Source organism: Gordonia alkanivorans (genome assembly GCF_004011905.1).
GTDB lineage: Bacteria > Actinomycetota > Actinomycetes > Mycobacteriales > Mycobacteriaceae > Gordonia > Gordonia alkanivorans.
In genome coordinates, this window is sequence record NZ_CP027114.1 from 2,068,634 (window position 1) to 2,524,455 (window position 455,822).

Sequence of the window (455,822 nt, forward strand, 5' to 3'; positions counted from 1 at the left end):
TGTACGCCGTGCAGGACTGTGGTCTCCGGCGTCGACACCTCGGTGTGGGCGATGCCGTGTCCCGCGGTCATCAGGTTGATCTCGCCGGGGCGGACCATCGCGTGGTTGCCCATCGTGTCGCGATGCTCGACCTCGCCGGTGAACAACCAGCTGACCGTCTGCAGGCCGGTATGCGGATGCGGCGGCACATCCATCCCGCCGGTACTCGCTACGTCGTCGGGCCCGTAGTGGTCGACGAAGCACCACGCGCCGATGAGCGACCGCGAGCGTTGGGGGAGGGTCCGGTGAACGGTCATCGCGCGTGGACCGCCGAGGGGTACGTCGCGTGCGGTGAGGACCTCCAGATGAAGGTGCCCGGACCTGGTCGCGCGCTCGGCGTCGGTGCGGCATTCGACCTCGGCCGGCTGGGCCTCAAGATTGCTCATGGCGACCATTCTCCCCGGCGTCGGGACCCCCGGTGCCGGGAACCGCGACTCAGACGACGGTCGGGTTCTCGAAACGCATGGTGATCTTCTGTACCGAGCTGGTCATCAGTGCGTGCCGGCCGAGCCGCAGAGAGCGGAGTTCGGCGGCGATCGGGTGGTCGCCGAGCGTGAGGCTCGCCCCGCCGAGGCGGGTGCGGGTCCCGCTCACCGAGGTCAGGCGCCAGGGCGTGAGCCGGGTGACGCCGTCGAGTTGGGAGTAGGCGTGCAGCACGGTGTCTGCGGTCGTGTCCGGGACCTTGATCCCCGGTTTGATCCGCAGGTCGGCGATCAGCGAACCGTCTGCCTCGAGCCGACCGTGCCGGGTGGACGAGGCGTGGTCGACGTCGAACTCGGCCAGGGTCTTGGGGAAGCCCCAGATCCCGCGCCCGGCCGCGAGGGTGAAGTCACCGTCCACCGGGAGGCGGTGCACGAGAGCGCGCGCGTCGCCCTTCGCGAGAGAGCGGAGCGCGCGGAGAGGCGAGGTCGGGGGTTGGGACGGGTCGTCGACGAGGAAACAGACACCGAATTCGTTGTACGGCCCGAGGTCGCCGTCGACGTAGTCGACGAAGACCAGCATGCACATCGCACGTCCCGGTCGGATGCGCAGCGGACGCAGGGTGCCCGGGCGTGCGGACTCGCTGTCGATCGCACGCTGGACCGCGGCCGCGTCTGCGGTGAAACCCGCGACGAAGCACTGCGCGTGCCGGATCTCGACGGGCATGGTCACCGTGGTGCCGAGGATGTCGTGGGACGAGGGTGCGGTCACCGGTACTCCTTCTACTGGTCTGACGTGGGGTCTTCCGGAACGGTTCGACGCAAGACTAGAACGTGTTCTAGTCTTGCATGATCAGGTCGTGGAGACGTCGGAGAAGGCGGATGTCCCCCATCCTGTGGACACAGGAAGCGACAAAACGAGACGGATTGTCGCAGGTCCCGGCCGGAAACCGGCTGATGTCCGACTTGTCGTATACGGTTCGCCTCGTGTGCGGTCGCGCCACGCTGTGTAATTGCTGAGAGACGTGTGCAGGCCGCCCGGTGAGCCGACGAAAGGGGGCGTCGTCGATGCCCGAGGGTAACGTCGCATCGCCGCACCGAAAGGGTGCCGCACCGAGCCAGGCGCAGACGGCGAGGTGCACGCGGTGACGACGCACGACGCGGCGGCGGTGGACCGTGCCATCAGGGTGGGGATGGTCGACGATCACCGCTCGCCGATCTGGGGGATCGAGCGGGTGCTCGACCCGGTCGACGACATCTCGCTGGCATGCTCGGCGTCCACGGTCGCGGGCGTGCTCGCGGGGATGCCGCTCGATGTCGTGCTGCTCGATCTGCGCCTCGACGACGGCACCACGCCCAGGGAGAACGTCAACACGCTGTCCGCGGCCGGTGTTGCCACGGTCATCTACACATCCGGGGAGCATCCGGCGCTCCTGAGGTCGGCGGCTCGAGCGGGTGCGCTCGGAGTGGTGCTGAAGTCGGCGGAGGAGTCCGTCATCATCGACGCCATCCGGGCGGCCGCCGAGGGGCGGGCGGTCCTCACCACCGAGTGGGCGGCCGCCGTCGACGGCGACCCCGAGCTGGCCGCGGTCGATCTCTCGCCCCAGTTGCAGAAGGTGCTGGCCCTGTACGCGTCGGGGGAGACGTCGGCGCGCGTGGGAGCGGCCCTCGGTGTGTCCGCCGAGACGGTGAACGAGTACCTCAAACGCATTCGCCAGAAGTATGCAGACGCCGGCAGGCCGACCCGGACCAAGGTCGATTTGTTCAAGCGTGCGGTGGAGGACGGCTGGCTTCCGGTGCCCCAACGGCACCGGAGCCGAGGTCCGTCGGAACGTCGACAATAGGTCGATCCGGATCGGGTCCAGGGACTACCCGGTTCGGAATCAGTAGGCAAAAAAGGGGAACGGTGGGGATTCAGTGGTCGATCGGCGCCGGAACAGTAGAAGTCCCCATTTCTGGGTCTACCGGGCGACCGACAGCAGCACTACTTTCAGATCATTGGGAATACGCGTGGAGCGTGCGGCGTCGGGGGACGTGGGCGATGCGCCAGAAAATAGGGGATGGACCAGTGACGGCCACTTCAGAGTTCTACCGAACCGCACAGTCCCGGGGGGCCGTGGACCAGCGTCGTGTCGGCTCGCCGGAAACGATGCTCCACAACGGCATCGCCCGGCTCGCCGACTATCGCCCGGCTGTCGACCCCGCGCCGTCGGCGCTGCCGCGGCCGAGCCTGTCCGACCGTGAGGTCGAGGTTCTGCTCGCCTGGCTCGCTGCCGAGTCGAAGGAAGAGGCGGCAGCCCGACTCTTCATCTCGGCGTCGACCGTGAGCACCCACCTCGCACGCATCCGTGCCAAGTACACCGCGGTGGGCCGTCCGGCGCCGACGAAGACCCATCTCTTCGCGCGCGCACTCCAGGACGGATACACCAGCCTCGATCGCTGGTGAACCTCTGACGCTCGACCTGCGGTGATCCCGGAGACGGGGTTCAGCGCAGGTCGAGCGCCAGTTTGGGCCAGGTCGCGTACAGGTCGTCCTGCCAGTAGCCCCACGAGTGGGTGCCGGTCGGCCGGAGATTCACCTGCACGGGAAGCCCGAGTGAGCGCATCCGCTCCACCATCTGACGGGTGCAGATGTCGATGGCGACCTCGATGCCGCCACCCACGACAGCCTGGTTGACCAGGTCGAAGGCGCTGCCGTCGATGCTCGGGTCGCCCAGCTGCTCGTGTGAGCCCGGTAGTCCGGTACCGCTGGTCATGTACACGTTGGTTCCGCGCAGCTTCTCGGCGTTGAGATACGGGTCGTTCGCGCGCCACCCGGGGCCGTCCAGCGGGCCCCACATGTTGACCATGTTCGCCCCGCCACGATCCTCGACGACCATCCGGATGTACTGCTGTCCGACCGGATCACTCGTCCTCGCGCATCCGCTGAACGCGGCCACGGATCGGTACAGGCCCGGCGCGGCGATGGCCAGGTTGAGCACCGAGGTCCCCGCCATCGAGATGCCCGCCAGGGCGTTCGCGCCGGTGGTCGGGAACTCCTCGTCGATGATCGGCGGGAGCTCCTCGGTCAGGAACGTCTGCCACTTGTTGCGGCCGAGTACCGGGTCGTCACGCTGCCAGTCCGTGTAGTACGAGAAGGCGCCACCGATCGGCGTCACGACGTAGGCGTTCTTGTCGGCGAAGTACCTCTTGTACGTGGTCCGCGCATCCCACGTCGCCGAGTCCTCGCCGCCGCCGGCGCCGTTGAGCAGGTACAGAACCGGGGCGGGTCGAGACCGGTCGCGTGGGGTCAGGACGGTCACCGCGACCGACCGGTCCATCGCCGCCGAGTGCACCAGCAGCGTCGTCTGCTGGGGGTCGTCGGCGTAGCGATCGATGACCTTTGATCCGGGTGCCGCACCGGCGGGTGGCGAGGCTGCGAAGCCGAGTGCGGCGAGTAGTGCCGCCACCGTCATCAGGATCGTCCGGAACCGTCTGCCGTTCACGTCCACCGCGCCCCACCTGTCCTCTCTGGTATCCACCTCCGCCGACGCAGGTCACGCCGGGCGGCGAACTGGCCCCGTGTCAGTGTAGGCATCGAATACAGGCGGACCGGGCGGTACCGCTTCGGCTCAGAGCGGGACCTGAGCCAGGATCGGTGTGGTCGGCTGCGGGGAACCACCTGCGGGCTCGATGGTCACCGCCAGAACCTGCGAGTCTCCGAGATCGTCGACGACGACGGGTTCGGTGTCGCCGCCGGGGATCAGACCGGCCGGGATCGGATTCTCCGCTCCGCCCACCAGCCAGAGCTGGAAGGCGCTGTCGGGTGAGAGCGGACGGCGCACATCCCGGATCAGGGTCACCGCGCGGCCGGCGGTCGCGGAGGTGATGACGGTGATCGTGCCGTGGTCGTCCGCGAGGGGCTCGGCGGTGACGGTCGCATCACCGGCGGCGAGGACCGTGAGGACCTCCTGTTGCGTCTCGCCGACCGCGGTCGCGGCGGGTGAGGGCTCCGGCGCGGTGGTGCGGCCGATCAGGACGCCGGCGCCGAGGGCGACGACGACGGTCGCCGCGGCGGCGGCGAGCACGGCTGCCTTCCGCCGCGGACTCTGCCGGCGTCCGCCGATGGGGACGGGCTGGGGTGTCGTCGACGGTTCCGGGCCGTCGGTCTCGGCAGCCTCGTCGAAGACATGGGTCAGCACCCGGCGCCGAAGATCAGAGGGCGCCTCGAGGGCGTATGTACTCGCGAATCCGGCCATGGTGGTGTGGATCTCGACGATCCGGGCCTCGTAGGCCGCTCGCACGTCCGGCGACAGTGCGGCGAGTTCCCGTTCCGCCCGGAGGGTCTCCTCCGGGGTCAGGGCGGAAACGGCATACAGCTCGATGTGGTCGTCGAGCCAGGCGGACATTCGGTCGTCGGGCTCCGCGTCGGTGTTTGTCATGGGCAGGTCAGGCATCCTCCTGCGTCCTCAAGCACTGTCTCAGGCGGCGAAGGCCGTCCCTGATGCGGGACTTGACGGTGGGCAAGGGGGTCTCGGTCTGCTGTGCCACCTCCGGGTAGGTCAGACCGCCGAAGTAGGACATCTCGATGGAGCTCCGTTGCAGATCGGTCAGCTCGCCGAGGCATGTGCGTAGCGTACGCGCCTCGTCGGCGTGGACAACCACCTCGAGCGGAATGTTGCGTGGGGTTTCCACGGAGACGGCGCCGTAGTCCGACATCCGGTCCTGCTGGAGCTGTTCGCTGCGTACGCGGTCAACGGCCCGGCGATGGGCGATGGTCATCATCCACGTGAGGACCGACCCCCGGGCGGCGTGGTACTGGTCCGCCTTCTGCCAGTACTGGAGGTAGGCCTCCTGCACGATCTCCTCCGCGTACTCGCGGTCGCGGACGACGCGGAACGCGAGTCCGTAGATGCGTGAACTCGTCAGGTCGTACAGGCGTGTGAACGCGGCACGATCCCCGGTGGAAGCCGATTCGAGAAGATCGCGCAACAAACGAGATTCGTGTCCACGTCCGTGGTCCGCATCGGGGGTCGCGCCGCCGTCGTCCGATGTCACCTCATCACGGTAACCGGAACGGTCGGAACTTCTCCGGCGATCGGCGATCACCGGTTCGCGGAACGTCGGTAAAGGACAAGGGACACAGGGACGCACACGGCCAGGATGACCAACGACGAGCCCACTGCATACCCCACGGCATGGTCGGCGACCCATCCGGTCGCGGTCGGGAACATCGGTGGCGCCTCGTTCCCGAAGAGCTGCCGGCAGGCGGTCGCGACGGCAGTCACCGGGTTCCATTCCGCGATGGTGCGCAGGGGGCCGGGGAGGCTCTGCGCGGAGATGAACGCGCTCGACAGGAATGTCACCGGGAACATCCAGAGGAAGCCGATGCTCTGTGCCGCTTCGACATTCGGCGCCGCCAGACCTGACACGGCGCCGACCCACGCCATCGCGATGGCGAAGAGACCGATGATGCCGAAGGCTATCGCGGCGTCGCCGGCGCTGCCGTAGATCCGCCAACCGATCGCCAGTCCGCAGGCGACCATCACCGCAAGTCCGACGGCGCCCAGGAGCATGTCCGAGGTGACCCGGCCGCTGATGACCCCCAGACGGGACATCGGCAGTGAGCGGAGGCGGTCGATGATCCCGTCCGAGGTGTCGTTCGCCAGACCGACAGTGGTGAAGGCGGCATTGAACACTACGGTCTGCGTGAAGATGCCCGCCATCAGGAATTCGCGGTACGAACTACCGCCGAAGGTCGCTCCGAAGACGTAGGCGAAGAGAAAGACGAACATCAGCGGCTGGATCGTCGCGCTGATGAGGAGCGTCGGTATACGTTTGACGGTCAGCAGGTTTCGCTCGACCAGTACTGCGGTGTCAGTGAACACGGGCTCGCTCCGATCGGCTGGGCGGAAGGTCGGTGACGTCCGCGAGGTCGTCGTCTGTTCCGACCGCAACCTCGGCAGAACTGCTGACCGCCTTGGCATTGATGTCCGGTTGGGTGAACGTGATGTCCGACTCGGCTGGCGTGTCGGCGCTCTCGTCGAGCGAAGAGGTTTTCTCACCGGAACGCTCGGTGAGTGTCAAAAAGACGTCGTCGAGGGTGGGTGTCGATACGGACGCGTCGACGACCTCGATGCCGGCGGTCGACAGCGCCCGGACCGCCGCCACGGCACTGCGGGTGCCGGCGTCGACGGGAACCGACCAGCGCGCCGAATCGGTGCCGGTGCCACCGTCCGATCCCAGGCGTTCTGCGGGTCCGACGCCGATGCCGGTGAGGGACGCCGACACCTGCGCGTCGGCGTCGTCCGTATGGGGGACAACGACTTCGACGGTGAGGATCGATCCCCCGGTGGCGGACTTCAGTTCCGCCGCGCTTCCCTGGGCCCGGATCGTGCCGTGGTCGATGACGGTGATCTCGTCGGCGAGGGCGTCGGCCTCCTCGAGGTACTGCGTCGTCAGCAGAACCGTCGCGCCGGAGCTGACCTGCTCGGCGATGACCTCCCACATCTGGCGTCGTCCGCGCGGGTCGAGTCCGGTCGTCGGCTCATCGAGGATCACCAGTGAGGGGCGATTGATGAGGGCGCCGGCGAGGTCGAGGCGACGCCGCATCCCGCCCGAGTAGGTCCGCATCGGTCGGTCGGCGGCGTCTTCGAGATTCAGCTCCGCGATCAGTTCGCGGGCACGTTCCGATGCCACTGCACGCAGTTGCCCGTACAACTGGCCGACCATGCGGAGATTCTCGAAACCGGTCAGGTTCCCGTCCACGGCGGCGTACTGGCCGGACACCCCGACGATCTTCCGGACCGCGCCGGGATCGGCGATGGCGTCGATGCCGTCGACGATGACCGAGCCCTCGTCGGGGGTCATCAGCGTCGCCACCGCGCGGACCGTGGTCGTCTTGCCTGCGCCGTTGGGGCCGAGGAGGGCGTGCACCGTTCCGGTGGGGACCGACAGATCCAGGCCGTTGAGGGCATGGACACGCGGACCGCGGCCGAACAATCCGGTGCGGAAGGTCTTCTGCAGCCCGCGGAGCTCCAATGCGTACGGTGACGCCCCACGGTCCGGTGCGTCGTCAGCGATACTGTGTCGCCCCACGGGTGACCTCGCTTCCCTCGTCCTGTGCGCTGTCCATCGTCCGGATCAGGCTGGCGGGCCGCATGTCTCGCCAGTTCTGTTCGACGTACTCGAGGCATTCGTCGTGGCCGGACGGTCCGAAGACGGTCCGCCAGCCGTCGGGGACGGGGGCGAACTCCGGCCACAGCGAGTGTTGGTTCTCGTGGTTGACGAGCACCCGGAAGACTCCGTCGGTGTCATCGAAGGGATTGGTCATCACTTCTCCTGTCGTGTGGCGGCCGCCGGAGCTCCCGGCGATACACCGATGGCATGTACCCAGTCGGACACGTGCTCGGGCAACATCATTCGTGCGTGGGTGCTGTGTGCCTCGATCTCGACGACCCGTCCGGTCACCTTCGAGTGCCAGGCATCGACGGCGGGCGCGCCGGGCTGGGGGTCGACGGTTGCGGTGACGAAGGTCAGGTCGCCGTCGTAGAGACGCGGCCGCCACCTCTCGGCCAACGGGGAGGCATGGCGGAACACCTCGTGGACTGTGCCCAGGGTCTCCCGGGTGAGCCCACCGAGCGCCCCGCCCACCGTGGAGATGAGGCGGTGGGCATCGGCGACGGTGAGTTCGTCTGTCCCGGAGAGGTCTTCGCTGTCGAGTTCCAGGCCGAACTCGCGCATCAGGTCGGTGATCGAGGCCTCGGCGTCGAGGTCGGGTCGCTCGGAGATGACGTAGCTGTCGAGCACGACGAGCCGGGCGACCTCGTCGCCGGCCTCGCGCAGCTGCACCGCCATCTCGTGCGCGATCAGTCCGCCGAGGGACCACCCGACGAGGTGATACGGACCTTCCGGCGCTACGGTCCGGATCTGCGCCACGTACTCGGCGGCGAGGTCGCCGATCGAGCGTGGGCAGGGCTTCCCGGACAACGCCGGATGTTGCAGCCCGTACAGGGGGCGGCCGGCGGGAAGGTGGGGCAGGAGCGAGGTGAAGCTCCAAGACAGCCCGATCGCCGGATGGACGACGAACAGAGGTGGCTCGCCGCCGCTTTCGGCGATGTCACCGCGTTGCCGACGCAGCGGCAGGAGCATGTCCAGCCCTGCCGTGCCGGACTGTTCCGACGGGTCGCTCGGAGCCGCCCCGTCGATGCCCAGTGCCGCAGCGAGTTCCGCCGGGCTCGGCGCGCCGAAGAGCGACTGCGCGGACACCTGGCGGCCGGTCCGTTCGGTCAGGCGGGAGGTGACGGCGGTGGCCAGCAAAGAATTGCCCCCGAGGTCGAAGAAGCCGTCGTCGGCTCCGATGGTGTCCGGGGCGACCTCCAGGACCTCGGCGAAGATCTGCGCGATCGTCGTCTCGCCGCCCGGGGCCGGTGCGCGACGCGCGGCGTCGTCGGTGGGCGCGGGCAGCGCCTTGCGGTCGAGCTTGCCGGTGGGGGTCAGCGGGATGGAGTCGAGCAGGGTCACCGAGGTCGGCACCATGTGCCGGGGGAGCCGGCGACTCACGCGGCGTCGTAGATCGGCGGGGTCCGGTGCGGTTGCGTCGGCCGCGGTGACGTAGCTGCGGAGCTTCGCCGCCGCGCCGGTCCCTTCGACGAGGGTCACCGCGAAGTCGACATCCGGCTCGGTCGTCAGGGCGTCGTCGATCTCGCCGAGCTCGATCCGGAAGCCGCGGACCTGCACCTGGGTGTCGCTGCGGCCCACGTAGACCAGTCGCCCGTCCTCGGTCCAGCGGACCAGGTCGCCGGTGCGATACATCCGACGACCGGCGAAACGCGGTCCGGTGACCATCGGCGCCGGCACGAAGCGGGTCGAGGTGAGGCCCGGCCGGTGATGGTAACCCCGGGTGACCTGCGGTCCCATGAGATAGAGCTCGCCCACCACCCCGGCCGGGACGGGATGCAGACGCTTGTCGAGGACGAGCGCTCCCACCCCGTTGTTCGGCGTGCCGATCGTCAATTGCCGGTCGGGGGCGAGGGATTCGCTGCCGGTGATGATGATCGTGGTCTCGGTCGGACCGTACACGTTGATCAGGGTGCGTCCGGGAGCCCAGCGCCGGACCAGGTCGGCGCCGTAGTCCTCACCCCCGACGGCGAGCGCCCGCAGCGAGGGCACCGCGGCCGGTGACATGCTCGCGACGGCCGCCGGCGTGATGAACGCATGGGTGACCTGCGCGGAGTCGATGACATCGCTGAGGGCCTCACCGCCGTAGACCTGCGGTCCGACGATGACCAGCGGCGCTGAACCGGCAAGCGCGAGCAGCATTTCCAGGACCGACGCGTCGAAGCTGGGCGACGCGAAGTGCAGCACCCGCGACATCGGGCCGGGGGCCAACCGGTGGGCGAGTTCGTCGTGCACCGGACGCAACCCGGAATGCGGCACGAGTACGCCTTTCGGACGGCCGGTCGAACCGGACGTGTAGATGATGTACGCGAGCTGATCGGGCCGGATCGTCGAACCGCGTTCGGCATCGGTGATCGGCGACGGCGACGAGTGCTGCAATCGGGTCATCGTCGTCGCGTCGTCGAGGACGAGCAGCGGTGTCGGTTCCCCGGCCATCCCCGCGGCGATGGATTCGGTTGCGGCCGAGGTCGTCACGACGAGCCGTGCACCGCTGTCGCCGAGCATGTGGGCGATCCGGTCGGCAGGATAAGTGGGGTCGATCGGCACATAGGCAGCACCGGTCTTCACGATGGCCCAGATCGCCACGAGAGACTCGATGGACCGCTGCACGGCCATCGCGACCACGTGTTCGGCGTCCGCGGCGCCGACGCCGCGACCCAGCAGGACGCGGGCCAGCCGGTTCGAACGGGCGTCGAGCTCTGCGTACGTGATGGTCTCGGGAGAAGTAGGCGAGCCCGCCATGGCCGCCAGGCCGTCGGGGTTACGCTGCACAGCTTGCGCGAACAGCCGGTCGAGCGTGGTCGGGATCTGTGCAGGGCGACCGAGTGACGGTGTGCGCTCGGCGATCTCGAGCGGGTCGGTGATCCGGATGTCGCCGATCGGGCGCCCCGGGTCACCCAACATGCCGCGTACGACCCGCATCAGGCGCGTGGCCAGGAGTTCGGCATCCTGTCGCCGGTATCGAGCCGTGTCGTAGGTCACCTGGAGGGCGGCGTCGCCGTCGCGCATGCCGGTCAGCGTGAACTGCAGGTCGAACTTCGCTTCCGGGGAATCGAATTCGGCGATCGACGCGCGGAGTCCCGCATCCATCTCGATGGTCGTCGCCGGCAGGCCCTCGGTTGGTCCCTCGGTGTTCCCGGCGGTGTAGTCGTGGACGGACAGCGCCACCTGGAACAGCGGGTGCCGTCCCGGGGTGCGCGGCGGGTTCAGCGACGCGACGATGTCGTCGAACGGGAGGCCGCGGTGGTCGAGCGCGTCGACGTCGGCGTCGCGTACCCGGCGGACGAGTCCGGCGACCGTGTCGGCAGCCTTCAGGCGCGTCCGCAGCGGCACGACGTTGACGAACATGCCCACCACACCGCTGTAGTCGTGGTCGGCGTCGTGGCCGAGGCGATTGGCGACCGGGCTGCCGACGACGAGATCGTCGCCGAGGCCGAGCCGGTTCAGCAGGATCGCCAGTGCTGAGTGCAGGACCGAGAACGGCGTGGTCGACTGCTCGCGGGCGAAGGCGATCAGGCCCGCCCGCGTGTGTGCCGGAAGTGCGAGACTCACGGACCCTGCTCCGGATTCGGACGGCTGTGCAATATCCGTCAGCGGTGCGACGGTGGTCTCCGCCGGGGCGTCGGCGAGGGTCTCCTCCCAGAAGCGGAGGTCGTCGGCGAGGCTCTCGGCGTCTGCGCTCTCGAGCGCGTGATCGCGGTAGTCGATGTCGGCCGGCGTCCAGTTCTCGGTACGGCCGCGTCGGCGTTCGCCGTAGGCGCGGGTGAGGTCGGCGACGAGGATCGGGAGCGACGCACCGTCGGCGGCGATGTGATGCAGGACGAGCACGAGTACGTGTTCGGTGTCGGCATTCGCGGTGGTGCTGTCCGCGACGAGTGTCGCGGTGATCGGCGCGCGCCGGGTGAGATCCATGGGCCGGGTTGCGGACCGGGTGATCTCGGCGGCGACGTCGGTCGTCCACTGCACGGTGAGGTCTCCGATCACGGCCTCCGGGTCGTCGAGCACTCGCCCCATGGGGCCGTGTTCGTCGGATTCGAAGATGGTTCGCAGGCTGGTGTGCCGGGCCACGATGTCGAGGAGTGCGCCGCGCAGCGCCGGCACGTCGAGTTCTCCGCGGAGGTGCAGCACGAAGGGCATCAGGTACTCGGTGGACTCGGGGTTCGCGGTGGCCATCGAGTGGAGTCGACGCTGTGTGGGAGCCAGCGGGAACCGCTCGGGCCGGTCCGAACGCCGGATGGGCGCAGCATCTTCGACTGACCCCGAGATGACGTCGGCCGCGTCCGGTGCACTCGCGTCCCAACCCTGCGGGAGCACGAGCAGCTGCGCGAGCGCTTCGGGTGTCGGGTGATCGAAGACGTCCCGTACCCGCAGCCGTTCACCGATGTGGACGCGGTTGATCCGGCTGACGAGCGTGGTCGCCTGGAGCGACGTGCCGCCGAGGAGGAAGAAGTCGTCGGTGGCCCCGACCTCGTCCGGACGGAGATCGAGGACGTCGGCGAGGATGTGCGTCAGCGCGGTCTCGGCGAGAGTGCGCGGAGCGCGACCCGACGTCGACACCGCTGTCGTGGCGGGGGCGGGGAGCGCGCGATGATCGAGTTTCCCGTTGCGCGTCAGCGGGATCGAGTCGAGCACGACGACCGCCGACGGGACCATGTGGCGCGGTAGCCGCTGCCGGACGGTGTCCAGGATGGCTGCGGTGTCCGGGGCGGCCGGGTCGGTGGAGGTGACGTACCCGACCAGCACCGCGTCGGCACCGTGCCCGCGGACGACGGTCGTCGCGAAGTCGACGCCTTCGGCGGCGCTCAATGCTGCGGTGACCTCGTCGAGTTCGATGCGGAAACCGCGCACCTTGACCTGGTTGTCGCTGCGGCCGTGGTAGATCAGCGATCCGTCGGTGTCGCGCCGGACGATGTCGCCGGTGCGGTACATGACGTCACCGGAACCACTGGGTCGGGCGACGAACCGGGTGGCGGTCTGTCCACGCCGGTCCAGGTAACCGCGGGCGACGCCCGGTCCGCTGATGTACAGCTCGCCGGGGACGTGATCGGGCACCGGGCGTAGGCGATGGTCGAGGACCAGTGCGGTGCAGTCGGTGACCGGGGTGCCGATGGTGATCGGCGCGCCCGGACGGAGCGGCTGCGACATGACGGCGACGATGGTGGTCTCGGTCGGGCCGTAGGAGTTGATGTAGCTGCGGTCGGTTCCCCACCGTGCCACCAACTCCGGCGTCGAGGCCTCGCCCCCGACTCCGAGCGTGCGCAGCCGAGGGAGTGGACGCGGGGCCGCGGTGGCCAACGCAGCCGGGGTGATGAACGCATGGGTGACTGCGTGCTCGTCGACGAAGTCGACGAGTTCGTCGCCGCCGTAGATCGTCGACGGGACGATCACCATCGTCGCGCCGACCTCGAAGGCCAGGAGGAACTCGAGCATCGCGGCGTCGAAGGCCGGGGAGGCGAAATGCAGGGTGCGGTCCCCGGGGGCCACCCGGTAGCGATCGCGTTGCGCTGCACCGAACGCGGCGAGTCCGCGATGGGTCACGCTGACGCCCTTGGGCTTTCCGGTGGATCCGGAGGTGTAGACGACGTACGCGAGCGAGTCGGTGTGGCGCGGACCTGCGAGCGAGTCGGCGCCCGGGGTCGGACTCTCCCACGGGACACCCAGGATGCCGGGAGAGGCCCACCAGATCTCCTGTGGCACGTCCGCGAAGCGATCTGCGGATGTGATGCCAAGGCGGGCCCCGGAATCGCTGATCATGTGGGCGACCCGGTCGGCGGGGTAGCGGGTGTCGACGGGAAGGATCGCGGCACCGCTCTTGGCCACCGCCCAGGTGGCGATCACCGACTCGATGCTGCGCTCGAGTGCCACGGCGACGACGTCGTCGGTGCCCACCTCGAAGGCCTGCAGGTTGTGCGCCCAGATCGTCGAGATCTCGTCGATCTCGGCGTAGGTCAGACTGCGATCGGAGTCCTCGACGGCCACCTGGTCGGGATTCCGGCGTGCCGTGGCGGTGATGATGTCGGCGAGGTGGCGCGGTGTGACCGTGGGTTCGCCGACCGGTTGGAGGTCTGCGGTCGTCGTCAAGTGGAGATCGTCGAGGGGGACCTCTGGGTGTGCCGTCGCGGCGTCGGCGAGGTCGACGAACATCCGGGCCAGGGCCTCGACGCGAGCGCGGGTGTGGACGTCGGTGGCGTAGGTGAACCGTGCGTGCCCGTCCCGGATCCGCAGCTCGAGATCGAAACGGGCCACGCCGGTGTCGATCTCGTCGGCGTCGATTTGGAGGTCGGGGATCCCGGAGCCGGCGTCGAGCGGACCCGATGCCCCGCCGTCGGTGGAGGCGTCGCTCGTCTGCGCGTCGAAGGCGAGCGCGATCTGGAAGAGCGGATGTCGACCGGTACGCGGCGGATTGACCATCGAGACGATCCGCTCGAAGGGCATGTCGGACTGCGAGAGTGCCTCGAGGTCACGGTGTCGAACGGAGTCGAGCAGCGTCGCGAAGCTCTCACGACCGTCCACCGGGGTCCTCAAGACCACCGAGTTCACGAACATTCCGACGACGCCGGCGAGCCGGGGGTCGTTGCGCCCGGCGACCGGGGTACCGATGACGATGTCGGAGGCCGCGCCGTCCACATGGGTGGCGGGATCGGCGTGCAGACGGTGGAGCAGCGCCGCGAACAGTGCATGCACACTCATGAATTCGGTTGCGCGATCGGGGGAGACGGTCATCAGCCGGCGACGGATCTCGGCGCCGAACTCCACGTCGACGACCTCGGCACGTCGTGCCCGCCCGGCCGGGGCGTCGGGGATCAGGATGGGACCGGCGTCGATCCCGTCGAGTTCGCGCCGCCACCATTCCGTGAGCTCGCCGTGGTCGGCGAGGTTCTCGGCCTGCCACCGCAGGTAGTCGAGGTAGTCGATCGCGGCGTCGGTCACGGGCTTCGCGCCCGCTGTGGCATCCTCACGGAGTTCGGCGTAGGTGCGGGTGATGTCCCGATGGAGCGGGATCATCGACCACCCGTCGGCGGCGATGTGGTGGATGACGATCGACAGCCGGTGGTGCATGGCGTCGCCGTCGATCCGATGCAATGCGGTCCGCAGCGGGAGGTCGGTGGTCAGGTCGAACGGGCAGGCGGCGAGAGCACGGGCCAGGTCCGGCCACTGCGCTTCCGTGGTGTCGGTGACCGCGAGATCGAGAGTCACGGCGTCGGCGGGGCGCACATCGAGGACAGGCCTGCCGTCGAGGTCCGGATACACGGTTCGCAGCATCACGTGACGGTCGACGGTGTGCCGGATCGCGGCGGCGAGTGCGTCCACGTCTAACCGGCCGCGGAGATCGAGTGCGAACGCGATCGCGTAACCGGCTGTCGCGGAGCCGTCGCCATCGGCGGCCTCGCCGACGGCGAGCTGGTTGAGGAACCAGAGCTGCTGCTGGGCGGGGCCGGGCTCGACGGGTGCGTCGGGATCGTGCACGAGACGGGGGATGCGCGTCTCGTCGTTGTCCGCTCGCTCGGTGTCCCGTCCGGGCACGAGGCGAGCGATGGCGGCGACGGTCGAATGGTCGAAGACCTCACGCACCGGTATCCGGTGACCGGTCAGGTGCTCGAGCGCACCGACGATCTGGGTCGCCAGCAGCGAGTTCCCGCCGAGGTCGAAGAAGTCGTGATGACGGCCGACGGTACCGGGTTCGAGGTCCAGACGTTCGGCGATGAGGTCGGCCACCGCCTGCTCGGTCGGCGTGAGCGGCGCGACATACACGACGCCGGTCTCGGCCGGCAGGGCCTCCGGCGCGGGCAGCGCTCGCAGGTCGACCTTGCCGATCGGAGTCGTCGGGATCTCGTCGAGTTCGACGATCGTCGACGGGATCATGTGCCGCGGAAGACGATCCGACAGACGGTCACGCACGTCGGACGCAGTGTCCGCGGTACCGTCCGCCATCGTCACGTAGGAGACGAGATGAGCGCGATCGCCCTCGCCGTGGGTGGTCGTGACCGCCGCACGCACCGCGGCGTCGGCGACGAGCACGGCGTCGATCTCGCCGAGTTCGATGCGGTGACCGCGGACCTTCGTCTGATGGTCGGCGCGGCCCCGGAACTCGAGTTCGTGGTCGGTCGTCCAACGCACCAGGTCGCCGGTGCGGTACATCCGCTCGCCCGGATCGCCGAACGGGTTGGCGATGAACCTCTTCGAGGTCAGTGGGCGCACCCCGTGGTACCCGCGGGCGAGATGCTCACCGGCGATGTACAACTCGCCGACCGCGCCGGGGGCGACCGGTTGCAGACGCTCGTCGAGCACGAGCGCGGAGACGCCACGAATGGGCCGTCCGATGGTCAGTGTCCGGTAGTCGGGTTCGATCGGCGACGACACGGCCGCGACGACCGTGGTCTCCGTCGGGCCGTAGGCGTTGAACAGCCGCGGCCCGCTCGACCACGTACGCACCACCTCCGGGTTCGGGTGCTCGCCGCCGATGACGAGGGCCTCGAGTTCGGGGACGTCGTCGGGCGACATGGTGGTGAGCACGGACGGGGTGAGGAAGGCATGGGTGACATGGCCTTCCCGCATCAGCTCGGCCAGTTCGGCGCCGCCGACGATGCCCGGGGGGATGATGTGCATCGTCGAACCGGCCGCGATCGCCATCAGGATCTCGAGTATTGACGCGTCGAAACTGGGCGAGGCCATGTGCATGGTCTGGCTGTCGGGGGTGATCCGGTACTGCGTGACCTGCTGCGCTGCGAAGTCCGCGAGACCGCGATGACTGACCACCACGCCCTTGGGGGTGCCGGTGGTGCCGGATGTGTAGATCAGGTAGGCGGGCTGGTCCACATCGAGCGGGGCCGGACGTTCGGCGGACGACACCGGGGCGGCGGACATCCGGCGCACCGACTCGATGACCTCACCGTCGTCGAGAACGAGAGTTTGCGGGAGATGCCCGGGGCTGCTTGCCGATTCGTCGGCCAATGCGGTCCGCGGGTCGGCGGACCGGTCGGTGAGGAGGAGGCAGGAACCGGAGTCGTCGAGCATGTGCGCGATCCGCGCCGGCGGGTAGGCCGGGTCCACGGGGACCCACGCGGCCCCGGACCGGGCCACGGCCCACATGGCGATCATCCAGTCCATACCACGCGGAAGCGCCACCGCGACATGGCGTTCGGGACCGGCGCCCCGTTCGATCAGCAACCGCGCGAGCCGGTTCGACGCGGCGTCGAGGTCACGATATGTCAGCGACCGCGTGCCGTCGGTGATGGCGATCCGATAGGGGGAGGACGCGGCGGCCGTGGACAGCAGAGTTGTCAGATGCTCGACGGGTCGCCGTCCCTCGCCGACCGCGGGAACGAGGTCGAGTCGTTCGTGGAGGTCGAGGACCGGGAGGTCGCCGACTGCGGAACTCGGCTGTGCGGTGGCCGCCTGGAGCAGGCGGTCGAGACGCGAGGAGAGTGCGGTCACCGTGGACCGGTCGAACAGGGCGGTGGCATAACCGATCTCGAGTGAGAGTCCGGCGGGCTCGCCGTCGCTGTCCTGCGCCTCGGTGAAAGTCAGTTGAAGGTCGAAGGTGGTGTACCCGGTGTCGACGCGTGACGCGGTCGCCGAGAGGCCGGCGAAGTCGAGACGGATGGCCGAACGGTCCTCCAGCGCGAGCGACACCTGGAAGAACGGATGGACGTGCGATGACCGGTCCGGGTTGAGTTCGGTGACGAGACGGTCGAAGGGCAGGTCGGCGTTGTCGAACGCGTTGAGGTCGACGTCGCGTACGTGCGCCAGCAGGTCGACGAACGCGGCGTCCTTGTCGACCGCCGTGCGCAGTGCCAGCGTGTTGACGAACATGCCGACGAGACCGTCGAGGTCGGCGTCCCCGCGCCCGGCGACAGGAGTTCCGACGACGACGTCCGACGACTGGGACAACGACCGCAGCAGGACGGCCACGGCGGCGTGCAACACCATGAACACGGTGGAACCGGTGGCGGCAGACAGATCTCGGATGGCGCGGTGCGTGTCGGGTGAGAGCGTGTGGGTCACCGACGCGCCCGATGCGTCGCCGCGGCCGGTACGCGGGCGGTCGAGTGGGAGGTCGGTCTCGCCTGGGGCGTCCGCGAGTGCGGCCCGCCAGAACTCGAGTTCGGCGGTGGCGCCGGTGCTCTCGGACAGCCAGGCATGGCGATCCGCGCTGACCTGTGAGTAGGTGACGGGCAGTGCGTCCCAGTCGGGTTCGTTGCCGTCGCGCCGGGCACGATAGGCGGTCGCCAGGTCCCCGGCGAGGGGTGCCAACGACCATCCGTCCGCGGCGATGTGGTTGACCACCATGGTGAGGCGGTGGTCATCGTCGGAGGTGCGGACGAGACGCGCCCGGATCGGCAGGTCGACGCCGAGATCGAAGGCCTGGGAGGCGAACTCACGGTCGGGGAGATCGCGCACGTCCGGTGTTCGCAGGACCGGTAGGTCGACGGAGACCGTCTCCGGCGATCGCGGCGACATGAAGGCGATGCCGTCCCGCTCGACGACGATGCTGCGCAGCGGTTCGTGGCGGACGATGACGTCGTTGAGGGCCTGCCGCAGGGCGTCGGTGTCGAGCGTGCCGACGAGCCGGACGGTGAAGGGCATGTTGTAGGTTGCCGCGCCGGCCGGATCGAGGCGGGTGGCGAGCCACAACCTGTGCTGTGCCGGTGACAGGGGTACCGGGGAGTCGGCGAGGACGGGCGAACCGGTGCGAGGGGAGGTGTCCTCCGGGGAATCGTCGACTCCGACACCCAGTTCGGCGATCGCCTCGACGATCCCACCGATGTCCGCGGCGTCGAAGATTGTGCGGATACCGATCCGCCGGCCGGTCGCCTTCGACAGACGGGAGGCCACTCGAGTCGCCGACAGCGACGTGCCGCCGATGGCAAAGAAGTCGTCGCGCAACGAGATCGGCGCGCTCTCCGTCGGATCCGGGTCCAGTCCCAGGACATCGGCGACGGTGCGCACGACGAACCGGTCGAGCGCGGTCTCCGGTGCGACGAACTCGCGGTCGGTGCGGAGTTCCGGCCGGGGGAGCGCACGGCGGTCGAGCTTGCCGTTCGAGGTGGTCGGGAGCTCGTCGAGCACCATGATGACCGTCGGGATCATGTGCGAGGGAAGCGCCGACTCCAGTTCGCTGCGCAGCTCGCGGGTGTGCAGGTCGGCGGTGCCGCTGACGTAGCCGACGAGGACCGGTCCGTCGACCACGAGGTCGTCGCGGACGACGACACCCGCGGAGGCGACACCGTGTAGAGAACCCAGCGTCGCCTCGATCTCGCCGAGCTCCACTCGCTGGCCGCGGATCTTCACCTGGGAGTCGGTGCGTCCGAGGTACTCCAGTTCACCGTCGGCGTTCATGCGGACCAGATCGCCGGTGCGGTAGAGACGTTCGCCGCTTCCGTCGGGGGAGGCGATGAATCGCGCTGCGGTGAGGTCGGGCCGTGCCCGGTAGCCGCGGGCGAGCTGAACGCCGCCGAGGTACAGCTCGCCGACTGCGCCGAGCGGCTGCGGACGCAAGCGGTGGTCGAGGACGTGCACGCTGGTGTTCCACACCGGTCGGCCGATGGGCACGACCGGGACGTCCGCACGGCAGGCGTCGTGGTGGGTGACGTCGATGGCCGCCTCGGTGGGACCGTAGAGATTGTGGATCGGTGCGGAGGTGAGCGCCGCGGTCGCACCGACCGTGCCCGGCGTCAGTGCCTCGCCGCTGGTGAAGATCTGGCGCAACGACCCCAGGGTGGTCGTGGCGCGACGGTGTGCACCGCCCGGGGTGTCGGAGTCGGCGGAGAGGGCTGCGGAGAACGCGGTGAGCATCGACGGGACGAAATGCACCGTGGTGATGCGGTGTTCGTCGATCACGTCGCGCAGGTACCAGGGGTCGCGGTGTCCGTCGGGCGAGGGGACCACGAGCGCGGCCCCGGTGACGAACGGCCAGAAGAATTCCCAGACCGACACGTCGAAGGTGGCCGGGGTCTTCTGCAGGACGCGATCGGACTCCGTGAGGGAATACCACTCCTGCATCCATCCGAGCCGGTTGACGATCGCACGGTGGGTGATCGCCACGCCCTTGGGCTTGCCGGTCGAGCCGGAGGTGAACAGCAGGTACGCGGTGTTGTCGGGGCCGGCGACCCGCGCGGGTTCCCGTAGGTCGGGGTTCGCGCGCAGTTCGCCCAGATTCTCCTCGGTGAGGACGAGATCCGGGGCGGCCACCGCCAGGATGTGCTCGAGACGATCGGCCGGCTCGTCCGGGTCGACCGGGACGAAGGCCGCGCCCGCCCGGACGACGGCGTGCAGCGCCAGTACCTGGTCGACGCTGCGTCGGAGTCGGACGGCGACGATGCTTTCCGCTCCGATGCCGCGATCCTGCAGCGCGGCTGCCAGGGACCGTGTCTGCCGGGCGAACTCGGCATGGGAGAGTGGCTCGGTTTCGACCGAATCCCGCGGGTGCGCTGCGATGAGGGCGGGCGCTTCGCGATGGGCTGCGGCAGCCTCGTCCAACAGGTGGACCAGGGTGCGGTCGCCGAGTTCGACGTGGGCGCCGGTGGAGTGTTGCGACAACTCCGCGTACTCACACTCACGCAGCACGCTGACATGGGACACCGGGGCGTCGGGAGCGGCGGTGACGAGAGCTTCGAGGAACTCGACGAGGCGCCGGTGATGGGTGGCGATCTCGTCGTCGGAGTAGATGTTCGGATTCGCCTCGAGATCGACGCTCATACCGCCGTCGAGGCTGTCGTAGACGTTGACCGAGACGTCCTCGATCGGCCCGGTGGACAGCACGTTGAGTTCGCCGTGAACAGGCCCGAAATCGATGTGCTGGAAGAACAGCATCACGTTGACCAGCGGTCCGAAGAACCCACGACGCGCCCCGGCGGCCCCCAGGATGTCGGCGACGATGTCCTCGTGGCGGTACTTCTGGTGGCGCACGGCGCTCTTGATCTCCGCGTTGACCGCCGCGAGCAGATCGGCGACGGTGGCATCGTCGTCGAGTGTGACGCGCAGTGGGACGACGTTGGAGATGAGGCCGGCGGATGTTCGCAGGATGTCGCGGTCGCGTGCCGCCACCGGAAGGCTGAGGACCGCCTCGTCACGATCGGTGAACCGGGCGACGTAGGCGGCGACGGCGGCGGTGATGACCGACGCCGGCCGCACCCGGTGGGCCCGTGACAGGGAGCGGATGCGAGTGACCAGGTCGTCGTCGAGAGTCGTCGAACTGACCTTCGACAACGGTGCCGCCGAACCGGAACGCCTGGTCAGAGTGGCCGATTCGGGCAGATCCGCCAGATGCTCCGACCAGTACTCCCGATCGGCGAGGAACTTCTCCGACGTCCGGTATTCGACGTCCATCGCGGCGATCTCGGCCATCGTCGCGGTGTCCGCCAGGGGAGGAGGCGCATCGTTGACGATCGCCGTGTAGTGCGACGAGACGCGGAGCATCAGGTACATGGCGGCGTAGCCGTCGTATCCGATGTGATGGCCGCGGCAGTACCAGATGGAATGGCCCGGGCCGATTTTGAGTAGGTGGGTGTCGAGGAGGGGATCGGAGAACATGTCCGGGCTCTTCGACCGGTGATCGTCGATCCAGGCCAGCGCTGCAGCGCGCGGGTCCGCGGCGTCGCTGAAATCCTGTGTGCCGACGACCAATCTGCGCGACCGGTCGATGGTCAGGGTCGGTTCGGCGTCATCCGTCGGGGTCAGCCGCAACATGGAGGCTTCCGTCTCCAGCGCGGTCAGCGTCGTCGCTCGCTGCAGGATTTCGGGATCGATGTCCACCGGGGCGCCGTCGGAACCGGTTGTATTGCTGCTGAACTCGATGTACGCGTCGATCGTCAGCGGCACATCGGGTTCGAGCTGCTGGGCATAGAAGATGCCGCGCTGGGCGGCGGTCATCGGGATCGCGGGGTCGGGGGCGGATGTGTTCTCGATAGGGCTGGTCGGCCGGATCGTGTGTTCGGTGGTCACGCATTCCTCCCCTGTGTGCGCGCGCCCGGCAGTCGAGGACCGAAGTCCTGAGAGGTCAGGTCGCGCGTGTCGTGCTGGACGTCGGACCCCGATGACGTGAAAGGTGTGGTCACGTTCGGGTCGAAGCAGATCCCCCGGCACTCGACACGCTCGTCGGGTGCCCCGTCGGCCGCAGGTTTGCTTACTGCGTTCCGGACGGAAAGCCGTACTGATCGCTCGCGGTTTGAATCGCCAGTGCCGGCTGGTCTCGTCCCATGGGTGCTTCGTGCGGGGTACCGGGCCAGATGGGTCCGGTTCGAAAGAAGTTTTGCCCGATTCGGGTGATTGCCAAACGCTTCACGGTCGTCTGCGGTAGGGATTTGGCTCCCACCTGCACGTTCCCCTACACTTGTGGGGTTGCCTGCGGCACTGCTGTGTCGCGAATCGGCTCACGAACCCACTGGGCGAAGCGTCCAGGTGTCACAGCCTGGAGGAAAACCCCAGGCAGGCGTGTGTTCGGTGGCAACGGACCGTGTGCGTCGGGTCGGAAATCCGGCGTACATAAGAAGCCAGGTCAAGGAGACTAACGAGTGATTCAGCAGGAATCTCGCCTGCGGGTCGCCGACAACACCGGTGCCAAGGAAATCTTGTGCATCCGCGTGCTCGGCGGTTCCTCGCGGCGCTATGCCGGCATTGGCGACGTGATCGTCGCCACTGTCAAGGACGCCATCCCCGGCGGCAACATCAAGAAGGGTGAGGTCGTCAAGGCCGTCATCGTGCGCACCACCAAGGAGCGCCGTCGTGCGGATGGCAGCTACATCCGCTTCGACGAGAACGCCGCAGTCATCCTCAAGGGTGAGAGCGACCCCCGCGGTACCCGCATCTTCGGCCCGGTCGGCCGCGAGCTGCGTGAGAAGAAGTTCATGAAGATCGTGTCGCTGGCACCGGAGGTGATCTGAGCATGAAGGTTCACAAGGGTGACACCGTGATCGTCATCTCGGGCAAGGACAAGGGTGCGAAGGGCAAGGTCATCCAGGCCTTCCCGAAGACCCAGCGTGTCCTCGTCGAGGGCGTCAACCGAATCAAGAAGCACACCGCCGCGTCGGCCAACGAGCGCGGTGCCTCCTCCGGCGGCATCGTGACCCAGGAAGCCTCGATCCACGTCTCGAACGTGATGGTCGTCGATTCCGATGGCAACCCGACTCGCGTCGGCTACCGCGTCGACGAAGAGACCGGCAAGAAGGTCCGGATCTCGCGCAAGAGCGGGAAGGACATCTGACATGACCTCTACCGAGACCAAGATCCAGCCGCGCCTGAAGACTCGCTACCGCGAGGAGATCAAGGGCCAGCTGAACGAGCAGTTCGAATACTCCAACGTGATGCTGATCCCCGGCGTCGTGAAGGTCGTCGTGAACATGGGTGTCGGCGACGCCGCCCGTGACGCGAAGCTGATCAACGGCGCTGTCGAGGACCTGGCCAAGATCACCGGTCAGCGTCCGGAGATCCGTCGCGCCCGCAAGTCCATCGCACAGTTCAAGCTGCGTGAGGGCATGCCGATCGGCGCCCGCGCGACCCTGCGCGGCGATCGTATGTGGGAGTTCCTGGACCGCCTCGTGTCCATCGCCCTCCCCCGTATCCGCGACTTCCGCGGCCTGTCGGATCAGCAGTTCGACGGCAACGGCAACTACACGTTCGGTCTGAACGAGCAGTCGATGTTCCACGAGATCAACATCGACAACATCGACCGCCCGCGGGGTATGGACATCACGGTCGTGACGTCTGCCCGCACGGACGAGGAAGGCCGCGCGCTGCTGCGTGCCCTGGGCTTCCCGTTCAAGGACAACAACGTTAAGGACAACTGACATGGCAAAGAAGGCTCTGGTCAACAAGGCCAACAAGAAGCCCAAGTTCGCCGTGCGGGCCTACACCCGGTGCAACAAGTGCGGTCGCCCGCACTCGGTGTTCCGCAAGTTCGGTCTGTGCCGAATCTGCCTGCGCGACATGGCGCACGCGGGCGAGCTCCCGGGCGTCCAGAAGTCCAGCTGGTGACCTTCACCCAAGGCTGACGCTTTGACGAGCGGCCCCACCTCCTTCGCGGGGGTGGGGCCGTTTTGCGTCGCTGTCACTTCTGGGCGAGCCATTCCTCCATGAGGTCGGGGATGCTCTCGATCGACGCTTTGAGCGAGCGCTGGTAGATGCGCATGACGATCGGGTCGGCCATCTTGCCGAACAGGCCTCCGAAACCGCTGGGGGATTCGACGTGGTAACTCATCCGGACACCGTCGGAGGTCTCCTCCAAGGATGAGTGGGTCGTGAACGGGAACGCTGCTTCGATCGTCTGGAATTCGGTGTCCTTGTAGGTGTCGACGCGGGTGAATTCGCCCCGCCATTCGAAGTTTCGACCGAGGATGTTGTTCTTGCCTTACCACTGAGCACCGACGGACACCGGGTTGTCGGAGAGCGGGGTCATCTCCACAACCCCGGGGAGATAGGCGGCAATGTTCTCGGGGGTGGTGGTGTACTCCCACACCGTTTCGAGAGGGTGCTTGATGAGGACGGATGCGCTGGCTTCGAGCATGATTGATCCTGAATGGATTCGAGAATGAGCTGATGGCCTACGCCGCGACCCGGGCGGGCGGGTGGCGGGTGGCTGGACCGATTTCCGTGCATCGATGAGAATACGCCGGTGGTTGATTCATCGCCACCGGATAAAACGGTCAATTGTTTTGTCTAACAAAGGCGCTCGCCGGGATCAGTGCCGTTGGACAGGCTGCTGGAGCATCGGGTAGAGGTCGGCGAAGCTGTTGCAGCGCAGCTTATTCGAGTGTCTCGAGGATGTTCGCTGGGACGATCGGGACGCTGGCCGAGATCACCGTGGACGAACCCGATGCGTCGGACACCAAGACGGTGAAGTCGTGGGCGGTGGGCCCCGGGCGCGCCTGTCGTTGAGCCATCGTCGGCGTGAATATGAATGCGCCGCTTGCTGAATCGAGTGCCACCTGGGGGTCTGTGGTCAGATAACTCAGGGTGGAGGCGGTGTCATCCAGGTCGGTCACCGATCCCGAGATGACGCCGGTTTCCGGATTGATGTCCGAAATGGTCGGAGTGACATCGAAAACCATGGCGGGGGTGGAATTCCGGGCGTGCCGTCCGCCCGACGCAGTCATCGTGAGCGGGCGGATGGTGGTGGTACCGGCGACGTGGGTGAGGAGGACGACGTCGCCGTCGAGCGTGATGGCGGGGCCGTGCGTCGAATGGCCGTGGAACTCGCCGGCTTCCACCGCAGTACCGTCGGCGTGGAAGACAGTCAGAATTGTTTTGGGCCAACGTGTTTCGGGACAGAATCGGGTCAATGGCAGGTAGGTCCGGCCGTCGTCCGTGATTGCCGGGGGACCGGCCGGTTCTCCGGCGACGGTCGCGGACACCACAGGCGCGGAGTCGGGCCGCACGACGGCGAGGGAGACGACTGGGTCCCCACTCGCCGGGTCGGTGGTGAGCATCGGGAGATGGGCGGCGCCGTGCCGGTCGATGTGAACCGAGATGGGGGTTCCGTCGACGCGTGTGTCGCTTGTCGAGCCGTCACCGCAGATGACGGTCACGGTGGTGGCGTCCTCGCCGTCCGGCGTGAGGGTCGTCGTCGTGAGGAAGACGGTGCCGCTCTCGTCGGCCCGGACTCCGGCCGACCCGATGCCCGCGGCCATGACCCGTGACACGGCGTCCGGCGAGATCCCGACGACGGTGTTCTCCCCGGTGAGAGGGTTCGCCAGCGGGAGGTAAAGGTGGTCGTGGGGACCGGCGACGGCGGTGCAGTCGCTGACGCCGGACAGAGTTACCGACGATCTGCGCCCATCGGGGCGCACCACGGTGACGACGACCGAACCAGGTGACCGTGAGACCAGGTAGACGGCGGTCTCGGTGGGCACCACAGAGGCCAACCGGCCGGGTATCCCGTCGACGGTGTCCAGCGAACCGTCGGGGTGACGGATCGCGAGCGTGGCGACCGGTGTGCCGGTGGGATCGCCGTGGTGCCGGGCGAAGTACAGCGAATCCTCGCGCCGTGCCCAGAGGTCGCCGTCCTCGCCGTCGAACACCTGCCCGGCGGGTGCGAGTCCACCGGGCCCGGCCTCGAGAAGACGGGTTCCCTCGGCATCCGACGTCGCGACCAAAACCTTTCCCGTCGAGGTCAGGATGAGGCGACTGTGCGCGCCGGGGACACGAGGGAACGTCGAGGCGGCGCCGTCGTGGTCCAGGACGGTCAGGTACGTGTATGTCCGGCCGTCGTCGTCCGGCCAGGTGGTCAGCAGGTGGCCGATGCCCGCATCGTCGAATCGAAGGTGATCCGCGGGTAGTCCGAGGATCGGTCCCGTGGTCGACGCGGCGCCGGTCGGATCGATCCGGGTGATCCGTACCGATGTCCGGATGGTGTCGCCGGCGATCTCGGTGAGCTCGGTGAGCTGGTGGGCCCGTCCGTCGGGGCCGAGGACGACGCCGCGGTCGGGCTCGGTGGGAGAACCGGCGATGGGTACCGATGCCGCCGTCATGGTCTTCGGGCGGACCACGGAGACCTGGGTGCACCCGTCGTCGCGTTGGGTGGTCACGAAGACCACGTCCTCGTGACCGACGACGACCTCGTCGATCTGGCAGCCCGGCACGGTCACCTGCCCGAGCGAGTACGGGCTCGTGATGGGCAGCGCAACCGTGATCGGCGTCGTACCGCCGCGACCGTCGTCGGCGGTGACCGTCACCGAGTCGAACCGTGCCGACTCCGGTGCGCGCGGTGCGGTCGCGGCGATGCGCGCCTGCAGGGCGGGCCGGTAGGTGTAGGTGCCCGCGGGTGCGTCATAGGTGAGCACGCTGCCGCTCGCGGTGCGGAAGGTCTGGTCACCGGTGGGAGTGACGCCGTGGAGCGTCGTCGGGATGGGGGTCCCGTCCGCATCGGTGAATCTCAGCGAACCGTGCAGGACCCCGGCCGGGGCCGGGCCGGATGCGGGAGCCGGCTCGGTGAGTCCCCTGTCCGGTACCGGGATCGACGGTGCCGGGCTGCTCGCAATGACTGTCACCGCCGCCGACATGCGCTTGCGGCTGAGGAGCGCGGATCCGAAGACGAGACCGCCGACGAGAGCGAATTGTGGGACGGCACCCGGGATATCCGGACCGTCGGCTGCGATGAGGAACTGGTCCGGGTCGGCCGCCAGGCCGAATGTGTAAGGGGTGGCGGGGGTTTCGGCGGAGGCGACCGGGCCCTGGGTGCCGAAACGCCGAATCCACCACAGGAGCGTCCACGGTGCCGGGCTGGCCGCGCCGGTGCTTCCCCCGCCGAGGATGTTGATCCCCAGGAATGTGAGGATCCCGATGGCGCCGGTCTTGGCCGGCTGCGGGGCCACGGCGACCGGCGGGGTGGAGGTCTTGAGGAGGGGCGCCCAGGGCGGCGGACCGCCGGACGGCGACACGTCACGGTCGAACTGGGATCGGGTGACGTCGGCGGCTCGAGCGGCGAGGGCGGTGTCCCCGGGCCGTCGGCCGTCGGCGGCGGGCGGTGGCGTGGTGTCGGCACCGGTGCGGTCGGGCCCGTCGGGCTGGACCGGAACCGGTTTCCTGGAGATGTCGACCTCGAGGGAGGTGCGGTTTGGGGTGGAGTCGGAGGAGGATTCCGGGTCGGGCTCGGTCTCCTCGGCGGGCGGCGGCACGGCCGGCTCGCCTGCGGATGATCCCTCGCTCTGGGCGGGTGGATCGGGGAACTGCGGGAAGATGTCGTTCTCCGCGACGGGCCCCGAGGGTTCGCCGGGACCGGAATCCGGGGTGGTCCCGGTGTCGCTCCCGGATTCGGGCCCGCTCTCGGCGGTGTCTCCATCGCCGGAGCCACCCCCATCGGAGTCGCCATCGCCGGACCTGGTGCTTCCCGACCCGGAGTCTCCGCCCCCGGACCCGCCACCGCCAGAACCGCTGCCACCGGAGCCGCTGCCCCCGCCCGTGCCGCTTCCGCTGGAATCGCTGCCGCCGGAGTTGCCGCTTCCACCGGAGCCACTGCCGCCGGAGCCACTGCCGCCGGAGTCGCCGCTGCTGGAGTCGCCGCCGCCCGAGTCGCCGCCGGAGCTCGGGGCGTCGACGCTGTGCGATGCGCCGCCGAACGGGCTCGGTTCAGCTGTCGCGGGGGCTTGGCCTCCCGAGTAGAGGGCCAACCCCACGGCAGCTGCAACCGCGAGCGCCCGGACTCGGGGGGGTCGCGCAGTGGACATGGTCATCTTCGGAAGACCTTCGATACGAAGCAGCACATTCGCCGTGAACGACGACGGGTGAGGAGCTCACCACCGCGAACACAGTCGATGCCTCTGACGGTAGCCGCTGGTCGTCGCGATCACTAACACTTCGTGGACGGGTTCATCCGGTCGGATCGAAGCGGATGATCGACGTCTGCACCGACCTTCCGGGACCCCTGAACGGGTGACGTCCAGGTTGTGCTGTTGTGCAGCACTTTCGGTGCGATCCGGACCGAGGTTCGGATCGTAGATGGCGAGATGATCCGTTATCCGGCTTCACCTCGCTCGACCGTGCGTGGTGAAAACCGTCCGACCGGACGACAGTCGTGTCGTGCCGCCGGGCGGGGGTGCTCAGCGTCGTGCCGCCCATTCGTCGACGAGGCGCGGCAGTTTTCGGGCGCCGGCCGCCAGCGACCGCTGGAAGGTGCGGATGGCCAGGGCGTCGGCGACCTTGCCGATCGCCCCGCCCCCGACGCCGTCGTTGTGGACGCGGTAGGTGAGTCGTACCCCGTCGCGGGCATCGTCGAAGGTCGCGGAGATGGTGAACCCGAACGGCGACTCGGTGGAGGTGAACTCGGTCGCCTTCACGGGGTCGACGCGGGTGAACTCGCCGACCCAGTCGACGGTGCGTCCCAGAGCCTTCATCTGGCCCTTCCACGTGGTGCCGACGCGAGTGGGGCCCTCCGACACCGGCACGATGCCGACGACACCCGGCGTGAGCGCCGCGACGTGCTCCGGGACCAGGCAGTACTCCCAGACCACATCGGGCGGCTGCTTGATCACGACTGAGATGGAGGCTTCGGGCATCGTCGAACTCCTGCGGTGGTGGCGGGTGGCCCCCGACGTTACCCACGCGGAGGGAATCCGCAGCGAAAGTGCGGATATGGTGCGCATTTTCGCTACGCACCGTGGTGTTAAGCTCTCACGCCGGGGCGGCTGATCAGTGCGATGGGACGACCCGGTTCCCTGCCTTAAGCCGACGCACGACCGCAGGGAAGGCGGAGATTCTTCGATGGCCAAAGTGATCGCGACGATCAGCTTGAAGGGCGGGGTCGGCAAGACCACGGTGACCGCGGGGCTGGCCGAATACATGTCGGCGGAGTTCGGTCAGCGGGTGCTGCTCATCGACCTCGACTCACAGATCAATCTGACCACCATGATGATCAGCGAGGAGCGCTGGCTCGAGCTGAACACCAACGGTCGGACGCTCGCCACACTGTTCTCCGATGCGGTCAAGGGCACCCGGTACTTCCGGCTCGACGAGGCCGTCGAGCGGGGTGTCTCACCGGTGAAGAAGGTGAACTCCGTGGACCTCCTCGCGTCGTCGCTGGACCTCATCGAGGTCCAGGAGGACCTGAGTGCGCTGCGCGTCGAGGGGCGGGTGCCCAACGGTGGCACCGGCTTTCTCCGCGAGGCGATCGAACCGGTCCTCGACTTCTACGACTACGTGCTGATCGACTGCCCGCCCAACATCGGGCCCATCACCCTGAACGGCCTGGCCGCCGCGGACGCCTACATCATCCCCACGATCCCAGATGTGTTGTCCACGTACGGAATCCCACAGATCCAGACCCGGGTGCGGAAGATCGGCCACGAGATCGGCCGGACCATCGTCGAGCTCGGTGTGGTGATCACGAAGTACAAGGCGAACTCGGCCGTGCACCGGTCGACAGCGATGCGCCTGCGCCGTGACCCCACCATTCAACATGTGCTGCCCAGTTACATCAACGAGGCGAATTCCGTTGCCGCAGCTGCGGAGTTCACGTCGTACGGGACGCTTCGGGTCAAATACGGCAATCAAGGACAGTTCGACCAGTTCCGTGGCCTGACCATGGACGTGATGACCGAGGCGCAGGAGAAGATCCGATGAGTTCCGACGACACCCGCCGGCGCATGGAGTACCAGGCCGTCGGCGGTGCGCTCGCGCAATTGGACGCGAAGAATCCACAGGCCGCACAGCTGATCGCGGGGCTGGTCACCGTGATCATCGCCGAGGCCGAGCGGTCCTCGCGTTTCGCTTCCGCGCTCACCGGGGTGGTCGACGCGCTTCGTCCGGTCGACATCGCGCTCGACGGCGCTCCCGTGGAGGCGCCGCGGAAGCGGGCGGCGGCGCCGAAGAAGCAGGTGACACGTCAACCGGGCGCGTTCGATCCGTTCGTCGTCTACCGCGAGGGCGGCGGCCAGGAACTGTCGGCGCGACTCGGCGAGCTGACCCTCGACCAGCTCCGGGACATCATCGCCGAGCAGGAGCTCGACACCCGCAAAGAGACGAGCCGTAAGCGCAAGCCCGAGGTGCTCGTCTCGTGGATCGTCGAGCGCGTCGAAGCGTCCGAGAACAAGGGGAGCGTCTTCCGGTAGTCGGCCTACGCCGGTAGGCGATCGCCGGGCTCAGCGGCCCAGGATGCCGCCCAGTACCCCGCCGGCGCCCGAGCCCGCGGCCCCACCACCGCCGGTGCCGCCGATGAACCCGCCCGGCGGCAACTCCGACGGCTGCACGACCACGAAGCCCTGGCCGGAGAAGGCGAGGGTGAAACGTTCGCCCGTGCTCCGGCCCATGAGAGTGCCGAGGTTGAACGAGTCGTTGGACTTCACCGAGGTCCGCAGGCTCGACGACCAGGCGACCGCGGCCTGGGGGTCGGCGTAGGTCGCGGCGTCGACGTTGAGGACCACGGGCGTGCCGTCGGTGGTGATGGCGATGCGTCCGCGCCCGGTGAACACGCAGTTGTAGAGGCCCGCGTTGCTCATCGCGCCGGCGCCCTGGACGCGCTGGATGTCGTAGCGAAGGGTCGAGTCGAAGGCGAGGACATTGGCGCCGTTGATGGTGAGGCCGTCGGTGCCGTCGAGGTCGATCAGATGGACGTCGGACGCGGCGTTGGCGAGGAACAGGTCGCCGCGACCGGTGACCTTCATCAGGGGGACACCCTCGCCGGTCATCGCCTGACGCATCATCCGGCCCAGACCGCCGGACCCGAGTGCTTCGAAGTGGAGATCACCCTGGTAGGCGACCATCGAACCGGTGCGGGCCATGACCTCACCCGAGAGGCCGACGCGGCACATCTTGCTGCCCTGCTTCTGGATTCCCTGGCCGCTGACCTCGGCGTGGGACGGGGCGAACAGATCGCTGTGCATGGGGACTCCCGAGGGTTGGGTCGTGACCGGAGGGTGGGGCGGGGTGGCCGGCGGCGGTGCGGCCGGAGGCGGTGATTGTGGTTGTGGGACCGGCTGATTCGTCGGCGGCCACGGCTGCGGATCGGTCACCCGCGGTGGCTGACCGGGAGGCGGCGGCGGTGCCGGATCGTCCTCGACGTCGATGCCGAACGCGGACACCAGACCGGCGAGCCCTGCGTCGTAACCCTGGCCGACGGCGCGAACTTTCCAGGTGTCGTTGCGGCGGTAGATCTCGAGGCAGACCACGGCGGCCTCGCTGGTGAGACCCGTCGGCGTGAAGCCGAGTTCCTCCCCGCCGCCGCTCAGGGTCGCGGTCAGTGCGCCGGCGGTCGCGAAGGTGGACGGGCCGGTGCCGTCCAGGCTCGCGGCGACGACGACCGTCGTGATGTCGCGGGGGAGGGCTGCGGTGTCGACGGTGACGATGTCGACCGCACCCGACGAGCGATAGCCGACACCCGGGCCGGTGGGCTGGTTGTAGAAGATCAGATCGGCGTCGGACCGGACGCGACCGGCATCGGTGAGCAGGATCGCCGAGGTGTTGACCGGCGATGCCGAACGCACCGACACCGTCACGGCCGACGACGGCAACGGACGGTTCTCTCCGGCGGACAGCGTGAGCACGTTGTCCATTGTGCCAAGTGCGGGTGCACGAGGAGATCGCTCTGTCGACCGACCGGCGCGTCACCGGCTGAGAGCCGCCTCTCCGACGGCCATATGCACGGTGCTTCGCGGAGGCGTTTCTCAGCGCGTGAGCACTCTCCGGCCACAAAAAACAGTGGCGCCCAACGGCGGTTCCGCGCAACCATGTTCGGCAACAGTTCGTCACGGGAAGCCCGGGGCGATCCCAACGGTCCCGCAACGTGGTTCGCGGTGCGGAGCGAGGTGAAGGGGGTCGTCATGGCCGCAGTACCACTGGCAATCGTGTGCGGTCTCGTCCTGCTCGCGAGCATCGTCCGCACAGTTCTGGCCGTCGCCGGTGACGGCCGCCGGCGGGTGAGGTACCGCGAGGCGTACGACACCCGACGGCCGACCCTCTGACCTCAGCCGACTACCCCATTCGTCAAGGCGGGCAACGGATATCCGGCACGCCTCAGTGCCCCGAGATCCGGCGGCCCCGGCGGGGTCGGGTGCGGTCGGGGCCCGACTCGGTGGTGACCAGGTGAGCGGTCCGCCGTGCGTGTGCCGAGAGGTCCGGGATGCCCTTCACGGGCTGATGCATCGGCAGCAGGATGTAACCCTCCTCCCAGGGGAACCGGCCGTACTCATCGGGCCAGACGACTTGCAGCGTCGGGTAATCCGGGAACAGCAGATTCGCGAGGACGAGCTCGTCCTTGTCGACCTGTTCGATCAGCCGCACCGACACCGCCACCGTCTGCAGACGGATGTCGGTCTGGGTCGCGACCAGATCGCGCCAGTCCTCGCGGTGGAGCAGGTCGCCGAGCTCGTTCAGGATGTGGTGCGCGGTGAGCGGATCGACACCGTAGATGGCCAGTTCGGGGATCGAGTGCAGCGAGAGGCCCGCGGTGTAGGAGAACCCGCAGTCGGCCTCGCGGCTGCCGGCCTCGGGGAACCCTTCGCCGACGGAGGTCACCTGCCAGCCGCAGCGGCGGATGGTCTCGAGGGTCGAGCGGATGACGGGATTGGGATGCCACCGGGGCAGACCTCGGATTGCGGCAGCGTGGTCTGACATGGATCGCTCCTTTGTTCGAAGGGTGCGACCATGACACCACGGGGGTCCGACAACTCTGATCGTCGAAGCCCGAGTGCCGGTCGGGCGCGGGCTCAGTCGGCCGGCCTTCCGCGGATGCCGAAGATCGTGAACACCATCGCACCTGCGGCGAACACCGCGAGCAGGACGAGGCCGGTGGTGTAACTATGGGTGGCGGCGTCGTAGGTAGCCCCCATGATCAGTGGCGGGAAGAAGCCGCCGACCCCGCCCGCGGCTCCGACGATCCCGGTCACCGAGCCCACGCGTTCGGCCGGCGCGGCCTGTGCGACCCAGCTGAAAACGGACCCCGATCCGAGGCCCATGCAGATCGCCATCAGCACGAAATCGATGCCTGCCGGGATCTCCACCGGGGGTGTGGTGATCATCCAGGCGGCGAGGACCACCGCGCCGCCGCACGAGATCACCGTGATGATCCGCGGTCCGAACCGGTCGGACAGGATGCCGCCGAGCGGTCGGGCGAGCACCGCCGCGATCGCGAAACCCGCGGTTCGGGTGCCGGCCGCCTGCAGGTCGAAGTCGTAGACGTCCTTGAGGTAGGTCGGCAGATAGGTGCTGAACGCGACGAAACCGCCGAACGTCGCGGCATAGAGGAAACCGAGTTGCCAGGTGATGGGTAACTTGGCGGCGGCGGCGAGCTTCGGCACCACGGAGTCGTGGGACGGAACCCAGCGCGGTGAGTCGCGCATGAACATCCAGCAGACCGCCGCGGTCGCCGCCAGCGCCACCGCGATGACGACGTGGGTGGCGACGTATCCGAACCACGACACGAATCGCGGGGTGAAGAACGCCGACAGCGCGGTGCCGCCCATTCCCGCGCCGAACACCCCGGTCGCGAAGCCACGACGTGACTTGTCGTACCACGCGTTCACGAAGGGAATGCCCACCGCGAACGTCGTACCGGCGACGCCGAGGAGGAACCCGGCGACGAGCAGCAGCGGGTAACTCGCGAGGCGACCGGCCGCCGCCACCAGCAACACGAACGGGATCGTGACGACCAGAAGCACCGTGAACATGAGACGACCACCGAACCGGTCGGTCAGGGCTCCGGTCAGGATCCGGCCCAGCGACCCCACGAGAACGGGGATCGCGACGAGGATCGACTTCTGGCTTGCCGACAGGTCCAGCTGATCGGTGTACACCACTCCGAGGGGGCCGATGAGATTCCATGCCCAGAAGCTGATCGTGAAGGCCAGCGTCGCGAGCGTGAGGTTGATCGACTGCGACCCGGTGGCTGCCCGGGTGGCTGCGGTGTCGCTGGTCATCGATCACGGTCCTTCACTCCGACCGGGGCCCAGCCCGGCCGAGACGGCCGGCTACCCGGTGCCGGTCGACGGTCGCGGCTCCGGTAGACGATGTACGGCCGGAACAGATAGTGCACGGGTGCGGTGAAGATGTGTACCAACCGGGTGAATGGCACCATCGCGAACAGGAGCATCCCGATCAGAATGTGCACGTGAAAGCGCAACGGGGCCTGCACCATCGCCGAGACGTCCGGTTGGAGGACGAAGATCGATCGGAACCACGGGGACACGGTCTCCCGGTAGTTCACGCCGTGCGCGTGCGGGTCCGCCGCGCCGATGATCGTGATGTAGGTGCCCGCGATCAACGCCGTGGTGAGCACGAGATACATCGCCTTGTCGTTGCGGGTGGTGGCCATGAACACCGGGCCGACGGTGCGGCGGCGGTAGACGAGCATGCCCACTCCGACGAGCGTCGCGACCGCGGCCAGCAGCCCGAAGATCGCCGCGCCCCAGTGGTAGGTCGTCTCGCTGACACCGACCGCGTCGGTCCACGACTCCGGGATCAGCAGACCCATCGCATGTCCGATGATGACCACGAGTATCCCGTAGTGGAACAGCGGCGAGGCCACTCGTAACAGGCGGGATTCGTAGAGTTCCGAGGATCTCGTGGTCCAGCCGAATTTGTCATAGCGATATCGCCAGATCGTGCCGCCGATCAGCAGTCCGAGCGTCACGTACGGCAGTACGCCCCAGAGGAAGATGTCCACGCGTCACCTCACGGTCGGGTTCGGGATCGGGGGTCGTGATGACGTCGGATCGATGGGGAGAAGCCGGGGATCGTAGGGTTCCAGTCCCACGGTCTCGGTGGGGACCGGCCGGCATCGTGCCATCGCCGTCTCGCGGTCGGGCGGGGACGGACTGGGTAGGGTAGCACACACCGCGGCCACCGCGCCGGCGTACGGTGAGTCCGCCTCCAGCAACGAGAACTTGATGAGTTCGAGTGCCGCGCGGTGTTTTTCGAGGAGTTCGACGCCCCGTCCGGGATCGGCGCGCGCACTGAACTCGAGGACGATCGGCAGATGGTCGGGTAGCTCGCCGTGGAGGTCGACGAGGAATCCGCTGTCCCGGTAGACCTGTTTGAACTCGCCGAGCGAGGATCCGCGCCGGCGGGTGTCGCCGTCCGACCAATAGGACAGGTACAGGGTGGATCGCTTCGACAGGTCGAACAGATCGATGTAGTTGCGACGCAGGGTCATCGCGTCCTCGCCGGCGAGGTGGTCGACGGTGCGTCCGAGCAACTGCACCGCGGCGTCCCGGCGCTGTTCGTCGAGAGCGGCGCGCATGAGGTCGATGCGCGAGAGCACGTCGTCGTCGGGATAGCTGAGGCACCAGGAGCTGATCTGGTGGATCACCCGGACTCCGGTCGACGTTCTCGCGGCGCGGTCGAACCGGGGGAAGGCCCTCATCCGCGACCGCCCCGTTCATTCTCTCGCCCGTGCTCCGCGCGGTCGGGGAACATCCCCGCGGGAACACCGTTCCCGTCCCAGTTCAGCAGGTTGGTGCGTCCGGCCAGCGTGTGCGAGCCGGCCGCGGTGTCGGTGGTCTGTCGCTGCCGCAGCGCGTGGAAGGTCTCCACCGAGACCGGTGCCGGACGGCCACTCGCCTCACCGAACGCGGACGAGTCGAACATGCCCGGACCCTCGTCGTAGTCGAGCGCACAGGCCATTTCGTCGAGTTTCTCGGCCTGTTCGAGATGTGCGGTCGGGATCACGTACCGCTCATCGTATTTCGCGATGGCCATCAGCCGGTACATCTCGTAGATCTGTTCCTCGGTCATCCCCACCGCCGCGGGGATGGCACCGTCGGGTTCCCGGCCGAGCGTGACATCACGCATGTAGGCACGCATCGCCGCCAGGCGGCGCAACACCGCGTCGACCACCGTGGTGTCACCGGCGGTGAACAGTTCGGCGAGGTACTCGACCGGGATACGCAGCGCCTCGATGGCGCCGAAGAGGGTTCCCGGGCTCTCCGCGTCGTGTCCTTGCTCGGCCAGCAGGTCGACGATCGGGGACAGCGGCGGGACGTACCAGACCATCGGCATGGTGCGGTATTCCGGATGCAGCGGAAGTGCGACCCGATACTTCTTGGCCAGCGCGTACACCGGTGAGCGGCGCGCCGCCGCCAGCCAGTCGTCGGGGATCCCGTCGGCCCGAGCCGCCGCGAGGACCTCGGGGTCGTCGGGGTCCAGCATCAGATCGAGTTGGGCCCCGTAAAGATCCTGCTCATCCGGGGTGGACGCGGCCGCGGTGACGGCGTCGGCGTCGTACAGGAAAATCCCGAGGTAGCGCAGGCGTCCGACGCAGGTCTCCGAACACACGGTGGGTTGACCCACCTCGATGCGCGGATAGCACAGGGTGCACTTCTCGGCCTTACCGGACTTGTGGTTGAAATAGATCTTCTTGTACGGACATCCGGTGATGCACTGACGCCAGCCGCGGCACCGGTCCTGGTCCACGAGCACGATCCCGTCCTCGCTGCGCTTGTAGATCGCCCCGGACGGGCACGACGCCATGCACGAAGGATTGAGGCAGTGCTCGCAGATCCGCGGCAGATAGAACATGAAGGTCTGCTCGAACCCGAGTTTGACCGCGTCCTCGCTGTCGCGCCGGAGCTTCTCGACGATGGGGTCGTGCGGCACGTGTTCTGTTGCGCCACCGAGGTTGTCGTCCCAGTTCGCCGACCAGGTCACCTTGGTGTCCTCGCCGGTGAGCAGGGATTTGGGACGCGCGACGGGGAAGTCGTCACCGAGCGGGGCATCGATCAGCGTCTGGTAGTCGTAGGTCCACGGCTCGTAGTAGTCGTTGATCGTGGGCTGCACGGGACTGGCGAACAGGGTCAACAGCTTCTGGAGCCGTCCCCCGGTGCGCAACCGCAACTTCCCGTTGCGGTTGAGTCGCCATCCACCGCGCCAGGTGTCCTGATCCTCATAACGCCGTGGATAACCCTGCCCGGGACGGGTTTCGACGTTGTTGAACCACACGTACTCGGTGCCCGACCGGTTGGTCCAGGCCTGCTTGCAGGTCACCGAGCAGGTGTGGCATCCGATGCACTTGTCGAGGTTCATCACCATCCCGACCTGGGCCATGACTCGCATCAGTACGTCACCTCCTGGCTGCGCTTGCGGATCGTCGACACCATGTCGCGTTGATTGCCGGTGGGGCCGAGATAGTTGAAGGCGTAGGACAACTGGGCGTATCCACCGATGAGGTGAGTGGGTTTGACGAGAAGTCGGGTGGGGGAGTTGTGGATTCCGCCGCGGCGCCCGGTCGCCTCCGACTTGGGTACGTCGATGGTGCGCTCCTGCGCGTGATGTACGTAGCAGACGCCCTCGGGCATCCGGTGACTCACGATCGCGCGGCAGACGAACACCCCGTTGGCGTTGACGCATTCGATCCAGTCGTTGTCGGACACCTCGATCGACGCGGCGTCCTGCGGACTCAGCCAGGCGACCGGACCACCACGCGACAGCGACAGCATGAACAGGTTGTCCTGGTACTCGGAGTGGATCGACCACTTGCTGTGCGGCGTCAGGTAACGCACCGTGATCTCGCGCGCGCCGTCGGGACCGAGTCGCGGTTCGCCGAACAGTCGGTGCATGTCCAGTGGGGGTCGGTAGATCGGCAGCGACTCGCCCATGTCGATCATCCAGTCGTGATCGAGGTAGAAGTGCATGCGTCCGGTGAGTGTGTGAAAAGGCTTGAGCCGCTCGATGTTCACGGTGAACGGGGCGTACCGCCGACCGCCGGTCTCGGAGCCGGACCATTCCGGCGAGGTGATCACCGGAACGGGTGCCTTCTGGGTGTCGGCGAACCTGATCCGCTTCTCCTCCGAACCTCGTGCGAGGTCGTCGAGTTGCACACCCACGCGGGTCTGGAGCTGTTCGAAACCGGCCACCGCGAGTGCGCCGTTGGTGGTGCCGGACAGCGTGAGGATCGCCTCGGCGAGCTTCTCGTCGGTGTCGATCGCCGGGCGGCCTTCGCCGGCACCGCTCGGCATGACGCCGTTGGCCTCGGCGAGCGTCCGCGTGTGTTCCTCGAGAGGGTAGGTCACGCTCTTGACGGTGAAGCCCAGAGTGTCGGCCAGCGGTCCGATCGTCGCGAGCTTGTCGGCGATCGCCGTGTAATCACGTTCGACGACACTGAAGTTCGGCATGTTCCGACCAGGTGTGCCACGCACGCCGGTGTCGCGCCAGTCGACGACCCGCCCGTGCGGTTGGGCGGTTTCCCCGGGGGTGTCGTGCTGCATCGGCGCACTCACGAGGTCGTGACGTGTCCCGAGGTGCGTCCGCGCGAGCTCCGACAACTTGCGGGCGAGCCGGTGGAACAGCTCGAAGTCCGACTTCGCCTCCCAGGGGGGAGCGATGGCCGGGGTGAACGCATGGACGAAGGGGTGCATGTCGGTGGACGAGAGATCGTACTTCTCGTACCAGGTCGCCGCAGGCAGCACGATGTCGGACAACAGCGTCGTGGAGGTCATGCGGAAGTCGGCGGACAGCAGCAGGTCGAGTTTCCCCTCGGGAGGCCGGTCATGCCACCGGATCTCGCTCGGACGCGGTGCCTCGGGATCTTCGGTCCCCAGCACGTTGTGATGTGTGCCGAGCAGAGTCCGCAGGAAGTACTCGTTGCCCTTGGCCGACGAACCGAGCAGGTTCGACCGCCACAGGACGAGAGTTCGCGGCCAGTTCTCCGGCGCGTCGACATCGGAGATGGCGGGTGTCAGGTCGCCGGTGTGCAGACGGTCGGCGACGTAACCGGCCACGTCGTCGGCGTCTCCACGGTCGACCGCTGCGGTGGCCTCGTCGGCGACGTCGAGGGGATTCGCCGAGAACTGCGGGTAGAAGGGCATCCACCCGAGCCGCGCGGACTGTGCGATCGCGTCGGCGGTGTGCTCGTGGTCCATCGAGCCGCGCGCCAGCGGGGAGGCGAGTGACGCGGTGGAATATCCGTCGTTGCGCCACTGCCCGGTGTGCATGTACCAGTACGACGTCCCGGTCATCGTCCGAGGCGGACGCGACCAGTCGAGCGCGTTCGCCAGCGACACCCAACCGGTGATCGGACGACACTTCTCCTGCCCGACGTAGTGTGCCCAGCCGCCCCCGTTCCGGCCCATACAGCCGGTGAGGATGAGCAGCGAGAGGATCGCGCGGTAGGTCGCGTCGCCGTGGAACCATTGGCAGATTCCGGCGCCCATGATGATCATCGAGCGGCCCTGCGACTCTTCGGCATTGGCAGCGAATTCGCGGGCGACGCGGATCGCGGCCTCGGCCGGGACGCCGGTGATCTCGGCCTGCCACGCCGGGGTGTAGGGCGTGGTCGCGTCGTCGTAGCCGGTGGGCCACTCGCCGGGAAGCCCGTCCCGGGCGACGCCGTACTGCGCGAGCATCAGGTCGAAGACGGTCGTGACGAGGCGGCCGTTGATCCGCCGGGCCGGGACACCGCGGCGGACCACCGAGCCGCTGCCGTCCGGTGCGTCGAAGACCGGGAAGGACACCGAGACGAGCTCCGCGTCGGGACCCAGGAGAGTCAGGGCGGGCCGCACGCCCTCGAGGTCGAGATTCCACCGTCCCACGCCGGACTCGGCGTACCGGAACCCCACCGAACCGTTCGGCACCGCGGGACCGTCGCGGTCCTCGTCCCAGAACACGGTCTTCCAGACGTCCTCGGCGGTGTAACCGGAGCCGACTTCGTCGGCGGTGGGGCTGGAGCCGACTTCGTCGGCGGTGACGAACTTGCCCGCCACCAGCGTGTCCTGGTCGTCGTGCTCGTCGAGGCGGATGAGGAACGGGAGGTCGGTGTAGGTGCGGACGTAGGAGTCGAAGAAGTCGGTCGTGCGGTCGCGGAAGAACTCGGTCAGGATGACGTGGCCCATGGCCATCGCGAGAGCGGCGTCGGTGCCGGCCTGCGCTGGTAGCCACTCGTCGGCGAACTTGGTGTTGTCGGCGTAATCGGGACTGACGGCGACCACCTTGGTGCCGCGATAGCGAACCTCGGCCATCCAGTGTGCGTCCGGGGTACGGGTGACGGGCACGTTCGATCCCCACATCATCAGGTAGGTCGCGTCCCACCAGTCCCCGGATTCCGGGACGTCGGTCTGGTCGCCGAACACCTGCGGACTCGCCACGGGCAGGTCGGCGTACCAGTCGTAGAACGACGTCATGACGCCGCCGATGAGCTGGATGAAGCGCGTGCCGACGCAGTGGCTCACGATCGACATCGCGGGGATCGGCGAGAATCCCGCACACCGGTCGGGCCCGTAGGTCTTGATGGTGTGGACATGTGCCGCGGCCGCCATCTCGGTGGCTTCGTCCCAGCTCACCCGCACCAGGCCGCCTTTGCCCCGGGCCTGCTGGTAGGAGCGGCGCCGGAGCGGATCGGACACAACATCGGCCCAGGCGAGGACGGGGTCACCGAGCCGGGCTCTCGCCTCGCGGTACATCTCGACGAGAACACCTCGCGCGTACGGGTGCCGAACACGCGTGGGGGAGTAGGTATACCAGGAGAATGCGGCGCCGCGCGGACATCCGCGTGGCTCGTACTCGGGTCGGTCGGGTCCCACCGACGGGTAGTCGGTTTCCTGGGTCTCCCAGGTGATGATCCCGTCCTTGACGTAGACCTTCCACGAGCACGAACCGGTGCAGTTCACCCCGTGCGTGGAACGGACGATCTTGTCGTGGCTCCACCGGTCTCGATAGAAGACGTCGCCGGCGCGCCCACCGTCACGGAATACTGCGCGACGGTCGTCGGTCTCGTCCCAACGGGTGAAGAACTTGCCGATGTTCAGAAGGGCAGTGGCTGCAGTGCCCTGAGTGTCGCCGGACCGGGCCATGCGCGCCACGATACACATCTGTGTCAGGCGATATCTGCTATTTCCTCGATTCGACGCGAATGCGACAAACAATCTCAAGAATGGTGTGTCGGGAAATCAAATCCGCACTCGAACAATTGCGGACCCCAGGGCAGGTTGCGCTCATCGATTGCGTAGGTCCGACGTGCTTCGGCGTCGTGGGTCAGTGCGTGGCGACTGTCAGCAGCACCGCGGAATCCTCGCGGGCGGTGAGTCCGTGACGCTCGGGAGGGATCGTGACGAGGTCGCCCTGCCGGCCATCCCAGTTGTGCTCGCCCGTCTTGAGGGAGACGTGGCCCCGGAGGACGTGAAGGGTTGCCTCGGTGGGGCTTTCGTGATCGGACAACGTGGCTCCGGCGACCAGCGCGATAACCGTCTGTCGCAGGTGCCGTGAGGAGTCGCCGTACAGCGTGTGCGCAGCGCGACGGCTCCTGGCCCCATGTGCGGTGGTCAGGAGCTCGTCGACGAGTTCGGGCAGCCGGGTCGAGTGCATGGCTCGACGATGGCATACGGCGCGCACGATGGTTGTGGTTCTGCCGATCGACGCCGATTTGTTGCCGACCGGAACACTGCCGGAGCTTTCGCCGGCATACACATGTGCGGCCTGGTGAATAGTGCGCTGCCCTGGGCGGAACTCGCGCTGAATACGCGATGTCGTCATGGTGCCTGCGGAAACCGGTGACCGCCGGGGATGCCCGCGCCGGCCACGGAGTGGTCGGACGACGATCGTGGGCCGCGTCGGCGTGGCGGGTCAGAAACGCAGAGAGCCCCAGTCGAGAGAGCCGGATCCCGACTGGCAGCCGGTGACAACCAGTTCCTGCGGGGTCGGCCGCCGGTCAGCGGTCTGGGGGCCCGACTTGATGCGGTAGTAGATGGTTTGGGTGCCCTCCGGCGAGGGTGCCGGTGGCGCGGGATTGGTGACGGTCTTGAGATTGACCGTCGCCGTGCTGACGAAACCGTCCGGTTGGGCACTGCTGTTGTACGGCACACCGCCACCAGCCGGGGCCACGCCGGGCGCGAGTTGGGAAAACAGTTTGGTGCCGTCTTCTCGTTGGACCCAGCGGGCCATGGGCCACGGGATCCCGTTGACGTACCGCCACGGAGCCGTCAGGTCTCCGACGTTCCCGGTGGCATTGATCCAGTCCTGGTTCGCTTCCTGCTTGAACCACCAATCTGGTTGGTAGAAAGTTGAATTCGTGTAGTTGGTGAGTGTGAAGGTGGCGGTGCAGTTCTTGTTGTCGACGGCGGTGATCTCGACTCCCTTGCCTTGTGCGGCGGCGTTGCCCGCGCCGGCGAGTGTTGATACGGCGACTGTCAGGCTTGCTGCACCGGCTATGAGAGTGGTGGTGATCCTTCGGTTCCTCGCGACCTCTCTGGGTCCGACGTCCCGCGCGGTTGGCGAGATCCCGTCCGACGGACCCTCATCCGAGACCCACCGTAAACACATCGCACCAACGCGCGGTGGGCGAATGGACATTTCGGCGAGACTGCTGTCGACGGCGTCGTGTCAGCCGGCAATCACGCGCAGTATGCGATCGTCGTCATCGGTGGGCTGTCCGCGGCCGTCGGTGTTGCTCGTGCTCACCCAGAGCGAACCGTCGGGTGCCGCGGCCACCGCGCGGATCCGTCCGTAGTCGTCGGTGAGGTGACTCGCCGGTTGACCGGCCGACTCCCCGTCGAGGGGCACCTCCCACAGCCTCCGGCCGCGCAACGCGGCGACGTACGCGCGATCATTGACGATCGCGAGGCCGGCCGGCGAGGCCTCCTGCGGGGTCCAGGTGACCTTCGGGGCGATGAACCGAGGATCGTCGGATTCGCCTTCGAACTCGGGCCAGCCATAGTTGCCGCCGCGCCGGATGAGGTTGAGTTCGTCGCGCCGGTTCTGGCCGAACTCGGTTGCCCACAGGCGGCCCGCGCCGTCGAATGCCAACCCTTCCACGTTGCGATGGCCGTAGGAGTAGACCTCGTTGCCGAACGGGTTGCCGGGCCATGGGCGACCCTCGGTGTCCACACGTAGGATCTTGCCGTTGAGGGACCGTATGTCTTGTGCGACAGCGGGTTCGGCTGCATCGCCGACCGCGACGAAGAGGCTGCCGTCGGCATCGAAGACGAGCGCACCGCCGTGGTGGTTGTAGGCGGCGTCGAGGCCGCGCAGGAGCGTGCGCGGACCGGTGAGTCGCCGGCCGTCGAAGTCCAGCCGGACGAGCCGGTTGTCGGAGTCGGTGGTGTAGTAGACGAACACCGCGTCCTCGGCGCCCGGGGCGATCGCGATGCCCTGCAGCCCACCCTCGCCGCGAGGCGCGGCGTCGCCGATCTCGCCGACGGTCCGGACCTCGCCCGACCCGGACACCCGCACGATCGTGGCGTCGTCGCGTTGGGTGACCAACGCATCGCCGCCGCGGAGGAATCCCATTGCCCACGGCACGTTCAGTCCCGAGGCGATCACCTCGACGGCTGTCCTCCCCGTGTCCTCGGTGTCTCTCTGCCCGTCGCGCGACGGTGAGGGGCGGACGACGTCGGCGCCCGAGCAGCCGGAGGTGAGTACGGCGCCGGTGAACCCGAGCAGCCCGGCGGTGAGAAGCTGGCGGCGATCCATACCCTCGATGGTGCCCGATCTCGGTGGCGCTCCCGGGCCCGATTTGGGTCTGGCCAGCAGATTCCCTACACTAGACCGGTTGCCTGTGCACCCCAGGTGCCCGGGACACAACTGAATAGTCTCCGGTGCCGGCGAAAAGCCAAGGGCACCGGCGGCGAGAACCTTCAGAAACTATCCACTTCGTGGAAGGCCCACCGCAGGTCAGAGGGATTTCCCTCTCATCGGCGCTGTATGGGAACCGCCACGAGAAAGGTTGACGGTCACCCATGACCATGACTGACCCGATCGCAGACTTCTTGACACGTCTGCGCAACGCCAACTCGGCGTACCACGACGAGGTGAAACTCCCGTCGTCGAAGATCAAGGTGAACATCGCCGAGATCCTCAAGCGTGAGGGCTACATCACCGACTACCGCATCGAGGATGCGGAGGTCGGCAAGAGCCTCATCGTCTCCCTGAAGTACGGCCCGAGCCGTGAGCGCTCCATCGCTGGACTGCGCCGCGTGTCGAAGCCGGGCCTCCGGATCTATGCAAAGTCCACCAACCTGCCCAAGGTGCTGGGCGGCCTCGGCGTGGCCATCATCTCCACGTCGTCGGGTCTGCTCACCGATCGCCAGGCAGCCAACCAGGGCGTGGGCGGCGAAGTCCTCGCCTACGTCTGGTAGGGGAGGGAACGACATGTCGCGTATCGGAAAGAACCCCATCGAGATCCCCGCGGGCGTCGACGTCACCGTCGACGGACAGCGCGTGGCCGTGAAGGGCCCCAAGGGCGAGCTCTCGCTCACCGTCTCGGAGCCCATCGAGGTCGCCAAGGAAGACAACACCATCGTTGTCACCCGCCCCAACGACGAGCGTCGCAGCCGCGCGCTGCACGGCCTGAGCCGTTCGCTGATCAACAACCTGGTCATCGGCGTCACGCAGGGCTACACCACGAAGATGGAGATCTTCGGTGTCGGCTACCGCGTCCAGGCGAAGGGCAAGGACCTCGAGTTCGCCCTCGGTTACAGCCATCCCGTGCCGATCGAGGCCCCCGAAGGCATCACCTTCGCAGTGGAGTCCCCGACCAAGTTCTCGGTCACGGGTATCGACAAGCAGCAAGTCGGCCAGATCTCGGCGAACATCCGCCGCCTGCGTCGTCCGGACCCCTACAAGGGCAAGGGCATTCGCTACGAGGGTGAGCAGATCCGTCGCAAGGTCGGAAAGACGGGTAAGTAAGCCATGAGTGACACAGCTACCAAGACCAGCCGTAAGCCCCTCGGCAAGGACGTGTCGACGCGTCGTCGCAAGGCGACCGTCAACCGGCACTTCCGTCTCCGCAAGAAGGTCAGCGGAACCCCGGCTCGCCCGCGTCTCGCGGTCAAGCGCAGCTCGCGCCACATCCACGTGCAGCTCATCGACGACCTGGCCGGCAAGACGCTGGCCGCCGCGTCGTCGATCGAGGCCGACGTGCGCGCGGCAGGCGGCGACAAGTCGGCCCAGGCCCGCAAGGTCGGCGAGCTCATCGCCGCCCGTGCCAAGGCTGCCGGCGTCGAGGCCGTCGTGTTCGACCGCGGTGGCAAGGACTACCACGGCCGTATCGCCGCGCTCGCGGATGCCGCCCGTGAGGGAGGCCTGAGCTTCTGATGACCATCTTCACCAGCTACACCCACAACACCGGAGGGAACCTCTGATGCCCGGACGTCAGCGTGACGGCGGAAACGGACCCGCCGGTAACGACAACAACCAGAACAATGCAGGTGGCGGCAACGACCGTCGCGGCGGTGGCCGCGGAGACCGTCGCGATCGCGGCGGCCGCGACCAGGACCGCAACCAGCTCGAGCGCGTGGTGACCATCAACCGCGTCTCGAAGGTGGTCAAGGGTGGACGTCGTTTCTCGTTCACCGCTCTCGTGGTCGTCGGCGACGGCCAGGGCATGGTCGGCGTCGGCTACGGCAAGGCCAAGGAAGTTCCGGCTGCGATCCAGAAGGGCGTCGAAGAGGCTCGCAAGAACTTCTTCCGCGTGCCGCTGATCGGTGGCACCGTGACCCACCCGGTTCAGGGTGAGGCTGCTGCCGGCGTCGTCATGCTGCGCCCGGCCAGCCCCGGTACCGGTGTGATCGCCGGTGGCGCGGTGCGTGCCGTGCTCGAGTGCGCGGGCGTCCACGACGTTCTCGCCAAGAGCCTCGGCTCCGACAACGCCATCAACGTCGTCCACGCCACCGTGGCGGCACTGAAGATGCTGCAGCGTCCCGAAGAGGTCGCGGCCCGTCGTGGCCTGCCGATCGAGGACGTCGCCCCGGCGGGTATGCTGCGCGCTCGAGCGGGACAGGGAGTCTGATCATGGCCGAGCTGAAGATCACCCAGGTCAAGGGCACCATCGGTACCAAGAAGAACCAGCGTGACAGCCTGCGGACCCTCGGACTGAAGGGCATCCGCCAGACCGTCACCCGCGAGGACACGCCGATCAACCGCGGCCTCATCAACGCGGTTCGTCACCTCGTGACAGTCGAAGAGGTTTAAGCAATGACCATCAAACTCCATCACCTTCGCCCCGCACCGGGGTCGAAGACCGACAAGACCCGCGTGGGTCGCGGTGAGGGGTCCAAGGGTAAGACCGCGGGCCGCGGCACCAAGGGCACCAAGGCACGTAAGAACGTGCCCGCCGGCTTCGAGGGTGGCCAGATGCCGATCCACATGCGGCTGCCGAAGCTCAAGGGCTTCACCAACCGCAACCGGGTCGAGTACCAGGTCGTCAACGTCGGCGACATCGCGCGTCTCTTCCCGCAGGGCGGCACCATCGGCGTCGACGAGCTCGTCGCCGCGGGCGCTGTGCGCAAGAACCAGTTGGTGAAGGTGCTCGGCGACGGAGAGCTCTCCGTCAAGGTCGACATCACCGCCGACAAGTTCACCGCCTCCGCCAAGGAGAAGATCGCCGCTGCCGGAGGCAGCGTCACCGAACTCTGACGGAACAAACCCGCGGTCGGGCGGCAGCTACGCTGCCGCCCGACCGGGGCGTTTCGGCGTCACTGTTAGAGTTTCAGACGTTGTCTGCCGCATCCGCAAGATCGCCGCATCCCGAACATTGTCGATTGCCGAGCACACGGGGATCGGGTCGTGACCGACCCGGAAGATTGCCCTCGCGTGGTCGTTCCTAGGAGGAGTTAGTGCTTTCCCCCCTCTTCGCGGCCATACGGACGCCGGACCTGAGGAAGAAGATCCTCTTCGTTCTCGGCATCATCATCCTGTATCGCCTCGGCGCGACCGTGCCGTCGCCCGGCGTGGACTACCAGGCCGTCCGGGCCTGTCTGGACGAGGTCTCGGCCGGTGAGTCGAGCTCGGTCTACTCCCTGATCAACCTGTTCTCCGGCGGCGCGCTGCTGCAGCTGTCGGTGTTCGCGATCGGCATCATGCCGTACATCACGGCGTCGATCATCGTCCAGCTGCTCACGGTGGTCATCCCACGGTTCGAGCAGCTCCGCAAGGAAGGTCAGGCCGGCCAGGCCAAGATGACGCAGTACACGCGTTATCTCGCCGTGGCCCTGGCGCTCCTCCAGTCGACCGGCATCGTCGCCCTCGCCGATCGCGGTCAGCTCCTCCCGCAGTCCTGTGCGACCAGCGGTGAGGTCCTCAACGACTCCAGCATCTTCGGTCTGATGATCATCGTGCTCGTCATGACCGCCGGCGCCTGTGTGGTCATGTGGTTCGGCGAGCTCATCACCGAGCGCGGTATCGGCAACGGCATGTCGCTGCTGATCTTCGCCGGTATCGCCGCCCGCATCCCCGCCGAGGGCCGCACCATCCTCAACACCCGCGGCGGACTCGTCTTCGCGCTGGTGTGTGTCGCCGCGCTGATCATCGTCGCGGGCGTCGTCTTCATCGAGCAGGGCCAGCGCCGCATCCCGGTGCAGTACGCCAAGCGCATGGTCGGCCGCAAGATGTACGGCGGCTCGTCGACCTACCTGCCGCTGAAGGTCAACCAGGCCGGCGTCATCCCGGTCATCTTCGCCTCGTCGCTGCTCTACCTGCCGCAGCTGATCGTCGAACTGACGCGCAGCACCGACGGCACCCAGTCGACCTGGCAGGAATACGTCACCAAGTACCTGACCGATCCCAGCAACGGGGTCTACATCGCGGTCTACTTCCTGATGATCATCTTCTTCACGTACTTCTACGTGGCGGTCACGTTCAATCCCGAGGAACGTGCCGACGAGATGAAGAAGTACGGTGGCTTCATCCCGGGCATCCGGCCGGGCGCCCCGACCGCGGAGTACCTGGGCTACGTCCTCAGCCGCATCACTCTGCCGGGTTCGATCTACCTCGGTATCATCGCGGTCCTGCCGAACCTGTTCCTCGAGATCGGTAACAGCGGCAACGTCCAGAACCTGCCGTTCGGCGGTACGGCCGTACTGATCATGGTCGGTGTGGGCCTGGACACGATGAAACAGATCAACAGTCAGTTGATGCAACGCAAGTACGAAGGATTCCTCAAGTGAGACTCGTTATTCTCGGCCCGCCCGGAGCAGGCAAAGGCACCCAGGCGGAACTGCTGAGCGAAGCCCTCGGCATCCCGCACATCTCGACCGGTGACCTGTTCCGCGCCAACATCTCCCAGGGCACCCCGGTTGGTATCGAGGCCAAGAAGTACCTCGACGCCGGCAACCTGGTCCCGTCCGAGATCACCGTCGACATGGTTCGTGCCCGGGTGGGCGAGCCGGATGCGGCCAAGGGCTTCATCCTCGACGGCTTCCCGCGTTCGACCGAGCAGGCCGATGCCCTCAAGGACATCCTGGCCAATCTCGACGCCTCGCTCGACGCCGTGCTGTCCTTCGTCGTCGACACCGACGTCGTCGTGGAGCGCATGATGGCCCGTGGTCGTGCCGACGACACCGAAGAGGTCATCCGCAACCGGATGGACGTCTACACGAAAGAGACCTCGCCGCTGCTCGAGTACTACGGCGACGAGGTGAAGACCATCGACGCGGTGGGCGACATCCAGGATGTCCACCAGCGTGTGCTGAGCGCCCTCGGCGCCGGCGTCAACTGACACCCCGAGACTGCGTCCGCTGATGGGTTTTCGTAAACGCAAGCGCGTTCCGTTCCGCTCCGCCGGCGAACTGGATGCGATGGCAGCAGCGGGCGCAGTCGTCGGATCGGCCCTCGTGGCCGTCCGCGCCGCCGCGAAGGCGGGGGTCAGCACTCTTGATCTCGACGAGGTCGCGGAGACCGTGATCCGCGAGGCCGGGGCCGTTCCCTCGTTCAAGGGCTACCACGGTTTCCCCGGATCGATCTGCAGCTCGGTCAACGATGTGGTGGTCCACGGAATCCCGTCGGCCGATGTCGTTCTCGCCGAAGGCGATCTGGTGTCGATCGACTGCGGCGCCGTCCTCGACGGCTGGCACGGCGACTCGGCCTGGACCTTCGGTGTCGGAGAGTTGTCGCAGGCCGATGCGGAGCTGTCCGAGGCCACCCGGCTCTCGATGGAGGCCGGTATCGCCGCCATGGTCGACGGCGCCCGCCTGACCGACATCTCCCATGCGATCGAACTCGGTACCCGCGCCGCCGAGGAGAAGTTCAGCCGTCCCTTCGGCATCGTCGACGGGTACGGCGGTCACGGCATCGGCCGGGAGATGCACATGGACCCGTTCCTCGCGAACGAGGGCGCGCCGGGCAAGGGCCCGCTGCTGGTGATCGGGTCGACGCTCGCGATCGAGCCGATGCTGACTCTCGGCACCGTGGACACCACTGTCCTCTCCGACGACTGGACGGTCGTCACCGACGACGGATCTCGCGCCGCCCACTGGGAACACACGGTCGCGGTCACCGCAGACGGTCCGCGGATTCTGACTCCCCGCTCGGAATGAGGTTCTCGCCCTCTGGGTGTTGAACGCCGCCATCGGCCCCCCGCTGTCGGCGTCCCGCAGTGCTAACCTGGCCGGGTCATCTGCTCGGGAGGTCCATGGCGATGGGTGATGCCGTAGGTCTGTCGATCATCGGCGGCTGGATTCCGCTGACGGTGACGGTCCTCGGTGTGGTCGCGGTCCTCTGGCTGATTCTCTCGCCCCGGAAGCGCCATCTGTCGTGGTGGTTCCGGTGACAATTGCCGTGACAGTCGTGCTGGCCCTGCTGGTGCGTCGTTTCATCGAACATTCCTGGGGCGAATCGGTTCCCGTGGCGGTGTGCGCATGGGGTGCGGCCGGCGTTCTCGGCCTGCTGCTGTCGGTGCCCCGTCTCGTCGCCGGACGCGGCGTCGTCCAGAGATCTGTGACCGTACTGGCCGCAGTGCTGGCTGTCGTGCTCGGGCTCTCGCACGTCAACACGTTCTATGCCTGGTACCCGACCGTCGGTGCGCTCATTCACGACGAGGGTGCCCCGACCGTCTCGGTGGCGCAGGTCGCTCACCATCAGCGAGTCGTCGATCTGCCGGAGTGGCGCCCGTCCCGCGACATCGGACGTCACGGGAGGATTCTGACGGCCGGGATTCCCGGTAGCGTTTCGGGTTTCCGAGCCAGACCGGCCAAGGTCTACCTGCCGCCGGCCGTCTTCGATCCGGTCTCACCTCGGCTTCCGGTCCTGGTCTTGCTGGCCGGTCAGCCCGGTTCGCCGGAGGATTGGCTGTTCGGGGGCCGGCTGGCGGCGACCATGGATTCCTATGCGAGCGCTCACGACGGCCTGGCACCGATCGTGATCCTGGCCGACGGCACCGGCAGCATCTTCGGCAACCCGCTCTGCTTGGATTCCCGGCTGGGGAGGGTCGCGACATATCTGACCGACGATGTCGCGAGCTGGGCGCGCAGGACACTTCCCGTCGCCGAGACGGACCGGCGGGCGTGGGCCATCGGCGGGCTTTCGTACGGCGGCACGTGCGCACTTCAGCTGGCCACGACCCGTCCGGGGATGTACCCGACGTTCCTGGACCTCTCCGGCGACGCCGAACCGTCTCTCGGTTCCACGAAGACCACGGTCGACGCCGCGTTCGGGGGCGACGCGGCGGCCTTCCGGGCGGTGACACCTCTCCATCTGTTGGCGAGCCGGCGCTACCCCGACTCGGCGGGGGCGTTCGTCGTCGGACGCGGTGACCGTTCCACCCGGCCGGCGGTGGTGACGTCGTACCGGGCGGCGCGGGCGGCCGGCATGGACGTCCACTACTCCGAGGTTCCCGGTGGGCATACTTTCACGGCGTGGGCGGTTGCTCTCCGGCAACAGACGCCATGGCTCGCCCAACGTCTCGGGCTCGGGCCACCCGGACAGCCGACGCATGGTCCACTTGTGCGCCGAAATCGCCCGGGGCGCATCGAATACGGGACATTGCCGAACAAGGAGGCACTGCGGGGCAGCGCGCCGTCGTACGGTTGACCATGCACTTCGACGTGTCGTGGTCCTCTGCTGTCCGCCGGTTGCCGTTCACCGCCGCGCTCGCCATCGCGCTTGCGGTCGTCGGGGTGGCGACCGGGTCGCTCTGGAGCCGGGCGAACGACAAGGCCTGGTATCACGAGGTGGCCTTCGGTCTGCCCGCTCTGCGTGAGGGCAAGTGGTGGACGCCGATCAGCTCCGCCTTCGTCGAACCCGGCCCGTGGCTGTACGTCATCGCGTTCGTGGTCGTGATCGTCGGAATGGGTTGGGCCGAGTGGCAACTGGGCACCGTGAAGGCGATCCTGGTCGGCGTCGGCGGCCACCTCGTCGCCGGCTTCCTGACCGTCGGTCTGCTGTGGCTGTTGTCGACCGAGGTCACCTCCTGGCGGTGGGCCGAGGAGCTGGCCGATTCGCGGGGGACCGGTGTCGGCGCCCTGGTCGTGTCCGCGGTCGCGGTGGCCTCGGCGACCGTCCGGTCACCGTGGCGCCTGCGCGTGCGTGTGCTGATGGGTGCGGTTGTCGCCATCGCCTTCCTGTTCCAGGGGACGCTCGCCTCCGTCGAATACGTTCTCGCAGCGGTCATCATGCTGGTGATCGGGGAGAAGTTCTTCGCCACCAAGGAACGTGGCTACATGCCGCGCACTCGGCGTGAGGTCCGGATGCTGGGCTGTGCCGCGCTGCTGGTGATCGCGGCGGCGAACCTGATGGTCTTCCTGTTCCCCGGGGACGGCCCGCTGGGCCCGACCGACGCGGGCGACGCCTCCGTGTTCACCATGCTGATCGGTCTGGTGATCAACGTGCTGATCGCCGACCAGCTGCGGCGGGGAAAGCGCTGGGCCTGGTGGGTCGCGGTCGTGATCGGCGCAGTGAACGTCGTCGCGACGGTGTTGACGGTCGTCCTCGTCATCTTCACCGACGTCTCCACCGAGGGGGCGGTGACACTGGGAACCACATTGCTGTGGGCGTTGTTGCTCGCCATCCTGATCCCCGGCCGGTTCGCGTTCGCCGTCCCGTGGCGGGTGCGGCATGTGGGCGCGGGAGATGACGCCGACGCCGACCCGGTCGACCGGGTCAGGGCGCTCCTGCGTGAACACGGCGGCGGCACGGTGTCGTGGATGACGACCTGGCCCGGGAACTCCTATCAGTTCACCGGCAGTGCGGATGATTCCGCGGGGCAGTCGGTGGTCACCTACCAGAACCACGTCGGGACCCTTCTGGCACTGGCAGATCCGGTGTGCGCACCGGAGCGGGGCAAGGCGGCGGTCGACGCCTTCATCGAGCTCGCGGAGCGATCCGGTGCGACGCCGTGCTGGTTCTCCATCGGGTCGTCGACATCGGAGATCGTCACCGAACGCGGCTGGCTCAGCGTGCAGATCGCGGAGGACACGATCGTCGACCTGCCCGGCCTCGAGTTCAAGGGCAAGCCGTGGCAACACGTGCGGTCGGCGATGAACAAGGCCGGCAAGCAGGACATCTCGATGAAGATGGTGACGCTCGCCGACGAGTCCTTCGCCGTGCGTACCCAGGTCCGCGCCATCTCCGAGGAATGGGTGGGGGACAAGGGCTTACCGGAGATGGGTTTCACGCTCGGCAGTGTGGAGGAGGCGATGGACCCCGCGGTGCGGGTCGCCCTCGCCGTCGATCCGGACGGCAACGTCCACGGTGTGCTGTCGTGGCTCCCCGTGTACGGGCCCGGCGGCGGGGTTGCGGGTTGGACCCTCGACATCATGCGGCGCCGGACCGACGGTTTCGGTCCCGTCGTCGAGTACCTCATCGCCTCCTCGGCTGTCGCGTTCAAAGACGAGGGCGCACAGTTCATCTCGCTGTCGGGTGCGCCGCTGGCCCGCACCGGGGATTTCGATCCCGAGCCGCTCGACAAACTGCTCGACGCGCTCGGCGCAGCGCTCGAACCTTACTACGGCTTCCGGTCGTTGCACACGTTCAAGAAGAAGTTCAATCCGCGCTACGAGCCCGTGTACCTGGCTGTTCGCGACGAAGGTGATCTTCCCCGCATCGGTTTGGCCGTATCGCGCGCCTATCTGCCCGACGCCACCGCCGGGCAGTTGCTCAAGCTCGCGGCGGCCGGCAAGGAGGCGTAGGCCGCCCGGCAACCGGTCCGCTCGACCTGGACGACCGTACCGGTTGTGACACCCACCGGACACCCAGTTGTCACCGGATCACCCCCGACTCGTTCGCGGGATGTCCGAATCGATCTGAATACTCCCCCGGGTGCCCGCGGTCACCGAACGAGTCCTTCCCCAAGTGGGGCGCCGACGTCCGTGGCGCACCTATGCGCTCTTTCTGGCGATCGTGGGCCCCAATCTCGTGCTCTTGGGGGTGTTCACCTACCGTCCCTTGATCGAGAACATCCGAATGTCGTTCTACGACTGGAACATCTCGTCGCCGGGGGCAACCTTCATCGGGTGGTCGAACTACCGGGAGTGGGCGACGCGCTCCGATACCTGGACGATCGTCTCGAACACCGTCGTCTTCACCGTCGTCGCGGTGGCGGGAAGCATGCTGATCGGACTGGTGCTCGCCATGCTGCTCGATCGGGCGCTCCGAGGTCGAAACCTGGTGCGTTCGGTGGTTTTCGCGCCGTTCGTGATCTCCGGTGCGGCGATCGGCATCGCGTTCCAGTTCGTCTTCGATCCGCATTTCGGTCTCATCAACGACCTGATGACCCGATTCGGCCTCGGCTCGGCACCGGACTTCTACCAGCAGCCCGGCTGGGCGCTGTTCATGGTGACGGTCACCTATCTCTGGAAGAACATCGGCTACACGTTCGTCATCTACCTGGCCGCGTTGCAGGCGCGACGGGTCGACCTCGACGAAGCCGCCCAGATCGACGGTGCCAGTGCGGCAACCCATTTCCGCCGGGTGCTCTTGCCGCAGCTTCGTCCGACGACGTACTTCCTGTCGATCACCGTGATGCTCAACTCGTTACAGGTCTTCGACATCATCAACGTGATGACGCGGGGAGGGCCTCTCGGTAACGGCACCACCACGATGGTCTACCAGGTCTACGAGGAGTCGTTCCGCAACTTTCGAGCGGGCTACGGTGCCACGGTCGCGACCATCATGTTCGTCGTCCTGCTGGTGATCACCGTTGCGCAGGTGCGTGTCATGGATCGGGAGAGTCGATGAACGACGTGAGCAGGCATCGTCTGGTGACCGCCTGCGGCTACGCGGCCATGGTGCTGGTGGTGGTCGTGGTGGCGCTGCCCTTGGTGTGGATCGTCCTGGCGTCGTTCAAGGACCGCTCCGAGATCTACGTCCAGCCGGCGGTCTGGTGGCCGTCCAGCTGGCACCCCGAGAACTACACGGAGGCAACGACATCCGTGCCGTTCGGGCAGTTCCTGCGGAACTCCGTCATCGTCACGTGTGTCCTGACCGTGGCGAAGTTCGTCCTGGGCGTGCTCAGCGCCTACGGGCTGGTGTTCTTGCGGTTTCCCTTCAAGAACGTCGTGTTCATCCTCATCATCGCAGCGCTGATGGTGCCCAATCAGATCACCGTCATCACCAACTATTCCCTGGTCGCGCAACTCGGCTTCCGGAACACCTTCATCGGCATCATCCTCCCGCTCGCCGGTGTCGCCTTCGGCACCTTCCTGATGCGCAACCACTTTCTGTCCATCCCCGCCGAGATCATCGAGGCCGCTCGGATGGACGGCGCGGGTCATGTCCGGCTGTTGCTGCGGGTCGTACTGCCGATCTCGATCCCGACCATGGTCGCATTCGCGCTCATCACCCTGGTCAACGAATGGAATGAGTACCTGTGGCCGTTCCTGATGGCCGACGACTACTCGGTGGCAACGCTGCCGGTAGGTCTCACGCAGCTGCAGAACAACGACGGCGTCACCAACTGGGGACCGGTGATGGCCGCGACCGTCCTGGCGATGCTCCCGATCCTGATCGTGTTCCTGGTACTGCAACGCCAGATGATCAAGGGCCTGACCTCCGGTGCGGTCAAAGGATGACCAGCACGGGCTCCACGTATCCGACGAACAACGAACAAAGGGGTATGACACCATGACCGATCTCTCGCGCCGGGGCTTTCTCGCCGCGGCAGCCGCCGCAGCCGCCGGTCTCACTCTGGCCGCCTGTGCCGGTTCCGGAGACAGCGGGGGCGATTCCGCCGGCGGAGACGCCAACACCCTCACCTTCTGGTCGAATCACCCCGGTAAATCGGCCGATGTGGAGAAGGAACTGATCAGCCGGTTCGAGGCCGCCAACCCCGACATCAAGGTGAAGCTCGTGGACGGCGGCAAGAACTACGAAGAGGTCGCCCAGAAGTTCAATGCGGCGCTCTCCGGCGGATCGGTGCCCGACATCGTCGTCCTGTCGGATGTGTGGTGGTTCAACTTCGCTCTGCAGGGCGCGATCACGCCGCTCGACGACCTGTTCGGCAAGGCCGGGGTCAACACCTCGGAATATGTTGCCTCGCTGGTCGAGGACTACAACTGGAATGATCAGCACTGGGCGTTGCCGTACGCCCGGTCGACGCCGCTGTTCTACTACAACAAGGACGTGTGGGCGAAGGCCGGACTGCCCGATCGCGGTCCGGCCAGCTGGCAGGAGTTCGGTGAGTGGGGTCCGCGGATCCAGCAGGTCGTCGGCTCGGGCAAGAAGGCCCACGGCTGGGGTAACGCCACCGACTACCTGGGCTGGACCTTCGAGGGTCCCACCTGGACCTTCGGTGGTGCCTACTCCGACCGGTGGGACCTGAAGTTCACCGATCCCAAGACGATAGAGGCCGCGCAGTATCTGTCCGACTCGATCAACAAGGACAAGTACGCCGCGATCTCCAACGACATCGCCGCCGACTTCAGTGCCGGGATCATCGCGTCCACCATCGCGTCGACCGGTGACCTCTCCGGTGTCACCAAGGATGCCAAGTTCAGCTTCGGCACGGCCTTCCTGCCTGCGCCGGACGGAACAAAGGGCTGCCCGACCGGCGGCGCCGGCCTCGCCATCCCGGCGAAGATCTCCGATGAGCGGAAGGTGAACGCGCTCAGGTTCATCGACTTCTTCACCAACACCGCCAACACCGCGTACTTCTCGCAGAACGTCGGTTACATGCCGGTGCGGACCGGGGCGGCCGACGACCCGTCGATGAAGAAGTTCCTGGCCGAGAACCCGAACTTCAAGACCGCCATCGAGCAGCTGCCGAACACCAAATCGCAGGATTACGCCCGGGTGTTCCTGCCCGGCGCCGACAAGGTGATCGGCACCGGCTACGAGCAGATCGGTCTGCGCAACGCCGATGTCACCAAGACCCTCGGCGATGTGCAGCAGCAGCTGCAGCGGATCTACGACGGACAGATCAAGTCCAAGCTGCCGAACTGATCACGCACCCCGTAACCATCTCGGACAGCAAGACACAGGGCAGGATTCGATAATTTCATGGCTTCAGTGACCTTCGACGCGGCGACCCGGCGGTTCGCCGACGACCTACCACCCGCGGTGGATTCGCTCGATCTCGACGTCGCCGACGGCGAGTTCATGGTGCTCGTCGGCCCGTCGGGTTGCGGTAAGTCGACCAGCCTCCGGATGGTCGCGGGCCTGGAGTCGGTCGAATCGGGGGCCATCCTGATCGACGGCGTCGACGTCGTCGGGATGGCCCCCAAGGCGCGCGACGTCGCAATGGTGTTCCAGAACTATGCGCTGTACCCGAACATGACGGTCGCCGACAACATGGGCTTTGCCCTCCGCAACGCCGGTATGAGCAAGCCCGACACCGGCAAGCTTGTGGCCGAAGTCGCCGAAATGCTCGACATCGCACATCTTCTCGACCGGAAGCCCGCCAAACTGTCGGGGGGACAACGGCAGCGGGTGGCGATGGGACGTGCGATCGTCCGGCGTCCCAAGGTCTTCTGCATGGACGAGCCGTTGTCCAACCTCGACGCGAAGCTGCGGGTCAGCACCCGCGCGCAGATCGCCGCGATGCAGCGGGAACTGGGTGTCACGACGCTGTACGTGACACACGACCAGATCGAGGCGATGACCATGGGACACCGGGTGGCCGTCCTCGACCATGGTGTGTTGCAGCAGGTGGGCACTCCGCGGGAGATCTACTCCAGGCCGTCGAATCTGTTCGTCGCATCGTTCATGGGGTCGCCGCAGATGTGTCTGATCAACGGCCGCATCGACGACGGTGTCGTGCGTCTGGGCGCGGCACACCTACCGGTGCCCGACTCCGTCCTCGCCGCTGCGAACTCCGCGGAGGTGGTCGTCGGACTCCGCGCCGAATCGTGGACGGTCTCGACGGTCTCGCACGACGGGGCGCTGCGCGGGACGGTTGATCTGGTCGAGGAACTCGGCGCCGAACAGTTCGTCTACTGCAGTGCCGATGTCCCGCTGCGGAACAGCCGTATCGTCGTTCGCGTCGACCATCGACGCACGATCGATGTCGGTGACGTGGTCGGTCTGGTGCCGGAGCCCTCCGAGACCTACTGGTTCGACCCGGTCACCGGTGCCGCACTCGACGATCCGCTGCGCCACGACCTCAACTCGTGACGATCCCGGCGTGTTCGTCGACGGCGACGACCCGATCCGGCCGCGTATAGACCACCATCGACTCGCCGCGGGAGAACCCGATCAGGGTGATGCCGAGCTCGTCGGCGAGATCGGCGGCGAGCGAGGACGGCGCCGACACCGCGCTCAGCATCGGGATGCCCGCCATCGCGGCCTTCTGCACCAGTTCGAAGCTCGCCCGGCCGGAAACCTGGAGGACGGTGCCGGTCAACGGGAGTCGGTCGGCGAGGACCGCCCAGCCGACGACCTTGTCGACGGCGTTGTGCCGGCCCACGTCCTCACGGACGACGAGCAGTTCGCCGTCGGCGTCGAAGAGCGCCGCCGCGTGGAGCCCGCCGGTCTTGTCGAAGACGTCCTGCTCGACGCGTAGACGGTCGGGGAGACCCAGCAGCGTGTCGACGTCGACGGTCAAGGTGTCAGCCGCCGGGTCGTGGGCCGACGCGGTGTGGACGGACTCGATGCTGTCCTTCCCGCAGACACCACAGGCACTGGTCATGGTGTTGTGGCGGACGACGCCGGATGCGGGCGGCCGAACGTGGGCGGCCAGCGAGACGTCGACGACGTTGTAGGTGTTCGCGCCGGTGGAGTCGGTACCCGCGCAGTACCGCGCGGTGGAGTAGTCGCTGCCGGCGATGATGAGACCCTCGGAGACGAGGTATCCGGCCACGAGTTCGAAATCGTGGCCGGGGGTACGCATGGTGACGCTCAGCTGCCGACCGCCCACGCGGATCTCCAACGGTTCCTCGACGGCGAGGGTGTCGGCACGCTGCGTCGGGGCCGCATCGCGTCGGATGCGGGTGACGCGGCGTCGTGCGGTTATTCGTCCCACGGTTCGACCCTAGTCGTCAGACGTCGAGGATCAGGGTGACCGGTCCGTCGTTGACCAGGCTCACCTGCATGTTCGCTCCGAACCGGCCGGTGGCGACGGTTGCCCCGGCGGCGCGCAGGGCGTCGGCGACCGCGTCGACCAGCGGCTCGGCCGCCGGGCCCGGCGCCGCGGCGTTCCAGGACGGGCGTCGTCCCTTGGCGGTGTTGGCGTACAGCGTGAACTGGCTGATGACCAGGATCGGTGCGTCGATGTCGACGGCCGCCTTCTCGGGTCCGTCGTCGCCGTTGAAGATCCGCAGGCGCCAGATCTTGTCGGCGAGCCTCGCGGCGTGGTCGGGGGTGTCGTCGTGGGTGGCGCCGACGAGGGCGACGATGCCGGACCCGCCGGCCGGGATGTCGAGTTCGCCGACGATCTCACCGTCGACGCTCACGCGAGCTTGACTGACTCGCTGGATGACGGCTCGCACCGACCCAGGATGCCAGGCTGAATGGTCCCTTACCGGAGCAGGTGGGCGACGGGGCTACTTGATCTCGATGTCGCCGTCGAACTCGTAAGGAGTCGCCGCGGGCTTACATCCGCTGAACGAACCGGTTGGTGCAGGACCGTTCACCCCGACCTTGCTCGGATCGCCCTTTCGCACCGTGATCTGCACGGCGAGCGCGTCCTGCAACGGGGCGGGGATCAGATTCGGGTCGGTCGCGCTGATGGGATAGACCAGGGACGCGGTGTCGCCGTCGGTGTGGATGCAGGTGATCGGTCCCTTGACCTTGAACGGCAGGGGATTGTCGTCGTCGCCGGCCAGCAGCGTGGCTTCGTAGGTGCCGGTGGTCTTACCCTCCGCGTTCGTGGCGCCCACGGCCTTGATCGCGAGGAGGTCGAGGTCTGCGATCTCGAGTTCGCCCTCGATCATCAGCGACTTGGTCTGAGCGGCATCGGCCGGTGCCGAGACCGCCAGTGTTGCGAACACTGCGGCGGCCGCCAGGGCGGTGGTGCTGAGAGCGCGTGCTCGGAAACCCGTCATGACTATCTCCTTCGGTCGACCGTGGTCGGGTACCCAGGGGCGGACCCTGAAAACCATCCCCGAAGTACGCCCTCCACAGACCGTCCGACGACACTGTGCCGCCGGCGGCGCTGCCGAGGGTGCCTCTGAGGGGCGCTTCTCAGCGCTCAGTTGAGCCCGAAGGTCACCGTGACCGTGAAGGTCAGCTCCTGCTCGCCGGGCTCGATGGGCACGGGCGACGCGGCGACGTCGCGCTCGAAGGTGCCGGGAGAGGCGGGCTGTTCCTGACCGCTGGTCGTCTCCTTGATGGTCAGCACCTTGCCGAGTGAGTCGTCGGCAAGCGAGGCGTACTGCTCGGCGCGGCCGCGGGCGTCGTCGAACGCCGCTTCCCGGGCCTCCTTGAGGAGCTGCGAGTCGTCGTCGATGGTGAAGGAGACGTTGCTGATCCGGGTGTTGTCGCCGCCCGCGGTGGCGGCTGCGCTCAGGACCGTGGAGGCTTTGGAGATGTCGCGGATCGTGACGCGGATGGAGTTGGTCGCCATGTAGCCGCTGATCTGACTGCTGCCACCGGGGGCGGGACTGGAGTACTGCGGGGTCACCGACACCTGCTGGGTGGCGACGTCCTTGCGTTCCACGCCTGCGTCGACGACGGAATCGGTCACCGCGCGCACCTTCTCGCTCGTCTCGTTCAGTGCGGTCGTCACGTCGCCCGCGGTCGCCTCGACGCCGATGTCGGCGCGAAGGGTGTCCGGCGCGCCGCTGACCTGTCCGGTGCCGACGACGGTGACCGACCGCTGTTGGTCGACGGCGCCGTCGCTGCCGCACGCCGCGAGCGTGAGGGCCAGCGCCGGGACGACGGCCACGACCCCGATGCGCCGGAGGCCCTTCAGGGTCCTCGTCACCGTGCTCATCGGTCCACCGGGTCCCGCATCAGCAGCCCGAGCAGCCAGCCGACGACCGACACGACGATCGCGCCGAAGATCGCCGACCAGAAGAAGTCGTCGACCTCGAGACCCCAGTGCGTGGTGTTCCGGGTGATCCAGGCGGTGATCTCGAGCATCAGCGCATTGATCACGATGTGGATGAGCCCCAGCGTCAAGATGTAGAAGGGGATCGAGATGATCTGCACGATCGGCTTCACGAACGCATTGAGGACGCCGAAGATGACCGCCACGACCAGCGCGATCCCGACCTTCTCTGCAGTCGTCGACCCGCCTACGAACTCGATTCCCGGGACGATCAGAGTCGCCACCCACAACGCCACCGCGGTGCACACGGTGCGGACCAGAAATGCCAGCATGCGCAACAGTCTGCCAGTACGACCGTGCCGGAAACGTCCGTCTGATGTGCGAGTCGGGCGGAATGCGGTGGCCGACCGGCACGCATTTGGACTGTTCCCGCAGTTCGCGTAACATAGATCGTCGGTGCGTCTCGCGTGCCCGCATCCGCGTGTCCCCACGCGGATCGGAGCGCTCGCACCGGGTGTTGGTCCTCGCCGAGCGGTGACCACACCTTAACGGACAAACACTGATTCAACCGGGCCAACGACGCAGCACCACCCGGGTGTCGCGGAAACGGCCAGGATCGCGGAGGAAATGGCGAAGAAAGACGGGGCCATCGAGGTCGAGGGTCGAGTGATCGAACCCCTGCCCAATGCGATGTTTCGCATTGAGCTGGAGAACGGTCATAAGGTTCTCGCCCACATCAGCGGCAAGATGCGGCAGCACTACATCCGCATCCTGCCCGAGGACCGGGTCGTCGTGGAACTCTCGCCCTACGACCTTGCTCGTGGGCGAATCGTGTACCGCTACAAATAAGACTTTCCCGGCCTCGCCGGGAGAAGACTTCCCGGACATCCGTCTGGGAGGAGACCGACACCCACGTGTACGGCCGTGTTCAGGCGTGCGCGCGGGCGAGCCGAGCAGGAGAGATTGACGTGAAGGTTCAGCCGAGCGTCAAGCCGATCTGCGAGAAGTGCAAGGTGATCCGCCGCAACGGTCGGGTCATGGTGATCTGCGAGAACCTGCGTCACAAGCAGCGTCAGGGCTGATCACGCGCACCCTCCGGGTCGCTTGAGTCAGAACAACTGAATACAGACAACTGAAGATCAGAAGACCTCTCAGCACCAGCGGCGACAGACGCGTCACCGCCTACCTCCGGATCAGAGGCCGGAGCCCACGAGGCCGGACACACGGTTCGGCACCAGCTCGCGGGACGGACTGGGAGAAGACCTCTGGAAATCGAAAAGGAAATCCGCCACATGGCACGTGTTGCTGGTGTGGATCTCCCCCGCGAAAAGCGGCTGGAGATTGCACTGACCTACATCTACGGAGTTGGACGCACCACCTCCAAGGAGATCCTCGCGGGAACGGGCCTCAGCCCCGACCTCCGGGCGAAGGATCTCACCGACGCAGACGTCTCGAAGCTGCGTGAGTACATCGAAGCCTCGGTGAAGGTCGAGGGTGACCTGCGTCGCGAGGTGCAGGCCGATATCCGACGCAAGATCGAGATCGGCTGCTACCAGGGTCTGCGCCACCGTCGTGGCCTGCCCGTCCGCGGACAGCGCACCAAGACCAATGCCCGCACTCGTAAGGGCCCGAAGAAGACCATCGCCGGGAAGAAGAAGTAATGCCTCCGAAGTCACGTAGCGCAGGCCCCAAGAAGGGCACCCGCCGTCGCGATAAGAAGAACGTCCCGCACGGCCACGCGCACATCAAGTCGACGTTCAACAACACCATCGTGTCGATCAGCGATCCCAGCGGAAACATCATCAGCTGGGCGTCGTCGGGCCACGTCGGTTTCAAGGGCTCGCGCAAGAGCACCCCGTTCGCGGCTCAGCTCGCGGCCGAGAACGCTGCGCGCAAGGCCCAGGAGCACGGCGTCAAGAAGGTCGACGTATTCGTCAAGGGACCGGGTTCGGGTCGCGAGACCGCGATCCGCTCCCTGCAGGCAGCCGGCCTCGAGGTCGGCACCATTTCCGATGTCACCCCGCAGCCGCACAACGGTTGCCGTCCGCCCAAGCGGCGTCGGGTCTAGCGGGAAAGGGAGGAACAGAGAAACATGGCTCGTTATACCGGCCCCGCAACAAAGAAGTCTCGTCGTCTTCGCGTCGATCTGATCGGTGGAGACGCCGCATTCGAGCGTCGCCCCTACCCGCCCGGCCAGCACGGCCGCTCGCGGATCAAGGAGAGCGAGTACCTGCTCCAGCTGCAGGAGAAGCAGAAGGCGCGCTTCACCTACGGAGTGATGGAGAAGCAGTTCCGTCGCTACTTCGAGGAAGCCAATCGTCGCAACGGCAAGACCGGTGACGAACTGCTGAAGCTCCTCGAGACCCGTCTCGACAACGTCGTGTACCGCTCGGGCATCGCACGGACCCGTCGTCAGGCCCGCCAGTTGGTCAGCCACGGCCACTTCACCGTCAACGGTGTGAAGGTCGACGTCCCCAGCTACCGCGTCAGCCAGTACGACATCATCGACGTCCGTCCGAAGTCGCTGCAGACCGTCCCGTTCCAGATCGCCAAGGAGCTCGTCGGCGATCGTCCGGTCCCGGGTTGGCTCCAGGTCGTGCCCTCGACCCTGCGTATCCTCGTGCACTCCGTGCCCGAGCGCGCTCAGATCGAGGTCCCGCTGACCGAACAGCTCATCGTCGAGTTCTACTCCAAGTAGACGCTCGAGCAAGACCAGCCCGACAGCTACCTGCTGTTCGGTTCACTTTCGAGGTCGTCATATAGCGGGCGGCCAAAGGAGAAAACGAAATGCTCATCTCACAGCGACCCACCCTCACCGAGGAAGTCATCGCCGAGAACCGGTCGAAGTTCGTCATCGAACCGCTCGAGCCGGGCTTCGGTTACACCCTCGGTAACTCGCTGCGTCGTACCCTGCTCAGTTCGATTCCGGGTGCTGCCATCACCAGCATCCGCATCGACGGAGTGCTCCACGAGTTCACCACCGTCCCCGGGGTCAAGGAAGACGTCACCGACATCATCCTGAACCTCAAGGGCCTCGTGGTCTCCTCGGACGAGGACGAGCCGGTCACCATGTACGTGCGCAAGCAGGGTCCGGGCACCGTCACCGGCGCCGACATCGTGCCCCCGGCCGGTGTCACCGTGCACAACCCCGATCTGCACATCGCAACCCTGAACGACAAGGGCAAGCTCGAGATCGAGCTCGTCGTCGAGCGGGGCCGCGGCTACGTGCCGGCCGTGCAGAACAAGGCGTCGGGTGCCGAGATCGGCCGTATCCCGGTCGACTCGATCTACTCGCCGGTGCTCAAGGTGACCTACAAGGTCGAGGCCACCCGTGTCGAGCAGCGCACCGACTTCGATCGGCTCGTGCTCGACGTGGAGACCAAGAACTCGATCAGCGCGCGTGACGCGCTGGCGTCGGCGGGCAAGACCCTGGTGGAGCTCTTCGGGCTCGCCCGGGAGCTCAACGTCGAGGCCGAGGGCATCGAGATCGGACCGTCTCCGGCGGAGGCCGACCACATCGCGTCGTTCAGCCTGCCGATCGAGGATCTCGAGCTGACCGTCCGTTCGTACAACTGCCTCAAGCGCGAGGGTGTTCACACCGTCGGCGAGCTGGTTGCCCGGACCGAGTCGGATCTGCTCGACATCCGCAACTTCGGCCAGAAGTCGATCGACGAGGTCAAGGTCAAGCTGCACGCACTCGGCCTGTCCCTCAAGGACAGCCCGGCCAGCTTCGATCCGTCGCAGGTCGCCGGATACGACCCCGCCACCGGTACGTGGTCGGAAGACGCGTCGTTCGACGCCGATTCCGGTGAGGATTTCGCCGAAACCGAACAGCTCTAGTCGCCTCCGGCGGCGGCTGTCACGCTCGCCCAAACCCTGACTTCCCGCTCGAGTGATCGGGAGTCCTCCTAGGAGAAGACAATGCCCAAGCCCACCAAGGGACGCCGCCTCGGCGGGTCGGCCAGCCACCAGAAAGCGATGCTGGCGAACCTCGCCACCTCGCTCTTCGAGCACGGCCGCATCACCACCACCGAGGCCAAGGCCAAGCGCCTGCGCCCGTACGCGGAGAAGATCATCACCCACGCCAAGGCCGGCAAGCTGGCCAACCGCCGTGAGGTGCTGAAGGACATCCGCAACAAGGACGTCGTGCACACGCTGTTCGACGAGATCGGCCCGTTCTTCGCCGATCGCAACGGTGGATACACCCGCATCATCAAGACGCTGCCGCGCAAGGGTGACAACGCCCCCATGGCCGTGATCGAGCTGGTTCGCGAGACCACCGCGTCGAGCGAGGCGTCGCGCGCGACCCGTGTCGCCGCGTCCAAGAAGGCCGAGGAGAACGTGGTGGAGGCCGTCGAGGCCGACGCCACCGACGCCGAGGTCGCCAACGCCGACGCTGTCGCCGAGGCCGTCGACGACGAGTCGACCGCTGCCACCGCCGTCGAGGCGGAAGAGGCGACCACCGACGCAGACGACGACAAGAAGTAGTCGACTGAGTCGAGAACTGCTGACCGAACCCGTCGGCCCGGATTCCGGTGCCGGCGGGTTCTGTCGTCTGCGCTTCGACCTCGGCTACGACGGCACCGATTTCGCCGGGTGGGCACGGCAGATCGGGCAGCGCAGTGTATGCGAGGAACTCGAGACCAGGTTGTCGACGATCCTGCGGGTGCCGGTCCGGTTGACGGTGGCCGGGCGGACCGACGCCGGTGTGCATGCGACGGGGCAGGTCGCTCATGCCGTCATCCCGGCCTCGGCGCTGGAGACCCGGTCGATCGGCGGCGACCCGTCGACCCTCATCGGTCGACTGGCGAAGATGTGCCCGGATGACATCCGGGTGAAAGAGGTCCGGGTGGTCCCGGACGCGTTCGATGCGCGTTTCTCCGCGCTACGGCGCCACTACCGCTATCGGCTCGACGACTCGCGGTGGGGGCCGGAACCCGTGGTCGCGCGGACGACTGCGACCTGGCGCCGCCCGCTCGACGTCGACGCGATGAACGCCGCGTCGACGGAACTCTTGGGGCTGAACGACTTCGCCGCCTTCTGTCGGCGGCGGGAGGGTGCGACGACGATCCGGGACCTGCAGCGCTTCTCGTGGACGCGTGACGCGGACGGCGTGCTCGTCGGTGAGGTCAGCGCGGATGCGTTCTGCTGGTCTATGGTGCGGTCGCTGGTGGGTGCCGTCGCCAGCGTCGGGGACGGCCGGCGGAGCGTCGACTGGTGCAGTGCGTTGCTCGCGGAGAAGGCGCGCAGTTCGCAGGTGCCGGTGGCCGAGGCCAGGGGACTGTGCCTGGTCGGCGTGGACTATCCCGCCGACGACGAACTCGCCGCCCGCAACACGGTGACCCGCGACGTGCGCGGAGCCACCGGTTGCTGCGGAGGCTAGTTACCGAGCTTGAGGCCGTTCTTGTCCCGGACACTTCCGGTCAGCATCATGATGCCGTCGACGAGGGCCCAGATCGCCACACCGAAGATCAGCACGAATCCGATCAGGAAGATCGCGGTGATGTAGCCGATGATCGTCAGGCCGAGCTGGATGCCGCCGATGGTGTTGTCGCCGATGTAGAAACGGCCGACACCGAGCGTGCCCAGGAAGATCTGCAGCAGACCCGCCACGAGCTTCGACTTGTCCGACAACGGTTCGCCGGTCGCGGGGTCGCGGCCGTACGGCGCGCTCGGATCCGGTGCTCCGGGATAGCCGTAGCCGGCCGGTGCACCGTATGGGGGTGCACCGTACTGCGGGGCGTCGTACTGGGGTGCGCCGTACTGTTGCCCGCCCCCGTACTGCTGCCCGCCCCCGTACTGCGGCGGGGTGCCGTATTGCTGCTGGGCCTCGTATCCCTGCGGTGTCCCGTATCCCTGTGAGGCATTGTCGGGTGTCCCGGACGGCGGCGGCGCGTACCCCGCGTTCGGGTCGGTGCCGTAGGTGGGGGTGCCCGGCTGGGAGGTGTCCGCGGGCGGGGGTTGTTTCACGAACGGGTCGTACGGCTTGTCGCCGGGGTTCTCCGGGCTGGTCATCGGTCGGTCCTCCTCGGTGGGTCCTGCGTGGTGTCGTCGGGTCGGTGTGGTCGTGTCGGGTCGTGCGGTCAGGCCATCGCGGCAAGGGTGCGGGCGTAGTTGACGCGACCCGAGACGTCACCCATGGTGACCGGCGAATACGCCGGGATGTTGGTGACGTGCAGGAAGCCGCCCGCGCCGCGCACGGTCACCTGGATGTATCCGGTGGTACTGCGTTCCTTCATCAGCAGGAACAGCAGGCTGAGAAAGCACACCATGAAGAAGCCCACGATGGCCAGTACCAGCCCCGTCTGTGACATCCGTTCGGTCGACACGGACATGTCGGTGACGACCCACTGCGTACCGGCGATGGGGCAGGTACCCGACGGCGTGATGACGAAGCTCTGGGTGCACGTGATGTCGCCGATGACGACGAGCGGCTGCTCGGGGACCGGTGCGCCGCCGTACTGATACGGTGCCGGATTCGCTTGTGGCGCACCGTACCCGGGCACGGCGAAACCGGGGCTCGAGTCGTACTCGGAAGGTTGGTGGCCGAACGGCGTCGTACCGTCCGGCCCGTCGCCCGGGTGGGTCATGGACTCATGGTTGCACAGACCTGTGACGGAGAACGGCGGTGCGCGGACTCAGGTCGCGTTGCGCTCGTCCTCGAAGGCCTCCATGACGATCTCGAGTGTGTCCTCGTCGTCGATGAAGTCCTGCGGATGCGCGCCCTCGGACAGCAGATGCCGCCAGTTCAGCGGATCGAACACGATGGGGTCGTGCCGCGACAGGAAGTCGATGACCACCCGGCAGAACCGTTCCGGGTCGTCGCGGAACGGGAAATGTCCTGCGCCTTCGAATGTTTCGAGTTCCGAGTGGGGGATCGCGGAGTGGGCGAGTTCGGCGTGGTGATAGGGGATGACGATGTCCTCGTCGCCCCAGATCAGCAGGACCGGGAGTCGTTCGGTGAGGTAACAGCGGTCGAGCATGGTGACCGACTGTCCGCGCCAGTCGACGACGGCCCGCAGGGTTCGCAGGAACGCCGCGTAGGCGGTTGGGTCGGCGAGATCGCCGAGGACGCGCATGAGGTCCTCATGGTCGGCGAGAAGGCGCTTGGGTGTGGCGGTCACCGGTGCGAACGGGAGCACCGGGGCGGCCGCGACGGCCTTGGCCGCGACTCGCAGTCCCGGCACGACGCCCGGAATCCGCAGCGCGGACAGGGCCTGGTGCACCACGGGCAGCGAGATGAGGCGCAGGGCCGGATTGACCTCCCGCGTCACCCCGCCGGCCGCGACGAGGACGAGACGCTCGACGAATCGCGGGAACTGGTAGCAGAACTGCATGGCCACGCCGCCGCCGAGGGAGTGACCGACGACGGTGACCTTGGTGTGGCCCAGGACGACCAGCAGATCGCGCATCCCGTTGGCGAACGCGGGGACGGAGTAGTCGGCGCGCGGCTTGTCGGAGCGGCCGTGGCCGAGGAGGTCCGGCGCGATGACCGTGTAGTGCTGCGCCAGGATCGGGATGACCTCGTCCCACGTCGACGAATTGTCGCCGATCCCGTGGATGAGCAGGAGCGCCGGACCGCTGCCGGCGATCCGGTAGGCGCGGCGGTAACCGTGGATCGTGTGATACTCGATGCGAACGTCGGTGTCCGAAACAGGACGCAGGGCCGGAGCCGGTGGCTTCGACGGACCGGGGGTCCTCGACGGCATTGTGGTTCCCCCTTCTTGCTCGAGGTGCGCTGCTTACGGTCGAGTAAACCCCACCTGCGTGGAGTTCGCGCGTCGGCGGTCGGGTGGGACGGATGACCCGACCGGCCGTCCCCGGCGACGCCACCGCGGCCCGCGGGGTCGTTCGGTCGGATCACCGCTCTCACCTGCGCGAACCGTTTACTGTGGGCCCTGATGAATCCGTTCGACGTCGAGTCCTTCGTGGCCACCGGTGGCCTGATCGGTCTGTGCGTCCTCGTCTTCGTCGAGACCGGGTTGCTGTTCGGTGTGATCTTTCCCGGGGACTCGCTCCTGTTCACCGCGGGTGTGTTCGCCGCGCAGCCGGACCCGTTCGCGCCGGTCTGGCTGGTGGTCCCCCTGGTGGCGCTCGCGGCGATCGCCGGGGACCAGTGCGGTTACTTCATCGGTCGCCGCCTGGGACGCAGCGTCGTCGAGGGTCGGATGATGCAGCGCATCGGGCCGCAGTACGTGACGCGAACCAACGCCTTCTTCGACCGATTCGGGCCGTTGACGGTGTTCTTCGGCCGGTTCATCGGCATCGTCCGCACGCTGGTGCCCCTCACCGCGGGCTTCAGCGGGATGCCTTACCGCGCGTTCACGTTCTTCAGCGTCCTGGGCAGCTTCGCGTGGGCGGGCGGGATCATCGTGGCCGGGTACCTGCTCGGCAACGTGCCGATCATCCGCGACAACATCGAGATCCTGATCATCGCGTCGGTACTCACGGTGGTGGTGCCGATGTCCGTCCACGCCGCGCGACGCTGGCGGGCGACGAGACGCCGGCAGGGCGTCGTCGCCGCAATGGACGTGACCCCGCCCGAGGATGAGGCGCCGCCGGAGGAGCGCTGATCCGGCGGTCTACCCGAGGTACGGCTCTTCCCGCGGCAGCGTGGTGCCCGAGAAGTCGTCGGCGATGGTGGCCGCGAGTTCGACGAACGACCGCTTGGCGGCCTTCGACATCAGTTCGAGGTCGACGTCGGCGCCCTCGGCGAGATGGTCGTCGAACGGGATCTTGTGGACCGCACGGCACCTGGTGAGGAAGTGCTGACCGAGCTGGTCGGTGTCGATGGTCGACGACCCCGGACGCGACGAACTCAGCACGACGACGGCCCGCGACACGAGGTGACCGAAGCCGTGGGCCTCGAGCCAGTCCAGGGTGGCGCCGGCACTGCGTGCGCCGTCGAGCGCCGGTGAGCTGACAAGGATGATCGTGTTCGCGAGGTCGAGGACACCGTTCATCGCCGAGTGGCTCAGACCGGTGCCGCAGTCGGTGATGATGATGTTGTAGAACCGCTGCAGGATGGTGACGACCCCGCGGTACTCGTCCTCGTTGAACGCCTCGGCCATCGCCGGATCGCGTTCGGAGGCAAGTACTTCCAGTCGGCTCGGGGCCTGCGACGTGTGGGCCCGGACATCGGAGTAGCGGTACACGTTCTGATCGGCGAGCAGGTCGCGGACCGTCGAACGCGTCTGCTGCGGGATACGTTGCCCGAGCGTGCCGAGGTCGGGGTTGGCGTCGACGGCGATCACCCGGTCCCCGCGCAGGGAGGCGAAGGTCGAGCCGAGACCGACGGTGGTCGTGGTCTTTCCGACGCCGCCCTTCAGCGACAGCACCGCGATGCGGTAGTCGCCGCGCACGGGTCGGTTCACCCGTTCGAGCAGCTGCTGGTAGGCGATGTCGCCCTGCGACTCACCGGGATTGATGGCACCGGCCGACATGGTGTGCACGGCGCGCCGCCAGCCGCGACTCGGTGCGCGTCGGGCCTTGCGGATCAGTGCGACCTCGTCCAGCGACGGACCACCCAGTGGCGGACCGTAACCTGCGGGCGCCTGCTGGGCCGCATACGCGGGTGCGGGTCCGGCGCCCGGACCGAACTGCCCCGGCGGCACCTGTCCGTTCCCGACCGGCGGACCGGCGGGATGTGCGGGGCCGGGAGCCCCGGTCTGCGGGAACGGTGGCGGCTGGTGAGTCGCCGGCGGGGGTGTGTGGTCGAACGTGGGCATGGGTCCCGGCCCGAACGGCGGGCCGGCGGGCGGCGTGTGGAAGTCCCGTCCTCGAGGCGTGTCGGGGAAACGGGCGGGTTCCGGGGCCGGCGGCGTGTGGGCACCGGCGGTTGCTTCCTCCGGTGGGCGCGGTGCATCGGGGCGCGGCGCCGGAACGGGATTCGGCGGCGCGATGCCGGGGGCCGGCGGGAAATCCGTCTCCCGGTCGTCGTTCGCGGGAGTCCGAGACGCCGACGGTGGCTGCGGAGCCGGTGTCGGCTCCTGCGGAGGCGGCGCGAACTGCAGCCACGGGGGCGGTGCCGGCGCATCGGCGCCGTCGGGCGTCGTCGAGTTCTCGTACGTCATCGGGGAATCCTCTGGTCTTGCGGCCGGGCCGACCTGGCGAGCCGTGATCTGTGCGCGAGCATGATCACCGGCAGCATGCGAGGATCGATGAGGCATCGATCCTCGGTGCGATCTGCTTGCACTCTGACCGACTCCGGCAGCGTCGACGAGAGTCTACCCAAGGGTATGAGAGGATTTCGGACGAGATCCACAGTTCATCTCACACTCTCGCTTCTACATACCGAATTCGGCGTGTGGTGGCGTTGATCGAGTTGTGGCAGGATCAGGCACTTGAACCCCAGGTGCGAGGCGGGGCGGCACCGTGGTCGTGGCTGGTCGACGACCCGGTGAACCGGCATCTGGGGGAGGCGGTTTCATCGAACGGGAATTCGATGGAACCGGGAGGAACCCCGTCTGCGTCTAAATCGGCGTGAAGGGGGGTTCGGCTTCTATGAGCTACACCGAAGGGGCGGCAGCGCATTCCGACGATGCGCGCGCCGGCGACGATCCGTGGGCCGTCGTCCACCAGTTCTCGCAAGCGCGTTCGCGTTCGGGCGGTATCGCCGTCCGGACCACGGCCCAAGGCCTGCCGGTGGCCGTGCGCATCGCCTCCACCGAACTCGACAAGCATCCGGAACTGTTGGCCGCCGAGATCCTGCGCCTCTGCAAGCAGTCCGCGATGTCGGCCGGAATCCGGTTGCGCGAGAACCTGCTCGCGGCCGGGGTGGATCGCGATCTCGTCAACGAGATGAAGCTGCCGCAGCCCGAGGACCTGGCCGCGGCCGAAGAACGTGACGACGAGGAAGCCGACGCCATGACGTCGTGGTTGCGCCGATGAGTTGGGCGATGGACGAACTCGAGGCACGTGCCGCCCGTCAGCTGGACGGCCTGCGGTCCTTCCAGGAGAACCTCGAGGCGATCGCGGTGACGGTGACCTCGGCCGACGGCCTGGTGACGGTCGAGGTGGACGCCAAGGGCGCCCTGGTCGACCTCCGACTCGCACACGGCGCGAACGAACTGGGCGCCACCCGGCTCGGTGAGCAGATCGTGGCGACGTCGGCTCTTGCCGCACAACGGGTCTACGCGCGGGTGGCATCGGTGACCGAGGATTTCAACGAATCATTCGGCGACATGCTCGGCGCGCGTCCGGCGGGTGAATGACGTGAACCGGCCGACAGACGGTCGATCGACAGGACTTGCACTCACAAGGGGGTTGCGATGACGAATGTGAAAGTGACATCCGAGGCGCTCGAAGGCTTCGCGGCGACGAATGCGGCGATGGCTTCCGCAATCGGGACGGCCGGGTCGATCGACGCCGCCGCCAACACGGCCGCAATGGTCCCGGTCTTCGGCCTCATCGGGCAGGAGTTCCTCGCGTCGTTCATCTTCGCGCAGGCCAACCATCTGATGTCGGTCGGGCAGCTCGCCGCGGTACACGCCGCGACCGCCGCCTCCACCGTCGCGGGTCTCGCCGAGTACGAAGGCACCGATGCCGCGACCGCTGCGGCGATCCGTTCGGTGCTGTGACCCCGTTCCCTCCGTTGCGGGGCCCGTTGCCCGGCGTCCCGGATGTACCTGCGCTCAGTCACATGACCGTGCAGGAGATGATCGATGCCAGTCCGCTGGGACCGATTCTCGATCGCACGGTCGCGGATGTGCTCGGGGGCCTTGGGCTTCCCCCGCTGCCGGTACTGCCGCCGTTGCCGCCGATGCCCGGGCTGCCGCCGATGCAGCCGCCCGATCTCGACATGTTCATCAAGCCGATCACCGATCTGCTCGGTGGTTTCGGCAGTGGTGACCTGAGCGGCGCCGGCTTCGACCCGACAATCATCTTCGACAGCCTCACCAAGGTGCTCGAGACGTCGATGACGATGGGGCAGAGCGCACTCAAGCTCGCCGATCAGCTGTGGGCGGGTCAGGGTGCGGTCGGTGCGGCCACCAAGACCGCCGAGGCCGGAACCAACAGCACTGCCCTGGCCGCGCAGGGGTCCGGGATCTCGATCGACACCAAGATGGCTGCCGCCATCGTCGCCAAGGGGCTGGCCGTGGTGCAGGGCATCGTCGCGGCGACGGTCGCCAAGATCTCGGCTCTGGTGCCGGTCATCATGAGCCCGGCGATCGCGGTCGGACTCAGTACCGCCGCCGTCGTCGCCGGGGCCGGGCTCGAGCTGGCCACCGCGGCGGTCGCCGTGACCCGGGCCGAACTGCTCGCCCCCACGACCGCCATGACCGCCAACGGTGCGCCGGTCGCGATCACCGGCGCACCGACCGCGGGTGCAGGGCAATCACCCTTCGCCCTGGCCGGCTCGGTCCTCGACGTGGTCTCCCCGGCGGTGTCGACGGCCACCGAACTGCCGTCCACGCTCATGCAGCCGATCAGCAAGATGCTCAGCGTCAATCCGGATTCGGCGATCGTCGCGCCCGCCGGGAGCCCGCTCACCAAGGCCAAGGGTGCCGGAGGCGGCGGCGGAGGTGGAGGCGGCGGCGGTGGCGGCGGCGGAATCGCCGGCATGATGACGCCGCTGAGCGCCTCCCGGCCGACGGTGCCGACCGGCTTCGGCGGCGGCGAACCCTCCCTGGGATCGTCGGCGGCCCCGCGTGTCTCGACCACGCCCGCGGCGATGCCGATGGGCGGCGCCCCGATGGGTGCGGCCGGCGCCGGTGCACGCGGGGCGGGCGCCTCCGAAGGCCAGCACAGCGTGCCGGACTACCTCGTGACCGAGGACAACGGGCGTGCGGTGGTCGGTGACGACCCCGAGGTCGCACCGGCGGTCATCGGCCACGAAGAGGCGGCCGAGGCCGATTCGGGTCCCGACATCGAACTACGGCTGGGCGTGCCCGGTCTGACACGAAACGAGGAAGCATGAGCAACGCACAACTTCGCGTCGAACCGGCCGAGTTGATCTCGGCTGCAGTCGATCTCGACAAGATCGCGGATCGGCTCGAGCTGGCGCTGAACGGTGCGGGGCCGAAGCTCACCGTCGACGCCCAGGGGCGCGACGAGGTGTCGACCGCAACCGCGGCCAGCTTTACGACGGTCGCCCGGGAGTTCGAAAAAGACACCGCCGGCGGCGTTCTCGAGCTCCGCAAGATCGCCGCGCTGCTACGGGCGCAGGCCTCCGGCTTCCTCGAAGGCGAGGCCGAGGCGGCCGCCGCCTTCAAGCTCCAGCTGTGATCCGACACAACTGACCGCTGCCGCCGCTGCGGCAGCCCGACTCGGACATCGCATCAGACTCGTCGCCCAGCAGAGGGGAGGGACCATGACCAGCACGACCGGAGCCGGCTTCACCGGCGTCAACTGGGACTCACGTACCAGTGAACAACTGGCCGCCGACCTCGGCGCCGAGCCGGGGCCCGCGCCCCTGGTGGAAGCGGGGGCCGCGTGGGCGTCACTCGCGACCGAGATCGGCGAAGCCGGGATCGAATACGCGGCGGTACTCGGACGGCTGGGCGTGCACTGGCAATCCGCGCACACCAGTGCAGCGTTCGAGAAACTGACGAAGCTCGCGCCGTGGTTCGCCGAGACCGCCACCGAGGCCGCCGAGAACGCCGTCCGTGCGGAGGCGCAGGCCGCGGCCACCACTGTCGCGCGCCTGAACATGCCCAACCTCGCCGAGGTCGAGGTGGCGACGAAGCTCCACGAGATCGCCACCAGCGCAACCGCGGTCGCGCCGATCATCGCCGGGGCCGCGGCGGAGGCCGAACGTGCTGTCGCACAGCAACGTATGCGCGCAGCCCGGGTCATGCAGACGTACGAGAACGCGACGGAACCGGTGGGCAAACCCTGGCCGTCTTCGCGCCGGGCTCCCGACCTGGTGTCCGGCGAGGCGCTTGCTTCCGAGCAGGCCGCCGCAGCTCGGGCCGGGGCGCGAGCCGAGGTCACGCCACCGATGACGCCTCCGAGCGCGCCGATGACGGGTGTGATGTCCGGCTCGTACGCGCCGCCCGCGGAAAAGCTCCGCTACGCGCCGACGGTCGTGGCGAGTGCTGGACCCCCGTCTGCGACCCCCGTTGCGGCATCCGCGAGTACGGCGACCACGCCAGGGGCCGGTGTGCCGCCACCGATGGCGCCCGGAACGGCGGCCGCCGGCGATCGTGGCGCCACCATCCGCAGCGTCTCCGTCGACTCCGAGTCGTCCGATCCCGGCGATGGCCTCGCACGTGCGTCGGACGGCCTTGACGCCCCGCTCACCTGGGCCGACGTCGAAACCTCCGATCATCCTGCAGCCCACTATGTCTCGGCGCCGGTCTCCGAGTCTTCGAATGTTGATCCGCGGTATCTGGCGGAGACATTGTTCCTCGGTGATCACGGGGACCGCGCATGATGCCGACGACTCACGACGACGCCGTCGCGCTCGACGCGGCTGTGCTCCTTCGCCTCGGGGATCGCTTCGGCGTGCAGACCTGGCCGGTGGTGCTCGACATGCCCGTCGGTGCTGAGGACGAGTCCGCGCAGCATGTGGCCGACCGCGAGAGCGATGCGGCCATCGCCGCCCTCGGCCTGGTGGACCACGACGAGCCCGTCCCGTGGCTGGCCACGGTTCTCCGCGTCCTCTCCCGGCCGCAACGTGAGATCGAGATCCGTTCCTTCACCGATACCGGTGTTCGCCGAATGTGCCTGGCACGCAGGGGTTATGAGCATGTTCTGGCCGAACGTTCCGGCGAACGGCTCGACCTGGCCGTCGTCGAGGTCGCCGACCTCGATGCCGTGGCCGACCTCCTGCGTTCCCGGTTCGACGACGCCACCGCGTGCGAGTTCACGTCGTTCTCGGTTCCCACCGACGACCTGGTCGACGGTCTCGGACGCAGCGGATCGGCCACCGAGATCACCGACGCGTTGTACACGCTCGGCGCGCCGCTGTCCGATGCCGTCGTCATCTCCTCGGCATTCGCGTCCTGCCGGGTGCGCACCGAGATCGTCGCCTCTGCGAACGAGGACGGACGATTCTCCCAATCTTCTGGGGCCCTGGCCGTTTTCGACACCGCCCGGGGGCGGATCGTGTCGAGTCCCAGCAAGTCTCCGGACGGTCGGGTGTGGACCACCCTCTCGCCGGGTTCGGGTCATCGGATCGCGCAGGCCGTGCGCCTGCTGATCGAGACCCTCCCGGACGGGACGTGGTCGACGTGATCGGGGTCGGGGGATCTCGCGGTCCATACCTCCGCGGGAGACAACTGTCAGCGGTATCTGTGTCACGGATACCAACGGGGGCATCGCCAAACGGTGCCGTTACACAGGAGGAGAACTCATGCTGAATCTGCCGGGAGCAGGCGGCGCCGGAGTGAAGGTCGATGTCGCGGAGGGTCAGGCCACCGCAGCGGCGGTCGGCGGGATCGTCGCGGACATGAAGGAGACGATCGGGGTGATCCAGAAGCACGCTGCGAACACCACCCCGACGTGGCAGGGCAAGGCGGGTGCGGCTTTCGACGGCACGCACACCGACTGGAACAAGGAAGCCAACACGCTCAACCAGCTTCTCGATCAGATCAAGGCGCAGATGACCAACGGCTTCGCCGGTTACGAAGACCAGGACTCGGCTGCCGCCGGGCACTTCGGCGTCTGACCTTCCCACCCTCTTTTCGAAAGGCACTCTCATGACCATCAATTACGACTTCGCGGCCCTGGGCGACCTGAGCAGTGGGCTCGGCCGCGCCTTCCAGCAGCTCGACGACCAGAACACGCAGCTGAAGAACCGGGTCGCCGCGCTCGACGGCAACTGGAACTCGGCGCAGGCGAAGGCCGCCTACCTCGAGGCCCAGGCGAACTTCGACCGTGCCTTCGCACAGTCGCGCGAGCGTCTCATGGCGCTGCAGAACGGCGTCACCAACGCCAGCCGCACCATGTCCGACACCGACTCCTCCATCGCGAGCGGCTTCCGTTCGCTCGCCTGAGTGAGCTGAATCGACGGGGACTCCGCGGTCACACGCGGGGTCCCTGTCGTCGTCTGTCCGAATGACACGGTGTCCGCCCGTGGGCGTTTCGACAGGCCGACCACAACCTCCGCGGGCGAGGGGATGAGTGCGATAGCGTCAGCACCTGACAGTCCCCGGGGCACCCGTGTCCCGCGGACTCAGCGTTCGATGAGGAGGTAGCAGTGACGTCTGCGAAAGCCGCTGGAGGAAACCGGGAGACCTTCACTCGGAACTCCGGATTCATCTTCGCCGCGATCGGTTCCGCGGTGGGGCTCGGCAACATCTGGCGCTTCCCGGGCGTCGCCTACGAGAGCGGCGGAGGGGCCTTTCTCATCCCGTACCTCGTCGCGCTGCTGACCGCGGGAATCCCGGTGCTGTTCCTCGACTATGCGGTCGGCCATCGCTTCCGCGGGACGGCGCCGCTGTCGTTCCGGCGGATCAAGAAACCGGTCGAGGCGCTCGGTTGGTTCCAGACCGGCCTGCTGTTCGTCATCAGCGTCTACTACGCGGCGGTCATCGCCTGGGCGCTCAGCTACTTCTTCTTCTCGTTCAACCAGAGCTGGGGCGATGATCCGGCCGCCTTCTTCACCGGCGAGTACCTGAAGGTCGGTGATCCGGGGGTCTCCACGACGATCGTCGGCGGAGTCGCGCTCCCGCTGATCGTGGTGTGGCTCGCGGTTCTCGCGGTGCTGCTGCTCGGTGTCGCGAACGGCATCGAGAAGGTCAACATCGTCTTCATCCCGCTGCTGTTCGTCGGGTTCGCCGGACTGGTGATCCGCGCGGTCACGCTGCCCGGTGCCGTCGATGGCCTCAACGCACTGTTCACCCCGCACTGGGAGGCGCTGAAAGACCTCGACGTGTGGATCGCGGCGTACAGCCAGATCTTCTTCTCGTTGTCGATCGCATTCGGCATCATGATCGCCTACGCATCGTTTCAGCGGCGGAAGGCGAACATGACGAGCTCCGGGCTCGTCGTCGCGTTCGCCAACTCATCCTTCGAGATCCTGGCCGGCATCGGAGTGTTCTCTGCGCTCGGATTCCTCGCCTACCAGCAGCAGGTCGCGGTGTCCGATCTGGAAGGGCTCACCGGCCCGATCCTGTCGTTCGTGACGTTCCCGGCCGTCATCTCCGAGATGCCCGGCGCGGCGTTCTTCGGCGCGCTGTTCTTCGGCTCGCTGGTGATCGCCGGCTTCACGTCGCTGATCTCGCTGATGATCGGTGTCTCCGCGGGCATCCAGGAGAAGTGGGGTCTCTCGCGCACCAAGGCGGCGGTCGGTGTGTCGGTGGTGTGCGGGCTCATCTCGATCGGGCTGTTCTCCACCACCTCGGGTCTCATCGCCCTCGACACCGTCGACATGTTCGCCAACAACGTCGGCGTGGTCTCCTCGGCCATCCTGATGACGATCATCCTGATCTGGGTGCTGCGGCGCGGCGACATGTTGCGCAACCACCTGAACGCGGTGTCGACGTTCAAGGTCGGCAGGATCTGGCTGGGACTCGTCGGCGTCGTCGCACCGATCTTCCTGACGATCATGCTCGTCCAGAAGGTGTGGTCGGTGATCGACGAGGGATACGAGGGATACCCGACCTGGTACATCAGCGTCTTCGGTTGGGGCACAATCGCTCTGGTGATCGTCGCGGCGGTCGGTCTGTCCCTGCCGTCGTGGAGGGGTCGCGACGATCCCGACTTCTTGCCGTGGCCGCCACTACCCGAAGGCGTTCGCGGAACCGACCACAAGGCCAGTAAGGAGACAGTCTGATGAGTGGGATCGCCATCGTCATGCTCCTCATCTCCATCGGAATCGTGTGGGGAGGGCTGGTCGCGAGCGTCATCTTCCTGAACCGTCACCCCGAGGTCGACGGTCTCCACGAGGACCCCGATCTCGTGCGGGACGACGAGGAGCGCGCGGCGCAACCGCACCCGTTCCGCGACACCTGATCCGCAACCGCTCCACCTCTCGGCGCACGTCGCCCTCGATGCGAGCGCGACGTCCGATGAACCGTCTGTCCGAGATAGCCTGGAAAGATCGCGGGGCGCGCGACCCTCGGCCCGAGGAGGCACGATGAGTAACCCGTTCAAGCGCGTCAAGTCGGTCGAGCAGTCGATCAGCGACACGGACGAACCGGACACCAAACTCCGCAGAGACCTCACCGCGTGGGATCTCACCGTCTTCGGTGTGGCGGTTGTCGTCGGCGCCGGTATCTTCACGCTCACCGCACGCACGGCGGGCAATCTGGCCGGCCCGTCGGTGTCGGTGGCGTTCGTGCTGGCCGCGATCGCGTGCGCACTCGCGGCGCTCTGTTACGCCGAGTTCGCCTCGACCGTGCCTGTCGCCGGTAGTGCCTACACCTTCTCGTTCGCCACCTTCGGTGAGTTCGTCGCATGGGTGATCGGGTGGGATCTGATCCTCGAGTTCGCTCTCGCTGCGTCCGTGGTCGCGAAGGGCTGGTCGCTCTACCTGGGCAACATCCTCGGATCGGCGGCATCGGTCGAGCTCACCGACTCGATCAGCTTCGACTGGGGCGCGGTGCTGCTGATCGCGGTGCTGACCGTCCTGCTCGCGCTCGGCACCAAGCTGTCGTCGCGGGTGTCGCTGGTCGTCACCACCATCAAGGTCTTCGTCGTCTTGCTGGTCATCGTGGTCGGCGCGTTCTACATCAAGCTGAAGAACTACGACCCGTACGTGCCGCCCGCCGCTCCGCCGGCCGAGGGCGACACCGGCCTCCACCAGACACTGTTCTCGGCGATCACCGGCGCAGAGGGCAGTACCTTCGGCTGGTACGGCCTCCTGGCGGCGGCCTCGCTGGTGTTCTTCGCCTTCATCGGTTTCGACGTCGTGGCCACGACCGCGGAGGAGACGAAGAACCCGCAGAAGGCGATGCCGCGCGGCATCCTCGGATCTCTGGCCATCGTGACGGTCCTCTACGTCGCGGTCAGTCTTGTCGTGTCCGGGATGGTCCCCTACCCGGAACTGGCCGACAAGACAGATCCGGTGACCGGCGAGGTCACCGGGTCCACCCTCACCACGGCATTCGAGGCGAACGGTGTCACGTGGGCGGGCTGGGTGATCGATCTCGGTGCGCTCGCCGGCCTGACCACGGTTGTGATGGTGCTGCTGCTCGGCCAGACCCGCGTCGGGTTCGCGATGGCGCGCGACGGACTGCTGCCCAGATCGCTGGCACACACCGGCAAGCGCGGTACTCCGGTGCGCTTCACGGTCGTCGTAGGCGTCGTCTCGGGTGTGCTCGCGGCGTTCTTCCCGATGGGCACCCTCGAGGAGATGGTCAACATCGGAACCCTGTTCGCGTTCGTGCTGGTGAGTGTCGGGGTCATCGTCCTCCGCCGAACCCGGCCCGATCTCGAACGTGGGTTCCGGGTGCCCCTCGTGCCGTTCATCCCGATTCTGTCGATCCTGGCCTGCCTGTGGCTGATGCTGAACCTGTCCGTGGAAACCTGGATCCGGTTCGTGATCTGGATGGTGCTGGGTGTGGTCGTGTACTTCGCCTACGGCTACCGCAACTCGGTCTTCGCCCGGCGGGAGCGCGGTGAGGAGGTCGGAACGGCGGAAGTCGCGGCCGGGGAAACCGGGCCCGACACCTGACCATGGGCTCGGCGGGCATGGTCCGATAGCCTGGATCGAACGCACAGATCGCTGCACACGCGGCGCACGAAGCGAACGACAAGGGGATCAGATGACGACTGCTCAGGACGAGCTGAAGGCCGACAGCCGCAACGGGATCGACTACAAGGTGGCCGACTTGTCCCTGGCGGACTTCGGCCGCAAGGAGATCGAGCTCGCCGAGCACGAGATGCCCGGACTCATGGAACTGCGTCGTGAGAACGCAGATGTCTTGCCGCTCAAGGGTGCTCGAATCTCCGGATCGTTGCACATGACCGTGCAGACCGCGGTGCTGATCGAGACACTCGTCGCGCTCGGCGCCGAGGTCCGCTGGGCGTCGTGCAACATCTTCTCGACCCAGGATCACGCGGCTGCGGCCGTCGTCGTGGGTCCGCACGGCACCCCGGACGAGCCCAAGGGCGTCCCGGTCTTCGCCTGGAAGGGCGAGACCCTCGAGGAGTACTGGTGGGCGGCCGAGCAGATGCTGACCTGGCCCGAGGCGGACAAGCCGGCCAACATGATCCTCGACGACGGCGGCGACGCCACCATGCTGGTGCTGCGCGGTGCCGAGTTCGAGAAGGCCGGCGTCGTGCCGCCGACCGAGGACGATCACCCGGCCGAGTACAAGGTCTTCCTCGAGCTGCTCCGCGAGCGCTTCGAGACCGACAAGAACAAGTGGACCACCATCGCCGACTCGGTTCAGGGCGTGACCGAGGAGACCACCACCGGCGTGCTGCGGCTCTACCAGTTCGCCGCTGCCGGTGAGCTGACGTTCCCCGCGATCAACGTCAACGACTCGGTCACCAAGTCGAAGTTCGACAACAAGTACGGCACCCGCCACTCGCTGATCGACGGGATCAACCGCGGCACCGACGTTCTCATCGGTGGCAAGAAGGTTCTGATCTGCGGTTACGGCGACGTCGGCAAGGGCTGCGCGGAGTCGCTGGCCGGCCAGGGCGCCCGCGTCCAGGTCACCGAGATCGACCCGATCAACGCGCTGCAGGCCCTCATGGACGGCTACGACGTGGTCACCGTCGAGGACGCGATCGGCAACGCCGACATCGTGATCACCTCCACGGGCAACCTGGGCATCATCACCCTCGACCACATGCGTCAGATGAAGCACCAGGCGATCCTGGGCAACATCGGCCACTTCGACAACGAGATCGACATGGCCGGCCTCGAGCGTTCGGGCGCCAAGCGCATCACCGTCAAGCCGCAGGTCGACCAGTGGATCTTCGAGAGCGGCAAGTCGATCATCGTCCTGAGCGAGGGTCGTCTGCTCAACCTCGGCAACGCGACCGGCCACCCGTCGTTCGTGATGAGCAACAGCTTCTCGAACCAGGTGATCGCGCAGATCGAGCTGTGGACCAAGAACGACGAGTACGACAACGAGGTCTACCGCCTGCCCAAGCATCTCGACGAGAAGGTCGCGCGCATCCATGTCGAGGCACTCGGCGGCAAGCTGACCAAGCTCACCAAGGAGCAGGCCGAGTACATCGGCGTCGACGTCGAGGGCCCGTACAAGCCGGAGCACTACCGCTACTGAGGTAACCCGCTCACGCAAACCCACCCTTTTTCGGCAGATCCACCACCCTCGCTGGGGGTGGAAATGCCGAAAAAGGGTGGGTTTGCGGCGTTTTGGGGTCAGGCCCCGATGTCGGGTTCGGCGTCAGGGCAATAGATCCACGAGCCGCGTTCCTTCAGGAACCGTTCCTTGGATTTCTCGGATTCGGTTCGGCGGCTGCCCTTTTCGAGATGGGACACGACCTCGGATTGGGCGACGTTGCCGTCGAAGACCGTCTCGAGGAAACCGTCGAGCACGATCATGCCGTCCTCGGCGGGCGGCGGGCCGGTGATGCGCTCCCGCGACTGCGTGCAGACCGCGGCCTTCATGCGTACGACGTCGCGTGCGTTTCGAGCTGACACGTAGTTCTGCAGGGCAGCGCGGATCTGGGAAAGCGCTGCGTAGTCGGCGGATTCGGGGTCGGAGTCGGTGCTCGTCGAACCACCCGGAGAGGTGCTCGACGAGGTGCTCGAACCTGTCGCGACAGAGGAATCCTCCGGTCCGGACGACGTCACGACCAGGGTGACGACGAGGGCGACCAGGGCGATGACGGCGACGCCGCCGGTGATCCAGGCGACGATCGCGCCGGTGTTGCGCTCGGGCGGCGGGGGACCGCCGGGAGGGCCTCCGTAGCCGCCGCCCGGGGCATAGGGCCCGGGTCTCTGGACGCCGTAGGGCGGCGGGGCTCCGTACGGGCCGTAGGGAGGTCGCGGCTGCGACGCGGGCGGGAACTGCCCGGAATACGGCCGCTGTCCACCGGGGCCGGGCCCCTGGGGGTACCCGGGCCGACCGGGCCCGAACGGTGGCGGTGGGCCACCGGGTGGTGGCGGCTGATAGGTCATTCGACCCCCTCCCCAGTCATTGATCCAGGCTAGCGAAGAGCCTTGTCGACGGCAGAGCCCGGTCGGCGGGGTGGCGTACGTCCGAATGACGCCCGTCGGGGTGACTTGCGGTCGACGGATCGGTCGGAGGTCAGCGGGTCAGGAGGCCGGCCAGCGCGGCGATGTCCTCGCCGTCGTACCGGTGCCACGGGGACGTCCAGTCGGCCTCGGCGAGTTGGCGATACACCGCGTCGACGCGGCGCTGCAGGTCGCTGTCGCGTTCGTAGGCATCGCGTGCCCGGCTCGCGTCGACGGCGGCCCGGCTCTCGGCACGCTGCATGGCCACCTCGGCGGGCACCCCCAGCAAGACGTGGCGGTCGGGGACCGGCATGCCGAACCGTCCGTACTCGAGGTCGGCGACCCACCGCACGACCTCGCCGTCGGCGTCCTGTTCCAGGCGACCGGCGTTGTAGGCCGCGTTCGACGCGACGTAGCGGTCGAGGATGACGATGTCGTTCGATCCGGTCGCCGCGGTGATGTCCGCGGCGGCGTCGGCCCGGTCGAGGGCGAAGAGCAGCGCCATGGCGTACACGCTGTCCCGGAGATCGCCGTGCGAACCGTGAAGTGCCTCCGAGGCGATGTCGGCGGTCGCCGACTGCCCGTAGCGCGGGAAGGTGAACGTCGCGACCCGCAGGCCCGACGCCGTCCAGCGCTCGACCAGACCGGTCACCAAGGTGTTCTTACCGGCGCCGTCGAGCCCCTCCACCGCTATCAACTGACCCACGCGGAGGAGTCTATGGGGTGGGACGAATCGGGCGAGAACGTACGCCTCCGGCGCGTCATTCACCACGCTTTCATCACGATGGTGTCACCATTGGACACATGAAGCCTCGCATCCTCGTCGTCGACGACGACGCCGCTCTCGCCGAGATGCTGACGATCGTGTTGCGCGGCGAGGGTTTCGAACCCTTCGTGGTCGGTGACGGTACCCAGGCACTCACCGCGGTGCGGGAGATCCGCCCCGACCTGGTGCTGCTCGACCTCATGCTCCCGGGCATGAACGGCATCGACGTGTGCCGTGTGCTGCGTGCCGACTCCGGCGTCCCGATCGTCATGCTGACCGCGAAGTCAGACACCGTCGACGTCGTGCTGGGTCTCGAATCCGGCGCCGACGACTACATGGTCAAGCCGTTCAAGCCGAAGGAGCTCGTCGCCCGTGTGCGCGCCCGCCTGCGCCGCACCGACGAGGAACCGGCCGAGCTGCTGTCGATCGGCCCGGTGGAGATCGACGTGCCCGCGCACAAGGTCACCCGCGACGGTGTGCCGATCTCGCTGACCCCGCTCGAGTTCGACCTGCTGGTCGCGCTCGCTCGCAAGCCGCGGCAGGTCTTCACCCGCGACGTGCTCCTCGAGCAGGTGTGGGGCTACCGTCATCCGGCGGACACTAGACTCGTGAACGTGCATGTCCAGCGTCTGCGCGCGAAGGTCGAAACCGACCCGGAGAACCCTGAGGTCGTCCTGACTGTGAGGGGGGTCGGCTACAAGGCCGGCCCGCCGTGATCGGTCGATCTCGACGACGGGTCAACAGCACTTTCGGGCGTTTCACCCGCGCTGCCGGCGCTGTCGGACGTGCCTTCGGGCACATCTGGCGGCGCTCGTTGCAGCTACGGGTCGTGGCGTCGACGTTGTTGCTGTCGGTCGTCGTGCTGCTCATTCTCGGTTTCGTGCTGGTCTCCCAGATCACCGACCGCCTTCTCGACGTGAAGCTGGCCGCGGCCACCGAGGAGATCGACCGTGCCCGTATCTCGGTGGAACGCGACCTGTCCAGCGGCGCCGGCAACATGTCGGTGCAGAACCGGCTGCGTCAGACGCGATCGCTGCTCACCGACCGTGATGCAGACACCGGGCAGGCGTCCGGCACGGTCGGCGCCTTCGACACCGTGCTGCTCGTCCCCGGCGCGTCCGAGAGCAGTGCTGCCAGCGGTGTCGGCCCGACCGCCGAGGTGCCGTCGAACCTGCGGGACATGGTCCGCGGCGGCCAGGTGGCCTACCAGTACACCCAGGTGCCCGACGGTTCCGGCGGACAGGCGCCGGCCCTGATCGTGGGTACCCCCACCAACGCCTCGGTGCCTGGGCTCGAGCTGTATCTGGTGTTCCCGCTGACCGCGGAACAGAACACCGTCGACCTCGTCCGCGGCACCCTGCTGACCGGCAGCATCGTCCTGCTGGGTCTGCTCGCGGCCATCGCCTGGCTGGTCTCCCGGCAGGTCGTCATCCCGGTGCGGTCCGCCTCCCGGATCGCCGTCCGGTTCGCCGACGGCCGTCTCAAGGAGCGCATGCCCGTTCGCGGCGAGGACGACATGGCCCGTCTTGCGATGTCGTTCAACGACATGGCCGAGAGCCTGTCGAAGCAGATCACCCACCTCGAGGAGTTCGGAGGCCTGCAGCGCCAGTTCACCTCCGACGTCAGCCACGAGCTGCGGACACCACTGACCACCGTGCGGATGGCGTCCGACGTGCTCTACGAGGGCCGCGACGAACTCGACCCGGTACGGAAGCGTTCGGTCGAGCTGCTGGACAAGGAACTCGACCGGTTCGAAACGCTGCTCAACGAGCTGCTGGAGATCTCCCGCCACGACGCCGGGATGGCCGAGCTGGCGGCGGAACGGATGGACATGGCCATCCCGATCGACGGCGCGCTGGCCACCGTCCGGCACCTGGCAGAGGAGACCGGGACCGAGCTCGTCCTCGACCTGCCCGCCGAACCGGTGCTCGCCGAGATCGATCCGCGCCGCGTCGAGCGAATCCTGCGGAACCTGCTCGCCAACGCGATCGACCACGGCGAGCGGAAACCGGTGACACTCACGATGCGGTCCGACGGCGACGCCGTCGCCATCACGGTCCGCGACCAGGGCATCGGGCTGCGGCCGGGTGAGGAGAAGCTGGTGTTCAACCGGTTCTGGCGTTCGGACCCGTCGCGGTTCCGGCGCTCCGGCGGCACCGGTCTCGGACTGGCCATCAGCATCGAGGACGCCCGCCTGCATCAGGGCAGACTCGAGGCGTGGGGCGAGCCCGGCAAGGGCGCCTGCTTCCGGCTGACGCTGCCCCTCGTCCGCGGCCACAAGGTGCTCGGTTCGCCCCTGCCGCTGAAGTCCGTCGGCTCGGCACCCCGGGCCGCAGCCAAGGCGGCTGGCCGCACACCAGGCGTGGAGGCTGGTACCGAATGAGCGTCGTACGTCGTCCGGAACACCCACGGCGGAGTGTTCTGGGGTTCCTGATCGCCGTCGCCACGGCGACCGTGGCGATGGTCGTGGTGTCGGCGTGCGGGTCGATCCCGAACAACTCGTCCCCGCAGCCCATCAAGTCCTTCCAGCGCGAGGGCGCCACCAACGCGGCCCCGGTGCCCCAGGCCGACATGGACCCGGAGGCCCTCGTCCGGGCGTTCCTCAAGTCCACGGTCGATCCCGACTCCGGCCACGACGCCGCCCGCGCGTTCCTGACCCCGGTGGCCTCGCAACAGTGGGACGATCGCGGCGACGCACTGATCCTCGACGAGATCAGCATCTTCGTCGATCAACGCAACGAGGACTCCGTGCGCATGCGGCTGACCGGCGACAACGTCGGGACGCTCAAATCCGACGGGCAGTTGCTGCCGGCGTCGGGACGGGTCGAGACCAGCATCAGCCTGACCCGCCAGGGAGACCAGTGGCGCATCGACGGGCCGCTGCCCAACGGGGCGATGATCGACCGCGACCAGTTCGACAACACCTACCGTCCGGTCTCGCTCTACTTCTCCGACCGCACCGGCCGGCGACTCGTCCCGGACCCGCGCTGGTTCTACGCAGGACAGGCGACCGATCCGACGGTGCTGGTCAACCGGCTCATCGCCGGACCCGCCGCCGACCTGTCCGCGGCCGTGGACAGCGGCTTCCCGAGCGGTTCGACACTGCGCGGGCCGGTTGTCGGCCTCGCCGGCGGCGGGGTACGTGTCGACCTCTACGGCATCGGCAACGCGTCGAGCCGGGATCGGACGGTGCTGGCCGCGCAGATCGTCTGGACCCTCGACGACGCCGACATCTCCGGGCCGTACGTGATCGACGCCGACGGTGCGCCCCTCGCCGCCGAACGCGCCTCGGGATGGCAACCCGCCGACCTCCGCTCCTTCGATCCGAACGCGGTGCCGTCCACCGACGTCGGCCTGAACGTCGTCACCGGCGGCGCATTGCGCGCGGTGACCGACACCGCGACCGTGCCGGTGCGCGGACCTCTCGGTTCGTCTCGCGACGTGCGGGCGGCGACGATCTCCGACAACGGCGCGCGGGTCGCCGCGGTGCGGACGGCTGGAGACCGCCGGCTCGAGTGCGTGATCGGCGACTACGGCGGCGACGTCGGGCCGATCGTCAGCGGGGTGTCCATCACCCGTCCCTCCTTCGGCGCCGACGAGAACGCTGTGTGGGTGGCCGTCGACGGGAAGCCGGTGCAGTGGCAGCGCGACGACGACGGCACCCAGACCGTCCCGGTCGAGGCATCCTCGATCCCGAGGGTGGCGCGCGGCGCGATCACCGAGATGCAGGTGGCTCCGGACGGTGTCCGGGTTGCCCTCGTCGTAGGCGGGCAGATCGTGTTCGCCGTGCTGTCGACGAACGCCGAGGGGCAGGTGTCGTTGACCAGCCCGCGGATCGCGGCCTACAACATCGGCAACCGTGCGGTGTCCTTGGACTGGGCGTCACCGACGACTCTGGTCGTCGCCCGGGAGGCGCCGGAGTCCCCGGTGGTGCAGCTGTCGATCAACGGCACCCCGGCGGTCGGCCTGCTCAGCGGGAACGTGTCCCCACCGGTGCGGGCCGTGGTGGCGAATGCCTCGACCATCTACGTCGGGGATCAGCGCGGCGTGCTGCGCCTCGGCAGCAACAACGGGCAGCCCGACCAGTACTGGACCGAGGTCGAACCCGCCATGATCGCCGGGGCGATCCCGGTTCTGCCCTGATCGCCGGGGCGGGATCTTCCTAGGCGGCGGCCAGGACGACGACCGCCGCGACCCCGATCCCGGCGGCGTGCAGAACGCGGACCGACTCGGCTGCAGTGGCCCCGGTGGTCAGCACGTCGTCGACCAGGAGCGCCGCGGCACCGTGCGGTGGACGCGCACCGCCGCGGAGACGGACCGCCCCCGCGAGGTTGCGAGCACGTGCCCGGGCGTCGAGTCCGGCGGAGTCGCGGGCGGTCGCCGCGGTCATCAGCAGCGGTGCGACGGTCACACGGGAACCCAGGAGTGGTGCGGCGTGTTCGGCGATCGCGGCGACCCGATCGCCGCCGCGGCGTCGTGCGCTCAGCCGGCGGGTGGGCGCGGGGATCAACGCCAGTCGGTCGGCGTCGGGTAGCTCGCCCCACCCGGCCAGCACCCGCACGGCGTGGGCGAGTGCGGCGCCCAGCGGCGGGATCAGATCACGGCGGTCGTGTTCCTTGACGGCGATGATCCCGTTCCGGTGGGGACCCCGGTAACGACCGAGGGCCCACACCGGCACACCCGGTGAGATGCGCGGGCGGGCGGCGACCGGAGCGTCGTGCCAGGCGGTCTCGCAGCGGGCACACCACGGAGTCCCGGGCCGTGCGCACCCGCCGCAGACCACCGGGAAGACCAGATCCGCCGCCGCGGCCGGCACCTGACCCCAGACCATGTCCCGACCGTAGACCCGGGCGCCGCACGCCAGGTGTGGCCGGCGGAGCCTGTGGAGAGATCCGCCCTGTTCGGTGAGTTGTCCGAGTCCTTGGGATCACCGCGCGCGGGCCCTCGGTCCCGACTTGTCCCGGGATACCCGACGCGGCGGGGCAAAACGTGGCCGATACCCGAACTTGCGACTACGGTCTTGGGTACATCGGGTTGCCGGGAGGACAGTTGAGTCCCCGCGCCGGACACGACCGATTTTCGGGAGGTGATGCCCCTGTCGATGAGTGTCAGCTGTCAGCTGGCATGGACAAATCCTCGGCGTCGGCCAAATTATCAGTGCGACAACAGATCACGATGACCCCACCGCCGCCGGGAACAATTCAGGAGGTAGTTGAATGTCCACAGTCATCCATCGCAAAGGCCAGCGCGAACCGAAAATCGCAGACCCCAGGCCGACCGTGGAGGAGGGCCTCGAGCCCGACCACCAACCCGCCCAGAACGACTCCGACGACCAGGAGTTCGCGTTCGTCCGCCCACCCGGAACGGTGGACGCCGACGAACCCGCCGAGCCCATCGCCAAGGTCGTGTTCAGCGGCCGGAACGTCGAGATACCCGACCATTACCGCATCTACGTCGGCGACAAGCTCGCCCGCCTCGAGCGTTTCGATCCGACGATCTACCGATTCGACGTCGAGCTGAACCACGAACGCAACCGGAGACAGTCCAAGGTCTGTCAGCAGGTGGAGATCACCGCGACGGGTAAGGGGCCGATCGTCCGTGCGCAGGCCTGCGGTGAGAACTTCTACGCCGCCCTGGAGCACGCACTCGACAAGGTCGAGTCGCGGCTGCGGCGAGTGAAGGACCGTCGGCGCGTGCACTACGGCAACCGGCGCCCACAGTCGGTGGCCGAGGCCACCGAGGTCGGAGCGCCGCTGCTGCGCGACAACCAGTTGACCGTGGAGGGGCATGTCGGCGACCCCGGCATGCTCGAGGCCACCGAACGCGGGGAGTGGGACGACGGTGTCGACGAGTACATCCCAGGTCAGATCGTCCGCGTCAAGGAGCACACCGCGGTACCGATGACCGTCGACGACGCGCTCTACGAGATGGAACTCGTCGGGCACGACTTCTTCCTGTTCCACGACAAGGAGAGCGACAAGCCGTCGGTGGTCTACCGCAGGCATGCCTTCGACTACGGCCTCATCCGCCTGACATGAACACGGGCTGAGCGGTTCCGGACGGCCGCGGACGAATCCGAACGATGAAGTCGTCTCGGTTACGTGCCGGTCGATCAGGGTCTGCTCAGCTCACCTCGCTACCATGGGATCCGGTCTGTGCGTTCGCACGGGCCGGATTCCGTGTGTTTTCTACAGGTGAGGGACTCGATCCACGGTGCTGAACAAGCTGTTGCGTGTCGGCGAAGGCCGCATGGTCAAGCGACTCGACGCTATCGCGTCGCACGTCGAGGCGCTGTCCGACGAGTTCGAGGCGCTCTCCGACGCCGAACTGCGAGCCAAGACAGACGAGTTCAAGAAACGTATCGCCGATGGTGCGACGCTCGACGAACTGCTGCCCGAGGCCTTCGCGACGGCCCGCGAGGCGGCCTGGCGCGTGCTCGACCAGAAGCACTTCCACGTCCAGATCATGGGTGGCGCGGCGCTGCACTACGGCAACATCGCCGAGATGAAGACCGGTGAGGGCAAGACCCTCACCTGTGTGCTCCCGGCGTACCTCAACGCGCTGTCCGACGAGGGCGTCCACGTCGTCACCGTCAACGACTACCTCGCCAAGCGTGACTCGGAGTGGATGGGACGCGTCCACCGCTTCCTCGGCCTCGAGACCGCAGTGATCCTCACCGGGATGTCCTCGGCCGCGCGCCGCGAGGCCTACGCCGCCGACATCACCTACGGCACCAACAACGAGTTCGGCTTCGACTACCTGCGCGACAACATGGCGCACTCGCTCGCCGACCTCGTCCAGCGCGGCCACGCCTACGCGATCGTCGACGAGGTCGACTCGATCCTCATCGACGAGGCCCGCACCCCGCTGATCATCTCCGGCCCCGCCGAAGGGTCGAGCAAGTGGTACACCGAGTTCGCGCGTATCGCGCCGCTGCTCGAGAAGGATGTCCACTACGAGGTCGACATCAAGAAGAAGACGATCGGCGTGCACGAGGCCGGCGTCGAGTTCGTCGAGGACCGCCTCGGCATCGACAACCTGTACGAGGCGGCCAACTCGCCCCTGGTCAGCTACCTGAACAACGCGATCAAGGTCAAGGAGCTCTTCCAGCGCGACAAGGACTACATCGTCCGCAACGGAGACGTCCTGATCGTCGACGAGTTCACCGGTCGTGTGCTCGACGGCCGACGCTTCAACGAGGGCCTGCATCAGGCGATCGAGGCCAAGGAAGGCGTGGAGATCAAGGCCGAGAACCAGACTCTCGCCACGATCACCCTGCAGAACTACTTCCGCCTGTACGACAAGTTGTCGGGCATGACCGGTACCGCCGAGACCGAGGCCGCCGAGTTCGACCAGATCTACAAGCTCGGTGTGCTGCCGATCCCGACCAACCGGCCGATGGTCCGCAAGGACCAGGGCGACCTGATCTACAAGACGGAAGAGGCGAAGTTCGCCGCGGTCGTCGACGACATCGTCGAGCGTCACGAGATCGGCCAGCCGGTGCTGATCGGTACCACCAGCGTCGAGCGTTCGGAGTACCTGTCTCGTCAGCTGAAGAAGCGCGAGATCCCGCACAGCGTCCTGAACGCCAAGTTCCACGAGCAGGAAGCCCAGATCATCGCCGAGGCGGGCCGCCTCGGGGCGGTCACGGTGGCCACCAACATGGCCGGCCGAGGTACCGACGTGGTGCTCGGCGGCAACCCGGACATCATTGCCGACACCCGCCTGCGCAAGGCCGGACTCGACCCGGTGAACACCCCGGACGAGTACGAGGCCGCGTGGGACGAGGCCATCGAGGTCGCGCGCACCGAGGCCGCCGAGGAGGCCGAGGCCGTGCGCAAGGCCGGTGGCCTGTACGTGCTCGGCACCGAGCGCCACGAGTCCCGCCGTATCGACAACCAGCTGCGCGGCCGTTCGGGTCGTCAGGGCGATCCGGGTGAGTCGCGGTTCTACCTGTCCGTCGCCGACGAACTGATGCGCCGCTTCAACGGCGGTGCGCTCGAGGCGATCATGAGTCGCCTGCCCGACGACGTGCCGATCGAGGCCAAGATGGTCACCAAGGCCATCCGTAGCGCTCAGACCCAGGTCGAGCAGCAGAACTTCGAGATGCGCAAGAACGTCCTCAAGTACGACGAGGTCATGAACGAGCAGCGCAAGATCATCTACGCCGAGCGCCGCCAGATCCTCGAGGGCGAGGATCACCACGAGCAGGTCAAGCAGATGATCGACGACGTGGTCAGCGCCTACGTCGAGGGCGCGACCGCAGAGGGCTACGCCGAGGACTGGGATCTCGACGAGCTGTGGACCGCGCTGCGCACCCTGTACCCGATCGAACTCGACCCCAAAGAGGTCGTCAACGAGACGGAATACGGTGAGCGCGAAGACATCTCAGCCGAAGAGCTGCGCGAGACCCTCGTCAACGATGCGAAGGCCGCCTACGACAAGCGCGAGAAGGCCATCGACGAGATCGCCGGCGAGGGCGCGATGCGCCAGCTCGAGCGCAGCGTCCTGCTGAGCGTCCTCGACCGCAAGTGGCGCGACCACCTGTACGAGATGGACTACCTGCGCGAGGGCATCCACCTGCGGTCGATGGCGCAGCGCGACCCGGTGGTCGAGTACCAGCGCGAGGGCTTCGACATGTTCACCGGCATGCTCGAGGGTCTCAAAGAGGAAGCACTCGGCATCCTCTTCAACGCCCAGGTGCAGACCGAGCAGCCGGCACCGCAGGCGCCGCTGCCCACCGCCGCCGACCTGCGTGCCGCGGTCGGTGCAGGTGCGCCCGCGCCGGCGGCCGACTCCGGTGCGCAGGTGCCCGCAGCGCTGCGTGGTTCCCGGGCCTCCGGCGGCGATGTGCCGATGACGTTCTCCGGACCCGACGAGGGTGGTGGCACGGTCGTCCACTCCGAGGAGGAGGAACTGGCCGGTGCCGCCGACTCGGCCAGTCGGCGCGAGCGCCGCGCGGCCGCGCGGGCGAACACCAAGGGCAGCCGTCCGAAGCCGCCGAAGGCCAAGAAGCAGCGCCGCTGAAAAAATCCGGGAGAAAGCGGAACCCGACGGGGAGTGGCTGCGTCCAATCTCCATGCAAACACTCACCTCCCCTCCTCCGGTCTCCACACGGACGACGCGGGTTCGGGTACTGCCCGCCCCGACGTATGAGCCGGCCGGCCCCGGTGCGATGGGTGCCGGGGCGGTCGGTTCCGGGTCGGTACGCGCCATGTTCCCGGGGCCGCGTCCCGATGCGGGACCGTCACGCAAGACCCTGACCGCCGCGGTGGAGGCCCGGCGGTTCACCGTCGCCACGTCGCGACTGCTGTTCGAGGTCATCGACCGTCGACGAGGGATCGCGCACCTCGGTGACTCCGTGTCGCCGTCGATCGTCGATCAGGTGGCGGCGCTGGTTCGTCACGACGCCTTCCGTGTAGCCGAAACCGCCGGTGCCCCTGGAGGTCCACCCGCTCGCGGTACGGTCCTCCAGCGCGTGCACGTCCAGTTGTGCGACACCAGTGCTGCCGAGGTGTTCGGCTCCTACCTCAGCGGTGGGCGCGTCCGCGCCTTCGCCGGGCGCGTGGAGCGCAAGCCGCGCCGTGTGCGCGGGAACGATCCGCGGCCCGGCGGCGCCGGCCCGCGAACCGGTCTCGGCCAGGTCGAATACCGCTGGCAGCTCGTGGCGCTCGAGTTCTGCTGAGCCCGTCGAGTCCGGCCCCGACGCAGCCGAACGGCTAGGATCGGCGGCGTGGTGAACCGTTTGTCGCCGCGCGACGCGATGTACTACTTCCTCGACGATTCCCGGTCGACGACGCATCTCGGGGCGTTGCTGGTCGTGGACCCCTGTGTCGGCGAGGGGAAGGAGTCCGGCGACCCGACGCCCGGGGAGAACGGCACGGCTTCGGCGACCCGTCGACCCGCGCTCGACTACCAGTCGCTGGTGTCGTTGGTCGAGAACCGGCTCCAGCTGGCGCCCCGGTACCGGCAGGTGGTCCGTGAGGTCACGCTCGGACTGGCCCGCCCGGTGTGGGTCGACGACCGGGATTTCGACATCAACTTCCATATCCGGCGCTCGGGGTTGCCGCGGCCGGGTGGTCCCGCGGACCTCGCCGAGCTCATCTCCCGGGTGATGTCCAGGCCGTTGGATCGCACCCGGCCGCTGTGGGAGATGTACCTGATCGAGGGCCTGGCCGACGGCAGGCTCGCGATCCTGACCAAGTCGCACCGGTGCCTGATCGACTCTTCGGGCGATCCGGAGATCAGCGAGGTCATCTGCGACCTCACCGACGAGCCGGAGCAGCTGCCCGAGGAACTGTGGATGCCCGGGTCGCCGCCGGGATCGGCGAACCTGGTCGTGGGTGCACTCGCCGAGGCGATGGCCCGTCCGGGCGATCTCGTCGAGACCATGGTGCATGGCAACGGTCTGGTCTCCGAGGTGCGCTCGGTGGTCGGCAGAACCGTCCGTCGGGCCGGTGACGTCGTCGGCCAGCTCACCGACTCCGCTCCTCGCAGCCCACTCAACAACACGGGCACGACCACCCGCACCTTCACCACGGCGTCGGTGCCGCGGCGCGACTGCGCCAAGATCGCCGAACACCACAACTGCACCGTCAACGACGTGGAACTCGCCATCATCTCGGGGGTGGTGCGGCGATGGATGCTGTCCGTCGACCCGGCGGCGGTGCCTGCCGACACCGTCCGCGTGGTGATCCCGCTGTCGCCGCGGGACCCCGGGGTGGAGGTCGAGGCGGGGGCCGAACCGGGCTGGATCAACCTCGGCAAACCGAGCTTCGTGACGGACCTGCCTGTCGGGGAGTCGAATCCGACGGTGCGTCTCGCCCAGGTGGCGGGCCTCGCCGAGCGTTATGCGCAGTCGTCGCGGCGGATGAGCACGGGCCCGAGCCCGCTGTTCCCGGAGCTGGGTATGGTGCCCTTCGCCGACTTCAGCTCCCGCGCGTTCCGGTCGCTCGACAGTCGCGCGTACAACGTCCCGGTGGCGATGAGCACTTCCCCGGTCGCCGACCGGTTCGTGCTCGGCGTGCCGGTCCGCGAGATCTTCTACATCCCGGTTCTCGTCTCGCAGCGGGCGCTTGCGGTCAGCGTCGTCGAATACGGTGACCGGCTGCAGTTCTCGTTCATGGCCGACCGCGGGGTCATTTCCGACCTGCCCGTGCTGGCGGACTACGTCACCGAGTCCTTCGAGGAGTTGCTGATCACCGACTGAGTCGGGGGCGCGGCTAAGGTGAGCGGGTACCGCAATCGGACCGCCAGGAGCGGGGGTCGTTATGAGAGCGATGGTCGAATGAGGGTCTACCTGCCGGCGACGTTGGCAATGCTGATGGAGCTCAACTCCGATGGCGAGTTCCGTCCGATCGGCGGAACCGGGTTCGCGTTGACCCCGGCTCTGCGCGAGGCGTTCGTCGCGGGCGACGACGAGGAGCTCTCGGAGGTCGCGATGCGCGAGGCCGCGCGGGCGTCGCTGCGTCTCCTGGCCGGGGAGGCGCCGGAATCCGGCGACGCCGAGGCCGAGCGCGATCTCGCCGCCGACGAGGCGCTGACGAAGCCGGGCGTGACCCCTTCGCTGCCGCCGCGCCGCGTGGTCGTCGCCGCCGACGTCGAGGACGTCAAACTCCGTCCCGATCTCGACGATGCGGTGGTCAAGGTCGGCGGGACGATCCCGCTCTCGGCGGTCGCCTCGGTCCACGTCGACGTGAAGGAGGCGGAGGACAAGGTTCGCGCCGCTGTCGTCGTCATCGATGCCGCCGACATGGGTGACCTGGACGCCGAACTGGCCGTCGGCGACATCGAGGACTTCGACCTCGCCTGGTACGCCACCCAGGAGCTGCCGTTTCTCCTCGAACTGCTCTGAAACTCGTGTGAGATCCTGGATGTCGCTAACCTACGGTTGCGTAGGTTAGAGTGTTCGGAGACGTTGAAGGCGGTGTGTGAGTTGGGTCTGCTCGAGCGATTCGAAGAACCGGTGGCCGGGGTCGCGGCGCGTAGCCGCGGTGCGCAGTGGGTTCGTGCGGCGGTCACCCGCATCACGACGCCGTTGCTCCCCGACGACTACCTGCATCTCGCCAACCCGCTGTGGTCGGCCCGTGAGCTGCGGGGCAAGGTCATCTCGGTGAGGGGGGAGACCGAGGACACCGCAACGATCCGGATCCGTCCGGGCTGGGGATTCTCGTTCGACTACGCGCCCGGCCAGTACGTCGGTATCGGCGTGCTGATCGACGGTCGATGGACGTGGCGTTCGTACTCGCTCACCTCGACCCCCGACGCGTCGGCGAACGACAAGACCATCGCGATCACCGTCAAGGCGATGCCGGAGGGTTTCCTGTCGACCCACCTCGTGAACGGCCTGACGCCGGGCACCGTGGTCCGTCTCGCCGCGCCCCGCGGCGAGTTCGTCCTGCCCGACCCGCTGCCGGAGAAGATCCTGTTCGCGACCGCCGGCAGTGGCCTCACCCCGATCATCTCGATGCTGCGCACGGTCAGACAGCGGAAGCAGAACACCGATATCCGGCTGATCCATTCGACGCCCTCCGAGACCGACCTGCTGTTCGCCGACGAACTCGAGGCGATGGCGTCGTCGGGTCTCGTCGACCTGCACGTGCAGTACACCCGCACGGACGGACAGGTCACCCCGGAGTCGCTGCCGAGCCTGTGTCCCGACTGGCGCGAGCGTCAGACCTGGGCATGTGGACCGGCGGGGTTCCTCGACGGCCTGCATCGTCTCTGCTCCGACGCCGACCTGGGCGAGCGGCTGCACATCGAGCGGTTCGCCCTCGAACGCGGTGTGGTGGGTGCCCAGGGCGGCACGGTGACGTTCAAGCGCTCGGGCAAGACCGCCGAGGTCGACGGCGCGACCACCCTTCTGGAGGCCGGGGAGGCCGCGGGCACGATCATGCCGTTCGGCTGCCGGATGGGCATCTGCCAGAGCTGCGTGGTGATGCTCGACAAGGGCTGCGTGCGAGATCTGCGGTCCGGCGTCGAACACGTCGAGGGTGAGCGTATCCAGACGTGCGTCAGTGCGGCCGCCGGGGATTGCACGCTGGACGTCTGACCTGGCTGTTCGTCTATGACCCGGCGATGCCCCGGGAATTGCCGGTACGCTCGAAAACGTGCTTGGTCACAGTGCTGGGACCCGTCCCGTTCGGCCCGAGGGCTGACCGGTGAAAGCCGCGGTCCGGATTCCCGAAAACGTCCCCGTTCTCACCGACGGCGGGGTGACACTGCGGCCTCATGAGCCCCGAGATCTCGATCGCATGGTCGAACTCGCGGCCGATCCGGCCATGATGCGGTGGACACCCGTCCCGGCGCCCTACAGTCGCGCCGCCGCCGAGAGATTCGCCCTCGACTATGCACCCAGGTCCTGGGCGGACGGCTCCCGCATGTTGTGGGCCGTCGAGTTCGACGGCAGGTTCGTCGGCACCGTCGACCTCGCCGGGGAGGGCCCGCTCAGCAGGCTCAGTTACGACCTCCATCCCGACGCCCGCGGCTGGGGCGTGATGAAACGCGCCGTCCTGCTCGCGGTCGACTATGCCTTCACCGAGGCCGGCAAGGAGGTCGTCCGCTGGACGACGGTCGCCGGGAACATCGACGCGTTGCGCGTCGCGCACTCCTGCGGATTCCGGCTCGACGCCGCGGTCCCGGACGGGGTCGAGGTCCGCGGCCACATCCGTGATGCGTGGGTCGGCTCGCTGCGAGCAGACGACGCACGGGAGCCGCAGACCGAGTGGCGCACCGACGTCTTCGAGACCGAGCGGTTCCGCCTCCGGCCCCTCGCGGAGCACGACGACCCACGCATCCGCGAGACCCTCGACGACCCGACCTCCCGCAAGTACCTCTTCGCGCGGCCCGACCCGCTGGAGCTCGAACACGCGGCGGCCGAACGTCTGCGCAAGTGGTGGACCGCTGCGCAGGGCGTCACCTGCACATGGGCCGTCGCCGACCTCGAGACCGACGACTACCTGGGCGACATCACCCTCCTGCACATCGACGAGGTCACCGGCGCCGAGGCCGGCTTCTACACCCATCCCGAAGCGCGCGGGAAAGGCGTGCTGGCAGAGGCGTTTCCGGCGTCCGTGCGCTACGCGTTCGAGAAGTTCGGTTTCCGGCGGCTGACGCTGTTCGCCGCCGACAGCAACGAGGGCAGCAAGAAGCTCGCCCGCGCAGCCGGTTTCCGCGAGGTCAGCAGGCAGAAGCTCGCCGCCCGCTCCGACGGTGTCTTCGAGGATCTCATCGGCTTCGAGCTGTTCATCGACGACTACCGTGAGGCCGCGGACAGCTGATCCCGCCGGTTTCCGCCGGTTGAGCCCACCCTGCCGGTTGAGCCTGTCGAAACCCCCCGCGCAAAAAACCGTGCCGTCAGGGCGGCTCACCGCTGGACACACCCGCGCCCCGTAACCTACGCTTGCGTAAGTTACGGAAACGTAAGGGTCGGAAGATCCGGCGTGAGCCGGTCGGTGTAGAGGTCGTCGTCGACCCCCACCGAGACCCATCCCACCTGCGAAGGGACCACACGTATGGCGATCACGGACATCCCCGAATACGCACACCTGTCCGAGGCGGACGTCGAGGCACTCGGCGCCGAGCTCGATGCGATCCGCGCGGAGGTCGAGGCCAGCCGGGGTGAACGTGACGCCCGCTATCTCCGCAACACCATCCGCTTCCAGCGTGGCCTCGAGCTCGCCGGACGCGCACTGCTCTTCGGCTCCACCAAGAAGTCGCTCTGGTGGGCCGGCGCTGGTGCGCTCGGCGTGGCGAAGATCGTCGAGAACATGGAGCTCGGGCACAACGTGATGCACGGGCAGTGGGACTGGATGAACGATCCCGAGGTGCACAGCTCGACGTGGGAGTGGGACAACACCGACCCGTCGGCGCACTGGAAGCACACCCACAACTACATCCATCACAAGTACACGAACGTGCTGGGCATGGATGACGACGTGGGCTACGGCCTGCTGCGCGTCACCCGCGACCAGCGCTGGCGTCCGTTCAACTACGGCAACCTCGTCTACAACACGATCCTCGCGCTGGCGTTCCAGTACGGCGTCGCCGTGCAGCACCTCGAGCTGGGCAAGAAGCGACGGACGCCGGAGGAACGGGAACAGTACAAGCGCGACGTCGCCGACGTGCTGTCGAAGATCGGCAAGCAGGTCGCCAAGGACTACCTCGCCTACCCGGCGCTGGTCAGTGCGACCACCGGGCACAAGGTCGGGTACGTCAACGCCTACCGCAAGGCGGCCACCGCGACCGCGCTCGGCAACGTCATCCGCAACGTGTGGAGTAACGCCGTCATCTTCTGCGGGCACTTCCCCGACGGTGCGGAGAAGTTCACCAAGCAGGACATCGACAGCGAGTCCCAGGCCGAGTGGTACCTGCGCCAGATGCTGGGCAGCGCCAACTTCGACTCCGGTTTCGTTCTCGCGTTCATGAGCGGCAACCTGTCGTACCAGATCGAGCATCACATCTTCCCGGACCTGCCGAGCAACCGGTACGCCGAGATCGCGGTGAAGGTGCGCGCGCTGTGCGACAAGTACGACCTGCCCTACACCTCGGGTCCGTTCCCGGTGCAGTACGCCAAGACGTGGCGGACCATCGCCAAGCTGTCGCTGCCGGACAAGTACCTCAAGGCGACCGCCGACGACGCGCCGGAGACCGCGTCGGAGCGCCGCTTCAAGCAGGGGCTGCCCGAGGGTGCCCGGCTGCGGGCCACCATCGACGAGCAGACCGGTACCCGTCGCGGACTGCGCTCGGCCATCGCCGGGCTGCGTGAGCGTCGTCGCGCCGGTCGCGGACGTGCCGTGGTGACGCCGCTGCGTGCGACGCGTGACGACGAGGCCGCCGCCTGATCGGCGATGGCGGGTGGTCGGACCCCGCGCCGGGGCAGGGAATCGAAAAGGTCGGCATAATGGGGCTCAATGGCCATCACTGACATCAATGAGTACGCGCATCTGACCGACGCCGACGTGGAGGCGCTGGGTGCCGAACTCGACACCCTTCGCCGCGAGATCGAGGCGGATCGGGGGATGCGTGACGTCAAGTACCTGCGACGCACGATCCTGGCGCACCGCGCGCTCGAGGTGACCGGACGCGTCGCGCTGCTCGGCAGCCGCTCGCGGCCGCTCTGGCTGCTCGGTACCGGCGCGCTCGCTCTCTCGAAGATCATCGAGAACATGGAGCTCGGGCACAACGTGATGCACGGGCAGTGGGACTGGATGAACGACCCGGAGGTCCACTCGACCACCTGGGAATGGGACATGGTGTGCGCCTCGCCGCACTGGAAGCATTCCCACAACTACATCCATCACAAGTACACCAACGTTCTCGACATGGACCACGACGTCGGTTACAAGACGTTGCGCGTCACCCGGGACGATCCGTGGCAGCCCAAGCTGCTTCTGCAGCCGCTGACCAACGTCGTGCTCGCGGCGCTGTTCGAGTGGGGGATCGGTCTGCACGACCTGGATCTGAAGGACGTCATCTCGGGTGCCAAGCCCAAGGAGATCGCGAGACCGCAGCTCAAGTTGTTCGCCCGTAAGGTCGGCAAGCAGATCGTGAAGGATTACGTGTTGTTCCCGGCGTTGTCCGGTCCGAACTTCACACACACGCTGACGGCGAACCTCACCGCGAACCTGATCCGCAACCTGTGGGCCTATGTGGTGATCTTCTGTGGCCACTTCCCGGACGGGGCAGAGAAGTTCACTGCGGACATCCTCGAGAACGAGACACAGGGGCAGTGGTATCTGCGGCAGATGCTCGGGACGGCGAATTTCGACGCCGGGCCGGCGATGGCCTTCCTCAGCGGTAACCTCTGCTACCAGATCGAGCATCATCTCTATCCGGATCTGCCGAGCAACCGCTACGCCGAGATCGCCGTTCGGGTCCGAGCGCTGTGCGACAAGTACGACCTGCCCTACACCACGGGTCCGCTTGCGGTGCAGTACTTCCAGACGCTGCGCACGATCAACAAGCTGTCGCTGCCCGATCGGTTCCTTCGTGCGACCTCCGACGATGCGCCGGAGACGGCGTCGGAGAAGCGCTTTGCCGGGATGCCGCGGGCAACCGGCCTCAAGGCCGCGATTCGGGAGCTTCGGGCGCGGCGTCGTCGGCGCTGAGTCCGCCGCCGACCGCGACGAGTAGGTGTCGCACGGCCATCGCGCGACGATAGGAGTGTCCCCCGAGTCCGTCGAGTTTGCACTCCGGATCTGCCGGCGGGCCGAGATGTGTACAGCCCCTGGGGCATTCGGCGATGGCATCCTGGAGATCGTCGAAGGCGGCAACGATGTCGTCGGCTCCGACGTGGGCGAGTCCGAACGACCGGATTCCGGGGGTGTCGACGACCCAACCGCGCGGGACACTGTCGCCGGGTAGCGGCAAGGCGACCGACTGGGTCGAGGTGTGCCGCCCCTTACCCACCCCGGACACCACGCCGGTTGCTCGATAGGCATCGGGCACAAGACGATTGACGAGCGTCGACTTGCCGACACCGGAGTGTCCGATGAAAGCGGTGATACGGCCCCGGAGCGTCGCGAGGATCTCGTCGAGCGGATCGTCGCGCCCGGCCCGGATGACGGGAAGCTCGAGGTCGGCGAAGGCGGCGGTGAACTCGGTCGGGTCGGCGAGGTCGGATTTCGTCAGGCACAGGATGGGGGACAGGCCGCCGACGTAGGCCGCCGCCAGCGCGCGTTCGACGAATCCGGTACGGGGTGGCGGGTCGGCCATCGCGGTGACGATCAGCAACTGGTCGGCGTTGGCGACCACGATCCGTTCGTACGGATCCGAGTCATCGGCGGTGCGGCGCAACACACTTCGACGCTCGGCGACACGCACGATCCGCGCCAGGGTGTCGGGCTTTCCGGAGAGATCACCGACCACCGACACGTCGTCACCGACGACGATGGGGGTCCGGCCCAGCTCTCGCGCGCGCATCGTCACGACGCGACGGTCAGGATCGCCGCCGAGGACGACACCCCAGCGGCCGCGATCGACCGACACGACCATGCCCTGCTCGGCGTCGTCGTGGGACGGGCGGGTCTTGGTGCGAGGACGGGTGCCCTTGCCGGGACGAACCCTCACATCGGATTCGTCGTAACTCGCCGCCCGGCGGCTCAATGGTGCCCGATCATCTGCTGCCACATACCGGGGAAGTCGGGCAGCGTCTTGCTCGTCGTCTCGATGTCGTCGACCACGACGCCGGGGGTCACTAGTCCGATGATGGCGCCGGCAGTGGCCATGCGGTGATCGGCGTAGGACTCCCAGGTCCCGCCGTGCAGGCTCGTCCCGGTGATCCGGAGACCGTCCTCGGTCTGGGCGCAGGTCCCTCCGAGCCGGGTGATCTCGGCGGTGAGGGCCGCCAGCCGGTCGGTCTCGTGACCGCGCAGGTGGGCGATGCCGCTCAGCTCGGATTCGCCGTCGGCAAGAGCGCACAGGGCGGCGATGGTCGGCGTCAGCTCACCGATGTCGCGCAGGTCGAGGTTCACACCCTTCAGCACGGCGGGGCCGCGGACGGTCAGCGTGCCGTCGAGGTGCTCGACGGTGCATCCCATCGCGGCCAGGACGTCGGCGATGCGGGCGCCGGGCTGCGTGGTGACCGCCGGCCAGTACGGCACGCGGACCTCTCCGCCGGTCACCGCGGCGGCGGCCAGGAACGCGGCCGCATTCGACAGGTCGGGTTCGACGGTCCAGTCGACGGCCCGGATCGGACCGGGCGACACGCGCCAGACATCGGGTTCGGAGGTGTCGACCTCGACGCCGGCGGTTGCCAGCATCTCGACGGTCATGTCGATGTGCGGCGTCGACGGGACGGGCGGTCCGACGTGGCGGATGACCAGCCCTTCGTCAAACCGGGCCGCCGACAACAGCAGACCCGAGACGAACTGCGAAGACCCCGACGCGTCGATGGTGACCTCGCCACCGCGCACGCGGCCGGTGCCGTCGATCGTGAATGGCAGCCGGTCGCCCTCGATCGCGACCCCGAGTCCGCGCAGGGCGTCGAGGATCGTGGTCTGGGGCCGGACCCGGGCCTGCGGGTCGCCGTCGAAGCGGACCCGGCCGGCGGCCAGCGCACCGAGCGGCGGCAGGAACCGCATCACCGTGCCGGCGAGACCGCAGTCGATGTCCGCGCCGTGCAGCGGCCCGGGGACGAGGGAGACGGTGGTCTCGGACGCGGGGTCGGTGCGCACCTGCACACCGAGTGCCTCCAGGGCACCCAGCATCAGGTTGGTGTCTCGGCTGCGGAGGGTTCCGCGGACGGTCGACGGGCCGTCGGCGAGCGCGGCGAGGACCAGCGCGCGGTTGGTGATGGACTTGGAACCGGGCAGCTCGACGGTGGCATCCAAGCCGCTCGCGCAGGTGGGCGCGTTCCAGGAACTCATGCGATCCAGTTTGTCATGCCCGGTCCGGCCGGTGTCATCACCGCCGATGCCCTCCGGCTAGCGGGTGTCCTTGCGCAACGGGTGATCGGCGGGGATCTCCACGACGATGATCGTGCGCCCGTCGGGGTCCTCGGCGTGCATCTCGATCAGGCCCCACGGCTCGGTCCGCGGCTCACGCTTGACCGTCACCCCGCGATCGCGGAATTGCTTCTCGGTGGCCTCGGCGTCGCGGACCTGCAACCAGAGCACCGCGTTGCTCGTGGGGTCGGGGGCGTCGGTCTTCATGTGCGAGGAGATCTCGATGAGCCCGTTGCCGGCGAAGAACACGATGCCGCCGGGATACTCCCGATGGATCGGGAGGCCCAACTGGTCACGGTAGAAGGCCTGCAGACGTCCGGGATCTGCCGAGAGCAGGAGCACCCGGCTGGACAAGACCTCCATCTACTGCCCCTCGGTGCTTCCGGCGGAGCCGCCCACGGCGTGGCCCCGGTTGTGGTCGGCGTGACCGGCGGCCTCGTACGCCGCGCGTTCGCGCGCCAGGCGGTCGGTCTCGCCGATCGGCGTCGCATCACCGAAGGCGAAGGCCGACGCGTGCGGCCACTCGTGGGGCACGTCGGGGTCGACAATGAGATCGTCGGGCACCGGTTCCTCGGGGTCGAGTCGAGAGGACATGCCTCCCACGATAGGCCGAATCGGCGGGCGGAGAGGCCAGGAGCGAGCGACTCGTCGGCAGATGTCGCCGATCGTGGCGATCGCCGACACGTTCGCCGACACCTGGCCCGGCCGCGGGCTCACGAACCGCGCCGTGAGAACCCACCGTCGGTGTAGCCGTCCCAGGTCTCGAACACCCGCATCACCTTGGGGTCGCCGAGGCTCTTGATGTGGTCGCAGACGTCCTTCGGGGTCGACGGGTTGGTCACGATGAACTGGTGCAGCGACGCGTCGTGATCGGCGAGGTAGCGCAGGGTCTCCGGCGGGGTGTCGGGGTCGGCGGCCGCAAGGGCGTCCCGCGGGTCGAACGCCGGTGCCCGGATGCCGTCGGCGGCCGAGACCGTGGGTTCGCCGACGACCGCGATGTCCCCGGTGTTGTGGTAGTCGACCGGATCGGACGACACGCTGCGGGTGTTGAGCAGCAGGTTCAGCAGGATCGCGGTGATGGCGCCGGCCGAGATGCCCGAATGGAAGATTGTCTGGAACCAGTCCGGGAACTGCGAGTACATGTCGAGCACGACGTCGACCGGGGCATCGCCGAGAGCGCGGTCGGTGTAGTAGATCTTCGCCTCGGTCAGCATCGCGACGCCCACCGAGATCGCGACGACGAGCACGTTGACGTTGTTGAACTTCACCTTGGTGAGGGTCCGGATGCCGCTGGCCGCGACCATGCCGAACAGTGCCACACCGGCGCCGCCGAGCACCGGGAGCGGGATGCCCTCGACGACCGCCGCCATCTTCGGCAGCAGACCGAGGACCACCAGGATGATGCCGGCACAGGTCGCCACGTGGCGCGTGCGGACGCCGGTGATGGCGACGAGGCCGACGTTCTGTGCGAACGCCGTGTACGGGAACGTGTTGAAGATGCCGCCGAGGACGGTGCCGAGTCCGTCGGCGCGCATGCCGTCGGCCAGGCGGCGCGGGGTGATCTTCTCGTCGACGATCTCACCGACCGCGACGATGTCGCCCGTGGTCTCGGTCATGATCACCACGCCGACGATGATCAGCGAGATGATCGCGCTGATCTCGAAGGTCGGCGCGCCGAACTGGAACGGCTGCGGCACACCCACCCACGGGTATTCGCCGACCTTGTCCCAGTGGGTCATCCCGAACGGGATGGACACGAGCGTGCCGATCGCCAGGCCGAGGAGGATGGAGACACGGCGGACGGCGTCGGGAGCGAAACGCTCGATGGCGACGATTATCGCCAGGGTGAGGAAGCCGAAGCCGATGTTCTTCGGGTCGCCGAAGTCGGGGCCGGAGGCGGTGCCGCCGCCGAACCAGCCGGCCGCCACCCGCATCAGCGAGACGCCGATGATCAGGATGATCGTGCCGGTGACCAGCGGCGGGAAGAACCGGATGAGCCGCCCGACGATCGGTGCCACCGTGATCATGAACACGCCACACGCGATCACCGAACCGTAGATGGCGGTGATGCCGTAGCTGGTGCCGATGGTGATCATCGGGCCGACGGCGGCGAAGGTCACGCCCTGCATCAGCGGGAGCCGGACGCCGAACCGCCAGAACCCGACGGCCTGCAGCATCGTCGCGATTCCGGCGACGAACAGGTCGGCCATGATCAGGTGGACGATGTCGCCCTGCTGTAGCTGCCCGGCCCCGACCATCGCACCGCCGACGATCAGCGGGACCGCGACCGCACCCGCGTACATCGCGAGCACATGCTGGAGGCCGAGCGGGAACAGTTTGACGAACGGCGGGATCTCGTCGACCGGACGCGCCCCGGTCTTCCCGTTCTTCACGACATCGAGTACCGACATGCCTGGTTTTCTACGGGCCCGAGGTTTCCGCGAAGGCGCGTCCGTGTGTCAGCGGTGTTTCCGCGAAGATATATCGGTGACCCCATCCTCGACTCGCCGCAGCGCGGGCATCCTGCTGTTCCGACGCACCGGACCGGACGGCGTCGAAGTGCTCATCGCCCACCCCGGCGGCCCGATCTGGGCGCGCAAGCCGGACGAGGGGTCGTGGTCGATCCCGAAGGGATTGCTCGACGCCGACGAGTCGGCCTGGGACGCCGCGCGTCGTGAGTACCTCGAAGAGATAGGCAGCCCGGTGCCCGACGGCCCGCGCATCGACCTCGGCGAGGTGAAACTCAAGAGTGGGAAAACCGTCATCGGCTTCGGCGTGGAGGGCGATCTCGACGTGACGACCGTCGTCTCCAACACCTTCGAGATGGCGTGGCCGCCGCGGTCGGGCCGCATGCAATCGTTCCCGGAGATCGACCGCGCCGAGTGGTTCGACCCGGAGACCGCAAAGAAGAAACTCAACCCCGCTCAGGCGGCGTTCGTCGACCGGCTGCTCCAGGCGCTACCCGACGCCGGGTGATCGACGATCCCGCCTGTCGGATTCCTTCCCGCCGATCGAGCTCGGTAGGCGGGAAGGAAATCACCACGCGGATGCGGGGCCGTCGACCTACTCGGCCATCGGACGGAGGAACGGTGCCACCCAGTCGGGTGTCACGTCGGAGGTGATCGCCGCGGCGGTCGCATCGTCGACGTCGACGAGCGAGTAGTGCTCGGAACCGGCGGCCGTCGCGAGGATCAGTGTGCTCACCCCGGCACGGCGCTGGAAGACCGATGACCGGCTCGCCCAGCCGATCACGCCGGCGCGGTCGACGACGATCCGCTGCCGGGCGACCGTCGGGGGAGCGATGACCACCGACCGGGTGGTGAGACGGTGACCGAGGTGCCGGGCCCGGACCATGCCGAGACCGATCGAACCCGCGAGCGCGAGCACACCCACGGCGATCCAACCGACCGGGATCGCGCCGCCGATGACCGCGATCGAGATCCCGACGAGGATCACCAGACCCGAGAGGAAGCCCCGGTTCAGGCGGCGGATGCGGGCGACGCGGCCGTGTCCGGTCAACGCGGCGGTCAGTTCGGACCGCTCGTGGGTGACGAGGTCGGCGACCCGCATCGCCTCGGACATCGGGGCCGGCGGCAGCAGCAGCGGGTGTTTGGTCGCACCGGTCGCGATCGCCTGCAGACGGGCACCCTTCAGCGGTCGCATGAGGATCGGTTCGGTCAGGTGGCTGCCGCGGATGCGCTTCTCGTCGAAGCTGATCGAGTTGGTGGTGAGTAGTCCGCGTTCGGTACGCAGGGTCCCGTCGGGATGCCGGGTGAGGCGGAAGTCCCAGTAGCTCAGGACATATCCGATCACCGAGAGGACGGCGCCGATGAGGATCACGGCCGCCACGGCCACGGCGATGACCAGTGCGAGCGGGATCGACCGCATGGTGTCGAAGGCGTCGCGTGCGAGGCCGACCCCCTCGTCGAACATGCCTGCGTCGTTGGCGATCTGGACCCCGACGCCGGCGACCGCGGCGGCGATCGCGAGACCGCCCATCGAGAACGGTGAGTACCGCAGCCAGGCGTTCTGGAAGCTGGTGAGCACCTCGGGTGCGGCCGTCTGCATCTCGGCAGCGAACTGCTCCTCCGACGCTGCTGCCGCAGAGCGGGTTCCGGCCGTCGGCATCAGGTTGTCGTGCAGGGCGCGCGCCTCGGGGAGGGTGACGGCGCGGAGTTTGACCTGCGACGCCTGTTCGTCGCCGCCGGTGCCGATGGTGACCTTCTGGAGGTTCAGTACGCGGTGGACGAGTGAGGCGGTGAGGTCGACGCTGCGGATGCGGTCGCGGCGGGCGGTGGCGATCTTCTTGGTGACCAGCCCGCTCCGGACCCGGACGTGTTCTGCGGTCACCTGATAGAAGGTGGTCAGCCACGGCACCACCGTCACCAGGGGCACGAGCACGACGGTGGCGAGAAGTGTCACCAGGGGCGCGCTCCGCCCGGCGAAGACCAGTGCGATGAGGACCGGGACCAGCGAGGGGAGCGATTCGACGATGGTCACCGCCATCATCCACGGGGACAGTCGGTGCCATTCGTCCGGCGCGTCGATGTGCAGGCCCGGGGTGGCCGGCGGCACCGCACCGGGTTGCGGCTCAGGTCGCGTCATCGGTGAACGCCTGGGTGCGGATGGTCAGGTCGGATGCGGTCGCGCGGGCGAGTTCGGCGTCGAGCCCCTCGATGTGGATCGTGCCCGCCGACGACGCCGTGGTCACCGTGAGCTTCCCCAGTTTCAGCAACTGTTCCAGGGGACCGGCCTCGGTGTCGACGACCTGGATACGTGCGATCGGGATGATCACCCGGTGCCGGACGAACCAGCCCGATTGGGCGTACACCGCATCCTCGCTGACCTCCCAGCGGTGAAAGCGATACCGCCACAACGGGACCACCACCGTGTAGAACACGGTCAGCAGGGCCAGGGCGATCGCGGCGAGCGTTGCACCCCACCGTGCGTCGGGTACGACGACCGCGACCACGATGGCCGCGATGGTCGCCGGTACGCCCAGGATCAACGGACCGATGCGCCACAGGGTCTTGGCGCGTGGATCGACCTGGTTGACCGGCTCACGCAGGGTGGGATGCAGCGGATTGTCGGGAGCGGGTACGGATTCCATTGCGATCAGTCTATGGCCGCCCCCGCCGCCGACTGCGGCAATCGCGTGTCGCTTCTAGGTGATCGTGACGCCACCGTCGACCGCGAGGGTCTGGCCGGTGACGTAACCGGCGGCCGCCGACGCCAGCCAGATCGCGGTGGCGGCGAGCTCTTCGCCGTGACCGGTGCGGCCCAGGACGACCCGCGGCATCTGCGAGTCGAGGTAACCGGGCTGGTAGGTGTCGGTCATCTCGCTCTCGAAGAAACCGGGGGCGATGGCGTTGACCCGGATTCCCTTGCGCGAACCCCACTGCTGGGCCAGGTCCCGGGTGAGACCGATGACGCCGGCCTTGCTCGCGGCGTAGGCGGCCTGCGGGAGCCCGGCGGTGGTGATGCCCAGGATCGACGAGATGTTGACGATCGCGCTGCCCGGCTGCATGACCCGCCCGCACGACTGCGCCATCCAGTAGGAGCCGTTGAGGTTGATGTCGATGACGTTCCGGAACTGCTCGGGCGTCTCACGGGTGGCGGGGTAGGCGGTGCCGACGCCGGCGTTGTTGATGAGGACGTCGACCTTGCCGAAGGTCTCCATCGCGGCGTCGACGACGCGCTGGCACTGCTCGGGGTCGGAGACGTCGGCGGGAACGACGAGAGCCTTGCGGCCCAGCGCTTCCACGGCGGCGGCGGTGTCGGCGAGCTTCTCCGCCCGACGCGCGGCGAGCACCACGTCGGCGCCGGCCTCGGCGAAGCCGCGGGCGAAGGAGACACCGAGTCCCGACGAAGCGCCGGTCACGATGACCACCTTGCCGGTGGTGTCGAACAGATCCATCACGGACATCGTTGTCTCCCTTGCATGTTCCTACGTGACACGGCGCATCGGCGCCGCGTCGTGATCGGTGGTGAGGTCAGAACCAGGACGGTTCGACGTCGAGGGTGGTGCGGTCCAGAGCGGTCAGGAGGTCGAGCTGCGGACCGGTCTTCGGTAGTTCATACCGGAAGAAGTACTGGGCCGCTGCACGTTTGCCGTCGTAGAAGTCGCCGGTCCGGCCGTCCGCGGCGAGGAGTTGTTCGAGCCACATCCAGGCGACGACGATGTGGCCGGTGGCCTCGAGATAGAGCGTGGCGTTGGCGAGCGCGAGCTTCGGGTCTCCCGACGACCAGATGTGCGCGGTCACCTTGACGAGCCGGTCGACGGTCGACTGCAGGGTCTCGGCGTACCCGGCGGCGGCCGGCACCTCGCGTGCACGTGCGACGGTCGCGCCGATCGTCTCGGCGAGCAGTGCGAGGCCGGCACCGCCCTGCATGATCACCTTGCGGCCCAGCAGGTCGAGGCCGTGGATGCCTTGTGCCCCTTCGTGGATGGGGTTGAGGCGGTTGTCGCGGTAGTACTGCTCGACGTCGAACTCGCGGGTGTAGCCGTAGCCGCCGTGCACCTGGATCGCCAGGCTGTTGGCCTCCAGACACCACTGCGACGGCCAGCTCTTGGCGATCGGGGTCAGTACCTCGAGCAGCAGGTCGATGCGGGCGCGTTCCTCGGCGTCGGCGGTCGTCGCCGCCTGGTCGACGAGGACGCTGCAGTACAGCTCGAAGGCGAGTGCGCCTTCGACGTAGGACTTCTGGGCCAACAGCATGCGCCGGACGTCGGCGTGCTCGATGATCGGCACCGGCTTCGACGACGGGTCCTTCTGGTCGACGGGGCGGCCCTGCGTGCGCACCTTCGCATACTCCAGCGACGCCTGGTACCCGGCGTAACCCAGTGCGGTGGCGAGGAATCCGACGCCGATGCGTGCCTCGTTCATCATGTGGAACATGTAGGAGAGGCCGCGATGCTCCTCGCCGACCAAGTACCCGACAGCGCCGGGAGCGGAGCGAGCGGGCTGAGTGTCCACAGCACCGGGTGTGGGGTCGGGCGAGAAGGTGCCGTCGCCGAAGTTGAGCAGGCAGTTGGTGGTGGCCCGGTTGCCCATCTTGTGGTTGAGGCCCACCAGGGCGATGTCGTTGCGGGTGCCGTCCGGCAGGAACTTCGGGACGATGAACAGCGAGATCCCCTTGACGCCGGGACCCCCGCCGGGGGCCTTCGCCAGCACGAGATGCACGATGTTCTCGGTGAGTTCGTGGTCGCCGGCCGAGATCCACATCTTGGTCCCGGTGATCCGGTAGGTGCCGTCACCGGCCGGTTCGGCCTTGGTGGTGATGTCGGCCAGCGACGACCCCGCCTGCGGTTCGGACAGGCACATCGTGCCGGAGAAGCGGCCCTCGACGAGCGGGCGGACCCAGGTGTCGCGTTGTTCGGCGGTCGCGTACTCGGCCAGCAGGTTGGCGTTGCCGACCGTGAGGAAGCTGTAGGACGACATGGCCGCGTTCGCCGCCTGGAACCACACCGCGGACGCCTGCCGGATGACGGTCGGCAACTGCATGCCGCCGAGTTCCTCGTCGAAGGAGGCGGCGATGAGGCCGGCCTTCCGGAACTCGGCGAGGCCCGACACCACCTCGTCGGGGAGGACGACCTTGCCGTCGGCACCGATGTAGGGCTCGTTGGCGTCGCCGATCTTGTTGGCCGGGGCGAAGCACTTCATGGCGATGTCGGCGCTGAGTTCGAGGACGGCGTCGAACGTCTCGCGCGAGTGCGCCGCGAAACGGTCTCGTGAGGTCAGGGCCTCGACGTCGAGCCATTCGTACAGCAGGAACTCGAGGTCCCGCCGGGACATGGGTGTGGCCATCGCACTTCCTCGTGATCGGACCGCCGTTGTCGTGCCCGTCTCAGGGGCACCCGTTCATCATGCATCTACTGATCGTCCGCTCGGTATCCGACCCTCGATCGAGGAGTCACGTGCACGCGGTTCAGCAATGTACAGATGGTTGTTACGAGTGTCACACCTTGTCACTTTTCCTTGTCATGGTGCGCGGTCCCGTGATGGACTACGGACGATTCACGATCGTGAATAACTTCGGTTATGGCGTGAAGATGCAGGTCGCGGGGACGGTGCCATTCGGCGGGGGTGGCATCGTCCCGACCTGCCCGTCGCGATCCTCTCCCGGCGCGACTGACTACACGTCGATGCCGAACTCCTTGATCTTGCGATAGATCGTCGCGCGGGAGATGCCGAGGGCGTTGGCCGCCGCGACCTTGTTCCGACCGTTCTCCTCCAGGCTCCGCACGATCGCATCCCGTTCGAGTGCCTCGATGCGGGTGAGGGTGTGCCGGCTCTGGGCGCGATAGGTCGGCGGCAGGTGTTGCGCAGTGATCGTCCCCGACCGATGGTGGATGACCACGTCCCGCAGCGCCTGGCGGAGTTCTGCGACGTTCCCCGGCCAGGTGTACTTGCTCAGCTGCCGCATGGCGTCCGGCGCGACGGCGAGTTCCCGTCCGCGGGTCAGTTGTAGGAGGATGGTCGGCACCAGAACCTGTAGATCCTCGATGCGATGACGCAGCGGCGGCACCTCGATGGTGTGCGAGAAGAACGGCAGCAGGGTGGCACCCAGGGCGGGTGTCGAATCGCTGGAGCTGAGGGTCATGCCCAGCCAGCCCGCGTGCTCGCGTCCCTGCATCACCTCGGCGACGTCGAACAGGACGTCGTCGGGCAACTCGTCGACGTCGCGCAGGATGATCGCGAAAGCGTCCGTGTCGAGCTCGGCGGCGAAGCTGTCGAGCGTGTCGGCGTCCTGGAAGTCCTCGGCGGCGTACACGCGGATCGTCCCGCGCCGATGCCGTCCCGCCGCCGCGCGGAGAACCGCCGACCGGCCCGAACCCCGTTCGCCCGAGACCGCGATCCAGTGGCCGTCCCCGACGTGCTGGACGATGCGGTCGCAAGCCTGACGCCACGACGAGCTGCGTCCGACGATCCCGGGCAACACCGAGGGCTTCGACGATCGACGCTGTGGTGGGGCGGCAGTGGCCGAATCCATCAGGTGCACATGGAAGATCGCGACACCGTCCTCGGCGTCGGAGAACTCCGTGACCGGTGCCAGCCGTACCGAACGCCCGCTGGGCAGCGTGTTCACCCGACGCCCCGCGGCGACCTCGAGGCACTGATCGACGGCGTGCTCGAGCATCGACACCTGATCCTGCGGGTCGATGCTCTGCCGGAGGCGCCGGTTCATCAGGACGACGTCGGCGGCGATGGCGAGGACCATCATCTGGGGCGCGCGCCGGCAGGTTGCGAGATAGGCCGATAGAAGCCGGGATTCGCGTTCGCTGGCGTTCGCCAGCATCTGCTGTTCGATCTGAACGGTCGCCGACTTGGCCAGCGACAGCAGCAGGGAGCCGCCTTCCTGGACCCACCCGGTGAGGTCGAGGGCGCCGACGAGTCCGCCGGAGAAGGGATTTCGGATTGGCACGCCGGCGCAGCTGAGCCGGGCGAGGCACCCCGCGTAGTGCTCGGCACCGGTGACGAGGGTGGCCTGTCGGGTCTCGAGGGCGGTGCCGATCCCGTTGGTGCCGGCGTGCTCTTCGCTGTAGCTGTAGCCGGGGGCGAGTGACACGGCGTCGAGCTGGCCGAGGAGCTCGCCGCAGCCGGCGGCGCGGGACAGCACCACGCCGTCCGGCGAGGTGAGGATGATGCTCACGGGCTCGGCCGACAGGTCCGCGGCGAGCTGGTCGAGCACCGGCCGGGCCGCGGTCATCAGCGGACTGTCGGTGTTCGGCTCGCGCACGAACGGGAGTTCCAAGCGGTCGGTCTGCACGTTGAACGAGCGCGAGCGACGCCACGAGGTGGAGATCGCGTCGCGGACGGCGCCGGACATGCGATCGTCGACGACGCCGTCGTCGCTGAGGAATCTCTCCCGCGCCCGAGCCACGTGGGCGACGGGTTCACGAGACTGGTCTGTTGGCTTGGGCTTCACCGGGACCGTATCTCTCTACTGTGATGCAGGTCTCATTCCAGGGCAGTGTATCGGACACAGCAATGTTCACGGGTGTGGACGAACAGGTGTTTCCGTCCGAATTCGTACTGGTCAGGGCTGGATACGGACAGCCGGAAGTGGGCCGGTCGCGATCCACGCCGAGAACGAATCTGCAATCGCGACCGGCCCCCGTCGCCGCTGCAGCGACGACGTCCCCGCCGGGGTCTTGGAGGGGTGGGCTAGTTGTAAGACCCGGGCAGGTTGTGAACGTGTAGGCGTTCGATCGGGGTGAGTCCGCCGATGCCGGTGTGGGCTCGGTGGTGATTGTAGTGGTGTAGCCAGTCGTCGTAGGTGGCTGCGCGGGCGGTTTCTGAGCTGTAGAACTCGGCGTAGGCCCATTCCGAGGCCAGGGTGCGGTTGAATCGTTCGACCTTGCCGTTGGTTTGCGGGCGGTAGGGACGGGTCTTCTTGTGCTTGATCTCGGCGCCGAGGGATTCTGCGAAAACCTTTGAGCGGTAACAGGCGCCGTTGTCGGTCATCACTCGTCTCACAGTGATCCCATGTTGGCTGAAGAAGGCGTTGGCGCGGTCCCAGAACTGCGCGGCGGTCTCTTTGCGTTCGTCGGTGAGGATCTCGGAGTATGCCAGCCGGGAATGGTCATCGACGGCGTGGTGCAGATATGCGTACCCCGGGCGGTGTTTCTTGTTGTGCCGGTTGCCGATCGTGCGCCCGAGTTTGCGGTGGCCGCCGCCTTCGGGGATGCGGCCGAGTTTCTTGATGTCGATGTGGATCAGGTCGCCGGGAGCGTCGTGTTCGTAGCGTCGTGGCGGTGTCCGGCGTACCGGAAGCCCGGTGGCCTGGTCGAGGTGACGCAACAGCGGCATCCGATACCGGCGCAACACCGCCTCGACGGTCGATTTTGCTAGCCGCAGGTGCGCAGCGATTCGTGCAGCGCCCCAGCGACGCAGGAACCGCAACTTGATGATTCGACGTTCCCGGCGCACAGGGAGCTGATGGGGTGACCGGTAGGGGCGGCTGGACCGATCTGCCATGCCGGCCTCACCGGTCTGCCGGTAGCGGTCGGCCCACTTCTTGGCCGTGGCCGGTGAGCAGTTGAACCGTTCGGCGGCCCGTCGTAGAGGCCAGTTCTTATCGACGACGCACTGAGCCAGGGCCAGACGGCCACGTTCGGTGAGGAAGGCATTACGGTGGGTCATGAGGGCCTCTTGGTGATCGGCGTGTGTGTGGTAACCACATCGATACCGGAGGCCCTCACCTGTTGACCGGCACCACGCCGTTCACAACCTCCCCAAGAGTTACAGCTAGTAGATGTTGGAGGGCCGCACCATCCCTTCGGCGAGATCACCGAATCCGGGGGCCTCGATCGCACCCGGGTGCGTGAAGACCTCCTCGACGACCGCGGTCTCGGTGGTGATCAACAATGCGGCGATCGAGGCGGCGCTCTCCAGGGCGGCCTTGGTGACCTTGGCCGGGTCGATGACGCCCTCGTCGAACATGTCGCCGTAATCGCCTGTCATGGCGTTGAATCCGTGGCCGAGGGGCAGGCCGCTGACGACCTTGACCACTTCCTCGCCGTCGAAGCCGGCGTTGGTGGCGATCCAGAACAGCGGTTCGGCCATCGACCTGCGGACGACGTCGATGCCGGCCCCTTCGTCACCACCCACGTCACCGAGCGCGTCGAGAGCCCGATGTGCCTGTGCCAGAGCGGTTCCCCCGCCGGAGACGATGCCGTCCTCGACCGCAGCCCGCGTCGCGGCCAGGGCGTCCTCGACCCGGAGCATGCGTTCCTTCAGTTCGACGCTGGTGACGCCGCCGACGCGGATGACCGCCACCCGGCCGGTGAGGCGCGCGATCCGCAGCTCCAGGCTGTCCCGGTCGGCGTCGATCCGCGCACGTGCGTGCTGCGCCTCGAGTTGTGCGACCCGAGCGTCGACGAGGGTCTGGTCGCCCCGTGCACCGACGATCGTGGTGAAGTCCTCGGTGACGGTCACACGGTCGCACTGTCCGAGATGTTCGAGGGAGACCTCGTGAAGCTCGAGGCCGGTGTCCTTGGCGATCACGTGACCGCCGAGGGCCACCGCGAGATCCTCGAGTTCGGCGACGCGGCGATGGCCGAAGCCGGGTGCCCGGACGACCACCGACTGCATCGTCTTGTGCATGTTGCCGCCGACGAGCAGCTGCAGGGCGGGACCGTCGACGTCCTCGGCGAGCACGAGGAGCGGGCGGTCGGCGCGTTTGGCCGCCTCGATGCTCGGCATGATCTCCTGCACCGAGGTGATCTTCTTGTTGGTCAGCAACACCACCGGGTTGTCCAGAACCGCTTCCATCCGTTCGGGATTGGTGACCATGTACCCGGAGATGTACCCGTGGTCGAACTCGATGCCGTCGACGACATCCACCGAGAGGCCGAGGGTGTCGCTCTCCTCGGTGGTGATGACACCGTTGCGGCCCACGTACTCGACCGCGGCGGCGATGGCCGAACCGATGACCTCGTCGTCACTCGCGGCCAGGGTCGCGATGCGTTCGAGATCGCTGCGGCCCCCGAGGGCGACGGACTGTTCCGACAGCGCGTCGATCACCGTCGCGATCGCCCGTTCGATACCCCGGCGCACCCGCATGGGATTGGCACCCTGCTCGACGGCGCGCAGACCTTCGCGAACCATGGCCTGCGCCAACACGGTTGCGGTCGTGGTGCCGTCACCGACGACCCCGTTGGTCTTCATCGCCACCTCCTTGACCAGCTGTGCACCCATGTTGGCGAACGGATCGCGCAACTGGATCTCGCGGGCGATGGTCACCCCGTCATTGGTGATGGTCGGTGGGCCGGTGAGCTTCTCGAGGACCGCGTTGCGGCCCTTCGGTCCCAATGTCACCTTGACCGCGTCGGCGAGTGCGTTCACTCCTCGCTCGAGCCGCAGTCGCGCTTCGGCGTTGTAGCGCAGCTCCTTGGCCATGGTCGTCCTGCCTTTCTGTGGTGTTCTCGGCTGGGTATTACGGGGGAGGCCCCTACCGCTCCCTGAGGTGCGAGGAGCGAAGGCGGCGATCCGCCGTTCGCTCCCTGAGGTGCGAGGAGCGGAGGCGGCGATCCGCCGTTCGCTCCCTGAGGTGCGAGGAGCGAAGCGACGAGCCTCGAAGGGTCAGGGGACGAGGATCGCTCGACCGCGTACGCGGCCGGCGTCGAGATCGTCGAGTGCCTGCTGGAAATCGGCGAGGGCGTAGGTGCTGGTGTGCAGCTTGACCTTTCCCCGGGCGGCGAGGTCCATCAGCTCACCGAGGTCGATGTAGGAACCGACCAGGTTGCCGATGAAGTTGATCTCGGTGGAGATCACGTCGATGGTGGGGACGTCGATGTTCTCGCCGTAGCCGACCACGAAGAAGCTGCCGGCGCGGCGCAGCATCGCGGTCCCTTCGGCGGTCGCCCCGCCCTCGCCGACGAAGTCGAGCACGGCCTCGGCGCCGTGTCCGCCCGTCAGGTCGAGGACCTGTTGCACATGTGTTCCGTCGGCGACGATGCCGATCTCGGCACCCACCTGTTTGGCGAGTTCCACCGCGTCAGGGTTCCGGTCGACGACGACGATCCGTAGGGCCGAGATCGCGGCAAGGACCTGGATTCCGATGTGTCCCAGTCCTCCTGCGCCGATGACCACGCAGGTGTCGCCGGGTCGCGTCATCCGTGCGACCTTGGCGGCCGCGTGATACGCGGTCAGGCCGGCGTCGGCGAGTGCCGCCACGTCGGCGGGCTCGAGGGAGTCGTCGATCTTCACGACGCTGCGCGCCGTGGTCTTGAGGAACTCCGCGTAGCCGCCGTCGGTGTCGATGCCGGGGAACTGGCTGTTCTCGCAGTGGACGTCGTCGCCGAACCGGCAGGCCCGGCAGAGTCCGCAGGTGATCAGCGGATGCAGGATCACCTTGTCCCCGACGGCGACGTTGGTGACCGCGTCGCCGATGGCCTCCACCCAGCCTGCGTTCTCGTGACCGATCGTGTAGGGAAGTGCGACACCGCTCTTCGCCTCCCACTGGCCCTCGAGGATGTGCAGGTCGGTGCGGCAGACACCGGCGCCGCCGATCCGGACGATGACGTCGTGCGGCCCGGTGATCTCGGGGGCCGGGACCTCGTTGAGTTGCAGTTTGTCGTGGTAGCCGACGACCTGGACTGCGCGCATGGCTTACTCCTGTTCGCTTCGGGGGTGTGCGCGAGGGGTTTCGCGGAGGTTGGTGATGACCGGGCCGCTGGCCCCGTCGCATTGGTCGTCGTCGGCGTAGCGGGTGGCGAGCAGACCGCGGCAGAAGTGGCTGTTGCCCTCCATCGAGATGCGCACGGACCGTGCGAATCTCAGTCGCATCGGGATCTGGTCGGCCGGCAGCGCATGCCCATCCTCGTCGACGACGACGAGGCTGTTGGGGCAGATGCTGAGACCCAGCTCCATCCGGCGTCGCAGGAGCGCCGCCTTGTGGTGCCCGCGTGGCAGATCGCGCAGCGCCAGCCGATCGACCTCGGCGACAGTGACGCGCCCGGCGGCGATCTCGGCGGCCACACAGCGTTCCATCGCGGCGGTGTGGGCCTTGCGCTGGAAGGTCAGACGCAGCTCGTCGAGACTGTCGAGGGCTTCGACGCCGAAGGTGCCCTTGTACCCGGCGCGGGCGTCGAGTCCGGCGTTGATCTTGTCGCTGTCGTGGTGATCGTCGAGCAGCACCCGGACCTGCCCGACGCCGTTGACGTCCTCGAGCGCGTCGAGTGCATCCGACCCCATCAGGTAGGCGAAGTTGGGCGAGCAGAACGACGTCGGGAGACGCAGGTGCACGGTCACGCCCACCTCGTCGATCAGGATCGACCGCACGAATCTCAGTTCGGTGATCGGTTGGTCGAGTTCGGGATCGAGGACGGTGTCGAGCGCGGCGAGGACGTCGCGCTCGAGGTCCGTCGCGGCATCGGCGACATAACCGGGGGGAGGTGCGATCGTGGTCATGCCGTCACCACGTCCTTCGCGCCGGCGGCCACCTCGACTTCCGGATCGGCGGCGCTGGTCGGGAGCTTGAGTTCCTCCGGCACCTCGATGTGCGGGTAGAGCGCTGCCGCGTTGAGGCCGAGGATCTTCTTCTTCTGTTCGACGGTGATCGGGGCGTATTCGGTCATGTCCTCCGGGATCTGGAAGTCGACGAACCGCTCCACGAGCCACTGCGGCGTCCACAGCGCGTAGTCGCTGGCGAACAGGATCTTGTCCTCACCGATCCAGTAGAGGAGTTCGCCGATGATCTGCGCGAAGTACCGGGGCCGGGTGTGGATGAACGGGATCGCCACGGCGAGACCGCCGAACACGTTGGACTCCTGGGTGGCGATCCAGCAGAAGTCCTCGAGCCGCGGCAGGCCGACGTGCTCGATGATGAAGTTCAGATCCGTGTAGTCGGTGGCCACCTTGTCGACGTCGGCCACGTCGAAGGCATCCCGGTCGAGGGGCCGGATGGTGGGTCCCTTGTGGATGTGGATGTTCTTGATGCCGAGTTTGATGCACTCCTCGAGGTAGCGGCGTGACCAGGCGTCGTCGAGCTTGTAACCCCGTGAGTCGCCGATCCATTCGGCGGTGTACAGCTTCACGCCCTTGAGGTTCATGTTGTCGGCGTCCTTGCGGAGCTGCTCGAGGCCGGCCTCGCCGTGGCGGGGATCGTAGGCGTGGTTGTAGGTGAGCAGCTTCGGGTTGTCCTCGCACAGCTTCAGCGAGTCGTCGACCTGGGCGAAACCGTTGACGTAGAAGTCCTTCAGGATCGTCGCCTGGAAGATGGCGTGATCGGCCGGGCCCTCCTCGAACAGGTCGCGCATCAGCCGGTCGGGACCGTAGTAGGTGTAGGTGTCGTAGTCCCAGACCTCTTCCTCGGGGCTGAGATTGCGGTGGTAATCGTAGAAGCAATCGATGAACTGCTTGCCGTGGATGTTGCGCTGATTGGATTCACGGGCGTCCCAGAGGTGGACGTGTGCGTCGACGATGAAGTACTTGTCGCCATTCTTCTCGTACATCGATGACTCCTTGATCGTTCTCGGTGGAAGCGGGCTGCATCCGATGGGGTTGGCGGGGATCGAGAGTTGTTGCCGGCGGGGACTTCTGGGGTGCGTCGTGGCCGCCGGGGGTCCTCGCCGGCGGCCACGACGCAGATCGGGGGTGGGGCCTGCGCTCAGCTGGACGCGGTGAGATCGAACCCGATGAACTCGGCGGCGTCCTCGGGGCTCGCGAACAGGAAGGTCCGGTCGTCGAGGTGCACCATTCGCCCGTAGTGGGTGGAGCTGATCTCCTCGAAGATCGATCCGTCGAACTCCTGACCCAGGGCGTCGGTGAGCTCGTCGTAGTCGAACTCGAGCCGGTTGACGCCGTCGACGCGGATCATCGACGGGTACTCGGTGAGTTCGACACCCTCCTTGGCGCCCATGACGTCGGCGACGACGCGGCCGATGGGCGTGTTCATCAGGGTGACGCCGCACATGTTGGAGAACTCGGTCTGTGCGCCGAATTGCATGCTGCTCATTGGTTCAGCTCCTCGGGGATGTCGACTTCGATGGCTTTGAGGACGTCACGGAACTTCTCGGTCGCGGCCTCGAGGCTCGTGGCGAAGGTGACCGACTTGTCCGCCGGCTGCGACCAGATCGGTTGCAGCCCACGCGCAGCGTCGAGGCAGCGCGGCACCCATTCCGACAGCCACTCGCCGAACAGTGCCCGGTTCTGCGCGCCGTACTCTTCGTCGCGGGAGAGCATCAGGAACAGGGCCCGAGTGTAGTTCAGGTCGCGGTCGTAGTCGTACTCACCGGTGCCGACGATGGTCGGGGTGATGTAGTCGCCGTTGCGCGCCGCGACCTGCATGATCAGCTCGGTCCGGAACAGCGACCCGACGAGCTGCTCGAAGACGATGTTGGTGCAGAACAACAGCTTCGCCCAGTCGCCGATCGCGGTCAGCCGCTCGACGGCTTCGCGGGTCGGTTGCCATTCCGGCGCCGACTGCCAGACCTCCTTGTGTGCCGACCCGTCGAAGGCCTCTTCGGCCTCGGCGAGATCGAGGTTGAACAGCGCGAGGTCCTGGGCGAAACGCAGCTTGTGCGCCGCACTGACCGCGACGGCGTTGTTGATCATGTTGGTCGGCGCCGACCGCTGGATCGAGGTGAACACGTGCAGGCCCATGCCGCTCTCGGCGTGCATCCAGGCACCGAGGTTGCGCTCGATGAACTTGAGCCACGAAGGATTCCAGCCGTCGTACACGCGGGCCCGCTTGGCATTCTGCAGACACAGATCGACCTGGTGGACCACCGCCGAGTTGTTGCGGAAGATGGTCTGTTCCCACTCCTCGTTGGGATCGAGGAAGGCGTGCCAGTTGCTCGACTTCGCGGCCGTCCACTCCTGCGGATAACCGCCTGGACCGTTGCCGAAGCCGTAGATCCAGCCCTGGGTCAGGTGACGTTCCGGGTCGGGCTGTACGTCGACGGTGACATCCTCATAGACCGTTGCCCGCTTCTTGGCCGGCTGATAGTAGCTGTACCTGCGGCTCTTGCTGCTCGGGAATTCCTTGGCGCCGGCTTCGGCGTCGGTGAATTCGATGGTCGGGAAACTACGTTCGCGCTGCGGAGATCCAGGTGAGGATTTCGGTGCGGTGGGTGCGGACATACCTTTCGTTCCTGTCGTTAAGCGACTTCTAGTCGAAAGCCGGGCTGGTGAACTTGTCGTAGAAGGTCTGGTCCCGGGGGACCGAATGCTGGTCGGCGAGAGCGAGAGCCGCATCGACCATGGGTGGGGGGCCGCAGAAATACACCTCCGTTCGGGCGAGATCGGATTCGCGAGATTCGACGATGTCGGTGACATTGCCCTGCGCGACCTCGACCCCGTCGGGTGCGCCGTCGGCGGACTCCGACAGGCAGGCGAGGAACCGGAAGTCGGCGATCTTCTCGCCGAGCGCGGCGATCTCGTCGAGATAGAACAGATCCGCCGGGGTCCGGGCACCGTAGTAGAAACGCACCGGCCGGTTCAGGCCGGTCTCGCTGATGTGACGCAGCAGTGAGAGCAACGGAGCCATGCCGGCTCCGCCACCGATACAGATGATCGGCAGCACATGGCCGTTGCGCAGCGTGCACGACCCGTACGGACCGTTGATCATGATCTCGTCGCCGGGAGCCAGTCCCTTCTCGAGGAGGCCGGCGAAGAGACCGCCCGGATACTTCTTGATCAGGAACTCCAGCTTGTCCGGGGTGGCCTGGGTGGTTGCGATCGAGAAGGAGCGCTTCTCGTCGGTGCCTGGGACCGAGAGGTCTACGTACTGACCGGGTTTGAACTCGAAGGTCTCGGGTTCGACCACGTCGAGGCGCAGCGACACGATGTCCTTGGTCACCGGTTCGATGGCGGCGACCCGGGTGCGGACGTCCTGGATCGGTGCGCCCCCGAGCAACTCGTCCTCGTCGAAGTTGAGCAGTTCGATTTCGCAGTCGCTGTAGGCGTAGGACCGGCAGAGCAGCACATAACCCTCCGCCTCCTCCGCCTCGTTGCAGGCGAAGGTGGAGTAGTCGTCCATCTGGACGTCGCCGTCGAGCATGTACGACTTACACGCCGAGCACCGGCCTTCGCGGCACCCGTGCATCAGGTGGATACCCTGCCGGAACGCGGCGTCGAGGATGGACTCGTCCTCGGTGACCTCCATCTCGATGTCGACGGGGGCGAAGTTGATGCGATGTGTGTCGGCCACTGGAACTCCTGTCTGAAAGGGGGAGATGCTGCGCTCCTCAGGGAGCTGGGGGAGGCGACGGCTTGCGGTCGTCACCGCTCCCTGAGGAGCGAGCGTGCGAGCGACCCTGCGGAGGGGACGCTCACCTGCGTGCCGTCAGGCCGGCACGGCCCCATTGGGATTCGCGCGATACGCCGCGATGTGCGCATCCCGCTCCGCGTCGGACATCTCGTTCAGCAACACGTTGGGACTGTTGAAGACGTTGCCGCGGACGTCGTCGAGCGTCCACATCTTCTTGGGGTCCAGGTCGAGGTGAGGCTGCGGGATGAGGGTCTTGCCGTCGTCGCGGACGTAGCCCAGGTTCTCGATGATGTCGGCGAGATCCTTGCCGTGATGCAGGGTTTCCCATTCGCGGAACCCGGTGAGCCGTCCCATGTTCGGGGTGTCCCGGCCGTCGTAGTGATCGCGGAAGGCGACCGCGTCGGTCCAGTGGCAGGTCTCCGAGCAGTAGGTGCGCCACTGGTCGTCGACCTTGTCGACCACCATGTCCTCACGGATCAGGCACGGCACCATGCAGGTCCAGCAGCGGTGCGGGTACTCGTAGCCGACGTCCTCGAAGGCGATCGGCTTGTTGCGGCCCGGGTAGGCGAGGCGGTTGTAGTTCTCCCACCACTTGCCGAACTTGTTGTACCAGCCGGGGTACTTCTCCTCGAACCATTCGAAGTCCTTGTCGGTCATGGCGTCGATGCGCCAGTAGTTGACCGGCCAGCCGGTGGCGAAGAAGCGTGCCACCTCGTGGACATAGTGCTTGTTGGTGATCCGGTTCCAGGCCTCCTCGACCAGATCGTGTGGGATGGTGAGCCCGTACTTCTCCAGCGGCAGAAGGTAACTGCGGTAGTAGTCGTCGTAGATCCACCGACGCCACATCTCCGCGTAGCTCTCCCGGTCCTTGCGGCGGTCCTTGGTGCCGTACTCGATGAAGGTGCCGATCGCCGCGTCGACGACGCAGTGGTTGTTCCACCAGGCGTACCGCAGATCACGTTCCAGCAGAGGACGATTGCGTTCGTCGGCAAGGGCCATCAGCAGGATGGAGTAGCCGTTGGAGATGTGCCGCGACTCGTCGGACTGCACCGAGTGGAAGACGGTGGGGAGCAGGTAGTCGCCGTTGGCGGCCGCTTCGTCGGGCATTGCGACGAACAGGGTGTTGGTGAAGGCGGTCTCGGCGACGACGGTGAGGTAGATGTTGGCCGCGGTGATGGCGTCACCCGTGATGAAGCCCTCGCCGAACTGGCGGCCGATGGTGCCGGCGTAGTTGTTGGCGAAGGCCTTCTCGGTGATGTCGAAGCCGGCCGGGTCGATGTAGTTGTTCATGTACAGCTTCTTGAGGTTCATCTGGATCGTCGAATGACGGACCTCGTCGATCATCTGCACAGCCAGCCCGTTGTGGATCTCGGGGTTGGGTACCGCGTCGATGGCCATCGGCATCGCGCGGGCCGCCGAGATCTCGGGGAAGGGGATGATCGACAGGAACAGCTTCTGCCATTCCAGCCACCGTTCCTGGACCTGGCGGAACATGTTGCCGCGGATGGCGCCGTCCATGGCGCCGTACACACGGTTGTCCTTCTCCTCCTCCATCGGGAAGTACGACCGCATGATCTGCTTCAGCGGGTCTTTCTTGGGGGCCTTCTCGAAGGTGTAGTCGGTTCCGAATCGAGTGGCCGGGGTTGCGAAGGTCGGCTCCCAGGACAACTCGGTGATCTTCGCATGTGCTTTGGTCAAGCTCTGCCTGCTCAAAGTGCGCCTCCTCTTAGAGGGAGCCGACGGGTGTGCCGGCCCGTATGGACTGGAGCGACTTCGATACAACCGTGTGATGCAGGTAACAAACGTCTCACTGTGAGACGACCGACCGAGTCGGGTGGTCTGCGGACGGAAAAGGGAGGGTCCGCGATGCGGACCCTCCGGGAATGTGCAGGTAAGTTGTGGTTACTCGGCCGACGCGTAGGAGCCGGACGGCGTCAGCGGATCGTTGAGACGCTGTGCGTACTGGTCGAAATAGACGCGGGCGATCAATTCGCGACGGCTCCGGACCCCGGCCTTGTCGAAGATCGACTTCAGGTGATCCTGCACCGTGTACGCCGACACGTGCAGGGTGGCGGCGATGTCCTTGGTGGCGACGTTCTGCAACACCATCTGGGTCACGTCACGCTCACGCGCGGTGAGCCCGAAGGCTTCGACGACCAGGGGGATGATCTCCGGCGGGCGCGCCTCCTCGATCGTGACGACGACCTCGCCCGGACGGCCGTCGGCCGAGGACAGCGGGGATGCGTTGATGACGAGCCACATTCCCGACCGGCCGCGGACCCGCAGACGCGGCGGTACCTGCGTCTCGCCTGCGCCGTAGCGTCGTGCGGCACCGATCAGGCCGTAGATGGGGTTGGCCGCCGCTGCACTGTTCGGTCCGGCGGCGAGGTCGTCGATGCGCTCCTGGCTGCCGGCGCTCATCTGCACGATCTCGTTGTTGCGATCGATGATCAGCACGGCGGGTCCGCTGGTGATCGAGGGGCGCTGTTCGGCGACGACCGTGCTGAGCAATCCGATCCGAACCCCGTGGGCGAGCGTCTGGGACAGCGAGCCGAGGAAGTCGATCTCGTCCTCGGTGAACGGTCGGCAGCCCGCTCCGCTGCGGAACAGCGCGATCCCGGCCCACACCCGGTCCCCGTCGCGGAGCACGACGCGCGCCTCGTCGTGGAAGCAGTACTCCGGGATCATGAGTTGCGTCATGCGTTCGGACTGCTGGGTCCGGCCCCGGGTCAGGAGGTTGAGGCCGACGGCATCGCGCTTCTGCGCCACCAGTTCTCGGTAACTGGAGGGCTCGACCTGCCCGTACTCGAGGAGACCCCATTGAGGGTCCTTGCGGTCCTGACCGAGCAGGTCCCCGTACTTGCGGGCGGAGGTCAGCATCACGGTGTTGGGGTCGAAGGTGCCGATGCAGGCGGCATCGACGGGGACCGCACGGCGCAACGAATCCACGGTTTCCGCGAAGAAGTCGTCGAGGCCGAGGCCGGCGTGCGCCACGACTTCGATGTCGCGGCGCACGCGCTCGGCGGTCAGGCTCGATGTCATTCCGCAATCATGTTCCTGAGCTGCACCGATGTCTATCCCACAAAGCTGGGATCATCCACCCGGAGGACCCCGGTCGGATCATGACGGCGGCGGATCGTCTCCAGGCGTACCCGCTGCTCGGGTGTCCAGAGCTGCTCGCGTTCGGCGGCACCGAGTCCGCAGAAGTTCAGCAGCGCACCCGCCGACCACGGTGAGACGGCCTGGGTGACCGCGGTCAGATGCGATCCGACCTGGTCGCCGAGGGGGCCGGCGGGCACACCGATCGCGATGACGTTGAAGGCGCCGTGGCGTCCGGCGACCGCGTTGGGAACGCGCTGCGGCCGCGTCAGTGCACCGCCCATCAGACGGACCTCGACGATGGCCAGGGGGCTCGCGACGTGCGGTCCGGCGACCTCGAGGAGGGCGTCGACGGCCGCAGCGGGGAACTCGCGCAGGATGCTGCCGCGCTCGGCGGACGGCATCGGGCCGGGCGGGTCCATGTGAACGGCGTCGAGAGCGGCGGTCGGCAGCACGTCGATGTTCTCGAGAAGAATGGGGCCCGCCGAGCGCATCGGGGCGAGAAGCGCTGCCGCGGCGGCCGGGTCGCCGGTGTGGGTGTAGCGGACGTGCACCGCGAGCCGGCCCTGCAGCGGGGCAGGCAGGCCGGGATCCGGCGGGAGGCGCAGGATCGCGACCGAGGTACCGGCCTCCTCCGGGAGGGTCGGCGCCCACTCACGCCAGGCGTGGAGCACGTCGGCCGCCGCCGGGCCGGCGAAGAAGATGCCGCCGCCGTAGACGGTGGGGAGTTCGAAGAGATCGAACTCGATGGCGGTGACGACACCGAAGCCGTCGCGTCCACCGAGGATCGCCCAGTACAGGTCCGAACCGGCCGAGGGGTCGACCGTTCGGATGATCCCGTCCGCGGTCACCAGTTCGATCGATCGGACATGGTCTGCAGCCCAACCGAATCGGCGTCCGAGCGGGCTGAGGCCGCCGCCGAGGTGGTAGCCGACCACGCCGACCGACGACGACGAGCCGGCGAGGCCGGTCAGTCCGTGGGGCGCGGTCGCCGCGGCGAGGTCACGCCAGCGGACGCCGGCACCGACGCGGGCGGTCCTGGCAACCGGGTCGACGACGATGTCGGTCATCCGTGAGGTGGTGATGACAACGGTGCCGCGCCCCTCGATCGGGGCCCCGTGTCCGGTGGCCCGGGCGCCGACCCGAAGTCCGTTGGCCCGCGCGTATCGCACTGCGGCGGCGACGTCTTCGGCGCCGGTCGCGCCGACGACGACCTGGGCGGCAGGGATGGTCACCAGGTTGAAGCCGGTTAGTTCGGCGGTGTAACCGTCGTCGGTCGGCGTCAGGACGGGGCCCGCGACGGTGGTGACGAGCGCGTCGAGGTCGGTGAAATCGATCGGTTCGGAGGTGATGGACACAGTCTTGTTCCTTCGCGGGTCGGTGATCGGAGCGGATGGTGGCGCAGGGTCGGGTGCGGTGATCCGTACCGCGGGTCCCGATGTCTTCATGACACTCAGAGTCGCTGAGCACCTTTTGTTCCCGCCATCCCTCGAACACCGGAGATGTTGCGGCGGAACCTCTGGAACCGGTGGGCCCCCAGGTATCTGGGGGTCGGCGTCGTCGGGTTCAGCCGGCCGGCCGGCGTGATGCCGGAACTGACCGACGACGCCGAATTCACCCGGGATTCGCGGCCGTCCGCTCGCGCAGGACCGTGCCCGCCTTCTCCGCGATCCGCTTCGGGTCCACGGTGTCGAGATCGCCGGTACTCATGGCGACGTCGCCCGGGCTCGAAGAGCGTTGCAGGCCATGCACTTTCCGCGGGGTCGACGTCAGCCGCGGATCATGCGGGGTTTCCGGCCCGCACGAAGGCCCCGAGCCGATCGACCGCGAGAGCGAGATCCTCGGTCGACGCCGCATAGGACAGCCGGACGAAGCGATCGGCCCCGGCGAATCCGAAATCCTTTCCCGGCGTGAGGGCGACGTGCGCCTCGCGTAGGGCACGGTCGCAGAACTCCGCCGAACTCAGCCCGGTCGAACTCACGTCGAGGTAGACGTAGAACGCCCCGTCGGGGACGACCGGTACGTCGAGCCCGATCCGCGCGAGTCCGTCGATGACGAGATCCCGGCGGCGTGCGAACTCGCGCCGGTTGTCCTCGGCGACGGCCAGGGACTCCGGGGTGAAGCAGGCCAGCGCGGCGTACTGGGACGGGGTGGGCGGGCAGACGTAGAAGTTCTGTGCGAGCCGTTCGATGACCCCGACCAGCTCGTCGGGCACGATGCACCAGCCCAGACGCCAGCCGGTCATGCCGAAATGCTTGGAGAAGCTGTTGATCACGACCGTCTCGGCCGTACCCGGGGTGTCGGTGGCGAGAATGCTGCGCGGTGCCCGCCCGTCCGGATCGGGGTCGGACAGACCGAGGTAGATCTCGTCGACGATGGACCAGCCGCCGCGGGCGGCGACGAGATCGGTCATCGTGACCAGCTCGTCGTAGGGCATCGAGGTGCCGGTGGGGTTCGACGGGGTGGCGACGATGACACCGCGGGTGGTGTCGGTCCAGGCCCGTTCGACGTCATCGGTGGTCAACTGGAACCGCGCCTGCGCGGTGGTCTCGATCAGGTCGACCCGCGCACCGAAGGCGTGGGCGAACTGGCGGTTGCACGGGTAGGAGGGATCCCCGATGATCACCCCGTCGCCGGGATCGATGAGCGCGGCGCACGACATGAGCAGAGCGGCCGAGGCCCCGGATGTGACGGCGACCCGTCGAGGGTCGACATCCGCACCGAAGTGGTGCCCGTAGAAGCCCGCGATCGCGGCCCGCAGCTCCGGGAGTCCGAGTGCACCGGTGTACGCCAGCGGCCGGCCGTCGCTGACCTCCCGGGCCGCCGTGAGAACCGCGGGCGGCGGTCCGAAATCGGGTTCGCCGATGTTGAGCTTGACCACGTGGTGGCCCTGCGCTTCCAGCTCGGCCGCATTCCGCGCGAACTCCATCGCATAGAACGGGGCGATCTCTTCGGCCCGTCGGGAGATCTTCATGAGTCACATTGTGCGCGCCGCCGCGACGCGCCCCGATGCATGGGCGTGCAGGATGTGAGGATGCCCATCCCTGACTTCATCCGCGACCTGCGTGCCCATGTCGGTCATCGCGAACTCTGGCTGTCGGGTGTCAGCGTGGTCGTCCGTGACGCCGACGGCCGCCTGCTGCTCACCCGGCGCGTCGACAACGGACAGTGGGCGGTCGTGTCCGGGGTGCTCGAACCCGGGGAGGAGCCCGCCCGCGCGGCGCTGCGCGAGGTCGCCGAGGAGACCGCCGTGACCGCTGAGATCATCCGTCTGACCAGCATCGACGTCACTCCGCTGATCACCTACCCCAACGGCGACCAGACGCGCTACCTCGACGTCTGTTTCCTCGCGAGGTACGTCGACGGCGAACCGCATGCGGCCGACGACGAGAACTCCGACGTCGCCTGGTTCGCGCCCGACGAACTGCCCGACAACCTGACCGACACCTCGCGACTGCGGATCTCCAAGGCCCTGAACGGCAATCCCGAGGCCTGGTTCCAGCGCTAGGGACGGACCTCAGGGATGTCCCTGAACTTCGCCCCATATACCGTCTGACCTGTGGCTTTTCGCGTGTTACGGGCGGAGACTCGGGGCATGAGCACATCAACGAATTCAGGAACCACGTTCTGGAAGGTCCTCGGGATCATCGCGGTCGTCCTCATCGCGCTGGCGGTGATCGGACCGCTCCTCGAGGGTCTCTTCTGGATCGCACTCATCGGGCTGGCCCTCTACGGCGGGTACATGCTGTTCCGCTCGAAGACCAAGGACGATCACCCGACTCCGCTGTGACGCAGCGTCGGTGAGCGATCAGAACCTCGGCAGCGGGTAGCAGGCCCACGGGGCGCAGATCTGCTCGGGGATCTCGATGTTCGGGAAACCCGGGACGGTCGGCCTGGCAGGTGCCTCCGACTCGGGTGCCGGCGCCGTCGGCCCGGCACCCGGAACGCTGACGCGGATCGGCGCCGCCGCCGTCGGGGTCATGTTGGTCAGCGGCGGGTTGGTTCCCCAGAACTGTTCCCGGGCGGAGCCCGGCGGCAGGGTGATGGTGGCGCAACCCCAGTAGATGTCGTAGGTCCCGTCGGGGATCGTCGTGGACCCCGTGAGCGTCGGCGGGGTGCCCGCAGTGACCCTCATCGGCACGTTCTTCGACGCACCTGGCGAGATCAGGGCGCCGAGTTCTTCCGGGGTCTGGTAACCGAAAACCACGCCCGACGCGGCGGGGGAGGTATTGGCCTTGACGCCGAAGATCTCGCAGCCGATCCGCTTGTTCGCATTGTTGGAGACCTTGAGGGTGATCGTGTTGCCGGCCAACGACGGCGAGACGGTGACATCGGCCGGGGCTGCCGACGCGGACGGTGCCAGTGCGGTGGCGAGCGCCACGGCGGCGGCGAATCCCATTCCAGCGGACAGCTTTCGGAGACGAGTGGTCCGGGGGCGAGTGGTCATGACGGTCCTTCCCTCGCGGAAGTCGTGCGGCCGCGGCCGGTGATCTGCGGGTACTTCCTGAAACGAAGGGAATGCGGATCGGTGCGTGTTTCCGGATTCCATGAAATGTGCCGATGGTGTCCGCACGGTCTCGGCGAGAATGTTCGGCGACGTCATTCTTACAGATATCGACAGTGTCGGCAGAACGGGGTCGATGCGAATCCGCGATTCTGCGCGCGTGTCGACGCGGGTCCCGAGGAGTCGGGCGGCCGGCTCGAGTTGACGATTCGCCCTGTGAAGTCCGCCGCCCACGAGGTAAGTTGGCTAACCAAGGTAACTAAGTTGACTGACCTCGGACCGTACGGAGCGCCACCTTGACCGTCCTCGATGATCACCTCGATGCCCTCGCCCCGCCCCCTGCGCCGGACGCCCCGGTGGATCCTGTGCTGGGACGCCCGCTCCGGCCGGCCCCGGCGCTGCGGCCGAAGTTCAATCCGGACTGGACGCCGGCTCGTCATCGACTCCTCGACGGCTGGGTCGACGTACAGGACCGACTACCCGAGACCGAGGGCATCGTCGCCCGCGCGAAGGACCACCTCTGGGTCGGCGACCCGGAGATGGATGAGGTGGTTCAGATGTTCCGCAGGCTGCCCCCGCGAACCGGCCGGCAGATGTTCGAAGACGCCCTCGACAACGGTCTGGACACCATCGACAGTCCACCTGAGGAGCTCGTCGCGCTCTTCGATCACATCGACAATCCGCCGGCCTGGATCACCAAGGATCGTGTCGATCGTGGCGCGATCGTCGCGAACGGGGTGAGCCCGGCAGGCAAGGCGTCGCTGATCTTCCTCAACACCCTGGCCACCGTGCAGGGCGGTTCGGTGGGTGATGCGGTCGGAACCATGGGGCGCATGCAGCGCAACATGATCAACCGGTCGCTGGAGTCCGCCGAATTCTGGTTGCACCTGCCGGCTCCCGGCGCGCTGGATCGCTTCGGCACGGCGTTCAAGAACGCGGTCCGCGTGCGCCTCATGCACGCCCAGGCGCGGGTCATGCTGCGCAAGAAGTGGGGCGAGGGGTGGGTCGCCCAGCATGGCGTGCCGATCTCCAACGCCGAGATGTTCGGCGGGATACCGTCGTTCGGCGTCGCCAACCTCATGTACGACATCAACTACGGTCGCCACTACGACTACCGGGACCTCGAGGATCTCAACATCTTCTGGTCGTACATCGGACACATCATGGGCATCCGTGAGGCGATGATCCCACGCACGTTCGGCGAAGCGGTTGAACTGCTGGACTACGGCTATGCGGTGATGGAGCCGCCGTCGGAGTTCTCCGAGGCGCTCAACGACGTCTCCGAGATGATGCTGAACACTCTCATGGACAAGGTGCAGATTCCGCTGATCGACCCACAGGAGAAGTCGGCGATCCATCAGACGCTGCACGGCCTGTACTTCTTCATCGGCGGGACGTTCCTCGGGCGCCGCATCACGGGTACGCCCGAGCCGACCCGGATCGGACGGATCGCACCGAAACTCATCACCGCGCAGGCGAAGCTCGCGAATCTGGACCGGCGCATCCCCGGCTACTGGAAGCGGGCCGACAAGCGTCGCGCCAACGGCGACACCTACTGGGCCGTCATGCACGACGCCTTCACCAAGCTGGCCGCCGAGCAGGACGGCGGGCGCGGTCCGACCTTCGCCCACCACGACAAGCCGGTCGAGGCCCTCGGCAAGGCCGGCTGAGAGGATCGTGCAAGACCGGTCGAGAGTCGCTGCGGCGCGAGTGCCACCCGGTTAGTCTGATTCGCGACGCAGGCCCACCGACCAGACCGGGGATCCCATGCCGACGGTGATCGCGACCATCAGCCTCAAGGGCGGGGTCGGGAAGACCACGCTCACGGCCGGCCTCGCCGATTTCCTCGCCGGCGTCTTCGGCAAGAAGGTGCTCCTCGTCGATCTCGACGCCCAGACCAACCTCACGACGATGACGATCGGGGAGGACGGCTGGGAGGCCTGTAATGCCCGCGGGCACACCGTCGCGACCCTGTTCGCCGACGTTCTCGACGGCACCCGGCGGTTCGACCTGGAGAGCACCGTCCAACGGGACGTCTCGTCGATCGATGGGCTCGCGGGAATCGATCTCCTCCCGTCCTCGCTCGATCTGATCGACCTGCAGGAGGAGATGAGCGCGCGCCGAGTCGCCGCCGACGACCATCTCGCTGCCGTCGAGGTGCTGCGAGGCGCGTTGGCCCCGATCATGTCTCGCTACGACTACGTCCTCATCGACTGTCCGCCGAACGTCGGTCCGTTCAGCCTCAACGGATTGTTCATGGCCAGTGGATATCTCATCCCGACAATCCCGGACGTGTTGTCCACGTACGCGATTCCGCACATCCAGCGACAGGTCGCGGACTTCGGTGCCGAGATCGGCCGCACCATCGTCGAACTGGGTGTCGTCATCACCAAGTACCGGGCGTCGTCGTCGCTGCACCGCGACACCGTCCACCGGCTCCGGCGTGATCCGACGATCCAGAACATCCTGCCCGCATATCTCCCCGAGGCCAACGCGATCGGCGCGGCCGCGGACCACACGCGGTGGCCGGGTCTGCACGCGAAATACGGCTATCACGGGCACTACGAACAGTTCCGCGATCTGACGCGTGCGGTGATGATCGAGGCCGACGCGAAACTGCAGTCGATCGCCTGAGACCCACTGCGGTGCCGAAGGTCCCGAGATTCAGACATTTCTGTGCCAATGCGCAGCTCACGGGCTAGATTCTTCTCAGTCCGCCAGTCGGCGGCGTTCACGACTGCCCAGGAGTTCTCATGATGAACAAGGTGCACATCGCTTCAATCCTCGGCGCGGCGGCACTGGCCGTCGCCGCAACCGCATGCGGCTCGGACGACTCGGGTTCCGGGAGTACCGACGCGGAGGCCAAGGTGACCGTCGACGGCCAGGAGGTGGAACTGGCGGACAAGACCGTCGGCTGCACCGATGCCGCCGGAAAGGTGACGATCGGAATCGGTTCCGGGTCGGGCACCTCGGGCGTCGGCGTCGTGCTGTCGTCGGGGGATTCGCCGGAGGTCGAGTCGGTCGGGCTCGGTTCCGTGGACGGCGTGACGCTCGGTTATCAGAAGGGTGTGGGTGAGGGCAGCGCCGAGGTCGACAAGGACGGCTCCACCTACAAGATCACCGGCGAGGCGTCGGGGGTCGATCTCGCCAACCCGACCGAGAAGGTGACCAAGTCCTACGAGATCGAGGTGACCTGCCCCTGAATCCGACGACGCTGCAGGTCGAACGGCCTTACCGGCGGAGAAGGTCTCGGCGTGACCGTCGTACCGGTCTCGATGTGCACACAGATCCACGCGCGCAGGTTTGGTCCTGAGGTTCCTGGGTACTTTGAGTCCTGTAGCAAATCGCACGATCTGGACGATTCGGACGATTTACGCACGCAGGAGCAACAACTACCTAGGAGGCAGACATGCTGGGAATTGGCATCATTGCGTGGATCATCATCGGTGGTCTGGCCGGCTGGATCGCCAGCAAGATCATGAAGACCGATGCGCAGCAGGGGATCATCCTCAACATCATCGTCGGTGTCGTAGGCGGTCTCCTCGGCGGCTTCTTGCTGCAGCTCTTCGGCGTCGACGTCGAGGGCGCCGGATGGATCTTCAGCTTCATCACCTGCTTGATCGGCGCTTGCGTCTTGCTGTTCCTGGTCAAGCTCGTGACCGGGCGCGGCCGGACCCGCGTCTGATCGCAGCACCCACCGCGAACCCCGCCCCGGTTTCCGACGCACCTCGCGTTCGGGCCGGGGCGGTGTCGTTCGTGGATGGGTACGTTGGAGAAGAACGAGTGACGTCGACCGCGAAAGTGAGCAACCAGTGACCCGAGTGGCCATCATCGGCGGACACGGCAAGATCGCGCTGCGCCTGGCGAAGATCCTGACCGACCGAGGCGATCAGGTGACCTCGATCATCCGAAACCCAGAACACGCGCAGGACGTCGCGGAGACCGGCGCGGTACCCGTCGTCGCCGATGTGGAGACCCTCGACACGACCGGGATCGCCACGGCGATCTCCGAACACGACGCCGTGGTCTGGTCGGCGGGCGCAGGTGGGGGTGAGCCGGCACGGACCTACGCCGTCGACCGGGACGCCGCGATCCGCTCGATGGACGCCGCGGCGAAGGTCGGAATCCACCGGTACGTCATGGTCTCCTACTTCGGTGCCGGTCCCGATCACGGCGTGCCCGAGGACAATTCGTTCCACGCGTATGCCGAGGCCAAAGCGGCCGCCGACACCTATCTGAAGTCGGGCGACCTCGACTGGACGATCCTCGGACCGAGCAAACTCACCGACGAGCCGGGGACGGGCAAGATCGCCATCGGCGGCACGCGCGGCGGTGGCGACGAGGTCAGTCGCGACAACGTGGCCGCGGTCGCCGCAGCGGTTCTCGCACGACCCGAGACGGTGCACAAGGTCATCGAGTTCAACGACGGGCCCACGCCGGTCGTCGACGCGGTCGCACAGGTCTGACGCCGTGTCCGCGCATGCGGACGCCCTGCTGACACAGTTGCGCGCGGTGGTCGGCGCGGGCAACGTGCTCACCGATCCCGAGTCCATCGAGGGTTTCCTCGTCGACTGGACCGGCCGGTACCGGGGTGAGGCGGATGCGGTGGTGCGGCCGCGTACCACCGAGGAGGTCTCCCGGGTCGTCGGCGAGTGCGCCTCCATCGGCGCCCGAATCTGCGTGCAGGGCGGGAACACCGGACTCGTGGGTGGCTCGGTGCCGCCACCACGCAACGACACCGGACGGCCGGTGATCGTGTTGTCGACGGCCCGTATGACCGACATCGACGAGGTAGACGCGGTCGGCCGCTGCGTGGGTGCCCAGGCCGGTGCCACCGTCGACGCCATCGACGGCAAGGCCGCCGAGGCCGGCTTGGCCTTCCCCGTCGACCTGGCCTCCCGCGAGTCGGCCACCGCGGGCGGGGTGGTCTCGACGAATGCCGGCGGCATCCGCATGATCCGCCGTGGCAACACCCGCTCCCAGGTCCTCGGGATCGAGGCGGTCCTCGCCGACGGCCGCGTCCTGCGCCGGTGGACCTCGCTGGTGAAAGACAATGTGGGATACGACCTCCCGGCGCTCCTCGCCGGTAGCGAGGGCACCCTTGCGGTCATCACTCGCGTGCTGTTCAAACTCGTCGTGCCGCCGTCGACGGCGACCGTCGCAGTGGCCGCGGTCGAACACGTCGAGGATGCGATCGGACTGATCGCCGCCGCGTCGTCGCGCGGCCTCACCGTCGAGGCCGCCGAACTCATGACCGAGGCCGGCATCGAACTGGTGCACGAACACGGACACCGTCGGCCGACGGCGACACCCGGGCCCTTCTATGTCCTCCTCGAGGTGTCCGGGGTCGGCGACATCGAGACGACGATGGCCGAATTGCTCGGCGACACCGGCGGACTCGTCGACGCCGTCCTCGAACCGGCGCCCGCTCGAGCACTCTGGGGCGCACGCGAGAGCCACACCGAGACGATTGCCCGGTCGAGTACGACGCCGGTCGTCAAACTCGACATCTCCGTACCCATCCGCGCATTGCCGGAGACCTTCGCCGAACTGGCCGAGGTCGGTGCGGCAAGCGACTTCCCCTGTCGCCCGATCCTTTTCGGCCACGTGGGTGACGGAAACATCCACGTGAACCTGCTCGACGTCCCAGAAGAACACGCCGAAACCGTCACCGGCCGGGTCTTCGGAGTAGTCGCGGCCAACGGCGGGTCCATCAGCGCCGAACACGGCATCGGCCGCGCCAAGACTGCCTGGACGCACCTCGGCCGGTCCGACGTCGACCTCGACACCATGCGAGCGGTCAAGGCGGCCTTCGACCCACAGGGGTTGCTGAATCCGGGTGTCATCCTCGGTACCGGCGCACGCAGCGCGGACCCGCCCGAATCCTGAGACGATGGCGAGGTGGCTGACGTGATCCCGGAGAGATTGACCGAACTGGCGCATCGTCACGGTGTGGCCACCAGCTATGTGGGCTGGGACCAAGAGACCCACGAGGTGAGTACGGAGACGCTGGTCGCCGTCCTCACCGCCCTCGACGTCCCTGCGGACTCACCCGAGGCGATCGAGGAGTCGATCCGCGCGGTCGACGAGCGGCCGTGGCGCGAGTTCGTCCCGGCGGTCACGGTGGTCACCGAGGGCGGCGGCGACACGTTCTGGATCCACGTCCCGCACGGAAACCTGGTGAAGGTGTGGATCGCCACCGAGGACGGCCGCGACGTCGCGCCGGAACAACTCGACGTGTGGGTGGACCCGCGCGAGATCGACGGCGCGCTCGTCGGGCGGGCGACCTTCGCGATCCCCGACGACCTCGAACCCGGATACCACCGGATCAAGGCCCTCGACCTCGACGACTCGACGGCGTCGAGTGCACCGCTGATCGTCACCCCGCGCCGGCTGCACACCGCAGACCGGCTGCTCGGGCGGCAGCGGTGGGGCCTGGCCGTACAGCTCTACTCGATCCGTTCGGCGGACTCGTGGGGCGTCGGCGACTTCGCCGATCTGGCGGGCATCTGCGAGGTCGCGGGTAGCGCGTACGGCGCCGATTTCGTGCAGGTCAACCCGTTGCACGCGGCGCAACCGGACCCCCCGGTCGAGGCCTCGCCGTACCTGCCGGTCACACGCCGCTTCCTCAACCCGATCTACATCCGGGTCACCGACATCCCTGAACTCGACGGATTGCCGAAGGCCCAGCGCAAGTGGTTGAACAAGCTCGCCCGCGGGTTCTTGGGCGAGAACACCGCCACCGACAAGATCCGGCGCAACAAGTCCTACCGGGCCAAGCTGGAAGCACTCGAACTGATCTACGACGTGCCGCTGAGCCCCCGGCGCAAAACCGCCCTGCGCGAGTTCCGGCAGCGGGAGGGCAAAGGCCTCAAACGATTCGCCACGTGGTGCGCACTGGCCGAGCGCTACGACGCCGACGATCCCCGCTGGCAGGACAAGTTCCTCGATCCGGCACACCTGAAGAAGAAGCGCCGGAAACTGGCGCGGCGCATCGACTTCCACATCTGGCTGCAGTGGATCTGCGACGAGCAGCTCGCCACCGCGGCACATGCCGCGAAGTCCGCGGGAATGTCCATCGGCGTGATGGCCGACCTCGCGGTGGGGGTCGGCCGGCACAGCGCCGACGCCTGGGCACTCGGCCATGTGCTCGCCTCCGGGGCGACCGTGGGCGCACCGCCGGACGGCTTCAACCAGCAGGGGCAGGGCTGGGATCAGCCGCCCTGGCATCCCCGCCGTCTGGCCGAGGCCGGTTACGAGCCCTACCGCGACATGATCCGCACCGTGCTGCGTCACGCCGGCGGCGTCCGCGTCGACCACATCCTGGGACTGTTCCGGCTGTGGTGGATCCCCGACGGCATGGGACCGGCCGGCGGCACCTACGTGCACTACGACAGCGAGGCACTGATCGGCATCCTGGCCCTCGAGGCCCAGCGCGCCGATGCGGTGGTCGTCGGCGAGGACCTCGGAGTCTTCGAGCCGACGGTGCAGGACACCTTGCGCGGGCGCGGAATCCTGGGCACGTCGATCCTGTGGTTCGAGCAGGACCGCAAGGCGGCAATCGCGCCGGAACGCTACCGCGAACTGTGCCTGACGTCGGTGACGACCCACGACCTCCCGCCGACGACGGGTTACCTGGCCGGTGACCACATCGCACTGCGGGCACGGCTGGGGCTGCTCGAGACCGGGGAGGAGGCCGAACGGGACCGCAACGAACGCGAACGCGACGCCGTCCTCGAACTCGCCTACGAGCGCGGCCTGCTGTCGCGGGACACCCCGCTGTCGGACCCGAAGGTCGTCGACGCCCTCTACGCCGTCATCGCGCACACACCGTCGGTGCTGCTGAGCGTCGCACTCGTGGACGCGGTGGGGGAGCGGCGGATTCAGAACCAGCCCGGTACGAGTGCGGAGCAGTACCCGAACTGGTGCATCCCGCTCGCCAACGCCGACGGTGAGGTGGTGCTGGTGGAGGACCTCGTCAGCAGCGTGCGCTTCCGTCAGCTGGTGAACACACTCAACGAGTACGGGGTCCCGGGCGCCTGACGGTATATCGATGGTCAGTCGCCGAGGCGCCTGACGGCGATGATGGTCAGTCGCCGAGGCGCCTGACGGCGATGATGGTGAGTATCAACGCCACCAGCGCGAGAACCGCGACGCCGATGTTGAAGGCGATGCCGGCCGGCCTCAGTCCCCACTGCTGTGCGGCCACACCCTGCCCGACGATGGGCAGTGAGATCGCGACGTAGGCGACCACGAAATAGGTTGAGGTGACCTCGGCGCGTCGATCGGCCGGGCTGGCCGCGACCACCGACGCCAGCCCCTTGCTGAACGACATGCCCTGCCCCACACCGCACACCACCGCGCCACCCAGCAGAGCGGCGGTCGACGTGGCGACCAGGCCGACGATCGACAGGCAGGTGCCGCCGATCAGGATCGCGCAACCGGCGATCAGCGCGGACTCGGTGGGCATGCGCCGCACCACGATCTGCGTGACCGCCGAGGAAGCGAACAGCACGAAGACGAGGAAACCGGTGAACGCGCGGTCGTCGATGCCCAGTATCTGAGTGACGAACGAGGGCATGACGCCGGTGAACGTCCCCATGACCGCGAAGCCGGCGAACGCGGCGATCGACGCGCGGACGAACACGCCGCGTACGTCGGCCGGTACGGAGAGCCGCTGAACACCAAGACGGGCACCGGGTTTGACGTCGACCGTCTCCTGCAGTCGCCAGATGCCGGCGAAGGCGAGAGCCAAGAGGGCGAGGTCGAGGAAGAACGGGGTGTGCAGGGGATTGGGCGCATACTCGGCGATCAGGCCGGCGATGAGCGGTCCCATCCCGAGTCCGCCGATGTTGGCCGCGGTCGCGACGGCGGGCCCCCGGCCCCGCCACGACGGCGGTGCCAGTTCGATGACCGCGGTCGTCGCGGCGCCGGCGTAGATCCCCGCCGACAACCCGGACAGCACCCTGCCCACCAGCAGCTGCCAGACCGGTCCGGCGGTGAGGAAGACCACGGCGCTGGCCACTGACAGCAGGGCGCCGGCGATGAGCAGCTTGCGCCGCCCGATCACATCGGACCAGCGGCCGAAACCGATCAATGCGGCGATGACACCGACCGCGTACACCCCGAAGACGACCGTCGTCGTGGCGACACCGAAGCCGAGCTTCTCCCCGTAGAGCGAATAGAGCGGTGTCGGCAGCGTCGTCCCGAGCATGACGACGGCGAAGGCGTAGACCGCCGCCACGAAGGAGGGGGTGGTCGAACGAGGCGCGGCCGATGCCGATGCACCTCGGCCGGAACGGGATGACGGGGTGCCGGATCGATCAGTCATGAGACTGCCAAACTACCGCCGGACCGGATCGGGGCGCTCACCGGTAACAGATCCTCGTCATCTGTCCGTCATCACGGGCCGGGTGCCGTCGCGTCGCCTATCGTCCCTGCCATGCAGGCCTCTGAACCGCACATCCTCGTGACCACATCCCGGATGCCGTTCGCCGTCGACGAGATCCACAAGCTCGGGGAGACCGGGCGGGACGTCACCGCCGCGGACACCTTCCGAGCGGCGCCGGGAAGTCACTCCCGCGGCGCGCGACGCCATCTCGTGTTCCCCGCACCCACCCAGCAGACCACCGCCTTCGTCGACGCGGTGATCGATGCGATCGGCGAGCACGGCATCACCTGGCTGCTCCCGATGTTCGAGGAGGTCTTCTACCTCGCCAGACACCGCGACCGCATCTCCGCCGCACACCCCGACGTCGAGTTGTTCTTCCCCGATTTCGAGACCCTCGCCCGCGTCCACGACAAGGTCGGGTTCACCGCCCTCTGCCGCGAACTCGGACTCCCGGCCGCGGAATCGGTGACCACGACGAGCCGCGACGAGCTGCGCGAGGCCACCGAGAAGTGGCCGCACTGGTTCGCCCGGGCGGCCTTCGGTCGCGGCGGGCTCGACGTCCTCACCAACACCGGGCCGCTGGCGGGGGAATCGTCGATCGACGACGTCAGCCCGACCCCCGCCGATCCCTGGCTCGTCCAGGAGTACCTCACGGGCGCCGACCGGTGCAGCTGGAGTGTCGCCCATCACGGCGAGATCGTGCTGCACTCCTGCTACGAGCACCCCCTCGCGATCGACGACCGCGGCGGCATCGTCTTCCAATCCGTCGACTCGCCGGAATCGCTCGCCGCAGCGCAGACCATTGCGCGAGAACTGAACTGGCACGGGCAGATCAGCTTCGACTACCTCGTCACCGACGACGGCGTCCACCACATGGTCGAGTGCAATCCCCGACCGACAGCGGGGTGCACGGTCGCGAGCGCCGAGGAGTTCGACGCCGCCTTGTTCGATCCGGGTGACCTCGTCGTCGTCCCCGCGGGCCGCAAGAAGATGATCAAGGCCGCGGTACTGCGTGATGCGCTCAAGCACCCTTCTCATCTGCGCCGGAATCTCGCCGTGGCCAAGGGAGCGGGCGGCGTGTACGACCAGCCGGGCGACCACCTGCCGCTGATCTACTCGGCCCTCTCGCTGCAGCACATCCTGGCCTATCGCAAGGAACTCGGACTCGACCGGAACAAGCGCGAGGAACTGATGGCGACACAGTTCTTCGATGTGCTCTGGGACGGCACCACGATCGCCTGACCAGGTCCGATACACACGACGGCGGTGTGTGCTAAGTTACAGTAACTGTCGGTTACAGTTATTGGGGTCTCTCATGCAACCTGCACACGACGCGCCTGCCCACGACGTGCTGATCGTCGGCGCCGGCTTCGGCGGAATGGGTGCCGCGATCGCCTTCAAACGCCTGGGCATCGACGACATCGCGATCCTCGAGCGCGAGGACGACCTCGGCGGGACCTGGCATGTCAATCACTACCCGGGTCTCGCCGTCGACATCGCCTCGGTCACCTACTCGTATTCCTTCGAGCCCAACCCGAACTGGTCGCGTCTGTTCGCGCCCGGTCCCGAGCTCAAGCGCTACGCGCACCATGTCGCGGACAAGTACGACCTCAAACGGCACATGGAGTTCGGGACGACCGTCGACTCCGCCGAGTGGGACGACGACGCGCGGCGGTGGCGGGTGCGGACCGGTGACGGAACGGAGCGCACCGCCCGCTACCTCGTCACCGCGACCGGCTTCCTCTCCCAGCCTCACGTCCCGGACTTCCCGGGGATCAAGAACTTCCAGGGGACGATCCTGCACACCGCGGCGTGGGAGGACGGCTTCGATTTCACCGGCAAGAAGGTCGCGGTCATCGGAACCGGTGCGACGGCAGTCCAGCTGATCCCGGAGGTGGCCGAGCGTGTCGATGCGCTCACCGTCTTCCAGCGGACGCCGATCTGGGTGGTGCCCAAGATCGACTTCGCGATCCCGTCCGCGGTGCAGCAGCTGTTCCGGCGAATCCCGTTGACGCAGAAAGTGGCTCGCCTGGTCAACACCTCACTGCTGGAGCTGCTGATGGTCTCCGGCGTCCTGCATTTCAAGCAGCTCAAGCCCGGCAACAAGTTGGCGGCCCGGCTGGCCAAGGCGCACCTGCGGTCCCAGGTCTCCGACCCGGAATTGCGTCGGAAGCTGACACCCGACTACGACTTCGGCTGCAAGCGGCCGACCTTCTCCAACACGTACTTCGCCAGCTTCACCAAGCCGAACGTGATGCTGCAGACCAGCGGCATCGCCCGCCTCGAGGCCGACGGGATCCTGGCCGGCGACGGCACGAAGACCGAGATCGACACCCTCGTACTGGCAACGGGATTCAACCTGTGGGACGTGAACTTCCCGGCCTTCGACATCGTCGGGCGTGAGGGGCGCAACCTCGGAAAGTTCTGGCGAGAGGGCAGATTCCAGGCCTACGAGGGTGTCACCCTGCCGACGTTCCCCAACTTCATCTCGCTCAACAGTCCGTACTCGTACAGCGGCTTGTCGTACTTCACCACGATCGAGGGGCAGATGAAGCACATCACCCGGCTCTTCGGTGAACTCCGACGCCGCGGGCAGGACACCTTCGAGGTCACCGAGCCCGCCAACGACGCCTTCCTCGACGAGGTGACCGACCGTCTGCAGTCCTCGGTCTTCTACAACGGCAACTGCGTGGGCTCGCGCAGCTACTACTTCAACCAGCACGGCGAGGCGACGCTCCTGCGTCCGGCCTCCACGCTGCGAACCCTGCGGGAGATGGACTCGTTCCCGTTGAGCGACTACGCCTTCCGCTGAGCGGCTCGAGTCAGCGGTCGGTCAGTCCCAGGTAGTCGCCGATCAGCCGGCGGATCATCGCAGTGATCTCCGCGCCTTCGGCTCGTGTGGGATCCTCGGTAGCGGTCGTGGAATGCTCGGCCCCCCACGACCTGCACGCCTGGACGATCATCGAGTCGATCAGCTGCGCGACCTCGAGCGGGCGCGGTTCGCCGTGCGCGATCAGGGCGTCGACGAGCGGTTCCTGCAATTCCCGGTGGAACCGTTGCATCGGCTCCTGCAGGACGCTCGGATCGACGATCCGGACGAGCGCATTCGCCACTGCCTGTTCCGACCCGACGATCAGCTCGACGTTCGCACAGATGTATCCCCAGATCTGCTGTCCCGGTTCGGTCTGGGCACCGACACGATCGCGGACGAACCGATCCCAACTGGGGAGGAGATCGGCCAGGACCGCGGCCACGAGTTGCTCGCTGGACGAGTAGTACTGATACACGCTCGAGCGGGCGAGGCCCACGCGCTTGCCGACCGCGGCAAGGGTCGGTGCCTCACCGGTTTCCGCGAGGATGGCCTTCGCGCCGTCCAGGATCGCCTGCTCCTGCTTACGTCGGTGCTCGGCGACGGTGGGCGCCTCGATGCGTGGCAAACGCCCACCTCCTCAGCTCATGCGGACGCCGCAGACCCTTCGTTCAGATGTCCGTCGACGATCTCGTACACCTTGTCACAGTGTAGGAGAACGTCCTGGTCATGGGTCACCATGACCGTCGCGACGCCGTGTTCGTGGGCCTCGCGAGCGAGCAGTTCGACGATCTCGTGACTGCGCCGCCGGTCGAGGGCCGCGGTGGGCTCGTCGACGAGGAGGACATCCGGCCGGGTCATCAGCGCTCGCGCGATGCCGACGCGCTGCCGCTCACCGCCCGACAACTGATGGGGGCGGCGCTTCGCCTTGTGCGACATACCGACACCGGCGAGCAGTTCGGCCGGTGAGCGGGCCTCGGCGACGCGACCGAACGTGAGTGGCAGACGCAGCTGGTCCTCGACGGTCAGCGCGTCGAGCAGGTTGCCGCTCTGGAACACGAATCCGATGTGTTCGCGACGGATCCGGGTCAGCTCGCGCTTCGGCGCGGTTCCCAGGTCGGCGTCGCCGACGGTGACCGTCCCCGACGTCGGGGTGATGAGACCGCCCGCGACCGCGAGCAGGCTGGACTTGCCGGAACCGGACGGGCCGACGACGGCGACGAACTCGCCTGCGGCGACCTCGAGGGTCACCGCGTCGAGTGCGGTGACCACGTCTTCCCCGTCACCGTGGACGAGACTGACGTCGTTGAGTGCGAGCGCGGTCATCGGTTGCCTCCCAAGGCGGTCAGGGGGTCGACCCGGGTGATGCGGAGCACCGCGACGGCGGCGCCGATCATGCCGAACAGGATCAGCAGCCCGCCGGCCGCGGCGACCGAACCGGTCTCCAGGGCGAAGGGCATCGGGGTGGAACCGATGGCGGCACCGAGGCCGACGCCGATCCCGATGCCGGCAGAGACGAGCAGCAGGATGAACGACTGCATCAGCGAGTCGCGCAGAAGGTAACCGGTCGAGGCGCCCATCGCGCGCATCACGGCGATCTCCTGCCTGCGCTGGATCGTCCAGACCGTGAAGAACGCGCCGACGACCAAGGCCGAGATCGCGTAGAGGAAGGCCTGGATCAACGTGAGGGTTGACGTCTCGGCGGTGTAACCCGGTGAGGCGCCGAAGGATTCGTCGAGAGTCAGCGAGGTGGTGTCGGCGGCGGCGTCGCCGGCGGCCAGATCGACCGAGCTGTCGGTCTTCACCGCTACGGCGGTGATGTCGTCGTAGACGCGCGGCGGCACGGGCTCACCGGGACGAGCGCCGGCGCGGATCTCCTGCCACGTCTTCAGCGGCACGAACGCGACGTCTACGTGTCCGAAGGTGCTCTGGCCGTCGAGGATTCCGACGACCCGCAGCTGCGTGCCGAGCGGCTCGACGGTGACCGTGTCACCGATCGACAGTCCGTCCTCGGCAGCGGTCTCGCTGATGACGAGCTCACCGGGGGTGTTCGACAGCGACTTGCCCTCGGAGGCGGTGGGGCTGACGAAGCTGCCCGGTTCCACGCCGAAGAGGGCGAGGTCGATGTCGACGCCGGTGTTGGTGCGTCCGTTGATCAGGGTGTTGCCGAACGGTGCGGCGTCCTCGACGCCCGGCTGCTCGGCCCATGTCCCGACCGCCGACGTCGGCACCAGGGAGCGGGAGAAGGCGGAGTCTGTGGCGATGTCCTTCTGGAAGGCGAAGGAGGTCACCGGCAGTTTCTTCAAACCGGAGACGCCGTCGTTGACCAGGCCCACCGACAGGCCGCTCAGCAGTACCATCAGGATGGCGATCAGCGCGACCACCGACCCCATCAGGGCAAATCGTCCGCGTGCGAATGAGAGTTCTCGAAGGGCAAGGAACACGTCACTGCCCTCGCATGTTTACCGACACCATGTCGGCAACGATACCGACACTGTGTCGGGAAGGTGTACTCCGTTCGGTGTGAGACCGGTCATTCGCAACACCGTGCCGCGCCGTGCAGGCGGGTTTAGCCTGAGGTACATGCGCGCTTGGGCGGTGACCGAGCCGGGGCCGATCGACACCCGACCACTACGGCTCGTCGACAAACCGGAACCGCGGCCCGGGGCCGGCGAACTGCTGGTCCGGGTTCGTGCTTGCGGTGTCTGCCGTACGGACCTCCACGTCGCCGAGGGTGATCTGCCGGTCCGCCGCGCAGAGGTGACGCCCGGACACGAGGTCGTCGGGGAGGTCGTCGAACTCGGTCGCGACACCGCCGGCTTCTCCCTCGGTGACCGCGTCGGCGTCGCCTGGCTGCACCGCACCGACGGGACCTGTGATCGCTGTGTCCGCGGTGCCGAGAACCTCTGTGCGGCATCGGTGTACACCGGATGGGACGTCGACGGCGGGTATGCCGAGCTGGTGACCGTGCCCGCGGGCTTCGCCTATCCGCTGCCGTCCGGCATCGACGACGTCTCGATCGCGCCGCTGTTGTGCGCGGGGATCATCGGCTATCGCGCGCTACGGCGGACCGGCCTGCTCGACGACCTCGGAGCCGGCTCCGATCGTCCGAAGCGGCTGGGGCTCTACGGTTTCGGTGGGAGTGCGCACCTCTGCGCACAACTGGCGATCGCCCTCGGGATCGAGGTGCACGTCCTCACACGTGGCGAGCAGTCCCGACGCCTGGCCGCCGACCTCGGTGCGGCGTCGGTCGGCGATGCCACCGATGCGCCGCCGGTGTCGCTCGACGCCGCGATCACCTTCGCCCCGGTCGGCGAGCTGGTGCCGGTGGCGATGCGCGCGCTCGATCGCGGCGGCGTCCTGTCGATCGCCGGCATCCACCTCACCGACGTTCCGCCGCTCAACTACGAGCGGGAACTGTTCTACGAGAAGGAGATCCGCTCGGTCACCGCCAACACCCGCGCCGACGGCGCCGAGTTCCTGACGCTGGCCGCCCGGCACGGCGTCCGGGCGACGACGCACGAGTACCCGATGTCACAGGCCGACCGCGCGCTCGCCGACCTGGCCGCCGGACGGTTCGACGGGGCAGCGGTTCTCGTCGCCGACCTCTGAGTCAGAGCGGGTTGAGCAGCTCCGGCCCGTTGTTGGCGACGCGGTTGACCAGCGGCGCGACCCCGCGGATGTCGATCGCCTCGGCGAGCGATTCGGCCGGCGGCGCGGACAGGTCGTCCGGTGCCCGGTGATCCGGATCGAGCCAGGCATCCCAGTTGTCGTACGGCATGATCAGCGGCATCCGGTCGTGGACGTCGCGCAGTTTGCCGACCGCATCGGTGGTCAGGATCGAGCAGCTCAGCAGCGGCGGGGCGTGATCGGAGTGCTTGTCATGCCACACCGACCACAACCCGGCCATGAACAACCGGGTGCCGTCCCGCGGGGACATGTAAAACGGGATCTTGGTGGGCTTGCCCCTGCTGTCGAGCGGGCCTTTCTTCCACTCGTACCAGCCGTCCATCGGCACCAGGCACCGCTTGGACTTCACCGACGCGCGGAACGAACTCTTCTCCGCGGCGGTCTCGGCACGGGCGTTGAACAACAGTGGCCCCTTGCCGACCTCTTTGCTCCACGGCGGCACGAGCCCCCAGCGCATGGCGCGGATGCGCAGCAGCGGATCGTCGTCGGGATCCTCCGGCGAATGCCGTTTGACCACGGTCATCACCGTGGTCGTGGGCGCGACGTTGTAGTTGGGGCCCAGTGCGCGAGGTGCGGGGGTGTCGAGGTCGAGGGCATCGGGATCGGCCGGTTCCTTCGCCGGCTCGGGTACCTCGTTGACCGCGTCGATCTCCGCCGCGAGCTTCGCCGGATCGGTGGTCACCGCATAGCGTCCGCACATGGCCACCATGCTGCCCTACGCCTGACCTCCTGTAGTAGATGTTTTCGCGGGAAGAAGAACCCTCACACCGCGATGTCGGCGACCACTGCTTTCGTCACCGCGACGAGGTCTGCGGGTGCCAGTGCGATCTCCAGTCCACGCCTGCCCGCGCTGCAGAGAATCCGGTCGAACTCGAGCGCCGAGGAATCGACGACCGTCGGCAGAGCGGTGCGCTGGCCGACGGGGGAGACGCCGCCGAGGACGTAGCCGGTGCTGCGGGTGACGGCCTTGGCCTCGGCCATCTGGGCCTTCGACGCCCCGAGCGCGGCGGCGGCCGCCTTCACCGACAGCTTGCGGGGAACCGGGACCACGGCGACGGCGAGACCGGGGCGGCTACCACCGGACAGTTCGACGACGAGCGTCTTGAAGACCTGTTCACCGACGATGCCGAGGGTGTCGGCGAGCTCGTCCACTGCTTCGGTGCCGAAGGACTCCGACCGCGGGTCGTGGTCATAGCGGTGGACGGTGTGCGCGATCTTCGCGCGTTCGAGGGCCGCGATCGCGGGTGTTGCCGCCATGGTCGGGGTGCCTCCTGGTGGGACGTGTCGGTGTCTGACCTGGAGAGCGTATTCGACCAGCGCTCTGTTCACCGTGACGAAAAGGGGTGCCGGTCACGTCGGGAACAAACCGCCCGGCCCGACCTGTTGTGACTGGTTGCGACACGAAGATCGGGAGCGCATGCGAGGAGGTAGAACCGAGATGAGCACAACGGCGGTACTCGAGCCACCGGTACTCGTGGAGGCGACGCACCTCCTGGCCGGGCCGGGGTCGGTAAGCTTGACCGGCAACGTCCCAGTGACGCCTCTCATCGAAGGGATCGTAGTGGCCGAAGCCGAATCAGCCGACACCGAAGCAGCCGTTACGGAGTCCACCGCGACCGGAACCGCTGCGCACGTGTCCGCCGAGAAGGGTGCGCCCCGACGCGCCGACCCGAGCGAGTCCCCCGAGGAGCTCACCGAACGGTTCGAGCGCGACGCATTGCCGTTGCTCGACCAGATGTACGGTGCCGCCCTGCGGATGACCCGCAATCCCGCCGATGCCGAGGACCTGGTCCAGGAGACCTACATCAAGGCGTTCACCGCTTTCGCGTCGTTCCGGGAGGGCACCAACCTCAAGGCGTGGCTCTACCGGATCCTGACCAACACCTACATCAACGGCTACCGCAAGAAACAGCGCCAACCCGCGCAGTACCCGACCGACGAGATCACCGACTGGCAGCTCGCGGCGACCGCAGAACACACCTCCCAGGGGCTGCGCTCGGCGGAGATCGAGGCCCTCGACGCCCTTCCGGACGACGAGATCAAGGCCGCGCTGCAGGAGCTTCCGGAGGATTTCCGGATGGCCGTGTACTACGCCGACGTGGAAGGCCTGCCGTACAAGGAGATCGCCGAGATCATGGACACCCCCATCGGCACCGTCATGTCCCGACTTCACCGAGGACGTCGTCAGCTGCGTGAGCTGCTGGCCGACGTCGCCCGGGAGCGTGGTTTCCACAGATCTGCCACGGCCAAGGGTGCGGAGGTGGCGCGATGAGCGACATCGATCCGGAAGTCACCCAGCTCGACTGCTCGGCCGTCATCGCCGACGTCTGGTTGCTGCTGGACAACGAATGCGACGAGAACGCCCGCATGCGGCTCCAGGGGCACCTCGACACCTGCCCGTCGTGCCTTGCCCACTACGGCATCGAGCGGCAGCTGAAGGCGCTGGTCAACCGCAAGTGCGGCGGCGACCAGGCACCGCAGGGCCTGCGTGATCGTCTGCGGGTGGAGATCCGCAAGACGGTCATCGTCCAAGAGGTCGCCGAGACCGACCGCTGAAGCCCCCGTCACCCCCGGCTGATCCGGGGGTGACGACATGAAAAAGCCCGGGTGGCCATGATGGCCGTACCCGGGCGTTTTTCTTGGTGCTCGTTCGCCGAACCCCGCCGTGAGGCGAAGATCAGGCGTTCGGACGCTTGCCGTGGTTGGCAGCGTTCTTCTTACGAGCGCGCTTCTTGCGTCCGCGCTTTCCCATGACGCATCTCCTTTTGCCGGCGGATGGGGACATCACAGTGTCTCAGGCATTCTCCCACGTGCCAAAACCCGGCCGGCCACCGACCGGTCGCGATCGGTCCCGACCCGGCCCCGACCCGTCGTCGCCGGTCACCTCGTGGGCTAACTTATGTGCATGGCTGAAGACGTGGTGGCAGAGATCGTCGCGAGTGTCCTCGAGGTCCTGGTCGCCCCCGGACAGCAGATCGAGGTCGGCGACACCCTCGTGCTGCTGGAGTCGATGAAGATGGAGATTCCCGTTCTCGCCGAGGAACCGGGCACCATCGCCGACCTGAAGGTGAAGGTGGGCGACGTCATCCAGGCCGGCGACGTCATCGCCACCTTCGAATAACCCGCGCCGCACCCCATGTCGACACTTGCCGACCTGCTCGCCGAGCACACCACCCTCTCCGACGCCGCTGCGGCGCACCTGCAGCGACTCGTCGCCGAGTGGCAGTTGCTCGCCGACCTCTCCTTCGCAGATTTCCTCCTGTCGGTGCGCACCGACGAGGGGGCCGTGGTCACCGTCGCGCAGTGCCGGCCCAACACCGCGTCGACCGTCTTTCCCACGGACGAGGTGGGCCGGGTCATCGACACCGCGGTGCACCCGCAGGTGCTCCGCGCCTTCGATTCCGACAAGGTCCTCCGCGACGAGGACCCGACGTGGTTCGGGGCCACCGCGATGCGGCAGGAGGCGGTCCCGGTCGGCTTCGACGGTGCGGTGATCGGTGTGCTGACCCGCGCCGTCGACCTCACCCATCCGCGGCTGCCGTCGCCCCTGGAGCTCGCCTACCAGGACTCGGCGGACGATCTGTGCCAGATGGTCGCCGACGGCACGTTCCCGCACGAGGAGGGCAATCCGCGGGGATTGTCGACGCCTCGCGCGGGTGACGGTTTCATCCGGCTCGACCGGACCGGGACGGTCACCTACACGAGCCCCAACGCGCTCTCGGCGTTCCACCGCATGGGCTGGACGGCCGAGCTCAACCACACGCGGCTCTCCGACGTGGTGAAGCAACTCGTCACCGAGCCGTTCGAGGCCGACGATGTCGCGATGATGCTCGACATCGCGGCCGGGGTGGCCGAGGTGCCGACCGGCCCGTACCGCGACATCGGCATGCGGGTGGAGGCCGACGCCCGACGCGCGACGGTCCTCATCCGGGCGGTGCCGCTCCGCCCGAAGGGTGAGGAGTCGGGGAGCGTGGTGCTCATCCGCGACGTCACCGAGGTCAAGCGGCGCGACCGCGCGTTGATCAGCAAGGACGCGACCATCCGGGAGATCCACCACCGGGTGAAGAACAATCTGCAGTCGGTGTCGGCGCTGCTGCGCCTGCAAGCCCGGCGAACCTCCAACACCGATGCCCGGGAGGCGCTGAACGAGGCCGTGCGCCGCGTCGCGTCGATCGCTCTGGTTCACGAACTGCTGTCGGGCAGCGTCGACGAGGAAGTCGATCTCGACGAGGTCGTCGACCGTCTCGTCCCGATCCTGGTCGACGTGGCGTCCAACGAGTCACGGGTGACGGTGCGTCACCGCGACCGGCTAGGGGTTCTCCCCGCCGAGCTGGCGATGCCGTTGGTGATGGTGCTCACCGAACTGATCCAGAATGCGATCGAGCACGGTTTCGACGGTTCGCCCCGATCCGACGCAGAGATCGCGGTCATCGCCGAACGCGACGTGCGCAACCTCCGTATCGCGGTGCGCGACAACGGCTCCGGACTGCCCGAGAACTTCGACCTGGCCACCTCGGATCACCTCGGACTCCAGATCGTGAAGACGCTCGTGTCGATCGAACTCGGTGGCGAGCTCGACGTCCGGCCCAACCCGGAGGGGTTGGGAACCGAAGTCGGAGTGCATATTCCGCTGCGTTCCTGAGAACGCAGTTCTTCCGTGGGGTGAGAACCGTTGCCGGACACGAAAAAACCCGGCCGTGGCCGGGTTTCTTCGAATCCGGGCGACGCCGGCTCGGATGAGCCTAGACGCTGCTACGGGTGCGGGTACGCGCGGTACGCCGCTTCAGCGCGCGACGCTCGTCCTCGCTCATGCCGCCCCAGACGCCTGCATCCTGGCCCGACTCGAGGGCCCACGAGAGGCAGTCAGCGGTGACAGGGCACCGTGCACAGACGAGCTTCGCGTCGGCGACCTGTGCGATGGCCGGACCGCTGGTTCCCACGGGGAAGAACAGCTCCGGATCCTCGTCGCGACAGATGGCCTTGTGACGCCAGTCCATTCCACTACTCCTTCAGGCGCGTTTCCGCGCACCACTCGATTAGTTGATTGCTTGCTGATTGTTTGGCTGGTAACTCTCAGTTCACGCGGCCGCACCAAATGTTTCCGCGTTGTTGCTTGTGAATACTTTCACGAATCCGGCCGAAGTCAATGGTTCTCGGTTAACACGTGGGCAACATCACGTCCCGCGCCTACCACTTCGGCCGAAGGCGCCCCCACGGGGGGTACGGACAGCGGGTTCGCCGTCCGTGTAGTAGCCTACGCGCACTCGCCGACGACTGTCGATGAGTTTCCGCAGTTCGCGCCCCTCCCAAGGCCCGAAATAGTCCGTGACGTGGAGTGACGTGTCGCGTATTCTTGCTCACATGCGTCGACGATGTTGATCCACACCACGCCGATCCGGCCATGACGGGCCGGGTCCACAACGGCGATTAACGGCCGCGGCTGTGAGCGCCGCCCTCTTCGAGGACCTGATACCGCTCTACCCGGTCTACGTGATTCTGTTCGCCGATGCCACCGTTCCCGGGGCCGGGTTGACGGCCGCCGAGATCAGCGCACTGTTCGCGATCTGGTCGCTGTCGACGGTGATCGTCGAAGTGCCGACCGGGATCCTGGCCGACCGATTCTCGCGACGCCGCCTACTGGTCGCGGGACCTCTGGTCACCGGCGCCGGCTTCGCGCTCTGGACCTACGCGCCCTCCTTCCTCTCCTTCGCCGCCGGCTTTGTGCTGTGGGCGATCGGCGGATCGCTGCGATCCGGCACGAACCAGGCGCTCGTCTACGACGAGCTCGCGCATCTCGGCAGGTCGCAGGACTACGCACGGCTCTCGGGCGCGATGCGGGCGGCGGCCGCGGTCGGGGTCATCGGCGGCACGGCCCTGGCGGTGCCACTCCTCGCGTGGGGCGGATACGCCGCCGTCGGTACCGCAAGTGTCGCGGCCTGCGTGCTCTGCGCGTTGATCTCCGCAGGACTACCGGAGACGGGCCGGATCGGAGTAGGGCGCTCCGGACCGGACGTGACGCCGGATGCCGGCACCGCCGACCTCGACGAACCGCCGGTCGGGTGGTTCGCGATCCTTCGCGGCGGGCTGCACCACCTGCGCAACCAGCCGACCGCACGCCGGCTGCTGATCCTGGTCGTCGTCCTGACCTGGGTCGCGGCGCTCGACGAGTACCTGCCGTTGCTGGTCGAGTCCTTCCTGAGCGGCACGGTGTCGGGCGTCGCGACGCCGGAGTCTGTCGCACTGCTCATGATCGTGGTCGCAGCCGGGGACATCTGCGGTTCCCTCGCGGCCCGGCGCGTCCGGGATCCCGCTGCGATCGGCCCCGCGGTGGGACTCGGCGCATCGGTGCTGATCGTGGCCGCGCTGTGGGGTCACCCGGCCGGTGTCGTCGGCGTGGCCGTCGCGTTCGGGATCTTCGGGTGGGCGCTGGTCGTCGCCGACGCCGCTCTGCAGGACCGACTGGACTCCGCGTCGCGGGCGACGGTCACGTCGATCGCGGGCGTGGGGGAGGAGGTGGTCGCGATCCTCGCCTTCGCCGGATGGGCTGCGGGATCGGTACATCTGGGGCCGGCGGCGTTGTTCGCGATCGCCGCGTCGCCCTATGCGGTGGCGGCGGGTGCGATGACGGTCAGGGCGTCGCGCCGATGGCGAAAACGTATGTCGCGGAACGCACCGATGTAGTCGCCGTCCATCTGCACGTCGATCGGGGCCTCCGCGATGAACCGGACCTCGTCGACGTCGTCGTCGCGAAAGAGGTGGTGTGCCTTGGGATCTGCCTGGGTCAGCAGCCGCGTGGCGAGCGGGAGGTTGCGCAGGACCCCGGTCGACGTCGCCACGAACACGCCGAGTCCGGTGTCGAAACCGGTGGTCGGATTGGTGCGGATCTCGCGCGGCCCGAGATAGGTCCACGGACTGGTGTTGGAGACGAAACCGAAACGGGCGCCGACGATCCGGTCGCGGCCGGGGATCTCGACGTCGAACGTCGCCGAGCTGCCGGCCTGCTTGAGGAAGCTGCTGACGGTGGTCCACAGATACCGGGCGGGCGTGGCGGCCTTGCCCGCATGCCGCTTGTCCTCCATCGCGTGCACCACGACGGCGTCCATGCCCATGCCGGTGTTGAACAGGAACCAGCGGTCGTCGGTGTGACCGAGGCCGATTCGACGGCTCTCCCCGGCGTCGAGGAGCGAGATGATCTGCTGGGTCGCGAGCAGCGGGTCGGGGTCGATGCCGAGGGTGCGCGCGAAGACGTTCGCGCTGCCGCCCGGGATGACGGCCAGACTCGGCCGGCGCCTCGCGGGATCGCTCGTCCCCGGGGGATCGAGGAGGCCGTTGGTGGCCTCGTTCACCGAGCCGTCGCCGCCGTGGACGATGACCGTGTCGAATTCCTCGGCGGCCGCACGGGCGGCGAGGTCGAAGGCATGCCCACGGTGGGTGGTCAGCTCGACGTCGAGGTCGAAGTGAGCGCTCAGTGTGTGCACGAGAGCATCGCGCCCGGCCGGACTGGTCGCGGTGGCGAAGGGGTTGACGATGAGCATGACGCGCACGACACCCGAGGATATGGGGTAGGTGGCCCAAGCGCGCAATCCGCCCTGCGTCCCGGTGCCGGGAGGGGGCCCGTGGGGTGCGCGGCCACCGCCCGACCGGCGCCGAATACCCTGGACGCGTGAGCACGGAGAAGGACCGCCCGGAGCAGGACCGGCTTGAGATCGACGTCGATCCGTCGGTGACGCCCACCCAGATCAAGGTGGCCGGCGCGGTGACCACCGTGGAAGGCCTGGTCGGCGTCGCGGTGGCGGTGATCCTGGTGATCCGCGGACTCGCCGGACACGAGGAGACGGCCATCAGCGGCTACGGCACCGCCATCTGGTTCGGGATCATCGGTGGCGGCGTCCTCGTCGGCGGCGTGGCCCTGTTGGCGGGTCGGCGCTGGGGTCGATCGATCGCGATGGTCGCCCAGATCCTGCTGCTTCCGGTCGCGTACTACCTGTACACCAGCGGCTGGCCGGTGTTCAGCGTGCCGTTGGCACTCGCGGCGATCGCGGGGCTGGTGATGCTGTTCAGCCCGGCCGCCGTGCGGTGGCTCGCCGGGGATCTCGAGCCCGACCACTGAGCCCTTCACCGGTCGCGGGATCGGGCATCCCGATCAGTTGACCCAGTTGTTACCGCAACCCTGACTCTTATATGTCGACGCCCGGGCGGGCGCCCGTACAGTAGGGCACATGACGCGCATCCTTGCGATTGCCAATCAGAAGGGTGGGGTCGCCAAGACCACCACGGTCGAGTCCCTCGGAGCCGCACTTGCCGACCTCGACGTGTCGGTCCTCGTCGTCGACCTCGACCCGCAGGGCTGTCTCACCTTCTCCCTCGGCCATGATCCCGATCAACTGGAGTCCTCGGTGCACGATGTGCTGCTGGGCGACGAGGAGATCGCCGACGTACTCCTCGACACCGAGGACAAGGTGACGCTGCTGCCCGCCACCATCGACCTGGCCGGTGCCGAGGCGCTGCTGCTGATGCGGCCGGGACGTGAGTACGCACTCAAGCGGGCACTCGCCGAGGTCGGGCAGGACTTCGACGTCATCATCGTCGACTGCCCGCCGTCGCTGGGCGTGCTCACGCTCAACGGTCTGACCGCGGCCGACGAGGTGATCGTCCCGCTGCAGTGCGAGACGCTCGCCCACCGTGGTGTCGGGCAGTTGCTGCGCACCGTCCGCGAGGTCCAGCAGATCACCAACCCCGACCTCACGATGCTGGGTGCGGTGGCGACGCTGTTCGACGCGCGGACCACGCACAGCCGCGACGTCCTCGCCGACGTCGCCGATCGCTACGACCTTCCGGTGCTGAACCCGCCGATCCCGCGCACGGTCCGTTTCGCCGAGGCGTCGGCTTCCGGTGCCTCGGTCATGCGGGGACGAAAGAACAAGGGCGCCACCGCATATCGCGAACTCGCGGAGAACCTGTGGAAGCACTGGGACGCGGGGGAGGACGTGCGGACCCTCGACTTCTGAGGGGACGACGTCAGGCCGGTCCGAAGGCCTCGACCGTCGTGCCGCGCTGTTCGACGACCATCTCGCCGATGACCCGCAGGCTCACCACCCCGTCCGGTGCGGTGCTGCGGGTGAGTGGGATCGACCGGATCTCACGTCCACCGGCCACGTCGCGCACGCTGATCCCGGACGCACTCGGCAGCAGGAGTTGCCCCGCCATCACCTCACCGGGGCCGAGTGTCGCCGGTACCTGGTAGATCGGTTTGAGGCTCTGCGCATCCAGCACCACGGTGGCCTTGCCGGTCCAGTAGGTGACGACGCCGTCGCCCCCGAGCGGGACGCTGTCCTTCGGAGGAATGGCGTCCCCGGCGACGGTGTTCGAGCCGGTGGCCACGCCCTCGGAGTCGAAGCGGCGGATCGACGGTCCGCTGTCACCGCCGAGCGCCGGTGGTTCGGCCGGACTCGCACCGCCGTCGTAGACGGCGATACCCGTCGACGACATCGCGATCACCACCGGCGGAGGTCCGCTGACGTCGCCGGTGATCAGCGTCGAACCGTACTGCTCGACGCGTTCGTCGTCGTCGAGGAGGGCGCCCAGCACGGTCAGCCGGTAGCCCGGGTCGTCGGCACAGCGTTCGACGACGGACAGGCGGTCGCCGGTGATGGCCGAGGAGTAGATGACGCAGTCCTTGCGCTTGGCCTCGTCCTCGGGGCGCACGGGTGCCTCCACGCGGCCGTACTCGATGCCGCGGACCAGGTTCGAACCCCACGTCTCCAGTCGCCCGGAGCCCTGGGCGACCACGTATCCGTAGTCGCTGACCAGCCGGAGCTCGTCGTCGGCGTCACTGGTCCGGGAGCCCTTGCGGGCACCGGTCTTCGCGTCGAGAGCGGTGACCTCCGAGCAGCCCCGCGAGTTGCGGTAGACCGCGAGCGCGAGGTCGGTGCTGGCGGTCCAGGCGGTGTCGACGACGCAGAGGTCGAGGTCCCGGCGATAGGACCACAGTTCGTCCCCCGAAGCGGGGTCGCGTCCGACGACGGTGCCGCCGTCGCCGGTCACCACCACCGAATCGGCGATCGCCGGGACGACGGTGGCGTCGGAGGCGGCCTGCCAGCGCGGCGCGAACGCGTCCGGAACCGCCGCGGGCTGTTCGACCTCGGGTGGGGTGGACTGCGCCTGAACGCTGGTCGTCCCGCGGACGGGGCTCACCAGCCAGGCGATCAGCCCGGCAACGGCGACGAGCACGATGATGGTCGCGGTGATCGCGAGATCGATCGGCCGGCGCCGCTCCGGTTTGACGCGTGCCACGCGTGGACTCGTGGTGGGTTACTCGGCTGCGGCCGGTGCGGACTGTGCGGCGACCGGGGTCGCGTCGGAGCCTGCACCCGAACCCTCGCCCGCCGTCGCGCGGTTGGCGCCGCCCCGACGGCGACGGCGACGACGCGGCTTCGAGGTTCCCTCGGCGGTGTCGTCCCCGGAGGTCTTCGCCTCGGCGTCGTCGGTGGTGCTCTTGGTGGTCTCGCTCTTGGTGGTCTCGCTCTTGGTCGTCTCGGCGCTTGCGGCATCGTCGCCCTGGCCGCCGCGGGTACGACGACGGGTGCGGGTGGAACGCTTACGCGGCTCCCGATCCTCGCGCGTCTCGCGGGTCTCGTTCGGGTCGCGCGCCGGCTTGGCGGCCACGATCCGGCCGGTGACCGAGTCCGGGATGGACATCTCCTCGTGCAGGTGCTCGGAGGTGGAATAGGTCTCCGCGGGCTCGGGGATGCCGAGTCCGAGGGCCTTGTCGATGAGCTCCCAGCGGTGCAGCTCGTCCCAGTCCACGAGGGTCACCGCGATCCCGGTGCGGCCCGCGCGGCCGGTACGGCCGATCCGGTGGACGTATGTCTTGTCGTCCTCGGGGCACTGGTAGTTGATCACATGGGTCACGTCGTCGATGTCGATGCCGCGGGCGGCGACGTCGGTGGCGACGAGGACGTCGATGGTGCCGTTCCGGAACCGGCCGAGGGCCTTCTCACGGGCGATCTGACCGAGGTCGCCGTGCACGGCGCCCACCTTGAATCCGCGCTCGGCGAGATCGTCGGCGACCTTCTGGGCGGTGCGCTTGGTACGCGTGAAGATCATCGTCGCGCCGCGACCGTCGGCCTGCAGGATGCGGGCCACGAGTTCGGCCTTGTCCAGCGCGTGAGCACGGTAGGCGTACTGCTTCGTGCGGTCGTGCACGGCGGAGTCGTTGGCGTTCTCGGCCCGGATGTGCGTCGGCCGATGCAGGAAGGTGCGGGCCAGGGTGACGATCGGGCCGGGCATGGTCGCCGAGAAGAGCATCGTCTGACGCGGCGTCGGCAGCGCGGACATGATCCGCTCGATGTCCGGCAGGAAGCCGAGGTCGAGCATCTCGTCGGCCTCGTCGAGGACGAGGATCGAGACCTTGCCGAGCACGAGGTGTCCCTGCTTGGCGAGGTCGAGGAGGCGGCCCGGGGTGCCCACAACGACGTCGACGCCGGACTGCAGTTCGGCGATCTGCGCCTCGTAGGGGCGGCCGCCGTAGATCGAGGTGATCTTCAGCATGCGGTTGGTGACAGTGTCCTTCGGCCCGCTCGCTCCGCTCCCGGCGCCGGGGGCAAGGGTGACGTCGGTCTTGCGGGCGGCGATCTCGAGGTCGCTGGTGACCTGCACGCAGAGTTCGCGGGTGGGCACGATGATCAGCGCGCGAGGGGTGTTGTCGAGGGGGCGGACACCCGTTGCCTCGGCGTTGGCGAGGCGATGGAGCAGCGGGATGCCGAAGCCGTAGGTCTTGCCCATGCCGGTACGGGCCTGACCGATGAGGTCGTCCCCGCCCATGGCGAGGGGGAGGGTCAGTTCCTGGATGGCGAACGTCTGGGTCTTGCCGTCGTCGGCGAGTGCCGAGACGATGCGCTCGTCCACGCCGAGTTCGGCGAAGGTGGGGGCGGTGTGGGTTTCGTCGACGATGGTCGTCTGCACGGCCGAATCGCTCATATGCGTGTGTTGCCTTTCTGGCCAGTCTCTTGCGCGCGTGTGATTCCTGCGCGCACGAGGAAAAAGCTCGAAAGTGCGCGCGCAAATGTCGTGGTGGCACCGGGGATTCGACCGAGGTGTCGTGAGACGGACTCTTCGATCCGGCGAGGAACTCGCTGTCTCGATCCCGCGAGGAGATCGCGAGGGGGCGTCGTCACATCCAATCGGCCGCATCCACACGCTCGCGCCGGCGAGCACGCGATGATCACGCAGCTCAGCGGGCAGGCGCCGGGGGGTCCCGTCGGAGTGCACCGAAGTCGAGTGTACTTGGTGCTTCCGGAGAGGCCGCTACCATCACCTCATGGCGCCTGTACCCGACCCCTCCGACATCACCCCGGTAGCTGCGATCGAGACCCAGGACCGCGTGGTCGGGAAGCTGTTCGCGGTGCTGCTGGCCGGCGAGTTCGCCGCCTTCCATCGGCTCATCGAGGAGTCGGCGATGGCTCCCGACGTGCCCAGCAAGATCGCGATCGCGCGGATGGCCGCCTCCGAGGTCGGCCACTTCGACCGCCTCGCCGAGCGGGTCGAGACGATGACGGGCCTCACCGCCGCCGAGGCGGTGGAACGGTACCGGTCGGTCTTCGACCAGTACCACCGGGCCACCACCCCGAAGACCTGGTACGAGGCGCTGGTCAAGGCCTACGTCGGTGACGGTCTGGCCTCCGATTTCTACGTCGAGCTGTCCGACATGCTCCCGCCCGACTCGCGCACCGTGATGGCCGAGGTGATGGCGGAGACCGCCAACTCGGCGTTCGCCCGCGAGCAGGTCCGGGCGGCCGTCGAGGCCGATCCGTCGATCAAGTCCGCGCTGGTCCTGTGGGGGCGCCGTCTGCTGGGCGAGGCCATCACCCATGCGCAGTGGGTGCTCGCGGCCGAGGAGGAGGTCACCGATCTGCTGTTCTCCGGGGGCTCCTCGCTGTCGGGGGTCGCCCACTTCTTCGACGCGGTCGCGGCCAAACACGGCGAGCGCATGGCCGATCTCGGTCTCGGCTGACCAATCCGCTCGTTCCCTTGCTTTTTCGCTGTCAGCGGAGCGGCTGTCCGGTCCCGTGACCGCTGGACTAGCCTTGTGCGGCAAGCGTTGTTGACACCGGAGGAGGGCGGCACATGGCCGTGGAAGTGAAGATCGGCATCACCGACAGCCCGCGTGAGCTGACCGTCGCGACGTCGCTGACCAGCGACAAGGCCTATGCCGAGGTCGAGGCGGCACTCGGCGGCAAGCAGCAGTTGCTGGCCCTGGTGGACGAGAAGGGCGCCCGTTACCTGATCCCGGTCACCAAGATCGCCTACGTCGAGGTCGGGGCGTCGGAGAACCGTCGCGTCGGGTTCGGTTCCTGAGGCGGGACACAGACCAACGAACAAGGGTCCGGTGCGCACCTCGCGATCACTCGCGAAGGTCGCACCGGACCCTTGTCGTAGGTCTGGGTCTGTCGTCTGAGTTCAGGACTGACCGGAGTCGGTGTCCTCCGCCGGGGTCTCCGCGTCGGTCTGCGGTGCGGCCTGGCGCGGGAAGTGGGACAGACCGCCCCAGAGCAACGCGACGGTGGTGTCGACGGCCGTCTGCTTGTCCACGGGACGCTTGGCCTCGAGCCAGTAGCGCGCGTTGACCTGGCTGGCCCCGACGAGCCCGGAGGCGAGCATGCGGGAGCGGTACGGATCGAGACCGGAATCGTGCATGACCAGGCCGTACACTGCGTCCACGCAGGCCTCGGTGGCACCTTCGACGCGGCGGATGACCGCGGGGTCGGAGGCATCGGAGGAGAAGATCAGCCGGTAGCCGGAGTTGTCCTGGTCGATGAAGTCGAAGAAGGCCTCGACGGCGGCACGGACGCGCTTCCGGTTGTCGGTGGTGGTGCGCAGGGCGGTGTTCACGTCGCTGACCAGCTTCTCGGCATGCGAGTCGACGACCGCGATGTAGAGGTCCAGCTTCGACGGGAAATGCTGATACAGGACGGGTTTGCTCACTCCCGCGTGCACGGCGATCTCGTCCATCCCCGCGGCGTGGTAGCCGCGTTCGACGAAGATCTCACTGGCCGCATCGAGCAACTGCATGCGCCGTGCGCTGCGAGGCAGGCGCGTACTGCGTCCGGGAACCGAGGACGCGTTGGTTGCGGTCGACATGGCGAAGATCGTACTCGGGAGACCTTCCTGCGCAGTATCTGCGGTCCGCTGTGAGAAAGTTGTCCCGTGAGCCGCGCAGAGGATGGTGGCACCGGCCTTGATCAGGGACCGGTGCGCACCAAGGATGTCGGCCCGAGATCGTCGGGACGCCCCAAGCCGGACCAGCCGCTTCGGGCGCGCTGGGACCCGACCGATGACAGCGGCCGTCCCCGCGTCGACCGCGAGGCACAGCCCGAGTACAAGAAGCAGTCGTCGCTCGGCCGCTTCGTCTCGACGTACGGCTGGCGCGCCTACGCCATCCCGGTCCTCACGGTTCTCACGATCGCGCTGATCGTGGTGACCATCCAGGACGGGCGCGGTTCCGATCTGGCCCCGACCGCCGCGGTCAACCCGGACTCGGCTGCCCGCAACACCGACATCAACACCGAGACCCGCCCGATCGGTGCGCCGACCGGCGACATCCAGGCCGCCGCGCTGCCGGCCGGCACCCTTCCGCAGGGCGGACCGTTCACCACGCAGGGCCGCCAGACCTTCCGGGTGCTGCGCGGCGCGGGACCGAAGGTCGGCACCGGAGGCCAGGAGTACACCTACACCGTCGAGGTGGAGAACGGCCTGAACCCGCAGGACTACGGCGGCGACCCGACCTTCGCGAAGATGGTCGACATGACGCTGGCCAATCCGCGCAGCTGGATCGGCGACGGGCGCGTGAGCTTCCGGCGCATCGACCGCGGGGAACCGGACCTGCGCATCACCCTGGTCTCCACCGGCACGACCCGCGAACTGTGCGGGTACCAGATCAGGCTGGAGACCTCGTGCTACTACCCGCCGCAGGAGCGCGTGACCCTCAACGAGGCCCGCTGGGTCCGCGGGGCGCTGTCCTATCAGGGTGACGACATCGCCTACCGGCAGTACCTCGTCAACCACGAGGTCGGCCACGGACTCGGCTACGCATCGCATGAGCCGTGCCGCGAGGACGGGGCGCTCGCGCCGGTGATGATGCAGCAGTCCTTCGGCACCGACAACTCCGAGATCATGGCTCTCGACCCGGACATGAAGGCCAACCGCTCGCTCGTCTGCCGCCCGAATCCCTGGCCGTTCCCCAAGCGCTGACCCCGGGAATGAGCGGACCCTTCCGGTGGTTGTGCCAAGAGTCCGTGTACTCGCCGAATACTGGAGGCGTTCGTGTCGTCGCAAGGGTCGCTCACCGGGTCGCTGCCACCGCTCGTGGAGCCGGCAGCCGAACTGAGCAACGAAGAGGTGGCCCGCTACAGCCGCCACCTGATCATCCCGGATGTCGGGATGGACGGGCAGAAGCGCCTGAAGAACGCGAAGGTGCTCGTGATCGGCGCGGGCGGACTCGGTTCGCCGACGCTGCTGTACCTCGCCGCGGCGGGTATCGGCACCATCGGCATCGTGGAATTCGACATCGTCGACGAGTCCAACCTGCAGCGCCAGGTCATCCACGGACAGTCCGACATCGGGCGCCCGAAGGCCGAGAGCGCGCGGGACTCGATCCTCGAGATCAATCCCTACGTCACCGTGAACATCCACGATCAGCGACTCGAACCCGAGGGCGCGATCGAGCTGTTCTCGCAGTACGACCTCATCCTCGACGGCACCGACAACTTCGCGACCCGCTACCTGGTCAACGACGCCGCGGTGCTCGCGCACAAGCCCTACGTCTGGGGATCGATCTACCGTTTCGAGGGTCAGGCGTCGGTGTTCTGGGAAGACGCCCCCGGCGGTCGCGGCATCAACTACCGCGACCTCTACCCGCAGGCCCCGCCGCCCGGGATGGTGCCGTCGTGCGCCGAGGGCGGTGTCCTCGGCATCCTGTGCGCCTCGATCGGATCGATCATGGGTACCGAGGCCATCAAGCTCATCTGCGGCATCGGCGAGCCGCTGCTCGGCCGCCTCATGGTCTACGACGCCCTCGACATGACCTACCGGACCATCAAGATCCGCAAGGACCCGGAAGGCGAGCGCATCGCCGGCCTCATCGACTACGACGACTTCTGCGGTGTGGTCTCCAGCGAGGCCTCCGACGCCGCGGCCGGGTCGACGCTCACCGCCGCCGAACTCAAGCAGAGGATCGACGCGGGGGAGAAGCTCGCGATCATCGACGTACGTGAACCGGTCGAGTGGGACATCGTCCGGATCGAGGGCGCGACCCTGATCCCGAAGGGCGAGATCCTCTCCGGCGAGGGCCTGGCGAAGGTTCCGCAGGATCGCCCTACGGTCCTCTACTGCAAGACCGGCATCCGGTCGGCCGAGGCACTCGCCGCACTCAAGCGGGCCGGTTTCGCCGACGCCACGCACCTGCAGGGCGGGGTGACCGCCTGGGCCAACCAGGTCGACAAGACGTTGCCGGTCTACTGACCGCCGTTCCCACCGCGTGCCTTCTCGAATCGGTCACCTGCGCTCGGTAATCTGGCCTGGTGAATACCGTCGAGCCGCCCGAACACGTGTTGAACACGTTCGGGCTCACCTCCCATCCGCCCGTCGCCATGGGCGAATCATGGATCGGTGGCTGGCGCGTCGGTGAGGTCGTGCTGTCGCTCGTGCCCGACCACGCGCGCGCCGCCTGGTCGGCCGCCGTCCGCGAGACGCTCTACGTCGAGGGCATGCGGATCGCACGCCCGTTCCGCGCCACCGACGGCCGCTACGTCGTCTCGGGTTGGCGTGCCGACACCTACATCGCCGGAACACCCGAGCCGCGCCACGACGAAGTGGTCCTCGTCGCCGACCGCCTGCACGAGGCGACCGCAACCCTCGAACGTCCGCGCTTCCTGCTGCAGCCGCCCGCGCCGCCGCACACCGACGTCGACGTCTTCACTGCCGCCGACCGCGCCGCGTGGGAGGAGGTCCCGTTGCGCTCGGCCCGTGCCGCGGGCATGGCCGAGCCGACCGCACCCGACGGGGTGCAGAGCGTCGAGATGCTGAGAACCCTTGCGAAGCTTCGCAAGCCGGTCGACCTGCCGTCCCAGGTCGTGCACGGCGACCTGTTCGGCACCGTGCTCTTCGCCGGTGCCGCGGCGCCCGGCATCACCGACATCGTCCCGTACTGGCGACCTGCTCCGTGGGCGGCCGCGGTCGCGGTGGTCGACGCCCTCGCCTGGGGCGGCGCCGACACCGAACTCATCCAGCGGTGGTCTGATCAGCCGGAGTGGCCGCAGATGATGCTGCGGGCGACGATGTTCCGTCTGGCCGTCCACGCGCTGCACCCGCGCTCGACCGCCGGCGCACTGCCCGGGTTGCAGCGGGTCGTCGAGCTGGTACGTTTGCTCGTATAACCGCAGCTCACAGCCCCGATCTGAGTTTGTCGGAGTTCTCACAGGGCCCTTGGGGTGAAGTGAGAACAACGTGACGGTCCGGTCACCTCGCGGAAAATCCGCGCAACACGCCCCCGGGATGCTTGGTCTCAGTCGCACGACACAGGTGTCGGCGTCCGATATGACAGTTCGCTGTCGTGTCGAGAAGACAGCCCGCACTGCTCGTGCAGTGACCACCAAGCATCGGAAGACGGGGACGAATGGCCTTCGCAGACCTCAGAACACAGCTCAAGCGTGACCACACGATCACCGACTGGGACCCGGAGGATCGCGTCGCCTGGGAGAACGGCAACGCCGCGATCGCCAAGCGCAACCTCGTCTGGTCGGTGATCTGCGAACACGTCGGCTTCTCCATCTGGTCGCTGTTCTCGGTGATGGCCCTGTTCATGGGTCCCGAGTACGGCATCAGCATGGATCAGAAGTTCGTCATCGCCGCGACCGCGACCCTCGTCGGCTCGTGCCTGCGCATTCCCTACACCCAGGCCACCGCGAAGTTCGGTGGACGCAACTGGGCCATCTTCTCCGCCATCGTGCTCCTCATCCCGACGGGCCTGACGATGATGCTGATGATGAACCCGGGCGAGTTCGGGTTCGGCTGGTTCCTCGCGGTCGCGGCCATTACCGGCTTCGGCGGCGGCAACTTCGCCTCCTCGATGACCAACATCAACGCCTTCTACCCGCAGCGACTCAAGGGCTGGGCGCTGGGCCTCAACGCCGGCGGCGGCAACATCGGCGTCCCGGTCGTCCAGGTCATCGGACTGCTGGTCATCTGGCTCTTCGCCGACCAGCCCGAGATCGTCTGCGCGATCTACCTGGTGGCACTTGCGGTCGCGGGCATCGGCGCGGCGATCTACATGGACAACCTCGACCATCAGACCGCCAGCGGCAAGGCGATGATCGACTGCCTCAAGTACCGCGACACCTGGCTCATCTGCCTGCTCTACATCGGCACCTTCGGCTCGTTCATCGGTTTCGGTTTCGCGTTCAGCCAGGTCCTCAACATCAGCTTCACCTCTGCCGGCGCCTCCAAGCCCGCCCTCGCGGCGGCGCAGATCGCCTGGATCGGACCGCTTCTCGGCTCGCTGGCCCGCCCCTACGGCGGCAAGCTCGCCGACCGTATCGGCGGCGGCAAGGTGACGCTGTACTGCTTCATCGCGATGGCCGCGTCGGCGTCGATCCTCGTGATCGCCGGTATGTCGGCCGACGCCAACGGGAAGGTGATCAGCGGCGGTGTCCTCGGGGCCTTCATCACCGGCTTCATCCTGCTGTTCCTGATCTCCGGGATCGCCAACGGTTCGGTCTACAAGATCATCCCGACGATCTGGGAGCACAAGGCGCAGACGCTGTCGGGTCTGAACGCCTTCGGCAAGTCCACCTGGTCGCGCAGCATGTCCGGCGCGCTCATCGGCATCGCCGGTGCGGCCGGCGGCCTCGGCGGTGTCGGCATCAACCTGGTGCTGCGGTCCAGCTACAAGTCCAATCAGTCGGCGACGCAGGCATTCTGGGTGTTCCTCACCTTCTATGTGGTGGCCGCGGTGGTCACCTGGTGGTTCTACGCACGACGCCCGATCGTCGTCGGCGAGACCACCGACCTGCCGGTCGCGGAGACCGCAGGCACCACCGCCGGCACCGGCGAGCCGGTCACCAAGGAAGCGCTGGCCTGAGTTCACCCGCGGCGCAACCCGATCAACAGGCAAGGCACAGGGAGTAGACAATGAGCAGCGAGACCAGCACCGGCCGCAACACCGTCGTCGTGGTGGGTCACGGCATGGTCGGCCACCGCTTCGTGCAGGAGATGCGCAAGCGTGACACCGACAACCGGTGGCGCGTCGAGATCGTCAGCGAGGAAGCCGATCCGGCCTACGACCGCGTGGGTCTGTCCTCCTACGTCGGTGCGTGGCAGCGCGATTCGCTCGCGCTGGACGGCAATACCTACGACGGTGACGATCTCGTCGTCACCCATCTGGGGGAGACCGTCACCGGCCTCGATCGGGCGCTGCGTCGGGTGGTGACCTCCGCGGGACGCGAGATCGACTACGACGCACTCGTTCTCGCGACGGGTTCCTACGCCTTTGTGCCGCCGGTGCCGGGGCACGACAACTCCAAGTGTTTCGTCTACCGCACGCTCGACGACCTCGACGACATCCGGGCGGCCGCCGACACGGCCGGCCCGGGTGCGACGGGCGTCGTGGTCGGCGGTGGCCTGCTCGGGCTCGAGGCGGCCAACGCCCTGAAACTGATGGGCCTCAAGCCGCATGTGGTCGAGTTCGCACCGCGGCTCATGCCGATGCAGGTCGACGCCGGCGGCGGGGCGATCCTGAAGAACCTCGTCACCGACCTCGGTCTCGAGGTCCATACCGGCGTCGGCACCTCGGAGATCGCCGACGGCGAGAACGGTGGCCTGCGTGTCACGCTCTCGGACGAATCGCTGATCGACGCCTCGCTGGTCGTCTTCTCGGCCGGTGTCCGACCCCGCGATCAGCTCGCCCGCGACGCGGGCCTGGCGGTAGCGGAGCGCGGCGGTGTCCTCGTCGACACGAACTGCGTCACCGACGACGAGCACATCTTCGCCATCGGTGAGGTCGCCGCGGTCGAGGGTCGCTGCTACGGACTCGTCGCGCCCGGCTATTCGACGGCCGAGGTCGTCGCCGACCGCCTGCTCGGCGGATCGTCGACCTTCCCCGGCGCCGACCTGTCGACCAAGCTGAAGCTGCTAGGTGTCGACGTCGCCAGCTTCGGAGACGCGTTCGCGACCACGGAGAACGCGCTCGAGATCACGTACCACGACGCGGTCGCGGGCCGCTACGCCAAGATCGTCGTCAGCGACGACGCGAAGACCCTGCTCGGCGGCATCCTCGTCGGGGATGCCTCGGCCTACGCGCTGCTCAAGCCGATGATCGGTCGCGAGATCCCCGGCGACCCCGCTGCCCTGATCGCTCCCGAGGGCGGCACCGGCGTCGGCATGGACGCGCTGCCCGACGATGCCGAGATCTGCTCCTGCAACGGGGTGTCGAAGGGCTCGATCTGCTCGGCCATCGCCGACGGCGCCTGCGACATCGCCGCGATCAAGGGCTGCACCTCGGCCGGCACCACCTGCGGCGGCTGCCTGCCGAGCATCAAGCAGCTCCTCTCCGCGTCGGGCGTCGAGCTCAGCACGTCGCTGTGCGATCACTTCGCCCAGTCGCGCGCCGAGCTGTTCGAGATCGTCGCCGTCACCGGCATCCGGACCTTCTCCGAACTCATCGACCGCTTCGGCACCGGCCTGGGTTGCGAGATCTGTAAGCCGACCGTCGCCTCGATCCTCGCCTCCACGTCGAGCGATCACATTCTCGACGGCGAGCAGGCCGCCCTGCAGGACACCAACGATCACTTCCTCGCGAACATGCAGAAGAACGGCTCGTACTCGGTGGTGCCGCGCATGCCGGGCGGCGAGGTCACGCCCGAGCAGCTCATCGTCATCGGCGAGATCGCCCGCGACTACGGGCTGTACACCAAGATCACCGGCGGCCAGCGCATCGACCTGTTCGGCGCCCGCGTCGACCAGCTGCCCGAGATCTGGCGGCGCCTCGTCGACGCCGGGATGGAGTCCGGTCACGCCTACGGCAAGAGCCTTCGCACGGTGAAGAGCTGCGTCGGCTCCACCTGGTGCCGCTACGGCGTCCAGGATTCGGTCGGCATGGCGGTCTTCCTCGAGAAGCGATACCGGGGTCTGCGGTCGCCGCACAAGATCAAGTTCGGCGTCTCGGGATGCGCCCGCGAATGCGCGGAGGCCCGCGGCAAGGACGTCGGCGTCATCGCCACCGAGAACGGCTGGAACCTCTACGTCGGCGGCAACGGCGGTCAGAGTCCCAAGCACGCGCAGCTGCTGGCCAGCGGAGTGGATGACGACACGCTGGTCGCCTACATTGATCGGTACCTCATGTTCTACATCCGGACTGCCGACCGACTGCAGCGCACAGCCCCGTGGCTGGAGTCGCTCGACGGCGGTCTGGACCATCTCAAGGCCGTCGTCTGCGACGACAGCCTGGGGCTCGCCGCCGAACTCGAGGACGCGATGGCCCGGCACGTGGCCGGGTACACCGACGAATGGGCGGCGGTGCTCGACGACGAGGACAAGTTGAAGAGGTTCGTGTCGTTCGTGAACGCACCCGACGTGGTCGACCCGACCATCCGGTTCGCCGAATACGAACGTAAGGTGCCGGTGCTGCTCGACATGCCGCAGGTGCGTCCGGGAGCGGACGCGGACACCGGGCCGGTTGCGGACGCGGCGCCGGTGAAGGAAGGAGTGCCGACATGACCATCGCACCAGACGAGACCGGGCAGATGCCCGGGACGGTCGAGGGGAGTTGGATGCGGGCCTGCCCGATCGACGACCTGATCGTCGGCCGCGGCGTCGCGGTGCTCGGTCCGCGCGGTGAGCAGGCGGCGCTGTTCCGCCTGCCGGCCGCCGAGACCGACCGCGAGGCCGCACCCGGCCGTTCCCGCCTGTACGCCATCGGCAACATCGACCCGTTCGGCCGCGCCGCGGTCCTCTCGCGCGGACTCACCGGGGACCGCGCCGGCGAGCCGACGGTCGCCTCGCCGCTGGGCAAGCAGGTGTTCGCACTGCGGACCGGCGTCTGCCTGGACGACGAATCGGTCTCCGTGCCGAGCTACGGCGTGCGCGTCGTCGAGCGGATCGTCGAGGTGTTCTTTCCCGCGTGAACGCCATCAATCTTCCCGGTGACCCGACCGACCCGGACCCGTTGCCCGCCGACCCGCTACCACTGACCGGATTCACCATCGGCATCACCGCGGCGCGTCGTGCCGAGGAGTTCGCCGCACTGCTCGAACGACGCGGTGCCCGGGTGGTCCAGGCTCCGACGATTCGCATCCTGCCGCTCGTCGACGACACCGAACTCGAGCGGGTGACCGAGGAGATCATCGCCTCGCCGCCGCAGATCATGGTGGCGACCACCGGCATCGGTTTCCGCGGTTGGATCGAGGCGGCCGACGGCTGGGGCAACGCCGAGGACGTGCTGCGTTCGCTGTCGCAGAGCAGGCTGATCGCGCGCGGTCCCAAGGCGAAGGGCGCCATCCGCGCCGCGGGACTGCGCGAGGAGTGGTCGCCGGAGAGCGAGTCCTCCTCGGAGGTGCTCGACCACCTGCTCGCCGAGGGCGTCGAGGGTGTGCGGATCGCCGTCCAGCTGCACGGCGCGACGAGCGAATGGGAACCGCTGCCGGACTTCTGCACCGTCCTGCGGGCCGCGGGCGCCGTGGTCGTGCCGATCCCGGTCTACCGCTGGAACATGCATCCCGACGTGGCGCGCATCGACAAGATGATCGCGCAGGTGCTGCGCGGTGACCTCGACGCGATCACCTTCACCAGTGCGCCGGCGGCGGCGTCGATCCTCACCCGCGCCAAGGAACTCGGCAAGCTGCAGCAGTTCGTGCACGCACTGCGCACCGCGGTCCCGGTGATGTGTGTGGGATCGGTGACCGCGAGTCCGCTGGAGGCGCTGCAGATCCCGACGACGTATCCGCGCCGGTTCCGGCTCGGCGCGCTCGCGCGCCTGATCACCGACGAACTCCCGCGCCGCGCCCACGTGCTGCGAGTCGCCGGACACGACACCGCGATCCGCGGGCAGGCCGTCGTCGTCGACGGCGAGCTGAAGGACCTGTCGGCGACGGGCCTGCTGCTGTTGAAACTGCTCGCCCGCAATCCCGGTCGGGTGGTGTCGCGGCAGGAGATGCTCGCCGTGCTGCCCGGCGACAGTTCCGACACCCACGCCGTCGAGGTCGCGGTCGCGCGACTCCGTGCGGCGCTGGGGGATTCGAAGATGGTCCAGACCGTCGTCAAACGCGGTTACCGCCTGGCCGTCGACCTCGAGTACGACGCCGAAGACGAATGACTGCCGAAGACAATGACCAGGTCCAGGGGAGGACACATGCGAGACAACCACGTCCGGCTCCCGCACGGCGACCGCCTGCGCGACGTCAGTCCGGTGCTGGTCGCCCACGGCACCCGTAACCCGCACGGCGTCAACGTGATCGCCGAGATCGCCGAGGCTGTTGGCGCGCGGATCGGGCTCACCCGTACCGCCTTCGTCGACGTGCTCGGACCGACGCCCAGTGAGGTGATCGCCGATCTCGACAAGCCCGCGGTCCTGGTGCCGGCCTTCCTCGCATCGGGGTACCACGTTCGCAAGGACATCCCCGAACACGTCGCTCTGGGGGGTCGAACCGACACCGTCGTGACCCGTGCGCTCGGCCCCGACCCGTCGATCGCCGCGGTGGCGCGGCTCCGACTCGCCGAGGCCGGCTGGGAACCGGGCGACGCGGTGGTCCTGGCCGCCGCCGGATCGTCGGATCAGAGTGCTTGCGGCCAGGTGCATCTGGCTGCACGGCAACTCGAGTCGCTGATCGGCGGCCGCGTGGAGGTCGGGTTCATCACGACCGCGCAACCGTCGGTGCCCGAGGCGATCGAGAGGGCGCGCCGCACCGGACGCCGCGTCGTGGTCGCCAGTTACCTGCTCGCGCCGGGACTGTTCCACCAGCGGCTCGAGACCTACGGCGCCGACGCGGTGGCCGCGCCCCTCGGACCCGACCCGCGCATCGTCGACCTCATCGTCACGCGCATGCGTGCCGCGATCAGCCCGTACCGACGAACCCCGGTGCCGCGCCTCGTCTGACCCGTCGGCGCTAGGGGATGGCCCACCGGCACTCACGCAACCGGATTCGTCCGCCGACGATCGGAACGCCCTCCGCGGCAAGCCGTTCGAGCTGACGGTTCGCGAGATGAGGTGCGGGACGGCCGCTCGCGGGGACGACCCGATGCCACGGGAGGTCGGCGGTGTCGGTGCGCATGATCCAGCCGACGATACGGGGGCTGGACAACCCGGCCGCGCCGGCCAGGTCGCCGTAGGTGCTGACCTGACCGACCGGGATCTCCGCGACCAGGGCGCGGACGGCTTCCACCTGCTCCTCGGTGATCGTAGCCATCGGGGCCCTAGAGCAGGGAGCGGATCAGCGACGCGGACAATTCCGGTTCCAGGAACGGCACCATGTGCGCGCAGTCGACGTGGTGCACGGTCACGTCGTCACCGCGTTCGCTCGCGCAGGCCTCCAGGAACGCCGGCCGCACGAACGGCGGCTGCACCTGACCGGCGACGACGATGTGCGTCGGCACGCCCGGCGGCGGTAGGACTGCGGGCCTGGCCATCTCGCTCCACGACGCGGCGGCCGCGGGTGCGCTGACCCGCCAGCCCACCCGGCCGTGCGGGCGGGGGATGAGGTGCTCGGTGAGCTCGGCCTCGAGGATGTCGTCGGGCACGTCCGCCCAGCCCTCGGCGCGTTTGGCCGAGCGTGCGGCGTCGGCGCTCGCGTAGTCCCAGTTGTCGAGACTGTCGGTGGCGACCTGGAGCGCGAACTCGGGGTCGAGGCCCTGGGCGGGGTCGAGGAGGACGAGCCCCTTGACGGCGTCCGGCCGGCGGTTGGCCAGGTGTAGCGCCAGTGCACCGCCGAACGAGTGGCCCACGATGACGATCGGCCGCCCGGCCGGGACGTGATCGTCGAGCACGGCGGACAGTGCACGAACATGATGCTCGATGCTCCACGGCGGACGCCACGGCGAACGACCGTGGCCGATGAGATCGGGAGCGACGATGCGGACACCGTTCAGGTTCTGCGCCAGCGGCTCCCAGCGACGACCGTGGCCGGTGAGACCGTGGATCGCGAGGACCGTGTCGCCCTCCGCCGAGCGGCCGCCGAAGACATACGTGTTGAGAGCTGTCACCCGTCCATCCTGCCGTATGCGCGGGTCGCGAGCCCGACCCACCCGCACCGACACCTCGGGCCGCCGGAGTCGTCGGTGCCGCATGATTCGATGGAGCCCATGAGTCGGAAACCTGGCACCCAGGCGTCGCGCAGCGCCCTGCGCGCACGGCTCGTCGCGGCGCCCGAGGCCGCGGACCGTCCCCGTGAGTGGCCGCCGGCGATCGCGCAGGTCATCGACCCTGCAGACAGCATCCCGACCGGCGAGGAGGAGCAGGCGTGGCGTCCGGTCCGGGTCCACGGCGGACCGGGCAGCGGCAAGACCGCCCTGATCGTCGACGCGGCCGTCGCGCGTCTGCTCGATCCCGCGACCGATCCCGAATCGGTCCTGGTTCTGGCCTCGAGCCGCCGCGCGGCGGTCGCGTTGCGCGAGGAGATCACCCGGCGCGTGCTCTCGGCCAACGCGACCGGGCGGCGCGTGCTGGGCGGAGCGCTCCGCGAACCCCTCGTGCGCACCGTGCACTCCTACGCCTTCGCGATCCTGCGCCTCCAGGCGAGTGCGCACGGCAACCCGCCCCCGCGGCTCATCACCGGCTCCGAACAGGACGTCGTGCTGCGTGAGCTGCTGGCCGGCGACATCGAGGACGGTGCGGAGTACTGGCCCGCACATCTACGGCCGGCACTCGGCACCGACGGCTTCGCGCAGGCCCTGCGCGACCTGATGATGCGGGCCGCCGAACGCGGCGTCGGCCCGGAAGAACTCGCGGCGCTGGGTCGCGAACACAAACGCCCCGAGTGGACTGCCGCGGCCCGTGCCTACGCCCAGTACGAGCAGAACATGCTGCTGCGCGGCGCGGTCGGACTCGAGACGCCCGGTGCATCGGCACCGGCGGTCGATGCCGCCGAACTGATCGGTTCGGCGCTGTCGGCCTTCGCGACCGACCCCGAACTGCTCAGCGGCGAACGCCGCCGCATCCGCCACCTGCTCGTCGACGACGCGCAGCATCTGGATCCGCAGGCGGCACAGCTGATCCGGCTGGTCGGCACCGGCACCACCTCGACGATCATCGCGGCCGACACCGATCAGTCGGTCTTCGGATTCCGCGGGGCCAGCCCACGTTTCGCCGACGGGCTCGCCGAGGCGGGGTCCGAGCGCGACATCGTGCTCGAACACGACTTCCGCTCCCACCCCGATCTCGCGCGCCTGGGACGTGCGATCGCCGCACGGCTCCCCGGGGCGCGCCCGCACGCGTATCCGCAACCGGTGCAGACCGAATCCGCCGCCGGCGTGCCACGCGACGTCGCGGCGGTGCGCGTGTACGGCTCGGCGGCCAAGGAGGCCACCGCGATCGCCGATCTGCTGCGCCGCGCGCACCTGTTCGACGGCGTCCCGTGGTCGCAGATGGCCGTGATCGTCCGGTCGGTGTCCCTCGCCCTGCCTCCGCTGCGGCGCGCGTTCCGGTCGGCGGGTGTCCCGGTGACCACCCCGGCCAGCGACCTGCCGCTGCACCGCCAGCGTGCGGTGATCGCGCTGATGCTGGTGCTGCGCGTGGTCGCCGCCCGCCGCGAGGACCCGTCGACGCGGAGCGAGGCGACCCCGCAGCGGGAGCTGTTCACCACCGAGGACACGCTCACGTTGCTGTCCGGCCCGGTGGGAGCGGCCGATCCCGGCGCGATGCGACGCCTGCGGCGTGGCATCCGACGCCTCGACGAGAAGAACGACCCGACGGCTCAACCGGATTCGCTGACCTCGCTCACCCGCGCACTCCTCGACCCCGAGCTCGGTGCGCGGTACCGCCGTGCCCTGACCGAGACCGAGGCGGCGCCGCTGGCCCGCGTACTCGACGTCGTGGCCGCCGGGCAGCGGGCACATGATGCCGGCCGCGGCGTCGAGGAGACGCTGTGGGCGGCCTGGCAGGCCACCGGTCTGGAACGACGCTGGGCGGCGTCGGCGGTCCGGGGCGGCCCGGCCGGGGAGCAGGCCGACCGCGACCTCGATGCCGTGATGGCGATGTTCGAGGCGGCGGCCAACTTCGCCGACACCCTGCCCGCCGCCGGTCCGGCCGGATTCGTCCACTACCTCTCCCAGCTGCAGATTCCGCGTGACAGCCGAACCGCCACGGCGGCAAGCGAATCGGTGACCGTTCTGTCGGCGCACGCCGCGGTGGGCCGGGAGTGGGAGGTCGTCGCGGTCGCCGGGGTCCAGGACGGGCTGTGGCCGTCGCTACGCAGCCGGGGTGGCGTGCTCTCCACCGGCGCGCTGGTCGACATCCTCGACGGCATGGACGCCGGCGCGGTCGACACCGTCGCGCGCGGCGCCACCGCACTGGCCGACGAGCGGCGGCTGTTCCTGGTCGCCTGCACGCGTGCACGCAGCAGGCTCCTCGTCACGGCGGTGGAGGACGGCAGCGGCGACGCCTCGCCGTCCCGCTTCCTCACCGAACTGGCCGATCTCGTCGACGATCCCGACGACGAAGCGCCCCAGGCCGAGCTCCGGCTCGACCCCGGCGTGGACCGCGTGCTGTCGCTCCCGTCACTGGTCGCGACCCTGCGTTCGGTGGTCGTGGGCGGTGCCCACGAGCCCGATGACCGGACCCGGGCCGCCGCCCGCCTGCTCGCCGAACTCGCCGACTCCGACATCCCCGGCGCCCACCCGCGCGACTGGTTCGGGCTCGCCGAACCCAGCACCGACGCGCCGCTGTGGACGCCGGACACCGGACCCGTCGTGCTGTCGCCGTCGAATGTCGAGGCGTTGAACCGGTGTTCGCTGCGTTGGGTGCTGGAACGGAACGGCGGCCGAGACGGTGACGGTACGCCCGCGCTCACCGGCAGCCTGGTCCACACGCTCGTGCAGGCCGTTGCGGGACAGCTGGATCCGGCCGAGGTGACCGCGGCGCTGCGCGGGATCTGGGACCGGGTCGACACCGGTGCGGGCTGGTACTCGGCCCGGGAACTCGAACGCGCCGAGAGCATGCTCGGCCACTTCCGCGACTGGCTGCGGATCTCTCGTGCCGACCTCGAGGAGGTGGGTGTCGAATTGCCGGTCGACGCAACCGTTCCCGGCGGTCCCACCGGTGATCCCGACTCCGCGGATGCACCCGACGTGCGTCTGCGCGGCCGCGTCGACCGCCTCGAGACCGACTCGGCCGGACGCCCGGTGGTGGTCGACGTCAAGACGTCGAAGAACGCGATCACCAAGGCCGAGGCCGACGAGCACGCCCAGATGGCGGCCTATCAGGTCGCGCTGACCCACGGGGGAGTGCCGCAGTTCGGAGATGTCCCGCCGGGTGGCGCACGTCTGGTCTACGTGTCCACCGCGAACCGCAATTCCGGTGCGGCCGAACGTGTCCAGTCGCCGCTGACACCGGAGATGCTCGACGAGTGGATCGGCGTCGTGCGCCGGGCCGCGCGGGCGAGCATCGGCCCGACCTTCCACGCGACACCCAACCCGGGCTGCGTGCACTGCAACCTCACCACCAGCTGCCCCGCGAAGATCCCCGGAAAGGCGGTGACCGATGACTAGCGCACCGACGACCGGCCGGACGCTGATCGGCGCGAAATCGCTGGCCGCGGCGCTCGGCCTTCCCGACCCGACCCCGGAACAGGTCGCGGTCATCGAGGCGCCGGTCGAACCGATGCTCGTCGTCGCCGGTGCCGGTGCGGGCAAGACCGAGACGATGGCCTCGCGGGTGGTGTGGCTCGTCGCCAACCAGGTCGTGGCCCCCGACGAGATCCTCGGACTCACTTTCACGCGCAAGGCCGCCAGCGAGCTCGGCGCACGCATCCGGCGTCGCCTGTCCATGTTGTCGGGCGCGCCCGCACTGCGGACCTGGGACCCGGACGGGACGCTGGCCGCGCGCTTGCGCGGCGCGGACCCCGAGGTCAGCACCTATCACGCCTACGCCGGCCGGCTGATCGCCGACTACGGTCTGCTGCTGCCCGTCGAACCGTCGTCGACGCTGCTCACCGAGACCGAACTGTGGCAGCTCGCCTTCTCGCTCGTCTCGTCGTGGCCGGGGGAGCTGAACACCAAGAAGGTTCCCGCCGGCGTCACCGAGTCGGTCCTCAAGCTGTACGGCGAGATGTCCGAACATCTCGTCGACATCGACGATCTCACCGAGGCGGGGTCGCGACTGTACGAGCTCATCGACACCCTGCCGAAAGGACCCAAGCAGCGCGACAAGCCGACGCAGGCGCTGCTGAAGGTCAAGGAGGTCATCGACGAACGGCGCGAACTGATCCCGATGGTCATCGCCCTCGGCGAGACGATGCGGGCGCAGTCCTCACTCGACTTCGGCAGCCAGATGTCACTCGCCGCAAAGCTCGTCGTGTCCAACCCGGAGGTCGTGTCCGCCGAGCGCACGGCGTTCCGCGCGGTCCTCCTCGACGAGTACCAGGACACCGGACACTCGCAGCGCGTCTTGCTGTCGACCCTGTTCGGCGGCCACGACCCGTCGCGTGAGTCGGTCGCCGTCACCGCGGTCGGTGACCCGATCCAGTCGATCTACGGCTGGCGCGGCGCGTCGGCGGCGAATCTGCCGCGATTCGCCCGGGACTTCCCCCGCCCCGACGGCACGCCCGCCGAACGTCGCGAGCTCCTCACGAGCTGGCGCAACGCGGCGCAGGGCCTCCGCCTGGCCAACCAGATCTCGGAGGAACTGCGGCGCCGCGGCATCCCGGTCTCCATCCTTCGACCCCGCCCCGACGCTCCTCACGGCACCGCGACCATCGCCCTCACCGAGACCGTTCTCGACGAACGGAACTGGATCGCCGACGAGGTCGAGCGGCGCTATCGTGCGGCCGAGACCGCCGGTGAGGCACCGCCGACCACGGCGATCCTGGTGCGGCGCAACGAGGATTCGGCTCCGCTGGCTGCGGAGCTGGAGAGCCGCGGCATCCCCACCGAGGTCGTCGGTATCGGCGGGTTGCTGCACGTCCCGGAGATCGAGGACATCGTCGCGACCCTGCGCGTGATGGCCGACCCGATGGCCGGCACCGCGGTCATGCGGCTCCTCACCGGCGCCCGCTGGCGCCTGGGGGCCAAAGACCTTGCCGCCCTGTGGCGCCGGGCCACCACGCTCGCCGCCGAGAGTTACGCGGAGGCGGGTGGCGTCGTCACCAGCCGCGAGCAACTCGACGCCGCGCTCGACGCGGTGCTGCCCACCGAGATCGTCGATCGCGCCGGAATCGCCGACGCCGTCGTCGATCCGGGTGATCCGACCGACTACAGCCCGGAGGGATACGCCCGCATCCGGGCGTTCGGCGCGCAGCTCGAATCCCTTCGCCGCCGCATCGGACAACCACTGCCCGAACTCGTCGCCGATGTGGAGAACACCATCGGCGTGGGGGTCGAGGCGCAGATCCGGGCCCGGCGCATGCGCGGTGCGATCACCGGTCGTGAACACCTCGACGCCTTCGCCGACTACGTCAGCCACTACGCCGATCGTCCCGGCGCGAATCTGCCTGGGCTGCTGGCGTTCCTCGACGCCGCCGAGTCCATCGAGAAAGGTCTCGAACCCGGCAAGATCGAGGTCGCCGAACAGCGCGTGCAGATCCTCACCGTGCACGCGGCCAAGGGGCTGGAATGGGACGTCGTGGCGATCCCGCACCTGGCCAAGGGCATCTTCCCGAGCGCCAAGGCCGACACCACGTGGCTGGGCAGCGCGCGCGAGCTGCCCGCCGACCTGCGCGGCGACCTCGCGATCCCGGCCGAGTCGGCCGACGGCACGCCCGAGGGCTTCCCGCTGCTGAAGATCGACACCGTCGGCGACCGCAAGCAACTCGAGGACGCCCTGTCCGACCACAAGGCGGCGATCGGCGAACGACGCCTCGAGGAGGATCGGCGCCTGCTCTACGTCGCCCTCACCCGCGCACGGCACGACCTGCTGATCTCCGCCCACCACTGGTCGGAAACCGGCGACAAGCCGCGCGGCGGCTCGGATTTCTTCGACGAGCTGATGGTCGCCATCGACGAGGCGATCACCGATCCGGCCGTCGACTCGACCGGCCTGTCGATCGCGGTGCGCACCCCGCCGCCGGCCGAGGATGCGACCAATCCGCTTGCCGAACGCGTTGTGGCGCAGCCGTGGCCGCGTGATCCACTCGCCGGCCGGCGCGACGCGGTGCAGGCGGCCGCCGACCTCGTCCTCGACGCCATCACCGCCCGCGAGGCGCCCGCGCTGTTCGAGGCGCCGGACGCCTCGAACGGTCCGGAGATGCTGCCGATGCCGCCGGACCCGGAGGACGAGGTGGCGGCGTGGGAGGCGGAGGTGTCGGCCCTGCTGGCCGAACACCATCAGGCCAACCAGGCACTCGTCGAGGTGGCACTGCCGACGCACCTCTCGGTCAGCCAGCTCGTCGAACTCGACGCCGACGAGGCCGAGTTCGCCCGTCGGCTCCGCCGACCCACACCTTTTCGGCCCAACCCGATGGCGCGGCGCGGCACCGCATTCCACGCCTGGGTGGAACGCTGGTTCGGCGCGACCCGGCTGCTCGACATCGACGAACTGCCGGGCGCCGCCGACGCCACGGCCAGCCCGGACGCCGATCTCGACGCGCTCCGCGACGCTTTCCTCGCCTCGCGCTGGGCCAACCGCAGCCCCACGGAGGTGGAGGTGCCGTTCGAGACCGTGATCGGCGGCATCGTCGTGCGCGGCCGCATCGACGCGGTCTTCGCCGAGAAGGACGGGTCGTGGACGGTCGTCGACTGGAAGACCGGCGTCGTACCAGAACCGGCGAAACGGGAATCGCTGTTCATCCAGCTGGCCGCCTACCGGATCGCCTGGGCGCAGCTGGCCGGTGTGCCGGTGGAGAAGGTGCACGCAGCCTTCCACTACGTGCGTGACGGACACACCCTGGAGGCCGACGACCTGCCCGACGAGGCCACGCTCGCCGCCAAGCTCGCCAAATGAGCCCTCGCGCCGCCGGGTGGGTTACATTTCAGCGTGTGAGCGAACTCCAGGAGCGCAAGCGTGGCAGTGCGTAACCGCTTCCGCGGCCGCTTCGGATCAGACGCCGAACTGGCCAACCGGCCCGACCATGCACTGGTCGGCGTCGTCCGTATCCCCGAGCTGCAGCAGAGCCCCGCCCGCGCGATCGGACGCCGCGTGCTCTGGGCATGTCTCGCGCTGTTCTTCACCTCGGTGGTCGTCTGGCTCGATCGTGAGGGATATCGGGACGCGCAGAACAGCGAGCTGTCCTATCTGGACGCGCTGTACTACTCGGCGGTCACCCTGTCGACGACCGGCTACGGCGACATCACGCCGATCAGTCCCTTCGCCCGCTTCATCAACATCATCATCATCACGCCGCTGCGTGTGCTGTTCCTGATCGTGCTGATCGGCACCACCCTCGAGGTGCTCACCGAACGGTCCCGGCAGGCGCTCAAGATCCAGCGTTGGAGGAATTCCGTGCGCAATCACACCGTCGTCATCGGCTACGGCACCAAGGGCCGCACCGCGGTCGACGCCATGCGCGGCGACGGCATCAAGCCATCCGAGATCGTGGTCGTCGACTCCGATCCGACCGTGCTGGAGTCGGCCGCCTCCAACGGGCTGGTCACGGTCCGGGGCGACGCCACCAAGTCCGACGTGCTGCGCCTCGCCGGTGTCGCCCACGCCGCGAGCATCGTGGTCGCCACCAGTCGCGACGACACCGCCGTCCTGGCGACTCTCACCGCACGCGAGATCAACCCGCGGGCCAAGATCGTGGCGTCGATCCGGGAGTCGGAGAACACCCACCTCATGCGGCAGTCGGGCGCGAACTCGGTGGTGGTGTCCTCGGAGACGGCCGGGCGTCTGCTCGGCATCGCGACGATGACCCCGTCGGTGGTCGAGGTGATCGAGGATCTCCTCACTCCCGATGCGGGTTACGCCATCGCCGAACGCGAGGTCGACCCGACGGAGACCGGCGGCTCGCCCGCCCACACCCGCGACATCGTGCTCGGCGTCGTCCGCAACGGGGTGCTGCACCGCGTCGACGACAGCGAGGTCGAACAGATCGAGGTCGGCGATCGGCTGCTGTACGTCCGCAAGAGTCCCGGCGACGACTGAGCCCCGGAAACGACCGGCCGCGTCGCACCGAGTACCCCGCACCGACCACCGAAAAGGGACACACCGACGTGCACTTCGAACTGGTCCAACAGCCGCTGCTGTCGCGCGCGAGCTTCCACCGCGCCGACGAGATCCGCGACGACGCCGAGCGGATGCTGGCGGGGTGGCCACAGGCGAAGGTACTGCTCATCGACTCCAACGGTCGGTACCCGGTCGGGGAGTCCGGTGTGCTGCACTGGGTTCCGGCGACCACCGTCGCCGATGCGCCGCCTGCCGACGCGGTGATCCTCGGCATCGTGGACGGCGTCGACCGGTGGGCGCGCCGCGTCGACCACATCGACGGACCCACCGACGACGCGCGTCGTGGCGCGGTATATCTGACGCCGGACGAGGCGGGCCTGCTCGTCACTGCGCTGGGAATCCTTAATTGGCATGAGACGGCAAGTCATTCGCCGGTCGACGGGTCGGCGACCCAGCCGGCGCGTGGCGGTTGGGTGCGTCGGAGCGTCCAGTCCGGCCGGGACGAGTTCCCGCGCACCGATCCTGCCATCATCACCGTGGTCCACGACGGCGCCGACCGGATCCTGTTGGGACGCCAGGCCGTCTGGCCCGATGGCTGGTATTCGACGCTCGCCGGGTTCGTCGAACCGGGGGAGTCGCTCGAACAATGTGTACTGCGCGAGGTACACGAAGAGGTCGGCATCGTGGTTCGCGAACCGCGCTACCTGGGCAGTCAGCCGTGGCCGTTCCCTCGCTCGCTGATGCTCGGCTTCGCCGCGATCGGCGATCCCGCCGACGAACTCGCCTTTCTCGACGGTGAGATCGGCGATGCGCAGTGGTTCCATCGCGACGAGGTGCGCGAGGCGTTGTCGCGGGACGGGTGGACGCGTGCCGACCCCGGGCCCGACGGCGAGGCGCCCCGGTTGCAGCTGCCCGGATCGATCTCCATCGCACGCACGCTGATCGAGTCCTGGGCCGCGGCCCGGTAACCACGCCGCGCACCCCGGAGACGAGAAACCCGGGTCCGGCGAGGGCCGGCCCGGGTTTCAGGTCACGAGATCAGACGCCGAGCTTCTTCTTGACCTCGGCGATCGAGGGATTGGTCGCGGTCGTGCCGTCGGCGTAGAGCACGGTCGGGACGACGTGGTTGCCGCCGTTGACGCTGCCCACGAAATCGGCGGCATCCGGGTTCAGCTCGATGTCGATCTCCTGCCAGGGGATACCACTCGCCTTCAGTCCGGTCTTCAGGCGGGCGCAGTAACCACACCACGAGGTGGTGTACATGGTCAGTTCGCCGGTGTCGGAGTTACGGGCGCCGGCCTCGTCGTCGATCACGTTGCTCATGACTGCCATAACACCACGCATGCGCGGGCTGTTCCCGCCGGCGCATGCGATCGACGACGTGGGACGCGTCACCCACAAGCCCGATCGCCGGTCCGAAAGAGCGTCGGTGGGTGGTGACATAGTGGAGTCCGTGCGCCACCCGACCTTCCCCGCGAACCCCGATGCCCGCTCCCGCGATGCCGGCGCGGTCGAGGGACTCGACCCGGAGCAGTCCGCGGCCGTCCTCGCACCGCGCGGCCCGGTATGTGTGCTGGCCGGCGCGGGTACGGGCAAGACGCGCACCATCACGCGCCGCATCGCCCACCTCGTCGACACCGGGCAGGTGAATCCCGGCCAGGTCCTCGCGGTCACGTTCACCGCCCGCGCGGCGGGTGAGATGCGGACCCGGTTGCGGAGCCTCGGCGTCGGCGGCGCCACCGGCAACGTCGCCGCCCAGACCTTCCATGCCGCGGCGATGCGGCAGCTGCGCTACTTCTGGCCGCGCGCCTTCGGTGATGCCCGGTGGGAGCTGCTCGACAACAAGTTCCCGCTCATCTCGCGCGCCGCGCGCCGCGCCGGACTCGACACCGCGACCGACACCCTGCGCGACCTGTCGTCGGAGATCGAATGGGCCAAGGCCACGCTGATCTCGCCGGAGAACTACGTCGAGGCGGTCGGGCGCCTCGGACGCGAGTCACCCGCGCCCCCGCAGAAGGTCGCCGCGGTGTACGGCCATTACGAGGACTCCAAGGTCTCGCCGGACGGCGATCGCCTTCTCGACTTCGACGACATGCTCATCTACATGACGCAGATCCTGACCATCGAACCCGGCGCGGCCGACGAGTTCCGCTCGCGTTACCGGTGTTTCGTCGTCGACGAGTACCAGGACGTGACGCCCGTCCAGCAGGGTCTTCTGGACGCCTGGCTCGGCGAGCGCGACGACCTGACGGTCGTCGGCGACGCCAATCAGACGATCTACACGTTCACCGGCGCGTCCCCGAACTACCTGCTCGACTTCAGCCGCCGCTTCCCGGAGGCGACGGTCGTCCGGCTGGAACGCGACTACCGGTCCACGCCCGAAGTCGTCGACCTCGCCAATCGCGTGATCGGCGCCGCGCGCGGGCGCATCGCCGGCACCCGGCTCCGTCTCATCGGCCAGCGCCCGTCCGGTCCGCAGCCGCAGTTCGCCGAGTACGACGACGAGCCGGCCGCCGCCACGTCGATCGCGATCGAGATCAAGCACCTCATCAAGGCGGGTGTCGCGCCGTCGGAGATCGCGATCCTCTACCGCGTCAACGCCCAGTCGGAGAACTACGAGCAGGCGCTGACCGAGGCCGGCATCCCGTATCAGGTGCGCGGTGGCGAGGCGTTCTTCGCGCGGACCGAGGTGCGTCAGGCGATGCGGCAGATCGCGACGGTGGCCAACCGCGAGGTGAAGCCCGGTGTGACGACGATCGACGTCGTGCGCGCGGTCCTCGGCGAACTCGGGCTCACCGAGGAGGAACCGTCGGGTGCGCAGGCGCGCGCCCGGTGGGAGTCGCTGAAGGCGCTGGTGCAGCTCACCGAGGACATGGTCGCCGAGAACCCCGATCTCACGTTGCCGCAGCTGTCCGCAGAACTCACGACCCGGTCCGAGGCTCGCCACCCGCCGACGGTCCAGGGCGTCACCCTGTCGTCGCTGCACGCGGCCAAGGGACTCGAATGGGATGCGGTCTTCCTGGTGGGGCTGACCGACGGATCGTTGCCGATCAGTCAGGCCATCAAGGGTTCGTGGGAGGACGTCGAGGAGGAGCGCCGACTGTTCTACGTGGGCGTGACGCGTGCCCGCGAGCACCTACATCTGTCGTGGGCCCTCGCCCGCAACGAGGGTGGCCGCGCCCGTCGTCGGTCCCGATTCCTGACCGATCTCATCCCCGACGATTCGCCGGCCTCGAAGATCGCGAAAGAACGTACGCCCCGCAAGGGACCCACATGCCGCGTCTGCGGCTCGCGGTTGATGGATTCGACGGCGACGCTGCTCGGTCGGTGCGCGGGGTGTCCGTCGGACCTGGACGAGAACCTCCTGGTCGCACTCAAGGAGTGGCGCCGGGCCCGCGCCCAGGCGAAAAAGGTCCCGCCCTTCGTGGTCTTCTCCGACAAGACGCTCACCGCGATCGCCGAACAACGGCCCACGGACACCGCTGCGCTGGTGTCGATCTCGGGGATCGGGGCGCAGAAACTCGACGAGTACGGCGAGGATCTCCTCGATCTCGTCAAAACCGCAGGTCAAAAATAGGTTGTGCGCTTTCTGGCGTACCGTTTAGGCTGATCTCCGTCAGCACACGGGTGGGAAACACTCTTGTGCCCACCAGGAGCCCATCGCTCATGTGGGAGCCATCGAGAAGAGAGAGGAGCGGATCAGTGAACGGAAGCACCGTGAACCAGGCCGGCATCGCCGTGCCTGCGGCCAAGCCGAATCAGGCACACGCCGTCGTTCTGCGCGCCCGTCGCAACCGCTCCTGGCTGCCTGCAGTCTGCGCACGTCCGGTCGCCACTCGCGCGACCATTCCGGCACCGCCGGCCGACGCAGCGGCCCTCCCGGCGATCGCACAGCCCGCAGCGGCAGTGCATCCGGCAGCAGTCGCCGCGGCGGCAGCAGCGCACGTAGCGCCGCCGGCAACAGCTGCAGCAGCCCCCGCGCCGCATGGGTTCCCCGTACCGACACCGATTCTCCGGAGTTAGACCTCCGAGAACTTCGGGCCACGGGCGAATCGCAGAGGCGAAACCCGTGGCCCTCTTTTTTGTCACCGAGCATCATCCCGGCAGGGATTCTCGGACCGGCAGCCACATCGAGGACATGGGTCACCAATCCCAAACGAGCAGATGTGGAGAAACCAATGACTGTCGATTGCGTACTCGAGTCCTGTCTCTCGGCGGACCGCGCAGCGACCGCCCAGCTCGACCTTCCCTGCCAGGTGGCCGACGCCGACCTGTGGTTCGCCGACAATCCCCGCGACCTCGAGCGTGCCAAGGCCATGTGTGCCGACTGCCCGCTGAAGACCCAGTGCTTGCAGGCGGCCCTGGATCGCGCCGAGCCCTGGGGCGTGTGGGGCGGCGAGATCTTCGAACGCGGCGCGGTGATCGCACGCAAGCGGCCTCGCGGCCGGCCGCGGAAGAACGCAGCCTGAGACAGAGAACAGCGACGCCGCGAGCAGTTGCTCGCGGCGTCGCTGTTCTCTGTCGGGGGATCAGTCGCCCAGACCGGGCACCCATTCCTCCATGATGGCGCGGTACGGTGCGTGCGCCTCGAGCTGCGAGGCGATCCCGACACAGCCGCCGAGCACACGGAACACCATCACGAACCGCTTGGGCACGTTGAGGTTCCGCGAAGTCTTGTAGACCTCGCCGCGCACGTCGGTCGCCTTGCCCGCGGCACGCTGCATCCACTTGCGTGTGAAGTGGAACGACTCGGAGTACAGCGGGTCGACGTACGGCCGCAGGTACGCCTCGAGGTCGGCGCTGGTGACCTTCGACGCATGCGACGGGCGGATGAACTCCGCCTCGACCATCAGTTCCTTGAGTTCGTCGTACTTCTTGTCGCGGGCGAGTCGCAGGATCGGCCCGGTCTCCGGAGGCAGTCCGCCGGGGTAGTGGCCGACCGCACCGAAGTCGAGGACGCCGAACCGGCCGTCATCGGCGATGAAGAAGTTGCCCGGATGCGGATCGCCGTGGAGCAAGCCGACCCGGTAGGGCGAGCTGACCTCGAACTCGGCCATCTTCGCGGCCGCGTTGTCGCGGGTCTTCTGGTCGCCGGTCGTGATGACCTTCGACAGCGCGACCCCGTCGACCCACTCCGAGACCACGACCTTGGGTGCGCTCGCGATCACCTTGGGGATCAGGAAGTCCGGATGCCCGTCGTACACCTTGGCGAAGGCCCGCTGGTTCTCGGCTTCGCCGAGGTAGTCGAGTTCGGCCTCGGTGCGGTCGATGAGTTCGTCCATCATCGCCTTGACGTCGGTGCCCGGCGACAGCCGCTGCAGCAGTCCCGACATGCGCGACAACGTCTTCAGGTCCGCCTTGAGCGCGTGGTCGGCGCCCGGGTACTGGACCTTGACTGCGACCTCGCGCCCGTCGGACCACACACCCTTGTGCACCTGGCCGATTGACGCCGACGCCGCCGGCTCGTCGGAGAACTCCTTGAAGCGCTCACGCCAGCGGGTACCGAGCTGCTGGTCGAGCACCTTGTGGACCTTGTCGGCCGACATCGGCGGTGCTTCCGCCTGGAGCTTGGTGAGTGCCTCCCGGAACGGTTCACCGAATTCGTCGGGGATCGCGGCTTCCATGATCGACAGCGCCTGGCCCACCTTCATGGCGCCGCCCTTGAGCTCACCGAGGACCGCGAACAGCTGTTCCGCGGACTTCTCGAGGAGTTCCTGGTTGACCTCGTCCTTGTCTTTGCCGACCATGCGCTTGCCGAGCCCCGCCGCCGCACGTCCGGCCATACCGATGGGGAGAGAAGCCAACTTCGCGTTGCGACGACCCTGCCCCCGAGTGATGTCGGTCATAGCATCCTTTCCGCGTCACACAATAGACGACTTGAGCTGTTCGTCTCGCATCGCACGACAATCGCAGCTCGGGTGGGGTAACCATTCTCGGCGGTCCACTCGCACAGGATCATCGCGGAACTCCAATACCTGATTCAACAACTGCGGCGTGCCCCGCGCTGCGGCGGGGGAGGGCCGACGCAGCGCAGTGACCAGACGTTCGATCTGCCCGTGCGCGATCGCGGCGGTAGGCCGCACGATCGCGGGGTCGGGATCGCCGGGCGCGCGGATGAGCTGCACCGCCATCATCGGCCATTCCGGGTCGGCGTCCGAGCGATGGTGATCGGCGCACATCAGACAGCTCGACAGTCCCGGCAGGACGAGAGGGCCGACGATCCCGACGCCGTCGCGCGCCCGGACCAGCAGATGCGGAATCCGGGCCCTCGTCAGGGCGAAGACGACCCGTGGGTCGTGGACGAGGAAGTCGCTGAGGATCACGAGTCTGGTGTCGACGGTGTCGAGCGAGCCGTCGGCGCGTCGGCGCATCGTCCGCTGGACGTGCAGGCCCTGCGCCCGCAAGGACGCACCCAAGAGATCCGACAAAGGTCCCTGACCGTGGATCTGTATCCGGAACTCGGTCGGATCCGGACTCGCCGACGATGTGTCGGCCTCGCCACCCGTGATCGTCCGCCCGGCCGCGGTCAGACCGTCTAGGAGCGTCCGGATCTCGTCGTCGGCGAGCCCGGCCGCCGACGCCCGACGGATGAGTAGTTCCGGCGTGCACGGGCGTTCCAGCGTCCGCAGCATCGCCGCGACCGAATGCGCCGAGATCGCGTCGTCGAGCTCGATGAGCACGCTGCCGGCCGGATCGATCCCCACATGCACCCGGTTGCCAGGCCGCACCAGGATCGATGTTCCCGGCCGGATGCGCGGGACCGTGATGGACATGACGCAACTCTGCCAGCGAAAACACCTCGCCGAGGTCGGTCGGGCCGGTTATCCACAACATGGGCGCGTACGGCGTCGACTGTGGAGTTATGAGCCGGCCTGACCGCTCTGTCCGTTCGGCCCGTCGTCCCCGGACTCGGTGTCGTCCTGTTCGGCGAGAGACTTCTCGAGCTGCGCGATGGCGTCGTCGAGTTCGGTGTCCTTGTGCAGGAGACGGTCGATGAATGCGGCCGGGTTGTCCAGATCGTCGGAGTCGGGCAGCAGGTCGGGGTGCGCCCAGACGCCGTCGCGGGTCGACAGATCGGTGGCCTCGAAGACCCGGCGCCACAGCTCTGATGCCTCACGCACCTTGCGCGGACGCAGTTCCAGGCCGACGAGGGTCGCGAAGGTCTGCTCGGCGGGGCCGCCCGAAGCGCGGCGTCGGCGGATGGTCTCGGTCAGTGCGCCGGTGCTCGGGATGCGGTCGCCGAGTGCCCGGGTCACGACCTGCTCCACCCAGCCCTCGACGAGAGCCAGGAGCGTCTCGAGGCGGCCGAGCGCGGCCTTCTGCTCGGGCGTGGTGGTCGGCTCGAACGACGTCGACGAGCTGATGAGCTCCTCGAGCTTCGACGGATCCGACAGCAGTTCGGTGGGATCGATGTTCGCCGTGGCGTCGGTGATCCCGCTGAAGTCGATGCTGATCCCGCGTGCGTACTCCTCGACCGTCGACAACAGGCGCTGACGCAACCAGCCGACGTGCGTGAAGAGCCGGACGTGCGCGGCCTCGCGCGCGGCGAGGAAGACGATGATCTCCTGGCCGGGCTGCTCCAGACCTTCGGCGAACTTCGCGATCGCCTCGGGGAGCAGGACCGCGATGCCCTCGGGTGCCAGCGGCAGACCGATGTCGGTGGAGGTGAGCACCTCCTTGGCGAGCTGACCGAGACCCTGGCCGAGCTGCGTCCCGAAGGCCATTCCGCTCATCTGCGTCAGCATGCCCAGCATCGGGCCGGCGAACTGCGCGGCCTCGGCGGGGAGGTTGTCCTGCCAGGTGCGCGCGAGCTGCTCGGCGACCGGGTTGCACAGACCCTTCCAGGTGTCCATCGACTCCTCGAGCCACTGCACCGGGGTCCACGCGACGGTCTGGGTGACGCCACTGGGGAAGGTCGTCGCGTCGTCGAGCCAGACGTCGGCCAGTCGCACGGCATCTGCCGACGCCGAGGTCTCCTTCTCCAGGATCGGTGTGAACGAACCGATCTGCTGGCGGGCGAGATTGGTGGCGACCTGATAGTTCACCGGACCGCCGCCGCCACCGGCCATCCCGGCGCCCATACCGCTGAACATGCTGCCGAGTTGGGAGAACATCTGGCCGAGCATGTTCGGGTCGAGGTTCGACGGGTCGAAGTCGCCGAAGCCCTGGCCGCCGCCGGAACCCTGTCCGCCCATTGCGAATCCGAACGGGTTGGCGCCACCGAAGGGGTTGCCGGGGTTGTCGCCCGGCTTGTCCCTGTCGCCGCTGTTCTTGTCGCGGTCGTCGTCGCCGTTGCCGGACGCCGAGAAGCCGAAGGGCAGATCACTCATACGTCCACCGTACCGCCCGGACAGGCGCGTTCACGGCGTCGGATGTTCGCCGTGCGCGTAGCGACGCCGGGACCGTCCCCGGAGGTCGGGGCACTATCGTGTGCGGAATGAGTTCGAGCCCTCGCTTCCGCCGGATCGCCACCGCTGCGGTCAGTGCCCTGGTGTTGCTGGCGTTGCTCGTCGTCGGCACGCAGGTGCAGGTGCCCTACGCCGCGCTCGGTCCCGGTCCGACGCTGAACACGCTGGGCATGACGAAGGTCGAGCAGGACGGCAAGGTCGTCGAACGCAGGGTCGTACAGATCGATGGTGCCCCCGTCGACAAGACCACCGGCAACCTCAACCTGACGACGGTGTCGGTCAGCGACGGGCTCACACTCTTCGACGCACTGGGCATGTGGCTGTCCGGGAAGTACGCGCTGACCCCACGTGACGAGGTGTATCCGCCGGACCGCACCACCGAGCAGGTGCAGGAGGAGAACGCCCTGCAGATGACCGGATCGGAGGAGAACGCCACCGTCGCGGCGCTGCGTTTCCTCGACCGTCCCACGGTCCTGCGGATCGCCGGTGTGGGCGCCGAGGGCCCGTCGGCCGGTGTCCTGCAGGCCGGTGACGTGGTCACCCGGGCCGGGGGCGTCGAGGTCGAGACGAGCGAGGAACTGCGCGACGTCGTCTCGAAGAACCCGCCGGGCACGGTGCTGCCGCTGGAGATCGTGCGACAGGGCACGCCGCAGACGGTGAGCGTCACGCTCACCGCGCATCCCGACGACGCGAAGGCCGGATTCCTCGGGGTCGCGGCCGAGGTCGCCAATGCCGACCCGTCGCTGAAGGTCACCTACACCGTCGGCGACATCGGCGGGCCGTCGGCGGGCATGATGCTGGCGCTGTCGGTCATCGATCAGCTGAGCCCGGGCGAACTGACCCACGGCAAGTTCATCGCGGGAACCGGCACGATCACCGCAGACGGGGACGTCGGGCCGATCGGCGGCATCACCCACAAGACCCGAGCCGCGCACGACGCCGGTGCCACGGTGTTCCTCGTCCCGGCCCGCAACTGTGCGGAGGCCGTCTCCGACCGTCCCGACGGCCTCGAACTGGTGAAGGTCGAGACGCTCGACGGCGCGGTCGAGGCGCTGGATGCGGTCGGCGAAGGTCGTCCTGCCCCGACCTGCTGAGTCGGCCGAACTCGGTCCGGCGGTTCAGGCCCCGGGGTCGTCGGGAGTGAAGGTACCGGCGAGCGCCGCGCGCAGCTCGGTCCCGAGCTGCGGATGCGTGAGGGTCTCGATCTCCTCGCCGGGCTGATGGCGTAGCCGCATGATCGCGAGGTCCGGGCCGCCGCGCAGCACGCCCGCCACCAGACGCGCCTGCTCCGACGCGCCATCCGAATCGCCTGCGGCGGGGTCGGTTCCGTCCACGACGTAGCGCGGCGTGCCGTCATCGCCGGGCGCCGGGGGAGCGACCACGATCTCGATGGCCACCGCGGCGCCGGCGACCGCCTCCGGCCAGACCGCCGAGGCGAGGAACGCGTCGAGGTCGGGGCACTCCTGCTCGATCGGCGTGAGGACGGAATCGGCGCCGTCTCCGAGAACGTCCGGTGCCTGCTGCGCCAGGACCGCGGTCGGTGCGAGGGCGAACACCGACGGCTCCTGGCCCCAGCCCGCGGCGTCGACGTGGTCGAGGATCTCGCTCAGCGCGCTCCCGAGGTCGTCGGTGGAGAAACCGCGGGGCGTCGAAGGGGGTGTTTTGGGGTCGGACACCCGCCCATCTTGCCCCGACGAGGCCCGTACCACGACCCCGGGGAACCCGTTCCGACCCCGGATCGTTGTCCCGAAGCCCGAGTGTGATCGGCACCCGGGTGGTGCCAGTACAGTGGGCACCACGCCCAGGCTGCTCGTCACGCAGGGCGTTGTCCGGATTGAGAGCTTTGGAGAGTGGGTCTGGTGGGCGTCCGAGGGCCGGCAGGAATGCCGACACTGTCACGCAGGAGCAAGATCGTCATCGGACTAGGCGTTGCCGTGCTGGTCCTCTTGCTCATCGGACCACGACTGATCGGTCTTGCCACCGACTGGCTGTGGTTCCGCGACGTCGGGTATTCGAGCGTGTTCAGCACGGTCATCTGGACCCGCGTCATCCTCTTCCTGATCACGACGCTCGTCGTCAGCGTGATCGTCTTCGCCGCGGTCGCCCTCGCGTACCGGTCACGGCCGGTCTTCGTGCCGACCGCGGGCCCCAACGACCCGCTCGCGCGCTACCGGACCGCCGTCATGACCAAGGTCCGCTGGTTCGCGGTGCTGCCGGCCCTGATCATCGGCGCACTCGCCGGTCTCGTCGCGCAGGGTTCCTGGGCCACGGTCCAGATGTTCCTGCACGGGACCCCGTTCGGTCAGAAGGACCCGCAGTTCAACCTCGACATCGGCTTCTACGCCTTCGACCTGCCGTTCTATCGGTTCGTGCTGAACCTGCTGTTCGTCGTGGTCGTCGTGGCGTTCCTGGCCAACCTGGTCACCCACTACATCTTCGGCGGCATCCGACTCGGTCAGGGCGGGGGATCGGTCACCATGGCCGCCCGCATCCAGCTCGCGGTCCTGGCCGGGACCTTCCTGCTGCTCAAGGCGGCGGCGTACTGGCTCGACCGTTACAACCTGCTGTCGAGTTCGCGGAAGTCCGAGATCTTCCCGGGCGCCAGTTACACCGACATCAACGCGGTGCTGCCGTCCAAGCTCATCCTGATGGCGATCGCGATCATCTGTGCCGTCGCCTTCTTCGCCGCCGTCGTGCTGCGTGACCTTCGTATCCCTGCCCTCGCAACCGTGCTGATGCTGTTCTCGGCACTGCTGATCGGCGTGGGCTGGCCGCTGACCATGGAGCAGTTCTCGGTGAAGCCGAACGCTGCCCAGAAGGAGGCCGAGTACATCCAGCGGGCCATCAACTCCACGCGGGAGGCCTACGGCATCGGGCCGGACAAGGTCATCACGCAGAAGGACTGGACGGCCCAGCCGGCGAACCCCGCGCTCGTCAACAGCGACATCCCGACGCTGTCGAACGTGCGCATCCTCGACCCGAACGTGGTCTCGCCGACGTTCATCCAGCAGCAGCAGCGGCAGAACTTCTACGGCTTCCCGACCCAGCTCGCGGTCGACCGCTACAAGATCGACGGCGAACTCCGCGACTTCGTGGTCGCCGTGCGTGAACTCGACCCGAGTCGGTACCTCGAGAACCAGCAGAACTGGCTGAACAAGCATCTCGTGTACACGCACGGCAACGGCTTCGTCGCCGCGCCGGCGAACCGGGTGAACGAGTCGGTCGACGAGAACGACATCGACGGTGGTGGCGACCCGTTCTACTACGTCAGCGACACCACGAACTACCAGACCGAGGCGTACAAGCGTGACGCCCCGATCAAGGTGACGCAGCCGCGTATCTACTTCGGTGAGCTGCTCGCCAAGATCGATCCCGACTATGCGATCGTCGGTTCCGAGGGCGGCGAACCCCGCGAGCACGACATGGGTGACGCCAAGTACACCTACCAGGGCCCGGCGGGCGTCCCGCTGAGCAACTGGTTCAGCCGACTGCTCTATGCGGGCAAGTACGCGGAGCGCAACTTCCTGCTGTCGGGGGAGATCACCTCGGCGTCGAAGATCATCTACAACCGCGACCCGCGGGACCGCGTCAAGCAGGTCGCGCCGTGGCTGACCGTCGACTCCAAGACCTATCCCGCGGTCATGGAGGACGGCTCGATCAAGTGGATCGTCGACGGGTACACCACCCTCGACAACTTCCCTTACTCGCAGCCGACGTCGCTGCAGAGCGCGACCGCCGACGCCCAGGATCTCAATCCCGGACAGACCGGACGCACGCAGGTCAACAAGACCGTGTCGTATGTCCGCAACTCGGTGAAGGCCACGGTCGACGCCTACACCGGTGACGTCCAGCTGTACGAGGTCGACACCGAGGACCCGGTTCTCAAGACGTGGATGAAGGTCTTCCCGGATTCGGTCGCCTCGCGTGCCGAGTTCGACAAGCAGACCTCACTCCGCGAGCACGTCCGGTACCCGGAGGATCTGTTCAAGATCCAGCGGGCGCTCCTGACGCGCTACCACGTCGACACCCCGGGGACCTTCTTCCAGGCGAACGACTTCTGGTCGGTGCCCTCCGATCCGACGAGCCCCGACGCCGAACAGCGCGGACTCGATCAGCCACCGTACTACTTCGTGGCCTCGGATCCGGAGAGCAAGCAGGCATCGTTCCAGCTCACCTCGGTGCTCACCCGACTCAACCGGCCGATCCTCGGTGCCTACATCACCGTCTCGTCGGACCCGTCGAACTACGGGCAGATCACCGTCAAGGAGCTCCCGAGCAACAGCCAGCGTTCGGGACCGAAGCAGGCCTTCAACCCGATGAAGACCGATGGTCGAGTCGCCGAGTCGCTGAAGTCACTCGAGAACACGGCGAAGGTCACGTTCGGCAACCTGCTGACGCTGCCGGTCGGCGACAACGGAATCCTCTACGTGGTCCCGATGTACGCCCAGGCCCAGGGCGAAGAGGCCTTCCCGCGGCTCTTCCGGGTGATCACCCGCTATGAGCCGAAGGAGCGTGAGGCCCGGATCGGTTACGCACCGACAACGGCCGAGGCGCTGCGCCAGGTCGGGATCACGCCGGCCGCCGGTGTGGTTCCAGGTGAACAGCAGTCCGAGGGCGCGCCGGACCAGTCCGAGCAGCAGGGTGGGACGACCAACCCGCAGCTGCCGACGCCGCCGCAGGGCGGAACGCCTGAACGCGACGCCGCGGTGAAGGCGATCGGGGATGCTCTCGGTGCGCTGCGCGATGCGCAGACCAAGGGCGACTTCGCCGGCTACGGCCAGGCCCTCGATCAGCTGAACAAGGCTGTCGCGCAGTACGAATCACTGCCCGAGCAGAACTAGCCGGACAGAATCCGATCGATGCGCCCCGGTGAGGGGCGCATCGATCGGGAGAAGGAAGCCGAGCGCTGCTGCGCCGGGTATCGCTAGCCGCGATACTTGCGCACGTAGCGCTCTTTCTCGTCCGGGGTGTTGTCCGGCAGAACCGGGCTGTGGTGATACCGGTGGCCGATGGTGTAGAAGATCGAGATCGCGCAACCGAACGCGGCGACCATGACCAGCGCGAAGAGGGCTGCGTGGCCCGTGTTGCCGGCGGCCATGTGGACCAGCCACAACGCCGCGGACAGGAAGCCGCCAAGTGCGAGTACGAAGCCGATGAAACTCATCGGGTGGTTGCCATGGCTCTCATGATGGAAATGGGCGGACATGGTTCCCTCCTCGGTAGTGGGTCAGCCCGGATCGGGTAGCGCCGAGTGTACGCCCGAGAGTGACTCAGCTCACAACGGTCGGCGCTGCTGTTGCCGGACGTGGCGGCGCAGTGACCTCCCCTTTACCCCCATCGGTGACCGCCATCACAGGTATTCGTGCTGGTCACAGGCGGTTGCGGAATCGATTTGCATCGCTGACAAACGCGTGTGTAACGTTGTCTTCACCAACGCGGGGTGGAGCAGCTCGGTAGCTCGCTGGGCTCATAACCCAGAGGTCGCAGGTTCAAATCCTGTCCCCGCTACCAACACAAGAACCCCCGCCCGGGACGCCCGGGCGGGGGTTCTTGCATGTGTGCCCAAGGTTCGTGGCTCGCCGGCCTGGGGAGGGCGGACAACTCGGGTGGTTCCCAGCAGGGGATCACCAGTAGAGCGGGTCGGCTTCCGCCATGGCGTGCACGCCGACCTCGCTGTTGGTCCTCGAACGAAGCTACTGACCAGGCGATTTGACGCTGGCGACCCACGTGCGTAACTTATGTCGAGTCAGCGAGCCACGGCGCCGCCCCGGAGGACCTGAGAGGGTCTGACTGGTGGGGAGTGGAGACCGGGTTTTTCGTTGGCCGCCCCTGATCTTCTGGTTCGAGACTTGGTGTCTCGGGCTGGGTGTGTGGGTTGCTGGACTGTCCTGGTGCGCGGATCTTCGGATTTTGCGGGCGGGGTTTGGGTCTGGTAGGCTGGAAGAGTTGCCCCGGAGACGGGGTGGCGGTGGAAAGTCGGAACGAAGTCTGCTGGTGAAAGCCCTTGTGGGGGTGAGTAGTTGGTGGGTGTGTGTTCTTTGAGAACTCGATAGTGTGATGATGAATTGTCTGATGCCATTTTTTGGCATCGTGCATTCTTTATGGATGTTGATGTTTGTTTTTTGTGTGGCGCTCGGCTTTGTCTGGGTGTCACATGTTTTGCTAGTTTTGGATTGGTCAGGTTTTGCTTTCCTGATTGTGTTGAAACTCTGGCACCTTGTGGGTGTTGGTTTTGTTTCGCTATTTTTTCATGGAGAGTTTGATCCTGGCTCAGGACGAACGCTGGCGGCGTGCTTAACACATGCAAGTCGAACGGAAAGGCCCAGCTTGCTGGGTACTCGAGTGGCGAACGGGTGAGTAACACGTGGGTGATCTGCCCTGAACTTTGGGATAAGCCTGGGAAACTGGGTCTAATACCGGATATGACCTTGGAGTGCATGCTCTGGGGTGGAAAGCTTTTGCGGTTCAGGATGGGCCCGCGGCCTATCAGCTTGTTGGTGGGGTAATGGCCTACCAAGGCGACGACGGGTAGCCGACCTGAGAGGGTGATCGGCCACACTGGGACTGAGACACGGCCCAGACTCCTACGGGAGGCAGCAGTGGGGAATATTGCACAATGGGCGCAAGCCTGATGCAGCGACGCCGCGTGAGGGATGACGGCCTTCGGGTTGTAAACCTCTTTCACCAGGGACGAAGCGCAAGTGACGGTACCTGGAGAAGAAGCACCGGCCAACTACGTGCCAGCAGCCGCGGTAATACGTAGGGTGCGAGCGTTGTCCGGAATTACTGGGCGTAAAGAGCTCGTAGGCGGTTTGTCGCGTCGTCTGTGAAATTCTGCAACTCAATTGTAGGCGTGCAGGCGATACGGGCAGACTTGAGTACTACAGGGGAGACTGGAATTCCTGGTGTAGCGGTGAAATGCGCAGATATCAGGAGGAACACCGGTGGCGAAGGCGGGTCTCTGGGTAGTAACTGACGCTGAGGAGCGAAAGCGTGGGTAGCGAACAGGATTAGATACCCTGGTAGTCCACGCCGTAAACGGTGGGTACTAGGTGTGGGGCTCATTTCACGAGTTCCGTGCCGTAGCTAACGCATTAAGTACCCCGCCTGGGGAGTACGGCCGCAAGGCTAAAACTCAAAGGAATTGACGGGGGCCCGCACAAGCGGCGGAGCATGTGGATTAATTCGATGCAACGCGAAGAACCTTACCTGGGTTTGACATACACCAGACGCATGTAGAGATACATGTTCCCTTGTGGTTGGTGTACAGGTGGTGCATGGCTGTCGTCAGCTCGTGTCGTGAGATGTTGGGTTAAGTCCCGCAACGAGCGCAACCCTTGTCCTGTATTGCCAGCGGGTTATGCCGGGGACTTGCAGGAGACTGCCGGGGTCAACTCGGAGGAAGGTGGGGATGACGTCAAGTCATCATGCCCCTTATGTCCAGGGCTTCACACATGCTACAATGGCTGGTACAGAGGGCTGCGATACCGTGAGGTGGAGCGAATCCCTTAAAGCCAGTCTCAGTTCGGATTGGGGTCTGCAACTCGACCCCATGAAGTCGGAGTCGCTAGTAATCGCAGATCAGCAACGCTGCGGTGAATACGTTCCCGGGCCTTGTACACACCGCCCGTCACGTCATGAAAGTCGGTAACACCCGAAGCCGGTGGCCTAACCCCTTGTGGGAGGGAGCTGTCGAAGGTGGGATCGGCGATTGGGACGAAGTCGTAACAAGGTAGCCGTACCGGAAGGTGCGGCTGGATCACCTCCTTTCTAAGGAGCACACAACATCACCCATTTCTGCCGGCGTATGTCTGTGCGGTGGGTGTGTGTTCGAGGGTGAAACATCAGACAGCCCCTGTTCGATGTTCTGTCACAGGACGGAATGTTGGGGGTACCGCTTTGGCTGTGAGGCCGGTGGGTTCACGTCACACTATCGGGGTTCTGAGAGAACACGCGGCATGCCTTCGGGTGTGTGTCGGGTTGTCTCTGACCTAGCTGTTCGGTCAATCATGCTGGTGAGGTGTCCTGTGATGGGGCGCGGAGGTGTGGGCGGTCAGACGGTGTGTGTTGTTTGAGAAGTGCATAGTGGATGCGAGCATCTTTATTTCAAATCAACGTTGACGTTGGTCTGTGATTTAGCAGAAATTTGTTTGTTTTGTGATGTCTACATTCGATCCTCGTTCTTTTGGGGTGGGGGTGGTTTGTAGGTGTTGTTGTAAGTGTGTAAGGGCGTTCGGTGGATGCCTTGGTACCAGGAGCCGATGAAGGACGTGGTAGGCCGCGATAGTCCTCGGGGAGTTGTCAAACGAGCTGTGATCCGAGGGTGTCCGAATGGGGAAACCCAGCACGAGTGATGTCGTGTTACCCACCTCTGAATGTATAGGGGGTGTGGAGGGAACGTGGGGAAGTGAAACATCTCAGTACCCATAGGAAGAGAAAACAAAAGTGATTCCGTGAGTAGTGGCGAGCGAAAGCGGATGAGGCTAAACCATGCGCATGTGATACCGGGTAGGGGTTGTGTGTGTGGTGTTGTGGGGTTCATCTTCTTCCATCTGCCTGTGGAAGCGTGAGTCAGAAAATCGTGTGTTAGGTGAAGTGGCCTGGAATGGTCTGCCGTAGACGGTGAGAGTCCGGTAGCTGAAAACACATGGTCTTGCGTGATGGGTGCCCAAGTAGCAGCGGGCTCGTGGAATCTGCTGTGAATCTGCCGGGACCACCCGGTAAGCCTGAATACTTCCTGGTGACCGATAGCGGACAAGTACCGTGAGGGAAAGGTGAAAAGTACCCCGGGAGGGGAGTGAAATAGTACCTGAAACCGGACGCTTACAATCCGTCAAAGCCTGTGCCTCTTCGGAGGGTGGGTGATGGCGTGCCTTTTGAAGAATGAGCCTGCGAGTTAGTGCTCGGTGGCGAGGTTAACCCGTGTGGGGTAGCCGTAGCGAAAGCGAGTCTGAATAGGGCGTTTGAGTCGCCGGGTCTAGACCCGAAGCGGAGTGATCTACCCATGGCCAGGGTGAAGCGACGGTAAGACGTCGTGGAGGCCCGAACCCACTTCAGTTGAAAATGGAGGGGATGAGTTGTGGGTAGGGGTGAAAGGCCAATCAAACTCCGTGATAGCTGGTTCTCCCCGAAATGCATTTAGGTGCAGCGTCACATGTTTCTTACCGGAGGTAGAGCTACTGGATGGCCGATGGGCCCCACAGGGTTACTGACGTCAGCCAAACTCCGAATGCCGGTAAGTGAGAGTGTGGCAGTGAGACTGCGGGCGATAAGGTTCGTAGTCGAGAGGGAAACAGCCCAGATCGCCGGCTAAGGCCCCTAAGCGTGTACTAAGTGGAAAAGGATGTGGGGTCGCGAAGACAACCAGGAGGTTGGCTTAGAAGCAGCCACCCTTGAAAGAGTGCGTAATAGCTCACTGGTCAAGTGATCCTGCGCCGACAATGTAGCGGGGCTCAAGTACACCGCCGAAGCCGCGGCACTCACACGTTAGCCCGTTCATCGTTTACGGATGGTGAACCAGGTGTGTGGGTGGGTAGGGGAGCGTCCTGCATCCGTGGAAGCCACAGAGTGATCTAGTGGTGGAGGGTGTGGGAGTGAGAATGCAGGCATGAGTAGCGAAAGAAGAGTGAGAAACTCTTCCGCCGAATGACCAAGGGTTCCTGGGCCAGGCTAATCCGCCCAGGGTGAGTCGGGACCTAAGGCGAGGCCGACAGGCGTAGTCGATGGACAACGGGTTGATATTCCCGTACCCGTGTATCCGCGCCCATGCTGAATCAGTTGTACTAACCATCCAGATCCCCCAGGAGCACCTTCGGGTGCCGGGTGGGGTGATGCATGGGACCTTGGCTGGTAGTAGGCAAGCGATGGGGTGACGCAGGAAGGTAGTGGGGCCAGTCAGTGGTTGTACTGGTGTAAGCCTGTAGGGCGTGTTCTAGGCAAATCCGGAACACATATAGCCTGAGAGGTGATGCGTAGCCGTTGCGGCGAATTCCATGATCCTATGCTGCCGAGAAAAGCCTCTAGTGAGTTGGTACACGGCCCGTACCCCAAACCAACACAGGTGGTCAGGTAGAGAATACTAAGGCGATCGAGAGAACTGTGGTTAAGGAACTCGGCAAAATGCCCCCGTAACTTCGGGAGAAGGGGGACCCAGACCGGTGACGGGATTTACTCTCTGAGCGGGTGTGGGTCGCAGAGACCAGAGAGAAGCGACTGTTTACTAAAAACACAGGTCCGTGCGAAGTCGTAAGACGATGTATACGGACTGACGCCTGCCCGGTGCTGGAAGGTTAAGAGGACCGGTTAGTCACCTTTGGGTGGCGAAGCTGAGAATTTAAGCCCCAGTAAACGGCGGTGGTAACTATAACCATCCTAAGGTAGCGAAATTCCTTGTCGGGTAAGTTCCGACCTGCACGAATGGCGTAACGACTTCTCTGCTGTCTCAACCACAGACTCGGCGAAATTGCAGTACGAGTAAAGATGCTCGTTACGCGCGGCAGGACGAAAAGACCCCGGGACCTTCACTATAGCTTGGTATTGGTGTTCGGTTCGGTTTGTGTAGGATAGGTGGGAGACTGTGAAGTGGGCACGCCAGTGTTCATGGAGTCGTTGTTGAAATACCACTCTGATCGTATTGGACTTCTAACCTCGGACCCTGATCGGGTTCAGGGACAGTGCCTGGTGGGTAGTTTAACTGGGGCGGTTGCCTCCTAAAGAGTAACGGAGGCGCCCAAAGGTTCCCTCAGCCTGGTTGGCAATCAGGTGTTGAGTGTAAGTGCACAAGGGAGCTTGACTGTGAGACGTACATGTCGAGCAGGGACGAAAGTCGGGACTAGTGATCCGGCACCGGCAAGTGGAAGCGGTGTCGCTCAACGGATAAAAGGTACCCCGGGGATAACAGGCTGATCTTCCCCAAGAGTCCATATCGACGGGATGGTTTGGCACCTCGATGTCGGCTCGTCGCATCCTGGGGCTGGAGTAGGTCCCAAGGGTTGGGCTGTTCGCCCATTAAAGCGGCACGCGAGCTGGGTTTAGAACGTCGTGAGACAGTTCGGTCTCTATCCGCCGCGCGCGTAAGAAACTTGAGGAAACCTGTCCCTAGTACGAGAGGACCGGGACGGACGAACCTCTGGTGTGCCAGTTGTCCCGCCAGGGGCACTGCTGGTTAGCTACGTTCGGAAGGGATAACCGCTGAAAGCATCTAAGCGGGAAGCCTGTTCCAAGATGAGGTTTCTCACCCTCTTAGCAGGGTTAAGGCCCCCTACAGACCATGGGGTTGATAGGCCAGAACTGTACGCACAGCAATGTGTTCAGGTGACTGGTACTAATCGGCCGAGGACTTACCAACAACACCCACAACATCACCAAACAACAGGTTTTGGTGTGTTCGCATCCACTATGCATCTTCTGAGACAACACACAACAAACAAACAAACCGTTGTGGATTGTTTCATAAAGTTACGGCGGCCATAGCGGAGGGGAAACGCCCGGCCCCATTCCGAACCCGGAAGCTAAGCCCTCCAGCGCCAATGGTACTGCACCTTAATCAGTGTGGGAGAGTAGGACACCGCCGAACACAACATCCCATTGTGGCCCTACACGAGTAATCGTGTAGGGCCACAATGCATTTCCGGGGCTTTCGCTGATAGAGGAAACCCACCGGTTTTCCGTACTTCCACCCCCTGACCGGGTGGTGGATCTACGGAAAAAGGGTGGGTGTGCGGTCGGCTCGGGCCACAGACATGAGAATGCCCCGCGATCTCCTCGTCACGGGGCATTACTCGTCTTCAGGTACTCAGCTGAGGTGATGCACTTCGGCCAGTCCGTAGACCGGAGTGTCGAGACCCTCGTACCGAGCCTTCAGCTGGAGTGCCAGGTAGAGGGAGTAGTGCCGGGACTGATGCAGGTTGCCGCCGTGGAACCAGAGGCCAGGCTGCTGCGTCGGCTTCCACATGTTGCGCTGCTCGCCCTCCCACGGGCCGGGATCCTTCGTGGTGTCCGATCCCAGTCCCCATACCTTGCCGACGCGGTCGGCGACGTCCTGTCCCATCAGGTCAGCGGCCCAGCCGTTCATCGATCCGAACCCCGTTGCGTAGACCACGACATCGGCCTCGAGCTCGGTGCCGTCGGCGAGCACGACGGAGTTCTCGGTGAGGTGATCGAGCTGTCCCTGAACCAGCTTGATGGTCCCGTTGGCGATGAGCTCGCTGGCGCCGACGTCGATGTAGTAACCCGAGCCGCGTCGTAGGTACTTCATGAACAGGCCCGAGTCGTCGTCACCGAAGTCGAGTCTGAAGCCGGCCGCCTCGAGACGGTCGTAGAACTCCTTGTCCTGCTCGCGGATCTGGTTGTAGACCGGCACCTGGAACGCGTGCATGATCCGGTAGGGCAGCGACGCGAAGGTCAGGTCGGCCTTCTTGGTGGTCATGCCGGAGGCGACGGCCTCCTCGCTGTACAGGCCGCCGAGGGCGATCGACCGCAGCGAATCGGACTTCACGATATGCGTCGACGAGCGCTGCACCATCGTGGCGTCGACGCCGTTGTCGACGAGGGCTTTGCAGATGTCGTGAGCCGAGTTGTTCGACCCGATCACGACGACCTTCTTGCCGGCGTAGGCGTCGGGACCCGGGTGCCGGCTGGAGTGATGCTGCTCGCCGGCGAAGATGTCCTGACCCGGCACCGTGGGGATCGAGGGCTTACCGGACATGCCCGTCGCGAGTACGAGCTGCGTCGGGTGGAGCGTGAGGCGTTCGCCGTCGCGATCGAGTTCGACCGTCCAGCGTTCCTGGTCCTCGTCGTAGTTCGCCGACAGGCAGGTGGTCTTGCTCCAGTAGGGCACCTCCATGACCTTGGTGTAGAACTCGAGCCAGTCGCCGATCTTGTCCTTGGGTGCGAACACCGGCCAGTTCTCGGGGAAGGGGAGATAAGGGAGGTGGTCGTACCAGACCGGGTCGTGCAGGCAGAGGGACTTGTAACGCTTACGCCACTGGTCGCCGGGCCGGTCGTGACGGTCCACGACGACCGACGGCACCCCGAGCTGTCGAAGGCGTGCCCCGAGCGCGATGCCGCCCTGTCCGCCGCCGATCACGAGGACATAGGGCTGGGCAGTCCGCCCGAGCTCGCGCTCCTCGTCGGCCTTCTTCTCCGCCCACGATCGGGTGTCCGGATCGGAACCGTGCACGGCACCGAGCACGCGGGTCGGACCGCGGCTCTCCTCGTAACCCTTCAACTCCTGCATGGTCGTGAGGAGCGTCCAGGCGCGGTCGACGCCGTCGGCGTCCGGACGGATGCGTACATGGCCCTCGCAGCGTCCGACGGCCGTCTCGAACGAGAGGAAGGCCGACGCCACGCCGTCACCGTCATCGGTGGCGTCCTCGGTCGTCGCGAAGCCCGCCGGCCGGGTGTCGGCCAGGCGTGCGGTCAGCATGTCGCTGATCTGCTCGTGGCCCTCGACCGTCTTGATGTTCCAGGTGAATGCCGTGAGATCGCGCCAGTAGCTGTCGGTGAGGAACGCACTCGTCGCACGCCCGACATCCAGCGCGGCCAGCGCAGCTTCGAACTCCTGCAGCCACGCGTCGACACGCTGCTGTGGGGTGCGGCCGGTGCTGACAACCGGCTCCATCGTCTGGGTCATCGTCTCTCCTCAAACAGTTCGGGGTGGCGCCGATAGTGACGCGGGCCACAATCTTGCTGAGGACAGCAGACGCCTCGGGTGCCCGCGCCGGCAAGGGTTGCAGTCCGTTGCGACCCGTCCCCTCGTTGCATCGCTTCTGTGATGTGACGCACAATCTTGGTAATGACGATTTCCGACCACGTCTCCGATCTGGAGCCTGCCGTACAGGCCGGCGACGATCCGCGGGAGTTCGCCCACGTCCTCAGCGCCGTCCACGACGCCGCTATGTCGGGTGGGCGGATGCCGGCACGTCCGCGGGCCGTCATCGACGACTCGTGGCAGCGGCTTCGCAGGGCAGGCCTCTCTCCGGACGCCGACACCGCGGTCGAGCGGGGCCTGGACTTCGAAGAACTCGAGGAGCGGCGACGCCAGTCGGGACTGATCGAGGTCGTCGATGAACTCGCACGCAATCTGGACTCGTTGATCGCGGACGGGGACAACATCCTGGTCATCGCCGATGCACGAGGTCACGTGCTGTGGCGCAGCGGGTCGTCGAGGGTGCTCAGTCGTGCCGATCAGCTGGGGTTCATCGAGGGCGCCGACTGGGCAGAGGGTTCGGTGGGCACGAATGCGATCGGCACCGCACTGATGTCCGGCAAGTCCATCCAGGTGTTCTCCGCCGAGCACTTCGTCCGCAGCCACCACTCCTGGACGTGCACCGGAGCTCCGATCAAGGACCCGCGGACCGGAGACGTGCTCGGCGTCGTCGACGTCAGCGGTCCGGCGGCAACGATCCACCCGACCACCCTGGCGCTCGTACATGCCGTCGCGCGGTTGGCCGAGTCGCAGCTGCGGGAACAGCATCACCGACGGCTCGATTGCCTCCGGGCGGTCGCAGCGCCGATTCTCGCCCGCTCGCCGGGGCCGGCGTTGGCCGTCGACGTGGACGGCTGGGTGGCGGCTGTCGATGCGGTGTCCCCACGATCGCGGCTGTTGTTGCCGCGCGGTGTCGGACCTGGCCGGTCCTTCTTCGGTGCACTCGGCGAATGCGATGTGGAAGCGTTACCGGGCGGCTGGCTCGTGCGCGTCGCCGATGCCGCGGATGCGTCGACGACGCGGGTCTCGATGCGAACGGTTGTCGCCGCTTCCGGAGGTGAGTGTGTCGAGGTCTCGGTCGAGGGAGCCAGTGGCGGCTGGACCCATCGGTGTTCGCCCCGGCACGGTGAGATACTCACCTTTCTCGCGCGGCACCGTAGCGGGGTGACCGCTGCGCAGATGTCGGCGCACCTCTTCGGCGTCGACGATCGGACGGTGACCGTCCGCGCCGAGATGTCCCGGCTGCGCAAGCGTTTCGGCGGTCTGCTGATGGCGGGACCGTACCGCTTCGCAGACGGCGTCGAGGTGCGCCTGGCCGGCTGAGAACTGCCCTGCAAACCGCTCCTGAGATCAACACACCTGGAGCGTCACCGCGGACATGTCGTCGTCGACAGCCCTGCTGAGGGTGCGTTTGAGGGGCGGATTCCAGTGGCTCCCGGTCAGTCGTACTCGGCCAGGACGAGTCCCCGGTCGTAGGCGTACACGATCGCCGCGGCGCGGTCCCGCAGGTCGAGCTTGGTGAAGATGTGGTTCACGTGAGTCTTCACTGTCACCTGCGAAATGCCCAGTGCCGAACCGATTTCGCCGTTCGTCAGGCCGCGGGCGATCAGACGCAGGACGTCGGTCTCGCGGTCGGTCAGATCCGGTGCGATCGAGGTCTGCTCACGCCCGGCGCGTCGGAAACCGTTCAGGACACGTTCGGTGACGGCGGGATCAAGGAAGGCGCCGTCGCGGACCACAGCCCGGACCGCCCAGATCAGGGCCTCTGCCGACGAGTCCTTCAGGATGAAACCCGCGGCGCCGGCACGCAGTGCGCCGGACAGCAAATCGTCGTCGTCGAAGGTGGTCAGTACCAGCACCGGCGGGGGTTCGCGGAGTGTCCGCAACATCGTCGTGGCGGTGATGCCGTCGATGTTCCGCATGCGCAGATCCATCACCACGATGTCCGGTCGGTGTTCGGCTACCGCCGCGAGAACCTCTGAGCCGTCGGCACATTCGCCGACGATGTCGAAACCGTCCCGAGGGCGGAGTATGCGTCGGAGTCCGGTGCGGACCAGTTCCTGGTCGTCGACCAGGAGGACTCGGATCGGGTCGGTGCCGATGTCGGTGGGACCGGTGGAGGTCATACGCCGATCCCGTCGGTCATGACCCGGGCCGGGAGCGTGGCCCGTACGGTCCAGGTCCCGTTGTCGTGGCAGGTCTCGAAGGTGCCGCCGAGCAAGGCGGCCCGTTGCGTCATGCCGTCGATCCGGGCGCCGTCGCGATCTCTCGCCCGTCCGCCGAAGTGTGGGTTCTCGATGGTGATCTCGACCGAGTCGCCCACAGTGACGCTCACCGTGGCCCGGTTGGCAGTCGAGTGTTTGACGACGTTGGCGAGGGACTCCTGCGTGATCCGGTACAGGGCAGCGGAGACCGGATCAGGGAGCGCGGCGAGGTCGCCGTCCACGCGGTGGGAGACGTGGATGCCCGCCTTCCGGTAGTCGTCGATCAGCGCGGCGAGATCGCGATCGCTGGGCGGAGTCGTGGGCGGCTGTGTCTCGTTCGCGCCGAGCACGTGCACGATGTTCCGGATCTCGGACATGGCCTGCCGGCCCTGGCGTTCGGCGTCGGTCAGGGCGTCGATCGCATCGTCGACGTCGCGGTCCTGTTCCAGTGCGCGCCGCGCGCCGGTGACGTTCAGCATGGTGATCGACAACGAGTGCGCGATGACGTCGTGGATCTCCCGGGCGATGCGGCGTCGTTCGTCGCTGGCGGCGCGATCGGCACGCTCACGCAGGACCCGGGCGCGGTTGTCGGATAGACGTTTCTGGATCAGGACCATGTATCCGATCAGCCAACCGCAGGCGACGCCGAGCGCGTACAACGCGGGGGACTCGAGGCCACCGAAAATTCCGAACGCCACGACCAACGCGACGCACACGACCGCGACGCGGATTCCGGTGCGCAGTGAGTACATCGCGGCACCGATGGCCGCCGTGAGGGTCAACTGCAGGGGCGCGGCATCGTTGGGTACCGGGGCCATCAGGAAACACAGAGTGCTCGCCAGCACGGTGAAGCAGACGTACGTCGACGGTGGCACGCTGAGATCGAGGACGAGTGTCAGGCATGCGAGCACGAGTCCCGCGATCACCCAGCCGAGATGATCGAACGGGTATCGCTGCGCCACCGCGACCGCCGTGACGACCACGCTCGCCGACAGGATCACCGCGGGGTACAGCGGGGGATAGTCTCCGCCGGCGCGTTCGACCCGACGCCGCAGTTCGGCTCCGAGGTCTGCTGTGAAGCTCGTCACCGTTCCAGAAAAGGTCCGCAGCCCGCGCCCGCTTCCTCCCACCGATGGATTCCGACCTCCACCCACGGGTGGATGTCAGTTCATCCCACAGCATGGCGATTCGGGGTCTTCGCCTCCATAGCGTTGTGAGCAGCACGTTTACATCACTGGCGAGAGGACGAGACGATGATGCTGCTCCCCGGACCCAACGGCCCGCAATGGGTCGCGTCACCCGCTGTTCCGGAACTACACGGACTGTCCGCGGGACGCCCGGTGGTCGTCGGCGTCTCCGGAAGCGAGGCGTCGCGTCGGGCCATCAAGACCGCCGTGCGCGCGACCGGAGGGACGTCCGACGTGATTCTGGTCTGCGCGACACGACGCAGCCGGCGAGACGAGGCCCCGACCGGACTTCACGATGCACTCAAGGACGAGTCCTACCTGCTGAGCGGGCAGGCCACGGTCGCCGAGCAGCTGCGGACCGCGCGTGAACTCGCGATCTGGCTCGGCGCGCGATCGGTGGTGACGGCCACCGACCTCGGCGACCCGGTCGCGGTGATGCAGCGGGCTGTCGAGCGCTTCGGCGCCGGGGCGGTCGTGCTCGGTACCTCCGGTCGTCGGCCCGGGTGGACGGCGAGGTCCCTCGCCCGGCACCTCGATGCCGAGGTGGATCTCGTCGTCACCGATGGGACACGGCATCACCGTCGCCGGTTCACGACCCGGGAGGCATCGCTCCGCACCCTCCGCTGGACACCGGAATGGACCGTTCCGCAACGCGGCCTTGCCTCCCGCTGAACGCTTGGGAGTATGTGCACATGCGCATCACCGATGAGGCACGTCTCAGGGAGATCGTCGGGCATCCGATCCTGGTGGTGGAGACCGCAAGATCCTGTGCTGATTCCCTTCGACACGCTCCTCCGCAAGTTCGACCGCGTCGAGCAGCGCGGTGATGATCTCGTCCGCGGGCTCGAGCGGCAGCGTGTGATGAGTTCCGCTGGGCAGCATCACGGTCCGCGCATCGGGTAAGTACTGCCGAACCCGAGCAGAGACGCGGGCCGAGTCATGTGCCCTGCTGTGTGGTGCGAACACCGCGGTGACGTTCTTGCCGCCGGCCAACCTCGAGAGCGCTTCTGATGAAGGGCGTTTGGGGACGATTGTCCGGCCGGTGGGGAAGCGTGCTCCGGCCCAGTACATCTCGATCCACGTGCGGTCGAGGGTGGCGTCGCGGGTCTCCCACGACAGGAATCGGCGCTGCCGCTCCGGGTTCGGGGCGAGGAGCGTCGGCAACGCGTGGGTGAGGTAGCCCAACCGCAGGCCCGCGAAGCACGTAGTCGGGTCGAGGAGGACGAGTCGCCGCACCCGCTCGTGGTTGATGCCGGTCGCGTAGGCCAGGGCGATCATCGCGCCGTATGAATGGCCGACCAGGTCAACGGTTTCGAGTCCGAGGTCGTCGAACACCGCATCCAGCCAGGCCATCAGTTCGTCGGCGGTGCGCGGCCGGCCGGGTCCTGGGCGAGAGCGGCCGGCGTCGCCGATGATGTCGACCGCATGAACCCGGCGCCTCTCCGCGAGACGTCCGGCCACGTTCACGTACGACGCGGACGTGCCGCCGCCGCCCGGGAGCAGGACGATCGGCGCCTCCGGTGCGGTGCCGTAGCTGTTGACGCGAGTCACTCCGTAACCGGTCTCGATGTCGATCGGGCGAGCGCCTCCGCGGGCGATGAGTGCGTCGTAGGCGGCGAAGAACCCAGCGCCGTCGGGGGAGTCGGCGAATTCCTGCAGTGACGGTCGTGCCATGCATGCCTCCGATGACCATGTATCTCGATTATCGAGAGATTAGATCATCGAGCGAATGTCGTAAAGTGATTGCGTGGCATACGACGACCTGGTCCACCGCCTGCGGTCCCTGACCGTCGAGCTGGAGTTGCTCGGGTCCGAGTTTGCGGCGCGAAACGTCCTGCACGCCACCGATGTGCGTGCCCTCATCGCCCTGCTCGACCGCTCGAGGGCCGAGGAGGTCGCGACCCCAGGCTGGCTCGCCGGTCACCTCGGGCTCAACTCCGCGTCGACGACCGCGTTGATCGATCGGCTGGAGGGCCGCGGTCTCGTCTCGCGAGCACGCGACGAATCCGACCGTCGACGGGTCACGCTGCACGTCACCGAGCAGGCCCGGGAGATGGGGTGGGCGTTTTTCGGGCCGCTCATCGACCGAGTTCGTGCCGTCGCCGACGGCTTCTCGGCGGCTGACCTCGACACCGTCAGGTCCTTCCTCGACCAGGTCACCGACGCGGTGGGGGAGTTGCGGCAGATCTGATCGAGCACCGCGGGCAACCGTTCGTCGCGTCCGGGCTACCGGTCGGCGCAGGTCACGAGAACTGATTCGGTGTCGGGCGTCACACCGATACGCTCTAGGGGCGGCGTGACACGTGTGGGTGTCCTGCCATGCGCGTGAGGACGAAAGGATGGCCATGGGCCGGTACAGCGAGGCATTCACCCAGGCGGTCAGCGACCGCGAAGGCTTCTGGCTCGAGGCCGCCAAAGCCGTCGACTGGACCACCGAGCCCGCACTCGCTCTCGACGACTCCGCCGCGCCGTTCTACCGCTGGTTTCCCGGCGCGGAGCTGAACACCTCGTACAACGCCCTCGACCGCCACGTCGCAGCCGGTCAGGGGGACCGCACCGCACTCATCTGGGACTCGGCGATGGTCGGCGAGGTCCGCCGCTACACCTACGCCGAACTGCTCGACGAGGTGTCGCGTTTCGCGGGCGTGCTCGCCGCCCGTGGCATCACCGCCGGCGACCGCGTCGTCATCTACATGCCGATGATCCCGGAGGCCGCGATCGCGATGCTGGCCTGCGCGCGGATCGGTGCCGTCCACTCGGTGGTCTTCGGCGGCTTCGCCGCACCCGAGCTCGCCACCCGCATCGACGACGCCGAACCGGTCGCGATCGTCACGGCATCCGGTGGACTGGAGCCCGGCCGTGCGGTCGAGTACCTGCCGATGGTCGCGAAGGCGATCGAGCTGTCGGCCAACGCGCCGCAGACTGTCATCGTCAAGGACCGTCCCGAGATCGCCGGTTCCGCTGCCGATCACGACGGGTGGCTGGACTGGGACACGGCGATGGCCGACGCCCAGGCCGCCGATCCGGTACCGGTTGCCGCGACCGATCCGCTCTACATCCTCTACACCTCCGGCACCACCGGAAAGCCCAAGGGTGTGGTCCGCGACAACGGAGGCCACGCCGTCGCGCTGACCTGGTCGATGAAGAACATCTACGACATCTCCGCGGGCGACGTCTGGTGGACGGCCTCCGACGTCGGCTGGGTCGTCGGCCACTCCTACATCGTCTATGCGCCGCTGCTCGTCGGTGCGACGACCGTGATGTACGAGGGCAAGCCGGTCGGAACCCCGGACGCAGGCGCCTTCTGGCGGGTCATCTCCGACCACGGCGTCAAGGCGCTCTTCACCGCACCGACCGCGATCCGCGCCGTCCGCAAAGCCGACCCGAACGCCGAAGAGCTGGCGAAGTACGACGTGTCGTCCCTGCAGACGTTGTTCGCCGCAGGCGAGCGACTCGACCCCGACACCTTCACCTGGGCGTCGAACACCCTCGGCGTCCCGGTCGTCGACCACTGGTGGCAGACCGAGACCGGCTGGGCGATCGCGGCGAATCTCCGTGGCCTGGAACCGATGCCGATCAAGGCGGGTTCGCCCACCGTGCCGGTACCGGGTTATGCCGTGGGCGTCGTCGATGCCGAGGGCAAGCCGGTGTCGGCCGGGGAAGAGGGCAGCATCGTCATCGAGTTGCCGCTGCCGCCGGGGACGCTCGCCGGTCTGTGGCGCGACGAGGACCGCTACCGCAAGTCCTACCTGGCCGCCTTCGACGGTTACTACCTCACCGGCGACTCCGGTTACGTCGACGAAGACGGCTACGTGTTCGTCCTCGGCCGCTCCGACGACGTGATCAACGTTGCCGGACACCGCCTTTCGACCGGAAGCATCGAAGCTGTGGTGGCGTCGCATCCGGCCGTCGCCGAATGCGCGGTCATCGGCATCCACGACGACCTCAAGGGGCAGCGCCCCAGTGGTTACGTGGTGCTCAAGTCGGGAGTCGACATCGACGCCGACACGCTGCGCAGTGAACTCGTGGCCAAGGTGCGTGAGGAGATCGGCGCGGTCGCAACCTTCCGCGACGTGACCGTGGTGCCGGCCTTGCCGAAGACGCGGTCGGGCAAGATCCTGCGCAAGACGATGCGCCAGATAGCCGATCACGAGGAGTACACGGTTCCGTCGACCATCGAGGACCCGGACGTGCTGACCGCGCTCGCCGAACAGCTGAAGGGCTGAGAAGGTCCGACGCCGTGAGCGACCGCATCCTCCGTATCGCGATAGCCGTCGTCCCCTTCGTCGGACTCGTCGGCACGGTCGTCATGACCGTGATCGATGCGCTGTCACCGGGAGGTGACCTCGGCCGGGATCTGCTCGAGAACTCGGTGCTGTGGATGATCGGTGTTCAGGGCTGGATGACCGGTTGTGGACACATGTTCTTCGGTGAGCCGATCGCGGACTCGATCGGCTGGCCGTCGAAGACGCCCTGGCAGTGGGAGGTCGGGCTCGCGAGTCTCGCGACCGGTGTCCTGGGTGTGATCGCGTCGGGGTTCGGCGACGAGTTCACCCTGGCCACGATCATCGCGTTCTCCGTGTTCTACCTGGGCGCCGCAGTCGGGCACGTGCGAGAGATGGTGACCAGGCGAAACTTCAAGCCGGGCAACGCCGGACCGATCTTCTTCTTCGACGTCCTGGTGCCGGTCTACCTGATCGTGTTGTACACCGTCGTCACCTAGCGCAGACTGGGTCGCGTGCAGGTGGACAAGCACGACGAACTCCCCGTCGACCCCGACGAACGTCCGCTGCACCTGCGCGTGCACGCCCTGGCGTGGGTGTTCGCGGGCGGACTGATCGGTACGGGCGTGCGGTACTGGGCGGAGGAGACGTTTCCCACCGTCGAGGGACACTGGCCGTGGGCGACCTTCGCGGTCAACATCATCGGTGCTTTCATTCTCGGTGCGCTGCTGGAACTGCTTGCCCGCCTCGGGCACGACGAGGGATGGCGACAGCGGGTGAGGCTCTTCGGTGGCACCGGCATCTGCGGGGCGCTGACGACCTACAGCACCTTCGCACTGGAGATCTCGGAACTGACCCGAGCCTCGGTGGTCGCAACGGCACTGGCGTACGCAGCGGTCAGCGTCGTCCTCGGCCTGCTGGCGGCAGCCGGTGGCATCACGCTCGCCTCGAAATCAGCGACCCGATGGGCACGACGTTGATCGCCCTGGCCGTCATGGTGGCGGGAGCGCTGGGCGCGGTGACGCGCTTCGTCGTCGACGGCGCCGTCAAGTGGAAGTGGCCGACCATCACCCCGTGGGGCACCTTCGTCATCAACGTGAGCGGCTCGGCGCTGCTCGGCGTACTCGCCGGACTCGTGCTCTTCCGCGGTGCACCACACGAGCTGCAGGCGATCATCGGGACCGGATTCTGCGGCGGCTACACGACTTTCAGCACCGCCAGCTTCGAGGTCGTCCGCCTGGCGGAGAACAAACAGCGACTGGTCGCCGGTGCGTACGCAGTCCTCACCCTGCTCGTGTCGGCGGCGGCGTGCGCAGGGGGTTTGGCTGTGGTCTGGGCGGTCTGAGGCGAGCCGTCTCTCGACAGCGAATCGTCCCCGCCACCTCGATGAGGTGGCGGGGACGAATGCTGTTGCGTCAGGCGCTCACTTGAGCTCGGCGCTGCTCTTGTTGAGCACGCGGCGGGCGATGATGAGGTTCTGGATCTGCTGGGTGCCCTCGAAGATGTCCAGGATCTTGGAGTCGCGCGCCCACTTCTCCACCAGAAGGCGCTCCGAGTAGCCGAGGGTGCCGGTCAGCTCGACCACCTTGTTGGTGATGTCGGTGACGGTGCGTCCGGCCTTGGCCTTCGACATCGACGCCTCGGTCGAGTTCGGCTGCTTGTTGTCGGCCATCCACGCGGCGCGCATGGTGTGCAGGTAGGCGGCCTCGAAATCGGCTTCCATGCGCAGGAACTCGGCGGCCGCGGCGTGCTGGTCGGCGGCCGGACGGTCGTAGTCGACCTCGACCCCGGCCTCGTCGAGGATACGGCGCAGCTCCTCGAGTGCCGCACGCGCGACACCGACGGCCATACCCGCGACGAGGGGGCGCGTGTTGTCGAAGGTCTGCATGACCCCGCCGAACCCCTTCTTGGTGTCGACCTCGGGGGAGCCGAGCAGGTTCTCCTTGGGGATGCGGCAGTTCTCGAAGCGGATGACCGCGGTGTCGGAGACGCGGATACCCAGCTTGTGTTCCAGGCGAACGACTTCCACGCCGGGGTGCTCACGCGGGACCACGAAGCTCTTGATGGCGGCACGGCCGAGGCTCTTGTCGACGGTCGCCCACACGACGATGTGGGTGGCACGCGAGCCGGCGGTCACGAAGATCTTCTCGCCGTTGATGACGTACTCGTCGCCGTCGAGCGTCGCGGTGGTGCTCACCGCGGCCGAGTCGGAGCCGAAGCTGGGTTCGGTGATGGCCATTGCGGCCCACACCTTGCCGAACTGCTCGAGCTGCTCGTCCGTGGCGACCGCGGCGATCGCCGAGTTGCCCAGGCCCTGATAGGGAATGGACAGCATGAGGCCCACGTCGCCCCACGAGGTCTCCATGACGTTCACGACGGACTGCATGTTGCCGCCGTTGACGACCTGGCCCTCGGCCTTGGGCTTGGCCTTCTTCTGCTGGCTGCGGCCGCCGTCGGCGCCCGCGCCGGCCTGCCCGGTCTCCGAGAGGCCGTCGTACAGGCTGGCCAGGGTGTCGAGCTCGACCGGGTAATCGTGTTCGCGCAGATCGTATTTGCGCGAAATGGGCCGGAAGATCTCCGCCGCCGCCTGATGTGCCTGATCGATGGTGACGTGCAGCTTCTTCGGGAGTTCGAGATTGATGCTCATGTCAGATTCCTTGGGTCACAAGCGGTCTAGAGGACGACGATGCCTTCGCCGATACCGGCGCCACGCAGGTCGCGGTACCAGCGCTCGACCGGGTGCTCCTTGGTGAAGCCGTGGCCGCCGAGGAGCTGGACGCCGTCGAGGCCGATCTGCAGCCCCTTGTCGATGGTGAGCTTGCGAGCGAGGGCCGCTTCGCGGGCGAAGCTCAGGCCCTGCTCGGCGCGGGCGGCGCCGCGCAGCGTGACCAGCCGGATCGAGTCGACCTCGGTGGCCATGTTCGCGACCATGAACGCCACCGCCTGGCGGTTGGAGATCGGCTCGCCGAACGCCTCGCGCTCGTTGACGTAGGGGATGACGTAGTCGAGAACGGCGCGCGCGGTACCGGCAGCGAGTGCCGACCAGCCCAGGCGCGACAGGCGTACGACGTCGCGGTATGCGGCGTGGGCGGCGTCGCCCTCGCCGGCGAGCAGCGCCGACTCCGGGACGGCGACATCCTGCAGGAGCAGGCGACCCATTCCGGCGGCGCGGACGCCCATGCCGGGATCGGCTTCGACGATGAGGCCCTTGGAGTCCGACTCGACGAGGAACAGGGCGGGCTTGCCGTCGAGCTGCGCGCCGACGACGAACAGCTCCGATGACCCGGCGGCGGGGACGAAGGACTTCACGCCGTTCAGGCGGTAGCCACTGGGAACGCGGGTTGCCTTGGTGCTCAACGCGAATGCGTCGAACAGCGGCTTCGGCTCGGCGATGACGACAGCCGACTGCGGCACGTTCTCGCCGGCGAAGTCGGGCAGGTAGGTGCGCTGCTGGGAGTCGGTGCCGAAGTTGGTGAGGGTGGTGGCGACGCCGCTCGGTGCGAGCAGCGGGAGAGCCAGACCCATGTCGCCGTAGGCCATCGCCTCGGCGACGAGTGCGTTGGTGACCACGCCGCGCTCGGTGGCCGCGCCGTCGAGATCCTCGGGCACGTTGATCATCGTGATGCCCAGCTCGGCCGAGCGCTTCACGATGTCCTCGGGCGCGGTGGCTGCGGCGTCGGCGTCGTACGCGGCGGGGCGCAGGATCTCGGTGGCGAAGTCCTTCACCGTCTCCGCGATCATCTGCTGCTCGTCGTCGGGCGTGAGGTTGAAGTAGTACTTGGGCGCGGTGGTCAGACGCTTGGCGTCACCCGAACCGCCCTGGACGGACTTGAACGCGCGGTTCGCCGCACCGAGGGTCTGGAACCCGGTCTTGGTGGCCTGGTAGGCCACGCGGTTGATGGGCTCGCGGATCTTGTATTTCTCGGCGAACTCCGAACCCGTCACCGTCGAGAGCACCCGCATCGCGGTGCCGATGAAGTTGCGGGGATGTGGGTTTCGGCCGACTGCGGAGGTCTCGCGCGGTTCGGTGTGAGTTGTCATGATCACCAGCCGTTTCTTCCAGTCGCCCCGGTCAGGGGCCTCTGCACAGGACTTTGCGGACCGATCTTACTCGGTAGTAAGTCCAGACCTTACTCCGTAGTAAGAAGTTTGTCACCTACTTCTCCGACACCGTCGTACGGCCTGCGCGCTAGGCTGGCCGGGTGACCGTGCAAGCCCGCTCCGACCTGCGCTTATCGTCGAGCGGCGCACTGGGCGCGGCGGTCGTCGGACTCGCCGGCGCCGCTGCTGTCGGAGCCGCCTGCGTGTTCACGCCTGCCGGGATCGCCGATGGTCCGGGAATTTGCCCGTTCGCGATGATGACGGGCCTGCCGTGCCCGGGGTGTGGACTCACCCGCAGCTGGGTGGCCTTCATGCACGGCGACGTCGGGGCGTCGTTCCGCTTCAACGTCTTCGGTCCGATCCTGCTCGTCCTGACGGTCGTCACCGTTGTCGTCGCGGTCGCAACCCTGGTGCGGCGGAGGAGGTCTCCGCTCGAGGGCTGGCGCGACGTAGTGCTGGGTCGTGCGGGCGCCGTCCTCCTGGGGACGTGGTTGACCTACGGACTGGTGCGCGTGGTCGACGCCGCGGCGGGGTGGGGGATCTTCCCGATCGTGGTGTGAAGAAGGCAGAGTGGACGTATGCAGATCACCCACTTCGGCCACTCCTGTCTGCTCGTCGAGATCGACGGGACCAAGGTGCTCTTCGATCCGGGCAACTTCTCGCACGGCTTCGAGGGCATCAACGGTCTCGACGCCATCCTCATCACCCACCAGCACCCCGACCATTGCGACGTCGCGAAGCTGCCCGACCTCGTCGCTGCCAACCCCGACGCCGTCCTCTACGCCGACCCGCAGACCACCGCGCAGCTCAACGGCGACAACGTGGCCGGCGCCTGGACCGCGGCGCGCGGTGGCCACCAGATCGAGATCGGTTCGCTCACCGCACGATTCACCGGCGGCCGGCACGCGGTCATCCACCCGGAGATCCCGGTCATCGACAACGTCGCCTACATCCTGGGCACCGCCGAGAAGCCGGGACAGTTCATGCATCCGGGCGACTCGTTTTACATCCCCTTCGAGCAGGTCGACGTCCTCGCGTTGCCGTCGGCCGCGCCGTGGATGAAGCTCAGCGAATCGGTCGACTACCTCCGCGCGATGGCGCCGCGGGTCGCCGTGCCGATCCACCAGGCGGTCTTGTCCGACGCCGGGTCCGCCGTCCACTATGCGCGGCTGGCCGACATGAAGGACGAGGCGACCGAGTTCAAGGTGCTCGACGAGGAAGCCGGTACCGAACTGTAGGTCGGCTCACCGGCCCTGCGTGGCTCGTCGCTTATCGCTCCTCGCACGTCAGGGAGCGGATGGGCTGAGCGCGGCGAGCACCTCGTCGTGGAGGAGTCCGTTGCTGGCGACGGCGCTGCCACCGGCGGGGCCGGGGGTCCCGTCGAGTGCGGTGAACTTGCCGCCTGCCTCGCGGACGAGGATGTCGAGGGGGGCGAGGTCCCAGAGGGAGACCTCGGGTTCGGCGGCGATGTCGACCGCGCCCTCGGCGACGAGGCAGTAGTTGAAGAAGTCGCCGTAGCCGCGAACGCGCCAGACCTGGTCGGTGAGGTCGACGAAGCGGTCGCGGATGCCGCGGTCGGCCCAGCCCGACAGGCTCGAGAAGGCCAGGCTCGACGAGGAGAGGTCGCCGACTCCGGACACCGAGAGTTCGCGGGCGTCCTCGCCGTCGAAGCAGGTGTGGGCGCCGAGCCCCGTGGCGGCCCACCAGCGCCGGTGCAGGGCTGGGGCGGACACCACGCCGACGGTGGGCACGCCGTCGACGAGCAGGGCGATCAGCGTGGCCCAGACCGGGACGCCGCGCACGAAGTTCTTGGTGCCGTCGATGGGGTCGATGACCCACTGACGGCCGGACAGGGTGGCGTCCCCGCCGAACTCCTCACCGAGAACCATGTCGGCGGGCCGGCGGGCGGCGAGCCGTTCGCGGATGAGTGTCTCGCAGGCGAGGTCGGCGTCGGAGACGGGCGTGAGGTCGGGCTTGTCGTCGACGCGGAGGTCGACCGCCCCGAACCGGTCCGTGGTCAGCGCGTCGGCGGAGTCGGCGAGCGACAGCGCGAGTTCGAGGTCGTCGTCGTAGCTCTGTGAGGTGCTGGGGTTTCTCGGACCGGAGTCGGCGGACATGCCCGGTAGGGTAGCCCTCATGCTGCTCACCGTGACGTTCACCCTGTTGCTGGCTGCACTGGTGGTGGTGCTGGTCCTGCAGTGGCAGCGGGGACGCAATCCGCGGGCCATGTCCGCAGGGAAGGCCTCGCAGTACGTGCAGGGCACGCTGACGATCGTCGGCGTCTCCGACAACCAGTCCGATCCGCAGAGCGCCGCCGACAAGAACGGGCAGCGTTTCCACACCATCACCGGAACCATCGTCGGACCCGAGACCAACCCGACCGAGGTGTACGGAACCCTCGTGCTCGGACCCGACGATCCGTGGCCGCAGGTGGGTGACGACCTGCCGGTGATCTACAAGCCGAACAAGGCGGTGACGTCCTGGCAGTTCGGCGTCCTGCCCGATCCGCAGCCGCCCGCGGGACCCGGCGGAATCTGAACCGCGGGACCCGGCGGCTTCTGAACTGCGGGGCCTGACGCTGCCTGACCCGGCCCGCGGCCGGTACTCTGGATGATTGTGCATCCCGACGTGACCGCAGACCTCGAATCCCTCGACGCCACCCTGACCACCGTGGAAAAGGTGCTCGACCTCGAGGAGCTCCGCCGTCGCATCGACGAGCTGGAGATGCAGGCCTCGGATCCGGACCTGTGGAACGACCAGGACCACGCGCAGAAGGTCACCAGCGAGCTGTCGCACGCACAGTCCGAACTACGCAAGGTCTCCGAGCTTCGCCAGCGCCTCGACGATCTGCCCGTGCACTACGAGCTCGCCGAGTCCGAGGAGGGTGAGGACAGGGCCGCGGCCCTGGCCGACGCAGACCAGGAGCGGGCCGGCCTGCGCGCCGACATCGAGGCCATGGAGGTCAAGACGATGCTCGCGGGTGAGTACGACTCCCGCGAGGCCGTGGTCAACATCCGTTCCGGCGCCGGTGGCGTCGACGCCGCCGACTGGGCGCAGATGCTGATGCGCATGTACATCCGCTGGGCCGAACAGAAGGGCTACGGCGTCGAGGTCTACGACACCTCTTATGCCGAAGAAGCCGGACTCAAATCCGCCACCTTCGCCGTGAAGGCGCCCTACATGTACGGCACCCTGTCCGTGGAGCAGGGCACCCACCGCCTCGTACGGATCAGCCCCTTCGACAACCAGAGTCGCCGTCAGACCTCGTTCGCCGAGGTCGAGGTGCTGCCGGTGGTCGAGACCACCGACCACATCGACGTCGACGAGAACGACATCAAGGTCGACGTCTACCGCTCATCGGGCCCCGGTGGTCAGTCGGTCAACACCACCGACTCCGCGGTGCGCCTGACGCACATCCCGACCGGCATCGTCGTGACCTGTCAGAACGAGAAGAGTCAGCTGCAGAACAAGGCGTCGGCGATGCGCGTGCTGCAGGCCAAGCTCCTCGAGCGCAAGCGTCAGGAGGAGCGCGCCGAACTCGACGCCCTCAAGGGCGACGGCGGCTCGAGCTGGGGTAACCAGATGCGTTCCTACGTGCTGCACCCGTACCAGATGGTCAAGGACCTGCGAACCGGCGTGGAGGACAACAACCCGACCGCGGTCCTCGACGGCGAGCTGGACAAGTTCATCGAGGCCGGTATCCGCTGGCGTATGGCGTCCGCCGAGGCGTGATCGTGCAGCCCGGACTCGAGCTGCTGGCCGCTGCGCCGTCCCCGACCGAACTCCTCATCGGTCGGGTTTATGTCTGGCTGGCCACCAGCGGCCTCGAGATCGTCATCTGGATTCTCGGGGCCGTGCTGCTGGCCCGCGTCATCCGATGGTTTGCCGGCAAATATGCCGCTCGGGTGGAGACGAGGTTCTCCACCAGCGACCTGATCGTGCAGACCGAGGACGCCAAACACCGACGGGCGCTGGTCGACGTGGTGGCGTGGACGCTGATCGTGGGCATCGCCATCGTCGTCGTCATCCATATCCTGGGAGTGTTCGGGATCCCGCTCAGCGGCCTCACCGGCCCGACCGCGGTCATCGGCGCGGCCCTCGGTTTCGGCGCGCAGCGCATCGTGCAGGACATCCTGGCCGGCTTCTTCGTCGTCGCCGAGAAGCAATACGGTTACGGCGACGTCGTGAACCTGACGGTGACCGGCAACGCCCCGGCCGAGGGAACCGTCGAGGACGTGACCTTGCGGGTGACCAAGCTTCGCACCACCGAGGGTGAGGTCATCACCGTCCCCAACGGCCAGATCATCAAGGCCACCAACCTGTCGAAGGACTGGGCGCGCGCCGTCGTCGACGTGCCGGTGCCGTCCGAGGCCGACATCGGGCTCGTCAACGACACCCTCGACCGGGTCGGGCACCAGTTCTACGAGCTGCCGCGCTGGCACGACATACTGCTCGACGCGCCGTCGTCGCTGGGCGTGATCAACCTCGAACTCGACTCCATCACCGTGCGCATGGTGACGCGGACCCTACCGGGCAAGCAGTTCGAGGTGGGCCGTGCGCTGCGTGTTCACATCATCCGGGCCCTCGCCCGCGAGGGGATCATGGTGCCTGCCGGGCGTGAGGTCCAGGCCGCGGGCGGACCGCCGGCGACCCTGGCCGATCAGACCGGTCGCGACCGGGACGAGGACGAGTGATGGCCGGGTCCCAGGAGAATCAGTCCGACCAGTCGGGGTCGGGTGGCCAGGACGACGGTCGTCGTCGGCGCAGCTTTCGATGGGATCAGCACATCGGACGGACGTCGATCCGCATCAGCACCGCGATCCTCCTCGTGGTTTTCATCCTCTGTTGTGTCCTCTACGGCTACACCTCGCAGCGCTACGGCATCGTCTCGCCGGAACCGCCGCGGCCCGCGCCGAGGACATCGCAGGTCGTCGAGGAGCCCACCTACGAGGAGCCGTTGCCGTCGACGACCTACGAGGAGTCCACCTCGAAGACGCCGTCGGGGTCGACGACCGGTGAGCCGGGGGTCGAGGGCGGGACCGACGCGCCGCTGCCGCCGGGGGAGACCCGGTCCCCGTCACAGCAGTCCGCCCCGCGCAACACCATCCCCGGTCTGCCGGGCGTCGAGATCCCGAATTTCGGCGCCCCGACGCCGACCACTCCGGTTCCGACACGCTGACGCCCACGCAACCGCAGGTCAGTGCCTTCTTCGACGCAGTGCGTCGCGCCTGAACGGACTCTCAGGCGTCGTCGTTACACTGGCTCATCGTGATCAAGCTGGAGAACGTCACGATGCAGTACAAGGCATCCTCTCGGCCGGCTCTGAAGGATTTGAGCTTCGAGGTCGACAAAGGGGAGTTCGCGTTCCTGATCGGTCCGTCCGGCTCGGGCAAGTCGACGTTCTTCCGGCTGCTGCTCAAGGAGGACCGGCCCACGAGCGGCGACGTGTACCTCGGTGAGTTCCACGTCAACAAGATGCCGGCCCGTTCGGTACCGAAGCTACGACAGTCCATCGGCTGTGTCTTCCAGGACTTCCGGCTGCTCCAGAAGAAGACGGTCGCCGAGAACGTCGCCTTCGCGCTCGAGGTGATCGGCCGGCCGAAGTCGACGATCCAGCGCGTCGTGCCCGAGGTGCTCGAGTACGTCGGTCTCGAGGGCAAGCACGACCGCATGCCCAACGAGCTGTCCGGTGGCGAGATGCAGCGCGTGGCCATCGCCCGCGCGATCGTCAACCGCCCGCTCGTGTTGCTGGCCGACGAGCCGACCGGAAACCTCGATCCCGAGACCAGCGAGGAGATCGTCGACGTCCTCGACCGCGTCAACCGTCGGGGCACCACGGTGGTCATGGCCACCCACGACCGGCACATCGTCGACGCGATGCGCCGCCGCGTCCTCGAATTCGACAACGGGCAGCTCGTGCGCAACGACCCGCAGGGTGTGTACGGAATCGGCTGACGGCTCAGCCAACTTCCGACACACAACAACGACCCCCAAGGACGTCTGAGCAAGCATGCGAGCGAATTTCATCATCAGCGAGGTTCTCAACGGACTGCGCCGCAACGCGACCATGACCATCGCGATGATCATCACCACGGCGATCACGCTGGGAATGTTCGGCGGCGGTCTGTTGGTGATCCAGATGGCCGACAAGAGCCAGAAGATCTTCCTCGACCGGGTCGAGATGGAGTTCTACCTCAATCCCGAAGTCACCGAGCGCGATCCGCAGTGCGAAGCCGATCCGTGTGCTCAGCTGCGACGGGGACTCGAGAACGAACCGGGCGTCACCTCGGTGACGTACCTCGACAAGGACGAGGCCTACAAGCGCGCGAAGGAGATCTTCGCGAACAACCCCGACCTCGCCGAGAACATCGTCGAGGGCACGCTTCCGGCGTCGCTGCGGGTGCGGGTCTCCGATCCCGCCCAGTTCGATGCGGTGCTCACCGAGTACGCGGGCCGAAAAGACCTGGGCGTGGACGCATTCAAGGACGACCGCAAACTGGTGCAACGCATCTTCAGTGTGCTCGACGGGGTGCGCAACGCGACGTTCGCGATCGCCTCGGTGCTCGCGGTCGCGGCGATCCTGTTGATCATCAACACCGTCCAGATCGCGGCGTTCACCAGACGCACCGAGGTGTCGATCATGCGCCTGGTGGGCGCGACGCGGTGGTACACGCAGTTGCCGTTCCTGTTGGAGGCGGTGGTGTCCGCCCTTGCGGGTGCGTTGCTGGCAATCGGTGGACTGCTGCTGGCGAAGAAGTTCTTCTTCGACACCGCGCTGAAGGAGCTCTACGGCGTCAGCTTCTTCGCCCGCATCGAGCTCACGGACGTCTTGTTCGTGGCGCCGTGGTTGATTCTCGGCGGAATCGTGTTGGCGGGCGCAACGGCTTATGTCACCCTTCGTGTGTACGTCCGGGAATGAGCGGACCCGCCGCCGGCGTTCCACACAAGCTTGACTACGGTCTATTCGACCCTGCCAACCGTCGATCCACGAGGAGGTGAGTGCTCGATGCCCAGGGAAAAGGGACGCAACGTGATTGCGTCGAACCGCAAGGCGCGGCACAACTACACCATCCTCGACGTCTACGAGGCCGGCATCGTCCTCGTCGGAACCGAGGTGAAGAGCCTGCGCGCCGGTAAGGCGTCACTCGTGGATGCGTTCGCCACGATCGACGACGGCGAGGTCTGGCTGCACGCCCTGCACATCGCCGAGTACGGCCAGGGCTCGTGGACCAACCACTCGGTTCGACGCAAGCGGAAGCTGCTGATGCATCGGCGCGAGATAGACAACCTGATCGGCAAGATCCGCGACGGCAACCTCACGCTCGTGCCGCTGTCGATGTACTTCAGCGATGGACGCGTGAAGGTCGAGCTGGCGCTGGCCCGCGGTAAGCAGGCCCACGACAAGCGTCACGACATCGCCAAGCGGACCGCGCAGCGTGAGGTTGAGCGTGAGGTCGGCCGGCGCGTGAAGGGAATGGGTTGACCGACCGGGCCGTGACGGCTCAGGCGGCCTTGTACAGGCGGGTGCCCTCGGTGGGTTCGGGCGCCACCGTATGTCCTTTCCGCCGGTAGGTACGCTCGTACCGCTCGACCTGCGCGCGGTAAAGGGGAGGCGTCATCGGGTCCGTGTACACCCGGACGTCGCCACCTCGTTGACTCTCGGCGGCCTGCGCCAGCTGGAGACGAAACGCTGCGACCGCGAGTACGAACAGTACGACCATCGCAGTCCCGGACGGCCACGCGGAACCGCCGAACTGGCCGGCGAGAGTCAAGAGAAACACCCCCATGCTGACGAACCCGAGCAGCAGGATCAGGTAGCCGATGAACCCGTGGGACTTCGGCTGGGTAGTGGTGCGCATTCATCCTCCTCGAAACGATCGATACATCCTATGTAGCGCTACGCTCACTGTAGCGCTACACGATGTGTAGCACCTGAGTGCTCCGTGCTATTCCTGATGCATCGATTACGGCGACGAAGGGTGTCTGCAGGTGCCTGCTGACAGCGGCTCGAAGATCATCACGGCTGCGCTGGAACTGCTGCGCGCGAAAGGTCCGGCCGGTGTGACGATCGAGGCGGTCGCGGCACATTCCGGCGTCGCGCGCACGACCATCTACCGGCGGTATCGGAACCGGGACGAGATGTTGACCGCGGCGCTCGTCGCCGTGGGGACGCCGCCGGCCATCGACGAGGAGCTGTCGGGGGAGCACCGGCTCCGCTGGGTGGTCCGGCAAGCGGCATCGATGGTGTCGGACGGTATCGGGTTCGGTGGGATGGCGGCGCTGCTCACCGACGCCGACCCCGCGTTCACCGAGATCTTCCGCACGGCGCTGGCGAAGCACCGAGCTGATCTCGCGGCCGTCGTCGACGACGGCAAGCGTCGTGGCCTCGTCGGACCGACTGTGGACCCCGACACCCTGATCGACGGCATCGTCGGGACGCTTGTGGCGGAGAAGGCGAGGTCAGGGCGTGTCAGTGACGACTGGGAGGACCGCGTCGTCGAGATGTACGCCCCCATCGTACTCGTGCGGTCGAAACGGGAATGAAGTCCGCTGTCCGACTTGTTAGACTTAAGTGCTCGCCGACTTCGGTCGGTGGGTACCTCCTCGGGGCTGATCGGTTTCGACTACGTGCGTCGAGGTAGGGGAAGCGTGTCGGTGCAGGCTGGAGACCACCGTATAAGCGTCGCAGCAACCAATTAAGCGCCGATTCCAATCAGCGCGACTACGCCCTCGCTGCCTAAGTAGCGACGGCTAGTCTGTCGGCCCGGATTGTGCTCCCGAATCCGGATGCCGGCATCATCTCAGGGGGCTCACCGTCCTCGCCGGTCGCGGGCGAGGTCGGAAAATCAAACAGCGACTGGGATCGTCATCTCGGCTTGTTCGCGTGACCGAGAGATCCAAGTAGAGACATAGCGGACTGCACACGGAGAAGCCCTACCAACACGACGGAGGACCCGGGTTCAATTCCCGGCAGCTCCACGGCAGAGCGCCCCACCTGTTCGCAGGTGGGGCGCTTTGCGTTGGGGCCCGATCGGTCAGCTGGGCTGGGATTGCTGCCCGGCCGACGGCTGCGGGCTTGGCGTCTGGCCGCCCGGTGCATCTGTCGAAGCGCCACCCGGTTGCTGACCGCGCGGTCCCTGGAAGTCCGGACGTCCTTGGCCATTCGGGCCGGGCATTCCGTTCCCGTCGGGTCCGCCGCGGAAGCGCGGGGGCGGGCCGCCGTGACCGTCCATGCGGTGCCAGTCGCCGCCGTGGCGCGAGACCCCGACGGGGTGGTGGTCCGAGGTCGTGTCGCCGGTGATGTATCCGGCGCCGAAGCCGAGTGCGCCGGCGATGATCGCCACACCCAGACCGCCGGCGACGAGGATCGGTGTCTTCGACTTGGCCGCGGTGATCATCGGGGAATCAGCGGTTGCGGGGGCTGCCGGAGTAGATGGGGCAGGGGGCGCCTCGGACATCCGCTCGGTCGGCTGGTCGTCGGCGGGCGTGACCGGGGTCGTCGCCGCGTCTTCATGGGCATCGGGAGCGCGACCCGGTTCGGGCGCCTCGGGCGTCGGGTTGTTCGGCATTGTGTTCATGGCTCTCTCCTTCAAGGAAAAACCGGGTTCTTCCCGGGAAGTGAACGCCATGATGCGCACGCTGTCTGGAGCGACGCTGTTGCTTACCTGTACATCTGCTGGGAACGGTCCTCAGGCCGCGGCCGCGTCGGCCAGGGCGTTCTCGCGGTGACGACGGCGCTTGCTGATGACGCCGTGGGTCGGGCTGAACAGGAAGACGACCAGGAACAGGATCCCCTGCACCAGAACGACCATCCCGCCGGGCGAGGTGTCCTGGTAGTAGGACACGTACAGGCCGATCACACCGCACAGAGCCGAGGTGGTCGGCGCGATGACGAGCATCCGGGTGAAGCGGTTGGTGAGCAACTGCGCGGTGGCGCCGGGGATGATCAGCATCGCCACGACGAGCACGATGCCGACGACCTGCAGCGCGGTCACGGCCGTGAGAGCCAGCAGGGCGAGAAGTGCCGCGCCCAACAGCCTCGGGCTGAGGCCGATCGCGAAGGCATGTGTCGGGTCGAACGCGTAAAGGGTGAAGTCGCGACGCTTGAGCAGCAGGATCACCGCGACAATGGCACCGAGGATGGCGATCTGGATCAGGTCGGACGTCGAGACGCCGAGCAGGTTGCCGAAAATGATGTGGTTCAGGTCTGTCTGGCTCGGCGTCACCGAGATCAGAACCAGGCCAAGTGCGAACAGCGTCGTGAAGACGATGCCGATCGCGGCGTCCTCCTTCACCCGGCCGCCGTCGCGGACCGCGCCGATCATCGCCACCGAGAGGAACCCGAAGACGACCGCCCCGATGGCGAAGGGGATTCCGACGATGTAGGCGAGCACGACACCCGGCAGCACCGCGTGCGAGACGGCGTCACCCATGAGTGACCAGCCGATGAGCACCAGCCAGCACGACAACAGCGCGCACACCACCGATGCGATCAACGTGGCCCACAGCGCCCGGGTCATGAAGGCGTAGGCGAAGGGGTCGAGGAGGTGGTCGACGATGCTCATGACGCCTCCTCCTGGCGGTCGCCGGGAGTTTGTACGGTCCGGTCCAGCGGGTCGAGTCCGAAGGCCCGCACCAGATTGTCGGTGGTGATGACCTCGGCCGGCTCACCCTGCGCGACGACCCGGCGCATCAGCAGGATCCCATCGTCGGCGAGCGTCGGCAGGACCTGGAGGTCGTGGGTGGAGACCAAGATCGTCACGCCGGAATCGGCGAGTTCGCGGAGCAACGCGGTGATGGTGGCCTCGGTACGTTTGTCGACGCCGGCGAACGGCTCGTCGAGCAACAGGATCGAGGCCTCCTGCGCGATGCCGCGGGCCACGAAGGCGCGCTTGCGCTGGCCGCCGGAGAGCTGACCGATCTGACGGTCGGCGTAGTCGGTGAGTTCGACGCGCGCGAGTGCTTTGTCGACGGCGTCGTGGTCGGCGCGCTTGGGTCGGCGGGTGAAGCCGAGATGGCCGTAGCGACCGGTCATCACGACGTCGCGCACCGACAGCGGGAACGACCAGTCGATGACCTCGGACTGCGGAACGTATCCGACGAGGCCGGACTTACGGGCAGCTGTCGGGTTCTTGCCGGCGAGCGTGACCGAGCCGGTGGTCGGGGTGACCGCTCCGACGATGGTCTTGAACAGCGTCGACTTTCCCGATCCGTTCATGCCGACGAGCGCGCAGACGCGGCCGGTCGGAACGCGTACGGAGGCGTGATCGAGTGCGAGGATTCGGCCGTAGCGCACGGTGACGTCGTCGACCTCGATGGCGTGCGAGGTGATCATCGGTTGTCTCCCGTCAGTCCCGACACGATGGTCCGGGCGTCGTGGCGGATCAGATCGAGGTAGGTGGGCACCGGGCCGTCGGCCTCGGAGAGCGAGTCGACGTACAGGGTGCCGCCGAAGCGGGCGTCGGTGGCCCCGACCACCTGCTGCATCGCGGCGTCGGACACGGTCGATTCGCAGAACACCGCAGGCACCCGGTTCGTGCGGACGAAGTCGATGGTCGCGGCGACCTGCTGCGGTGTGGCCTGCTGCTCGGCGTTGACCGGCCAGATGTAGCGCTCGGTGAGTCCGGCGTCGCGTGCGAGATAGGAGAAGGCGCCCTCGCAGGTGACCAGTGCGCGTTCGTTGGGCGGCAGGCGGTCCAACGCCGCGACCAGGTCGGTCTGCACCTGCTGCAGTTGCCGTTTGTACGCCGCGCCGTTGGCCGCGAAGATCTCCGCGCCCTCCGGGTCGAGGTCGGTGAACGCGTCGACCAGGTTGTCGACGTAGATGCCGACATTCACCGGACTCATCCACGCATGCGGATTCGGTTTGCCCGCATAGGCATCCGAGGCGATGTCGATCGGATCGATGCCCTCGCTGGCCACGACGTGCTTGACGTCGAGTCCGTCGACGAACTGCCCGAACCAGGCCTCGAGGTTGAGTCCGTTGTCGACGACGAGTGAGGCCGTCGCGGTGCGTCGTACATCGCCTGGAGTGGGCTCGTAGCCATGGATCTCCGCGCCGGGTTTGGTGATCGACTCGACGCGGAGGCGGTCACCCGCGACATTCGAGGCGATGTCCGCGAGCACGGTGAAGGTCGTCAGCACAACCTTCTCGTCGGGGAGTCGGCTGGACAGGGTGCAGCCCGAGACGACCGTGCACAGGGCGACGATCAGCGCCCCGACGGACAGTGGTCGACGAGCGCGCACCTTGGGCATGCCGACACTATAGTTTCGGGCTTCCGAACTTTCCAGCCGAGGGTGGCCGAAAGTCTGCGAGAAGGCACTGTCCCCGCGACCACGGGTGCTACCCGGCCGGCGGAATAGTCTTGGCGCTCAGGCGATCCGGACCCCGCGTGCCAGTTTCCCCGCGGGGACTCGTAGTCGTCGTGCGGCCACCCAGAATCCGATGCCTCCGAGGGCCAGGTAGAACGCGAGTCCGAAGTACCACGAGTCACCGATTTTCGACGTCTCGTGTGCCTCCTCGCGGGCGCTGTAATCGGTCGGGTCAACAGGTGGGTAGGTGTACGTCGTGTCCGCGCAATACATCGGGCCGATGTAGGGGCCCGCGCGCACCGCGGAGAAGACCTGTGAGAGCTCCGCCGCGAGACTGGACTGTGCCTCCCGATCGAGAGGGTCGCGCTGAGGGGCGGCGGCATCGGCGACGTTGAAGAACGGGTTGGGTGCCAACAGCCACCAGATGTGTTCGTGATGGTGGAACTCGCGGTCCTCGCGGACCTCACGACACGTCGACGTCGGGGGCTGCGGAGGGTTGTCGACGAACGTCGTGTTCGGCCGGATGACCGTATGCGTCTGTGTCGTTGCCGGGAAAAGCAGACCGAAGACGATGGGTAGACCCAGGATGAGGAACAGCACGCTCGCCTGGGTGAGGACCGCCGACCCTGCGGGCCGCGTCGTCATCGCGGAGAAACCGAGTCCGATGCCCGCATAGCAGGCGAAGAGGACGATCAGCACCGTCACGCCCGCGAGACCGTGTGCGACTCCATTGGGCGACTCGACGATGCCCCAGATGACATACGGGGCCGCGACTCCCACGAAAGCCAGGCTCGCCAGCCAGCTTCCGATCAATTTCCCCAGTGCCAGCTGCGAATTCGTGATGGACGTGGCTTGGACGACGGCCAGCGTGGCGTCCTTGCGATCGCCGTTGATCGTCGTCGCGGCCAACGTCGGAGCGACGATGATGCCGAGAAACAGCAGAAACCCGACGAGGATCTCGTACAGAGCCGATGACCACCCCCGGTACGTGCCGCCGAATGCGACCACCGACAAGTACAGGGATCCCAGCACGACCAGGGATACCACCGCGAATGCGGTCGCGAGAATGGCCTTCCACCGGGTCGTGCGCAGGCGTTGGCGTAGTTCGAGTTCGACGATGACCCAGACCATCCGCCACCAGGTGGTGAATGCGGTCGTGCGGGTCTCGGGTCGAGTCGGCTGTTCGAGAAGGGGGGTCGTCATCGGCGCTCCGGGTCCAGGGCCAGATAGGCATCTTCGATACCGCTCGAGGTGGGTGCGAACTCCGCGACCGCGGCCCCGGAGCGGATCAACTCGCGCAGATATCCCGCGGCCGCGGGCTCGTCATCGAAATGCCGTTGCTCGGCGTCGGACATCGACTGGCCGGCGAGCCTGATGCGCCACACGTGGCCCGCGGCCGGTGGCGGTCGGTGAGTACGTCCGCCGGTCATGAGGACCACGTCGTCGACCATCTCGTCGAGTTCGGAAAGGATGTGGGACGACACCAGAACCGCACACCCGTCATCGGCGAGTCGGCGGAGTTGGCTGCGTAGGTCCATCCGCGACCGCGGGTCCATGCCGGAGGCCGGTTCATCGAGGAGGAGGAATTGCGGGCTGTGGACCAGTGCCCGGGCAAAGCCGAGTCGCTGCTTCTGGCCTCGGGACAACTCGTGCGCCGGCCGGGCGGCGAACTCGCTCAGGTGGACCAGTTCGAGCAGTTCGTCGGCCCGCTGACGTGCCGAAGCCGTGCGCAAGCCGTACAGCCGGCCGAAAGTCGTCAGGATCTCGTGTGCGGTGAGGCTCTCCCACGTGCCGAAGACATCGGGCATCCAGCCGATGAGTCGCCGGGTGTCCTCGGGCGACGCCGGAGACCCGTCGATGACGATGGTGCCGTCGTCCGGTGCGAGGAGTCCGGCCAGGAGCAGGAGCAGCGTGGTCTTCCCGGCCCCGTTGGGGCCGACCAGGCCGCAGATCCGACCGGGGCGGAGTTCCAGGCCTGCGTCGGCGACAGCGAGGTGCCGGCCGAAGGTGCGTGAGAGCCCGGTCGCGACCAATGACATCCCCCGACCATAGTCGAGTCAGATGACCCCGCCCTCACGCAATTCGGTCAGGTCGGCTGACGACAACCCCAGCATCTCGCCGTAGACGGCCTCGTTGTCGCAACCGGGCGTCGGTGGGCCGGCATTTCGGATGCCGCCGGGCGTATCGCTGAACTGCGGGACGACGCCGGGGCCGAGGACGGTGCGCTGCGCACCCTCGTCATAGTGCTCGGCGATCATGCCGCGCGCCCGCAGGTGCGGGTCGGCGACCACCTCGGCGACCGTGTTGACCGGTCCGACAACGACTCCCGCGGCGCTCAGGACCTCGGTGAGTTTCTCGGCGGAGTACTGCTCCGACCATTCGCCGATCATCACATCGAGTTCGTCCTGGTTGCGACCGCGGGCGGTGTGGTCGGCGAACCGCTCTTCGGTGGCGAGTTCGGGCCGGCCCATCGCCTGGCAGAGCCGGGCGAACACCGAGTCCTGGTTGGCCGCGATGATGACGTGCGTGCCGTCGCTGGTGGGGTAGAGGTTCGACGGCGCAATGCCTTCGAGTCGCGTACCCGACGGTCCGCGCACCACGCCGCCCGCGTCGTAATCGGCGATCGCCGATTCCTGTACGGCGACACAGGATTCGATGAGTGAGGTGTCGACGACCTGGCCCTTGCCGGTCACCGTCCGGCGATACAGGGCTGCCAGTGCGCCCTGCGCAGCGAACATGCCGGCGAGGGTGTCGCCGATCGAAAGTGCCAGTCGCGGAGGCAATTGCCCGGGGTAGCCGTTGAGATACCGTAGGCCGCTTGCCGCTTCGGCGACGGATGCATAACCGGCGCGCGTCGCATCCGGACCCGTCTGGCCGTAACCGGACACCCGCACGATGACGAGGCCGGGGTTGCGCTCCGACAGCACGTCCGGGCCGATGCCGAGACGTTCGAGCGTGCCGGGGCGGAAGTTCTCGACGACGACGTCGGCGCGATCGGCGAGCTGGAGGAAGATCTCTCGCCCGCGGTCGGAGCGCAGGTCGAGGGTGATCGCTTTCTTGTTGCGGGCGTGGACCGTCCAGTAGAAGCGGTGGCCGTCGACCTCGGCCTGACCCCAGGTGCGGATCGGATCGGGTTTGCCCGGCGGCTCGATCTTGATGATGTCGGCGCCCATGTCGCCGAGGAGTCGGGCGGCGTGCGGGCCCGCGATCAGGGTGCCCAGCTCGAGCACGGTGACGCCCTCGAGCGGTCCTGCCGGGACTTGTTCTCGTTTCGGCGCGGCAGCGGTGTCGTCGGTCATGGGTAGACAGTGTGGCCGGTCACAGGGGCAACGCCAAGACGAAGGGTCGACTCACAGTTGGAACGAAATGATTCTCGCGTTCCATTGTCGCGGATCTCCCGCTATGGTGTGTGTCGTCGAACACATACTGGGGAGGCTTTGAATGGTGGATCACGCATCGGGGACCGGGCTCCTGCCCGACATCCGTCTTGCCGACATGGCGGCGGGCGTCGCGTCGCTACGCAAGGACATCGGGACCGTTCTGCGTGTGCTGCCGGAGATGCTGCCCAAGCCGCCGACGACCAAGATGTCGATCGGAAAGCGCTTCCAGCAGTCCGTCGACAAGTACCCCGATCGCGACTTCCTGCGCTTCGAGGGCTCGTCGATCACCTACCGCGAGGCCAACGCCCGGGCCAACCGTCTCGCCGACTTCCTGACGCGCGAGGGTGTCGGCAAGGGCGATGTGGTGGCGGTGCTGTCGAAGAACCACCCCGACGTCGTGATCGCCATGCTCGGCATCGTCAAAATCGGCGCGATCTGCGGCATGATCAACTTCCACCAGCGCGGCGCGGTGCTCGAGCACAGCCTGGGGCTCCTCGACGCCAAGGTCGTTCTGTATCAGGAGGATCTGGTCGAGGCCCTGGATTCGGTGCCGCAGAGTGCGCGTCCGGCAAAGGAATTCACCTTCGAGAAGCTGCCGTCGCTGGTCGCGCCGTGCTCGCCGGTCAATCCGAAGGCCACCGAATCCGTCGAGGTCGGCTCGACGGCGATCCTGATCTTCACCTCCGGCACCACCGGATACCCCAAGGCCAGCAAGCTGAGTCACTACCGCTGGTTGGTCGCCATGAACGGCATCGGCGGCCTCGGGATCCGCCTGCGCAGCGACGACGTGATGTACACGGCGCTGCCCTTCTACCACAACAACGCGCTCACGATCTCGCTGTCGTCGGTGCTCAACTCCGGGGCCTGCCTCGCGATCGGCAAACAGTTCTCGGCGTCACGCTTCTTCGACGAGCTCATCGAGAACGACGCCACCGCGTTCAGCTACATCGGCGAGCTGTGCCGGTATCTCCTTGGCCAGCCGCCGAAGCCGACCGACCGCGCGCACCGCGTCCGGCTGGCCGTCGGCAACGGCTTGCGCCCCGACATCTGGGACGACTTCACCGGACGGTTCGGCATCGACCGCATCGTCGAGTTGTATGCGGCCAGCGAGGCGAACATCGGTTTCGTCAACGTCTTCGGGCTGTCGAAGACCGCGGGCTTCTCACCGTTGCCGTACATCGTCGTCGAGTACGACGAGGAGACCGGCGAACCGTTGCGCGGACCCGACGGCCGGGTGAAGAAGGTCGGCAAGGGCGGCACGGGACTGCTTCTCGCGCAGATCAACTCGCGCGTCCCCTTCGACGGTTACACCGATCCGAAGGCCACCGAGAAGAAGATCGTCCGCGACGCCCGCAAGAAGGGCGACCAGTGGTTCAACAGCGGCGACGTCGTCCGCGATCAGGGCTTCCACCACATCGGCTTCGTCGACCGCATCGGTGACACCTTCCGCTGGAAGGGCGAGAACGTCGCCACCACCGAGGTCGAGGCCGTCGTCGACGCACACGACTCCGTCGAGGAGGCCGTCGTCTTCGGTGTTCCGGTGCCCGGCGTCGACGGCAAGGCCGGCATGGCGGCGGTGAGCCTCCACGATGGTCAGGAGTTCGACGCCGCGGGCTTCGCCGCACACGTCCGGAAGGGGCTGCCGAGTTACGCGGTGCCGCTGTTCGTGCGGATCGTCGACCAGCTCGAGCACACGTCGACCTTCAAGAACATGCGCACCGAACTTCGCAAGCAGGCCTACTCCGAGACCGGTGACGACCCGATGTACGTGCTCTCCGGCGACACCTACGTCGAGTTCTACCCGGAGTTCGTCGAGGAACTGTCCGGAGCTCGGCGACAGGAGTGAACGGGGACCGACGTGGGGGCGGTGTCAGCCGTCCACCACGTCGTAGACCGCCTCGGCCGGCGCGGCCAGGAGCCGATCCGCCATCTCCTGCTTGAGGTAGGTCAGGCGCGCCTCCTCCTCGGCGGTGCGCTCTGCCTGCCGGGCCAGCGCGATGAACTCATCGGTCACGAACCCCTCGCGGATCTCCAGCCGGACCTTCCGGTCGCCACAGGACAGTTCGAAGACGTAGCGCTCGAGCGTCGCGCCGCGGTCGTTGCGCTCCAGTGCGGAGTCGACGGTGAAACGGTTCTCGGTCACCGCGCGGGTGACCATCTCGAAGGTGTCCCGTACACCGGGCCCGGTATGTGCCGTGGCCACGACGATGTCACGGCGCTCGACCGAGCCGGGTTCACCGAGTCGTGGCAGAGCTCGCTCGAGGACCTTGAACGCGTGCGCGACGCCGCCCGGGAAGCCGGGACCGTGGTATCGGGTCACGTCGTCGATGGTGAAGGAGATCTGGGTGCCCTGATCGATGACGGTGATCGCGCTCATGCGATGGACTCCTTCGTGGTGCGGGCCGCCGGGGACCGGAGACTTCAGCCTGTGAAGTCTACTTACGGTGCACAACGGCCAGGCGCTCGCCGACGAACTCGAGTGCGCTGCGCTGCCAGAGGCCGATGTGATCGAGCATCGCGTGGCCGCCGTCGGGAACATTGACGAACTCGGCGTCGACGCCCTGCGCGGACAACTCGTCGATGCCCTTCCGGGTGCGCTTGGCGAAGGTGCGTTCGTCGGCGTCGCCGTGGACGGCCACCACGCGGGCACCGGGCTGGATGTGTCGCCAGTCGGCGTGCTGCCACCAGGGGGCAAGGGCGAGAACGCCGATGACCCGGCGGTCGGCGGCCAGCTGCGCGGCGACCCGGCCGCCCATCGAGTGGCCGATCGCCACGACCGGTACGCCGGGGTGGCGTCGGCACATCTCGTCGAGGGTGGCGCGGGACGGGAGCATCGGGCTGCTCTCGTCGCCGTTCCAGCCGTAGACGCGGTACCGCACCTGGTGCACACGCACCGTCCGTCGGTAGCGGAACCGCAGCGACCATGTGAACGGGTACATGCGCAACGCCGACCCCTGCCACGGACTGAACGGCTTGCGACTGTCGTCGGTGCCGCCGGGCAGCACCAGGACGAGAAGGCCGGCCGGGTCACGCCGGGTCGAGAACAGGCCGGGGGAGAGCAGTCGCAGTGGACCGGGATTCAACATGGTCTGGCAGGCCTCCAACGGCACGTCGACGATCGTTTCACCCTAGCGATTCGATTCCGGATGGAATATGGACCGGTCTGTGAGACTCGCTAATTGGTGTCGTCGCACGGGCGAATTCCGATCTTGATGGCAGAATCGCCGATATGGCACATTCCCGCGCTGGAACATTGGCCCTGCCCGAAGACCTCGTCGACGTGGAGGCACTCGAGCGTGCCTATTACGACAACGTCCCAGATCCGTCGGACCCGTTGCAGCAGGTCGTGTTCGGGACCTCCGGTCATCGGGGTTCGAGTTTCGACACCGCATTCAACGAGGCGCACATTCTCGCAACGACGCAGGCCATCGTCGAATACCGGCGCGGCGCCGGAATCACGGGTCCGCTGTTCATCGGTTTCGATACTCACGCTTTGTCGATACCGGCGTGGCGGACCGCGCTCGAGGTTCTCGCGGCCAACGAGGTGTCGGTGCTGACCGCCGAGGACGACTCGTTCACCCCGACGCCCGCGGTCAGTCGGGCCATCCTGACGTTCAACAAGGACAACCCCGGCGTGCTCGCCGACGGCATCGTGGTGACGCCGTCGCACAACCCGCCCCGCGACGGTGGGTTCAAGTACAACCCACCGACCGGAGGTCCGGCCGACACCTCCATCACGTCGGTCATCGCCGCCCGCGCCAACGACCTGCTCGGGGCGAAACTCGACGGCGTCAAGCGGATCCCCTTCGAACGAGCCCGATCCAGCGAGTACATCCAGGACTATTCGTTCCTGCTCGACTACATCGAAGGCCTCGGCGACGTCGTCGACATGAAAGCAATCCGTGACGCCGACATCCACATCGGTGCCGATCCGCTCGGTGGTGCGTCGGTCGGGTACTGGGCCCACCTCGGGCTGCGCTACAACCTCGAACACCTCACCGTCGTCAATCCGACCGTCGACCCGACGTTCTCTTTCATGACGCTCGACACCGACGGCAAGATCCGGATGGACTGCTCGTCGGCGAACGCGATGGCGTCGCTGATCTCCGCGCGCGACTCCTTCGACATCGCGACCGGCAACGACGCCGACTCCGACCGCCACGGGATCGTCACGCCCGACGCCGGCCTGATGAATCCGAACCACTACCTCGCGGTGGCCATCGACTACCTGTTCACGCATCGTCCGCAGTGGTCGGAGCAGGCGGCGGTCGGCAAGACGCTGGTGTCGTCGTCGCTGATCGACCGGGTGGTCACCGGGATCGGGCGGCCGCTGCTGGAGGTGCCCGTCGGTTTCAAGTGGTTCGTCGACGGACTGCTCTCCGGACGCGTCGCCTTCGGTGGCGAGGAGAGCGCCGGGGCGTCGTTCCTCATGTTCGACGGCACGCCGTGGTCGACCGACAAGGACGGCATCATCATGGCGCTGCTCGCCTCGGAGATCTTGGCCGTCACCGGAAAGACGCCGTCGCAGCGGTACGCCGAACTCGCCGAGCAGTACGGGGAGACCTCGTACGCCCGTATCGACGCGCCCGCCTCGCGCGAGCAGAAGGCAGTGCTGTCGAAGCTGTCGCCGGAGCAGGTCAAGGCCACCGAACTCGCCGGTGAACCGATCTCCGCGATCATGACGACCGCGCCCGGCAACGGGGCGGCGATCGGCGGTCTGAAGGTCACCACCGAGAATGCGTGGTTCGCCGCCCGACCGTCGGGAACCGAGGACGTCTACAAGATCTACGCCGAATCCTTCAAGGGCCCTGAGCATCTCGCGCAGGTGCAGAAGGAGGCGCAGCAGGTCGTCGACACCGCGCTCGGGAGCTGATCAGCCGCCAGCGGGAACGCCGATCGCCAGGCCCACCAGATAGGTGGCGCCGGCGGCGATCACGCCGAAGCAGAGCTGTCGCAGCGCGCCGCGGACGATCGGATGGCGGGTGACGTAGGCGGCGACGCCTCCGGCGATGAGCAGGCCGACGGCTCCGACCGACAGGCCGAGGATCAATGAGGAGAACCCGAGCAGGTAGGGGATCAGCGGGACGACGCCGCCGATGCCGAACATCACGAACGACGAGATCGCTGCCACCCACGGCGACGGCTTGTCCGACGGGGCGACGCCGAGTTCCTGGGTGATGTGGACGTCGACCGCACCCTCGGGGTCCCGATGGATCTCGTGCGCCGCGGTGGTCGCGGTCTCCTCGGTCATACCCATCTCGGTGAACATCTCGACGAGTTCGTTGAGTTCCCCACGGGGATTCTTCGCGATCTCGGAGCGCTCGACATCCACCTCGGCGTCGAGTTGCTCGTTCTGCGTCGACACCGAGGTGAACTCGCCGAGGGCCATCGAGAACGCGCCCGCGATCAGCCCGGCGACACCCGACAGGACGATCGTGTGCGCACTGGCCCCCGCCCCTCCGACGCCGGCGACGAGGCTGATGTTGGTGACCAACCCGTCCATCGCGCCGAATGTCGCCGCGCGCACCCGGCCGCCCGAGACGTCCGGATGCTCATGGCTGATCGGGTTCATTTCCTCGTCGACCTCGCTGTTGGTCACCCGGCGAGCGTAACGACGCATGTACCGGTGCGCTGGGCGAGCCTCATCCTGCTGATCGAGCAGGTGGCGGGCTTAGCGAGTAGTCGCATGAAAAAGTCCCCATCGACACGGCACGCAATCGGTGCCGGTTCGGTGCAGCTACTCAGCCGTTTATCAGCGCTGCGCGGATATTGTCGTTACGTGAGCGAAAAGCGTAAGTCGGGAGCCTCCGTGCCCCGTGCCACCACGTCGAAGTATCAGCCGAGCGCGCCGTCGAGCACGATGACCTACGTCCTCGGGGGGATCGCCATCCTGGTGATCGCGGGTCTGGTCATCGGTGGCATCTGGTGGAGCGGCCGCGACAAGGGCACGGCAGACCAGTCCGCGCTCGCCTCGAGTTCGACGATGATCGTCGGACCGGAGAACGCGCCGCTGATCGATGTCTTCGAGGATCCGCTGTGCCCGGTGTGCAAGATGTTCGAGCAGCAGTCGGGACCCGCGATCACCGCCGCCGTCAACGAGGGCAAGCTCCGGGTTCGCTACCACACGCTCAACTTCCTGGACTCGAAGTCGGCGACCGGAGACTTCAGCTCGCGGGCAGCGGGTGCGCTGACCTGTGTGGCGCAGGAGCAGAACACCGAACTGTTCTTCCGCTTCCACAGTGCTCTGTTCGCGGCTCAGCCACCCGAGGGCGCCGGCGACATCTCCAGTGCCGGACTCGCGCGACTGGCGACTGACCAGGGAGCGACTCCGGCGACCGCCGAGTGCATCACCGGCAACGAGAAGGTCGGGCAGGCGAAGGCGAACGCCGCCACGTCGAGCGACGAACTCAAGAAGGCGGCCGGCCAGGTGGGCACCCCGAGCGTGCTCCACGACGGCAAACCCGTCGAAGGACTGCTCGACGGCACCGGCTGGCTCGACGGAATCCTGTCCGGCAACAAGTCCTGATCCGAGGGGACCGGGCCCCGCAATGGGCCCGGTTCCTGCGGATTTGGTCGCCGTCGAGGCAGTGGTGTAACTTTCACAGTGCCCTTGAACAGGGCGGAACAAAAAATACGGGGCTATGGCGCAGCTGGTAGCGCACCACACTGGCAGTGTGGGGGTCAGGGGTTCGAGTCCCCTTAGCTCCACCGAATATCGGGAAGTAACCGCAGGTCAGATACCACGACCGCGCCGGACACGGACCGAATACACATAGCAAATACACGGGAGGCATGAAAGCCCAGCATGACTGGGTTCATGCCTCCCCGTTCGTGCACCGACCCGAGTTCAAGGTCGGCGACCGCGTGCGGATCGCGCGGCTGGGCGATGCTGGCCGGGCGGCGTCCACGCACTACATGTCACAGACTGCGACTCCAGCGGCGATCGGTTTCGATGTGCTCTCTCTCGACGGTCGAGAGCAGACCGATGTCATGCTCGAGCTCCGCTGAGAGCTGGAGGTGGACAGGAGGCCACGGAAGTGGCGTTCCGCCGACCGTGCCGACGTGAAGTGAACCGTCCTGGGTCGGATGGAGACCTGGTTTAGGCCACCTCCGCTTCGGAGGCGACGGTCTCACGGTAGCGCGTCTCGTACTCGACCGGCGGGCAGTAGCCGATTGCCGAGTGCAACCGTTCGGTGTTGTACCAATGCACCCATGCGGCGGTTTCGCGTTCGACCTCGGCTCGTCCGGTCCAGGATCGCTGGCGGTCGATGAGTTCGCTCTTGTACAACCCGATCGTCGATTCCATCAACGCATTGTCCAGGGCATCGCCAACTGAGCCGATCGAGCCGGCCAGGCCGGAGTCGCGTAGCGCCTCGGTGAAGACGAACGAGGTGTATTGACTTCCCGCATCGCTGTGATGAATCAAACCTGTTGCAGTAAAGGAGAAGTCGGTCCTTCTTCGGGTGAACAGGGCCTGCTCGAGAGCGCTGGTCACCAGCGGTGTCGTCTTGCTCGTCATCACCCGCCAACCCAGGATCCGTCGCGAGTACACATCGACCAGAAACGCTGTGTAGACGAATCCCGACAGCGTCCAGCAGTAGGTGAAATCCGCCACCCACCACTGGTCCGGACGCGACGGCAGCGACCACTGCCGATCCACTAAATCAGGATGGCGCGGCGCGCGATCATCACGCTGGGTTGTGCTTGTGCGGTGCTTGCCGCGCACGACTCCGGTGATGCCGCAGATCTCCATCAGCCGGCCTACCTGATCGCGGCCCATCACCCGGCCCTCACGGCGCATCGTGTGCCACAGTTTACGAACGCCGTACACGCCGCGATTACGCTGAAACGCCTGGTAGACGGTATGAGCGTCGTACGCCTCGGCCATTTGTGTTGCCGAGACCGGACCCGCGTGTTTGCGGGCGTAGTAGGTGGATGGGGCGATCTGCACGCCGTGCTCGGTCAGCACTCGGCAGATCGGGGCGACCCCAAACCGGCCCTTGTGAGCGTCGATGTAGTCGACGATCACCGCAGTCGGCGGTCGACCTCCGCCGCTGCGAAAAACGCCGACGCGGTCTTCAAAATCTCGTTTGCCCTGCGTAATTCGGCGTTCTCCTTGCGAAGCGCAGCCAGTTCGGCGTCCTGTTCGCCCACCGTCGTCGTTCCCCGTGTGGTGACAATCGGCTTATCCTTCTCGATCCAGTTGCGCAACGTTGCCTGGTTGATGTCGAGCAGCGCGCCTACATGCTCGCGGGCGGCGAGTTTCGCGCCGCCGTGCTCGGCGAGGTGGTCGTGATACATCCTCACAGCCCGCTCGCGGGTCTCTGGATCGAACTTCCTTGGTGCAGCCATACCGGCATTCTCCTGGTGAGATCACGGTCTCCACCAGACCCAGGACGGTTCAAAGAGACTCCTGTTCGACGATGACCAGTAGCGAGGTCTACACGGGGGCGGGGGTTAGGAACGGAGATCGACTCGGAGTATCTCGCCGTGTGCACATCCTCGGCCGCGGCGCGCAGCACGTCACGATCGGTCACCCGGTCATGGAACCATCGACGCCGCGGCTACGTCCAAATCAATCTCCATGACCTCGCGCATCCGCATCTGCATTTACCGGCCGCTCTTCCGACACGGTCGGACGCTCCGTGAGGGTGCTACGTTTCCGAAATGTTCAAGAATCCGATCGAGAAACTGTCACTGGCTGCCGCCAAAGCCCGGCAGAACGGAGACACGTGCTTCGTGCCCGAGATACCCAACGCCTCGAATTTCGCCCCGGCCATCTCCGCCATCGAGGCGCAGGGGTGGAGGCTCGAGCACTGGGACGTGGGGTCGGCGGTATCTGGATTCATCAGCGCATATCCCGTGTTTCGCCGGGCTTAGCTGGAAACCGTCCGACCGACGGTGGAACCGGCGGCGCCGCGACTGCGTAGGGGTTCGAGTCCCCTCAGCTCCACTCGAAAAGGCGGGTCAGACTTTCTGGTCTGACCCGCTTTTGTCGTTTCCGGGTCTGGTCGGTGCGCATCACCCGACGAGTCCGACAGCCGACCAGTTGCGCTCGCACCCACCCATCTGCGGCAGCACCGCCATTTCCGTGCCAGGTACATCGGCACGGATTCGATGGTGCAGGTAAGCCTAACCTTGGTTAGTATAGGCTTTCCCGAATGTCGAAGATGCCCGTTCCGATGACGCCGAGGCGCTGAGCAGCGCTTCCCCGTCGCCGCCTGCTTGTCCTGGAGTCCAGATGGCTGCCCGCCCCCGTCCGTCCACCCCTGCCGCGAACCTGTCGCGCCGCGACCTCATGCGCTCGATGGGGGTTGCCGCGCTTGCCCTGGGCGCCCTGGGTGTCACCGCGTGCTCGAGCCGTGAAGCCGTCTCCGAGACCGCCGGCACCGGCGCCGCGGGCGGTCCGATCACCGTTGTCGACCAGTACCAGAACACGGTCACCTTCGACACCCCGGTCGGCCGTATCGCGTCGACGATCATCCCGGTTCCGTCGATGATCATCGGTTCGGACCAGTCCACCGTCCGCAACGTCGGCGTCAACGAGGTCGCGATCTCGATGGCGTCGAAAGGCATGTTGGGCACGATGTTCCCGGCGTTCCTCGACACCCCGGTGGTGGCCGGCAACGACTTCGTGCCGAACGTCGAGCACATCCTGAGCCTCAACCCCGACGTCGTGATCCAGTGGGGCGACAAGGGTGACGACATCGTCGCGCCGCTGCGTAACGCCGGATTGAAGGTGCTGCTGCTCAAATACGGCACCCAGGAGGATCTCGAGGCGTGGATCTCGATCTTCGGGGAACTGCTCGGCAAGAAATCGGAGGCCGACGCGGTCCTCGCGACGATGGCCGCCGACCGCAAGACCGTCGAGAAGGCGGCCGCAGCCCATGCCTCGGCGGCTCCGCGCGTGATGTACATGTACAACGCGCCTGACCTCAAGGTCGGCGCCGACAACAGCTACATGGACTTCTGGATCAAGCTGGCCGGCGGCAAGAACGTTGCCTCGGGTGCGGGTAAGGGCTCGAGCTTTGGTGTCACCCGAGAGCAGATCCTGGGTTGGGATCCCGAGATCGTGATCCTCGGCAACTTCGAACCGACGACACCCGCCGACATCTACGCTGATCCCCGGTGGTCGTCGTTGTCGGCGGTGAAGAACAAGCGGGTCTACAAGGCCCCGCTCGGCGGTTTCTCCTGGGACCCGCCGTGCTACGAGTCCAACCTGATGTGGATGTGGACCAACTCGGTCTTCTTCCCCGACGTCGACCACCAACTGCGCGGGCGCATCCGCGAGACCTACCGGACGCTGTACGCATACGACGTAACCGACGCCGACATCGATCGAATCCTGCACATGCCGGTCAACGCGGGCAGCGCGGACTATGACGACTTCCGCGCCTGATCTCGTCGTCGAGCCCGAGAAGACGCGTGCGTCGACGCGCATCGTGGTGCCGCTGGTCCTGACCATCGGCATCGTTGCGGTGGGCCTGATCTCGCTGTCGGTGGGCCGCTACACCGTTCCGGTCAACGAGGTCGCCCGCATCCTCGTCAACGAGGTGATCGCGTTGCCCCGCACCTGGACCGAGGCGGAGACCAACGTGGTTCTGGGCGTGCGACTTCCGCGCGTCCTGCTCGCCATGCTCGTCGGTGGTGGGCTGGCCCTGGGCGGCGCGGCACTACAGGCGGCGTTCCGCAATCCTCTGGTGAGCCCGCAGATCCTCGGGGTGTCCTCCGGGGCGTCGTTCGGCGGTGTCCTCGCGCTCATCTTCGGGCTCGGATCGGCTTTCCTCGTCGGTGGGGCGTTCCTGTTCGGTCTGGTTGCGCTCGGCATGGTCCTGCTGATCGGGCGCACGCGGGCGGGCGGGCCGATCCTCACCATCGTGCTCGGCGGTGTGGTCACGAGCGCCTTCTTCTCGGCGCTGGTCTCGTTCATCACCTACGTCGCCGACCCGTACACGACGCTGCCGTCGATCGTGTTCTGGCTCATGGGTTCTCTGGCCACGGCCGACATGGGGAAGGTGCTGATCGCCGCCATCCCCATCCTCATCGGCACAACGGTGCTGATCGGGCTGCGCTGGCGGATCAACATCCTCTCGCTCGGCGACGACGACGCGACCGCGCTCGGACTGAACCCGGGACGGCTGCGCGCGGTGTTGCTGACGATGGTGGCGTTCATGACCGCCGGTGCCGTGGCGGTATCGGGGGTGATCGGCTGGGTCGGCCTGGTCGTCCCGCACATGGCCCGGCTGTGGGTCGGACCCGACCACCGGATCTCGATGCCCACGACGTTCGTCCTCGGTGCCGCATACCTGACGATCATCGATACCTTGTCGCGCACCATCAGTGCCGGGGAGATCCCGCTCGGTATCCTCACCGCGATCATCGGTGCCCGGTCTTCGTTCTGCTCCTGAGCAACTCGCGCAGACAGGCGTTCATCGATGGCTGACCACAGCGCCCTGGAATTACGGAACGCCGGCTTCCATTACCCGCGCTGCGACTGGGTGTTCCGGAACGCCAACCTGCGCATCGACGGAGGCATCACCTCCATCCTCGGCCCCAACGGGCAGGGCAAGACCACGCTGCTGCGCTGTATCGCCGGCTTGACGCGGTTGTCCGAGGGCACGGTCACCCACGACGCCGCGATCGGTTATGTCCCGCAAGCGAGTGCGTCGAACTTCGCCTACTCGGTGTTCGACATGGTCCTGATGGGGCGGGCCAAGAAGGTGTCGGCGTTCGCCACCCCCAGCCGTGCCGACGCCGCACGCACCCGCGAGATCCTCGAGCGGGTCGGGATCGCCGAACTGGCGACGCGCAGCTTCGCGGAACTGTCCGGCGGCCAGCGCCAGCTCGTGCTGATCGCACGAGCGCTGGTGTCCGACTGCAACTTCCTGATCCTCGACGAACCGGTCTCGGCCCTGGACCTACGGAACCAGGCCCGCGTGCTCGAGCTACTGCGGAATCTGGCGACCGAGGGGATGGGCATCCTGCTCACCACCCATCACCCCGATCACGTCCTACACCTCGGCGGGCGCGCCGTGGTGATGCGTTCGGTCGACGACATCCGCGTAGGGTCCGTTCCGGAACTCGTCACCGACGATGTGCTCAGCGAGCTGTACGGAATCGACGTGGTGAGTACGACCGTCGACGACCGCGGCGGCCCCCGCACCGTTCTCTACACCCGATATGACACGTTCGCGGATACAGCCCCCGCGGCGCCCTCCCTACAGAAAGTATCTCGATGAGTACCGAACCGACTGCGCCGCAGTCACTTCCACCTGTTCTGCATCTGACCATGGGATCGAACGCCGGCATGTCCGGCGGCACCGACGTCTCGGCTCAGGTCACGCCCGTCGACCTGTACTCGCTCGACGAAGTGGATCTGACCACCGTCCGCGGGCTGCTGGTCAACGGCAACTGCGACCAGATCTTCCTCGAACGACGTCGCGACCTGCTCGCCGAGTTCGTCACCGCCGGTGGCCGGGTCGCGATCATGGGGCATCCCCTGACCCGTTTCCTGCCCGGCCTCGGCAAGTGGCGCAAGCTGCAGTACTTCGGCCCCAAGGACCTCGCGATCGTCTCCGGCGACGCGCATCCCGTGTGGGAGGGAGTCGATCCGGTCGACGTCAGTTTCCGACGCGGGGTGTCCGGCTTCTATGCCCGTGGCTACAGTGACAAGCTGCCGGAGGGGGCGGTGGTGGCAAACCGCATCGGCCGCAACGCACTTCCGGTCGACTACGTGTATCCGCTCGGCGCCGGCCAGGTGCTCGTCCACGGTGGCCTCGATGTCGGTGTCTACCAGGAGGACCCGAACACCTCCGCACGAATCTTTCCTCAGCTGCTCACGTGGCTCGCCCAGCAGGAGGCCCAGGTATGACCACGACCACCGATCCCGTCGCCGAACCCTTCGCCCGCACCGACCGCGCGCCGCGCTCGCGCCGGCGCCTGGCGTTCGTCCACGGCGGCTCGCACTTCCATCTGCAGACGCTGAAGGACCCGGCGGTGATCGCGCATCAGCCCGAGTTCGTCTACCTCGGTGATCTCGCCGACGGGGATCTCGACGCGTTCGACACCGTCGTGCTCGCCGACCGGCTTCATCCCGAACTCGTTCGCAAGCACACCGCGCAGCTCCTCGCGGTACCTCAGCGTGGCGGAACGCTCGTCGTGCTCGGTGAGAACGCCGCCCACACCTGGCTTCCGGGCGTCTCGTGGAGTCCTCGTCCGACCAACTTCTGGTGGTGGCTGGAGGGCTCGGACCCGTTGATCCGTACGCGTAACCCCGAGCACGAGGCGTGGGAGTACCTGTCCACCAAGTCCGTGATCTGGCATCACCACGGGTTGCTGCACAACGAGGCCGACGTCGTGCCGCTCGTGGTCGCGGAGGAGCCCGATGAGACCGGTGCACGCGCCGACGCGGGCGCGATCCTCTACGAGGACACCGTCAGCACGCCGGGCCGGATCATTGCCACCACCCTGGACCCCACGTACCACCACGGCAACAACTTCATGCCTGGTTCGACGCGGTTCCTGTACTCGCTTTTGAGGTGGCTGGACAACACCGGCAGCTGATCGTCGGGGAGTGTCTCGGTCGCCAGCACCGGCCATGACTCGTTCCGGTACTCACAAGGACACCGCGGCAACCGCGACGAGGACGAATGCCGCGACGATGATCGCCACCCTGAGGTAGTGGAGGTTGTCCCAGCGTCGAGTCTGTTCGCGCCAGTCTTCTGGATAGGAGTCGACGGTCCAGCTCGCCGATCGGTTGTTGATCGGTACGAGCAACGTGATCGACATGATCACGCTGGCCGCCAGGAGAGCTGCTGCCACGAGTGCTGCGGTCGACGCCGTCGTTCCCCATGTCATTGCGGCGAGCGCGCCGGTGAGGAGCAGCGAGCCGAAGTACCAGAACGGCATCGCCCGGCCCATCATGCGCGCCCCGTGCGATCTGGCCGCCATCGACGCCGGAGCGGGCAGAGCCAGTGTGATCGGATTGATCACGAAGGCGACCGAGAGTTCGACGCCGACCATGAGTCCGACGACGACGGTGGTGATCACTGAGAGAACGGTGGGCATGACGGCTCCTTCTAGCGGCACTAGAATTTCTAGTACTGCTAGACTAGGCCTGGTTGCGACCGCTTGCAATGGAGGAGGGCCGATGGCCGAACAGACCCCGCGCCAGGAGCGCTACGAGGAGCGGCGGCGTTCGATTCTCGAGGCCGCGCGTCGGCGTGCCGACGACGAGGGATGGCCCGCCGTGACCACGAGGCATCTCGCCGAGGCCATCGGGTACTCCCAGCCGGTGCTCTACGGGCACTTCCCGGGAGGCAAGGCGGAGATCATGCTCGCCGTCGCGTTCGAGGGGTTCGTCGAGGTCACGCGACGGTGTCGCGCGGCGCTGAGCGGAGGTGACGGCGGAGGGGCGGTGGCGTCGGTCGCCAACGCGTATCTGGACTTCGGGCGTTCTCATCCCGCCGTCTACGAGGCCATGTTTCAACAGGCCATCGACGCCGAATTCGCCAGTGCTGACACGCCCGCGGACCTGCGGGCGGGGTTCGACGTCCTCGCCGAGGCCATCGGGGATGACGCACACGGAGCCGCGACGGAGACGTTCTGGGCCGCCCTACACGGTATTCACCTGTTGGAACGCGCCGGTCGTATGCGGGCCGAGAATCGTGCGGCGCGTGTGGCAGAGCTGGCGGTGCGGTACGCAAAGCGCTAGTCTCACATGCCCATTGGACGGTCTGGTGATCACACGGCGTCGCTGCGCCGACCCATCTCTTTGACCACCCCGGACGGGTCCCACTGCAGGCGCCCCTTCTGGAAGTCCTGCGCGAGTCCGCCGGTGCCGTTGTCGTACTCGTCGGATATCGGCCAGCCCAGGGGTCCGGTCTCGTGGCCTTCCGCCGCCCAGCGTCTGCCGATGACACCGCGCACCGGGAAACCGTCGTGCCCGTAACGGCGGTACAGGGTTCCGCCTTCGAATGCCTGGATGTCGCCGACGCCGGGCACGACGGTGTGGCGCAGCGTCGGGTAGCCGAGGAATCCGGTCTCGTAGCCGTACTGCGCGTGGGTCTCCATCAGGTGCGCCGGAACGGCCGTAGCCTCGCCGTTCCGCACATCGGGATGCCAGTAGATGGAACCGTTGGCGAACCGGGCGAACCGTCCGATGCCGTCCGCGGTCGGGAGCTCCCCATGTGTGAGCCGGGCGCCGATCCAGGCACGGGCAACGACGGCTTCGGCGTCGATCTCGTTCTCCACGGGTACCGGTGGGCCGCCGGTGATGAGGCGGGCGACCTCGGCCCGGAACGACACCATGTCGAAGTTCGGGTCGATCTTGCCCTCCGACGACCACTCCTTGTGACCGACGCAATCCGACGCGGGTCGGCCGATCCGACGTAGGATCGCCGCACAGCCACGCCGGTAGGCATCCATCTGCGCCGCCGGCCAGGCCTGACCCACGCCGTTGTTCACGCCCTCGATCCCGATGACATGCCAGTTCGCGTTGTCGGTCGGCCAGCCCGGATGGGAACCGGCCCCCGCATGCCACGCCACCCCGACGGCGATCACCCGGAACGTGCCGTCGCGCTCGAGGACGAGTTGCGCGAGAGGCCCCGGCAGGCCAGGCCTCCCGCTCTGCACGACCCGCCAGTCGTCAGGGCCGCCGCCTGCGGTGTGGTGGCACATCACGCCGCGCAGGTCGCGGAAGTCCCCGTGCCCGCGGCCGCGCCAGCCGGCGTGTTCGATCACCTTCAGGCCCTCGGCACGCAACACGTCGGCCAGCCAGATCGGGTCACCGGTCCATGCCACCGGGGTCACCTCCTCGACGCGACTCTCCGAAAGTCCACCGTTTCAATGATTTTCGCTGTTGATTCGAGCCTACGCCGACGTCTGGATCGGTCCGGGGACTCGGACGCGACCGCTGGTCAGCCCCCGGTCGGGCGCGGGCTCTACAGTGGCTGGGTGGTCGAGTCAGCAGTCATCCGGGTGAGTGCGGTGGTCCTTCGGGATTCCACCGGCGCAGTCGTGACCGTGCGTAAGCGCGGCACCACCCGATTCATGTTCCCCGGGGGCAAGCCCGAACCCGGCGAGAGTGCGCTACAGACCGCGATCCGGGAGTGCCGGGAGGAACTCCAGCTCGAGCTCGACCCCTCCCAGCTGCAGCCGCGCGGCGACTATCGGGCCGTCGCCGCCAACGAGGACGGATTCGACGTCGAGGCGGCGGTCTTCGTCTGCTCGACGCCGCTGGATCGGGATGCGGGCGCCTTGAGTCCCGCGGCCGAGATCGCCGAATTGCGCTGGCTGCCGCTCGACGGCTCGGTGTTGCCCTCGGATCTCGCGCCGCTGACCGAGTGTGTACTTCCTGAACTGATGTGAGGATGCATACGCGAACTAGCGCTTGTGATCTGAGGCAGCAGTTCTACTACAGGGTGAGTCGCAGCGTCAGGGACTGTCCGACGCAGGCGGTTCCGGATCGGCAAAAGGTTGGGCCACGGTCAAGGACAACAACCCGGGTATCGCGCGCTGTATGTCGTCCGGGGAGATGGTCGGTAGGCCTTCATGCCCGTGGATGTAGCCGATCCCGGCGTACACCAGGACACCGGACAACAGGCGGGCCTGTCCCGGGCCCATCGCGAACTCGCCCAGGATGGCCTCGACTGCCTGGAAGATCTCCGTGTCGATGTTGCGCACCGTGTCGGCGATGTTGGCGTTGCTGCGCGCCCGGCTACGGATGGCGCGTTCCACCGTCAGATGATCCTTGCCGATCAGCATCGTCGACAAAGCGATCAGGCGGCCGTCGGGCGGCATCTCGGAGAGCTCGTCCACGTCGGTGATGCGTCGACGGTTCTCCTTCTGCCAGCGCACGGCCATCGCTTCCCACAGGGCGTCGAGGTCTCTGAAGTGCCAGTAGAAGCTGCCCTTGGTGACTCCCAGCGTCCTGCACAAGCGGGAGATCGTGACCCCGTGTTCACCTCCGTCTTCGGCGGTGAGGAGCACGAGTGCGGCGTCTACCCAGTCGGTGGCGCGCAGGCGTGAGCTCCGACGGGACTCGGGCATCTTCTGGGCGATCCTCTCCGGTCGGCGCGGACGACGCTCGTGACCGAGTACACCACGACGACCAGCGACGACCCGGCATTCGAGGGTTGCACCGAGCTGTGTCGGCAGAACCATACCGGTGGTATGGTTCATCGATTTCGAGTCGTCCGGGGTAAGGGGATCGCGTGGGGCAGAGGATCAATCGTCGGCAATTTCTGTGGGGGACAACCGCCGCGGCCGCGTCGGCTGCGACGGCGGGCCGTCTCGGCGCCCCGCCGGCAGTCGGGGATCCGCTGCCGGCCGCGAAGCTGCCGCCCATCAAGCTGCCGACCATCTTCCATTCACCGGAGATGGCTCCGTACGTCGACGACCTTCCCGTGCCGCGCACGATCACCTCGTCGCCGTCGCAGCCGATCGAGATCATCGCCCGTACCACCAGCAACCGGTTCCATCGCGACCAGCCGAAGGTGCCGACGATGGCCTACAACGACGAGTCGTACCTGGGGCCGACCATCGAGGCGCATGTCGGCGAGCAGACCACCGTGCACTATCGCAGTGAACTCGGAAAGCACGTCTTCGCAGCGGATCTGGACACGTCACTGCACGGTGTCTCCGAACGGTATCGCGATGAGCCGGTCACCTCGATGCATCTCCATGGCGGCGTCACCCCACCCCAGTTCGACGGCAACCCCGAACGGCTGATGCTGCCGCATCACGGCACGGCGCTGTTCGAGTTCCCCAATCGTCAAGAGGCCGGCCACCTCTGGTATCACGACCATGCGATGGCGATCACGCGCGCCAACGTCTACGCCGGACTCGCCGGGATGTACTTCCTGCGCGACGACCACGACACGGGTACGCCCCAGAACCCGCTGGGTCTTCCGTCCGGTGAGTACGAGATCCCACTCATCTTGCAGGAGAAGATCTTCCGCGCCGACGGGCATCAGTCACTGCGCTCGACGCCCGTGGTCCCCCAGGGGATGTGGGAGGGAGGAGCGGTCGGCGACCGCGGCCTGGTCAACGGCAAGGTGTGGCCGAAAACGACGGTGGCCCGCGGGCTGTACCGTTTCCGGCTGATCAACGGGGCGTCGTTCTCGGTGTGGAATCTCTTCTTCTCCAACCGCATGCGCTTCTGGGTCATCGGCAACGAAGGCGGCCTGCTCAACGCGCCGGTCCCCACCCGATCGTTCCAGGCGGCGCCCGGCGAGCGCTTCGATCTCCTGGTCGATTTCAGCTCATTGGCGCCCGGGGAGACCGTGGATCTGTGCAACGATCTGGTACCGCCGTTCCAGGCGGCGATGCTCGGCGAGGTGGCGATGACGCGGTTCTGCCGTTTCATCGCCGGCGCAGCACGCGGCGAACGCCGGGGCGTCCCGACGACGCTGAGGGGCGGTCGGGGACGCCCCGCCCGAATCCCGCCGATCGCCACCCCGCAGCGCGTCCGGAAGGTCAGCGTCTCCCAGCCCTATGAACTGCGTGTCGCACCGGCCATCATGTCGTTGAACAACCTGCGCTACTCCGACCCCCAGATAGAGAAGCCGCGGGCGGGCACCACCGAACGCTGGGACATCATCAACATCACCCCGGACCCGCATCCGGTCCACCTGCACCTGGTCATGTTCCGCATCCTCGGACGACGGCCCCTGCGCACCGTCGAGTACCAGGCGGCGAACCCGCAGCCGCCGATCGGTACCCGCTGGGCGCCGGATCCGAGCCGCTTCTACGCCGGACCGATGCGGGGGCCGGCCGCCTGGGAAGCGGGTTGGAAGGACACCGTGCACGCCACCGACGGGCACGTGACCTCGATCGTCGTGCGCTTTCCGACGGCCGATGAACTGGGGTTCGACCCCGACGCGATCTTCTCGTCCGATCCGACGAAGTCCTGGACACGCCCGTCATCCGGTGAGGCGGCGGCCCGGCCGGCACCGGCGTCGCACCACAACCACGTCGGTGCGACGCCTGCGCACGGCATGGTCACCAAGGATCTCCAGGGGTACGTCTGGCACTGTCACATCCTCGACCACGAGGATCACGACATGATGCTGCGATACCGGGTGGTGCCCTGACCGGGGGCGGTCGCTCCCGGTGGCCTCAGCCTCGGCGCTTGCGGCCCCACAGCAGGTAGATCGCCGGCGCGATCCCGGCGGTCGAACCGAACGACAGGCCGATCATCCAGGCACGCTTGGGGCCGTTGATCTCCTCGGGCCGCCGTCCGGCCAGATCCCGCAGGGCCCACACGCGGGTTCCGGCATCGACTGCAGCGACGGCCACGATGGCGACCTTCGCGGTGGGGGACAGCTCTTTCCAGCTCTTCTTCGACTTGCTCATGGACGAGAATCCTAGCGGTGGCCGTTGGTGGGTCCGCCGAGCTCGCGTCAGACACGTCCTCGCAGAATCAGATTCCAGTACAGGCGGGGAAGCACGTAACGGTCGAACGCCCAGGCGCTGCGACGTGGCTTCAGGGGATCGACGAAGGACGGCAGCGACGAGGCCACGTTTCCGTCCCGGTCGAATTCTGCCGCGATGAGGCGATGCGACGCGGTCGTGATCGGGGCGACGGTGTATCCGTCGTAATCGCGCATGGTCCCGCCGTCACGTGCGGCGAGAACGTTGTCGGTCAGGATCTCGACCTGCCGACGGAGTCCGCCTCCGGACGGATCGGTGGCGATGGCGGCACCGTCGCCGATCGCCCAGACCTCAGGATGGGTGCGATGACGGAGGGTGTGCGGATCAATGTCGATGAGTCCGTGCTCCTGGTCCCCGGCGAGTCCCGACTCCTCGATCATCGACGGGCCGCGGAAGGGCGGCACCACATGCAGCATGTCGAACTCCAGCTCCTCGGTGTGGTGAGCCGACGTCGCAGTGACCCGCCTGCCGCCGGGATGTAACTGCACCCCGGTATCCAGGAGGACACGGATTCCGAGCTCGTCGAGACGGGCGAACAGGCGGGCGTCGAGGTTGTCGACGCCGAGCAGAGCCGGGCGGTCCACGACCAGGGTGATGTCGAGCGTCGGGAGGATTCCGGTACGTTCCCAGTGCGCGGCGGCGAGGAACAGCGGCTTGAGGGTGGTGCCGGTGCAGCTGACCGGGGATCGCGGCACCGTGAACACCGCTCGACCACCGCGCGGCATCGATGTCACCAGCTCCCAGGTCTTCGCCGCTCGATCGAGGTAGTTGCTGGTCACCGACGGGTCGTCGATCGTCTCACCGATGCCGGGCATCGCGTCCGAGTCGGGTACGAGACCGACCCCCAGGACCAGGTCTCGGTACTCCACGACGATTCCCGACGCACACCGGAGCGTCCGTCGGACGGCATCGACCGACGTCACCGAATCCCGCAGCCAGGTCGCAGATTCCGGGGTCACCGAACGCTGGGTGCGCTCGGCGTCGCGGAGGGTCGCCTGTCCGCCACCGACATAGGACAGCAACGGCCGGTAGGTGTGGACGGCTTGGGGCTCGATGATCGCGACGTCGGGGGCGCCGCGCCGGATCAGGCGTGCTGCGGCACTGATGCCGGCGTTGCCGCCGCCTACGACGACGACGTCGAACCGGCGGGTCTCGCTGGATGTGGTCATGGCCGCGGGTACCCGGTGGAACCGCCGGGAAACTGCACGGGTCCGCCGAAGTCACCGCACGTAGCGCAGGAAGACGTCGTCGCCGTGCGGGACGGCGTGCTTGAGTCGGAATCGACGAGGGGTGTCGAGCGGGCTGCGCACAGCGGCGGCGGGGTCGGTCACCGGGTTGCCTTCGGCGGTCACCTGGGGTGCCATCGTCACGCAGAACTCGTCGACCAGGTCGGCTTCGGACAGCTTGTCGAGCAGGCTCGGGCCACCTTCGCAATTGATGCGTCGCAAGCCTCGGGCGCGCAGTTCGGCGATCGCGGCGGTCAGATCGATGCTGTCGTCACCGAGCGCGATGATCTCCGCTCGACCCCGCACCGCGGAGGTGTCGGCCTGTGCCGAGGTGATGACGATCGGACGATGTTCGGGCGGAACGTCGAGCGACCGCTCGGGCAGTGTGCAGGTCAGCGTGACGATCGCCAGGCGCGGGATGTCCGACGCCCCTGGCCACCGGTTGCGCGAGCGTAACTCGGTCAGTTCGTCGGACAGGGTAGGGGGACCGTACTTCTCGACGCGTGCGGTGGCGGCTCCGACGAGCACGACATCGGACAACGCGCGGAGAGCGTGGAAGAGGGCGCGGTCGGCCGGCGAGGACAGCGGGCCGACACGGCCGCGGAAACTGACCGAGCCGTCGATGCTCATGACCATGTTGGTGCGGAGTCCCTCGGGGAAGTCGGCGTAGAGACGTTCGGCGAAGGCCGGGGCGTCGAAGCCGGTGCCGTTCTGCACGTCGGTCTGGTCGCTCATGCGTCGTGTCCCGGCTCGATGTGGCGGGTGTCGGCGAAGCTGACCCACGAATCCCGCTCGGGATCGTCGACGAGTATCGCGCCATCGACCGGTTCGACGATGTGCGCCGTGTGGTCGCCGACATCGATGCGGTCGAGAATGCGTGCGCCGAACCACATCTCCGAGTCCTCGAGGATCGGCAACCCGTGCGGTCCCGCCGACCATCGGCAGCGCTCGAACTTGTCGATCTCGTCGCCGGTCTGTCCCCCGAACAGTTCCGCGAGTTCCCGGTGATCGCTCGGTATCAGGTGCACCGCGAGATACTCGGCGGCCGTCGCGACACCGTGCGTGTGATTGGCCTGGGAGATCCCGATCAGGAAGCGTCGTGGGTCGATGCTCGTCTGGGTGGCGAACCCCACGAGACATCCCGAGCGTCGACCTTCGGTGACGGTCGTGATCACGAACACCGGGTAGTCGATGACTTCGACCATCTTGTCGAAAGCGTCCGTGCCGACCACATCCACCTCTTCCTCTCGCGGTACGCAATGCCGTGAGTTGGTACCCGGTCGGTGGAGGTCTCAACCCTGCGGAATTCGGACGGCACAGCACAACCGCCACCTCCGCGGTCGAACCGCCGGGCTGCACCTGGCGTTCCCGCGCGGAGATGGCGGCTCTGAGCGTCGAGCTACGCGGCGTCGGCGATCTGCTGACGCTGCGCGGTGTACATCTCGGCGAGGTTGCTGGTCACCTCGGAGCTGACCGACGGTGCGCTGTCACTGAAGGTGTTGTGGGACACCGAGAACGAGACGCCGCGCTCCTCGCCGACGACCAGCGTGCCCACCATGTGGACCTCGATGTCGGAGATGGAGAACTGACCGGTCATCCGGACGGCCTTGTAGTCGCCGCTGATGGGCAGGGTCTGCTCGTCGAGTTTCATTGCCACGGGGATGGTCTCGCCGTCCTCTTCGAGGTTCAGCGTGAAGGTCTCGCAGGCGGAGAGGATGTCGTCGAAGTCGTCGTAGCCACCACCGGCAGGCTTGGTCACGTCGGCGCTGTACTGGTCGAGGCCGAAGAACACCTCGCCGCCGTCGACGGTCTCGGAGAGTTCTCGCTGCGCGAAGTCGGCGCTGGTGTCCGGGGTGTTCACCAGTTGCGCGCACTTCTCGTTGTCGACGGTGGTGCCGTCGTCGTCGGACTGCTCGGTCTCCAGCGTGAATTCGCCGGTGATGTCCGGGAATTCGGACTCCGGCAGCAGCATGGCGACAGCCGACGCGGTCGGCACCTTCGGCTCGTCGGAGCTGTTGTCACCGCCACCCAGCGTGAACGCCAGGACGACGGCCACGACGACGATGAGCACGAGCAGGAGTCCGCCACCGCCGATGAACCACCACTTCTTGCCACCGCCGGACGACGGGGGCGGAGGCGGTTGCTGACCGTAGGGTTGCTGACCATAGGGCTGCTGACCGTACGGTTGTTGCTGCCCATAGGGCTGTTGCCCGAACTGGCCGTAGGGTTGCTGCTGCGCATAGGGCTGCTGGCCATACGGCTGCTGGCCGGGGGGTTGCTGGCCATACGGCTGCTGGCCGGGCCCGGGTTGTCCACCCTGCGGGCCGAGCCGGGTGGGCTCGTTCGGATCGTAGGGACTGCCCACGATTGGCTCCTTCTCTCAGCGGAACACGACCCACGGCTCGCGGCGGTCGTCGACTCGGGGAGAGTACCGCGCACACTGACGCCCTCGGCGGTGTCCGAGAAAAACGAATCGTGAGTGATGCCTGGATTGTCGCTGCAGGTCAATGCTGGTTCCGGGCTGCGGCGTGACCGTGTCGATCCCGACCGTTGCCACCGCGCGACGCATGCCGTATTTCATGCAGTCGAATGAGGATGTCGACCCGTGGCCGCGGGCGGTCCTCGAACTGAGGGACGCGGAAGGTCAATTCTTGGCATGAGATCGGTGAACCCGCAGACACCGCAGGGGCCACTGCGCTCCACTCGGTAGGCGGTGGTTGGGACCGGCTCGGCGCTGCCGTGCCTGTAGTCGACGAGCCGGGCGAAGGAGACACGGTCTCATGACAGCAAGTACTCCACGCCGGTTGCTCGCCGAGTTGTTCGGCACCTTCTGGTTGGTCTTCGGCGGTTGCGGCAGCGCGATCTTCGCTGCCAAGTACGTCGCGAGCGCCGGCGATGACAGAGACACCCTCATCCAGCTGGGCATCGGGTTGCTCGGCGTCGCGCTGGCGTTCGGATTGACGGTCGTCACGATGGCCTACGCCGTCGGGCATGTGTCGGGCGCGCACTTCAACCCGGCAATCACGCTCGGTGCGGTGGTCGGCGGCCGCCTACCGGTCAAGGATCTCCCAGGCTACTGGGTCGCGCAGGTCGCCGGCGGCCTGCTCGCCGGCACCCTGTTGTACGTCATCGCCAGCGGGAAGCCCGGATTCGAGGCGACCGGAAACATGGCGGCCAACGGTTACGGCGACCACTCGCCGAACAACTACACCCTGCTCGCCGTCCTGATCGCCGAGGTGGTCCTCACCGCGTTCTTCCTGCTCGTCGTACTCGGCGCCACCGACGACCGGGCTCCAGCGGGATTCGGCCCGCTGGCCATCGGTCTGACGCTGACGCTGATCCACCTCGTCTCGATCCCGATCAGCAACACCTCGGTGAACCCGGCACGTTCGACGGCGGTCGCGTTCTTCAACGGGAACGGTGCCCCCGGCCAGCTGTGGTTGTTCTGGCTTGCCCCGTTGCTGGGCGGCCTCATCGGCGGCATCCTGTATCCGCTGATGTTCCGGAACGGAAAGTTCGCGCTGGGCAGGGCGCCCGACGAGCCGGCCCCCGCTCCGGGTCCGGGGGAGCCCCGGGGCTGACCGGGCACGGCCGAGGTCATCGGTGGTGCGACCATTGACCGATGACCGCAACTCTCGTCGCCAAGGATGTCGCGGGCGGATACGCCCACCGCGTCCTGTTCGATCACCTCGACCTCACCGTCGCTCCCGGCGATGTGGTCGGGGTGGTCGGAGCGAACGGGGCGGGCAAGACGACGCTGCTGCGCGTCCTGGCCGGCGACCTCGCGCCGCTGGCGGGATCGGTGTCGCGGGCACCGTCGGACGCTTTCGTCGGCTGGCTTCCGCAGGAACACGAGCGGATTCCGGGTGAGACCGTCCGCGAGTACGTCGGGCGTCGCACCGGATGCACGGCCGCCACGCAGGCGATGGACGCTGCCGCCGCGGCACTCGCCGACGACTCGGCCCCGGACGATGCCGCCGACGTCTATGCCGCGGCGCTCGACCACTGGCTCACCACCGGTGCCGCCGACCTCGACGAACGACTGCCGGCGGTGCTCGCCGACCTCGGCCTCGCCACCGATCTCATCGACCCGGACACCACCCCCATGACCGCGCTGTCCGGCGGCCAGGCGGCCCGGGTGGGACTGGCGGCATTGTTGTGCTCCCGCTTCGACGTCGTGTTGCTCGACGAGCCGACCAACGACCTCGACCTCGACGGCATCGCTCGCCTGGAGGAGGTCGTCGCAGGCCTCCGCGGCGGCGTCGTGCTGGTCAGTCATGACCGAGAGTTCCTCGCGCGCAAGGTGACCCGGGTCCTCGAACTCGACTCGGCCCAGCACACCAACACCGTGTACGGCGGCGGGTACGAGAGCTACCTCGAGGAACGCGAGGTGGCGCGACGACACAAGCGCGAGGAGTACGAGGAGTTCGCCGCGAAGAAGGCCGATCTGGTGGCGCGGGCGCGCACGCAACGGGAATGGTCGAGCCAGGGGGTCCGCAACGCGATGCGCAAAGCGCCCGACAACGACAAGATCCGACGCCGTGCCGCGACCGAATCCAGTGAGAAACAGGCGCAGAAGGTCCGGCAGATGGAGAGCCGGATCGCGCGCCTGGACGAGGTCGCCGAACCGCGCAAGGAATGGGTCCTCGAGTTCACCATCGGCTCGGCGCCGCGATCGAGCTCTGTCGTGTCGACGTTGAACAACGCCGTTGTGCGCCAAGGCGATTTCGTGATGGGGCCGGTCTCGATTCAGGTGAACGCCGGGGAGCGCATCGGGATCACCGGGCCCAACGGCGCCGGCAAGTCGACGCTGCTCCGGCTCCTCCTCGGCCACCTCGAACCCGATTCGGGCTCCGCGCAACTCGGTGCCAACGTCGCGATCGGTGAGATCGACCAGGCGCGTGGGCAGTTCACCGGTACGACGCCGCTGGCCGACCGCTTCGCCGAACTCGTACCCGACCACACCATGGCCGACGTTCGGACGCTGCTGGCCAAGTTCGGCCTGCGCGCCGACCATGTCGATCGGGCGGTCGGCGAGCTGTCGCCGGGGGAGCGCACCCGGGCCGGGCTGGCGTTGCTGCAGGCTCGAGGCGTCAACGTGCTGGTGCTCGACGAGCCGACCAACCATCTCGATCTCCCGGCGATCGAGCAACTCGAGTCGGCGCTCGACTCCTACGACGGTGCACTGCTGCTGGTCACCCACGACCGGCGGATGCTGTCGAACGTCCGCGTCGACCGGCATTGGCACGTCGAGCGTGGTCGCGTCACCGAGCAGTGACGCGTTGGGCCTGGTCCTCGCCGAGGGTGGCGTAGACCGGTCGACCTCAACTCGGGGCACAGACTTCGGATGAAGTCTGTATGTCGGGCTGAAGTCTGGCGGTGCCGCGGTGACGCATGACGAGTACTGGCGTAGGGGTTGACATACAACCGTTTGGTTGTATGTTGGAGGTGTGGCCGGAACCACTGGCACATCGCCAGACGAGGAGGACAGGGCCGACGCCCTGTTCCACGCGCTGTCCGATCGCACCCGTCGCGACATCCTGCGACGCGTGCTCGCCGGTGAACACTCGGTCTCGGTACTCGCCGCGAAATACGACATGAGCTTCGCGGCAGTGCAGAAGCATGTCGCCGTGCTGGAGAAGGCGGGCTTGCTGACGAAGCGTCGTCAGGGGCGCGAGCAACTGGCCAGTGGCGATGTCGCCGCGGTGCGTTCGGTGGCCTCCATGCTCTCCGAACTCGAACAGGTGTGGCGCGGCCGTATCGCGCGCATCGACGACCTGCTCTCGCTCGAAACACCAACAACTGCAACACCATCGGAGGAATGACCAATGCCTGTCATCGATGTGACCCCGGACCTCGACGCCCGCACGATCACCATCAACGCCGAGTTCGCCGCCCCCGTCGAACGCGTCTGGCAGATCTACGCCGATCCGCGTCAACTCGAGAAGATCTGGGGCCCACCGACCTATCCCGCGACCTTCGTCGACCATGAGTTCAAGCCGGGCGGCAAGGTCACCTACTACATGACCAGTCCCGAAGGTGAGAAGTTCGGCGGTTACTGGAAGGTCGAATCAGTCGACGAGCCACACGGTTTCACGTTTCTCGATGGGTTCGCCGACGCGGACCTCAACCCGCTCACCGACATGCCCGAGTCGCGTAACTCGTACGCGTTCGTGGAGAAGGACGGCAAGACCGTCGCCACCTACATCAGCACCTACGACTCCGCCGAAGCGCTCCAAAAGGTGCTCGACATGGGCGTCGTCGAAGGTGCTACCAGCGCGATCAACCAGATCGACGAGTTCCTGAAGTCCTGACGCGTCAGATGTTCGAGTCCAGGGACGGGAACCCGTCGGGCAGTTCGGCGGCCGGCGTGTCGCCGAACGTTCCCGTCTTCACGTCCAGGCCGTGCGTGTAGGCGGCCATCGAGATCGAACCGGCCGCGTGGCCGTCGACGAGCAGATCGAGCGGCGATTCCTGTGCGAGACCAGCGATGTAGAGAAGCGGCAAGTAGTGATCCGGTGTCGGCACCGAGTTGTCGAAGTCGGGATGGCCGTCGAGGCTCAAGACGTCAGAGGGGTTGTCCTGCAGTACTTCACGGGCGGCGTCGTCGAACCGATGGGCCCAGTCGTAACCGGTGTCGGCCCTGGCGAAATCGATCGCGTGCAGATTGTGGACGATGTTGCCGCTGCCGATGATGAGCACGCCCTGCTCGCGAAGCGGCGCGAGTTTGCGGCCCAGCTCGTAGTGATGCTCGAAGTCCTTGAAGGCGTTGAGCGACAACTGCAGAACCGGGATCGAGGCGTCGGGGAACGTGTGGACGAGCACCGACCAGGTGCCGTGATCGATGCCCCAGCTGTCCAGATCGTGGCCGCACCACGTGGGTTTGACGACGTCGGAAACCATCTCGGCGACCTCGGGGTCGCCGGGAGCGGGGTACTCGACGTCGAAGAGGTCCTGCGGAAACCCGTAGAAATCGTGGATGGTGCGCGGGCGGGGCATCGCCGTGACCGCCGTCGCATTGGTGTACCAGTGCGCCGAGATCACCAGGATCGCCCGCGGCTTCGGAACCGCCTGCCCCAGCGCTCGCCACGCCTCGGTGTACCGGTTGCGCTCCAACGCGTTCATCGGATTGCCGTGTCCGATGAACGCGGCCGGCATCGTCGGTGGGGCAGTGGTCATGGTCGCCGCCTCGGGTCGCGCTGGTCGGGTCACCGGCGACGCTACGCCACGCGTTCCCGCGTGGGCTGTGATCCGGCCACGGCGCAGGCTCCGCCGGGGTGGATCAGGTGCCCGTGGGTTCGATGACCAGGCGGCGGAGTCGTCCCTGCTCGTCGAGGCCGAACCGGTAGTCGAGATCGACCACGCCGCCGGGGAAGTCGCCCTCGAGCCGAGTGGTCACCACGGCTCCGTCGGTCGGCGAGCTCGATGCGCCCACCACGGTCGTGGTGTAGGTGTACTCACTCGCCTCGCGATCGAGCCAGTCGCGGATCGACGCGATGCCGACGTGGTCGCGGCCATCATCGGTGACCGCGGCGTCCTCGGTGAACAATGCGGTGGCTGCGGTTCGGTCGTTGCAGGTCGTCAGCCGCATGAAGGCGCGGACCGCGTCCGGACAGTCCGCAATCGAGGTGTTCGTCACGAGGATCTCCCAGGGGTTGGTGCTACGACAGAAGTAACAAGTCACTGCTAAATTAGCACCAACTGGTGACGAGAGGAACCCGATGGCCACCAAGATCAGGCTCGAGGATCGAGAATGTCCGTTGTCGACGACGTTGGGGATCGTCGGGGAATGGTGGACGGTGCTGATCCTGCACGACTGCTTCGACGGCTACTCGAGGTTCGACGAGTTCCGGGCGAACATCGGACTGTCGTCGAGCATGCTGACCAGCAGACTGAAAACCCTTGTCGAGGGCGGCATCCTGGAACGGCGCCGATATCAGGAGAATCCTGTTCGACACGAGTACGTGCTCACCGAACTCGGCCGCTCGTTGCGTCCGGTGCTCGTCGTGATGGCGGCCTGGCGCAATGCGCAGTTGGCGCCCGACGAACGGTCGATGATCCTCGTCGACGAACAGACGCGCCGTGAGGTCGAACCGGTGGTCGTCGACGCCGACACCGGTGAGCGTGTCGACGGGGCCGGGTTCGTCTACACGGCCGGGCCCGCGGCGGGCCCGGAGATGAGGGAGCGTTACGGAGATTCCGACGGTCGAGCCGCCCGCACCTAGCTTTCGTCGGATATGTGCCATACCCGTCGAATCCGGGTATGCGGTGGCTGTCGGTCACAGATGCTGACCGTATGGCGAAGCGCTGGTCGGGGATCGTGGCAATACTGATGGTCGCCGCCCTCGCGGCCTGCGGAACATCCGGTTCGTCCTCGGATTCGCCGAGCTCGGCCACCTCCTCGGACCCCGGGAAGGCTGCCGAGATCGAGCAGATCGTCGAAGACGTGATGACGTCGAAGCATCTCAAGGCAGTGATCGTTCGCGTGACGCAGGACGGCGACGAGGTGATCACCAAGGCGTTCGGCGAATCCCAGACCGGTATCCCGGCCACCCCCGACATGCACTTCCGCAACGGCTCCGTCGCCATCGCGTACGTCGCCGCGGTTCTCCTGCAGCTCGTCGACGAGGGGGTGGTGGCCCTCGATGACACCATCGGCAGGTGGGTCCCGGAGATTCCGCACGCCGACGAGGTGACGCTCGGCCAGTTGGCGACCATGACCTCCGGATACCAGGACTACGTTCTCGGCAACGACGCGTTCGAGACGGAAGAACTCAACAATCCGTTCAAGGCGTGGACGACCGGCGAGATGCTCTCGTACGCAATGGAAAAGTCGCTGCTGTACAAGCCCGGCACCAACTGGAACTACGCCCACACCAACTATGTGGTCCTCGGTCTGGCGTTGCAGAAGATCACCGGTAAGCCCGTCGAAGATCTGCTCCGCGAACGGATCTCGGAGCCACTGGGTCTGAGTAACACCGTGTCGAACCTGACCGCGGCGATCCCCGATCCGGCCCTGCACGCGTACTCCTCCGAGCGACGCGGAATCCTGAAACTGCCTTCGGAAGCGCCGTTCTACGAGGAGACCACCGGCTGGAATCCGTCGTGGAGCATCACCCACGGGGCCATCCAGACGTCGAACATCTACGACGTCGAGGCCACCGGACGCAAGCTCTTCGCCGGTGAGACGCTCTCGAAGGAGTCCTACGAGACGATGACGTCGACGAGGCTCCGCGGGATCGCCCGGCCGTTGCCCGGATGCGCGACGTGCGTGGCGATGAACGAGCGCTACACCTACGGGATGGGTGTGGTCCTGACCGGGGACTGGCTCGTCCAGAACCCGCTGTTCAACGGCTATGCCGCCGTGGTCGGCTACCTTCCCGACCAGAAGGTCTCGATCGCCGTCGCGGTGACCTATGAAGCGGCGGCCTTCGGACCCGACGGTTCCTACGAGAACGGTGGCAACCCGATCTTCTCGCGGATCGGGGCGCTGATGGCACCTGATCACGCGCCGCTGATCCCTCGTGACTAGAGCCGCCGTGGCCCGGTGCCTAGGGTGGGGTACATGGTCGACCGCCTATCCGATGATGATCTACGGGTCGGGAACCCCGAGCGTGAGCGCGCGATCGCGCTGCTGAACGATGCCTTCGCAGCGGGATATCTGGAGATCGTCGAGTTCGAGGACCGCGCCGGACTGGTGTACACGGCGAAGACCCGCCGCGAACTCCGCACGGTGCTCGAGGATCTCCCCAGTGCCGCCAAGCTGTTCCCCGGACCACCCGCTGCCGCACCGACCGGCCCCGCCGCCGAACCGCTCCACCTCGACGCGGACTGGAGCGAGGTCCGACGCAAGGGCGTGTGGGAGGTGCCGTCCTCGATCCTCGCGACAGCGTCAGTGGGTACCGTCGACCTGGACTTCACCGCGGCGCGGTTCACCGGACCGTCGACCTCGGTGCAACTGCAGGTCTCGGCGTCGACGGTGAAACTGAAGCTCGGGCCCGAACACGAGGTCCGTCACCGCGACCTCCACCTGTCCGGTTGGTCGAAGGTCAAGGACAAGGCCGGAGCCCCGACGCGGCCCGGGGGAGCGGTCATCGAGTTGATCGGATCGGCGTCCGGCATGACCTCGGTCATCATCCGCCGTACCTGACCGGTTCGCCACGGCCTCCGTGTGGTCGGGGAACGCGACGCTCTCGCGTGACGAGAGTGGCGCCGTGCCAGGATGTTCTGCATGATTCTCGCCGAGTCCGCGTCCACCGACACCTCGGTGATCGTGTCGCTGTTCTGGATCGTCCTCATCGCCGCGGTGTGCCCGCTGCTGTCGAGGCTGTCCCGCGGGTACGTTCCCGATGCCGTGTTGCTGCTGGTCTTCGGCATCGTCATCGGACCGCACGCGCTCGACTGGGCCGATCGCACGGGCATCGACATGCTCAGCCAGCTCGGTCTGGGCATGCTGTTCCTTCTCGCCGGCTATGAACTCGACCCGAAGCTGTTGAGCGGCAGAACCGGTCGCGTCGCGCAGCTGTCCTGGGCGGTGAGTCTGCTCATCGCCTGGGGATCGGTGGCACTGGTCGCCACGACCCTTGCGCTGGGGCTGGGCGAGGCCGGCTTCACCGCCCACATCGCGATCGCGATCACCCTCACCTCGACCGCGCTCGGCACCCTGCTGCCGATACTCAAGCAGGCGGGCCTCGACAACACCCGGCTCGGGCGTGCGGTGATGGCGCACGGCGCGGTCGGCGAGCTCGGACCGGTGCTCGCGATGTCGCTGTTGCTGACCAGCCGGAGCTTCGGAGGAGCGGTGATCGTGCTGGTGCTCTTCGTGTTGGCCGCGTTGCTGATCGCGGCTGCCCCACAACGCATCCTTGCGCGCGTCCCCGGGATCGGACGGGCCATCGGTGAGATGGCCGGTGGAACCGTGCAGCTGCCGGTGCGCGTCGTGGTCCTGCTGCTCGTGTCCCTCATGACGGTGGCCGCGGTCTTCGACCTCGACGTCGTGCTCGGTGCGTTCGCCGCGGGACTGATCCTCCGCCGACTCATCGGACCCGAGCATCCGCATGTCGGCAAATCCTTGGAGGTCATCGGGTTCGGGGTCCTCATCCCGATCTTCTTCGTCACCTCGGGTATGAACATCGACGTGTCCGCGGTCGCGTCGAAGCCCGGCACCTGGGTGGTCCTGGTGCTGGCCATCGCGATCGCCCGCGGCGTCCCGGTCTGGTTCAGCGCTCGTTACCTCGACGACGAGCACTTCCTGAACAACCCGCGCGAGCGCGGTCAGCTGGCTCTGTTCGCCGCGACCGGACTGCCGATCATCGTGGCGGTCACCGAGGTCGCGGTGTCCTCGGAGCTCATCTCCGCAGCCCTCGCCTCCACCCTGGTGGCTGCCGGCGCGACGACGGTACTGCTGTTTCCCCTCGCTGCCCGGCTCATCGGGAAGTCCACTCCAGCAAGCGATCCGACGACCACGTCGTGACGATCCGGTCCGGTTCGATGCCGTGCTCGACGGCGCGACGCGCACCCAGGACCTTGAACTCGAGCTGCCCGGGTGCGTGAGCATCGGAGTCGATCGCGAACAGACAGCCGGCCTCGAGAGCGATCTCGATCAGTTCGTCGGGCGGGTCCACGCGCTCGGGACGCGAATTGATCTCCACGATCGTGTCATTCGCCGCGCACGCCTCGAACACTGCACAGGCGTCGAAGGTCGACGGGGGCCGGTGGCCGCGCCCGCTGAGCACTCGGCGGCCGGTGCAGTGCCCGAGGACGTGGACGCGCGGGTCGGAGACCGCGGCGACCAGACGGGCCGTCATCGCGTCGTGGTCCATCCGCAGGTGAGAGTGCACGGAGGCGGTCACGATGTCGAGACGCTCGATCATCTCGTCCGATTGATCGAGTGCGCCGTCGTCGAGAATATCGATCTCGATGCCGCGAAAGAGACGAAAACCGTTCGCCTGCCTGCTGTTCCACTCATCGATCGCCTCGATCTGGGCGGCCAGCCGTTCGGCGCTCAACCCGTTGGCGACCGTCAGTCGAGGTGAGTGATCGGTGATGGCCAGCCACTCGTGACCCATGGCCTGTGCGGCAGAGGCCATCTCGTCGATGGGAGAGCCGCCGTCACTCCATTCGGTGTGCGCGTGGAGATCCCCGACGACGGCGGCGACCAGGTCGTCGGCACCTTCCGGCGGGTGGGTCGGATCGTCGTCCTGCAACCGGGCGAGATACTCCGGGACCCGGCCGTCGACGGCTTGTCCGATGACGGCCGCCGTCGTCTTGCCGATCCCTTTCACCGTGGTGAGGGTTCGGCCCGACGCACGGTCCCGCAGCTCGTCGGAGGAGAGTCGTGCCGCGGCCTGGGCGGCGCGCCGGAACGCCTCCACCCGATAAGTGCTTTCCCGCCGCTGTTCGAGGAGCCAGGAGATACGGGCCAACGCCTCCACCGGGTCGACCGGTGCGCCGAGTGGTTCGAGCGCCCTCACGTCTGCACCCCACAGACGACTACCGCCCGGCGCACGAGTGCAGCCGGGCGGTGGTTCGGGACGAGCGAGGAAGTCCTCACGCGTGACCGGTCAGTGTGCGGCCTCGAAGGCCTCGATGATGCTCTGCGGGATACGGCCGCGGTCGCTGAGCTCGTAGCCCTCGCGAATGGCCCATTCGCGAATGGCCTTGGTGGTCTCCTTGTTGCGCCCGCCGCCGGTGGCTGCGGTGGTGGCCGTCGTACGCTTGCCCACCCGGCCGGTCTGGCGCGAGATGTCGAGGTACTTCGAGAGCGAATCGCGGAATTGCTGAGCGTGCTTCGACGAAGTGTCGAACTCGTAATTCTTGCCGTCGAGTGACCACCGAACGGTTTCGTACTGATCCAAAACCTTGCCGTCGAGATCGTCGATGACCTGAACGATTTCCTTCTTCGCCATGAAACGCTTTCCCCTCGATTTGTGTCATGCGACCAACTTGGCCGTGGGGGTCTATTAAACCTTATCCACCCCGTTTTGATCTATTCTTCGGTGCACAGCTTAGACCCAAACTATGAGTAGTCGCTGAGAACCCCCGCCTAGACCATAAAGTATCGAAATGACTCAGGGAAGTCGGGACCCGAGAATTCTTAGGAAGTGGGCACTGTACTGCTGTCGGATGGCCGCAGTCGGGGTGTCTCGGGGCGAGTGGTGGCCCGTGATGTCCGAGTTGTGGACGTGATGGTCGTCGCACGTCGGGCTGATTCGTCTGATTCTTCCGGGGAGAGTGCCACCAGATCTTCGGGCGCACGATCAGCCGCATAGATTGTTCGGTATCCGCTGTCGGTCACCGAGAATCCCGCTTTCGACCGCGATTCGAGACAGAACAAGCCGACTGTCTCGACGAGGCAGGAGAATCGGGAAATGGAAATCGTGTACCCGAAGTCGACTATTGATGAGCGATAGAGAACCGGATAGCGATTGGTGCAGGCACCGCGTTGCGGGCCGTCCGAGCTGAGGATTGCGTAATCGGGTGCCCAGTCACAGGAGGCCGGCTCCGTGGACGGACGGGAGCGTCGCGTCGTGGGGCCGGAGTCGCCACCCTCGTTGATACGGCAGGCCAGCGACGACCTCCCGTTGGTGCCCGTCGAGCAATTGACTGATCGATCGGGTGTGGAGAAATGGAAGCCCGACGAGTCCTGTATCGGTGAATCGGGCGTGACCGATCCCTGATGAAAGCGCGAATTGTCGACCCGGGGAGCGAGTGCGACGACTCGCCCAATTGTCCAATCGGGAAGATTCTGTGCCGTGTCCTCACCCGTGGTGGTGGTTGTCGATGCCGACTCGAGCTCGGTGAGGGTCGACAGTTCGTTGGTGGGCGGAATGACGATTCGTGAAGGCGTGGTGTCGGTGGGTAACGAACATCCCGCAACGGTCACGATTGTCGCGGTGATCACGATCGCGAACGAAGCGCAGATCACGTGGCCGAAATGAGCCGGCCGCCGGCGGGGGACGGGTACGGGGCGCCGCGATCGATTTCCGTACCCTTGCATTGTGTCGACCCCCAAGATCGTCCTGTTCTACGTCTTCGTCCCGCTGCCCGATCCGGAAGCCATTCGGTTGTGGCAGCTGTCGGTGTGCGAGTCGCTCGGGTTGCGAGGCAGGATCATCGTGTCACGACACGGAATCAACAGCACCGTCGGTGGCGACATCGCCGCGGTCAAACGCTACGTCAGAGCGACCCGTTCGTACCCGGGGTTCGCCGACGCGGACATCAAATGGTCGGACGGGACCGGCGACGATTTCCCGCGCCTGAGTGTCAAGGTGCGTCCGGAGATCGTGACGTTCGGAGTTCCCGACGAGATCGTCGTCTACGAGAACGGCGTGGTCGGCGGCGGTATCCGGCTGTCGCCCGAAGAGGTGCACCAGCTCGTCGACGAACGCGGTGACGAGGTCGTCTTCTTCGACGGCCGCAATGAGATCGAGGCCCAGGTCGGCCGGTTCGACGGGGCGGTCGTCACCAAGGCGCAGACCACCCGCGACTTCATCCCGCTGCTCGAGAGTGGCGCCTACGACCACCTCAAAGATCGTCCGGTGGTCACCTACTGCACCGGTGGCGTCCGGTGCGAGGTCCTCAGCACGGTCATGCGCAATCGCGGGTTCAGCGAGGTCTACCAGCTCGACGGCGGCATTGTCCGCTACGGCGAGCGCTACCGCGACGACGGACTCTGGAGAGGATCGCTCTACGTCTTCGACAACCGCATGAGCACCGAGTTCTCCGATCACGCCGAGGTGCTCGGACAGTGCGTCGAATGCGGCGCGCCGACGAACAATGTGGCCAATCATCCCGATCGCGAAGGCCGGGACCTCGCGGTGATCTGTCCGGCATGTCTGGCCTGAGCGCGTCCCGATCGGCTCGGCCGCCGGTTCCGGTGATCGTCGTCGCCGGTTTCCTCGGGTCGGGCAAGACCACGCTGCTCAACCACCTGTTGCGCACCGCGGGTGCCACCGGCACGAGGTTGGGTGTGCTGGTCAACGACTTCGGCTCGGTCAACATCGACGCACTGCTGGTGTCCGCGCAGGCCGACGGCGCGGTGAGCCTCAGCAACGGGTGCATGTGCTGCACGGTCGACGCCGACGGACTCGCCGACGCGCTGACCTCTCTCGTCCGCCCGAGCGCGAAGATCGATGCGATCGTCATCGAGGCCAGTGGTATCGCCGAACCCAGGTCGCTCATCCGAATGGTCACCGCAGTGGCGGAACCCCGGGTCCGCTACGGCGGTCTGGTCTATGTGGTCGACGCCGCGCACATCCACACGTTGCGTGAAGAACACCCAGAGGTCGACGCGCACATGGCTATTGCCGATCTCATCCTGGTCAACAAGGCCGACCTGATCTCCGACACGGATCTTCGGGGCGTCGAAGAGCTTGTCGGCCAGCTGAATCCGACTGCAGCAACGCTGATCACGCAGGAGGCCCGCGTCGACCCCGCGCTGCTGTTCGACATCGACGAGACGGCCGTCGACGACGAACCCCGTAGCGGCCAACTGACTCTCGACGAACTCTTCCTCGAAGAGCACGGGCACTCCGATCGCCAGCATCTGCACGCCGGGTACGAGGCGGTCACCTTCCGCAGCGACGAACCCCTCGACCCGCGCCGGCTCGCGCGATTCCTGGAGCGGCCACCGGGCGGCTGCTTCCGGATCAAGGGCATCGTGCACTTCGACGTGCCGCGACACCGGCAGAAGTTCGTCGTCCACGGGGTGGGCGGTTTCGTCCGGGTGGAGCGCGAGTCGTGGGAGTCGGAGACGCCGTCGACCGAACTCGTCGCCATCGGTCGGGGCCTCGACCCCGACGCGGTGCACGCCGAGCTGCAGGCCGCGGTCGCGCGACCGGAGGACGCGGAGGACGAGCACGGCATCCTCAGCGTCCTGCGGCACCTACCCGCCTGACCGCCGACTCGGCGACACGTGTCATGGATCACCCGACACGCCGGTTGGGATGTCACAGCTGGCTAACGAATTCCACAAGGTCCAGGTCTTCCATTTCGCAAACTCCGCGAATCCTGTTTCACTGTTAAGTCTGTTGCCAGTGTGACCAATGGTGTCTAACGGGAGGAGTGAGGCGGATGATCGGTGCTGAAAAGCGTGGTCGTCGCCTCGAAACGCCGATGTTCCAGAAGATGATGAAGAAGCGCATGATGACGACCGCCTTCGCCGTGACGGCGGTGGCGTCGACCGTGATGGCGTCCAACCTGGTGGTGGCCCCGGCGCAGGCCGCGCCCGCCCGGGGGGCCGCGCTGGCAGGTAAGACGATCTTCCTGGACCCGGGTCATCAGGCGAGCGCCGCCGGCCGCAGCCTCAGCGCGCAGGTGCCCGACGGGCGCGGCGGCAAGAAGGATTGCCAGACGACCGGCGCAACCGGGGTGAACGGCGCGAGGGAGCACACCGTCAACTGGCAGATCAGCCAGCTGGTGAAGGCCGGCCTGGAAAGCCAGGGCGCCCGCGTCGTGCTCAGCCGGCCCGACGACCGTGGCTGGGGCGGCTGCGTGGACGAGCGCGCCGCCGCGGCGAGCCGATCCGGGGCAGCGGTGGCGGTGAGCCTGCACGCCGATTCGACGAGCCGCGGAGCGGACGGAGCCAAGAAGGGCTTCCACATGATCGTGCCGTCGTTGCCGATCTCGGACCCCACCGTCAACCGCGTGCAGTCGGGTGAGGGGCGCAAGGCGTCGAATGTCATGCGCGATTCGTTCCTCGCCGCGGGATTCCCGTCGGCCAACTACGCGGGCGTGAGCAACGGCATCCAGACGCGTCCGGACATCGCCGCGGTCAACCTGACCAAGGTGCCTGCCGTTTTCATCGAGATGGGCAACCTGTCCAACCCGGCCGAGGCCGCCGCACTGGCCGGACGCGACGGCCAGCTCAAGTACGCGATGGCCATCACCGACGGCATCCTGAAGTACGTCAACGGCAGCGCGGCAACCGGCTCTGCCCCCGCACCGTCGGTGCCGCTGGCCGACGACGCCAGCGGGCTGTCCGTGGTGATCCCATTCGTCCAGCAGCTGCTCGCCACCGAGGAGCCTGAGGCCGTCGTACAGCTGCTGACGACCCAGGGGCAGGACGTGTCGGCGCAGGTCCTCAAGGCGATGCTGACGATTCTGTACGGCCTGTTCGACGGGAAGCTGCCGATCGGCTGAGCCTGCCCGCCTCCGGCGACTAACCTCGGCCCCATGGGCATTCGAGATCTCCTGGTGATGGACACTCCGGTGCCGTCGTTGCGTGGACGCAAGGTACTGATCACCGGCGCGGCGAGTGGGATCGGACGCGCGACCGCCGAGGCGGCGGCGGCCCAGGGCGCCGAACTCGTGCTGACCGATCTGCACGCCGACCAGCTCGACGAGGTGGTCACCGGAATCCTCCGTGCCGACGGCACCGTGCTGTATCACGTCGCCGGAGACGTCTCCGACTACGACTGGGTGGCCAACTTCGCGCGGCAGGTCGACGCCGAGGTCGGCGTGATGGACGTCGTGATGAACATCGCCGGGATCTCGGCGTGGGGCACGGTCGAGAACCTCGAGCACCGGCACTGGCGGTCACTGGTCGACGTCAATCTGATGGGCCCGATCCACATCATCGAATGCTTTGTGCCGCAGATGGTCCGACGAGGCGCCGGCGGCCACATCGTCAACGTCTCGTCGGCCGCCGGGCTGCTCGCCCTTCCATGGCACGCCGCCTACAGTGCGAGCAAGTTCGGGATCCGCGGCGTCTCCGAGGTCCTCCGGTTCGACCTGCGCCGCCACCGGATCGGGGTGTCGCTGGTGTGCCCGGGTGGGGTGGACACACCGCTGGTCGACACCGTCGAGATCGTCGGCGTCGACCGCGATGATCCGCGAGTCAAGGCCGCCATCAACAACTTCCACAAGGTCGCGGTGTCGCCGGAGACCGCCGCCGCGGCGATCCTCAAGGGAATCCGCAAGAACCGCTTCATGGTCTACACCTCCTTCGACATCCGGTTCGGCTACTGGTGGGCGCGGAAGTTCGCGCTGCCCTACGAGATCGTGATGCGGGTGGCCAACGACCGGTTCGACAAGCTCGCGCGCATCAGCGGTACCAAGCTCGAGGAGCGCGCGCGCGACCACCATTCCACCCAGTGAGCCGCGTCTTCCGCAAGACGCTGCGAGGCAGCGGTCCGCCGGGAGGGCATCCCGACTTCTTCGCCGCCGAGGCGGCCGGTCTGCGCTGGCTCGCCGACGCCGGTGCGCCGGTCGCGAAGGTGCTCGCCGTGAGCGAGGACGCCATCGAACTCGAGAAACTCGACACGACCCGTCCCGACCCCGAGGCCGCCCTCGCGTTCGGCGGGGCGCTGGCGAGGATGCACGACGCCGGTGCCCCGCGGTTCGGTTCACCACCCACCGGCTTCGACGGCCAGTTGTTCATCGGGCGACGCCCGCTGAGTTCCGTCGAATACGACTCGTGGGGCGAATTCTATGCACTGGAGCGCGTCGAGCCCTATCTGCGTCCGGCCCGGGATGCGGGCAACCTGACCGCCGCGGACTCCGACGCCGTCCGCGCCGCCTGCGAGCTGATCGCGAGCGGCGCCTTCGACGACGACGAACCCGCCGCCCGCATCCACGGCGACCTCTGGAACGGGAACGTGCTGTGGACCCCGTCGGGCGTCGTCCTGATCGACCCGGCAGCGCACGGGGGTCACCGCGAGACCGACCTCGCGATGCTCGCGCTCTTCGGCTGCTCGCTACTCGACGAGATCGTCGTCGGGTATCAAAAGACGCATCCGTTGGTCCCCGGCTGGGAGGACAGGGTCGAGCTCCATCAGTTGCATCCGCTCGCGGTGCATGCCGCCGGACACGGCCCCGGGTACGGCACGGCGCTCGGCCGGGCGGCTCGCAGCGTCCTCGACGCTCACGCGTGATCGGTACACGCGATAATCACCTGGTGTCTGATGACGGTGTGCGGAGCGGTGTGTCCGGAAGTGTCCTGATCGTGTCGGCGACCCGAGCCGAGGCGCGGCATCTGCCTGCCGGGTCGCGGTTGCTCGTCACCGGGATCGGCAAGGTCCGGGCGACGATGGCGCTGAGTCGGGAGCTGGCTGCCGGTGCACCGGTCCGACAGGTGATCAGCATCGGTACCGCGGGTGCGCTGCGGGACGGTGTCGTCGGTTCCGGGCGCGATCTGTTCATCCCGTCGGCGGTGCTCGAACACGACATCAGCAGTGCCGAACTGCGCGCCATGGGCTACGAGATGACCGACCGCTGGGAACTCCCGGACGGCGACGGCACGGTGCTCGCATCGGGGGACACCTTCGTCGCCGACCCGGTACGTCGGGCCGAACTCGCCCGCCACGCCGACCTCGTCGACATGGAGGGGTGTGCGGTCGCCCATGTGAGCGCCCAGTTCGGCGTCCCGTGCCGGCTCGTCAAGGCCGTCACCGACAACGCCGACGAGGGCGCGATGGAGTGGCCCGATCTGGCCGACGCCGCGGCCCGCAAGTTGGGGCAATGGATCGAACTGCACGCCTGACGGTCGACGTCAGCCGCAGAAGAATCGCCGGCTGAGCACAGCGGCGCACGCTACAGCCCGCGCGCGTGACCGGAGACGGCGATCCTGCGAGCGGTCAGGAGCGGGTGTCGGCGACGTCGGCCGGACCGGCGTCGGCGACCGACTCATACGCCTGGAATCCCGACCGGGTGGTCTCGGGACGAGCTGGGTCCGCCGGACCCGAGAGCGGGGCATCCGAGGGGGTGAGATCGGGTGCGGCGAGATCCGCGACCGTCGGACGAGCGGAGGTCGGGGTCCGCTGGGCGGTCCGTTCGACCGTCGCCGTACGCGCCGAGGTGGCCGGCCGCTGGGAGGTGGCCGGTCGTTCGGAGGTGGCCGGTCGTTCCGACGCCGAGCCGGGGCGGGACCGCTGTGGCCGCGACCGGTTCGACGGCGACTTGGTGGTCGGTGCGGCGCCGGTCTGTGCAGGATCTGTCGGGGCGGAGCTGGACTTGGACCGACGGTGCTTGGTCGGACGCTCGGTCGGCTCGCCGGTCTTCGTGCGGTCGGCCCTGTCCTTGCCTGCGCTTCTCGATGCGCTGCGGGTCCCGGTCGGCCTTCCGCGGCCACCGGGGTTCTTGGCGTCGTCGCCGCGGGTCAGGAACCACCGGACCAGCACCAGCGCGAGGGTCACGAGGAACACCGTCAGCATCCAGGGGAAATCGGCGGCGATCGGCAGCAGCACCTTGAAGATCAGGCTCTTCAGGCCGGACGACGCCTGTTCGGAGTTGAGTCCGTACAGGGTGACGATGCTGACGAAGAACGCGATCAGCGGCGGCTGGGCGGCAGCGGTGAACAGGGCGCGGCGACGCACGGCGAGGGCGGCGAGAACGCAGCCGACGAGGTAGCAGAACTTGTAGATCCCGCCGAGCGAGTCGTTGCTGCCGGCGTCGATCGCCGCTCCGAGGGCCGTGATCCCGGTTGCCAGGAGAACGGCACCCCACCACGGCACACCGCGGACCGCGGGCAACACGGACTGCTGGTCCAGTGGTACCGCGGTCTGTAGACGTTGCGGGGAAGGCACATGGTCACGGTACCGGTTCATCGGCGGAAAACGCTCTACCGTCGGGACGTGGCGTGGACGCGATCGCCGATGTCGTCGCAGGTGCTCCCGCAGATCCGGCGGACCGGCAGGTGTCGTGGATCACCCGGGGTCGCGGCGGTTCGGCGGCGTCGCCCAGGGCATCGAGTTCGGCCAGGCGGCGGGCGGTGACGCCGAGCCGGCTCTCGACCGAGCCGATCGTCGAGTTGTACGCGTCGACCGTGCGCTGCAGCGATGTGCCCAGCGAACCGAGATGACCGAGTACGCCGGCGAGACGCTGGTGGAGTTCCATGCCGAGCGCGTGGATGACCGCGGCGTCGCGGGCCATCGCGTCATGGCGCCAGCCGAGGGCGACGGTCCGAAGCAGCGCGATGAGGGTCGTCGGGGTGGCGATGACCACATTGCGGCCGAAGCCGTACTCGAGGACCTCCGGGTCGGTGCGCACCGCGGCCTCGAGAACCGCGTCGGCCGGCAGGAACAGCACCACCATCTCCGGGGTGTTCTCGAAGGCCGTCCAATAGGCCTTGGCCGAGAGCCGCGCGATGTGCGCGCGGAGTGCCCGGGCATGCTCACCGATCAGGCGGTCTCGTGCCTTGGCGTCGGTGGCCTCCGCGGCCCGCAGGTACGCGTCGAGAGGCACCTTGGCATCGACGACGATGTCGCGTCCGCCCGCGAGATGGACGACGAGGTCGGGCCGGACCGTCGTGCCTTCCGTGGTCTTGTCCGGCAGCGACACCTGGGTGCTGAAGTCGCAGTGCTTGGCCATGCCGGCCAGCTCGACGACCCGTTCGAGCTGCACCTCGCCCCAACGGCCGCGCGAATGGGAACTGTGCAGGGCGTTTGCGAGCTGCCGCGTCTGGTCGTTTAGCGCCACCGACGCCGCATGGATGCCGCGCACCTGCTCGGTCAGTCCCGCGTAGGCGCCGATCCGGTTGGACTCGACCCGCCGCAGCTCGTCGGAGAGCTGCGACAGAGTGGCTCGCAGCGGTTCGACGATGTGCTGCACCTGGCTGCCGATGGCGGTGGACTGGCGACGGGCAGCGTCCTCGGTGGCCCAGGACAGCGACGACGCCACGTCGGAGCGGCCCTCGCGCAGCATCTCGACCTCGGCTCGGGCGGCGGCCACCACGCCGGCACTCCGCGCGGCATGCGCCCACCAACCGAGCGCGATACCGAGGAGGACGCCGAACACGAGTGACAGGGCTGCTGCGATCATGCCCCGATGGTGTCGGATGGTCCCGACAAAACCGTCTGAGCGGCCTCGGGCCGGTTCAGTCCTCGGCGGGAGCCTCGAAGTCGAGCAGCCACTTCTTGGTCTCCAGCCCGTAGCGGAAGCCGCCCAGCGATCCGTCGCTGCGCTTCACCCGGTGGCACGGAACGAACAGCGCGGCGGCGTTGCGGGCGCACGCGGTCGCCGCAGCCCGGACGGCGGCCGGTTCGCCCGCCCGCTCGGCGAATTCGGTGTAGGTGACCGGCCGGCCCGGTTCGACGAGGCGCAGGGCGTCCCAGGCCTTGTTGAGGAAGGTGCCGCCGGAGAGCTGGACCACCTCGACCCGCGACGGTGCGTCGACCTCCCCCGCGTAATACGCCGTGACGGCGTCGGTGAGGCTCCCGAGGGTCGCGGAGCGTTGCAGTGTTTCCGGCCGCAGCGAGCGGTGGATGAGGGCGGCGAGGTAGGCCGGGTCGTCGGTCCACCCGGACGCGAGGACGCGTCCGGAATCGTCGGCGATCACGGAGAACGGGCCGTTGGGGGTGTCGACGGTGGCGTATCCGCCGGTGATGACGGTGGTGATCGTGTCGTCGGAGACGGCGGGGGACGGTGCAGACATGTCGTTCCTGTCGGGTCGGGGTTCGGATCGAGTCGGTGTCGGGTGAGGCGTCATCGGAGTCCGCACGTCATAAGTCCTCGCCGGAGCCGGCGAGGCGGTGTCGCCACAGGTGCATCGTCGCGTAGGAACGCCACGGTGCCCAGTGATGGGTGTCGCGCAGATCGAGTCCGAGGTCGGCGGCCGCCCGGGCGACGATCAGGTCGTTCGCGAGCAGGACGTCGGGATCGCCGGTCACCCGCATGGTGACGATGTCGGCGGTCCAGGGGCCGATGCCGGGCAGTTCGATCAGTTGCGCACGTAGATCAGACGCATCGACCCCCACATGCGGTTCCACCCGACCTTCGGCCAGGGCCTCGGCCACCCCGATGACGGCGTCGATCCGGCGGCGCGGTCCGCGAAGGACGTCTCGCCCGTCGGCGGCGATCACGGCTGCGGTCGGGAACGCCTTCGGAACATGGTCATCCCTGGTGGGGCCCGCGTCGTACAGCGGTTGGCCCAGTGTGTCGACGAGCCGGTCGATCTGGTGCCGCGCCGCCGCGAGACTGACCTGCTGGCCGAGCATCGTGCGGATGATCGTCTCGACGGGATCGAGACTGCCCGGCACACGGAGTCCGGGTGTGCCCTCGGTCAGGGGGCGCAGCGTCGGGTCGCCGGCGAGGGCTTCTTCTGCGGCGGCGATGTCCGCGTCGAGGTCGAGGAGTCGGCGCACGCGGTTGACTGCGGCTCCGAGGTCACGCATGTCGAGGTGGGAGAGAATCACGCCGACGTGGTCGTCGTGAGGTTCGATCTCGGCGATGGCGGGTCCGTGGGGGAGAACGATGACGCGCCGGAACCGCCAGCCGAGGGCCGCATCGGCGTCGGCGACGACCGCCTCGACCCCCGCCGCCACGTGCGCGGACAGGAACCAGCGCATCCACGTCCAACGGTAGGGCGCACGGAACGGCAGACGCAGGGTGACACTGCCCGGGGTAGACGCCCCGTCGGACTGCGGTCGGTCGCGGCGGTGGCGGAGGCGGCGGAGTTCGGTCGGGGTGAGTCCGAAGACGGCGCGGATGGTGTCGTTGAACTGCCGGATGCTGGCGAAGCCGGCGGCGAACGCGACGTCGGACATCGGTAGTGACGTGCACTGGATCAGCACCCGGGCGTTGGTGGCGCGGTGGGCGCGGGCGAGTGCGAGCGGTCCGGCGCCCAGGTGGTCGGTGAGGACTCTGGTGAGGTGCCGGGGCGAATACTCCAGCCGCGCGGCGAGACCGGCGACGCCCTCACGCTCGACGACCCCGTCGGCGATCAGACGCATCGCCCGGGCGGACATGTCGGCATTGACATTCCACAGCGGCGATCCGGGGACGGCGTCGGGGGCGCATCGTCGGCAGGCGCGGTAGCCCTGCTGCTGGGCCGCGGCCGCGGTCAGCACGAACGCCACGTTGTGCGGTCGGGGCGTCTGCGCGGGACAAGACGGACGGCAGTAGATCCCGGTGGTGCGGACGGTGACGAAGAACTGGCCGTCGAACCGTGCATCCCGGGCTTGGACGGCGCGGTAGCAGCGGTCGAAGTCCGGAGCCGATCCCGGGACGGTCTGTTCGACGGATGCAGTGGTCACCTGTCCACTCTGACATTCCGCGCGAGCGAGTTCTGGCGGAAATCGGACGTGACGTCTGACACCGAAACTGTGATCTGGATAACACTCCTATGGCACGATTGTCGCCATGTCCACACGGTTCGATGGTCGACGCGGAAGCCGGCACGACGACCTCCCCCTCGTCGGACTTCCCGGATGGGGCCTGGAGATGATGATGGGCCTCTACGGCCCGGAGACGATCAAGCGCGCCCTGACGGAAGAGGCAGAACGGGGCATCACGCCCGAGTCGTGGGAGCGTGGGCGGGCCGACGAGTCGCTGAGCGGGCCGGTCGGTGCGCCGGACGTCGAGATGTGCGGCCGAGGCGACGTCCCGCCGGCCTTCAACCAGGTCGACGCCGAACTCGAGGCGGTCAACTCGCTGATCCGCTTCCTCGGGCGCAAGCTGCGCCGACGCTGACCGGCAGGGGCGCATTCGCCCACACGGCGGATGGCATCCGTCGCGTCGACGCTGCAATGTCATCGCGGTGTGTGAGGATCCACGGGTGACTGACAGCTCGGATGATCAACGTGCAGACGGCGAGGCCGGAACCGACAAGTCGGACTCCATCCCGGTAGGGGCCGACGCCGTGCTCGGGGGAGACGCCGTCCTCGGCGGGGCCGAGGAGAAGGCGTACCCGACGCGCGCCCAGGTGATGATGGCCGGCCTGCGCTCCTGCGCGACCGTGGGACTGCAGATCGTGCTGGTGGCGGCCGCCCTCTGGGTGATGTTTTGGCTGCTGGGCAAGTTCTGGGTGATCCTGCTCCCGGTCCTGCTCGCCATCATCGTGTGCACGATCCTGTGGCCGCCGGTGCGCTGGATGCGCAATCGCGGCGTCCCGGCCGCCGCGGCGTCGTTGGTCATGATGCTGATCGGTCTCGGTGTGCTCGGCGGGGTCATCGGCCTGATCGTGCCGTCGATCGTCTCGCAGGCTCCCGACCTCGCCAACCGCGCGACCGAGGGTGTGAGGCACCTGCAGGACTGGGTCCAGGGGCCGCCGCTGAACATCAAGGACGAGCAGCTCGACAACATCGTCAATGCCATCACCAGCAAGCTGCAGTCGAGTGCGTCGACCATCGCCTCGGGTGTGTTCAGTGGTGTGGGTACCGCGACGTCACTGCTGGTCACCGTCTTCACGTCGTTCGTGCTGGTCTTCTTCTTCCTCAAGGACGGACCGAAGTTCGTGCCGTGGCTCGACCGCTCGGTAGGCAAGCCCTCCGGCACCCACGTCGGTGAGGTCCTGACCCGGATGTGGAACAGCCTCGGCGGCTTCATCCGGACGCAGGCGATCGTCAGCTTCGTCGACGCTGCGCTCATCGGTCTCGGCCTGTTCATCCTCGGCGTCCCGCTGGCCGGGGTACTGGTCGTCGTCACGTTCCTCGGCGGGTTCATCCCGATCGTCGGTGCGTTCGTCGCCGGCGCGCTCGCCGTCCTCATCGCGCTCGTCTCCAACGGCCTGACCACAGCGCTGATCCTGCTCGGCGTCATCTTGGCGGTGCAGCAGCTCGAGGGCAACGTGCTGCAGCCGTGGCTGCAGGCCAAGTCGATGGATCTGCACGCCGTGATCGTGCTCCTCTCGGTCACCTTGGGCGGCACCCTGTTCGGCATCACCGGCGCCTTCCTCGCGGTGCCCGCGGTCGCGTCGCTGGCGGTGGTCCTGCGCTACCTGAACGAGCAGATCGCCGAGCGGGCGGGGGAGACGCTGGCACCCGAAGGTGCGCCCGTCACCAAACAGAAGGGCGTCCCCGACAAGGAGCCGCCCACGGACCCGCCGAACCCGGTCAAGGGTCTCCTGGACCGCGACTGACGACGGGGCCGGCGATCGGGGTCGACGCAGCAAGGCCCGACGCAGCGTCGGGTCGCGCGGCCGGTGCCGATAGACTGGGCGCCCGTGAGTCTCACCCTGGGAATCGTCGGTCTGCCCAACGTCGGTAAGTCGACCCTGTTCAACGCCCTGACCCGTAACGATGTGCTGGCGGCCAACTACCCGTTCGCCACCATCGAGCCCAACGTGGGCGTGGTCGAATTGCCCGACGCACGACTGAAGCGTCTCGCGGAGATCTTCGGCAGCGAGCGCATCCTGCCCGCCACGGTGTCGTTCGTCGACATCGCCGGCATCGTCAAGGGCGCCTCCGAGGGCGAGGGCATGGGCAACCAGTTCCTCGCCAACATCCGTGAGGCCGACGCGATCTGCCAGGTCGTCCGTGTCTTCGACGACGGCGACGTCGTGCACGTCGACGGCCGCGTCGACCCGTTCGCCGACATCGAGGTCATCGAGACCGAGCTGATCCTCGCCGACATGCAGACCCTCGAGAAGGCGATCCCGCGTCTCGAGAAGGACTCGCGCAAAAACAAGGACCTCGTCGAGACCCTCGAGGCGGCCAAGAAAGCGCAGGAGATCCTCGACAGCGGCAAAACGCTGTTCTCGCAGAAGGATTCGTTCGACCTGTCGTCGGTGCGCGAACTGCACCTGATGACCGCCAAGCCGTTCCTCTACGTCTTCAACTCCGACGAAGGCGTGCTCACCGACGATGCGAAGAAGGCCGAACTGCGCGCCGCCATCGCACCGGCCGACGCCGTCTTCCTCGACGCGAAGGTCGAGAGCGAACTCCTCGAACTCGACGAGGAGGATGCCCAGGAGTTGCTCGACTCGATCGGCCAGACCGAGCCCGGCCTGACATCGCTCGCTCGCGCCGGTTTCCACACCCTCGGCCTGCAGACCTACCTCACCGCAGGTCCCAAGGAGTCGCGCGCCTGGACCATCCGCCAGGGCGATACCGCCCCCAAGGCCGCCGGGGTCATCCACACCGACTTCGAGAAGGGCTTCATCAAGGCCGAGATCGTGTCCTTCGCCGACCTTGACGAGGCCGGTTCGATGGCCGCGGCCAAGGCTGCAGGCAAGGTCCGCATGGAGGGCAAGGACTACATCATGCAGGACGGTGATGTGGTCGAGTTCCGCTTCAATGTCTGATCAGCTCCCGCCCTGCCCGGAGTGCTCGCAGGAATTCACCTACGAGCAGGGTGCGCTTCTGGTGTGCCCGATGTGCGGACACGAGTGGTCGGCCTCCGAGGCTGCGGAAGCCGCTGCGGAGGCAGTCGTGAAGGATTCGGTCGGCAACTTGCTGGAAGACGGTGACACGGTCACCATCGTCAAGACCGTCAAGGTCAAGGGCGGTGGTGGCGGCGTCATCAAGTCGGCACCAAGGTGCGCAACATCCGGCTGATCTCCGACGGCGTCGGCGACCACGACATCGACGCGAAGGTCCCGGATTTCGGTCAGATGCAGCTGAAGTCGAGCGTGGTGAAGAAGGTCCTCTGAAGTTCTCGTTGCGTTATGTCTCACCAGAGCGGGACAAAACGCAACGGCTTCTGGGTGTCTCCTGGTCTCTGGCCTGAAATCGCGGCTGTGAGCGCGCGGTTTGGGGCGATGAATCGGCGTGCGGGGGTTACCGTGCGATATGGCCATCAAACTCGAGAACGTCGGAATCGCCGTCCGCGATATCGAGGCGGCGATCGCCTTCTTCACCGACCTGGGTCTCACGGTCGTCGGCCGTGACGAGGTCAGCGGCGAATGGGCTTCCACCGCAGTCGGTCTCGACGGCAACCACGCCAAGATCGCGATGCTGCAAACACCCGACGGACAGGGGCGACTCGAGTTGTTCGAGTACATCCACCCCGACGCCATCGAGACGACGCCGACGCTGCCGAACGAGATCGGCATGCACCGCGTGGCCTTCTCCGTCGACGACATCGACGCCGCTCTGGAGACCGCCGCGAGACACGGGTGCCACCCGCTCCGCGGGGTCGCGAACTACGAGAACATCTACAAGCTCACCTACCTCCGCGGCCCCAGCGACATCATCGTGATGGTCGCGCAGGATCTGACGAAGAGCTGACGTCTCACGGCCCGATCTTTGCCCGAGTCATAGCTCCAAGTCGCGCTGAGCGCGGGTTCGAGCTGTCAAACGTCGGGCCAGGTTTCGGCGGCGCACCGGTTGGGAAAATCCGGGGACGGCGCCAGTCGTGGCGTGGAACACACCGGATGGAAGCGATGCCGCGATGAGCGAAACCCCGGCGCGAGTGAGCGCCTCCGACCCGCCGGCCGATCGGCTCGGATCGAGCCTCAAGCCCCGCCACATCACGATGATCTCGATCGCCGGGGTCATCGGCGCCGCTCTGTTCGTGGGTTCGGCGAACGCGATCGAAAAGGCCGGCCCGGCTGTTCTCATCTCCTATGCGCTCGCGGGCACGCTCGTCGTGCTGGTCATGCGGATGCTCGGCGAGATGGCGACCGCCGACCCCGACACCGGTTCGTTCTCCGTCTACGCCGACCGTGCCCTCGGCAGGTGGGCAGGGTTCTCCGTCGGCTGGTTGTACTGGTGGTTCTGGGTGCTGGTGATCCCGGTCGAGGCGACCGCGGCCGCCGCGATCCTCACCGATCTGATCGGTGGCGCCCAGTGGATCTGGGCGCTCGCGGTGACGATCGCGCTGACCGTCACCAGCCTGATCAGCGTCGGCAACTACGGCGAGTTCGAGTTCTGGTTCGCGCTCATCAAGGTCGTCGCCATCGTCGCGTTCATCGTGGTGGGCATCCTGGCGATCCTGGGTCTCATCCCGCACTCGGGGGTGAGCGGTCTCCACCATCTGTGGGAGCCGGATGGTTTCATGCCCAACGGTTTCGGCGCGGTCATCGCGGGGTTGCTCGTGACGATGTTCTCGTTCATGGGCACCGAGATCGTCACGATCGCGGCTGCAGAATCGCCCGATCCGGAGCGCGGCATCACCAAGGCCGTGAACTCGGTGATCTGGCGGATCTCGCTCTTCTACATCGGCTCGATCTTCGTCGTCGTGGCCCTGATGCCGTACGACCAGCTCTCCGACGGCTCATACCAGTCGGTGCTCGAGGCGATCGGTCTGCCCGGATCGGCGCTGATCATGGACCTCGTGATCCTCACGGCCGTGGCATCCTGTCTGAACTCCGCGCTGGATACGGCCTCGCGGATGTTGTACTCGCTCGGGAGTCGGCGCGATGCACCGCAGGCGGTCCGGTCGCTGACGGGCCACGGAGTGCCGTGGGTCGCGGTGCTGGCGTCGATGGTCGTCGGCTTCGTCGCCGTCATCGGCAACTATGTGTTGCCCGACAAGATCTTCGGCTACCTGCTCGCGACGAGTGGTGCGGTCGCGCTGTTCGTCTATCTGAGTGTTTCGGCAAGTCAGCTCGTGCTCGGTCGCTCGCTGCGAGCCAGGGGAGAGCAACCGCCCGTCAAGATGTGGCTGTTCCCGTACCTGACGATCGTGGTGATGGTGTTCATCATCGGCGTGCTGGTGCTGATGGCCTTCGACGCCGAGCAGCGGGAGGCCATCGGGTTGTCGGCGTTGTCGGCGGTGGTGATCGTGACGGTCGGCGTCGTGCTGCATCGACGACGCTCCGGAAACGTGGCGGAGGAACGGGAGTCCACCGCCGGGCACGTGTGAGCACCGTGCATGTCGCCCGCAGGTCGATGTGTCCGCCGGAACCGTGCGCTCACCGGACAGACTGTCGGTTGCCGACCGGTGCGCTGACCAGCAGAGTGGCGCCATGGCAATCGGCGCACCCTTGAACAGTCCCGACGCGACGGATGCCCCGCAGGGCGGTTACGGCGACAAGGTGCTCGCCGTCGAACCCGGGGGCAACGAGGCGATCCCGGTCGAGGCTCGCCACGGCGCACCGCGCGGCCTGTTCTGGACCTGGACCGCGCCCAACCTCGAGTTCGCGACGATCTTCGTCGGTGTCATCTCGATCCTGTACTTCGGACTGTCGTTCTGGCAGGCCGTCGCGGCGATGGCCATCGGCAACCTGCTGGGGGCGGCGGCGCACTTCCTGCTGTCGGCAGAAGGTCCGCTGCACGGGGTTCCGCAGATGGTACTCGGGCGCCTCGCGTTCGGGTACCGCGGCAACATCCTGCCGGCCACCTTCATGGCGGTGATGTGCGGCGTCGGATGGTTCGCGACGAACAGCGTCAGCGGCGCCTTCGCGTTGTCGACGCTGTTCGGGATCACGCCCTTGCTGGGGTTGGTGATCATCGTCGTCGCGCAGACCGCCTTCGCGTTCTTCGGGCACAACCTGGTCCAGCGGTTCGAACGCATCGCCGCTCCCGTACTCGCCGTAATCTTCGTGGTGGGCGCGGTGATCATCTTCGGCAAGTCCCATGTGTCCGCGCCGTCCGCTGACGGTGGCTTCGCCATCGGGGGGTTCCTGCTGACCATGGGTGCCGCGTTCGGTTACACCGCCGGGTGGACCCCGTATGCCGCCGACTACACGCGCTACCTGCCGCCGACCGTGTCCAAGGTCAAGACGGGGTTGTTCGCCTCTTCCGGTCTGTTCCTCTCGTGCACGTTCTTGATGGTGGTGGGCGCGGCATCGGTGACCATCGGAGACCCGGTGTCGGACAACCCGACCGAGGCGTTCACCGCCAACCTGCCGAGCCTCGTCGCCGATCTCACGCTCCTCGCGATCGCCGTCGGCGCCGTCGCCGCGAACGCGATCAACGTCTACTCCGGTTCGATGGCGTTCCTCGCCATGGGATTTCGGCTGCCCGTGGGCCTGCAGCGTGCGTTGGTGACGGTGTTCTTCGGCGTCGTCGGCTTCCTCGTCGCCTGGTGGGCCTTGGCCGACGCTGCGGCGTCGTATGAGGCGTTCCTGCTCCTCGTCGCGTACTGGATCGGGCCGTGGCTCGGCGTGGTCTTCGCAGATCGCCTGTTGCGCAGGGAGCCGCCGACCCTCGCACTCCTGTACGACACCCGCTACGCGAACTGGGGTGGCGTCGCGGCGTTCGTGCTCGGCCTGCTCGCCTCGGTCCTGTTGTTCTGCAACCAGGAGCGGTTCGTCGGGTATGTCGTCAGGGCGATCCCGGAGCTGGGTGACATCGGCGCCTTCGTCGGTTTCGCGCTCGCGTTCGGACTCTATCTGATCCTCGCCCGGGGACGAGTGGCGCAGTCCCAGCAGTCCCGGTCCTGAGCCGGAGTCCCCGGATCAGACGTCGAGGTCGGTCGATGCCCGGGAGGCGTTGACCGCCAACAACATCGACGGGTAGACCGCCGCGGCGGTGGGGTCGAACCCCAGCAGGCTCCGGATTCGGTCGAGGCGCTGATAGAGACTCTGCCGCCCGATGTGCAACGCCGCCGCCGAGCGCGTCGCGCTACACCCGTGGCGCAGATGGACATCCAGCGTCGCGACCAACTGGGTGGACTGTCTCGCGTCATGTTCCACCAGCGGGGCCACCAGGGACTGCAGATCCGACCGCGTCTGCGCGTCAAGTGCGTGCACGACATCGTCGGCAACCAGTTCGCGACCGGTGAAGACGCGGCGGGTCCGGTCTTCGCGGACGTGCAGAGCGGCACGATCGAGACGACGGGCGTTGTTCCGCAACGAATCCGCGATCGCCGCGACGATCTCGATTCCAGGTGAGGAGTCGCCCAGTCGGAACGTCGCACCGACGACCACGGTGATCCGGCCCGCGCCTCCGGCCGCCTTGTCGACTGCGTCTGCGACGTGGTCGACGGGGTCCTCGGCGTCAGGGGGCGCCGCGACCAGCCCGAAGACCGTCGCGTCGATCGTCGCCTGGACCAGCCCCGACGTCGCCGCCGCAGCGCGCGTCAGAACCGACTCGGCCATCCTCGGATCGGGCGCATCGGCCGCCACGGTCACGAGACGTGTGCTGTTGACGGCGGGCACGCCGGCGCCCGCGAGCCGCGCGATCAGGTCCGCGCGTCGCAGCGCGCGCCCACCGACCATCTCCTCGACGAGGCGCGCGCCGACGACCGAATGCCGTGCGCCCGAGCGGGTCAGCGTCGAGGCGATCGGTCCGGTGGCCACCCTCAGCAGGGCGGTGAGCTGGGGAAGGGGCATCTCGGGTCCGTCGCCGGAGGCCACAAGTCGTGCGATCTCACGGTCGCGGACGATCACCGGAACCGAGACCGGGGACGCATCGACGAGACGCCATGCCGATCGGTCGTCGTCGACGCCGTGCACGGCGAGGAGTGCACCTCCGGCCCCGACCAGAACCAGTGCCCGCCCGGTTGTCTCGGCCACGTGCGCGAGCATCCGCGCGACCCCGCCCGGTGCCACGAGGTCGTCGTGCAGGGCGTCGTCGAGTGCTGTGCGGAGTCGTAGTTCGTCGATCTCGTCGGAGACGATCGCGGTGTTCGCGTCGCGACAGATGTCGATGAACGGCAGGACACGGTTCAGTTCGATGATCGGCAGGCCAACCGATGACCCTTCGCGGACCATCTCCTCGGGGACGGCGTCGAAGGTCCGGCCGATCTCGAAAGCGAGTCCGGCGACCCCGCGTTCGGCGAGATCACGCACGTAGTGACGCCTCGTGCCGGCGTCGAGGCCGCCGAGTCCCAGCCCCGTGGTGAGCAGGAGCTCCCCGCCGGAGAGCAGCGGCCCGATCTCGAAGATCTCGCTGGAGTGGACCCATCGGACCGGGACGTCGAGCCGGTCGTGGGCGGTGAGTACCCGAGGGCCGGCGGGATCGAGGTGCCGATGGATGACGTCACGCAACGACGTGACCGAGGAGCCGGACATGAGAGGACGATATGCACGTTCGGCGTCGTGTGCAGTACGACGAAGTGTCAGTTGCCGCTCGCCGGCCGGGTGGGCACCCTGTCGGTATGAGTTCCCGCACCGACGCCGTCTCGGGTATCGACCTCTCGCACCTGCTCGACACGGCCTACCGACAGGCCCGCCTGGGTCTCGACGAGGGCGGCATCCCGATCGGTGCCGCCTTGTTCTCCGCCGGCGGAGAGCTCCTCGGCGAGGGGCGTAATCGCCGTGTCCAACACGACGATCCGTCGGTGCACGGTGAGACCGACGCGTTCCGCGCGGCCGGCCGGCAGCGGGATTATTCGTCGACGATCATGGTCACGACCCTCGCACCATGCTGGTATTGCAGCGGCCTGATCCGGCAGTTCGGCATCGGCGCGGTGGTCATCGGGGAGAACCGTACGTTCCAGGGCGGCGAGGACTGGCTCGCCGAACTCGGAATCCCGGTCACGATCCTCGACGACCAGCGCTGCGTGACGATGATGACGGAGTTCATCGACGCCGAACCCGCCCTGTGGAACGAGGACATCGGCGTCGCCGATGAGGATGGCGACGAGGCATGACCGACAGTCCGATCCTCACCGTCGACCTGTCCCGCTGGCGCGCGGGCGGAGCCGATGCCGCGGCGGTGTGCGCCGCGGTGGACGAATCCTTGCAAAAGGCGGGGTTTCTGCTGGTCACCGGACACGGTATCGACCCGGTGTTACCTGCCGAGCTGCGTGCGGCGGCGCGGGCGTTCTTCGCGTTGCCGGCCGAGGTGAAGCAGAAGTACGCGGTCGGCGTCGGCGGGCGCGGCTGGATCGGGCCGGGGATGGAGGCCAACGGATATGCCGAAGGTACCGAGACCCCGCCGGATCTGAAGGAGACCTACAACTCCGGTGCGCAGACGCCGGTGGGTGTCCCGGAGGTCGACGACTACTGGTTCGCGCCAGACGTCTGGCCGATCGAGGCGCCCCGGTTGAAGGAACTGTTCACCGCGTGGACCGCGCAGTGCAAGACGCTCTCCGACGACCTGCTCGCCCTGATGGCCGCGTCACTCGGGTTCGCCGCCGCCGACAATCCGTTCCGCGACCTCGCCGGGAACGCCACCTGGACGTCGAACATCAATCACTACCCGGCGATGGCGGTGGTGGGTGAACCCGAACCGGGGCAGTACCGCATCGGGCCGCACACCGACTTCGGGACCGTGACCGTGCTCGACCGGGAACCCGGCTCCGGCGGGTTGCAGGTCTACAGCGAGGACGGCGGCTGGGCGGACGCTCCGTACCACCCGGCCGCACTGACGGTGAACATCGGGGACCTGCTCGAGTACTGGTCCGGTGGACGGTGGCCGGCGGGACGCCATCGCGTGCTGCCGCCACAGCCCGACGCCCCCGAAGAAGACCTGATGTCGCTGATCTTCTTCTACGAGCTCGACCATGACGCGGTGGTTACCCCGATCGGGAAACCACTCGGACGGCGAGCAGGCCTCGAACCCGTGGTGTCCGGGGAGTTCATCCGGGAGCGTCTCGACGCGATCACCGTCGGCTGAACGCGGGTCCGGTCACGGGATCGCGCCGAACGGGTTGCCGCCGAAGGGGAGTCGTGGACCTCCGGACTGCCCGTCGGATTCGGGCACCGTCGTCTGCTGCTTGTCGACGGTGCTGCCCAGCTTCACCTGGACGGTCCGGGCATCCGATCCCGAGCCGATGGTCACGGGTACCGTCGCGCCCGGGGCGTGCGTCAGGACCTGTGCCATCAGATCGGCGTAGTCGGCGACGGGGGTGTCACCGATCTTCGTGATCACGTCGCCGCTCGAGATACCCGCCGAGGCGGCTGGTCCGCCCTGTTGCACCGTGACCTTCGCGCCGTCCCCCCGGCTCGATGATGACAACGAACCCGATACGCCCAGAACAGGTTTCGAGGCCTCGCCACTCTTCAGCAACTGGTTCGCGATACGTTCGGCGGTGTTGATCGGGATGGCGAAGCCGAGGCCGAAGGACTGCGGCCCGCCCGTCGAGGCCTGCCCGGTGTCGACGGCGGAGTTCACCGCGACGACCTGACCTTGCAGATTCACCAGCGGCCCACCGGAATTGCCGGGGTTGATGGGGGTGTCGGTCTGCAGGCCGTTGTAGACGGTGACCCCTGAACCCGTGTCGTCGCCGGCGGTCACGGTTCGCGAGAGCGCGCTGACGATGCCGGACGTCACCGTGTTCGAGAGACTGTCGGGGCTGCCGACGGCCACCACCTGTTCGCCGACCTGCAGCGCGTCCGAGTCACCGAGCGTCGCAGGGGTGAGACCCGACGCGCCGTCGAGCTTGATCACCGCGAGGTCGTACGACGGGGAGGTGCCGGTGATCGTAGCGGGATATTGCTTTCCGTCGCTGGTGGTCACCACGATCTTGCTACCCGATCCGGCCCCTGCCACCACATGGTTGTTGGTCAGGACATATCCGTCCGAGGAGAGGACGATGCCGCTGCCCACCGCTGTGCCCTGCGCCATCTGCACCTTGATGTCCGCGGTCGATTTGGACGCAACCTGTGCCGCGTAGGTCACCGACCCGGGCTTGACGTCGGCCGCGTTCACCGTGTTCGCGGGTTGCGAGCTGAGTACCGGCGCAGTCGGTGTGGCCTGGTGGTCGAGTAGCGCGCTCCCGCCGACACCGATGGCGCCGCCGAGGAGGCCCGCGAGCAGAGCGGTCACGATGATCGGCTTCGTCACGGTACGGGGGCGTGGCGACGGGGATGGCGAGCCGGGCGCGGGTACCGGATCGACGGGCGGACCGTCCCAGCCGCCGTACGGGGGCAGGGGCGGGCCGGGCTGACCCAGCGGCGCGGTGGGGGTGCGGTCGGGGGACTGAGGTGCGTTCACGGCACCACGATGCCGGTGCTTCTTGAGAACAAGCCGCTGATTACCTGCGAACTTCCTGACAGCTCAGATGGTGGGCTTCAGGTGTTTCTCGGAATGGTCGTCACGCGTCGTGGGTCGGGAGTGGTTTGCGCGGGCGGGCTGCGGCGAGTGCGGCCAGTCGATCGAGGTCCTCGGCGAGTGCGGCCCGCCGATCGCGGTGCCCCTTGATCAGGAGCCAGTAGATGCGGTCGAAACCCGGTGCGACATGGAGCATGTCGTAGGCCTGCACGATCCGCGTGCCGCCCGCTTCCGGTTCGAGCGTGATCCGCCATTCGGTGCTGTCGATCTTGCCCATCAGTCCGATGGTCTTCCAGGCCAGTACACGTGGCGGTTCGACCACGGTGAACACGCATGACCGGTTCCACAGGTAGATGCCGGACCTGTTGGTACCGCGGAAACGAACGCCGGGTGCCGCCGCGTTCTCGGGGCCGACCCAGCGCGCACCTCGGCACTCATGGCTCCACTCGCCGACCCGCGTCACGTCGCAGATGATCGCGAAAACGGCCTCGGGCGGGGCGTCGGCGAATGCTTCGTTGCGACCGTGGTGGGCGAGACGCCGAGTCATGACGCGTTCCTCGCGCCGACGGCGACCGGACCGATCTTCGACGCCCCGCCGTGTCCCCACATGAGTTCGGCCCGACGCCGGTAGCCGCGGGCGAAACCGTGCACGAGGATGAACCGCGGAATGGCCGGCACGACGCCGTAGATCAGATCCCGGTCCTCGTCTCCGAGGCCGTCGACGACCCAGTGGCCCTCTCGGCCGAGTTCAGCGAATCCCTTTGGTTTGACGAAGTATTCGTGTTCGACATCGCGATACTCCGCGGTGCTGATCGTGGCCGCGACGACCGGCATCGCCTCGAGCTCCTCTCGTTCGAGGTGGGGGAGTAGGACTTCGGAGAGCCGATCCAGCGCGTCGAGAAGCGTGTTCCGTGCCTCCGCGTCCGTGCGGTAGGCAGAGGCGGCGTCGACCAAAGCGTCGACGGCGGGGGCGATGCGAAGGTGGTCGGCTTCCATGTCGTCGAGAAGTGCTGCGGCACCGGGGTTTCGCGACCGGATGAGCGGCCACAGTCCCTCGTCCTCGCCGGTGTGGTGGAGATGGAGGAAGTGCATCATCCACGTGAGGTGGTCGGCGAGGGCGCGTCGTCGGGCGTCTTCGGGATAGGGCGGTGACGTGAGAACGACACGGGCACGCCTTAAGTCGCGGCGGAGCGCGCTGTGCACGACGCCCATGCTCCGGGTGTCGGCGGGTTCGTGCGGGGTGGTGGACATGGCGCTGTCCTCTCATTCGAAGGGCTGGAGTCAATTTGGACCGAGCAGCCGCAGGGTGGCGTCGGCGAGCCAGTTTTGATAGCGCGTCTGGCTCCATCCGGCGTTGTTGACGAGCAGGTCGTAGACCTCGGTGCTGATCACCGCCCACAGCCCCCCGGCTTCGTCGTCGGTGAGCGTGCGTCCGGCGATCGATTCGCCGGCGGTCCGCACGTCCGACCGTTGACGGCGGTACGCGTCGGCGAGCCGGGCGGCGAGTTCGGGGTCGAAAGAGGCGCCTTCCCGCAGCGCGCGGTACAGACCCGCGGTTCTGCCGTAGACCTCGGCGGCCAGGGCGGCGCCGGCTGCCGCACGTTCACGACGATTGCCGGCGGACATCGCGGCGAACCCCGGGCGCTCGACGAGGGGGACCGGACGATCGTCCCCGACGACCGCCACGTCGAACGCGGCGAGGAAAAGCCTTGTCTTCGAGCCGAATTTGGCATAGACGGTCTCGAAGGACACGCCGGCCTCGGCCGCGATCTCGCGTACCCCGACCGACCATCCACGCTCGGCGAACATCCTGATGGCCGTGTCGAGCACACGTGCGCGGGTTTCAGCCGCCTGGTCACGTCGCAGTGACGAGTCGTAGCTTCTCCGCGTCGCGGTGGCTGCGGAGGACTGCGGGTCTGACGTGCCCATACCTGAGTATGCGACTGGGTTCAATTCAATACAAGGGGTGTCAGACGAAAAGTTCGAGCGAGTGATCTGCGCGGCGCCGTTTCATAGCTCGAAGCCGCGGTGGGCGCGAGTCGGAGCTATGGAACGCGCTGATAATTCCTGCCCGGAACGATCGGGTCCGGGGCCATGCAGAGGGACCATGATCATGGACGAAAGGAGAGCCATGATCGGCACGCTCAACGCACTCGTCGACCTCGTCGACCGGACCACCGACGAGCCCATCGACCTGGCCGGATTCGCCCGGTCCAACGGGACGACGGAGTATCACCTGCGTCGGATGTTCGCCTCGCTGGCCGGGATGCCGTTCTCGGAGTACGTGCGGCGTCGTCGGATGACCCTCGCGGCAACGGATCTCGTGAGCAGCCACACCGGCCTGCTGGATCTCGCGGTGCGCTACGGCTATTCGTCGGTCGAGGCGTTCGGCCGGGCCTTTCGCACGGTTCATGGAGTGTCACCGTCGGACGTGCGGGCACATGGCGGTCCTTTCGCAACACAAGCCGTACTCAGGTTTCGCCTGATCGTCGAAGGGAGTCGTCCCATGGACGTCACGATCACCGACCGACCCGCATTCGTACTCGCCGGGCACGCAGCACAGGTGCCGCTCATCTACGAGGGGGTCAATCCGCACATCCAGCAGCACATCGCGTCGATCGCGCCCGAGGAACACGCCCGACTCAAGTCGCTCAACGACACCGAACCCGCCGGCATCCTGGCCATCACGGACGGAAGCGAGCCCGACGCGCCCGAAGGGATACTGGTCACCTACCTGCACGGTGTTGCGCTGCAGCACGATTCGACGGTGCCGGCGGACCTGTCGGGCATCCCGGTGACCGCCGGGGCGTGGGCCACATTTCGGTCGTCCGGTCCGTTCCCGCAGACGCTCCAGAAGACCTGGGCCGCGACGGCCACCGAGTGGTTCCCGTCGAATCCGTGGCGACTGCGGCCCGGCCCCACATTCGTGCGCTACCTCGAACTGACCGCGTCGTACGCCGACGCCGAGATCTGGATGCCGGTCGAACGAGCCTGAGCACCACAGAACGGCGGCGAGGCCGACGAGGCGGTCACCAGTTGTAGTCGAGGAACTTTCCGTCGAAGGTCACGACGACGCGGTCGCCACCCGGGTCGGCGCGACGCGCGATGTCGACCTTGAAGTTGATCGCGCTCATGATCCCGTCGCCGAACTCCTCGTGGATGAGTTCCTTGAGCGCCGGACCGTAGACGTCCAGGGCCTCGTAGAAGCGGTAGATCGTGGGGTCGCTGGTCGCGGCTTCGTCGGGGGTCCGGGTCGGTTGTCGGCGCAGGCTCTCGGCGACGCCCTCGCCGAGGCCGAGCATCTCGACCACCGCGGTGGCCTTGTCCGCCGGGACGGGATGTTTGCCGAGCAGGGCCGCGACCGTCCACACCAGCGGCGCGTCGATCTTCTCGGCGATCGCTGCCCAGGTGAGTCCCTGCCGGATTCGGGCCGCGACGATGAGGTCGGCGGCGTCGGACTTCGGCATGATCGGGGTGGTCATCGTGTCTCCTCGGTCGGTTCGGTGATGCCCGTCGACGCGGGGATCGGCGATCTGGTCGAATCCTGTTGATACGTCGAGGGTTATCTCCACCATGCATACGTGCCGGCGGATTTCCAAGGTGCTGCCGGACTCAGCCGAAGAGTTCACACGACGGACACGGCGGTACGAGGAAGAGGTAATCGCGGTGAAACATCACCGCGGCGAACCGCTCGAGAGAGGTCGATGTAACACCGGGTCGTCCCGACGACACCTCCACGACATGTGGCCTCGTTTCGATGGGGGTCAAGAGTCACGAATCGAAACGCTCGGGGAGAATGTCTTGTCTTATGTGAATCCGTCCGAATTCGCGGTGAAGATGGTGGACGCCGGTGAGGCGAAGGTGTTCCTGTCCACCCGCGACACGATCATCCGCGCTTACATGGCCGGAGCGATCCTCGCTCTCGCGGCCGCATTCGCTGTGACGGTCACCGTCCGCACCGGTGAACCACTGCTCGGGGCGTTGCTGTTCCCGGTCGGCTTCTGTCTGCTGTATCTGATGGGTTTCGACCTGCTCACCGGGGTGTTCACGCTCGTCCCGCTCGCCCTGATCGACAAACGACGCGGTGTGACGGTGAAATCCATGCTGCGCAATTGGAGTTGGGTGTTCCTGGGGAACTTCCTGGGCGCCTTCACCGTCGCGGTGATGATGGCGGTGATCGTGACCTACGGCTTCAGTGTCGACCCGGACGAGGTGGGCCGGCAGCTCGGCGAGATCGGGCACAGCCGGACCGTCGGATATGCCGAGCACGGCGCCGCCGGGATGCTGACGCTGTTCATCCGTGGCGTCCTGTGCAACTGGATGGTGTCCACCGGCGTCGTCGGGGCGATGATGTCGACGTCGTTGCCCGGCAAGGTTCTCGCCATGTGGATGCCGGTGATGGTGTTCTTCTACATGGGATTCGAGCACTCGATCGTCAACATGTTCCTGTTCCCCTCGGGTCTGATGCTCGGTGGCGACTTCTCGATCGGCGACTACCTCGTCTGGAACGAGATCCCCACGGTCATCGGTAATCTCGTCGGCGGTCTCACCTTCGTCGGGTTCACGATCTACATCACTCACGCACGCACCGCCGCCGACCGTCGGCCCGTCTCCCATGATGAGACGGCCGAGGTCGACGTCGCGGCACCCGCCGAGATCGAGAGCGTCAAGACGGTCTGACCGGAGTATCCGCTCCCGGGGTCGTCGTCGGCGACCCCGGGACGCGTTCGTCCTGGAGCGCCCTGGCATACCAGGCGCCGAGCCCCAGCAGGATCAGGCCCGTCACGATGAACACGAGGACCCGGAAGATCCCGTCGAGGGTGGCCAGGTCGAACAGGAACAGCTTGGCCATCGCCGCGGCGACGAGCACCAGGCCGCCGGTGACCGCGGCGGTGCGTTCGTTGCCGGTGCGGCGCCGGGCGACGGCCAGCGCCGCGCCGGCGAGAACGACCCAGCAGGTGGTCGCGACGACATGCCCGCCGAGGAATCCGTCGGCCCCGGCGAACAACACCCCGGCGTTCACGCTGATGGCGGTCACCGAGTACACCACGACCACGGCAGCCGCGGCGTAGGCGACACGGGCCAGATCCCCAGCGGTCAGCCGGGTCCACCCGACGGCAATCGCGATGGCCCCGACGGCGGCGAGCACGCTGCCGATCACGATCGACAACGAGGCGTTGTCCGCCATGAGACGGGTCTGGGCCAGCACGTACGGCGGCATGTCGTCGAGCAGGGCTGCGAAGCCGATTCCCCAGAGGACCGTGCTCCCGGCCAGCAGGACCACCGACGTCGCCGACCAGGCGCGGGCGACCAGGGCGGTCACCGTCGCGAGGCCGAGCACCGCGGACACCGCCATCGTGCCGTCGAAGCACTCGAGGATGGCGACGAACAGTACGACGAGCGAGGTCGCGGTCCAGATCTGAGCGACCACGTCGGGGAGTTCGAAGTGCTCGGTCCGGACCGCCGAGCAGGTGACGGCGACACCGATGACGAGCACGGCGACCGCCGCCTGCAGCGCAACCGCACCCGCGGTGTCCAGGACCGCACCGGCGAACAGGACCGGGATCGTCGTGGCCGACGCCAGACCTGCGAACAGCTCACGGAATCGGGTGGTGGGCATCGCCACGAGCGCGCCCGCGAACCCGAGGACGATCACGACGAGTGCGGCACCGGCGAACTGGAATCCGGTGTTCGTGGTGCTCGTTCCGCCCAGGGCGGCCAGGCCGACAACGGTGAGCGGGATCGTGGGCGCGGCCAGTCGCACGGTGTGCAACCAGATCCAGTCGCGGCGCCACTGAACCCACGCCGACGCGGTAGCGAGTACCACCATGAACGCGATCAGGGTCATGTCGAGACCGCCGGTCAGCACCGGACCGAGAACGATGAGTGGAACCACCACGAGCAGGCCGAGATGTTCACTGCGCCAGCGGTATGCGAGAACCAGGCCGCCGGCCGCGACGATCCCGGCGACGGTCAGTCCCGCCCCCACGGGGAGCCACTCGTAGATCTTGGTGGCGGCCAGGACGTCGAGGTAACCGGCCGCGATACCTGTGGCCGCCGTGGCGATCGCGCCGATCCGGCCATCCGGCTTGTGGCGCAACCAGATCGCGGTGCCGACGAGCGCAGTCGCGAGCACCGCGCCGCCCGCAACGCGGAACTCCGGGCGCAGGATGCCGGCCTGCGCGGCCAGGACCAGGAGCAGGGCGATGCCGATCAATGTGACGCCGACACCGGCGGTGGCGAGGATCTTGCCGATCAGACCACGCTCGGCGGCTGCGGCGACACGCTCGGACAACGGGCGCGCGGGGGGACGCGGCTGCAAGGGAGCGGCCGGTGGACGCACCATCGGACCGTACGCGGGATGCGTCCCCGGACGTGACGGAGCCGGCGGGATGGGCGGTCCGTAGGCGTACGAACCCTGATTCGGCGGACGTCCGGGTGACGCCCACTGAGTTGCCGGTTGCGGGTTGGCCGGCGGCGGGCCCATCGGAGGTGCGGGTGCCGGGGCCACGGTCGGCGGGGTGAGCGGTCCGGCCGGATGCTCCTGCTGGAAAGGTTTCGACTGTACCGGACGGTCGGGCCGCGCGGCGTCGCCGGCAGGACCCTCGACATCTGCGACGATCCGCCGCAGTTCGGCGAACTCGGCCGAGACGGTGGACATCTGGCGGGCGATGGCATCGAACTCGGTGGAGATCCGCGCGAGTGTCGCGGCGCCCGGATCGCCCCCGAACGTGCTGCTGGATGTGGTCATGGAATGACCGTGTCTCCTCGAGGTCCACGGGACATGAGTAGTGCTACTCACCGGGGTTGGGGGTTTCGTGCGCAGGTCGGCATGGGTATGCCATCGGCATGAACGACGTACAGAATCCCACCGACCGCGGGCGACAGGACGTCGAGAAGAGGTGGCAGGACACCGGCAGTTACCGGTCCGCAGCCCTCTACGTGGCCGCCGTCGTCGGAGTCGGAGCCATCGCGTGTGCGATCTTCCTCGCCGTCGATCGCACGAACATCGTCCTCGCATCCCTGGTTCCCGGCGTATTCGTCCTCGGTGGTCTCGGCGCGCTGGTCATCGCCTACCGCACCTACCGCCGCGGCGGAACCTGGCCGATGTGGCAGGGCGCCGCGTGGTTCCTCTTCGCGTTGATGCTGGTGACTCTCTCGTTCCCGGCCATGGCGGGTTGACCGCGCCGGAGTCGCTGAGAAGGGTCTGACCGCGACGACCCCGTCCTCGTGACTGCGGCATGATGTCTGCCATGTCGACCCCGTCGCGCACCGGCACGCTCGCCGTCGGCACCATGGTCCTGCTCACGGCGCTCTACTTCGCGCAGGGCCTGCCGTACGGGTTCTTCAGCCAGGCGGTGCCTGTCATCCTGCGCGAGGAGGGATACTCCCTCACGCAGATCAGCGTGTACGGGCTGCTCTTCGCGCCGTGGGGACTCAAGTTCCTCTGGGCGCCGTATGTCGACCGGTACGGAACCCGACGCCGCTGGCTCCTCGCGATGCAACTGACCTCCGCGACGGTCGCCCTCGTCCTGGCCTGCATCGATCTCTCCGGGACGCTGGTCTGGCTCCTCGTCGGCATCGCCGTCATCAACCTGGCGTCGGCGACCCAGGACATCGCCACCGACGGGCTGGCCGTACAGACCCTCGGACCCCGACAACGCGGTCTCGGCAACGGGATTCAGGTGGGCGCTTACCGGGTCGGCATGATCGTCGGCGGCGGTGGGCTGCTGTGGCTGTTCTCGCTCGCCGGATGGCGGAGCCTCTTCGTCGCGATGTCGATCCTGCTCGTCGCTCTCACAGTGCCGGTCTGGTTCCTTGCCCGCACACCCGCGGACGCGACGACAACGTCGAATGCACAGGCGCATGTCTCGCGGACGACGCCGTCACTGCTCCTCACCGGTTGGCTCGCCCGGCTACGACGCCCCGGCGTTGTGGTGTTCATCCTGGTCGTCGGGGCCTACAAGTTCGGCAACTCGATGGGTTCGGCCCTCGTCGGGCCCTTCATGTCCGACATCGGCCTGAGCCTGGGACAGATCGCCCTCGTCGAAGGGGCGTTGTCGTCGGCGGGTGCGCTCGCCGGCGCGGCCCTCGGCGGGTGGCTGGCGTTTCGCTACGGACGGCGTCAGGCCTTGTTGTTCGGCGGTGTCACCCAAACTCTCAGTCTGGCTTTGTATTTGGTGGCCGCATCGGGCGTCGGCGGGTTCTGGCTCGTGGTGAGTGCGAGCCTGGCCGAACACATTCTCGGTGGGGCGGCGACCGTCGCGGTGTTCACGCTCATGATGGACGCGTGCGAGAAGGGATACGAGGGCAGCGACTACACGCTGTTCGCCTGCACGGTCGTCGGCGTCCAGGGCGCGGCCGGGTTCGCGGCGGGCGTCGTCGGTGATCTGTTCGGCTTCCCGACCCTGTTCGCGACGGCCCTGGTGCTCTCGGGTATCGGCGTCGTCGTCATGATCCGCGCGCTCGATCGCGGTATGGGACCGGAGTCGATCCAGGCTCTTGCGCGCACTGGGTCGATCAGCGACGACCGGGGATGAGCGTGGCCAGGGTCTCGTCGACGACCCGTTCGAGATCGTCCCCGAGGCTCCCGGCGAGGAACTGTTGGGCGAGCTCGGCCATGGCGCCGGTGAAGACGGCCGCCCGCACCCGACCGGTGAGCGGATCGGTCTCCCGGGCGTCGGCCTCGGCGAAGGAGAGTTCGAAGAGCATGTTCTGAGTCGCGGCACGCCGCTGCGCGAGCACCGGATTGGTCCGTCCCTCGGTGAACAGGATGCGGCCGCGACGCGGGTCCTCCGACGCGTGACCGAGGACCGCCAGCATGCCGGCGCGGGTGCGTGCTCGGACCGAGTGACCTGCGGTGGTCATGGCGGCTTCGACCACTGCGCCCAGCTCGGCGGCAGTGGCATCGTAGACGGCGCCGAGTAGCTCGTCGGTGTCGGCGAAGCTCTCGTAGAAGTAGCGGGTGTTGAACCCGCAGTGCCGGCACACCGACCGCACCGACAACTCGGTCTCGGGTCCGCTGCCGCCGAAGATGTCGAGAGCCGCGGCGATCAGGATTGCTCGGCGCTCGGCGCGGCGGTCCTCCAGGGGGACGCCGGCCCATCGGGTCGGACTCGACATCGTTTCACCATAGACGGGCTGACCCGGCACGGAGCAAGGTCTGGTCACGTGTGTACCCAAAGCGTTAAAGTGGGTACAACCGTGACCACATGGCGACCGTGCCCATGTGGCGTCGTCGCATCGGTGGTCCGGGTCGGGGATGACCCGCTCCGGACGTCGGTATCGAGAAAGGACGATCGATGAACGTTCCCTTGGCGCCCCTACGGCTGCCGTCGACGGAATGGGTCCCGCTGGACCTGCCGCACGAGATGCTGGGATCGTGGCTCAACGGCAAGTTCGACGAGAACGTCCGCGCGAAGTTCTTCCGCGGGATGGAATTCGAGAACCCGGCCGGTGACCCCGGGTGGTTCGGACCGGACAGCGCCACCTGGTACGTCCACTCGCACACGCCTGCGCTGATCTTCGGACTGCAGAGCGCGTCGTACATCGAGCGCCTCGACCCCAGCATCTTCTGGATGGGCATGCATCACTCCCGTCTGGTCCGGCGACGTGAGGACGGCACCGCGACCACCGCCATCGATCCGGACGGTGCGATGACCCGCCTCGGGCACTCGCTCGCGTTCTTCATGGGGACCGCCTACGGATCGACGGAAACCGCTGAGCGACTCGCCCGTACCGTGCGGGCGATGCACCATACGATCAAGGGGGTCCGGCCCGACGGCGCCGCCTACGACGCCGACGATCCCGAGTGGTTGCGATGGAACTACGCGACGGTCGTATGGGGTATCGCCACGGCACACGAGATCTACCACCCGCGACCTCTGCGCGGAGCCGAACTCGACAGGTACTACGGGGAATTCGTGCGCGTGGGTCATGCGCTCGGCGGAACCGGCCTGCCCACCACCAAGGCCGACACCCTGGAATGTCTCGAGTCGTACCTGCCCCGGCTGGCCCTGACGCACGGCAACGCGATGGCCACGGGCGCCAATCTGCGGAATCGTGCTCAGGCGGCGGTGGATTGGGCGATCCGGGACATCCAGCCGCGCTGGGCCCAGCAACTCATCTCCTACCGGCCGCCGAACCCGGTCGAACGGCGCGCCCGCCGATCCGCCGTATGGACCATCATCAACTCGGCCCATCTGTCGATGGGGGAGGCGCCGGAGTTCGCCGCCGCCAAGCGCCGCGTCGCCGGCGGCACCGACGTGCCCCATACCTTGCCCCGGTACGAACTCGGCTCCGATCCCGAGCTCAGTCGCACGGAGGTTGAAGCCGCTTTCTCCCACTAGGTCGTCGACTCGAAGGGCGGCGCATCCTAACGGATGTGTCGCCCCTTGTCGTCGAAAAAGCCATTCCCGCAACAAGTTTCGCCAGTGTGAATCCGGCGTGAGCCTATCTGAAGCGGAAACAGGGAATTCATCTCACGTCACGCCGGTGTAACAAAGCCTAAATACGTTTACCCGACATACGCGAGATCGCTAACCAAGTAGCGGCGCGTATCTCATCGGGGGGTCGAGGTGCGGAGTTGCACCTGCTATCTGTCATGGCCCGCCTGAGCCGACCTGAGACGTATTGAGAAAGGCCTTCGGATGCCGTTTGATTCATTGCCGTCCGCCGTCACCCCCACACGCCGTAGGCGGTACGGAATCCTCATCCCGGCGGCGCTGTCCGCCGTCGCACTCGCGCTGAGCGCCTGTGGCAGCTCGGCCAGTGAGGACGCGGCTTCGGGCGCCGAGTCGTGCGTCGACACCTCGGGCGACACCATCAAGGTCGGTTCACTGAACTCGCTGTCGGGCACGATGGCGATCTCCGAGGTCACCGTGCGGGACTCGATCAAGCTGGCCGTCGACCAGATCAACGACAACGGCGGCGTGCTGGGCAAGCAGATCCAGCTCATCGGCGAGGACGGCGCCTCCGAGCCCACCATCTTCGCCGAGAAGGCCGAGAAGCTGATCTCGGCGGACTGTGTTGCAGCGGTGTTCGGCGGCTGGACGTCGTCGAGCCGCAAGGCGATGCTGCCGGTCTTCGAGGACAACAACTCCCTGCTGTACTACCCGGTGCAGTACGAGGGCCTCGAGTCGTCGAAGAACATCTTCTACACCGGTGCCACCACCAACCAGCAGATCGTGCCGGCCCTGGAGTACCTGAAGGAGAAGGGCGTCAAGTCCCTCTACCTCGTCGGCAGCGACTACGTCTTCCCGCAGACGGCCAACCGCATCATCAAGGCCTACGCCGAGGCCAACGGCATCGAGATCAAGGGTGAGGACTACACCCCGCTCGGCTCGACGGACTTCTCGACCATCGTCAACAAGGTCCGCACCGCCGACGCCGACGCCGTGTTCAACACCCTCAACGGCGACTCCAACGTGGCCTTCTTCCGCGAGTACAAGAACGTCGGTCTGACCCCGCAGGCGATGCCGGTCGTGTCGGTCTCGATCGCCGAGGAAGAGGTCGGCGGCATCGGTGTCGAGAACATCGAGGGGCAGTTGGTCGCGTGGGACTACTACCAGACCGTCGACAACCCGGCGAACAAGTCCTTCGTCGAGGACTACAAGGCCGCCTACGGCGCCAACAAGCCCACCTCCGATCCCATGGAGGCGGCCTACGTCTCGGTCTACCTGTGGAAGAACACGGTCGAGAAGGCGAACTCGTTCGCGGTTGCCGATGTCCAGAAGGCCGCCGGCGGAGTCACTTTCGAGGCTCCCGAGGGCCTGGTGACCATCGACGGCGAGAACAACCACATCACCAAGACCGCTCGTATCGGTGAGATCCGCGGTGACGGACTCATCTACTCGGTGTGGGATTCGGGCCAGCCGATCGAGCCGGACCCCTACCTCAAGTCCTACCCGTGGGCCGAGGGCCTGAGCAGCTGACGCGTCGTGCCCCGTCTCGCGCCCGTGCGCGGGGCGGGGCACACCCGTTGTTCTCACCGACACCCATGACGAACGGATGGTGACGTGGAAACCGTTATCGGACAGCTCTTCACCGGGCTGAGTCTCGGCTCGATCCTGCTCCTGGCAGCACTCGGTCTGTCCCTGACCTTCGGTCAGATGGGCGTGATCAACATGGCTCACGGGTCGTTCATCATGGCCGGCTCGTACACCGCGTACTCGGTGCAGGAATATCTGATCTCGAACGCCGGCGTGTCCCTGATCGTCTCGCTCGTCATCGGCTTCGGAGTCGGTGGCCTCATGGGTGTGCTGCTCGAGGTCACCCTCATCAAACGCATGTACGACCGTCCGCTCGACACCCTGCTGGTGACCTTCGGCGTCGGCCTGATCCTGCAGCAGCTCGCGCGCGACATCTTCGGTGCGCCCGCGGTCCGCGTGACCGCGCCGCCGTGGCTGTCCGGTGGCGTCGACATCCTCGGAGCGGTTGTTCCCAAGACCCGCCTGTTCATCATGCTGCTGGCCGTCATCGCGGTGGTGGCGATCGCCGTCACCATGAAGTACACCCCGATGGGGCGTCGTATCCGCGCGGTCGTCCAGCACCGTGATCTGGCAGAGACCAGCGGGATCTCCAGCCGGACAACCGACATCACCACCTTCTTCATCGGTTCCGGGCTCGCCGGTGTCGCCGGTGTGGCGCTGACCCTCATCGGTTCCACCAGCTCCAACACCGGTATGACGTATCTGATCGACGCCTTCCTGGTGGTCGTCATCGGCGGTCTGGGCCAGATCAAGGGCGCGGTCATCGCGGCGGTCGCCCTCGGCATCCTGAACTCGTTCATCGAATACAACACGACCGCATCGGTGGCCAAGGTCGCCGTGTTCGTGATCATCGTGATCTTCCTGCAGATCCGCCCCCAGGGCCTGTTCACGGTCCAGTCGAGGAGTCTCGTGTGAAGGACTATTTCAGCGGTCACTGGAAAACCTACGCGGGGTTCGCCGTCGCGGCGGTGCTCCTGTTCGGCGTCGCACCTTCGGTGCTCTCCGACTTCCGACTCAACCTGCTCGGCAAGTTCCTGTGCTTCGGTATCGTCGCGGTCGGCATCGGTCTGGCCTGGGGTCGCGGCGGCATGCTGACCCTCGGTCAGGGTGTGTACTTCGGTCTCGGCGCCTACATCATGGCGATGCACCTGAAGATCGCCGACGCCGAGATCCGCGGCGACGACGTACCGGACTTCATGCAGATTGCCGGTATCCGCGAACTCCCCGGATACTGGAAGCCGTTCGCCTCACCACTGGTGACGATCCTCGGAATCCTCGTCGTGCCCACCCTGATCGCGGTCCTGTTGGGCCTGGGTGTGTTCAAGCGGAAGGTCAAGGGAGCCTACTTCGCGATCCTGTCCCAGGCGCTCGCTGCCGCCTTCGCGATCCTGCTCATCGGACAGCAGAGCACCGGCGGCAGCAATGGCCTCAACCGATTCCGAAGCTTCTTCGGTCTCGCCCTGAACGACCCGGTGAACCGTCACCTGCTGTTCTACATCGCCTCCGCCGCCCTGCTCGTCGTCGTCGCGATCACCCGGCAGCTGATGTACAGCCGCTACGGAGAACTGCTCGTCGCCGTGCGCGACCAGGAGGAGCGCGTCCGCTTCCTGGGCTACGACCCGGCCAACGTCAAGGTCGTCGCCTACGCGATCGCCGCCCTGTTCGCAAGCATCGCCGGCGCCCTGTTCGTGCCGATCGTGGGCATCATCTCGCCCGCCGACGTCGGCATCGTGCCGTCCATCGCCTTCCTGATCGGCGTCGCGATCGGCGGCCGCACAACACTTCTCGGACCGGTTCTCGGCGCCATCGCGGTGGCCTGGGCGCAGACCAGCCTGTCGGAGAACTTCCCGTCCGGATGGACCTACGCGCAGGGCATCCTGTTCATCGTCGTCGTCGGCTTCTTCCCGGCCGGACTCGCCGGGATCGGCGCCGCGCTCAAGTGGCGCCGGAAGAAGTCGGCCGATCCGTCGCCCACCGGTGACATCGACGAACACACCGACAGCAAGGTAGGAGCCTCCTCATGAGCGGATCCGACACGGTGGGCACGGTCGAACCGGTCGCCGGTGGCAACGCCGGGATGGACAGCGACTACCTCCAGGTGCGCGGACTGTCCGTCGAGTTCGACGGATTCAAGGCCGTCACCGACGTGGATCTCACACTGCTGCAGGGTGATCTGCGGTTCCTGATCGGTCCGAACGGCGCCGGGAAGACCACCATCATCGACGCGATCACCGGTCTGGTGAAGGCCACCGGGTCGATCCAGAAGTCGGGTGTGGAACTCGTCGGCAAGAAGGTGCACCAGATCGCGCGCCTCGGTGTCGGCCGAACCTTCCAGACCGCCAGCGTCTTCGAGGAACTGAGCGTGCTGCAGAACCTCGACATCGCTGCCGGCGCGGGCCGATCGGTGTGGACCATGCTGCGCCGTAGACCCACCGAGATCCCCGAGCCGATCGCCGAGGCCCTCGAGACCATCGGCCTGCAGGACCTGCGTGACACCCCGGCCGGCGTCCTCGCGCACGGTCAGAAGCAGTGGCTGGAGATCGGCATGCTGCTGGTGCAGAACGCCTCGGTGTTGCTGCTCGACGAACCGGTCGCCGGTATGAGCCACGAGGAACGAGAGGAGACCGGAAACCTGTTGCGCCGGATCGGCGGTGAGCGGACCGTGGTCGTCGTCGAACACGACATGGACTTCATGCGGGCGTTCGCAACGTCGGTGACGGTCCTCGCCCGCGGTCAGGTGCTGGCCGAGGGCAGCGTCGCCGAGGTGCAGGCCAATCCGAAGGTCCAGGAGGTGTACCTCGGAACCGCCGCCGGCGGTGAGGAACTCGAGGAGATCGCCGCCGGATCCGACGGACCCGAGGCCGGGGACGTCCCCGCCGTGTCGACCGAGAAGAAGGGCTGAGCCGGATGCTGAAACTCTCCGGGGTGCACGCCGGATACGGCCGCACCGAGGTCATCCACGACGTCGACATCGAGGTCCCGTCCGACGGCGTGGTCGCCGTGCTGGGGCACAACGGCGCCGGGAAGACGACGCTGCTCCGGGCCGCCGTCGGACTGGTGAAGACCACCAAGGGCTCCATCACGTTCGACGGCGTCGACATCACCAAGGCGCGTCCGAGCGCGCGGGTCAAGCACGGCATCGCCTATGTCCCGCAGGGGCAGCAGAGCTTCGGCCACCTCACCACCGCGGAGAACCTGCAGGTGGTGGCCGACGGCCGCAAGCGCGGCAAGGAACTCATCGCCGAGATGCTGGACATGTTCCCGGCGCTGGAGGAACTGCTCGGGCGGCGCGCGGGCCTGCTGTCGGGTGGTCAGCGTCAGCAGCTCGCGATCGCGCGGGCCCTCATCACCGAGCCGCGGATGCTCATTCTCGACGAACCGACCGAGGGCATCCAACCGTCGGTGGTCGCCGAGATCGAGCAGACCATCACCACCCTCACCCGGCGGGGCGGACTCGGCGTTCTCCTCGTCGAACAGCACATCGGATTCGCTCTCGAAGCGGCACAACAGTATTACGTCCTCGAGAGTGGCCGGGTCACCTCGTCGGGCGAGGGCGGTACGGCTGCCGAGGCCACCGTTCGCGAGGCCATGACCATCTGACCTACCGGAGATGGACCGCGATCTCCGGTCCGAGGGTGTGCGGGGCGTGGAGGGGGAGGCGGTCGCCGCTCCAGAACCGGCCGGGGTCGAACCAGTTGGAGTCCTTGGTGGTGTCGAGGATGCTCATGTCGCGGTAGGTGATCGCGACCACTTCGGCGCAGTACGCCGCCTCGAGGCTCACCGGATTCGACGGCGAGACCTCGTGCTGCCGTTGCTCACGACGCTCCCGGACCTTGCGGTCGAGGTAGGGGATACCGCGAACAAGATCGGCCGAGTTGGGTACGCGACCACGGAACCATCGACCGGCCAGGCGTGCGGTGGTCGGGAACGGGGTGCCGTCGAGGCGTGCGATCACCTTGAGCAGCTCGTCCTCCTGCGCCCGGCTGACCTCCGGACTGAGCTGACGAATCCAGCACGCCTGCTCATAACGGACCATCCACTGCTCGACGGCCTCACGCGCATCGTGCAGTTGGACCCCGCGGTGATTCGACCCGGTCCAGACGTCGGTCAGTTTGTCGCCGAGCTCGGCATGCCACAGCAGCGGCGGCAGATCGTCGATGCACACCGCCATGGCCACATGGTTGACCGGCGCATTGGTGAGGGTGCGGATGGCGCGGTCGGGGCCGGAATGTCCGCGGAACAGCCAGATGTCGCCGGTGCGGGTGGCCTCGAGCGCGGTGGTCAGTGAGACACCGCCGGATTCTCCGGCGAGGTCGGCGCGCCGCGGTCTTCTGCTGGTGGGCATTCCCCGAAGACTAGAGCGTGTGCGGGAAGACGGCCATCGGCGGCGGAGGCGACTTATCCTGCCCCCATGAGGAATCTGTGGAAGTGGCTGGGCCTCGCCGGTGCTGTCGGTGTGACGACCGGCGGTGTGCTGATCGCACGGGACCAGCGCCAGCGCAACGCATACTCGGCCGACGATGTCCGCGAGCGGCTGCACCAGCGTCTGGCGGAGGCCGATGCTGCTGGTGGCGAAGACGAACGAACCTGAGGACACTGGTTGGCACGGTCGGCCCCCACGGCCGGCCGGGCAAGCCGAACCACAGATAGGGAACACCATGACCGACAACAGCGGATTCGGCGGCGGACCGTTCAACTTCGGCCCCGAGGACTTCGACCGCTTCGCACGCGAGGCGGGCGAGGGGCTGCGCGACGTGTTCGGCAAGCTCTTCGAGGGTCAGGCAGCGCCGGGAGCATTCTCCATGTTCTTCGACGAGGCGGCCCGGGGTCGCACGCGGACGCAGCCGCGGCCGGAGACGGCCGGTGAGACCGGGTCGGGTGTCTGGGCCGTGTTTGTCGTCGACGAGGACGGCGGGGCCCGTGTCGAGCAGGTGTATGCCACCGAACTCGACGCGCTTCGCGCCAACAAGAACAACACCGACCCGCGTCGCAAGGTGCGGTTCCTGCCGTACGGCATCGCTGTCAGTGCCCTCGACGAGGCGCTCGACGGGGAGCCGGGCGAGGACGAGAACTCGGACTGAGAGGCTTCTCGGAGACGAATGAGGCCGGTGAGTCCGAGTGGACTCACCGGCCTCATGCCGTACGAAGCACGGCTCGTGCTTCTGGTGATGCAGTCACGGCACCTCAGGCGCCGATACTGCTATCAGAGGTTTGCGCCGCAGGTCGGCCACGCACCGGGGCCCTGGGTGGCCAGGACGTTCTCCGCGACGCGGATCTGCTCCTCGCGCGAGGCGTTCGCCGGGTTGCCGGAGCCGCCGTTGGCCTCCCAGGTGCTCTGCGAGAACTGCAGACCGCCGTAGTAGCCGTTGCCGGTGTTGATGCTCCAGTCGCCACCGCTCTCGCACTGGGCGACAGCGTCCCAGTTGCCGGACGCGGCCGAGGCGTTGGAAGCCAGCATGCCGAGGGGGGCTGCGGTGAGGGCGCCGACGATGGCGGCGCGGGCGGCGAGCTTGGTCATGTGGGTCTTGCTGATACGCATGGTCTTCGTTCCTCCTGATCACCACCCGGGGTTGGCAAGGTGGTTGATTTCGGACGGGGCCGACCCTACGTGCTTGGTAACGGTCAGGTCACGTCAGGGTCGTGACCTGCGAGATTTCGGTAACGCATGGATAACGCCGTTAGCTTTGGGGTAAAACCCCAGCGCATCGCGGCATTCCGCGAGCGGGCGCGAACCCGAGTGTTCGGGCGTGTTCGATGACGAAGGTCACACCCTGGTAGTGGTGTGGACCACTTGCTTGCGAGGTCTCGCGAGACTATCGGCGCCGTCGGACGGCAATGCGTCCACCGCGTGCGGGCGCGTAGGCGACGCCCCGGGAGAACCAACGCTCGGCACGGGCGTCGGTGGGAAGCAGTTCGAAGTCGTTGAGGATCGTCCGGAGCGTCACGTCCATCTCCATCGTCGCGAAAGCGGCACCGATGCAGCGTCGGGTGCCGCCGCCGAACGGCAACCACGCCGGTGACGGCGCGGTGCCCAGGAAGCGGGTCGGATCGAACCGCTCGGGATCGGTGAACTCGCGGCTGTCGTCGTGGAGTAGAGCGATGGAGACCATGACGTTGTATCCGCGAGGTATGCGCCATTCGCCGAGTTCGAGTTGGTCGGCGACGACGTGGCGGGCGGCGAAGTCGATGACCGGGCGGCTGCGCTGGGTCTCGAGGATGGTCGCGTGCCGGTACTCGGTGCCGCCTTCGTCGACCTCGGTGACAAGTCGTCCCAGGACTTCAGGGTGGCGACGCAGGCGCTCGAACGCCCAGGCGAGCGTCGTTCCGGTCGTCTCGTGTCCGGCGGCGAGCATGGTCATCAGCTCGTCGCCGATCTCGTCGTCGCCCATCGACGTGCCGTCGTCGTAGCGGCTGCGCAGCATCAGGGCGAGGATGTCGTCGCGTTCCTCGAGTCGGGGGTCGTTGCGTGACCTGGTGATCAGGTCGCCGAGGAGTGCCTTGCCTTCCGCGCGCATGCGCTCGTACCGATGGTTGGGGTCGATGGCGCGCAGCACGCGGGGCAGGTTGGGGACGGTTGCGGCGCGGGAACCGACGGTGACCATCGGCGGGATGATGCGCCGCAAGTTCTCCAGGTCCTCGCCGACGGCGCCGAACACCGCGCGGAGGATCACGTTGAGGGTGATCCGCATCATCGGTTCCATCGAGGCGAACTCGGTCTCGACCGGCCACGTGGAGGTCTCGGCCCGGACCTCCTCCTCCACGATCTGTTCATACGTCTTCATCCGCTTGCCGTGCAGCGGCGGGGTCAGCAGCTTGCGGCGTGCCCGGTGCTCCCGTCCCTCGAGGGAGAAGATCGACCCGGCTCCGAGGATGCGGCCCAGGTTGGGTTGGATGTTGATGACCTTGTCGCCGGCGGTGAACAGCTCGCGGGCGAGTGAGGCGTCGGAGATCACCACGGCCCGCCCGAAGACCGGGAGGTGCACGGTGAAGGCTGTGCCGTGCCGAGCGTGGAGGTGGCCGAAGAACAGTCGTCTAGAGGTAATCGCCGCCAGTCCCTGCATCGCCGAGGGGACGCGCGTGGCGGGCGGCAGATGCGGGTCACTGCGCAGGACGGATGTACTCATCGGCTCGAGGCCTCCCAGGTCTGGTACGTCGGCGTACCGGCGACGGTACGCGTGGGTACCGGGGAGGGCAAGAGGCATATGCTCGTTACGTGGAATTGTGGCCGAACGGTGCGACGTCGACGAGGGAGCGCCTCCTCGCGGCGATGCTCGAGTGTGTCACCGAATCCGGTTACCGCGAGACCACCATCGCCGACGTGGTGCGCGTGGCCCAGACGTCGCGACGCACCTTTTATCAGGAGTTCACCGACAAGCAGGACTGCTTTTTCGAGCTGCTACGCGAGACCAACCGGTTCATGATCGCCCGGATCGCGGCGGGCGTGGACCCCGAGGGGAGCCCGGAAGAGCAAGTGCGACAAGCGGTCACGGCCTACGCCACCACCAGTGACCGATACCCGGGACTCATGCTCTCGTGGATTCGCGAACTACCCGCGCTGGGCGGGGCCGCTGCACAGGTGAAGAACGAGGCGATGGATGACTGGGTCGACCTCTTCGTCGGACTCACCTCCACGCCCACGCTGGCCGCGGCCGGGGTGAAGCCGATCAGCCGGCAGCGCGCGGTGTTCCTGTGGGGCGGGGTGCGCGAACTGACGGCGAGTGCCGTCGAATCCGGATCACCGCTGAGCGAGATCATCGAACCGGCAACGGCCGCTTGTTTCGCGCTCATGGGGCCCGTCCCGAGCTGACGATCAGCGCCAGGCACCCCGCAGATATTGCGGCGGGTAGGGTGCTTCGTCGCGCGGAATTCCCAGTTCGTGCGCGGCCCGCTGGGGCCATGAGGGTTCGCGCAGTGCGACCCGACCGAAGAGAACCGCCGTGATGTCATCGTCGTCGGCGATCTTCTCGGCCTGGTCGGGCTCGACGATGAGTCCGACCGCCGCGGTCGGGACACCGGAGTCCCGATGGACTGCGCGGGCGAGATCGACCTGGTAGCCGGGGCCGACGGGGATGTCGGCGAGCACGTTGCCGCCGGAGGACACGTCGATCAGGTCGACGCCGCGGGCGGCGAGGATCTCGGCGAGCCGAGCGGTCTCGGCAATGTCCCAGCCACCCTCGCGCCACTCCGTGCCGGAGAGCCGGATGAACAGCGGCTTCGATTCCGGCCACACGGTGCGAACGGCCTCGACGACCTCGAGCACGATGCGGGTGCGTCCGGCGAAGTCGCCGCCGTAGGCGTCGGTGCGGGTGTTGGAGAACGGCGACAGGAACTGGTGCAGCAGGTATCCGTGCGCTGCGTGGATCTCGACCACGTCGAAGCCGGCCTCGTCGGCACGGTGAGCGGCCTGGGCAAAGGCGTCCACGACGTCGGCGATCTGTTCGGCCGTCAGTGCAACCGGATCGGCGTAACCCTCGAACGGCACTTCCGACGGGCCGACGGTCGTCCAGCCCCCGTCGTCGAGGGGGATGCTTCCGGGCCGTTCGTCGAACGGCGAGTACGTCGAGGCCTTACGGCCGGCGTGGGCGATCTGGGTTCCGATGGTCGAGCCCTGGGAGTGCACGAAGTCGACGATTCGCCTCCAAACCTGCGCCTGGTCGTCGTTCCACAGTCCGGCGTCTTCGGGGCTGATCCGACCTTCAGGGACGACCGCGACGGCCTCGGTGAGGATCAGCCCGAAACCGCCGGCGGCGCGGGCGCCGAGGTGGGCGAGATGCCAATCGGTCGGGATTCCGTCGCCGGCGAAGCAGCTGTACTGGCACATCGGCGCGAGCCAGATCCGGTTGGGGATCTCGACGTCGCGGAGGGTGATCGGCTCGAAGAGTGCGGTACTGGTCACGAATAGGGTCAACCGCCTCGGCCCCGGGCTATTCCCCGAACGGTAGGTTGAGATCCATGACGCAGCCCTCGCGAGATGCGCGCCGCATGCTCCTGCCTCTGGCGGTGGTGGTGTTCGCCGCGGTGTGGATCGGGGTCGCCGTGGTCGGTTCCGACGAACTCGCCGGCCACATCGGCCTGGACGGTGAGGTCACCCGCTGGGACTCGAAGTGGGGGCTCCTGAGCGGTCTCGGTCTCATCGCGGTGCTGATCGCGGTGATCTTCGGTGGCGCCGAACGGATTCTGTCGCGCATCCCGGCCCGCGCGGTCAACTTCCCGAGCCGGCGGCGCAAGGAGTATTGGATGGAAGGTTCGAATCGGGACGAGTTCAATCGCCGGATGGGCGAGGACCTGGCGTTGATGGGCGGCGCGACACTGCTGATGATGGCCTGGCTGCTCGCGGCGTCGGCGATCATCGGCAGCGGCGACAGCGCGTCGTGGACCTTGGCGATACCGGTCCTGACCTACCTGGTGGCCGTGCTCGGTTACACCGTCCACATCAGCGTCGGGTCGCGGTACGCGATCCCCGGCCACTGACACCGAAGGAGCCCGACGATGAGCGAGACGACAGACGCGGTGTCGGTGGAGGTCGACGCGCCGCTCGGGGTGATCACCCTGCGCGCGGCTCGGCGCCGGAACCCGTTGTCCACCAACACGATGAAGGCCGTCACGGCCGGACTCCGCCGATTCGACGAGGACTCGGACGTGCGGGTCATCGTGATCCGTGCGGAAGGTCCGGCCTTCTCGGCCGGGCACGACCTCGGTGAACTCGTCGACCGCACACTCGACGACGAACGCGCCGTTTTCGACACCTGCGCCGAGCTGATGCGAACCGTCCACGAGGTGCGCCAGCCGGTGATCGCGGAGGTCGCGGGCATGGCCTTCGCCGCCGGATGCCAGCTCGTCGCGACGTGCGATCTCGCGGTCGCCGGTCGCAGCGCGAAGTTCTCGACCCCGGGCGTACGGATCGGCCTGTTCTGCTCGACGCCGATGGTCGCGCTGACACGGGCCGTCGGCCGCAAGCGCGCCATGCACATGCTGCTGACCGGGGAGGCGATCGACGCCGAGACCGCTGCCGATTGGGGGCTGCTCAGCGGCGTCGTCGACGATGCAGACCTCACCACGACGGTCCGGGAGCTGGCGCTGCAGATCGCCGGCTCGAGCGCGCGTACGGTGTCGATCGGCAAGCAGGCCTTCTACAAGCAGATCGAGCTCGACGAGGCGTCGGCCTACGTGGAGATGGCGGAGACGATGGCGGCCAATGCGATGACGTGCGATGCGCAGGAAGGGATGTCGGCGTTCCTCGCCAAGCGTGCACCGGTGTGGACCGACAGCTGATCCCTCCGCTCCTGTTCCGCTGAGCTGAAATCGTGTGGTGCCCGACACATCCCGGTTCTTAGTCTTTCCTCATCCGAGGAAGGGATGGACCAATGCAGCCGCTCGTCTGTCAGACCTGCGACGCCCGCGTGTCAGTCGCGAAATACAGTCCTGCTCACACGAGCATCCAGTGGACCGCCGGCGCCAAGCAGTCCTGTCATGAGATGGCGTCCGCGTCCGCCGTCGGGAACGCGAACTGCGGTTACGTTCTGCGCTGTGCGGCATTGGATCGCAGCATCGACCATGCGGTGACGCGCGGGGACATCCCGATGTCGACGAGGTCGGAGCCCCGTGTCCGTCCGCTGTCCGCCGGCGATTTCGTCGCCGGGTCCGCGGCCGTCGTGCCCTCCTGACCGTCGCGAAAACCTCATCCGCTCAGTCATTCTCATCGATCGCTTCGGGCATCACTCCCAGCTCGAGGCGATGTCTCGACGATTTCAGCCCCGTCAGTTCCAGCCCCTACACCCATTGGAGACATCATGACCGTCGAACAAGAAAGAATCGAGATCCGCAGCATCGACACCGGCACCAATCCGACGCGTTTCGCGCGCGGGTGGCACTGCATCGGGTTGGCGAAGGATTTCCGGGACGGCAAGCCCCATCAGGTCCAGGTCTTCGGTACCGATTTGGTCGTCTTCGCCGACTCGACGGGCGAACTCCATGTGCTCGACGCGTTCTGCCGGCACATGGGTGGCAATCTCGCCCGGGGCGAGATCAAGGGCGACACCATCGCCTGCCCGTTCCACGACTGGCGGTGGAACGGCAAGGGCCGCTGCGAATCCGTGCCCTATGCGCACCGGACGCCCAAGGTCGCACGCACCAAGGCGTGGACGACCATGGAGCGCAACGGCGTTCTGCTGGTGTGGCATTGCCCGCAGGGGACCGAACCCACCCCGGAACTCGCGATCCCGGAGATCGAGGGCTACGAGGACGGTGAGTGGAGCGACTGGACCTGGACGACGATCCACGTCGAGGGTTCACACTGCCGTGAGATCGTGGACAACGTCGTCGACATGGCGCACTTCTTCTACGTGCACTACCAGATGCCGGAGTTCTTCAAGAACGTCTTCGACGGTCACATCGCCGGCCAGCACATGCGCTCGTACGGACGCGACGACATCAAGACCGGTGTTCAGATGGATCTGCCGGAGGCACAGACCATCTCGGATGCCTTCTACTATGGCCCGTCGTTCATGCTCGACACCATCTACACCGTCGCCGACGGCACGACCATCGAATCCAAGCTGATCAACTGCCACTACCCGGTCACCACGAACTCGTTTGTCCTGCAGTTCGGCACGATCGTGAAGAAGATCGAGGGCATGTCCGACGAGCAGGCCGCCGAGATGGCGACGATGTTCACCGACGGTCTCGAGGAGCAGTTCGCGCAGGACATCGAGATCTGGAAGCACAAGTCCCGCATCGAGAATCCGCTGCTGACCGAAGAAGACGGCCCGGTCTACCAGCTGCGTCGCTGGTACAGCCAGTTCTACGTCGACGTCGAGGAGGTCACCCCCGATACGACCCAGCGGTTCGAGTTCGAGGTCGACACCAGCCGTGCACTCCAGAACTGGCACAAGGAAGTGGAAGAGAACCTGGCTGCTCCCAAGGAATGACAGTCTTCCCCTCGGCCCGATCTGGACAAGGTCGGGCCGAGGGGGCACCAGGTTTCACCCCTACGTGCCGAGATCGCCCGTCGCGCTCGCGGCGGGGTTCCGCATTCCGCTCACGAAGACCGTGATGATGGTGCGTGCCAGGTCTGCCAGGGTGTTCTCCGGCGTCGGGCGGAACCATCGCGAGGCGTGCCAGACCGCGTCGTAGATCAGCTCTTGGAAGACCCTCGGGTCGATGTCGGTGCGGAACTCGCCGAGGTCGACCCCTTCTGCGATCGCCTCCCGCCAGGCGATCTCCATCAGATCCGCGGTCGCCGTCATGTCGGCTTCCACGACCCGCTCGCGCATGTAATCGCCTTCGCGCCGCCAGATCGAGGTGGCGCCGTCGTACTGCTCGTTGGTCTCCAATGCGATCTCGGCGAGTGCCACGAGCCGCTCGACGGGCGCGAGACGGCGTGCCAGCACGTCCTCGCACCGGCTCGACAGGTCGAGGATGTACTCCCGCATGATTTCGGTGACGATGGCTTCCTTGGACGGGAAGTAGTGGTACAGAGCGCCCGAGTGCACTCCCACCGCATCCGCGATCTCTCGGATCGTGGTGGCGGACACGCCTTTACGTGCGAAGATCGCCGCCGAGCGGTCGAGTATCAGCTTTCTGCGTTGCTGCGGATCCACAAATCCCCACCCCTGCCAGGTTCGGGCACCGTCCGTGCCGTGCACGGAGATTGTGCCACATTCATTGATCAAACGATCAATGAACCGTCTCGGAATGAGGAGTAAACATGGTTCTCGATGATCGCGTCGCGCTCGTGACCGGCGCCGGCCAGGGCATCGGCCGGGGAATCGCCCTCGCGTTGGCCGCCGCAGGTGCGACAGTGGCCGTCGTCGGTCGTACGCCGGGCACGATCGAGTCAGTGGCCGGGGAGATCGTCGCCCGTGGCGGCAGCGCCGCACCGTTCACCTGCGACGTCACCGACGAGAGTGCGGTCTCAGCGCTCGTGGCCGCGGTGGCCGGGGAGTTCGGCGGTGTCGACGTGCTGGTCAACAACGCGCAGACGCCGGCGCCGGGGACCCTCCTCGAAATCGACGAGGCCACCTACCGGGCCGCCCTCGACTCGGGCCCGACGGCCACCTGGCGACTGATGCGCGACTGTCACCGGTACCTCCGCGGGGGTGGCGCCGTCGTCAATCTCGGTTCCGCCGCGGGTATCCGGTGGAATCCGTCGGGCACCGGCGCCTACGCTGCCGCGAAAGAGGCGGTGAGGGTGCTGACCCGAACCGCGGCCTGCGAGTGGGCGGCCGACGGTATCCGTGTCAATGCGATTCTCCCGCTGGCGAACTCGCAGACGATGGAGCAGTGGGCGCAGTTCGATCCGGAGGGTGCCGCAGAGTACCTGCAGACGGTCCCGCTGGGGCGTCTCGGTGATCCGGAGACCGACATCGGCCCGGCCGTGGTGTTTCTCTGCAGCGACGCCGCCCGGTACATCACCGGCCACACGCTCGCCGTCGACGGCGGGCAGGCGCTGGTTCGCTGAGGCCGGCCCCGGCTCAGCCGGCGCGCCGGACGGAACCGTTGTCGGACAGGGCCTGCCAGATCGCGTTCGCCGTCGCTCGGACAGGGGTTGCCAGAAGTGCGCCGTCGACCGTCTCGACCGGGCCGGTGACCGCGATCGCGCCGGCGCAGCTGCGCAGGTCGCCGATCGGTGCGGCCACACATGCCACGCCGAGGACGGCCTCGTCGCGCTCATAGGCTGTGCGGCGCTGACGTACGACGGCCATCTCGTTTCGCCGACGCGCCTCCTCGGCCGCCGAGGTCAGGACCTCGACTGTCGGCCTGCGACGCGCGGAACCGTTGTCGCAGAAGGCGAGCAGCGTCTTGCCCAGCGCCGTGCGTCCGGCGGGCTGCAGGCCCCCGATGTGCGTCGGCAGGGCGATGGGGCCGTATCCGACCTTGTCCAGGATTCGGACGTCGTTGCCCTCGAGCACGCCGAGGTGGACGACGAGTCCGGTGGTCGCATACAGCTCGTGCAGGAACGGATGCGCGATCTCCTGGAGTCCTGAACGCCGTCGGGCCAGCGCGCCCCACTCGAACAGTGACCGGCCGAGCGTGTAGGTCTGTCCGTGCCGTTCGACCCACCCCAGGTCGACGAGCTGGGAAAGGAGTCGATGCGCCGAGGATCGGGGGAGGTCCGTTCGATTCGACAGCTGTGAGAGTGTCAGCTCGCCGCCATCGCGGAACTCCTCGAGCAGGACCGCCGCACGGTCGATGACGGCGGGGGAGAAATCGTCACTGTTGCGCATGTGAACCTCCAGCGGGGCAGGCCGGGCGGTGGCCTGAGGGCGCTCGGTGGGGGCGCCCGGGGGACGGTCAGAGATCGATCGGGGCTCATTGATCAAGCGATCAATCAATAGGGAAAAGATAGCAGGACTGTGACGTGTGTCAAAGCCGTTTGCGCGAAAACGTCGAATCACAGCGGCGATGTGCATGGTGACCCGGTGGCGGGCTGCGGCAGCACGAACCGCCCGGCGGCCTGATAGGCCGTCGGGCGAGGCGGGGTGTTCGCTAGGAGAGTGAGTGCACCACGGCGCTCACGCCCCGGCGGAGCTCCTCGTCGGCGCTCGGATGGATGCGGGCGGCCGGGAAGGTCAGCGAGATCACCGCGACGCCCCCCGTGGACTCATGCGTCGCGCCCTGGCCGGCTACGTCGAATGTCGCTGCGAGACAGCGGATGTGTTCGCCGCTGTCGAGGGTGCGGTGGATGTCGTGGAACTGTGTCGGACCGCCGGCCTCATGCCGCGTCAGTGCCGCCCCCTCGGCCGTCTCACCCCGGCCGCGACGCTGGCCGACACGAGTGTCCAGGTTGGCGGCCGCCCACCGTCCGCCGATCTTCTCCAGCAACAGGACATCCTCGCTCGCGGCGACGGCCACGTGAACCGCGCCCCGTGTCCGACGGTAGAGCTGGTAGGCGACGGGCTGCGCCGCTTGGTGGACGCGGTCGTGTACCTGGGCGATCGAGCCCAACTCGGCCATCTTGGGGCCGAGGAGGTAGGTCGTGCCCTCGCGACGGATCCAGCCCACGGCCACCAGTTGCGTCAGCATCCGATGCGTGGTCGAGCGCGGAAAGCCGGTGCGTTCGGCGAGCTCGGTCAGCGTGAGACCTTCGCGATGCCGGAACGGCTCGAGCAGGAGGAGTGCGCGTCCGAGGACGGAGGGGGTCTGGCCGACTGGGGTGGTCACGATGCCTCCGACTATCAGCCCAGGTTCTCGGCCCGCGCTGATTGATTGATCGATCATTCAATACGATGCTATCGCGCCCGGCGCGCGCAGGGAAGACGCTCGGGGACAAAAACGACGGAGCACCGCGACGACGTCGTCGCGGTGCTCCTCTGTGTGGCCGAGAGGCCGAGTGGTCGGGATGCTCAGCCCTCGCCGACCGGGATGAACGCCTTCAACGGCTCCGAGCCGCTCTGATCATGGCCCCAGTAGGCGTCGGCGGTGATCTCCTCGGAGGTGTAGTGCCGCTCGTCGACGAGCATTCCCTCCGTGCCGAACTCCAGGTCCCAGCCGCCGGGGGCCCGGACATAGAACGAGATCATCTTGTCGTTGGTGTGCCGGCCCAGCGTCGACGAGATCGAGAACTTCTGCTGGTTCACCCGGTCGAGTGCCTGACCGACCGCGTCGAGGGTGTCCACCTCGGTCATCAGGTGCACCAGGCCGGGCTCCTCGGTCGGCGGGGCCGGGCACAGCGCGAGGCTGTGGTGCCGCTCGTTGATGCCGAGGAAGCGGACGCGGGCCAGGCCCTCTTCGTCGAGCCTGATGGAGCCGCGCGGCAGGAAGCCGAGCACCTGGGTGTAGAAGTCGTACGACTCGGCGAACTGGGCGCTCGGGAGCACCACGTGTCCCAGTCCGAGGCCGCCGGTGACCCAGCGTCCGCCGAAGGGCGTCACGACGGGGCTGTGGTCGAGCACCGGACCGTAGAAGACCTCGAGCCGGGTTCCGGCCGGATCGTCGAAGGCGATGGCGCCCTCGGCGTCGATGTAGCCGGCTTCCTTGCGGGACATCACCGTGACGGCGACGCCGGCGGCCTCCACTGCCTGACGGACGCGTTCGAGTGCGAACTCGTCACGCACCTCCCAGCCGACGGCCAGTGCCTTGTCGGAATCGCCGGGCAGTACGGCGATCCGCGAACGACGCTCGTCGATCCGCGCGTACAGTGCGTCGGCTTCGGGGCCGCTGCCCACGGCCATGCCCAGGCCGTCGATCAGCAGCTCGCGCCAGCGCGCGACATCGGTGCTCTGGACTCGCAGGAAGCCGAGTCCGCGTAGTTCTGTCATCGTTGTCATCCTCGAGAAGTGTTGTCGGGTCAGATCATCGCGCGGTAGGCGCCCTGCGGGTCGCCACCGAGTTGGGTGAGGGCGGCCGAGTGGTAGATCAGTCCGGGGACGTGGATCGCGTGGGTCAGGCCGACGTGCGCGTCACGCCAGAAGCGCTGCATCGGGGTGTTGAGATGAGCCGCTGCGCCGCCGGCGCGGGCGAAGATCTCGTCCATCGCCCTGGTTGCGCGCCACGCGGCCGACACCTGCGTCCGGCGCCCCTCGGCCCGCTCGGCGAAGCTGATCTCCACGCCCTTCTCGGTCTTGTCCCAGAACCGGTCGACCATCTCCAGCAGGGAGACCCGCGACGCGGAGATCTCCGCTGCGGCCTCACTGATGGCGAACAGGACGTAGGGGTCCTCCTTGATCGGGATGCCGCTGACCTGGACGCGCTCCTTCTGGGCCGCGACGTAGCAGGCGAGTGCGCCCTCGGTCATGCCGATGAGTGCGGAGGTGATGCCCAGCGGGAAGATGTAGGAGAACGGGAACTTGTAGAGGGTCTCGTCACGTCCGGCGTGCTTCCAGCCCTGACCGCTCAGGACGATTTCCGCGTCGATGGTGCGGTAGGGGGGGATGAAGGCGTCCTTGACGATCAGGTCCTTGGAGCCGGTGCCGCGGAGTCCCACGACATTCCAGCTGTCGGCGTCGATCTCGTAGTCCGAACGCGGCAGCACGACGTGGAGGATCTGACCGGTGCGGTTGCCGTCCTTGTCGCCCACCGCGGCACCGATCATGACCCAGCCGCAGTGGTCGGTGCCCGAGGAGAAGGACCAGCGACCGTTGAGGACGTAGCCGCCGTCGGTCGGCACGGCCACACCCATCGGTGCGTACGGGGAGGCCATCCACATGTCGTTGTCGGCGCCCCAGATCTCGTTCTGCGCCTTGTCGTCGAAGGCGGCGAGTGCCCACGGGTGGACGCCGACGATGCCGGCGACCCAGCCGGTCGCGCCGTCGAGTGCCGCTGTGGCCATGACGGTCTCGGCGAACTCGCGAGGGTGCGATTCGAAGCCGCCGTACTCCTTCGGCTGCAACATCCGGATGACCCCCGAGTCGCGCAGGCTCTTCGCCGACGCATCGGTCAGACGCATCAGCGTCTCGCCCTCAGCGGCATCCGCGCGGATCTCGTCCGCGTGCTGCATGATTCTGTCAAATACCTGGCCCATGATGTGACCCTTCCTCGGGACGGCCTCGAGACGGCCGGAGACTTCCGTGTTCTTCCGAACGCACCCGCCTGGTCGGTGCAGGTGTGATGCGTCCTACATTCGCAGTGAGTGTGCGCTCGGCGCACGGGAGTTTCAGTTGAACGGGACAGCGGTGGTGGCCTCGGCCGGGTAGTCGGTAGGAAAGTGGTTGAACGGCCACCGCTTCCGACACCACAGGTCGTCTCGGAGAAGGGATCGCAGATGACAGACATCCAGGAGAACCTCGACGCTCTGCTCGACCGGGTTCGGGTCCTCGAGGACAGAGCAGCCATCGGTGACGTGCTGAGTGCCTACGGCCCGGCCGTCGACGCGGGCGATGCCGAGGCGGTGGGCAGGCTGTGGGCGCCGGATGCCGTGTACGACCTCGACATCGGCCTCATGAACGGGCGGGCGGCGATCACCGAGATGGTGCGGACCTCACCCCACCAGGACTACATCCACGGTGGATGCGGACATCTGTTGGACCCCATCAACATCCGCCTCGACGGTGACACCGCGGTGGCGACCTGCCACTCCCTTCTCGTGCGCCGCAACACCGACGAGGATTCGTTCCGGGTGTGGCGCGCGAGCGCCAACCGTTTCGAGCTCGCGCGCATCGACGGGGAGTGGAAGATCACGCGTCGGACCGCCCGGCTGCTCGACGGCAGTGCCGACGCGCGCGAACTGCTCGGGCGCGCGTCGGACTGAACCGGCGGAAGGCGTCTCAGACCAGGCTGCCCTCGTGGACCGCACGATCGAACGCGGTCAGCGGGGCGCCGGTCCGCAGAGCGGTTGCCAGCCCCGGGTTGGCCAGGTGCAGTCGGCCGATCGCGATCAGATCGAACTCGCCGGATGCGATGCGGTCGTCCACCTCGCCGATGTTGTCCACCAGCGGCGCCGCACCCTCGATACGGCTGTCGCGCATGGGCTTACCGAGCCCCACGCTGCCCACGGCCATGACGCGAGCGCCGGTGAGCATCTTCGCCCAGCCCGCCAGGGACAGGTCGCTGCCCTCGAAGGCCGGCAGGTCGAATCGTCGGATGCTGGCGTCGAAGACGTCCACCCCGGCGTCGGCGAGCGTCCCGAGGATCACCCCGAGTTCATCGGGGGTTTCTGCGATGCGGGCGGTGTAGTCCTGCTGTTTGTGCTGGGAGAAGCGGAAGAAGATCGGTAGGTCGGGCCCGATCTCCGCGCGGATCGCCTTGACCACTTCGGCGGGGAAGAGGGTACGCGCGTGCAGGTCTCGTCCCCAGCGGTCATTGCGACGGTTGGTGTCGGCCCACAGGAATGCGTCGAGCAGATAACCGTGACCGCCATGCAGTGCGATACCGTCGAAGCCGACCTCGACCGCGTTCGCGGCCGCTGACACGAAAGCGCCGATGACATCGTCGATGTCGCGCTCGGTCATGGGCGGGGTCTCCGGCAGCGAGCGTGCCACGTAGTCATCGGAGTACGAGGTGACCCCGGGGATGCCCCACCGGCCCGAGGGTCGCATCGGGCGGATCGCCGGGTCGACCTCACACATCGCGCCCCACAGCGGTCCCACGTGCCAGAGTTGCGGGACGATGCGCCCGCCTGCTGCGTGCACCTCGTCGACGACGGTTCGCCAGCCGGTCAGGGCGGCGTCGCCGTACATCCGCGGGACCGCCGGATTGTCCACCGCCGCCACGTGATCGATCGCCACGCCTTCGGTGACGATCAGACCGGTGCCGCCGGCGGCGCGTCGTGCGTAGTAGTGCGCGACGTCGGAGCCGGGGACACCGCCGGGGGAGGAGGACCGGGTCATCGCCGACATCGCGATCCGGTTGGGCAGCTCCATTCCCCGAATGCGCAGCGGCTCGAAGAGAGCGGAGGGGTTGTCGGGTGGCGCAGTGTGCTCGTCGGACGCGGGAAGACCGTCGGATACCGAAGGATTCTCAGACACGGGCGATCACAGCGCTTTCAGGAAACGGAAGAAGTGGGGGGAGGAGTCCACGCGCAGGCGGGTGAGCTTTCGGTAGCTGATCAGCCACTGGCCGTTCACCTTTCGATACTCCTCGTGGTAGTGGCCGAAGCCGCGCAGATGGTACTCGCCGGCGTCGTCGGACCACCAGAGGTTGTCTTCCATCGCCCAGATGCCGCGCGCGGTGGTGGGCGAGGTGAGCACGATCTCGGGACTGTGCCCGTGATGAGCGGTGGTCACGGGGACCGGACCGTCGAGCAACGCGCGGATGGTCGACGCCAGCTTCTCCTTGCCCACCACGCGATTGGACTCGCCGTCGGTACGCGGCTGCTTGTCATCGGGTAGGCCGCCCCACGTCTCGCTGATGACGTCGTCGGTGTGCAGGCCGGCGTAGAGATGCCACTGCTTGGTGTCCATGCAACGCAGACGGACGGCGAAGACCCGTTTGATCTCCTCGATGGCGAGGAGCGCCTCGGCGGCGGACATGCCGTCCGGGATCCCGACGGACACGGCGTCGGTCTCGCTCATGCGGTGAGCCGATCGGCGGGGGAGTCGATCCCGAGCTTGCCGCGGAAGAAGAGGAGGGGGCGTTCCTCGCTGGGCGTCTCGAGTTCCAGCACCCGGCCGATCACCACGTCGTGGTCGCCTGCGGTGTGGACATCGTGGATGTCGGCGTGCACGCGCATCAGCACATCGGGCAACGACGGCGTCGACCAGTTGGACAGCTCCCAGTCCAGGCCGTCGAACTTGCGCCCGTCGCGGGAGCCGAACCGCGAACAGATGTCGGCCTGGTTCTCGTGCAGCACGTTCACCGTGAAGCGTCCGGCCCGCAGGATGCGCGGCCACGACCGGCCGCGGTGATCGGCACAGAACAGGACCATCGGCGGCTCCAGCGACACCGAGGCGAAGGACTGGCAGACGAAACCGGCGGGTCCGGAGTCGTCGAGCCCGGTCACCACGGTCACCCCGCTCGCGAACTGACCAAGCGCCTTACGCATATCAGTCTGGGACATCGCTTCGATCGACATCGTGCACCTTTCCGTTTGTCCGCCGTCGCCGAGAGGCCGGCTCCATCCACCGGGCCAGCGTAGGGTCCGCGGGCGTTCGCGCCCAGCACGCTTTCGTTCAGTGGGAAACCGACACGGCCGGTGTTCCGCTCAACTGGAGCGGTGCTGCACGACGGGGCGCAGCACTGGCAGCCTCACCGTTCATGAGCGTTGACGTCACCTATGGGGGCAGCCGCCGCAAGCTCGAGACGAGCCTGGGCGTGCTGCAGTATCACGAGGCCGGCGAGGGGCCTCCCTTGCTGCTGTTACACGGGTCCGGCCCGGGCGTGACGGGATGGCGGAACTACCGCGGGGTCATCGGCGAGCTCGCCGATCACTTCCGTTGCCTCGTCCTCGAATTCCCCGGCTTCGGCGTCAGCGATCCGGTCGACGGACATCCGATGGTGATGGCCGAGACGGCGGTCGGGGTGTTCCTCGACGGCCTGGGCATCGGATCCGCCGACATGATCGGCAACTCCATGGGCGGGATCGTCGCGACCAAGGTCGCCATCGCCGAACCGGAGCGTGTCGGCAAGCTCGTCACCATCGGCGGCATGGGCAAGAACGTCTTCTCTCCGGCGCCCAGCGAAGGCATCAAGCTGCTGATGGAGTTCACCGACGAGCCCACCCGCGAACGCCTGGTCCGCTGGCTGTCGGCGATGGTCTACGACCAGTCTCTGGTGACCGAGGAGCTCATCGAGGAACGGTGGGAACTGGCCACCGAACCGGAAACCCTCGAGATCGCTCGACGCATGTACAGCACCAAGGCCTTCGCCGCGACGATGGCCGCCAACGCGATGGCCGACACCGTCCCGTACTGGGCACAGCTGCACAAGGTGACGTCCCCGACGTTGATCACCTGGGGCCGGGACGACCGCGTCAGCCCCGTCGACTCGGCGATCCTGCCGATGCGCGACATCCCCGACGCCGAGCTGCACGTCTTCCCCCGCTGCGGGCACTGGGCGATGATCGAAGCCCGCGAGGCCTGGCTGTCGGCCGTGCTGGCCTTCCTGAAGCGCGGTGCGGCATGACGTCATCGGCCGCGGGGACACAGCCGACCGGGACGCCGGCGAACACCGGGGAGTGGCGCGGTGCCGATCTCGGCAGTCGAACCGTTGCCTATGACGAACGCGACGCGATCCTGTACGCACTCGCCGTCGGCGCTCGGGCGGACGAGCTCGACCTCGTCTTCGAGAAGCGGTTGCGGGTGCTGCCGACCTTCGCGCTGACGCTCGCACAGTGGGCCCCGGACGAACTCGGCGCACGCGGCGCCTTCGATCCGACCACTGCTCTGCACGGCTCGCAGCAACTGGACGTGCTGGCCCCGCTGCCACCGCGCGGTGAGGTGACCATGACGGCCTCGGTGGGCGAGGTGTGGGACAAGGGTTCGGCAGCGGTCATCGAGGTGGTGGTCCGCAGTGACCACTTCGTCGCCAGCTGGTCGCTGTTCGCCCCCGGCGCAGGCGGATTCGGTGGCGATCGCGGACCGGGTAGGCCACCGGCATCGGATGCGGCGCCGACGATCAGCGGTCCGGTGCGTACGACCGAGAACCAGGCGGCGCTCTACCGGCTGACCGGTGACCGCCATCCCATCCACATCGATCCCGCGGCCGCCGCACGGATCCACCAGCCGCGCCCGATCCTGCACGGGCTGTGCACACTCGGTGTCGCGGCGCTCGACGTGGCGCGGCTGATCGGTGCCCATCCGGCGGATCTGCGTTCGCTCGACGGGCGATTCGCCACCGCGATCTTCCCCGGCGACGACACGGAACTGCGGGTCTTCGGCGACGGGCGCGAGGTGATGTTCGACATGGTGAGCGGTGGCAATCCGGTCATCGCGAACGGGGCGGCGGGTTTCCACGAGTCCGAAGGGCGGAACTGACCATGACCATCACCGATGTGGCCGAGCAGGTCACGACTTCCTCGCGTGCGGTGCGGCTGGAGGTGGCCGCCGTGATCGAGGAGACCGCGGATGCACGCTCACTGGTGTTCACGGTGCCGGCCGATCGTCGAGCCGACTTCGCCTACACGCCGGGACAGTTCCTGACGCTGCGCATACCCAGCGAGGAGACCGGCTCGGTCGCCCGGTGTTACTCGCTGGCCAGCTCGCCGTTCACCGACGAGCTGCTGAAGGTGACGGTCAAGCGGACCCGCGACGGTTATGCGTCGAACTGGTTGTGTGACCACATCTCCGCGGGTGACACGCTCGAGGTGCTGCCTCCCGCGGGGGTCTTCACCGCCAAGGACTTCGACGACGATCTGCTGCTGTTCGCCGCCGGTAGCGGGATCACCCCGGTGATGTCGATCCTGAAATCGGCTCTGAGCCAGGGGTCGCGGAAGGTGGTGCTGCTCTACGGCAACCGCGACGAGAAGTCGGTGATCTTCGCCGCCGAACTGCGGGAACTCGCAGCTGCACACGGCGATCGGCTCACGGTGATCCACTTGCTGGAGAGCGTGCAGGGTCTGCCGACCGTGCCCCAGCTCGCAGCGCTCGCCGCCGCCTACGCCGACCACCGCGTCTTCCTGTGCGGCCCGGGCCCGTTCATGGACTCGGTTCACGCGGCGACGGCGTCCGCCGGGTTCACCCGGGACCGGGTGCACGCCGAGGTCTTCACCTCGCTGTCCGGTGACCCGTTCGCCGACGTCGAGCTGCCCGACGTGGACGCCGATGCCGGTGATGCGGCGTCGGTGACGGTGAACCTCGACGGGCAGGAACACGAGTTCCCCTGGCCCCGCACGGCGACCCTGGTGGATGTTCTTCTCTCTAAGGGGATCAACGTCCCGTTCTCGTGCCGCGAGGGTGAATGCGGTTCGTGCGCAGCCACACTGACCACCGGTGAGGTCGACATGGACAACAGTGCGGTCCTCGACGAGGAGGACATCGCCGACGGGATCATCCTGGCCTGCCAGGCACGGCCCCGCAGCGAGACCGTCAGCGTTGAGTTCTAGCATTCACGTCCCCCGGATCGCACAGCGGCGCAGGCGAGAGACCGCCTGCGCCGCTGTCGTGTTCACCGCAGCAGGTCGCTACCGAGCATGTGATGGACCGCGCGGTACGAGAACGTCATCGCAGTGCCGAGCGGGACTCCCGGACCGGGGTAGATCGCCCCGCTCACCGACGCGCTCGTGTTCCCTGCGGCGTACAACCCCTCGATCGGGCTGCCGTCGGCCGTCAACACGCGGGCATCGGCGTCGGTCCGGACACCGCCCTTGGTTCCGAGGTCACTGAGGACGATGCGCGCCGCGTAGAACGGCCCGGTCGCAATCGGCGGCAGCGCCACGTTGGGCAGCTCCCGCGGCGGGCAGAAGAACGTGTCATACGGGTCGCCGCCGCGGCCGAAGTCCTCGTCGACGCCGCGTTCGGCGAAGCCGTTGAACCTCTCGACCGAGGCGCGCAGCGTGGCCGCGTCGACGCCGATCTTGGCGGCCAGTTCCTCGATCGTCTCCGCCGAGACCCAGGTGCCCGCGGCGAAGTGGTCGTCGGCCGAGGCCTCCGGAATCGACATCGCCGGCAGGACCGGGCCGCCCTCGGACGAGTCGAAGATCAGGTACGACGGCAGCGCGGACTCGCCACGCGCGATCATCTCCCGGCCGAACCGGTCGTAGGGCAGCGACGCGTTGAGGTAGCGGTTGCCGGTGGCGTCGACGAGAATGCCACCGCGGACACAGACCATGAAAGCGCCCGAGTCGTCCGGCAATTCGACGCCGGGGCAGAACCACGCCTGATCGAGGAGTGCGGTGTCGGCGCCGAGCGCGACGGCCGCGCGGATCATGTCACCGGTGTTGGCGCCCGCCGGGCCCATGCTCCACTGCGACTTGCCGGGGGTGCCGTGGGCGGCGCGCATCTCCTCGCTGCCCTCGATGCCGCCGGCGGCGAGCAGGACACCGCGCTCGGCCCGGACACGAAGCGTCCGACCATCGGCATCGGTGGCCTCGACACCCACCACCCGATCGTCCTCGGTCATGAGCCGGGTGACCGATGTGCGGGCGCGCAGGTCCGCACGACGGGTGCCCCGCAGCGCCAGCAGGAGTCGCCCGATCAGCGCCCGTCCGGCGATGAGGGTCTCGTCGGGGTGCAACTGTCCGGCGCGGTCGACGATCGGAGCCGGACGCACCAGCTCGCGCACCTCTCCGGCAGCCTCGCTCGGCAGGTCGACCGGGATGATCGACCGACCGGCATCCATGCGTCCCGGAGCGTCGAAGTAGTCGGGGAACGGCTGGTATTCGAACTCCAGGTGCGGATCGCGTTCGAGGAACTCGACCACCGCCGGTGCGGTCGTCACATACGCGTCCTGCCGGTCGGCCTCCGCGTCACCGAGCAGTGCCCGCAGATAGGTGCGGGCGTTGTCGGTGGAGTCGTCGAGACCTGCTCGCTCCTGGACGACGCTGCCGGGCAGCCACAGTGACGCACCCGAGTACGACGATGTGCCGCCGAAGAGCGCGGTCTTCTCCAGAACGACCGTGTCCAGTCCGTTCGCCGCCGCGGTGTAGGCGCCGGCGAGGGCTCCGCCGCCCGACCCGACCACCACGACATCGCAGCGAATATCCCAGTCCTGCATGCTTTCTACCTCCGAGTTGTTCGTAGGTGTCATGCAATCGCACGGTGTGACCCGACGCACGCGGGTTCCCGCCCATTGAACATCCCGGACACAGAACTCCCCCGACGCAACGGGGGCCGTCGCGACGGGGGAGCGGATACCTGGTGTCAGGCGTCGATCTGTGCGGTGGCGGTCGCGAACCGCGCCAGATGCGCATCGGCGGTGCCGAACTCGTACTCGATGGCGGTGAGGCGCTTGAAGTAGTGGCCGATCGCCAGCTCCTCGGTCATGCCCATGCCGCCGTGCAGCTGCACCGAGTTCTGCCCGATGAAGCGTGCGGCCCGGCTGATCGTCGCCTTGGCGGCCGAGACCGCGGCGGCGCGTTCGGCGGGCTCGACGTCGAGCGACAGGATCGCGAAGTACTGGGCGGCCACCGACTGCTCGAGCTGCAGGTGCATGTCCACCATGCGGTGCTGCAGCACCTGGAAGCTGCCGATCGGGACGCCGAACTGTTCGCGCTGCTTGGCGTATTCGACCGTGTCGGTGAAGACCTTGCGCATCAGTCCGACGGCCTCGGAGACCACGGCGGCGGTGGCGGTGTCCCAGGCCTTCTCGAGCAGGTCGATGGCACCGTCGCCGGCGATGAGTGCGTCACCGGGGAGCCGGACGTCGGTGAACGTGATGTCGGCGGCCTGCCGGTCGTCGATGGTGCGCAGCCGCTGCAGTTCGAGTCCCTCCGGCGCGCCGTCGGCGAGATCGATCAGGAACAGCGAAACGCCCGCCGGATCGTGCGGCTCACCCGAGGTGCGGGCACTGACGATGAGGTAGTCGGCGATGGGTGCGGTGGTGACGACGGCCTTGCTGCCGTTGAGCTTCCATCCCTCGCCGTCGCGGTCGGCGCTTGTCTCGATGCGCGACAGCACGCCACCCGAGCCGTCCTCCAACGCGGCGAGCGCGCTCAGGGCCTCCCCCGCGGCGATCCGGCCGGCGGCTTCGAGCGCGACGGCGTTGCCGGTCGAATGCAGCAGTCCGGCACCGAGAACCACCGAGTCGACGAACGGCTCGACGACCAGCGCGTGTCCGAGTGCCTCGGTGACGACCATCAATTCCTCGGCGCCGCCGCCGAATCCGCCGATCTCCTCGGGCAGGCAGGCGCCGACGACACCGAGGTCCTCGACGAAGGCCTTCCAGATCTTGGGCTGCCAGCCCTCGCCGACCTTGGCCGCGTCGCGGCTGACCTGCAGGTCGTAGCGTGCGTCGAGGAACTTGTTGAGTCCGTCGGACAGCAGCTGCTGTTCGGGGGTGAGTGTGAAGTCCATCAGTTTTCTCCTGTGACCCGTCAGAGACCGAGAGCTGCTTTGGCGAGGATGTTCCGTTGAATTTCGTTGCTGCCCGCGTAGATCGAACCCGCGCGGTCGTTGAAGTAGTGCAGCGGGGCGACGGCCTGCCAGGGCTCACCGCTGACGTAGCCGTCGGTGGGCGGCGTGTACTGGAAGATCGGACCGCCCGGGCGGGTCGCATGCGGCTGGAAGACGCGGCCGTGCGGGCCTGCGGCCTCGAGCGCCAGAGTGGTGATCTCCTGGCTCAGCTCGGTGCCCAGGATCTTCAGCATCGACGCGATCGAGCCGGGATCCTTGCCCGACGTCATCGCTGCAAGTGCTCGGTACTCGAGGACTTCGAGGATCTTCGCGCGGATCTGGAGGTCGGTGAGCTTGCCCGCGAACGCCGGGTCCTCCGACAGCGGCCCGCCGTTCGGTGCGGTGACCGTCGCCGCGTCACGGCCGAGCTGCTCGGCCATGACCTGCAGCGCCGGGGCGGCCGCACCGCCGCCGCGCTCGAAGACGAGGAGGTACTTGGCGACGGTCCAGCCGTCGTCGATCTTGCCGAGCACGTTCTTCTTCGGGACGCGCACGCCATCGAAGAACACCTGCGCCTGGACCTGCTCGCCGGAGGCGAAGACGAGGTTCTGGACCTCGATGCCGGGGGAGTTCATGTCGATGAGCAGGAAGGTGATGCCCTGCTGTTTGCGCTCCTGGCGCGAGGTGCGGACCAGGCAGAAGATCCAGTTGGCCTCGGCGGCGTGGGTGGTCCAGATCTTGGAACCGGTGACGACGAGGTCGTCGCCGTCGTCGACCGCGGCCATGGACAGCGACGCGAGATCGGAACCGGATTCGGGCTCGGAGTAGCCCTGGCAGAAGAAGACGCTGCCGTCGAGGATGCCGGGGAGGAAGAAGTTCTTCTGCTCCTCGGTGCCGAACGCCATGATCGCGTGGGAGACCATGCGGATGCCCATCGGCGACAGCGCCGGTGCGCCGGCCAGGATCGACTCGCGGCTGAAGATGTAGTGCTGCGACTGCGACCAGTCGCAACCGCCGTACTCCACCGGCCAGGCCGGCGCGGCCCAACCGCGCTCGTGCAGGATGGCCTGCCACGTCATCGAGGCTTCGTGGTCGGAGTAGACCGAGGTACGCAGCGTGCCCGCCGCCCGCAGGTCAGGAGTGAGCTTCTCGTCGAGGAAAGCCCGTACCTCGTCGCGGAACGCGGTGTCGGCCGGAGACCAGTTCATGTCCATGGGCGGTGCGCAACCTATCTGTAAACGGTTGTGGTCAGATTGGGGTCGAATGGCAATCTACCGAATGTTCGCTCCGGAGCGTAGTCCGGCTCACGAATCGGTTCCCAGTGTGACGTGCGCGGGGTCGTCCGGGGGCGATTCGGGCGTCGTCGGCGGGGGCGACTCCTCGGGAACCGGCTTGGTGCCCGACGAGGACAACAGGACGTCGGCCCAGCGGGTGGCCGGGTCGATGTCGATGAGCAGGGCCTTGGCCAGCAGCGTCAGCGGTACCGCCAGGATCGCACCCAGGGGCCCGATCGCCCAGGCCCAGAAGATCAGGGACAGGAACGTCAGCGTCGTCGACAGGCCGACGGCGTCGCCGACGAATTTCGGTTGGATGACCGATTGGATGATCACGTTGATGACGCTGTAGACCGCGATGACGACGAGCATCTTGGTGACGCCGCCGTCGAGCAGCGCGAGAAGCGCGGGCGGTACGAGACCGATCACGAACCCGATGTTCGGGATGTAGTTGGTGATGAAGGACAGCAGACCCCACAGGATCGGCAGCGGGACCGACAGCAGTGCGAGGGCGATGCTGTCGAAGACGGCGACGATGAGGCCGAACACCGTCGACACCCACAGGTAGCTCCGGGTGCCCTGGGCGAAGGAGCCGAAGGCCGCGGCGATGTCGGGACGCATCCCGCGCAGGTGTTCCATCCGGGCGTCGAAGCCCACCGAGTCGGCTGCCATGAACAGCAGCAGGGCGAGCACGAGAACGAGGGCCGACGCGACGCTCAGCGTGCTGGAGAGCAACTCGGTGACCACGTTGACCACCTTGCTGGTGTCGACATTGGAGATCATGTCGTGGACCTTGTCCTGGCTGACCCCGTGGGCGGTCAGGAAGTCCTGGAAGCTCGTGATGATGTCGTTGAACTTGTCGTCGTAGTCCGGCAGGATCGATGCGAGTCTGGCCACCGAGAACACCAGTGACGCGAACAGTCCGATCAGGATGCCGTAGACGAGGACGATCGTCGTCAGGAATGCCGCCCAACCGGGAAACCCTTTGGTGCGCAACCATCTCGGCACCGGTTGCACTGCCACGGTCAGCATCAGCGCCAGGAACGTCGGCGCCGCGAACGACGAGACCGCCTTGATGCCGCCGACCGCGACCACCAGACCGGCGATGGTGATCAGGACTATCGTTCCGCGGGGGAGCGTCCAGGCGGGCGGGTCGGTGCGGTAGGGCGGTGCCTCGGGCGCGCGCGTGGTGGCTCTGGAGCGGTTCGTGCCCCGACGTGCCATGCTCTCGCCTCACTCTCTGTACGACGCGGATCGTGCACGGTGTGCGCGACCGTCATCCAGTGTTCAGTACGACGATCTGCGGCGGAGTGCTTTCCGGTGGCGGGGTGTCAGCCGTCGATGATGTGGGCCCGTCGTGCCAGCGTCGAACTCGCCCCCGCCGCGGCGGCCCGGACCGCGGTCGCGTGCGCTCTCGGGTGGAAGCGGTGTACCGGGCCGGTGACGCTGATCGCGGCGAGCGGGGCATCGTCGGCGTCGAGTATCGGGGCGGCGACGCAGACGAGGCCGAGGGTCGATTCCTCGAACTCGAAGGAGACCCCGTCCTCGGCGATCTGGGAGAGCTGTGCACGAAGGAGCCCGGGGGCGACGATGGTGTGCGGTGTGCGCCGGCGCAGTGGGCGAGCGAGCTGCTCGGCGATGACGGGATCCGGCGAATTCGCCAGCAGTGCCTTCCCGATGGCTGTGCAGTACAACGGCATTCGACCACCGAGTCGCGACGGGGCGGCGGCCTGGCGATGTCCGCCGATCTTCGAGACGTAGACGACCTCGAGATCCTCGGGGATGCCGAGATGGACGGTTTCGCCGGTACGGACGTAGAGGTCCTGCATGAACGGCGTCGCGACTTCGATCAGTCCTCGCTCCGGGGATGCGCGCATGCCGAGCTCGAACAGCCCGCTGCCGAGCGCGTACCCGCCCGCTGTGCGGGTGAGAAGACGAGCGGCGACGAGCTGGCCGGCCAGTCGGTGCACGGTCGTCTTGGGGAGCGCGGTGCGCTGGGCGAGGTCGGCGAGCGTGACCTGCCGGTCATTGGAGTCGAAGGCCTGGAGCACCGTGATCGCCTTGCCGAGCACGCTCGAGCGATCGAGCTGTTCCTCGCTCATGGACTACCTCCTGGGCTCATTTCCGACGTGCTGTCGTACCGCTCACCGGAACGCGATGCTCGACCCAGGGTATAGCGGCACCCCACGATGGTGCGGAGTCGCCCGAGGAGATCGCGGCCGACGACCGAACCGACAACAGAGGCAGCACATGAGTTCCCCGACCTCGGCCCCCGACCGAACCGACCGCGACCCCGCGATCGCCGCTGCGGCGCAACGGCTCAGCAGCGTGCTGGCGAATCGCCGGCCCTGTGCGCCGATCCGAGATCTCATCGCGGCCGACGACATCGAGTCGGCCTACCGTGTACAGACGCTGTTCAACGCCGACCGGACCGCCGCGGTCGTCGGCCGCAAGGTCGGGGCCACCTCGGTGGCCGTGCAGACCCAGCTCGGCGTCGACCAGCCCGACTTCGGAGTGCTGTTCGCCGACATGGCCTTCGGCGACGGTGAGACGATCCCGATGGGGACACTCCTGCAGCCCAAGGCCGAGGCCGAGGTCGCGTTCATGTTGAAGAGCGACCTGGCCGACGGCGACCTCGACATCGAGCAGTGCCGCGCCGCCATCGACTACGCCGCGCCGGCCCTGGAGATCGTCGACAGCCGGATCACCGGCTGGGACATCACCTTCGCCGACACCGTCGCCGACAACGCATCCGCCGGGCTGTACGTGGTCGGTGACGCTCGCCGCACCCTCGACGAGTACTCGCCGGTCGACTCGACGATGACCATGACGATCGACGGCGAGGTCGTCTCGGAGGGCAACGGGGCCGCGTGTCTCGGGGATCCGCTCAACGTCGTCGCGTGGCTCGCGCGCCGGGCCCGCCAGTTCGGGGAACCGCTGCGCGCGGGCCAGCTGATCCTGTCGGGTGCGCTGGGACCGATGCGGCCGATCGCCCCCGGTGCCACGGTGACCGCCGAGATCGGCGAACTCGGTTCGGTGACAGCACATTTCACCTCCAATTGACTCTTCCGCACATCCAAGGAGAAGGACCATGACAACAGACACGCCACGGACCAAGGTGGCGATCATCGGCTCGGGCAACATCGGTACCGACCTGATGATCAAGGTGCTGCAGCAGTCGCAGTATCTCGAGATGGGGGCGATGGTCGGTATCGACCCCGATTCCGACGGCCTCGCGCGCGCCCGCGCAAAGGGCGTGCCGACGACGCACGAGGGTGTCGACGGCCTCACGCGCATGGAGGGGTTCGACGAGATCGAGATCGTCTTCGACGCCACCTCGGCCAAGGCTCACGTCGCCAACGACGCCCTGCTCCGCCCACTGGGCAAGCGGATGATCGACCTGACCCCGGCGGCCATCGGCCCCTTCGTCGTGCCCGCGGTCAACCTCGCCGACCACATCGACGCGGAGAACGTGAACATGGTGACCTGCGGTGGGCAGGCGACGATCCCGATCGTCGCGGCCGTCTCGCGTGTCGCGCCCGTCGCCTACGCCGAGATCGTCGCCTCCATCTCGTCACGTTCGGCCGGGCCGGGTACCCGCGCGAACATCGACGAGTTCACCGAGACCACGTCGAAGGCGATCTGCTCCGTGGGCGGCGCACAGCGCGGCAAGGCGGTCATCATCCTCAACCCCGCCGAGCCGCCGCTGATCATGCGCGACACCGTGTTCTGCCTCGTCGACGCGCCCGACGAGGGCACGCACGAGGAGATCCGGTCCTCGATCGAGAAGATGATCGGCGACGTCGCCGCCTACGTGCCCGGGTACCGCCTCAAGCAGGAGATCCAGATCGCCGCGATCCCGGCCGATCAGCCCGTCCACACCCTGCTCGAAGACGGCACCGAGATCACCCCGACCCACCAGGTGTCGGTGTTCCTCGAGGTCGAGGGCGCCGCACACTACCTGCCCGCCTATGCGGGCAACCTCGACATCATGACCTCCGCCGGCCTGCAGGTCGCCGAGCGGATCGCGCAGCAGAAGGACAACGCACGATGAGCAAGATCTTCGTCCAGGATGTGACCCTGCGCGACGGCATGCACGCCGTCCGCCACCGCATCACCCCGGAGAACGTCGGCAAGATCGTGCGCGCGCTCGACGCGGCCGGGGTCGACGCCATCGAGGTCGCCCACGGCGACGGTCTCGCCGGCGGCTCGGTCAACTACGGGCCGGGCAGCAACACCGACTGGGAGTGGATCGAGGCGGCCGCGGCCAACATCACCAACGCGCGCCTGACCACCCTGCTGTTGCCGGGCGTGGGCACCATCGAAGAACTGCAGCACGCCTACGATCTCGGCGTGCGGTCGGTGCGCGTGGCGACTCACTGCACCGAGGCCGACGTGTCGGCACAGCACATCGCCAAGGCGCGCGAGATCGGCATGGACGTCTCGGGCTTCCTGATGATGAGTCACATGGCCGAGCCCGCGAAGCTGGCCGAGCAGGCCAAGCTGATGGAAAGCTATGGCGCACATTGCGTCTACGTGACCGACTCGGGTGGCCGATTGACCATGGACGGAGTGGCCGACCGGGTTCGGGCGTACCGCGACGTTCTCGACGCGGGCACCGAGATCGGCATCCACGCGCACGAGAATCTTTCTCTGTCGGTGGCCAATTCGGTGGTCGCGGTGGAGAACGGTGTCTACCGCGTCGACGCCTCACTCGCCGGACACGGTGCGGGAGCGGGTAACTGCCCGATCGAGGCCTTCATCGCGGTCGCGAACTTTAAGGGTATGCAGCACGGTTGCGACCTCTTCGCCCTACAGGATGCCGCCGACGACATCGTCCGCCCGCTCCAGGACCGTCCGGTGCGCGTCGACCGCGAGACGCTGACCCTCGGCTACGCGGGTGTGTACTCGAGCTTCCTGCGCCACGCAGAGGCCGCGAGTGCCCGGTACGGCGTCGACGTCCGCAGCATCCTGCTCGAGGCGGGCAACCGCAAGCTCGTCGGTGGCCAGGAGGACATGATCGTCGACATCGCACTGGATCTCGCGGCAGCGGAGACTGCGCAGGCGGGCTGAGTTCGTCCTTTGATTCAGGTTGCGTTCTGTCCCGGGAAGCGGGACAGAACGCAACCTGAATCAGGGGCTACCCGGCGAGGATCAGCGGCCCTTCCACTCCGGAGCTCGCTTCGTCACGAACGCCATGATGCCCTCGAGGGTGTCGCCGCTGATGATCAGCGAGTCGAGCACGTTGGTGCTCGCGCGGACCGCTTCGACGGTGTCGGTGATCGCGTCGGACTGCTCCATGGTCGCGATGGACGCGCGGACCGAGGTCGGCGACGCGGCGAGGATCTCTTCGGCCACCTCGCGGGCGGTCTCGAGAACCTTTCCGGCCGGGGCGATCCGGCTGACCAGTCCGGCGGCGGCGGCCTCGGTGGCCGAGATCCGGCGACCGGTCAGGATCATGTCGCGGGCCAGTGCAGGCGGGATCAGCCGCGGAAGGCGGACCAGACCGCCTGCGGCGGCGGCCAATCCGACCTTCACCTCGGGCAGACCGAACGAGGCCTCCTCGTCGGCGACGATGATGTGGCAGGCCATGGCGATCTCACACCCGCCGCCGAGAGCGAAACCGTTGACGGCGGCGATGACCGGCTTGGGCAGGCTCGCACGTGCGGTGAGCCCGGCGAATCCGTTCTTGGGCACGGACAGTGCGGCCGGGCTGGCCGTCGCGGCGAGGTCGTTGCCCGACGAGAAGGCCTTGTCGCCCTTGCCCGTCAGGATCGCGACCCAGAGGTCGTCGTCGGCGAAGTAGGCGTCGAAGATCGAGTCCAGTTCGGCGTTGGCGGCCGGGTTGAGTGCGTTGCGCGCGTCGGGCCGGTTGATGGTCACCTCGAGCAGGTGTCCGTCGCGACGGATCTCGACGTGCTCGTAGCTGTCCCGGAACGCCGGTGCGACCACGGGGTATTTGGCGTCCATCGCCGCCTCGGTCAGCTTGACCCGGTTGCCCTTGTCGAAGGAGCGCACCACGATCTCGGTGCCGGCGGGATCGTCCGACGTCAGCAGGAGGTCGAAGAACTCGTCGTCGTCGGAGTCGAGGTTGGCGACGAACCGGGCGCCGACGTGATCCGGCGCGGCGTCGTCGATGAGGCGGCCGATCACGACGCCGGTGCGCTTGCCGCTCTTCGACGGGATCACCGTGTAGGTCTCGATGATCGCCGGGCCGTCGGCGTCGCCGACGGTGGGAACGGTGGGCACCGCGTCGAGCTGCGCCTGGACCTTGGCGCTGTTGTCGGCGCGCCACGGTGCCGGGGTCGTCGAGTAGACGCCGGCCGCGTGCTTGCTGAGCACACCGCCGTTGGCGATGACGAGACCGAAGTCTCCGGGGGATTGCCTTACGCGCGAGACGACCTCTGCGATGGCATGCAGCGAGTAGTTGTTGCCCGGACCGCCGAAGAACGGCAGGCCGCCGGTGACGGTGAGTCCGCGCGGGTCGTCGGCGGAGAGGCCGAGCCCGTCGAGGATGTTGAAGACCGCGATCGGGAAGCAGCTGTAGATGTCGATGACCGAGACGTCGTCGAGACCGATCTCGGCGACCTCGAGCGCATGCTTCACGGCAGCGGGGGCGGCCGTTGCGGCGCCGAGGTCGGGGCGGTCCAGCGAGGTGCGCTCGACGGTCTCGGCGTGGCCGTGCAGGAAGACCCACTTCGACGGGTCGATGCCGGCGGCCTGCGCGGCCCGGATCGACATGACGACGACGGCGGCCGACTGGTTCACCTGGTCGCGGGCGACGATGTAGCGCGTGAACGGATCGGCGACGACCCGGTTCCCGTCGGTCGGGGTGACCAGCTCGGCGGCGTCGCGTTCGGTCGGGGCGGCCGAATGCGGGTTCGCCGCGGCGACCTTCGTGAAGGGTGCGAACAGCTCGCCCATCGCGGTGGCGTACGCCTCGCGGCCCAGGCCGGTGTTGTGGCGGCGGGCGTTCTCCAGCAATGCGTACTGCGGGATCACGGAGGCGAGACCGTGACGCATCTCGGCGACGGTGATGATGCCCTTGAGGCCGAAGCCGCGGTCCTCGAGTTGTCCGCCGACGGTCTCGGCGAAGCTGGGACGCTCGTTGTCGGGCTTGGATTGCAGGTGACGCACGGTCGACATGACCTCGACGCCGAAGATGACCGCGGCGTCGGAGTCGCCCGCGGCGATGACGCCGGCGAGTTCGGTGAGCATCGTCTGCGGGGTCTGGCCGCCGGTGACGGCCTGCACGGCGCGGCGGGGGTCGGCGCCGACGCGCTTGCCCACGGCGCGGGGCATGTTGTCCGGGCGGCCGAGCGGCGACGAGGACAGCGGGCTCGAGATCTCGAACGAACGGATCGCCGCGATGGTGTCGATGGATGACGCGAGGTCGGAGGCACCTGCGTCGTCGAAGGCGGCGGTGACGGCGCGCGCCGCGAGGTCCGCTTCACCCAGCGCTTCGTATCCGGGATCGGTCAGACGCTCAGAGGCCTGGCCGACACCGACCACGACGGGGGTGTTCGGGTCGAGATCAGCGATCGAGATTGGCATACGCATAGATTGACACCAAGCCGCCGGAGACGTTCCAACATGGTCCGGGAAACGCCATACCTGCGGGTTCGGTCATCAGTGTGGCGGCGAAATCGAGACTTGGGAACGTTGCGTTCAGCGCGGTTTCAATCGTGGTTCTCGAGTCGGGCGACGGCCACACTGTCGGCCGACAAGTCTGTACCGAAAGGACCATGTGATGACCGCAACCGTGCCCACGAGCACGCCGGCCGCCGGCGCCACCGACGAACGGCTCGACGAGGTGTTCGCCCCGATCTTCGCCCGAATCGCCGAAGGAGCGGTGGCGCGTGAAGACGATCGCCGGCTGGCGCACGACGAGGTGTCGTGGCTGCGTGAGTCCCGGTTCGGCGCGCTGCGCGTGCCGGTCGAGCTCGGCGGGTACGGTGCCTCGGTCCGTCAGGTGTTCCGGCTCCTCGTCGACCTGGCCACCGCGGAGTCGAACCTCCCGCAGGCGCTGCGCGTGCACTGGTCGTTCGTCGAGGATCAGCTCACCGCGCTGCCCGATCCCGAGGCCGAGCGCTGGCTGCGCAAGGTCGCGGAGGGCACGCTCGTCGGGAACGCCATCACCGAGCCCGGTGTCGGCGCGATCGACCGCTACCAGACGCGCCTGACCCGGGACTCCGACAGCGATGACGCATGGCGCCTGGACGGCACCAAGTACTACAGCACCGGCAGCCTGTACTCCGACCACATCCTGGTCGCCGCCGACCAGGACGGTGAGCGCGTCTCGGTGCTCGTCGACGCCGACGCGCAGGGCGTCATTCAGCACGACGACTGGGACGGCTTCGGTCAGCGTCTGACCGCCAGCGGGACCACCGAGTTCAGCGGCGTGCAGGTGTCCGCGGACCGCATCCTCGGCCCGGGTTACGGCGTCTCCGGTCGCACCTACGCCACCTCGTACCTGCAGCTCGTGCAGCTGTCGGTGCTGGCGGGCATCGCGCAGCGTGCCACCGAGGACGTGAGCGAATGGGTGCGCGAACGCAAGCGCACCTTCACCCACTCGACCGCCGACCTGCCCCGCCACGATCCGCTGGTGCAGCAGGTCATCGGCCGGTTGACGGCGGCCGCCTACTCGGCGCGCACCATCGTCCTCGAGATCGCCGATCGGCTCGACCGGCTCGCCGAGACCGGCTGGCAGGACGAGAAATTGCTCGACGAGGTCGAATTCGACGTCGCCCGTGCGCAGGCGACCGTCATCCCGCTGGTGCTCGACGCGACCACCCAGCTGTTCGAGGTCGGCGGCGCGTCGATCACCTCCGAGCGGCTGCGCCTCGATCGCCACTGGCGCAACGCCCGCGTGATCTCGGTACACAATCCGCTGATCTTCAAGCTGCAGGCCATCGGCGACCATGTGCTCAACGGCACCGAGCTGCCCTACGCCTGGAGTGCCGGCCAGAAATAGGGGGCTACCCTGGCCGCATGCAGCGGATGGCGGCGGCGGACGCCGCGTCGTACTGGATGTCCGAACGCATCCCAAACGACCAGCTGCTGCTGTACTGCTTTGCCGCACCGTCGATCTCGCTCGACGAGTGCGCCCGGCGACTGTCGGCGCGGGTGAGGCACGTCGACGACCTGTGCCTACGGGTACACGACGTCCCGGCGACCGCCGACCGTCCGTACTGGGTCTCCGCCGAACCCGCACCCGACCAGGTCTGCGTCGACACCACGCCGCGGACCTGGTTGTCGTGTCTGGACACCGTCGGCGACCTCGTCGCCGATCCGCTGGTGCCGTCCCGAGCGGCCTGGCGTCTGCATCTGTTCGGTCCGGTGACCGACCTTCCGGCCGGTTGTGGTGAGTCGGTCACGGGAGTCGTTGTCGTATTGCAGATCTCGCATGCGCTCGGTGACGGTCGGCGCGCATCGAAGATCGCCCGGGACCTGTTCACCGCGCCGTACGACAATCGCAGTGGTGGCGGCTTCGGAATGCCCGGGCCGGTTCGCGATGTCGGAACCCTCGCGTTGGGTGTGCTGCGGTTCCCCGGAGAATTCGTCTCGACGGTCCGACGCGGAGTCCAGGTCGCTCGGATTGGGAAACCGGCGAATCCGGGAAAGCCGGGTTATCCGCTGACGACACTGAACCGCAGCCCCGGGTCGCGGCGACTCCTACGGGTCATCGTGCTCGACCGCGAGCGTCTCACCGCAGCCGGGTCTCCGGTCACCGTCGCCGTGCTCGTTGCCATCTCGCAGGCGCTACCGCGATACCTGGGCGACGATTGCAGACGTCTCGGTGTAGAGCTCACGGTCGGACGATCAAATAAATCGGAAGCGCGCAACAACTTTCGCAATGTGGGGATCGATCTTCACCTCGAAGTCGACGATCCGCATGAACGAGCACGACTCGTCCGCGCCGAGATCGACGCCGCCCGTGCGGCCGACGCCGACCCCGCACGAGTCGCGCAGCGACGCGTATCGGAGGTCACTCCGGCGGTCCTCACGCGCTGGGGCATCCGGGCCTTCGACCTCGACACCCGACCCGAGACGGTCACCGGCGTGACCGTGGTGTCCTCCGTCGACCGCGGTGCCGCCGACTTCGACCTCGATGGCGGCGAGATCCTGTTCACCACCGGCTTTCCCGCCCTGTCGCCGGTGCAGGGCCTCACCCACGGGGTGCACGGCATCGGCGACCGCGTCGCGGTGTCGGTGACCACGAGCCCGGACGTCATGCCCGACGTCGACCGGTATGTGGAGTTGCTGCGGGCCGGTTTCGATACGACTCGTCGCTAGGGTCAACTGGAAATCGGACGTGTTGACGTTGGGGCGAGTAGGAAGGGCCGGGTTCACACGAACCCGGCCCGGGTGTTGGTCTAGCGGTGGTTTGGTTCCCGCTCAACCGCTTCCTTCCCGCGGTGTCTGTTTCCTTCCCGCGGGTGCTATCCGGTAAGCGGGAAGGAATCGGCCACGCGGAAACATCTACTACCGAAAGTCGTTGACACATCCAACGATTCGACGATCTCAGCGATCACCGTCGTGGCTAACCGTTGGTGTCTGCATCTGCCGGGGAGGTCCCGTTGCCGTTGCCGCCGGAGCCCTTGGGGCCGCGCGTGAGTCGCTTGGGCAGACGGTCGGCGAGACCGCCGAGGGGAGCCACCGTCTGATTCAGGAGGTCCACGGTCTCGGCGAGTTCGTGGACGGTGTCCTGCATGGCGATCAGGTTGGGTGCGAGCTGACCGATGACCTCGGTCAGCTCGGTGATCCGATCCAGCGGACCGCCCGGCGCGATGGCGCGTTCGACCGCGCCGCCTTCGCCGACCAGCTGATCGAGCAGACCGGCCTCGGCGGCGAACCGGTCCAGGATGCCTCCGGGCGCGGTGACCTTCTCCAGCATGCCGTCGGGTGCGGTGAGCTTGTCGACGACGCCGCCCTCGGAGGTGAGACGTTCGAGGATGCCCTCGTTCTCGGTGAACTGGTCGACGACCCCGCCGGGGCGGGTCAGGCGGTCGAGTGGGCCGTCCTTCGCGGTCAGGCGCATCAGGATGCCGCGTTCGTCGGCCATCTGGTCGAGGAGTCCGCCCTTGGCGGTGAGCTTCTCCAGCGGACCGTCGGATGCGGTCAGCCGGTCGATGACCCCGCCCGGGTTGAGGAGCCGTTCCAACGGCCCGCCCGCGGCCAGGATGCGTCCGAAGGGGCGGTCCGGACCCAGCAACTCGGACAGCTGGTTGAGAAGGGCGAGGGGGGTACGGGCCGCACTGAGTTCGTCCTCGACTCCGAAGGCCTGGGTGATCTCGTGCTGGACGCTGCCCGCGGTGATGCGTGCGATGGTGACGGCGGACTCGGCTGCAGCGAGGACCACACCGGTCACGGTGAACCCCAGCCGCAGCGGCATCTGGAGGAGCGCACGAGTCGAGTCGGTCCCGTAGGGTGCGCTTCGGTCGGGAAGAGACTCCATGGTTCCCGACACTAGGCCACCGGCTCGCGATCGTGGGTGAAGCCTGGGCGATTCGTGGGTCAGGTGACCCACGTCGGCGTCTCTACTCCGTCGCGGCCTTCGCAGCGGCCTTGGCCGCCTTCTTGAAATCGCGGACCTTCTGCAGCGAGTCGGGGTCGACGACGTCGGCGACCGAGCGGTATCCCTGCTTGCTGTAATCGCCGGCGACCTTGGTCCAACCGGACGGCTTCACGTCGAGCTGCTTGGCGACGAGCGCGACGAAGATCTTCGCCTTCTGCTCACCGAAGCCGGGCAGATCACGAAGGCGCTTCATCAGGTCGGCGCCGCTGCTCGCCTCGGTCCAGATGCGGGAGGCGTCGCCGCCGTACTCCTCGGCGACGACCTTCGCGAGCGCCTGCACGCGTCCGGCCATCGAGCGGCCGTAGCGGTGGATGGCCGGGGGAGTGGAGCAGAGGTCCGCGAAGGCCTCGGGGTCGGCGTCGGCGATCTCCACCGGGTCCATCGTGCCGAAGCGGTCGCGGATCTTGGCCGGACCGGCGAAGGCACGCTCCATCGGGAACTGCTGATCCAGCAACATCCCGACGAGCAGGGCGAACGAATCGGTCGAGAGCAGTTCGTCGGCCGCGGGTTCCTGGGCGATCTGGATCTTCGGCATGGGATCGATTCTGGCAGACGCGGTGCGCGCGCCGCTCTAGACTGCCCCCATGATCAGCGGGGAGAGCATGACGGGGCGAGCAGGATCACGAGGCGCGTTCCGCGCGGGTGTCGGAGCGGTCATCGCGGCGGTGGTGGCAATGCTCATCGGCGTCGTCGGGCCGGGGAGTGCGAACGCGATCCCGGACTACACCGAGCCGAACTACGTCACGACCCTGAACTGCACCTCGGCGAACCCGTGGCCCGCAGGACCGGTGAAGATCCGCGTCGACGTGTTCAACAACATCCGGTTCCCGGCCGACGGTCTGCCCGGGCCGGCGATCGCGCTCATCGGCACCGATCGTGCGAAACCCGTCGCACTGGAATACACCTACGACATCACGGTGTCGTGGCGGAACCTGCGGACCGGGCGCACCGGCACCGTCTTCGTGCCGGGACGCGGATTCACCGTCAAATGGCAGGTCGACATCCATCCCGGTCGTGGTCCGGTCGCGTTCACGATCAAGCAGAAGCTCGGCGCCCTGGCGTTCAACCCGATGGTCAACCCGCAGTACTCGTCGTGCAGCGGGCGCGCGACCGCCTGACCGGTCTCGATCAGCGTCGACGCAAGCGTTCGGCGAGTCCGCCTATGAGCAGGTACTGCGCGGCGAAGTAGCTGGCGAGCACCCACGCCTCGCCCGCCATCCGGACGCGCGGGTCGGTGACGAGGTGGCGGCGGTTGATGATCGCCAGATCCGACAGCAGGAACGTCACGCCGCCGATCCGCAACCGCGGCTGCGGATCGGACATGGCGCTCGCGGTCGCCGACATCGTCGCGAGGGTGTTGCCGTACGTGCCCAGGACGGGCAGCAGCGCCGGCCGGTGACGGGCCAGCACCGCGGCCGATTCGGCGAGCACCCCGACCCGGGGGAGCAGCTGTCTCGCCGACGGCCGGGCACCCGCGCGCCACATCGTCGCGACGTAACTCAACTGGGCTCCGGCGAACAAGGTCGCGCCGAGTCGCAGGTAGCGGTCCTTGGCGACCGGCTCGGTCTCGAACTCCTCGAGCAGCATCAGCCGGTCGCCGGCCATCGAGAATGCCAGTGCGCCCGCCAATCCGGCGTTGTCGAGGGCGTCGCGCTCACGTGCCCCGGCCGCCGCCTGTGCCACCAGCAGCAGCATCGGCAGTGGCTTGGTCAGGCCCGCCGCCCGCCGGTGACCGAGAGCGCCCGTGACGGTGGCCGCCGCCGTCGTCGCCGCATAGGCGAGATCGAACGCCCGTTGCTTCGACAGGCGACGGTCCGGAAGACGGCGACCCATCATCGACTCACTTCAGGACTTTGGCGATGAAAGCGCGGATGTCGTTGTCGGACAACTTCGCCGACTGCGCAGCGTCGAGGGTGAGGTAGGTGCGGGCCTGCACCTTGCGATCGGCACGCGCCTGGTTCAGGTACTTCAAGGACAGCGGCACGACGACCGACGTGTCCTGGAGCGACTGGGTCATGATCACCGGCTTGACGAAGCCACGGCTCGGCAGGGCGGTGGCCTCGGTGAGCAGATTCGTCAGATCCGTGTTCCCCGACACCGGCTTGGCGAAGAGGGACCCCATGGCGAGACCGTCGACGTTCTTTCGGAACTCGGTGACGCATTCGTTGGCGGCCTTGGCCATCCATTTCTTACCGGTGTCGGTGAGCAGCGAGTCGACGTCGAGTGCCGGGCGCACATTGCGGATCGCGCTGAGCGTGTAGAGCGCGTCGGCGGCGAGACCGGACGGGATGCTCGCCGACGACGGTCCGAGATTGGCGAGGAGCGCTCCGAACTCGGCGGGGATCGACGTAGCCGCCGCACCCTTGAAGTCCAGCGAGTTGCGCGCCTGCAGCTTCGGCGCGAGGCGAGCCAGCGTGATCGCGGCCGCGGCACCCTGACCCTCGCCGACGACGGCCCACGAGCGCGACACGGTGTCGGAGACGTCGTGTGCGGCGCTCACCGCGTCGACGATGTTGCGGGCGGTGGCCTCGAGGTCGTAGTACTGCGGGGTTCCCGGTGTGCCGACGCCCGCGTAATCGGTGGAGACGACGGCGTAGCCGCGGCCGAGCCACCGGCTCAGTTCGGTGGTGTCGTCCTTGGTCGGACGCTCCGACGGTGCGCACTTGTCGGCGATGCCGCGCGAGCCGTGCGCCCACGCGACGACCGGCCAGCCGCCGGCAGGTGCCCGGCCGGCCGGGACCATCAGCACGCCGGACGACAGGTGCGCCTTGCCGTCGGCGCCGGTACTCCAGTAGGTGAAGTCGTTGCCGGCGGCGGAGCCGGCGACCATGCGGTTACGGGGCAGGTCACGGTTGGCGTAGACGGCACCCGGCGCCTGGCCCGGGCCACGGGTGTCGATCGTGCCCGCGTTGTCGTCGGCGGGTGCGCCCGTTTCCTCGTCGGTGGCGTCGGTGGTTGCGCCGGGCGAGGGGGTGCTGGTCGACGGGGTGGTCGTGGTGGGTTCCGCGGCGGCCTCGGCAACGAGGCCGAAGGAGGTCAGGCCCATGGTGAGGGCTGCGGCGACCGCGACCGTGCGGGCGATGGAGGCACTCCGACGGGTGGAAGAGATGCCGTGCGTGTTCATGTGTCGTCTATTCGTTCGGTGTGGCGGTGGGGGTGGAAAGGTCAACGGCGAGAAGAGATCTCACGCGTAGACCGGGAGTCAGGCGTTGACGATGCCGACGGCCGGGAGGAACCAGCAGTTCTGGGAGCCGTTCTGCGCGGTGCCGAAGACCGCGGACAGGATGGTGCCCTTACCGGTCTTCACCGGGGCGAGACGCACACCCGAGAGCAGGGGCAGGGCGGTGAGGGTGGCACCGTTCTTCAGCGGTTCGAGGTCGGCGAAGCCGCCCTGCAGAGTGCTGGTGTTGAACCAGGCGACCTGCATGGTGCCACCCTTTCCGGCCTTCGGGGAGGCCGGCACGAAGGCGTATGCGGTCTCGCCGTTCTCGACCACGTTCATCTTGTCCGGGATGCCTGCGATCGGCAGCATGTCGAGGAGCGGCTTGAGCTCGGCGATCGGATCGGTCTTCAGCGGCCACGGGCCCGCGACCGCGCCGGCGCCCGCGGTGACCAGACCGAGCGGGTTGTCGGGGGTGGGGGTCGTGCAGAAGGGGGCGACGGACGGGGTCAGGGTCTGGATGCCCAGGCTCTTCAGCAGTGCCAGCGGATCGGTGGAGGCCACCGGCCGGGGTGTCCCCGCAGCGGGAGCGGCGGCCGGCTGGGGCTGCGATGCGTCGAAGGGCAGCGCACCGGCACGTCCGACGACGTCCTGGACGGACAGCTGTCCGGAACTGCCCATGACCGCCTGCGCGGCCTGGAGGGCCATCTGGTCGACGCCCGCGGACTTCAGCAGACGGACCGCGCCGGCCAGTTCTGCGTCGAACGGGATGGAATACGCGCTCAGCATGGTCGGCGGGAGGAGGGGGAGCGACGGGGCGGCCGAGGCCGGGGCGGTCGAGGTGACCGCTGCTGCGGCCATCGCCACGCCCACCAGGCCCACGCCGCAGCGCCGGATTCCGCGCCGACCGATCAGTGGACGTGTGAATCGAGACGTGATGGACATGGCACTCCTTCGAACAGCCGAACACCCCGCCACGTGTGGCGGGTGTGACAGATGGGACTTGAGTTAAAAGAGACCACGTGTGAGACGACTGCGGCAAGTCGCGAGTCCGAGCTGTGACATGCGCGCGATCGGTGAGATACCGACATTTCCGACGAACTGGGGTTTTGTCCTTGTAGCGAGTGAGACCGCCGCCACAGTCGGTTCCGCGACACGTGGCGCGCGGGACGTCGCCGAGCGGATAACGGTCACAGAGACAACGACACCCCGGCGAAGTGCCGGGGTGTCGGTGAAGGGGGGTGTCGACCGGAGGTCAGATGACGGCGAGGCCGATCACCGGGACGATCGTGCAGGACACGACCTGCTCCTTGGTCTTGGTGGTCACGTTTCCGTGGATCGCGGAGATGACGCGGCCCTTGCCGGTCCGGGCGATGCCGGTGAAGGTGCCGGGGCCGTCCTTGACGTTGATCTTCGGGTTCCGCTTCAGCGTGGTGGTACCGGTGCGGCCGGTGTCGACGTTGAGCCAGCTCACGATCAGCGGCTTCGCCTTGTTGTCGATGGCGGGGCCGGTGCCGAGTGCGGTGTAGACGTAGCCGCCCTCGCCGCGCTTCGGGCCGGGTGCCGGTGCTTCCTGGGGGCCTGCGGTGACCAGGGCGCGGCCGAGCGAGCCGCCGCCGGGGATGCAGCCGAGACCGAAGGTCGGGTACAGGAATTCCTGGATCTTCGGAGCGTTGGGGCCCTTCGGGATCTCCGGATCGCCGGGCTTGGGCTCGGCGGCCAGCTGGCGTGCCGCGGCCTTGCGTCCGGGCTCACCGAGGAAGTCGGCGACCGAACGCCAGACCTTGGAGACCTCGGCGGGCATTCCCGGCGTGTTGGCGAAGGCTTCGGCCTGCTGGAGGAGCTGGGCGTTGACCTTGCCGTCGGGGCCGGGGGTGGCCACCGAGCCGATGATCGCCGGGGCGAACGCACCGAGCGAGTCCAGCACGCGCTGGTCGACCTTGGGAGCGGGCGCGGCGCCGGCGACCGCCGGGAGTACGAGGCCGGCCGCGGCGACGAGGGCCGAGGCGCTGAGGAACAGGCGGTTGCGCCGGGTCCGGTGCGGGCGAGAGGTGGTCGAACGCAACCTCGACGGCCGTGTGAAACGCACTGGTGGTGTCCTATCGGTCGTGGCGCTGCGTCGGCTGGGAGAACAAGCTTCGTGCGCCTCGTGGTCGTGTGGATCCTGGTCGTGGAAATTGCCCGGGGATTGACGGGTGTTCATCGATCTTCCCACCCCGGACGTCGCGGGTCATTCTAAGCCCCTCGATGTCTTCTGTGTCCAGGTAGTCCGGCAGGTTGCGACTGTGACGTATGTGGTTATTGATGCAATTGTTACAGAAGTGATCTTTCGGGCGGCAAATCGTGCGTCGCGACGCCACCTGGTTGGATATGGGGGTGGATGGGACAGGGACAGCGAGTCGCAAGGAGTCGGATGTGACCCAACTGCCGGGCGTGAACGAGCTGCAGGCCGAGAGTGGCGGCCGTCGGCGTGGGTGGTCGGGGATCGCCTCCCGGGCCGTCGCACTCACCGTCGGACTGGGACTGGTCTTCACGACGGCGGTTGCCTGCGCCGACGAGTCGACGACAGGCGGACAGGTCACCCTGCTGACTCACGAGTCCTTCGAACTGCCCGAATCGGTCATCGACGGGTTCCGCCGGCAGACCGGGCTCACCCTCGAGATCGTGCGCTCGGGCGACGCCGGACAGCTGGCGTCGACCGTGTCGTTGACCCCCGGCGCACCCAAGGGTGATGCGGTCTACGGCATCGACAACACCTTCGCGTCCCGGCCGATCGAAGCGGGAGCCCTGGAGTCCTACGAGTCGCCGCTCGCCGTCGACGGGGCCGACGAGTACGCGGTGCCCGGTGCGGCCGACAAGCTGACCGCCGTCGACCGCGGCGACGTCTGCCTCAACATCGACGACGCCTGGTACGAATCACGATCGCTGACTCCCCCGGCGAGCTTCCGCGACCTGGTCAAGCCGGAGTACGCATCGCAAACGGTGCTGACCGATCCCGCGACCTCCTCACCCGGCACGGCCTTTCTGCTGACGACGGTCGGTGCCCTCGGCGACGGCTGGCAGGACTACTGGAAGCGGGTCGTCGGCGGTGGCGCGACCATCGTCTCCGGCTGGGAGGTCGCCTACAACCAGTTGTTCAGCGCGGGGGAAGGTAAGGGCGACAAGCCGATCGTGCTGTCGTACGCGTCCTCGCCCGCCGCGACCCCCGACACCAGCGCCCTTCTCGACAGTTGCTTCCCGCAGGTCGAGTACATCGGCATCCTCAAGGGCACCCGCAACTCCACCGGTGCGCGCAAGCTCGTCGACTACATGCTGAGCCCGGAGGTGCAGTCCGCGCTGCCGGAGTCGATGTACGTGTACCCGGTGCAGCGCGACGTCGAACTGCCCGAGGGCTGGCCGGCCCGCGCGGCCGTGCCGGAGTGGATGTCCTCGCTGCCGCCCGCCACGATCGCGGAGAACCGCGAGAGCTGGCTCGATCAGTGGCGTGACGCTGTCGGCAGGTGACAACCCGGTGAGCCGGGCAGGGGCGCGGCCCGCGGGCCGGACGGCGACGGTCGCCGGCCGGGTGGCACTACGTCTGATCCCGGCTCTGTTCATCGCAGTCCTCTTCGCCTGGCCGGTGCTCGCTCTCGTCCGCCGCGCGGTGAACCTGGCCGCGGCGTCGGGGGAGCGACTCGGTGAACTCCTCACCCGCACAGACGCACTCGCGCTCCTGGGGGTGACCCTCGGGCAGGCGGCGGCCTCGACCGTGCTGGCGCTCGTCGCGGCCGCACCGATCGCGTGGCTGTACGCCCATGTCGGCGGGCGGGCCTCGGTCCTCCTCGCCGTCGTGGTGACGGTGCCGTTCGTGTTGCCGACGGTGGTCGTCGGCGTCGCCTTCCGGTCGCTGCTGACCGGCCCACTGTCTTTCCTGCACATCCAATCCGGTCTCGGTGCGGTGCTGGCCGCGCACGTGTTCATCAACGTCGCCGTCGTCGTCCGCGTGGTCGGCGCGGCATGGCGGAACCTCGACCCCCGGTTGCTCGAGGCGGCGCGCACCCTGGGCGCCGGGCGGCTGCGTGCGACGCTGACGGTGGTGATCCCTCGACTGCTGCCCGCCATCGCCGGTGCCGCCGCACTGATCTTCTTGTTCTGTTCCACCAGCTTCGGCGTCGTGATCATCCTCGGTGCGGGGGAGTTGCGCACCCTCGAGACCGAGATATACACCCAGGCAATCGGCTACTTCCGTATCCCCGAGGCGGTGGTGCTGTCGATGGTGCAGATCGTCGTCGTGTTCGCGGCGCTGATGCTCACCCGCGTGTTCGCCGACCCCGCCGGGACGGGTTCGGCCCGTGGCGGTGTCGAACGGCGTCGGCGTGATGCGGCATTCGTGCACGGGCGGTTCGTGCGCCCGGCGATGTGGCTGGTGAGCGTGTGGACGGTGGTGCTGCTCGTCGGGCCGGTCGTTGTTCTGATCGCGCGGTCGGTGCGGCCGACGGTCGGCGGGGAATGGACGCTCGCCGGGTATCGCGCCCTGGCCGAACCGGTCAACGGGGTCACGCCGCTGGAGAGTCTCGAGTACTCGCTGGTGTCGGCGGCGTTCGCGACCGTCATCGCGCTGGTGGTGGGCGTGCTCGCCGCCGTCGCGCTCCATCGCTCCCGCGGGGTGGTCGGCGCGATCGCCTCGGCCATCTCCCTGGTTCCGCTCGGGATCAGTGCTGTCACATTGGGATTCGGATACCTGATCGTGCTGGCGTCGATGCCCTATGCCATCGCGGCGTCGCCGGCGATCATCCCGTGCGTGCAGGCGCTGATCGCCATCCCGATGGTCATCCGCATCATGCTCCCCGCGTTGGAATCGGTACCGGTCCGGCTGCGGCAGGCCGCCGCGACGCTGGGCGCCCGGCCCGCCCGCGTGTTCGCGACCGTCGACCTGCCGATCGTCGGCCGTTCGATGGGTGCGGCCGCCGGTTTCGCCTTCGTGATGGCGCTCGGCGAGTTCGGGGCCAGTAGCTTCCTGGCCCGTGCCGACACGACGACCCTGCCGGTGCTGATCGGTTCTGCGCTCAACCGGCCGGGCGCCGCCAACCTCGCGACCGCGATGGCCGCGTCCGTGGTGCTGGTCGCCGCGACGACCCTCGCCGTGCTGGTGGTCGAGGCGTTCCGTCCCCGATCGGAGGTGCCGCTGCGGTGAACGGAGAAGGCCCCGCGACGAGGTCCCATGCCCTCCTCGAGATCTCCGACCTCGCCGTCGCCTACGGCGGGCACACCGTGATCGACGGATTGTCCTGGCAGGTCGGGGGATCGGGGTCGCTGGTGACCGCCGTCCTCGGGCCGTCAGGGTGCGGAAAGTCGACGCTGCTCCGCGCCGTCGCCGGGCTGGAGCAGCCGACCCGCGGGGTCGTGCGCTTCGACGGTCAGGACCTCGCCGGGGTGGAGGTACACCGACGCGACTTCGGGGTGGTCTTCCAGGACGGACAGCTTTTCGGCGGACGCAGCGTGGCGTCGAACATCGGCTACGGACTGCGGATGCGGCGCTGGTCGCGTCGCCGGATCGCCGATCGCGTGACCGAGCTGCTCGACGTCGTCGGTCTCCCCGGCTTCGAGAAGCGTTCCGTCGACACCCTTTCCGGAGGGCAGGCGCAACGAGTCGCACTGGCGCGTGCCCTCGCTCCGCATCCGCGGCTGCTCCTGCTCGACGAACCCCTGGCCGCACTCGACCGACGCCTGAGAGATGAGCTGGCGGTGGAGATCTCGGAGATCGTGCGCGCGGCCGGCGTACCGACCGTCGTCGTCACCCACGATCACGCCGAGGCCGCGACCATGGCCGACGAGATCGCGGTCATGCGCGACGGCGCGATGGTGCAGGTCGCCACGCCCTCACAGCTGTGGCGACGTCCGCTGGACGAGTGGACGGCACAGTTCCTCGGCGTCACCACCGTCGTCGACGCGCAGGTGCGCGCCGGAATCGCCGACACCGTGCTCGGCGAGATCGCCCTCGACCTGCCCGACGGTTCGCGCCGGCTCGGGCTCCGCCCGGAGTCGGTCGAGGTCGTGGGTCCGGCAGGCACGGACGATCCGGGCGGGAGCCTCGCGACGGTCGTGCTCGTCGCCGAACTTCCGGCCGGTCCACGCGTGCGCATCGAGACGGCGGTCGGCGAGATCGACGCCGTGGCAGACGAATCCGTTGCCATCGGCGACCGGGTGCGGATCCGCCTGGTACCCGAGCGGGTCGCGGTCATCGGGTGACGACGGCCGCCTGATGACGGATACCGCGCGACGCGACCTCCTGCTCCCACCGGGATTGATGGTGCTCGGCGCGACGTCGATGTATCTCGGTGCGGCGGTCGCCGTCGGCCTCTTCGACGACGTCGCTCCATCGGCGGTGGCGTGGCTGCGCATCGCCGGCGCCGCACTGGTGCTGCTGATCTGGGTCCGGCCGCCGCGGTCGGCGTGGCAGTGGTCCCGCCTGCGGCTTGCCGGGTGCTTCGGCCTGATCACCGCGGGAATGAACATCACCTTCTACGAGGCGCTGGCACGCCTGCCGATGGGTACGACCGTCGCGCTGGAGTTCCTCGGCCCGATCACGGTGGCGACCTTGGGTTCCCGCACCCGACGTGACATCGCTGCACTCGTGCTCGCGGGGCTCGGCGTCGTCCTCATCGCCGACGTCCGATGGTCGGGGACCGGCGTGGGAGTGCTGCTCGCGCTGGCCGCCGCTGCGTGCTGGGCCGGTTACATCGTGCTGGGGAAGCGGGTCGCGGCGCGCGGGGCGGGCGTCGAGGACCTCGCCACGGGCTTCGTGATCGCCGCACTCGTGACCTCGCCGCTGGCGTGGTGGGTGCTGGAGGCGGTAGCCGGTCGGGGTTCTTCCGAGGCGGTGCGCGATGGGGTTTCTCCGGCCGCGCTGATCGGCCAGGGCCTGGTCCTGGGCGTGGCGTCGACCGCGATCCCGTACGCCCTCGACCAGGTCGTGCTGCGTCGCGTCGGGCGAGCGCGGTTCGCGATCCTGCTCGCGCTGCTCCCGGTGACGGCCGCGGTGATCGGCCTGATCGTCCTCGGTCAGGTTCCGCGGCCGCTGGAGGCCGTCGGGATCGCGGCAGTCGCGCTGGCGGTGGCGGTCCGATCGGTCGATGAGGACGAGATCCCGCCGAGCTGAGTGCTCAGGCGGCGCGTGCCTTCTTCAGCGCCTTGCTGAGTTCCTTCTTGCTCATTTCCGAGGTGTCGAGCTTGCGCATCCGGTGGATCACCACGGGACACCGCACGCACCGCGTGGTGCTCTTGCAGCATTTCTTCTTGGGCTTCAGAGAGCCCACCTTGGCCGCGTCGACCTTACCCATGCGGCGAGGTTAGCAGACCCTAATAACGGGTGCTCGGAAGCCTGTGATCGCGGTCTCACCACATAAACCGATACTCTGTAGCGTTGAATCCCTAGGTGATCTGCACTTGTCGCCGGTCAGAGCTGTTCGGCCGCGAGCTGAATGCCTGCCGCCGAGGCGGTCCCCATCAACACGAAAGAGAGCCTGTGAGCGCTGCCCCCACCTTCCGGAACGTCGCCATCGTCGCGCACGTCGACCACGGAAAGACCACCCTCGTCGACGCCATGTTGCGCCAGTCCGGCGTCTTCGGAGAGCGCGCCGAGGTCGTCGACCGGGTGATGGACTCCGGCGACCTCGAACGTGAGAAGGGCATCACCATTCTCGCCAAGAACACCTCGGTTCACCGGCGCCAGCCGGATGGCACCGAGGTGGTCATCAACGTCATCGACACCCCCGGCCACGCCGACTTCGGCGGTGAGGTCGAGCGCGGCCTGTCGATGGTCGACGGGGTCGTGCTGTTGGTCGACGCGTCCGAGGGGCCGCTCCCGCAGACGCGCTTCGTCCTCCGCAAGGCCCTCGCCGCCGAGCTTCCGGTGATCGTGGTCGTCAACAAGACCGACCGCCCCGACGCGCGCATCCAGGAAGTCGTCGACGAGACGCAGGACCTGCTCCTCGACCTCGCCTCCGACCTCGACGAGGAAGCCGCGAAGGCCGCCGAGCTCGTGCTCGAACTCCCGGTGCTCTACGCCTCCGGCCGCGCCGGCGTGTGTTCCATCGAGCAGCCGGCCAACGGCGAGATCCCGGACGCCGAGAACCTCGACGCATTCTTCGACGTCCTGCTCGAGCACGTCCCGGCGCCCAAGGGCGATCCGGAGGCCCCGCTGCAGGCCCACGTCACCAACCTCGACGCGTCGGCCTTCCTCGGCCGTCTCGCGCTCGTCCGCATCCACAACGGCACCCTGCGCAAGGGTCAGCAGGTGTCCTGGTGCCGCGAGGTCGACGGTGAGCCCGTCGTCGAGCGCGCCAAGATCACCGAACTCCTCGCCACCGTCGGCGTCGAACGCGCACCGGCGGAGTCGGCGGTCGCCGGCGACATCGTGGCCGTCGCGGGTATGCCGGAGATCATGATCGGCGACACCCTCGCCGACCTCGAGAACCCGCAGCCGCTGCCGCGCATCACCGTCGACGAGCCGGCCATCTCGGTCACCATCGGCACCAACTCCTCGCCCCTGGCGGGTCGCGTGTCCGGTCACAAGCTGACCGCCCGCATGGTGAAGCAGCGCCTCGACTCCGAGCTCATCGGCAATGTGTCGCTGCGCGTGCTCGACATCGGCCGCCCGGACGCCTGGGAGGTACAGGGTCGAGGTGAGCTCGCGCTCGCGATCCTCGTCGAGCAGATGCGTCGCGAGGGCTTCGAGCTGACCGTCGGCAAGCCGCAGGTGGTCACCCGCAAGGTCGACGGCAAGGTCCAGGAGCCGTTCGAGCACCTGACGGTCGATGTGCCCGAGGAGTACCTCGGTGCGGTCACCCAGCTGCTGGCCGCCCGCAGGGGCCGCATGGAGCAGATGAACAACCACGGCACCGGCTGGGTCCGCATGGAGTTCATCGTCCCGTCGCGCGGTCTGATCGGCTTCCGCACCGACTTCCTCACCGAGACCCGCGGTACCGGTATCGCCAACGCCGTCTTCGACGGTTACGACGCCTGGGCCGGCGAGATCCGCGCCCGCCACACCGGCTCGCTCGTGAGCGACCGCTCCGGCACGGTGACCCCGTTCGCGATGATCCAGCTCGCCGACCGCGGCACGTTCTTCGTCAACCCGGGCGACGACAGCTACGAAGGTCACGTCGTGGGTATCAACCCGCGTCACGAGGACCTCGACATCAACGTCACCCGCGAGAAGAAGCTGACCAACATGCGTCAGTCCTCCGCCGACGTGATGGAGACGCTGGCCAAGCCCATGCAGCTCGATCTCGAGGCCGCCATGGAATTCTGTGCCGCCGACGAGTGTGTCGAGGTCACCCCTGAGGTCGTACGGGTGCGTAAGGTGCACCTGGACTCGAACACCCGCGCCCGTGAGCGTTCGCGGGCCAAGTCCCGGGACGCCGCGGTCAGCTGACCGCCGAGCCGGTCTCTCGCGCGAGCGGGAGACCGGCACTCGTCCGATCGACCGAGAAGCATCTTCATGGGGGTATCCGAGGTGAAACGCGCGAGGCCACAGGGTCGCGACGCCACGAACCGGACCCGGGGCCGTGTGCTCGGGTTGCTCTCGTGCGGCGCCGCTCTGCTCATCGCCCTGACGGCGTGCACGGCGGATCCGCCGCCGCCCGTCCGTGACACCGGTCCGCCGCCGACGCCGACCGAGTACCCGGTCGCGAAGACGGTCTTCATCGCCACCGACTCGGTCGGCAACGGGTTCAACCCGCACATCGCGGCCGACCAGAATCCGGTGACCACCGCGGTCGCCGCGATGACACTGCCGAGCGCCTTCTCACCCGTGCAGACACCTGCCGGACCTGTCTGGGAACTCCAGCGCCACTTCGTCACCACCGCGGAGGTGACGTCGCGGCAGCCGTTCACGGTGACCTACCGGATCCACACCGACGCCCAGTGGTCCGACGGCCTGCCGGTCACCGGCGACGACTTCAGCTACCTGTGGCAGCAGATGTCGCGTCAGCCCAACGTGGTGGCCCCGGCCGGCTACCGCCTCATCGACTCCGTGCAGTCCCGCGAGGGCGGCAAGCTCGTCGAGGTGCGCTTCGAGCGGCCGTACCCGGCCTGGCGCGAGCTGTTCACCGGCCTGCTGCCCAGTCACGTCCTCAAGGGCGCCCCCGCCGGCTTCCAGACCGGCATGGACACCGGCAAGCCGGTGTCGGCCGGCCCGTACGCGATCGTCGGGATCGACAAGACCCGCGACGAGGTGCGGCTGGCCCGCAACGACCGCTACTGGGTGACACCGCCCCGACTCGACCAGGTCGTGCTCCGCCGCGCGGGCAACAACGCCCAGATGCTCGACTCCGTCCGTTCCGGCGACTCCGAGATCGTCGCGCTCGGGGCCTCGCCGGCGACCGCCGCCGAACTCTCGGCACTACCCGGCCTGGAGACCGAACGCAGCCTCACCTCGAGGTCACTGGGGATCAGCGTCAACGCCCGCACCGACGCGATGAGCTCGGTCGAGCTGCGGCGCGCGATCCTCGGCCTCGTCGACGCGCGGCTGACCACTTTCGCCGGTGCGGGGGACTGGATCGTGGAGCCGTACGCGAACACCGTCTTCGCGCCGTCCGACCCCGGGTACACGCCCGTCTCGCGGGCGCGACCCGATCGTGCCGCGGTCGACGCGCTCCTCGCCGACGCCGGATACCGCCGGGCGGACCCGGAGACGGCCGGAGAGGCCTCGCCCGTCCCCGAGCCATCCACCGGTGCGCCTGCGTCGGAATCGCCTTCTGCGTCGGGCTCGTCCACGCCGTCGACCCCGGCGGCGACGCCGACCCCCGGTGCGGTCGAGGTCGCCAAGCTGCCCGAGGGCGTCCTGCCGTTCCAGAAGGAGGGCCAGGACCTCCTCGTGCGTGTCGGCGCCGTCGCCGGTGACCCCCGCGCCACGTCGGCCGCGGCGAGCGTCGTCGACCAGCTCCGCAGCGCAGGAATCCGTGCCCAGGTGGTGACGATGCCGAACAGCGAGCTGTACGGCTCGGCGCTGACCCAGAAGCGCGTCGACCTCGTCGTCGGCTGGACCGGACTCGGTGTGCCGCCCGCGGCGTCACTGGCATCGCAGGTCGACTGCAACCAACCCAAACCGAGCACCGAGCCGTCGCCCGCCACACCGCCGACCCCGACCAGCATCGCGCCGAGCGGTGGGGACGTCGGCGACAGCTACGCCAGCAACATCTCCGGTCTCTGCGATCCCACGCTGATCGAACTCGCACGCAACGCGATGTCCGAGGACGACCCGATCTCGACGCTGGAGCAGGCGGAGCCGCTGCTGGCCGCGCAGGCCATCTACCTGCCGCTGTACCAGGATTCGATGATCGTCGGCGTCACGCCCGAGGTGCGCGATGTGCCGCTCACCGGCCCGATCCAGGAGTCGATCTTCGGGACCGCGGTCAACTGGGAACTCTCGTGACCGACGCTTCTCCCACCGCCGACCGGCGGCTGCTGCTCGTCCACGCCCACCCCGACGACGAGACGATCATGACCGGCGGGACCATCGCCCGCTACCTCGCCGAAGGCGTCGACGTTCGCGTCCTGACCTTCACCCTCGGCGAAGAGGGTGAGGTCATCGGAGACGAGTTCGCACAGCTCGTCTCCGACGGCGGCGCCGACCAGCTCGGCGGGTACCGCATCGCCGAACTGACCCGTGCCCTCGCCGCACTCAGCCCGGCCGACGGGCCGGCCCTGACGCCCCGCTTCCTCGGCGGGGCCGGCCGCTGGCGTGACTCCGGCATGGCCGGGGCGCCGTCGGCGGACCACCCGCGCGCGCTCGTCCGGGCGCCGTTCGACGAGCCGGTCGGCGTGCTGTTCGACCTGCTCCTCGGCTTCGCCCCGCAGGTCGTCGTCAGCTACGACGCGTCGGGCACCTACGGCCATCCCGACCACAAACTCGTCCACGAGGTCACCGCGGCCGCGGTCGCGCGTGCCCGGGAGGCCGGTGCGGGCCCGGCGAAGCTGTACGAGTCGGTCACCGAGCGCAGCGCCCTGGAGAACGGTCTCGCGGCGGCTCGCGCCGTGCCGGACGGTTGGCGGATGCCGCGGCCCGGCGAACTGCCGAGCTACCCCGACGACCGGATCACCACCGAGGTCGACGTGCGGGCGTACTACTCGCACAAGGTCGCCGGACTCGCCGCGCACGCCACGCAGGTGACCGTCGCGCCGTCGGGGACCGAGTACGCGCTGTCGAACAACATCCTGCAGCCGATCCACGACCACGAGCACTTCATCCTCACCGACCACGATCCGCGTGAGGCCCCCGGCGGCGACCGGGAGACGGACCTCTTCGCCGGGATCGGATAGCGAAGATGCCAGCGCTCGATCCGCATGTCCGCGACCGGCTCCTGCTGGCGCTGCTGACCCTCGACGGCTTCGTGGTGGGCCTGCTCAGCGTTGCCTTCGCGTACCTGCGGTTCGGCGGGGTCGCGTTGCCTGTCGCGGCTCTGATCGGCGGACTTCTCAACGCCGTGCTGCTGTGGCTGGCGGCCGGATACACCTCGTCACCGCTGCGCTATGCACCGCTTGCCGCATGGGGGCTCGTCGTCGTCATCGCCGGCGGGATCCCGGGGCCGGGTGGCGACGTCATCCTGAGCACGTCGGGAAACTACCTGGTGCAGACCCTTTTTCTGCTGGTGCTGGGTGTCGGCCCGGCGGCGTTTCTCGGCTGGACCCATCGGCTTCCCGAAGCCGACGACTGACTTTCCCCGCCGCCGTTCCCTCGGGGCGAAGGGTGTAACCGAACGAGCGTTAGAGTGTGGTCATGGTTCTGCGCGCGTGGGCCGAAGACATCACGGCCCCGATCGAGCGCGTCACGGCGGCCCTGAGTCGTCTCCGTGACGACCCGACAGCCCTCGGCCCCGATGCCCTCGACGACGAGGGCTGGGTCGCGCTGCTGGGCGCCTCCGGCACCCGGCTGGAAGAACTGTGCGAACTCGCCGACACCGTCCGGGCGAGGGTCACCGATCCCGACGCCGTGACCTTCGTCGTGAACCGCAATCTGGACACCGGGGTCGCCGCCCGACTCATCTCGGATGAACGCCGCCCCGGCGAGCCCGCGCTCGCCGAGCTGGTCGGGGAGGCCGTGGAACTCGGAGCCACCGAGATCTGCATGCAGGGCCCGTTGCCCGCCGACCGGCCGGCCACCGACTACGTCCGCCTCGTCGCGGAGATCACCGATGCGGCAGCCGGTCTGCACCTGCACGCGTACCGCGCTGCGGAGATCGCCGACGGTGCGGTCCGGACCGGGGTGCCGATCGTCGAACACCTCCGCCGCCTCCGCGCCGCCGGGCTCGGGTCGATCCCCGGGACCGCCGCCCAGATCCTCGACGACTCCGTCCGCGGGTTTCTGTCACCCACCGGCTCCGCACCCGCCCGCGAGTGGATCGAGGTCATCGAGGCCGCGCACGGCGTCGGACTCTTCTCGACGGCCACCATCGTCTACGGGCACGTCGAGACGCCGGAGCATCAGGTCGCGCACCTGCGGACACTGCTCGGGATCCAGCGCCGCACGGGTGGACTCAGCGAGCTGATCCTGATGCCGATGGTCGCCTCCAACACGCCGCCGCATCTGACCGCCGCCGCGACGTCGACCGCCTCGCAGCGGGAGACCCGCGCACTGCACGCGGTCGCCCGGCTGATGTCCGTCGGTCTCATCGACCACGTGCAGGTCGCCTGGACGAAGCTGGACCCCGACACCGTGGACCTGCTGTTGCGCGGCGGCGCCGACGACATCGGCGGCCTGCTGCTCGACGGTCGGCTCATGCCGGATGCCGGTCCGGAGGTGGGCCGGGTCCTCGACGCCGACACCCTCGTCGCCATCGCCGAACGCGCCGGTCGTACACCGCGTCAGCGCACCACGCGTTATGCCGAGCCGGAAGCCCATCGGTTGCTCCCGATCCCGCAGGTACGTTCGTGACGGTGACGACGACGCAGGGGGGTGAGCGGGTGGACATCGACATGTCGCAGGAGATCGATGTCGCCATCATCGGTGCCGGCTTCGCCGGTCTCGGGATGGCCACGCAACTCGCCCGTCGCGGCCGCGAATCCTTCGTCGTCCTCGAACGTGCCGACGCGGTGGGCGGCACCTGGCGCGACAATGTCTACCCCGGCATCGCCTGTGACATCCCCGCACACCTGTACTCGTTCTCGTTCCGTCCGCCGGCCGACTGGGCCTCGCGGTATCCGAGTGGGCACGAGATCCGCGACTACCTCGAGCTGACCGTCGCCGAAGAGGGCCTGGCCGAGCACATCCTGCTGAACTGCGAACTGCGGCAGGCGGCCTGGGACGAGGCCGCGGCCCGCTGGATGATCACCGCAGGCAACGGTGACGGACCGGGCCGGGCGTTCCGCGCGCGTAGTCTCGTCCTCGCCGTCGGCCGGTTGTCGGAGGCGAAGATCCCCGACATCGAGGGTCTCGGCCAATTTCCCGGTCAGGTCGTCCACACGGCGGCCTGGCACGACGACGTCGCCGTCGACGGTGCCCGGGTCGGTGTCGTGGGAACCGGTGCGTCGGCGGTGCAGCTCATCCCGCACCTGGCCGACGCCGCCGAGGAACTCGTCGTGTTCTGCCGGACCGCTCCCTACGTGGTGCCGCGCGAAGACCGCCGGTACTCGGCCGACGAACGCGCCGCCCTACTCGATCCCGAGGTCGCCGGCGAGGTCCGCCACCGGCTCCTCACCGAGGCCGACGGGGCGTTCCGGCAGCGACTCGGCCTCCACCCCGACATCGACGAGATCCGGGCCCGCGCCCGCAACCATCTCCACGAGCAGGTCGACGATCCGGAGCTGCGTGACCACCTGACACCGGGTTACGAGATCGGTTGCAAGAGAATCCTTCTCAGCGACGACTTCTATCCTGCGTTGCAGCGGCCGAACGTGGTGTTCGAGCCGAGTGCGCTGGAGTCCATCACCGAGTCCAAGGCCACCGCGCGCAGCGGACGCACCTTCGACCTCGACCTCCTCGTCATGGCAACGGGTTTCGAGTCCGCGCGTCCGCCGGCCGCGAGCCGGGTCGTCGGCCGCGCGGGACTGCACCTCGCCGAGCACTGGTCATCGGGCATGACCTCGTATGCCTCGACCGTCGTCAGCGGATTCCCGAACATGTTCGTGCTCGACGGGCCGAACGCGGCGCTGGGCCACAACTCGGCGATCTACATGATCGAGACGCAGCTCGACTACGTGCTCGGTGCGCTGGAGTTCATGGGCGACACCGACGTCCGGGCACTCGAGGTCTCGGCCGAGGCCGAGGCCGCCTACACCCGCGAGATCGACGAGCGCAGCGCGTCGACCGTGTGGCTGACCGGTTGCGACAGTTGGTATGTCGACCCGGAGAGCGGCCGCCTGACGCTGCTGTGGCCGGGGACCGCGGCGTCGTTCCGAGAACGCAACGGCACGTTCGATCCCGCGCCCTATCTGACCATCCTCGATTCATCGGAGGGGGAACGATGACCGACCTCAGCATCCCCGTGGTGCGGACCGAACCGGTGGAAAGTGTTGCCGGGGAACGTCCTTCACGTGAGGCGATCGATGCCGCCCTTGCCGCCGCCGAGGCCCGGGAGTCGATCGACATCGACCGGGCCGTCACGCTCCTGTCCTGTGCCGGAGAGGATCTCGTGCGCCTGCAGTCGCTCGCCGGCGCGATCCGCGACGAGGGGCTCGCCGCGGTCGGCCGGCCGCGGCAGGTCACCTACTCGCGCAAGGTGTTCATCCCGCTGACCCGTCTGTGCCGGGACCGGTGTCACTACTGCACCTTCGTGACCGTGCCCGGCAAACTCGCCCGCGCCGGCGAGGGGTTGTACCTCGAAGTCGACGAGGTCGTCGACCTCGCCCGCCGCGGAGCCGACCTCGGTTGCAAGGAAGCCCTGTTCACGCTCGGTGACCGTCCCGAGGATCGGTGGCCGGAGGCCCGCGAATGGCTGGCCGAGCGCGGATACTCGTCGACCCTCGACTACGTCCGTGCGGCCGCGGTGGCCGTGCTGACCGAGACCGGCCTGCTGCCGCATCTGAACCCCGGGGTGATGAGCCTCGAGGAGCTCCTGCACCTGCGGCCGGTGGCCCCGTCGATGGGCATGATGCTCGAGACCACGTCGCGTCGTCTTTTCACCGAGAAGGGGCAACCACACTACGGCAGCCCGGACAAGGACCCGCTGGTCCGCATGCAGGTGCTCCGCGACGCCGGTGCCGCGCGAGTCCCGTTCACGACCGGCATCCTCGTCGGGATCGGCGAATCACTCCACGAGCGAGCCGAATCCCTGCTCGCGATCGCGGAGGTGCAGGCCGCGGGCGGCCACATCCAGGAAGTGATCGTGCAGAACTTCCGGGCCAAGCCCGACACCGCGATGCGATCCAACCCCGATGCGGAGATGAGTGAGTTCCTGGCGGCGGTGGCCGTCGCACGTATAGTGCTCGGGCCGCACATGCGGGTGCAGGCACCGCCGAACCTGGTGTCGCCGGCCGAATGCGCCGCGCTCATCGCCTCCGGAATCGACGACTGGGGCGGGGTGTCGCCGCTGACTCCCGACCACGTGAACCCCGAACGTCCCTGGCCCAACCTGGATGCGCTCGCTGCGCGGACCGCGGAGTCGGATTTCGTTCTCACCGAACGCATCACCGCGCAACCGACGTATGTGCTCGACGCCGCGGACTGGATCGACCCGGCCCTCACGCAGCATGTCGCCGCGTTGGCAGACCCGGCGACGGGCCTCGCCGTGGACACGCGGCCGGTGCCGCGGCCCTGGCCGGCCGTCGCCTAGCGGAGCACCGGCGCGAGCGCCTCGTACCCGCCGATCACGTCGGTTGCGCGATGCAGCCCGAGGTCCTGCAAGGCGGCTGCGGCGAGGCTCGACGTATAACCCTGCTGGCACAGGATGATCCACCGCACGTCGTGGTCGACGGCCTCGGGGATTCGGGCATCGCTGGCGGGATCGCACCGCCATTCGAGGACGTTCCGCTCGATGACGAGCGCCAGATCCGTCTCGCCCTCCTGGGCTCGCTGGGCGGCCGGCCGGATGTCGACGAGGACCGCTCCGTCCTCGAGTTCGGCGGGGACCGATGCGGCGTCGATGCGCTGCAGTCGTGAGCGTGCCTCGGCGAGGACGTCGTCGATGGTGCGTGGAGTCGGCTTGCCGCTCATTCGGGTTCGTCGGTCAGGATCGTGCGGGTACGACGCAGATGGCCGGCGTCGGCCACCTCGTAGTAGGACATCGCGGTGAGCGGCGGGGAGTAGGCGTGGACGCTGAGCGTCGGCCCGGCGACCCGGGTCGTCGGGTTCTTCACGACGTCGTGGACCCACCCGAGAGGGAAGGCCGCCTGGTCGCCGGCGTCAAGGACGCGCACAGCCAGATCGTCCCCCGTCCAGTGGTACTCCCGCAAGGACCCCGAGAGGACGGTCAGTGCGCCGAGCGAACCGGCGTGGTCGTGGAGTTCGGTGGCTTCGCCGGGCGTCCAGCTGATGAGCCAGACGTCGAGATCGTCGTCGGCGTAGAGGCGCGTCGACCAGCGGTGCGTGGTGTCCCATTCGGTGGGGAGCAGGGCGTCGTGCCGGCCGTCGAGGACATCGGCGACACCCTGGTCGGTGATGCGCAGCAGGTCGGCGGGACGCAGATGCGTCGGCAGGTGGGTCCGCGGGCGCGGTGCGTCGGCCGCCACCCGAGTCCGGGCGAGGTGAGGGACGTTCGGCGAGCGAAGAGAGGCAGACGTGGTGCGGGCAAGGGTCGAGGTCATGAAGAGATCCTTGAGGGGAATGGATGTGTGGGTCGGGAGCCGAGGATCAGCGACAGCGCATGCACATGTCCCGCGACGCCGGCTCGAGCCACGACACAGCGCAGAGGCTGGTGCGAGGGCGGCCCACAGCGACCGGATTCACGACGAACATGCCGCCGAGGATGCCCGACGGATCGGCGCTCGTCGAGAATTGTCGGCACACTGAGCGAAAGTCCGAGTGTCGACGCGAAACGGGGGCGGGTGGCCTGCGACGTCGACTCGGGTTCGATGTGACCGTTCGACCCGTCCGTGATGTGATTCTCGTTACAGCAGGGCCTTCTGCGCGCCCTGGAGCCGGGGGTGATTTCGTCGTGGGCACCGCCGGGGCGGATACTCTGGGTTGCGGTTCGACCAGCCCTCGGACCGCAACCGGCGCCGACGCCGGAGAGTCGTTCGACGCCGAACTGATCCTCCGCCTCGCGCCGACAACGATCTTCCTAGCGAAGGAGTGAGTGGTGACCTACATCATCGCGGAGCCTTGCGTCGATGTCCTGGACAAGGCTTGCGTGGAGGAATGCCCCGTCGACTGCATCTACGAGGGTGGACGCATGCTCTACATCCAGCCGGATGAGTGCGTCGACTGCGGTGCGTGCGAGCCGGTGTGCCCGGTCGAGGCGATCTTCTACGAGGACGATGTCCCGGATGAGTGGGAACCCTACGTCAGCGCCAACGCCGACTTCTTCGACGACCTCGGCTCGCCCGGTGGCGCGAGCAAGGTCGGCAAGACCGACGCCGACCCGGCGTTCATCAAGGGCCTGCCGCCCATGAACGAAGAAGACTGACAGCCCGACGACTCACCGTCTTCGAAGTAGACCGCCCGGACGGATAGGACTGACCTCGCAGTGAGCACTCCCACCTCTCGCGCAGCAGCGCCGCTGCGTGTGTCGGCGACGCGCGTGAGCGGTCGGCTGCCCGATTTCCCGTGGGACACCCTCGCGGGTGCCAAGGCCACGGCGCAGTCCCATCCCGACGGCATCGTCGACTTGTCGGTCGGCACGCCGGTGGATCCGGTGCCGGAGCTGATCCGAAACGCCCTCGCCGACGCCTCCGGGTTCCCGGGGTATCCGACGACCATCGGCACCACCGAGCTGCGCGAGGCCGCTGCCGAGTCGCTTGTCCGCCGCCACGGCGTCACCAACCTCGACCAGTCGGGCATCCTCCCGGTCATCGGCACCAAGGAGGCGATCGCCGGCCTGGCGTCGACCTTCGGTCTCGGCCCGGGCGACGACGTGGTGATCCCGGAGGTCGCCTACCCGACCTACGAGGTCAGTGCGTTGCTGGCCGGTGCCCGCGCCATCCGGGCCGACTCGACCGTCGCCCTCGGCCCGATGAACCCGGCGCTGATGTTCATCAACTCGCCGTCGAACCCGACCGGCAAGATCCTCGGCGTCGACCACCTGCGCAAGGTCGTCGGCTGGGCGCGCGAACGCGGCACCGTCGTGGTGTCCGACGAGTGCTACCTGGGGCTGAGCTGGGAGGGTGAGTCGCTCTCGATCCTCGACCCGCGGGTCTGCGACGGCGACCACACCGGTCTGCTCGCGGTGCACTCGCTGTCGAAGATCTCCAACCTCGCGTCCTACCGGGCAGGTTTCTTCGCGGGCGACACCGAGCTCATCGCCGAACTGCTCGCGGTTCGCAAGCACGCCGGCTTCATGCTGCCCTTCCCGATTCAGGGTGCGATGACCGCAGCACTCCGCGACGACACGCACGTCTACGAACAGCGTGAGCGCTACGCGGCTCGGCGTCGTACTCTGCTCGCCGCAGTGCAGTCGGCCGGTTTCCGCGTCGACCACTCCGAGGCCGGCCTGTACCTCTGGGCCACCCGCGACGAGCCGTGCCGCGATACCGTGGCCTGGCTCGCCGACCGCGGAATCCTCTGCGCCCCCGGCGATTTCTACGGACCGGCAGGGGAGAAGCACGTCCGCATGGCAATCACCGCCACGGACGAGCGCATCGCGGCCGCGGCCGCGCGACTCACCGCATGAACCCATCCCTTTCACGTGGAAACGCCACCCCGCGGGGTGGCGTTTCCAGGTAAAGAAGGCGGGTTTGCGGGGGCGTCAGTTGTGCTTGTGCAACGCCTCGTTGAGCGCGATGCCGTCGCCCTTCCACGGCACGACCTCGACCGCGCCGGTCAGGCTGTTGCGACGGAACAGCAGGTTCGACTGGCCCGCCAGGTCGCGCGCCTTGATCTGCGTGCCGTCCGGGCCGGTCACCTTGGTGCCGGCGGTGACGTAGAGACCGGCCTCGATGACGCAGTCGTCGCCGAGCGGGATGCCGCAGCCGGCGTTCGCGCCGAGCAGGCAGCGCTTGCCCAGCGAGATGATCTCCTTGCCGCCGCCGGAGAGCGTGCCCATCGTCGACGCGCCGCCGCCGATGTCGGAGCCGTCGCCCACGACGACACCCGCCGAGATGCGACCCTCGACCATCGACGACCCGAGAGTGCCTGCGTTGAAGTTCACGAAGCCCTCGTGCATCACCGTGGTGCCGGCGGCCAGGTGGGCGCCGAGACGGATGCGGTCGGCGTCACCGATGCGGACGCCGCCGGGGACGACGTAGTCGACCATGCGCGGGAACTTGTCGATCGAGTACACGGTGACCGGACCGCGGGCGCGCATCTTGGCGCGCACCGACTCGAAGTTCTCGATCGCGCACGGACCGTGATTGGTCCAGACGACGTTGGTGAGCATCCCGAAGATGCCCTCGAGGTTCGCGCCGTGCGGCTCGATGAGCCGGTGGGAGAGCAGGTGGAGTCGGAGGTAGACGTCGTAGGCGTCGACCGGGGCGACCGACAGGTCGGCGATGCCGGTGCGGACCGCGACGGTCTTGACGCCGCGGGCCTCGTCGACACCGACCAGTTCGCGCAGTTCCGCCGGTGTCGACTCCTCGTCGAGGACGACGGTCTCGGCGGTCTCGACGCCGTCGAGTTCGGGTGCGGGGAACCAGACGTCGAGCACGACTCCCGGAGTCGACCCCCCGTCGATCACCGTTGCGATGCCAGTTGCGTGTGCGCCAGTAGTTGTCACGGCACCCGAGTCTAGGCGATCGGCCCGGGTGAACGACGCCGCGCCTCCCGCCGCCCGCCGCCGTCGGCGCATCGGGGCCGACGGGTGCCCGCCCGTCATCCGAATGGCTCAAAGTCCTGGTGGGGGCAGGTTCGGGGCTCGTATCGTCGCTGCCATGACCGGCCACGACCGACCTTCCCCACCCGCCCCGCGGCGCAGGCGTCGCTGGCCCTGGGTGCTCGGCGGCGTGGGCGTGCTGATCGTCGTCGCTGTCGCGGTCGCCGCGGTGATCTTCCAGCCGTGGCTGATCTTCGTCGACACCGAGGTCGACGACGAGATCCCGGTCGCCGTGACGCCGTCGACCTCGCAGGTCGGTCAACCGCCGCCCGCCGCGCCCGTCGTGCTGTCCGAAGGCCGGCTGATCAGCCACGAGCATTCGACCTCGGGAACCGTCACGATCATCGAGAAGCCGGACGGTACACGGGTTCTCGCCATCGAGGACCTCGACACCACCACCGGACCCGACGTCCACGTCTGGTTGTCGCAGGCCGAGGTCGTCGAAGGCTTCAGCGGTTGGCGGACCGCCGCCGATCCGCCCCACGTCGACCTCGGGACGATCAAAGGCAACAAGGGCAACCAGGTCTACGAGATCCCTGCCGACGTCGACCTCGACGCCTATCCCGCGGTGTTCCTGTGGTGTGTGAAGTTCAGCGTCTCCTTCGGCGCCGCCGAGCTGACCCCGCCGGCGGTGGGCTGAACCACATGCGGTTGGGGCTGGTCGTGACCACCGCTAACGTATGGACGTGAACACCGCACTCGACCTCGCCGCCGATCCCGTCGAACTGACCGCCGCCCTCGTCGACATCGAGAGCGAGTCGCGCAACGAGTCGGCCATCGCCGACGCGGTGGAAGCGGCACTGCGGGAACAGACGACGGGCTTCGAGATCCTCCGGCACGGCAACCGGGTACTCGCCCGCACCAACCGGGGGAAGGCGCAGCGCGTCATCCTCGCCGGGCACCTCGACACCGTGCCCGTCGCCGGCAATCTGCCGTCGCGACGCGAGAGGCATCCCGAGGAGGGCGACGTGCTGCACGGCTGCGGCACCGTCGACATGAAGTCGGGCGACGCCGTGTTCCTGCACCTCGCCGCGACGCTCGAGGATCCCGCCCACGACCTGACGCTGATCTTCTACGACTGCGAGGAGATCGCCGCCGAGTTCAACGGCCTCAACGACATCGAGCGGGAACTGCCGGAGTGGCTCGCCGGTGACGTCGCCATCCTCGGCGAACCCACCGCCGGTCTCATCGAGGCGGGTTGTCAAGGGACGCTGCGCGTTCGGCTCTCGACGTCGGGAACGCGATCGCACTCGGCCCGCTCGTGGATGGGGGACAACGCGATCCACAAGCTCGGGGGAGTGCTGACCACGCTGGCCGCCTACGAGCCGCGCCGCGTCGACATCGACGGCTGCGAGTACCGCGAGGGACTCTCGGCGGTCGGGCTCGGCGGCGGTGTCGCAGGCAACGTCATCCCCGACGCGGCGCACGTCGACGTGAACTTCCGCTTCGCCCCGGACCGTTCCGTCGAGCAGGCCCTCGACCACGTCGGCGAGGTCTTCGCCGCCGACCTCGCCGACGGCACGGTCACTCTCGAGGTCACCGACGCCGCGGCCGGTGCGCTCCCCGGCCTGGCCCACCCGGCGGCCGCCGCGCTCGTCGAGGCCGCGCAGGGACGCTTCCGCGCCAAGTACGGCTGGACCGACGTCTCACGGTTCTCCGCCCTCGGCATCCCCGCGGTGAACCTCGGGCCCGGCGACCCGAACCTCGCGCATCGTCGGGACGAGCGCGTCCCGGTCGAGCAGATCCGCACGGTCACCGAGCTGCTGCGCGCGTACCTGTCCTGAGCCCGGCCGACGCCGGCCGGGAGCCGCATCGCACGCTGCTAGCGTGAGCCGCATGTCGACCGATCCGGAACCTCTCGCCACCGACTCCGCCGCTGACGACGTCTGCTACGTCGGCCCCATCCGCATGCGGCCGGAGCAGCGCGGCAAGACCACGGACCGGCGGCTTCTCGAATGGGTCGACCCGCGCGATGCGGATCGTCGCGCCGAACGCACGATGCGCGACTCGTGGCGGGTCCTGCGCATCCAGTCGGAGTTCGTCGCAGGCTTCGACGCGATGAGCGAGGTCGCCGAGGCGGTGACCGTGTTCGGCTCGGCCCGGCTGAAGCCGGATTCGCCGGAGTACGCACTCGGCGTGCGCGTGGGTCGTGCGCTCGGCGAGGCCGGCTACGCGGTGATCACCGGCGGCGGGCCCGGCGCGATGCAGGCGGCCAACCAGGGTGCGCACGAGGCGGGTGCCCAGTCGATCGGCCTGAACATCGAGCTGCCCTTCGAACAGGGCCTCAACCCCTGGGTCGACCTCGGCATGAACTTCCGCTACTTCTTCGTCCGCAAGACGATGTTCGTGAAGTACGCGCAGGCCTTCGTCTGCCTGCCGGGCGGCATGGGCACGCTCGACGAGCTGTTCGAGGCGCTCACCCTGGTACAGACCAAGAAGGTGGTGCGATTCCCGATCGTGTTGGTGTGCAGCGACTTCTGGGGCGGCCTGCTCGACTGGATGCGCGACGTGCTGGCTGCGCGCGGGATGATCTCGCCCGAGGACCTCGACCTGCTGACCGTCGTCGACGACCCGGACGACGTCGTCGCGACGATCGAGGCCGCCGCCCCGACGCAACCCGGCGTGAACCAGTCGGGAGTCGATGGCACGATTGCCCGGTGAGTGCCGTCTGTGTCTACTGTGCGTCCGGTCCCGTCGAGCAACGCTTCCTCGATCTCGCCTCCGAGGTGGGGGCGGCGCTCGCGCGTGCCGGTCACGTCGTCGTCTCCGGCGGCGGCAACGTCTCGATGATGGGTGCGCTGGTCACGTCGGCGCGCGCGGCGGGCGGCAACACCATCGGCATCATCCCGAAGGCGCTGATCGAGCGCGAGGTGGCCGACCTCGGGTCCGACGAACTCGTCATCACCGAGACCATGCGTGAGCGCAAACGCATCATGGACGAGCGTGCCGACGGTTTCATCACGCTCCCCGGGGGTATCGGAACTCTCGAGGAGCTGTTCGAGACCTGGACGGGTGGGTACCTGGGCATGCACGAGAAGCCGGTGGTCCTGCTCGACCCTTTCGATTTCTACGCGCCGCTCCTCGGCTGGCTGCGAGAGTTGTCGACAACCGGTTTCGTCTCCCAGCGGTCGTTGGATCGACTGCTGGTCACGGCCTCTGTCGACGAGGCGATCGAGTTGGCGACACAGCGGTAGAAACTTCCTACCGGCCGGTAAGGTGGCGCGGTGAGTGCGCGGGGCACTCACGACGCCCAGCGGAGAGCGGAGGCCACATGCCAGAGACCCAGCCCAAGGACGTCCAGACGGACTCGACGACAGACGGTTCGAATCAGGACACGGTGAAGACGGTCGGGGTGGGGGATCTCCTGCGCGGCGTGGCCAGGATGGCGCCACACGCGACCGGGATGATCAAGCACGCGCCGGGCCTGATCCGGCGGCCGCCGGAAGCGAAGAAGACGATCGGCTCGGTCTTCCAGAAGCATGCGAGTGCCCATCCGGACCGCCCGTTCGTCCGGTTCGAGGGCCGCACGACCACCTACGGCGAGGCCAATCGCCGGGTGAACCGTTACGCCGCAGTTCTTTCCGAGGCCGGTGTGGGCAAGGGTGACGTGGTCGCCCTGCTCTCCAAGAACAACACCACCGATCTGCTGCTGATGCTCGCGACGGTGAAGCTCGGCGCGATCGCCGGAATGCTGAACTACAACCAGCGCGGCGAGGTCCTCGAGCATTCGGTCAAGCTGCTCGGGGCCAAGGTCCTCGTCCACGACCCGGACTGTGCCGAGGCCTTCGAGTCGATCCCGGAGTCGGCGCTGCCCGACCATGTCTTCGACTTCGCCGAGTTCGACGCGGCCGCCGAGGGCAAGGCGGACACCGACCCGGAGGTCACCGCACAGCTGCCGGCCTCGACCAAGGCCTTCTACATCTTCACCTCGGGCACGACCGGGATGCCCAAGGCCAGCGTGATGAGCCACAACCGATGGCTGGCCAGCTTCTCCGGTATCGGCGGTCTCGCGGTCCGCCTGCGCCACAGCGACACCATGTACGTGCCGCTGCCGCTCTACCACAACAACGCACTGTCGGTGTCCCTGTCGTCGGTGCTCGCGTCGGGGGCATGCTTCGCGATCGGCAAGTCGTTCTCGGCGTCGAAGTTCTGGGACGACGTGATCCTCAACCGCGCCACCGCCTTCTGCTACATCGGTGAGTTGTGCCGCTACCTGCTGGCGCAGCCGGAGAAGCCCACAGATCTGCAGCACTCGGTGCACACCGTGGTCGGAAACGGGATGCGCCCCGACATCTGGGACGAATTCCGTGAGCGGTTCGGCGTGGACCGCGTTGTCGAGTTCTACGGCGCAAGCGAGCTCAACCTCGCCTTCGTCAACGCCTTCACCGTCGACAAGACGGCCGGGTTCTGCCCTCTGCCGTACAAGATCGTGGAGTACGACGAGGAGGGCAATCCCAAGCGCGACTCCGAGGGCCGACTGACCGAGGTCGGCAAGGGCGGTACGGGCCTGCTGCTCGCGCAGATCTCCAACCGGGTGCCGGTCGACGGCTACACCGACGAGGAGGAGACCGAGAAGAAGATCGTGCGCGACGCCTTCAAGGAGGGGGACTCGTACTTCAACTCGGGCGACCTCGTCCGCGATCAGGGCTTCGCGCACATCGCCTTCGTCGACCGCCTCGGCGACACCTTCCGCTGGAAGGGCGAGAACGTGGCCACCACCGAGGTGGAGGGTGCCGTCGACTCATACGACGCGGTGGCCCAGTCGGTGGTCTACGGCGTCGAGGTACCCGGCACCGATGGCCGCGCCGGGATGGTGGCGATCAAGCTGCGCGACGGTGCCGACCTCGACCCGAAGCGGCTCGCCGAACACCTCTACAAGGCGCTGCCGTTCTATGCGGTGCCGCTGTTCGTGCGGATCGTCGACGACTTCGAGCAGACTTCGACGTTCAAGAACCGTAAAGTCGAACTCCGTAAGGAAGGTTATGCCGACGCCGAGGCCGATCAGGTCTACGTGCTGGTCGGCAAGGAGAAGGGCTACGTGGAGTACTACGAGGATTACCCCGACGACGTGGCAGCCGCCAAGGTCCCCAAGGGATGACCGTTTCGCCGACCCTGTGCGGTCGTCCGGTGGCCGTCGACCGTGCGCTGGTCATGGCGATCGTCAACCGCACCCCTGACTCCTTCTACGACCGTGGCGCCAGCTTCGACGACACCGCTGCACAGCGGCGCGTCGACCAGGTGGTCGCCGAAGGTGCCGACATCATCGATGTCGGCGGGGTGAAGGCAGGGCCCGGCGAAGAGGTCGACGCGATGACCGAGGCGGCTCGCGTGGTGCCGATGATCTCGTGGATCCGGGAGCGCCACCCGGATGTGCTGATCAGCGTCGACACCTGGCGCAGCGAGGTCGCCGACCAGGCGTGCGCGGCGGGGGCCGACCTCATCAACGACACGTGGGCCGGAGTCGACCCCGAGGTCGTCGCGGTCGCGGCCGAACGGGGTGCGGGGATCGTGTGTTCGCACACCGGCGGTGCCGTCGTCCGGACCCGCCCGCACCGCGTCTCCTACGGCGATTCCGTCGACGCGGTGGTGGCCGACGTGCTCGACGAGGTGACCGGGGCGGCGGAGCGGGCCCTGGCAGCGGGCGTACATCGAGACGCGATCGTTATCGACCCGACGCATGATTTTGGCAAGAACACTCACCACGGGCTCGCACTGTTACGCCGTGTAAAAGATCTTGTTAATACGGGTTGGCCGGTCCTGATGGCGCTGAGCAACAAGGACTTTGTGGGGGAGACTCTGGGTACAGACCTGGAGCAACGGTTGGAGGGAACCCTCGCCGCGACCGCTCTGGCCGCCGCCGAAGGCGCCCGGATCTTTCGCGTACACGAGGTCGCCGCCACCCGTCGTGTGGTCGACATGGTCGCTGCCATCGCGGGAACGAGACCGCCCGCCCGAACAGTCAGGGGACTTGCATGACCAAGCAGAAGCGACGTAACCCCATCGGTCGCGACAAGGCCGCCGTCTGGCCGACGCCGGCCGAGGCGCTCGGTACCAAGCGGCAGTGGTCGGCGACCCACACCTGGGAGCAGCCGGACTGGACCATCGACGAACTCGTCGCCGCCAAGGACGGACGCACCGTTTCGGTGGTGCTGCCCGCCCTGAACGAGGAGGAGACCGTCGCCGACGTGATCGCCTCGATCATGCCCCTGTACGGCACGCTCGTCGACGAACTGATCGTCCTGGACTCGGGCTCCACCGATGCCACCGCCGAGCGTGCGCTCGCGGCCGGTGCGCAGGTCATCAGCCGTGAGGAGGCGGTGCCCGAGCTCGAACCCGTCAAGGGCAAGGGTGAGGTGCTGTGGCGTTCGATCGCCGCGACCACCGGCGACATCATCGCCTTCGTCGACTCCGACCTCATCGACCCGGACCCCATGTTCGTGCCGAAGATGCTCGGCCCGCTCCTGGTGAACCCGGAGATCCACTTGGTGAAGGGCTACTACCGCCGTCCGCTGCGTACCGGCGGCACCCAGGACGCCAACGGCGGCGGCCGCGTCACCGAACTCGTCGCCCGCCCACTGCTGGCCTCCCAGAAGCCCGACCTCACCGCGGTCCTGCAGCCGCTCGGCGGTGAATACGCCGGCACCCGCGAGATGCTGTCGTCGGTGCCGTTCGCGCCCGGCTACGGCGTGGAGATCGGTCTCCTCATCGACACCTACGATCGGTACGGCCTCGGCGGCATCGGACAGGTCAACCTCGGCGTCCGCACCCACCGCAACCGTCCACTCATCGAGCTCGGCGTCATGAGCCGGCAGATCGTCGGCACGCTGATGCGCCGATGCGGCATCGAGGACTCCGGCGTCGGACTCACCCAGTTCACCGCCGAGCCCGACGGCTCGTTCACCCCGCACACCACCGAGGTCTACCTGGAGGACCGTCCCCCGATGAACACCCTCCGCTCCATCGACTCCAAGGTGATGGCCTCCTAGGCGACTTCGTCCGGGAACCGACCACTCCTCGACTCCGGCGACACGTGACACGCCCCTCCGCGTGACGCAGTGTCGCCGGTGTCGTGTGCGGACCGGTCGTCCGACGAGACGGCCAGGTGCCGCGAGGGCCGCCCGACGCCGGTCTGTCAGGATGGGACGTATGCAGACCCTGCTGCTGTACCTGCTGATCATGGCGCTCGTCGCCGGGGCAGTGTTCGCCATCGTCTGGTTCGTCTTCGGGCGCGGGGAGGAACTCCCCCCGGTCGAACCCGGCACCACCCTCACCCGTCTGCCGACGGTCGGGATCAGTGGCGACGACGTCCGGGCGCTGCGCTTCATGCAGACGTTCCGGGGCTACAAGCAATCCGAGGTCGACTGGGCGCTCGCGCGTCTCGCGCGCGAGGTCGACGACCTCCGAACGGTCATCGCGCGTCTCCGCGAGCGCGAGTCGGGGACAGGTGTGACCCCCGGCACGACGGGCGTTCCCGACGTTGCCGCAGAGGGTGTCGACAACCCCGAGAACGGCCGGGATCAGGCGGTTTACGACGATCAGGACCCCAATCCCGCCTCGCGCGAAGCAGGTCCGTCGACAGCCATCGACAGGTAGTCGGGGCACCTCGGAACAGAGCTTGTGTCGCGCACTCGCATTCGATCGAGACGACGACACGTATCATGTTCGAAGCAGGACACTGTGAAGGGAGCTTGAGAATGGCGGCAATGAAGCCACGTACTGGGGACGGCCCCCTCGAAGCGGCCAAGGAAGGGCGTGGAATCGTTGTCCGGATTCCGATCGAGGGCGGAGGTCGCCTCGTCGTCGAGCTGACCGCCGACGAAGCCGCCGCACTGGGTGAGGAACTCCGCGGGGTCACCGGCTGAACGGAGATCTCGCCGACGTCGTCGAGCTGCTTCGATGCCCGGTGTGTGCCGGGGCTTTCGAGACCGCGCCGCCCGGGACCGGGCACGACGAGACTTCCCCGGCAGGAGCCGGGTCCGGGCCGTCACCGCGTGGAGGATCACTCCGCTGCGGTGGCGGTCATTCCTTCGACGTCGCCAAGCAGGGTTACGTCTCGCTGCTCGACGGACGTTCGGGTTCACTGCGTGCCGACACCGCGTCCATGGTCGCGGCCCGCGCACGTGTCCACGACGCCGGATTCTTCACGCCGGTGCTCGACGCGGTGGCCGACCGGGCATGCGAATTCGGTGCCGGCGTGGACAAACCCGTCGTCCTGGACGCGGGAGCCGGTGGCGGCCACTACCTTCGCGCCGCGGTCTCCGCGCTGGCCGAATCATCTGCGGTCGAGGCACGGGGAATAGGCATCGACCTCTCCAAGTTCTGTGCGCGGGCGATCTCCCGCGGCACCCCACGTCGCGCGGCGATCGTCGCCGACATCTGGCGCGGCCTACCGATCGCCGATGACGCTGTCACCGTTGCGCTCTCGGTGTTCGCACCACGCAATGCCGCCGAGTTCGCGAGGGTACTGCAGCCCGGCGGAGGCCTCGTCGTCGTCAGCCCGGCCGCAGATCATCTCGCCGAGATCATCGAACCGATGCAGATGCTGCGCGTCGACTCCGGCAAATCCGAACGACTGCAGGCCGCCTTCGCCGACGGATTCGAGGTAGTCGACTCGTCTCCGATCCGTTCCGTCACCGAACTCGACGCACAGACCGTGGGCGACCTCGTGGCGATGGGCCCGTCGGCCTTCCACGCCGACGACGCCGACATTCGCTCGCGTGCAGAGGCATTGGTAGGGGACGGCACGGTCGATGTGACGCTGTCGGTCGTCGTCACGACCTGCCGGCCGACCGTCCGGAGCTGACCGCCTGCTGCGCGGGCGGTGCGTCAGCGCAGTGCGGAGCGGTACACCCCGAGGGTCTGTTCGGCAATCGTCGCCCAGGAGAACTCGGCCTCGGCACGTTCGCGGCCGGCCACACCCATCGCCGTTGCCATGACCGGATCGGCGACGACGGCGTTGACCGTCTGGGCGAGATCGTGCTCGAAGGCCTGTGGATCGACGGGGTCATACGGCACCAGCCGGCCGGTGACGTGATCGCGAACCACCTCGGGGATGCCGCCGACCTCCGACGCCACGACCGCGGTCCCGCAGGCCATGGCCTCCAGGTTCACGATGCCCAGCGGTTCGTACACCGACGGACACACGAAGACCGATGCCGCGGTGAGGATCTCGCGGATTCTGGGGAGCGGGAGCATCTCCCGGACCCAGTGCACACCGGGCCGGGATGCGGACAGCTTGCCGACCGCCGACTCGACCTCGGCGCCGATTTCCGGGGTGTCGGGCGCACCGGCGCAGAGCACCAGCTGGACGTCGGGGTCGAAGTCGTGGGCGGCCGTGACAAGATGTGCGACACCCTTCTGCCTGGTGATGCGCCCGACGAAGGCGACGATCGGGCGCCGGGGATCGACGCCCAGCGCGGCCAGCGTCGACTCCGGTCCGAAGGGGTCGTCGACGGGATACCACTGGGTGGTGTCGATGCCGTTGCGCACCACGTGGACCCGCTCGGGATCCAGCCGCGGGTAGGTGTTGCAGACGTCGTTGCGCATGCCCGAGCTCACCGCGATCACCGCGTCGGCGTATTCGACCGCGTTGCGTTCGACCCAGCTCGACACCCGGTAGCCACCGCCGAGTTGCTCCGCCTTCCACGGGCGTGAAGGTTCCAGTGAATGTGCCGTGAGGATGTGCGGTACGCCGTACAGCTGCGCGGCGACGTGTCCGGCGAGCCCGGTGTACCAGGTGTGGGAGTGCACGACTTCGGCGCCTTCGGCTCCGACAGCCATGCGCAGGTCGGCGGAGAGTGTCGTGATCGCCGCATTCGCACCGGCCAAGCCCGGATCCGGTGAATAGACCGCTGCGGTGTCGCGTTCGGCGCCCATGCAGTGCACGTCGACGGTCGCGAGATCTCGTAGGTGGCGGACCAATTCGGTGACGTGTACACCGGCGCCGCCGTACACCTCGGGCGGATACTCCCGTGTCATCATCGCCACCCTCATGATGACGACGCTAGTGGCATCGCGGGCAGTTCGCCATCGCTGTGCGAACACGGCCGCGAATCCGTTGGTGCCGTCATCTGGCCGAGGCTCTCGATCGCGGTTAAGTTGGGGGAGTGAGATCACAGCCGCACGTCCTCGGCATCGTCCTCGCAGGCGGCGAAGGTAAACGCCTCTACCCGCTGACGATGGACCGGGCCAAGCCTGCGGTGCCCTTCGGCGGTGCCTACCGGCTCATCGACTTCGTGCTGTCGAACCTGGTCAACGCCGGATACGAGCGCATTTGCGTGCTGACGCAATACAAATCGCATTCGCTGGACCGGCACATCTCGCAGACCTGGTGGACGTCGGGTTTCCACGGCGAATACATCACGCCGGTGCCCGCGCAGCAGCGCCTCGGGCCCCGCTGGTACACCGGCAGCGCCGACGCGATCTTTCAGTCGATGAACCTCATCACCGACGAACAGCCCGAGTACATCGTGGTCTTCGGCGCCGATCACGTGTACCGCATGGACCCGTCGCAGATGGTCGAGGCGCACATCGCATCCGGTGCCGATGTCACCGTCGCCGGCATCCGCGTACCGCGTGCGGAGGCGGTCGCCTTCGGCTGCATCGACTCCGACGCCTCCGGCAAGATCACCCGTTTCCTGGAGAAGCCCGCGGACCCGCCCGGCACGCCGGACGACCCGGACTCGACCTTCGCCTCGATGGGCAACTACGTGTTCACCACCGAGGCACTCGTCGAGGCGCTGCGCGAAGACGCCGCCGACTCCGACTCCGACCACGACATGGGTGGCGACATCATCCCGGCGTTCGTCGCCCGCGACACCGCCTACGTCTACGACTTCAAGGACAACGAGGTGCCCGGCGCGACCGAGCGCGACAAGGGTTACTGGCGCGACGTCGGCACCCTCGACGCGTTCTACGAGGCGCACATGGATCTCGTGTCCGTGCACCCGATCTTCAACCTCTACAACGGCCGCTGGCCGATCCGTGGCGAGACGCACAACCTGCCGCCGGCCAAGTTCGTCCAGGGCGGCGTGGCCGAGGACTCGGTGGTCGGTTCGGGCTGCATCATCTCGGGTGGGACGGTACGCAATTCGGTCCTGTCGTCGAACGTCGTCGTCGAGGACGGGGCGACCATCGAGGGCAGCGTCCTCATGCCGGGCGTACGCATCGGCAAGGGGGCGGTCGTCCGCAAGGCGATCCTCGACAAGAACGTCGTCGTCGGCGACGGTGAGCAGCTCGGCGTCGACCCCGACGCCGACCGGGAACGGTTCTCCGTCAGCACCGGTGGCGTCGTGACGGTCGGCAAGGGGATTCGGGTCTAGCGCCGAACTTCTGCTCCCTGAGGTGCGAGCGGAGCGAGCCACGAAGACATCCCAGGGGTGCAAGGTGTCAAGCGGCGAGGTTTGCGCGGTGGCCCCAGGCGGTGTGTTCGTCGTAAAGAGTGTGGTGGGCCAGGCAGCCGTGGAGGATGCCGATGAGCCGGTTGGCCAATGCTCGTTGGGCTTGTGTGTGGGTCTTGTTCTGGGCTTTGAGGTTGTCGTAGTAGGCGCGGGCGCCGACACTGCCGGTCAACGCGCTTTGTGCCATTGCCATGGCGGCGTCGTTGAGTCGGGTGTTGCGGATGTGCCGGGCCAACACGACGTGACCTTTACCCGAGGCGATGGTTCTTGGTGAGGTACCGGCGTAGTTTCTGCGAGACTTGGCGGTGGCATAGCGTTCGGGGTCATCCCCGAACTCGCCGAGCATCCGGGCGCCGATGGTTTCACCGATTCCGGGCATGGACAGGTAGATCGCGGCGTCCGGATGCGTGTCAAAAGACTGGTTGAGAGTGGTTTCGAGCTGGACGATCTGAGTGTTCAATGCCGTGAGCATCTCCACTGTTGCGGTCACCGTCGCCGCATATGCGGCGACCAGCTGCGGTGGCGCGGTCAGATGGCCGGAGGCACCTAGCGCCTGGTGGATCTCGCGGGCTCGGGCGTCGATATTGCGTTGCCGGCCACCCTTTTTCAACGCCGACCGCAGTGCTGCCACCGACAGTCGCGCCCCCTGGTCGGGGGTGGGGGCCCGCCGAAGCACGCTGAGGGTGTCGCGGTGGGCCAGATCCCCGCCGAAGGCTTCGAGTGCGGCCGGGTAGTAGGCGTGCAGTTGGGCGTGCAGCACGTTTTGTTGTGCCGAGCGGGCCCACACCAGATTCTGATGGGTACGGGCCATCACCCGGATCGCGTCGGCTTCGGCACTGTCGTCGGCGACGAGTCGGTGGTTGTGGCGGTCGGTACGCACCAGATCGGCGAGGGTTTTCGCGTCGGCCTTATCGGATTTGGTGCCACCGACATGATGGCGATCGCGATAGCGGGAGACAGATCGTGGGTTGATCGCATACACCTGGTAGCCGGCGGCGACCAACGCGTCGACCCACATGCCGTGTTCGGTTTCGGTACCCGCCACCACCTGCTGCGGTTGATCGGCGAAGCGGGCGAGTAGGTCGTGCAGGGCGGTGATGCCGGCTGCTGATTCAGCACATCGGCGGGTGGCCAGGACGTTGCCGGTCTCATCCATCACGCACACGTCGTGGTGATCGGATGCCCAGTCGTTGCCCACGAAGATCATGTCGAACGCTCACCTCTTCTCCTCATAGCGAGTAGTTGCGATGTGAGCCCGAGGATCCCCTCTCACGCGGCCTAATGGATCAGTGCTCATCCATACCGTCACAGGGGCACGACATCCCAGAAGCGTTCTACGAGGCGATCCCGCCCGGCCGGGCCACGGTCTTCGTGTAGAAATCCACCAACCGTTTTCAGGGCCAGCCAGTGGTCACCGACCGGGCAGGCTCACACGACCAGCATCCCCTCCACCACGGAGAAAGATCACCGATCCACCCCCATTAGGGCCGGTGAGGTCGACGCACCAGGCCTTCGTGGCTCGTCGCTTGCGCTCCTCGCACCTCAGGCAGCAGGGGGCGGCGCCCGAGCGGAGCGGAGACGCCGCGTGTCGAGGTCAGCTCGCCAAGGCCGCGCGGATCAGTTCCGGGATGTCGGCGTCGGCATCCAGGGGCAGGTCATCGATGGGCCACCACTGCAGGTCCACGGACTCCTCGCTGCGTGCGAACTGCGGCAGGCCACCGTCGGCGGTCGGGCCGGCGACCACCCGGTAGCGCACGTCGAGATGCCGGGTCGGCACGCCGAGCGAGCAGGTGATCGGGTGGGTGTGCAGGTGGACGATGCCACCGCCGGCGCCGATCTGGTCGAGATCGAGCCCGGGGATGCCGGATTCCTCGCGGGCCTCTCGCAAGGCGGCGTCGGCCAGGGTCTCGTCGGACGGTTCGCAGTGTCCGCCGAGCTGAATCCACTTGCCGACGCGCGGATGCAGGGTCAGCAGGACATGGCTGCGATCGGCGTCGAAGACGATGGCCGACCCGGTGACATGTCCTGCCGCACAGGCCCGCAGGCACGCGTCCGGGGCAGCGGCCAGGAACGCGAGGTAGGCATGCCGGAGGCTGTCCTGTCCCGAGTCGGGCGCCTGCCAGGCGGTCAATGCCTCGACAGCAGAGGCGTGCAGGGATTCCGCGCTCACAGTTCGATCACCCACTCGTCGGTCGGCGCCGCGTCGCGCAGCGGGGCAGCTTCGAGCGGGTGTCCGATGGCGACCGCGCCCAACGGCTCCCACGACGCGTCCACTTCGAGGACACGACGTACCGTAGGTGCGGCGAAGATCGTCGAGCCGACCCAGCAGCTGCCGATCTCGCGGACCGACAGCGCGATCAGCAGGCTCGCCACGGCACCGCCGGCGGCCACCGTGAACATGGTGTGCTCGGCCGCATTCCGACGCTCGTCGGGGTACTCGTGCACGCCGTCGGGTACCAGGAACGGGATCACCAGTTCCGGTGCGTCATAGAGGATCTGCCCGCGGCGGAGTCGCTTCTCGATCGATTCGGGTGTCTTGGAATCGGATTCGAGGTCGGCGCGCCATTCGGCGGTCATCGCGTCGAGCAGCGCACGACGCCGCTGCTCCGAGCGCACCCACACGAACCGCACCGGATGGGTGTGGTGCGGCGCGGGCGCGGTGAGGGCCTCACCCAGGGCGGTGCGGATCAGTTCCGGGTCGACCGGCCGGGTATCGAAGGCGCGTACGGACCGTCGGGTGCGGATGGCCTCCCGACGACCCAGGGCGATGGCCTCCTCGGTGCCGAGCCGGAACAGGTCCTCGTCGGCGGGCCGGATCAGATCGGCGGCGGTCGAACCGTCGTCGACGGGCGCGAACCCACGCACGACGGCCACCGGCACGGCGGCGAGCTTGCCCTTGACCAGATCTGCGGCCGCGGACAGTTCGTCGGCGACCGCGATGTCGGTCACCACCAACGGGTTCCCGTAGTCGTCGGTGCCACCGTCGTAGGGGTGGGTGACGGCGATGCCCGCCGACCCGATCGCGACATCGGTCTGTCCGGTGCGCCAGGCGCGGCCCATCGTGTCGGTGATGATCACCGCGACCTCGAGTCCGGCACGCTCGGCGATGGCGGCCCGCAGTCGTCTCGCGCTGCCGTCGGGATCCTCGGGGAGCAGGGCCAACTGGTCGGAGCGCACATTGGAACCGTCGATCCCGGCCGCGGCCTGGACCAGACCCAGACGGTTCTCGGTGATCAGCGTGCGGTTCTTGCGGGCGAGCACACGCACCGACTCGGCCTCGACGAGCCTGCGTCGCAGCGCATCACGTTCGTCGGGATCGGCCGGTGCATCCACCATGCGGCCCTCGGCCTTGGAGATGATCTTGCTGGTCACGACCAGTACATCACCGGATTCCAACCACGGTGCGGCGGCGAGGATCTCGGCGGCGACGTCGGATTCGGCGGTGAACTCGGGGAGCCCGGTGACGGGTCGGATCTCCAGGCCGTCCGGGGCGCGGTGATCGGCGAGGTCGCTCACTCGGTGCCCACGTTCTGTTCCGGCATGGCCACGTCGACGAGTGCGCAGGCAGCTCGGATCATCTGTGCGGTCGCCTGCGGGTCGGTCATCAGCAGCGGTGCGGAGCCGATGGCGATGCCGTCGACCTGTGCCCGGTCGCCCTCGGCGATCAGCCAGCCGTCGAGGATGCCGTTGCCGCTGCGGGCGCCGTAGTGGGCGGCGACCGCCTCGGCCGACGACTCGACACCGATCACCGACAGGCATTCGTCGGCCATGCCGCGCAGCGGCCGGTTGTCGATGATCGGCGAGACACCGACCACCGGGGCCTTGGTGGTGCGCAACGCGCTGCGCATCCCGGGAACGCTCACGATCGCACCGATGCTCACCACCGGATTCGACGGTGCGAGCAGGATGACGTCGGCGTCGGCGATCGCGTCGAGGACCCCGGGTGCCGGGGTGGTGTCGTCCGAACCGACCTGCGCGAAGCCGAAGGTCGGGATCCGGGCGCGGTGGCGCACCCACCATTCCTGGAAGTGGATCGCGACGCGCTCGCCCTCGTCGCCGTCCGGCTTGGCGATCACCACATGCGTCTCGTGCCGGTCGTCGGTCACCGGCAGCAGGCGCACGCCCGGATTCCATCGGCGGGACAGTGCAGCGGTCACATCGGACAACCTGTACCCGGCGTCGAGCATCTGCGTACGGATCAGATGGGTGGCGAGATCGCGGTCGCCGAGGCCGAACCAGTCCGGGTCGGCGCCGTAGGCGGCGAGTTCCTCTTTCGCGTGCCAGGTTTCACCGCGCCGGCCCCAGCCGCGTTCCGGGTCGATGCCGCCGCCGAGGGTGTACATGCACGTGTCGAGGTCGGGGCAGATGCGCACTCCATGCATCCACGCGTCGTCGCCGACGTTCACGATCGCGGTGAGCTGATGTTCGCCGAGACCGAGCGTGGGGTCGTCGGGATGCGGCGGGAACGGGGTGGCACCGAGCAGTTCGCGCAGTCCGAGGAGGAAACGCGCGCCCCCCACGCCGCCGACGAGTACGGTCACCTTCACAGCAGGTACTCCTTCACACCGCCACTCTAGTGGTCGGCCGTGAGGCCCCGTACGCCGCTGTCGCACCCGTCCTGCGGGTGGGGAGGAGGGCTCGCCGAGTGTGATCTTCACTTCGCCTTCGAGCCGTCGTCGTGTCGAGTCACAGATTTGACGGCAGGCGATGGTAAAGGGAATTCTTCGATTCAACTTGACCGGGACCGCCCTCGGCGTGTCTAATCACATCAGTGTCATTCCGAGTTTGAGATCGAGAACATTCGAGGTCGAGAACCACTGGCCTCCAAGGGATTCGATCATATGTTCGAACGCGGACAGAGGGGCGGTGCCGGCAGAGAAGGGCCGTCGCTCGGGCGCTGTGTACAACGGATGTAGAGAGTCACTGCACCCCGAGTACAAGTGGTGTGGCAGCAGTGGTGGGTACGGCAGCACGTCGTGTTCGCAAAGGACAGTCAACGACCAACATCCCGAGCTAGGAGGCGCCGACGATGGCTTTTGACAATCCGATCGGCAATCCGCTTGAACCGCATATTCGCCCGCAATTCATCGCAGAGTCGCACGTGATGACATCCACCCCGGATATCGGCGCCACAGAGTTTCGCACCCTTGGGCCCGTTGACGATTCGATGATCGGTGGCACCGCGCGTGCGGCCGCAATCGAATCCGTCGCCGACGCAACCGTTCTCGTCGAATCCGACGCAGACGATGCCGCCGGCCGTCGTCATCTGGCCTTGGTGCCCAACGACTTCGACGACCTGTTCGATTCCGTCGAAGAGCAGTGGCAGGACCGCGCATTGTGTGCGCAGACCGACCCGGAGGCGTTCTTCCCCGAAAAGGGTGGATCGACACGTGAGGCCAAGCGCATCTGCCAGGGCTGCGAAGTCAAGGCGGAGTGCCTGGAGTACGCGCTGCACAACGACGAACGCTTCGGGATCTGGGGCGGGCTGTCGGAACGTGAGCGCCGTCGTCTCAAGCGCGGCATCATCTGAGGAGGTCGCCGGAACGGCGACGTCCGAACAATCGAATTCCCCAGCGAGAGCTGGACGCTCGACGCTGCGTCGTCGGACGCGATCATCGACCGCGGATCACTCAGGTCCGCGGTCGATCGTGTCTTCGTCGACGCCCAGGTGAGTGGCGACCTGCTGGACGAGGACCTCGTGCACGAGCTCGAGCAGGTCCGTGCCCTTCTTGGCCCGCGACTCCAGCGGCCGGCGGAACAGGATGATCTGCGCCCGTGTCGGCACCCCGTGGACGTCCATGCCCGCGGGGATCAATCGTGCGAGCGGCACCGCGCCGTCGGCGGTCACCTCGTCTGGCCACTCGACGGTCTCGGGATCGCGGGGGAGCAGTCGCGGGATCTCGTCGACGGCGATGTCGAGTCCGGCCAACTGATCGTGCCACTGCGCGTCGATCTCGGCGAAGGCCTCGAGCGCGACGGCGTCGAACTCGTCGGAGCGGGTGTTGTAGGCGGGGACGTTCTGCGGCAGCAGCGGGGAGCGCAGGCCGCGTCCTCGCCGATCTCGGTACCGTCCGACCCGGCGTCGGCCACGACGGATTCCCAGCTGGCCGAATGAGCCGCGCGGCGTCGGCTTCGGGTGGATGCGCATGGCGCGAGTCTATGAGGTCGCGGTGGCCGATGTCGCCCCCGCCCGCCCCCGTTCTGAGCGTGTCGAGTCTGTGGTTGCGGACAGTGCGGGCTAATCTCGTCACGTGAAGCTTCCCCGTCTGTGCTGCCGACCCGGCTGCGCCCGATCCGCGGTGGCTACCCTGACCTTCGTCTACGCCGAATCGACCGCGGTGATCGGTCCGCTGGCGACCTCGGAGGAGCCGCATTCCTGGGATCTGTGCGATGACCACGCTCGCCGGATCACCGTGCCGCGGGGATGGGAGATGCTGCGCAGTGAGCGGGGATTCTCGGTACCGGCCGAGGACCATGAGCTGACCGCCCTCGCCGAGGCCGTTCGCGAGGCCGGCGCCGTCGCCGGTGGAGGACGCCCGGGCTTCGTCGATCGCGGCTCCCTCGGCCGTGGCTCGGACCGGACGCCGGCCGATTCCCTCGATGCGTTCGACTCACGGTCGCTGGACGAGGCGCGCGCGGCCGATGCCGCGTACGAGGCCGCACTCGCCGACCGTCGCAGCGGTCGCCATCGCGCCGGACCCGTCGATTCGCCGTCTCAGCCGTCGGCCACCGCGGGTGTGCCCCGCCACCAGACGCGGCCCCGGCCGGGTCGCCGCGGTCATCTGCGGGTTCTCCCGGACCCGGTCGACTGACCGGAGACCACCACGCGGGGGGCGTGGAACCCGTTGTCGCCGTCGGGGGCCGCGAATCGTCGGAGTTCGGGGCCGGCCTCCCGTCCCACCTCGCTGCGGGTACCGAACGAGTGACTGTGTCGCGTACCCGGGCGTGTGTCCGCGCGGCTGGCTACGCTGGTCCCATGCGCACCGGTACTCCCGACCTCGATGATGCCGAGGAGTTGTTCTCCGCGGACGTCGACGGACTGTTGCGGGCCGTCGCGCTCGCCGGGGCGCAGGTTCGGGCAACTGCCGAGGCCGTCCGCGAGGGCGTGCTGGCGCCGCTCGCGGATCTACGGCCACGCAGCGTCGTGATCGTCCACGGTTCCAGCGAGGTCTCGCACCGTGCGGCCGAGCTGGGGGTCGCCACCCTCGCGGCACGCGTCGACGTCCCGGTCGTGACGGGCCCCGTCCTGCCGGGGTGGGTCGGTCCGCTGGACGTGGTGATCGTGGCCGGTGAGGACGCGGGCGACATGGCACTGGCCGATGCCGCCGCGCGTGCGCTGCGTCGTCGGGCCGAGGTGGTCGTAGCCGCACCCATCGCCGGGCCCCTTCAGGATGCGCTGGGCGGCAACGGGATCGATCTCTCCCCCCGGTTCGACGTCGAGCCGCGCTTCCGGTTCGTCGGATTCGTCGCCGCGCTGCTCGCGGTATTCGGTGGTCTCACCCAGGTCCGTGTGACCGGCCCGGTGCCCGCACTCGACGACCTGGCCGATGCGCTCGACGCCGAGGCCTCGGGCTCGCATCCCTCGCGGGAGACCTTCCACAACCGGGCCAAGTCACTGGCCGTGCGCGTGCAGGGGCGTCCTTCCGTCTGGACATCGGATTCACCGGCGGGTTCGGTGCTGGCCGTGCATGCCGTGTCGAGCATTCTCGCCTTCGCCGGGATCGTCGGCGCCGTCGCCGAACTCGGGGACGTGGCGCGGATGTCCCGGCTCCGGGAATCGCGACCGGGCGCTGCTCCGGCCGCCGACTCGATCTTCTACGACCCGGAGTTCGACGGTCCGGCGCAGGAGCCCGCTCCGCGCATCATGATCATGTCGACCGCCCGGCGTGAGTGGTACACCCGGCAGCGGGTGATGGGACTCGGCGACGTCGACCTGGTGGTCGGTGCCGACGAGGCAGAGGCGGTGCCGCAGACCGGCGGGCAACCGTCGGACGGCCGGCGGCCGGTGCCGGGCGAGGACCCGGTGGCCGACGGCCCGGGCGACCTCCTCGATTTCCTGGTCGTCGCCTTGCGGGTCGAGATGTCGGCGGTGTATCTCCGCCTGATTGGGAACACGGTGCAATGAGGATTCTCGACGGAGTGGTGCGCCCCTACGCATGGGGCTCACGAACAGCTATCGCGTCGATTCAGGGGAGGCCTGTCCCGTCGGCGCATCCGGAAGCCGAGTTGTGGTTCGGCTCGCATCCGGCGGGCTCGGCGCGGTGCGTCGACCCCTCCGGCCCGGAGCAGCACCTCGTCGAGGTGATCGACGCCGATCCGGTGGCGACGCTCGGTGCGGCGAGCGCGGCCGAGTTCGGGAACCGACTGCCGTTCCTGCTCAAGATCCTCGCCGCCGAGGAAGCGCTGTCGCTGCAGGCGCATCCGTCCGCGGACCAGGCGCGCGAGGGTTTCGAGCGGGAGAACGCCCGCGGCCTCGCCCTCGACGCCCGTGACCGCAACTATCGCGACCCGTGGCACAAGCCGGAGCTGATCGTCGCCACCACGCCCTTCGACGCGCTGGCCGGCTTCCGCGATCCACACAAGACCGTCGCCCTGCTACGCGAACTGCAGGTCAGCGAACTCGACCACTACCTGGGAATGCTTGCCGGACAACCCGATTCCGAGGGTCTGCGGGCGGTGTTCACCACCTGGCTGACGCTGCCGGAGTCGTCGATCCGGCAGCTCGTGCCCGCGGTCCTGCACGGCGCGATCGAGGTGCTGAGCGCGGGACGCACGGAGTTCTCCGCCGAACTGCGCACGGTGTGCGAGCTCGGTGAGGACTACCCGAACGATCCTGGTGTGCTCGCCTCGCTGCTGCTCAACCACGTGCATCTCGAGCCGGGGCAGGGTCTGTATCTGCCCGCGGGCAACCTGCACGCCTACCTGCGTGGCACCGGGGTGGAGATCATGGCCAACTCCGACAACGTGTTGCGCGGCGGCCTCACACCCAAGCACATCGACGTGCCGGAGTTGTTGCGCGTCCTCGACTTCACACCGGTCGACGCCGCCCAGATGGCGCCGCCGGTGCGCATGATCGGCGCCGAACGCGTCTACCTCACGCCGGCGCCGGAGTTCCGGCTGTCGCGGATCGAGTTGGACGGCACCGGGTTGCATTACTCGTCGTCGATCTGTTTCGACATGCCCGGACCGCAGATCCTCGCCGTGCTCAGCGGCGCGGTCGAGGTGCGTCCCGGGGACGGCGCACCGCTGACCGTGAAATCAGGCCACGCCCTGTGGATCACCGACGACGACCCGGACGTGATCGTGCGGGCGGCCTCGGCGCGGGCGGTCTTCTACCGTGCGCTCGTGCCGGTTGCGGTGTCGGCAACCGAAGGTGTGTCGGCGTCTGCGACGGCCGCGGCGACCGCCACCGAGTGACAACCGCGGCGATACCTGCCCGAGCCGCTCACGAGATCCGTTCGCGCTCACCGTCAACGGGTGAGCGGCGACCGACAAAGTGAGCAAAATTGCGACGCCGCAGAGTGAGGTCCCGCTACCGCCGGACCGGCACGGCGGGTTCGGGATAGCCGCCGATCAATTTCCATTCGTCCGGCGTCGCGACCATCGTCACGAGCATCGGCTGCCCGCCGGTGTCGAGTGAGAGGTCCTGTGGCGCACGCGGATTCTGGGTCAGGGCAACAGTGTGGCCGCCGGTCGGGTCGTCGACGCCGGGAGCGGACACGATCATCCGCGTCGTATCCGGTTGCGGCGACGGGGGAGTGACGCCGTCGACGATGACGAGCGCGGGCCCCGGACGGGCCGGTGTGCGGTCGCCGGCCAGTGACAGGGCACTCGGGTCCGCGACGGCGGTGACCAGGGGGGCCCATCGGTGCGGGCGGTCGGTGTGGACGCGAACCGAGGCACCGACCGCCACGGCGCGCAGCGCGATCTGTGCGACGACGTGGATACCGGCGGCGACCGACACGGTGGCGATGCCGGGACCGACCAGTCGGGTGGCGACGGCGCGGCCCGTGTGGTCGGCACCGATGAGCTGACCGCATCCACCGGCCGGGAGGCGAACCGAGCCGATCAAGGCCTGGGCGGCCTCGCCGGTGAGCGTCGGCAGGTTCCGTTCGAGACGGGTGGGCGTCGCGATGGGGAGGCTGACGGCGAGGGCCTCGAACTGGCGCCCGTCGAGCGGCTGCAGACCAGCCGGCCACGACGGCACCGACCGTCGCGCATCGGGGAACTCGTTGAACCGCACGAACGCGGAGACCTCGACCCCGGGCCGTCCGTTGCGGTGGCGGCGGTCGGCGGCGACATGCCGGAGCCGGACGGTGAGGGTGGTGGAGACTGCCGGGTTGACCCAGACGTCGCGGACCACGGCGGGCAGTGCTTCCGGTTCCACTGCGGCGCTGCGGATGCGGAGCCCGGAGACCCCGACCGATTCCCACTCCTCGGCCAGCGAGTCGATGCCGGCGCCCTCGGTCAGTTGGGTCGTGACCGACGTGATCTGCCCGGCGGACAGGATGGTGGTGGTCAGTCCGTGTTCGGCGAGGCGTTTGGCCACACGGCGGGTGGTGACCGTCGCGGTGCGCAGGGCTCCGGTCGCGCCGCCGCCGCGTCGTGCCACGGCGTCGGGACACTCGAGCGGATCGAGTCGCAGCACGACGAACACCGAACGCTGAGCGGTCGCCGAAAGGGGTCCGAGGGTGCGGTCGTAGGTGGCCGGTGCAACACCCGAACCCCACACGCGCACACCGTGACTGATGACCTCGATCGAGCTGAGTGCGATGTCGTACCGGTCGATGCACTCAGCGAGGACGTCGAGCGGAACCAGTTGCCCGTTCTGGTCGCCGAGGGTGCTGTTGCCCGGTGTCAGGTAGGTGACCGCGGGGCCGCCCGGGTCCACCCGAACCACGGTGACCAGGGTGTCGCCGACCCAGCGGGCGCCGATGGTCGTGGGTGACGACGACCGGCGGGCCGACGGACGGGTGGAGGGGCCGGCCAGCGGGACGTCGAAAGGGGCCGGGTCGAGGTCGGCGTCGCTCCGGCGCATCCGCGACCAGGAGAACGACATCCGCACGGCGAGCCGGCCGAACAGTGACTGCCGACCGCCGACGCTCACCAGCCCGGACGCGATCACCATCGCCACGATCAGGGCCGACAGCCCCCACACGCTGCCGGACAACGCCCATACGACGAGACCGAGGGCCAGGATCACCTCGATCACCACGAGTGTGCGCAGCCCCGTCGCACGCGTGTTCCGATCCACGATCCCCCCTCGATCCCGGTGCCGCGCCCGATGCGGCATCGCCCGTCGGTGTCTCCACAGGCGGCGAAGCCCCACACGTGAGGGGCGCATGTGTCGGTTAGGCTACTACCGCGCGGCAGGGGGTACGCCGCAGGAGATCACAACCGATCCACACCGAAGCCCGTTCGCGGGCGCGTGAGATCGGCGCGGACAGGGGGAGTCGTGGCACGTCAGCTGACGACCAAGGCTCAGGTCAACGGCTACCGTTTCCTGATCAAGCGGCTCGAGCACGCGCTCGTTCGCCGCGACGTGCGGATGCTGCACGACCCGATGCGGTCTCAGCTGCAGGCACTGGTGGTCGGAACCGTCCTCGGCCTGCTCGTCCTCGGTGGCTGCGGTGTGTACGGCCTCGTCCGGCCACAGGGGTCGGTCGGGGACGCCACCATCATCGTCAGCAAGAACAGCGGCAGCACCTACGTTCTCGTCGAGGACACCCTGCACCCGGTGCTCAATCTCGCCTCGGCCCGACTGATCACCGGGAGTTCCGAGAAGCCGACCTCGGTGGCCGACACCAAACTCGAGCCCTACGCGCGCGGCCCGCTGCTGGGTATCCCGGGCGCGCCTGCGTCCCTGCCGGGTTCGGCGCACAAGAGCACCTCGATGTGGGCGGTGTGCGATTCGTCGACGGTCTCGTCGGACTCGGCGAGCGAGTCGATCCGACAGACGGTCATCGCCGACACGCCCGTGCTGGGGTCGTCGACCGTCGAGACCGCCCGTCCGGAAGACGCGTTGCTGGTCCGTACCGGCGACAAGACCTTCCTGATATATCAGCTGTTCCGCGAGGGGAGGTGGAGCCCGGTCCGGGCGGAGGTCGACACCGACAGTGCGCCGGTCATGCGTGCCCTCGGCCTCGACGACGTCACACCGCGCGGGATGACCCCCGGACTCCTCAACAGCTTCCCGCTCGTCGAACCGCTGGAGGTGCCCACCGTCCCCGGTGCGGGGCAGCCGGGCGCAGTCGGCTCGACGACCGTGGGTTCGGTCGTGAAGTCGGTCGACGTCGACGACGACACCACCTATCACGTCGTGCTCCGTGACGGTGTCCAGGAGATAAGTGCCCCGGCCGCGGAGATCCTGCGTCTTGCCGACCGCGACGGCGCCGCACCCGTCAGGACGGTGGCGCCCGGCGAGCTCGCCACCCTGAAGGTGGTGGAGGAGTTGCCGATCGGCGACTTCCCACAGGTCAACCCGACGATACTCGGCCTCGCCACCGATCCGACCCTGTGCCGCAGCTGGTCCCGCGGCACCGACGAACCGCGGGCCGAGACCGCCCTGCTGGCCGGTCGCGCGCTTCCGCTGGAATCCGGTGCCCGGCCGGTACGTCTGACATCGGCCGACGGTGCCGGGCCCGGTCTCGACGAGGTCTATCTGCCGCCGGGGTCGGGGGAGTACTTACAGGTGACCGGCAACGAGGCCGACAGCGCCCGCACCGAATCGCTGTTCTACGTAAACGATTCGGGTGTGCGCTTCGGCATCCCGGACCTCGAGACGGGCGGCACCCTCGGGCTCGGCGACTCGCCTTCGCGTGCACCGTGGTCGGTGGTGTCCCTGCTCGCACCTGGTCCGACGCTTTCCGCCGAGGCCGCGCTGGTCGCGCACGACGGACTCAGAACTGCCGGGATCGACCGGGACGGTGAGTAATCCGGGTCGGCCCCGTCTCAGGACGTGAGCGGGCCGCCGACGATGTTGCCGACGATCCCGCGGATGATGTTGGTGCCGTCCTCGCCGCGCAGTTCGTCGTACCAGGCGGCCGTCTTCTCCGGGTCCTTGCCGTGGGTCACGTCGCAGCGCTTGCGGGCGCGCAGCACGAGGTCGCCGGCACGCTCGGTGCGCGCGGACTGATAGGCGGCCAACGCGGCGAGCGGGTCGTCGGGATGATCGCGGAACGCGAACTGCAGGGCGACCGCGTCCTCCATCGCCAAACAGCCGCCCTGCCCGATGTCGGGGGTGGTGTTGTGCGCGGCATCGCCGAGCACGGCGACGCGTCCCTTGACCCAGGTGTCGAACGGGTCGAGGTCCAGGATCTCGACCCGATTGGTCGTCGTGGGATCGAGCGTGCCGATGAGGGTCTGGACTCCGGGTGCCCAGTCGGCGAACTCCTCGGCCAGCACCTCGCGTGCAGTGCCACGTTCGAACGGGACGCCCGCGGGCATGGGGACGTCGAAGAAGAAGTAGAAACGGTTGCCCGCCACCGGCATCACCGACACACGACGCGAATCACCCACGTAGGTGGTCCATTCGGTGGCCGGACCGATGTTCTCGTCGACCTCGACGAGTCCGTTGAAGTTCACGTATCCGGCGTAGCGGCGCTGGACCGGGCCGCCGAGCACGTACTCGCGGGTCAGTGACTTCGCCCCGTCGGCACCGATCACGATGTCGGCGGAATCGGTGGTGCCGTCGGCGAATTCGACGGTCGCACGTTCCGCGCCGTCGTGTACGGCCACCATCTTCTTGCCGAAGTGGATGTCGTCGTACCCGTAGGCGTTCATCAGCATCAGCTGAAGCTCGGCCCGGGCCATCGGGTAGGGGCGCTGGCCCACCTCGTCGATGAGCGGCTGCATGCTGAAGCGGCACATGGTGTCACCGGTGAAACCGTCGACATAACTCATCGAGTCGAGTATGCCGCCGAGTTCGGCGGCCTCTCTCTCCAGGCCGAGGTGGTTGAGGCATTTGACGCCGTTGGACCACACCGAGATCGCCGCACCCACCGGCTTGTTCTCGGAGACCTGCTCGTAGACCTCGACGTGGACACCGAGTTGCCTGAGGGCGATGGCCGCCGACATGCCGCCCATACCCGCGCCGACGATCACTGCCTTCACACTCACCACCGCTCTCTCGAGATCACCTGCCGGCGACTGGTGCTGCCGGCCCGACACCAGGCTAGGGCGCGACCGACGGCGGCGCGCCCCGAAGGCACGGTCGTGACGATGCTGCCCGACCGGGCGGGAGTCAGCGTGAACCGCGGGAGGTCGCGAGCACGGTGACCATGTCCTGCCACTGCGTGGTGATGGTCTCGAGATCGAGGCCGACCTCGACCATCAGGTACCGGACCGATCCGGCGGCCAGCGGAGCCTGCACGGCCAGCGACATGAAGTCGAGATCGTCGGCGAATCCCAACTGCCGCAGCAGGATCTGAACGTGTTGAGTCGACGCGCGGCCCACCGGGTGGGTCATGAAGTCGTCGGTGGCCGCTCCCGCCTCGAGCAGGATGTCGAGGTGGTCGCAGGTCAGTTTGAGCCGGGCGCGGCCGTAGGCCAGCAACCGGTCGAGCGGCGGCGCACCGGGGCCCAGTGGCTCGGGTCCGGAGAGGTAGGCCTGCTGCATCTCCGATTCGGAGTGGTCGAGGAGTGCGAGCATCAGCCCGGTGCGGTTGCCGAAGCGCCGGAACACCGTGCCCTTGCCCACGCCGGCCTCACGAGCGACCGCCTCCATGGTCACCGCGGCAGCACCGTGGTGATCGATCAGGTTCTTGGCGGCAGCCAGCAACAGACGCCGGTTGCGTGCGGCGTCGGCACGTTCGGTCCCCGAGGTGTTGAAGGAAATCTGGAGCGGGGAGTGGTCTGGCCCGTTCGGCACGTGATGAGGGTAACTCTTCACCCCGATCGGGAATCAATCGGACCCGGGTCCGGTTGCTGGCTTCGTATCCACCGCCCTCAGCGGGCCGGTGCCCTCGTCGAAAGGAATGACATGTCGGATCGAGTCGTCGAACTGGTAGCGCTCGTCGGAAGCCTTCGTGCTGCATCCATCAACCGGCAGCTGGCCCAGGTCGCTGCCGACAACGCTCCCGCCGGAGTTCACATCACCGTCGTCGACCATCTCGGTTCGCTGCCGTTCTACAGCGAAGACGTCGATGTCGAGGGCGCCCTCGACGCCGGTGTGATCGCCCTGCGTGAGGCCGTCGCCAAGGCGGACGGCGTGCTCATCGCCACCCCCGAGTACAACGGCACCATCCCCGCCGCGTTGAAGAACGCCATCGACTGGCTCTCGCGCCCGTACGGCAACGGGGCCCTCAACGGCAAGCCCGTCGCCGTCCTGTCCGCCGCGCTCGGCCAGTACGGCGGCCAGTGGACCCGCGAGGACACCCGTAAGTCGGTCGGCATCGCCGGCGGCCGCGCGATCGAGGACGCCGACCTCGGTCTGCAGATCCCCGCGCTCCCCGAGGGCGGCCTGACCGATCCCGCGATCGTGGAGAAGGTCGTCGCCTCGGTCTCCCGCATCGTCGACGAGGTCGCCGTCAGCGCCTGATCTGTCTTCCGTTTTCCTCGACGCCGCGCCGGGTACATGCCCGGCGCGGCGTCGTCTGTCCGGGTGCACAGGAAGAGGGGTGGCGACCCGGGCCTTGTGGACTGGCGGTGCACATGTTGTGGAGGACCGTTGGACAACCTGTGAGCGACACGCCGGACGCGACCGTGACACGCCGGAATTTATGATCCTGCACCCGTCCGACCTGCATGTCTTCCACCAATGTTATTCACAACCCCTTGTGGTGACCAGAAATGTCAGCCACTAGGTGTAGTGTTTGCCCTACCAGTCAGGCGGACAAGAGGAAGCGGATGTACTCCTCCGGAAACGCCAGGAAGCCGGTGACCCAGATCACCATCTTCACACTGGGAAACTGCACGTCACTGGCGATTCCAACGACCCGAGGAGAACCACTCGATGTCTTCCATCACCGTCTACACGAAGCCGGCATGTGTCCAGTGCAACGCCACCTACAAGGCCCTGGACAAGCAGGGTCTGTCCTACGAGATCGTCGACATCAGCCAGGACCCGGAAGCCCGCGACTACGTGATGGCGCTGGGTTACCTGCAGGCCCCGGTCGTCGTCGCCGGCGACGAGCACTGGTCGGGCTTCCGCCCCGACCGCATCAAGGCGCTCGCCACCGCTGCTGCCTGATCTCCCGCCGTCTGCCGTCACCATCGACCCCGCCGCGGGTGTGATCCGAAGGGGAAGCCGGATCCGCCGCGTCGGGATGTGACAGCAGAGATGAGTGTGGCCATCGGCCCGGATGCGGGAAATGGTCACGACGGTTCCGGCGTTGGAACCAGCAGGCGTCCCGACATCGGGCGCAACGAACAAACGCCATCACAATCGGTCACCGTCACCAGGGTTGGAGGGAGACATGTCGGCCACCTCGCCGTTGATCGTCTACTTCTCCTCGGTCTCCGAGAACACCCACCGGTTCGTCGAGAAGCTGGACATGCGTTCTGTGCGCATCCCGCTGACCGGCGCAGTCGGCGAATTCGGTGTCGACGAGCCCTACGTGCTGATCTGCCCGACCTACGGGGGAGGCAAGGCGACGGGTCAACCCGGCGGCTTCGTCCCCAAGCAGGTCATCCGCTTTCTCAACGACGAACACAACCGATCCCTGATCAGGGGGGTGATCGCGGCGGGAAACACGAACTTCGGTGAGGAGTTCTGCTACGCCGGCGACATCATCTCGCGTAAATGTCGCGTGCCCTACCTGTACCGATTCGAACTGATGGGCACCACCGACGACGTCGACCGCGTCCGCGCGGGACTGGCCGACTTCGCCCAGAGCCCGGCGTTCGCAACCGGTGTGTCGCTGCACGCCACACCAGCCTGACGCCCCGCCGAGCGCGTCACCACCGGACTGTCACACCCCGCCCATACGCTGCCCATGAGGCACTTGGTAAGCCCCCACTATCCGCAGGAGTCATCTGTCGTGTCGCCCACCGCCGCCGCCGTCTCGGACACCTCTTCAGCAAGCAAGTCGGGCGTGCATGCCGGCCCGTCGGGTCATGAACCCGGCGAGCTCGACTTCCATGCGCTCAACGCGATGCTCAACCTGTACGACGCCGACGGCAAGATCCAGTTCGACAAGGATCGCGAGGCCGCGCGCCAGTACTTCCTGCAGCACGTCAACCAGAACACCGTGTTCTTCCACGACCTCGACGAAAAGCTCGACTACCTCGTCGAGGAGAACTACTACGAGCCCGAGGTCCTCGACAAGTACGATCGCGAATTCGTGAAGGGCCTGTTCAAGCACGCCTACGACAAGAAGTTCCGCTTCCCGACGTTCCTCGGCGCGTTCAAGTACTACACGAGCTACACGCTCAAGACCTTCGACGGCAAGCGCTACCTCGAGCGCTTCGAGGACCGCGTCTGCATGGTGGCGTTGACGCTGGCCGACGGCGACACCGCCCTGGCCCGCAACCTGGTCGACGAGATCATCTCCGGCCGCTTCCAGCCCGCAACCCCGACCTTCCTCAACTCGGGCAAGAAGCAGCGCGGCGAGCCCGTCTCGTGCTTCCTGCTCCGCATCGAGGACAACATGGAGTCGATCGGCCGCTCGATCAACTCGGCGCTGCAGCTGTCGAAGCGCGGCGGCGGAGTTGCGTTGCTGCTCTCCAACATTCGCGAGCACGGCGCGCCGATCAAGAAGATCGAGAACCAGAGCTCGGGCGTCATCCCGATCATGAAGCTGCTCGAGGACTCCTTCTCGTACGCCAACCAGCTCGGTGCGCGTCAGGGCGCGGGCGCGGTGTACCTGCACGCCCACCACCCCGACATCTACCGCTTCCTCGACACCAAGCGCGAGAACGCGGACGAGAAGATCCGCATCAAGACGCTGTCGCTCGGCGTGGTCATCCCGGACATCACGTTCCAGCTGGCCAAGAACAACGACGACATGTACCTGTTCAGCCCGTACGACGTCGAACGCGTCTACGGCGTGCCGTTCGCCGACATCAACGTCACCGACCGCTACCACGAGATGGTCGAGGATCGTCGTATCCGCAAGACCAAGATCAAGGCGCGCGAGTTCTTCCAGACCCTCGCCGAGCTGCAGTTCGAGTCGGGCTACCCGTACATCATGTTCGAGGACACGGTGAACCGGTCGAACCCGATCGACGGCAAGATCACCCACTCCAACCTGTGCTCGGAGATCCTGCAGGTCTCGACGGCGTCGACCTTCAACGACGACCTGTCCTACTCCCAGGTGGGCAAGGACATCTCGTGCAACCTCGGGTCGTTGAACATCGCCAAGACGATGGACTCACCCGACATCGGCCAGACCATCGAGACCGCCATCCGCGGACTCACCGCGGTGAGCGACCAGACCTCGATCACCTCGGTGCCGTCGATCGAGCACGGCAACAACAACTCTCACGCCATCGGCCTCGGCCAGATGAACCTCCACGGCTACCTGGCCCGCGAGCGGATCTTCTACGGCAGCGACGAGGGCATCGACTTCACGAACATCTACTTCTACACGGTGCTCTTCCACGCACTCCGCGCGTCGAACCGCATCGCCCGCGAGCGCGGTCGGGCGTTCACCGGTTTCGAGAAGTCGAAATACGCGTCGGGTGAATTCTTCGACAAGTACACCGCCAAGGTGTGGGAGCCGGAGACCCAGAAGGTCCGGGACATCTTCGGGCAGGCCGGGATTCACATCCCGACCCAGGACGACTGGCGTGAGCTGAAGGAAGCCGTGCAGCGCGACGGCATCTACAACCAGAACCTGCAGGCCGTCCCGCCGACCGGTTCGATCAGCTACATCAACCACTCGACCAGCTCGATCCACCCGGTCGCGGCGAAGATCGAGATCCGCAAGGAAGGCAAGATCGGTCGCGTCTACTACCCGGCGCCGTACATGACGAACGACAACCTGGAGTACTACCAGGATGCGTACGAGATCGGGTACGAGAAGATCATCGACACCTACGCCGCGGCGACCCAGCACGTCGACCAGGGCCTGAGCCTGACGCTGTTCTTCAAGGACACCGCCACCACGCGCGACGTCAACAAGGCGCAGATCTACGCATGGCGCAAGGGCATCAAGACGCTGTACTACATCCGTCTGCGCCAGATCGCGCTCGAGGGGACCGAGGTGGAGGGTTGCGTTTCGTGCATGTTGTGATCCTTTGCCACACAATGCCTTTCAGTAGCTTTGGCCCCCACTCGACCAGTTAGACGAGGAACCGTCACATGACCTCCACCGAAAGCCACAGCCCCGCCGACGGCGCACCCATCAAGCTGGTCAGCCGGGTCTCGGCGATCAACTGGAACCGCGTCCCCGACGAGAAGGACGCCGAGGTGTGGGATCGCCTCACCGGCAACTTCTGGCTGCCGGAGAAGGTGCCGGTGTCCAACGACATCCCGTCGTGGGGCACGCTGACCGAATACGAGAAGCAGCTCACCATGCGGGTCTTCACCGGCCTGACGCTCCTCGACACCATTCAGGGCACCGTCGGCGCGGTGTCGCTGATCCCGGATGCCACCACTCCGCACGAGGAGGCGGTGCTCACCAACATCGCGTTCATGGAGTCAGTGCACGCCAAGTCCTACAGCTCGATCTTCTCGACCCTGTGCTCCACCAAGGAGATCGACGAGGCCTTCCGCTGGTCGGAGGAGAACGAGCAGCTGCAACGCAAGGCCCGCATCGTCATGGACTACTACCGCGGCGAGGATCCGCTCAAGCGCAAGGTCGCCTCGACGCTGCTCGAGTCGTTCCTGTTCTACTCGGGCTTCTACCTGCCGATGTACTGGTCGAGCCGCGCCAAGCTCACCAACACCGCCGACCTGATCCGCCTCATCATCCGCGACGAGGCCGTCCACGGTTACTACATCGGCTACAAGTACCAGCGCGGCCTCGAGACGCAGACGCCGGAACGTCGCCAGGAACTCAAGGACTACACCTTCGAGTTGCTGTTCGAGCTGTACGACAACGAGAGCGACTACACCGAGACGCTCTACGACGAGGTCGGGCTCACCGAGGACGTCAAGAAGTTCCTGCGCTACAACGCCAACAAGGCGCTGATGAACCTCGGCTACGAGGCGATGTTCCCGAAGGACGAGACCGACGTGAACCCGGCGATCCTGTCTGCCCTGTCGCCGAACGCCGACGAGAACCACGACTTCTTCTCGGGGTCGGGCAGCTCGTACGTCATCGGCAAGGCCGTCAACACCGAAGACGAGGACTGGGACTTCTAGTCCCGCACCGTTTTATAGCCCGAAGCCGCGCCCAGCGCGGGTTCGGGCTATAAGTCTGTGGCGGTCAGGCGGTCGTAGAGATCGCCGAGTTCGTCGATGGTCTCGGCGATGTCGGCCGGCGCCACACCTGTCGCCCGCAGCGCGGCGCGGAGATCCGAACTGTCGAGCGCGGTGAGCGGGTTCATCCGTGGGACCGACGGGAGCGGCGGCAACGGCGACGAGGTGCCGTAGAAGTCGTCGGGCCGCAGCGAGCCCGACGACGAGTCGTCGTCGGCGGCGGGGGATTGTGCGGGCCGCGAGTCGATTTCGGCGAGCAGGTCACGGAGATCGGTACCCATCACCGTCAGCAGTGTCAGCGGAGACCGGTCGATCTCGGCGGCGATCTCATAGCTCGTCACCAGCGCGTGGACGCACCGCGGAGCGTCGTCGGGGCAGGTGCAGTCGGTGGCGATGTCCGCCGATTCGGTGGGCACGAGCAGCTCACCGAGGATCGGCGGTTGCTCTCCACGCGTGAGCCGCATGAGTTCCGCGACGCCGCCGCGGTCGCGGAGTAACCCGGCCAGCGTCGGTGTGTCGACCGTGCGGGTGGTGATGATGACGTCGAACGGTTCCAGTTGCGTGCCCTCCACCGACGCCGTCACCTGGCCCGCACCGATCCGCAGACCGCGCACATGCCGGTCACGGAAGTACCTGCGTGCCTTGGTGATGTGTCGGCTGTCGGCGGCCGCCTCACCGTCGGCGCCGCGGCCCTCGACCACGTCGACGAACGCCCGCGACCACGGCGTGAGACCGTATCCGCGGACGGCGATGGTGCCTCGCTCGCCCTTGCGCTGGGTGCCCTTCTTGCGGACGGTCATTCGCTCACCGCCTCGTCGCGGAGCCGGAACAGTTCGAAGAGTTCGTCGTCGGCGAGGTCGGACACCCAGTTCTCGCCGGCGGCGACGGTGAGCCGGGACAGTTCGCGCTTCTTGGCGATCATGTCGTCGATCCGTTCCTCGATGGTGCCCACGCAGACGAACCGGTGCACCGACACCTTCTGGTTCTGGCCGATGCGGTACGCGCGGTCGGTCGCCTGATCCTCGACGGCGGGGTTCCACCACCGGTCGACGTGGATGACGTGGTTGGCCGCGGTCAGGTTGAGGCCGGTGCCGCCGGCCTTGAGGGTCGCCAGCATGACCGGGGGACCGTCGTCGGATTGGAAGCCGGCGACCATGCGGTCGCGTTCCGTGCGGCCGAGTCCGCCGTGCAGCAGCGGGATCGCGGTGCCGAACTGTTCGGCGAGCCATCCCGACAGCATCTCGCCGAACGTCGCGAACTGGGTGAAGACGAGTGCGCGGTCGCCCTCGTCGGCGACGGTGGAGACGATGTCGGCGAGCAATTCGACCTTGCCGGAACGATGTTCGCCGTCGCGGATGAGGTCGGTGCCGTCGGCGAGGTAGTGCGCCGGGTGGTTGCACACCTGCTTGAGCCGCGTGAGTGCGGCCAGCACGTTGCGACGACGCAGCGCGCGCTGCTGTTTGTCGCGCAGCGCTGCCATGAGTTCGTCGATGACCGCGCGGTAGAGCGCGGCCTGTTCGACGGTGAGGTTGGCGCGCACCGTGAAGTCCGCCTTCTCCGGCAGATCGGCGGCGATGGCCGGGTCGGTTTTCTCGCGGCGCAGGATGAACGGCCGTGTGATCGCGGACAGTCGCCGTAGGGCTCCGGGGTCGCGGTCGCGTTCGATGGGTTCGGCATAGCGCGCGCGGAACACCGACGCCGACCCCAACAGTCCGGGGTTCACCAGGTCGATCACCGCGCGCAGGTCCTCGAGGCGATTCTCCACCGGGGTGCCGGTCAGCGCGAGACGGCGATCGGCGGGAATGTTCCGGATCGCCTTGGAGGCAATGGTGTTGACGTTCTTGAGGTGCTGGGCCTCGTCGACGACGACGCGGTGCCAGGGATGTCGGGAGAGCAGTTCGAGGTCGCGGCCGGCGATCGCGAAGGTTGTGACGACGATGTCGACGGAATCGCGGATCGTGGTGAAGACCGCGCCGGCGGCTCGCGACGGGCCGTGATGGATGGCCACACGCAGTCCGGGTGCGAACCGCGCTATCTCGCGAGACCAGTTGCCGACCAGCGACATCGGGCAGACGACGAGCGTCGGTCCGGGCCGGTCGGCGTCGTCGGCGATGACGCTGCGCTCGTGGCACTCGAGTGCGATCACCTGGAGGGTCTTGCCCAAGCCCATGTCGTCGGCGAGTACGCCTCCGACGCCGAGGTTCGACAGGTGTGCCAGCCAGTCCAGCCCTCGTTGTTGGTACGGCCGCAGCACGGCTTCCAGATCGGTTGGGGGTGTGACCGGTTCGGGTCGGATGGCGCCGCCTTCGGCGACGTCGTCGAGCCACGAGAGTCCTTCGACCCGGGCGACGGGGACCGGGAGCTTGTCCGACTCGCCGGTCACGAGACCGAACAGTTCGCCGAAGTCCGCGGGCGGCTGGGTTGCGGCGAGAGCACGTTGCGTCGCTACGAAGGCGGCGGCGCGCGTCAGTGCCGAACCCTCGGCGCGGACCCACACGCCACGCACCCGGACCAGATCGCCCTTCTGGCCGGACAATTCGTCGAGATCGGCGTCGGTGAGGGTGATGGCGTCGGATGAATCACCCAGTGCCAGTCTCCATTCGAACTCACGGATCTCGCGGAGACCGACCATGGCTGCGGGCGCCCCGCCGCCGGGTGGTGGCAGGGCACGCAGCGTGAGACTCGGCCGGACCTCGGCGATGGTGCGGGGGAGCAGCACCGGAATCCCGGCCGCGCCCAGTGCCGCGGCGCCGGTAGCGAACAGTTCGGCGGCGACGTCGGTGGGGAGCAGGAAGTCGAGGGAGCCGCGGTCCGGGTCGGCCCGGTCGAGTTCGGGGAACTCGCGTACCGCGGTGGCCAGCGCTGTGGTCAGCTCGTCGAGTTCATGAGCGTCGAGGCGGTGGGGTGCCACCGGCTCGATCTGACCGTCGATGCTGCGCCGGCAGACCTCGAGTCGCCAGCGCGAGGCGTCGGCGACCTCGTCACGCGTGGGCAGGTCGAAGGTGTCGTCGTCCCACGCGTCGTTCCAATGGCTCTCGGTCAGGTCGTCGTACTCGGGTTCGTGGAGACGGAAGATCAGTGACTGGTCGTCTCGTGGCACGCCGGCATTCCACCGGGACCAGCTCCCCACAGCGGCCGCCAGACGCTCGGGGGAGCAGGGCGGGCCGACGTCGGTGCCGGGCAGCAGCGCGCGGACGACGGGCGACGCCGGACGCGGTTCGCCGAGCCGGGGGATCGAACGAGCGATCGTCGTGCGGCATTCGTAATCGACGAGCTCGGCGAGAAAGTCGTCGAGCGAGGCGTGGGAGCCGTTGTGCAGCAACGCATCCGGCGCACTGCCGAGGACGACGGCATGCCAGCTGCGCCACGTCGGCGTCGGAATGACGACCCAGCGGAGCAGCCATTCGCCCGCGACCTGCTCGGCCGACGGCGCCACCGAGCCGGCGGCGACGAATGAACGTACGCCGTCGAGCAGGTAGCGATACCACCGGACATCGCCGGTGACCGTCGCCGACCGAGACGCGTCGAGCAGGGACACCGCCGACGTCAGGCCGAGCGTCGCCGCCCGGACGAACCGTCGGCGATTGCCCTCGCCGACGATCGGGATCTCGCTGCGGAACCGGCGGCCCGACAGGGCGTCGCGCAGCGGCTCGGGCAGGTCTGCCGGTTCGCCGTCGATCCACACGGCCATCCCCACACCGGGCCGCCACAGGACGTGGAGCGGCGCGACGGAACGGGGCCGGTGGGTTGAGGGCGAGGGGGCGGAGTCCGGCGGAGTCGGCCCACTGAGCTGCGGTTCTGATGGCATCGAGGATCGCCCGCCAGTCTAACGACGGCCCCCGACACTGCCGGTTTCCACATCGTCCGACGAGGGTAAGGGAGAAGATCGATTCCGCAGGCTCAACGCGGCACGAGAGTGCGAGGAGGCACCGATGGGACAGTCGAAGGACCAGCAGGCCGAACACGACGAGGGCACTGCCGAGGTTCGCAAGGACCCGCCCGGCCCCAAGGACCACGGACGTGAGGGCGGCATGGCGACCCGGGAGAACGCTCCCGACGCGGTGAAGCGCTCGGACCACACCGCGGACTGACGAGAAGCGACCGACGAGACGAAACCGACCGGGTACGCCGCACCGCGCGTACCCGGTCGGTTCTGTCTGGAGTCAGATGAGTCAGGAGACCTCGCGGAGGAGGCCGGTCGCGACGTCGAACACGAACCCGCGCAGCGAGCTGGTCTTGGTGATGAACGGACTGTTCTTGATGCGGTTGAGCGACTGCCGCACGTCGTCGTCGACGTCGCTGAACGCCTCGGCGGCCCACTCCGGCTTCTGCCCGATCTCGGTCTGGATGTCGCGCTTGAAATCGTCGTCGGTGAAGGTGAGCATCCCGCAGTCGGTGTGGTGGATCAGGACGATCTCGGTGGTGCCGAGCAGCCGCTGGCTGATGGCGAGGGAGCGGATCTCGTCGGCGGTGACGACGCCGCCGGCGTTGCGGATCACGTGGGCCTCGCCCTCGTTGATGCCGAGGACGCGGTAGACGTCGAGGCGGGCGTCCATGCACGCGACGATGGCGATGTGCTTGCTCGGCGGCAGCGGCAGGGGACCGTTGAAGGTCTTGGCGTACTCCGCGTTGTTGGCCAGGTACTGATCGGTGACAGTCATGCGCAAACAGTGATGCGTCAGAGAGTCCAGGGCGAGGGTTTGACCTGGCCTGATCCAAACGGTGGACGCGGGGGCCGCTCAGGAGTTGCCGTCGAGCGAACCCTTGACGTCGTTGAGGACCAGCCAGGCGGCAGCGAGGCCGGAGGAGTCGTACCAGACGGCGTCGTCGACGGCGAGCACGCGCTTCCACATCGAGGCACCCAGACCCAGCCACTCGTCGCTGAGCAGGACCTCTTCGCCGTGCTCCTGGCCCTTCTCACCTTCAAAGCTCACATAGATGAGGTCGCCTTCGGCCTCACGGAAGTTCTCGGAGGTGACGGGGAAGGAATCGGGGACCCGTTGCGGACCGGGCCGCTGGACGCCGATCTCACCGAGGACCTGGCCGGCGAAGGTGTCCATGCCGGCGATGGTCTCCGAGTCCTCGCCGAACCGGACCAGCGACACCTGCGTATGTGAGGCGTCCATGCGCCTGCCGGTCTTGGCGGCTTCGGTCGTGAACTCGGCCAGACGCTGCCGCCCGGCTTCGCTGCGGCCGACGGCGTCGGCGACGGCCTGGAACTGCTCCTGCCAGTCGCCGGCGGGGATCGTGGCCGAACGCACCGAGCCGAAGGGCTTCGACGACGCGGCGGTCTCGGGAGTGAGGAGGACGAGGTCGGCGTCGGCCTGCGACACAGCTGCGGCGTCGGGCGCGGTCCCGATCGCCGGCACCGACGACAGTCGGGGTCCGAGATAGGCGGGCACCGAACCAGGGGCAGCGGTCACGGCCGTCACCTTGTCGCCGATGCCGAGTGCACACAGGGCGTCCAGGAGCGCCGGATCGGTCACGACGATGCGGGTGGGATCGGTGGCGGCGTCGTCGGCCGGGGTGGGCGCGAGGCAGGTCTTCGAGAAGTCACGGTCGGCGGAGACGATGTTGACCTCCGCGACGCGGGTGACAGTGGTCGAGATGGTGGAGCCGTCGGGAGTGGTCAGCGGCTCGTCGCCGGAACACGCTGCCGACGCCGCGACGACGACCACGCCGAGGACCGCTGCCCAGACCGGCCGGCGTCCCCGCATACGACGAACACGTACATCCGTGACCCCGTTACCCCTGCTCTGCACCCGCCCAACCTAGCACCGGCGCCGGGGCGTCGAGCGTAGGCTTCCACGGGGCCGCCAGACCGTCGGCCGCAGACACCGAGCGGGGTCGCCAGACCACCCGGCGCGTCGAAGGAGGAAAGGGGTTTGAGCACGGCCGATGTGGTGCGTCGGGCGTCGAATACGACAGATCGTAGGACCCGTTCGGCCCGGGCGTCGGGAAGGGTTTAGGATCAGTACTCAGCGCTCGGTTTGTGTTCATGTGCCGACCGACGTTCGAAGGGGTTCGACGTCGAGCTCGCGCAAGAGGAGGATCTGTGACCGCGGTAGACCAACCCACCACGCAAGTGGCTCCAGTGCGACCATTCCCGGAGCGCTATCAGCCCAAGGGTTCGTTCATCTACAAGCTGTTGACGACGACCGATCACAAGCTGATCGGCATGATGTACATCACTGCATGTTTCGCGTTCTTCCTCATCGGCGGCCTGATGGCCCTGCTGATGCGTGGTGAGCTCGCGGCTCCGGGCATGCAGTTCCTGTCGACAGAGCAGTTCAACCAGCTCTTCACGATGCACGGCACCGTGATGCTGCTGATGTACGCGACCCCGATCGTCATCGGCTTCGCCAACTTCGTGTTGCCGCTGCAGATCGGTTCGCCCGACGTCGCCTTCCCGCGACTGAACGCACTCGGCTTCTGGCTGTTCGTCTTCGGTTCGACCATCGCCATCGCCGGCTTCATCACCCCGGGCGGTGCCGCCGACTTCGGTTGGACGGCGTACACGCCGCTGACCGACGCCGTACACAGCCCCGGCCTCGGTGCCGACCTGTGGATCATGGGTCTGGGTGTGTCCGGTCTGGGCACCATCCTCGGCGCGGTCAACATGGTCACCACCGTGGTCTGCCTCCGTGCACCCGGTATGACGATGTTCCGCATGCCGATCTTCACCTGGAACATCCTGGTGACCAGCGTGCTCATCCTGCTGATCTTCCCGCTGCTGACCGCTGCCCTGATGGGCCTCGAGGTCGACCGCCAGTTCGGCGCCCACATCTACGACCCGGCCAACGGCGGTGTCATCCTGTGGCAGCACCTGTTCTGGTTCTTCGGACACCCCGAGGTGTACGTCATCGCGCTGCCGTTCTTCGGCATCGTCTCGGAGGTCTTCCCGGTCTTCTCGCGTAAGCCGATCTTCGGATACTCGGGCCTGATCTACGCGACCCTGGCCATCGCCGCCCTGTCGGTCGCGGTGTGGGCGCACCACATGTACGTCACCGGCGCCGTGCTGCTGCCGTTCTTCTCCTTCATGACGTTCCTGATCGCGGTTCCGACCGGCGTGAAGTTCTTCAACTGGATCGGAACGATGTGGCGAGGTCACATCACGTTCGAGACGCCGATGCTGTTCTCCGTCGGCTTCATCGTGACCTTCCTCTTCGGTGGTCTGACCGGCGTCCTGCTCGCGAGCCCGCCGCTGGACTTCCACCTGTCCGACAGCTACTTCGTGGTCGCGCACTTCCACTACGTGCTCTTCGGCACCATCGTGTTCGCCACCTACGCCGGCATCTACTTCTGGTTCCCGAAGATGACCGGACGCATGCTCGACGAGCGCCTCGGCAAGATCCACTTCTGGCTGACGTTCATCGGCTTCCACATGACGTTCCTGGTGCAGCACTGGCTGGGCAACGAGGGCATGCCGCGTCGCTACGCCGACTACCTGCCGTCGGACGGCTTCACCACGCTGAACACCATCTCGACCATTGGTGCGTTCATCCTCGGCCTGTCGACCCTGCCGTTCTTGTGGAACGTCTTCCGCAGCTACCGCTACGGCGAGGTCGTGACCGTCGACGATCCGTGGGGCTTCGGCAACTCCCTGGAGTGGGCGACCTCGTCGCCGCCGCCGCGCCACAACTTCACCGAGCTGCCCCGCATCCGTTCGGAGCGTCCGGCCTTCGAGCTGCACTACCCGCACATGATCGAGCGGATGCGTGCCGAGGCTCATGTCGGCCCGGGTCACGACGCGGGCAAGGATCGCCAGATGGAAGAGGCTCGTCGCGAGCCGTTCACCGTGGGATCGCACGAGGGATCGCCTGATCCCGATCCGCGCTGACCGGTGGGCAACGACTCAACAGGCACTACCGGTACGACCGTTCTCTTCACTGTCACCGGTCCCGACCGGCCAGGTGTCACCTCTGTTCTCATGGGTGCCCTGGCCGGTCAGGCCGTTGCACTGCTCGACGTCGAGCAGGTGGTCATCCGCGGTCAGCTGACGCTCGGCGTGCTCGTCTCCGCGAACGGAGATCCCGAGACGCTGCAGGAGATCGTCGAGCAGGCGATGGCCTCCATCGGCTTCGACGTGCGGGTGGAGATCGGTGTCGATTCGGGTAGCCGTTCGACCTCGTCTCATGCCGTCGTGATCCTGGGCAGTCCGGTCACGGCCACCGCCTTCAGCGCGGTCGCCGCGAAACTCGCCGGTCAAGGCGGAAACATCGACTCGATCCGCGGTATCGCCGACTATCCGCTCACCGGCCTCGAACTGATGGTCAGCGTGGCCGGCCGCGGCGGGGTCGCCGCCGACGCCGCCCTGCGGAAGGGGCTCGCCGAAGTCGCCGCCAAGCATTCGGTCGACATCGCAGTCGAACGCGGTGGTCTGGCCCGGCGCGCCAAGCGCCTCATCGTCTTCGACGTCGACTCCACCCTGATCCAGGGTGAGGTCATCGAGATGCTCGCCGCGAAAGCCGGCCGTGAAGCCGAGGTCGCGGCGGTCACCGAAGCCGCCATGCGCGGTGAGCTCGACTTCGAACAGTCACTGCACCAGCGCGTGGCGGCCCTCGCCGGGCTCGACGCCGGGGTCATCGACGACGTCGCGAAGTCGCTGCAGCTCACGCCGGGCGCCCGCACCACGATCCGCACGCTGCATCGGCTCGGGTTCCACTGCGGCCTGGTGTCGGGTGGTTTCCGTCAGGTCATCGACGGTCTGGCCCACGAACTCGAACTCGACTTCGTGCGCGCCAACACTCTCGAGATCGTCGACGGCAAACTGACCGGACGCGTGATCGGCGAGGTCGTCGACCGGACCGGCAAGGCCCGTGCGCTGCGTTCCTTCGCCGACCAGGTCGGGGTGCCGATGGAGCAGACGATCGCCGTCGGCGACGGTGCCAACGACATCGACATGCTCAGCGTCGCCGGACTCGGCATCGCGTTCAATGCGAAGCCCGCGTTGCGGGAGGTCGCCGACGCCACGCTCAACCACCCGTTCCTCGACGCCGTGCTGTTCATCCTCGGGGTGTCGCGCGACGAGATCGAGGCCGCGGACGCCGCCGACGGCGTGTACCGGCGGGTTCCGCTCGGCTGACGTGTCGGACACGACAGACAACGCCGACGTGACGGGCTTGCCCGTCACCCGTGACGCCGTGACGCGGCCGCCGGTCACCCCCGATGCGGTCGTGGCGAACCATCGACGCCTCGTCGGATACGTCGGGGGCGGTGAGGATCCTGAGGATCCGGCCGACGTCCTGGCGATGGCGATGGTGCTGCGCGTCGAGAAGTCCGATCCGCCGGATCGCACCGACCTGTTGACCGCGGCGGCACGGGCCGTCGCGCTGCTGTGTCTCGACGACCGCGCAGCCGGTGACGGTCCGTGGGCGGCGGCGATGGACGACTGGTGCCAGGCCCGCATTCGTAAGATCGCTCGTCGAGCCCGTGGCGCGCAATGGGCTGCGGCGCAAGAGGTGTGGGGCGTGACCGCGACCGAGGGTGGCGCCGAGGCGCGCGCGTTCGTGCCCGGCCGCGTCGGCGATCTCGACCGGCGGGTCAAGAAGCTGCAGATCGGCGGCACCGAGGTCGACGGCGAACCCCCCACCGAGAGGCCGGATCACGGCGTGGTGCTGTGGACGAATCCCGGGCTCGACATGACCGTCGGCAAGCTCGCCGCGCAGGTCGGTCACGCATCGATGCTCGCCGCCAAACTTCTCGACGCCGACGAGGCGATCCGGTGGCGGCTCGACGACTGTCCGCTGGCGGTGCGTGAGGCCACGCCCGAACGATGGCGTGACCTGCTCGAGGCCGATGCGTCCGGCACCGCGGTCGCGGTCCGTGATGCCGGGTTCACCGAGATCGCGCCCGGTTCGGTCACCGTCATCGCCGAAGTCGTCGGGAACTGATCACGAGACAGGGGAGCAGATGAGCGCCACCGAACTACCGGACTGGGCGAAAAGCCTTGACCTGCAACCGCACCCGGAGGGTGGCTGGTTTCGCGAGACCTGGCGCAGCGGGATCGGGCTGCCGAACGCGGTGCTCCCGGCCGGCTACACCGGTGACCGGGCCGCCGGCACCGCGATCTACTTCGTCCTGACGCCCGGCCAACAGTCCGCGTGGCACACCGTGCGCGGCTCAGAGCTCTGGCTGCACCATCGCGGGGCGCCGGTGCAGCTCGATCTGGGCGGCGACGGCGATGCCCCCGGCGATCCGACCCCGATCATCGTCGGGCCCGACATCGAGGCCGGGAATCAGCCGCAGGCGCTGGTGCCGCCCGGCATGTGGCAGCGTGCGCGCCCCGTCGGCGACGAGGCGGCACTGGTCAGCTGCGTCGTCGTGCCCGGCTTCGACTTCGCGGACTTCCGGCTCGAGGACTGAGACTCGGCTCCGGGATCAACCGCCCACGGCCACCGGCGAATTCGCCGGGGCGAGATGCCCGAGAGTGCTCATCCAGACGTCGCGACTCGGTGCCAGCGACGCAACGATCAGCTCGTCGGCATCGGCATGTCCGGCGAACCAGCTCAGGTACTGTCGCACCTCATCGGGCGTCCCGATACCGGCGTAGGTGAGCATCTCGTCGATCTGGCGGCCCTGGGGCATCGACAGCACCGCGTCGGCTTCTTCGTCGGTGAATGTGCGGCCGCGTCCGTAGAGCAGGGAGACGCGCTGACGACGGGCGATCTGCAACTGCTGCTGTGCGACGTCGGGATCGTCGTCGGCGATCACGCCGACACCGGCGATCACGTACGGCTCGGCGAGCACCTCCGACGGCCGGAACTCGCGGCGGTACAACTCGACTGCCTGCGTCAGGGCCTGCGGTGCGAAGTGCGACGCGAAGGCGTAGGGGAGTCCGAGGGCGGCGGCGAGCTGCGCGCCGAAGAGCGACGAACCCAGGATGTAGAGCGGTATGTGGGTCCCGGCGCCCGGCGTGGCGCGGACGCCTTCGATGCGGGACTCGTCGCCGAGGAACGCCTGCAGTTCGAGAACGTCGTGCGGGAACCGTTCGGCCGACGCGTGGGTGCGACGCAGGGCCTGGAAGGTCTGCTGGTCGCTGCCCGGGGCGCGGCCGAGTCCGAGGTCGATGCGGCCGGGATGGAGTTCGGCGAGGGTGCCGAACTGCTCGGCGATGGTGAGCGGGGCGTGGTTGGGCAGCATGACGCCGCCGGCACCGAGGCGGATGGTCGAGGTGTGGGCGGCGATGTGCGCGATGAGCACAGCAGGCGCCGACGACGCGATCGCCGACATGTTGTGGTGTTCGGCGTACCAGATCCGCTTGTATCCCCACTTCTCCGCGTTCTGCGCGAGATCGACACTGGCGGCGAGACTTTCCGCGACGGTCTCGTCGCGGCCGACGGTGGCGAGATCCAGGATGGACAGAGGAAGGTGTTGAGCGGTCACGTAGTCCATCAACCCGGCGAACCGGTCGGTGTATTCCCGTGACGTGTATCGGACACGGCTGAGCCGAACCGGTCGAACGGACGGGCGTGAGGCAGGATAGGGGTCGTGACCGAATCCGATCCCGACCTCTTGATCGACTTCCGCGACGTCGCGATCGTCCGTGGCGGCAAAACGCTTGTCGGCCCGCTGTCCTGGCAGGTCGAACTGGACGAACGCTGGGTCATCATCGGGCCCAACGGTGCCGGTAAGACGACACTTCTGCGACTGGCGGGTGCCGAACTGCACCCGACGTCGGGCACCGCATTCGTGCTGAACGAGAAGCTCGGCCGGATCGAGATCCGCGAACTCGCAACGCGGATCGGCGTCGCCAGTCCCGCCCTCGTCGACCGCGTGCCCGACCACGAGGTCGTCAGCGACGTCGTCATCTCCGCCGGCTACGCCGTCCTGGGGCGCTGGCGCGAGGCCTACGACGACATGGACCGCGACCAGGCCGTCGAATCGCTGGAGTCGATGGGCGCGGAGCATCTCGCCGACCGCACCTTCGGCACCCTGTCGGAGGGGGAGCGCAAGCGCGTGATCATCTCCCGCGCCCTCATGACCGACCCCGAACTCCTGCTGCTCGACGAGCCGGCCGCCGGTCTCGACCTCGGCGGCCGCGAAGAACTCGTCGACCGCCTCGCGACCCTCGCCGCCGACCCCGACGCTCCCGCCATCGTGCTGATCACCCATCATGTGGAGGAGATCCCGGAGGGGTTCACGCACGCGCTGATCCTGTCCGAGGGTGGCGTCGTGGCGCAGGGCCTCCTCGAGGAGGTGCTGACCAGTGAGAACCTGACGGCCGCCTTCCGGCAGCAGATCATCCTCGACAAGGTCGACGGCCGGTACTTCGCTCGACGCCGTCGCCGCGCGGGCGGTCACCGTCGAGCAGGAGGCAACTGATGACATCCACCGATCAGGGACCCGAGGTCGTGTCCGCACCGATCCGCGACGCCGCGACGGTCGTCCTGGTCCGTGACTCCGCCGACGGCATCGAGGTGTTCCTGCAGCGTCGGGTGAAGCAGATGGCTTTCGCCGGCGGCATGACCGTCTTCCCGGGTGGCGGCGTCGACAAGCGCGACGCCGGCGCCCACGTGGCCTGGACCGGGCCGCAAGCGGCGTGGTGGGCCGAGCAGTTCAACACCGATGACGAGCTCGCCCAGGCGCTCGTGTGCGCGGCCGTCCGCGAGACCTTCGAGGAATGCGGCGTTCTGCTCGCGACCACCGCCGACGGTTCTTTCGCCGACCCGGGCGCCCTCGCCGACGACCGGCAACAGCTCGTCGAGAAGTCTCTGTCCTTCGCCGAGTTCCTCACCGCGCGCGGCCTCACCCTGCGTGCCGATCTGCTGAGTCCGCTCGCGCACTGGATCACCCCGGTCAACGAGAAGCGTCGCTACGACACCCGGTTCTTCCTCGCTGCCATGCCCGAGGGCCAGCAGGCCGACGCCGAGACCACCGAGGCCGAGGTGGCGCGCTGGGTCAACGCCCGCGTCGCGATCGACGCCTGGGCCGACGGCAAGCACTTCCTGATGCCGCCGACCTGGGCGCAGCTGCACTACGTCAGCGGCTTCCCGAGTGTCGATGAGCTGCTGGCCGCCGAGCGGTCCGTCGAGTGCATCCTGCCGAACACCACCCCGGGCGCCGGGCTCGCCGGACTCGGGTTCCCCGGCTCCGACGAGTACTTCCGCACGCTCGGCGATCAGACGCCGCCGGAGATCACGCTGTAGATCCTCACGGCTCGTCGAGATCGACGGCGTCGTCCTCGTCCTCGGCGATGTCCTCGCGATCGGCCCAGTCGAGCAGCGTGTCGAGCCGGTGGGCGACGTCGTCGATCTCGGCGTGCAGGTCGCCGAGTTCGGCGAATCGCGCGGGCACGGTGGCGATGGTGAAGTCGTCGGGTTCGATGTCGTCGATCTCGTTCCAGCGGATCGGCGTGGACACCGTCGCGCGTTGGTTGCCGCGCACCGAGTAGGCCGACGCCATGGTGTGGTCGCGGGTGTTCTGGTTGTAGTCGACGAACACGGCTGCCGGGTCGCGATCCTTGCGCCACCACGTTGTCGTGACGTCTTTGGGTGCCCGGCGCTCGACCTCGCGGGCGAACGCGAGCGCGGCGCGCCGGACCTGAGGGAACCCCCACTCGGGGCCGATGCGCACGTAGATGTGCAGACCGCGACCACCCGAGGTCTTCGGGAAGCCGCGCATGCCCAGCTCGTCGAGAACCTCCTCGACGACGTGGGCCACCCGCTGGATGCGTGAGAAGGTGCAGTCCGGCATGGGGTCGAGGTCGATGCGCCACTCGTCGGGGGATTCGGGGTCGGCGCGGCGTGAGTTCCAGGGGTGGAACTCGACCGTCGACATCTGTACCGCCCAGATCACCGATGCCAGCTCGGTCACGCACAGCTCGTCGGCGGTGCGTCCGTAGCGGGGGAAGTAGATCTCGGTGGTCTCGAGCCAGTCCGGTGCGCCCGCCGGGACCCGCTTCTGGTGCACCTTGTTGCCGCTGACGCCCTTGGGGAAACGGTGCAGCATGCAGGGACGTTCGCGCAGGGCCCGCACGATGCCGTCACCCACCGACAGGTAGTACTCGGCGAGGTCGCGCTTGGTCTCGCCGCGTTCGGTGAAGTACACGCGATCAGGGCTGGACAGGCGGACGGTGCGGTAACCCACCGTCAGCTCGATCGGCTCACCTGCGGAACCCGCGCCTTTGGCCATGTCGCCAACTGTAGGGCGCGCGGATGTGACGCGTGGGTTGTCGCAGGCTGATGACACCGGGCTGCGACACCGCGCCGACTTACCAGACGGTAGCCTTCGAGGATGCCTGAGTTCGTGACCCTCGAAACGTCCGACGACCATCCCGGCGTGGGCACCATCCTGCTGGCCCGCCCGCCGATGAACGCGTTGAGCCGCCAGGTGCAGGCCGAACTGGCCGCGGCCGCCGAGGAGGCGACCCTCCGCGACGACATCAAGGCCGTCGTCGTCTACGGCGGACCCAAGGTCCTCGCCGCCGGCGCCGACATCAAGGAGATGAACGACCTCAGCTACGCCGAGATGAGCAAGGTCGCCGGTCGTCTGCAGCGCGACCTCGGCGCCATCTCCGAGATCCCGAAGCCCACGGTCGCGGCCATCACCGGCTACGCGCTGGGCGGCGGCCTCGAAGTCGCGCTGGGAGCCGACCGCCGGATCGCCGGTGACAACGCGAAACTCGGCGTGCCCGAGGTTCTCCTCGGACTCATCCCCGGTGGTGGCGGTACGCAGCGTCTGGCGCGGCTCATCGGACCGGCCAAGGCCAAGGACCTCATCTTCACCGGCCGGTTCGTCGGCGCCGAGGAGGCACTCGCGATCGGACTGGTCGACGAGGTCGTCGCCCCCGACGAGGTCTACAACGCCGCACTGGCCTGGGCGGGTCAGTTCACCAATGCCGCGTCAGTGGCGATCGCCGCCGCCAAGAAGGCCGTCGACCAGGGGCTCGGCGTCGACCTCCACACCGGACTCAAGATCGAGGAGCAGCTCTTCGCGGCGCTGTTCGCCACCGAGGACCGTGCCATCGGTATGAAGTCGTTCGTGGAGAACGGTCCCGGCAAGGCGGAGTTCACCGGTCGCTGACGGCGCGGCCCCACCAACATCACGACTGACCGACCCACGCGACAAGGAAGCGATCATGACCACCGACGCCACTCCGGGTATCGATCCGGCGCCGAATCCGCATGCCACCGAGGAACAGGTGCAGGCCGCTCTGAAGGACACCAAGCTCGCCCAGGTGCTCTACCACGACTGGGAGGCCGAGACCTACGACGAGAAGTGGTCGATCAGCTTCGACGAACGCTGCATCGATTACGCGCGTGGACGTTTCGACGCCATCGAGATCGACGAGCCGCTGCCGTACGGGCGCGCGATGGAACTCGGTTGCGGCACTGGCTTCTTCCTGCTGAACCTCATGCAGTCGGGTGTCGCCGACAAGGGTTCGGTCACCGACCTGTCGCCGGGCATGGTGAAGGTCGCACTGCGCAACGCCGAGAACCTGGGACTCGACGTCGACGGCCGGGTTGCCGACGCGGAGAAGATCCCGTACGACGACAACACCTTCGACCTCGTCGTCGGACACGCTGTGCTGCACCACATCCCCGACGTCGAGCAGGCGCTGCGCGAGGTGCTGCGCGTGCTCAAGCCTGGCGGTCGTTTCATCTTCGCCGGCGAGCCGTCGACCATCGGCGACTTCTACGCGCGCTGGATGAGCCGCGCGACGTGGGCCGTCACCACCAACGTGACCAAGTTCGGGCCGCTGCAGAGCTGGCGGCGTCCGCAGGAGGAGCTCGACGAGTCCTCGCGCGCCGCGGCTCTAGAGGCCGTCGTCGACATCCACACCTTCGATCCCGACGAGCTGGCCGGCATCGCCCGTTCCGCCGGAGCCGCCAAGGTCGCCACCGCCACCGAGGAACTGGCCGCCGCCATGCTCGGCTGGCCGGTCCGCACCTTCGAGGCCGCGGTGCCGCCGGAGAAGCTCGGCTGGGGCTGGGCGCGGTTCGCGTTCGGCGGCTGGAAGCGCCTGACCTGGCTCGACGAGAACGTCCTGCGCAAGGTCGTGCCGCAGAAGTTCTTCTACAACGTGGTGGTCACCGGCACCAAGCCCGGCGATTCGTAGAAAGCGCAGGGTTATAGCGCGCATTCTCTCTACCGATCGGGTCGTCGCCTCTGCGGCGGCCCGATCGTCGTTTTCGGGACCGAGGCCGCTTCCTGCGTGCAACCATGGGCTATGGCCACCCTGCTGACGTCCGATGAGTTCGAGATCCGTCTGCTCTTCAGTGATCCGGTACCGGAGGTGAGGCAGTTCCTCCACGAGGTCATCGCGAAGCGTGAACCGATCGCTCTCGACGTCGAGGGCACGGTGCATCTGCTGAACGTCGCCAACGCCAGACACGTGGTGCTGGCCGATCAGGACCCGGACGACGAGTCGCTGGCGACCGGCGATCGGACCACGATCGTCACATCCCTCGTGGAGCTGCGTCAGTAGGCTCTGCGACGCGGCGGGCGGCCCGGGGAGACGCGGGCCACGACGGTAGCCTGCAAGGATCATGAGCTACTCCTTCAGTCTCGACGACGTCGCCTTCCTGCGGTCGCGGCATGGTGAGAAGGCCCTGGAGACGGTGTCGGCTCTGGCCCTCACCCCGGCGTCGATGCTGTCCGACATCACCGAGGTCCGCAGCCGGTATGCACCGCATGATGCCGCGCTGATCGAGACCGTCCGGAACCGTCGACGAGCCGCGTCGAAACTGCGGGACCCGGCCGAGTTGTTGCTCACCGACGACGGCGTGCAGCAGGCGACCGCCTCGGTCGTCGCCGCGCACCGCGCCGTCGAGATCGCCGCCCGGTTTCCGGCGTCGGTGGTCCACGACATGACCTGCTCGATCGGTGCGGAGCTACGAGAACTGGTGCGCGTCAACGGGATCACCAGAGTGATCGGCAGCGACCTCGACCGCGTCCGGCTCGCGATGGCGCGCCACAACGTACCCGACGCGACGCTCCTCGTCGCCGACGCGCTCACCCCGACCTCGACTGCGGACGTACTCCTCGCCGACCCCGCGCGACGGTCCGACGCCGGCCGGATCTTCCGCCTCGACCAACTGACCCCACCGCTGCTGGAACTGCTCGCCACCTATGCGGGCCGCGTACTGATCGTGAAATGTGCTCCCGGACTGGATCATCAGTTGCTGCGCAATCGGTTCGGATTCGACGGCGAGGTCCAGGTGACCTCGCTCGACGGCGGTGTCCGGGAAGCGTGCCTGTGGTCGGGGCCGGGGATCGAGGCCCGGCGCCGGGCAACGGTTCTGCGTACGCGGCCCGACGGGACGGTGTCGCAGTTCGAGATCACCGATCACGAGGACGACGACGTGCCGGCAGGCGAGGCGGGGGAGTGGATCGTCGACCCGGACGGTGCCGTCGTGCGTGCCGGTCTCGTCAAGCACTACGCCCACCGTTTCGGCCTGTGGCAGCTCGATCCCCAGATCGCCTACCTGACCGGCGATTCGGTGCCTGCGGGAGCACGTGGGTTCCGCGTGATCGAGCAGGTGGGGGTGACGGAGAAGGTTCTCCGCAAGGCCCTGGCCGCGCACGGTTGCGGGCCGCTCGAGATCCTCGTCCGCGGCCTCGACGTCGATCCCGATCAGCTCCGCAAGAAGCTCAAACCCAAGGGCGCCCGGCCACTGTCGGTGGTGCTCACCCGGATCGGACGCAAGGGAACCGCCTTCATCTGCGAGCCGGGAATCAGGTTCTGACCCGATCGCTTGTAAACCGGAGCTTGACACCCGGGTGCTTGTAAACCTATCCTTTACAAGTGTCCGAGGTGGAAGAAACAGCACGGGAGATCGAGCGATACGCGCGCAGCGTGGCGACCGGACCCGGTTCCGAACCGGGTGACCCGGGTGCCCGCGAAGCGGCTCTGACCAGAGTCCATGACGCACTCCAATTGGGCGGTCGCGCAGAGGAATTGCTCAGTGCCACGGCTCGTTCGGCGCGCGAGTTCGGGTGTACCTGGCAGGAGATCGGCGACGTCGTCGGCGTCACCCGTCAGGCGGCGTTCCAACGCTTCGGCAAACCCATCGATCCCAGAACAGGAGCACCCATGCAGAAAGTCACGATTGCCCACGCCGACGCCATGGCCCTTGACGTCATCGAGAAGATCACCGAGGCCGAGTGGGCGACCGTCACAGCACGTTTCGACGAGACCATGACGGCTGCCCTGTCCGACGCCGCACTGGCCGACGCTTGGGCGTCGGTGGTGGCACTGCACGGTGAACTCGAGAGGACCGGAACGCCTTTCGTGCGCGGTCACGGCCTCCACACGGTGGTCGACGTGCCGCTCGAGCAGGAGGCCGGGGAGATGGTTTTCCGCGTGGCGTTCGACGCCGACGGTCGGATCGCGGGATTGTTCTTCCTCAATCCCGACGCAGCGAGCCAGGAGCTCTGAGCGACCACGCACAAACACGAATGCGGGCTGAGTGCCGGTTTCCGGCACTCAGCCCGCATTCTGGTTCGGGCGCGTCATCCCAGGTTGGCCTTGCTGTCGAAGAAGTACACCTCGCCGAGGTTGGTCGCGGTCGCGATCTGGCCCCAGTAGGAGACCGAGACGCCGGTCGCGAAACCCGACGAATTCGGCAGTGGCAGGGTGCGTTTCGTCGCCCCGTCGTCGGTGGAGACCTCCACCAGCGACAGCGTGTCCTTGCCGGCGTCGCGGACGACCGTCCAGGCGGTCTTCTGCTGGGTCAACGCAGACAGGCTCACCGTGGCGAGATCGGTGCGCTGCCACACCTTTTCGGCGCGGTCACCCGCGTCTCGGTACAGCGTGAGCGGGGCACCGAGCGAACCGGTGGGGATGATCAGGCCGTCGGGCGACACGGTCATCGTCGCGAAGCCGTGGCCGCCGATGTCCTGGGTCCACTTGGTCGACCCGTTCTCGGTGTTCAGGGCGACGATCTTGCCGTCGCGCGAGAAGGCGTAGAGCGTCGCACCGTCGGCGGACAGGGTCGGCGTACCGATGACGCCGCTCGGGACGTCGGTCTGCCACGCGGTTCGCACCTCGCGCTTGCCGGCGACCTTGTTGTACTTCATCGCCCGGATCTGCGACGACGCCGCGCCGTGCGGGAAGAAGTTGAGGTAGAAGCGTTCCCGGTCGGTGTCGACCGCCGCGGGTGCCGGGATCGCGCACTGCGGTCCGTTGCGCACACAGTCGCCGAAGCCGAGGAGCGGCTCCTCCGGATCGGCGTCGTCGCGCAGCTTCACCTCGGGGGCGACGAGCTCGTTGCGCTGGGTGTCGATCAAGAGGATCTGGCCCTGCGTCGTCGTCACCAGCACCTCGTTCGGCGCAGCGAACTTCGCCGACAGCGGGACACCGATCACGCCGGCGCGCCAGCGGATCGCACCACCGGCGTTGAACGCGAGGAAGGTGGCCTCCTCGCCGAGGTACGGCTGGTCGTACTGGTCGACGAGCATCGCGTTGACCTCGACCCCGGCACGCATGTCCTTGCAGAAGTTCTTGCGTCCCGACCGGCCGTCGAGCACCAGGACGTTGCAACCCTGGGTGGCATTCGACGTGACCCCCACATTGCCCTTGCCGGAGATCGTGACCGGCGCCGTGACCGGACCGCCGGTGGGTCGGGTCCAGCTGAGGGTCAGATCATCGGGGACGTCGGCGTAGGCGAAGTTCGCGTTGCCGGGCACGCCGCCGTAGCTGGGCCAGCCGACGCTCGGGATCGAGCGTACGTCGATGTGACCGTCGGAGCAGCCGGCGAGCACCAGCGAGCTCACGGCCGTGACGGCGACGAACAGGCGGGTCAGCGCAGATCGGCGGTGTCGGGACACCTGCGGTCGTGCCAAGGCCATCGGCGCTCCTCATCGTCGGTCCTCACCGGCACGCGTCGTGCCAGCAGTGAGCCTATCGTGCGCGATTTTCGGGTCGTTTAGGGTTTGTCCCATGACCACCATGTGGAACGCCTCCTACCGGTCCCGACGCCGCGCCGGCCGTCGCCGCGACCCCGAGCAGGCGCGATTCCTCACTCTCGATTCGCTGCGCTGGGTGCAACGCAACCGCGCGTACACCCCGTGGTACCTGGTCCGTTACTACCGTCTCGCGAAGTTCCGTCTGGCCAACCCGCACGTTGTGCTGCGCGGCATGGTGTTCCTCGGCCGCAACGTGGAGATCCACTGCACCCCGGAGCTCGCCCGGATGGAGATCGGCCGCTGGGTCCACATCGGCGACGGCAACTCGATCCGCTGCCACGAGGGCAGCCTGAAGATCGGCGACAAGACCGTCTTCGGCTGCAACAACGTGGTGAACGCCTACCTCGACCTCGAGATCGGTGGATCCACCCTCGTCGCCGATTGGTGCTATATCTGCGACTTCGACCACAAGATGGACGACATCACGCTGCCCATCAAGGATCAGGGCATCGTGAAGGGCCCGGTCCGCATCGGCCCGGACACGTGGGTCGCGGCCAAGGTGTCGGTGCTGCGCAACACCATCGTCGGCCGAGGCTGTGTCCTCGGCTCGCACGCGGTGGTCAAGGGGATGATCCCGGACTACTCGGTCGCGGTCGGGGCGCCGGCTCGCGTGGTCAAGAACCGCATGGACGACTGGGCCGAGAACGCCGAGCAGCGCGCCGAACTCGAACGCGCCCTCGCCGACATCGAACGCAAGAAAGCGGCGGCGGAAAAGGCCGCGGCGGAAGGGCGGTAGGCGCTCAGGGAACGGGGTGGTCGGGCTTCGCCGGGTCGCGTTCGGGCAACGGACGCATCGGAATGTCCGGTCGTCCGACCGGATGGCGCACCCGGCGCTTGGCGGCCAGGTGCACCGACGCGGTGCGTTCGGCCACCTCGGCCCAGGAGAACTCGGCGGTCAGTCGGGCCCGTGCGCGGACAGCCCGTTGCGCTGCGGCGCCGGGGTCCGAGAGCGTCGCCCGTACCGCAGCGGCGAGCCCGGCGACGTCGGCCGGTTCGAAGGTGAGGCCGGTGTCGGGTTCCTGCACGGCCTCGCCCAGGCCGCCGGCGGTCGAGACGATCAGCGGGATGCCGGTGGCCGCCGCCTCGAGGGCGACGATGCCGAACGGCTCGTAGCGGCTCGGCAAGACGATCGCGTCGCAGCGGTGCATGAGGGTCACCAGCTGGTCGTGGTCGACGGCGCCGATGAACCGCACCGCCTTGCTCACACGATGCTTGCGGGCCTGCTCCATCAGCCACTCCCGCTGGGTGCCGTCACCGGCGATGGTGAGAGTGGTACCCGGGTGGCTCCGACGGATACGGGGGAGTGCGGCCAGCAGGTCCTGCACACCCTTCTCGTACTCGAGGCGACCGGCGAACAACAGTTCCGCCGGGCCGACGGTCCGCGTGCGGGCCGCGAACGGCCATGTGCGGATGTCGATTCCGTTGTGGATCACCGCGATGTCGGCGGCGTCGTAACCGAAGAGCCGGTTCACCTCGTCGCGCATGGATGCCGAACAGGTGATGAGAGCGTCGGATTCGGCGACGAGCCACCATTCGACCGAGTGCACCTGCCGATTGGTGCGGCCGCTGACCCAGCCGCTGTGCCGACCGGCTTCGGTGGCGTGGATGGTGGAAACCAGTGGCACGTCGAAGAATTCGGCCAGCGCGATCGCCGGGTGGGCGACCAGCCAGTCATGCGCGTGCACGACCTCGGGGATCCATCGTGCGGTGGAATCGGCGAAAGCCCGTTCGCCGGCCAGGATCCTGAGCCCGGCACGGATGAACGAGTGTCCCATGGCGAGAGTCCAGGCCATCATGTCCTGACCGAACTCGAACTCCGGCGGGTCCTCGGCGACCGCGATCACGCGCACGCCGTCGACGACTGTGTCGGTCGTCGGATGCGTGAGTGCGTCGGTGCCGGACGGGCGTCGGGTCAGGACCGCCACATCGTGTCCGGCGGCGGCCATCTCCGTGGCGAGGTGATGCACATGCCGACCCAGTCCGCCGACGACGACGGGTGGGTACTCCCACGACACGAACAACACTTTCATCCGATGCTCCCCTCGGCATCCGCGGTCAGGATCGCGTGCAGACGGCGCGCGTCGAGTGCGGGGAAGAGATTGTCGGCCCGCGCCCAGTTCTGCACGAGCGTCGCCGCCGCGTCGTCGCGACCACGGAGCGCGGCGTCGCTGATCTCTCGCGTGGCGTGCGCGTGCGTGTGCGCACGGGAGACAGCGTACTGCGCGGCAGTGTCCTTCGACACCATGAAAGGCCAGTCGGAGGACACCGTGAGCAGCGTCTCCCGGATGATCTGATCGGCGACACGGCTGCGCTCTCCGCCACCGGCGAGGAGTTTGGCCACGGCGTCGAGGGCGGTCTCGGTCACCTCCTCGTTGAGGGTGACGAGATGCTGCACCTGTGGACCGTTCCACACGCGCCAGTCCTTACCCGACCCCCACGATGACGCGGGGAGATCGACCGGCTCGCCGACGAGTCCGGATCGCGTTGCGCCGGCGAGGGTTCCGACCTTCACCCCGACCTCGGGCAGGCGACGAAGGACGCGTTCGAGCCAGATCGGACCCTCATGCCACCAATGCCCGAAGAGCTCGGTGTCGAAGGCCGCGACCACCAGGGCGTCGCGGCCGATGCGCGTCGACTCTTCGATGAGGCGCTCGCGGACATGCCCGACGAAATCCTCGACGTGTCGGTCGATCACTGCGTCGACGTGTGCCGGGTCGTAGGGCTTCTTCTCGTCGCCCGGCACCGAGCGACCCGTGACGCGGAACCGCTTGAGTCCCGATTCGTGGTCGTAGGTGTGGAAGTCGCGGTAGGCGGCGTGGCCGGGATAGCCCGACTTCGGCGACCACACGCGGTAACTCACCGTGAGGTCGCGTCCATAGGCGATGACACCGCTGTCGCCGACCGGGCGGCCGAGTGCGGTGTCGCCGTGGAGGGTCGGGCCGTCGACCATGAAGTGCCCGACTCCGGCGCGGGCGTACTCGGCCTCCATGCCCGGCGCGAAGGCGCATTCGGGCGCCCAGATGCCTGCGGGGTCGAAACCCCAGCGCGCGTGCGCGTCGTGGAGACCCTCACGGAGGAAGAACGTCCGCAGGCGTGGATCGAGCAGCGGAGCGAACGGATGCGCGAGCGGTCCGCCGAGGATCTCGGCGACCCCGCTCGAGGCGACGCGACGAATCAGCGGCGAGGCGCCGTGTCGCCACTTCGTCTCGAAGGTCTCCAGCGCTCGCTGGGCTTCGAGGTACTCACGGCGACCGGCGTCGGCGCGGTCGGCATCGTTCGACGTCGCGGCCTCGGTCGCCCGCAGCTGCCAGTCGGCCAGCCATTCGTACATCGACGACGCACAGTGAGGGTCGTCGAGCTGCGCGGCCAGGACCGGGGTGATCCCGAGGGTCAACTGGTCGGTGAGACCGTCGTCGGCGAGGCGCTCGAGGACGTCGAGCAGTGGGATGTACGACGACGCCCACGACTGGTAGAGCCATTCCTCACCGACCGGCCAGCGACCGTGATTTGCCAGCCAGGGCAGGTGGGAGTGCAGGACGAAGGTGAACTGTCCCGGAACCTCGGGGGTGCTGATGGTCATTGCTCAGGCCCGGGTCGCCACCGCGAACAGGTCGAGCGAGGCATCGATGTCGGAGTCGCGCGCGTCGAGCACGGCGAAGTCCTCGGCGGCCACCCCGGCGACGTCGTCGACCAGGTCGGCCGGCCACGGTTCGCCGGCGAGGGCACGCTCGATCTGGGCGTCGATCAGCGATCCGCCCCACTTCTCGTCGAGCGCGGTCAGCCGCGGTCCGTGGTGCACGCCGAGCATCGCGTCGAGGGCGAACCCGCCCTCGACGATCAGTGCGGTGAGTTCGGCGGCGTTCAGCTCACGGGTGTGGAACGGGTTGAGAGGGGTGTCGCGGCCGGGGGAGAAGGTGATCCGGTTGGGCGTCGAGATCAGCAGCTCGCCGCCCGGACGCAGCACGCGTCGGCATTCGGCGATGAATGCGGCCTGGTCCCAGAGGTGTTCGATCACCTGGAAGTTCACCACGAGATCCACCGAGGCGTCGGCCAGCGGAAGATCGATCAGATTGCCCTGGTGCACGACGAGCCCGGGGTAGCGGCGACGGGTGTGTTCGACCGCCGAGGTGTCGTAATCGACGCAGACCACCGACGACGCCCCGGCGTCGGCGATCATCGCGGCCCCGTAGCCCTCGCCGGATCCGGCTTCCAGGATCTCGCGTCCCCGGCAGCGGTCGAGGATATGGCGGTAGGCGATCTCGTGGCGGCGGAACCAGTAGTTCTCCGCGGGGATGCCCGGAACCGTCCGTTCACCGGTCAGCGCCAGCTGTTGGTCGGCGTCGAGGGACTCCAGACCGGTCATCCCGGCCGTCGGCGGAGAACCGAGGTCTGCGTCAGTCATCTGCAAGAGCGTAGGGCATGGGGTCGCGGCCTCCCGGTTCGTCCCGGCGCCGCGACCGACCGAGCGATCGTGCGTGATCGCTGCAGGGTTCCCTGTCCAGGTACGACGCCGGTCCAAAGTGTGAGGTAGTCAATGTTTAGTGAGAACATAGGAGACGCTAAAGTGGTGGAGACCCATGGCCTTACCCGCCGGTAAGTTGCCGAACCCGACGCAGGAGGTCGACGTAGACCAATGACAAACATTGTCGTACTGATCAAGCAGGTTCCCGACACGTGGTCCGAGCGCAAGTTGTCCGACGACGACTACACCTTGGACCGCGAGGCAGCTGACGCGGTTCTGGACGAGATCAACGAGCGCGCCGTCGAGGAAGCGCTGAAGATCAAGGAAGCCGACGGCGGTGAGGTCACCATCCTGACTGCGGGTCCCGACCGCGCCACCGACGCCATCCGCAAGGCCCTGTCGATGGGCGCCGACAAGGCGATCCACATCAAGGACGACCAGCTCCACGGCTCGGACGCGGTCCAGACCGCCTACGTCCTGGCCCGCGCACTGGGCACCGTCGAGGGCGTCGAACTCGTCATCGCCGGCAACGAGGCCACCGACGGCCGCGTCGGCGCGATCCCGGCCATGATCGCCGAGTACCTCGAGCTCCCGCACCTGACCCACCTGCGCAAGCTGACCCTCGAGGGCGAGACCCTCAAGGGCGAGCGCGAGACCGACGAGGGCATCTTCCACGTCGAGGCACAGCTCCCGGCGATCGTCTCGGTCAACGAGAAGATCAACGAGCCCCGCTTCCCGTCCTTCAAGGGCATCATGGCCGCGAAGAAGAAGGAAGTCACCGTCGTCTCGCTGGCCGAGATCGACGTCGAGCCGACCGACGTGGGCCTGGAGAACGCCGGCAGCGTCGTGAACTCCTCCACCCCGAAGCCGCCGAAGACCGCGGGCGAGCGCGTCACCGACGAAGGCGACGGCGGCACGAAGGTCGCCGAGTACCTGGTCGGCCAGAAGATCATCTGATCTTCCCCACCAGTCCATCCGGCGAACCCCAGACATTCAGGAGAAAACCAACATGGCAGAAGTACTCGTGCTCGTGGAGCAGGACGCCGAAGGCGCCCTGAAGAAGGTCACCAGCGAGCTCATCACCGCCGCCCGCGCTCTCGGTACCCCGTCGGCTGTCGTCGTCGGCAAGCCCGGCACCGCCGACGCGATCATCGACGGCCTCAAGGAAGCCGGCGCCGAGAAGGTCTACGTCGCCGAGTCCGACGACGCGGCCGGCTACCTGATCAACCCGCAGGTCGATGTGCTGTCCTCGATCGCCGAGAGCGCCGCTCCGGCAGCGGTCCTGGTCGCGGCCACCGCCGACGGCAAGGAGATCGCCGGTCGTCTCGCCGTGCGTCTCGGCTCGGGTGTGCTCGCCGACGTCGTCGACGTCAAGGAAGGCGGCGTGGGCATCCACTCGATCTTCGGTGGCGCGTTCACCGTCGAGGCGCAGGCCAAGGGCGACACCCCGGTGATCTCGATCCGCCCCGGTGGCGTCGAGGCCGCTCCGCAGGCCGGTGCCGGCGAGCGTGTCGACGTCGAGGTCCCGGCAGCTGCCGAGAACGCCGTCAAGATCACCAAGGTCGAGCCGAACATCGGTGGCGACCGTCCCGAGCTCACCGAGGCGTCGATCGTCGTCTCCGGTGGTCGCGGTGTCGGTAGCGCCGAGAAGTTCTCGGTCGTCGAGGAGCTCGCCGACGCGCTCGGTGCCGCCGTCGGCGCCTCGCGCGCCGCCGTCGACTCCGGCTACTACCCGGGTCAGTTCCAGGTCGGTCAGACCGGTAAGACCGTGTCGCCGCAGCTCTATGTCGCCCTGGGCATCTCGGGCGCCATCCAGCACCGCGCCGGCATGCAGACCTCGAAGACCATCGTCGCCGTCAACAAGGACGAAGAGGCGCCGATCTTCGAGATCGCCGACTACGGCATCGTGGGCGACCTGTTCAACGTCGCCCCGCAGCTGACCGAAGAGGTCAAGAAGCGCAAGTGATCCGGTAGATCACGCAGTACCCCGGTGGCCCCCGACGTTCGCGTCGGGGGCCACCGTGTGTTCGCGGCCCGTTCACCCGAGGTCGCCGGAGCGGCACGTGTTCATCCGGATCGCCCCGACACGTCATGCGGCCGTGGTCGTGGCGACGCCGGCGGTGGCTTTCATACGGGGCATGAACGCTCTACAGTCCATCGCCACCACCGCGGCAACCGATTCCGCCGTCTCGGCCACCCTGCTGACCGCCGGACCCGTGCGGGTGCTGGTGTCCGACGACTCGGCCGACATCCTTGCCGCCCAACGACTTCGCTACCGGGTCTTCGCCGACGAGCCCGGCTTCTCCGACCGTATCGGCGACGCGACCACCGGCTGCGACGCCGACCGGTTCGACGAGTTCTGTGAGCACCTCGTCGTGCGGCACGACGACCACGGCGTCATCGGGTGCGCACGGCTGCTGGCACCTCCGCGTGCGATCGCCGCCGGCGGCTGGTACTCATCCACCGAGTTCGACCTGAGTCGATTGGCCGACATCTTCTCCGAGACAGTCGAACTGGGGCGCGCCTGCGTGGACGGCAGGCATCGTGACGGATCGGTCACCGCCCTCATGTGGGCGGCCCTGCTGCAATACATGGATCTCGCGGGCTACCGGTACCTGATGGGTTGCGTGTCGGTGCCGCTGCACAGCCCGGGGGAGTGGATGCCCGGGTCCGTGCTGCGCGCCGTCCGCGACCGCCTGCGCGAGGAGTATGCCGACGCCGATCGACGAGTCACCCCGCTGACGCCAGCACGCATCGGTGGGCGGCTCCTCGACGACATCACGCCGTCGGACACCATCGGGATGCCGCCCCTGATGCGCGGATACCTGCGGATGGGCGCCCGTATCTGTGGTGAGCCCGCCGTCGACGACGTCTTCGATGTCGCGGACTTCCTCACCCTCATCGACCGGGAGGGCGCCAACCGGCGCTATCTCGACCGCCTGCGATCGAGTGCCCAGCGTCTCGGCTCGGCAGGGGCCTGACCGCGGTGACCATCATGCCGGTGGAGCGTCACCCGTGGTTCCCGGTGAGCACCTGCGGGCATGCCTGCCTCGGTCCGCGGGCCGAGAGGCGGGCAGCCGACGCCGTGGTCACCGGTGGGCGGTTGTGTCGTCTGGCCGCGATCGCCGGCTGGATCGTCGCGACACCCATTGCCGACGGGACGATGGCGCGGCTCCGGAGGCGGCCCCGACGAGCCCTGCGTGCGCGGGCCGCGGGTCCGCTGCTCGCCGCGCTCGGCATCAGGGTCGTCGTCGACGACCGGCGGAGGGATCCGCGCGCAACCGGACTCATCGTCGCCAACCACATCTCCTTTCTCGACGTCCTCGCGCTGGCTCTCGTCAGCCCGGCACCGGTGGTGGCGAAGTCCGACGTCGTCGACATGCCGGTGGTGGCCGGGCTCGCGCGCCGGTTCGGGGTGATCGCGGTAGACCGTGGGACGCTGCGCGGACTCCCGGCGGCAGTGGGTGAGGTCTCCGCGCGCCTGGCAACCGGATCGTCGGTGATCGTGTTCCCGGAGGGGACAACCTTCTGCGGCCGGACCGGCGGTGCGTTCCGGCCCGCGTTCTTCCAGGCGGCGGTCGACGCCGGGGTGCCGGTGTTCCCGGTTCGCCTACGGTTCCTCGGGCCCGACGGGCGTGCCGCGACGGCCCCGAGCTTCATCGGCGACGACTCACCGCTCGACACCTTGCGCCGGGTGCTGCGGGCCCGCGGACTGACGGTGGTCGTCCGCCTCGAACACGCCGAGGTGCCGGGCGCCGACCGTCGCGAACTGGCCCGGCGTTGCGAGCGTGTGTTGAGCGCCGCGGAAAGTGACATCGAACGTTCTCTGATATAGGTTCCTTCGCAAGCGGCCGCGCACGCGGCCGAGGAGATCGCCGTATGTCGAAGGAGTCCGACGATGACGTCCACCCTGACCCGAGAAGCGGCCCGCGCCAAGTTCTTCGAACTGCGGGAAGCGGAAGGGCTCGTCGACGACGCGGTCCTCGACACCGTCTGGGCAGGACTGACGACGCTGCGTCCCGAGGAGATGCTCGGCGCCTGGAAGGGCGGTGAGTTCACCACCGGCCACGCCATCAACGGGATGCTGGCGAAGGCCAACTGGTTCGGCAAGACCTTCACCTCGCGCAGCGATGTGCAGCCGCTGGTCTGCCGTGACGAGAACGGCAAGCTGTTCTCCAACGTCAAGCTCGGCAAGGGTGAGGCGAGCCTGTGGGCGGTCGAGTTCCGCGGGGAGATCACCGCGTCGATGGTCTACGACGGCCAGCCGGTCATCGATCACTTCAAGCGCGTCGACGACACCACCGTCATGGGCATCATGAACGGCAAGGGCGGCGTCATCGACGGACGGCACCTGTACTTCTACCTCGAACGCGTCTGAGACGTCCGAGAAGGCGGCCGCGGGGTCGGGTCGGGTGGTCGGGCGCCCGATGACCAGCGCGTGCACACAGTGCTCACAAGTCGCGGAATTTGTCGACGTCCGCCGCGCGTTTATCCTTGCTAGCGATGCCCCTGTCAACCCGAGTGCCGCCGCGCACATCCGTCTACCTCGACCACGCCTCTTCGACGCAGATGCTGCCCGAAGCCGTCGAGGCGATGACCGCTGTCTTCGGTGCCCCGGGCAACGCCTCGTCACTGCACGGTTCCGGCCGAACCGCCCGACGCCGCCTCGAGGAGGCGCGCGAGGCGATCGCCGCGGCCGTCGGTGCACGTCCGTCGGAGGTCATCTTCACCGGCGGCGGCACCGAATCGGACAACCTCGCGATCAAGGGCATCTACTGGGCCCGTCGCCGCGCCGATGAGCAGCGTCGCCGCATCATCGTGTCGGCGGTGGAGCACCACGCGGTCCTCGACCCTGCCCAGTGGCTCGCGGCCGACGCCGGCGCAGAACTCGTGGTGCTGCCGGTCGACGCCGACGGCGTGGTCTCACCCGCCGAGCTCCGGGCCGAACTCGAGGCACACGCCGACCAGACGGCCCTCATCTCGGTCATGTGGGCCAACAACGAGGTGGGTTCCATCCAGCCCATCGCCGAGATCGCCGCGCTCGGAGCCGAGTTCGGCGTACCGGTGCACTCCGATGCCATCCAGGCCGTCGGCCACCTGCCGGTCGACTTCGCCGCCAGCGGACTGTCCGCGCTGAGCCTCGCCGCCCACAAGTTCGGCGGTCCGCAGGGCGTCGGCGCGCTGCTGCTCGGCCGCGAGGTCGCCTGCGTCCCGCTGCAGCACGGCGGCGGCCACGAACGGGACGTGCGGTCGGGAACCCAGGATGTCGCCGGCGCCGCCGGGATGGCCGCCGCTCTGACCTGGTGCGTCGAACACCTGGAGGAGAACACCGCCCGCGTGCGCGCCCTGGCGTCGCGGCTCTCCGAGACCCTGCTCGGTGTCGAAGGGGCGGTACGCAACGGCGCCGCACCAGATGCACGGCTTCCGGGAAACGTCCACGTCTCCTTCATCGGCTGCGAGGGCGACTCTCTGCTCATGCTGCTCGACGCCAAGGGCATCGAATGCTCCACCGGTTCCGCCTGCACGGCGGGTGTCGCGCAGGCCAGCCATGTGCTGCTCGCGATGGGGCTCGACATGGCCGACGCCCGGTCGTCGCTGCGGTTCTCGCTCTCCCACACGACCACCGACGCCGACATCGACGCGGTGGCGCAGGTCATCGACGAGGTCGTGGATCGAGCTCGCGCCGCCGGCCTCGTCTCCGCACCCGGCGGAAAGGTCTCGTGATGCGCGTACTCGCAGCAATGAGCGGCGGCGTCGACTCGGCGGTCGCGGCGGCACGTGCCGTCGACGCCGGGCACGAGGTCGTCGGCGTCCACCTCGCTCTCTCCACCGCGCCCGGAGCCCTGCGCACCGGATCGCGCGGCTGTTGCTCGCGGGAGGACGCCTCGGACGCCCGCCGCGCCGCGGACGTGCTCGGAATCCCTTTCTACGTCTGGGATTTCGCCGACCGGTTCAAGGACGACGTCATCGACGAATTCGTCGAGGCCTACGCCGCCGGACGCACCCCCAACCCCTGCCTGACGTGCAACGAGAAGATCAAGTTCGCCGCGCTCGCCGACAAGGCGATCGCCCTCGGCTTCGACGCCCTCGCCACCGGTCACTATGCGCAGCTCGTCGACGGCGAGCTGCGTCGCGCCGTCGACCACGACAAGGACCAGTCCTACGTGCTGGCCGTCCTGACGCGCGAGCAGCTGTCCCGCGCGCTGTTCCCGATCGGTGACACCCCGAAGGCCGAGATCCGGGCGGAGGCGGCACGCCGCGGTCTCGCGGTGGCCGACAAGCCCGACTCGCACGACATCTGCTTCATCCCCAGCGGCGACACCCGCGCCTTCCTCGGTGCCAAGATCGGCATCCGTCCGGGCGCGGTCGTCGACGCCTCCTCCGGCGAGCGCCTCGCCGACCACGAAGGAGTCCACGGCTTCACCATCGGACAGCGCAAGGGCCTCGGCATCGATGCGCCCGCAGCCGACGGCAAGCCCCGCTACGTCACCGAGATCGACCCGGCGTCGGGCACCGTCACGGTCGGCACCGCCGAGGACCTGCAGGTCTGGGGCATCACCGCGACCCGTGCGGTGTGGACGTCGGGCATCACCCCCGACGAGCCGTTCGTGGCCGTGGTCCAGGTGCGTGCACACGGCGGGCTCGCACCCGTCACCGCGACCCCGACCATCGTCGCCGGCGAACCCGCGATCGACATCGCCCTGCACGAACCGCTGACCGGCGTCGCACGCGGTCAGGCCGCCGTGCTGTACCTGCCGGACGCGGAGCACGGCGACCAGGTCGTGGGATGCGGGCGGATCGCGTCCACCTCGTCGCAGCCGACCGCCGTCGCGACTCGGTGACCACACCAGGCCTGCCCACCGGCGTCGGAACCGGCGTGGGCTCGATGCCCGGCACCGATCCGCGCGCGGCGGCCGCCGTGGTCAATGGTGAGCTCGACCTCGCACACCTCGTCGAACTCCCCGGTCGCGGGGCGGGTTCGGATCTGATCGGCCGGATGGCCGCGATCCTCGTCGACCTCCCGATGGACACCGCGACCTGGGGATACCGTCTGGCGCAACGGGAATCGCAACTGACCCGCCGCGCCCGCGACTTCCTCAAGGAGGATCTCGACGTCGTCGAGGAGCTATGGGAGACAGCGGGATTCGTCGGTACCGGGCGTCCGTTCAAGGTCCAGGTCGCCGGTCCGTTCACCACCTCGGCTTCTGTGGAACTGCCGAACGGCCATCGCGTGCTGAAGGATCCGGGAGCGGTCCGCGACATCGTCGCGTCGACTGCCGAAGGGCTCCGTGAACACGTCGGCGAGATCAAGCGCCGCCTCGGCGCACAGGTCGTCGTCCAGATCGACGAGCCGATGATCGGTCGAGTCATCGACGGAACCGTCAAGCCCCTCACCCGGTTCGACCCGATCCGGGCGGTCCCCGCCGTCGAGGCGGCGCGGGCCCTCACCGAACTCATCGAACACGTCGACGCGCCGGTGGTGCTCCACGACTGCAACCGGCCCCGCTGGGACCTCCTCGAACACCTTCGGGGCGTGGCGTACTCGATCGACGTCACCGCACCCACCGACGCCGACCTCGACGGCATCGGGATGCTCATCGACCGCGGGGACATCCTCGTGGCCGGCCGAATCCCGTCCACCGCGCCGAAGCGACCGGTGAACGCCGACACCGTCGCGACCGACCTCGCCGCCATCACCGATCGCATCGGCCTCAGCCGAAAAGTGTTGTCCGAGAACGTTATCGTCACACCGACCTGCGGTCTCGCCGGGGCGTCGGAGAGCTGGGCGAAAAAGGCTCTCGCGGTGACCGCCGAAGCGGGTCAGCTGCTCGGCACCGACCCGACCGCGCTCTGACCTCCTGGAGCCGGTGCCCTGGAAGCTCTGCGGAACGCCGCCTGCCGGAACTATCCTGCGAGGGTGCCGCATCCGATCATGTTCGACGACGCGGACCTGATCCTGGGTCGCGTCCGCGAGATCGCGCTCGCGCTGCCCGACGCCACCGAGGTCGTCGCGCACGGTCGCCCGACGTTCCGGTGCGGCAAGATGTTCGCCAACTACGGCGGCGGCCTCAAGGGTGGCAAGGTCCGCTATGACCAGTCGATCCTGTTCATCCCCGACGAGTCGGAGAAACCGGCCCTTGAGGAGGACCCGCGGTTCTTCGTGCCCGCCTACTACGGCCCCTACGGCTGGCTGGGCCTGATCCTCGAGGACACCACCGACTGGGACGAGGTCGCCGAACTCCTCGACGCGAGCTACCGGCAGGTCGCGCCGAAGCGGTCCCTGGCCAAGCTCGACGGCTGAGGTTCTGTGGGTTTGAGGGCATGCCCCGAGACTCTCCCGTGACCGGCGGCGAGGTGCTCGGAAGACTCAGACCCACACATACCCCCGGATTCTCGTCCCCGTGACAGGCACCCGAGGGCAAGTTGCCCTCGACAGTCACTGAGGGGGACGAGATTTCGCGTCCGGCGGAACTATCCTGCGAGGGGCCGCATCCGATCATGTTCGACGACGCCGACCCGATCCTGGGTCGCGTCCGCGAGATCGCCCTCGCGCTGCCCGACGCCACCGAGGTCGTCGCACACGGCCGCCCGACGTTCCGGTGCGGCAAGATGTTCGCCAACTACGGCGGCGGTCTCAAGGGTGGCAAGGTCCGTCACGACCAGTCGATCCTGTTCATCCCCGACGAGGCGGAGAAACCCGCGCTCGAAGAGGACCCGCGGTTCTACGTACCCGCCTACTACGGCCCCTACGGGTGGCTCGGACTGATCCTCGACGGTGACACGGAGTGGGACGAGGTCGCCGAACTCCTCGATGCCAGCTACCGGCACGTCGCGCCGAAACGGTCCCTGGCCAAGCTCGACGGCTGACCCTTCGAGACGCCCTCCGCAGGCTCCGGGCTCCTCAGGGAGCAGAGAGGCGAGCCTGTCCGAGCACTCCGATACCCTCGGGACGTGGCAGAAACAACGGAGTCGGGGGCCATCGAGCAGTCGGGACCCGAGGCAGACCTGCGCGAGGAGTGGGCGGCTCTCGCCGAGGAGATCCGCGACCATCAGTTCCGTTACTACGTGAAGGATGCGCCGGTCATCACCGACGGCGAGTTCGACGAGCTGCTGCGCCGCCTGCAGGATCTCGAGGAGCGCCATCCCGAGCTCGCCACCCCCGATTCGCCGACCAAGCTCGTCGGCGGTGGTTTCTCGACCGCATTCTCCCCGGTCGACCATCTCGAGCGGATGATGTCGCTGGACAACGTCTTCGACTACGAGGAGATGACCTCCTGGGTCGAGCGGGTCAACTCCGACGCCGGCGTCGAGGCCGAGTTCCTCTGCGAACTCAAGATCGACGGGGTCGCGTTGGCGCTGGTGTATCGCAACGGTGTCTTGGAACGCGGCGTCACCCGCGGCGACGGGCGCACCGGCGAGGACGTCTCCCTCAACGCCCGCACCATCGAGGACATCCCGCAGCGCCTCACGGCCTCCGACGAGTACCCGATCCCGGACGTCCTCGAGGTGCGCGGCGAGGTCTTCTTCCGGGGGGAGGATTTCGAGGCGCTCAACGCGTCCCTGGTGGCCGACGGCAAGCCGCCGTTCGCCAATCCTCGCAATTCGGCGGCCGGTTCGCTGCGTCAGAAGAACCCGCAGGTCACGGCTCGTCGCAAACTGCGGATGATCTGTCACGGTATCGGTCACACCGAGGGCTGGCGGCCGGAGTCGCTGCATGATGCGTATCTCGCGCTCGGTGCATGGGGACTGCCGGTGTCGACGCACACCACCAAGGCTTCGGGCGCTGCCGAGATCCTCGAGAAGATCTCCTACTGGGGCGAGCACCGTCACGACGTCGAGCACGAGATCGACGGCATCGTGGTCAAGGTCGACGACTTCACCCTGCAGCGCCGCCTCGGTTCCACCTCGCGTGCACCGCGATGGGCGATCGCCTACAAGTACCCGCCGGAGGAGGCCACCACCAAGCTGCGCGACATCCAGGTCGGCGTCGGACGCACCGGTCGCGTCACACCGTTCGCGGTGCTCGAACCGGTCCTCGTCGCCGGCTCGACCGTCTCCCGGGCCACCCTGCACAACGGCTCGGAGGTCAAGCGCAAGGGCGTCCTCATCGGCGACACCGTGACCATTCGCAAGGCCGGCGACGTGATCCCCGAGGTCCTCGGACCGGTCGTCGACCTGCGCGACGGCTCCGAGGTCGAGTTCGAGATGCCCGAGCGCTGCCCGGAATGCGGTACGCCGCTACGTCCGGAGAAGGAATCCGACGTCGACGTCCGGTGCCCGAATCAGGAGAGTTGCCCGGCACAGTTGCGGGAGCGGCTCTTTCACCTCGCCGGGCGCGGCTCCTTCGACATCGAGGCGCTCGGCTACGAGGCGGCGACCGCGCTGCTGTCGGCCAAGGTGATCCGCAACGAAGGAGACCTGTTCTCCATCACCGCCGACGATCTCGCCCGCACCGATCTGTTCACGACGAAGGCCGGCGCGCTGTCGGCGAACGGAAAACGTTTGCTGGCCAACCTCGACAAGGCCAAGGACGTCGCGCTGTGGCGGGTGCTGGTGGGTCTGTCGATCCGCCATGTCGGTCCCACTGCCGCGCGCGCGCTGGCCACCGAGTTCGGCTCGCTGGAGGCCATCGAATCCGCCGACGTCGAACAACTGGCCGACGTCGAGGGCCTCGGCATGACCCTCGCACAATCGATCCACGACTGGTTCACCGTCGACTGGCATCGCGAGATCGTCGAGAAGTGGCGTGCGGCAGGCGTTTCCATGGAGGACGAGCGTGACGAGTCGATCGCGCGAACGCTCGAGGGCAAGACCATCGTCGTGACCGGATCGCTGGTGGACTTCTCCCGTGACGGCGCCAAAGAGGCGATCCTGCAGCGCGGGGGCAAGGCGTCGGGTTCGGTGTCGAAGAAGACCGACTACGTGGTCGTCGGCGATTCGCCGGGAAGCAAGGCCGACAAGGCCGAACAGCTCGGCGTCCCGGTACTCGACGAGGACGCGTTCAAGCGACTGCTGGAGACCGGCAGTCCTGAGTAGACGGGGTCACCGCCAGACGCGGCCGGCAGATCGGTGATGCGTTCGCCTGGTAGCACTGCCACGAAGAACAGGCAGCGTCAACCGTTCAGCGCCTTGTCGAAGGCGCGATATGCCCGCGGGTCGAACAACACGAACCGGATCTCCGTCATCATGGTGTCGGCGGACCGGACCGTGCCGACGGCCCGGCGTGCGCCGTCGTCCATCGGCCAGCCGTAGACGCCGGTCGAGATGGCCGGGAAGGCGATCGTCGATGCACCCAATTCGTCTGCGACACGCAGAGATTCACGATAGCAGGAGATCAGGAACTCGGAACGGTCCTCGTCGTATGAGTGCACCGGCCCGACGGTGTGGATGACCCAGCGTGCGTCCAGATCGCCCGCAGTGGTGGCGACCGCCTCACCGACCGGGAGACCGCGCTTGTAGCGACCGGCCCGGAGGTCCTTGCACTCGGCGAGAATCGCGGGACCCCCGCGACGGTGGATGGCCCCGTCGACCCCGCCGCCGCCGAGCAGCGTCGAGTTGGCGGCGTTGACGATCGCGTCGACCGACTGAAGGGTGATGTCTCCCTGCACGAGCGTGATGGAGGTCATGGCTCCATCATCGCGCTATCCGTCGGCGCGCAACACCGTACTGACGATGCCTGCCAGGTAGCCGAGCCGGGCGACCTCGGATGGCCGGAAATCGGGTCCGCCGATGCGGCCGAGCAGGACCGCCTTGTCGTTGGAGCCGATGGGCGCCGCGGCGAGTCGGGTGTCCATGTCCTGCCAGGCACCCGGTACCCAGTCGCCCTCCGCGTCGAGCTGTGCCGCATGCTCCAGCGGCAGCCAGTCGGCCCGGGTGAGCGGGGTTTCCGGCGCCCCGGAGGAACCGAACAGCTGCAGTACGCCGCCGCTGGCCTTGGTGATGACCATCGCCCAGGACACCCGCAGTACGCGCGGGGCGTTGTCGACGAGGACCTGGAGGCGGTCGTTGCGCTTGGCGGTGGCGACCTGGTCGACGAGTTCGAGTTCACGATGGGTGTCGAGCACACCGGAGTACGGGCGGATGGAATCCACCCGGACGCCGTTGACCTTCTCGGCGGCCGTGATCAGGCTGTCGGGCAGTGAGCCCGGCGGGACCTCGACGACGAGGTCGTCGACTGCGTAACCGTTGCCGCGTTCGACCACCTCGAGAGACAGGATGTCTGCACCGACCGAACCGAGTTGCACGGCGAGCACGCCGAGACTGCCGGGACGGTCCTCGAGGTAGACGCGCAACAGGTAAGACACGTGGGCCATTCTCGCACTCGTGAGGGTCGGGCGCGCACCGCCGGGGAGGGGCGGACCGAGCCCGGGCGTGCAAACGGTGGCTGAAGTGAGTCGGATCGGCGCGTTCCCATAGGCTGGAGAGGCACATCTGCGTCGCGAAGGCGCCGCGGTGGGCATTCATTCCCGAGCAAGTGATGGTGAGAAAGGGCGATGACGGTGGCTGGCGAACCGAAGTCCATATCGCGAGAAGAGGTCGCGCACCTGGCGCGATTGTCGCGACTGGCGCTGAGCGAGGACGAACTCGATGTCTACGCCAAGCAGCTGGACTCCATCCTGACCCACGTCGCATCGGTGTCCGAGGTGGCTGCCGACGACGTGCCCGGCACCGCCCATCCGGCCGAGCTCGCCAACGTGCTGCGCCCCGACGTCGTCGTGCCCGGTCTGAGCACCGACGCCGCGCTGTCCGGTGCGCCGGCCGTCGAGCAGGACCGTTTCGCCGTTCCGCAGATCCTGGGAGAAGAGCAGTGAGCCCCGCGTCGCACGCCGCAGCGCCTCGTCCCGCCGGTGACCTGACCGGTCTGTCCGCCGCCGAACTCGCCACCAAGATCGCGACCCGCGAGGTCAGTTCGGTGGAGGTCACGCAGGCACACCTCGATCGCATCGCCGAGGTCGACGGTGAGCTCGGTGCCTTCCTGCATGTCAGCGGCGCCGAGGCGCTCGTCGCCGCCAAGGCTGCCGACGATGCGATCGCCTCGGGCGACGCGGTGTCGTCGCTCGCCGGTGTGCCCATCGCGCTCAAGGACGTCTTCACCACCACCGACGCCCCCACCACGTGCGGTTCCAAGATCCTCGAGGGATGGGTGCCGCCCTACGACGCCGCGGTCACCGAACGTCTCCGCGCCGCGGGCATCCCGATCCTGGGCAAGACCAACATGGACGAGTTCGCCATGGGCAGCTCGACCGAGAACTCCGCCTACCAGCTGACCCGAAACCCGTGGGACCCCACCAAGATCCCGGGTGGCTCGGGTGGTGGCAGCGCCGCGGCACTGGCCGCGTACGAGGCGCCGCTGGCGATCGGCACCGACACCGGTGGCTCCATCCGTCAGCCGGCCGCGGTCACCGCGACCGTCGGCGTCAAACCCACCTACGGAACCGTCTCGCGCTACGGGCTCGTCGCCTGTGCGTCGTCGCTGGACCAGGGTGGCCCGTGTGGTCGTACGGTTCTCGACACCGCGATGCTGCACGAGGTCATCGCCGGGCACGACCCGCGCGACTCGACGTCGATCAACGTCCCGGTGCCCGACGTGGTCGCCGCCGCCCGCGAAGGTGCCGAGCAGGACCTCAAGGGTGTCAAGATCGGCGTCGTCACCGAACTGCAGGGCGAGGGCTACCAGTCGGGCGTGCTCGACTCGTTCCACCAGGCCGTCAAGCTCCTCACCGAGCGCGGCGCCGAGGTCGTCGAGGTCAGCTGCCCGCACTTCACCTACGCGCTCGGCGCCTACTACCTGATCCTGCCCTCGGAGGTGTCGTCGAACCTCGCACGCTTCGACGCCATGCGATACGGCCTGCGTGTCGGCGACGACGGGTCGCATTCGGCCGACGAGGTGATGGCACTGTCCCGCGAGGCCGGGTTCGGACCAGAGGTCAAGCGCCGCATCATGATCGGCACCTATGCGCTGTCGTCGGGTTACTACGACGCCTACTACGGTCAGGCACAGAAGGTCCGCACCCTGATCTCGCGCGACTTCACCAACGCCTTCGAGAAGGTCGACGTGCTGATCTCGCCGACCACGCCGACCACCGCCTTCCCGATCGGGGAGAAGGTCGACGACCCGCTGGCGATGTACCTGTTCGACCTCTGCACACTGCCGGTGAACCTGGCCGGGATCGGCTCGATGTCGGTGCCGTCGGGTCTGTCCGAGGACGACGGCATGCCCGTCGGCCTGCAGATCATGGCGCCCGCCCTCGCCGACGATCGGCTCTACCGCGTCGGCGCGTCGTATGAGGCGGCTCGCGGCGCGATCATCTGAGGTCATCGCGGCAGGCCGGTAACCCACGTGCCTGCTCCGCCCCGTAGCGGTGTCCGACGCCGGTGGGCCCGTCGAGTGCGGCCAGCAGGTCGACGCTGGTCTGCAGGAAGCTGATCACCGGCAGCCAGGGGACCTGGGGTACCCGGGGTCCGCCGAGTACGGTCCCGTCCGGCGTCGTCGCGGGACGCCACAGCGAGCTGAGCGACCACCGGATCACCGGATCGGTGCGATTGGCCACGACGACCCGCGGTGAGTCCGACTCCGCGGCCACCGTCTCGGCGGGCGGTGCGGTCAGCACGGTCTCGGCGAGCAGTCCCGGGTGGCGGTCCTCGAGCCAGGTGCGGGCGGCGTCGGCGCCGACCGCGCCCAGGCTCTGGCCGTAGAGCACCAGCAGGGGCCGGTCACCTGCGGGTCGGCCCTGCAACACCTCCGCGACCTCGCGAACCAGCGCGATCGACGACTCCGTCGCCGCGGCGTCGTCGGAGATGAACGCCTGCCACGACGGGACGTCGGCGTAGGGGAGCGCCAGGATTCGGACGTCGGCGCCGAAGCGGTCGACGAAGCCGGTGACCGCGGCCGGGTCGACCCAGCCCGATCCGGTGGGGACGGCCACGATCACCGCCCGCGCCGACAGTCCGTCCCCGGACACCCAAGACTGCACCAATCGTGTTGCCGGAGCAGTGAATTCCGGGGCCGAGAGCTTTCCGCGCAACAGTGTCCCGGACTCGGAGACGGCGACAGTCCGCGGCAGCGGTTGCGCCTCGTCGGCACCCGCGGAGGCTGGGGTGAGGAGGCCCGCGGTGAGCGCGACCGCCGCCGCCGCGATGACCGCGGTGACACGAGGGACGACCACGGTTGCGGCAACGACCGCGACGGGTGCGAGCGTGGCGCCCGCCCACCAGTCGGGGCCGACCGGCAGTGCACCGACGGCAGCACGGATCAGGTTCTGCCACCACACTGCCAGTCCCGCACCGCCGGCCGCGACCAGCACGCCGACACCGAGGACGTCGCGTCGTGTCTGCCCATCCGGTTGCCCGTGGCGTCGGGATACCCATCGCGCCAACAGCATTCCGATGACCGCGCCCAGTGCCGTGACGCCGGTCGTCACGACCGTGGTCGTCATCGCATCGCGCGGAAGTGTGCCAGGGTGGAGGGCGACGAGATATGCGACGACGACGCTGATCACGAGGACAGGGTGAGGCAGGTGTCGCCCGGTGTGCGCCGACGTTGGTGCGGGCGAGGCCATCACGAGAGCTCCTCGGTGGTGGTCCCGGTGCGGGGGTGCCGGTCGACGAGTGCGCGTTCGACCGTGGTGGACACCAGTTGCGGGATCGATTCGTGCCGGGTCGGCGGTCCGCCGAACTGACGCCAGGTGTTCCAGGACAAGCCGATCCGGGCGACGCGTGCCGCGGCGTCGCACGCCGGGTTGCTGCACGAGCGCTGCATCGCGTCGATCAGCATGCGGTCCAGGGCGAACCGCGCCCACGAGCCCAGTGGACGACCGTCGGTGGCCGCCGCACGCAGCAGGTCGTAACCGAGATCATGGGTGCGGCAGAGCGGTGTGAACCGGTCGGGGAGCGGTACCGGGGACGAGCAGTCGCCGTTCGGGTCGCTGGGCACACCCGCCACGACGGCCGGCGTGTAACCCATGTGCACGTCGAAGGTCGCGGGCAGAACGCCCATCGTCGTGGCCGGGGCAGGCCCCGTCAGCGCCACGACGGCGGCGGCGTACGGGTTGTCGGCGTCCTCCGGGTCGGGGACGACCACACCCGTGGTCGAAATGACGTCACCGGCGACCGCGTGCGCCGTCGACATCCACTGTCCGGCAAGGAGAACGGTCAGTGTCAGTGCGGCGACCAGCCAGCGGTGCGGACGTCGTGGGCGTGTGCGACCGGCATGATCGGTGAGTTGAGAAGTGTTGGCCGAAGGACATTTCCGCAGTGGACCTGAAGGGTTCATGGGCATTGACGCTAGGGAGCGCAACCGCCTGGCCACATCGCTCCGACGGGCGGTTCCCGCTCACCGGTCGGGGCGGGGATCCGGAGTGCGGACACCACTCGGGAACGAGTGCATCTCCCCCGAAAGTATGAGGACTGCCGGTCCTCACCGGGCCTAGGGTGAACCTCATGTTCGGTTTACGCAAGCATCTGCGCGCGGCCGGCGGCGACTTCGTTGACTGGGCGTCCACCGCGCCCATCGCCCAGGACCCCGCGGTGCGTGCCTACTTCTCCAAACGGGTCAACTGGTTCTTCTTCGTCGTCGCCTTGATCATGTACTCGATCGCCTGGCCGACGCTGCCCGTCACGCATGCCGTGCCCGTCTTCCTACTGCCTCTTGTCGCGGCGTTCGCGGCACTGCCGATCGCGCTCGCCTGGTCGGCGCCACTGGTCGGCTGGGCGATCTCGGTGGTCTCGGCTCAGGTCATCGGCTTGATCGTGCCGACGCACAGCGGGTGGGAGCTGACCATCCAGGTCACTCACTTCATCGAGTTGCTCGTGCTGACCTTCATGGTCATGCTCCGCTGCCAGCTGCGGTGGATACCGGTGGTGTGGCTGACGACCTCCCTCGTCGTCGCCTATGCGGTTCACCCGGCGTGGATCGTCGGGATCTCGGTGCTCGCGGTGGTCGTGACACTGCTCCGCGGACTGATGGCGTCACGACGGCAACTCGCCGTGCGCACGAAACAGACCGAGGAGGCGGAGGCGGAATCCGCAGTGTTGCAGGAGCGTGCACGCATCGCCCGCGACCTGCACGACGTGGTGGCTCACCGGATGTCGATGGTCGTCGTCATGTCGCAGACCGCGCGGTACCGGATCGACGACGTCTCACCCGCTGCGGCAGCCGAATTCGACGCCATCGCCGACGCCGCCCGGACCTCGCTCGACGAGGTGCGGCAGCTGCTCGGGGTGTTGCGGATCGAGGGTGCCGAGACCGTCGCGGCCCCCAATCCGGGACTGGCGCAGGTCGAGTCGCTCGTCGACGAGACCCGTCGGGCCGGCTCCGAGGTCACCCTGAACCGGGAGGTCGACGATGAGATGGTCGGTGAGTCGGCGGCACTCGTCATCTACCGGATCGTCCAGGAGTCGCTCGCCAACGCCACCCGGCACGCGCCGGGCAGCCGCACCCTGGTGAGCGTCACCCCGGGGGAACACGGCACGGTCGAGGTGGCCGTGGTCAACTCGGCTCCGACGGCGGCGCCCCTCGGGATCGGCGGTAACGGCGTCGGCATCCCCGGAATGCTCGAACGTGCTCAGGCAGTGGGCGGTTCGCTCCTCGCGGCACCGACGGTCGAGGGCGGGTTCGCGGTGCGCGCGCGTATCCCGGCGACACCGCCACGGGACGGCATCCTGCCCGACGCGGCCCGGTCCGTAACGACGCCGAAGGTCCCCTCACCGGCCTCCGACCAGTAGCGTGTCAGGCGTGCCGATCAACGCGGAACCGCTACAAGCACAGGGCAGCTCCCGCCCGATCACCGTCGTCATCGCCGACGACCAGGCGATGGTCCGACAAGGCTTCTCGGCCCTCCTCGCCGCTCAGTCCGACCTGTCTGTGCTCGGGGACGCGGCCGACGGCGTCGAGGCGGTCGAGGTGTGCAAGCGTGCGCGGCCCGACGTCGTCCTGATGGACGTGCGGATGCCACGCAAGGACGGACTCTGGGCGGCCGAACAGATCCTGTCGGCGGGACTCGAACCGCCGACCCGCGTGCTGATGCTCACCACTTTCGACATCGACGACTACGTCTACGAGGCCTTGCGGATCGGCGCATCGGGGTTCCTGCTCAAGGACGCGCCGGCCGACGAACTCGTGCGTGCGGTGCGGGTGGTCGCCGCCGGTGAGGCCCTGCTCGCGCCGTCGATCACCAAGCGGCTCATCACCGAGGTGACCGCCCGGCGTCGACGCCCCGCCCGGAACCCGGCGCTGGAACACCTCACCCCGCGGGAGCGGGAGGTGCTGGACCTGGTGGCCGACGGCAAGTCGAACGCGGAGATCGGCGCCGACCTCTACGTCACCGAACAGACCGTCAAGACCCACGTGAGTAGTCTCCTGGGCAAGCTGCGACTGCGGGACCGCGCGCAGGCGGTCGTATTCGCCTACGAGAACGGCATCAAGTGAATTCGTGCTCAGCGGGCAGGGCACCCGCGCACTAGATTGGGTGTGTTCGTCGCGTTCGAGAGGGAGGGTCTCACCACATGGCCAAGAGATTCGGCATTCTCACCTCCGGTGGTGACTGCCCCGGACTGAACGCCGTCATCCGCGGTGCGGTGCTCAAGGGTGAAACCGTCTACGGTCACGAGTTCGTCGGCTTCAAGGACGGCTGGGCGGGTCTCGTCTACGGCGACATCATGGAGTTGAACCGCTCGACGGTCCGCGGTCTGTCCCACGAGGGCGGAACGATTCTCGGCACGAGCCGATTCGGGCCCTACACCGAACCCGACGGTGGTCCCGACAACATCAAGAAGGTGCTCAAGAACCTCGGTGTCGACGGGGTCATCGCGATCGGCGGCGACGGCACGGCCGCGGCGTCGAAGCGTCTGTTCGACGACGGCATCAACATCGTCGGCGTGCCCAAGACCATCGACAACGACATCGACGCCACCGACTACACGTTCGGGTTCAACACCGCCGTCGAGATCGCGACCGAGGCCATCGACCGCCTGCGCACCACCGGCAACTCGCACAAGCGATGCATGGTGCTCGAGGTCATGGGCCGCCACGCCGGCTGGATCGCGCTGCACTCGGGTATCGCCGGCGGTGCGCACGTGATCCTCATCCCGGAGAACCCCGAGAGTCTCGACCAGATCTGCGCGTGGGTGACCAGCGTCAAGGCCCGCGGCCGTTCGCCGATGGTCGTCGTCGCCGAGGGGTTCAAACTCCCCGAGATGACGGAGGCGTACTCCACCAAGGGCCTCGACGGCTTCAACCGTCCGCGGCTCGGCGGCGTCGGCGAGGTGCTGGCCCCGCTCATCGAGGAGCGCACCGGCATCGAGACGCGGGCCACCGTGCTCGGCCACATCCAGCGCGGCGGCGTGCCGTCGGCCTACGACCGCGTCCTCGCCACCCGCATGGGTATGGCGACCGCCGACCTGGTCGCCGAGAAGGGCTGGGGTCAGATGGTCGCCCTCCACGGCACCCGGATCGACCGGATCACCTTCGACGAGGCGCTCGGCGAGCTGAAGACCGTCCCGCAGGATCAGTACCAGGAGATCCGGGTCATCTTCGGCTAGACCGGCACGACTGCGGCCGGCTCGCGCGGAATGACGATCCACAGTGCCAGGTAGATCAGGACCTGCGGGCCGGGGAGCAGCATCGACAGCACGAACAGGACGCGGACCAGGGTCGGGTCCCATCCCCAGCGTTCGGCGATGCCGCCGCAGACGCCACCCAGCCAGGCGTTCGAACGGGAGCGCGTCAGTCGCGGGGCGGACGAAGCGGGCTGTGCGGTGGTCATCGGGGTCTCCCTGCTGATCGAGGTGATGTGGGTCGGTGAACTGATGTCTACGACGGTAGGTCCGCCGACCCGTTCCCGGCATCGGTGATCACCCTGAACGTTCCCCTGGGATATCGCCGCATAAACTGGCAGCCATGACTTCCGCCGCCGTCGAACTGTTGGAGTACGACGAGGTCATCGCCGCTTTCGATCCGGTGATGGGCCTCGAGGTGCACGTCGAGCTGGGTACCGCGACCAAGATGTTCTGCGGATGCCCGACCGACTTCGGCGCCGAGCCCAATACCCAGGTGTGCCCGGTGTGCATCGGCCTGCCCGGTTCGCTGCCGGTCGCCAACGCCAAGGCCGTCGAGTCCGCGATCCGCATCGGCCTGGCACTGAACTGCTCGATCCGGCCGTCGAGCAAGTTCGCGCGGAAGAACTACTTCTACCCGGACCAGCCGAAGAACTACCAGATCTCGCAGTACGACGAGCCCACCTCATACGACGGCTACCTCGATGTCCTGCTCGCCGACGGCACCACGTGGCGCGTCGAGATCGAGCGCGCACACATGGAGGAGGACACCGGCAAGTCGCTGCACATCGGCGGCGCCACCGGTCGTATCCACGGTGCGAGCCACTCGCTGCTCGACTACAACCGCGCCGGCGTCCCGCTCGTCGAGATCGTCACCCGACCCATCGTCGGTGCGGGGGACCGTGCTCCCGAGGTCGCACGCGCGTACGTGACCGCGCTGCGCGACCTGCTCAAGTCCCTCGACGTGTCGGACGTGCGAATGGACCAGGGCTCGATGCGCTGCGACGTGAACCTGTCCCTGATGGCCAAGGGCGCGAGCGAGTTCGGGACCCGTACCGAGACCAAGAACGTCAACTCGCTCAAGAGCGTCGAGATCGCCGTCCGCTACGAGATGCGCCGTCAGGCAGCGATCCTGCAGGCCGGTGGCGAGATCGTGCAGGAGACCCGCCACTTCCACGAGACCGACGGCACCACGTCGGCCGGTCGTCGCAAGGAGACCGCCGAGGACTACCGCTACTTCCCGGAGCCCGATCTGCCTCCGGTGCAGCCGGATGCGGCGTGGATCGAAGAGCTGCGCGCCACCCTGCCCGAGCTGCCGTGGCTGCGCCGTGCCCGCATCCAGGAGGAGTGGGGTGTCTCCGACGAGGTCATGCGCGACCTGGTCAACGTCGGCGCCGTCGACCTCATCATCGCGACCGTCGACGCCGGTGCCTCACCCGAGGCCGCCCGCGGCTGGTGGGTGTCGTTCCTTGCGCAGCAGGCCAATTCGCGGGGCGTCGAACTCGACGGTCTCGCCATCACGCCGGCGCAGGTCGCCGAGATCATCGGACTCGTCGACGAGGGCAAGCTGACCACCAAGCTCGCCCAGCAGGTCGCCACCGCGGTGCTCGACGGTGAGGGCGAGCCGAAGCAGATCGTCGCCGACCGCGGCCTCGAGGTCGTCCGCGACGACTCCGCACTGCAGAAGGCCGTCGACGACGCACTCGCCGCCAACCCCGACATCGCCGAGAAGATCCGCGGCGGCAAGGTCCAGGCCGCAGGCAAGATCGTCGGCGACGTCATGAAGGCCACCCGCGGACAGGCCGACCCGGCGCGCGTCAAGGAACTCGTCCTCGCCGCCTGCTCGTAGACGCCACCTCCGCTGCGAGGCGTGAGGAGCGACAGCGACGACCGGCAGACGTCAGCTCCACCGGCAGACTTCGATCGAAGTCTGCGAGTCGAGATGAGGTTCGCCGGTCATCAGCGCTCAGGGAGCGGTGGCGCCCGGTCAGGTCCGGTCGTTGCCGCCGCCCTGCGGGAGGAAGCGGAACACGCGGTCGTCGGTCGGCTTCGGATTGCCGGCCTGCTTGTTGACCGTGGCCACCTGCAGGAGTCCGTTGGGCAGGGCCGCCATTCGGCCGAGCGCGCCGTAGCGCTTCTCGAGCGCGACGACCGGCGGCGTGATCGTCGGGTCCTCGAGGGTGGGTTCGCGGATGCCCTCGATGCGCTGGGTGCGGGTCGTCGAGACGAAGATGCTGCCGCCCGCGACACCGCATCCGGCGATCTGCGGCTTGTCGGGCCACGTCCACAGGACCTTGGGGCCGCCCTCTTCGATGACCTGCACACGGTCCTCGGTCGCCGTCTGGTCGGCGACATAGATGGTGCCGGAGGACTCGTTGGGGCACAGTGCGACCGATGATCCGAAGCCGGAGGCCAGGATTCGCGGGCGCGGACTGACACCCGAGGTGAACGAGGTCACCAGCAACAGCTTTCCGGCCAGCGACGACGGGTCGTCGGCGGCCGCGGGGTTCCCGGCGTCGCCCGTGGCCACCACGAGTTCGGTGGGCGTGCGGAAATACATCGAGCCCATGTTCCCGGTGGCGCCCTTGGGGATTCCGGTCAGGATCGGCTTCGGCACATCGTCGGGGGCCAGCCGCACGATCCGGTTGTCCGACGGCGTCGTGATCAGTGCGTATATCAGACGGTCCTGGGAGTAGGTGGGGGAGAAGGCGAAATCGATGAGTCCGCCGTCGCCCGAGGCGTCGACGGGTGCCTGACCGAGGACCCGTTCGGGGCCATAACGCTTGGTGGTGATGATCTTTCCGGTGGTGCGTTCGGCGACCACCGTGACCTCGCCCTGCTCGTCACCGGGCATCACCCCGCCCGTCGACGCGAGGCAGGTCGCGATCACCGCGGGGTCGGGGTCGACGCACGGACCGGTGGGCGGTGGCTGGGTGTCCCGCGGCGTCTCCGGCGGCGGCGTCGGCTCGGCCTGACCGCTCGGACGGTTGTTGGGACTGAACGCGCCGGCCTCCCGCTGACGGTCCTGTTCGGTGAAGTTCGCGCAGCCGCCCACGGTGACCGCGATCACCGCCAGAACGGCCACCAGCATTCGGCCTGTCGGCCGCCCCTTCCACATGGCGTCCACAGTAATGGTGTGCCGACTCACCCCGCCGGGGTGCGGGGACCGCACCCCGCGAGCCTCTAGAGTCGGGCTTGTGAGCGAACGCGACACGCCGAGCGCCAGGGAGCCCGATACGTCGAGCCCGCCCGCGATGAGCCCCTACGACGAGCCGACCGGCCAGATCCCGGTCCAGGATCATCCGCCGACCCCCGCACCGCGGCCCGAGGTCGATCGCGATGACTTCTACAACCGGCACGCGCGGCGGCCGGCACCGTATGCGCGGGTCGACGACCTGGACGACATCGACCCCGGCGACGTGGAGACCCGACAGACCAAGGGGAGTGCGGACAAGCCGCCGGCCACACCCGTCCCCGTACCCCCGCGCGTCCCGGAATCCTCGAAGGCCCCGGAAACTCCCCGCACGCCGGAAGCCCCGCACGCGTCGGAGCCCGATGTCGAACCGACCGTCGCATTCGAGCGTCGCGCGGCAGCCGGTTCCGACGCCGGCGACATCCCCGCCGACGACACCGCGACCCGGCCCGAACCCGCGTTGCCGCCGGTCGGCGCCGCTCGCTACGACTTCCTCGACGAAGACGACACCGCCGGCCGCTACAGCGCGAACCCGGCCGATTCGAGCGCCGCGGACACCGCCCTGCTCGACGAGGAGCCGGAGCGCAGGAGCCTGTTCGGTCGTCGCCGGAACCGGACTCCCGAGGACGAGTACGAAACCAAATCGGTCGCCGACGACGACCTCGAAGACGCGCTCGCGAAGTCCCGACGCGGCACCCTCGACCTCGGCCTGTTGCTGCTGCGCATCGCGCTCGGCGGTTTCGTCGGCGCGCACGGACTGCAGAAGCTGTTCGGACTGTGGAACGGGCCGCGCCTCAGCGGTTTCGAGCAGATGCTCGTCGACGGCGGATTCAACGCCGACTATGCGCAGATCCTCGCCATCGTCGGCGCACTCGCGGAGACGGTCGGCGGGCTCATGGTCATCGTCGGCCTCCTCACCCCGATCGGCGCCTCGGCCATCCTCGGCACGATGCTCGTCGCCGCGGCGTACCGGGTTTCCGCGGCCGGCGGCTTCGAGTTCTTCGCCGCCGCACAGGGAGCGGAGTACGAGCTGTTCCTTGCGGCCACCGCGGCCGCGGTCATCCTCACCGGGCCGGGCCTGTACTCACTGGACTACCCGCGCGGCTGGGCACGCCGACCCTTCGTCGGGTCGTTCGTGTGGCTGATCGTCGGCATCGGTGCAGCCGTCGCCGTGTGGATCCTGGCGAACGGGACCAACCCGCTGAACTGAGCTCCGCGCACAGACAACAGTGCGGGGTGCGTACCGACATCCGGTACGCACCCCGCACTCTGTGGTTCAGTGGTCAGTCGACCTGACGGACCGCGCCCTTGTCGGCCGAGGTCGCGAGCTTCGCGTAGGCGCGGAGCGCGGTGGTGACGGTGCGCTCGCGGTCCTTCGGCTGCCACGGACGCTCGGAGGCCTCCATCTTCGCGCGGCGCTCGGCGAGCACCTCGTCGTCGACGAGCACCTCGAGGCGACGGGTCTTGACGTCGATGAGGATCTGATCGCCGTCCTCGACGAGTCCGATCGCACCACCCGACGCCGCCTCCGGCGACATGTGGCCGACCGACAGACCCGACGATCCGCCGGAGAACCGGCCGTCGGTGATGAGGGCGCACTTCTTGCCCATGCCGGTGCCCTTCATGAAGGCGGTCGGGTGCAACATCTCCTGCATGCCCGGCCCGCCCGCGGGGCCCTCGTAGCGGACGACGAGCACCTCGCCGGCCTGGATGGTCTTCGACAGGATGACCTGAACGGCCTCTTCCTGGCTCTCGACCACGCGGGCCGGACCCTCGAAGTGCCACAGGTCCTCGTCGATGCCCGCGGTCTTGAGCACGGCGCCGTCGGGAGCGAGGTTGCCGCGCAGGACGCACAGCCCACCTTCGACGGTGTACGCGTGCTCGAGGTCGCGGATACAGCCGCCGGCGGCGTCGGTGTCGAGCGAACTCCAGCGGTTGGCCGTGGAGAACGGGGTCGTGGTGCGCACGCCACCCGGCGCGGCGTGGAACAGTTCGACGGCCTCGTCGGTCGCCTTGCCGCCGCGGATGTCCCAGTCGTCGAGGGCCTGGGCCAGGGTCGGGCTGTACACGGTCGAGGTGGTGTCGTCGAGCAGTCCGGCACGGCGGAGCTCCCCGAGGATCGCGGGGATTCCGCCGGCCCGGTGGACATCCTCCATGTGGTAGTCGGAGTTGGGGGAGACCTTCGACAGGCAGGGAACGTTGCGGCTGATCTCGTCGATGGTCGACAGATCGAAGTCGGCGACCTCGCCCTCCTGCGCCGCGGCGAGGATGTGCAGCACGGTGTTGGTCGAGCCGCCCATCGCGACGTCGAGCGCCATCGCGTTCCGGAAGGCGGTCGGGGTCGCGATGCTGCGCGGCAGCACCGATGCGTCGTCCTCGCGGTACCAGCGGTTCGCGGCGTCGATGACGACCTTGCCGGCGCGCTCGAACAGCGCACGACGCGCCTCGTGGGTGGCCAGCGTGGACCCGTTGCCCGGCAGGGCGAGTCCAAGGGCCTCGGTGAGGCAGTTCATCGAGTTGGCGGTGAACATGCCCGAGCACGAGCCACAGGTCGGGCAGGCGGACCGCTCGACCTCGCTCAGCCCGTCCTCGTCCACGTCGCTGTTCGCGGAGGCGGAGATCGCGGTGATCAGGTCGGTGGGGGCCTGGGCGACGCCGTCGACGACGACTGCCTTGCCGGCCTCCATCGGACCGCCGGACACGAAGACGGTCGGGATGTTCAGGCGCATCGCGGCATTGAGCATGCCGGGGGTGATCTTGTCGCAGTTGGAGATGCACACCAGCGCGTCGGCGGTGTGGGCGTTGACCATGTATTCGACGGAGTCGGCGATGATCTCGCGGGACGGCAGCGAGTAGAGCATGCCGCCGTGACCCATCGCGATGCCGTCGTCGACGGCGATGGTGTGGAACTCACGCGGGACGCCGCCCGCGGCCCGCACTGCGTCGGCGACGATGTCGCCGACATCCTTGAGGTGCACATGGCCCGGCACGAACTGCGTGTACGAGTTGGCGATCGCCACGATGGGCTTGCCGAAATCGTCGTCGGTCATACCGGTGGCGCGCCACAGGGAGCGTGCTCCGGCGGCTTCGCGGCCGACGGTGGTGGTGCGTGACCTCAAGGCTGGCATGGGTTCCTCAATATCGATCGTCGGGTCGGGCAGAGTCGGCGTCGCCGAACGGCTTCGGGCGCTGCTGGGCCGAAGTCGTTCTCCGCGTCGGACTCTTGGCGTCAACACCGCGATCCCGGGGGTTTGTCTCACTCGGGCTGTGTGGTCCCGGGACCTGGGTTGAACGGCGTCGCACGCTGAGGGTGGGCGTCGCGAGTCGCCGAGAGACCAGGCTACTCCGCTGTGACATGCGGAAACAAAACGATTCGGACGTGCCCCCGGTGCTCCGGTGGTGACCTCAGATTCCCAGAACCGCCTTGGCGATGGAGAAGTAGACGATCAGGCCGGTCGCGTCGCAGAACGTCGAGATGAACGGGGTGGAGAAGACGGCGGGGTCCACCCGGATGGATTTCGCGACGAGCGGCATCACGCCGCCGACGGTCGCCGCCATCGTGCAGATCGACACGATCGTCAGCCCGATCACCCCACCGATGTCGACGCCGTAGACCAGTGCGGCGACGGCGAACCCGACGACGCCGAGCAGCGATCCCATGGTCAGCCCGACCCGGACCTCCTTGGCGGCGACCCGGACGACGTCGCGAGTGGTGACGTCGTCGGTCGCAAGGGCACGAGTCACGGTCGTCGCGGCCTGCGATCCGGTGTTGCCGCCGATGCCGGTCAGCAGTGGGATGAACAGCGCGAGGGCGACCTTCTGCTCGAGGGTGCCCTCGAAGATCTCCAGGACGTTGACGGTGAGGATCGCCGACACCGCGAGGACGAACAGCCACACGATGCGGGCGCGGGTGATCGACAGGATCGATGCATGGAGGTACGGCTCGCGGAGCGGCTCGCGGGCGCCGGCACGGGCCTCGTCGGTGTCGCGGGCCTGTTCGACGACCTCGACCGCGTCGTCGATGGTGAGGACGCCGACCAGCCGGTTGTCGCGATCGACGACCGGCATCGCGAGAATGCCGCGGTCGACGCATCGTTGGGCGGTGGCCTCGGCGTCGTCGTCGGCGTGCGCGAACATCGGCCTGCTCATCAGGTCGGCGATGGGTTCGTCGGGTTCCGCGAGGAGAAGGTCGCGGAGGCTGACGACGCCGCACAGGGACCGCGCGACGTCGAGGACCGGCACGGTGTAGATCGTTTCGGCGGCGTGGCCGCGGTCCTTGACCCGGGTGAGTGCGGCACCCGCGGTCTCGTCGCGTCGGGCGTGGACGAACTCGGGACTCATCCGACGCCCGACCGAACCGCGCGGGTAGCCGAGCACGACGGCGGTGACGTCGCGTTCGGCGGGGGTGAGTTGCTGGATGAGTGCGCGGGCGACGCCGGCGGGCAGTTCGTCGAGGAGTTCTGCACGGTCGTCGGGGTCGAGGTGGTCGAACGCCGCCACCACCTCGGCCGTCCCGAGATCGTCGATGAGCCGACGCTGGGAGCCCGCGGAGAGATCGTCGAAGACCTCGACGGCGAGATCCTTCGGGAGGAGACGGAAGGCCACGCCCCGCGCCTGGTGGGACAGACGGTCGAGGAGCGCGGCGATGTCACCGGCGGGCAGTGCGGACAGCGCGGTCGCGGCCGCTCCGAGTTGACCGTCGGAGATCAGGTCGTCGAGTTGGTTCGCGTCGAGCATCGCGTACGTCACCCGACGAGCCTATCGGCTGGTGTCGGTGTCAAAGCCGTTCGCGCAGCGACGATTCTGTGCCGCCGGGGACGGGTCGGGCCTACTTGTCGCGGTTTGCGGCGGCCTCGAACGGATCCGGGATGCGGCCCTTGCTGACCACGTTCAGCACCGGGAGATCGCGAAAACCGATGGCGGGCAACTTGACCCGCTCACCGTCGGGGCGGACCGCACGCACCGAGCTCCACTTGGGGAACTGCAGGCCGGCGATCTCGGACCAGGGGAGTTCGGTCGTGGACAGGGCGCCGACCGCGCGCACTCCGTCCTCGGTGACGACCGTGCGGAGGCGGTGGATCCACATGTACAGAGCCACCGGGGCGACGAAGAGGAAGGCGAACCAGTACGACGCGCCGAGCAGCAGGACCACCACGAGCGCGACCATCGGCACCGTGAAGTAGGCGACACGGTTGATGCGGAAGACCACGGGATAGGGGATCTCCGCCGAGTCGTCGGGTGTCGAGGCGGCGGGGTCGCTGGAATCAGTCGGCACACATCCATTGTGCCAACACGGCCACGGTGAACGCGGCGTCGGGTCTACCGGGCAGTAGTCGGTGAGACGTCCGTCACCACCTGTGCGTTCCCATGATGTGGGACAGCGTGGTCCGGAGTTTGACTCAGAACGACGCACGGTCCTACCGTGATCTACGTGATGACGAACGGGATCCTCGTAGTAATCGGCTGGCGCGTCGCCTGACCGGTCACCTCGCAGACCCCTACCGGCATCGACGCGCCACCCTCGAACAGCGGAAGCTGTCGGGGGTTTTTTCATGTCAGGTAGTCACATCACCCCACCACCGAAATACAGACAAGATGAGGATCGTGCAGTGAGCGCACCAACAGCACGCACCGACGCCGGCCGGAATGAGCCGACGCGCAACGCCGGACTGCGTCAGCAGTCTCCCGCGGCGGGCAACCTCCGTGCGGTAGGTCAGCACACCGTCGCGCCGGAGCGCGTCAGCGGTGCGCAGTCTGTGGTCCGATCGCTCGAGGAGCTCGGGGTCGAGGTCGTCTTCGGCATCCCCGGCGGCGCGGTCCTGCCGGTCTACGACCCGCTGCTGGACTCCACCAAGGTTCGCCACGTCCTCGTGCGCCACGAGCAGGGTGCCGGTCACGCCGCCACCGGCTACGCACAGGTCGCCGGTCGTGCCGGCGTCATGATGGCGACCTCGGGCCCCGGTGCCACCAACCTGGTGACCCCGCTGGCCGACGCGCAGATGGACTCCGTCCCGGTCGTGGCGATCACCGGCCAGGTCGGCCGCTCGCTGATCGGCACCGACGCCTTCCAGGAAGCCGACATCTCCGGCATCACCATGCCGATCACGAAGCACAACTTCCTGGTCAGCCGCGCCATCGACATCCCGAAGACCATCGCCGAGGCCTTCCACATCGCCGAGAGCGGCCGTCCCGGTGCGGTTCTCGTCGACATCCCGAAGGACATCCTGCAGAGCCAGACCACGTTCTCGTGGCCGCCGCAGATCGACCTGCCCGGCTACCGTCCGGTCACCAAGCCGCACGGCAAGCAGGTCCGCGAGGCGGCTCGCCTGATCAACGCCGCCAAGGCGCCGGTCCTCTACGTCGGGGGCGGCGTCATCAAGGCCAACGCCTCCGAGGAGCTGCTCGAGCTCGCCGAACTGACCGGCATCCCGGTCGTCACGACCCTGATGGCGCGTGGCGCGTTCCCCGACAGCCACGACCAGCACCTGGGCATGCCGGGTATGCACGGCACCGTGGCAGCCGTCGGCGCCCTGCAGCGCAGCGATCTGCTGATCACCCTCGGCGCCCGGTTCGACGACCGCGTGACCGGACAGCTCGATTCCTTCGCGCCCGACGCCAAGGTCATCCACGCCGACATCGACCCGGCCGAGATCGGCAAGAACCGTCCGGTCGACGTCCCGATCGTCGGCGACTGCAAGGCGGTCATCGCCGAGCTGACCGAGACGCTGCGCGACGAGCGGGCGACCACCGGCACCACACCGGACCTGTCCGAGTGGTGGACCTACCTCGACGGCATCCGGAAGACGTACCCGCTGAGCTACGACCGTCAGACCGACGGTTCGATGTCGCCGGAGTTCGTCATCCAGGCGCTGGGCAAGGCCGCCGGACCCGACGCGGTCTACTGCGCCGGCGTCGGCCAGCACCAGATGTGGGCCGCACAGTTCATCTCCTACGAGAAGCCGCGCACCTGGCTCAACTCCGGTGGTCTGGGCACGATGGGCTACGCGGTGCCCGCCGCCATGGGCGCCAAGGCCGCCGCACCCGACACCGAGGTGTGGGCCATCGACGGCGACGGCTGCTTCCAGATGACAAACCAGGAACTGGCCACCTGCGCGATCGAGGGCATCCCGATCAAGGTCGCGCTGATCAACAACGGCAACCTGGGCATGGTCCGGCAGTGGCAGACCCTCTTCTACGAGGAGCGGTACTCCAACACCGACCTGGCGACACATTCGCGGATGATCCCGGACTTCGTGAAGCTGTCGGAAGCGTTGGGCTGCGTCGCTTTCCGCGTCGAGCGTGAGGAGGACGTCGACGACGTCATCGCGCAGGCACGGGCGATCAACGACCGCCCGGTCGTCATCGACTTCATCGTCGGCAAGGACGCCCAGGTGTGGCCGATGGTCGCCGCGGGCACCGGCAACGACGAGATCATGGCGGCCCGCAACATCCGGCCGCTGTTCGACGACGACGAGTCGGCGTCGGACCCGGTCGAGATCCACGAGACGATGAACGCCCCCCGCGGGACCGTCGACCAGCAGGTCGACAACGCTCCGGCCGACCGCGCAGCAGAGAAGGACCAGAAGTGAGCACCACCCACACCCTCAGCGTCCTGGTCGAGGACCGGCCGGGCGTCCTGGCCCGCGTCTCCGGATTGTTCTCGCGTCGCGGGTTCAACATCGAGTCGCTGGCCGTCGGACCGACCGAGCTCAAGGGGATCTCGCGGATGACCATCATGGTCTCCGTCGAGGACTTCCCACTCGAGCAGGTCACCAAGCAGCTGAACAAGCTGGTGAACGTGATCAAGATCGTCGAGCAGGACCCGGCCAACTCCGTGTCCCGCGAATTGATGATGGTCAAGGTCCGTTCGGACTCGACCGTGCGCACCGAGGTCATCGAAGTGGTGAACCTGTTCCGCGCCAAGGTCATCGACGTGTCGCCGGAGTCGCTCACCATCGAGGCCACCGGTACGTCGGAGAAGCTCGAGGCTTTGCTGCGGATGCTCGATCCTTACGGCATCCGTGAGATCGCCCAGTCCGGCGCCGTTGCGCTCGGACGCGGACCGAAGAGCATGTCGGCCAACCGCTGACCTATACACTCCGCTGGAAACAGCGGCGAGAAATTTAAAAGTCCCTCGGCGAGAGAGAAAATCGCGAGGGGCGCCACAAATCGAAGGGAAACAAAGTGGCCATCGAACTGTTCTACGACGACGACGCGGATCTGTCGATCATCCAGGGTCGCAAGGTCGCGGTGATCGGCTACGGCAGCCAGGGCCATGCGCATTCGCTGTCGCTGCGTGACTCGGGCGTCGACGTCGTCATCGGCCTGCGTGAGGGTTCCAAGTCCAAGGCCAAGGCCGAGGAGCAGGGCCTGAAGGTCCTGACCGCTTCCGAGGCTGCCGCCTGGGCCGACGTCATCATGGTCCTCGCACCCGACACCTCGCAGGCACAGATCTTCACCGAGGACATCGAGCCGAACCTGAAGGACGGCGACGCGCTGTTCTTCGGTCACGGCCTGAACATCCACTTCGGCCTGATCAAGGCTCCGGAGAACGTCACCGTCGCCATGGTCGCCCCGAAGGGCCCCGGCCACCTCGTCCGTCGTCAGTTCGTCGACGGCAAGGGTGTGCCCGCGCTCATCGCCGTCGCGCAGGACCCGAAGGGTGAGGGCCAGGCTCTCGCTCTCAGCTACGCCAGCGCAATCGGCGGTGGCCGCGCCGGAATCATCAAGACCACCTTCAAGGAAGAGACCGAGACCGACCTCTTCGGTGAGCAGGCCGTGCTGTGCGGTGGCACCGAGGAGCTGGTCAAGGCCGGCTTCGAGGTCATGGTCGAGGCCGGTTACGCACCGGAGATGGCCTACTTCGAGGTGCTGCACGAGCTGAAGCTCATCGTCGACCTCATGTACGAGGGCGGCATCGCCCGCATGAACTATTCGGTGTCCGACACCGCCGAGTTCGGTGGCTACATCTCGGGCCCGCGCGTCATCGACGCCGACACCAAGGAGCGCATGCGCGCCATCCTGAAGGACATCCAGGACGGCACCTTCGTCAAGCGCCTCGTCGCCAACGTCGAGGGCGGCAACAAGGAGCTCGAGGGCCTGCGCAAGCAGAACGCCGAGCACCCGATCGAGGTCACCGGCAAGAAGCTGCGTGACCTGATGAGCTGGGTTGATCGTCCGATCACCGAGACCGCCTGACTCTCTCTGCTCTGACCGCGGGCCCGCACCTTTCGAGGTGCGGGCCCGCCGTCGTCGGAGCGCAAAAGGGTGGGATCACGAGAGGTGCGGCGGGGCAGAAGATGTCCCGGAAATGCACAACGCCCCGGGTGTGAACCCGGGGCGTCGCGAGGGGAAGTTCGATCAGGCGATCGTGAATCCCTTGTACTCGGGGACCGAGGCCACCCGGTTCAGGATCGGCTTGATGTTGGTGCCGGTCTCCGGACCGAAGCAGCCGAGGAAGTAGTAGGCGTTCACCATGCCGACGAGGCGGTCACCGACGACGACGGGGCTGCCGGAGTCGCCTTCGATCACGCACAGCTGGCTCAGATGGACGTCACCCTCGGAGAACCAGGCGATGCCACAGGTGTTGCCGGTGGTGCGACCTTCCTTGCACGCGATGGTGGGGAAGCCGATGGGGCGGGGATCGACCGAGCGGATCGTCACGCCGCGGACGGTGCGCAGCGGCACGACCTTCGAGGCGTCCATCTGGATGATCGCCATGTCGAGGTCGGAGAACGAATGGGTGATGGTGCCGGCCTGCCCGCGGTCCTGGAAGGTCTCCGAGTAGACCTTCTGGCCGGGGTTACCGCAGTGTCCCGCGGTGATGCCGATGAGCTTGCCGGTCTTGGAGCGGCCGATCGTCGTCAGGGTGCAGGCTGCAGCGGAGTTTCCACCCTTGAGGACAAGAATTCCAGAGCCGCCCCCGAGGAAGATCTTCGCCGGGGCCGCGACCGCGACACCCGCTCCCCAGCCGGCGAGCACCGTCGCAGCCAAAACCGCCAACAGTGCCGTCAGCTTCTTCGTCATCCGCTCTCCACTTCTGATTCGCAATGCGCCGAAACGCCTGCCGGAACTGGTCGCGGCAGGCGGTCAAAACACACCGTACCGGGACTCTCCGGCGTTCGCTCCTGCGTGGGATCGACCCGCGGTCGGTTTGCAACCCTTCCGTGATGCTTGCCGCAGCGCGCCGTAACCCCCGTCACACTCTACCCAGCCGCGCGGACACGGCGTCACTTCCAGGGTAGACCGCCTGTTCGGGGCCATCTACCAGACCTTTAAGCTGTGACACGGAGAGTCCTCGACGCTCCGTCCCGCCAAAGGTGAGAAATCGCACCTGCCCCGAACCTGGAGAAAAGACTGTGAGCTCTGCTGGCCGCCCGGTCGTACTCATCGCCGACAAGCTGGCGCCGTCCACCGTGGAAGCACTCGGTGACGGTGTCGAGGTGCGCTGGGTCGACGGCCCGGACCGTCCCAAGCTGCTCGAGGCCGTCGTCGACGCCGACGCCATCCTCGTGCGTTCCGCGACGACTGTCGACGCCGAGGTCCTCGACGCCGGCAAGAAGCTGAAGATCATCGCGCGCGCCGGTGTCGGTCTCGACAACGTCGACGTCCCCGCCGCCACCGAACGCGGCGTCATGGTCGTCAACGCGCCCACCTCCAACATCCACACCGCCGCCGAGCACGCCATCGCGCTGCTGATGTCGGCGTCGCGCCAGATCCCGGCCGCCGACGCCACCCTGCGTGAGAAGACGTGGAAGCGTTCGGCTTTCAACGGCGTCGAGATCTTCGACAAGACCGTCGGCGTCGTCGGCCTCGGCCGCATCGGTCAGCTGGTCGCCGCACGTCTGGCCGCCTTCGAGACCCACATCATCGCGTACGACCCCTACGTCTCGCCGGCCCGTGCCGCCCAGCTCGGTATCGAACTGGTCAGCCTCGACGAGCTCCTCGAGCGCGCCGACTTCATCACCGTGCACCTGCCCAAGACGCCCGAGACCCTCGGTCTCATCGGCGCCGAGCAGCTCGCCCGCACCAAGAAGGGCGTCGTCATCGTCAACGCCGCCCGCGGTGGTCTGATCGACGAGCAGGCACTGGCCGACGCCATCAACTCCGGCCAGGTCCGCGCCGCCGGCCTCGACGTCTTCGCGACCGAGCCCTGCACCGACTCGCCGCTGTTCGACCTCCCGCAGGTCGTCGTGACCCCGCACCTCGGCGCCTCCACCAGCGAGGCCCAGGACCGTGCCGGCACCGACGTCGCCAAGAGCGTCCGCCTCGCCCTGGCCGGTCACTTCGTGCCCGACGCCGTCAACATCACCGGCGGCGCGGTCGACGAAGAGGTCGCCCCGTGGCTCGAGGTCGCCCGCAAGGCCGGTGTCCTCGTCGGCGCCATCAGCAAGGAGCCGCCGACCTCGCTGGTCGTCGACGTCCGCGGTGAGCTGGCCGCCAAGAGCGTCGACGTCCTCGGACTCTCCGCGCTGCGCGGTCTGTTCTCGGCCGTCCTCGACGAGCCGGTCACCTTCGTCAACGCTCCGGCCGTCGCCGAGAGTCGCGGCGTCACCTGCGAGGTGACCACCGCTCCGGATAGCCCCAACCACCGCAGCGTCGTCGACGTGAAGGCCGTCTTCGCCGATGGTTCGGTTCACAACGTCTCCGGCGCGCTCACCGAGCCGCGCCTGGTCGAGAAGATCGTCAACATCAACGGTCGCAACTTCGACCTCCGCGCCGAGGGCCACAACCTGGTCGTCAGCTACGCGGATCGTCCGGGCTCGCTCGGCAAGATCGGCACCCTGCTCGGCGATGCCGGGGTCGACATCCTCGCCGCTGGTCTGTCCCAGGACGCCGAGGGCGGCGGCGCGACCATGATGCTGCGCATCAGCAGCGTGCTCGCCGACGACGTCGTCGAGGCGATCGGCTCGGCCGTGGGCGCCACTCTGATCGAGCAGGTGGACCTCTCGTGAAACTCGCAATCATCGCCGGCGACGGCATCGGTCCCGAGGTCATCGGGGAGGCACTCGGCGTCCTCGAGACCGTCGTTCCGTCGGTGAGCACCACCGAGTTCGATCTCGGTGCTCGCCGCTACCACCGCAACGGCGAACTCCTCACCGAGGACGACCTCGAGTCGCTGCGCAGCCACGACGCAATCCTGTTGGGCGCCATCGGCGATCCGTCGGTGCCGCCGGGCATCCTCGAGCGCGGTTTGCTGCTCACCATGCGTTTCGCCCTCGATCACCACGTGAACCTGCGTCCGTCGCGCCGGTACCCGGGTGTCACCTCGCCGCTGGCGGGCGACCCCGAGATCGATTTCGTCGTCGTCCGCGAGGGCACCGAGGGTCCGTACACCGGCAACGGCGGTGCGATCCGCGTCGGCACCCCCCACGAGGTCGCGACCGAGGTCAGCGTCAACACCCGCTTCGGCGTGGAACGCGTGGTGCGCAACGCCTTCGGGCGGGCGCAGCAGCGTCGTAAGAAGCTGACGCTGGTCCACAAGACCAACGTGCTCGGCTTCGCCGGATCGTTGTGGAGCCGCGCGGTCGAGGAAATCGGTGCCGAGTTCCCCGACGTCACCACTGACTACTGCCACGTGGACGCGGCGACCATCTACATGGTCACCGATCCGGGCCGCTTCGACGTGATCGTCACCGACAACCTGTTCGGCGACATCATCACCGACATCGCGGCTGCCGTCAGTGGCGGCATCGGACTCGCGGCGTCGGGCAACATCGATGCCACCGGCGCGAATCCGTCGATGTTCGAGCCGGTTCACGGTTCGGCACCGGACATCGCCGGCCAGGGCAAGGCCGATCCGACCGCTGCCATCCTGTCGACGGCACTGCTGCTCCAGCACCTCGGCGAGAACGACGCCGCGGCCCGGATCGAGAAGGCTGTCGCCGACGACCTCGCCGAGCGCAGCGGACCGGTTGTCACCAGCGAGGTCGGCAAGCGCATCCGCGAACGCCTCTCCTGAGGTTCCGCGAACCAGCACCAACGCATCAACCCACCACCCGGCGATCGGGTGGTGGGTTGATCCGTATGTGCTGAGGTCTGAGGTCGCGGTCAGGTCAAACTCTCACGGGCTCCTCGACGAGGCGCTGTGCGTCGCGCGGGACCAGGGGAGTGGCGACCAGCGGTGCGAGCGCGGTGACCGCGAACGCCGCCGGGAAACCGACCGCTGCGATCAGTGCGCCCAGCACGGGCGTCGTCGCGGCGGTGACCAGGTACTGGCCCGTGTTCTGCACCGCGAGTCCGCGTCCGCTCCAGTCGGGCCCGGCGAACTCGGCGATGGCGGTAAACGCCAAGCCGTTGTCGGCCACCGAGATCACGCTCGCCACGGCCATCAGTGCGGGGGCCACGGGGCTGTCGAACCAATCCGCCACTGCGAGAGCGCACATCGATGCGATGCCGGCGACCGCGATGATCCGGATCGGGCGCATCCGGGAGAGCCAGGCGTCCGACCATCGACCCGCGGCGATCCGGCCGAGCGCGCCGACCACCTGTGTCACGGTGATCAGGATGCCGGCGCCGGCCGGCGACCAGTCGTGCGCCACGATCAGCCACGTGGGTACGAAGGTCCACATCATCGACTGCGGTACGACGAGCAGCATGCTGACGGTGTGAACCCGGGCGAGGAACGAATTGCCCCGGTAGGGGTTTCGAGTGATCGCCGGAGCATCGTCGTGGCCGCTGGGTGTCGCCCGGCGCGACGGGTCGCTGATGCCGATCAGCACCGCCAGCAAGCCGACGGCGGTGATCACGGCCGGGATGGCCAGTGCCGCAGCGGGTCCGTGGGTGGCGGCGACAACCGGCATGGTCAACGCGCACACCCCGATACCCAGAGGTTGCGCCATCTGCCGAATCCCCATCGCGGTGCCACGCTGATGGGCGGGGAACCAGCCCACCACGATTCGGCCGCTGGCGCCGTTGGCGGCGCCGGAACCGATGCCGCCCACCAGGAGAGCGGCTCCCACAAGGGCATACGACGCATCCGTGGCCGCAGCAACGGCCGCGCCGGTGGCGCCGACCAGCGAGATCGACAGGGAGATCAGCAGAATCCGGCGTTCGCCGTAACGGTCCAGCAGAATTCCCCACAGGAATGTGGCCATCGTGAGGCCGATGGTGGGGACGGCGGCGAGCGTCGACGCCGCGGTGAGGGTCAGCTCCGCATCGGTGTGCAGCGCGGGTATCAGATACGCGACGCCGCTCACGACGCAGGTGGTCGTCAGCGCGGCGAGCAGTGAGCATCCGAGGATGACCCATCTCCTGGTGTTGGAAATGATGCCGATGTCATCCATCCGAACTCACCCCGCTCTCTACTATCTCATACTATGGGACTTGAGGTTCACATTGTAAGAACGGCGAGGTGGTTCGCCAACTCGGCTCTCAACCGATGGGATCAGTCGGTGCGATAGGGTCTGGACATGCGCTTAGGTCGAATTGCGAGTCCCGACGGAGTGGCCTTCGTGTCCGTCGAAGGGGAGGGCGACGACGCTGTCGCCAAGGAGATCGCCGAGCATCCGTTCGGCACCCCGACGTTCACCGGTCGTTCCTGGAAACTGGCCGACGTCCGTGTGCTGGCTCCGATCCTGGCCAGCAAGGTGATCTGCATTGGCAAGAACTACGCCGCACATGCGGCCGAGATGGGTGGTGAGGCACCGGCCGACCCGGTGATCTTCATCAAGCCGAACACCTCGATCATCGGTCCCGAGGTCCCGATCGTGCGCCCGCCGTCGTCGGAACGTGTGGACTACGAAGGTGAACTCGCCGTCGTCATCGGACGTCCCTGCAAGGACGTCAAGGCCGGCCAGGCCAAGGACGTCATCCTGGGTTACACGATCGCCAACGACGTGACCGCCCGCGATCAGCAGAAGGCCGACGGTCAGTGGACGCGGGGCAAGAGCTACGACACCTTCTGCCCGCTCGGTCCCTGGATCGAGACGTCCTTCGATCCGTCCGACGTCGAACTCGTCACCGAGCTCGACGGCGAGGTCAAGCAGCGCACACGGACGTCGTTGATGCTGCACGACATCGGTGAGATCGTCGAGTGGATCACGCGGATCATGACCCTGCTCCCCGGTGACGTGATCCTCACGGGCACGCCCGAAGGAGTGGGACCCATGGTCGCCGGACAGCGGGTCTCGGTGACCGTCAACGGAATCGGCACGCTCTCCAATCCGGTGGTGGACAAGGCATGACAGCTCCCAGCACGGCACGCGTCAACGGCATCGACATCTCCTACAGCGTGGCCGGGAGCGGCCCGCTCGTCGTGATGGTGATGGGGACCGGAAGTCCCGGTCGCGTGTGGAAGGCCAATCAGGAACCGGCGCTGGTGAAGGCGGGCTACACCGTCGTCACCTTCGACAACCGCGGCATCGCCCCGTCGTCGGAGTGTGCGGAGGGTTTCAGCCTCGACGACATGGTCGCCGACACGGCCGCGCTCATCGAGTATCTGGACCGCGGTCCGGCCATCGTCGTGGGGACCTCGCTGGGCGCCCGGATCACCCAGGAACTCGCACTGGCCCGGCCCGACGTCGTCAAGGCCGCTGTCCTCATCGCCACCTACGGGCGCAACACCCCGCTGCAGGAAGCGATCTCGGCCGGCGAGCGCGCGCTCTACGACAACAAGATCAAGCTGCCGCCGGAGTACGAGGCCGCCATCACGGCTCATCTCAACCTGTCTCCGCACACCCTCGACGACGACCGCTCGGCCCGTGACTGGCTCGACATCATCGGGTTCTCGCCGCAGACGATCACCCCGGGAGTGCGTGCGCAGCTCGAACTCCACCACAAGGAGTCCGACCGGCTCTCGGCGTACCGCAACATCACCCGCCCGACGCTCGTCGTCGGTTTCGCCGACGACCGCACATTGCCGCCGAAGCTGGCTCGCGAGGTGGCCGAGGCGATTCCGGGCGCGGAGTACGTGCAGATCGAACGTGCCGGGCATTTCGGCTATCTCGAACAACCGGCCGAGGTGAACCGCGTGCTCGTCGACTTCTGCGGGCGGTTCCGGGACTGAACGCGCCGGTCAGCGCCTGAGGCGGTTTCGATACCCTGAGGGTCATGACCAGTAGTGAAGCCGTACGAGTCCGATTCTGTCCGTCCCCGACCGGTACACCCCATGTGGGACTCGTGCGGACCGCGCTGTTCAACTTCGCCCAGGCGCGTCACGACGGCGGAACCTTCGTGTTCCGCATCGAGGACACCGACGCCTCGCGCGACAGCGAGGAGTCGTACCAGGCGATCCTCGACGCGCTGCGCTGGCTCGGGATGGACTGGGACGAGGGGCCCGAGGTCGGTGGCCCCTACGGTCCCTACCGTCAGTCGGAGCGTCGTGACATCCATGCCGACGTCGTCGCGCGCCTGCTCGAGGCGGGGGAGGCCTACGAGGCCTTCTCCACCCCCGAGGAGGTCGAGGCGCGGCACAAGGCGGCCGGACGCGACCCCAAGCTCGGCTACGACAACTTCGACCGCGACCTCACCGACGAGCAGCGGGAGGCCTACCGCGCCGAGGGTCGCAAACCGGTTGTGCGCCTGCGTATGCCGGACATCGACCTCTCCTGGGACGACCTGGTCCGCGGTACGACGACGATCAAGGCCGGCACCGTTCCGGACTTCGCGCTGACCCGCGCATCGGGGGACCCGCTGTACACGTTGGTCAACCCGGTCGACGACGCCATGATGAAGATCACCCACGTTCTGCGCGGTGAGGATCTTCTCTCCTCGACGCCGCGTCAGCTCGCGCTGTACGAGGCGCTCATCCGTATCGGTGTCGCCGACTTCGTGCCGAAGTTCGCCCATCTCCCGTTCGTGATGGGCGAGGGCAACAAGAAGCTGTCCAAGCGCGACCCCCAGTCGAACCTCTTCCATCACCGCGACCGCGGATTCATCCCCGAGGGGCTGCTCAACTACCTGGCCTTGCTCGGGTGGGGTTTCTCCAGCGACAACGACGTCTTCTCGCTTGACGAGATGATCGCGGCTTTCGATGTGCGACAGGTCAATTCGAATCCGGCGCGCTTCGACCAGAAGAAGGCCGACGCGATCAACGCCGAACACATCCGCCGGCTCGAACTCGGTGACTTCACCGCGCGCCTCAAGGAGTTCCTGGTCGGTCACGGCCACCTGTCGGAGCCGGTCGACGATGTGAGTTTCGCCGCACTCGCCGAACTCGTCCAGACGCGCATCCAGGTCCTCGGCGACGCCTGGGACCTCATCAAGTTCGTCTACGTCTCCGACGACGACTTCACCATCGACGAGAAGGCCGCGAGCAAGAATCTGGGCGCCGATGCGGTGGCCGTTCTCGACGCCACGATCGCCGCTGTCGAGCCGCTGGCGTCCTGGACCACCCCGGAGCTGCAGGACGCGCTCAACGCGGCTCTGGTGGACGGTATGGAGCTCAAACCGCGCAAGGCGTTCGGTCCGGTGCGTGTCGCCGTCACCGGTTCGCAGGTGAGTCCGCCGCTCTTCGAGTCGATGGAGATCCTGGGTCGCGACAAGACCCTCGCGCGTCTCGCCGCAGCCCGGGAGATCGCCGGGAAATAGCCCTCTGAACTGCGCGTTTGTGGACTTCCGGTAACCCTTTGCTATTGTCTTCCTCGGCACTTTTCCTCAGGGAAAAGGGAAGTCCATGGGGTATGGTGTAATTGGCAACACAGCTGATTCTGGTTCAGCCATTCTAGGTTCGAGTCCTGGTACCCCAGCGAACTGAAGAAGATCGAGACCGCGAGGTCCGATCGCTGGAAGTTCCTTGGCCCCGTCGTCTAGCGGCCTAGGACGCCGCCCTCTCAAGGCGGTAGCGCGGGTTCGAATCCCGTCGGGGCTACAGAAGCTCCCTCTTCCTGCTCAGGCAGGAGGGGGGAGTTTTTCACTGCAAGGTGAGTGCGGCCGGACCCGTGCTAGGGTCTGGTTCGCCGGAAAGTTCCAGGGCCCCGTCGTCTAGCGGCCTAGGACGCCGCCCTCTCAAGGCGGTAGCGCGGGTTCGAATCCCGTCGGGGCTACAGAAGCACCCTCCCTCTGTCCAGCAGGGGGAGGGTGCTTTTCTCTGTGCGACAGAGCAACTCGCCCGTATCGCGATGTGGTGATCGCGAGACGGGCGAGTCCGTGAGTGCGGGGATTGGGTTACAGGTACTGCGCGGTGCTTCCCGACGCCGGCATCTCCGGGATGCCGAGCTTGCGGTGATCCCACGAGCGGACGCGTGAGGGCACCAGGCGGACGGCCACGCGCTTGTGCATCAT

Annotated in this window: 431 protein-coding genes, 5 tRNA genes, 3 rRNA genes, 1 other RNA gene, 1 pseudogene and 1 other annotated feature (2 of these 442 running past the window's edge); of the genes and pseudogenes, 261 read left to right on the top strand and 180 right to left on the bottom strand. The window is 67.6% G+C overall.

All coding sequences use genetic code 11. From position 1 onward, the window contains the following. On the bottom strand, window positions 1-425 hold the start of the coding sequence (locus C5O27_RS09200) for a pirin family protein (RefSeq protein ID WP_127962557.1). Its footprint begins 583 nt before the window's first position; the window shows 425 of its 1,008 coding nt (coding positions 1-425); the start codon lies at window positions 423-425; its stop codon lies beyond the left edge, outside the window. 49 nt (window positions 426-474) lie between these two features. Continuing rightward, window positions 475-1,230 carry an acetoacetate decarboxylase family protein gene (locus C5O27_RS09205; protein ID WP_127962558.1) on the bottom strand — a complete coding sequence of 252 codons (756 nt, stop codon included), beginning with the start codon at window positions 1,228-1,230 and terminating at the stop codon, window positions 475-477. Between the two features lie 421 nt (window positions 1,231-1,651). On the opposite strand from C5O27_RS09205, the gene C5O27_RS09210 reads away from it, so the two are divergent. Together C5O27_RS09210 and C5O27_RS09215 are read left to right on the top strand one after the other, a co-directional pair. Further along, the gene (locus tag C5O27_RS09210; RefSeq protein ID WP_127963806.1) at window positions 1,652-2,302 is read left to right on the top strand and encodes a helix-turn-helix transcriptional regulator; all 651 of its coding nucleotides are present in this window, start codon (window positions 1,652-1,654) and stop codon (window positions 2,300-2,302) included. 224 nt (window positions 2,303-2,526) lie between these two features. After that, a complete protein-coding gene (locus C5O27_RS09215) occupies window positions 2,527-2,904 on the top strand; it encodes a LuxR C-terminal-related transcriptional regulator (protein ID WP_127962559.1) in 378 nt (125 codons plus the stop codon). A gap of 40 nt (window positions 2,905-2,944) precedes the next feature. Here C5O27_RS09215 and C5O27_RS09220 read toward each other — a convergent pair whose 3' ends face one another. The 7 genes from C5O27_RS09220 to C5O27_RS09250 form a co-directional block, all read right to left on the bottom strand. After that, window positions 2,945-3,949: an alpha/beta hydrolase gene (locus tag C5O27_RS09220; protein WP_127962560.1), complete on the bottom strand. Its 1,005-nt coding sequence runs from the start codon at window positions 3,947-3,949 to the stop codon at window positions 2,945-2,947. 120 nt (window positions 3,950-4,069) lie between these two features. Then, window positions 4,070-4,894, bottom strand: a complete 825-nt coding sequence (locus C5O27_RS09225) for an anti-sigma factor (protein WP_127962561.1) — start codon at window positions 4,892-4,894, stop codon at window positions 4,070-4,072. Then, window positions 4,887-5,495, bottom strand: a complete 609-nt coding sequence (sigK, locus tag C5O27_RS09230; protein WP_127962562.1) for an ECF RNA polymerase sigma factor SigK — start codon at window positions 5,493-5,495, stop codon at window positions 4,887-4,889. Before sigK ends, C5O27_RS09225 begins: the two co-directional genes overlap by 8 nt. Window positions 5,496-5,542: 47 nt before the next feature. Continuing rightward, window positions 5,543-6,325, bottom strand: a complete 783-nt coding sequence (locus C5O27_RS09235; RefSeq protein WP_006867021.1) for an ABC transporter permease — start codon at window positions 6,323-6,325, stop codon at window positions 5,543-5,545. Then, a complete protein-coding gene (locus C5O27_RS09240) occupies window positions 6,315-7,535 on the bottom strand; it encodes an ABC transporter ATP-binding protein (protein ID WP_127962563.1) in 1,221 nt (406 codons plus the stop codon). Before C5O27_RS09240 ends, C5O27_RS09235 begins: the two co-directional genes overlap by 11 nt. Next, window positions 7,513-7,770, bottom strand: a complete 258-nt coding sequence (locus C5O27_RS09245) for an MbtH family protein (RefSeq protein WP_127962564.1) — start codon at window positions 7,768-7,770, stop codon at window positions 7,513-7,515. The genes C5O27_RS09240 and C5O27_RS09245 overlap by 23 nt, the downstream gene beginning before the upstream one ends. Then, window positions 7,770-21,560: a non-ribosomal peptide synthetase gene (locus tag C5O27_RS09250; protein WP_127962565.1), complete on the bottom strand. Its 13,791-nt coding sequence runs from the start codon at window positions 21,558-21,560 to the stop codon at window positions 7,770-7,772. Before C5O27_RS09250 ends, C5O27_RS09245 begins: the two co-directional genes overlap by 1 nt. A 569-nt stretch (window positions 21,561-22,129) precedes the next feature. On the opposite strand from C5O27_RS09250, the gene rplN reads away from it, so the two are divergent. Genes rplN through C5O27_RS09270 form a run of 4 tightly spaced genes read left to right on the top strand, consistent with a single transcriptional unit; the run spans window position 22,130 to window position 23,588 of the window. Next, window positions 22,130-22,498 carry a 50S ribosomal protein L14 gene (gene rplN / locus C5O27_RS09255; RefSeq protein ID WP_006434640.1) on the top strand — a complete coding sequence of 123 codons (369 nt, stop codon included), beginning with the start codon at window positions 22,130-22,132 and terminating at the stop codon, window positions 22,496-22,498. A gap of 2 nt (window positions 22,499-22,500) precedes the next feature. Continuing rightward, window positions 22,501-22,818, top strand: coding sequence for a 50S ribosomal protein L24 (gene rplX / locus C5O27_RS09260; RefSeq protein WP_005197643.1), 318 nt, complete (start codon window positions 22,501-22,503; stop codon window positions 22,816-22,818). 1 nt (window position 22,819) lies between these two features. Continuing rightward, window positions 22,820-23,401 carry a 50S ribosomal protein L5 gene (gene rplE, locus C5O27_RS09265; protein WP_006867018.1) on the top strand — a complete coding sequence of 194 codons (582 nt, stop codon included), beginning with the start codon at window positions 22,820-22,822 and terminating at the stop codon, window positions 23,399-23,401. 1 nt (window position 23,402) lies between these two features. Next, entirely contained in the window at window positions 23,403-23,588 is a 186-nt protein-coding gene (locus C5O27_RS09270; RefSeq protein ID WP_004019490.1) for a type Z 30S ribosomal protein S14, read from the top strand. Between the two features lie 73 nt (window positions 23,589-23,661). Here the strand turns inward: C5O27_RS09270 and C5O27_RS22970 are convergent, their stop codons facing one another. The 4 genes from C5O27_RS22970 to C5O27_RS09285 all read right to left on the bottom strand — a co-directional run bounded on the left by C5O27_RS22970 (window position 23,662) and on the right by C5O27_RS09285 (window position 28,603). After that, complete coding sequence (locus C5O27_RS22970; protein ID WP_244216620.1) at window positions 23,662-23,811, bottom strand: SRPBCC family protein; 150 nt, start codon at window positions 23,809-23,811, stop codon at window positions 23,662-23,664. A gap of 150 nt (window positions 23,812-23,961) precedes the next feature. Further along, the gene (locus tag C5O27_RS22975; RefSeq protein ID WP_244216621.1) at window positions 23,962-24,117 is read right to left on the bottom strand and encodes an SRPBCC family protein; all 156 of its coding nucleotides are present in this window, start codon (window positions 24,115-24,117) and stop codon (window positions 23,962-23,964) included. Window positions 24,118-24,355: 238 nt separating this feature from the next. After that, entirely contained in the window at window positions 24,356-27,781 is a 3,426-nt protein-coding gene (locus C5O27_RS09280; RefSeq protein WP_127962566.1) for a hypothetical protein, read from the bottom strand. A gap of 366 nt (window positions 27,782-28,147) precedes the next feature. Next, window positions 28,148-28,603 (bottom strand): SRPBCC family protein, encoded by a 456-nt coding sequence (locus C5O27_RS09285; RefSeq protein ID WP_127962567.1) that lies wholly within the window; start codon window positions 28,601-28,603, stop codon window positions 28,148-28,150. A gap of 205 nt (window positions 28,604-28,808) precedes the next feature. Here C5O27_RS09285 and C5O27_RS09290 point away from each other — a divergent pair, with 205 nt between their 5' ends. Then, complete coding sequence (locus tag C5O27_RS09290) at window positions 28,809-29,666, top strand: ParA family protein (protein WP_035754993.1); 858 nt, start codon at window positions 28,809-28,811, stop codon at window positions 29,664-29,666. Next, window positions 29,663-30,154: a hypothetical protein gene (locus tag C5O27_RS09295; RefSeq protein WP_127962568.1), complete on the top strand. Its 492-nt coding sequence runs from the start codon at window positions 29,663-29,665 to the stop codon at window positions 30,152-30,154. The genes C5O27_RS09290 and C5O27_RS09295 overlap by 4 nt, the downstream gene beginning before the upstream one ends. A 30-nt stretch (window positions 30,155-30,184) precedes the next feature. Here the strand turns inward: C5O27_RS09295 and C5O27_RS09300 are convergent, their stop codons facing one another. Continuing rightward, window positions 30,185-31,594 (bottom strand): AIM24 family protein, encoded by a 1,410-nt coding sequence (locus C5O27_RS09300; protein ID WP_006360210.1) that lies wholly within the window; start codon window positions 31,592-31,594, stop codon window positions 30,185-30,187. A gap of 267 nt (window positions 31,595-31,861) precedes the next feature. On the opposite strand from C5O27_RS09300, the gene C5O27_RS22725 reads away from it, so the two are divergent. Then, the gene (locus C5O27_RS22725) at window positions 31,862-32,002 is read left to right on the top strand and encodes a hypothetical protein (RefSeq protein ID WP_164905311.1); all 141 of its coding nucleotides are present in this window, start codon (window positions 31,862-31,864) and stop codon (window positions 32,000-32,002) included. A gap of 52 nt (window positions 32,003-32,054) precedes the next feature. Here C5O27_RS22725 and C5O27_RS09305 read toward each other — a convergent pair whose 3' ends face one another. From C5O27_RS09305 to C5O27_RS09345, 9 genes are all read right to left on the bottom strand, one after another. Further along, complete coding sequence (locus tag C5O27_RS09305) at window positions 32,055-32,654, bottom strand: DUF4262 domain-containing protein (protein ID WP_127962569.1); 600 nt, start codon at window positions 32,652-32,654, stop codon at window positions 32,055-32,057. A gap of 92 nt (window positions 32,655-32,746) precedes the next feature. Next, entirely contained in the window at window positions 32,747-33,955 is a 1,209-nt protein-coding gene (locus C5O27_RS09310; protein WP_127962570.1) for a nitrate/nitrite transporter, read from the bottom strand. Beyond that, window positions 33,952-34,701 (bottom strand): respiratory nitrate reductase subunit gamma, encoded by a 750-nt coding sequence (gene narI, locus C5O27_RS09315; protein ID WP_006360206.1) that lies wholly within the window; start codon window positions 34,699-34,701, stop codon window positions 33,952-33,954. Before narI ends, C5O27_RS09310 begins: the two co-directional genes overlap by 4 nt. Window positions 34,702-34,704: 3 nt before the next feature. Further along, window positions 34,705-35,400, bottom strand: coding sequence for a nitrate reductase molybdenum cofactor assembly chaperone (narJ, locus tag C5O27_RS09320; protein WP_040004321.1), 696 nt, complete (start codon window positions 35,398-35,400; stop codon window positions 34,705-34,707). Next, window positions 35,397-37,088 (bottom strand): nitrate reductase subunit beta, encoded by a 1,692-nt coding sequence (gene narH, locus C5O27_RS09325; protein WP_006360204.1) that lies wholly within the window; start codon window positions 37,086-37,088, stop codon window positions 35,397-35,399. Before narH ends, narJ begins: the two co-directional genes overlap by 4 nt. After that, on the bottom strand, window positions 37,088-40,819 hold the full coding sequence (locus tag C5O27_RS09330) for a nitrate reductase subunit alpha (protein WP_127962571.1): 3,732 nt from the start codon (window positions 40,817-40,819) through the stop codon (window positions 37,088-37,090). The genes narH and C5O27_RS09330 overlap by 1 nt, the downstream gene beginning before the upstream one ends. A 181-nt stretch (window positions 40,820-41,000) precedes the next feature. Continuing rightward, a complete protein-coding gene (locus C5O27_RS09335; RefSeq protein WP_006360202.1) occupies window positions 41,001-41,330 on the bottom strand; it encodes a cupin domain-containing protein in 330 nt (109 codons plus the stop codon). A 258-nt stretch (window positions 41,331-41,588) separates the two neighbouring features. Beyond that, window positions 41,589-42,314 carry a hypothetical protein gene (locus C5O27_RS09340; RefSeq protein WP_244216622.1) on the bottom strand — a complete coding sequence of 242 codons (726 nt, stop codon included), beginning with the start codon at window positions 42,312-42,314 and terminating at the stop codon, window positions 41,589-41,591. A 30-nt stretch (window positions 42,315-42,344) separates the two neighbouring features. Further along, the gene (locus tag C5O27_RS09345) at window positions 42,345-43,433 is read right to left on the bottom strand and encodes a PQQ-dependent sugar dehydrogenase (RefSeq protein ID WP_127962572.1); all 1,089 of its coding nucleotides are present in this window, start codon (window positions 43,431-43,433) and stop codon (window positions 42,345-42,347) included. Window positions 43,434-43,699: 266 nt separating this feature from the next. Here C5O27_RS09345 and rpsH point away from each other — a divergent pair, with 266 nt between their 5' ends. The 16 genes from rpsH (at window position 43,700) to C5O27_RS09420 (ending at window position 57,281) form a co-directional block, all read left to right on the top strand. Next, window positions 43,700-44,098: a 30S ribosomal protein S8 gene (gene rpsH / locus C5O27_RS09350; protein WP_006360199.1), complete on the top strand. Its 399-nt coding sequence runs from the start codon at window positions 43,700-43,702 to the stop codon at window positions 44,096-44,098. A gap of 13 nt (window positions 44,099-44,111) precedes the next feature. Next, window positions 44,112-44,648, top strand: coding sequence for a 50S ribosomal protein L6 (gene rplF / locus C5O27_RS09355; RefSeq protein WP_006360198.1), 537 nt, complete (start codon window positions 44,112-44,114; stop codon window positions 44,646-44,648). A 3-nt stretch (window positions 44,649-44,651) separates the two neighbouring features. Then, window positions 44,652-45,056, top strand: coding sequence for a 50S ribosomal protein L18 (gene rplR, locus C5O27_RS09360; RefSeq protein ID WP_006360197.1), 405 nt, complete (start codon window positions 44,652-44,654; stop codon window positions 45,054-45,056). Between the two features lie 46 nt (window positions 45,057-45,102). Continuing rightward, window positions 45,103-45,750, top strand: a complete 648-nt coding sequence (gene rpsE, locus C5O27_RS09365; protein WP_005197623.1) for a 30S ribosomal protein S5 — start codon at window positions 45,103-45,105, stop codon at window positions 45,748-45,750. Between the two features lie 2 nt (window positions 45,751-45,752). Beyond that, window positions 45,753-45,932: a 50S ribosomal protein L30 gene (gene rpmD / locus C5O27_RS09370; protein WP_005197622.1), complete on the top strand. Its 180-nt coding sequence runs from the start codon at window positions 45,753-45,755 to the stop codon at window positions 45,930-45,932. Window positions 45,933-45,935: 3 nt separating this feature from the next. Continuing rightward, window positions 45,936-46,376: a 50S ribosomal protein L15 gene (rplO, locus tag C5O27_RS09375; protein WP_006360196.1), complete on the top strand. Its 441-nt coding sequence runs from the start codon at window positions 45,936-45,938 to the stop codon at window positions 46,374-46,376. A gap of 200 nt (window positions 46,377-46,576) precedes the next feature. Beyond that, entirely contained in the window at window positions 46,577-47,905 is a 1,329-nt protein-coding gene (gene secY, locus C5O27_RS09380; RefSeq protein WP_006360195.1) for a preprotein translocase subunit SecY, read from the top strand. Further along, window positions 47,902-48,456, top strand: coding sequence for an adenylate kinase (locus C5O27_RS09385; protein WP_005197619.1), 555 nt, complete (start codon window positions 47,902-47,904; stop codon window positions 48,454-48,456). Before secY ends, C5O27_RS09385 begins: the two co-directional genes overlap by 4 nt. A gap of 22 nt (window positions 48,457-48,478) precedes the next feature. Then, window positions 48,479-49,273: a type I methionyl aminopeptidase gene (gene map, locus C5O27_RS09390; RefSeq protein ID WP_127962573.1), complete on the top strand. Its 795-nt coding sequence runs from the start codon at window positions 48,479-48,481 to the stop codon at window positions 49,271-49,273. A gap of 101 nt (window positions 49,274-49,374) precedes the next feature. Then, window positions 49,375-49,506: a hypothetical protein gene (locus C5O27_RS23130; RefSeq protein ID WP_279636570.1), complete on the top strand. Its 132-nt coding sequence runs from the start codon at window positions 49,375-49,377 to the stop codon at window positions 49,504-49,506. Next, window positions 49,503-50,765 (top strand): alpha/beta hydrolase, encoded by a 1,263-nt coding sequence (locus tag C5O27_RS09395; RefSeq protein ID WP_244216623.1) that lies wholly within the window; start codon window positions 49,503-49,505, stop codon window positions 50,763-50,765. The genes C5O27_RS23130 and C5O27_RS09395 overlap by 4 nt, the downstream gene beginning before the upstream one ends. Before the next feature lie 2 nt (window positions 50,766-50,767). Then, a complete protein-coding gene (locus tag C5O27_RS09400) occupies window positions 50,768-52,861 on the top strand; it encodes a bifunctional lysylphosphatidylglycerol flippase/synthetase MprF (RefSeq protein ID WP_127962574.1) in 2,094 nt (697 codons plus the stop codon). Between the two features lie 130 nt (window positions 52,862-52,991). Beyond that, entirely contained in the window at window positions 52,992-53,909 is a 918-nt protein-coding gene (locus C5O27_RS09405) for a carbohydrate ABC transporter permease (protein WP_006360190.1), read from the top strand. Continuing rightward, window positions 53,906-54,742 carry a carbohydrate ABC transporter permease gene (locus C5O27_RS09410; protein WP_127962575.1) on the top strand — a complete coding sequence of 279 codons (837 nt, stop codon included), beginning with the start codon at window positions 53,906-53,908 and terminating at the stop codon, window positions 54,740-54,742. Before C5O27_RS09405 ends, C5O27_RS09410 begins: the two co-directional genes overlap by 4 nt. A gap of 52 nt (window positions 54,743-54,794) precedes the next feature. Then, window positions 54,795-56,111 (top strand): ABC transporter substrate-binding protein, encoded by a 1,317-nt coding sequence (locus C5O27_RS09415; RefSeq protein WP_006360188.1) that lies wholly within the window; start codon window positions 54,795-54,797, stop codon window positions 56,109-56,111. A gap of 57 nt (window positions 56,112-56,168) precedes the next feature. Further along, on the top strand, window positions 56,169-57,281 hold the full coding sequence (locus tag C5O27_RS09420) for an ABC transporter ATP-binding protein (protein WP_127962576.1): 1,113 nt from the start codon (window positions 56,169-56,171) through the stop codon (window positions 57,279-57,281). Here the strand turns inward: C5O27_RS09420 and fdhD are convergent. From fdhD to C5O27_RS09445, 5 genes are all read right to left on the bottom strand, one after another. Next, window positions 57,271-58,128, bottom strand: a complete 858-nt coding sequence (fdhD, locus tag C5O27_RS09425; RefSeq protein ID WP_006360186.1) for a formate dehydrogenase accessory sulfurtransferase FdhD — start codon at window positions 58,126-58,128, stop codon at window positions 57,271-57,273. The two genes, C5O27_RS09420 and fdhD, sit on opposite strands and share 11 nt — an antisense overlap. A gap of 16 nt (window positions 58,129-58,144) precedes the next feature. Further along, complete coding sequence (gene dtd, locus C5O27_RS09430; RefSeq protein ID WP_127962577.1) at window positions 58,145-58,594, bottom strand: D-aminoacyl-tRNA deacylase; 450 nt, start codon at window positions 58,592-58,594, stop codon at window positions 58,145-58,147. Window positions 58,595-58,648: 54 nt separating this feature from the next. After that, window positions 58,649-59,149, bottom strand: a complete 501-nt coding sequence (locus C5O27_RS09435; protein WP_075863935.1) for a hypothetical protein — start codon at window positions 59,147-59,149, stop codon at window positions 58,649-58,651. A gap of 146 nt (window positions 59,150-59,295) precedes the next feature. Next, window positions 59,296-60,039 (bottom strand): SIMPL domain-containing protein, encoded by a 744-nt coding sequence (locus C5O27_RS09440; protein ID WP_075863934.1) that lies wholly within the window; start codon window positions 60,037-60,039, stop codon window positions 59,296-59,298. Beyond that, on the bottom strand, window positions 60,036-60,428 hold the full coding sequence (locus C5O27_RS09445; RefSeq protein WP_127962578.1) for a phage holin family protein: 393 nt from the start codon (window positions 60,426-60,428) through the stop codon (window positions 60,036-60,038). The genes C5O27_RS09440 and C5O27_RS09445 overlap by 4 nt, the downstream gene beginning before the upstream one ends. 295 nt (window positions 60,429-60,723) lie before the next feature. Between C5O27_RS09445 and infA the strand changes: the two genes are divergently transcribed. The 8 genes from infA to truA all read left to right on the top strand — a co-directional run bounded on the left by infA (window position 60,724) and on the right by truA (window position 65,479). Beyond that, window positions 60,724-60,945: a translation initiation factor IF-1 gene (gene infA / locus C5O27_RS09450; RefSeq protein ID WP_004023539.1), complete on the top strand. Its 222-nt coding sequence runs from the start codon at window positions 60,724-60,726 to the stop codon at window positions 60,943-60,945. Window positions 60,946-61,064: 119 nt separating this feature from the next. Further along, complete coding sequence (gene rpmJ, locus C5O27_RS09455) at window positions 61,065-61,178, top strand: 50S ribosomal protein L36 (protein WP_005207978.1); 114 nt, start codon at window positions 61,065-61,067, stop codon at window positions 61,176-61,178. Between the two features lie 210 nt (window positions 61,179-61,388). Then, entirely contained in the window at window positions 61,389-61,757 is a 369-nt protein-coding gene (rpsM, locus tag C5O27_RS09460; RefSeq protein ID WP_006360180.1) for a 30S ribosomal protein S13, read from the top strand. Then, window positions 61,757-62,164 carry a 30S ribosomal protein S11 gene (gene rpsK, locus C5O27_RS09465; protein ID WP_004023536.1) on the top strand — a complete coding sequence of 136 codons (408 nt, stop codon included), beginning with the start codon at window positions 61,757-61,759 and terminating at the stop codon, window positions 62,162-62,164. The genes rpsM and rpsK overlap by 1 nt, the downstream gene beginning before the upstream one ends. A 24-nt stretch (window positions 62,165-62,188) precedes the next feature. Further along, window positions 62,189-62,794 (top strand): 30S ribosomal protein S4, encoded by a 606-nt coding sequence (gene rpsD, locus C5O27_RS09470; RefSeq protein ID WP_035755016.1) that lies wholly within the window; start codon window positions 62,189-62,191, stop codon window positions 62,792-62,794. A gap of 89 nt (window positions 62,795-62,883) precedes the next feature. After that, a complete protein-coding gene (locus tag C5O27_RS09475) occupies window positions 62,884-63,936 on the top strand; it encodes a DNA-directed RNA polymerase subunit alpha (protein WP_005197582.1) in 1,053 nt (350 codons plus the stop codon). 81 nt (window positions 63,937-64,017) lie between these two features. Further along, window positions 64,018-64,584 carry a 50S ribosomal protein L17 gene (gene rplQ / locus C5O27_RS09480; protein ID WP_006360178.1) on the top strand — a complete coding sequence of 189 codons (567 nt, stop codon included), beginning with the start codon at window positions 64,018-64,020 and terminating at the stop codon, window positions 64,582-64,584. A 19-nt stretch (window positions 64,585-64,603) separates the two neighbouring features. Next, a complete protein-coding gene (gene truA / locus C5O27_RS09485; protein ID WP_127963808.1) occupies window positions 64,604-65,479 on the top strand; it encodes a tRNA pseudouridine(38-40) synthase TruA in 876 nt (291 codons plus the stop codon). Here the strand turns inward: truA and C5O27_RS09490 are convergent. The 3 genes from C5O27_RS09490 to C5O27_RS09500 all read right to left on the bottom strand — a co-directional run bounded on the left by C5O27_RS09490 (window position 65,476) and on the right by C5O27_RS09500 (window position 67,805). Beyond that, window positions 65,476-66,111 carry a TM2 domain-containing protein gene (locus C5O27_RS09490; protein ID WP_035755020.1) on the bottom strand — a complete coding sequence of 212 codons (636 nt, stop codon included), beginning with the start codon at window positions 66,109-66,111 and terminating at the stop codon, window positions 65,476-65,478. The two genes, truA and C5O27_RS09490, sit on opposite strands and share 4 nt — an antisense overlap. 68 nt (window positions 66,112-66,179) lie before the next feature. Beyond that, on the bottom strand, window positions 66,180-66,686 hold the full coding sequence (locus tag C5O27_RS09495; protein ID WP_035755022.1) for a hypothetical protein: 507 nt from the start codon (window positions 66,684-66,686) through the stop codon (window positions 66,180-66,182). Between the two features lie 48 nt (window positions 66,687-66,734). Then, window positions 66,735-67,805, bottom strand: a complete 1,071-nt coding sequence (locus tag C5O27_RS09500) for an alpha/beta fold hydrolase (RefSeq protein WP_035755024.1) — start codon at window positions 67,803-67,805, stop codon at window positions 66,735-66,737. A 192-nt stretch (window positions 67,806-67,997) separates the two neighbouring features. Between C5O27_RS09500 and C5O27_RS09505 the strand changes: the two genes are divergently transcribed. Further along, window positions 67,998-68,669, top strand: coding sequence for a DedA family protein (locus tag C5O27_RS09505; RefSeq protein ID WP_035755026.1), 672 nt, complete (start codon window positions 67,998-68,000; stop codon window positions 68,667-68,669). A gap of 9 nt (window positions 68,670-68,678) precedes the next feature. Here the strand turns inward: C5O27_RS09505 and C5O27_RS09510 are convergent, their stop codons facing one another. Beyond that, window positions 68,679-70,169: a MinD/ParA family ATP-binding protein gene (locus C5O27_RS09510; protein ID WP_127962579.1), complete on the bottom strand. Its 1,491-nt coding sequence runs from the start codon at window positions 70,167-70,169 to the stop codon at window positions 68,679-68,681. Between the two features lie 430 nt (window positions 70,170-70,599). Here C5O27_RS09510 and C5O27_RS09515 point away from each other — a divergent pair, with 430 nt between their 5' ends. The 13 genes from C5O27_RS09515 (at window position 70,600) to ahcY (ending at window position 81,227) form a co-directional block, all read left to right on the top strand. Further along, window positions 70,600-70,986, top strand: coding sequence for a hypothetical protein (locus tag C5O27_RS09515; protein WP_127962580.1), 387 nt, complete (start codon window positions 70,600-70,602; stop codon window positions 70,984-70,986). Window positions 70,987-70,994: 8 nt separating this feature from the next. Continuing rightward, window positions 70,995-71,309, top strand: coding sequence for a YbaB/EbfC family nucleoid-associated protein (locus C5O27_RS09520; RefSeq protein WP_006360170.1), 315 nt, complete (start codon window positions 70,995-70,997; stop codon window positions 71,307-71,309). Between the two features lie 57 nt (window positions 71,310-71,366). Next, the gene (locus tag C5O27_RS09525; RefSeq protein ID WP_006360169.1) at window positions 71,367-71,675 is read left to right on the top strand and encodes a type VII secretion target; all 309 of its coding nucleotides are present in this window, start codon (window positions 71,367-71,369) and stop codon (window positions 71,673-71,675) included. After that, complete coding sequence (locus tag C5O27_RS09530) at window positions 71,672-73,015, top strand: hypothetical protein (RefSeq protein ID WP_127962581.1); 1,344 nt, start codon at window positions 71,672-71,674, stop codon at window positions 73,013-73,015. Before C5O27_RS09525 ends, C5O27_RS09530 begins: the two co-directional genes overlap by 4 nt. After that, window positions 73,012-73,323, top strand: coding sequence for a PE family protein (locus C5O27_RS09535; RefSeq protein ID WP_127962582.1), 312 nt, complete (start codon window positions 73,012-73,014; stop codon window positions 73,321-73,323). Before C5O27_RS09530 ends, C5O27_RS09535 begins: the two co-directional genes overlap by 4 nt. An 85-nt stretch (window positions 73,324-73,408) precedes the next feature. Beyond that, entirely contained in the window at window positions 73,409-74,473 is a 1,065-nt protein-coding gene (locus C5O27_RS09540) for a PPE domain-containing protein (protein WP_127962583.1), read from the top strand. Continuing rightward, window positions 74,470-75,276 carry an ESX secretion-associated protein EspG gene (locus C5O27_RS09545; RefSeq protein WP_127962584.1) on the top strand — a complete coding sequence of 269 codons (807 nt, stop codon included), beginning with the start codon at window positions 74,470-74,472 and terminating at the stop codon, window positions 75,274-75,276. Before C5O27_RS09540 ends, C5O27_RS09545 begins: the two co-directional genes overlap by 4 nt. A 118-nt stretch (window positions 75,277-75,394) precedes the next feature. Next, window positions 75,395-75,709 carry a WXG100 family type VII secretion target gene (locus C5O27_RS09550; protein ID WP_006360164.1) on the top strand — a complete coding sequence of 105 codons (315 nt, stop codon included), beginning with the start codon at window positions 75,395-75,397 and terminating at the stop codon, window positions 75,707-75,709. 31 nt (window positions 75,710-75,740) lie between these two features. Beyond that, window positions 75,741-76,037, top strand: a complete 297-nt coding sequence (locus C5O27_RS09555; RefSeq protein ID WP_127962585.1) for a WXG100 family type VII secretion target — start codon at window positions 75,741-75,743, stop codon at window positions 76,035-76,037. 203 nt (window positions 76,038-76,240) lie between these two features. Next, window positions 76,241-77,818 carry a sodium-dependent transporter gene (locus tag C5O27_RS09560; RefSeq protein ID WP_035755038.1) on the top strand — a complete coding sequence of 526 codons (1,578 nt, stop codon included), beginning with the start codon at window positions 76,241-76,243 and terminating at the stop codon, window positions 77,816-77,818. Beyond that, window positions 77,818-77,997, top strand: coding sequence for a methionine/alanine import family NSS transporter small subunit (locus C5O27_RS09565; protein WP_035755039.1), 180 nt, complete (start codon window positions 77,818-77,820; stop codon window positions 77,995-77,997). The genes C5O27_RS09560 and C5O27_RS09565 overlap by 1 nt, the downstream gene beginning before the upstream one ends. A 124-nt stretch (window positions 77,998-78,121) precedes the next feature. After that, entirely contained in the window at window positions 78,122-79,660 is a 1,539-nt protein-coding gene (locus tag C5O27_RS09570; protein WP_035755041.1) for an amino acid permease, read from the top strand. 91 nt (window positions 79,661-79,751) lie between these two features. Next, window positions 79,752-81,227 carry an adenosylhomocysteinase gene (gene ahcY, locus C5O27_RS09575; RefSeq protein ID WP_127962586.1) on the top strand — a complete coding sequence of 492 codons (1,476 nt, stop codon included), beginning with the start codon at window positions 79,752-79,754 and terminating at the stop codon, window positions 81,225-81,227. Window positions 81,228-81,325: 98 nt separating this feature from the next. Here the strand turns inward: ahcY and C5O27_RS09580 are convergent, their stop codons facing one another. Beyond that, window positions 81,326-82,087: a hypothetical protein gene (locus tag C5O27_RS09580; protein WP_006360158.1), complete on the bottom strand. Its 762-nt coding sequence runs from the start codon at window positions 82,085-82,087 to the stop codon at window positions 81,326-81,328. 130 nt (window positions 82,088-82,217) lie between these two features. Continuing rightward, complete coding sequence (locus C5O27_RS09585) at window positions 82,218-82,850, bottom strand: dTMP kinase (protein WP_127962587.1); 633 nt, start codon at window positions 82,848-82,850, stop codon at window positions 82,218-82,220. A 98-nt stretch (window positions 82,851-82,948) separates the two neighbouring features. Here C5O27_RS09585 and mtrA point away from each other — a divergent pair, with 98 nt between their 5' ends. The 3 genes from mtrA to lpqB are packed head-to-tail and all read left to right on the top strand — an operon-like array spanning window position 82,949 to window position 87,053. Beyond that, a complete protein-coding gene (mtrA, locus tag C5O27_RS09590) occupies window positions 82,949-83,626 on the top strand; it encodes an MtrAB system response regulator MtrA (RefSeq protein WP_004023513.1) in 678 nt (225 codons plus the stop codon). Further along, a complete protein-coding gene (mtrB, locus tag C5O27_RS09595) occupies window positions 83,623-85,293 on the top strand; it encodes an MtrAB system histidine kinase MtrB (RefSeq protein WP_035755046.1) in 1,671 nt (556 codons plus the stop codon). The genes mtrA and mtrB overlap by 4 nt, the downstream gene beginning before the upstream one ends. Next, the gene (gene lpqB, locus C5O27_RS09600; protein ID WP_127962588.1) at window positions 85,290-87,053 is read left to right on the top strand and encodes an MtrAB system accessory lipoprotein LpqB; all 1,764 of its coding nucleotides are present in this window, start codon (window positions 85,290-85,292) and stop codon (window positions 87,051-87,053) included. The genes mtrB and lpqB overlap by 4 nt, the downstream gene beginning before the upstream one ends. Window positions 87,054-87,072: 19 nt before the next feature. Here lpqB and C5O27_RS09605 read toward each other — a convergent pair whose 3' ends face one another. Continuing rightward, window positions 87,073-87,741: a ComF family protein gene (locus C5O27_RS09605; protein ID WP_006360154.1), complete on the bottom strand. Its 669-nt coding sequence runs from the start codon at window positions 87,739-87,741 to the stop codon at window positions 87,073-87,075. A gap of 385 nt (window positions 87,742-88,126) precedes the next feature. Between C5O27_RS09605 and hpf the strand changes: the two genes are divergently transcribed. The 9 genes from hpf to C5O27_RS09650 all read left to right on the top strand — a co-directional run bounded on the left by hpf (window position 88,127) and on the right by C5O27_RS09650 (window position 100,018). Beyond that, window positions 88,127-88,948: a ribosome hibernation-promoting factor, HPF/YfiA family gene (gene hpf, locus C5O27_RS09610; RefSeq protein ID WP_006360153.1), complete on the top strand. Its 822-nt coding sequence runs from the start codon at window positions 88,127-88,129 to the stop codon at window positions 88,946-88,948. 175 nt (window positions 88,949-89,123) lie between these two features. Further along, entirely contained in the window at window positions 89,124-91,937 is a 2,814-nt protein-coding gene (gene secA, locus C5O27_RS09615) for a preprotein translocase subunit SecA (RefSeq protein WP_127962589.1), read from the top strand. Between the two features lie 52 nt (window positions 91,938-91,989). Further along, window positions 91,990-92,595, top strand: coding sequence for an Rv3235 family protein (locus tag C5O27_RS09620; protein WP_127962590.1), 606 nt, complete (start codon window positions 91,990-91,992; stop codon window positions 92,593-92,595). 48 nt (window positions 92,596-92,643) lie between these two features. After that, a complete protein-coding gene (locus C5O27_RS09625) occupies window positions 92,644-94,119 on the top strand; it encodes a wax ester/triacylglycerol synthase domain-containing protein (protein ID WP_127962591.1) in 1,476 nt (491 codons plus the stop codon). A gap of 78 nt (window positions 94,120-94,197) precedes the next feature. Next, window positions 94,198-94,764 carry a DUF6912 family protein gene (locus C5O27_RS09630; RefSeq protein ID WP_006360149.1) on the top strand — a complete coding sequence of 189 codons (567 nt, stop codon included), beginning with the start codon at window positions 94,198-94,200 and terminating at the stop codon, window positions 94,762-94,764. An 81-nt stretch (window positions 94,765-94,845) separates the two neighbouring features. Further along, window positions 94,846-95,961, top strand: coding sequence for a ferredoxin reductase (locus C5O27_RS09635; protein ID WP_127963809.1), 1,116 nt, complete (start codon window positions 94,846-94,848; stop codon window positions 95,959-95,961). A gap of 109 nt (window positions 95,962-96,070) precedes the next feature. Then, on the top strand, window positions 96,071-97,189 hold the full coding sequence (locus tag C5O27_RS09640) for a GNAT family N-acetyltransferase (protein ID WP_006360147.1): 1,119 nt from the start codon (window positions 96,071-96,073) through the stop codon (window positions 97,187-97,189). A gap of 234 nt (window positions 97,190-97,423) precedes the next feature. Next, the gene (locus C5O27_RS09645; RefSeq protein ID WP_006360146.1) at window positions 97,424-98,752 is read left to right on the top strand and encodes a fatty acid desaturase family protein; all 1,329 of its coding nucleotides are present in this window, start codon (window positions 97,424-97,426) and stop codon (window positions 98,750-98,752) included. A gap of 69 nt (window positions 98,753-98,821) precedes the next feature. Beyond that, window positions 98,822-100,018 carry a fatty acid desaturase family protein gene (locus tag C5O27_RS09650; protein WP_035755064.1) on the top strand — a complete coding sequence of 399 codons (1,197 nt, stop codon included), beginning with the start codon at window positions 98,822-98,824 and terminating at the stop codon, window positions 100,016-100,018. Here the strand turns inward: C5O27_RS09650 and rsgA are convergent. The 5 genes from rsgA to C5O27_RS09675 all read right to left on the bottom strand — a co-directional run bounded on the left by rsgA (window position 99,972) and on the right by C5O27_RS09675 (window position 104,766). Beyond that, on the bottom strand, window positions 99,972-101,015 hold the full coding sequence (gene rsgA / locus C5O27_RS09655; protein ID WP_006360144.1) for a ribosome small subunit-dependent GTPase A: 1,044 nt from the start codon (window positions 101,013-101,015) through the stop codon (window positions 99,972-99,974). The genes C5O27_RS09650 and rsgA overlap by 47 nt on opposite strands. Next, window positions 101,012-102,277, bottom strand: coding sequence for a 3-phosphoshikimate 1-carboxyvinyltransferase (aroA, locus tag C5O27_RS09660; protein WP_127962592.1), 1,266 nt, complete (start codon window positions 102,275-102,277; stop codon window positions 101,012-101,014). The genes rsgA and aroA overlap by 4 nt, the downstream gene beginning before the upstream one ends. 57 nt (window positions 102,278-102,334) lie before the next feature. After that, complete coding sequence (locus tag C5O27_RS09665) at window positions 102,335-102,718, bottom strand: VOC family protein (protein WP_127962593.1); 384 nt, start codon at window positions 102,716-102,718, stop codon at window positions 102,335-102,337. Next, window positions 102,719-102,949 (bottom strand): hypothetical protein, encoded by a 231-nt coding sequence (locus C5O27_RS09670; RefSeq protein ID WP_127962594.1) that lies wholly within the window; start codon window positions 102,947-102,949, stop codon window positions 102,719-102,721. Window positions 102,950-103,068: 119 nt separating this feature from the next. Beyond that, window positions 103,069-104,766, bottom strand: coding sequence for a nucleobase:cation symporter-2 family protein (locus tag C5O27_RS09675; RefSeq protein WP_127962595.1), 1,698 nt, complete (start codon window positions 104,764-104,766; stop codon window positions 103,069-103,071). A gap of 76 nt (window positions 104,767-104,842) precedes the next feature. Between C5O27_RS09675 and C5O27_RS09680 the strand changes: the two genes are divergently transcribed. Beyond that, window positions 104,843-105,331 (top strand): NUDIX hydrolase, encoded by a 489-nt coding sequence (locus C5O27_RS09680; protein WP_127962596.1) that lies wholly within the window; start codon window positions 104,843-104,845, stop codon window positions 105,329-105,331. An 87-nt stretch (window positions 105,332-105,418) separates the two neighbouring features. Here the strand turns inward: C5O27_RS09680 and C5O27_RS09685 are convergent, their stop codons facing one another. From C5O27_RS09685 to C5O27_RS09765, 17 genes are all read right to left on the bottom strand, one after another. Further along, entirely contained in the window at window positions 105,419-106,960 is a 1,542-nt protein-coding gene (locus C5O27_RS09685) for a PH domain-containing protein (protein ID WP_127962597.1), read from the bottom strand. Next, window positions 106,947-107,465, bottom strand: a complete 519-nt coding sequence (locus C5O27_RS09690) for a PH domain-containing protein (RefSeq protein ID WP_127962598.1) — start codon at window positions 107,463-107,465, stop codon at window positions 106,947-106,949. Before C5O27_RS09690 ends, C5O27_RS09685 begins: the two co-directional genes overlap by 14 nt. A 54-nt stretch (window positions 107,466-107,519) precedes the next feature. Beyond that, window positions 107,520-108,281 carry an SDR family NAD(P)-dependent oxidoreductase gene (locus C5O27_RS09695; RefSeq protein ID WP_006866958.1) on the bottom strand — a complete coding sequence of 254 codons (762 nt, stop codon included), beginning with the start codon at window positions 108,279-108,281 and terminating at the stop codon, window positions 107,520-107,522. Window positions 108,282-108,348: 67 nt separating this feature from the next. Next, window positions 108,349-110,163: an acyl-CoA dehydrogenase gene (locus C5O27_RS09700; protein ID WP_127962599.1), complete on the bottom strand. Its 1,815-nt coding sequence runs from the start codon at window positions 110,161-110,163 to the stop codon at window positions 108,349-108,351. A 328-nt stretch (window positions 110,164-110,491) separates the two neighbouring features. Then, window positions 110,492-112,285, bottom strand: a complete 1,794-nt coding sequence (locus C5O27_RS09705; RefSeq protein ID WP_127962600.1) for a sigma-54-dependent Fis family transcriptional regulator — start codon at window positions 112,283-112,285, stop codon at window positions 110,492-110,494. Window positions 112,286-112,524: 239 nt separating this feature from the next. Continuing rightward, window positions 112,525-113,502, bottom strand: a complete 978-nt coding sequence (locus C5O27_RS09710) for an IS481 family transposase (protein WP_127962601.1) — start codon at window positions 113,500-113,502, stop codon at window positions 112,525-112,527. A 105-nt stretch (window positions 113,503-113,607) separates the two neighbouring features. Continuing rightward, window positions 113,608-115,260, bottom strand: a complete 1,653-nt coding sequence (gene groL, locus C5O27_RS09715) for a chaperonin GroEL (protein ID WP_127962602.1) — start codon at window positions 115,258-115,260, stop codon at window positions 113,608-113,610. 183 nt (window positions 115,261-115,443) lie between these two features. Continuing rightward, window positions 115,444-116,469 (bottom strand): NAD(P)-dependent alcohol dehydrogenase, encoded by a 1,026-nt coding sequence (locus tag C5O27_RS09720; RefSeq protein ID WP_127962603.1) that lies wholly within the window; start codon window positions 116,467-116,469, stop codon window positions 115,444-115,446. A 3-nt stretch (window positions 116,470-116,472) separates the two neighbouring features. After that, window positions 116,473-117,273 carry an iron-sulfur cluster assembly protein gene (locus C5O27_RS09725; protein ID WP_127962604.1) on the bottom strand — a complete coding sequence of 267 codons (801 nt, stop codon included), beginning with the start codon at window positions 117,271-117,273 and terminating at the stop codon, window positions 116,473-116,475. Continuing rightward, window positions 117,270-118,316, bottom strand: coding sequence for an amidohydrolase family protein (locus tag C5O27_RS09730; RefSeq protein WP_042377352.1), 1,047 nt, complete (start codon window positions 118,314-118,316; stop codon window positions 117,270-117,272). Before C5O27_RS09730 ends, C5O27_RS09725 begins: the two co-directional genes overlap by 4 nt. Before the next feature lie 155 nt (window positions 118,317-118,471). After that, window positions 118,472-118,819, bottom strand: a complete 348-nt coding sequence (mimD, locus tag C5O27_RS09735) for a propane 2-monooxygenase effector subunit MimD (RefSeq protein ID WP_006360127.1) — start codon at window positions 118,817-118,819, stop codon at window positions 118,472-118,474. Beyond that, complete coding sequence (locus C5O27_RS09740) at window positions 118,816-119,946, bottom strand: aromatic/alkene monooxygenase hydroxylase subunit beta (RefSeq protein WP_006360126.1); 1,131 nt, start codon at window positions 119,944-119,946, stop codon at window positions 118,816-118,818. The genes mimD and C5O27_RS09740 overlap by 4 nt, the downstream gene beginning before the upstream one ends. A gap of 28 nt (window positions 119,947-119,974) precedes the next feature. Further along, the gene (locus C5O27_RS09745) at window positions 119,975-121,015 is read right to left on the bottom strand and encodes a 2Fe-2S iron-sulfur cluster-binding protein (RefSeq protein WP_006360125.1); all 1,041 of its coding nucleotides are present in this window, start codon (window positions 121,013-121,015) and stop codon (window positions 119,975-119,977) included. Window positions 121,016-121,150: 135 nt separating this feature from the next. Beyond that, window positions 121,151-122,788 (bottom strand): aromatic/alkene/methane monooxygenase hydroxylase/oxygenase subunit alpha, encoded by a 1,638-nt coding sequence (locus C5O27_RS09750; RefSeq protein ID WP_006360124.1) that lies wholly within the window; start codon window positions 122,786-122,788, stop codon window positions 121,151-121,153. Between the two features lie 189 nt (window positions 122,789-122,977). Next, a complete protein-coding gene (locus C5O27_RS09755) occupies window positions 122,978-124,117 on the bottom strand; it encodes a LuxR C-terminal-related transcriptional regulator (RefSeq protein WP_127962605.1) in 1,140 nt (379 codons plus the stop codon). A gap of 32 nt (window positions 124,118-124,149) precedes the next feature. Further along, a complete protein-coding gene (locus tag C5O27_RS09760) occupies window positions 124,150-125,532 on the bottom strand; it encodes an FAD-binding oxidoreductase (RefSeq protein WP_127962606.1) in 1,383 nt (460 codons plus the stop codon). A gap of 422 nt (window positions 125,533-125,954) precedes the next feature. Beyond that, on the bottom strand, window positions 125,955-127,148 hold the full coding sequence (locus C5O27_RS09765) for an aminotransferase class I/II-fold pyridoxal phosphate-dependent enzyme (protein ID WP_127962607.1): 1,194 nt from the start codon (window positions 127,146-127,148) through the stop codon (window positions 125,955-125,957). Window positions 127,149-127,208: 60 nt separating this feature from the next. Here C5O27_RS09765 and C5O27_RS09770 point away from each other — a divergent pair, with 60 nt between their 5' ends. Then, entirely contained in the window at window positions 127,209-127,682 is a 474-nt protein-coding gene (locus C5O27_RS09770) for an NUDIX hydrolase (protein WP_006360120.1), read from the top strand. Between the two features lie 87 nt (window positions 127,683-127,769). Beyond that, window positions 127,770-127,964 carry a hypothetical protein gene (locus C5O27_RS09775; RefSeq protein WP_006360119.1) on the top strand — a complete coding sequence of 65 codons (195 nt, stop codon included), beginning with the start codon at window positions 127,770-127,772 and terminating at the stop codon, window positions 127,962-127,964. Window positions 127,965-127,982: 18 nt separating this feature from the next. Here the strand turns inward: C5O27_RS09775 and C5O27_RS09780 are convergent, their stop codons facing one another. Then, window positions 127,983-128,621: a hypothetical protein gene (locus tag C5O27_RS09780; RefSeq protein ID WP_006360118.1), complete on the bottom strand. Its 639-nt coding sequence runs from the start codon at window positions 128,619-128,621 to the stop codon at window positions 127,983-127,985. Window positions 128,622-128,974: 353 nt separating this feature from the next. Here C5O27_RS09780 and C5O27_RS09785 point away from each other — a divergent pair, with 353 nt between their 5' ends. The 7 genes from C5O27_RS09785 to malQ all read left to right on the top strand — a co-directional run bounded on the left by C5O27_RS09785 (window position 128,975) and on the right by malQ (window position 136,721). After that, complete coding sequence (locus C5O27_RS09785; protein ID WP_127962608.1) at window positions 128,975-130,348, top strand: oxygenase MpaB family protein; 1,374 nt, start codon at window positions 128,975-128,977, stop codon at window positions 130,346-130,348. Between the two features lie 97 nt (window positions 130,349-130,445). Next, complete coding sequence (locus C5O27_RS09790; protein ID WP_006360116.1) at window positions 130,446-131,312, top strand: ParA family protein; 867 nt, start codon at window positions 130,446-130,448, stop codon at window positions 131,310-131,312. Window positions 131,313-131,431: 119 nt separating this feature from the next. Continuing rightward, complete coding sequence (locus C5O27_RS09795; protein ID WP_006360115.1) at window positions 131,432-131,881, top strand: lipoprotein LpqH; 450 nt, start codon at window positions 131,432-131,434, stop codon at window positions 131,879-131,881. A 206-nt stretch (window positions 131,882-132,087) separates the two neighbouring features. Next, a complete protein-coding gene (locus C5O27_RS09800; protein ID WP_035755099.1) occupies window positions 132,088-132,363 on the top strand; it encodes a GlsB/YeaQ/YmgE family stress response membrane protein in 276 nt (91 codons plus the stop codon). 127 nt (window positions 132,364-132,490) lie between these two features. Beyond that, a complete protein-coding gene (locus C5O27_RS09805; RefSeq protein ID WP_006360113.1) occupies window positions 132,491-133,144 on the top strand; it encodes an NAD(P)H-binding protein in 654 nt (217 codons plus the stop codon). A 4-nt stretch (window positions 133,145-133,148) separates the two neighbouring features. Continuing rightward, the gene (locus C5O27_RS09810) at window positions 133,149-134,567 is read left to right on the top strand and encodes an FAD-binding oxidoreductase (RefSeq protein ID WP_006360112.1); all 1,419 of its coding nucleotides are present in this window, start codon (window positions 133,149-133,151) and stop codon (window positions 134,565-134,567) included. Between the two features lie 12 nt (window positions 134,568-134,579). Continuing rightward, on the top strand, window positions 134,580-136,721 hold the full coding sequence (gene malQ / locus C5O27_RS09815) for a 4-alpha-glucanotransferase (protein WP_425269603.1): 2,142 nt from the start codon (window positions 134,580-134,582) through the stop codon (window positions 136,719-136,721). A 46-nt stretch (window positions 136,722-136,767) separates the two neighbouring features. Here the strand turns inward: malQ and C5O27_RS09820 are convergent, their stop codons facing one another. Further along, window positions 136,768-138,009: an MFS transporter gene (locus C5O27_RS09820; RefSeq protein WP_035755101.1), complete on the bottom strand. Its 1,242-nt coding sequence runs from the start codon at window positions 138,007-138,009 to the stop codon at window positions 136,768-136,770. Window positions 138,010-138,120: 111 nt separating this feature from the next. On the opposite strand from C5O27_RS09820, the gene C5O27_RS09825 reads away from it, so the two are divergent. Then, complete coding sequence (locus C5O27_RS09825; protein WP_006360109.1) at window positions 138,121-139,311, top strand: ATP-grasp domain-containing protein; 1,191 nt, start codon at window positions 138,121-138,123, stop codon at window positions 139,309-139,311. A gap of 73 nt (window positions 139,312-139,384) precedes the next feature. Then, entirely contained in the window at window positions 139,385-140,881 is a 1,497-nt protein-coding gene (locus C5O27_RS09830) for a flavin-containing monooxygenase (protein ID WP_127962609.1), read from the top strand. A 10-nt stretch (window positions 140,882-140,891) separates the two neighbouring features. Here the strand turns inward: C5O27_RS09830 and C5O27_RS09835 are convergent, their stop codons facing one another. The 3 genes from C5O27_RS09835 to C5O27_RS09845 are packed head-to-tail and all read right to left on the bottom strand — an operon-like array spanning window position 140,892 to window position 143,322. After that, window positions 140,892-141,506 (bottom strand): TetR family transcriptional regulator, encoded by a 615-nt coding sequence (locus tag C5O27_RS09835; RefSeq protein WP_006360107.1) that lies wholly within the window; start codon window positions 141,504-141,506, stop codon window positions 140,892-140,894. A 17-nt stretch (window positions 141,507-141,523) separates the two neighbouring features. Continuing rightward, a complete protein-coding gene (locus C5O27_RS09840; protein ID WP_006360106.1) occupies window positions 141,524-142,204 on the bottom strand; it encodes an ABC transporter ATP-binding protein in 681 nt (226 codons plus the stop codon). Further along, window positions 142,201-143,322, bottom strand: a complete 1,122-nt coding sequence (locus C5O27_RS09845) for an ABC transporter permease (protein WP_127962610.1) — start codon at window positions 143,320-143,322, stop codon at window positions 142,201-142,203. Before C5O27_RS09845 ends, C5O27_RS09840 begins: the two co-directional genes overlap by 4 nt. Before the next feature lie 139 nt (window positions 143,323-143,461). On the opposite strand from C5O27_RS09845, the gene C5O27_RS09850 reads away from it, so the two are divergent. Continuing rightward, window positions 143,462-144,490, top strand: coding sequence for a zinc-binding alcohol dehydrogenase family protein (locus tag C5O27_RS09850; protein WP_040004315.1), 1,029 nt, complete (start codon window positions 143,462-143,464; stop codon window positions 144,488-144,490). A 1-nt stretch (window position 144,491) separates the two neighbouring features. Here the strand turns inward: C5O27_RS09850 and C5O27_RS09855 are convergent, their stop codons facing one another. Together C5O27_RS09855 and ybaK are read right to left on the bottom strand one after the other, a co-directional pair. Then, window positions 144,492-145,268: an SOS response-associated peptidase gene (locus tag C5O27_RS09855; RefSeq protein WP_127962611.1), complete on the bottom strand. Its 777-nt coding sequence runs from the start codon at window positions 145,266-145,268 to the stop codon at window positions 144,492-144,494. A gap of 62 nt (window positions 145,269-145,330) precedes the next feature. Then, a complete protein-coding gene (gene ybaK, locus C5O27_RS09860; protein WP_006360101.1) occupies window positions 145,331-145,825 on the bottom strand; it encodes a Cys-tRNA(Pro) deacylase in 495 nt (164 codons plus the stop codon). Between the two features lie 181 nt (window positions 145,826-146,006). On the opposite strand from ybaK, the gene C5O27_RS09865 reads away from it, so the two are divergent. Then, window positions 146,007-146,840, top strand: coding sequence for a sigma-70 family RNA polymerase sigma factor (locus C5O27_RS09865; RefSeq protein WP_006360100.1), 834 nt, complete (start codon window positions 146,007-146,009; stop codon window positions 146,838-146,840). Beyond that, window positions 146,837-147,124: a mycothiol system anti-sigma-R factor gene (rsrA, locus tag C5O27_RS09870; RefSeq protein ID WP_006360099.1), complete on the top strand. Its 288-nt coding sequence runs from the start codon at window positions 146,837-146,839 to the stop codon at window positions 147,122-147,124. Before C5O27_RS09865 ends, rsrA begins: the two co-directional genes overlap by 4 nt. Before the next feature lie 121 nt (window positions 147,125-147,245). Here the strand turns inward: rsrA and C5O27_RS23210 are convergent, their stop codons facing one another. After that, on the bottom strand, window positions 147,246-147,320 hold the full coding sequence (locus tag C5O27_RS23210) for a 50S ribosomal protein bL37 (protein WP_369758845.1): 75 nt from the start codon (window positions 147,318-147,320) through the stop codon (window positions 147,246-147,248). Between the two features lie 153 nt (window positions 147,321-147,473). Here C5O27_RS23210 and C5O27_RS09875 point away from each other — a divergent pair, with 153 nt between their 5' ends. Together C5O27_RS09875 and C5O27_RS09880 are read left to right on the top strand one after the other, a co-directional pair. After that, window positions 147,474-147,689 carry a biotin/lipoyl-binding carrier protein gene (locus C5O27_RS09875; protein WP_005195222.1) on the top strand — a complete coding sequence of 72 codons (216 nt, stop codon included), beginning with the start codon at window positions 147,474-147,476 and terminating at the stop codon, window positions 147,687-147,689. Window positions 147,690-147,704: 15 nt separating this feature from the next. Next, a complete protein-coding gene (locus C5O27_RS09880; protein WP_035755120.1) occupies window positions 147,705-149,210 on the top strand; it encodes a sensor histidine kinase in 1,506 nt (501 codons plus the stop codon). A 100-nt stretch (window positions 149,211-149,310) separates the two neighbouring features. On the opposite strand, the gene C5O27_RS09885 is transcribed toward C5O27_RS09880, so the two are convergent. After that, a complete protein-coding gene (locus C5O27_RS09885; protein WP_004023450.1) occupies window positions 149,311-149,565 on the bottom strand; it encodes a WhiB family transcriptional regulator in 255 nt (84 codons plus the stop codon). Window positions 149,566-150,010: 445 nt separating this feature from the next. Between C5O27_RS09885 and C5O27_RS09890 the strand changes: the two genes are divergently transcribed. Next, entirely contained in the window at window positions 150,011-151,249 is a 1,239-nt protein-coding gene (locus C5O27_RS09890; protein WP_006360096.1) for an MFS transporter, read from the top strand. On the opposite strand, the gene C5O27_RS09895 is transcribed toward C5O27_RS09890, so the two are convergent. Further along, window positions 151,168-152,103, bottom strand: a complete 936-nt coding sequence (locus C5O27_RS09895; RefSeq protein ID WP_187346535.1) for a diacylglycerol/lipid kinase family protein — start codon at window positions 152,101-152,103, stop codon at window positions 151,168-151,170. The two genes, C5O27_RS09890 and C5O27_RS09895, sit on opposite strands and share 82 nt — an antisense overlap. Window positions 152,104-152,231: 128 nt before the next feature. Between C5O27_RS09895 and C5O27_RS09900 the strand changes: the two genes are divergently transcribed. Beyond that, complete coding sequence (locus tag C5O27_RS09900; protein ID WP_035755124.1) at window positions 152,232-152,678, top strand: hypothetical protein; 447 nt, start codon at window positions 152,232-152,234, stop codon at window positions 152,676-152,678. Between the two features lie 109 nt (window positions 152,679-152,787). Continuing rightward, complete coding sequence (locus tag C5O27_RS09905) at window positions 152,788-153,576, top strand: ParA family protein (RefSeq protein ID WP_006360093.1); 789 nt, start codon at window positions 152,788-152,790, stop codon at window positions 153,574-153,576. A 10-nt stretch (window positions 153,577-153,586) separates the two neighbouring features. Here C5O27_RS09905 and C5O27_RS09910 read toward each other — a convergent pair whose 3' ends face one another. Then, window positions 153,587-154,861 (bottom strand): Rv3212 family protein, encoded by a 1,275-nt coding sequence (locus tag C5O27_RS09910; RefSeq protein WP_006360092.1) that lies wholly within the window; start codon window positions 154,859-154,861, stop codon window positions 153,587-153,589. 18 nt (window positions 154,862-154,879) lie between these two features. After that, window positions 154,880-156,547, bottom strand: a complete 1,668-nt coding sequence (locus C5O27_RS09915) for a DEAD/DEAH box helicase (protein ID WP_127962612.1) — start codon at window positions 156,545-156,547, stop codon at window positions 154,880-154,882. Between the two features lie 340 nt (window positions 156,548-156,887). Here C5O27_RS09915 and C5O27_RS09920 point away from each other — a divergent pair, with 340 nt between their 5' ends. Both C5O27_RS09920 and C5O27_RS09925 read left to right on the top strand, forming a co-directional pair. After that, window positions 156,888-157,580 (top strand): ferritin-like fold-containing protein, encoded by a 693-nt coding sequence (locus C5O27_RS09920; RefSeq protein WP_006360090.1) that lies wholly within the window; start codon window positions 156,888-156,890, stop codon window positions 157,578-157,580. A gap of 113 nt (window positions 157,581-157,693) precedes the next feature. Further along, window positions 157,694-157,924, top strand: a complete 231-nt coding sequence (locus tag C5O27_RS09925) for a DUF3107 domain-containing protein (protein ID WP_006360089.1) — start codon at window positions 157,694-157,696, stop codon at window positions 157,922-157,924. Window positions 157,925-158,026: 102 nt separating this feature from the next. Here the strand turns inward: C5O27_RS09925 and fasR are convergent, their stop codons facing one another. After that, a complete protein-coding gene (gene fasR, locus C5O27_RS09930; RefSeq protein WP_040004314.1) occupies window positions 158,027-158,707 on the bottom strand; it encodes an HTH-type transcriptional activator FasR in 681 nt (226 codons plus the stop codon). A 66-nt stretch (window positions 158,708-158,773) separates the two neighbouring features. Here fasR and C5O27_RS09935 point away from each other — a divergent pair, with 66 nt between their 5' ends. From C5O27_RS09935 to C5O27_RS09970, 8 genes are all read left to right on the top strand, one after another. Beyond that, window positions 158,774-159,817 carry a DUF3152 domain-containing protein gene (locus tag C5O27_RS09935; RefSeq protein WP_035755133.1) on the top strand — a complete coding sequence of 348 codons (1,044 nt, stop codon included), beginning with the start codon at window positions 158,774-158,776 and terminating at the stop codon, window positions 159,815-159,817. A 72-nt stretch (window positions 159,818-159,889) separates the two neighbouring features. Continuing rightward, window positions 159,890-161,086, top strand: coding sequence for an adenylyltransferase/sulfurtransferase MoeZ (gene moeZ, locus C5O27_RS09940; protein ID WP_006360086.1), 1,197 nt, complete (start codon window positions 159,890-159,892; stop codon window positions 161,084-161,086). A gap of 59 nt (window positions 161,087-161,145) precedes the next feature. Next, complete coding sequence (locus C5O27_RS09945; RefSeq protein WP_006360085.1) at window positions 161,146-162,000, top strand: TIGR02569 family protein; 855 nt, start codon at window positions 161,146-161,148, stop codon at window positions 161,998-162,000. Between the two features lie 239 nt (window positions 162,001-162,239). Then, window positions 162,240-163,703, top strand: coding sequence for a nitrate/nitrite transporter (locus C5O27_RS09950; RefSeq protein WP_127962613.1), 1,464 nt, complete (start codon window positions 162,240-162,242; stop codon window positions 163,701-163,703). Window positions 163,704-163,753: 50 nt separating this feature from the next. Further along, the gene (gene nirB, locus C5O27_RS09955) at window positions 163,754-166,336 is read left to right on the top strand and encodes a nitrite reductase large subunit NirB (RefSeq protein WP_127962614.1); all 2,583 of its coding nucleotides are present in this window, start codon (window positions 163,754-163,756) and stop codon (window positions 166,334-166,336) included. Continuing rightward, window positions 166,333-166,743 (top strand): nitrite reductase (NAD(P)H) small subunit, encoded by a 411-nt coding sequence (locus C5O27_RS09960; protein ID WP_006360082.1) that lies wholly within the window; start codon window positions 166,333-166,335, stop codon window positions 166,741-166,743. The genes nirB and C5O27_RS09960 overlap by 4 nt, the downstream gene beginning before the upstream one ends. Beyond that, complete coding sequence (locus C5O27_RS09965) at window positions 166,740-167,930, top strand: uroporphyrinogen-III synthase (protein WP_006360081.1); 1,191 nt, start codon at window positions 166,740-166,742, stop codon at window positions 167,928-167,930. The genes C5O27_RS09960 and C5O27_RS09965 overlap by 4 nt, the downstream gene beginning before the upstream one ends. A gap of 36 nt (window positions 167,931-167,966) precedes the next feature. Then, a complete protein-coding gene (locus C5O27_RS09970) occupies window positions 167,967-168,710 on the top strand; it encodes a sirohydrochlorin chelatase (protein ID WP_006360080.1) in 744 nt (247 codons plus the stop codon). Between the two features lie 10 nt (window positions 168,711-168,720). Here C5O27_RS09970 and C5O27_RS09975 read toward each other — a convergent pair whose 3' ends face one another. Further along, window positions 168,721-169,020 carry an MGMT family protein gene (locus tag C5O27_RS09975; protein WP_127962615.1) on the bottom strand — a complete coding sequence of 100 codons (300 nt, stop codon included), beginning with the start codon at window positions 169,018-169,020 and terminating at the stop codon, window positions 168,721-168,723. Window positions 169,021-169,027: 7 nt separating this feature from the next. Further along, window positions 169,028-169,813: an alpha/beta hydrolase gene (locus tag C5O27_RS09980; protein WP_127962616.1), complete on the bottom strand. Its 786-nt coding sequence runs from the start codon at window positions 169,811-169,813 to the stop codon at window positions 169,028-169,030. A gap of 99 nt (window positions 169,814-169,912) precedes the next feature. Between C5O27_RS09980 and C5O27_RS09985 the strand changes: the two genes are divergently transcribed. The 4 genes from C5O27_RS09985 to nudC all read left to right on the top strand — a co-directional run bounded on the left by C5O27_RS09985 (window position 169,913) and on the right by nudC (window position 178,831). Next, a complete protein-coding gene (locus tag C5O27_RS09985; RefSeq protein ID WP_127962617.1) occupies window positions 169,913-173,314 on the top strand; it encodes an ATP-dependent helicase in 3,402 nt (1,133 codons plus the stop codon). Then, window positions 173,307-176,702, top strand: coding sequence for an ATP-dependent helicase (locus C5O27_RS09990; protein WP_127962618.1), 3,396 nt, complete (start codon window positions 173,307-173,309; stop codon window positions 176,700-176,702). The genes C5O27_RS09985 and C5O27_RS09990 overlap by 8 nt, the downstream gene beginning before the upstream one ends. Before the next feature lie 60 nt (window positions 176,703-176,762). Continuing rightward, window positions 176,763-177,842: a potassium channel family protein gene (locus C5O27_RS09995; protein ID WP_006360075.1), complete on the top strand. Its 1,080-nt coding sequence runs from the start codon at window positions 176,763-176,765 to the stop codon at window positions 177,840-177,842. A gap of 68 nt (window positions 177,843-177,910) precedes the next feature. Then, window positions 177,911-178,831 carry an NAD(+) diphosphatase gene (gene nudC, locus C5O27_RS10000; protein ID WP_006360074.1) on the top strand — a complete coding sequence of 307 codons (921 nt, stop codon included), beginning with the start codon at window positions 177,911-177,913 and terminating at the stop codon, window positions 178,829-178,831. 70 nt (window positions 178,832-178,901) lie between these two features. On the opposite strand, the gene C5O27_RS10005 is transcribed toward nudC, so the two are convergent. Continuing rightward, the gene (locus C5O27_RS10005) at window positions 178,902-179,186 is read right to left on the bottom strand and encodes a mycoredoxin (protein ID WP_006360073.1); all 285 of its coding nucleotides are present in this window, start codon (window positions 179,184-179,186) and stop codon (window positions 178,902-178,904) included. Window positions 179,187-179,307: 121 nt separating this feature from the next. On the opposite strand from C5O27_RS10005, the gene C5O27_RS10010 reads away from it, so the two are divergent. The 3 genes from C5O27_RS10010 (at window position 179,308) to C5O27_RS10020 (ending at window position 182,332) form a co-directional block, all read left to right on the top strand. Further along, on the top strand, window positions 179,308-181,440 hold the full coding sequence (locus tag C5O27_RS10010) for an ATP-dependent DNA helicase UvrD2 (protein WP_035755206.1): 2,133 nt from the start codon (window positions 179,308-179,310) through the stop codon (window positions 181,438-181,440). A 125-nt stretch (window positions 181,441-181,565) separates the two neighbouring features. Next, the gene (locus C5O27_RS10015) at window positions 181,566-181,886 is read left to right on the top strand and encodes a hypothetical protein (RefSeq protein ID WP_006360071.1); all 321 of its coding nucleotides are present in this window, start codon (window positions 181,566-181,568) and stop codon (window positions 181,884-181,886) included. Window positions 181,887-182,041: 155 nt separating this feature from the next. Beyond that, entirely contained in the window at window positions 182,042-182,332 is a 291-nt protein-coding gene (locus C5O27_RS10020) for a WhiB family transcriptional regulator (protein WP_006360070.1), read from the top strand. A 60-nt stretch (window positions 182,333-182,392) separates the two neighbouring features. Here C5O27_RS10020 and C5O27_RS10025 read toward each other — a convergent pair whose 3' ends face one another. From C5O27_RS10025 to C5O27_RS10035, 3 genes are all read right to left on the bottom strand, one after another. After that, window positions 182,393-183,709, bottom strand: coding sequence for an ABC1 kinase family protein (locus tag C5O27_RS10025; protein ID WP_035755148.1), 1,317 nt, complete (start codon window positions 183,707-183,709; stop codon window positions 182,393-182,395). A gap of 15 nt (window positions 183,710-183,724) precedes the next feature. Next, window positions 183,725-184,636 (bottom strand): hypothetical protein, encoded by a 912-nt coding sequence (locus tag C5O27_RS10030; RefSeq protein WP_042377333.1) that lies wholly within the window; start codon window positions 184,634-184,636, stop codon window positions 183,725-183,727. 87 nt (window positions 184,637-184,723) lie between these two features. Continuing rightward, window positions 184,724-186,193, bottom strand: coding sequence for a zinc-dependent metalloprotease (locus C5O27_RS10035; protein WP_127962619.1), 1,470 nt, complete (start codon window positions 186,191-186,193; stop codon window positions 184,724-184,726). 107 nt (window positions 186,194-186,300) lie between these two features. On the opposite strand from C5O27_RS10035, the gene C5O27_RS10040 reads away from it, so the two are divergent. Then, window positions 186,301-187,365 carry a YlbL family protein gene (locus C5O27_RS10040; protein WP_075863897.1) on the top strand — a complete coding sequence of 355 codons (1,065 nt, stop codon included), beginning with the start codon at window positions 186,301-186,303 and terminating at the stop codon, window positions 187,363-187,365. A gap of 24 nt (window positions 187,366-187,389) precedes the next feature. On the opposite strand, the gene C5O27_RS10045 is transcribed toward C5O27_RS10040, so the two are convergent. Next, window positions 187,390-187,947: a PPA1309 family protein gene (locus C5O27_RS10045; protein ID WP_127962620.1), complete on the bottom strand. Its 558-nt coding sequence runs from the start codon at window positions 187,945-187,947 to the stop codon at window positions 187,390-187,392. A 174-nt stretch (window positions 187,948-188,121) separates the two neighbouring features. Here C5O27_RS10045 and C5O27_RS10050 point away from each other — a divergent pair, with 174 nt between their 5' ends. Then, window positions 188,122-191,112 (top strand): UPF0182 family protein, encoded by a 2,991-nt coding sequence (locus tag C5O27_RS10050; protein ID WP_035755158.1) that lies wholly within the window; start codon window positions 188,122-188,124, stop codon window positions 191,110-191,112. Window positions 191,113-191,195: 83 nt separating this feature from the next. Here C5O27_RS10050 and C5O27_RS10055 read toward each other — a convergent pair whose 3' ends face one another. Then, complete coding sequence (locus tag C5O27_RS10055) at window positions 191,196-191,477, bottom strand: hypothetical protein (protein ID WP_127962621.1); 282 nt, start codon at window positions 191,475-191,477, stop codon at window positions 191,196-191,198. Window positions 191,478-191,705: 228 nt separating this feature from the next. On the opposite strand from C5O27_RS10055, the gene C5O27_RS10060 reads away from it, so the two are divergent. From C5O27_RS10060 to rrf, 4 genes are all read left to right on the top strand, one after another. Next, window positions 191,706-191,782 (top strand) — tRNA-Met (locus tag C5O27_RS10060). 736 nt (window positions 191,783-192,518) lie between these two features. Beyond that, window positions 192,519-194,041 (top strand): 16S ribosomal RNA (locus C5O27_RS10065). A 443-nt stretch (window positions 194,042-194,484) separates the two neighbouring features. Then, window positions 194,485-197,618, top strand: a 23S ribosomal RNA gene (locus tag C5O27_RS10070). Window positions 197,619-197,729: 111 nt separating this feature from the next. Then, window positions 197,730-197,846, top strand: a 5S ribosomal RNA gene (gene rrf, locus C5O27_RS10075). The 16S, 23S and 5S rRNA genes sit together here, the layout of an rRNA operon. 219 nt (window positions 197,847-198,065) lie before the next feature. Here rrf and C5O27_RS10080 read toward each other — a convergent pair. Continuing rightward, a complete protein-coding gene (locus C5O27_RS10080) occupies window positions 198,066-199,904 on the bottom strand; it encodes a flavin-containing monooxygenase (RefSeq protein ID WP_006357491.1) in 1,839 nt (612 codons plus the stop codon). A 162-nt stretch (window positions 199,905-200,066) separates the two neighbouring features. Between C5O27_RS10080 and C5O27_RS10085 the strand changes: the two genes are divergently transcribed. Beyond that, complete coding sequence (locus tag C5O27_RS10085; RefSeq protein ID WP_006357492.1) at window positions 200,067-201,302, top strand: helix-turn-helix domain-containing protein; 1,236 nt, start codon at window positions 200,067-200,069, stop codon at window positions 201,300-201,302. 116 nt (window positions 201,303-201,418) lie between these two features. Here C5O27_RS10085 and C5O27_RS10090 read toward each other — a convergent pair whose 3' ends face one another. Both C5O27_RS10090 and C5O27_RS10095 read right to left on the bottom strand, forming a co-directional pair. Beyond that, window positions 201,419-202,105: a response regulator gene (locus tag C5O27_RS10090; protein WP_006357493.1), complete on the bottom strand. Its 687-nt coding sequence runs from the start codon at window positions 202,103-202,105 to the stop codon at window positions 201,419-201,421. Beyond that, the gene (locus C5O27_RS10095; protein WP_127962622.1) at window positions 202,102-203,271 is read right to left on the bottom strand and encodes a sensor histidine kinase; all 1,170 of its coding nucleotides are present in this window, start codon (window positions 203,269-203,271) and stop codon (window positions 202,102-202,104) included. Before C5O27_RS10095 ends, C5O27_RS10090 begins: the two co-directional genes overlap by 4 nt. A gap of 165 nt (window positions 203,272-203,436) precedes the next feature. Between C5O27_RS10095 and C5O27_RS10100 the strand changes: the two genes are divergently transcribed. Further along, a complete protein-coding gene (locus C5O27_RS10100; protein ID WP_127962623.1) occupies window positions 203,437-204,042 on the top strand; it encodes a universal stress protein in 606 nt (201 codons plus the stop codon). 45 nt (window positions 204,043-204,087) lie between these two features. On the opposite strand, the gene C5O27_RS10105 is transcribed toward C5O27_RS10100, so the two are convergent. Further along, complete coding sequence (locus tag C5O27_RS10105; RefSeq protein ID WP_127962624.1) at window positions 204,088-205,044, bottom strand: alpha/beta fold hydrolase; 957 nt, start codon at window positions 205,042-205,044, stop codon at window positions 204,088-204,090. 73 nt (window positions 205,045-205,117) lie between these two features. Between C5O27_RS10105 and C5O27_RS10110 the strand changes: the two genes are divergently transcribed. From C5O27_RS10110 to C5O27_RS10130, 5 genes are all read left to right on the top strand, one after another. Next, entirely contained in the window at window positions 205,118-205,561 is a 444-nt protein-coding gene (locus C5O27_RS10110; RefSeq protein WP_035750982.1) for a MarR family winged helix-turn-helix transcriptional regulator, read from the top strand. A 154-nt stretch (window positions 205,562-205,715) separates the two neighbouring features. Then, window positions 205,716-207,596 carry a propionyl-CoA synthetase gene (locus tag C5O27_RS10115; RefSeq protein WP_244216640.1) on the top strand — a complete coding sequence of 627 codons (1,881 nt, stop codon included), beginning with the start codon at window positions 205,716-205,718 and terminating at the stop codon, window positions 207,594-207,596. Window positions 207,597-207,610: 14 nt separating this feature from the next. After that, window positions 207,611-208,093 (top strand): DUF6790 family protein, encoded by a 483-nt coding sequence (locus tag C5O27_RS10120; RefSeq protein ID WP_006865485.1) that lies wholly within the window; start codon window positions 207,611-207,613, stop codon window positions 208,091-208,093. A 15-nt stretch (window positions 208,094-208,108) separates the two neighbouring features. Further along, on the top strand, window positions 208,109-208,573 hold the full coding sequence (gene crcB / locus C5O27_RS10125) for a fluoride efflux transporter CrcB (protein WP_127962626.1): 465 nt from the start codon (window positions 208,109-208,111) through the stop codon (window positions 208,571-208,573). After that, window positions 208,558-208,938 carry a fluoride efflux transporter FluC gene (locus C5O27_RS10130; RefSeq protein WP_127962627.1) on the top strand — a complete coding sequence of 127 codons (381 nt, stop codon included), beginning with the start codon at window positions 208,558-208,560 and terminating at the stop codon, window positions 208,936-208,938. The genes crcB and C5O27_RS10130 overlap by 16 nt, the downstream gene beginning before the upstream one ends. A gap of 78 nt (window positions 208,939-209,016) precedes the next feature. Here C5O27_RS10130 and C5O27_RS10135 read toward each other — a convergent pair whose 3' ends face one another. Then, the gene (locus C5O27_RS10135; protein WP_127962628.1) at window positions 209,017-210,240 is read right to left on the bottom strand and encodes an acyl-CoA dehydrogenase family protein; all 1,224 of its coding nucleotides are present in this window, start codon (window positions 210,238-210,240) and stop codon (window positions 209,017-209,019) included. Window positions 210,241-210,266: 26 nt separating this feature from the next. Beyond that, the gene (locus tag C5O27_RS10140) at window positions 210,267-211,634 is read right to left on the bottom strand and encodes an acyl-CoA dehydrogenase family protein (RefSeq protein ID WP_127962629.1); all 1,368 of its coding nucleotides are present in this window, start codon (window positions 211,632-211,634) and stop codon (window positions 210,267-210,269) included. A gap of 161 nt (window positions 211,635-211,795) precedes the next feature. On the opposite strand from C5O27_RS10140, the gene C5O27_RS10145 reads away from it, so the two are divergent. After that, the gene (locus C5O27_RS10145; RefSeq protein ID WP_006357504.1) at window positions 211,796-212,254 is read left to right on the top strand and encodes a DUF2752 domain-containing protein; all 459 of its coding nucleotides are present in this window, start codon (window positions 211,796-211,798) and stop codon (window positions 212,252-212,254) included. An 18-nt stretch (window positions 212,255-212,272) separates the two neighbouring features. Next, on the top strand, window positions 212,273-212,932 hold the full coding sequence (locus C5O27_RS10150) for an MBL fold metallo-hydrolase (RefSeq protein ID WP_006357505.1): 660 nt from the start codon (window positions 212,273-212,275) through the stop codon (window positions 212,930-212,932). A gap of 48 nt (window positions 212,933-212,980) precedes the next feature. On the opposite strand, the gene hisN is transcribed toward C5O27_RS10150, so the two are convergent. Further along, on the bottom strand, window positions 212,981-213,811 hold the full coding sequence (gene hisN, locus C5O27_RS10155; protein WP_127962630.1) for a histidinol-phosphatase: 831 nt from the start codon (window positions 213,809-213,811) through the stop codon (window positions 212,981-212,983). Between the two features lie 19 nt (window positions 213,812-213,830). Here hisN and C5O27_RS10160 point away from each other — a divergent pair, with 19 nt between their 5' ends. The 7 genes from C5O27_RS10160 (at window position 213,831) to smpB (ending at window position 219,177) form a co-directional block, all read left to right on the top strand. Next, window positions 213,831-214,232, top strand: coding sequence for a hypothetical protein (locus tag C5O27_RS10160; protein ID WP_006357507.1), 402 nt, complete (start codon window positions 213,831-213,833; stop codon window positions 214,230-214,232). A 78-nt stretch (window positions 214,233-214,310) separates the two neighbouring features. Beyond that, a complete protein-coding gene (gene prfB / locus C5O27_RS10165; RefSeq protein ID WP_040003986.1) occupies window positions 214,311-215,426 on the top strand; it encodes a peptide chain release factor 2 in 1,116 nt (371 codons plus the stop codon). Then, window positions 215,423-216,388, top strand: coding sequence for a mechanosensitive ion channel family protein (locus C5O27_RS10170; RefSeq protein WP_006357509.1), 966 nt, complete (start codon window positions 215,423-215,425; stop codon window positions 216,386-216,388). Before prfB ends, C5O27_RS10170 begins: the two co-directional genes overlap by 4 nt. Further along, complete coding sequence (locus C5O27_RS10175; RefSeq protein WP_006357510.1) at window positions 216,388-216,873, top strand: Rv3103c transmembrane domain-containing protein; 486 nt, start codon at window positions 216,388-216,390, stop codon at window positions 216,871-216,873. Before C5O27_RS10170 ends, C5O27_RS10175 begins: the two co-directional genes overlap by 1 nt. An 89-nt stretch (window positions 216,874-216,962) precedes the next feature. Beyond that, a complete protein-coding gene (gene ftsE, locus C5O27_RS10180; protein ID WP_006357511.1) occupies window positions 216,963-217,649 on the top strand; it encodes a cell division ATP-binding protein FtsE in 687 nt (228 codons plus the stop codon). Window positions 217,650-217,704: 55 nt separating this feature from the next. After that, window positions 217,705-218,613: a permease-like cell division protein FtsX gene (ftsX, locus tag C5O27_RS10185; RefSeq protein WP_127962631.1), complete on the top strand. Its 909-nt coding sequence runs from the start codon at window positions 217,705-217,707 to the stop codon at window positions 218,611-218,613. A gap of 87 nt (window positions 218,614-218,700) precedes the next feature. Further along, the gene (smpB, locus tag C5O27_RS10190) at window positions 218,701-219,177 is read left to right on the top strand and encodes an SsrA-binding protein SmpB (RefSeq protein ID WP_075863866.1); all 477 of its coding nucleotides are present in this window, start codon (window positions 218,701-218,703) and stop codon (window positions 219,175-219,177) included. A gap of 19 nt (window positions 219,178-219,196) precedes the next feature. On the opposite strand, the gene C5O27_RS10195 is transcribed toward smpB, so the two are convergent. Continuing rightward, on the bottom strand, window positions 219,197-219,553 hold the full coding sequence (locus tag C5O27_RS10195; RefSeq protein WP_127962632.1) for a hypothetical protein: 357 nt from the start codon (window positions 219,551-219,553) through the stop codon (window positions 219,197-219,199). 130 nt (window positions 219,554-219,683) lie between these two features. On the opposite strand from C5O27_RS10195, the gene C5O27_RS10200 reads away from it, so the two are divergent. Both C5O27_RS10200 and ssrA read left to right on the top strand, forming a co-directional pair. Further along, a complete protein-coding gene (locus C5O27_RS10200) occupies window positions 219,684-220,238 on the top strand; it encodes a TetR/AcrR family transcriptional regulator (protein WP_075863864.1) in 555 nt (184 codons plus the stop codon). A gap of 62 nt (window positions 220,239-220,300) precedes the next feature. Next, window positions 220,301-220,676: a transfer-messenger RNA gene (gene ssrA, locus C5O27_RS10205) on the top strand. 53 nt (window positions 220,677-220,729) lie between these two features. On the opposite strand, the gene C5O27_RS22730 is transcribed toward ssrA, so the two are convergent. From C5O27_RS22730 to C5O27_RS10240, 7 genes are all read right to left on the bottom strand, one after another. After that, a complete protein-coding gene (locus tag C5O27_RS22730) occupies window positions 220,730-221,272 on the bottom strand; it encodes a hypothetical protein (protein ID WP_164905312.1) in 543 nt (180 codons plus the stop codon). A 111-nt stretch (window positions 221,273-221,383) separates the two neighbouring features. Further along, window positions 221,384-222,259, bottom strand: coding sequence for a metal ABC transporter permease (locus C5O27_RS10215; protein WP_075863861.1), 876 nt, complete (start codon window positions 222,257-222,259; stop codon window positions 221,384-221,386). Then, window positions 222,256-223,029: a metal ABC transporter ATP-binding protein gene (locus C5O27_RS10220; protein ID WP_127962634.1), complete on the bottom strand. Its 774-nt coding sequence runs from the start codon at window positions 223,027-223,029 to the stop codon at window positions 222,256-222,258. The genes C5O27_RS10215 and C5O27_RS10220 overlap by 4 nt, the downstream gene beginning before the upstream one ends. After that, complete coding sequence (locus tag C5O27_RS10225; RefSeq protein ID WP_127962635.1) at window positions 223,026-223,949, bottom strand: metal ABC transporter substrate-binding protein; 924 nt, start codon at window positions 223,947-223,949, stop codon at window positions 223,026-223,028. Before C5O27_RS10225 ends, C5O27_RS10220 begins: the two co-directional genes overlap by 4 nt. A gap of 117 nt (window positions 223,950-224,066) precedes the next feature. Next, window positions 224,067-225,209 carry an ABC transporter permease gene (locus tag C5O27_RS10230; RefSeq protein WP_127962636.1) on the bottom strand — a complete coding sequence of 381 codons (1,143 nt, stop codon included), beginning with the start codon at window positions 225,207-225,209 and terminating at the stop codon, window positions 224,067-224,069. Beyond that, entirely contained in the window at window positions 225,206-226,045 is an 840-nt protein-coding gene (locus tag C5O27_RS10235; RefSeq protein WP_006360818.1) for an ABC transporter ATP-binding protein, read from the bottom strand. The genes C5O27_RS10230 and C5O27_RS10235 overlap by 4 nt, the downstream gene beginning before the upstream one ends. Before the next feature lie 18 nt (window positions 226,046-226,063). Beyond that, the gene (locus tag C5O27_RS10240) at window positions 226,064-227,305 is read right to left on the bottom strand and encodes a CaiB/BaiF CoA transferase family protein (RefSeq protein ID WP_127962637.1); all 1,242 of its coding nucleotides are present in this window, start codon (window positions 227,303-227,305) and stop codon (window positions 226,064-226,066) included. Window positions 227,306-227,447: 142 nt separating this feature from the next. On the opposite strand from C5O27_RS10240, the gene C5O27_RS10245 reads away from it, so the two are divergent. Further along, a complete protein-coding gene (locus C5O27_RS10245; protein WP_127962638.1) occupies window positions 227,448-229,232 on the top strand; it encodes a long-chain-acyl-CoA synthetase in 1,785 nt (594 codons plus the stop codon). Between the two features lie 24 nt (window positions 229,233-229,256). Here the strand turns inward: C5O27_RS10245 and C5O27_RS10250 are convergent, their stop codons facing one another. Both C5O27_RS10250 and C5O27_RS10255 read right to left on the bottom strand, forming a co-directional pair. Beyond that, window positions 229,257-229,763: a hypothetical protein gene (locus C5O27_RS10250; RefSeq protein ID WP_127962639.1), complete on the bottom strand. Its 507-nt coding sequence runs from the start codon at window positions 229,761-229,763 to the stop codon at window positions 229,257-229,259. A 58-nt stretch (window positions 229,764-229,821) separates the two neighbouring features. Then, a complete protein-coding gene (locus C5O27_RS10255) occupies window positions 229,822-230,472 on the bottom strand; it encodes an alpha/beta fold hydrolase (RefSeq protein WP_127962640.1) in 651 nt (216 codons plus the stop codon). Between the two features lie 143 nt (window positions 230,473-230,615). On the opposite strand from C5O27_RS10255, the gene pgm reads away from it, so the two are divergent. Further along, complete coding sequence (gene pgm, locus C5O27_RS10260) at window positions 230,616-232,259, top strand: phosphoglucomutase (alpha-D-glucose-1,6-bisphosphate-dependent) (RefSeq protein WP_127962641.1); 1,644 nt, start codon at window positions 230,616-230,618, stop codon at window positions 232,257-232,259. Here the strand turns inward: pgm and C5O27_RS10265 are convergent, their stop codons facing one another. Further along, window positions 232,260-232,958, bottom strand: coding sequence for a VIT1/CCC1 transporter family protein (locus C5O27_RS10265; protein WP_035751337.1), 699 nt, complete (start codon window positions 232,956-232,958; stop codon window positions 232,260-232,262). 207 nt (window positions 232,959-233,165) lie between these two features. Between C5O27_RS10265 and C5O27_RS10270 the strand changes: the two genes are divergently transcribed. From C5O27_RS10270 to C5O27_RS10280, 3 genes are all read left to right on the top strand, one after another. Further along, window positions 233,166-233,912 carry a DsbA family protein gene (locus C5O27_RS10270; protein ID WP_127962642.1) on the top strand — a complete coding sequence of 249 codons (747 nt, stop codon included), beginning with the start codon at window positions 233,166-233,168 and terminating at the stop codon, window positions 233,910-233,912. Between the two features lie 109 nt (window positions 233,913-234,021). Next, a tRNA-Ala gene (locus C5O27_RS10275) sits at window positions 234,022-234,094 on the top strand. 84 nt (window positions 234,095-234,178) lie between these two features. Next, a complete protein-coding gene (locus tag C5O27_RS10280) occupies window positions 234,179-234,394 on the top strand; it encodes a hypothetical protein (RefSeq protein ID WP_127962643.1) in 216 nt (71 codons plus the stop codon). 91 nt (window positions 234,395-234,485) lie between these two features. Here the strand turns inward: C5O27_RS10280 and C5O27_RS10285 are convergent. Beyond that, window positions 234,486-235,738 (bottom strand): IS3 family transposase gene (locus C5O27_RS10285; RefSeq protein ID WP_127962644.1). Its coding sequence is split into 2 segments (ribosomal slippage): window positions 234,486-235,444 and window positions 235,444-235,738, totalling 1,254 coding nucleotides; the frame shifts between segments, so codons are not numbered across the junction. Further along, window positions 235,323-235,454, bottom strand: a sequence feature (AL1L pseudoknot). (Overlaps the previous gene by 132 nt.) 315 nt (window positions 235,739-236,053) lie before the next feature. Here C5O27_RS10285 and C5O27_RS10290 point away from each other — a divergent pair. From C5O27_RS10290 to C5O27_RS10315, 6 genes are all read left to right on the top strand, one after another. Next, window positions 236,054-236,266, top strand: a complete 213-nt coding sequence (locus tag C5O27_RS10290) for a hypothetical protein (RefSeq protein WP_127962645.1) — start codon at window positions 236,054-236,056, stop codon at window positions 236,264-236,266. Between the two features lie 361 nt (window positions 236,267-236,627). After that, window positions 236,628-237,785 (top strand): ABC transporter substrate-binding protein, encoded by a 1,158-nt coding sequence (locus tag C5O27_RS10295; protein ID WP_127962646.1) that lies wholly within the window; start codon window positions 236,628-236,630, stop codon window positions 237,783-237,785. After that, window positions 237,766-238,794, top strand: coding sequence for a FecCD family ABC transporter permease (locus tag C5O27_RS10300; RefSeq protein ID WP_425269604.1), 1,029 nt, complete (start codon window positions 237,766-237,768; stop codon window positions 238,792-238,794). The genes C5O27_RS10295 and C5O27_RS10300 overlap by 20 nt, the downstream gene beginning before the upstream one ends. Window positions 238,795-238,821: 27 nt before the next feature. Further along, window positions 238,822-239,625, top strand: a complete 804-nt coding sequence (locus C5O27_RS10305) for an ABC transporter ATP-binding protein (RefSeq protein WP_006360829.1) — start codon at window positions 238,822-238,824, stop codon at window positions 239,623-239,625. Then, window positions 239,622-240,257 (top strand): hypothetical protein, encoded by a 636-nt coding sequence (locus C5O27_RS10310; protein ID WP_075863853.1) that lies wholly within the window; start codon window positions 239,622-239,624, stop codon window positions 240,255-240,257. Before C5O27_RS10305 ends, C5O27_RS10310 begins: the two co-directional genes overlap by 4 nt. Further along, window positions 240,254-240,949: a hypothetical protein gene (locus C5O27_RS10315; RefSeq protein ID WP_127962647.1), complete on the top strand. Its 696-nt coding sequence runs from the start codon at window positions 240,254-240,256 to the stop codon at window positions 240,947-240,949. Before C5O27_RS10310 ends, C5O27_RS10315 begins: the two co-directional genes overlap by 4 nt. A gap of 51 nt (window positions 240,950-241,000) precedes the next feature. Here the strand turns inward: C5O27_RS10315 and C5O27_RS10320 are convergent, their stop codons facing one another. Continuing rightward, window positions 241,001-241,453 carry an anthrone oxygenase family protein gene (locus tag C5O27_RS10320; protein WP_006360832.1) on the bottom strand — a complete coding sequence of 151 codons (453 nt, stop codon included), beginning with the start codon at window positions 241,451-241,453 and terminating at the stop codon, window positions 241,001-241,003. Window positions 241,454-241,535: 82 nt separating this feature from the next. Between C5O27_RS10320 and C5O27_RS10325 the strand changes: the two genes are divergently transcribed. Next, window positions 241,536-242,099 (top strand): TetR/AcrR family transcriptional regulator, encoded by a 564-nt coding sequence (locus tag C5O27_RS10325; protein WP_127962648.1) that lies wholly within the window; start codon window positions 241,536-241,538, stop codon window positions 242,097-242,099. A gap of 29 nt (window positions 242,100-242,128) precedes the next feature. Here C5O27_RS10325 and C5O27_RS10330 read toward each other — a convergent pair whose 3' ends face one another. Next, window positions 242,129-243,187, bottom strand: coding sequence for an N-acetylmuramoyl-L-alanine amidase (locus C5O27_RS10330; RefSeq protein WP_050918776.1), 1,059 nt, complete (start codon window positions 243,185-243,187; stop codon window positions 242,129-242,131). Window positions 243,188-243,340: 153 nt separating this feature from the next. On the opposite strand from C5O27_RS10330, the gene C5O27_RS10335 reads away from it, so the two are divergent. Continuing rightward, a complete protein-coding gene (locus tag C5O27_RS10335) occupies window positions 243,341-243,754 on the top strand; it encodes an NUDIX hydrolase (RefSeq protein WP_006360835.1) in 414 nt (137 codons plus the stop codon). A 66-nt stretch (window positions 243,755-243,820) separates the two neighbouring features. On the opposite strand, the gene C5O27_RS10340 is transcribed toward C5O27_RS10335, so the two are convergent. Further along, window positions 243,821-244,567: a TetR/AcrR family transcriptional regulator gene (locus tag C5O27_RS10340; RefSeq protein WP_244216624.1), complete on the bottom strand. Its 747-nt coding sequence runs from the start codon at window positions 244,565-244,567 to the stop codon at window positions 243,821-243,823. A 32-nt stretch (window positions 244,568-244,599) separates the two neighbouring features. Between C5O27_RS10340 and C5O27_RS10345 the strand changes: the two genes are divergently transcribed. Continuing rightward, entirely contained in the window at window positions 244,600-246,480 is a 1,881-nt protein-coding gene (locus tag C5O27_RS10345) for a multicopper oxidase family protein (RefSeq protein WP_127962649.1), read from the top strand. A gap of 25 nt (window positions 246,481-246,505) precedes the next feature. On the opposite strand, the gene C5O27_RS10350 is transcribed toward C5O27_RS10345, so the two are convergent. From C5O27_RS10350 to C5O27_RS10370, 5 genes are all read right to left on the bottom strand, one after another. Then, on the bottom strand, window positions 246,506-246,742 hold the full coding sequence (locus C5O27_RS10350; RefSeq protein ID WP_006357366.1) for a hypothetical protein: 237 nt from the start codon (window positions 246,740-246,742) through the stop codon (window positions 246,506-246,508). Between the two features lie 47 nt (window positions 246,743-246,789). After that, the gene (locus C5O27_RS10355) at window positions 246,790-247,989 is read right to left on the bottom strand and encodes an NAD(P)/FAD-dependent oxidoreductase (protein WP_127962650.1); all 1,200 of its coding nucleotides are present in this window, start codon (window positions 247,987-247,989) and stop codon (window positions 246,790-246,792) included. 51 nt (window positions 247,990-248,040) lie between these two features. Then, window positions 248,041-248,781: a pyrimidine reductase family protein gene (locus C5O27_RS10360; RefSeq protein WP_127962651.1), complete on the bottom strand. Its 741-nt coding sequence runs from the start codon at window positions 248,779-248,781 to the stop codon at window positions 248,041-248,043. Then, window positions 248,778-249,251 carry a flavin reductase family protein gene (locus tag C5O27_RS10365; RefSeq protein WP_208651485.1) on the bottom strand — a complete coding sequence of 158 codons (474 nt, stop codon included), beginning with the start codon at window positions 249,249-249,251 and terminating at the stop codon, window positions 248,778-248,780. The genes C5O27_RS10360 and C5O27_RS10365 overlap by 4 nt, the downstream gene beginning before the upstream one ends. Window positions 249,252-249,445: 194 nt before the next feature. Next, complete coding sequence (locus C5O27_RS10370) at window positions 249,446-250,411, bottom strand: hypothetical protein (protein ID WP_127962653.1); 966 nt, start codon at window positions 250,409-250,411, stop codon at window positions 249,446-249,448. Window positions 250,412-250,826: 415 nt separating this feature from the next. Here C5O27_RS10370 and aqpZ point away from each other — a divergent pair, with 415 nt between their 5' ends. From aqpZ to C5O27_RS10390, 4 genes are all read left to right on the top strand, one after another. Next, entirely contained in the window at window positions 250,827-251,627 is an 801-nt protein-coding gene (gene aqpZ, locus C5O27_RS10375) for an aquaporin Z (RefSeq protein WP_127962654.1), read from the top strand. Between the two features lie 41 nt (window positions 251,628-251,668). Further along, the gene (locus C5O27_RS10380; protein ID WP_127962655.1) at window positions 251,669-253,324 is read left to right on the top strand and encodes an ABC-F family ATP-binding cassette domain-containing protein; all 1,656 of its coding nucleotides are present in this window, start codon (window positions 251,669-251,671) and stop codon (window positions 253,322-253,324) included. Between the two features lie 172 nt (window positions 253,325-253,496). Continuing rightward, entirely contained in the window at window positions 253,497-253,871 is a 375-nt protein-coding gene (locus C5O27_RS10385; protein WP_006357373.1) for an ArsR/SmtB family transcription factor, read from the top strand. Between the two features lie 3 nt (window positions 253,872-253,874). Continuing rightward, the gene (locus C5O27_RS10390; RefSeq protein WP_006357374.1) at window positions 253,875-254,360 is read left to right on the top strand and encodes an SRPBCC family protein; all 486 of its coding nucleotides are present in this window, start codon (window positions 253,875-253,877) and stop codon (window positions 254,358-254,360) included. Between the two features lie 4 nt (window positions 254,361-254,364). Here the strand turns inward: C5O27_RS10390 and ygiD are convergent, their stop codons facing one another. Beyond that, entirely contained in the window at window positions 254,365-255,204 is an 840-nt protein-coding gene (gene ygiD / locus C5O27_RS10395) for a 4,5-DOPA-extradiol-dioxygenase (RefSeq protein ID WP_462433822.1), read from the bottom strand. A 124-nt stretch (window positions 255,205-255,328) separates the two neighbouring features. Then, complete coding sequence (locus C5O27_RS10400; protein WP_006357376.1) at window positions 255,329-255,685, bottom strand: hypothetical protein; 357 nt, start codon at window positions 255,683-255,685, stop codon at window positions 255,329-255,331. An 82-nt stretch (window positions 255,686-255,767) separates the two neighbouring features. Here C5O27_RS10400 and C5O27_RS10405 point away from each other — a divergent pair, with 82 nt between their 5' ends. The 4 genes from C5O27_RS10405 to C5O27_RS10420 all read left to right on the top strand — a co-directional run bounded on the left by C5O27_RS10405 (window position 255,768) and on the right by C5O27_RS10420 (window position 259,519). Continuing rightward, window positions 255,768-256,271: a winged helix-turn-helix transcriptional regulator gene (locus C5O27_RS10405; RefSeq protein ID WP_127962656.1), complete on the top strand. Its 504-nt coding sequence runs from the start codon at window positions 255,768-255,770 to the stop codon at window positions 256,269-256,271. Window positions 256,272-256,342: 71 nt separating this feature from the next. Beyond that, on the top strand, window positions 256,343-257,578 hold the full coding sequence (locus C5O27_RS10410) for a serine hydrolase domain-containing protein (protein WP_006357378.1): 1,236 nt from the start codon (window positions 256,343-256,345) through the stop codon (window positions 257,576-257,578). A 33-nt stretch (window positions 257,579-257,611) separates the two neighbouring features. Next, window positions 257,612-258,196 (top strand): DUF1707 SHOCT-like domain-containing protein, encoded by a 585-nt coding sequence (locus tag C5O27_RS10415; RefSeq protein WP_006357379.1) that lies wholly within the window; start codon window positions 257,612-257,614, stop codon window positions 258,194-258,196. Window positions 258,197-258,277: 81 nt separating this feature from the next. After that, window positions 258,278-259,519 carry a cation:proton antiporter gene (locus tag C5O27_RS10420; protein WP_006357380.1) on the top strand — a complete coding sequence of 414 codons (1,242 nt, stop codon included), beginning with the start codon at window positions 258,278-258,280 and terminating at the stop codon, window positions 259,517-259,519. On the opposite strand, the gene C5O27_RS10425 is transcribed toward C5O27_RS10420, so the two are convergent. Next, window positions 259,473-260,519, bottom strand: coding sequence for a PHP domain-containing protein (locus C5O27_RS10425; RefSeq protein WP_127962657.1), 1,047 nt, complete (start codon window positions 260,517-260,519; stop codon window positions 259,473-259,475). The genes C5O27_RS10420 and C5O27_RS10425 overlap by 47 nt on opposite strands. A 90-nt stretch (window positions 260,520-260,609) precedes the next feature. Beyond that, window positions 260,610-260,954, bottom strand: coding sequence for a histone-like nucleoid-structuring protein Lsr2 (locus tag C5O27_RS10430; RefSeq protein ID WP_006357382.1), 345 nt, complete (start codon window positions 260,952-260,954; stop codon window positions 260,610-260,612). A 1,092-nt stretch (window positions 260,955-262,046) separates the two neighbouring features. On the opposite strand from C5O27_RS10430, the gene trhO reads away from it, so the two are divergent. The 6 genes from trhO to C5O27_RS10465 all read left to right on the top strand — a co-directional run bounded on the left by trhO (window position 262,047) and on the right by C5O27_RS10465 (window position 267,529). Further along, window positions 262,047-262,892 carry an oxygen-dependent tRNA uridine(34) hydroxylase TrhO gene (trhO, locus tag C5O27_RS10440; protein WP_127962658.1) on the top strand — a complete coding sequence of 282 codons (846 nt, stop codon included), beginning with the start codon at window positions 262,047-262,049 and terminating at the stop codon, window positions 262,890-262,892. Next, window positions 262,880-263,944, top strand: a complete 1,065-nt coding sequence (locus C5O27_RS10445; protein ID WP_127962659.1) for a CobW family GTP-binding protein — start codon at window positions 262,880-262,882, stop codon at window positions 263,942-263,944. Before trhO ends, C5O27_RS10445 begins: the two co-directional genes overlap by 13 nt. A gap of 218 nt (window positions 263,945-264,162) precedes the next feature. Continuing rightward, the gene (locus tag C5O27_RS10450) at window positions 264,163-265,188 is read left to right on the top strand and encodes an N-acetylmuramoyl-L-alanine amidase (protein ID WP_035751063.1); all 1,026 of its coding nucleotides are present in this window, start codon (window positions 264,163-264,165) and stop codon (window positions 265,186-265,188) included. A 33-nt stretch (window positions 265,189-265,221) separates the two neighbouring features. Continuing rightward, the gene (locus C5O27_RS10455) at window positions 265,222-266,145 is read left to right on the top strand and encodes an SDR family oxidoreductase (protein ID WP_006357387.1); all 924 of its coding nucleotides are present in this window, start codon (window positions 265,222-265,224) and stop codon (window positions 266,143-266,145) included. Continuing rightward, on the top strand, window positions 266,142-266,921 hold the full coding sequence (locus C5O27_RS10460) for a fructosamine kinase family protein (protein WP_127962660.1): 780 nt from the start codon (window positions 266,142-266,144) through the stop codon (window positions 266,919-266,921). Before C5O27_RS10455 ends, C5O27_RS10460 begins: the two co-directional genes overlap by 4 nt. A gap of 50 nt (window positions 266,922-266,971) precedes the next feature. After that, window positions 266,972-267,529, top strand: a complete 558-nt coding sequence (locus C5O27_RS10465) for a nucleosidase (RefSeq protein ID WP_127963813.1) — start codon at window positions 266,972-266,974, stop codon at window positions 267,527-267,529. Between the two features lie 94 nt (window positions 267,530-267,623). On the opposite strand, the gene C5O27_RS10470 is transcribed toward C5O27_RS10465, so the two are convergent. The 4 genes from C5O27_RS10470 to C5O27_RS10485 form a co-directional block, all read right to left on the bottom strand. Then, on the bottom strand, window positions 267,624-268,571 hold the full coding sequence (locus tag C5O27_RS10470) for a DUF6542 domain-containing protein (protein ID WP_208651462.1): 948 nt from the start codon (window positions 268,569-268,571) through the stop codon (window positions 267,624-267,626). A gap of 4 nt (window positions 268,572-268,575) precedes the next feature. Beyond that, window positions 268,576-269,805 (bottom strand): DNA recombination protein RmuC, encoded by a 1,230-nt coding sequence (locus C5O27_RS10475; protein ID WP_005198529.1) that lies wholly within the window; start codon window positions 269,803-269,805, stop codon window positions 268,576-268,578. A 55-nt stretch (window positions 269,806-269,860) separates the two neighbouring features. Then, entirely contained in the window at window positions 269,861-270,418 is a 558-nt protein-coding gene (locus tag C5O27_RS10480) for a methylated-DNA--[protein]-cysteine S-methyltransferase (protein WP_127962661.1), read from the bottom strand. A 67-nt stretch (window positions 270,419-270,485) separates the two neighbouring features. Beyond that, window positions 270,486-272,018, bottom strand: coding sequence for an AlkA N-terminal domain-containing protein (locus C5O27_RS10485; protein WP_127962662.1), 1,533 nt, complete (start codon window positions 272,016-272,018; stop codon window positions 270,486-270,488). 106 nt (window positions 272,019-272,124) lie between these two features. Between C5O27_RS10485 and C5O27_RS10490 the strand changes: the two genes are divergently transcribed. From C5O27_RS10490 to C5O27_RS10520, 7 genes and pseudogenes are all read left to right on the top strand, one after another. Continuing rightward, window positions 272,125-272,454 carry a hypothetical protein gene (locus C5O27_RS10490; protein WP_244216625.1) on the top strand — a complete coding sequence of 110 codons (330 nt, stop codon included), beginning with the start codon at window positions 272,125-272,127 and terminating at the stop codon, window positions 272,452-272,454. An 85-nt stretch (window positions 272,455-272,539) separates the two neighbouring features. Next, window positions 272,540-273,841: an AI-2E family transporter gene (locus C5O27_RS10495; RefSeq protein ID WP_127962663.1), complete on the top strand. Its 1,302-nt coding sequence runs from the start codon at window positions 272,540-272,542 to the stop codon at window positions 273,839-273,841. 84 nt (window positions 273,842-273,925) lie between these two features. Then, window positions 273,926-275,005, top strand: a complete 1,080-nt coding sequence (ychF, locus tag C5O27_RS10500; protein ID WP_006865554.1) for a redox-regulated ATPase YchF — start codon at window positions 273,926-273,928, stop codon at window positions 275,003-275,005. Continuing rightward, a pseudogene (locus C5O27_RS10505) lies at window positions 274,998-275,353 on the top strand (zinc ribbon domain-containing protein YjdM). The gene ychF and the pseudogene C5O27_RS10505 overlap by 8 nt, the downstream one beginning before the upstream one ends. A gap of 139 nt (window positions 275,354-275,492) precedes the next feature. Continuing rightward, the gene (locus C5O27_RS10510) at window positions 275,493-275,930 is read left to right on the top strand and encodes a VOC family protein (RefSeq protein WP_006357398.1); all 438 of its coding nucleotides are present in this window, start codon (window positions 275,493-275,495) and stop codon (window positions 275,928-275,930) included. A 163-nt stretch (window positions 275,931-276,093) separates the two neighbouring features. After that, window positions 276,094-277,509, top strand: a complete 1,416-nt coding sequence (locus tag C5O27_RS10515; RefSeq protein WP_127962664.1) for an amino acid permease — start codon at window positions 276,094-276,096, stop codon at window positions 277,507-277,509. A gap of 103 nt (window positions 277,510-277,612) precedes the next feature. Then, on the top strand, window positions 277,613-279,031 hold the full coding sequence (locus C5O27_RS10520; RefSeq protein WP_040003966.1) for a purine-cytosine permease family protein: 1,419 nt from the start codon (window positions 277,613-277,615) through the stop codon (window positions 279,029-279,031). A gap of 15 nt (window positions 279,032-279,046) precedes the next feature. Here C5O27_RS10520 and C5O27_RS10525 read toward each other — a convergent pair whose 3' ends face one another. Then, the gene (locus C5O27_RS10525) at window positions 279,047-280,603 is read right to left on the bottom strand and encodes a PucR family transcriptional regulator (protein WP_006357401.1); all 1,557 of its coding nucleotides are present in this window, start codon (window positions 280,601-280,603) and stop codon (window positions 279,047-279,049) included. Window positions 280,604-280,689: 86 nt separating this feature from the next. Here C5O27_RS10525 and C5O27_RS10530 point away from each other — a divergent pair, with 86 nt between their 5' ends. Both C5O27_RS10530 and C5O27_RS10535 read left to right on the top strand, forming a co-directional pair. Next, entirely contained in the window at window positions 280,690-281,184 is a 495-nt protein-coding gene (locus tag C5O27_RS10530; RefSeq protein ID WP_050918631.1) for a nucleoside deaminase, read from the top strand. Then, entirely contained in the window at window positions 281,181-282,152 is a 972-nt protein-coding gene (locus tag C5O27_RS10535) for an isopenicillin N synthase family dioxygenase (protein WP_006357403.1), read from the top strand. Before C5O27_RS10530 ends, C5O27_RS10535 begins: the two co-directional genes overlap by 4 nt. A 12-nt stretch (window positions 282,153-282,164) precedes the next feature. On the opposite strand, the gene C5O27_RS10540 is transcribed toward C5O27_RS10535, so the two are convergent. The 4 genes from C5O27_RS10540 to C5O27_RS10555 all read right to left on the bottom strand — a co-directional run bounded on the left by C5O27_RS10540 (window position 282,165) and on the right by C5O27_RS10555 (window position 285,458). Next, window positions 282,165-283,472, bottom strand: a complete 1,308-nt coding sequence (locus C5O27_RS10540) for a S1C family serine protease (protein ID WP_127962665.1) — start codon at window positions 283,470-283,472, stop codon at window positions 282,165-282,167. A 100-nt stretch (window positions 283,473-283,572) separates the two neighbouring features. Continuing rightward, window positions 283,573-284,076, bottom strand: coding sequence for an SRPBCC family protein (locus tag C5O27_RS10545; RefSeq protein WP_127962666.1), 504 nt, complete (start codon window positions 284,074-284,076; stop codon window positions 283,573-283,575). Continuing rightward, a complete protein-coding gene (locus C5O27_RS10550) occupies window positions 284,073-284,780 on the bottom strand; it encodes a hemerythrin domain-containing protein (RefSeq protein ID WP_127962667.1) in 708 nt (235 codons plus the stop codon). Before C5O27_RS10550 ends, C5O27_RS10545 begins: the two co-directional genes overlap by 4 nt. A gap of 30 nt (window positions 284,781-284,810) precedes the next feature. Further along, window positions 284,811-285,458, bottom strand: a complete 648-nt coding sequence (locus tag C5O27_RS10555; protein ID WP_244216626.1) for a TetR/AcrR family transcriptional regulator — start codon at window positions 285,456-285,458, stop codon at window positions 284,811-284,813. Between the two features lie 202 nt (window positions 285,459-285,660). Here C5O27_RS10555 and C5O27_RS10560 point away from each other — a divergent pair, with 202 nt between their 5' ends. Beyond that, window positions 285,661-286,524: an AraC family transcriptional regulator gene (locus tag C5O27_RS10560; protein WP_006357408.1), complete on the top strand. Its 864-nt coding sequence runs from the start codon at window positions 285,661-285,663 to the stop codon at window positions 286,522-286,524. Window positions 286,525-286,558: 34 nt separating this feature from the next. Here C5O27_RS10560 and cynS read toward each other — a convergent pair whose 3' ends face one another. Beyond that, window positions 286,559-287,011 carry a cyanase gene (gene cynS, locus C5O27_RS10565; RefSeq protein WP_006357409.1) on the bottom strand — a complete coding sequence of 151 codons (453 nt, stop codon included), beginning with the start codon at window positions 287,009-287,011 and terminating at the stop codon, window positions 286,559-286,561. A gap of 319 nt (window positions 287,012-287,330) precedes the next feature. Here cynS and C5O27_RS10570 point away from each other — a divergent pair, with 319 nt between their 5' ends. Then, on the top strand, window positions 287,331-288,209 hold the full coding sequence (locus C5O27_RS10570; RefSeq protein ID WP_006357410.1) for a formate/nitrite transporter family protein: 879 nt from the start codon (window positions 287,331-287,333) through the stop codon (window positions 288,207-288,209). Here C5O27_RS10570 and C5O27_RS10575 read toward each other — a convergent pair. Next, the gene (locus C5O27_RS10575) at window positions 288,196-290,280 is read right to left on the bottom strand and encodes a DUF2339 domain-containing protein (protein ID WP_127962668.1); all 2,085 of its coding nucleotides are present in this window, start codon (window positions 290,278-290,280) and stop codon (window positions 288,196-288,198) included. The two genes, C5O27_RS10570 and C5O27_RS10575, sit on opposite strands and share 14 nt — an antisense overlap. Window positions 290,281-290,378: 98 nt before the next feature. Between C5O27_RS10575 and C5O27_RS10580 the strand changes: the two genes are divergently transcribed. Together C5O27_RS10580 and C5O27_RS10585 are read left to right on the top strand one after the other, a co-directional pair. After that, window positions 290,379-290,711 carry a hypothetical protein gene (locus C5O27_RS10580; RefSeq protein ID WP_006357412.1) on the top strand — a complete coding sequence of 111 codons (333 nt, stop codon included), beginning with the start codon at window positions 290,379-290,381 and terminating at the stop codon, window positions 290,709-290,711. A gap of 71 nt (window positions 290,712-290,782) precedes the next feature. Beyond that, the gene (locus C5O27_RS10585; RefSeq protein WP_006357413.1) at window positions 290,783-292,069 is read left to right on the top strand and encodes an MFS transporter; all 1,287 of its coding nucleotides are present in this window, start codon (window positions 290,783-290,785) and stop codon (window positions 292,067-292,069) included. Here C5O27_RS10585 and C5O27_RS10590 read toward each other — a convergent pair. Beyond that, complete coding sequence (locus C5O27_RS10590) at window positions 292,050-292,652, bottom strand: TetR/AcrR family transcriptional regulator (RefSeq protein WP_127962669.1); 603 nt, start codon at window positions 292,650-292,652, stop codon at window positions 292,050-292,052. The two genes, C5O27_RS10585 and C5O27_RS10590, sit on opposite strands and share 20 nt — an antisense overlap. Before the next feature lie 179 nt (window positions 292,653-292,831). Here C5O27_RS10590 and C5O27_RS10595 point away from each other — a divergent pair, with 179 nt between their 5' ends. The 6 genes from C5O27_RS10595 (at window position 292,832) to urtE (ending at window position 299,119) form a co-directional block, all read left to right on the top strand. Then, window positions 292,832-293,878, top strand: a complete 1,047-nt coding sequence (locus tag C5O27_RS10595) for an oxygenase MpaB family protein (protein WP_006357415.1) — start codon at window positions 292,832-292,834, stop codon at window positions 293,876-293,878. A 300-nt stretch (window positions 293,879-294,178) separates the two neighbouring features. Then, window positions 294,179-295,462, top strand: coding sequence for an urea ABC transporter substrate-binding protein (urtA, locus tag C5O27_RS10600; RefSeq protein WP_127962670.1), 1,284 nt, complete (start codon window positions 294,179-294,181; stop codon window positions 295,460-295,462). An 84-nt stretch (window positions 295,463-295,546) separates the two neighbouring features. Beyond that, entirely contained in the window at window positions 295,547-296,434 is an 888-nt protein-coding gene (gene urtB / locus C5O27_RS10605) for an urea ABC transporter permease subunit UrtB (RefSeq protein WP_006357417.1), read from the top strand. Beyond that, window positions 296,431-297,543, top strand: a complete 1,113-nt coding sequence (gene urtC / locus C5O27_RS10610) for an urea ABC transporter permease subunit UrtC (RefSeq protein ID WP_006357418.1) — start codon at window positions 296,431-296,433, stop codon at window positions 297,541-297,543. The genes urtB and urtC overlap by 4 nt, the downstream gene beginning before the upstream one ends. Next, window positions 297,540-298,421: an urea ABC transporter ATP-binding protein UrtD gene (gene urtD / locus C5O27_RS10615; protein WP_006357419.1), complete on the top strand. Its 882-nt coding sequence runs from the start codon at window positions 297,540-297,542 to the stop codon at window positions 298,419-298,421. The genes urtC and urtD overlap by 4 nt, the downstream gene beginning before the upstream one ends. A gap of 5 nt (window positions 298,422-298,426) precedes the next feature. Then, window positions 298,427-299,119: an urea ABC transporter ATP-binding subunit UrtE gene (urtE, locus tag C5O27_RS10620; RefSeq protein ID WP_006357420.1), complete on the top strand. Its 693-nt coding sequence runs from the start codon at window positions 298,427-298,429 to the stop codon at window positions 299,117-299,119. A 1-nt stretch (window position 299,120) separates the two neighbouring features. Here urtE and C5O27_RS10625 read toward each other — a convergent pair whose 3' ends face one another. Continuing rightward, on the bottom strand, window positions 299,121-299,864 hold the full coding sequence (locus C5O27_RS10625; RefSeq protein WP_006357421.1) for a hypothetical protein: 744 nt from the start codon (window positions 299,862-299,864) through the stop codon (window positions 299,121-299,123). Window positions 299,865-299,930: 66 nt separating this feature from the next. Here C5O27_RS10625 and C5O27_RS10630 point away from each other — a divergent pair, with 66 nt between their 5' ends. Beyond that, window positions 299,931-300,110 carry a hypothetical protein gene (locus C5O27_RS10630; RefSeq protein WP_006357422.1) on the top strand — a complete coding sequence of 60 codons (180 nt, stop codon included), beginning with the start codon at window positions 299,931-299,933 and terminating at the stop codon, window positions 300,108-300,110. 67 nt (window positions 300,111-300,177) lie between these two features. Then, window positions 300,178-300,600 carry a hypothetical protein gene (locus tag C5O27_RS10635; protein WP_127962671.1) on the top strand — a complete coding sequence of 141 codons (423 nt, stop codon included), beginning with the start codon at window positions 300,178-300,180 and terminating at the stop codon, window positions 300,598-300,600. A gap of 122 nt (window positions 300,601-300,722) precedes the next feature. Here C5O27_RS10635 and C5O27_RS10640 read toward each other — a convergent pair whose 3' ends face one another. Then, the gene (locus C5O27_RS10640) at window positions 300,723-301,058 is read right to left on the bottom strand and encodes a transglycosylase family protein (protein WP_035751117.1); all 336 of its coding nucleotides are present in this window, start codon (window positions 301,056-301,058) and stop codon (window positions 300,723-300,725) included. A 274-nt stretch (window positions 301,059-301,332) separates the two neighbouring features. Next, the gene (locus C5O27_RS10645; protein ID WP_127962672.1) at window positions 301,333-302,643 is read right to left on the bottom strand and encodes a cytochrome P450; all 1,311 of its coding nucleotides are present in this window, start codon (window positions 302,641-302,643) and stop codon (window positions 301,333-301,335) included. Window positions 302,644-302,732: 89 nt separating this feature from the next. On the opposite strand from C5O27_RS10645, the gene C5O27_RS10650 reads away from it, so the two are divergent. Beyond that, the gene (locus C5O27_RS10650; RefSeq protein ID WP_208651464.1) at window positions 302,733-303,326 is read left to right on the top strand and encodes a TetR/AcrR family transcriptional regulator; all 594 of its coding nucleotides are present in this window, start codon (window positions 302,733-302,735) and stop codon (window positions 303,324-303,326) included. Between the two features lie 3 nt (window positions 303,327-303,329). On the opposite strand, the gene C5O27_RS10655 is transcribed toward C5O27_RS10650, so the two are convergent. Further along, a complete protein-coding gene (locus tag C5O27_RS10655; protein ID WP_127962673.1) occupies window positions 303,330-304,415 on the bottom strand; it encodes an NADH:flavin oxidoreductase/NADH oxidase in 1,086 nt (361 codons plus the stop codon). A 56-nt stretch (window positions 304,416-304,471) separates the two neighbouring features. On the opposite strand from C5O27_RS10655, the gene C5O27_RS10660 reads away from it, so the two are divergent. From C5O27_RS10660 to C5O27_RS10675, 4 genes are all read left to right on the top strand, one after another. Next, window positions 304,472-304,990 carry an SdpI family protein gene (locus C5O27_RS10660; RefSeq protein ID WP_244216627.1) on the top strand — a complete coding sequence of 173 codons (519 nt, stop codon included), beginning with the start codon at window positions 304,472-304,474 and terminating at the stop codon, window positions 304,988-304,990. Window positions 304,991-305,008: 18 nt separating this feature from the next. Beyond that, window positions 305,009-305,791: an enoyl-CoA hydratase-related protein gene (locus C5O27_RS10665; RefSeq protein WP_127962674.1), complete on the top strand. Its 783-nt coding sequence runs from the start codon at window positions 305,009-305,011 to the stop codon at window positions 305,789-305,791. A gap of 203 nt (window positions 305,792-305,994) precedes the next feature. Beyond that, a complete protein-coding gene (locus C5O27_RS22980; protein WP_244216628.1) occupies window positions 305,995-306,183 on the top strand; it encodes a hypothetical protein in 189 nt (62 codons plus the stop codon). 126 nt (window positions 306,184-306,309) lie between these two features. Next, a complete protein-coding gene (locus tag C5O27_RS10675) occupies window positions 306,310-307,446 on the top strand; it encodes a 3-ketosteroid-9-alpha-monooxygenase, oxygenase component (protein ID WP_127962676.1) in 1,137 nt (378 codons plus the stop codon). A gap of 60 nt (window positions 307,447-307,506) precedes the next feature. Here C5O27_RS10675 and C5O27_RS10680 read toward each other — a convergent pair whose 3' ends face one another. Further along, entirely contained in the window at window positions 307,507-308,118 is a 612-nt protein-coding gene (locus C5O27_RS10680; RefSeq protein WP_127962677.1) for a TetR/AcrR family transcriptional regulator, read from the bottom strand. A 107-nt stretch (window positions 308,119-308,225) separates the two neighbouring features. On the opposite strand from C5O27_RS10680, the gene C5O27_RS10685 reads away from it, so the two are divergent. Next, window positions 308,226-308,978, top strand: coding sequence for an SDR family NAD(P)-dependent oxidoreductase (locus C5O27_RS10685; protein WP_035751129.1), 753 nt, complete (start codon window positions 308,226-308,228; stop codon window positions 308,976-308,978). Between the two features lie 13 nt (window positions 308,979-308,991). Here C5O27_RS10685 and C5O27_RS10690 read toward each other — a convergent pair whose 3' ends face one another. The 4 genes from C5O27_RS10690 to C5O27_RS10705 all read right to left on the bottom strand — a co-directional run bounded on the left by C5O27_RS10690 (window position 308,992) and on the right by C5O27_RS10705 (window position 312,980). Further along, window positions 308,992-309,744, bottom strand: coding sequence for an IclR family transcriptional regulator (locus C5O27_RS10690; RefSeq protein WP_035751131.1), 753 nt, complete (start codon window positions 309,742-309,744; stop codon window positions 308,992-308,994). Between the two features lie 262 nt (window positions 309,745-310,006). Continuing rightward, window positions 310,007-310,681, bottom strand: coding sequence for an IclR family transcriptional regulator (locus tag C5O27_RS10695; RefSeq protein ID WP_006357435.1), 675 nt, complete (start codon window positions 310,679-310,681; stop codon window positions 310,007-310,009). Window positions 310,682-310,863: 182 nt separating this feature from the next. After that, complete coding sequence (bphC, locus tag C5O27_RS10700) at window positions 310,864-311,778, bottom strand: biphenyl-2,3-diol 1,2-dioxygenase (RefSeq protein ID WP_006357436.1); 915 nt, start codon at window positions 311,776-311,778, stop codon at window positions 310,864-310,866. A gap of 29 nt (window positions 311,779-311,807) precedes the next feature. Next, on the bottom strand, window positions 311,808-312,980 hold the full coding sequence (locus C5O27_RS10705; RefSeq protein ID WP_127962678.1) for an acyl-CoA dehydrogenase family protein: 1,173 nt from the start codon (window positions 312,978-312,980) through the stop codon (window positions 311,808-311,810). A gap of 240 nt (window positions 312,981-313,220) precedes the next feature. On the opposite strand from C5O27_RS10705, the gene C5O27_RS10710 reads away from it, so the two are divergent. Beyond that, window positions 313,221-313,706, top strand: coding sequence for a nuclear transport factor 2 family protein (locus tag C5O27_RS10710; RefSeq protein WP_127962679.1), 486 nt, complete (start codon window positions 313,221-313,223; stop codon window positions 313,704-313,706). Window positions 313,707-313,722: 16 nt separating this feature from the next. On the opposite strand, the gene C5O27_RS10715 is transcribed toward C5O27_RS10710, so the two are convergent. The 3 genes from C5O27_RS10715 to C5O27_RS10725 all read right to left on the bottom strand — a co-directional run bounded on the left by C5O27_RS10715 (window position 313,723) and on the right by C5O27_RS10725 (window position 315,968). Next, the gene (locus C5O27_RS10715) at window positions 313,723-314,832 is read right to left on the bottom strand and encodes an oxidoreductase (RefSeq protein WP_279636575.1); all 1,110 of its coding nucleotides are present in this window, start codon (window positions 314,830-314,832) and stop codon (window positions 313,723-313,725) included. 96 nt (window positions 314,833-314,928) lie between these two features. Continuing rightward, window positions 314,929-315,468 (bottom strand): nuclear transport factor 2 family protein, encoded by a 540-nt coding sequence (locus tag C5O27_RS10720; protein WP_042375614.1) that lies wholly within the window; start codon window positions 315,466-315,468, stop codon window positions 314,929-314,931. Continuing rightward, a complete protein-coding gene (locus C5O27_RS10725) occupies window positions 315,465-315,968 on the bottom strand; it encodes a flavin reductase family protein (RefSeq protein ID WP_006357441.1) in 504 nt (167 codons plus the stop codon). Before C5O27_RS10725 ends, C5O27_RS10720 begins: the two co-directional genes overlap by 4 nt. Before the next feature lie 182 nt (window positions 315,969-316,150). On the opposite strand from C5O27_RS10725, the gene C5O27_RS10730 reads away from it, so the two are divergent. From C5O27_RS10730 to C5O27_RS10740, 3 genes are read left to right on the top strand one after another with little or no spacing between them, the layout of a single operon-like run. Further along, the gene (locus C5O27_RS10730) at window positions 316,151-317,017 is read left to right on the top strand and encodes an alpha/beta fold hydrolase (protein ID WP_127962681.1); all 867 of its coding nucleotides are present in this window, start codon (window positions 316,151-316,153) and stop codon (window positions 317,015-317,017) included. After that, a complete protein-coding gene (locus C5O27_RS10735; RefSeq protein ID WP_127962682.1) occupies window positions 317,014-317,868 on the top strand; it encodes a MaoC/PaaZ C-terminal domain-containing protein in 855 nt (284 codons plus the stop codon). Before C5O27_RS10730 ends, C5O27_RS10735 begins: the two co-directional genes overlap by 4 nt. Before the next feature lie 2 nt (window positions 317,869-317,870). Beyond that, window positions 317,871-318,935, top strand: a complete 1,065-nt coding sequence (locus C5O27_RS10740; RefSeq protein ID WP_127962683.1) for a ferredoxin--NADP reductase — start codon at window positions 317,871-317,873, stop codon at window positions 318,933-318,935. Between the two features lie 62 nt (window positions 318,936-318,997). Here the strand turns inward: C5O27_RS10740 and C5O27_RS10745 are convergent, their stop codons facing one another. The 5 genes from C5O27_RS10745 to C5O27_RS10765 all read right to left on the bottom strand — a co-directional run bounded on the left by C5O27_RS10745 (window position 318,998) and on the right by C5O27_RS10765 (window position 325,258). Further along, on the bottom strand, window positions 318,998-320,545 hold the full coding sequence (locus C5O27_RS10745) for an FAD-dependent oxidoreductase (RefSeq protein ID WP_127962684.1): 1,548 nt from the start codon (window positions 320,543-320,545) through the stop codon (window positions 318,998-319,000). A gap of 146 nt (window positions 320,546-320,691) precedes the next feature. After that, the gene (locus C5O27_RS10750) at window positions 320,692-321,843 is read right to left on the bottom strand and encodes an acyl-CoA dehydrogenase family protein (RefSeq protein WP_127962685.1); all 1,152 of its coding nucleotides are present in this window, start codon (window positions 321,841-321,843) and stop codon (window positions 320,692-320,694) included. 20 nt (window positions 321,844-321,863) lie between these two features. Continuing rightward, a complete protein-coding gene (locus tag C5O27_RS10755; RefSeq protein ID WP_006357447.1) occupies window positions 321,864-323,096 on the bottom strand; it encodes an acyl-CoA dehydrogenase family protein in 1,233 nt (410 codons plus the stop codon). A gap of 90 nt (window positions 323,097-323,186) precedes the next feature. Then, window positions 323,187-324,380, bottom strand: a complete 1,194-nt coding sequence (locus C5O27_RS10760) for an AI-2E family transporter (RefSeq protein ID WP_006357448.1) — start codon at window positions 324,378-324,380, stop codon at window positions 323,187-323,189. Between the two features lie 107 nt (window positions 324,381-324,487). Continuing rightward, on the bottom strand, window positions 324,488-325,258 hold the full coding sequence (locus tag C5O27_RS10765; RefSeq protein ID WP_006357449.1) for an IclR family transcriptional regulator: 771 nt from the start codon (window positions 325,256-325,258) through the stop codon (window positions 324,488-324,490). A 148-nt stretch (window positions 325,259-325,406) separates the two neighbouring features. Between C5O27_RS10765 and C5O27_RS10770 the strand changes: the two genes are divergently transcribed. Genes C5O27_RS10770 through dmpG form a run of 3 tightly spaced genes read left to right on the top strand, consistent with a single transcriptional unit; the run spans window position 325,407 to window position 328,229 of the window. Next, window positions 325,407-326,219 carry a 2-keto-4-pentenoate hydratase gene (locus C5O27_RS10770; protein WP_127962686.1) on the top strand — a complete coding sequence of 271 codons (813 nt, stop codon included), beginning with the start codon at window positions 325,407-325,409 and terminating at the stop codon, window positions 326,217-326,219. A 28-nt stretch (window positions 326,220-326,247) separates the two neighbouring features. Continuing rightward, window positions 326,248-327,210, top strand: coding sequence for an acetaldehyde dehydrogenase (acetylating) (locus tag C5O27_RS10775; RefSeq protein WP_035751154.1), 963 nt, complete (start codon window positions 326,248-326,250; stop codon window positions 327,208-327,210). Beyond that, complete coding sequence (gene dmpG, locus C5O27_RS10780) at window positions 327,207-328,229, top strand: 4-hydroxy-2-oxovalerate aldolase (RefSeq protein WP_127962687.1); 1,023 nt, start codon at window positions 327,207-327,209, stop codon at window positions 328,227-328,229. The genes C5O27_RS10775 and dmpG overlap by 4 nt, the downstream gene beginning before the upstream one ends. A gap of 81 nt (window positions 328,230-328,310) precedes the next feature. Here the strand turns inward: dmpG and C5O27_RS10785 are convergent, their stop codons facing one another. After that, window positions 328,311-330,710: an acetyl-CoA acetyltransferase gene (locus C5O27_RS10785; RefSeq protein ID WP_127962688.1), complete on the bottom strand. Its 2,400-nt coding sequence runs from the start codon at window positions 330,708-330,710 to the stop codon at window positions 328,311-328,313. Window positions 330,711-330,906: 196 nt separating this feature from the next. On the opposite strand from C5O27_RS10785, the gene C5O27_RS10790 reads away from it, so the two are divergent. Both C5O27_RS10790 and C5O27_RS10795 read left to right on the top strand, forming a co-directional pair. Then, entirely contained in the window at window positions 330,907-332,130 is a 1,224-nt protein-coding gene (locus C5O27_RS10790; protein ID WP_127962689.1) for an acyl-CoA dehydrogenase family protein, read from the top strand. 17 nt (window positions 332,131-332,147) lie between these two features. After that, a complete protein-coding gene (locus tag C5O27_RS10795) occupies window positions 332,148-333,452 on the top strand; it encodes a WS/DGAT domain-containing protein (RefSeq protein ID WP_127962690.1) in 1,305 nt (434 codons plus the stop codon). A gap of 247 nt (window positions 333,453-333,699) precedes the next feature. On the opposite strand, the gene C5O27_RS10800 is transcribed toward C5O27_RS10795, so the two are convergent. Beyond that, on the bottom strand, window positions 333,700-334,614 hold the full coding sequence (locus tag C5O27_RS10800) for a hypothetical protein (RefSeq protein ID WP_127962691.1): 915 nt from the start codon (window positions 334,612-334,614) through the stop codon (window positions 333,700-333,702). Between the two features lie 82 nt (window positions 334,615-334,696). Next, window positions 334,697-335,269 (bottom strand): HhH-GPD-type base excision DNA repair protein, encoded by a 573-nt coding sequence (locus C5O27_RS10805; protein ID WP_006357457.1) that lies wholly within the window; start codon window positions 335,267-335,269, stop codon window positions 334,697-334,699. Between the two features lie 139 nt (window positions 335,270-335,408). Between C5O27_RS10805 and C5O27_RS10810 the strand changes: the two genes are divergently transcribed. Further along, window positions 335,409-335,852, top strand: coding sequence for a hypothetical protein (locus tag C5O27_RS10810; protein ID WP_006357458.1), 444 nt, complete (start codon window positions 335,409-335,411; stop codon window positions 335,850-335,852). A 10-nt stretch (window positions 335,853-335,862) separates the two neighbouring features. Here the strand turns inward: C5O27_RS10810 and C5O27_RS10815 are convergent, their stop codons facing one another. From C5O27_RS10815 to C5O27_RS10830, 4 genes are all read right to left on the bottom strand, one after another. Next, window positions 335,863-336,567 (bottom strand): lysoplasmalogenase family protein, encoded by a 705-nt coding sequence (locus C5O27_RS10815; RefSeq protein WP_127963818.1) that lies wholly within the window; start codon window positions 336,565-336,567, stop codon window positions 335,863-335,865. 7 nt (window positions 336,568-336,574) lie between these two features. Continuing rightward, window positions 336,575-337,858 carry an alpha/beta hydrolase gene (locus tag C5O27_RS10820; protein ID WP_127962692.1) on the bottom strand — a complete coding sequence of 428 codons (1,284 nt, stop codon included), beginning with the start codon at window positions 337,856-337,858 and terminating at the stop codon, window positions 336,575-336,577. A 78-nt stretch (window positions 337,859-337,936) separates the two neighbouring features. Beyond that, window positions 337,937-338,839 carry a hypothetical protein gene (locus C5O27_RS10825; RefSeq protein ID WP_127962693.1) on the bottom strand — a complete coding sequence of 301 codons (903 nt, stop codon included), beginning with the start codon at window positions 338,837-338,839 and terminating at the stop codon, window positions 337,937-337,939. A 310-nt stretch (window positions 338,840-339,149) separates the two neighbouring features. Continuing rightward, window positions 339,150-339,983, bottom strand: a complete 834-nt coding sequence (locus tag C5O27_RS10830; RefSeq protein ID WP_127962694.1) for an Rv1157c family protein — start codon at window positions 339,981-339,983, stop codon at window positions 339,150-339,152. A 326-nt stretch (window positions 339,984-340,309) separates the two neighbouring features. On the opposite strand from C5O27_RS10830, the gene C5O27_RS10835 reads away from it, so the two are divergent. Genes C5O27_RS10835 through C5O27_RS10850 form a run of 4 tightly spaced genes read left to right on the top strand, consistent with a single transcriptional unit; the run spans window position 340,310 to window position 345,032 of the window. Next, window positions 340,310-341,398: a thiamine ABC transporter substrate-binding protein gene (locus C5O27_RS10835; RefSeq protein WP_127962695.1), complete on the top strand. Its 1,089-nt coding sequence runs from the start codon at window positions 340,310-340,312 to the stop codon at window positions 341,396-341,398. A gap of 7 nt (window positions 341,399-341,405) precedes the next feature. Continuing rightward, on the top strand, window positions 341,406-343,067 hold the full coding sequence (locus C5O27_RS10840; protein WP_127962696.1) for an ABC transporter permease: 1,662 nt from the start codon (window positions 341,406-341,408) through the stop codon (window positions 343,065-343,067). Next, window positions 343,064-344,122, top strand: coding sequence for an ABC transporter ATP-binding protein (locus C5O27_RS10845; RefSeq protein WP_127962697.1), 1,059 nt, complete (start codon window positions 343,064-343,066; stop codon window positions 344,120-344,122). Before C5O27_RS10840 ends, C5O27_RS10845 begins: the two co-directional genes overlap by 4 nt. A 13-nt stretch (window positions 344,123-344,135) precedes the next feature. After that, a complete protein-coding gene (locus C5O27_RS10850) occupies window positions 344,136-345,032 on the top strand; it encodes an EamA family transporter (RefSeq protein ID WP_127962698.1) in 897 nt (298 codons plus the stop codon). Window positions 345,033-345,036: 4 nt separating this feature from the next. Here the strand turns inward: C5O27_RS10850 and C5O27_RS22735 are convergent, their stop codons facing one another. Then, window positions 345,037-345,213, bottom strand: coding sequence for a hypothetical protein (locus C5O27_RS22735; RefSeq protein WP_164905313.1), 177 nt, complete (start codon window positions 345,211-345,213; stop codon window positions 345,037-345,039). A gap of 185 nt (window positions 345,214-345,398) precedes the next feature. Between C5O27_RS22735 and typA the strand changes: the two genes are divergently transcribed. The 7 genes from typA (at window position 345,399) to cofG (ending at window position 354,645) form a co-directional block, all read left to right on the top strand. Continuing rightward, the gene (gene typA / locus C5O27_RS10855; RefSeq protein ID WP_127962699.1) at window positions 345,399-347,309 is read left to right on the top strand and encodes a translational GTPase TypA; all 1,911 of its coding nucleotides are present in this window, start codon (window positions 345,399-345,401) and stop codon (window positions 347,307-347,309) included. A 66-nt stretch (window positions 347,310-347,375) separates the two neighbouring features. Further along, window positions 347,376-349,310 (top strand): ABC transporter family substrate-binding protein, encoded by a 1,935-nt coding sequence (locus tag C5O27_RS10860; protein WP_006359472.1) that lies wholly within the window; start codon window positions 347,376-347,378, stop codon window positions 349,308-349,310. After that, window positions 349,307-350,197, top strand: coding sequence for an N-acetyl-1-D-myo-inositol-2-amino-2-deoxy-alpha-D-glucopyranoside deacetylase (mshB, locus tag C5O27_RS10865; protein ID WP_127962700.1), 891 nt, complete (start codon window positions 349,307-349,309; stop codon window positions 350,195-350,197). The genes C5O27_RS10860 and mshB overlap by 4 nt, the downstream gene beginning before the upstream one ends. A 5-nt stretch (window positions 350,198-350,202) precedes the next feature. Continuing rightward, the gene (locus C5O27_RS10870; protein WP_006359470.1) at window positions 350,203-350,592 is read left to right on the top strand and encodes a hypothetical protein; all 390 of its coding nucleotides are present in this window, start codon (window positions 350,203-350,205) and stop codon (window positions 350,590-350,592) included. A 62-nt stretch (window positions 350,593-350,654) separates the two neighbouring features. Continuing rightward, entirely contained in the window at window positions 350,655-351,809 is a 1,155-nt protein-coding gene (locus tag C5O27_RS10875; RefSeq protein ID WP_164905314.1) for an FO synthase, read from the top strand. Window positions 351,810-351,850: 41 nt separating this feature from the next. Beyond that, window positions 351,851-353,341 carry a flavin-containing monooxygenase gene (locus C5O27_RS10880; protein WP_127963819.1) on the top strand — a complete coding sequence of 497 codons (1,491 nt, stop codon included), beginning with the start codon at window positions 351,851-351,853 and terminating at the stop codon, window positions 353,339-353,341. Continuing rightward, window positions 353,338-354,645, top strand: a complete 1,308-nt coding sequence (cofG, locus tag C5O27_RS10885) for a 7,8-didemethyl-8-hydroxy-5-deazariboflavin synthase CofG (protein ID WP_127962702.1) — start codon at window positions 353,338-353,340, stop codon at window positions 354,643-354,645. Before C5O27_RS10880 ends, cofG begins: the two co-directional genes overlap by 4 nt. On the opposite strand, the gene C5O27_RS10890 is transcribed toward cofG, so the two are convergent. Then, window positions 354,642-355,025 carry a rhodanese-like domain-containing protein gene (locus C5O27_RS10890; RefSeq protein ID WP_006359466.1) on the bottom strand — a complete coding sequence of 128 codons (384 nt, stop codon included), beginning with the start codon at window positions 355,023-355,025 and terminating at the stop codon, window positions 354,642-354,644. The genes cofG and C5O27_RS10890 overlap by 4 nt on opposite strands. After that, on the bottom strand, window positions 355,022-355,615 hold the full coding sequence (locus C5O27_RS10895) for a cysteine dioxygenase (protein WP_127962703.1): 594 nt from the start codon (window positions 355,613-355,615) through the stop codon (window positions 355,022-355,024). The genes C5O27_RS10890 and C5O27_RS10895 overlap by 4 nt, the downstream gene beginning before the upstream one ends. A gap of 491 nt (window positions 355,616-356,106) precedes the next feature. Here C5O27_RS10895 and fdxA point away from each other — a divergent pair, with 491 nt between their 5' ends. Together fdxA and dapC are read left to right on the top strand one after the other, a co-directional pair. Next, the gene (gene fdxA, locus C5O27_RS10900; protein ID WP_004019217.1) at window positions 356,107-356,436 is read left to right on the top strand and encodes a ferredoxin; all 330 of its coding nucleotides are present in this window, start codon (window positions 356,107-356,109) and stop codon (window positions 356,434-356,436) included. Window positions 356,437-356,496: 60 nt separating this feature from the next. Then, window positions 356,497-357,639 carry a succinyldiaminopimelate transaminase gene (gene dapC, locus C5O27_RS10905; RefSeq protein WP_006359463.1) on the top strand — a complete coding sequence of 381 codons (1,143 nt, stop codon included), beginning with the start codon at window positions 356,497-356,499 and terminating at the stop codon, window positions 357,637-357,639. A 75-nt stretch (window positions 357,640-357,714) separates the two neighbouring features. On the opposite strand, the gene dapD is transcribed toward dapC, so the two are convergent. Then, window positions 357,715-358,680 carry a 2,3,4,5-tetrahydropyridine-2,6-dicarboxylate N-succinyltransferase gene (dapD, locus tag C5O27_RS10910; RefSeq protein ID WP_127962704.1) on the bottom strand — a complete coding sequence of 322 codons (966 nt, stop codon included), beginning with the start codon at window positions 358,678-358,680 and terminating at the stop codon, window positions 357,715-357,717. Between the two features lie 214 nt (window positions 358,681-358,894). Here dapD and C5O27_RS10915 point away from each other — a divergent pair, with 214 nt between their 5' ends. The 10 genes from C5O27_RS10915 (at window position 358,895) to C5O27_RS10960 (ending at window position 367,579) form a co-directional block, all read left to right on the top strand. Then, entirely contained in the window at window positions 358,895-359,416 is a 522-nt protein-coding gene (locus C5O27_RS10915) for a DM13 domain-containing protein (RefSeq protein ID WP_127963820.1), read from the top strand. 40 nt (window positions 359,417-359,456) lie between these two features. Continuing rightward, a complete protein-coding gene (gene dapE / locus C5O27_RS10920; RefSeq protein WP_127962705.1) occupies window positions 359,457-360,560 on the top strand; it encodes a succinyl-diaminopimelate desuccinylase in 1,104 nt (367 codons plus the stop codon). 52 nt (window positions 360,561-360,612) lie between these two features. After that, window positions 360,613-361,437, top strand: a complete 825-nt coding sequence (locus tag C5O27_RS10925; protein WP_127962706.1) for an LOG family protein — start codon at window positions 360,613-360,615, stop codon at window positions 361,435-361,437. Next, on the top strand, window positions 361,434-361,970 hold the full coding sequence (locus tag C5O27_RS10930) for an LOG family protein (protein ID WP_006359458.1): 537 nt from the start codon (window positions 361,434-361,436) through the stop codon (window positions 361,968-361,970). The genes C5O27_RS10925 and C5O27_RS10930 overlap by 4 nt, the downstream gene beginning before the upstream one ends. Window positions 361,971-362,047: 77 nt before the next feature. After that, window positions 362,048-363,874: a long-chain-acyl-CoA synthetase gene (locus C5O27_RS10935; RefSeq protein WP_127962707.1), complete on the top strand. Its 1,827-nt coding sequence runs from the start codon at window positions 362,048-362,050 to the stop codon at window positions 363,872-363,874. After that, window positions 363,871-364,752, top strand: a complete 882-nt coding sequence (folP, locus tag C5O27_RS10940) for a dihydropteroate synthase (protein ID WP_006359456.1) — start codon at window positions 363,871-363,873, stop codon at window positions 364,750-364,752. Before C5O27_RS10935 ends, folP begins: the two co-directional genes overlap by 4 nt. Then, a complete protein-coding gene (locus tag C5O27_RS10945) occupies window positions 364,749-365,762 on the top strand; it encodes a glucosyl-3-phosphoglycerate synthase (RefSeq protein WP_119032843.1) in 1,014 nt (337 codons plus the stop codon). Before folP ends, C5O27_RS10945 begins: the two co-directional genes overlap by 4 nt. 160 nt (window positions 365,763-365,922) lie before the next feature. Then, window positions 365,923-366,369, top strand: coding sequence for a DivIVA domain-containing protein (locus tag C5O27_RS10950; protein WP_006359454.1), 447 nt, complete (start codon window positions 365,923-365,925; stop codon window positions 366,367-366,369). A gap of 101 nt (window positions 366,370-366,470) precedes the next feature. Then, complete coding sequence (locus C5O27_RS10955; RefSeq protein ID WP_004019232.1) at window positions 366,471-366,638, top strand: DUF3117 domain-containing protein; 168 nt, start codon at window positions 366,471-366,473, stop codon at window positions 366,636-366,638. 41 nt (window positions 366,639-366,679) lie between these two features. Next, window positions 366,680-367,579, top strand: coding sequence for a putative RNA methyltransferase (locus C5O27_RS10960; RefSeq protein WP_244216629.1), 900 nt, complete (start codon window positions 366,680-366,682; stop codon window positions 367,577-367,579). Between the two features lie 23 nt (window positions 367,580-367,602). Here the strand turns inward: C5O27_RS10960 and glgA are convergent, their stop codons facing one another. Then, window positions 367,603-368,769: a glycogen synthase gene (glgA, locus tag C5O27_RS10965; RefSeq protein ID WP_208651467.1), complete on the bottom strand. Its 1,167-nt coding sequence runs from the start codon at window positions 368,767-368,769 to the stop codon at window positions 367,603-367,605. A 113-nt stretch (window positions 368,770-368,882) separates the two neighbouring features. On the opposite strand from glgA, the gene glgC reads away from it, so the two are divergent. Continuing rightward, on the top strand, window positions 368,883-370,097 hold the full coding sequence (glgC, locus tag C5O27_RS10970) for a glucose-1-phosphate adenylyltransferase (RefSeq protein ID WP_035751186.1): 1,215 nt from the start codon (window positions 368,883-368,885) through the stop codon (window positions 370,095-370,097). 67 nt (window positions 370,098-370,164) lie between these two features. Here glgC and C5O27_RS10975 read toward each other — a convergent pair whose 3' ends face one another. The 4 genes from C5O27_RS10975 to cofD form a co-directional block, all read right to left on the bottom strand. After that, window positions 370,165-371,382, bottom strand: a complete 1,218-nt coding sequence (locus C5O27_RS10975; RefSeq protein ID WP_127962528.1) for an IS110 family RNA-guided transposase — start codon at window positions 371,380-371,382, stop codon at window positions 370,165-370,167. Between the two features lie 387 nt (window positions 371,383-371,769). Next, complete coding sequence (locus C5O27_RS10980; RefSeq protein ID WP_127962709.1) at window positions 371,770-372,345, bottom strand: NUDIX hydrolase; 576 nt, start codon at window positions 372,343-372,345, stop codon at window positions 371,770-371,772. Then, window positions 372,342-373,691, bottom strand: coding sequence for a coenzyme F420-0:L-glutamate ligase (locus C5O27_RS10985; protein WP_006359449.1), 1,350 nt, complete (start codon window positions 373,689-373,691; stop codon window positions 372,342-372,344). The genes C5O27_RS10980 and C5O27_RS10985 overlap by 4 nt, the downstream gene beginning before the upstream one ends. After that, window positions 373,688-374,722: a 2-phospho-L-lactate transferase gene (gene cofD / locus C5O27_RS10990; protein ID WP_006359448.1), complete on the bottom strand. Its 1,035-nt coding sequence runs from the start codon at window positions 374,720-374,722 to the stop codon at window positions 373,688-373,690. Before cofD ends, C5O27_RS10985 begins: the two co-directional genes overlap by 4 nt. Window positions 374,723-375,441: 719 nt before the next feature. Between cofD and C5O27_RS22845 the strand changes: the two genes are divergently transcribed. After that, window positions 375,442-375,705, top strand: a complete 264-nt coding sequence (locus C5O27_RS22845) for a WhiB family transcriptional regulator (RefSeq protein WP_187346529.1) — start codon at window positions 375,442-375,444, stop codon at window positions 375,703-375,705. Between the two features lie 96 nt (window positions 375,706-375,801). Here the strand turns inward: C5O27_RS22845 and C5O27_RS11000 are convergent, their stop codons facing one another. Continuing rightward, window positions 375,802-376,323 carry a metallopeptidase family protein gene (locus C5O27_RS11000; RefSeq protein WP_127962710.1) on the bottom strand — a complete coding sequence of 174 codons (522 nt, stop codon included), beginning with the start codon at window positions 376,321-376,323 and terminating at the stop codon, window positions 375,802-375,804. Between the two features lie 103 nt (window positions 376,324-376,426). On the opposite strand from C5O27_RS11000, the gene C5O27_RS11005 reads away from it, so the two are divergent. The 3 genes from C5O27_RS11005 (at window position 376,427) to manA (ending at window position 379,592) form a co-directional block, all read left to right on the top strand. Continuing rightward, window positions 376,427-376,987 carry a DUF3499 domain-containing protein gene (locus C5O27_RS11005; protein WP_196813019.1) on the top strand — a complete coding sequence of 187 codons (561 nt, stop codon included), beginning with the start codon at window positions 376,427-376,429 and terminating at the stop codon, window positions 376,985-376,987. A gap of 164 nt (window positions 376,988-377,151) precedes the next feature. Next, window positions 377,152-378,300 carry a hypothetical protein gene (locus tag C5O27_RS11010; RefSeq protein ID WP_006359444.1) on the top strand — a complete coding sequence of 383 codons (1,149 nt, stop codon included), beginning with the start codon at window positions 377,152-377,154 and terminating at the stop codon, window positions 378,298-378,300. Then, entirely contained in the window at window positions 378,297-379,592 is a 1,296-nt protein-coding gene (gene manA, locus C5O27_RS11015) for a mannose-6-phosphate isomerase, class I (protein ID WP_127962711.1), read from the top strand. Before C5O27_RS11010 ends, manA begins: the two co-directional genes overlap by 4 nt. Before the next feature lie 115 nt (window positions 379,593-379,707). Here manA and eccE read toward each other — a convergent pair whose 3' ends face one another. Continuing rightward, on the bottom strand, window positions 379,708-381,429 hold the full coding sequence (eccE, locus tag C5O27_RS11020; RefSeq protein ID WP_127962712.1) for a type VII secretion protein EccE: 1,722 nt from the start codon (window positions 381,427-381,429) through the stop codon (window positions 379,708-379,710). A 201-nt stretch (window positions 381,430-381,630) separates the two neighbouring features. Between eccE and eccB the strand changes: the two genes are divergently transcribed. Next, entirely contained in the window at window positions 381,631-383,109 is a 1,479-nt protein-coding gene (eccB, locus tag C5O27_RS11025) for a type VII secretion protein EccB (RefSeq protein WP_127962713.1), read from the top strand. Window positions 383,110-383,126: 17 nt separating this feature from the next. On the opposite strand, the gene hpxO is transcribed toward eccB, so the two are convergent. After that, complete coding sequence (gene hpxO / locus C5O27_RS11030) at window positions 383,127-384,287, bottom strand: FAD-dependent urate hydroxylase HpxO (protein WP_127963822.1); 1,161 nt, start codon at window positions 384,285-384,287, stop codon at window positions 383,127-383,129. Between the two features lie 130 nt (window positions 384,288-384,417). Continuing rightward, window positions 384,418-385,044, bottom strand: coding sequence for a TetR/AcrR family transcriptional regulator (locus C5O27_RS11035; protein ID WP_035751209.1), 627 nt, complete (start codon window positions 385,042-385,044; stop codon window positions 384,418-384,420). A gap of 111 nt (window positions 385,045-385,155) precedes the next feature. Here C5O27_RS11035 and C5O27_RS11040 point away from each other — a divergent pair, with 111 nt between their 5' ends. The 5 genes from C5O27_RS11040 to nrdF all read left to right on the top strand — a co-directional run bounded on the left by C5O27_RS11040 (window position 385,156) and on the right by nrdF (window position 390,423). Next, a complete protein-coding gene (locus C5O27_RS11040; RefSeq protein ID WP_127962714.1) occupies window positions 385,156-385,713 on the top strand; it encodes an NAD(P)H-dependent oxidoreductase in 558 nt (185 codons plus the stop codon). A 414-nt stretch (window positions 385,714-386,127) separates the two neighbouring features. Beyond that, the gene (locus C5O27_RS11045) at window positions 386,128-386,364 is read left to right on the top strand and encodes a redoxin NrdH (protein WP_005198719.1); all 237 of its coding nucleotides are present in this window, start codon (window positions 386,128-386,130) and stop codon (window positions 386,362-386,364) included. A 226-nt stretch (window positions 386,365-386,590) separates the two neighbouring features. Further along, a complete protein-coding gene (gene nrdI, locus C5O27_RS11050) occupies window positions 386,591-387,055 on the top strand; it encodes a class Ib ribonucleoside-diphosphate reductase assembly flavoprotein NrdI (protein WP_127962715.1) in 465 nt (154 codons plus the stop codon). 99 nt (window positions 387,056-387,154) lie between these two features. Further along, on the top strand, window positions 387,155-389,350 hold the full coding sequence (gene nrdE, locus C5O27_RS11055) for a class 1b ribonucleoside-diphosphate reductase subunit alpha (protein WP_006359436.1): 2,196 nt from the start codon (window positions 387,155-387,157) through the stop codon (window positions 389,348-389,350). A gap of 68 nt (window positions 389,351-389,418) precedes the next feature. After that, the gene (gene nrdF, locus C5O27_RS11060; protein ID WP_006359435.1) at window positions 389,419-390,423 is read left to right on the top strand and encodes a class 1b ribonucleoside-diphosphate reductase subunit beta; all 1,005 of its coding nucleotides are present in this window, start codon (window positions 389,419-389,421) and stop codon (window positions 390,421-390,423) included. A 47-nt stretch (window positions 390,424-390,470) separates the two neighbouring features. On the opposite strand, the gene C5O27_RS11065 is transcribed toward nrdF, so the two are convergent. Beyond that, window positions 390,471-391,280: an SWIM zinc finger family protein gene (locus C5O27_RS11065; RefSeq protein WP_127962716.1), complete on the bottom strand. Its 810-nt coding sequence runs from the start codon at window positions 391,278-391,280 to the stop codon at window positions 390,471-390,473. Beyond that, a complete protein-coding gene (locus C5O27_RS11070) occupies window positions 391,277-394,171 on the bottom strand; it encodes a DEAD/DEAH box helicase (protein WP_244216630.1) in 2,895 nt (964 codons plus the stop codon). Before C5O27_RS11070 ends, C5O27_RS11065 begins: the two co-directional genes overlap by 4 nt. A 241-nt stretch (window positions 394,172-394,412) precedes the next feature. Here C5O27_RS11070 and C5O27_RS22740 point away from each other — a divergent pair, with 241 nt between their 5' ends. Further along, complete coding sequence (locus tag C5O27_RS22740; protein ID WP_006359432.1) at window positions 394,413-394,571, top strand: hypothetical protein; 159 nt, start codon at window positions 394,413-394,415, stop codon at window positions 394,569-394,571. An 81-nt stretch (window positions 394,572-394,652) separates the two neighbouring features. Here C5O27_RS22740 and C5O27_RS11075 read toward each other — a convergent pair whose 3' ends face one another. Beyond that, window positions 394,653-395,141: a beta-class carbonic anhydrase gene (locus C5O27_RS11075; RefSeq protein ID WP_006359431.1), complete on the bottom strand. Its 489-nt coding sequence runs from the start codon at window positions 395,139-395,141 to the stop codon at window positions 394,653-394,655. A 78-nt stretch (window positions 395,142-395,219) separates the two neighbouring features. After that, window positions 395,220-396,197 (bottom strand): ABC transporter substrate-binding protein, encoded by a 978-nt coding sequence (locus C5O27_RS11080; protein WP_006359430.1) that lies wholly within the window; start codon window positions 396,195-396,197, stop codon window positions 395,220-395,222. A 338-nt stretch (window positions 396,198-396,535) separates the two neighbouring features. On the opposite strand from C5O27_RS11080, the gene ctaD reads away from it, so the two are divergent. From ctaD to C5O27_RS11100, 4 genes are read left to right on the top strand one after another with little or no spacing between them, the layout of a single operon-like run. Beyond that, complete coding sequence (ctaD, locus tag C5O27_RS11085; protein ID WP_127962718.1) at window positions 396,536-398,320, top strand: aa3-type cytochrome oxidase subunit I; 1,785 nt, start codon at window positions 396,536-396,538, stop codon at window positions 398,318-398,320. A 3-nt stretch (window positions 398,321-398,323) separates the two neighbouring features. Then, window positions 398,324-399,565, top strand: a complete 1,242-nt coding sequence (serB, locus tag C5O27_RS11090; protein ID WP_075863831.1) for a phosphoserine phosphatase SerB — start codon at window positions 398,324-398,326, stop codon at window positions 399,563-399,565. A gap of 1 nt (window position 399,566) precedes the next feature. After that, window positions 399,567-400,373, top strand: coding sequence for an aminoacyl-tRNA hydrolase (locus C5O27_RS11095; protein ID WP_127962719.1), 807 nt, complete (start codon window positions 399,567-399,569; stop codon window positions 400,371-400,373). A 19-nt stretch (window positions 400,374-400,392) separates the two neighbouring features. Then, entirely contained in the window at window positions 400,393-400,845 is a 453-nt protein-coding gene (locus C5O27_RS11100) for a cupin domain-containing protein (protein WP_006359426.1), read from the top strand. A 15-nt stretch (window positions 400,846-400,860) separates the two neighbouring features. Here the strand turns inward: C5O27_RS11100 and C5O27_RS11105 are convergent, their stop codons facing one another. Beyond that, window positions 400,861-401,874 (bottom strand): LLM class flavin-dependent oxidoreductase, encoded by a 1,014-nt coding sequence (locus C5O27_RS11105; protein WP_006359425.1) that lies wholly within the window; start codon window positions 401,872-401,874, stop codon window positions 400,861-400,863. Window positions 401,875-401,970: 96 nt separating this feature from the next. On the opposite strand from C5O27_RS11105, the gene C5O27_RS11110 reads away from it, so the two are divergent. Together C5O27_RS11110 and C5O27_RS11115 are read left to right on the top strand one after the other, a co-directional pair. Continuing rightward, window positions 401,971-402,804, top strand: a complete 834-nt coding sequence (locus C5O27_RS11110) for an ABC transporter ATP-binding protein (RefSeq protein WP_006359424.1) — start codon at window positions 401,971-401,973, stop codon at window positions 402,802-402,804. After that, window positions 402,804-403,628, top strand: a complete 825-nt coding sequence (locus C5O27_RS11115; protein WP_042377934.1) for an NUDIX hydrolase — start codon at window positions 402,804-402,806, stop codon at window positions 403,626-403,628. Before C5O27_RS11110 ends, C5O27_RS11115 begins: the two co-directional genes overlap by 1 nt. A gap of 4 nt (window positions 403,629-403,632) precedes the next feature. Here the strand turns inward: C5O27_RS11115 and ligD are convergent, their stop codons facing one another. Beyond that, the gene (gene ligD / locus C5O27_RS11120; protein WP_127962720.1) at window positions 403,633-404,613 is read right to left on the bottom strand and encodes a non-homologous end-joining DNA ligase; all 981 of its coding nucleotides are present in this window, start codon (window positions 404,611-404,613) and stop codon (window positions 403,633-403,635) included. Window positions 404,614-404,715: 102 nt separating this feature from the next. Between ligD and C5O27_RS11125 the strand changes: the two genes are divergently transcribed. From C5O27_RS11125 to C5O27_RS11145, 5 genes are all read left to right on the top strand, one after another. Beyond that, window positions 404,716-405,504 carry an enoyl-CoA hydratase-related protein gene (locus C5O27_RS11125; protein WP_075863829.1) on the top strand — a complete coding sequence of 263 codons (789 nt, stop codon included), beginning with the start codon at window positions 404,716-404,718 and terminating at the stop codon, window positions 405,502-405,504. A 55-nt stretch (window positions 405,505-405,559) separates the two neighbouring features. Further along, window positions 405,560-406,540 (top strand): class I SAM-dependent methyltransferase, encoded by a 981-nt coding sequence (locus C5O27_RS11130; RefSeq protein WP_127962721.1) that lies wholly within the window; start codon window positions 405,560-405,562, stop codon window positions 406,538-406,540. Window positions 406,541-406,651: 111 nt separating this feature from the next. Beyond that, the gene (locus tag C5O27_RS11135) at window positions 406,652-406,909 is read left to right on the top strand and encodes a hypothetical protein (RefSeq protein WP_006359419.1); all 258 of its coding nucleotides are present in this window, start codon (window positions 406,652-406,654) and stop codon (window positions 406,907-406,909) included. 61 nt (window positions 406,910-406,970) lie between these two features. Continuing rightward, window positions 406,971-408,170 carry a class I SAM-dependent methyltransferase gene (locus C5O27_RS11140; protein WP_127962722.1) on the top strand — a complete coding sequence of 400 codons (1,200 nt, stop codon included), beginning with the start codon at window positions 406,971-406,973 and terminating at the stop codon, window positions 408,168-408,170. Window positions 408,171-408,229: 59 nt separating this feature from the next. After that, complete coding sequence (locus C5O27_RS11145; protein ID WP_127962723.1) at window positions 408,230-408,862, top strand: DUF3887 domain-containing protein; 633 nt, start codon at window positions 408,230-408,232, stop codon at window positions 408,860-408,862. A gap of 74 nt (window positions 408,863-408,936) precedes the next feature. Here the strand turns inward: C5O27_RS11145 and C5O27_RS11150 are convergent, their stop codons facing one another. Beyond that, on the bottom strand, window positions 408,937-410,274 hold the full coding sequence (locus C5O27_RS11150; RefSeq protein WP_127962724.1) for an outer membrane protein assembly factor BamB family protein: 1,338 nt from the start codon (window positions 410,272-410,274) through the stop codon (window positions 408,937-408,939). 91 nt (window positions 410,275-410,365) lie between these two features. Here C5O27_RS11150 and C5O27_RS11155 point away from each other — a divergent pair, with 91 nt between their 5' ends. Then, window positions 410,366-411,127 carry an acyltransferase gene (locus C5O27_RS11155; RefSeq protein WP_127962725.1) on the top strand — a complete coding sequence of 254 codons (762 nt, stop codon included), beginning with the start codon at window positions 410,366-410,368 and terminating at the stop codon, window positions 411,125-411,127. A 4-nt stretch (window positions 411,128-411,131) separates the two neighbouring features. On the opposite strand, the gene C5O27_RS11160 is transcribed toward C5O27_RS11155, so the two are convergent. The 3 genes from C5O27_RS11160 to C5O27_RS11170 are packed head-to-tail and all read right to left on the bottom strand — an operon-like array spanning window position 411,132 to window position 414,793. Further along, entirely contained in the window at window positions 411,132-412,421 is a 1,290-nt protein-coding gene (locus C5O27_RS11160) for a glycosyltransferase family 4 protein (protein WP_127962726.1), read from the bottom strand. After that, window positions 412,418-413,971: a 1,4-alpha-glucan branching protein domain-containing protein gene (locus C5O27_RS11165; RefSeq protein ID WP_127962727.1), complete on the bottom strand. Its 1,554-nt coding sequence runs from the start codon at window positions 413,969-413,971 to the stop codon at window positions 412,418-412,420. Before C5O27_RS11165 ends, C5O27_RS11160 begins: the two co-directional genes overlap by 4 nt. Window positions 413,972-413,974: 3 nt before the next feature. Continuing rightward, complete coding sequence (locus C5O27_RS11170) at window positions 413,975-414,793, bottom strand: class I SAM-dependent methyltransferase (RefSeq protein ID WP_035751233.1); 819 nt, start codon at window positions 414,791-414,793, stop codon at window positions 413,975-413,977. A gap of 231 nt (window positions 414,794-415,024) precedes the next feature. On the opposite strand from C5O27_RS11170, the gene C5O27_RS11175 reads away from it, so the two are divergent. The 11 genes from C5O27_RS11175 to ligA all read left to right on the top strand — a co-directional run bounded on the left by C5O27_RS11175 (window position 415,025) and on the right by ligA (window position 425,890). After that, on the top strand, window positions 415,025-415,810 hold the full coding sequence (locus C5O27_RS11175; RefSeq protein WP_035751234.1) for an electron transfer flavoprotein subunit beta/FixA family protein: 786 nt from the start codon (window positions 415,025-415,027) through the stop codon (window positions 415,808-415,810). Between the two features lie 52 nt (window positions 415,811-415,862). After that, entirely contained in the window at window positions 415,863-416,819 is a 957-nt protein-coding gene (locus C5O27_RS11180; protein WP_006359410.1) for an electron transfer flavoprotein subunit alpha/FixB family protein, read from the top strand. Window positions 416,820-416,916: 97 nt separating this feature from the next. Further along, window positions 416,917-417,834: a GNAT family N-acetyltransferase gene (locus C5O27_RS11185; protein ID WP_127962728.1), complete on the top strand. Its 918-nt coding sequence runs from the start codon at window positions 416,917-416,919 to the stop codon at window positions 417,832-417,834. A gap of 14 nt (window positions 417,835-417,848) precedes the next feature. Next, a complete protein-coding gene (locus tag C5O27_RS11190; protein ID WP_035751361.1) occupies window positions 417,849-418,688 on the top strand; it encodes a lysophospholipid acyltransferase family protein in 840 nt (279 codons plus the stop codon). Window positions 418,689-418,751: 63 nt separating this feature from the next. Next, window positions 418,752-419,231 (top strand): DUF4334 domain-containing protein, encoded by a 480-nt coding sequence (locus tag C5O27_RS11195; RefSeq protein WP_127962729.1) that lies wholly within the window; start codon window positions 418,752-418,754, stop codon window positions 419,229-419,231. A 125-nt stretch (window positions 419,232-419,356) separates the two neighbouring features. Continuing rightward, window positions 419,357-420,577: a cysteine desulfurase family protein gene (locus C5O27_RS11200; protein ID WP_127962730.1), complete on the top strand. Its 1,221-nt coding sequence runs from the start codon at window positions 419,357-419,359 to the stop codon at window positions 420,575-420,577. Beyond that, window positions 420,577-421,695 carry a tRNA 2-thiouridine(34) synthase MnmA gene (gene mnmA, locus C5O27_RS11205; RefSeq protein WP_127962731.1) on the top strand — a complete coding sequence of 373 codons (1,119 nt, stop codon included), beginning with the start codon at window positions 420,577-420,579 and terminating at the stop codon, window positions 421,693-421,695. The genes C5O27_RS11200 and mnmA overlap by 1 nt, the downstream gene beginning before the upstream one ends. Then, window positions 421,641-422,708, top strand: a complete 1,068-nt coding sequence (locus C5O27_RS11210; protein ID WP_006359404.1) for a uroporphyrinogen decarboxylase/cobalamine-independent methonine synthase family protein — start codon at window positions 421,641-421,643, stop codon at window positions 422,706-422,708. The genes mnmA and C5O27_RS11210 overlap by 55 nt, the downstream gene beginning before the upstream one ends. A 63-nt stretch (window positions 422,709-422,771) precedes the next feature. After that, window positions 422,772-423,155 (top strand): MmcQ/YjbR family DNA-binding protein, encoded by a 384-nt coding sequence (locus C5O27_RS11215; RefSeq protein WP_127962732.1) that lies wholly within the window; start codon window positions 422,772-422,774, stop codon window positions 423,153-423,155. A 197-nt stretch (window positions 423,156-423,352) separates the two neighbouring features. Next, window positions 423,353-423,721 carry an MmcQ/YjbR family DNA-binding protein gene (locus C5O27_RS11220; RefSeq protein WP_127962733.1) on the top strand — a complete coding sequence of 123 codons (369 nt, stop codon included), beginning with the start codon at window positions 423,353-423,355 and terminating at the stop codon, window positions 423,719-423,721. 84 nt (window positions 423,722-423,805) lie between these two features. Further along, window positions 423,806-425,890, top strand: coding sequence for an NAD-dependent DNA ligase LigA (ligA, locus tag C5O27_RS11225; RefSeq protein WP_075863821.1), 2,085 nt, complete (start codon window positions 423,806-423,808; stop codon window positions 425,888-425,890). A gap of 77 nt (window positions 425,891-425,967) precedes the next feature. Here ligA and C5O27_RS11230 read toward each other — a convergent pair whose 3' ends face one another. After that, entirely contained in the window at window positions 425,968-426,480 is a 513-nt protein-coding gene (locus C5O27_RS11230; protein ID WP_006359400.1) for an O-acetyl-ADP-ribose deacetylase, read from the bottom strand. Window positions 426,481-426,495: 15 nt separating this feature from the next. Further along, window positions 426,496-427,167 (bottom strand): ACT domain-containing protein, encoded by a 672-nt coding sequence (locus C5O27_RS11235; RefSeq protein ID WP_127962734.1) that lies wholly within the window; start codon window positions 427,165-427,167, stop codon window positions 426,496-426,498. Between the two features lie 186 nt (window positions 427,168-427,353). Here C5O27_RS11235 and gatC point away from each other — a divergent pair, with 186 nt between their 5' ends. After that, entirely contained in the window at window positions 427,354-427,665 is a 312-nt protein-coding gene (gene gatC, locus C5O27_RS11240; RefSeq protein WP_006438859.1) for an Asp-tRNA(Asn)/Glu-tRNA(Gln) amidotransferase subunit GatC, read from the top strand. Continuing rightward, window positions 427,662-429,167 (top strand): Asp-tRNA(Asn)/Glu-tRNA(Gln) amidotransferase subunit GatA, encoded by a 1,506-nt coding sequence (gene gatA / locus C5O27_RS11245; RefSeq protein ID WP_035751243.1) that lies wholly within the window; start codon window positions 427,662-427,664, stop codon window positions 429,165-429,167. Before gatC ends, gatA begins: the two co-directional genes overlap by 4 nt. Here the strand turns inward: gatA and C5O27_RS11250 are convergent. Then, window positions 429,160-430,353 (bottom strand): alpha/beta-hydrolase family protein, encoded by a 1,194-nt coding sequence (locus C5O27_RS11250; protein WP_425269558.1) that lies wholly within the window; start codon window positions 430,351-430,353, stop codon window positions 429,160-429,162. The genes gatA and C5O27_RS11250 overlap by 8 nt on opposite strands. Before the next feature lie 59 nt (window positions 430,354-430,412). Continuing rightward, window positions 430,413-431,126: a hypothetical protein gene (locus tag C5O27_RS11255; protein ID WP_244216500.1), complete on the bottom strand. Its 714-nt coding sequence runs from the start codon at window positions 431,124-431,126 to the stop codon at window positions 430,413-430,415. Between the two features lie 167 nt (window positions 431,127-431,293). On the opposite strand from C5O27_RS11255, the gene C5O27_RS11260 reads away from it, so the two are divergent. From C5O27_RS11260 to C5O27_RS11270, 3 genes are all read left to right on the top strand, one after another. Further along, a complete protein-coding gene (locus C5O27_RS11260) occupies window positions 431,294-432,577 on the top strand; it encodes a sensor histidine kinase (protein WP_035751367.1) in 1,284 nt (427 codons plus the stop codon). Window positions 432,578-432,587: 10 nt separating this feature from the next. Continuing rightward, complete coding sequence (locus tag C5O27_RS11265; RefSeq protein ID WP_035751368.1) at window positions 432,588-433,280, top strand: response regulator; 693 nt, start codon at window positions 432,588-432,590, stop codon at window positions 433,278-433,280. Between the two features lie 77 nt (window positions 433,281-433,357). Further along, window positions 433,358-434,392, top strand: a complete 1,035-nt coding sequence (locus tag C5O27_RS11270; RefSeq protein ID WP_127962736.1) for a 6-phosphofructokinase — start codon at window positions 433,358-433,360, stop codon at window positions 434,390-434,392. Here the strand turns inward: C5O27_RS11270 and C5O27_RS11275 are convergent. Beyond that, window positions 434,389-434,616: a PspC domain-containing protein gene (locus C5O27_RS11275; RefSeq protein WP_006359391.1), complete on the bottom strand. Its 228-nt coding sequence runs from the start codon at window positions 434,614-434,616 to the stop codon at window positions 434,389-434,391. The genes C5O27_RS11270 and C5O27_RS11275 overlap by 4 nt on opposite strands. Window positions 434,617-434,750: 134 nt before the next feature. Between C5O27_RS11275 and gatB the strand changes: the two genes are divergently transcribed. Then, window positions 434,751-436,256 (top strand): Asp-tRNA(Asn)/Glu-tRNA(Gln) amidotransferase subunit GatB, encoded by a 1,506-nt coding sequence (gene gatB, locus C5O27_RS11280; protein ID WP_127962737.1) that lies wholly within the window; start codon window positions 434,751-434,753, stop codon window positions 436,254-436,256. A 138-nt stretch (window positions 436,257-436,394) separates the two neighbouring features. On the opposite strand, the gene C5O27_RS11285 is transcribed toward gatB, so the two are convergent. Continuing rightward, the gene (locus C5O27_RS11285; RefSeq protein ID WP_127963824.1) at window positions 436,395-437,498 is read right to left on the bottom strand and encodes a PQQ-dependent sugar dehydrogenase; all 1,104 of its coding nucleotides are present in this window, start codon (window positions 437,496-437,498) and stop codon (window positions 436,395-436,397) included. 106 nt (window positions 437,499-437,604) lie between these two features. On the opposite strand from C5O27_RS11285, the gene C5O27_RS11290 reads away from it, so the two are divergent. Continuing rightward, entirely contained in the window at window positions 437,605-438,810 is a 1,206-nt protein-coding gene (locus tag C5O27_RS11290; RefSeq protein ID WP_244216501.1) for a DoxX family protein, read from the top strand. A 73-nt stretch (window positions 438,811-438,883) separates the two neighbouring features. Here C5O27_RS11290 and ilvD read toward each other — a convergent pair whose 3' ends face one another. The 3 genes from ilvD to C5O27_RS11305 form a co-directional block, all read right to left on the bottom strand. Then, window positions 438,884-440,728 (bottom strand): dihydroxy-acid dehydratase, encoded by a 1,845-nt coding sequence (gene ilvD / locus C5O27_RS11295; protein WP_006359387.1) that lies wholly within the window; start codon window positions 440,726-440,728, stop codon window positions 438,884-438,886. A 277-nt stretch (window positions 440,729-441,005) separates the two neighbouring features. Next, a complete protein-coding gene (mgtE, locus tag C5O27_RS11300) occupies window positions 441,006-442,349 on the bottom strand; it encodes a magnesium transporter (protein ID WP_035751250.1) in 1,344 nt (447 codons plus the stop codon). Window positions 442,350-442,428: 79 nt separating this feature from the next. Then, on the bottom strand, window positions 442,429-442,875 hold the full coding sequence (locus C5O27_RS11305; RefSeq protein WP_006359384.1) for a PH domain-containing protein: 447 nt from the start codon (window positions 442,873-442,875) through the stop codon (window positions 442,429-442,431). A gap of 334 nt (window positions 442,876-443,209) precedes the next feature. Between C5O27_RS11305 and C5O27_RS11310 the strand changes: the two genes are divergently transcribed. The 3 genes from C5O27_RS11310 to ilvC all read left to right on the top strand — a co-directional run bounded on the left by C5O27_RS11310 (window position 443,210) and on the right by ilvC (window position 446,798). Next, entirely contained in the window at window positions 443,210-445,189 is a 1,980-nt protein-coding gene (locus tag C5O27_RS11310) for an acetolactate synthase large subunit (protein WP_127962738.1), read from the top strand. Further along, window positions 445,186-445,689: an acetolactate synthase small subunit gene (gene ilvN / locus C5O27_RS11315; RefSeq protein ID WP_005199381.1), complete on the top strand. Its 504-nt coding sequence runs from the start codon at window positions 445,186-445,188 to the stop codon at window positions 445,687-445,689. The genes C5O27_RS11310 and ilvN overlap by 4 nt, the downstream gene beginning before the upstream one ends. 95 nt (window positions 445,690-445,784) lie before the next feature. Then, a complete protein-coding gene (ilvC, locus tag C5O27_RS11320; RefSeq protein ID WP_039880683.1) occupies window positions 445,785-446,798 on the top strand; it encodes a ketol-acid reductoisomerase in 1,014 nt (337 codons plus the stop codon). 162 nt (window positions 446,799-446,960) lie between these two features. Here the strand turns inward: ilvC and C5O27_RS11325 are convergent, their stop codons facing one another. Then, the gene (locus tag C5O27_RS11325) at window positions 446,961-447,626 is read right to left on the bottom strand and encodes a S1 family peptidase (RefSeq protein WP_005199379.1); all 666 of its coding nucleotides are present in this window, start codon (window positions 447,624-447,626) and stop codon (window positions 446,961-446,963) included. Window positions 447,627-447,958: 332 nt separating this feature from the next. On the opposite strand from C5O27_RS11325, the gene serA reads away from it, so the two are divergent. Together serA and C5O27_RS11335 are read left to right on the top strand one after the other, a co-directional pair. Then, complete coding sequence (gene serA / locus C5O27_RS11330) at window positions 447,959-449,554, top strand: phosphoglycerate dehydrogenase (RefSeq protein ID WP_127962739.1); 1,596 nt, start codon at window positions 447,959-447,961, stop codon at window positions 449,552-449,554. Next, on the top strand, window positions 449,551-450,561 hold the full coding sequence (locus C5O27_RS11335) for a 3-isopropylmalate dehydrogenase (protein ID WP_006359380.1): 1,011 nt from the start codon (window positions 449,551-449,553) through the stop codon (window positions 450,559-450,561). Before serA ends, C5O27_RS11335 begins: the two co-directional genes overlap by 4 nt. 94 nt (window positions 450,562-450,655) lie before the next feature. Here the strand turns inward: C5O27_RS11335 and C5O27_RS11340 are convergent, their stop codons facing one another. Continuing rightward, a complete protein-coding gene (locus C5O27_RS11340) occupies window positions 450,656-451,885 on the bottom strand; it encodes an MFS transporter (protein ID WP_006359379.1) in 1,230 nt (409 codons plus the stop codon). 126 nt (window positions 451,886-452,011) lie between these two features. Between C5O27_RS11340 and C5O27_RS11345 the strand changes: the two genes are divergently transcribed. The 6 genes from C5O27_RS11345 (at window position 452,012) to C5O27_RS11370 (ending at window position 455,584) form a co-directional block, all read left to right on the top strand. Beyond that, a complete protein-coding gene (locus C5O27_RS11345; protein ID WP_006359378.1) occupies window positions 452,012-452,785 on the top strand; it encodes a fumarylacetoacetate hydrolase family protein in 774 nt (257 codons plus the stop codon). Continuing rightward, entirely contained in the window at window positions 452,782-453,606 is an 825-nt protein-coding gene (locus C5O27_RS11350; protein WP_042376377.1) for an alpha/beta fold hydrolase, read from the top strand. The genes C5O27_RS11345 and C5O27_RS11350 overlap by 4 nt, the downstream gene beginning before the upstream one ends. Window positions 453,607-453,650: 44 nt before the next feature. After that, window positions 453,651-455,129: a glutamate--tRNA ligase gene (gene gltX, locus C5O27_RS11355; protein WP_075863813.1), complete on the top strand. Its 1,479-nt coding sequence runs from the start codon at window positions 453,651-453,653 to the stop codon at window positions 455,127-455,129. 86 nt (window positions 455,130-455,215) lie between these two features. Continuing rightward, window positions 455,216-455,287: transfer RNA gene (locus C5O27_RS11360), tRNA-Gln, on the top strand. A 49-nt stretch (window positions 455,288-455,336) separates the two neighbouring features. Beyond that, a tRNA-Glu gene (locus C5O27_RS11365) sits at window positions 455,337-455,409 on the top strand. A 102-nt stretch (window positions 455,410-455,511) separates the two neighbouring features. Then, window positions 455,512-455,584: transfer RNA gene (locus C5O27_RS11370), tRNA-Glu, on the top strand. 121 nt (window positions 455,585-455,705) lie between these two features. Here the strand turns inward: C5O27_RS11370 and C5O27_RS11375 are convergent. Continuing rightward, a protein-coding gene (locus tag C5O27_RS11375) for a PPOX class F420-dependent oxidoreductase (protein ID WP_035751256.1) crosses the window boundary here: on the bottom strand, window positions 455,706-455,822 show its final stretch. Its footprint extends 381 nt past the window's final position; only the last 117 of its 498 coding nucleotides appear in the window; the start codon falls outside the window, past its right edge — the gene reads right to left on this strand; it ends in the stop codon at window positions 455,706-455,708.

What these genes read in the sequence shown, in the direction of transcription:
- C5O27_RS09210 (WP_127963806.1), top strand. Translation starts at nt 1,652, where the DNA reads ATGGTCGACGATCACCGCTCGCCGATCTGGGGGATCGAGCGGGTGCTC.
- C5O27_RS09225 (WP_127962561.1), bottom strand. Translation starts at nt 4,894, where the DNA reads ATGCCTGACCTGCCCATGACAAACACCGACGCGGAGCCCGACGACCGA.
- C5O27_RS09245 (WP_127962564.1), bottom strand. Translation starts at nt 7,770, where the DNA reads ATGACCAATCCCTTCGATGACACCGACGGAGTCTTCCGGGTGCTCGTC.
- rplX (WP_005197643.1), top strand. Translation starts at nt 22,501, where the DNA reads ATGAAGGTTCACAAGGGTGACACCGTGATCGTCATCTCGGGCAAGGAC.
- rplE (WP_006867018.1), top strand. Translation starts at nt 22,820, where the DNA reads ATGACCTCTACCGAGACCAAGATCCAGCCGCGCCTGAAGACTCGCTAC.
- C5O27_RS09270 (WP_004019490.1), top strand. Translation starts at nt 23,403, where the DNA reads ATGGCAAAGAAGGCTCTGGTCAACAAGGCCAACAAGAAGCCCAAGTTC.
- C5O27_RS22970 (WP_244216620.1), bottom strand. Translation starts at nt 23,811, where the DNA reads ATGAGTTACCACGTCGAATCCCCCAGCGGTTTCGGAGGCCTGTTCGGC.
- C5O27_RS22975 (WP_244216621.1), bottom strand. Translation starts at nt 24,117, where the DNA reads ATGCTCGAAGCCAGCGCATCCGTCCTCATCAAGCACCCTCTCGAAACG.
- C5O27_RS09280 (WP_127962566.1), bottom strand. Translation starts at nt 27,781, where the DNA reads ATGACCATGTCCACTGCGCGACCCCCCCGAGTCCGGGCGCTCGCGGTT.
- C5O27_RS09285 (WP_127962567.1), bottom strand. Translation starts at nt 28,603, where the DNA reads ATGCCCGAAGCCTCCATCTCAGTCGTGATCAAGCAGCCGCCCGATGTG.
- C5O27_RS09290 (WP_035754993.1), top strand. Translation starts at nt 28,809, where the DNA reads ATGGCCAAAGTGATCGCGACGATCAGCTTGAAGGGCGGGGTCGGCAAG.
- C5O27_RS09295 (WP_127962568.1), top strand. Translation starts at nt 29,663, where the DNA reads ATGAGTTCCGACGACACCCGCCGGCGCATGGAGTACCAGGCCGTCGGC.
- C5O27_RS09300 (WP_006360210.1), bottom strand. Translation starts at nt 31,594, where the DNA reads ATGGACAACGTGCTCACGCTGTCCGCCGGAGAGAACCGTCCGTTGCCG.
- C5O27_RS22725 (WP_164905311.1), top strand. Translation starts at nt 31,862, where the DNA reads ATGGCCGCAGTACCACTGGCAATCGTGTGCGGTCTCGTCCTGCTCGCG.
- C5O27_RS09305 (WP_127962569.1), bottom strand. Translation starts at nt 32,654, where the DNA reads ATGTCAGACCACGCTGCCGCAATCCGAGGTCTGCCCCGGTGGCATCCC.
- C5O27_RS09310 (WP_127962570.1), bottom strand. Translation starts at nt 33,955, where the DNA reads ATGACCAGCGACACCGCAGCCACCCGGGCAGCCACCGGGTCGCAGTCG.
- narJ (WP_040004321.1), bottom strand. Translation starts at nt 35,400, where the DNA reads ATGAGGGCCTTCCCCCGGTTCGACCGCGCCGCGAGAACGTCGACCGGA.
- narH (WP_006360204.1), bottom strand. Translation starts at nt 37,088, where the DNA reads ATGCGAGTCATGGCCCAGGTCGGGATGGTGATGAACCTCGACAAGTGC.
- C5O27_RS09330 (WP_127962571.1), bottom strand. Translation starts at nt 40,819, where the DNA reads ATGGCCCGGTCCGGCGACACTCAGGGCACTGCAGCCACTGCCCTTCTG.
- C5O27_RS09335 (WP_006360202.1), bottom strand. Translation starts at nt 41,330, where the DNA reads ATGCACTCGACCCGGCTGCCCGAACTCGTCGACGAGCTCCTGACCACC.
- C5O27_RS09340 (WP_244216622.1), bottom strand. Translation starts at nt 42,314, where the DNA reads ATGTCCATTCGCCCACCGCGCGTTGGTGCGATGTGTTTACGGTGGGTC.
- C5O27_RS09345 (WP_127962572.1), bottom strand. Translation starts at nt 43,433, where the DNA reads ATGGATCGCCGCCAGCTTCTCACCGCCGGGCTGCTCGGGTTCACCGGC.
- rpsH (WP_006360199.1), top strand. Translation starts at nt 43,700, where the DNA reads ATGACCATGACTGACCCGATCGCAGACTTCTTGACACGTCTGCGCAAC.
- rplF (WP_006360198.1), top strand. Translation starts at nt 44,112, where the DNA reads ATGTCGCGTATCGGAAAGAACCCCATCGAGATCCCCGCGGGCGTCGAC.
- rplR (WP_006360197.1), top strand. Translation starts at nt 44,652, where the DNA reads ATGAGTGACACAGCTACCAAGACCAGCCGTAAGCCCCTCGGCAAGGAC.
- rpsE (WP_005197623.1), top strand. Translation starts at nt 45,103, where the DNA reads ATGCCCGGACGTCAGCGTGACGGCGGAAACGGACCCGCCGGTAACGAC.
- rpmD (WP_005197622.1), top strand. Translation starts at nt 45,753, where the DNA reads ATGGCCGAGCTGAAGATCACCCAGGTCAAGGGCACCATCGGTACCAAG.
- rplO (WP_006360196.1), top strand. Translation starts at nt 45,936, where the DNA reads ATGACCATCAAACTCCATCACCTTCGCCCCGCACCGGGGTCGAAGACC.
- map (WP_127962573.1), top strand. Translation starts at nt 48,479, where the DNA reads ATGGGTTTTCGTAAACGCAAGCGCGTTCCGTTCCGCTCCGCCGGCGAA.
- C5O27_RS23130 (WP_279636570.1), top strand. Translation starts at nt 49,375, where the DNA reads ATGGGTGATGCCGTAGGTCTGTCGATCATCGGCGGCTGGATTCCGCTG.
- C5O27_RS09400 (WP_127962574.1), top strand. Translation starts at nt 50,768, where the DNA reads ATGCACTTCGACGTGTCGTGGTCCTCTGCTGTCCGCCGGTTGCCGTTC.
- C5O27_RS09410 (WP_127962575.1), top strand. Translation starts at nt 53,906, where the DNA reads ATGAACGACGTGAGCAGGCATCGTCTGGTGACCGCCTGCGGCTACGCG.
- C5O27_RS09415 (WP_006360188.1), top strand. Translation starts at nt 54,795, where the DNA reads ATGACCGATCTCTCGCGCCGGGGCTTTCTCGCCGCGGCAGCCGCCGCA.
- C5O27_RS09420 (WP_127962576.1), top strand. Translation starts at nt 56,169, where the DNA reads ATGGCTTCAGTGACCTTCGACGCGGCGACCCGGCGGTTCGCCGACGAC.
- C5O27_RS09435 (WP_075863935.1), bottom strand. Translation starts at nt 59,149, where the DNA reads ATGACGGGTTTCCGAGCACGCGCTCTCAGCACCACCGCCCTGGCGGCC.
- C5O27_RS09440 (WP_075863934.1), bottom strand. Translation starts at nt 60,039, where the DNA reads ATGAGCACGGTGACGAGGACCCTGAAGGGCCTCCGGCGCATCGGGGTC.
- C5O27_RS09445 (WP_127962578.1), bottom strand. Translation starts at nt 60,428, where the DNA reads ATGCTGGCATTTCTGGTCCGCACCGTGTGCACCGCGGTGGCGTTGTGG.
- infA (WP_004023539.1), top strand. Translation starts at nt 60,724, where the DNA reads ATGGCGAAGAAAGACGGGGCCATCGAGGTCGAGGGTCGAGTGATCGAA.
- rpsM (WP_006360180.1), top strand. Translation starts at nt 61,389, where the DNA reads ATGGCACGTGTTGCTGGTGTGGATCTCCCCCGCGAAAAGCGGCTGGAG.
- rpsK (WP_004023536.1), top strand. Translation starts at nt 61,757, where the DNA reads ATGCCTCCGAAGTCACGTAGCGCAGGCCCCAAGAAGGGCACCCGCCGT.
- rpsD (WP_035755016.1), top strand. Translation starts at nt 62,189, where the DNA reads ATGGCTCGTTATACCGGCCCCGCAACAAAGAAGTCTCGTCGTCTTCGC.
- C5O27_RS09475 (WP_005197582.1), top strand. Translation starts at nt 62,884, where the DNA reads ATGCTCATCTCACAGCGACCCACCCTCACCGAGGAAGTCATCGCCGAG.
- rplQ (WP_006360178.1), top strand. Translation starts at nt 64,018, where the DNA reads ATGCCCAAGCCCACCAAGGGACGCCGCCTCGGCGGGTCGGCCAGCCAC.
- C5O27_RS09490 (WP_035755020.1), bottom strand. Translation starts at nt 66,111, where the DNA reads ATGACCAGCCCGGAGAACCCCGGCGACAAGCCGTACGACCCGTTCGTG.
- C5O27_RS09495 (WP_035755022.1), bottom strand. Translation starts at nt 66,686, where the DNA reads ATGACCCACCCGGGCGACGGGCCGGACGGTACGACGCCGTTCGGCCAC.
- C5O27_RS09500 (WP_035755024.1), bottom strand. Translation starts at nt 67,805, where the DNA reads ATGCCGTCGAGGACCCCCGGTCCGTCGAAGCCACCGGCTCCGGCCCTG.
- C5O27_RS09505 (WP_035755026.1), top strand. Translation starts at nt 67,998, where the DNA reads ATGAATCCGTTCGACGTCGAGTCCTTCGTGGCCACCGGTGGCCTGATC.
- C5O27_RS09510 (WP_127962579.1), bottom strand. Translation starts at nt 70,169, where the DNA reads ATGACGTACGAGAACTCGACGACGCCCGACGGCGCCGATGCGCCGGCA.
- C5O27_RS09515 (WP_127962580.1), top strand. Translation starts at nt 70,600, where the DNA reads ATGAGCTACACCGAAGGGGCGGCAGCGCATTCCGACGATGCGCGCGCC.
- C5O27_RS09520 (WP_006360170.1), top strand. Translation starts at nt 70,995, where the DNA reads ATGGACGAACTCGAGGCACGTGCCGCCCGTCAGCTGGACGGCCTGCGG.
- C5O27_RS09525 (WP_006360169.1), top strand. Translation starts at nt 71,367, where the DNA reads ATGACGAATGTGAAAGTGACATCCGAGGCGCTCGAAGGCTTCGCGGCG.
- C5O27_RS09535 (WP_127962582.1), top strand. Translation starts at nt 73,012, where the DNA reads ATGAGCAACGCACAACTTCGCGTCGAACCGGCCGAGTTGATCTCGGCT.
- C5O27_RS09540 (WP_127962583.1), top strand. Translation starts at nt 73,409, where the DNA reads ATGACCAGCACGACCGGAGCCGGCTTCACCGGCGTCAACTGGGACTCA.
- C5O27_RS09545 (WP_127962584.1), top strand. Translation starts at nt 74,470, where the DNA reads ATGATGCCGACGACTCACGACGACGCCGTCGCGCTCGACGCGGCTGTG.
- C5O27_RS09550 (WP_006360164.1), top strand. Translation starts at nt 75,395, where the DNA reads ATGCTGAATCTGCCGGGAGCAGGCGGCGCCGGAGTGAAGGTCGATGTC.
- C5O27_RS09555 (WP_127962585.1), top strand. Translation starts at nt 75,741, where the DNA reads ATGACCATCAATTACGACTTCGCGGCCCTGGGCGACCTGAGCAGTGGG.
- C5O27_RS09565 (WP_035755039.1), top strand. Translation starts at nt 77,818, where the DNA reads ATGAGTGGGATCGCCATCGTCATGCTCCTCATCTCCATCGGAATCGTG.
- C5O27_RS09570 (WP_035755041.1), top strand. Translation starts at nt 78,122, where the DNA reads ATGAGTAACCCGTTCAAGCGCGTCAAGTCGGTCGAGCAGTCGATCAGC.
- ahcY (WP_127962586.1), top strand. Translation starts at nt 79,752, where the DNA reads ATGACGACTGCTCAGGACGAGCTGAAGGCCGACAGCCGCAACGGGATC.
- C5O27_RS09580 (WP_006360158.1), bottom strand. Translation starts at nt 82,087, where the DNA reads ATGACCTATCAGCCGCCACCACCCGGTGGCCCACCGCCACCGTTCGGG.
- mtrA (WP_004023513.1), top strand. Translation starts at nt 82,949, where the DNA reads ATGAAGCCTCGCATCCTCGTCGTCGACGACGACGCCGCTCTCGCCGAG.
- lpqB (WP_127962588.1), top strand. Translation starts at nt 85,290, where the DNA reads ATGAGCGTCGTACGTCGTCCGGAACACCCACGGCGGAGTGTTCTGGGG.
- C5O27_RS09605 (WP_006360154.1), bottom strand. Translation starts at nt 87,741, where the DNA reads ATGGTCTGGGGTCAGGTGCCGGCCGCGGCGGCGGATCTGGTCTTCCCG.
- hpf (WP_006360153.1), top strand. Translation starts at nt 88,127, where the DNA reads ATGTCCACAGTCATCCATCGCAAAGGCCAGCGCGAACCGAAAATCGCA.
- C5O27_RS09620 (WP_127962590.1), top strand. Translation starts at nt 91,990, where the DNA reads ATGCAAACACTCACCTCCCCTCCTCCGGTCTCCACACGGACGACGCGG.
- C5O27_RS09630 (WP_006360149.1), top strand. Translation starts at nt 94,198, where the DNA reads ATGAGGGTCTACCTGCCGGCGACGTTGGCAATGCTGATGGAGCTCAAC.
- C5O27_RS09645 (WP_006360146.1), top strand. Translation starts at nt 97,424, where the DNA reads ATGGCGATCACGGACATCCCCGAATACGCACACCTGTCCGAGGCGGAC.
- C5O27_RS09650 (WP_035755064.1), top strand. Translation starts at nt 98,822, where the DNA reads ATGGCCATCACTGACATCAATGAGTACGCGCATCTGACCGACGCCGAC.
- aroA (WP_127962592.1), bottom strand. Translation starts at nt 102,277, where the DNA reads ATGAGTTCCTGGAACGCGCCCACCTGCGCGAGCGGCTTGGATGCCACC.
- C5O27_RS09665 (WP_127962593.1), bottom strand. Translation starts at nt 102,718, where the DNA reads ATGGAGGTCTTGTCCAGCCGGGTGCTCCTGCTCTCGGCAGATCCCGGA.
- C5O27_RS09670 (WP_127962594.1), bottom strand. Translation starts at nt 102,949, where the DNA reads ATGTCCTCTCGACTCGACCCCGAGGAACCGGTGCCCGACGATCTCATT.
- C5O27_RS09675 (WP_127962595.1), bottom strand. Translation starts at nt 104,766, where the DNA reads ATGTCGGTACTCGATGTCGTGAAGAACGGGAAGACCGGGGCGCGTCCG.
- C5O27_RS09685 (WP_127962597.1), bottom strand. Translation starts at nt 106,960, where the DNA reads ATGACGCGACCTGAGCCGCAACCCGGTGCGGTGCCGCCGGCCACCCCG.
- C5O27_RS09690 (WP_127962598.1), bottom strand. Translation starts at nt 107,465, where the DNA reads ATGGAATCCGTACCCGCTCCCGACAATCCGCTGCATCCCACCCTGCGT.
- C5O27_RS09695 (WP_006866958.1), bottom strand. Translation starts at nt 108,281, where the DNA reads ATGTCCGTGATGGATCTGTTCGACACCACCGGCAAGGTGGTCATCGTG.
- C5O27_RS09700 (WP_127962599.1), bottom strand. Translation starts at nt 110,163, where the DNA reads ATGGCCACACCCATGTCCCGGCGGGACCTCGAGTTCCTGCTGTACGAA.
- C5O27_RS09710 (WP_127962601.1), bottom strand. Translation starts at nt 113,502, where the DNA reads ATGACCCACCGTAATGCCTTCCTCACCGAACGTGGCCGTCTGGCCCTG.
- groL (WP_127962602.1), bottom strand. Translation starts at nt 115,260, where the DNA reads ATGGCCAAGGAGCTGCGCTACAACGCCGAAGCGCGACTGCGGCTCGAG.
- C5O27_RS09720 (WP_127962603.1), bottom strand. Translation starts at nt 116,469, where the DNA reads ATGCGCGCAGTCCAGGTCGTCGGCTACCACGACAAACTGCAACTCAAC.
- C5O27_RS09725 (WP_127962604.1), bottom strand. Translation starts at nt 117,273, where the DNA reads ATGACCACGATCGCACCTCCCCCCGGTTATGTCGCCGATGCCGCGACG.
- C5O27_RS09730 (WP_042377352.1), bottom strand. Translation starts at nt 118,316, where the DNA reads ATGTACGAGAAGAATGGCGACAAGTACTTCATCGTCGACGCACACGTC.
- mimD (WP_006360127.1), bottom strand. Translation starts at nt 118,819, where the DNA reads ATGAGCAGCATGCAATTCGGCGCACAGACCGAGTTCTCCAACATGTGC.
- C5O27_RS09740 (WP_006360126.1), bottom strand. Translation starts at nt 119,946, where the DNA reads ATGTCCGCACCCACCGCACCGAAATCCTCACCTGGATCTCCGCAGCGC.
- C5O27_RS09755 (WP_127962605.1), bottom strand. Translation starts at nt 124,117, where the DNA reads ATGACATCGAGCCTGACCGCCGAGCGCGTGCGCCGCGACATCGAAGTC.
- C5O27_RS09765 (WP_127962607.1), bottom strand. Translation starts at nt 127,148, where the DNA reads ATGAAGATCTCCCGACGGGCCGAAGAGATCGCCCCGTTCTATGCGATG.
- C5O27_RS09770 (WP_006360120.1), top strand. Translation starts at nt 127,209, where the DNA reads ATGCCCATCCCTGACTTCATCCGCGACCTGCGTGCCCATGTCGGTCAT.
- C5O27_RS09775 (WP_006360119.1), top strand. Translation starts at nt 127,770, where the DNA reads ATGAGCACATCAACGAATTCAGGAACCACGTTCTGGAAGGTCCTCGGG.
- C5O27_RS09780 (WP_006360118.1), bottom strand. Translation starts at nt 128,621, where the DNA reads ATGACCACTCGCCCCCGGACCACTCGTCTCCGAAAGCTGTCCGCTGGA.
- C5O27_RS09790 (WP_006360116.1), top strand. Translation starts at nt 130,446, where the DNA reads ATGCCGACGGTGATCGCGACCATCAGCCTCAAGGGCGGGGTCGGGAAG.
- C5O27_RS09795 (WP_006360115.1), top strand. Translation starts at nt 131,432, where the DNA reads ATGATGAACAAGGTGCACATCGCTTCAATCCTCGGCGCGGCGGCACTG.
- C5O27_RS09800 (WP_035755099.1), top strand. Translation starts at nt 132,088, where the DNA reads ATGCTGGGAATTGGCATCATTGCGTGGATCATCATCGGTGGTCTGGCC.
- C5O27_RS09820 (WP_035755101.1), bottom strand. Translation starts at nt 138,009, where the DNA reads ATGACTGATCGATCCGGCACCCCGTCATCCCGTTCCGGCCGAGGTGCA.
- C5O27_RS09825 (WP_006360109.1), top strand. Translation starts at nt 138,121, where the DNA reads ATGCAGGCCTCTGAACCGCACATCCTCGTGACCACATCCCGGATGCCG.
- C5O27_RS09830 (WP_127962609.1), top strand. Translation starts at nt 139,385, where the DNA reads ATGCAACCTGCACACGACGCGCCTGCCCACGACGTGCTGATCGTCGGC.
- C5O27_RS09840 (WP_006360106.1), bottom strand. Translation starts at nt 142,204, where the DNA reads ATGACCGCGCTCGCACTCAACGACGTCAGTCTCGTCCACGGTGACGGG.
- C5O27_RS09850 (WP_040004315.1), top strand. Translation starts at nt 143,462, where the DNA reads ATGCGCGCTTGGGCGGTGACCGAGCCGGGGCCGATCGACACCCGACCA.
- C5O27_RS09855 (WP_127962611.1), bottom strand. Translation starts at nt 145,268, where the DNA reads ATGTGCGGACGCTATGCGGTGACCACCGATCCGGCGAAGCTCGCGGCG.
- ybaK (WP_006360101.1), bottom strand. Translation starts at nt 145,825, where the DNA reads ATGGCGGCAACACCCGCGATCGCGGCCCTCGAACGCGCGAAGATCGCG.
- C5O27_RS09865 (WP_006360100.1), top strand. Translation starts at nt 146,007, where the DNA reads ATGAGCACAACGGCGGTACTCGAGCCACCGGTACTCGTGGAGGCGACG.
- rsrA (WP_006360099.1), top strand. Translation starts at nt 146,837, where the DNA reads ATGAGCGACATCGATCCGGAAGTCACCCAGCTCGACTGCTCGGCCGTC.
- C5O27_RS09875 (WP_005195222.1), top strand. Translation starts at nt 147,474, where the DNA reads ATGGCTGAAGACGTGGTGGCAGAGATCGTCGCGAGTGTCCTCGAGGTC.
- C5O27_RS09880 (WP_035755120.1), top strand. Translation starts at nt 147,705, where the DNA reads ATGTCGACACTTGCCGACCTGCTCGCCGAGCACACCACCCTCTCCGAC.
- C5O27_RS09885 (WP_004023450.1), bottom strand. Translation starts at nt 149,565, where the DNA reads ATGGACTGGCGTCACAAGGCCATCTGTCGCGACGAGGATCCGGAGCTG.
- C5O27_RS09895 (WP_187346535.1), bottom strand. Translation starts at nt 152,103, where the DNA reads ATGCTCATCGTCAACCCCTTCGCCACCGCGACCAGTCCGGCCGGGCGC.
- C5O27_RS09905 (WP_006360093.1), top strand. Translation starts at nt 152,788, where the DNA reads ATGACGCGCATCCTTGCGATTGCCAATCAGAAGGGTGGGGTCGCCAAG.
- C5O27_RS09915 (WP_127962612.1), bottom strand. Translation starts at nt 156,547, where the DNA reads ATGAGCGATTCGGCCGTGCAGACGACCATCGTCGACGAAACCCACACC.
- C5O27_RS09920 (WP_006360090.1), top strand. Translation starts at nt 156,888, where the DNA reads ATGGCGCCTGTACCCGACCCCTCCGACATCACCCCGGTAGCTGCGATC.
- C5O27_RS09925 (WP_006360089.1), top strand. Translation starts at nt 157,694, where the DNA reads ATGGCCGTGGAAGTGAAGATCGGCATCACCGACAGCCCGCGTGAGCTG.
- fasR (WP_040004314.1), bottom strand. Translation starts at nt 158,707, where the DNA reads ATGTCGACCGCAACCAACGCGTCCTCGGTTCCCGGACGCAGTACGCGC.
- C5O27_RS09950 (WP_127962613.1), top strand. Translation starts at nt 162,240, where the DNA reads ATGGCCTTCGCAGACCTCAGAACACAGCTCAAGCGTGACCACACGATC.
- nirB (WP_127962614.1), top strand. Translation starts at nt 163,754, where the DNA reads ATGAGCAGCGAGACCAGCACCGGCCGCAACACCGTCGTCGTGGTGGGT.
- C5O27_RS09960 (WP_006360082.1), top strand. Translation starts at nt 166,333, where the DNA reads ATGACCATCGCACCAGACGAGACCGGGCAGATGCCCGGGACGGTCGAG.
- C5O27_RS09970 (WP_006360080.1), top strand. Translation starts at nt 167,967, where the DNA reads ATGCGAGACAACCACGTCCGGCTCCCGCACGGCGACCGCCTGCGCGAC.
- C5O27_RS09975 (WP_127962615.1), bottom strand. Translation starts at nt 169,020, where the DNA reads ATGGCTACGATCACCGAGGAGCAGGTGGAAGCCGTCCGCGCCCTGGTC.
- C5O27_RS09985 (WP_127962617.1), top strand. Translation starts at nt 169,913, where the DNA reads ATGAGTCGGAAACCTGGCACCCAGGCGTCGCGCAGCGCCCTGCGCGCA.
- C5O27_RS09990 (WP_127962618.1), top strand. Translation starts at nt 173,307, where the DNA reads ATGACTAGCGCACCGACGACCGGCCGGACGCTGATCGGCGCGAAATCG.
- C5O27_RS10005 (WP_006360073.1), bottom strand. Translation starts at nt 179,186, where the DNA reads ATGAGCAACGTGATCGACGACGAGGCCGGCGCCCGTAACTCCGACACC.
- C5O27_RS10020 (WP_006360070.1), top strand. Translation starts at nt 182,042, where the DNA reads ATGACTGTCGATTGCGTACTCGAGTCCTGTCTCTCGGCGGACCGCGCA.
- C5O27_RS10025 (WP_035755148.1), bottom strand. Translation starts at nt 183,709, where the DNA reads ATGACCGACATCACTCGGGGGCAGGGTCGTCGCAACGCGAAGTTGGCT.
- C5O27_RS10030 (WP_042377333.1), bottom strand. Translation starts at nt 184,636, where the DNA reads ATGTCCATCACGGTCCCGCGCATCCGGCCGGGAACATCGATCCTGGTG.
- C5O27_RS10035 (WP_127962619.1), bottom strand. Translation starts at nt 186,193, where the DNA reads ATGAGTGATCTGCCCTTCGGCTTCTCGGCGTCCGGCAACGGCGACGAC.
- C5O27_RS10040 (WP_075863897.1), top strand. Translation starts at nt 186,301, where the DNA reads ATGAGTTCGAGCCCTCGCTTCCGCCGGATCGCCACCGCTGCGGTCAGT.
- C5O27_RS10055 (WP_127962621.1), bottom strand. Translation starts at nt 191,477, where the DNA reads ATGTCCGCCCATTTCCATCATGAGAGCCATGGCAACCACCCGATGAGT.
- C5O27_RS10080 (WP_006357491.1), bottom strand. Translation starts at nt 199,904, where the DNA reads ATGACCCAGACGATGGAGCCGGTTGTCAGCACCGGCCGCACCCCACAG.
- C5O27_RS10085 (WP_006357492.1), top strand. Translation starts at nt 200,067, where the DNA reads ATGACGATTTCCGACCACGTCTCCGATCTGGAGCCTGCCGTACAGGCC.
- C5O27_RS10090 (WP_006357493.1), bottom strand. Translation starts at nt 202,105, where the DNA reads ATGACCTCCACCGGTCCCACCGACATCGGCACCGACCCGATCCGAGTC.
- C5O27_RS10100 (WP_127962623.1), top strand. Translation starts at nt 203,437, where the DNA reads ATGATGCTGCTCCCCGGACCCAACGGCCCGCAATGGGTCGCGTCACCC.
- C5O27_RS10105 (WP_127962624.1), bottom strand. Translation starts at nt 205,044, where the DNA reads ATGGCACGACCGTCACTGCAGGAATTCGCCGACTCCCCCGACGGCGCT.
- C5O27_RS10115 (WP_244216640.1), top strand. Translation starts at nt 205,716, where the DNA reads ATGGGCCGGTACAGCGAGGCATTCACCCAGGCGGTCAGCGACCGCGAA.
- C5O27_RS10130 (WP_127962627.1), top strand. Translation starts at nt 208,558, where the DNA reads ATGGGCACGACGTTGATCGCCCTGGCCGTCATGGTGGCGGGAGCGCTG.
- C5O27_RS10135 (WP_127962628.1), bottom strand. Translation starts at nt 210,240, where the DNA reads ATGAGCATCAATCTCGAACTCCCGAAGAAGCTGCACGTCACCATCGAT.
- C5O27_RS10140 (WP_127962629.1), bottom strand. Translation starts at nt 211,634, where the DNA reads ATGACAACTCACACCGAACCGCGCGAGACCTCCGCAGTCGGCCGAAAC.
- C5O27_RS10150 (WP_006357505.1), top strand. Translation starts at nt 212,273, where the DNA reads ATGCAGATCACCCACTTCGGCCACTCCTGTCTGCTCGTCGAGATCGAC.
- hisN (WP_127962630.1), bottom strand. Translation starts at nt 213,811, where the DNA reads ATGTCCGCCGACTCCGGTCCGAGAAACCCCAGCACCTCACAGAGCTAC.
- C5O27_RS10160 (WP_006357507.1), top strand. Translation starts at nt 213,831, where the DNA reads ATGCTGCTCACCGTGACGTTCACCCTGTTGCTGGCTGCACTGGTGGTG.
- C5O27_RS10175 (WP_006357510.1), top strand. Translation starts at nt 216,388, where the DNA reads ATGGCCGGGTCCCAGGAGAATCAGTCCGACCAGTCGGGGTCGGGTGGC.
- ftsX (WP_127962631.1), top strand. Translation starts at nt 217,705, where the DNA reads ATGCGAGCGAATTTCATCATCAGCGAGGTTCTCAACGGACTGCGCCGC.
- smpB (WP_075863866.1), top strand. Translation starts at nt 218,701, where the DNA reads ATGCCCAGGGAAAAGGGACGCAACGTGATTGCGTCGAACCGCAAGGCG.
- C5O27_RS10195 (WP_127962632.1), bottom strand. Translation starts at nt 219,553, where the DNA reads ATGCGCACCACTACCCAGCCGAAGTCCCACGGGTTCATCGGCTACCTG.
- C5O27_RS22730 (WP_164905312.1), bottom strand. Translation starts at nt 221,272, where the DNA reads ATGAACACAATGCCGAACAACCCGACGCCCGAGGCGCCCGAACCGGGT.
- C5O27_RS10215 (WP_075863861.1), bottom strand. Translation starts at nt 222,259, where the DNA reads ATGAGCATCGTCGACCACCTCCTCGACCCCTTCGCCTACGCCTTCATG.
- C5O27_RS10220 (WP_127962634.1), bottom strand. Translation starts at nt 223,029, where the DNA reads ATGATCACCTCGCACGCCATCGAGGTCGACGACGTCACCGTGCGCTAC.
- C5O27_RS10225 (WP_127962635.1), bottom strand. Translation starts at nt 223,949, where the DNA reads ATGCCCAAGGTGCGCGCTCGTCGACCACTGTCCGTCGGGGCGCTGATC.
- C5O27_RS10230 (WP_127962636.1), bottom strand. Translation starts at nt 225,209, where the DNA reads ATGACGACCCCCCTTCTCGAACAGCCGACTCGACCCGAGACCCGCACG.
- C5O27_RS10235 (WP_006360818.1), bottom strand. Translation starts at nt 226,045, where the DNA reads ATGTCATTGGTCGCGACCGGGCTCTCACGCACCTTCGGCCGGCACCTC.
- C5O27_RS10240 (WP_127962637.1), bottom strand. Translation starts at nt 227,305, where the DNA reads ATGACCGACGACACCGCTGCCGCGCCGAAACGAGAACAAGTCCCGGCA.
- C5O27_RS10245 (WP_127962638.1), top strand. Translation starts at nt 227,448, where the DNA reads ATGGTGGATCACGCATCGGGGACCGGGCTCCTGCCCGACATCCGTCTT.
- C5O27_RS10250 (WP_127962639.1), bottom strand. Translation starts at nt 229,763, where the DNA reads ATGAGCGCGATCACCGTCATCGATCAGGGCACCCAGATCTCCTTCACC.
- C5O27_RS10255 (WP_127962640.1), bottom strand. Translation starts at nt 230,472, where the DNA reads ATGTTGAATCCCGGTCCACTGCGACTGCTCTCCCCCGGCCTGTTCTCG.
- pgm (WP_127962641.1), top strand. Translation starts at nt 230,616, where the DNA reads ATGGCACATTCCCGCGCTGGAACATTGGCCCTGCCCGAAGACCTCGTC.
- C5O27_RS10265 (WP_035751337.1), bottom strand. Translation starts at nt 232,958, where the DNA reads ATGAACCCGATCAGCCATGAGCATCCGGACGTCTCGGGCGGCCGGGTG.
- C5O27_RS10280 (WP_127962643.1), top strand. Translation starts at nt 234,179, where the DNA reads ATGAAAGCCCAGCATGACTGGGTTCATGCCTCCCCGTTCGTGCACCGA.
- C5O27_RS10290 (WP_127962645.1), top strand. Translation starts at nt 236,054, where the DNA reads ATGTTCAAGAATCCGATCGAGAAACTGTCACTGGCTGCCGCCAAAGCC.
- C5O27_RS10295 (WP_127962646.1), top strand. Translation starts at nt 236,628, where the DNA reads ATGGCTGCCCGCCCCCGTCCGTCCACCCCTGCCGCGAACCTGTCGCGC.
- C5O27_RS10300 (WP_425269604.1), top strand. Translation starts at nt 237,766, where the DNA reads ATGACGACTTCCGCGCCTGATCTCGTCGTCGAGCCCGAGAAGACGCGT.
- C5O27_RS10305 (WP_006360829.1), top strand. Translation starts at nt 238,822, where the DNA reads ATGGCTGACCACAGCGCCCTGGAATTACGGAACGCCGGCTTCCATTAC.
- C5O27_RS10310 (WP_075863853.1), top strand. Translation starts at nt 239,622, where the DNA reads ATGAGTACCGAACCGACTGCGCCGCAGTCACTTCCACCTGTTCTGCAT.
- C5O27_RS10315 (WP_127962647.1), top strand. Translation starts at nt 240,254, where the DNA reads ATGACCACGACCACCGATCCCGTCGCCGAACCCTTCGCCCGCACCGAC.
- C5O27_RS10320 (WP_006360832.1), bottom strand. Translation starts at nt 241,453, where the DNA reads ATGCCCACCGTTCTCTCAGTGATCACCACCGTCGTCGTCGGACTCATG.
- C5O27_RS10325 (WP_127962648.1), top strand. Translation starts at nt 241,536, where the DNA reads ATGGCCGAACAGACCCCGCGCCAGGAGCGCTACGAGGAGCGGCGGCGT.
- C5O27_RS10340 (WP_244216624.1), bottom strand. Translation starts at nt 244,567, where the DNA reads ATGAACCATACCACCGGTATGGTTCTGCCGACACAGCTCGGTGCAACC.
- C5O27_RS10350 (WP_006357366.1), bottom strand. Translation starts at nt 246,742, where the DNA reads ATGAGCAAGTCGAAGAAGAGCTGGAAAGAGCTGTCCCCCACCGCGAAG.
- C5O27_RS10355 (WP_127962650.1), bottom strand. Translation starts at nt 247,989, where the DNA reads ATGACCACATCCAGCGAGACCCGCCGGTTCGACGTCGTCGTCGTAGGC.
- C5O27_RS10360 (WP_127962651.1), bottom strand. Translation starts at nt 248,781, where the DNA reads ATGAGCGACCAGACCGACGTGCAGAACGGCACCGGCTTCGACGCCCCG.
- C5O27_RS10365 (WP_208651485.1), bottom strand. Translation starts at nt 249,251, where the DNA reads ATGGTCGAAGTCATCGACTACCCGGTGTTCGTGATCACGACCGTCACC.
- aqpZ (WP_127962654.1), top strand. Translation starts at nt 250,827, where the DNA reads ATGACAGCAAGTACTCCACGCCGGTTGCTCGCCGAGTTGTTCGGCACC.
- C5O27_RS10380 (WP_127962655.1), top strand. Translation starts at nt 251,669, where the DNA reads ATGACCGCAACTCTCGTCGCCAAGGATGTCGCGGGCGGATACGCCCAC.
- C5O27_RS10390 (WP_006357374.1), top strand. Translation starts at nt 253,875, where the DNA reads ATGCCTGTCATCGATGTGACCCCGGACCTCGACGCCCGCACGATCACC.
- ygiD (WP_462433822.1), bottom strand. Translation starts at nt 255,204, where the DNA reads ATGCCGGCCGCGTTCATCGGACACGGCAATCCGATGAACGCGTTGGAG.
- C5O27_RS10405 (WP_127962656.1), top strand. Translation starts at nt 255,768, where the DNA reads ATGGCCACCAAGATCAGGCTCGAGGATCGAGAATGTCCGTTGTCGACG.
- C5O27_RS10410 (WP_006357378.1), top strand. Translation starts at nt 256,343, where the DNA reads ATGGCGAAGCGCTGGTCGGGGATCGTGGCAATACTGATGGTCGCCGCC.
- C5O27_RS10415 (WP_006357379.1), top strand. Translation starts at nt 257,612, where the DNA reads ATGGTCGACCGCCTATCCGATGATGATCTACGGGTCGGGAACCCCGAG.
- C5O27_RS10420 (WP_006357380.1), top strand. Translation starts at nt 258,278, where the DNA reads ATGATTCTCGCCGAGTCCGCGTCCACCGACACCTCGGTGATCGTGTCG.
- C5O27_RS10430 (WP_006357382.1), bottom strand. Translation starts at nt 260,954, where the DNA reads ATGGCGAAGAAGGAAATCGTTCAGGTCATCGACGATCTCGACGGCAAG.
- C5O27_RS10445 (WP_127962659.1), top strand. Translation starts at nt 262,880, where the DNA reads ATGTCTGGCCTGAGCGCGTCCCGATCGGCTCGGCCGCCGGTTCCGGTG.
- C5O27_RS10450 (WP_035751063.1), top strand. Translation starts at nt 264,163, where the DNA reads ATGTTCCAGAAGATGATGAAGAAGCGCATGATGACGACCGCCTTCGCC.
- C5O27_RS10455 (WP_006357387.1), top strand. Translation starts at nt 265,222, where the DNA reads ATGGGCATTCGAGATCTCCTGGTGATGGACACTCCGGTGCCGTCGTTG.
- C5O27_RS10475 (WP_005198529.1), bottom strand. Translation starts at nt 269,805, where the DNA reads ATGATCGCAGCAGCCCTGTCACTCGTGTTCGGCGTCCTCCTCGGTATC.
- C5O27_RS10480 (WP_127962661.1), bottom strand. Translation starts at nt 270,418, where the DNA reads ATGTCTGCACCGTCCCCCGCCGTCTCCGACGACACGATCACCACCGTC.
- C5O27_RS10490 (WP_244216625.1), top strand. Translation starts at nt 272,125, where the DNA reads ATGTCCACACGGTTCGATGGTCGACGCGGAAGCCGGCACGACGACCTC.
- C5O27_RS10510 (WP_006357398.1), top strand. Translation starts at nt 275,493, where the DNA reads ATGGCCATCAAACTCGAGAACGTCGGAATCGCCGTCCGCGATATCGAG.
- C5O27_RS10515 (WP_127962664.1), top strand. Translation starts at nt 276,094, where the DNA reads ATGAGCGAAACCCCGGCGCGAGTGAGCGCCTCCGACCCGCCGGCCGAT.
- C5O27_RS10520 (WP_040003966.1), top strand. Translation starts at nt 277,613, where the DNA reads ATGGCAATCGGCGCACCCTTGAACAGTCCCGACGCGACGGATGCCCCG.
- C5O27_RS10525 (WP_006357401.1), bottom strand. Translation starts at nt 280,603, where the DNA reads ATGTCCGGCTCCTCGGTCACGTCGTTGCGTGACGTCATCCATCGGCAC.
- C5O27_RS10530 (WP_050918631.1), top strand. Translation starts at nt 280,690, where the DNA reads ATGAGTTCCCGCACCGACGCCGTCTCGGGTATCGACCTCTCGCACCTG.
- C5O27_RS10535 (WP_006357403.1), top strand. Translation starts at nt 281,181, where the DNA reads ATGACCGACAGTCCGATCCTCACCGTCGACCTGTCCCGCTGGCGCGCG.
- C5O27_RS10545 (WP_127962666.1), bottom strand. Translation starts at nt 284,076, where the DNA reads ATGACTCGGCGTCTCGCCCACCACGGTCGCAACGAAGCATTCGCCGAC.
- C5O27_RS10550 (WP_127962667.1), bottom strand. Translation starts at nt 284,780, where the DNA reads ATGTCCACCACCCCGCACGAACCCGCCGACACCCGGAGCATGGGCGTC.
- C5O27_RS10555 (WP_244216626.1), bottom strand. Translation starts at nt 285,458, where the DNA reads ATGGGCACGTCAGACCCGCAGTCCTCCGCAGCCACCGCGACGCGGAGA.
- C5O27_RS10560 (WP_006357408.1), top strand. Translation starts at nt 285,661, where the DNA reads ATGATCGGCACGCTCAACGCACTCGTCGACCTCGTCGACCGGACCACC.
- cynS (WP_006357409.1), bottom strand. Translation starts at nt 287,011, where the DNA reads ATGACCACCCCGATCATGCCGAAGTCCGACGCCGCCGACCTCATCGTC.
- C5O27_RS10575 (WP_127962668.1), bottom strand. Translation starts at nt 290,280, where the DNA reads ATGACCACATCCAGCAGCACGTTCGGGGGCGATCCGGGCGCCGCGACA.
- C5O27_RS10580 (WP_006357412.1), top strand. Translation starts at nt 290,379, where the DNA reads ATGAACGACGTACAGAATCCCACCGACCGCGGGCGACAGGACGTCGAG.
- C5O27_RS10585 (WP_006357413.1), top strand. Translation starts at nt 290,783, where the DNA reads ATGTCGACCCCGTCGCGCACCGGCACGCTCGCCGTCGGCACCATGGTC.
- C5O27_RS10590 (WP_127962669.1), bottom strand. Translation starts at nt 292,652, where the DNA reads ATGTCGAGTCCGACCCGATGGGCCGGCGTCCCCCTGGAGGACCGCCGC.
- C5O27_RS10595 (WP_006357415.1), top strand. Translation starts at nt 292,832, where the DNA reads ATGAACGTTCCCTTGGCGCCCCTACGGCTGCCGTCGACGGAATGGGTC.
- urtA (WP_127962670.1), top strand. Translation starts at nt 294,179, where the DNA reads ATGCCGTTTGATTCATTGCCGTCCGCCGTCACCCCCACACGCCGTAGG.
- urtD (WP_006357419.1), top strand. Translation starts at nt 297,540, where the DNA reads ATGAGCGGATCCGACACGGTGGGCACGGTCGAACCGGTCGCCGGTGGC.
- urtE (WP_006357420.1), top strand. Translation starts at nt 298,427, where the DNA reads ATGCTGAAACTCTCCGGGGTGCACGCCGGATACGGCCGCACCGAGGTC.
- C5O27_RS10625 (WP_006357421.1), bottom strand. Translation starts at nt 299,864, where the DNA reads ATGCCCACCAGCAGAAGACCGCGGCGCGCCGACCTCGCCGGAGAATCC.
- C5O27_RS10630 (WP_006357422.1), top strand. Translation starts at nt 299,931, where the DNA reads ATGAGGAATCTGTGGAAGTGGCTGGGCCTCGCCGGTGCTGTCGGTGTG.
- C5O27_RS10635 (WP_127962671.1), top strand. Translation starts at nt 300,178, where the DNA reads ATGACCGACAACAGCGGATTCGGCGGCGGACCGTTCAACTTCGGCCCC.
- C5O27_RS10640 (WP_035751117.1), bottom strand. Translation starts at nt 301,058, where the DNA reads ATGCGTATCAGCAAGACCCACATGACCAAGCTCGCCGCCCGCGCCGCC.
- C5O27_RS10645 (WP_127962672.1), bottom strand. Translation starts at nt 302,643, where the DNA reads ATGAGTACATCCGTCCTGCGCAGTGACCCGCATCTGCCGCCCGCCACG.
- C5O27_RS10660 (WP_244216627.1), top strand. Translation starts at nt 304,472, where the DNA reads ATGACGCAGCCCTCGCGAGATGCGCGCCGCATGCTCCTGCCTCTGGCG.
- C5O27_RS10665 (WP_127962674.1), top strand. Translation starts at nt 305,009, where the DNA reads ATGAGCGAGACGACAGACGCGGTGTCGGTGGAGGTCGACGCGCCGCTC.
- C5O27_RS22980 (WP_244216628.1), top strand. Translation starts at nt 305,995, where the DNA reads ATGGCGTCCGCGTCCGCCGTCGGGAACGCGAACTGCGGTTACGTTCTG.
- C5O27_RS10675 (WP_127962676.1), top strand. Translation starts at nt 306,310, where the DNA reads ATGACCGTCGAACAAGAAAGAATCGAGATCCGCAGCATCGACACCGGC.
- C5O27_RS10685 (WP_035751129.1), top strand. Translation starts at nt 308,226, where the DNA reads ATGGTTCTCGATGATCGCGTCGCGCTCGTGACCGGCGCCGGCCAGGGC.
- C5O27_RS10690 (WP_035751131.1), bottom strand. Translation starts at nt 309,744, where the DNA reads ATGCGCAACAGTGACGATTTCTCCCCCGCCGTCATCGACCGTGCGGCG.
- bphC (WP_006357436.1), bottom strand. Translation starts at nt 311,778, where the DNA reads ATGACAGAACTACGCGGACTCGGCTTCCTGCGAGTCCAGAGCACCGAT.
- C5O27_RS10705 (WP_127962678.1), bottom strand. Translation starts at nt 312,980, where the DNA reads ATGGGCCAGGTATTTGACAGAATCATGCAGCACGCGGACGAGATCCGC.
- C5O27_RS10710 (WP_127962679.1), top strand. Translation starts at nt 313,221, where the DNA reads ATGACAGACATCCAGGAGAACCTCGACGCTCTGCTCGACCGGGTTCGG.
- C5O27_RS10720 (WP_042375614.1), bottom strand. Translation starts at nt 315,468, where the DNA reads ATGAGCGAGACCGACGCCGTGTCCGTCGGGATCCCGGACGGCATGTCC.
- C5O27_RS10725 (WP_006357441.1), bottom strand. Translation starts at nt 315,968, where the DNA reads ATGTCGATCGAAGCGATGTCCCAGACTGATATGCGTAAGGCGCTTGGT.
- C5O27_RS10730 (WP_127962681.1), top strand. Translation starts at nt 316,151, where the DNA reads ATGAGCGTTGACGTCACCTATGGGGGCAGCCGCCGCAAGCTCGAGACG.
- C5O27_RS10735 (WP_127962682.1), top strand. Translation starts at nt 317,014, where the DNA reads ATGACGTCATCGGCCGCGGGGACACAGCCGACCGGGACGCCGGCGAAC.
- C5O27_RS10740 (WP_127962683.1), top strand. Translation starts at nt 317,871, where the DNA reads ATGACCATCACCGATGTGGCCGAGCAGGTCACGACTTCCTCGCGTGCG.
- C5O27_RS10745 (WP_127962684.1), bottom strand. Translation starts at nt 320,545, where the DNA reads ATGCAGGACTGGGATATTCGCTGCGATGTCGTGGTGGTCGGGTCGGGC.
- C5O27_RS10750 (WP_127962685.1), bottom strand. Translation starts at nt 321,843, where the DNA reads ATGGACTTCACACTCACCCCCGAACAGCAGCTGCTGTCCGACGGACTC.
- C5O27_RS10755 (WP_006357447.1), bottom strand. Translation starts at nt 323,096, where the DNA reads ATGGACATGAACTGGTCTCCGGCCGACACCGCGTTCCGCGACGAGGTA.
- C5O27_RS10760 (WP_006357448.1), bottom strand. Translation starts at nt 324,380, where the DNA reads ATGGCACGTCGGGGCACGAACCGCTCCAGAGCCACCACGCGCGCGCCC.
- C5O27_RS10765 (WP_006357449.1), bottom strand. Translation starts at nt 325,258, where the DNA reads ATGAGCGAGGAACAGCTCGATCGCTCGAGCGTGCTCGGCAAGGCGATC.
- C5O27_RS10770 (WP_127962686.1), top strand. Translation starts at nt 325,407, where the DNA reads ATGAGTTCCCCGACCTCGGCCCCCGACCGAACCGACCGCGACCCCGCG.
- C5O27_RS10775 (WP_035751154.1), top strand. Translation starts at nt 326,248, where the DNA reads ATGACAACAGACACGCCACGGACCAAGGTGGCGATCATCGGCTCGGGC.
- dmpG (WP_127962687.1), top strand. Translation starts at nt 327,207, where the DNA reads ATGAGCAAGATCTTCGTCCAGGATGTGACCCTGCGCGACGGCATGCAC.
- C5O27_RS10785 (WP_127962688.1), bottom strand. Translation starts at nt 330,710, where the DNA reads ATGCCAATCTCGATCGCTGATCTCGACCCGAACACCCCCGTCGTGGTC.
- C5O27_RS10790 (WP_127962689.1), top strand. Translation starts at nt 330,907, where the DNA reads ATGACCGCAACCGTGCCCACGAGCACGCCGGCCGCCGGCGCCACCGAC.
- C5O27_RS10795 (WP_127962690.1), top strand. Translation starts at nt 332,148, where the DNA reads ATGCAGCGGATGGCGGCGGCGGACGCCGCGTCGTACTGGATGTCCGAA.
- C5O27_RS10800 (WP_127962691.1), bottom strand. Translation starts at nt 334,614, where the DNA reads ATGGAGTCTCTTCCCGACCGAAGCGCACCCTACGGGACCGACTCGACT.
- C5O27_RS10805 (WP_006357457.1), bottom strand. Translation starts at nt 335,269, where the DNA reads ATGCCGAAGATCCAGATCGCCCAGGAACCCGCGGCCGACGAACTGCTC.
- C5O27_RS10810 (WP_006357458.1), top strand. Translation starts at nt 335,409, where the DNA reads ATGCTCATCGGCGTCGTCGGGCCGGGGAGTGCGAACGCGATCCCGGAC.
- C5O27_RS10815 (WP_127963818.1), bottom strand. Translation starts at nt 336,567, where the DNA reads ATGGGTCGCCGTCTTCCGGACCGTCGCCTGTCGAAGCAACGGGCGTTC.
- C5O27_RS10820 (WP_127962692.1), bottom strand. Translation starts at nt 337,858, where the DNA reads ATGAACACGCACGGCATCTCTTCCACCCGTCGGAGTGCCTCCATCGCC.
- C5O27_RS10825 (WP_127962693.1), bottom strand. Translation starts at nt 338,839, where the DNA reads ATGTCCATCACGTCTCGATTCACACGTCCACTGATCGGTCGGCGCGGA.
- C5O27_RS10850 (WP_127962698.1), top strand. Translation starts at nt 344,136, where the DNA reads ATGACGGATACCGCGCGACGCGACCTCCTGCTCCCACCGGGATTGATG.
- C5O27_RS22735 (WP_164905313.1), bottom strand. Translation starts at nt 345,213, where the DNA reads ATGGGTAAGGTCGACGCGGCCAAGGTGGGCTCTCTGAAGCCCAAGAAG.
- C5O27_RS10860 (WP_006359472.1), top strand. Translation starts at nt 347,376, where the DNA reads ATGGGGGTATCCGAGGTGAAACGCGCGAGGCCACAGGGTCGCGACGCC.
- C5O27_RS10870 (WP_006359470.1), top strand. Translation starts at nt 350,203, where the DNA reads ATGCCAGCGCTCGATCCGCATGTCCGCGACCGGCTCCTGCTGGCGCTG.
- C5O27_RS10875 (WP_164905314.1), top strand. Translation starts at nt 350,655, where the DNA reads ATGGTTCTGCGCGCGTGGGCCGAAGACATCACGGCCCCGATCGAGCGC.
- C5O27_RS10880 (WP_127963819.1), top strand. Translation starts at nt 351,851, where the DNA reads ATGTCGCAGGAGATCGATGTCGCCATCATCGGTGCCGGCTTCGCCGGT.
- cofG (WP_127962702.1), top strand. Translation starts at nt 353,338, where the DNA reads ATGACCGACCTCAGCATCCCCGTGGTGCGGACCGAACCGGTGGAAAGT.
- C5O27_RS10890 (WP_006359466.1), bottom strand. Translation starts at nt 355,025, where the DNA reads ATGAGCGGCAAGCCGACTCCACGCACCATCGACGACGTCCTCGCCGAG.
- C5O27_RS10895 (WP_127962703.1), bottom strand. Translation starts at nt 355,615, where the DNA reads ATGACCTCGACCCTTGCCCGCACCACGTCTGCCTCTCTTCGCTCGCCG.
- dapE (WP_127962705.1), top strand. Translation starts at nt 359,457, where the DNA reads ATGGACGTGAACACCGCACTCGACCTCGCCGCCGATCCCGTCGAACTG.
- C5O27_RS10925 (WP_127962706.1), top strand. Translation starts at nt 360,613, where the DNA reads ATGTCGACCGATCCGGAACCTCTCGCCACCGACTCCGCCGCTGACGAC.
- C5O27_RS10935 (WP_127962707.1), top strand. Translation starts at nt 362,048, where the DNA reads ATGCCAGAGACCCAGCCCAAGGACGTCCAGACGGACTCGACGACAGAC.
- folP (WP_006359456.1), top strand. Translation starts at nt 363,871, where the DNA reads ATGACCGTTTCGCCGACCCTGTGCGGTCGTCCGGTGGCCGTCGACCGT.
- C5O27_RS10945 (WP_119032843.1), top strand. Translation starts at nt 364,749, where the DNA reads ATGACCAAGCAGAAGCGACGTAACCCCATCGGTCGCGACAAGGCCGCC.
- C5O27_RS10950 (WP_006359454.1), top strand. Translation starts at nt 365,923, where the DNA reads ATGCAGACCCTGCTGCTGTACCTGCTGATCATGGCGCTCGTCGCCGGG.
- C5O27_RS10955 (WP_004019232.1), top strand. Translation starts at nt 366,471, where the DNA reads ATGGCGGCAATGAAGCCACGTACTGGGGACGGCCCCCTCGAAGCGGCC.
- glgA (WP_208651467.1), bottom strand. Translation starts at nt 368,769, where the DNA reads ATGAGGGTGGCGATGATGACACGGGAGTATCCGCCCGAGGTGTACGGC.
- C5O27_RS10975 (WP_127962528.1), bottom strand. Translation starts at nt 371,382, where the DNA reads ATGATCTTCGTGGGCAACGACTGGGCATCCGATCACCACGACGTGTGC.
- C5O27_RS11000 (WP_127962710.1), bottom strand. Translation starts at nt 376,323, where the DNA reads ATGCGCATCCACCCGAAGCCGACGCCGCGCGGCTCATTCGGCCAGCTG.
- C5O27_RS11010 (WP_006359444.1), top strand. Translation starts at nt 377,152, where the DNA reads ATGCGCACCGGTACTCCCGACCTCGATGATGCCGAGGAGTTGTTCTCC.
- manA (WP_127962711.1), top strand. Translation starts at nt 378,297, where the DNA reads ATGAGGATTCTCGACGGAGTGGTGCGCCCCTACGCATGGGGCTCACGA.
- C5O27_RS11040 (WP_127962714.1), top strand. Translation starts at nt 385,156, where the DNA reads ATGTCGGATCGAGTCGTCGAACTGGTAGCGCTCGTCGGAAGCCTTCGT.
- C5O27_RS11045 (WP_005198719.1), top strand. Translation starts at nt 386,128, where the DNA reads ATGTCTTCCATCACCGTCTACACGAAGCCGGCATGTGTCCAGTGCAAC.
- nrdI (WP_127962715.1), top strand. Translation starts at nt 386,591, where the DNA reads ATGTCGGCCACCTCGCCGTTGATCGTCTACTTCTCCTCGGTCTCCGAG.
- nrdF (WP_006359435.1), top strand. Translation starts at nt 389,419, where the DNA reads ATGACCTCCACCGAAAGCCACAGCCCCGCCGACGGCGCACCCATCAAG.
- C5O27_RS11065 (WP_127962716.1), bottom strand. Translation starts at nt 391,280, where the DNA reads ATGACCGTCCGCAAGAAGGGCACCCAGCGCAAGGGCGAGCGAGGCACC.
- C5O27_RS11070 (WP_244216630.1), bottom strand. Translation starts at nt 394,171, where the DNA reads ATGGCCGTGTGGATCGACGGCGAACCGGCAGACCTGCCCGAGCCGCTG.
- C5O27_RS22740 (WP_006359432.1), top strand. Translation starts at nt 394,413, where the DNA reads ATGGGACAGTCGAAGGACCAGCAGGCCGAACACGACGAGGGCACTGCC.
- C5O27_RS11075 (WP_006359431.1), bottom strand. Translation starts at nt 395,141, where the DNA reads ATGACTGTCACCGATCAGTACCTGGCCAACAACGCGGAGTACGCCAAG.
- C5O27_RS11080 (WP_006359430.1), bottom strand. Translation starts at nt 396,197, where the DNA reads ATGCGGGGACGCCGGCCGGTCTGGGCAGCGGTCCTCGGCGTGGTCGTC.
- C5O27_RS11100 (WP_006359426.1), top strand. Translation starts at nt 400,393, where the DNA reads ATGAGCGCCACCGAACTACCGGACTGGGCGAAAAGCCTTGACCTGCAA.
- C5O27_RS11105 (WP_006359425.1), bottom strand. Translation starts at nt 401,874, where the DNA reads ATGGACTACGTGACCGCTCAACACCTTCCTCTGTCCATCCTGGATCTC.
- C5O27_RS11115 (WP_042377934.1), top strand. Translation starts at nt 402,804, where the DNA reads ATGACATCCACCGATCAGGGACCCGAGGTCGTGTCCGCACCGATCCGC.
- ligD (WP_127962720.1), bottom strand. Translation starts at nt 404,613, where the DNA reads ATGGCCAAAGGCGCGGGTTCCGCAGGTGAGCCGATCGAGCTGACGGTG.
- C5O27_RS11125 (WP_075863829.1), top strand. Translation starts at nt 404,716, where the DNA reads ATGCCTGAGTTCGTGACCCTCGAAACGTCCGACGACCATCCCGGCGTG.
- C5O27_RS11130 (WP_127962721.1), top strand. Translation starts at nt 405,560, where the DNA reads ATGACCACCGACGCCACTCCGGGTATCGATCCGGCGCCGAATCCGCAT.
- C5O27_RS11135 (WP_006359419.1), top strand. Translation starts at nt 406,652, where the DNA reads ATGGCCACCCTGCTGACGTCCGATGAGTTCGAGATCCGTCTGCTCTTC.
- C5O27_RS11140 (WP_127962722.1), top strand. Translation starts at nt 406,971, where the DNA reads ATGAGCTACTCCTTCAGTCTCGACGACGTCGCCTTCCTGCGGTCGCGG.
- C5O27_RS11150 (WP_127962724.1), bottom strand. Translation starts at nt 410,274, where the DNA reads ATGGCCTTGGCACGACCGCAGGTGTCCCGACACCGCCGATCTGCGCTG.
- C5O27_RS11155 (WP_127962725.1), top strand. Translation starts at nt 410,366, where the DNA reads ATGACCACCATGTGGAACGCCTCCTACCGGTCCCGACGCCGCGCCGGC.
- C5O27_RS11160 (WP_127962726.1), bottom strand. Translation starts at nt 412,421, where the DNA reads ATGAAAGTGTTGTTCGTGTCGTGGGAGTACCCACCCGTCGTCGTCGGC.
- C5O27_RS11165 (WP_127962727.1), bottom strand. Translation starts at nt 413,971, where the DNA reads ATGACCATCAGCACCCCCGAGGTTCCGGGACAGTTCACCTTCGTCCTG.
- C5O27_RS11170 (WP_035751233.1), bottom strand. Translation starts at nt 414,793, where the DNA reads ATGACTGACGCAGACCTCGGTTCTCCGCCGACGGCCGGGATGACCGGT.
- C5O27_RS11175 (WP_035751234.1), top strand. Translation starts at nt 415,025, where the DNA reads ATGACAAACATTGTCGTACTGATCAAGCAGGTTCCCGACACGTGGTCC.
- C5O27_RS11180 (WP_006359410.1), top strand. Translation starts at nt 415,863, where the DNA reads ATGGCAGAAGTACTCGTGCTCGTGGAGCAGGACGCCGAAGGCGCCCTG.
- C5O27_RS11190 (WP_035751361.1), top strand. Translation starts at nt 417,849, where the DNA reads ATGCCGGTGGAGCGTCACCCGTGGTTCCCGGTGAGCACCTGCGGGCAT.
- C5O27_RS11195 (WP_127962729.1), top strand. Translation starts at nt 418,752, where the DNA reads ATGACGTCCACCCTGACCCGAGAAGCGGCCCGCGCCAAGTTCTTCGAA.
- C5O27_RS11200 (WP_127962730.1), top strand. Translation starts at nt 419,357, where the DNA reads ATGCCCCTGTCAACCCGAGTGCCGCCGCGCACATCCGTCTACCTCGAC.
- mnmA (WP_127962731.1), top strand. Translation starts at nt 420,577, where the DNA reads ATGCGCGTACTCGCAGCAATGAGCGGCGGCGTCGACTCGGCGGTCGCG.
- C5O27_RS11210 (WP_006359404.1), top strand. Translation starts at nt 421,641, where the DNA reads ATGCGGGCGGATCGCGTCCACCTCGTCGCAGCCGACCGCCGTCGCGAC.
- C5O27_RS11220 (WP_127962733.1), top strand. Translation starts at nt 423,353, where the DNA reads ATGTTCGACGACGCCGACCCGATCCTGGGTCGCGTCCGCGAGATCGCC.
- C5O27_RS11230 (WP_006359400.1), bottom strand. Translation starts at nt 426,480, where the DNA reads ATGACCTCCATCACGCTCGTGCAGGGAGACATCACCCTTCAGTCGGTC.
- C5O27_RS11235 (WP_127962734.1), bottom strand. Translation starts at nt 427,167, where the DNA reads ATGGCCCACGTGTCTTACCTGTTGCGCGTCTACCTCGAGGACCGTCCC.
- C5O27_RS11255 (WP_244216500.1), bottom strand. Translation starts at nt 431,126, where the DNA reads ATGAACCCTTCAGGTCCACTGCGGAAATGTCCTTCGGCCAACACTTCT.
- C5O27_RS11260 (WP_035751367.1), top strand. Translation starts at nt 431,294, where the DNA reads ATGTTCGGTTTACGCAAGCATCTGCGCGCGGCCGGCGGCGACTTCGTT.
- C5O27_RS11270 (WP_127962736.1), top strand. Translation starts at nt 433,358, where the DNA reads ATGGCCAAGAGATTCGGCATTCTCACCTCCGGTGGTGACTGCCCCGGA.
- C5O27_RS11275 (WP_006359391.1), bottom strand. Translation starts at nt 434,616, where the DNA reads ATGACCACCGCACAGCCCGCTTCGTCCGCCCCGCGACTGACGCGCTCC.
- gatB (WP_127962737.1), top strand. Translation starts at nt 434,751, where the DNA reads ATGACTTCCGCCGCCGTCGAACTGTTGGAGTACGACGAGGTCATCGCC.
- C5O27_RS11285 (WP_127963824.1), bottom strand. Translation starts at nt 437,498, where the DNA reads ATGCTGGTGGCCGTTCTGGCGGTGATCGCGGTCACCGTGGGCGGCTGC.
- ilvD (WP_006359387.1), bottom strand. Translation starts at nt 440,728, where the DNA reads ATGCCAGCCTTGAGGTCACGCACCACCACCGTCGGCCGCGAAGCCGCC.
- C5O27_RS11325 (WP_005199379.1), bottom strand. Translation starts at nt 447,626, where the DNA reads ATGACGAAGAAGCTGACGGCACTGTTGGCGGTTTTGGCTGCGACGGTG.
- C5O27_RS11340 (WP_006359379.1), bottom strand. Translation starts at nt 451,885, where the DNA reads ATGGATGACATCGGCATCATTTCCAACACCAGGAGATGGGTCATCCTC.
- C5O27_RS11345 (WP_006359378.1), top strand. Translation starts at nt 452,012, where the DNA reads ATGCGCTTAGGTCGAATTGCGAGTCCCGACGGAGTGGCCTTCGTGTCC.
- C5O27_RS11350 (WP_042376377.1), top strand. Translation starts at nt 452,782, where the DNA reads ATGACAGCTCCCAGCACGGCACGCGTCAACGGCATCGACATCTCCTAC.
- gltX (WP_075863813.1), top strand. Translation starts at nt 453,651, where the DNA reads ATGACCAGTAGTGAAGCCGTACGAGTCCGATTCTGTCCGTCCCCGACC.